Raw genomic sequence first — 461,373 nt, 5'->3', positions numbered from 1 at the left:
CAGCAGGAAGCGGTACCTCCCATGCCCGTACGTCCGACGCCCTGTCCGCTCCGCCCCTCCATCCGGCCGTCGCCCTCGACGGCGCCGGCTGGCACCCCGCCGCCTGGCGGGAGCCCACCGCCCGCCCCGCCGAACCGTTCATCGCGCGGTACAGGACCGATCTGGTCGCCGAGGCCGAACACGGCCTGCTGACTTCGTCACCATCGAGGACTCCCCCAGCCTCCAGTCGTCCCGCCCGGACGGACCCGGCGGACCGGACGGACCCGGCGGACCCGGCGGGCCTGACGGCCGCACCGATCGCGTACGCGGCAGGCTCGACGCCGTACTGATCGCCGCCCGGGTGGCACCACTGACCCGGCACATCGGGCCGAGCGGTTCGGCTACACCCGCCACTGGTTCGCCGAGCACCACCTCAACCCCGGCGTCGCGGGCACCTCCCCGGCGGTCGTGCTCGCCCTCACCGCCGCCGCCACCTCCACGATCCGGCTCGGCTCGGCTCGGCTCCGGAGCCGTACAACTCGGCCACCGCACCGCCCTGTCCACCGTCGAGGAGTTCGGACTGCTCGACGCGCTGCACCCCGGCCGGTTCGACCTCGGACTCGGCCGGTCCGGCGGCAGGGCGGAGGGTGCGATCCCGTTCCCCACGCCCGACGAGGCCCGCGCGCACCGCTGGAGCGCGGCGGACCGGGAACTGGTCGCCGACCGCACCGAGACGCAGTTCGTCGGCTCACCCGCGAGCGTCGCGGACCAGTTGGAGGTCCTGCGCGACGCGACGGGGGCCGACGAACTGCTGATCACCACGATCACTCATGAACACGCGGACCGGGTCCGCGGCTACGAACTGCTGGCGCGGGAGTGGGGGCGGCGGTGACCGGGTGGGTTCTGTCCTCAATCGCCGGACGGGCTCGGTTCGCCGTCGACCCCCAGCTCCGCCAGCAGGCTCTCCCGCAGCGCCGCGTACGCGGCGCTGCCGTGGGCGCGCGGGGTGGGCAGGGTCACCGGGATGTCCGCGCCGACGCGCCCCTCGGCGAGGACCACCACGCGGTCCGCGAGGACGATCGCCTCATCCACGTCGTGCGTCACCAGCAGGACCGCCGGCCGGTGCTTGGCGCACAGCCGGCGCAGCAGTACGTGCATCCGGATACGGGTCAGCGCGTCCAGCGCGCCGAACGGCTCGTCGGCGAGCAGCAGCCCGGGTTCGCGTACGAGTGAACGGGCCAGGGACACCCGCTGCTGTTCACCACCGGACAGTTCGACGGGCCACGCCTTCTCCCGTCCCGCCAGGCCGACTTCGGCGAGCGCGGCCCGGCCGCGCTCCACCGGGCCGGGTCCGTCGAGACCGAGGACGACGTTGTCGAGCACGCGCTTCCAGGGCAGCAGCCGGGCGTCCTGGAACACCACGGAGACCGGCTCGGGAGAGCTGAGTTCGCCGGTGCCGGTGACGTCGTGGTCGAGACCGGCGAGCGCGCGCAGCAGCGTGCTCTTGCCGGAGCCGCTGCGGCCGAGCAGCGCGACGAACTCCCCGGCGCCGACGTCGAGATCGAGACGGTCGAGGACGTCGCGGTCGCCGAAGGAACGGATCAGATTCCTGATCCGCACGACCTCGTGGTCCTGGGCGGTCAGCCCGCCAGGGTGCGTCGCCATGACAGCGTCCTCCGTTCGACGAGGCGGACCAGCGCGTCCGAGAGGAGCCCGAGGAGCCCGTACACGACCAGGCCGACGACGATGACGTCGGTCTGCCCGTACGTCCGGGCCAGCTCCATCATGTAGCCGATCCCGCTGGTGGCGTTGACCTGCTCGACCACCACCAGGGCCAGCCAGGCGCCGGTCACCGCGAACCGCATCCCCAGCAGGAATCCGGGCAGCGCGCCGGGCAGCACGACATGGCGCAGGAAGGCCGTACGGCTCAGCCGCACCGTCTCGGCCAGCTCGACGTAGCGGTTGTCGATGGTGCGCAGTCCGTTGTGCGTGTGGATGTAGACGGGCACGAAGACACCCAGGGCGATCGTGATGACCTTCATGGACTCGCCGATGCCGAACCACAGGATCAGCAGCGGGATCAGCGCGAGGGACGGGATGGCCCGCTTGATCTGTACCGGGCCGTCGATCACGCCTTCGGCGATCCTGCTGAGCCCCGACACGAGGGCCAGCAGCAGACCGGCGCCGACGCCGAACAGCAGCCCGAGCGCGGCGCGTTGGGCCGAGGTCGCGAGGTTGGACTGGAGCCGGCCGTTCTCGATCAGATCGCCCGCCGTCATGACCACTGTCCAGGGGGCCGAGAGGTTGCGGGCGTCGATGAGGCCGGTGGCGGAGCCCGCCGCCCAGACGGCGAGCAGCAGCAGGGGGCCGAGCGCCCAGCCGTACGGGACGGGGCGCCCCAGGCCGAGACGGCGGCGCGGCCCGAGCCGCCGGGGGCCGGGGGCGGTGTTCTTCGGGCGGGCGGATCCGACGGGACCGGGACCGGGACGTGGACGGGATCCAGGTTCCTTGTCCGTCAATTCGTCTTTGGCGACGGTGACTTCTTCGGCTGCCTCGGTGCTCATGATCCGGCTCCCGTCCCGGCTCCGGTGCCCGCGACCGCTTCGGCCCCGACCTTCTCGTAGCGGCGGTCGAAGAGGATCTCCGTGTCGAACGACTTCTGGTCGGTCTCCTTCGCCAGCAGGTCCACCGTCTTCTGCTGGTCGGCGATGGTCTGTGTCCAGTCGCCCGGAATGGCCGGGTGACCGCCGGTCTTGACCAGATACTCGCCGTCCTCGCGCGACAGCCCCTGGTCCTTCACGTAGTAGCCCTCGATCCATTCCTGCGGGTGCGTGTCGATCCAGACCTCCGCCTTGGCCCAGTAGGTGACGAACTCCCTTATGGCCGCCGCTTTCTGAGGGTCACTCACCGACGCCGTCGGTACCCAGAGATGACTCGGGTCGTCCCGCAGCCCGTGCGGGATCGTCTTGCCGCCGTCCTTGCCGTACTTCGCCGCATAGCGCTTGATGTTGACCCCGCCGAGCGGTGCGGCGTCGACCTGGTTGCCGCCGAGCGCGGTGGGATAGACATCACCGGTGCTCGGCAGCTCGACCAGCTTCACATCGCCCTTGGCGAGCCCCGCCTTGGCCAGGACGCGCAGTACGAGCGCGCCCTGGGCCTGTCCGGGGCTGTACGCGATCCGCTTGCCCCGCAGGTCAGAGAGGCTGTCGATAGCGGCACCCGGTGCGATGCCCAGCTCGTATATCGGGTCCTTGACCGGATCCGTACGGAACGCCGCGGCCACCAGCTTGGTGTCGAGCCCGGTCCAGTGGGCGTGGATCGACGGGATCTCGGCCGCCGAGCACACGTCCAGGGACTTGGCGCGGAATGCCTCGGAGCACTGCGGACCGCCGCTGAGATTCGCCCACTTCACCTTGAAGGGGAGTTTGTCGATCTGTCCGGACAGCTTGAGAGCCACCTCGATCTCCGGACTCCCGATCGTGATCTCGGTGTCCGGGTCCACCGTCCCCGGGATCTCGACAGCGGAGAGATCCTTCGAGGACGCGGTGGTGGTGGCGGTGTTGTCCGCGCAGCCGGTGAGCACGGCCGGGCTGATCAGGACGGTGGCGAGCAGGGCGGCACGGAGTGCTCTGGGCATGTCTGTTCCCGGGTTCTCTGAATTGCTGGAGCCGTCACGGAATGGGGCGGTGAGGTCAGCTACAGAGGGCGGTGGCGACGCGCATCAGATCGACGGCGCGTCGTTTGCTCAACCGCTGGGACAGGGACATGTGCGCGAAGCTAGCGGCGGTACGAAGCCGTGGGCAAGGGGCCCGGTCCGAATACGCGATACGGCAACGAGGGCTTCGTACCGCCGCTATACGTCCGACACACAACACGACGACCCAGGTCGATGGCTCAGATGGATGACTCAGGTCGACGACTCGGGTCAGCTCACCGTGACCGGGACTCTGATCATCGCGTCGAAGAGATAGCCCTGTGTGTTGGGCACCGAGCGCTCGGGCTGGGTGTTGCCCGCCGTGTCCGTGGCGCGCGCCAGCAGGTGCGTCCGCCCGGCGGTCCGCGGGTGCCAAGGCGCCGACCAGCGAACCCAGTTGTTACGGCGGGGCGTGTCCCGCAACCGCGCCCGCTGCCACCGGCCTCCGCCGTCGGTGCTGAACTCGACCTGGCGCACCGGCGCGTGGGCCGACCAGGCGCGGCCGGTCAGCTGATGGGTGCGCCCGGCGGCCAGCACGGTGTCCGGGGCGAGTTCGAAACCGGACTTGATGGTCTGCCGGGTCAGCGGGGCGCTGCCCCCGGGCGGGTACGACGGGCCGAACAGCCGGTAGAAGTCGGTGTTCCAGGGCGAACTCAGCGGCTCGGCGCTCACCTCGATGTCGCCCAGCCACTTGATGGAGGCGATCCCCACCCAGGACGGTACGACGACCCGTACCGGATACCCGTGGTCGTACGGCAGCGGCTCGCCGTTCATCTCGTACGCGAGGATCACGTCGTCCAGCGCCTTCGCCACCGGCAGCGGGCGGCGCACCCGGCCCAGGTTGACGCCCTCGGTGACATAGTCGGCGTCGAGTCCGCGGGGCATCACGTCGACCGCGTGCCCGCCGATCCCGGCATGGCGCAGCACGTCGGAGAGCCGCACGCCTCGCCAGCGGGCGACGCCGATCGCGCCGAGCGTCCACGCCGTGCCCGAGGCGGTGTCGCCCTGCTGCGAGGTGTAGAAGCTGCGGCCGTTGCCCGCGCACTCGACGGCCGCGTCGCGGGTGACGGAGGGGAGTCGGCGCAGCTGGTCGTACGTGAAGCGGGTCGGGCCGCCGCGCAGGCCGCTGCCCCACACCGTCAGACTCCAGGAACCCTTGTCCAGCACGGGAGTTGACGTGTGGTTGCGGACGAAGAAGTGCTCCACGGGGGTGTGGAGGCCGGTGTCGCGCAGGGCGGCGAAGCTGGCCTCGGCGTTGGTGCCGCGGATGGTGAACAGCTCGGGAGGCAGCGGCTTGACGATGCCGGGGGCGGCGCTGGGGGCCGCGGGGACGGTGTGCGCGCTGGGTGCGGCAGTCGCGGGCGGGGCCGTGGCCACCTGGGCGGCCACCGGGGCAGCCGCGAGCATCTTCAGCACGGAACGACGAGCAGGGGTCATCGCTTGACTCCTCGAAGGAGGGAGGGGAGGAACGGCGGGAGGGGGGAAGCAGGCGTCAGCGACAACAACAGCGGCGCGGTGCGAGGCGCGACATGACAGCCATGGGGGAATCGTAGACGCGGCCCCCCGCCCCGGTCAGCTCATTCCCGCACCAGGTTCAGGCTGATCACGGCGTACGTCTCCCCGTTCCCCGGCGCCCGCGTCCATGAGCGGCTGGTGAACGTGTGCAGCCGTCCGTTCGTGATCGCGTGGCGCGGCAGGTGGACACCGAACTCGCCGGTCACGGCCTCCAGCAGCGACCGTTCCGCCTCGGCGTGCCCCTCTCCCTCCACCTTCCCGGACCCGGAGCCGAAGAACCGGTCCGGGTCCAGTGCCCGTGGTATCTCTCCGGTTCGGTGTATCTCTGCGTCCGCGTACGTGAAGGCGTACCGCTCGGCACCGTCCCGCGCCACGGAGAGGTGGAAGAACGGGTTCCCGCGCCAGGTCCGCAGACCGCTCCACACGACCACCGCGCGGGCACCCGCGGCGGCGGCTGTGGCCGCGGCGGCGGCCGCTGCGGGGGAGACGAACCGCCGCGGGTCGAAGTGCGCGGGGTCGCCGTCGAAGGCGAAGCTCCAGCGGTCACCGGCCCGGCCGACCGACATCAGGGCCCTGTCGTCGTAGGACGAGAACTCCCTCTGTCCGCCGAGCGACCGGCGGCGTGCTTCGTCGGAGGTCATGGGATCGTCCAGCGCCGCCTCGTCCCCGTCCGCGAGACGTCCGGGCAGATCCTCCGGCGCCACACCCTCGACCAGGACGAACCGGTAGGACGTCAGGTTGTCGTGGGCGTCCGGGTCCGCGAGCCACGTCAGGTTGTCCGCGTCGAGGCCCGCCGACCGGGCCGGTGCCTCACCCGCCTGTCCACCCCTGGGGGTGGACAGCAGCTCGCGGCCCCGGTCCGGGGTCAGCAGGGGGCCGAGCAGGGGGTCGGCCACCCACCCCATCGGCGCCAGGTGGTCGGGACCCAGCGGTTGCCATAGCGGCAGAGCGTCCATCAGCGTCCGCCAGGCCCCGTCGGTGTCGCCCCACCGCGCCAGCTCCCGTGCCCGTTCGACCGCTTCCCCGAACGGTCCCGCCGCCGTGTACCGGTAGGTGCCGTCGCGCACCCGCTCCAGCGTCGCGTAGGCCGACGACACCACGTCGTCCCCGGCTCCCCGCAGATGGAACATCAGCGTGGAGTCGTCCCGGTACGAGTGCGCCGCGTGCTCGGCGACCAGCGACGGCAGCAACTCGGGTGCGTACCGCGGGTCGGTCACCACGTCCTCGAAGTACACCATGTACGTCTGTCCGAGCAGACGACGTATCTGGTCACCCAGCCCGACGGCCCGCGGCCTGCCGTACTCCTTCGCCTCGTCCAGCGTCCGCCCGGCCCGCTCCCACTCGCCGCGCAGCGCCATCAGCCGGGCCTTCTCCACCAAGGCGTCCAGCTCCCGCGTCGTGTCGTTGGCGAACTCCGGCTCCCCCTCGGTCCGGTGTGCCCGCAGGCTGTGGAACTCCCGGTGCATGTCCCGCATGAACTCGGCGAAGTTCGCGTACCGCTCGGGTGGCGCGGCCCGCCAGCCCGCCCACGTGTACACGGCCCACTCGCCGTCCTCGTCCACGTCCTCGGGATCCATGAGCACGTAGGTCGCGTCGGACTCCACTTCGAGCTGGAGCCCGCGCCGCCAGATCTCCGCGTCCCGCCGCTCGTCGGGCCCGGCGTCCTCGTCCAAATCCTCCTCGAACATGTCCGCGAGCCCGGACTCGTTGTCGTGCCAGCGCGCGTCCGTGGTCCCCGCCAGCAGCCAGACGAACCCGCCGGCGTGCTGCCACCCGTCGCTGACCTTGAGGAACTGCCGGTAGGACGGGGGCATTTGTCGACCGAGGCGCTTCTCCATGGCCACGATCCGTTCCTCGGAGGCCGGCGGGAAGCCCAACCACCGGCCCTGCCGGGCGGCTTCGTCCCCCTCGCTCCGCGTCTCGTCGTCGGACCGGGAATCCGACCAGTCCGACCACTCCCCGCTCCATCTGAGCAGGAACGGCCGCCAGTCGAACTCTGTCGTTTGCGTCATGCGCCCGATGCTCCCACGTGCCACTGACACCGCTCCGTGCTGACCGGTGGCCCCGCCGAGGATCAACGACGCCGGTGGGTGAGAAGGCTCGTGGCGGCGCCGCCGTCCTCCTCAGGAACGTCCCGTACATGTACGTATCCGAGCCGCGCGAGCAGTGCCAGCGAGGGCGTGTTCCGCGCGTCGACGGTGGCGTGGACCTCGGCCAGACCGAGGGTGTCGTGCCCGTACGCGGTGAGCGCCACGGCCAGTTCGCGGCCGAGCCCCTGGCCCTGGACGGCCGGCGCCAGCGCGTAGACCAGCTCATGACCGTCCAGCCAGGTCTCCGGCGACGGCTTGATCTCGGCGTGCCCGGCGTAGCGGCCGGCCTGCCGCACGGCCCACACGTCGAACCGGTTCGTGGGATACACATCGGTGAGGACCCGCCCGAACAGCGCCCGGTCGGCGGCTTCGCTCTGCGTCCCGTCGCCCATCCAGCGGGACACCCGGGTGTCCTGGAAGAGCGCGACGAAGTCGTCCTCGTCGGCGGGGACGTACGGGGACAGGGTGAGGCGCTCGGTACGCAGGTCGGGGGTCACGTTCCCGAACGCTAGGCGGGGCGCCACGCACACCGCAACCGGCTTCCGGGGCTGTCGCCTTTCTTCAAGACCGGCACTCGGGGCGTTCCTACCGTGGGGGACATGAACAGCGACATGAACAATGACACGAGCAGCGAAACGAACGGTGAAACGAGCAGCCCCGTCAAGACCGTGTACCCGGCGATGCGTGAGTGTGCCGCCGAGGCCGCCCGGATCGCGGGCCACGTACCCGCCGTCCGGCTCCCGGACCCCACACCGAGCGCCGACTGGGACGTCCGGGCCCTGGCCAACCACCTGGTGCTCCACACCTCGCACGGCCTGGAGCACCGCGCCCGGCGCACGGAGATGCCGGAGACACTCACCGCACGCGACTTCACGACGGACGCCGACTGGCCCCAGCGGTACCGGGTCGCACTGGACCGCGCCGTCACCGCGTGGGCCGATCCCACCGTCTGGGAGGGTGAGATCGGCGAGGGCGCCGGAGCGACCCCGGCCGCCTCCGTCGGCACTCTGATGACCCTCGAAATGGCCCTGCACGGCTGGGAGTTGGCGCGGGCCACCGGACAGGAGTTCCGTCTCTCCGAGGAGAGTGCCGCGTTCGTCCTGGGCGTCGTCGAGGAGTACGCCGAGATGTACCGGAAGTACGACGGCTTCGCCGACCCCGTGGCGGTCCCCGCGACGGCCGGGACCTTCGGCCGGGCACTCGCGGCGAGTGGCCGCGACCCGGAGTGGGCGGCCTGAGCCGGCTGGGGGCGCCGCGCCGAGTGGCCCACCTGATCGCCGTACGAATGGCCCGCAGAGTGGGGCCACCGTCCCGCTAGCCTCGGTGGTATGAGCGTTCGGGAACAGGAACACCGCACCACCGTCGACTTCTCCTTCGATCCCGCCTGCCCCTTCGCGTGGATCACCTCGCGCTGGATGCTGGAGGTCGAGCGGGAGCGCCCGCTCGACCTGCGCTTCCATGTGATGAGTCTCTACCTGCACAACGTCGGCAACGAACTGCCCGACTGGTACCGCGACCTGGTGGACCGGTCCATCGGACCGGTCCGGGTCGCCGTGGCCGCCGCCCAGCAGCACGGCGACGGCATCCTCCGCGACCTCTACACCGCGCTCGGCACCCGGATCCACGAGCGGAAGAACGAGGACTTCGACGCGGTCGTCGCCGAGGCGCTGGCCGAGCTGGGGCTGCCCGCCGCTCTCGCGGAGGCCGCACACGACCCGTCGTACGACGAGGCCGTACGCCGTAGCCACGACGCGGGCAAGGACCCGGCGGCCGATGCGTACGTCGGCACGCCGACCATCCAGGTCGACGGAACGGTCTGGTTCGGCCCGGTCCTGCGGGCGATCCCGCGCGGCGAGGACGCCGGGCGGCTCTTCGACAGCTTCCGGGTGCTCGCCGGTTACCCCGACTTCTTCGAGCTGAAGCGCACCCGCACCGGCGGCCTCGACTTCGGCTGACCGCCCTGCCGACCGCTCGGCTGACCGCCCCGGCAGATCAGGCGGACACCAGCAGCCGCGCGGTGCGCGCCGCCTCGTACCGCCGCACCAGCAGCCGCGCCAACTCCGGTGCGGGGCCCAGTACATCGGCCAGTACGTCCGCCCCCGACCCGTGCGCGCCCCGCGCGATGCGGTCGGGCAGGCGGCCGGGCGCGATCACGTACGGGGCCACGGCCACCCGCCGTACCCCCTCCGCCCGCAGCTCGCGCACCGCGTCCTCGGTGCGCGGCAGCGAAGCGGAGGCGAACGCGGGCCGCACGGCACACCAACCGGTGCGCCGCCACTCCCGCGCGACATGAGCGATCACCGCGATCGCCTCCGGGTCCGATGAGCCGGCCGAGGCCAGCACGACCCCGGTCGAGCCCTTGTCGCCGGGCCGGAGCCCGGCCTCGTACAGCCGGCGCTCCAGCGCCGCCGTCAGCAGCGACGACGGGCCGAGGACATCGGCCTGCCGCACGGCGAGCCTGGGCAGCCGCGCCCGCGCCTCGCGCAGCACGGCCGGGATGTCGGACTTGGCGTGGAAGGCGCGGGTCAGCAGCAGCGGGAGCGCCACCACGTCCCGTACGCCCTCCGCGTCCAGCCGCTCCAACACCGCAGGCGCCGAAGGGGTGTTGAAGTCCAGGAAGCCCGCCTCCACCCGCAGCCCCGGCCGCAGCGCGCGCACCCGGCGCAGCAGGGCACGCACGGTCGCGGCGTGCCGCGGGTCGCGGCTGCCGTGCGCGACGACGACGAGTACGGGTCGGTGGCCGGGGTTACGGGGCACGGGCGTCAGCTCCTGACCAGGAGGCCGCGACTGCGCAGGACGCGGCGCTCCAGGGGCGAGAAGAACAGCAGGTCGATGCCGATACCGACGATCAGGATGAGGATGATCGTGGCCAGCACACCGGACATGTCACTGTAGGTGCGGAAGTTCTCCATGAGCTGGCCGAGTCCCGTACCGAGGTCGGGCGAGCTGGCGATCAGCTCGGCGGCCATCAGCGAACGCCAGGAGAACGCCCAGCCCTGCTTCAAGCCTGCCAGATAGCCGGGCAGCGCGGCGGGCAGCAGGACATGCCGGATGCCGTTGACGCCGGTGGCGCCGATGGTCCGGCCGGCCCGCAGATACAGCGGCGGGATCTGGTCGACGCCGGCCACCAGGCCGTTGGCGATGGACGGTACGGCCCCGAGCAGCACCACGGCGTAGATCGTCGCGTCGGTCAGACCGAACCAGATGATCGCCGCGGGCACCCAGGCCACCGAAGGCAGGGACTGGAGCCCGGACAGGATCGGGCCGATCGCGGCCCGTACCACCTTGACCCGCGCGACCAGCAGCCCGAGCGGCGTACCGATGGCGACGGAGACGGCGAAGCCCAGCGCGCCGCGCGAGACGCTGGTCCAGATGTAGCCGAGCAGCGTGCCGTCCAGCCACATCTTCTCGATGGAGTGCCAGACGTCGAGCGGCCCCGGCAGTACGTAGTCGGGCTTGAGGTCGGAGGCGGCGGCGAGCTGCCAGAGCGTGACCACCAGGACGACCGCCACGAGCGGCGGGACGATCTTGGAGAGCAGGACACTGCCCAGCGACACGCGCTCGGCGGTCCTGGTCTCCAGGGCGTCCAGACCGGCCTCCAGGCCCGCCAGGTCTTCCTTGGACACCTTCTCGGGCACCTTCTTCGACACCTTCGTGCCGGACGTGCCGCCCCCGGAAGCCCCGGAAGCCCCGGAGGCCCCGGAACGTCCGGAAGCCCCGGAAGTGCCCGTTTCAGTGCTGGCCATGTCGGCGAATCTCCCCCCGCAGCTCTTCGGTGATCTCCACGGACAGGTCGGCCACCGCGGCGTCCTCGATCCGGCGCGGCTGCGGGATGTCGATGCGCCACTCCCGCGCGATCCGCCCCGGCCGGGACGACATCAGCACCACGCGCTCGGCGAGCCGCACCGCCTCGCGGACGTTGTGCGTGACGAAGAGGACCGACACGTTCGTCTCGGCCCAGATCCGGGTCAGTTCCTCGTGGAGTACGTCGCGGGTGATGGCGTCGAGCGCGGCGAACGGCTCGTCCATCAGCAGCAGTTGGCTGTCCTGCGCCAGTGCGCGGGCCAGCGCGACCCGCTGGCGCATACCGCCGGACAGCTCGTGCACCCGCTTGCCGTACGCGCCCTTCAGCCGGACCAGTTCGAGCAGCCGCTCGGCCTCCCCGCGCCGCTCGGCCTTGGGCATGCCACGCATCTTCAGGGCGAGTTCGATGTTCTTGCCCGCGGTGAGCCACGGGAACAGCGCGTGCTCCTGGAACATCAGGGCGGGCCGGCCGCCGGGGACGTCGATCGCCCCCGACGACGGCAGGTCGAGCCCGGCGACCAGGTTGAGCAGAGTGGATTTGCCGCAGCCGGACGCCCCCAGCAGGGTCACGAACTCGCCGTGCGCCACCTCGATGCTGACGTCGTCCAGCACGAGCTGCCGCGCGCCGGGCCGGCCGAACGACTTGGACACATGGTCGAGACGGGTGGCGTACGGCTGTGTGTCGACCGTTGCGGCCGGCTTGACGAGTGCGGTGGCCATGAGTCACACCTCCTGGGGTCCTGAGGGCGGTCCGGTTGCGGGCGGGTCGGGTGACTGTGCGTCGGGTGACTGTGCGTCGGGGTGACTACTCGACGCCGAGACCGGCGTCGTCGATAGCGGGCTTGCCCTCCGCCTTCAGCACCTTGTTGAGCGGCGTCAGGTCGTAGATGCCGTCGAGCAGCGGGTCTTCGAGCAGGCCCGCCTTCACCGCGTGCTCGGACGACACGCTCAGCGTGGCGGCCAGCGGGTCGTCGGTGATGTCGACGTTGTTCCACGCCGGGTCGATCACCTCGGGCGGCAGCGCCGCCCCCGAGTCCGCCTTGAGCTTGGCGTTGGCCGCGGCCTTGGCCTCGTCCGGGTTCTCGTTGATCCAGGCGTTCGTCTTCACCGAGCCGCGCAGTACGGCCTCGACCACGTCCGGGTGCTCCTTGAGGAACTTCTGGGAGACGATCACGTTCGTGATGACGAACTTGCCGTCCTTCCACAGCTTCTTCTCGTCCAGCAGCACCGAACCGCCGCCCGCGACCAGCTTCGACGCGGTCGGCTCGGGCACCCACGCGCCGTCCAGCGAACCGGACTCGAAGGACGCGGGGATCTGCTTGTTGTCCTGCCGGATGACGGTGACGTCACCCTTGCCGGTGTTGGTGTCGACCTTCAGGCCCTTGTCCGACAGGTAGTTGAGCAGCGCCACGTCCTGCGTGTTGCCGAGCTGCGGTGTCGCGATGCGCTTGCCCTTGAGGTCGTCCAGGGACTTGATCTTCTTCGGGTCGACGACGAGCGAGACACCGCCGGAGGCCGAGCCGGAGATGATCCGCAGGTTCTGGCCCTTCGACTTCGTGAAGCCGTTGATCGAGGGGGAGGGGCCGATCCAGCCGATGTCGATCGCGCCCGCGTTGAGCGCCTCGATCTCCGAGGGACCCGCGTTGAAGACCTGCGGCTTGATCTTGGTGCCGCCCAACTCCTTCTGGATCAGGCCCTCCTGGAGGCCGACCAGCGCGGTGGCGTGCGTGATGTTGGCGAAGTACCCGATCTTCACCTCGCCGAGGCCGCCTATCTTCTCGCCTTTGGCGGCGGGGGCGGTCTTCTCGTCCTGCTCGCTCTCGGAGCCGTAGCCGCAGGCGCCGAGGACCAAGGCGAGCAGGGGCAGGGCCGCGACCGCGGCAAGGGTACGCCGGCGGCGCGGGACGGTACGGCGCGGGACGGTACGGGTGGCTGGCACGGGAGGGGTTCCTCTCGTCGGCCCGCGCTCACGTCCCTCGGTGACGAGGCGGCGTGGCCGGGCGGTCGGCGGTGTCGGAAGGTCTTCGGCGGAACAGATGCGGCGGGCGTGACAGCGGCGGGCGTGACACGGCGGTCCCGCCGGTGCTCTGGGCGCGCGTGCGGTGCGCGTACGTCAGCGCGCACATCGCGCCACCCCGCCGGTCCCCGCGCCGAGGGCGCCGCTGCCGACCCGGCCGCCCTCCTTCGCGAACGTCGCGTACACGTCCCTGGGCATCAGAAGTCCCAGCCCTCGTCGCCGGCGGTGGTGTCCGCGGCCGGGGCGGGCGGCGGTTCGGCGGCGAACGAGTCGCCCGCCATGCCGGCCGCCAGCGTGGTGCCGTCGGCCGGGTCGATCAGCAGGAAGGAGCCGGTACGGCGCGAGTCGCGGTACGCGTCGAGCGCCAGCGGCTCGGCCGTACGGACGACGACCCGGCCGATGTCGTTGGCGACGAGCTGTCCGGGAGCGGGGTGCTGGGACAGGTCGTCCAGGGTGAGCCGGGACGGGATGTCCTTGACGATCGCCTTCACCGTGCGGGTCGTGTGCTTCAGCAGCACCCGCTGGCCCACGGTCAGCGGCCGGTCGGCGACATGGCAGACGGTCGCCTCGACGTCCCGGGTGATGGCGGGGACACCGGAGCTGGGCGCGATCAGATCGCCGCGCGAGACGTCCACGTCGTCGCTGAGACGGATCGTCACCGACTGCGGCGCCCACGCGATGTCGACGCTCTCGCCGAGCGCGTCGATGCCCTCGATGGTGCTGGTGCGGCCGGACGGCAGTACGGTCACCGCCTCGCCGACGCGCAGTACGCCGGAGGCGATCTGGCCCGCGTAGCCGCGGTAGTCGGGGTGTTCGGCGCTCTGCGGCCGGATCACGTACTGGACGGGGAAGCGGGCCGGGCAGCCGGACAGGTCGTGGCTGACGGCGACGGTCTCCAGGTGTTCCAGGACGGTCGGCCCGCCGTACCAGTCCATGTTCGCCGACGGCTCCACCACGTTGTCCCCGGCCAGCGCCGAGATCGGGATCGCGGTGACCTCGGGGACGCCGAGCGAGGCGGCGTACGCGGTGAACTCCTCGGCGATCGTGGCGAACACGGGCTCCGCGTACGCCACGAGGTCCATCTTGTTGACGGCCAGCACCACGTGCGGAACCCGGAGCAGGGCCGCGACCGCCGCGTGCCGGCGGGTCTGCTCGACCACTCCGTTGCGCGCGTCGACCAGCACGACGGCGAGTTCGGCGGTGGAGGCGCCGGTCACCATGTTCCGCGTGTACTGCACATGCCCGGGGGTGTCGGCGAGGATGAACCGGCGGCGGGGCGTGGCGAAGTAGCGGTACGCGACATCGATGGTGATGCCCTGCTCGCGCTCGGCGCGCAGCCCGTCGGTGAGCAGCGCCAGATCGGGGGTGTCCTGGCCGCGGCCGAGCGAGGCGCGCTCGACGGCCTCCAACTGGTCGGTGAGCACGGACTTCGAGTCGTGCAACAGCCGCCCCACCAGCGTGGACTTGCCGTCGTCCACGGATCCGGCGGTGGCGAAGCGCAGCAGGGTGGTGGCCGACAGCTGTTCGGCGAGCTGCTCGGTGGCCGGGTGCCCGGTGGTCGTCATGGTTAGAAGTACCCTTCGCGCTTGCGGTCTTCCATGGCGGCCTCGGACATCTTGTCGTCGGCGCGGGAGGCGCCCCGCTCGGTGAGGCGGGAGGCGGTGATCTCCGTGATGACGGCGTCCAGCGTGGTGGCCTCGGAGTCGACGGCGCCCGTGCAGGACATGTCGCCGACGGTGCGGTAACGCACCAGACGGGTCTCGGTGGGCTCGCCGTCCTTGGGACCGCCCCAGTCGCCGGCCGTCAGCCACATGCCGTGACGGTTGAAGACCTCGCGCTCGTGCGCGAAGTAGATCTCGGGCAGTTCGATGCCCTCACGTGCGATGTACTGCCACACGTCCAGCTCGGTCCAGTTGGACAGCGGGAAGACCCGCACGTGCTCGCCGGGCGCGTGCCGTCCGTTGTAGAGCTGCCACAGCTCCGGGCGCTGCCGGCGCGGGTCCCACTGCGAGAACTCGTCGCGCAGCGAGAACACCCGCTCCTTCGCCCGCGCCTTCTCCTCGTCGCGGCGGCCACCGCCGAAGACCGCGTCGAACCGCTCGGCCTGGATCTTCTCCGTCAGCGGCACGGTCTGGAGCGGGTTACGGGTGCCGTCCGGGCGCTCGCGCAGCGTCCCCGCGTCGATGTACTCCTGCACGGACGCCACATGCAGGCGCAGCCCGTGCTCGGCCACCGTACGGTCGCGGTAGGCCAGCACCTCGGGGAAGTTGTGCCCGGTGTCGACGTGCAGCAGCGTGAAGGGCACCGGCGCCGGCGCGAACGCCTTCAGCGCCAGACGCAGCATGACGATGGAGTCCTTGCCGCCGGAGAAGAGGATCACCGGCCGCTCGAACTCACCCGCCACCTCACGGAAGATGTGCACACCCTCCGACTCCAGGGCGTCCAGATGGCTCAGGGCGTACGGCGCCTCGCTGCCGCCGGTGCCTTCGGTTCCGTCGGTCACGGATGCGACGGTCGTCGTCATCGGGCCAGACCCCTCTCGGTGAGCAGCGCGTGCAGCGCCGCCGCGGACTCCTGCACGGACTGCGTGTGCGACTCGATCCGCAGGTCTGGCTCCTCGGGCGCCTCGTAGGGGTCGTCGACGCCGGTGAGACCGCTGATCTCGCCGGCCGCCTGCTTCGCGTACAGGCCCTTCACGTCCCGTACGGAGCACACCTCGACCGGAGTCGCGACATGCACCTCCAGATACGCGGTGCCCTCGCTCTGGTGGCGCTTGCGCACCGCCTCGCGGCTGTCGGTGTACGGCGCGATGACCGGCACCAGCGCCTTGACGCCGTTCGACGCCAGCAGTTCGGCGACGAAGCCGATCCGCTGCACATTGGTGTGCCGGTCCTCGCGGCTGAAGCCGAGGCCCGCGGAGAGGAATTCGCGGATCTCGTCGCCGTCCAGGACTTCTACCCGGTGGCCCTGGGCGCGCAGTCGGTCCGCCAGCGCGACGGCGATGGTGGTCTTGCCCGCGCTGGGCAGCCCGGTGAGCCAGATCGTCGCGCCCTGCTCGGTGGCGTCCGTCGCGCTCATCAGTGCAGCCCGCATTCGGTCTTGGAGTTGCCGGCCCAGCGGCCGGCGCGGGCGTCCTCGCCGGCCAGTACGCGGCGGGTGCAGGGCGCGCAGCCCACGGAGGCGTAACCGTCGTGAAGCAGCGGGTTGGTGAGGACGCCGTGTTCGGCGACGTACGCCTCCACGTCGTCCTGCGTCCAGCGGGCGATCGGCGAGACCTTGACCTTGCGGCGCTTGGCGTCCCAGCCGACGACCGGGGTGTTCGCGCGGGTCGGCGACTCGTCGCGGCGCAGGCCCGTCGCCCAGGCGTCGTACGCCGTCAGCCCCTCTTCGAGGGGCTTGACCTTGCGCAGGGCGCAGCACAGGTCGGGGTCGCGGTCGTGCAGCTTCGGGCCGTGCTCGGCGTCCTGTTCGGCGACGGTGCGGCGCGGGGTGAGCGTGATGACGTTGACGTCCAGCACGGCGGCGACGGCGTCGCGGGTGCCGATCGTCTCGGGGAAGTGGTAGCCGGTGTCGAGGAAGACCACGTCGACGCCGGGCAGGGCGCGGGAGGCGAGGTGGGCGACCACCGCGTCCTCCATGGAGGACGTGACGCAGAAGCGGGGGCCGAAGGTGGTGGTGGCCCAGGTCAGGATCTCCAGGGCGGAGGAGTCCTCGAGTTCGCGGCCCGCGCGTTCGGCGGCCTTGCGCTGATCGTTGTCGGTCCCGGTGAGAGCCGTCATATCCGTTCCTCTCCGTCGTCTGTTCCGGCGCCCGTTGCCTCGTTCGTCGCCTCGTTCGTCGCCAGGCCGCGGGTCAGCAGCCCGAGGAACTTGAGCTGGAAGGCCCGGTTGCAGGCCGCGCATTCCCAGGCGCCGTGGCCCTGTTCGTTCGGGCGCAGATCCTCGTCACCGCAGTAGGGGCAGTAGAACGGGGCGGCGCGCTCGCTCACGACAGCGCCTCCTCGGACGCGCGGGCCGCCCAGGTGGCGAAGCGCTCGTCGGCCTCGCGCTCCTTGCTGAAGCGTGTGAGTACCCGCTCGACGTAGTCGGGGAGTTCGGCGGCGGTGACCTTCAGCCCGCGCACCTTGCGGCCGAACGCGGGCTCCAGCCCGAGCGCGCCGCCCAGGTGCACCTGGTAGCCCTCGACCTGATTGCCGTCGCCGTCCAGCATCAACTGGCCCTTGAGACCGATGTCCGCGACCTGGATGCGGGCGCAGGCGTTGGGGCAGCCGTTGACGTTGATGGTGATCGGCTGGTCGAAGTCGGGGATACGGTGCTCCAGTTCGTCGATCAGCGAGGCGCCGCGCGCCTTGGTCTCGACGATGGCCAGCTTGCAGAACTCGATACCGGTGCAGGCCATCGTGCCGCGCCGGAACGGCGACGGCTTGACCCGCAGGTCGAGCGATTCCAGCCCCGCGACGAGCGAGTCGACCTGCTCCTCGGCCACGTCGAGCACGATCATCTTCTGCTCGACGGTGGTCCGCACCCGGCCGGAGCCGTGCTCCTCGGCGACGTCCGCGATCTTCTTCAGGGTCGGGCCGTCCACCCGGCCGACACGCGGCGCGAACCCGACATAGAAGCGGCCGTCCTTCTGCCGGTGCACACCGACGTGGTCGCGCCACTCCTCGACGGGCCGCGCGGGCGCGGGACCGTCGATCAGCGTCCGCTTCAGATACTCGTCCTGGAGGATCTGGCGGAACTTCTCCGTACCCCAGTCGGCGAGAAGGAACTTCAACCGGGCTCGGGTACGCAGCCGCCGGTAGCCGTAGTCGCGGAAGATCCCGATCACCCCGGCCCATACGTCGGGGACCTCGTCCAACGGGACCCAGGCGCCGAGCCGTTGGCCGATCTTGGGGTTGGTCGACAGCCCGCCGCCGACCCACAGATCGAAGCCGGGGCCGTGCTCGGGGTGTTCGACACCGACGAAGGCGATGTCGTTGATCTCGTGCGCGACATCGAGCAGCGGCGATCCTGAGATGGCCGTCTTGAATTTACGCGGGAGGTTGGAGAACTCCTTGGTGCCGATGAACCGGGCGTTGATCTCGTCGATCGCCGGGGTGCCGTCGATGATCTCGTTCTCGGCCACACCGGCGACCGGGGAGCCGAGGATCACCCGGGGCGTGTCACCGCAGGCCTCCGTGGTCGACAGGCCGACATCCTCCAGCCGCCGCCAGATCTCGGGGACGTCCTCGATCCGGATCCAGTGCAGCTGGATGTTCTGCCGGTCGGTGATGTCGGCCGTGTCCCGGCCGAACTCGTGCGAGATCTGGCCGATGACGCGCAGTTGCTCGGTGGTCAGCCGGCCGCCGTCGATCCTGACCCGCAGCATGAAGTACTTGTCGTCCAGCTCCTCCGGCTCCAGGATCGCGGTCTTGCCGCCGTCGATGCCGGGCTTGCGCTGGGTGTACAGCCCCCACCAGCGCATCCGTCCCCGCAGATCCGCGGGGTCGATCGAGTCGAATCCGGCCTTGGAGTAGATCGTCTCAATGCGTGTCCGCACATTGAGACCGTCGTCGTCCTTCTTGGCCTGCTCGTTGGCGTTGAGGGGAGTGAAGTGACCCACGGCCCACTGCCCCTCGCCGCGGTGACGGCTCACCTTGCGGCGGGGCGTGGCGGCAGGGGGCTTCTCGGGAGTGGCGGCCATGGCTGGATACGTCCTTCGGGGCTACGGAGGGCGGCTCTGACCTGCACACATGGGCTGACGACGCAGCGGTGCGCAGCGGGAATCCGAGCGGGGGAGGGCAGAGCGGAACGGCGGGGGCTGTGGTGGTCAGCTCGCCCGACAGATGGCGCTGGACATGCGGCCGAGATCGACGTGCCGCCGACTCACCAAGGCAATTCCAGCTGTAGACATGGGGGGAAGCCTGGCACGCGGATCTGAGGCCAGTCCACCACGATCCACGATGTGGACGAGACTGTCCCGCTATGCGAGATGGGGTGTGAGGTGGGGCCAGGGGCAGGGTCGCACGGCCGGCTGAGGGGGCGCATTGGGGCACTCGGACGGCCAGTTCCGTGAGCGCCTGTGGGAACTGCCCGAGGAGGGGAAGGATCAGCGCGACCACTACCGCGCTCAGTCGCCGAGCCCTCGGGAAGCCGACGAGTTCGAGACCGCGCAAGAGCAGGAGGGGGAACAATGCCCACGCAAACTCCCACGGAACACGGCGGTGTTGACGCGCCCTGGCACCGGCCGGAAGGTCGCTTCCCGTTGGATCAGGACATGCCTCATGTTCTGCCGGATCTGACGGGGTCCGGTGGAGCGGCCCCATTCGCCTTCCGGTTCCTCACTTCGGTGAGCGGCTCGGGCGGTGTTCTGACCAGTGACATCGAGTATGACGAGGAGACCCAGACCAGCACCTACGACGATCTGCCGCCGGGCATCTTCATGACGAAGAATCCGCCGATGACCTATTTCACGACCGAGGCCACGACGACCACGCCTGAGCGGACGGACGCGAAGGACGACCCGGGGCCGAGTGACGACTGATGACCGATGCCGGAACAGTTCTCGTTTTGGCGGGCCGCTTCGATCCGACGGCGGATCTGGCGATTGAGGAGCTGAACCGGCGTGCGGTGCCTGTGTTCCGGGCCGACGTGTCAGAGTTCCCGGCGGGGCTGGCTCTGGCTGCCAGTCTCACCGGGGACGGTTGGCGCGGCACGCTCGGTAACGGCCGCCGGACCCTTCAACTGGAGGGGGTCCGTTCCGTGTACTGCCGTCGTCCCACTCGTCCGCGGTTTCCGGAAGGCATGTCGGCGGACGCGCGAAAGGTCGCTGAGCGAGAAGCCCGACTGGGTTTTGGCGGACTGCTGACTGCGCTTCCGTGCCGGTGGTTGTCTCCGCCCGGGAACGCGGCAGATGCCGAGCACAAACCGCTGCAACTCCGTATCGCGGCTGAGTCCGGGCTCAGCGTGCCGCGTACGCTCATCACAAACGACCCGGATGCCGCAAAGCGCTTCGCCGACGACATCGGGCGACTGGTGTACAAGCCGTTCTACCCTGTGCGCGGCATCGTGGACGGCAGTACGGCGGCCGTATACACCAGCATCGTGGACCCCCGATTCCTGCCGCATCCGGATATCGCCACGACTGCGCATCTCTTTCAAGAATGGGTACCGAAGGCGCATGAAGTCCGCCTAACCGCAGTGGGGGACCGGTTGTTCGCTGCAGAGATCCACGCGGATTCGGAACGAGGGCATGTGGACTGGCGTAGCGATTATGAAAGCCACACCTACCGTGTGTGTGAGCCTCCGGTTGAGGTGGCGGCGGGAGTGAATCGAATGCTGGATCGACTCGGATTGCCTTATGGGGCATTCGATTTTGTCGTGACACCCGAATGCGAGTGGATTTTTCTGGAGGTGAATCCGTCCGGGCAGTACGGATTCATCGAAGTGGCGACCGGTCTGCCCATCACTGCTGCGATCGCCGACTATTTGGAAGGGGAGACGTGACGGCCCCATTGGAAGACAGCCAGCGGCTCCTGCAAGCGCGTATCAGCCTGGTCAGGAGCATGGAACGGGGTAGTGCCGTGCTGTCGGCCCGTCTGGCCGAAGTATTCCTGAACGTGCCGCGTCATCCCTTCGTCCCGGTCTTCTATCGAAGAGACGGAGACCGGTTCACACCCTGGAGCAGCACGGCGCCGGACGCCGACGCCTGGTTGGCACAGGTGTACTCGGACGACTCGCTCATCACCGAAGTGGACGGAGTGCACGCGGAGGACGCCGGGCCGGAAGGCGTGAGCGGAGTGCCCACCTCGTCTTCGACCGCCCCGAGCCTCATGGCTGACATGCTCGATGCCCTGGACGTACGGCCAGGGCACCGCGTCATGGAGATTGGGACCGGCACCGGATACAACGCCGCGCTGTTGTTCCGACTGACGGGCGGGACGGGCGGGGGGTCTGTCACCACCGTGGACTACTCAAGACGTCTCACCACCACGGCCAGGACCCGGCTCAACGCACTCGGTCTGGCCCCCGACGTCAGGTGCGGGGACGGGGTGGAGGGTGTCCCGGGCGGAGCGCCCTTCGATCGCGTCATCGCGACCTGCTCGGTGCGGCGCATCCCCACTGCGTGGTTCCACCAGTGCGCGCCGGACGGGCTCATGGTCGTACCGATCAAGGGAGCCCTGGCCGGAGGTGTGATCGCTCGGCTCCAGAAACTCCCGGACGGGACGGCCGCCGGGCGGATCATGCACACCCCGGCAGCGTTCATGCCTCTTGTCTCCGGTCCGGAGGAGACCACGAAGATCCCTCAACGAATGGAGGGAGCGCACCGCGACTCGAATCTGTCCGGAAGCGTTCTGGACGACTGGACTTTCTCGTTCTTCGCCGAACTGCACATGTCCGTGACGACTGTTCGCGACTATCACCGGGGACCCGAAGGCGGGCATGTGACCGTCCTGTTCGACCCGCTGGACGGCTCTTACGCGCGCGTCGCGGATCGCGGCTCGGACCCCGGCGCCACCGCGGTCCTCACCCGCGGTCCTCGGGACCTCTGGGCGCCGATCGAGAAGGCGCACGAGCACTGGCTGAGTCTCCACAGGCCACGGCGTGAGTGGTTCACGATGAAGGCTGCACCGCACAAGCAGACCGTCAGCTATGTGATGCCTGACGGGCGGGAGACACACTGGGATCTCTGAGTTCGAAGTACCGGAAGACCTGGACGGGATCAGAGCATCGGCCGGCGTTGCTGGTGCAGCTTGGCGAGTGCGGCGATCTGTCGTCGCTCGTACGGTGTCCCTGGCCGCAACGAAACCCGGGACGCCTGCCAGTTGAGACCGGAGGGGCGAAGCAGGTGGACCAACGGGCCGGAGAAGGCGATGATCTTGGCGACCATGTCCTGTCGCCTGTCAAAGACAATCATTCCGATGCGCAGTCCGTGCCGGGCGGACTCCCGGGCGGGCTTCGGTGTCTTGGGTATCACGTCAAGTCTCCCTTGCTAGAGACGACTTACGGCGACCGCCAGTGCGGAAATCCACAGGGCGGCGCAGAGGGTTACGGCGATCGCCTGCCACACGGTCAGTGGTTCCTTCGCACTCCGGACCGGCGAAGGACGCTGAGCCAGTGCATTTCGTACAAGCGCCAGTAGCACGGCCGGCAGGCGCTCAATGAGCTGGTGCTGACGCCGATGGCCGACTCGCCGACGACTGTCACGGCGGTGAATTCGTCGCACCGGAAGCAGTAACCGGTAGCCCACGCGGCGAGGGCCCAAAGCTCTTCCGGGGCGAACTCCGGATTCACGGCAGGACCCGGACCTTCTCCGGGCACACCAGCGACGCGATGATGTCCTTGCCCGTCGAAGTGGGCACGGCCCGCCACGAGTCGGCCAGCGCCGCGATGACGCACAGCCCCCGCCCGGACTCCGCGGTCCAGTCCGGCTCCTTGGCGACGGGCAGTGCCTTGGACCGGTCGCTGACCGTGATCACAAGCCGGCCGGGCCACTTCTGGAGCAGAAGCACCGCCCGGCCGTCGGCGTGCCGGTGCACATTGGCCAGCAGTTCGGTGACGATCGCGCAGGCGTCGTCCGTCAGGTGCTCCAGGCCCCAGAGTCGCAGCCGGTTGGCGAACTCGCTTCGGATGCCGGGCAGTTCGCACGGGCGGACGGTCAGCGGCAAGCGGTACTGATGGTCGGGTTGTTGCGTATTGGGGGGTGTCAGGTTGCCTCCAGGCCCCTTCGGCTCCGGGGCAGGGTTGACCAACGATTGGTTACGGAGCGATCGCTCCGAGTTACGGGCAACATGATGATGGTGCTGCCGCTTGTCGGTCAAGGCATCGTTTGGCAGATTGCCAACACTGCGCAGTGCATCAGTCTTTCGAGTGAAGATCGCTTTGAATATGAGGGTGAACCGGTAGCCTCAACCACATTGAGGGGCATGGGAGATGGAGGAGCTATGGCCGTTCTGAGCAGCGTGAGCCCGCTCACCTCGCGCCGGAAACTCGGCGCCGCGCTACGCAAGTTGCGTGATCAGCAGGGATTCACCACCGAGGAGGTAGGAGCGCACCTCAACTGCCATAACTCCAAGGTCAGTCGCATAGAGAATGGAAAGCGCACCTGTACCAAGAAGGACTTCGAAGCTTTCATGGACCTGTTCGAGGTGACGGAGCCCATGCTCTCTGAACTCAGAGAGCTGATGATCAAGGGGCGGCAGCAGGTCCCGCCGTGGTGGTATGCGTACAGCGACGTCATCAGCGCCAGCTACGTCGAGTTTCTTGCCTACGAGGCGGAGGCGGTCCAATGCTTTGAGTATCAGCCGCTGTTGATCCCCGGACCGCTTCAGACGGCTGCCTACGCACGTGCGGTGACCGCTACCGGTGTCGCCGCGCTGGGGCCCGATCAGGTGGACAGCCTTGTCGAGGTAAGGATGCGACGGCAGGAACGGCTCCGTGAGGAAGAGCCGTTGATTTTAGATGCTGTGGTCACCGAAGCGGCGCTGCGCCTGCTCATCGGTGGTGACGCCGTGATGCGCGAGCAGTTGAGGCACCTTGCTGAGGTCTCTCAGCTGGACAATGTCCGGTTCCGAGTCATCCCCTTCCAGGCGGGTGAGCGGGCTGTGAGCACAGGGGCTTTCACTCTGTTCGCGTCGCAGAGGGACGTTCAAGTGGACGTCGCCTTCACCGAGTCCGCAGAGAGCCTTCTCTGCTATCGGGACGATCCCCTGGCACTCAAGCGCCTGAGTCGCTTGTTCGGGAACTTGTCCAGTGCCGCGTTCTCGGAGGACGATAGCCGGGAGTTGATCGAAGACATCGAGAAAGAGCTGGTCCAAAATGTATGAGTTGGGCGATCACGGCACGGTTGACCTCACGGGTGCCGCTTGGCGTACGAGTTCCTACACCGCTAGCGACACCAACTGTGTCGAAGTCGCGCCCATCCCCGCCACCACCGGCATCGCCTTCCGCGATACCAAGGACCGGACCCTCCCCGCCGCGCGGGTCTCCGGCGGTGCCTGGGCTGCCTTTGTGACGGCTGTCGCTGTGGACGCCCTCGCCCGTCCCTGACAAGTACCTCGGCGACGAGCCGAGCCGCAGGCGGGCTGCGCGAGTCGCGTGGCCCGGCTGCGGCTCCTACTCCGGCTCCTCTTCGACCTTCGTGTCGAAAAGCGTGAAGCCGCGCCGCAGGTAGTTGTCCATCGCGTGCTCCCCGTCCTTGGAGCAGGTGTGCAGCCAGACGCGCTTCGTCGGCGTCCGCCCCGGCGCGCGCTCCGCCAGGTCCCAGGCGCGGGCCACCACGTACGACAGCAGATGGCCGCCGATACGGCGGCCCCGGAAGGCCGGGATGAGACCGAAGTACACGATCTCGACCGTGCCGTCCTCCTGTGCCGCAAGCTCCACGTAACCGGCCGGGGTGCCCTTCTCGTACGCCACCCAGGTCTCGACGCCCGGCCCGGAGACGGCCTCGTGCCACTGGTCGTACGACAGGGCGAGGCGGTCGGTCCACTGGATGTCGCCGCCCACGGCGGTGTAGAGGAACCGGCTGAACTCCGCGGAGGGGACCTCGGACCGGACGATCCGCACGTCCGCGCCGGGCTCGGCGGCCGGCCGCAGATCGGCCGGGGAGGTCTGTTCCAGGGACCACGTGGTCACAGTGATGGTCATGGTTGTCAGGGAATCACGCGGTCTTCTTCCGGCCAAAACGGGGGGCCGCTCCTCTCCCGGGCCGGTTCAGCCCCGTAACCTGCCGTCCGCCACCGCCGGGGCCGTCGAGTGCGGCAGCAGGTCCGCCGGGTGGGCCGGGCGGACGACCGCCACCTCGACCTCCTCGCGGAAGCGGTACGGCCGGTGGGCCAGCACCCCCGCCAGATGACGGCGCACCCGCGACATCTCGGCCCGCACCGTCACCGTGCGCGTCCGGTCCCCGAAGACGTCGGCCGCCAGCTCCGCCGCGCTGCGGCCCTCCCGGTGCTCCGCCAGGACGTACAGCAGCTCCGCGTGGCGCGGGGTCAGCTCCCGTGCCCAGCTGCCCGCCGCCCCTGAGACCGTCACCGACCAGCGCCGGGGCCGGCTCAGGTCCAGGACGACCTTGCTCTCCGCGTCCGGTGGCGGCTCCTCCCGTACGGTCAGCAGCCAGCCGCCGGGCAGCGGCTCGACGGCGCACATGCCGAGCGACGGCAGCCACAGCCGTCCCGGCCGTACGGACTTGGGCAGCGGCAGCCGGTCGACCGGCGCCATCCCCGTCACGGCGACCGTCCAGCCGTGCGTGTCGACGGCCACCGACCGCCCGCCCACCCGGTTCAGGATCGGCGCCGCCACCGAGCGCAGCCGCTCGACGGCCCGCAGGTGCCGCTCCCGCAGCTCGCCCTCGGCGAGCCGGGCGACGGCGGTCACCAGTGCCAGCGTCGTCGGATGGAAACCCGTCGCGGGGCCGCTCACGTCGACCACACCCAGCAGCCGCCCGTCGCGCGGGTCGTGCACCGGCGCCGCCGCGCAGGTCCACCGCGTCAGGGTGTGCACGAAGTGCTCGGCCGAGTGGACCCGCACGGGGACCCTGGCGGCCAGCGCCGTACCGATGGCGTTGGTCCCCGTGGCCTGCTCGGACCAGGCCGCGCCCTCCTCCAGCCGGATGCCGTCGGCCCGGCGCATCACCTTGGCGCTGCCCTGGCGCCACAGGATCCGGCCCTGTTCGTCGGAGACCACCAGGATCTGGAGCGACGGGTCGACCAGGCCGGTCAGCCCGTCGCTGACGCCGCGTATCACCTCACCGAGTGCCGAGGTACGGCGCCGGTGTTCCAGCTCCTCGGGCGTCATCACCAGCGGCCCGGTCCGCCCGTCGGGGCTGACGCCCAGCCGCCGCATCCGCTGCCACGACGCCTCGATGACGGGGCGGGGCGCCACCGGTGGCCGGTCACCGGCCAGCGACGCCTCCCGGATCCGCCGGAGCAGCCGTGCCGCGTACTCGCCGTCCACCGCGGCGAGGTGGGACAGGTCGAGCGGTGTGTCCTTCATCGGGCCCCCCGCCGCGCACGGCATTTTATCGATTCAGCGAAGTCTGGGCAGACCTGCACCGGCTTATGCGGAGCTGATCACTCCGCATGCCCCCATGGTGCCGTTCCGACCCCGCGCGGCGCGACCCTTCGCGTATTCTGCAACCACTTGCAACTCTGGCGAAGAGCCGCCCCCATACGTGAAGGTGACATCAAGTCGTGGGTGGTGCCGTGTCGGCGCAGCACCACCCTCGGCCCTAACGCGCCCGCACCGCACGGGCGTTGGTACGCGCGGGCGTTGGTACGCGCGGCGTTGGGCACCCCGTCTCAGCCCACCGCCCGCGCCCGCGTCACCACCGACCCCAGGTCCAGGCTGTGCGGCAGCGTGCCGAAGGCCGTACCCCAGTCCCCGCCGAGCCGCGACGCGCAGAACGCGTCCGCGACCGCCGGTGGCGCCCACCGCACCAGGAGCGACCCCTGGAGCACCAGCGCCATCCGCTCCACCAGCCGCCTCGCGCGGGCCTCGATGCCGTTCAGATCGGCGAGTTCGGTCAACAGGTCCTTGATCGCCCCGTCCAGCCGGTGGTCCGCGCCGCGCGCCTTGCCCACCTCCTGGAGGAACGCGTTCAGCGCCTCCGGTTCCCGCTGGAGCGCGCGCAGCACATCGAGCGCCTGGACGTTGCCCGAGCCCTCCCAGATCGAGTTGAGCGGCGACTCACGCAGCAGCCGCGGCATCCCCGACTCCTCCACGTACCCGTTGCCGCCCAGACACTCCAGCGCCTCGGCCGTGACCGGCGTACACCGCTTCGTCACCCAGTACTTGGCCGTCGGCACCGCGAGCCGCAGGAACGCCCGCTCCGCCTCCGAACCGGTGCTCTGCACCGCGTCCTGCGCCGCCGCCAGCCGCAGCGCCAGCGTCGTCGCCGCCTCCGACTCCAGCGCCAGATCGGCCAGTACGTTGCGCATCAGCGGCTTGTCGATCAACTCGCCCCCGAACGCGCGGCGGTACGCGGCGTGATGGACCGCCTGCGCCACCGACTGCCGCATCAGCGCCGCCGATCCGACCACGCAGTCCACCCGCGTCGCCGCCACCATCTCGATGATGGTGCGCACCCCGCGCCCCTCCTCGCCGACCCGGCGGGCCCACGTGCCGTCGAACTCCACCTCGCTCGACGCGTTCGACCGGTTGCCCAGCTTGTCCTTCAGCCGCTGGATCAGGAACACGTTGCGCGTCCCGTCCGGCAGCACCCGGGGCACGAGGAAGCACGTCAGCCCGGCCGGCGCCTGCGCCAGCACCAGAAACCCGTCGCACATCGGCGCGGAGCAGAACCACTTGTGCCCGGTGAGCAGATACTCGCCGTCCGCGTCCAGCGGCCTCGCGGCCGTCGTGTTGGCCCGTACGTCGCTGCCGCCCTGCTTCTCGGTCATGCCCATCCCGAACAGCGCGCCGGCCTTCCCGGCGGCGGGCCGCAGCCCCGGCTCGTACCGGTGCGAGGTGAGCCGCGGCTCCCACTCGGCGGCCAGTTCCGGATCCGTCCGCAGCGCGGGCACCGCGGCGTGCGTCATGGACAGCGGACAGCCGTGCCCGGCCTCTCCTTGCGTCCACACGTAGAACCCGGCGGCCCGGCGCAGATGCCCGTCCGGGCGGCCCCAGGCGTCCGTCAGCCCCGCCGACACGGCCCCGTCGAGGAGTTGGTGCCAGGCGGGATGGAAATCGACCTCGTCGATCCGGTTGCCGTACCGGTCGTGGGTCCGCAGCTTCGGCGAGTTCTCGTTGGCCTGCGTCCCCCACTCCTGTACGCGCGCCGAACCGGCCGCGAGACCGAGCGCGGCCAGCTCCGCCCGCGCCTCGTCGAGGACTTCGGGGGAGGCATGCCGCTCCAGGCCTTCCGCGAGGGCCCGGTCGCCGCTGAAGACGTCGTATCCGACCAGGGGCGGAACCTGGTTGGTCACTGTGTGAGTGCTGGCAGTCATGCCGCTACGGTAAGGAGGTGCAGGCAGCAAACGAAACACCCGAGCGGCCATCGGGCCGACTCCGCCGGGCCCGTGCCCTCTACCGCGACGTCCCCATGCGGAAGATGGCCTGGCTGCTGCTGAAGGACACCGTCAACTCGTGCATCGAGTACCGGATTCTCGGTCTGGCGGCGGAGGCGGCGTTCTTCACGCTGCTCTCCCTCCCGCCGTTGATGCTCGGTCTCCTCGGCCTGCTCGGGTACATCGACGACTGGACCAACACCACCACCGTCGCCTCGATCGAGGAGAACATCCTCACCGCGGTCGGCACGGTTCTCTCCGACAGAGGCGTCGACCAGATCGCGAAACCCCTGCTGTCGGACGTCACGCACGGCGGGCGACCCGACCTCATCTCCATCGGTTTCGCCATCGCGCTCTGGTCGGGCTCCCGGGCGGTGAACGTCTTCATCGACACGATCACCGTGATGTACGGACTCGACGGCCGCCGCGGCATCGTCGCCACCCGGCTGCTCGCCTTCCTCCTCTACATCGTGGCGCTGCTCATCGGCGCCGTCGTGCTGCCGCTGGCGGTGGTGGGGCCGGACAGGGTCGTCGACATCATCCCGTGGGGCACGGAGGTCGCCAGCGTCCTGTACTGGCCGGTGGTGATCCTGCTCTCGGTGGCCTTCCTGACCACGCTCTACCACGTGTCCGTGCCCGCGCGCTCGCCGTGGATCGAGGACGTGCCGGGCGCGCTCGTCGCCCTCGCCATGTGGGTCTTCGGCAGCTTCCTGCTGCGGATCTACCTCACCAGTACGGTCGAGGGTCCCACCATCTACGGATCGCTCGCCGCCCCCATCGCGGTCCTCCTGTGGATCGGGATCTCGGCCTTCGCCGTCCTGGTCGGCGCGGCGGTCAACGCCGCCATCGACCGGGTCTGGCCGTCCGTCGCCACGGCGGCGGCCCGCGCGGCCAACGACCGTCTGCGCGCGGCCCAGGCGGCGGAGCTGGTGGCACGCGTGGAGGCGCGGTCGGGGGAGACGGACGACGGGGAGTACGGCCCGGACCCGGACATGCCCTCGGAATTCCCCGAGAGATGGTCCCGCTTCCTGCCGCCGGACGACCTGAAGTCCCGGTTCCACGCGGGCCGCGACAGGGAGCAGAAGCCGTAGCCTGGAAAGCGTGTACAGGGAACGGGCATCGCGGGTCGAGGGCGTCGTCGTATGGACGCGGACCGCGCCACAACGGGTCGACGGCCCCGTCTACCCCGTCCTGCCGGACGGCTGCATGGATCTGCTCTGGATCGGCGGCCGGCTGACCGTCGCGGGACCCGACACCCGCGCCTTCACGCCGGCGCTCCCGGCTGACGGCGGCGGTTTCCCCGACGCCGTCGGAGTCCGCTTCGCGCCCGGAGTCGCGCCCGCGCTCCTGGGCGTACCGGCGCACGAACTGCGCGACCGCCGCGTGGACCTCACCGATCTGTGGCCGGGCCCCGAGGCGCGCGACATCGCCGAGCGCGTCGCCACCGCCACCGACCCGGCCGCCGCCCTCGAAGCGGCGGCACTGCGGCGCGTCGCCCTCGCCGGCCCGCCCGATCCGCTGCTGCGCGCCGTTGTCGACGGGCTCGACGCGGGCCGCACGGTCGGCTCCGTCGCCGAGACCGTGGGCCTCGGCACCCGCCGGCTGTACCGCCGCTCCCTGGACGCCTTCGGTTACGGTCCCAAGACCCTGGCCCGTGTCCTGCGGCTCCAGCGCGCGCTCGCGCTCGTACGGGCGTCGGTGCCGTACGCGGAGGCCGCCGCCGTCGCGGGCTGCGCCGACCAGGCGCACCTCGCCAGGGAGACGCGCGATCTGACCGGTCTCACGCTCGGGGCCTACGCGGCGTTGGCGAACAGCGAGACGCCGCAGCCGTCCGGGTCGAGCACGACCGCGTAACGCTGGCCCCAGACCGCGTCCCACGGCTTGAGGTGGCCGCGGTACCCGGCGCCGGTCAGCTCCGCGTAGGCCGCGTCGACGTCGGCGGGGCTGTCGCAGAGGAAGTTCAGGCCCAGCCGGTCGCCGGTCGACGGCGGGGTCCAGCCGGGATCGAAGGACCGCACGACGTCCTCGGTGTCCCAGGCCAGCCGCATGCCGCCGGGCAGGGCGGCCTCCACGTGGGGGGCGGTGTCCGCGTCGGTGGGGATGTCCAGGCCGAGCCTGCGGTAGAAGGCGAGCGAGGCCGCCATGTCGGAGGTGACGATGCCGATCACGTCAAGTCGTGGAGTCATGGGACCAACGTAGGCGCGGGCCGCCGCCCCGGTCTTGAACGAATCGGACGGGACCCCGGCCGCCCTCGTTCGATAGCCTCGAACGGTGCTGTGGTGGGGCGGGAACAGTGAGACGGGCGACACAGGCGACACGTGCGAGACGGGCGAGACGCGTACGGCGGTCGGCCCCGTCGTACGTGACGCCGCCCTGTGGGCCGCCCTGGCCGGGGTCGCGCTCGTCTGGTTCGTGGGACACCCCGAATCCTCCGTCGCGCTGGAACTGGTGCTGCCGCTCGCCGTTCTCGCGGTGGCGATCCCGGGCGGCCGGAGGTGGCCGGTGGCCGCCGTGTTCGCCGTCAACGCGCTGTGCGCGCTCGGCCTCGCACACCCCGGCACACCGGCCAACGCGTACGTCGTGGCACTGGCCGTCTCCGCCTACCTGCTGGGCACCGGACCCGCCTCCACCCGCTCCGCGCTGCTGGTGTTCGGCGGCTGCCTGGCGGTCGACCTGGGGCTCTGCGCCGCGCTGGGCGTGGGCGCGGTGTGGTGGTACTGGACGCTGACGGTCCTGCCCCTCGCGCTGCTGGTGCCCTGGCTCTTCGGCCGCTACTGGCAGGCACAGCTCGCGCTCGTACGCGGCGGCTGGCGGCGCGCGCAACTCCTGGAGCGGCAGCAGCGGCTCGTCGCCGAACAGGCCCGGCTGCGGGAACGGACCCGGATCGCCGCCGACATGCACGACTCGCTCGGACACGAACTGAGCCTCATCGCGCTGCGGGCCGGCGCCCTGGAACTCTCCCCCACGCTCAGTGGCCAGGACCGGGCGGATCTGGGCGAGTTGCGGGCCGCCGTGTCGGACGCCGTCGGCCATCTGCGGGACACCGTAGGGGTGTTGCGCGACGACGAGGGCGAGGGGGCCGCCGGGGCCGCCGCGCCGACCGCCGAGTCCGTCGAGTCCGTCGAGGAACTGGTGCGCCGGGCGCGGGACTCGGGCGTCGTCGTGGACCTGCGACGCGAAGGCACCCCGGCGCCTGAAGGCCTCGCGCCGCTCGTGGAGCGGGCCGTGTACCGGGTGGTTCGGGAGTCGCTGACCAACGCGGCCAAGCACGCGCCCGGGGCAGCGGTACGGGTACGGATCGCGCACGAGGGCGGGCGGACCGGGGTACGGGTGACCAACGACGCCCCTGACGCGGGGCAGTTGTCGTCGTCGCGGCCCGAGTCCGGAGGACGGGGTCTTGTCGGGCTGCGCGAGCGGGTGCGGGTGGTCGGCGGGACGCTGCGGGCGGCGCCGTACGGGCACGGGTTCGAGGTCGTCGTGACACTGCCGGACCGGGTGAGCCCGGACCGGTCGAGAAACGTGACACCGGAGGAGGTGCCGGGGTCGCTGGCGGGCCAGGTGCCGGGGTCCGGGTCCGGGTCCGGGTCCGATTCGGGTTCGGAGTCGGGTTCGGAGTCGGTACGACAGCTCACCGCGGCCCGGCGCCGGGCCGGGCTGCGGTTCGCCGCCGCGTTCGTGCTGCCGGGCGGGCTCGGGCTCGTCGTCCTCGGGTCCGCCGCCTACGCGGCGGTCCAGTTGGGCGGCAGCGTGCTGCGGCCCGCCGACTTCGACCGGCTCCAAGTGGGCCAGGACCGGGCCGAGTTCGCGAACGTCCTGCCGGCCCGGCAGTTCCCGTACGCGTCCGACTCCGCGAAGGCCCGGCCCCGGCCCGCCGGGGCCGTCTGCGCCTTCTACCGGTCCAGCGGCAGCCTGCTCGACCAGGTGGACGTCTACCGGCTCTGCTACGCGGGCTCCCGGCTGATCGCCAAGGACGTCGTGCCGGGGTAGGGCGGCGGGTGACGACGTGACGCGGCTCGTGGGCCGAGCCACGCCACGCCGCGCCACGTTGCTACACGTCGCGCCGCCGCAGTACCTGACGTCCTGTCAGGTGCCCGACGGCCGCCCACCCCGTCACGATCAGGAAGCCCACCGGCGCCGGATACGGCGCATCGTCGGCCAGTATCGCGTGCGTGCCCGCGCCGTGCGGCAGGTAGTCGTTCACGGTCAGCAGCGTGTTCCCGCCCAGCCCCACCAGCATGGTCGGCACGCCGTAGAGCAGCAGGAAGAGCACCGTCAGCACCCCGGCCGGTGCCCGCAGGGCGAACGACACCCCCACTGTCAGCACGGCCACCAGCGCCAAGTAAGCGCCCAGCAGCAGCACTTGACCGAGGGCCGAGCCGGCGTCGAACGTCGCGTACCCGTCGAACGACGCCCACGCCACCGCCGTCCCCAGCACCCCGAGCAGCACCCCGGCCACGAACGTCACCACGCCGGTGACCACGGCCTTGGCCAGCTGGACCCGGTGGCGGACCGGCACCCACAGCAGCGTCGCGCGCACGCCGGTCGTCGCGTACTCACTCGTCACCGTGGTCATCGCCAGGACGACCACCACGAACTGCACCAGCACGGTGGCGGCCACCGGCGCGTTGCCGACCGGCTGCACGGCATGGTCGTTGATCCGCGCGATGGCCCCGTAGTAGAAGGTGAACACCCCCATCAGCAGCACGCTCGCGACCAGACACAGATACGCGCCGCGTACCGTCCACAGCTTCGTCCACTCGGCGGCCACCGCCCCGACGAACCCGCCGCTCATGATCCTGCCCCCGCCCCGTACTCCACGCTCTGCGCCGTCAGGTCCATGTAGACCTGCTCCAACGAGGCCGAGACCGCGCGCAGTTCATGCAGCCGCACGCCCAACCCGTGTGCCGTATCGCCCACTTCCCCGGCTGTCCGTCCCGTCACGACCAGTTCCGCCCCATCGGCCTGCCGCACGTCCACGCCCTCCCGCGTCAGTTGGCCCACCAGCGCGAGCCGGTCGTCGGTGCCCGGCACCCGCACCCGCACGGAGGCCGGTGAGCCGCCGGCCAGGAACTCGGCCATCGACTTGTCCGCCAGCAGCTTTCCCCGCCCGATGACGACGAGTTGATCGGCCGTCAGCCGCATCTCGCTCATGAGGTGGCTGGAGAGGAAGACCGTGCGTCCCTCGGCGGCCAGTGAGCGCATCAACTCGCGCACCCAGCGCACCCCGTCCGGATCGAGACCGTTGACGGGCTCGTCGAAGACGAGGACGCGCGGGTCGCCGAGCAGCGCGCCCGCCACGCCGAGCCGCTGGTACATGCCCAGCGAGAACGCCCCGGCGCGCTTGCGGGCCACCGACGCGAGCCCCACGATCTCCAGAACCTCGTCCACCCGGCGCACCGGTATGCCGTTGCTGCGCGCCTGCGCCGTCAGATGGGCGCGGGCGGAGCGCGCCGGGTGCAGGGCCTTCGCGTCCAGCAGCGCGCCGACCTCGCGTACGGGATGCCGCAGCGAGGCGTACGGCCTGCCGTCGATGAGAGCCGTGCCCCGGGTCGGATGGTCCAGTCCGAGGATCATGCGCATGGTGGTCGACTTGCCGGAGCCGTTCGGGCCGAGAAAGCCGGTCACCCGGCCTTCCGCGACGTCCAGCGTCAGCCCGTCGACGGCGAGGGTGTCGCCGTATCGTTTGGTCAGCCCTCTCAGGGTGATCACGAGTGTGCGTGTCCTTCCGGTGCTTGCGTCGCCGTTCCGTTCCTGATCTCCGGACGGTACGAATCACCGCTGCCCGCGCACATCGGCCCTTCGTCAGCGATCACACCCCCTACTTTCGTCGGGGACCCCCGAGCGGCCCGGCTCGGTACACTCCGCCCGTGGTCAGGGTGCTGGTGGCAGACGACGAGGCGCTGGTCCGCGCCGGGGTACGGGCGATCCTGGCGCGGGATCCGGGGATCGAGGTCGTCGCGGAGGCGCGGGACGGTCAGGAGGCCGTCGACGCCGTACGTGAACACCGCCCGGACGTCGCCCTGTTGGACATCCAGATGCCCAGACTCGACGGGATCCTGGCGGCGGAGCGGATCCACCGTGAGCTGCCCGGCACGGCGGTGGTCATGCTGACGACCTTCGGCGAGGACGACTTCATCGCCCGCGCGCTGAGCGGCGGGGCCGACGGGTTCCTGCTCAAGGCGGACGACCCCAGGGAGCTGCTGACGGGCGTGCACGCGGTGGCCGGGGGCGGCGCGTATCTCTCACCGAAGGTCGCGGCGCGAGTCGTCGCGGGGCTGCGGGCCGGCGGATCGGGCGCGGCGGCGGTCAGACCGCTGGCGGAGCGGCTGACCGCGCGGGAGCACGACGTGCTGGCGCTGGTCGGCTCGGGCCTGTCCAACGCCGAGATCGGCGGACGCCTGCACTTGGTCGAGGGCACCGTGAAGGCCCATGTCAGCGCGATCCTGGCCAAGTTGGGCGTACGGAACCGGGTCGAGGCGGCGATCGCCGCGTACGAGGCGGGCCTGGTCGGCCGGGACCGCGGCACCGGACTTTAGATCGCGGACGTACGACGGCGGGCCGCGCCATGGGCGCGGCCCGCCGGGGATACGTATCCCTGCGTCCTGCAGAGCCTCAGAGGATCGTCACCCTCGAAGCTCCCGGATGCCTCACCGGATGCCTCAGATGATCGACACGCCGTACGCGCTCAGCGCCTCGGTGACCGGCTGGAAGAACGTGGTGCCACCGGAGGAGCAGTTGCCGCTGCCGCCGGAGGTGAGACCCAGGGCCGTGGTGCCGGCGAAGAGCGCGCCGCCGCTGTCGCCGGGCTCGGCGCAGACGTTGGTCTGGATCATGCCGGTGACGACACCGTCGGCGCCGTAGTTCACCGTCGCGTTGAGGCCCGTGACCGAGCCGCCGTGCAGACCGGTCGTGCTGCCGCTGCGCTGCACGGACTGGCCGACGGAGGCGTTGCCGGCGCCGGTGATCTCCTGGTAGCTCCCGTTGTACAGGGAGACCCTGCCGTCGGCCGCGCCCGGGTTCGAGTGCTGGATGATGCCGTAGTCGTTGCCCGGGAAGCTGGAACCGGTTGTCGTGCCAATGGACCAGCTGCTGCCGATGTTGGTGCAGTGGCCGGCGGTCAGCGCGTAGTTGGTGCTGCCGTTGGTCACGTTGAAGCCGAGCGAGCAGCGGGCGCCGCCGGTGGTGATGGCCTCGCCGCCGGCGATGAGCTTGCTGAACTTGCCGGGGGTGCGCTTGATCGTCAGGCCGGCCTCGGAGTCCGAGAGCGCGGACTTGACCTCGGCCAGTTCGGCCTTCGAGACCGTGCTGTCGGCGGTCACGACGATCTTGCCGGTGGCCTTGTCGGTGTACCAGGCGGTGCCGGCCACGTCCGCGTCGAGCACGGCGGAGCTGGCGTCGGCGAGCTGAGCCGCCGTCACCTTGGCCTCGGGGGCCGGGGCGGCCACGGCGGACGGCACGGCGAGCGCGGCGGCTGCCACGAGGCCGGTCGACACGGCGAGGACACGAGCGCGTCTGGACACGCCGTTGAGGGGGGAGAAGCGCTTGAAGGTCACGAAATCCTCCATCGGTGGGGGGAAAGCACGGCCCCGTGGGGTGTGGGCCGTTGTTCGTGTGCGCCGGTCCGTGGCCGGTCGTTGCTGGCCGCGGACCTGTTTGATCCGCACGGATCGAATCGTTGACGGGGGACGCCTCGTACACAAGGTCGACTTCCGGACCCCGGCCACCTGCCGCCGCAGGACCCCGGGCCGGGCCTTCCGCCGGGGCGCCGCGGCCCCTTTGCACGCGCATAGTCCGCGGATTACCGCAAAGCGAACGGGAGCGGGGGCGCGGCGTGCGATACGGGCCGAAAACGCCCGGTGGGGCAACGGCTTTGAGCCCGTATGCCGGGGGCTGCGACGGGTCACATCACGGACACACACGGTTTGCCCGGGGAGTTCGGCACCCGGTATGAGCGGTGTGTGCTGCCGCACGCCGGCCGGGGCCGTCGCGATGCGCCGGCCGTCGCCACTGTTGGCGGTGGGGCCTTATGCGGCGTACGTGCGAATTGCGTTCGTCCGCTCGGTGGCTGAATCTGTTCGTCCGGAACCGAGTTGACACCATTCAGCGTGGCCGGAATCGGCCAGGGTCGCGCTCTTGCGGGGCGGTGCGCCGTGTGCTGTGCCGTCAGAAGCGGTCCGGGCGAGGCCGCCGTCCGGGCAGCCGGGCCGAGTGCGTAATACTCGGAGCATGACCTCGCGTATTACCGCCATCGGCCGTCCGGCGGACGGAACGGCGGACGGAACGGCGGACCGCGACGCGGCGGCCGTCACGATCCGGCGGGCCACGGCGCGCGACGGCAAGCGGCTGACCCGGCTCATCCAGGCGTCCAGCGCCTACGACGGCCCGTACGCACCCATGATCGCGGGCTACCGCGTGGGACCCGACTACATCGAGACCCACCGGGTCTTCCTCGCCACCGGCCCGGACGGCCGGCTCCTCGGCTTCTACGCCCTGCTGCTCGCCCCGCCCGAGCTGGACCTGATGTTCGTCGCCGACGCCGCGCAGGGCCTCGGTGTCGGACGGCGGCTGGTCGGGCACCTGAGGCAGGAGGCGCGCGCCGCGGGTGTCGCGGCCGTGCGCGTGGTGTCGCACCCGCCCGCCGAGGGCTTCTACCGGAGTGTGGGCGCGGAACGCGTCGGCACGGTGGCGGCGAACCCGCCCGCGGTGATGTGGGACCGTCCCGAGATGGTCATCAGGATCACTCCCGCTGACGACGGCCCGGCTGCTTCCGCTTCGGACGGCTGAAAAAGCCACCCGCACGACGTAGTTGACGCGCGGACGGCCCCCGGCGCGCGCCGGGGTGTGGTCGGATGGGATGCGGTCCGACCCATTGACCGGGTTCCACCAAGACGTAACGCTGTTGCACATGGCTGAACGCCGGACACTCATATGAATGGGCGTTCGATTGCGCGTTCAGCGGTCCCGCACCACCGTGCGTCATCGAGAAGTCACTCCTGAATCAGCTCCCTGAACCCCCACATCTCAGGAAGGCAGTCAACGGCTCATGAAGGACTCACAGGAATCGGCGCAGGAGCCCACGGAAGGCACGATCAACTGGCAGACCCCCGAGTTCGTGGTCGTCGAGACCGCGCTGGAGGTCACGGCCTACGCCCTCACCGACCGGTAGACCCCGCCGCCATGCTGCTGGAGGTGCTCGGCACCGCGGCGGGCGGCGGACTGCCCCAGTGGAACTGCGCGTGTCCCGGCTGCGCCGGGGCACGCGCCCACCCGCACCGGCGCCGCCGCCACGCCTCACTCGCCCTGCGCGCCGACGAGGACCGCTGGTATCTCGTCAACGCGACCCCCGACATCGGTGACCAGATCGAGGACAGCCCCGCACTGCACCCGGGCCGCGCCGGACCGCGCGACACACCCGTGGCCGGAGTGATCCTCACCGACGCCGAACTCGACCACACCCTGGGCATCGCCCGGCTGCGCGAGGCAGCCGGCTTCGACGTCCTCGCCACCCGGCCCGTCCACGGCGCCCTGACCGGTCTCATGCGCCTGGACGACATCCTCGCCCCGTACACCCGTGTCGCATGGCGGGAGTTGGGCGGCGCGCCCATGCCGCTCACGCCGAGCGGCAGCGTCGAGATCGACGCCGTACCCGTCTCGCCCAAACGCCCGCGCTACGCCGTCGCCCGTGACACCGCCACCGGCGCAACCGACGACGACCACACCTGGGTGGTCGCGCTACGGCTGCGCGAGACCGACACCGGCCGCGGTCTCGTCTACGCGCCCGCACTCGCCCGCTGGACCGACACCTTCCAGGACGCCGTCGAGGCCGCCGACTGCGTGATCGTCGACGGCACCTTCTGGGACGACGACGAACCCGTACGGACCGGCATCTCCACCCGGACCGCCACCGGCATGGGGCACCTGCCGATCGCCGGACCGGGCGGCACCGCGCGCCGGCTCTCCGGGCTGCGCGCCCGCTGCCTCTACACCCATCTCAACAACACCAACCCCCTCGGCGACCCGGACGCCCCGCAGCACACGCTGCTCGGGGAGTGGGGCCTGGAGGTCGCCGCCGACCGAATGGTGATCGAGCTGTGAGCACAGCCGCCCCGACAGCGACCCGCACCGACGGGCCGTGGAGCCCTCTGGAGTTCACGGACCGGCTGCGCGCCGTTCCGGCCCGGCGCTACCACGACCGCCACCCGTTCAACGTACGGATGCACGAAGGCGCCCTGACCCCCGCCGAGTTGCGCCGCTGGATCATCAACCGCTTCCACTACCAGCGGCATATTCCCGTCAAGGACGCGCTGATCCTCGCCAAGTTCGACGACTCCGCGCTGCGCCGCTCCTGGCTGCGCCGTATCCAGGACCACGACGGCCCGGTGGAGGGCGAGGGCGGTATCGAGCGCTGGCTGCGGCTCGGTGAGGCCGCCGGGATCGACCGGGCGCGGCTGTGCTCGGGCGCGGAAGTCCTGCCGGGCGTACGGCTCGCGGTCGACGGATACGTCAACTTCTGCCGGCTGGGCTCCCCGCTCGAAGCCGTCGCCGCCTCCCTCACCGAACTCGCGGCTCCCGGCATCATGCGCACCCGCATCAAGGCGTTCGAACTCCACTACCGGTGGATCGAGTCCGACGGGCTGGGCTACTTCCGCGACCGCGTCGGACAGGGCGGCCGGGACAGCGCGGAAGCGCTCGCCCTGGTCCTCGAATGGGCCGTGACCCGGCGCGAACAGGAGGCGGCCGTCGCCGCGCTCCGTTTCAAGTGCGACGTGCTGTGGTCCCTGCTCGACGCGGTCGACCACGGCGCGGTGGCGGGGGAGCAGGCTGCCGGGGACCACGGCACGGTCGACCACGGGGCCGGGGACCACGGCGCGGTGGCGGGGGACCACGGCGCGGGGGAGCGCCCATGACGAGCGGACCGCCGCCGCACTCGCCGCCCGACCCCGCCTGGAAACCGGTGCTCTCCCGGTCGGTGGTGTTCCGCTACGACCGCGTACGCGACACGGACCTCCTCGTCCTGCCCGAGCGCGTCGTCGTGCTCCAGGGCGGCGCCGGCTCGATCCTGCGCCTGTGCGACGGAGTCAACGACGTCGGCGCGATCGTCGCCACCCTCGCCGCACGGCACCCGGGCGCACCCGTCGCCGACGAAGTCCCGGCCTTTCTCGGGCGGTTACGCGCGGAAGGCTGGGTCAAGTGACGGAACCGAACCGGCCCGCCCCGCCGTGGGCGCTGCTCGCCGAACTGAGCCACGGCTGCCCACTGCACTGCTCGTACTGCTCCAACCCCGTCGAACTGGTCAGCCGGGCAAGCGAACTGACGACCGACCAGTGGGCCGGGGTGTTCCGCCAGGCCGCCGGCCTCGGCGTCGTACAGAGCCATCTCTCCGGCGGCGAACCGCTGCTGCGCCGCGACCTGACCGAGATCGTCGCCGCCGCCGACGGCGCCGGGATCCACACCCAGCTCGTCACCAGCGGCGTCGGCCTGCACGAGAAGCGGCTGGCCGCGCTGGCGGACGCCGGGCTGCGCAGCGTACAGCTCTCGGTGCAGCACGCCGACCCCGCCGCCTCCGAACTCATCGCGGGCGCACGCTCGTTCGCCGCCAAGGAACGCGCGGCCGGGCTCGTGCGTGCGGCGGACCTGCCGCTCGGCCTCAATGTCGTCCTGCACCGCGCCAACCTCGACGCGCTGGACGCACTCGTCGAACTCGCCCTCGCCTGGGGAGCGGAGCGCATCGAACTGGCCAACACCCAGTTCTACGGCTGGGCGTTGCGCAACCGGCACGCCCTGCTGCCCGACCGCGCGCAGATCTCCCGGGCCATGGCCTCCGTCGAACGGTGGCGTGAACGCCTGGCCGGACGGCTGGAGCTGGTGTGGGTCGTGCCGGACTACGTGGAGGGGACGGCCAAGCCCTGCATGGGCGGCTGGGGCGCCGTCTCGCTGACCGTCGCGCCGGACGGCACCGTGTACCCGTGCCCGGCCGCCGCCGCTCTGCCGGGACTCCACGCGCCCAACGTCAAAAACCACTCCCTGGAGTGGATCTGGCACGAGTCGAGGGCCTTCAACCTCTACCGGGGCGAGGCGTGGATGAGCGACCCGTGCCGTAGCTGCGACCTCCGTACCAAGGACTTCGGCGGCTGCCGCTGCCAGGCCCACGCGCTCACCGGCGACGCCGCGCGGACGGACCCGGCCTGCCGTCTGTCTCCCGACCACGCACTCGTACGCGACCTGGTGGACGCCCCGCGAGGCCCCGACCCCCTCCCGGTCGGGGCGGCGCCCCCGTACGTCTACCGGGACCACCCCGAGGGCCACGGCGCCAAGGACCACGGAGCCGCGCCCGGTCACCCCTAGAACTTCCTTTCCCGCACCACTCCCACCGCCTCCCACCGCCTCCCACCGCCTCCCACCGCCTCCCACCCCCCACTCCCTCCGGAGGAATCCATGTACGGCAGCAGGCCGACGAAGACCCTCATCAGGACAGCGGCGGCCACGGTCGCCGCCGCCGCGCTCGTCGCCGGACTCGTCCAGAGCGCCGGCGCCGGCGAGCCCCGAGCGACCGCCGGCCCCACCGCCGCGGGCGCGGCCGGTGAGCCGACGGACATCACCACCGTCGCCACCGGCTTCTCGATCCCGTGGGGCATGCACTGGATGCCCGACAACTCCTCGGCGCTGGTCACCGAGCGCGACACCTTCAAGGTCTTCAAGGTGACACCGGACGGGCGGCGCGCCGAGATCGGCTCCGTACCCGAGTCCCAGACCACCGGCGGTGAGGGCGGCCTGATGGGCGTCGCCGTCGACCCGGACTGGGCGACCAACCACTTCGTGTACTTCTCGCACACCTCGTCCGACGGCAACCGGATCGCCCGGATGAGCTACGACGGCACCGGACTCACCGGCTACACACCCCTGTTGAAGGGCATCACGAAGAACAGGTACCACAACGGCGGCCGGCTCGCCTTCGGCCCCGACGGCTATCTCTACGCCTCCACCGGCGACGCGCAGAACACCGCCCTCGCCCAGGACAGGAACTCGCTCAACGGCAAGATCCTGCGGATGACGACGGACGGCGAACCCGCGCCCGGCAACCCGTTCGGCAACCACGTCTACAGCCTGGGCCACCGCAACCCGCAGGGCATCGCCTTCGACCCGCAGGGCCGGCTCTGGGAGGCGGAGCTGGGCGAGAACGCCCGGGACGAACTCAACCTCGTCGAAGCCGGCGCCAACTACGGCTGGCCCGTCTGCGAAGGCGACTGCTCCGAGGCCGGGATGACCAACCCGAAGGCCACCTGGACCACCGCCGAGGCGTCCCCCAGCGGGATCGCCGTCGTCGACAGCGCCGTCTACATGGCGTCGCTGCGCGGCGAACGGCTCTGGCGGATCCCGATCAACGCCGGCAACGGGAACGTCGGCACGCCGAAGGCGCACTACGTCGGCACGTACGGGCGGTTGCGCGGCGTCACCAAGGTGCCAGGCGCCGACGCGCTGTGGCTCTCCACGACGAACGCGGACGGCAACGGCGGCGAGCCTGCCGGGTCGGACAAGATCTTCCGCGTGACGATCGGCTGAACCGGCGCGCGCCCCGTCCGCCCCGCCTCGCTCCGAGGGCCGGCCGTCCGGCCGGTCACCCGCGGCCACCCTCGTACGCCCGGCGCGCGCCCCTGGTCCGGCCGCTGCCCGGCGCGGAACTCCCCTTCCGCGCCGGACAGCCGGCCTCGCTCCGCGCCCCCTCAAAGCGCCCGGCGGCGCCACCGCCGCGTGGCCCAACACAGGGGTGGGGAAGGGGAGATCGGCAACCGAGAGGGCGGTAGTGTTCTCGTTCATGGTGCGTGCGGCGGGTGCGTCGTCGGTCACCGCGGCGGGGATGAGCGCTGTCCCCGTCCGCTGTTCCCGAAAGCCGTCCGACCGCCGTGCCGTACCGGACACTTCGGGTGGCGCCGGCCCCGACAGGGGCAATTCCCAAAGGATCTTCACGGGAAGCGGTGCGAGCACGCCCGACGACGGTGTGTACTGTCCGGGTCCGCCTCCCGGGTCCTGACCGGACCCGCCAGATCCCCGATCCTCCCGAGGTCCGTCCGATGATCGAGATAACGGTCCTGGCCGCCGCCGGCCTAGCCGCCGGGACGCTTTTGGCGCTCGTCCTGGGAGGCGGTCTGCTCCGCTCCCGCCGCGACCGGGCCAGACTCCGTGAGGAGATCACCGGCCTGCGGGACCAGTTGGACGACGCGCGCTCGAAGACCGGTCGCGTGTCCGACGAGTTCACCGCGGAGATCGCGCATCTCACCGAGAAGCGCCTCCCCGCGGTCGCGACCCGCGCCGCCCACCCGCACGTCCAGGTGCCGGGACCGCTCAGCCCCGGCTTCGCCGGCACCGGACCGGGCGCCGGTCTGGACGGGGTGCTCGACGGGTTGCTGAGCGCCATGGTGCAGGAGCGCAAGCGCGTCGACGCCGCGGCGCGCGCCGGCATGCGCGGCACCACCCGCGAGATCCAGGCCGGGCTCTACCGGCTCCAGGACGTCCTCAGGGGGCTTCAACAGCAGTACGACGAGCCCGAATTGGCGCAGACCCTGTTCGAACTCGACCACGAGAACGAGCAGTCGCTGCGCCGCGCGCAGGTCGCCGCCGTGGTCTGCGGCGCCTGGGTGGGCCTGGCCCGTGAGGAGTCGCACCTGGTGGACGCGGTGACCGGCGGGCAGTCACGGCTCGTCGGATACCACCGGGTCCGCGTCAACAACCATCTGGAGCCGGGCACCGCGCTCGTCTCGCACGCCGTCGAACCGGTCGCGATCATCGTCGCCGAACTCCTCGACAACGCCCTGCGGCACTCCTCGCGGGACACCGACGTCACGGTGAACCTGGAACGCGCCCACCACGGGGTCGCCGTCACCATCGACGACTCCGGCGTCGGTATGTCCGCCGACGAACGCGCCTACGCGCAGCGGATGGTGGCGAGCAGCGAGCCGATCCTGCTGTCGGACCTCGGCGACCCGCCCCGTATGGGGCTGGCCGCGATCGGCCAGCTCACCCGGCAGTTCGACCTGTCCGTCGACCTGTCGACCCCGTCGCCGTACGGGGGCGTACGCGCGGTGCTGCTGGTCAACAGCCACCTGCTCAGCCATGTCGACCCGGTCGTCCGGCCGCCGGCCGCCGCCGCGCCGCGCTCCACCCGCCCCGCCGAGGGGCCGGAACAGCCGGCCAAGCCGGAGACGAACGGCAAGCTGCCCGTGCGGACCGGCGCGTCGTCACGGGCCGTGCGGGCAGCCGCCCACCAGACAGGCCCCGACACGCGGGTCGGTGACCCGCGCGGCGAAGCCACTCAACGCGACCAACACGGCCTCGACGCCGACGGCGACACCGACGACGTCCTGCCCCAGCGCAGACGCCGCCGCGCCCGCCCCGCCGACGAACTCGGCGCGGCGGCCCCGGCCGGCCGGCCCGTCCCCGAGCAGGCGCAGCAGCCCGCCCGTACCCCCGAAGACTCCGCAGCGGCGCTCGGCGCGCTCCAGTCCGGCACCGCAGCGGCACGATCCACCGCCGACCCCGAAGGGAACGACCCGCGATGAAAAGCCGCGACGCCGGCGAAACGGCGTGGGTGCTCGATCCGATCCTGGAAATCCCGCATGTGCGGGCAGCGGTCCTCCTCACCAGGGACGGCCTCGTCTCCGGTTACTCGGACGCGCTCACCCAGGCCACCGCCGAACGTACGGCGGCGATCACCAGCACCGTGCAGGGCGCGTGCCGTGCGGCCGCCGCCGCCTTCGCCGACCACGACGACGCGGAGATCCGCCAGATCGTCATCGAGTCCGACCACGGCTACATCCTGGTCGCACCCACCTCGCACGGCACCTGTGTGGCCGCGTACGGAGACCCCGAGGTACGGCTCGACCTGCTCGCCCACCGGGTGCACTCGCAGGTGGCCAGACTCGGCGAGAAGACGATGACCGCCGCACCTCGCGCGGGTGAGGGCGGCACTCCGGCATGACGGGCCGCAGGGGCGGCCGTCCACTGGTTCCCGCCTATCTGTCCACCGGCGGGGTGGCTCGGCCGAGCCATACCGACCTGGAGCGCCTTTCGCTGCTTACCGGCGGGGCCGGGGCCGCCCCCGCCGGACTCCCCGCCGCCAGGCACGCGCTCTTCGACCTTCTCAACGGCGGCACGCTCACCCTGGTGGAAGCCGCGGCCCTCCTGGAGCTGCCGGTCTCCGCCGTCCGCGTACTCGCCGCCGAGCTGGCGGACCAGGGGCTGGTGAGCCTACGCGCGCCGGTGCCCCCGGCCGCCCTGCCCGCACCCGATCTGTTGAAGAGAGTCGCCGATGGCCTCCGCGCCCTCAAGCAGTAGCACCAGTGGTACCGGCGTTGGTGATCTGCATCTGCCCGACACCACCCGCGAGTTGGTGAAGATCCTGGTGACAGGCCCCTTCGGCGTGGGCAAGACCACGCTGATCGACGCGGTGTCCGAGATCCGCCCGCTGCACACCGAGGAACACCTCACCGAGGCGTCCGTGTCCGTGGACAACCTCGCGGGTGTTCGCGACAAGACCACCACGACCGTCGCCATCGACTTCGGCCGGATCAGCGTGGACGACGAGGTCGTGCTCTATCTGTTCGGCACCCCCGGCCAGGAGCGCTTCCGCTCGCTGTGGGCGGACATCGCCCACGGCGCGCTCGGCGCGCTCGTCCTCGTCGACACCCGCCGGATCGACGACTCCTTCGACGTGCTCGGCATGGTCGAGGAGTCGGGGCTGCCGTACGCCGTCGCGCTCAACACGTTTCCCGACGCGCGCTCCTACACGCAGGAGCAGTTGCGGGGCTCGCTGGACCTGGACCCCGACACGCCCATGGTGGTCTGCGACGCCCGTGACACCAACTCCTCCGTCGACGCGCTGCTCGCACTCGTCCAGCATCTGATAGCGGGCCACGCCGCCGGCGCCGGCCCCACCACGGAAACCCGGTGACCTGGTGACTTCCTATCCCGCCCCCGCGGCGGCCTTCTCCCTCTCGGCGCCGGTCAGGCTCTGGGACGAGGGTTTCGCCGCCGACCCGCACGGCCGCTACGAGGCGCTCAAGGCGCAGGGCCCCATCGGCTGGGGCGAACTCGCCCCGGGCGAGCCCGCGTACATCGTCACCGACCGCCGGGCCGCCCTCGACATCCTGCACGACCCCGACACCTGGTCGCACGACTCCCGGGAGTGGGAGGCCGGCGCCGCCCCGGACTCACCGATCCTCAGCATGCTGAAGTGGCGCCCCAACCCGCTCTTCAACGACGGTGCCGCGCACCGGCGTTACCGCACCGCGCTGGTCGACGCCTTCGACCTGGTCGAGCCGCACGACCTGCGCGAGCGCGTACACCGCGCCGTGGACCTGCTGGTCGGCCGGTTCGGCCCGGCGGGCAGCGCGGACCTCGTCGACGACTTCGCCCGCCCCCTGATGACGCTGATCTTCAACAACCTCTTCGGCCTGCCCGACAGCGAGAGCGCCCGCCTCCACAACTCGATCGGCCGGCTGATGGAAGGCGGCGACGAGGCCGCCGCCGGCGAGGTGGAGTACGGCGAGTACGTCACCGAACTCGTCACGGCCAAGACCCTCAAACGCGGTGCCGACCTGACCAGTTGGCTGATCGACCACCCGGCGGACCTCACGTACGAGGAAGTCGTCTGGCAGGTCTTCCTCACGATGGCCGCGGGCCACGAACCCACCGCGAACCTCGTCGCCAACGCCCTGTCGCGGATGCTCGGCAACCCCGCCTACTACTCCACCCTCACCAGCGGCTCCCGCCCCGTGATGGACGCCGTCCGCGAAGTCCTGCGCCACGAGACGCCGCTGGCGAACTACGGCATCCTCTACGCCCGCGAGCCGCTGAGCTTCCACGGCGTCTGGGTACGCAACGCCGTGCCCGTCGTCGTCTCGTACGGAGCACTCGGCTACTTCTCCGAACAGGACGCCGGCGACACACCGCACCACCCGCACGACGCCTCCCACCTGTCCTGGGGCGCGGGACCGCACAAGTGCCCCGTCAAGCAGCACGCCCTGCTCATCGCCACCGAGGCCATCGAGCGGATCACCCAGTGGCTGCCCGACCTGGAACCCGTCACGCCGCGCGACCAACTCACCTGGCGGCCCGGCCCGTTCGTCCGTTCCCTGAAGTCGCTGCCCGTCCACTTCACACCCCGTACGCCGGACACCTCCGTCGCGAACGGCTGACCACCGGCCGCCCCGCACCGGCGGGCGGCCCCGCATCCTCCGGTACCCCACACCCTCCGGTGACCCCGAGAAGTCAGGAGACCGAGCATGACGACCGAGACCACCCGCGTGGCCCTCGATCCCTTCGGCGCGGACATTCCCGCCGAGAGCGCCCGGCTGCGTGCCTTAGGAGCCGTGGTGCCCGTCGACCTGCCCGGCGGCATACCCGCCTGGGCGCCCACCGGCTTCGACTCGCTGCGCACCCTCATCCTGGACCCCCGCGTCAGCAAGGACCCCCGGCGGCACTGGTCGCTGTGGGAGGAGGTCAACAGCAAGCCCGAGTGGAGCTGGATACTCGGCTGGGTCGGCGTGGTCAACATGCTCTCCACATACGGCCCCGACCACACCCGGCTGCGCAAGCTCGTCTCGCCCAGCTTCACCCACAAGCGCACCGAGGCGATGCGTGAACGGGTGGAGGCGATAACCGCCGACCTCCTCGCCGGCCTCGACACGGCGGCCGACGCCGCTCCCGGCGAAGCCGTCGACCTGCGGGCCGGCTACGCCCACCCGCTGCCCATGCGGCTGATCTGCGAACTGTTCGGCGTCCCCGCCGACCTGCGCGGCCCTGCGGTCAAGCTGATGGTCGACGTCTTCGACACCTCCGACCCGACACCCGAACACGCCGCCTCCGTGCAGCATCAGATCAGCACCGTGCTCCCGGCGCTGATCGCGTACAAGAGCGAGAACCCCGGCAACGACCTGACCACGGAGCTGATCCGGGTCCGCGACGAGGAAGGCGACCGGCTCGCCGACCACGAACTCCTCTACACCCTGCTGCTGGTCATCGGCGCCGGGTTCGAGACCACGGTCAACCTCATCGGCAACGCCGTCGTCACCCTCCTGAACCACCCCGACCAACTCGCCGCCGTCCGCGCGGGCGACGTCAGCTGGGAGAGCGTCATCGAGGAGGTGCTGCGCGTCCACCCCTCGATCGCCAGCCTCCCGCTGCGCTACGCCGTCTCCGACATCACCGTCGACGGCGTCACCATCCCGGCGGGCGACGCCATAGTGACCACGTACGCCGCCGCGGGCAACGACCCCGAGCAGTACGGACCCGACGCGGCCGAGTTCGACATCCACCGGGGCGCGGACGAGCACCTGTCGTTCGGCATAGGCGTCCACCGCTGCGTCGGCGCGCCGCTCGCCCGGATGGAGGCCCTGACGGCCCTGCCCGCGCTGTTCGACCGCTACCCGGACATGCGACTGGCCGTCGGGGCGGACGAGTTGAAGCAGGTGCCGTCCTTCATCGCGTTCGGCTGGCAGGAGATACCGATACTGCTGCACGGGAGGTGACGGAGTCTCAGGGAGCGAAGTGATCGACGGGCTGGGCGGCGGGCTGAGCCACGGGCTGGGCGGCGGGGCGCTCGCGCTCCTCGCCGTCGTGGTCGCCGTCGCCGCGTTCGTCCAGGGCGCGAGCGGCCTCGGCTTCGCCCTCGTCGTCGCACCGGTCGTCGGCATGCTGGATCCGACTCTGCTGCCGGTGTTCCTGCTGGCCTCGATGATCCCGCTGAACCTGTACGTGGCGTGGCGGGAACGCGCCAGCCTCGACGTACGGGGCGCCCGCTGGATCTCGGCGGCCCGGCTGGCGGCCACGCCCGGCGGACTGGCCCTGCTCTGGGCGGTCCCCGAACGCCACCTCGGCGTGGTCGTCGGGGCCGCGACGGTGCTGGCCGCCGTGGTGAGCCTGGTGACACCCGCCTTCACCCCCGGCCGGGCGGCGTACGTCGGCGCCGGCGCGGTCACCGCCCTCACCGAGACGGCGACCGGCGTCGGCGGCCCACCCCTGGCACTCGTCTACCAGCACCGGCCCCCGGCCGAACTGCGCTCCACGGTCGCCGTCTGCTTCCTCGTCGGTGAAGTCGCGTCCCTGGGGCTGCTGTTGTCCACCGGACAGGGCACACCGGACCAGGCATGGCCCGCGCTGCTGCTCCTGCCCGTCCTGGCGCTCGGCGTATGGCTCAGCCGCCTCGTGCACCACCGCGTCGACACGGCGAAGCTGCGGATCGCGGTACTGGTGTTCGCGACGGTGTCGGGGGCGGTGCTGATCGTGGGCGTCTAGCCAGGAAGCCCTCGCCCAACGGGAGGCCACCACCGGGCAGAGAAGCGGTCGCGGTGGTCGCTCAGCGCGGGCGCGCGGGAAGTACGAGGCTTTCCGGCACGGCCGCGCAGGCGTCCCGCAGCGCGTCGGCGAGCCCCTCGGGACCGGACTCCGACGGGTCGGCGACCCAGCGCTCCAGCGCCCGGTGGAAGGCCGCCGTCAGCTGAACGCCCGCGCCATGCACATGGGCGGCGACGCCGCCACCGAGGCGCTGGCGCTGAACACCAGCGGGCTCTACGCGGGCATCGCCCTGGCCGGCGCCATCGGCGGCGGCGCGGTCAACACCTTCGGCGGTATCGGCGTCCTGGTGGTCGCTTGCGTCGCCGGCCTGATCACCATCGCGGTGATGGCGCTGTCCGTACGCCGCTACCCCTCGCCCGGACACGCCGGACACGCGTCCGGGGGCCTCACCGCCCCCGAGCGGGCCGCCGCGCCGTGACCCCACCACGTCCGGGCCGTCCGTAGTGGGGTGACAGGCCCCTCGCGTCACCTGAGATATCCGAGACCCGGGTGGGCGGCCGCGTAGCCGTCCACCAGCCGCCGGGCCACCGTCACCGAGTCCACGAGCGGGTGCAGCGCGAACGCCTTCACCGCCGTCGTACGCGAACCGCTCTCCGCCGCCGCGAGCACCTCGCGCTCGACGGCCTTCACCGCGCAGACCAGACCGGTCGCGTGGTACGGCAGCGGCGCCGCGGAGAGCGGATGGGCGCCGTTCGCGTCGACGAGGCAGGGGACCTCGATGACGGCATCGGCGTCCAGCACCGAAAGCGTCGTGCGGTTGGGGACGTTGAGGATGAGCGTCGCGCGGCTGTCGTGCGCGATGGCCCGCATCAGGGCGAGCGCGACCTGCTCGTACCCGCCCGACTCCAGGTCCTCGGCGTCGCGTTCACCCGCGCCCGCCGCCTCGCGGTTGTGCGCCATGTACGTGGCCTCGCGTTCGGCGCGGGTACGGTCCCAGGTCGCCAGCGCGGGGGTGTCCGGCCGCTCCATCTCGTCGTAGAAACGGGCCTGTTGGTCGCGCAGGAACGCGCCTCGGGTGGCCTCGGCCTCGCGGTACGCGCGTACCGTCTCCCGGTTGAAGTAGTAGTAGTGCAGATACTCGTTGGGGATCGAGCCGAGGGACCGGAGCCAGTCCGTGCCGAACAGCCTGCCCTCCTCCATCGAGCCCAGCAGTCCGGGATCGGCGAGCAGGCGCGGCAGTTGGTCGCGGCCCCCGACGCGCAGACCGCGCAGCCAGCCCAGGTGGTTGAGGCCCACGTAGTCGATGAAGGCGGTGCCGGGGTCGGCGCCCAGGAGGCGGGCGACGCGGCGGCCGAGTCCCACGGGGGAGTCGCAGATGCCGATGACCCGGTCGCCGAGATGGCGCGCCATCGCCTCGGTGACCAGCCCGGCCGGATTGGTGAAGTTGATGACCCAGGCGTCGGGGGCGAGCCGGGCGACCCGGCGCGCGATGTCGACGGCGACGGGCACCGTGCGCAGCCCGTACGCGATACCCCCGGCCCCGACGGTCTCCTGCCCGAGCACCCCCTCGGCGAGCGCGACCCGCTCGTCCGCCGCGCGGCCTTCGAGACCGCCGACCCGGATCGCCGAGAAGACGAAGTCGGCACCCCGGATCGCCTCGTCCAGGTCGGTGGTGACGGTGACCCGCGGCGCGTCGGGCACGTCCGCCGCCTGGTCGGCGAGCACCCGGGCGATCGCGGTCAGCCGGGCGCTGTCCACGTCGTACAGGACGACGTCGGTGACCCGGCCCGCCGCGTGATCGCGGAGCAGCGCGCCGTACACCAGGGGGAGCCGGAAGCCCCCGCCGCCGAGGACCGTGAGCCTCATCCGACAAACCACCTTCACGCAGACGACAGGACGTTCCCGTTATACGTCACTCACGGCGTGCGGTGGCGTGCGCCGGTGTGTGATGCCTGACAGCCAAAGTGCTGGCGACCCGAACCGCCGCCCCGTCATGCTGGGTGCATGCTGATCAGGGAAGCCAACCGGGCGGACTGGCCCGCCATCTGGCCGTTCTTCCACGGGATCGTCGCCGCGGGCGAGACGTTCACCTACCCGACCGACCTCGGGGAGCACGACGCACGCGACTGGTGGCTGCCGGCTCCGCCGAACCGTACGGTCGTCGCCGTCGACGACGTGGGCACCGTCCTCGGCACCGCCAAGATGAACGCCAACCAGATGGGCAACGGCGCGCACATCGCCAGTGGGAGCTACATGGTCGACCCCGCGCACGCGGGCCGGGGCGTGGGGCGGGCGCTGTGCGAGTACAGCCTGGAGTGGGCGCGTACGGCGGGCTACCGCGCGATGCAGTTCAACGCCGTCGTGGAGAGCAACACACACGCGGTGAGGCTGTACGAATCACTCGGCTTCACGGTGCTCGGCACGCTCCCGGAGGGCTTCCGGCACCCGGTGCACGGCTACGTCGGGCTGCACATCATGCACCGCGCGCTCTGAGAGCGGGACGGACGGCTCGGCCGCCGACCACGCCGACTCCGCACCCTCCACCCGTCCAGGGTGCCCCCCCGATGGGCACCCTGGACGAACTGTGCGTCCGCCAGGACAATGGTCGACCGGGACGTACTTGGACGATTCCGACAACGTGGCGAGCGTGCGTGCCAGGCGTCGTCGGCCAGGTGGCACTTTCGCAACACGCCCCAGCTTCGCGCCTTCCCGTTCTCGGCCGTCCACACGGACAACGACATCGCGTTCGTCCTGGAATCCTTCGACCGCTCGTTCGGCGAAATGCGGCAGATGGGCCGCTTCGCCGGTTGACCCCCCATGCTCGGGAGATCTTCTATGACCAACGACCCGTCCGCGCACCGCACCACCCCGTCGTCACCGGACACCGACCGGCTCCATGACGAGCACACCGAGACCGTGAACGGCGCGGCCGTCGACGGGAACATCCACGTCGGCTACTGGGACAGCCCCGCGGACGACCGCTCGCTCGACCAGGCCACCGACCGGCTCACCGACCTCGTGGCGGAGCGGCTGGCCGCCGCGCCCGGCCGGCACCTGCTGGACGTCGGCTGCGGAACCGGACGGCCCGCCCTGCGCGTCGCACGGGCCACCGGCGCCCGTGTGTCGGGAGTCTCGGTCAGCGACCAGGACATCGGCCTCGCCCGCACCCGGGCTGAGGCCGCCGCGCTCGCCGACCGGGTGGACTTCCGGTACGCGGACGCCCGCGCACTGCCCTTCGAGACCGCGTCCTTCGACGGTGCCTGGGCGATCGAGTCCATGATGCACATCCCCGACCGGACCACCGCCCTCACCGAGATCGCCCGGACCCTGCGGCCCGGCAGCCCCTTGGTCATCACCGATGTGCTGCTCCGGTCGCCGGTGACCGGGGACGCCGCGGACATCGTCCGCCGCACGAGCCGGGCGTTCGGGTCCCCCGCGCTGCCCGAACCGGCGGAGCTCCGCACGGCCCTCGACCGCGCCGGTCTGGAGGTGGTGGAGTTCGACGACATCGGTGACCATGTCCGGCGCACCTATCAGGCGTTCGCCGATGCCTTCGCCGATGTCGCGCCCTCCGCCGACGACCCCCATCAGGAGTTCTTCAACTCCACCCGCTCCTTTCCCCGGTTCGGTGCGCTCCCGCAGGTCGGCTATGTGTTCCTGGTCGCCCGCCGCCCGTGAACGAAGGATCCGCCGAGGGGCGGCGTCACCGAGCCACGACGAGTGGCTGATCCGGCCAACGTATTCGGCCGTGAGACGGCTCACGGTGGCGAGAAAATGATTGTTTAGGAGAAGCGCATCAGGAAACCCCTCACCCAAGAAGTCGGTGGACCGATGCGATATCGGCCCGCGGATCGGTGCGGGCTGCCCGAGCGCCTGCGAAATTGAGGCGTCCGAATCCTTCTGCGAACCCATGTTCCCGTAGAGCGCCAGGTGATATGGGGCGGAAATCTAGGTACGATAACAATCGCGATTCGGTGATAATTCGGACTCTGTCTGCATTTTACCCGGCGTATATGCATGTGAATTTTATGTGCAGGTGAAATGAGGGGGCCGTGATGACCGAACCTCGACCGGTGGTCGGCGCGCTGATCCGCGACCCGTACGACCGGATATTCGTCCAGCGCCGCTCCGCCGGCCGTCGCCTCTTCCCCGAATGCTGGGACGTCGTCGGCGGAGCCGTGGAAGAAGGGGAATCCCTTCTGGACGCGCTCCGCAGGGAGATAGCGGAGGAGACCGGGTGGCGGCTGCGCCACGTTCTCGCCCGGGTGGCGCACGAGGAGTGGACGGCAGACGGAGTACGGCACATCGAGTCGGACTACGTCGTCGAGGTGGACGGGGACCTCTCGTCGCCCGAACTCGAACGGAACAAGCACACCGAGTTCGCCTGGATAGCGGCCGGGGAAGTCTCGCTGCTCGACGAGAACGTACTGCGCGGCGGAAGCGCCTTTATCAGAGACGTCGTGAGCGCGGCACACGATTGGCTCGCCGATACTTCCGGGAAGAGCCGCAAGGCTCTCTGAACCGCCTGCGGACGGAAGCCCGATCCGGATCTCCACGAGTAGCTTCCGGCTGCCCGCTTCACTGCTTCATTCTCAAACGATCTTCGGCGAGGGAGATATTCCGCATGCCCGGTGACAGGTTGAAGAATGTGCGTCCGCGATTACGGGTATTGGTGGTCGGATTTGCCGGGCACCAAGGAAGGGAGTATCTGCCGATCGTGCGGGAGAGCGCGGATATCGTCGGCGGCGTCGACCCCGCCCCGGCGGCCTCCCCGCTCGCCGGCGAGTGGGGATTCCCGCATTACGACATCCTCGGTGAGGCACTTGAGAAAGTGGACTTCGACGCCGCGGTGGTCACCGTGCCGCACAGTGAGCACTTCCCGGTCTGTACGAAACTCCTGGCGCACGGCAGGCACGTCATCAAGGAGAAGCCGTTCGCCGTCACCGAACACGAAGCCCGGCAATTGATCCACCTGGCGCAACGGGCCGACCGCAGCGTCTTCACGCTGCTGCAACGGAACTTCAACCGTGTGTTCCAGTTCGCCCAGGAGAACCTCGCGCGGATCGGGGAGCCCTACTGGTTCTCCTACGACTACCACTTCAACCTGGCTCATCCGACCACGGGTTGGCGCGCCTCCAGGGAGCAGGCGATGGGTGGTGTGCTGCTCGACATGGGGTACCACCTCCTCGATGTGCTCAGCGGAATGTTCCCCGAACCCCCTCGGGTGCACTCCGCCTTCGTGCACCAGTACCAGGAGATGCGGGATCTTCGACTGGAGGATCTCGTCAGCCTCATGTGCGGCTATCCCACGACGGGGCTGGCGGGCTCGCTGCGCATCTCACGCCACCACCACGAGAAGATCGAACACCTCTGTGTGCTCGGTACGCGGGGCGCGCTGAACGTCACTCCCGGGGTCGCCACGCTCCACTCCGTCGGAGGGCTGCCGCTGGAGCGCTACACCTGGGAAGGCCCCAAGACCGACACCGTACGTTCCATGATCGCCCACCATCTGGGGCACCTGGACGACCGCGACTACCGCCAGGACCACTTCCGGCGGCAACTCGCCACGGTGCGAACGATCGACGGAATCTACCGGGACAGATCACGTGAGCGCGGCGAGCTCGCCGACCGGTGCGCCTGACCCGACGCCGCGGCCTGTGTTGCTTGTTCGCGCACCGACCAAGCCCGGCGCACCGACCAAGCCCGGCGCACCGGGCCCGAGCCACCCGCGAAAGCAGGACGGACCCATGACCACCGCCGAACAACTCGCCCTCCTCGGAGGCGTACCCGCCATCGAACAGCCCCTGCCGCACGAGGTCTGGCCGCCCCCCGCCGACGAGGCGGAGCTGTCCGAACTGGCCGGGCAGCGGAACACCGACATCTCCATCAAGGGCAACAGCGGTCCCATCGGCCGGCTGGAGGCCGACTTCCTCGCCTTCCTGAACGGCGGAGCCCGCTTCGCGGTCACCTTCAACTCCGGTACCAGCGCCCTTTTCGCCGCCTACTTCGCACTCGGTGTACGCGAAGGCGTGGACGTCGTGGGACCGGCACTCACCTACCACGCGGCGCTGAGTCCCGTCTTCGCGCTCCGCGGCGACGTGGTCCTGGCCGACATCGACCCCGACACCCGTGGTCTGGACCCCAAGGCACTTCAAGCCGCGCTCACCGAGCACACCAAGGTCATCACGGTCGTCCACCAGTGGGGCCACCCCTGCGACATGGACGCGATCCTGCGGATCGCCGAGCGACACGGGCTGCGCGTTCTGGAGGACTGCTCCCACGCCCACGGCAGCCACTACAAGGGCAGGCCCGTCGGTACCTTCGGCGACGCCGCGGTCTTCTCACTCCAGGCCAACAAGGCCGTCTACGCGGGGGAGGGCGGCATCCTCGTCACGAGCGACCCCCGGGTGCACGACCGCGCCACGCTCCTGGGGCACTACCGCGACCGCTCCCGGGACTCCGTCCTCGACGAGAACCTGCGTGCGCACTGGGTCACCGGCTTCGGGCTCAAGCTGCGCATGTCGCCGTTCAACGCCATCGTCGCCCGGCACGCGCTCGCCGCGTTCCCGGCACGCAAGGAGGCCCGGCACCGCTGTCTGCGCCACTTCGGCGACCAACTCCGTGACGTGGCCTATCTGGAGCCGGTACACGTCGCCGACCACGTCGACATGGGCGCCTGGTACGGCTACAAACCGCTCTACCGGCCCGAGGCGCTGGGCGGTGTCCCGCGCTCCGTGCTCATCGAGGCGCTGCGCGCCGAAGGCATGGAAGTGGGCGCCCCCTCTGGCCCCCGGCTGTCGACCCTGCCGCTCTACGCCCGCCCGGAGAACCCACTCTTCCCCGGAATGCCGAAGAAGGGCGTCGCACCGGAGCCCGGCTCACACGCCGAACACGTCGAGCGGCACGCGCTGTCCCTGCCCACCTTCACCAACTGGCCCGAGGACACGACGCTCATCGACCGGTACGCCGAAGCCTTCCGCAAGATCGGCCGTCACCGCGAAGCGCTCGTACGGTACGCGGCCGACCCGTCCCGATGACCGACACCACCGAAGAGGTAGCGACCATGACTGACAAGGAGTCCCCCGAGGCGGTGGCCCAGGTCCTGCGGCACGCCCTCGTGGGTGACGACCTGCCGGACTCCTTCACCCTGCTGGGGCGGGAATGGAGCCTGCACCGAGGCGTCTTCCCGAGCACCCTGAGCGCCGCCACCGAGGTGCTGGCCTCGATCGTGCCCTACCCAGATGGCGGTTCGTTCCTGGAGGTCGGCTGCGGCACGGGTGTCATCGCCGTGACCGCCGCGCTCAACGGCTGTGCCTCCGTCACCGCGCTGGACATCAACGAAAAGGCGGTGGCCAACACGGCGGCCAACGCCGAGCGGCACGGTGTGAGCGACCGGGTACGCGTCCTGCACAGCGACATGTTCACGGCGCTTGAGCCCACGGCGCGTTTCGACGCGATCTTCTGGAACGTGCCCTGGACCTATGTGGAGGACGGCTTCGCACTCTCCACCGATCTGCACTCCGCCGTCTTCGACCCGGGCTACCGGGGCCAGGCCCGGTACATCGCCGGCGCCCACGCCCATCTGGCCGACGGCGGCAGGCTGCTGCTGGGCACGGCCGACCTCGGGGACCGCGAACGGCTCGACGCCTTCGCCGAGGAGCTCGGCATGCGGGTCGAACTGCTGCGCCGCGTGCGCCGGATCGAGGAAGTACGGGTCATGGAGTACCACATGCTCGAATTGCACGCGAAGTGATCCGGCGGCCCTTGGCGCTCCGCCCGTATCGCCGAGAGCCGAGCCCCCGAAACCCACGAAGTGCGCGGGAGGCGCTTCATGTCACGACAGGCCGATCTCGAACTGGCCCTGCGACTCGGCGATATCGCCGACAGCATCACCGGTCGTCGCTTCCGGGCCCGCGACCTGCGGGTCCAGGAGAAGCCGGACCGTACGCCCGTGACCGACGCGGACACCGCCGTCGAAACGGCCGTACGCGAGGCACTGCGGTCCGCCCGCCCGGACGACGCCTTCGCCGGGGAGGAGACCGGCGGCTCCGTCACGGCCGGGCGCACCTGGATGGTCGACCCCATCGACGGCACCAAGAACTTCCTGCGCGGGGTGCCGGTCTGGGCCACGCTGATCGCCCTGCTGGAGGACGGCCGCCCCACCGTCGGTGTGATCAGCGCCCCCGCCCTGCGCAGCCGCTGGTGGGCGGCGGCCGGACGGGGCGCCTGGCTGCGGCGCGGGTCGGCCGGCAGCGCCCCCCTGCCCCTGCGGGTCTCCGGCAACACCCGTCTCGCCGAGGCCTATCTGTCCACCACCAGCACACGGACCTGGGACCTCTTCCACTCACGTGAGGCATATCTGCGCCTGGCCGAAGCGTGCTGGGAGGACCGTGCCTTCGGAGACTTCCTCCAGCACTGCATGGTCGCCGAAGGAACCCTCGACATCGCGGCCGAACCGGTCGTGAATCCCTGGGACATCACCGCCGTACAGATCCTCGTGGCGGAAGCCGGCGGTGTCTGCACCGATCTGCTGGGCGCCTCGCCCCAGAGCGGCACCGGCGCCCTGTCCGCCAACCCGCGGCTGCACCAACTCGCCCTGAAAGTCCTCTCGGCCCCGCCGGCCATTTCCGGCGATTCGGGCCCGGGCTGATCCCGGCGCCCGGCCGGCAGGTCAGAAATCCGCAGAGAAAGGGACCATCATGCTGATTCTCTCCCTCAAGGAAGGCCATGACGGGGCGGTGGCAGCCGTCGAGGACGGCAAGCTGCTCTTCTCCCTGGAGGCGGAGAAGGACTCGTTCATCCGCTACAGCGGCCTGACCGCCGAGGTGTTCGCCGTAGCGGCGGACCGGCTGGACAAACAGCCGGACGTCGTCGCCCTGAGCGGCTGGATCAAGGGGACCCAGGCAACCGACCAACCCGCGCGTGCCGGGTACTTCGGTGTGGGCGAATCCGCGATCTCGGACGAGGCCGGCCGGTTCTTCGGGAAGGCCGTGCGCGTCTTCTCCTCCACGCATGAGCGCTCCCACATCATGACGTCCTACGGAATGTCGGCACTCCGCCGGGACCAGCCCTTCTACAGCCTGGTGTGGGAGGGGAACATCGGCTCGTTCTACCGTATCGACGAGCACGGGAAGGTCACCCATCTCAAGGAGGTGCTCAACTACCCGGGCAACAAGTACTCCTACGGCTTCGCGCTCGCGGACCCCAAATACAGCCCTTCCGAGGAGTTCGTCCGCTTCCAGGACGCGGGCAAGCAGATGGCCCTGGCCGGATTCGCCGAGAACCGATCGGCGACCCGGACGGAACAGGAAGCGATCGACTTCATCCTCGGCCAGCGGAAGGTCATCACCGGCAGTCTGAAGGACCGGATGACCGGTTCCCCTTTCCACAACATCGGCGTGGAGACAGACGCGTACAAAAGCCTTGCCGCCCGCCTGTCGAACGCCATCTTCGACCGGTTCCACGCATACGCCAAGGAGCATCTGACGGAGGGCCTTCCGCTGCTCATCTCAGGGGGCTGCGGACTCAATTGCGAGTGGAATCGCCGCTGGCGCGAGTGCGGGCTCTTCCCCGCGGTCTTCGTCCCACCGTGCCCCAACGACAGCGGCTCCGCGATCGGTACCGCCATCGACGCCCAGCACTTCTACACCGGGTCGGCCGACCTGGACTGGGACGTCTACGCGGGGGGCGAATTCGTCGAGGACGTGGAATTCGACGCGGGGCGCTACGACATCCGCCCGGTGCGCCACGACGAGGTCGCCCGCTACCTCCGCGACGGGAACATCATCGGCTGGGCGCGGGGCCGCTGGGAGATCGGCCCCCGCGCGCTCGGGAACCGGTCGATCCTGGCCGCTCCCTTCACCGAGGAGACGACAGCCAGGCTCAACAGGATCAAGCAGCGGGAGAGTTACCGCCCCATCGCCCCGATCTGCCTGGAGCAGGACGCGGGCCGCTGGTTCGGCGGCGGGGTCCCCGATCCCTACATGCTGTACTTCAGTCAGGTCGAGTCCGGCGGACTGCGAGCGGTGACGCACGTCGACGGCACGGCCCGCACCCAGACCGTCGACCCGACGTCGAACCCGGACATGGCCGATCTGCTGTCCTCCTTCGGCGAATTGACCGGATTCAGCGTCCTGTGCAACACCTCGCTCAACTATTCGGGGCGCGGGTTCATCAACCGCACCAGCGACCTGATCACGTACGGCGAGCTCCACGGACTGGATGGATACGTCGTGAATGACGCCTTCATCACCCCGCGGCGCTGACGCACCCGCCGCCCGGCCGGGCCACCGCCTGCCGGATCACCCGGGTACGGCGGGTACGGCTCACTGCTCCGGGCGGCCCTGGAGGCGGGCGGCGCCCTCGCGTATCCGGGGGAGCTGCCCGTACAGCGCGCCGCCCGGACAGCGCGTCGCGTAACCGTCACGGTGGCCCGCGACCGTACGGAAGATCTGCCGGGTGCCCTTCTTGTACCGGCTGCCGTCGTTGGTGGACTCCAGCACCGTCGTGCCGCGCGGGTCCACCCCGTACAGACCGAGCTTCCACGCGATCAGCCGGGTGAGCGCGTCGATCATCGGCTCGGGCACCGTCGCGCCGTCGCTGAAGTCTCCTATCGCCGCGATGCCGACGGTGGCGACGTTGAAGCCGAGGGTGTGCGCGCCGACGACGGGGTTGGCGATGCCCCCGGCGCGGCCCTCGTAGATGACGCCACCCCGGTCGACGAGGAAGTTGTAGCCGATGTCGTCCCACTCCCTGCTGTCGACGTGGTCGAAGGCGAAGGTGCGGATGAGACGGGGGACCTCGGGCCGGGTGTAGTCGTTGGGGCTGCTGGTGTGGTGGATGAAGACGGCCTTGACGTCGTTCGCCGTACGCTCCGGCTTGCGCCGGGGCGGGGGCCGCTCCTGCCAGAACGTCCGGGGCTCGACGGCGGGCGGGGCGCTCGCCCACCTGAGCGGGCGCTCCGGGCGCGCCTGCGGGCGCGGTCGACGGGCGGGCACGTCCTCGCCGGCTTGTCCGGCGGCGTCGGCGGCCAGGGTGAGGCCCGCACCGGCTGCGGCGGCCCAGCCCATGCCGCGGAGCAGCACGCGCCGGTCGATGGTCATGGGCACGAGCGTATGGCGGCGGTCCGGGATCCGCCTCCCTTCCGGGGAGGCCGGCACGGGGCGTTCCGGGCCCCGCCCGGAGTCTCGGCGGGGCCCGGAAAAGAATCGAACAGTTCGGCCGGACGGAGGTCGCCCCCCGTCCTCCCGGTGCCCGTCAGGACAGACGTCGCCGCGTCGCCACGGTGAATCCGCCGGCCGCCAGCAGGGCGACGGCGGCCCCGCCGGCGAGGAGCGTGCCGCTGCTCCCGGTCTCCGCCAGCTCGTCGAGCTGGGGCTCGGTGCCGCCCGTGCCGCCGGTACCACTCGTACCGCCCGTACCGCCCGAAGACGTCGAACCGCCGGTGGTCCCGCCGGTCGTCCCGCCCGTGGTGCCCCCGCTCCCGCCGGCCGACTCGTTCACGACGATCTTGGCCGTGTTGTTGGTGCGGTTCTTGTCGAACGGCAGCGTCCCCCACCGGTGGTCGCCCTTGACGAACGCCACCGTGCCCGTGGCGTTCGCGACGACCTTGTCGATCCGCAGCCCGAAGACGTACGCGCGCTCGCTGTCCTCGTCCGCGTAGTTGTACGGAGTCGTGCAGCGGTACGTCGCCGCCCCGGCCGGCTCGCAGAACTCCGGGACCTTCGTGACCTTCGTCCCCTTCGGGATCCCGACGTCGAAGACGCCGATCGGCCCGTAGACGTCGTTCCTCGCCCAGGCCGGTCCCTTGTTGGCGAAGGTGACCTTCGCGTCCACCGTCGCGCCCGCCTTGCCCTTCGCCTTCGAACCGGTCAGCGCGAAGTCCGCCGTGTTCTCGGCGGTGATGTCGACGCCGAGTTCGGCGTCGTGGACGGTGCCGGGCGGCTCGGGCGCGGCCCGCGCGACGAGCTTCAGCACCGGGTCGGCGCCGCCGCCGTGCTGCGTGCCGTCGGGGAACGTGGCGATGCCCTCAAGGATGTTGACGTTGAGCCGTTCGTACAGCGCCCGGTCCAGGACGTTCAGACCGATGGGCTCGGCGGGCTCGTAGACGACCCCGGGCTCCAGGATCTGCTCGATGTCGCACACCGCGTTCACCTGCGCCGGGCCCTCGTCCTGGGCGGGCGTCTCCTCGTACACGCAGTTGGAGTACTTCTTGTCGTAGGACAGCCCCTGCGAGCCGCTGAGGTAGAGCACCACGCGCGTGGCGGGCGCGTCCCCCTTGTTCTTCACCGCGAACGACAGCTCGGTCTCGTCCCCGGGCCGCACTCCGTCGATCGGCGCGGTCTGCTCGAACACCAACTCGGCGCCGGCCGCGGCCTGTTCGGCGGCGGCGCCACCGGTCGCGGCCACCAGCGACCAGCCGACGGCGGCTGCGACGACCGCTCCCGCCGTGAGCCGCCGTGGTATGTGTGCCTCTGCCGCAGATCTCATGTGCCCCTCCGAGGACGCGCGCACCGAGTCGCGCACCGGGTGTGGAACGGAAGACACCTGTGACCGCCGGACGGTTGTACGGCTGGACGGGACTTCGCGACTAGGGCGTGTTGCGAAAGTAGCGCCGTCCGCCCGAAGGGCGGGGCCGACGGCGTCTGGTGCGTGCGATCGCAAGGCGGAGGATCGTTCTCGTACTGGACGTACTTGGATGATTCCGACAACGCGGCGAGTGCGCGTGCCAGGCGTCGTCGGCCAGGCGGGACTTTCGCAACACGCCCTAGCACGCCCTAATCGTGCGGGGGGCGGCCGTCCAGCTGGTGGTCCGCCAGGTTCAGCGCCTCGTCGATCACGCGCCGCAGATGGCCGTCACGGAGGCTGTAGACGACCCGGCGGCCCTCCTTGCGTGTGGCGACCAGACCGGCGAGCCGGAGTTTGGCGAGGTGCTGGCTGACGGCGGGGCGGGCCGCGCCGCACACCTCGGTCAGCGTGGTCACGTCCGCCTCGCCGCCCGCCAGCTCGTGCAGCAGGACCAGCCGGGTGCGGTCGGCGAGGACGGCGAAGACCTCAGCCGCGAGAGTGAACTGCTCCTCGCCAGGGATGGGCGGGTGCGCATCATGCGCAGATGACAGTTGCATGCGTGCGTTCATATGCACATAATGGCGACGGAGTACGCCGCTGTCCACCCCTCCATGATCGGCCTCAGGTCTCAGGTCCCAGGATCAGGCCCAGGCCCCACTGCCCGCGCGTCGGAAGGTCATCGCCATGAACGATCCGCACGCACACCCGCACGCACACCCTCACCCGCACGAGGAGGCGCACGGTGGGCGCGGTGGGCGCCTCGCCCGCCTGCGGCACAGAGCCGGCCATCTCCGCACGGCCCACTCCCACGAAGCGGCCGACAAGACCGACCCCGCCCTCGAATCGTCGGCGAAGGGCATGCGCGCGCTGTGGGTCTCGCTGGCCGTGCTCGGCGTGACCGCGCTCGCCCAGGTGGTGGTCGTGATCCTGTCCGGCTCGGTGGCGCTGCTCGGCGACACCGTCCACAACGCCGCCGACGCGCTGACCGCGCTGCCGCTCGCCGTCGCGTTCGTCCTGGGGCGGCGCGCGGCCACCCGTGGATTCACCTACGGGTACGGGCGGGCGGAGGACGTCGCCGGCGTCGTCATCGTGCTGACCATCGCCGCGTCGGCGGTCTTCGCCGCCTGGACCGCCCTCGACCGGCTGTTCGACCCGCGGCCGATCCACTACCTGCCCGCCGTCGCGGTCGCCGCCGTGGTCGGATTCCTGGGCAACGAGTGGGTCGCCCGCTACCGCATCCGCGTCGGCCGCGAGATCGGCTCGGCGGCCCTGGTCGCCGACGGGCTGCACGCCCGTACCGACGGCTTCACCTCGCTCGCCGTCCTGCTGGGCGCGGGCGGCGCCGCCATCGGCTGGCGGCTCGCCGACCCGGTCGTCGGCCTTCTGATCACCGCCGCGATCGTGCTCGTCCTGCGCGACGCCGCCCGCGAGGTGTTCCGCCGCGTCATGGACGCCGTCGACCCGGCGCTCGTGGACGCCGCCGAGGCGGCCCTGCTGGACGTCGCGGGAGTACGGGCGGTGGGGGAGTTGCGGCTGCGCTGGATCGGGCACCGGCTGCGGGCCGAGGTCGCGGTCGTGGTGGACGGCGAGCTGACCGTACGTCAGGCGCACCGCGTCGCCGTCGAGGCCGAGCACGCCCTGCTGCACGCCGTACCGAAGCTGACGGCCGCGCTGGTGCACGCCGATCCGGCCGCCGGTCCCGGCGGGGCCGACCCGCACGCGGCGCTGGCCCATCACGCCGATACGCGCGTACCCGCTCACAACCACGCCTGACGGTGCGGGACTTGGCGGTGGGCGAGGCCGTCTCGCGGGTGTCGCGTATGGAGATCCCTCCACCTCCAGGCCCTTGTTGCTTACATGACATTTTCACTAGCGTGTGCCGGGTTCCATCCCCCCACAGGAGGAGTCCGGCATGAACGTCCGAGCGAGACCCGCCCACCGGCGTCGGGTCGCCGCCGCCCTTTCCCTGCTCGCCTGCGTGGGTGTGGCTGTCGCCACGCCGAGCGCGGGAGCGGCCGACGGCCACAAGTCCACGCGCGTAGAGACCGCACCGGTCTCCTGGCCGGCGGATCTGACGCGCATCACCTCCGACGACGTCAACGTGCGTTACGCGAAAGGCGCGTTGAGCGTCCGGGACACCGCCTTCCGCCCGGCGTCGGCGGAGACCGGACGCGGCTACGGCACCCAGGTGCTCGCCCCGGAAGAACTCGACGCACCGGTCGACCGGGTCAGCGCCGTACTCGTCACCGAGACACCCGGGGACGGCGACGCCGAGGTGGTCGTCGACGTGCGGGGCCGCTCGGCACAGGGCGCCTGGACCGAATGGATACCGGCGGGCCAGGCGGGCCAGGCGGGCCAGGACGGTCAGGGCGCGTCGGGTCAGGGCACGGCCGACCCGGACTCGGCCGGCCCCGGCACGGCGGTCCTGCCGCGATCGGTCACCACCGTGCAGGCCCGGATCACCCTCTGGGACACGGCGGGCGAGACGCGCGTCCGCAGCCTGCGGCTGTCGGCCGAGAAGGGGACCGCGCCGCGTACCTCGGCGGGCGCCACCGCCGTCACCGCCCGGGTCTTCGCCACCCGTGAGGGACTTGTCGGCCGTACGACCGCCAACGGCCACATCATCCAGCCGAACGACCACTTCGTCGCGCTGCCCTCACGGCGGGGCCTGTCGCCCAACGGCAGCGGCCAGTACTCCGTACAGGTCTGCGGCCCCGCTCGCTGCGAGACCGCGCCGGTGTGGGACGTGGGGCCGTGGAACACCAAGGACGACTACTGGAACCCGTCCGCGACCCGCGAGACGTTCAAGGACCTGGCCCAGGGCATGCCCGAGGCCCAGGCCGCCTACGAGACCGGCTACAACGGGGGCCGGGACGGGTCAGGCCGTACCGTACTCAACCCGGCCGGTATCGATCTCGCCGACGGCACCTTCTACAACGTCGGTCTGAACGACAACGGCTGGGTGACCGTCACCTACCTCTGGACCGGCGACCAGACGGGCAAGTCCTTCCCCACCTGGGGCACGGACGTCCGGATACGCCAGCAGGCGACCACCGCGTCGCCCGAGGTGGCGCGCCTGGCCGGACCGACGACGGTCAACGTGAAGTGCCAGGTCCACGGTCAGCGAATCACGGTGGACGGCATCACCAATGACGGCTGGGCGTATCTGCCGGCGTTCGGTGGCTACGTCTCCAACATCTTCATCGACGTGGTGGAGTCCTGGCTACCCGGCGTACCGGACTGCTGAACCGGCCCGGGTACCGGGACCGTGCGCCGGTCCCGGTCCCCGTCCCGGTCCCGGTGCGGTGTCAGGCGGTCGCGGTCGCGGGCCGCGCTTCGCGTACGGCAGGCGCGGCGAGCCGGCCCGTACGGTGCAGTACGCCGAGGGCCGCCGCGCACGCCACCCCCAGCGCGAACAGCGTGAACCACGGGAGCGCGGCGACGCCGGCCGCCCGCGCCGCGTCAAGTGCCGCCCCCGTGAGCAGGTTTCCGAGGGTGATGCCGATACCGCAGATGGTGTTGTAGAGCCCGTAGTGGGTGGCGACGAGACGGCCACCGGCGAGCCGCACGATGGTGTCCATCTCAAAGGGGTACGCGATCATCGTGCCCAGCGCGAGCAGCAGCGCCGCGAGCGCCGGCGGACCGGCCGCCAGCGCCCACCGGCCGATCCCGCCGTCCGGTACGGGAATCGCGGTCGCCACCAGGAGCGGCAGGAACGCGACCCCCATGACGGCCAGCCCCCAGGTGAGCGCGCGCCCCGGCGCCACCCGGGCCGCCCCGCACCAGGCGGTCACCCGGGTCTGGAACAAGATGGTGCCGAGCCCGGAGACGGCGAAGAGCAGCGCCACGGCGGCGGTACCGAACTCCCCGTCGCCGCCCACCCGTCGTACCTCCAGCGGTAGCGCCAGATACACCTGGAAGGTCAGCACGTACGAGCCGATCATCGCCGCGGAGAAGAGCAGGAACGGCCGGTTGGCCAGTACCGAGCGCCACTGGGCCCGCACGCTCGCCCGCCCGCCGTCCGCGCGCACCGTGTCCTTGTTGTCAGCGCCGCGCCGGGCCGGCAGCGCCCGGATCTGGACGACACTCAGCAGCGCGAAGATCCCGGCCGAGACGAGGCAGGTGATCCGGAAGTCGACACCCGTCAGCACCATGCCCACCAGCGGGCCGAGCAGAATGCCCGCCTGGTAGAAGACGTTGAACAGCGCGAACGCCTCCACCCTGCGCTCTCCGGCGTCGGCCGCGAGATACGCCCGGACCGCCGGGTTGAACAGCGCCCCGGCGAATCCGGTGGCCGCCGACGCGGCGAGCAGCGCGGGCAGCGAGTCCACCAGGCCGAGCGTCGCGAAGCCCACCGTGCGCAGCAGGCACCCGGCGACGATGAGGGGCTTGTAGCCGAACCGGTCGGCCAGTGTCCCGCCGACCAGGAACATCCCCTGCTGGCTGAAGTTCCGCACCCCCAGCACGAATCCGACCAGCCACCCGGCCAGTCCGAGGGTGCCGGACAGATGGGCGGCCAGGTAGGGCATCAGCATGTAGAAGCCCAGATTGATGGTGAACTGATTGACCATCAGCAACTGGACGCCGCGCTCGTACGAACGCGTCCGCGCGATCAGCCCCTTCACCGGTCCACCTCCTCAAGGGAGTTGGCGCTACCGGCCCGGCTCAGCGGGTCGACGACCTCGGCGCACCGGGTCCAGCGGGTGACCTCCTTCTCGTCGGGGCGGCCCACCACCTCCGGTTCGGCGGCGGGCGCCGAGTCCAGCAGTCCGTACGCGGCGCAGTAGTCGTCGTCGTACACCGTGCCCAGATAGCGCTGCGGCCCGTCCGGGAACACCGCGGCGATCCGGGAGTCCGGTGATCCGGTCCGGGCCAGCCACCCGGCCACCAGGGCGACGGCGCCGACGCTCCAGCCGCCGGTGGCGTAGTGGGAGTTGGCGAGTTGACGGCAGGTCCACACCGCCTCGGACGGCGCGACCCAGTGCACCTCGTGGAAGTTCTCGTATGCCACGTTGCGCGGGTGGATGCTCGATCCGAGGCCGCGCATCAACCGGGTCCTGGCCGGCTGCCCGAAGATCGTCGAACCCACGGCGTCGACCCCGATCACACGCAGCTCCGGGTAGAGCTGGCGCAGCACGCGCGAGATCCCGGCGGAGTGGCCGCCGGTGCCGACGCTGCACACCAGGACGTCGATATGGCCGAGCTGGGAGGCGAGTTCGAGGGCGAGCGGGGTGTACGCGGCGGTGTTGTCGGGGTTGTTGTACTGGTCCGGGCACCAGGATCCGGGGTGCCGCGCCAGCAGTTGGGCCACGCGTTCGCGGCGGGCCTGCTGCCAGCCGCCGGTCGGGTGCGGCTCGGGGACGGTGTCGACGCGGGCGCCGTAGGCCGTCAGCAGCCGGGTCATCGACAGTTCAAGACCGGGGTCGGTGACGAGGGTGACGGGGTGGCCTTGGACCATGCCGGCGAGGGCGAGCCCCAGCCCCAGGGTGCCGCTGGTCGATTCGACGATCCGGCCGCCGGGCAGCAACTCGCCTCGGGCACGGGCCCGTTCGACCATGTAGAGGCCGGGGCGGTCCTTGATGCCGCCGGGGTTGAAGCCCTCCAGCTTGGCCCAGAAGCCCCGCCCCGCCGGGGCGAGGGGCTCACGGACCCGCAGGAGCGGGGTGTTGCCCACCAGCCCGGACAGGCTGTGGGCGGCCTGTGGGGCGGCGGCCCGGGGCGGTGCGGTACGCGGGGAGGGGGAGTGCGTGGGGACGGTGGGGGTGTGAGGGAGCACGGGTTCGCTTTCGTTCGGTGTACGGGAACGCGGGGCCGGCCGTGCCGCTCGTCCCTTGTCACGCGATCGCGTGCGTGCGTGCGTGCGGGCGGGCGGGCGCGGGAATCGCGCGCAGGCCGAATCGGGGCGGACGGCGTGCGGAAGGCCCGACTGTGCGTCGCGTGTTCGAAAGGGAGGAGGACCGGTTCGGCAGGGCGTTCTACACCCGCAGATTTCCCGGGTCTCTCCGTACGGCGGACGTGGGGACCGCGTCGGCCGCCACCGTGCGAGCGGGGGTGCGGAGGTGCGTCAGTTCCGCGGAACCGAGCGGTGTCGATCCACGAGCGGGCAGGTCGGCGCGGTACGGAGGCTGACCGGAGGCGCAGCTCTCCGCCCGGTGCTCCGTCTCGTCCCCGTTGTGGTGGCCGGGCGCGGTGTCGTGGTCCGCGAAATCAGCCGACGACGCTGTTGCTGCCGACGATGCCGACGATGCGGTCGTGGTCGCCGCCGTCGTCGCGGTCGCTGTCACCGCGACGACGGGGGACATGTGGGCCGTCGTGTTGTGATTGTTGACGCCGTGCGTGTACAGCAGCGCGAAAAGGAGTACGGCCAGCCGGAACACGCGCCAGAACGCTCGCGAAGTCCGGAAGGCCGTGAACATTCCGTGATCGTAGCGTCACTTGGCGTGTGCCGCGTGCCGGCGACACCGTGGACTACCCGACGACGGCCAGCCCCCGCTCGGTGGCGTTGAGCCGCCGGCCACCGGTCCCGGTGACCGTCACGATGTCCTCGATCCGCACGCCGAAGCGGCCCGGCAGATAGACGCCGGGCTCCACGGAGAAGCACATGCCCGGTACGAGCGGCAACTCCTCGCCCTCGACCATGTAGGGCGGCTCGTGGGTGGTGACACCGATGCCGTGGCCGGTGCGGTGGATGAAGTAATCGCCGTACCCGCCCTCGGTGATCACCGCGCGGGCCACCCGGTCCACCTCCTGGCAGGCGATGCCGGGCCGCACCGCCTCGCAGGCGGCCCGCTGCGCCGCGCGCACCAGGTCGTGGACGCGCCGCTCCTCCTCGGTGGGCTCGCCGACATGCACGGTGCGGGAGGTGTCCGAGCCGTAGCCGTGACACAGTCCGCCGAAGTCGAGCACGACCATGTCGCCCTCGCCGATGACCCGTTCACCGGCCTCGTGGTGGGGGTTGGCGCCGTTGGGGCCGGAGCCGACGATGGCGAAGTCGACCTGGGAGTGGCCGAAGCCGCGCAGCAGTCCGGCGATGTCCGCGGCGACGTCGGTCTCCCGGCGGCCCGCGAACGGCACCTTCTTGATCTCCTCGTAGGCGGCGTCGGCCGCGGCGCCCGCCAGGGCCAGCCGTTCCACCTCGCGGGCGTCCTTGACGGCGCGCAGCATCGGGAGCGCGTTCGTCAACGGCGTGTAGGAGGTGCCGGGCAGGGTCTCCCGGAGGCCGATGAGGTGCAGGGCCCAGGTGTTGTCGCTGATGCCGTAGCGGCCGGTGGCGGTGAGCGAGGGCGCGGTCACGCCGTACGGGTCGACGCCGTCGGTCCAGTCGCGCAGCGTCAGCGCGGGCGCGCCGACGGCCTTCTCCGCGTCGGGCGCCTCCAGTTTGGGCACGACGAGGACGGGGCCGGCGTCCGGGGTGAGCACCAGCAGCGTCAACCGCTCGGTGGCGGCGGGGGGTTGGTAGCCGGTGAGCCAGACCATGTCCGGGCCGGGCGCGACGAGCACCCCGGCCAGCCCGGCGGCGGTGGCGTCCCGCACGGCGCGGTCCATCCGTGCGCGGTAGTCGTCTGCGGTGAAGGGGGCCGGGGCCGCGGGGGCCGCCGCGGCCGTCGCGGGTACGGAAGATGCGTCGCTGCCAGTCATACGGCCATCCTGCCGTCGCGACGGGCCGTTCGGGTAGGCGGTACGCAGGTCGGATGCCGGATGCCGGATGCCGGATGCCGGATGCCGGATGACGCCTACGACTTTGAAGTGCGCCTGCGACAGTCCGGCGGCTGCGCGTAGTCACGGTTCATCGTGTCGCGCACCCGGAGCATGCGGCGGTCGCTCTCCTCAACGGCGCGGCCTACGGGACCCATCACACCACGGGCCCTCCGCCGGCCCTGGGCTCCCAGGGACGGGAGCAGTGCCGGCGGTGGGCGACGCACTGGGCGCCCTACATGGTCGCCGAGCTGCGCCGCAGCGCCGTCGTGGACCTGGACCACGAACGTATCCGGCGGGTGGTACGCCGGGTGCGGCGGTCGGCCGGGGTGCGCCGCCTCTGGGACGGGGACGAGCGGGCGGAGATGAGCCCGCGCCCCTACGGCGCGGTGCGCCCGATGGTGCTGCCGCTCCGGTCCGGTCCAGGTGTCGGTCCAGGCGCTGGCGCCGATGGCCCATCCCGGCCTGCGGATGATCGTCGGGATCCCCGTCGGCTTCACGGAGCCGGATCTGCCGCTGGGGCCGCCGCCCCCGCCACGGCCCGCAGACGCAGCGCCGTAACGGTGAAGCCGGGGCCGAAGGCGACCGCGACGCCGTCGCCCTCGGCCGCCGGTGTCGCAGCGCCCGGCTCCGTCCCCGGCTCCGCGCCCGGCTCCGTCCCCGGCTCCAGCGTGCGCGCCAGCACGTCCAGCAGTGCGACGCCGCCGAGGTTCCCGTGGGCGAGGGAGGCGAAGGAGTGCGTCCCGCCGGTGTCCGGGTCGAGCCCGAGCCCGGCCAGTGTGCCCCTGATGATCCCGGGCCCGCCGGGATGGACAGCGGCCCACTCGACCGGACTCCCGGCCAGCCAGTCGGTCAGATGCGGAACGACCCGCCCCGCCGCCCTCTTGGCGTCGTGCCCCGAGTCGAAGAAGAGCCCGTCCTCGTTGATCACGCCCCAGTACGCGTCCTGGCTGTCCGGCAGCACGAACTCCCAGGTGCCGGCCACCTCCAGCACCCCGTCCGGCACCTGGCCCGGCGCACCGCGGTCCCCGTCGCTCACCACCGCGGCCCCTCCGGAGTCCCCGAACAGACCGCCGTAGAGCACGGTCTGCAACGTGGGAGTACGCGGGTGGTAGAGCGTGCTCAACGCCTCCGCCGCCACGACCAGCACCCGCGCCCCCGGGTTGGCGCGCACGAAGCGGGCCGCCTGCACCAGGGCGTGCGCGCCCCCGGCACACGCCACCGTCGCCAGCCCCACCCGGGACACATCGGGCCGCAGCCCCAGCTGCCGGATCAGGTCGACGTCCAGTCCGGGCACCGTCCAGGACGTCGTGTGCGTCGTCACCAGACAGTCCACGTCCCCGGCGGTGAGGCCCGACCGGCGCAGGGACTCCCGCGCCGCGGCCACCGCCGGCCCGCGTGCCCCCTCGTACGCCGTACGCGACCGCTCACCGACCCCGGCGCGCGCCCCGGTCTCGGCCAGCGGCGCGACCCAGGGCCGTCGTACTACCCCTGTGTGCCCCAGCATCCGCAGCCACAGGTTGAGTTTGGGGTGGGCGGGATGGCGGGCGCGAAGATCGTCTGCGATTTCCTCCGTGCTCACCCAGTACGGCGCCGTCCGCACCACAGGACGGCTGACGACTACGGCCACAGGGACCTCCTCACCATCCTGGCCCCGGAGGACCGTAGGACTGTTCGGCTGTCAACAGTAAGCGAGCGGCCAGGGGGACGGGCCGGGATCCGCCGGCTGGCCGTGGTGCGGGGGCGGTCCTAGCGTGGACAGGCGGGGGACGACCGGGGTGGGAAGACCTCTGCGAAGGAGCAGCGAGATGGCTGACAGGCCCGCGATCGTCCTCGTCCACGGTTTCTGGGGCGGAGCCGCCCACTGGGGAGGTGTCATCACCGAACTGCACCGGCGCGGCCACGGCTCGCTGCACGCGGTGGAGATGCCGCTCACCTCGCTGGCCGACGACGCCGACCGCACCGCCAAGATGGTCGCCCAGATCCAGGGACCCGTCCTGCTGGTCGGCCACTCCTACGGCGGCGCGGTCATCACCGAGGCGGGCGGTCTGCCGAACGTCACCGGACTCGTCTACGTCGCGGCGTTCGCCCCGGACGCGGGGGAGAGCCCCGGACAGATCACCCAGGAACTGCCGCCCGCCGCCGCCGACAACCTCGTCCCGGACTCCGACGGGTATCTCTGGATCCGGCAGGACAAGTACCACGAGAGCTTCTGCCAGGATCTGCCCGCCGACCAGGCCCTGATCATGGCCGTCACCCAGAAGGCCCCGCTCGCCTCCACCTTCGGCGACACGGTCACCGCCCCGGCGTGGCGGTCCAAGCCCTGCTGGTACCAGGTCTCCACCGAGGACCGCATGATCCACCCCGACAACGAGCGCCGCATGGCGCAGCGCATGGACCCCCGTAAGACGGTCGAACTCCCCGCCGGTCACGCCTCCTTGGCCTCCCGCCCGGCCGATGTCGCCGACCTCGTGGACGCCGCCACCGCCGGCTGAACGGGCACCTCGCGTCGCCCGGCGGTACGTCCGCCGGGCGGCGTACGTGTCCGGCCTGTCCGGCCTGTCCGGCCTGTCCGGCTATGGGGCCGCGAACGCGGCCAGGATCGTCAGTGAGACCGTGCGCGCCGCGTCCTCGGGCTTCAGACGGCCCGCGTTGATCTCGTCGGCCGCACCGTGCAACACGCTGTGCAACGTCGCCACCAGCCAGGACGTCGGCAGGTCCGACCGGAACACGCCCTCTGCCCGGCCACGGGCCAGCAGCCGTTCGGCGCGTTCGGCGGGTCCGGCGTGCAGATCGCGGATCCGGGCCGCCGACAGTTCCTTCTGCGCGGCGACCAGGAGAGACCGCGACTGCTGGATCAGCCGCCAACTGGTCGCGACGAGCCGCTCCAGTGCCTCGCGGGGGTCTCCGTCGAGATCGAGCGGTTCGAGTACCGCGTCGCCGTGTTCCAGCACCCGGGCCATCGCCGCGTCCACGAGGTCGGCGCGTGAGGCGAAGTGCCCGTAGAGCGTCACCCGTCCCACCCCGGCCGCCTTCGCGATCTCCGCCAGCGTCGTGTCGGGGCGGCGCGCGAGGCAGTCGACCGCGGCGTCCAGGATCGCGTCGATGTTGCGCTGCGCGTCGGCCCGCCGGGCGGGCGGGGGCGGCGACGAGGCCATGCGTCCTCCTTGAAATCAAACACTGTTGTTTGAGTTACGCTACCAGTCGAGCTAACTCGAACATCAATGTCTGACTTAGGAGAAGCAGTGGCCGATCAACGGATCACGACGGAGCCGGGAGCGCGCGCCCACGCGCGCCGGTGGCAGACGCTGGCGCTGCTCGGCGTCGCACAGTTCATGCTGATCCTCGACGTCACCGTGGTGGCGATCGCACTCCCGCACATAGGCGCCGACCTCGATCTGTCCCGCTCCGCGCTGACCTGGGTGGTCAGCGCCTACACGCTGGCGTTCGGCGGTCTGATGCTGCTCGGCGGTCGCGGCGCCGACCTCTTCGGGGCCCGGGGCCTCGTCCTCGCCGGGCTGGCCACCTTCACGGCGGCCTCACTCGCCGTCGGCCTCGCCGGCACCGGCGAGGTGCTGATCGCCGGCCGGGTGGCGCAGGGCGTCGGCGCGGCCATGCTCTCGCCCGCGGCTCTCTCGGTCGTGGTGCGGCTGTTCGAGGGGGAGGAGCGGAACAAGGCGCTCGGTATCTGGTCGGCGCTCGGCGGCAGCGGCGCCGCCGTCGGTGTCCTGCTCGGCGGTGTGCTGACCGCGGGGCCGGGCTGGCCGTGGGCGTTCTTCGTCAACGTGCCTGTCGGCGTCGCCATCCTGGTGGTCCTGCCCCGCTTGCTGCCGTCACTGCCGCGGCCCGAGGGCGGGCGCCCGCGCCTCGACGTGCCGGGTGCGCTCCTGGTGACCGGGGCGACCGGCGTGGGCATCTACGCGCTGATCAACGCGGGCGACCGCGGCTGGGGCGCCGCGAGCACGCTCGGCCTCGCCGCGGCCGCGGTCGTGCTGTACCTGGTCTTCGGGGCCTGGCAACGAGCCGCGAAATCACCGCTGATGGACCTCGGCCTGCTGTTCCGCCGCCCAGTGACGGCGGGTACGTTCGTCATCCTCACCGGCACGGCGCTGATGGTGGCGGTCTTCTTCCTCGGGTCCTTCTACTTGCAGGAGTACAGCGGACACGGCGCGCTGGAGACGGGGCTGCTCTTCCTCCCGGTGGCGCTCGCCACGATGGCCGGTGCCCACACGGCCGGCCGCGTCATCGGCGGCCTCGGCGCCCGCCCGGTGGGGGTGACCGGGATGGTGATCGCCGCGGCCGGGCTCGTCGTCCCGGTGCTCTGGGCCGGAACGTTCGCCGTCGTCATCGGCGTCAGCCTGGCCGCGGCCGGGATCGGCTCGCTCTTCGTCGTGGCGTCGGCGACGGCGCTCGGCCAGGTCGAGCCGCACCAGGCCGGGCTCGCCTCGGGCATCGTCAGCACCTTCCACGAGTTCGGCGCGTCGATCGGCGCGGCCGTCGTCTCCAGCCTCGCGGCGGTGAGCCTGGCGGGCGGCACGGTTGCCGGGTTCGAGCGGGCCTTCACCGTCTCGGCCGTCGTCGCGGCCCTGGCGGCGGTCGTCGTCGCGCTGCTGATCCCGGCGAAGCCGGGCCGCCACTGACCCACCGGCGAGGTGAATCAGCGCCCGGCCCACCACAGTGGGCCGGGCGTGTCGCCACCGGCGCCGGAAAAATGGGTGGCGGGCCCCGTACGGAAGGGACTAGGTTCCCTCGTGTTCCTGACGGACCGACCAGGTCCCGTCGGCCGTGTGTGTGATCCAGGAGGTGTGTACCGATGGCTGTTTCCGCGATGGGCGTTGCCCGCAATCAGCTGATCGTTCATGTCACCTCCGTGGTCTCCGGCTGACCTTCTCCTTCTTTCCGCGCCCCTATCGGTGCGCGCGCCGGGGCCGCCCTTGTGAAGGGTTTCCCGTTGTCTTTCTCTCTCGCCTCTCATGAGGCTTCCTCCGCTGCGCATCCGCTCGCCCCGTACGGCTGGGACGAGGGCTGGGAGGCGGAGTTCACCCCGTACGCCGCGCAGGGCCTGCTGCCTGGCCGTGTCGTGCGGGTCGACCGGGGGCAGTGCGATGTCGTCACGCCCGGCGGCACGGTGCGGGCCGACACCGAGTTCGTCGTTCCGCGCGACCCGCTGAAGGTCGTGTGCACCGGGGACTGGGTCGCCGCCGACCCCGGCAGTGACCCCCGGTACGTGCGTACGCTGCTGCCGCGTCGCACCGCTTTCGTACGCTCCACCTCGTCCAAGCGCTCCGAGGGCCAGATCCTCGCGGCCAACGTCGACCAGGCGATCATCGCCGTACCGCTCGCCGTCGAGCTGGACCTGGGGCGGATCGAGCGCTTCCTCGCCCTGGCCTGGGAGAGCGGCGCGCAGCCGCTCGTCGTGCTCACCAAGGCCGACCTCGTACCGGACCCGACCGGTCTCTCGTATCTCGTCGAGGACGTCGCGACCACGGCGCCCGGCGTGCAGGTGCTCGCCGTCAGCGCGGCCACGGGGGAGGGCGTCGACGTGCTGTCCGCCGTCGTCGGCGGCGGTACGAGCGTGCTGCTCGGTGTCTCGGGCGCCGGCAAGTCGACCCTCGCCAACGCGCTCCTCGGCGAGGACGTCATGGAGGTGCGGGCCACCCGTGACATCGACGGGAAGGGCCGGCACACCACGACCACCCGCAATCTCCTCGTGCTGCCCGGCGGCGGCGTACTCATCGACACACCCGGACTGCGCGGTGTCGGGCTGTGGGACGCCGGGCAGGGCGTGGGGCAGGTGTTCGCCGAGATCGAGGAGCTGGCCCAGGGGTGCAGGTTCCACGACTGCGCCCACGGCAGCGAGCCGGGCTGCGCCGTGCTCGCCGCGCTGGCGGACGGTTCGCTGCCCGAGCGGCGGCTGGAGAGCTACCGCAAGCTGCTGCGGGAGAACAAGCGCATCGTCGCCAAGACCGACGCCCGCATGAGGGCGGAGCTCCGGCGTGACTGGCGGCTCAAGGGCGCGGAGGGGCGCGCGGCGATGGAGGCCAAGCGCGGGCGTATCCGGTAGGCGCGTTCGTTCTCGATGCCGGACGGGCCTTGAAGCCCGTCCGGTGTTTGAGGGCAGAACACAACGGTCCGTCCGGTGCTTGAGGACGAACCGGCCCGCCGGACGGACCCGGTGAAACCTCTCCGTCCGAATCCCGCGAGTGCGGTCCTCGGCGGCGGCGCACACTGGACGGTGTGATGGACGAAGAGACCAGGTACGAGGCGGTGGCCAGCCGCGACGCGCGGTTCGACGGCGTGTTCTTCTTCGCCGTCGAGACCACCGGCATCTACTGCCGGCCCAGCTGTCCGGCGGTCACCCCGAAGCGGAAGAATGTCCGCTTCTACCCCACCGCCGCCGCGGCCCAGGGCAACGGCTTCCGCGCCTGCCGCCGGTGCCGGCCGGACGCCGTGCCCGGGTCTGCGGAGTGGAACGTACGGGCCGATGTCGTCGGCCGCGCCATGCGGATGATCGGCGACGGGGTCGTGGACCGCGAGGGCGTACCCGGACTGGCCGGGCGGCTCGGCTACAGCGCCAGGCAGGTCCAGCGCCAGCTCACCGCCGAACTCGGCGCCGGGCCTGTCGCCCTCGCCCGCGCGCAGCGCGCGCACACCGCGCGGACGCTGCTCCAGACCACCGTCCTGCCGGTCACGGAGATCGCCTTCGCCGCCGGGTTCGCGAGCGTGCGGCAGTTCAACGACACGATCCGGCAGATCTACGCCCGCACACCCAGCGGCCTGCGCGCCGAGTCCGGCCACGGCATGAGCGGCGGCACCAGCAGGGGCATGCGCGGCGCCGCCCGCCCCGGCCCCGCCGGCACCCCCGCCGCGCCCTCTCTCGCCGGTATTCCGCTACGGCTCGCCTACCGCGGCGTCTACGCGGCGCGCGCCATGTTCGACCTGCTCGCCGACGAGGCCGTGCCCGGCGTCGAGGAGGTGATCGGCGAGCCGGGCGCGCGCACCTACCGGCGCACCCTGCGCCTGCCGCACGGCCCCGGTGTCGTCTCGGTCGACGAAGCGCCGCCGTCCACCCACGGCCCGCGCGCCGGCTGGCTGGAGGCCCGGATCCACCTCACCGACCTGCGCGACCTCACCACCGCCGTCCAACGGCTGCGCCGGCTCCTGGACCTCGACGCCGATCCGTACGCCGTGGACGAACGCCTCCGCGCCGACCCGCTCCTCGCCCCCCTGGTCGAGGCCCGCCCCGGCCTGCGCGCGCCGGGAACCGCCGACCCCGACGAGTACGCGCTCCGCGTCCATCTGGGCCGCGCCGGGGCGTCGCGCCTCGTCGCGGCGTACGGGGACCGGGTCGCGCAGCCGTGCGGCACGCTCACCCGGCTGTTCCCCGCGCCCGCCGCGCTGGTCGACGACCCGGCGGCCGGCCGGCTCGCCACCGCCCTCGCCGACGGCACCGTACGGCTCGACCCCGGTGCGAGCCGCGAGGAGGCCGAACGGGCGCTGCTCACCGTGCCCGGCATGACGGCGCGGACGGCGGCGCTGATCCGGATGCGGGCGCTGGGCGATCCGGACGTGGCCCCGGACGGCGAGCGGGATCACGCGGCGTGGCGGCCGTGGCGTTCGTACGCCGTAAGTCACCTGCGCGCCAACGCCGCGAACGCCGCGAGCGCCGCGACCGACGCGAACGTCCCGAGCGCCACGAGTGCTGCGACCGACGCGAGCGCCACGGCCGCCTGAGAGCCGCGGTCAGCTCACGTCCTCCAGCCCCCAACTGTGAATCTTCCGGGGATGGATCCGGATCAGCTCTTCGCTGAAGTGCGGCCCCAACTCGTGCGGCCCGGTGAGCAGTTCGGCCTCGCCCCGGATGTCCACGCCCCGCACCTTCCACGGCTTGACGCTCACGACGTCGTCCACCACCAGCGCCACCCGGGGATTGGACTGGAGGTTCCGCCACTTCTTGGTGGTGCCCAGCGCGTACCCGCCGACCAGGATCGTGCCGTCCGCCTGCGGGAAGAAGCCCACCGGATTGGCCTGCGGCTGGCCCTTCGGGTCGACGGTCGCCATCCTGCCCAGCCGCTGGGAGGAGAGGTACACGCGCTCGGCCTCGCTGAATTCGGTCATGCCTCCAGCCTCACACGCCCGCGACCGCGATGACCGCGCGACCCGTCCCAGCTTGCCGGGAGGGGCACTAGTACTGCAACCGTGTTTGCTGTGACGATGGTTTAGTCACGGGCTGTGGCCTCGTCGTTTGTAGTGGCTGACGCGTGCTCGGTGCTGTGCTCGTCGCCGCCAGTGGGACCAGTGCAGGACCTGGGCGAGTGAGGGCAGGAGTCGTGCGGTGAGGTGGGCGGTCAGGCGGCGGATTTCGGGCAGGCTCAGTGGGACAAGGTACTGGTCAGCGGATCGTGAGCCCCCTTTTTCAGCTCCTGCGCACGGACCGTTGCCAGGTAGGCGTGGGCCGCCATGGCCAGCGTGATGTGCCGATACCAGGCGTGGTACTTGCGGACCTGGTAGTGGTCCAGGCCGCACTCGTTCTTCGCGGTCTGGAAGCATTCCTCGATCGTCCACCGGCGGCCGGCCACCACCAGCAGTGTGTTCAAGGTGGTGCCCTCGGGTGCGAAGCACACGTAGTAGGCGATCCCGGTGGGATCGGTGACGCTGCGACGGGCCAGAACCCAGTGCTCGACGCCCTCCTCACGCCAGGGCCGGATCGGTGCCCGGGCCCAGTCGTAGACCCGCTCGCCGTGGGCGCCCGACCCGCACGAGCGGCGTTTCCATGCCTGTCGGGGCAGGCCCGCCACCAGTTCCTCCACGACATGGTCCATGCGGGAGGCGGTTACGACAGTGTCGGTCCGACGGGTGGCCAGCACGTGGAACACCCCACGCTGTTCCAGCCAGTAGCGCAACCCCTTGACCTGCCCATATGCCTCGTCGGCCGTCAGCCACGCGAACGGCACCCGGGCTGCGAGGGTCCGTTCGATCATGGCCTTGGCGTGCTCGATCTTCGTGGCGAAGGTGACCTCGTCGGGGATCGCCGCGGTGCGGCAGCGGTCCCGGTCCTCGGTCCAGGACGCGGGCAGGTACAGCTCCCGGTCGATCAGCGTGTGGCCGACCTCGGTGGCGTAGGCCAGGAACGTGCCGACCTGGCTGTTCTCGATCCGGCCCGCCGTGCCCGTGTACTGGCGCTGGACACCGGCCGAGCGGACCCCTTCTTCAAGAACCCGGTGTCGTCCACGACCAGGATCGCCTGCCGGTCACCGAGATGTTCCATCACGAACTCCCGCACATCGTCGCGGACTTCGTCGGCATCCCAGTCACACGTATTGAGCAGCCTCTGCAAACGGTCCGGCCGGTCATGCCCCGCGCGCTCAGCGACCGTCCACGCGTTCTTCCGCTCCAGCGACGACACCAACCCGCGCATGTAAGCCAGCGCCGACTCGCGGGGCTCCGAACGCTGAAAACGGTGCACAAACCGCTCGTGCACCTCTTCCAGCCCCACCGCCCACCGCCGCACGTCACCGATTTCGAGGTCCCCACCCATGACAAGCACAACGACCACGACGTCACGTCGTCACTGCAAACGCGGTTGCAGTACTAGGGCGTGTTGCGAAAGTCCCGCCTGGCCGACGACGCCTGGCACGCGCACTCGCCGCGTTGTCGGAATCATCCAAGTACGTCCAGTACGAGAACGATCCTCCGCCTTGCGATCGCACGCACCAGACGCCGTCGGCCCCGCCCTTCGGGCGGACGGCGCTACTTTCGCAACACGCCCTAGAATCCGGGCCCTGAACGCACAGGCTTTCCGGGGGAGTCCAAGGTGCTGCGAGTCGATCTCCGCGGACGGGAGTTGAACCGGCTGCGCGTGGCGGACGGCGCCGACGCCCTGTGGGAGGCCGCGCTCAGCCTCCATCTGCTCCAGAACCGGCACGTCCCGCCCGCCTTCGCGCCCTGGCGGCGTGAGGTCCGCGCGGCCCTGGAACGCGCGCAACTCGCCGCGCTGGTAAGGGAGTTGACGCTGCTCTGCCCGTCGGCCGAGTACTTCCCCGACTTCCTCACCCCCGGTCGCGGCGAGCTGGACCTCGACATCGGTGTGGACCGGCTGCTGTCAACTCCCCGTCAGCGCCTGGCCGCCGACCTCACACGACTCCACGCGCGCAGACGTGGGCCGGTCCCGGCCACCGTACGGCGGCTGGCCGAGGGCGACGCGGAGGCGCTGCGCTGGCTCGGATCGGCGCTGCGGCGCTACTACTCGGTCGCCGTGGTGCCGTATCTGCCCGCCATCCGCGCGCAGGCCGCGGCCGACCGTTCCCGGCGCGCCGAGGCGGCGCTGACCGGGGGAGCGGAGGGGCTGGTGGCGAGCTACGAGTCCATGCCCGGCTGGCGCTGCGAGGAGGGCATCCTGCGCACGCCGTACCCCGTCCACCGCGAACTCCAGCTGTCCGGGCAGACGTTGACGCTGATTCCGGGCTTCTTCTGCGTGGGTACGCCGCTGGCCCTGGTCGACGACGAACTGCCCCCGGTGCTGGTCCACCCGCTCTCCCCGGCGCCGGGCTGGCTGGTGCGTTCCCGGCAGGGTGGGGCGACGCCTCCGGTGGCCCAGCTGATCGGCACCTCGCGCGCCCGGCTGCTCGAACTGCTCGACCGGCCGATGACGACGACGGGTCTGGCGGGGGCGCTGCGGATGGCTCCGTCGACGGCGAGCCGCCACGCCTCCGTACTGCGCGAGGCGGGCCTGCTCACCTCCCACCGGCACGGCAACCGGGTGATGCACCACCGCACTCAGCTGGGCAAGGCGCTGCTGGACGGCCCTGCCCCCTGAGGCGGTGATGCGTCAACCACGGCCGAAACGCTCAGCAGTTGGGCACACCCGGCAGCCACGCGTCCGAGACGTCGATGAAGATGTTCGAGATGTAGCCGCCGTAGTCCGGCAGGTACGACCACGCGTCGTTGCTGTATCCCTGGTAGTTGACCAGCTCGCCGCGCTTCTGGCACTGGACCTTGACCGACGTCGGCCCGGCCAGTCCGGCCACCTGCGCCGAGGTGGTCGCCGCCTCCTGACGGATGCTCACGCCGCTGCCCCACGTGGGGAACGAGCTGCCACCGGGACCGGGGCCGGGGTCACCGCCGCCGCCGTTGACGAGGGACATGTAGTAGTCCCAGTTCCAGTTCGCACCGGGGTCGGTGTGGTCGTTGCCCGGCACCTCGCTGTGGCCGACGACGCCCGCGCGGGTCCGCGGGATGCCGTACTTCGAGGTGAGGTGACGGGTCAGCGCGGCCGACGAGCGGTACATCGAGTCGGTGAACCAGGACGGGTCGGCGACGAAGCCCTCGTGCTCGATGCCGATGGAGCTGGCGTTGGCCGAGCGCGCGTGCCAGGCGGTGTTGGCGTCGCGGACCGTCTGGGTGACCTGGCCGTCCGAGGAGCGGATCACGTAGTGGGCGCTGACCTGCGAGGACGGGTTCTGGAACCAGCTGATGGAGCCGGCGTACGACCCCTGGGTGACATGCACGACGACCTTGTTGATCGCCGCCGTACGGCCGCTCTGGTAGTTCGACGTGCTCGCCGGGACCCACAGGGCCGCCGGGTAGTCGTCGCTCAGCGCGCCGAGGTCGGAGGTGACGCTCGCGTACTTGCCGCGGTCCGGTGTCACCTTCCGCGCCTCGACGAGGATCTGCTCGTTACCGGCGGCCTGCGCGCGCAGTCCCTTGTTCAGCAGGTCGTACGCGGTGTCCGCGTACAGCCGCGCCGTCCGGTCGTTCGTCGCGGCGCCGTACTCGGCGGCGACCGGGTACCACTCGGCGAGCGAACCGCGGTCGGCGGCGTCCATGCCCTGCCCGTCGGCGACGGCGCGCAGGACGGCGGCGCCGCCGCGGATGTTGGCCGCCGTGTCCTTCTTGAGTTCGGCCACGGACGCGCCGGTGAGCCTCGCGGCCCGCTCCAGCGTCCGGTGCTTCGGCTGGCTGACCAGATGCATCACGCCGTAGCCGTTGGCCTGACTCGGTCTGCCGCCGTGGCCGTCGAGGTGCGTCTCGCCGTATCCGACGGCGACGAGCAGATCACGGGGTACGCCGAACTCGGCGGCGGCCTTCGAGAACGCGGTGTTCATGGCGCCGGAGCCGGCGTCCGGGGCGGCGCCCGGCCCGGCCGCGGAACCGCCGCCGGGGTAGGGCGCGGCGGTCGCCGGCTGGCCGGTGAGGGCCAGCGACGCGGCGACCACCGTGCCGAGGAGCGCGGCCCGGCCGCGTTTCCAGCCTGTCCTGAAGGTCATCGAGGTCATCGGTCTTCTCTCCGCTCTGTGGTGCGCGGGTGGGGGACCTACGCGCACAAGTGGGGGCAAGGCGGGGTGAGGAGCTGTCAACTCCTGCGGCATGCAGGTGACTTGTGAAGTTGTGTCAGTGGGGGTGGGCGGGGGTGGGCAGGCGGGACGCACTCTGCCGCACCTGCGGCGTCGACGCCATGGTGGAGTGTCAACTTGTCAGGGGCAAGACATTTCAGCTCCGACGAAAGGCGCTGCCCAGCCGTTGTGAGGCACTGCGCCCGTCGCTACTTTTGCCGGGTCTCGCAGCGGTCGCGGCCCGCCCGCCCGATCGGCTGCTTCCCCCACACCCGGGAGCACTCGTGACCCGTCTCAGACGCCTATCGACCACATTCGCCGGTGCGCTCCTCGTACTCGTCGGGATGCTGACCGTACCCGCCGGCGCGGCCGAAGCCGCCGAAGCCAGGCCCGCCGACACGGTCGCGGCGGCGGCGGGGCCCAACTTCAAGGCCCCCTACCCCTGCGGGCAGCGCTGGACCTACAGCCACCACTCCGCCGAGGTCCGCCGCGCGCTGGACTTCGTACGCGCCGACGGCGGCACCACCAACGGCACCCCGGCCCTCGCGTCGGCCGCCGGCACCGCGACCCGGCACAGCCAGCCCAGCGGCGCCGGCAACTACATCTCCATCGACCACGGCGGCGGCTGGACGACGTACTACTTCCACCTCGGCTCCTACTCGGTGGCCAGTGGACAGTTCGTCAACCAGGGCCAGCAGATCGGCACCACCGGCTCCAGCGGCAACTCCTCCGGCCCCCACCTGCACTACGAGCAGCTGCTCAACGGCGTCGGGCAGAACATCGTCATCAACGGCGGCGGCCTCCCCTACCCCGGCAGCTACAACCAGCACTTCCTCACCAGTGACAACGGCTGCGGCCCAGGCGGCGGCACCCCCTTCACCACCTGGGGCACCGGCGTCAGCGTGCGCGCCGACGCCCGGCTGAACGCCGCCGTCGTGACCCGGCTGGCCGGCCCCACCAACGTCCACGTCCTGTGCCAGAAGCAGGGCGACACCGTGAACGCCGAGGGCTACAGCAACAACTGGTGGAGCAAGCTGCGCGACCAGGGCGGCTTCATCTCGAACATCTACGTCGACCACCCGGCCGCCCAGCTCCCCGGCGTCCCGCTCTGCTGATCCGCCGATCGGCCGATTCGCCGATTCGCCGATCGGCCCCGTCCTGTCCGGCGGCTCGGGCTCTCAGGAGGGCAGCCCCCACCGAGCCGCCGGAGCGTTCGGTTCGACCGGCCGGATACGCAGGTCCGGCCGGTCACCGGCCGCGGTGATCAGCGCCGCGTCCCCCTCGCGCAGGTCGATCCGTACGGTCCCGTCGGCCGACTCCTCGTACGCCAGCGGCCGGCCCCGCCGGTCACGCACGTCGACCGGCCCCTCGATGCCGTGCCGTACGACGCACGGCGCGCCCGCCTCGCTGGCGATCCTCACCCAGCGGGTACGGCCCTCCTCGCGGACCGCGCTGAGCAGGAAGGCGCCCTGCGTACGGAAGTCGTGCACCACCAGCTCGCGCCACTCGGCGGGCACCGCGGGGAAGACCCGCACCACACCGCCCCACGACTGGCAGACCATGTCGTGCAGCGACTGGGCGGCCGACAGCGGGGTCTCGATGACCGGACCCGACTCCTTGTACATCGTGTTGGGCTGGATGAAACGGCTCATCAGCTCGCCCAGATGCCCGAGCGCGTCCTCCCCCTTTCCCAGCAGCGCCGACATCGAGGCGGCCCCGGTGAACGTGTAGCCCTGGAGCGCGCCCTCGAAGCTGATCCAGTGCGCGAGGGACGTCTCGATCAGCGCGCGTTCCTCGGGGGTGCGCCCGGTGACCTCGTACAGCGGATAGACCGCGAGCAGATGCGAGTAGTGCCGGTGCGACTTGGCGAACGGCACCCGCGCGCCGATCATGAAGCCGTTGTCGTCGGTCGGATACGCCACCAGCTTGGCCACCACCTCCCGCCAGCGCGGCGCCAACGGGTCCTTGACGCCCAGCAGTTCGGCGGATTCGAGCAGCGTGCGGCAGCCCCAGCGCAGCAGCATCAAGTCGTAGTTGCAGTCCGGGGAGTTGACGCCGTACTCCGGCGACGACGTCGCGGGCAGATGCAGCTTGCCGTCCGGCCCGGGGTCGAGGAAGTGCAGGTAGTAGTTGACGGCCTTGCGCAGCAGCGGGAACAGGACGTCGCGCAGGATCGACTCGTCCATCGTGTGGCGGTAGCTGAGCCACACGTTGTGCAGCGCCCAGGTGAGATTGCCGACCTCGGGTGTCGGTGGGTCCTGGCCGGGCACACCGACGCCGAATCCCTGGTCGGGCGGGGTGGGGCCGCCGTTGACCAGCCGCGCGTCGGTGGTACGGGGGACGGCGGCCGAGTCGGTCCGGTACGGCGTCGGGACCTCCGCCGTGAGCTGGTCCCGGAACTCGCCCAACGCGCGGGTGACGGCGTCGAGTTCGAGATGGTTGGAACCGTGGATCAGCCAGTATTCCAACTGCACGTTGAGATTCCACCAGGTGGCCGGCCAGGGCGTGCTCTCCAGCCACGGCCCGCAGGTCGCCATCACGGGCGCGTCCCCGCGGGCGGCGGAGGCGACCTTGTAGAGCTGGATCCAGTAGAAGCTCTGCAACCGCGCGTCGGGCAGTGAGAGGAAGCTCTTGCGGTAGAAGCGCTGCCACCGCACGCGGTGCGGCAGGACGAGGAGGTCGTACGGCGCGAGCGCGGCGGCCCGCACCGTACGCAGCGCCCGGTCGCGTGCCGTGGTGCGCGGGTGGGAGTGCGCCACCGACACATACAGCGTGCGGCCGCCGTTCCGCTCGCGCTCGCGCCACGCGGTGACATGCTGGCCGCCCGCGAGCAACGGCTGGACGGCGGCCGTCAGTTGGCCGAGCCCGTCGCCGTGCTGCTCGATCACGGCCGGTGGATTGGCCGCGTACCCCTCGGGGGCCGGCTTGTGCGCGGCGCGCGGACTGATCGACTCGGCCGGGTGGAAGACCCAGCGGAAGTCGCGCTCGCCGCCGCTCGGCGTGATCTCGACCGCGAGGACGGACGTCGCCGTGTGGACGAACGCGCGCAGCCGCAGCGTGCCCTTGTCGGTGGTGAGCGTGCCGGTCAACTCGGCGTCACGGAGCCGCAGTCGCCAGTCGACACCCGTGATCGTGCCGACGGGCTCCAGGGTGAAGTGCCCGATGGGCAGCCGCGCGAGACCGAACAGCGAACCGAACTCCGGTCGGTGGTCCTGCACTTCGGAGTGCTGGACATTGAAGCGCACCGCGTTCTCGCCCGGCTCGGCGTAGATGCCGGAGCCGAGGAAGCCGTTACCGAGGAACGGTCCCTCGAACCACGTCGCGGGCATCCTCCGCCAGAGTGGATCGGCGTCGTCCAGGACACCGCGCCAGCTGTCCTCCGCCGCGTGCGGTTCGACGGCGGCGAGGGCGGGTGCCGCGGGTGCGGGTGGCGACGGCGTACGGGAGGCCCCCGCCGCCCGCGCGGGGACGGCGGCCACGCCCCCGGCGACGAACGCGCCGCCGATCGCGGTACCGCCGGCGAGAACGTCTCTTCGGGACGGGGTCGTTGCCATGGCGCCTCCCGGCAGGTTTGACGGCTCTGACTATGCCGATTCATCCGAGCTATTCCTGGACGGAAGGTAGACGCGGGGCTGGATCGCGTCAATATGGTGGGAGAGATCCGATGTGTAGTCGAGGCTGGAGGCACCGCTGCGGGCAGCCTTCCGGCGCTGCGGCGCTGCGGTGCTGCGGTGCTGCGGTGCTGCGGTGCTGCGGTGCTGCGGTGCTGCGGTGCCGCGGTGCCTCGTGCTCTCAGCAGCTCGAACACGCTGGAGATGCTGTCCTGCCCGTGGCCGTCGGCCGACCGCCTGTCGAGCAGGGCCTTCAGCGGCTCATGGACGTCGGTGGCTATGCCGCCGGCTCTGCTGAGCTCGATGAGGCTGTCGACCCCGGTCCGGTTGAGGTCGACCGTGGAGACTCCGCCCGCATACGCCGCTTCTCCCGCCTCGCGCGCCAGTTCGGGCAGGAACCCGACTATCCCGTAAGCCATGGGCCGCCAGCGGGGCGAACACCTCGGGGCTGGTACCGACCGGGTCGAGCACCGCCGCGGCGTGCAGAAACCCGGTGAGGGCCGCGTACCCCGTGCCCAGCAGAGCCAGGTCGTGGATCTCCGCGGAGCCGGGGTCGGTGCCGAAGTAGTGGGCCGGCGCCATCACTTCCAGCTCGCGCCGGTACGTGGTGAAGGCACGCTGGGCACCGCTGTAGAGGAAGAAGCCCTCCGAGGTGGCGACGGTCTCGGGGATGGCCAGCATGGCGCCGACTACCAGTGAGCCGGCCGCGACCGCCTCTTCGACGGTCGCCGCACGGACGGCGCCCTGGGCGACGAGTGCGTCGGCCTTCGCGGCGGAGCGGTTCCAAACGGTCGTGGCGTAGCCGGCGGTGAGGAATGCCTGGGCGAGCCGGCGAGCCGGGTCCCCATCTGTCCCAGGCCGATCACCGACACCGTGGACTGCTCGTGGTTCTCGTTCTCCGACATGAGGTGTCTCCTCGCCCGTTGTCTCTTCGGCTGACCGCACCGGACGGTTCGTTCGGTGTGCCCTCACTGTGCCGACCGGCGCTGGCGGGACTCTGTCGGTGCGCTGTCGGTTCCCGGACGGCGGCTGCCGGCCGGCCGGATACCGTGCGGCCATGTACTTCTCGGTGCTCGGCCCGCTGACCGCCTGGACAACTGCCGGCCACCCGGTCGACGTCCCTGAGGCGAAGGTGCGCGCCTTGCTGGGCGTTCTGCTCGTCCACGCGGGACAGCCGGTCTTGGCCGACCGGCTCGTGGACGATCTGTGGGGCGAGCGTCTGCCGGGAAATCCTGCCGGTGCCCTGCAGACGAAGGTCTCGCGGCTACGCCGCGCCCTGGCACGGGCCGAACCCGGGGCCGAGACGCTGGTGGAGTCGAGGCCCCCGGGATATCTGCTGCGTACGGGCCCCGGGGATGTGGACTCCCACCGGTTCACCGACCTGACCACCACCGCGTACGGCACCGAGGACCCGCGCACCCGGGCGGATCTGCTGACCGAAGCTCTGGAGCTGTGGACGGGGGAAGCCTTCGCGGACCTGGGTGACCTGGAGTTCCTGCGCGCCGCGGCCTAACGCCGTGACGGGCAGCGCCTCACTGCCCTGGAAACGCTCACCGAGACCCGCCTCGAACTAGGCCAACACAGCACGATGATCGGGGAGTTGGGCGAGCTGGCGGTCCGCCACCCGCTGCGGGAGCGACTGCGCGCCGTCCAACTGCGGGCCCTGTACCGGGCCGGGCGGCAGTCCGAAGCGCTGTCCATGTACGACGCGTTACGCAGGCAGCCGGCCGACGAACTAGGTCCTGTGCGGCGGATCTTCGGGGGTCCGGGTCGCCTGGTGCGGCACATCGCTTCGTTGTCGGCGTTTTCGAAGGCATCCGAGTACGTCCAGTACGAGGCCGATCCTCCGCCTTGCGACGCACCGCACCGGACGCCCCGGGCCGATCCCCGAAGATCCAAACGAAAGACCCTAGCCCCAGATCATCACGCCGAGCCAGGCGCCCGCCACGAGCAGGCAACAGAACAGTTCCACCAGGACCGGATAGCCCGCCGACCGCATCACCGCACGTGTCGAGGCCCAGCCGTCACGGTGGCTGCCCAGGCGGGCGCGCTCGACCGCGTAGATGCCCCCGACGAAGGCCGGCACCGCACCCAGTACCGGCACCACGAAGAAGCCCACGATCCCGGCCAGCCCGCCGGCCAGCAGTGTGCGCCGCCGGGTGCCGGTCTCGCGGGTGCGCCGGGACGGCAGCAGGGGTCTGAGGGCCTGGTTGAGCAGCAGCAGGGCCGTGGCCGCGATCAGTACCGCCCAGGCGGTGGCCGAGGTGGTGCTCAGCGCCCACCAGACCACGGCGGCCCAGACGATGGCGGGTCCCGGCACCCCGGGAATCAGCACGCCGATGACGCCCAGCAGCATGACCAGACCCACCAGCACCAGCTGCCACACGTCCATCTGCCAAGAGTGCCGGATCCCGGTCCGAGCGGCACGCGGGCGGCTCGCCCCGTCCGCTCACTCCCGCGGCTCGCGCGCCACCCAGCCCTTCTCGTACGCGTGCCAGCCCAGCTGGAGCCGCGTCGTCACACCCGCCAGCTCCATCAGGCCCTTCACCCGGCGCTGCACGGTCCGCAGCCCCAGATCCAGCTGTTTGGCGACGCTCGCGTCCGTCATCCCCGCGAGCAGCAGCGACAGCACCTCCAGATCGGTCTCGCCCGGCCCCTCGGCCGTGTCCTGGGCCACCGTCATCCCCGCGCCGCGCCCGCCCGGCACCAGCCGCAGCGGCAGCGCGTCGCGCCAGACCGCCTCGAACAGCTCCGACAGCGACTCCAGCAGCCCACTGGCGTGGACGACCAGGGCCGCGGGCTCCGCGTCGCCCGCCGTCAACGGCACCATCGCCAGGGCGCCGTCGGCGATCATCAGCTTGGTCGGCACCCGGTCCACGACCCGTACGTGCTCGTCACGGCCGAGAGCGGCCGCCAGCTCGGTGATCCCGTCGGGCAGCGACAGCACCTCGCGTTCGATCACCACGCGGTAGCGGACGCCGCGCGTCACCACCCGCTCCTCGGACTCGTTGTCGATCCCCGTCACCACCACCGGCCGGCCGGTGACCAGCGCGCGGATCTCCTCGGTCGCCCCCAGCTGGAGCTGGTGGAAACGGTGTGCCACCGCGCTCGCGCCCGTCACCACCTCGACCAGATCGTGCACGGCGGGACCCGCCGACTCCGCGCGGTACTCCTCCGCGAGCAGCACGGCGGCCAGCTCGGCCCGCTCCAGCTCGTGGCGCTGCTGGGTGAGCAGCGCGCCCAGGGCGACGGCGGGCGGCGCGGCCACCCAGCGCCCCGTCCTGGCCGACGACTGCGCGGCGAGCCCCTGCTGCTCCAGTCTGCGCAGCGCGCGCTCGGTGTCCTGCTCGGGCAGCGCGAGCCGATGCGCCAGGTCGGCGGCCTCGGCGGCGCCGAGCGCCACCAGTGCCCGATACGCCGACTCCTGTCTCTCGTCGAGACCTATTGCTCCCAGCACCCCTGTACCCCTCCCCGGACGGACGTTCAAACCCGGCGGGGTGTGGCGGATACCGGCCACGGCGTAAACCCGCCGCGCACATCATCCCCGCACCACACGTCACTCTGCCAATGTGGCGACATTGCCGGATCAACAGGCCTCAGGGATATGCCCTGGTCACGTCGGATCGGGCCGGCTCGGGCCGGTGCGTGTCCGTCTTCGTACGCCCGATAAACTGACTAGCCGGACGTTCCTGTCGAACCCCGACGAGTCATTACGATTCGAATCGGCGTACGGTCGACTTTACGGCCGGTCTCCGGCCCCGAATCCTGGTCGGCGCACCTGGTGCGCTCCGACCTGCCGAACGTCCGCCGGGCGTCCTTCCCGTGGGGGGTGGGGCCGCCCGGCGGACTCGGGAACATCCGGCCGTGCGGTGATCCGGCCCGTCTCTTATTTTTCCCGGTGTCCCGTTTTCTGACGCCTCGTGCGGTCGACAATAGGAGCATGAGCCAGCAGGGGGACCGGCCCGCCACCACCGACGACTGGTGGGGCCGGCTGTACGACGAGTCCGCACCCGACACCGGCCCGGCCGAGACGCCGGACGACACGATCGACGACCGTTTCGACTCGGCGACGGACACGCTCGGCGCAGCGGCCACCGGCAGCGCGCCACACACGCCACACATGCCACACATGCCGGACGCGCCGGACGCGCCGGACGCGACGTCGCGGCTGCGGTACGGGCACGCGGTCGACGCGATCGGTGTGGCCGACGACGACGAGGACGATGACGCGGACGCCGAGGACGACGTCGGCGACGACGGGCCGCCCGTCTCGCGTCCACCGGCCTGGTGGGAGGCGCGCGGCGGCTACCCCGCCGCACCGACGCCCCCGCCCCCGCAGGTATCGCCCCCCGCGCCGAGCCCCGCCGCGCCGGCCCCCCTCACGCCCCGGCCACGGGCGCCGTGGGAGCCGCCGCCCGCCGCGTTCGACCCCGGCGCCGTCGATCCGGCGCCACCGCTGGTCACCGCCCCCGCACCGCCGCCCCCGGACCCGCGTGCCGCCGCTCCCGAGGCCCCGCCGGAGCCGCCTCCACCCCCACCTCCGCCCGCTCCCGCCACCCCCCTCGGCTACGTCGGCGACAGCCCGCCCACCTACGACGCCGAGCCCATCGCGCTGCCCGCCACCGATGCCGAAGGGCTCGACCGGCTCGTCGCCGACACCGTGCTCGACGGCGCCCAGTACGGCACGTACACCCTGCGTGCCGTCTCCATGCGCGGCGATTCGGCGCGCTATCGGGGCGAGCCCCGCAGGGACGCCCTGCTCACCGCCCGCTTCGGGACCGGCCCGAGCGCCCTCGTCCTGGTCGCCGTGGCCACCGGGGCGCGCGCCACCGAGGGCGCGCACCTGTCCGCCGCCGACGCCTGCCGGTGGATCGGCGGCGCCGTGGGCCGCAGCTACAGCAGGCTCGCCGAGGACATAAGAGCCGGCCGCCGGGGCGATCTGAAGTCCGGTCTGCACCGGCTCACCGACCGTACGTACGGCAAGCTGCGCGCCCGCGCCGCCGAGTTGGGCCGTGAACCGGAGGACTACACCGCGAGCCTGCGCTGCCTGCTGCTGTCCGCCGACCCCGACTGCCGGACCCGCGTCTTCTTCGGCGTCGGCGGCGGCGGGCTGTTCCGGCTCAGGGACGGCGCCTGGCAGGATCTGGAGCCGCTGGTCCCCGAGCCCTCCGCCGTCAGGGGCGCACCGGTCGTCGGCTTCGGCTCCGCGCCCGCCCCCGCCGAACGGACCCCCGAGGGCGACCGTCTCACGATGGACCTGGAGATCACCAAGCCTCCCGGGCCGCTCGTGGAGGCCCCCGTGCCGCCCCCGCCGGAGCCGTTCCGCTTCCGCGCCTCGGTCGCCCGTCCGGGCGACACGCTCCTGCTGACCAGCGTCGGGCTCGCCGAGCCGCTGCGCGGCGAACCTGCCCTGGGCGACGAGCTGGCCGCACGCTGGGCGTCCGCCGGGCCGCCGGGGCTCGCCGGGTATCTGTCGGACGTCCGGCTGCGGGTGAAGGGGTATGCCGACGACCGTACGGCCGTGGCGGTCTGGGAGGCGTAACCGCACGGGGCGTGGGTTGATGGACAGCGGGTGCCGGAGGGGACCCACGGGCCGAGACCGCTCGGCCCGCCTCCCCGGCGGCAGAATCCCGGCAGCAGAAGGGCGCGCTTCCATGGCCAGGCAGAACGTGGCGGAGCAGTTCGTCGACATCCTCGCCCGCGCGGGCGTGCGCCGGTTGTACGGAGTTGTCGGCGACAGCCTCAACCCCGTCGTGGACGCCATCCGGCGCAACGCGGCCATCGACTGGGTCCAGGTCAGGCACGAGGAGGCGGCGGCCTTCGCGGCGGGCGCCGAGGCCCAGCTCACCGGCAGGCTTGCCGCCTGCGCCGGCTCCTGCGGGCCCGGCAATCTGCATCTCATCAACGGCCTGTACGACGCGCACCGCTCGATGGCCCCGGTCCTCGCGCTCGCCTCGCACATCCCCACCGGCGAGATCGGCCTCGGCTACTTCCAGGAGACGCACCCCGAGCGGTTGTTCGAGGAGTGCAGCCACTACAACGAGATGATCTCCAACCCCGAACAGATGCCCCGGCTGGTCCAGACGGCCATCCAGCACGCGATCGGCCGGGGCGGTGTCAGCGTGGTCACCCTGCCCGGCGACATCGCCTCCCTGCCCGCCCCGACGAAGGCGATCGAGCACGCCCTGGTCACCTCCCGGCCGACGGTGCGGCCCGGCGATCTGGAGATCGACAGACTGGTCGACATGATCGACGAGGCGGACCGCGTCACGCTCTTCTGCGGCAGCGGCACCGCCGGGGCACACGCCGAGGTCATGGAGTTCGCCGAGCGGATCAAGTCCCCGATCGGCCACGCCCTGCGCGGTAAGGAGTGGATCCAGTACGACAACAAGTTCGATGTCGGCATGAGCGGACTGCTCGGTTACGGCGCCGCCTACGAGGCCACCCACGAGTGCGATCTGCTCATCCTGCTCGGCACCGACTTCCCGTACAACGCCTTCCTGCCCGACGGCACCGACGTCAAGATCGTCCAGGTCGACGTCCGGCCCGAACGCCTCGGCCGGCGCTCCCAGTTGGACCTCGCGGTCTGGGGCGACGTACGCGAGACGCTGCGCTGTCTGACGCCCCGGGTGCGGATCAAGAACGACCGCCGGTTCCTGGACAAGATGCTCAAGAAGCACGCCGCCGCGCTCGAAGGCGTCGTCAAGGCATACACCCGCAAGGTCGACAAGCACGTCCCGATCCACCCCGAGTACGTCGCGTCCGTGCTGGACGAAGTGGCCGACGACGACGCGATCTTCACTGTTGACACGGGGATGTGCAATGTTTGGGCCGCCCGCTATCTGTCGCCCAACGGCCGCCGCCGCGTGATCGGTTCGTTCAGCCACGGCTCGATGGCCAACGCGCTGCCGCAGGCCATCGGCGCCCAGTTCATCGACCGGGGGCGCCAGGTCGTCTCGATGTCGGGCGACGGCGGGTTCACCATGCTGATGGGCGACTTCCTCACCCTCGTCCAGTACCAACTGCCGGTGAAGATCGTCCTGTTCAACAACTCCTCACTCGGCATGGTCGAGCTGGAGATGATGGTGGCCGGTCTGCCGTCGTACGGCACCACCAACCACAACCCCGACTTCGCCGCCGTCGCCCGTGCCGCCGGGGCGTTCGGCGTCCGGGTGGAGAAGCCCAAGCAGCTCCCGGGCGCGCTCAAGGACGCCTTCAAGCACAAGGGGCCGGCCCTGGTCGACGTGGTCACCGACCCGAACGCCCTGTCCATGCCGCCGAAGATCAGCGCCGACATGGTCCAGGGCTTCGCGCTCTCCGCCGGGAAGGTCGTGCTGGACGGCGGGGTGGGCCGCATGGTGCAGATGGCGCGCTCCAACCTGCGCAATCTGCCGCGACCCTGACCCCGCCGGCCGACGGCGCTACGCGGGCGTGAACCGCAGCGTGAGGATCTGGAACGGCCGCAGCGCGATCCGCAGACCGCCCGCCCCCGTCCCCGCCTCGTGCAGCGGGCGCTCCAACAGGTCGGTGACATGGGCCTGTACGACGGGGAAGCCGGTCCGCAGCATCGCCGAGGCCCGGTCGCCCGCCGACTCGTAGAGCCGTACCACCACATCACCGCTGCGGTCCTCGGCGAGCTTCACCGACTCCACCGTGACCGCCGGATGGTCGACGGAGACCAGCGGCGCCGTCGGGGGCGCCACCGCGACCCGCAGCGGCAGATTGAGCGCCAGGCCCTCCCGGACCGCGTCCGTCACCTCGGCGCCGGGCACCAGGGCGTAGCGGAACGTGTGCGTGCCCAGATCCGTCTCCGGGTCCGGGCTGTGCGGCGCCCGCAGCAGCGTCAGCCGTACGGTCGTCCCCAGCCCCTCCTCGTGCGCGGTGCGCGTCACATCGTGGCCGTACGTCGAGTCGTTGACCACCGCCACCCCGTAGCCGGGCTCGGCGACCCGCAGCCAGCGGTGCGCGCAGATCTCGAACCGGGCGGCGTCCCAACTGGTGTTGGCGTGCGTGGCCCGGTGCACATGCCCGAACTGGATCTCGGCGGTGGACCGTTCGGCGTGTACGTCCAGCGGGAACGCCGCCTTGAGGACCTTCTCGGACTCCTGCCAGTCGACCTCGGTGACGATGTCCACCCGCCCGCTGCCGGCCGCGAGCCGGATCTCCTGCACGATCCACGACGAGCCGAACGTACGGACCACCCGCACCGTCGCCCGCAGCGGCCCCTGCTCGACCAGTTGCACCGACTCCGCCGTCGTGAGGTCGGTGTGCCGGTGCCGGTAGTGCCGGTCGATGTCCCAGGCGTCCCACTGGTTGGGGTGATCCGGGTGCAGCTGGAGCAGATTGCCCCGGCTGCCGGGCGCCAGGACCTCACGGTCGGCCGTCAGATCGCGTACGGAGGTGAGCAGCCCGTCACGGTCGACGGTGACCCGCAGCAGCCCGTTGTCGAGGGTGATGTCCGAGCCGGCGGCGCGTGTCGTGACGTCCGGGGTCCCGCCCGCCGGTTCGGCGGCGGCCAGTCCCGTCGCGCCCAGCGCGGGCACCCGTACCAGGGCCGCCGACCGCCCCTGGCTGTTCAGCGCCTGCGTCGCCGCGCCCTTGGTGACGGCCGCGGTGTCGGCCTCGACGATCTCGGTCCGCTCGTACGGCGAGGAGTTGAGCACCGCCGTACCGCCGCCGCCGAGCGCCGCGACCGCCGCCGCCGTGATCTCCGTCAGCTCCTGTCGCACCGCCGCGTAGGTGTCCCGTGCCTCCCGGTGCACCCACGCGATGGACGAGCCCGGCAGGATGTCGTGGAACTGGTGCAGCAGCACCGTCTTCCACAGCCGGTCCAGCGCGTCGTACGGATACGCGTACGACTCGGTGCGCAGCGCGGCGACCGTCGCCCACAACTCGGCCTCCCGCAACAGGTGTTCACTGCGCCGGTTGCCCTGCTTGGTCTTCGCCTGCGTCGTGTACGTCGCCCGGTGCAGCTCCAGATACAGCTCGCCCGACCAGACCGGCGCCTTCTGTCCGTACTCCTCCTCGGCGGCGGCGAAGAACGCGGCGGGCTTCTCGATCTCGACGCGCGGCGAGCCCTCCAGGGACTTCAGCCGGCGCGCCTTCTCCAGCATCTCGCGGGTGGGACCGCCGCCGCCGTCGCCCCAGCCGAACGGGACCAGTGAGCGCGACGCCCGGCCCTTGTCGGCGAAGTTCCGTTCGGCGTGGGCCAGTTCGGACGCGTGGAACTGCGCGTTGTAGGTGTCGACCGGCGGGAAGTGCGTGAAGACACGCGTGCCGTCGATGCCCTCCCACCAGAAGGTGTGGTGCGGCATCTTGTTGGTCTGGTTCCACGACAGCTTCTGCGTGAGGAACCACTTCACGCCCGCCAGCTTGGCCAGTTGGGGGAACGCGGCCGTGTAGCCGAAGGAGTCCGGCAGCCAGATCTCCTGCGTCTCGACCCCCAGCTCCTCCCGGAAGAACCGCATCCCGTGCACGAGCTGCCGCGCCAGCGCCTCGCCGCCCGGCATGTTGGCGTCCGACTCCACCCACATCGAGCCCACCGGCGACCAATTGCCGTCCGCCACGGCCTTCTTGATCCGCTCCCAGATGTGCGGCTGGTGCTCCTTGACCCACGCGTACTGCTGCGCCTGCGAACAGGCGAAGACCAGCTCTGGGTACTCCCCGGCGAGCGCGGTGACATTGGCGAACGTCCGCGACGCCTTCCGCACGGTCTCGCGCAGCGGCCACAGCCACGCCGAGTCGATGTGCGCGTGCCCGGCCGCCGACACACGGTGGGCGCTGGGCGCGGCCGGACTCGCCAGGACTTGTGCCAGCTCGGCGCGGGCCGCCACCGCCGTACCCGCCACATCGTGCAGATCGAGCGCGTCCAGCATGTTCTCCAGGGCGCGCAGGATCTCGTGCCGCCGCGACCGGTCGGCGGGCAGCTCCGCCATCAGCTCGGACAGCACCTCGATGTCGAGCACCAGATGCCACACGTTCTCGTCCAGCACGGCGATGTCGGCGGCGGCGAACGTGTACAGCGGGCTGTCACCGGCGGTCCGCACGTCCCCGAGGGCCGACGGCATGAAGTCGCCGGGCATCGACGGGTTCGCCGCCGCTTCGAGGAGCAGATGGACCGCCTCACCGCCCTCGGCGGGCGCGCCGACCGGGATGTGCCGGTTACGCGGGTGTACGCCCTTGATGGGCACGCCGGCCGCGTCGTAGACCATCCCCTCCGCCTGGAAGCCGGGTCCCTCGCCGGTGAAGCCCGGGTCGATCACCACCTCCACACGGAGCCCGGCGTACTCGTCCGGCACGGAGCCCGTCAGCCGGAACCAGCTGGTGGACCAGGGTGGACCCCACGCCGTCCCGGTCTCGAACGGCGCGTACGTGCCCTGGAGAGCCTGCTCCACGGGCACCGGCTCGCCCGGCACCTCCCAGACCGAGAGGGCGAGCGGCGTCCGGGCCGCGTACTGCGCGGGGCGGATGAACTGGCGAAGGGCGCGCTCCAGGCGGCCCTCCACCAAGGTGCGGTCGTCGTGCATCAAGGCTCCTCAGGTCTACGGCTCAGCCTTTCGGAACGGCAGACTCCAGGTGTCCGGCCGATCTCGCAACCCCTCACTTCCCACCAGAAGCACCAGGCACTCACTGTCACACCGTCCCGCGTCGCCATGAGTGGCCGGTGGCGAGTGGGGAATGCATCTGGAGGAGAGCGTTCAAGAGACGAAGCTCGCACAGGCAACGGGGGCATGGGGGAGATGGGGGACATGAACGGCACGGGGGAGCAGACACGGCTGCTGCGCAAGCAGTTGCTCCGCAGAGTGGAGAGCGCCGATCTCACGGCGGTGCCCGAGGTGAGGCACGCCCTGCGCGAGCTGCTGAGCCATTGGCGGGAGCGCGAATCGGCGGAGGTGGCGGAGCTGCTCACGAGCGAGCTGGTCACCAACGCGCTGGTGCACACCGAGCACGGAGCGGTGGTCAAGGCCACCGTCGCCGATTCCCGACTACGGGTGGAAGTACGGGACTTCGTGGACGCCCCGCCCACGCCGAACGCGCCGACCGAGGACGACGGGACGCACGGGCGGGGGCTGGTCCTGGTGGAAGGACTTGCCGACGCCTGGGGAGTGCGGTCCCAGGGGCTGGGCAAGATGGTCTGGTTCGAGCTGAACGGCGCGACGGCCTGAGCGGCCCGACCAGGACCGAGACGGCCCGACCAGGCCGGACCAGACCAGGCCCGGGACGGCGGTGCACGACGGCGACGGCAGCGCACGACCAGGACGGCATGGGACGACGGATCGGCGCGACGGTCTCCCGTCACGCCGATCGTCTGTGTGCCCGCGGCGTCGGCTCCACTCAGGACCGACAGGACGACACTCAGCCGAACTGCCGCTCAAGGTCCTTGAGCTTGCGCTCCAGGGAGTCGAGCCGCGGCAGCGCCTGCGTGTCGTCCTCGGCAGTCAGGTCAACGGTGCGGCCCTCGGAACCCTTCACTGCCTGAAGGGAGGGCCGGGATCGTACGGGCAACTGGTCCGGTTCGCGGAGTTCGGGTATGACAGGCTCCGGCGCGGCCGGCCCCACCGCGGGCGGTGAGTTCGTCGCGCCGCTGACGGCCGGTACGGCCGCCGTCCCCGTCACCTCGACATGGCGGCCGCGACCGCGCCCCCAGGCCCGGTGCTGCCGGTTGAGCGCCTTGATCCTCGCCCGGCCCAGCTTCTCCCGCTCACGCCGCTGGTGCCGGTTCTGCTCCTTCTGCCTGCGGTCGTCGCGTACCTCGTCGACCGCCTCGTCCAGGGTGCGTACGCCTTCGAGCAGCATCAGCGACCAGGCGCCGAACGTCTCACGGGGCGCCCGCAGCCACCGTACGATCCGGATCTGCGGCAACGGACGTGGCACCAGGCCCTGTTCGCGCAGCGCGGCACGGCGGGTCTGCTTCAGCGCCCGGTCGAAGAGCACGGCGGCCGACAGCGACATGCCGGCGAAGAACTGCGGCGCTCCCGCGTGTTCCAGACCGCGCGGCGCGTGCACCCAGTTGAACCAGGCGGCGGCACCCGCGAACGTCCACACCAGCAGCCGCGAGCCGAGCGCCGCGTCACCGTGGCTGGCCTCGCGCACGGCCAGTACGGAGCAGAACATCGCGGCCCCGTCGAGGCCGAACGGGACGAGATACTCCCAGCCGCCCGAGAGGTTGAGATTCTGCCGGCCGAAGCCGACGAGCCCGTGGAAGGAGAGCGCGGCGGCCACCGCGGCGCAGCAGAACAGCAGCACGTAGGAGGCGGTGCCGTAGACCGCTTCCTTGCGTCTGCGGCGCTCCTCGCTGCGTTCCCAGGAGTCCTCGGCCGCGGTCTTGACGCCGGCGCGCTTGCCTCGCGCGATCATTGCCACCGCCGCCAGGACCCCGACGAGCATCACGCCGCCCGGAAGCAGCCAGTTGAGCGGTATGTCGGTCAGTCGCATGCGGTGTCCCTTGCATCGCAGTGGGGCGTTTCGGGCGCCATATTGGCCGAACCGCGACCCCGCTCAGCGGGTTTCGGGACAAGAGAACGCCAACGAGGCGCAGGGCCACGCGAATAGGTGTGATCTGCTCGAACGGGCGCATGGAGAGAGCGAGTTGCGTTCGATTTCGGCCCACCCTCATGCCACCTGGACGAGTGGCATGGTCCGACGAAGGCCGCAGGAGCGTCAGTTGCTGTTCGCGGTCAGCCGGCGGACCCGGTCGGCGTCACACGTGCGCGGGCACGTCACGCAGGTGTCCTCGGGCCGCAGCGTGTAGAAGAGACAGCAGCTCGCGCGGTCCCTGGTGGGCAGCGATTCGCCGCCGGGGCCGCGCAGTTCACGGAAGCCCGCCGTACCGACGTACGGCTTCGTCGTGCCCGGCAGCAGCAGTTCCAGCTCCGCCATCGCGCGCCGCTCCTCGCCCAGCAGATGCGCGACGTACCAGAGTCCTTCGACGATCTCGTCCGTCGCCATCCCCCACAGCGCGTGGTTGCGGCGCCGCATGCGCGGCCCGAACCCGGCGAGCACCGGGCCGAGATGTTCGGCCACCGCCGACCGCACCTCCGCGCGCAGCGCCTCCTCGTCCGGTACGACCCGGGCGCCCGGCAGCGCGGCGGCCGGGTCGCCGGGCAGACAGGCGAACTCCGCGACACGGACGGCCATGCGACCCCGCGCCCGCTGGAAGGAGACGTTCTCCACGGGGACGCGCGGGACCCGGCGGCTCACGAACCACGGCACGGTGATCAGCAGACAGGCGGGCCAGGCGTAGCGGTGCAGTCCGAAGGTCGCGACGACATCCGGGCGGGCCCGCTGTCCGTAGTCGCGCAGCACCTGCGCGGCGTCCCAGGCGAGAAACGTGTCGACGGCGGGGCCGCCCGCCGCGAGGTCCCGCGCGCCGACCCAGCCGTCGTCCGCCGCCGGACGCTCACCGTCCGTCAGCTCGTCGATGCCCAGCGAGGGGAAGACCTCGGTCAGCCGCCGATAGGCATCGGCGACCGGGGAGGTGAACCGGCCGGGCAGCAGAGCGTGCGCAGACATTCCTGGGGACCACCGAATCGCGATCGATTGAAGGTGAGGCTTACCTTACCCGACACGAATGATGTGTGAACTGTCACCCTGTCCGCCTATGGTGCTCCGGGGGTCCGATTCGCGCGAGCCGGACGGGGAGGCGGCGAGGAGCCGCACACCTCCTCGTCGGACGGGACCAACCTGATGGCCGGAGGAGAACGGACGATGGAGCAGGGCGGCGCGCACGACGACGCGACCGCGCCCGCCGAGCCCCGGGCGCGGGCGGCCCGCGGCCCGCAGCCGGCGCCGTCGCCCGGCCGGACGCAGGCCGGCGGCCCCCCGCGGGTTCCGGAGCAGGCGCGCGGCGAGCACACGCACGACGCGCCCACCGCCGTGTCCGGCGACCGGCGGCGGTCCGCCTCCGCCGGCGCACGCCCGTCCGACACCACCACGTCCGCGACCTCCGCCGAGCCGGGCGTACGCCGTACGGTGCGGCGTCACTCCGTGCGCGGCCAGATCCTCGACGCGCTCCGTACCGCTCTCGTCAGCGGCGAGCTGGTCCCCGGCGAGGTCTACTCCGGTCCCGCGCTCGGCGAGCGCTTCGGAGTGTCGGCCACCCCCGTGCGCGAGGCCATGCAGCGGCTCGTACTCGAAGGCGCCGTGGAGGTCGTGCCCAACCGCGGCTTCCGGATCGCCGAGCGCACCGCCCGTGACCTCGCCGAACTGGCCGAGGTGCGGGCGCTCATCGAGGTCCCGGTGCTGCTGGGGCTGGCCCGTACCGTCGCCGCCGAGCGCTGGGCGGAACTGCGCCCGCTGGCCGAGGCGACCGCCGACGCCGCGGCGTGCGGCGATGTCGCCGGCTACGCGGACCGCGACCGCGCCTTCCACGCCGCCCTCCTCGGCCTCTCCGGCAACCGGCAGCTGGTCATGGTCGCCGACGACCTGTACAGCCGTGCGCGGTGGCCGCTCGCCGGTACGCCGAGGACGATCAGGGCCGTGCTCGTCGCCGACGCCGCCGAGCACGCCGCCCTGCTGGACGCGCTGATCGCCGGGGATCTGCCGGTCGTACGCTCGCTCGTACGGGAGCACTTCACGGGCGGCGCGGGCTGACCGCCGCCCGCCGTGCGCGGGGCCACCTCCCCGGCTTTGGCACCGCGCGTGTGTACGGGTAGCGTCACTCACTCTCCATCTTCCGGCCACCCACACCACGGGACTCATGCGCGCCAGCAGTACTCGTCAGCCGGTCCCCACCACGGACCGGGCAGGTCTGTCAGGACGGGACCGGCTGCCGTCCCTGACGGGGCTGCGGTTCTGGGCCGCGTTGATCGTGGTGCTCTACCACCTGTCACGGCAGGTCGGGGAGATCCCCGGGATCAGCGAGGCCACCTGGTACGGGCGCAGCGGCGTCACCTTCTTCTTCGTCCTGTCCGGCTTCGTACTGGCCTGGACGTACGACGGCCGGCGGGTGCCCGCCAAGGTCTTCCTGTGGCGGCGCTTCGCCCGCATCTGGCCCCTGCTGCTGGTGACGTCGGCGGCCTCCGTCGCCGTGTGGATCGCCATCGGTAAGGAGGTGTCCACGAAGGCCGTGCTCGCGACGCTGCTCATGGTGCACGCGTGGGTGCCCGACCCGCTCATCCAGAAGGGCGCGAACCCGGCGGCCTGGTCGCTCAGCGACGAGGCCTGGTTCTATCTGGTCTTCCCGCCGCTGATGCTGCTGCCGCTGATGAAGTCCGGCCGGGGCCGCCTGTGGGTCGTGGTGACGATGACCGTCGCGCTCGTGGGCGTGTGGTTCGCCAGTGCGCTGATCGAGACGGGCGCCACCCGCGTGTGGCTGCTCGACTACTTCCCGCCGACGCGCATGCTCCAGTTCGTGATCGGGGTGGCCGCCGGGCTCGCCATCAAACGCGGCTGGCGTTCACCGGTCGGGCTGCCGACGGCCATCGCCCTCGTCGCGCTCTGGCATCTGGCGCTCGTCCCGTGGCGCGAGGCCGTCCCCGACAGCCTCTGGTACAGCCCGTACAGCGCCTCCCAGTTGCTCTCCGCGCCGATCTTCGCCCTGCTGGTGTGCGGGGCTGCGCAGGCGGATCTGCGGGGCAGCCGGACGGGGCTCGGCGGGGCGTGGGCGGTACGGCTGGGGCACTGGTCGTTCGCCTGGTACCTGGTGCACGAGATCGTCATCCGCGCGCTGCTCGCCCGTTACGGCCGTACGGAGTCCCTGGCCACCACCGCGGGCTTCTGGCTGCTGGCGATGGTGATCAGTCTGGCCGTCGCCAGGCTGGCGTACCGGTGGGTGGAGCACCCGCTGGAGAGGCTGCTGCGGAAGGCGGGGCCACAGGCGGGCAAGCCGGCGCCGGCGGGCGACGCCGACCCCGCGACGTCCGGGTCGCTCACCGGGGGCGTGTCCGCGAAGTAGCGCCGTCCGCCCGCAGTAGCGCCGTCCGCCCGCGACCGGGCGGGCTCCGGAGGCTCAGGCGGCCGTGCTCGGCGCCAACTGCGCCGCCAGCCACGTCGGTACGCCGTCCAGCAGCCGGAACAGGCGTCCCGCCTCCGCGCGCAGCCGGGTCGCCTCCGGCTCCGGTTCGGCGTCGGCCAGCGCGGCGAGCGCGGGGGCCGTACCGACCAGATAGCCCAGCTCCTCACGGATCCGCAGCGACTCCCCGAAGCCGTGCCGCGCATCCGCCAACTCGCCCTCGCGCAGGGCGAGTCCGGCCAGATGGCGCCAGGTGAAGGAGAGCAGCAGCGGCTGTCCGTGCGCGGTGGCGCCCGCGTGGGCGCGCCGGTAGGCGGCGAGGGCCGACTGCGGGGAGTCCGAGAGGTGTTCGGCGATCAGTCCCCGGCGGAAGTCGAGCAGCGGCCGGCCGGGCGCCGTCGGCGTGAGCAGCGCGGCTGCCCTGCCGAGCGCGGCCCGCGCCTCGTCGGCGCGGTCGCGCACCCCGAGGACGGTGGCCGCGTACGCGAGATGGCCGCGCTCGCAGGCGGCGCCACCCCGTTCGTCGTCCTCGCGTGCGGTGGCCTCCGCGACCCGGAGCGCGTCCTCGGCCTCGGGCCACCCCTTACCCGTGAACAGGCAGCGCTCCACCAGCAGTGACGCTCGTTGGAGGGACGGTGCGGCTCCCGGATGGGGTGCGAGCAGTGCGGCTGCGTCGGTCCAACAGCCGCGCGAGCGCAACCGCCATACCGCAGTCTGGAGTGGGTCGTCACCGGTAGTGAATCCGGAACCAGACATGGCGGTATCCGCCACATTGCCCTCCCCGAGCGCGCCATTGTGCTGTTGAGTTCTCTCGCATCTCAACACGGATCGGCACGCCGGGCCAGTAGTTCAGGTGAAAAAATTCACAATGCCTTGGTCAACAAGGAGTCGACAAGGGGGCGTTCGACCCTCGGTCAGGGGCTTCGAAAGCGCACCCCGACGGCCTGGCCATGACCGCCGCCACCTGGGCTGACCAGCGAGAGTCATCCGCCGTCGGCCGGTGGGGAGTTCACCACGAGGGCGGCCGCGGACCGTTCCTCGCGGGCCAGTTGGATCTTTTCCCGACCGACACGGGTGACGGCGGTCAACATGGCACGGCGTGACGCGGGGCACGCTGTGACGCGGCGCGCCTCGCGCGCCGTCAGCTCATCCGGAGCGCGAGGAAGAAGTCCAGTTTGTCCTCCAGGCGGGACAGGTCGCGCCCCGTCAACTGCTCGATGCGCCCCACTCGGTACCGCAGTGTGTTCACATGCAGATGCAGGCGTGCCGCGCAGCGCGTCCAGGAACCGTCGCAGTCGAGGAACGCCTCAAGGGTCGGGACCAGTTCGGCCCGGTGGCGGCGGTCGTAGTCGCGCAGCGGGTCGAGCAGCCGCGCCGTGAACGCGCGCCGTACGTCGTCCGGGACGAACGGCAGCAGCAGTACGTGCGAGGCCAGTTCATGGTGCCCGGCGGCGCACACCCGGCCGGGGCGCGCCGCGGCCACCCGCCGCGCGTGCCTGGCCTCCTCCAGCGCGCCCCGCAGACCCTCCGCCGACCGCACGGCCGCGCTGACGCCCAGGGTCAGCCGGCCGTCGTCGGCGAGTCCGGCGGCCAGCGGTTCGCGTACGTCCGCCAGCAGTACGTCCGCCTTCAGGCCCGTGTCCACCGGCTCCGGATCCGTACCGTCCTCGTCGGCGGCGGGCACCGGCTCCCGGACCGGCAGCGGCACCAGCGCGATCGCCTCGCCGCCCGTGTGGGCCACCGCGATCCGGTCGGCCGACTCCATGCCCGCCGTCGCCGGATCGACCAGGATCTCCTCAAGCAGCGACTGGGCGACCGGACCCGCATCGGCTTCACCGCCACCGCCACCGCCACCGCCGCCACCGCCGCTCCCGCCCGCCCAGTCGACGCGCGCCACGACGATCTGCCAGTGCGGGGTCGTTCCGTGGCCGGGCAGCAGCACCGGCGCCGCGACCCGCAGCCGCGCCGCGATCTCGGCGGGCGGGGCACCGGTCTGGACGAGTTCCAGGATCTCCTGGGCGAGCCGGCGCCGTACCGTGAGCGCCGCGTCCCGCCGGTCCCGCTCGACCGCGATCAGCTGGGTCACGCCCTGGAGCAGATCCAGCCTCGCCGCACCCCACTCACCGGCGTCCGCCCGCACGGCCAGCAGCCACCGCGACAGGACGCTCTCGCGTACGTCCCCACCCGTGCCGTCCACGCCGCCCGCCGCCGCCGCGCCACGTCCGAGATCGCGCACCGGGAACAGCGAGTACGTCGTCCCGCCCACGGCCACCCGGTGCGGCGCCCGCCGCCCGGCCCGCGTCGCCGCCAGATGCTCCGCCGCCAGCGCCGCGCCCGCCGCGCGGGGCAGCGGCTCGCCCGCGCCGGCGATCCGCCGCCCGGTGGGGGAGAGCACCCACGCCCGCAGGTCGAGGTCCGAGCCCAGGAGGTCCAGGACGACCTCCGGCCCGCCGCCGGCCGGGCCGGACGTCATCAGCCTGCGGTGCCGGTCGACGACGGCGGCCAGGTCCCCGGCGCGCTCGCCGGACACCTGCCGCACCACGTACTCGGTGATCGCCGCGAACGCCACGGACTCGTTCACCGCGAAGAGCGGCAGCCGGTGCCGCAGGCACGCCCCGACCAGGTCGTCCGGGATGTCGCCCAGCTCGGCCTCGCCGGCGGCCAGCGCCGCCACCCCGGCGCCCGCGAGGAGCCGTACGAAGGGCTCGGAGTCCTGGGGCGTACGCCGCCACGCCAGGCCGGTCAGGACCAGCTCGCCGCCCGACAGATAGCGGCTCGGGTCCCGCAGATCGGTGGTCATCACGCCGCGTACGGTCCGGTCCAGCTCGTCCTCGCCGCCGAGGAGCCGCAGGCCCAGCGCGTCGGTGTCAAGCAGTGCGCGCAGCCGCATCTCGTCGCCGCCGATCTCTGTGGTCGTCCTGGTGAGCGGGTGTTCCGCGGGCGTTCGCCGCCTCGCCATTTGTTCGAATCTACAAGACCCGGAAGCCGCCCAGTCAACTCCTTCATGGTTTCGGTGACTGCACCGGACGGAGCACGGCCGGTGTACTTGGGCCACACAGCGTTAACAGCTAGTGAATATCCGCATGAGACAAAGCAGGAGCAAAGCGGACAAGGCATGCAAGGTAGACGACCAGGTACAGGCCAGAGACAGGCGGAGAAGCGGAGAGCCAGACACAGCCAGACAAGCAGTCGAGACTCCGGCCGTCCCCGGGCTCCAGTGAACGACCGATCACGAATGAAGAGAGCCACGTATGGACTTCCTTCGCCCCGCAGGCTGGGAGGAGGCGCTCGCCGCCAAGGCCGAGCACCCCACCGCCGTCCCCCTCGCGGGTGGTACCGATGTCATGGTCGAGATCAACTTCGACCACCGGCGCCCCGAGTACCTCATGGACCTCAACCGCATCGGCGAACTGAGCGAATGGGCGGTCGGCGAGGAACACGTCCGGCTGGGCGCCTCCGTCCCGTACACCCGGATCATGGAGCACCTGCGGGCCGAGCTGCCCGGACTCGCGCTCGCCTCGCACACCGTCGGCTCGCCCCAGATCCGCAACCGGGGCTCTGTCGGCGGCAACCTCGGCGCCGCGTCGCCCGCCGGTGACGCGCACCCCGCGCTGCTGTCCGCGGGCGCCGAGGTGGAGGTGGAGTCGGTACGCGGCGTCCGCCGCATTCCCGTCGAGGAGTTCTACACCGGCGTGAAGCGCAACGCGCTGGCCCCGGACGAGCTGATCAGGTCCGTCCTCATCAAGAAGGCGTCCGGGCCGCAGCAGTTCTCCAAGGTCGGCACGCGCAACGCGATGGTCATCGCGGTCTGCGCGTTCGGCATCGCCCTGCACCCCGACACCCGCACCGTGCAGACCGGCATCGGCTCCGCCGCGCCGACCCCGCTGCGGGCCCGCGCCGCCGAGGACTTCCTCAACGCGGCGCTGGAGGAGGGCGGCTTCTGGGAGAACGGCAAGGTCATCACCCCGTCGATCGCCAAGCAGTTCGCCACCCTCGCGTCCGGTGCCTGCAACCCGATCGACGACGTGCGCGGCACCGCGAAGTACCGCCGCCACGCGGTGGGCATCATGGCCCGCCGCACGCTCGGCTGGACCTGGGAGCAGTACCGGGCCACCGGCACCACGCTTGAAGGAGCTGCGTAACGATGCGTGTGAACTTCACGGTCAACGGCCGTCCCCAGGAGGCCGACGACGTCTGGGAGGGCGAGTCCCTGCTCTACGTCCTGCGCGAGCGCATGGGGCTGCCCGGTTCGAAGAACGCCTGCGAACAGGGCGAGTGCGGCTCCTGTACGGTCCGGCTCGACGGCCTGCCCGTCTGCGCCTGTCTGGTCGCCGCCGGCCAGGTCGAGGGCCGCGACGTGGTTACCGTCGAGGGCCTGGCGGACTACGCCAACCAGCGGGCGGAGCACGGCAGCTGCGGCGCGCCAGGTACGCAGGGCGCGCAGGGGACGCCCGCCGCCCCCGCCACCTCCGGCGCCTCCGGCATCTCGCTCGACGAGGCCCGGCGGTGGGGCGCCGAAGGCACCGACTCGCAGACCGGCGAAGGGGGCCAACTCGCCCCCATCCAGCAGGCGTTCATCGACGCCGGCGCCGTCCAGTGCGGCTTCTGCACCCCCGGTCTGCTGGTCGCGGCCGATGAGATGCTGGAGCGCAACCCCTCGCCGTCCGACGCGGACATCCGCGAGGCACTGTCCGGCAACCTGTGCCGCTGCACCGGCTACGAGAAGATCCTCGACGCGGTCCGCCTCGCCGCCGCCCGGCAGTCGGAGGCGGTCTGACCATGGCGACAACCAACGCGACAACCAACGCGACAACCAAGGCCGCAACCACCGGAACGCCCACCGACATCACGCAGGGCTCCAAGACGAAGGGCGGCGTCGGCGAGTCCACGCTCCGCCCCGACGGCACCCTCAAGGTCACCGGCGAGTTCGCGTACTCCTCCGACATGTGGCACGAGGACATGCTCTGGGGCCACACCCTGCGCAGCACCGTCGCGCACGCCGAGATCAGGTCGATCGACACCGCCGAGGCGCTGGCCACCCCCGGCGTCTACGCGGTCCTCACCTACGACGACCTGCCGACCGCCGTGAAGCGGTACGGCCTTGAGTGCCAGGACACCCCCGTCCTCGCCCACGGCAAGGTCCGCCACCACGGCGAACCGGTCGCGATCGTCGCCGCCGACCACCCCGAGACCGCGCGCCGCGCCGCCGCCAGGATCCGGATCGACTACGCCGACCTGCCGGTCGTCACCGACGAGGCGTCCGCGACGGCCGAGGACGCGCCGCTGGTCCACGAGCACCGCGACGACCACCACGCGGAGCACGTCTCGCACCCGAACATCGTGCACCGCCAGCCCATCGTGCGCGGCGACGCCGACGAGGCGGCCAAGCGCGCCGACGTCATCGTCTCCGGCGAGTACGTCTTCGGCATGCAGGACCAGGCGTTCCTCGGCCCGGAGTCCGGCCTCGCCGTGCCGGGCGAGGACGGCGGCGTCGACCTGTACATCGCCACGCAGTGGCTGCACTCGGACCTGCGCCAGATCGCGCCCGTACTCGGCCTGCCCGAGGACAAGGTCCGGATGACGCTCTCCGGCGTCGGCGGCGCCTTCGGCGGCCGTGAGGACCTGTCGATGCAGATCCACGCGTGCCTCCTCGCGCTCCGCACCGGTAAACCCGTCAAGATCGTCTACAACCGGTTCGAGTCCTTCTTCGGGCACGTCCACCGCCACCCGGCGAAGCTCTGGTACGAGCACGGGGCCACCAAGGACGGCAAGCTGACCCATCTGAAGTGCCGGATCGTGCTGGACGGCGGCGCGTACGCCTCCGCCTCCCCGGCCGTCGTCGGCAACGCCTCGTCCCTCTCCGTCGGCCCCTACGTGGTCGAGGACGTCGACATCGAGGCCCTGGCGCTCTACACCAACAACCCGCCCTGCGGCGCGATGCGCGGCTTCGGAGCCGTACAGGCGTGCTTCGCCTACGAGGCGCAGATGGACAAGCTCGCCGCGAAGCTCGGCATGGACCCGGTGGAGTTCCGCCGTATCAACGCCATGGAGCAGGGCGCGCTCCTGCCCACCGGCCAGCGCGTCGACTCACCCGCGCCCGTCGCCGAGTTGCTGCGCCGCGTCAAGGCGCGTCCGCTGCCGCCCGAGCGGCAGTGGCTGACGGCGGGCGAGGCGGCCGACGTACGGGCGCTGCCCGGCGGGCTGTCCAACACCACGCACGGCGAAGGCGTCGTACGGGGCGTGGGCTACGCGGTCGGCATCAAGAACGTCGGCTTCTCCGAGGGCTTCGACGACTACTCCACCGCCCGGGTGCGGATGGAGGTCATCAACGGCGAGCCCGTCGCCACCGTGCACACCGCGATGGCGGAGGTCGGCCAGGGCGGCGTCACCGTCCACGCGCAGATCGCCCGTACCGAACTGGGCGTCGCGCAGGTGACGATCCAGCCGGCCGACACCCGGGTGGGATCCGCCGGTTCGACCTCCGCGTCCCGTCAGACGTACGTCACGGGCGGCGCGGTCAAGAACACCTGCGAGCACGTCCGCGAGAAGGTGCTTCAGATCGGCCGCGTCAAGTTCGGCACGTACCACCCGGCGTGGGCCACGGCCGAGTTGCTGCTCGAAAGCGGCAAGGTCGTCACCGACGGCGGCGAGGTGCTGGCCGATCTGGTGGACGTCCTTCAGGGCGAGTCGGTCGATCTCGAACTTGAGTGGCGGCACCGCCCCACCGAGGCGTTCGACCTGCGTACGGGGCAGGGCAACGGCCATGTCCAGTACTCGTTCGCCGCGCACCGCGCGGTGGTCGAGGTCGATACGGAGCTGGGCCTGGTCAAGGTGGTCGAGCTGGCCGTGGCGCAGGACGTCGGCAAGGCGCTCAACCCGCTGTCCGTCATCGGCCAGATCCAGGGTGGTACCACCCAGGGCCTGGGCGTGGCGGTCATGGAGGAGATCATCGTCGACCCCAGGACCGCGAAGGTGCGCAACCCGTCCTTCACGGACTATCTGATTCCCACCATCCTCGACACGCCGACCATCCCCGTCGACGTGCTCGAACTGGCCGACGAGCACGCCCCGTACGGGCTGCGTGGCGTCGGCGAGGCCCCGACCCTGTCGTCAACTCCGGCCGTACTCGCGGCGATCCGCGCCGCGACGGGTCTGGAGCTGAACAGGACGCCGGTCCGGCCGGAGCATCTGACGGGCACCTGACGGGCACCTGACCGGCATCTGGCCGGACGCTCCGGGCGGTACGTACGCCGACCGCCCGGAGCCCCCCGACCGCCGCACCGCTCGCGGCAGTACGGCAGTACGGCAGTACGGCAGTACGGCACCACTTCACCACCTCACCACCGCAACACCCTTGCAAGACAACCCAGTTCGCCTCGGGCCGTCCCCCGGGTCGTGCAGCCCACGCACCATCCCAAATCCCGCATCTGAAGTCTCCTCGCGGGTGCCCCTGTGAACCTTGGGAGTAGGCACCATGACCCAGCAGTCCGTGGAGCCCGGGACCACCGCCGAGGACGCCGGCTCAGGATCGCGTCCCCCGGCCGGAAGATCCTGGCTCGACCGTTATTTCCATATATCCCAGCGCGGATCCACCGTCGCGCGTGAGGTGCGCGGCGGCGTCACGACCTTCATGGCCATGGCGTACATCCTGCTGCTCAACCCGCTCATCCTCAGCGGCGAGGACGCCGCGGAGAATGTGCTCAGCCGGCCCGCGCTGATCACCGCCACCGTCGTCGCCGCGGCCGTCACCACGCTGCTGATGGGCTTCGTCGGCAAGGTGCCGCTGGCGCTGGCCGCCGGTCTCTCCGTCTCCGGCGTCATCTCCACCCAGGTCGCGCCCCACATGACGTGGCCGCAGGCCATGGGCATGTGCGTGATGTACGGCGTCGTGATCATGCTCCTGGTCGTCACCGGCCTGCGCGAGATGATCATGAACGCGATCCCGCTCGCGCTCAAACACGCCATCACCATGGGCATCGGCACCTTCATCGCGCTGATCGGACTGGTCAAGGCGGGCTTCGTGCACGCCTCGCAGGGCGGCGGACCCGTCACCCTGGGCCCGGCCGGCGAGCTGGCCGGCTGGCCCGTCCTGATCTTCGCCGTCACCCTGCTGCTGATCTTCATGCTCCAGGCGCGTGACGTGCCCGGTGCGATCCTGGTCGGCATCGTCGCCGGCACGGTCGTGGCCGCCGTACTGAACGCCGCCGGCGTCATCGGCGCCAAGGCGTGGGCGAGCGGACCGCCCGAACTGACCGGCGGCGCCGTCGCCATGCCGGACTTCTCGCTCTTCGGGGACGTCGAGTTCGGCGGCTGGGGCGAGGTCGGCGCGATGACCGTCGGCATGATCGTCTTCACGCTCGTACTGGCCGGCTTCTTCGACGCCATGGCCACCATCATCGGCGTCGGTACGGAGGCAAAACTGGCCGACGGCAAGGGCCGGATGCCCGGCCTGTCCAAGGCGCTGTTCATCGACGGCGCGGGCGGGGTCATCGGCGGTGTCGCGGGCGGCTCCGGCCAGACCGTGTTCGTGGAGTCCGCGACCGGGGTCGGCGAGGGGGCCCGTACGGGCTTCGCCTCCGTCGTCACCGGCCTCTTCTTCGCCGCGTGCCTGTTCTTCAGCCCGATCACCCAGATCGTCCCCGGCGAGGTCGCGGCGGCGGCCCTGGTGGTCATCGGCGCGATGATGATGCAGAACGCCAAACACGTGGACTGGAGCGACCGCGCCGTCGCCGTCCCGGTCTTCCTGACCGTGATGATCATGCCGTTCACCTACCAGATCACCGCCGGGGTCGCCGCCGGCGTCATCTCCTACGTCGCCATCAAGATCGCCGAGGGCAAGGCCCGAGAGATCGGCGCGTTCATGTGGGGGCTGACCGTGATCTTCGTGGTCTTCTTCGCGCTCCACCCGATCGAGGGCTGGCTCGGCGTGAACTGACGCAGCCCTCCGTCTCAACGGCGCCGACGCGCCGCGACCCTCCGCACATCCGATACTGGGACATCAGAGGAGGCCGACATGCTGGACATCGCCGAAGAACTGAACCGGTGGGTCGAGCAGGGACGTGACTTCGCCGTGGCCACCGTGGTGGCCGTCGGCGGCAGCGCGCCCCGGCAGCCGGGCGCCGCGCTCGCCGTCGACAGCGAGGGCACGGCGATCGGCTCGGTCTCCGGCGGCTGTGTGGAGGGCGCGGTCTACGACCTGTGCCGGCAGTCCCTGGACAGCGGCGAAAGTCTCCTTGAGACCTTCGGATACAGCGACGAGGACGCCTTCGCCGTGGGTCTGACCTGCGGCGGAGTCATCGACATCCTCGTCACCCCGGTCCGCGCGGACTCTCCCGCCAGGGAGGTGATCGCCGCCGCGCTGTCCGCCGCCGCCACGGGGGAGGCCGCGGCGGTCGCGCGGCTCACCGACGGGCCGTCGGAACTGCGCGGCCGAGCCCTCCTCGTACGCCCCCGGGGAGCGTACGAGGGGACGCTGGGCGGCCACCCGGCGCTGGACGAAACGGCGGCGGGCGAGGCCCGCGCCCTGCTGGCCGCGGGCCGCACCGGCACCGTCACGATCGGCGCGGACGGCTCACGCTGCGGACAGCCACTGACGCTCCTCGTCGAGTCGAGCGTGCCCGCCCCGCGCATGATCGTCTTCGGCGCGATCGACTTCGCTTCCGCCCTGGTCCGGGTCGGAAAGTTCCTCGGATACCACGTCACCGTGTGCGACGCCCGCCCCGTCTTCGCCACCCGCGCCCGCTTCCCGGACGCCGACGAGATCGTAGTGGACTGGCCGCACCGCTATCTGGCGTCGACGCGGACCGACGGCCGTACGGTGCTCTGCGTCCTGACCCACGACGCCAAGTTCGACGTCCCCCTGCTGGCACTCGCCCTCAAGCTGCCCGTCGCCTACGTCGGCGCCATGGGCTCCCGGCGCACCCACCTGGACCGCAACGAGCGGCTGCGCGGCGTCGGCGTCACCGAACTGGAACTCGCGCGGCTGCGCAGCCCCATCGGTCTGGACCTCGGGGCACGGACGCCCGAGGAGACCGCGCTGTCGATCGCGGCGGAGATCGTCGCGAACCGCCACGGCGGCAGCGGCGTCTCCCTGACCGGCGCGCACACCCCGATCCACCACGACGGGAACCGCGCACCCGCGCGCCGTATCGGCTCCGTCGCCTGAGTGCGTCGCCTGAGTGCGTCGCCCGAGTGCGTCGCCCGAGGGTTACGGGGCCGTCGCCCGCCGCTTCCGTAGCACCGCACGCGTCACCTGGACACCCCGCGCGCCGATCACCGCAGCCGACGCCAGGGCCGCCGCCGCGACACACACGACGAGGGCGGGCCAGACGTACAGCACCTGGCCGAGCGTGCCCTCCCGCCGCATCAGCAGCCCCATCAGCTCCGGGAGCAACGGGGAGAGGGCGACCGGCACCGCGTACGGCAGCGTCCGCAGCCCCGTACGCCACAGCGGGCGCCCGGCCGTACGCCGCGCCCAGCCCGACGCCCGTACGGTGCCGAGCGTGCCCAGTCCCAGCGCCAGCAGCGTCAGCGCCGCCAGTACGTAATCGGCGGTCAGGGTGAACGGTTCCCGGATCTCCGGCGACCGGCCCTCGGCCAGGTCCCGCAGCCCGTCCGCGATCCCCGCACTGTCGTCGCCGGAGACCATGCCGGTGTCGCTGACGACGGCGATACCGACCTTCCCCTCCGGCAGCAGTATCTGGATGGAGTTCTGGGTGAGCAGCTGACCGGTGTGCTGGAGCGGCGCCGGCCCTTTCCCTCCGCTCTCCTCCCCGAGCGACCAGCCCATGGCGTAGATCTCTCCCTCGGGCGGGGTGTGCGTGATGCCGACGCTCCGCGCGGAGGCGACGCGCCGTCCGTCCGCGCCGACACCGCCGTTGTTCTGTGCGATCAGCCAGCGGGCGAGATCGTCGGCGGTGGTGACCACACCGTGCCCGCCCGCCGTGAACCAGCGCGGGTGCGCGCGCTCCACCACGCGGCCGTAGGCCCGTACGTATCCCCGCGCCTCCTCGGGCATGTCGGTGGTGGAGTCGACGGACCGCGAGTCCGTCATCCGCAGCGGCGCGAACACGTGAGAACGCAGCCGGTCGGCGAACGGCTCCCCGGCCACCACCTCCACCAGCCGGGCCGCGACGAAGTAGTTGGGGTTGTGATAGCTCCACCGGCTCCCCGGCTCGGCGGCGAGACGGGCGCCGCGCATCCGGGCGACCGCGCCCTTCAGGGTGTGCGCCTGCGGCAGGGTCAGATCGGGGAAGGCCGAATCGGCCATGCCGGACGTCTGGTTGAGCAACTGCCGGACGGTGATCCGCGCGGCCCGCTCGTCGGCCATGGTGAATTCCGGCAGATAGCTCCGTACCGGCCGGTCGAGGTCGACCTTCCCCTCCTCGACCAGCTGCATGACGGCGAGCGCGGTCATGGACTTGGAGAGCGAGGCCACGGGTACCGGGGTCCGCCCGGTCATGGCCTTTCCGCCGGCGGTGTGCCCGTATCCGGCGTTGTGGACGACCTCGTCGCCCCGGGTCACCGCCACGACGGCGCCGGGCAGCCGGGTCTCGTCCAGGTAGTCGTTCATGAAGCGGTCTATCGCGGCGGGCGTGAGGGCGGCGGCGGGGGCCGGTTCGGCGAGCGCGGCGGGTGCCGGACCCGCCAGCGCCGCCACGGTGAGGCCCAGCGCGGCCACGAGCCGCCCCGGCGCCGAGCGGCCCGGATTCTTCGTTCTGATCCACATGCCGGTCATCCCACCGCCCGCCGGGGGTCCGGCGCATTGGCGTGCACGGGAGTACGAAGGTAGTGCTGGTCCTACTGTCCGGGCCACGGCCTGCGGTTACGGTCGACGGGTGCACCATTCAACAGCGTGGCGGGCCGTGGGCCGCAGCCCGTGGACGTTCCTCACCTCCTCCTGGCCCTGGCGGTCCTTCCTCTACCTGCTGACCGGCGGTGTCTTCGGCGCGCTCGTCCTGACGGTCCTGGCCGCGCTGACACTCGCCGGGGTCGTCTCCCTGATCCTCGGCGTCGGGGCCGCACTCCTCCTCGGCGTCGGCCTGTCCGGCATCGTCGTCAGCCGGGTCGAGCGGTGGCGGCTGCGGCTGATGGACCCCGATCCGCTCCCCGACCCGCACCGCCCGCCGGCCGGACCCGGCGTGCGCGGCTGGCTGGCCACCCGGCTGCGGGAGCCCGCCACCTGGCGTGAACTGGGCTTCACCGCCGCGTCGTTGGCCGCGATGTGGTGGATGGACGTACTGGTACTGGGGGTCTCGCTCGCCCTTCCGGTGCTCCTCGCCACCTCACCCGTCGACGATCCGGGTGCCTGGCCGCTGGCGGTCCTCGCGGTGTGCCTGGTGCCCGTCGCGCCGTACACCCTCACCGTCTGGGCCGGTGCGCGGGCCGCCATGACCCGCGCGATCCTCGCCCCGCGCGACGGGGAACTCGGCTGGGGGCTCACCGAGGTACGGGCCTCCCGCGCCCGGCTGGTCGGCTCCTTCGACGCGGAGCGCCGCAGGATCGAGCGGGACCTGCACGACGGGGCCCAGCAGCGGCTCGTCTCGCTCAACGTGCTGCTCGGCATGGCCCGCCTCGACGCGGAGCCCGGCTCGTCCGTCGCCCGGCAGCTCGACACCGCGCAGGAACAAGTCACCCTTGCCGTCCACGAGTTGCGCGAGCTGAGCCGGGGTGTACACCCCAAGGCGCTGACCGACCACGGACTGCCCGAGGCCGTCGGCAATCTCACCGCACGCTCGGCCCTGCCCGTCACCGTCGACATCCGGCTGCCGCACCGACCGCCCGCCGCCGTGGAGAGCGCCGCGTACTTCGTCGTCGCCGAATCCCTCGCCAACGCGGCCAAGCACAGCGCGGCCACCCGCGCCGAGGTACACGCCCGGCTGCACGCCGACGTACTGACGCTCAGCATCAGCGACAACGGTGTGGGCGGCGCCGATCCGGCCGCCGGGACCGGGCTGGTCGGCCTCGCCGACCGGGTCGCCGCCGCCGACGGCAGACTGCGGATCTCCAGCCCGTCCGGTGGACCCACCCTGCTGCACGCGGAGATCCCATGTCGCTGACCATCGTGCTCGCCGAGGACTCCCCGCTGATGCGGGACGGTCTGGTCGGTGTCCTGACCCGGTTCGGCCACCGGCTCGCGGCCGAGGTCGGCGACGCGCACAGCCTGGTCGCGGCGGTCCGCACACACCGGCCCGACATCGTCGTCACCGACATCCGCATGCCGCCGGACCACTCGGACGACGGCCTGCGCGCCGCCGTCGCCCTGCGCCGCGAACACCCCGCGCTGCCCGTCCTGGTGCTCAGCCAGTACGTCGAACAGTCCTACGCCGCCCGTCTGTTGGATCTGGGCAGCGACGGCGGCGTCGGTTATCTGCTCAAGGACCGGGTCAGCGCGGTCACGGAGTTCGTGGACGCGGTCGCCCGTGTGGCCGCCGGCGAGACGGTGGTGGACCCGGAGGTCGTACGCCAACTCCTGCACCGGCAGCAGGATCCGCTGCGGCGGCTCACCCCCAGGGAGCGCGAAGTGCTCTCCCTGATGGCGGAGGGGCGGGCGAACGCGGCGATCGCGCGGCACCTGTACGTGACGGAGGCGGCGGTCAACAAGCACGTCAGCTCCATCCTGCAGAAGCTGGACCTGCGCGTGGACGGCGAGGGGCACCGCCGCGTCCTCGCCGTCCTGGCGTATCTGCGGGCCTGACGGGACGGCCGCCGGCCTCATACGCCGCCCTCATACGCCGGACGGACCGTCGAGCGCCCCCGCCCCCGCCCGCGCCCCCGCCCCCCCCCGCCCGCGCCGCGCTGTCGGCGATCCGCAGCCGCGTGGTGGTCCGGAACAGCGCGTTCAGGCCGTCGAGCACGGCCGGCTCGGTGTGGCCGCGAGAGTGACCGCGAGGGTGGTCGTGAGAGAAAGTCGCACGCCTGGCCGGGGTGTCGGTCCGGTTCGCCGGAAATCGCCCGTTACGTTCTGCGCGACCCGATCCCAGCCGTGCCGCGCGCAGGAGCTGACCCTTGCGAACTTCCCTGATCTCCTCGTTCTCGCTCGCCCTGGCCGTCGCCGCGCTGCCCGCCGCGTTCGGGCAGACCACCGCCGGCGCCGCGGCCCGCGCCGCCGCCGATCCCAGCCCCGTACGCGTCAACCAGATCGGCTACGCGACCGGCGCCGACAAGATCGCGACCGTGGTCGCGGCGGCCACCACCGCGCTGAAGTGGCAGCTCAAGGACGGCACCGGCCGTACGGTCGCCTCCGGCACCACCCGGGTCGTGGGCGCGGACAAGGCGTCCGGCGACCATGTCCACCAGGCCGACTTCTCGCGCGCCACCGGCCAGGGGGTCCACCGGCTCACGGTCGCGGGCGTCGGCACCAGCGTGCCGTTCACCATCACCGGCCGGCCGCTCTACCCGGACCTCGGACGTGAGGCCATGCAGTACTTCTACTTCCACCGCATGGGCACCCCGGTCGAGGCCGCGTACCTCCAGCACGCCGCCCACGCGCACGCCGCCCTGCACCCCGGCGACAAGTCCGTTCCCTGCTACCGGAATTGGTGCGGCAAGGGCGGCGGCAAGGGCGACAGCAAGAGCGGGGGAAAGAGCGGGGGAAAGGAGCAGCGGCTCAACGTCGCGGGCTCCTGGGCCGACGCCGGCGACTTCGGGATCTACCCCGTCAACCACGCCATCTCCGCCTGGACCCTGCTGAACCTCTACGAGCGCATGCCCCGGGCGTACGCGGACGGCAGCCTGGCCGTGCCCGAGCGGGCCAACGGCCTGCCCGACATCCTCGACGAAGTCGCCTACGGCTCCCGCTTCATGACCGGCATGCTCCCGAAGACCGGCCTGGCGTCGCACAAGGTGCACAACCACACCTGGAGCGCGTTCCCGGTCAAGGACATCGCCGCCGAGAACGCCATGCCGCGCTCCGCGATGCCGCCGTCCACCAACGCCACGTACGCCGTCGCTCGTACCAACGCCCAACTGGCCCGCGTACTACGCGAGTTCGACGCCAAGAGGGCGGCGGGTCTCTGGGCGTCCGCGCGGGACGCCTGGCAGCGCGCCGAGGCGCGCCCCGACGTCGACTACCCCGAGGCCGACGATGGCACCGACGCCGAGGGCGGCGGCGACTACCCCGACACCCGCAACAGCGACGACCGTTACGCGGCGGCGGCCGAGCTGTACCTCACCGCCGAGCAGCGCGCCGACCGCTCCGCCAACGGCTACCGGAGCGCCGTGACCGGCTCCGCGCACTACGGCGAGATCGGCCCCGTCGACTGGGGCCGGGTCGCCGCCGCCGGCAGCCTCTCGCTGCTCACCGTGCCCAGCGAACTCCCCGCCGCCGACCTCGCCCGGATGCGCGCGAAGCTGCGCACCGTCGCCGACTCGCTCGTCGAGACCCAGCGGCGGGAGGGGTATCCGGCGCTGATCCCCGGCTCGGACGCCTACCCGTGGGGCTCCAACTCCGCCATCGTCAACCGGATGTTGCTGCTCGGCACCGCGTACGACATCACCCGCGACCGGCGCCACCTGAAGGCCATGCACCGGGCCATGGACTATCTGCTGGGCACCAACGCCATGCGGATCTCCTATGTGACGGGCTACGGCGCCCACCGCGAGACCGACCTGCACGACCGGCTCGCCTGGGGGCAGTACCCCGCGACCCCGTACCCCAGGGGCTGGCTCTCCGGTGGTCCGAACAGCGCCGACATCAACGACCCGGTCACCCCCACCGGCCGCCCCGCCGCCAAGTCCTACGCCGGGCCAGGCACGGCGCCCAGCGCCTGGGGCTCGAAGGAGAACACCGTCAACTGGAACGCGCCGCTCGTCTGGGTCGCGACCTACCTCAAGTCGACCGCCCCGGACCTGACTTCACGCTGAGACAGGTCCCGCACGCTCAGGGACGACGCGCGCTCTGGACGACGCGTGTTCAGGACGACGCGCGCTCTGGACGACGCGTGTTCAGGACGAGGCGCGCCGCACCAACTCCGTCGGCAGCAGGACGTGTTGCCGCGGCGCCGCGGGATCCTCGATCCCCGCCAGCAGCACCCGCGCCATCGCCCGCCCCATCTCCTCCACCGGCTGCCGTACCGACGTGAGCCCGGGATCGGCGTGCCGCGCGATGGGGGAGTCGTCGAAGCCGACGACGGCCACGTCCTCGGGCACCCGGCGGCCCGCCGCCCGCAGCGAGTGCAGGGCACCCGCCGCCATCACGTCGGACGCGGCGAACACCGCGTCCAGGTCCGGGTGGCGCGCCAGCAGCTCCGTCATCGCCCGCCGCCCGCTCTCCTCGGTGAAGTCCCCGTGGGCCGTCCAGGACGGATCCGGGTCGCCGCCGGAGCCCGCCACGGCCTCCTGATACCCGCCGAGCCGGCACTGCGCCACGTACATGTCCAGCGGCCCGGTGATCGTGGTGATCCGCCGCCGCCCGGTCTCCACGAGGTGCCGTACGGCGGAGCGGGCGCCGCCGACGTTGTCGGAGTCGACGTAACTCACGGACTCGTCGGCCGAGCGACGGCCGCTCAGCACGGTCGGCAGGCCCATCTCGGCGAGCAGATCCGGCAGCGGGTCACTGCCGTGCACGGACACCAGCAGCACGCCGTCGACCCGGCCGGCCCGCGCGTACTGGAGGAAGCGGCGGCGCTCGTTCTCGGTCCGTACGAGCGTGAGCAGCAACTGCATCTCGGTGTCGGCGAGACCCGTGCCGACACCGTGCAGCACGTCCGAGAAGTACGGTTCCGCGAAGAACCGCTTCTCGGTCTCCGGGATCACCAGGGCCACCGCGTCGGTACGGCTCCCGGCGAGGGCGCGGGCCGCCCGGTTGGGTATGTAGCCCAGCTCGGCGATGGCCCGCTCGACGAGCTGCCTGGTGGAGTCTCGTACGCGCGGCGAGTTGTTGACGACACGGGAGACGGTGCCGCGCCCCACACCCGCGAGCGCCGCCACCTCTTCGAGCGTGGGCTGGCCGGTCCGGCTCGGACGTCCCCTTGTCACCATCGTGCGACCTCCATCGGCGCTCCGTCGGGGGACCGTCATCCAACCACTGGGAGCGCTCCCACAATAAGTGGTTGATCGTATCGCGGACAGCCTCCGTCCGCCCGGCCGTATGCCCGTCGCATACCTTTTAGGTGTCTGTCATGCCCGTAAGGGCATCAGCCTCCTGTGCGGTCGCACAGGAAGGCAGTGGTTTTCCAATGGAACGGAGCGGAATGCCGAAAGCACAGGGAGTCGCCGGAGCGCCATGCTGGGTGAGCCTGCTCGCACGCGAACTGCCGGGCGCCCAGGACTTCTACGGCAAGGTTCTCGGCTGGACCTACCGGCCCGGCGGACTCGGTGACGACTTCTCCGTGGCGCTCATCGACGGCATGCCCGTCGCCGGTATCGGGGCGCTCGCCTCCTCGCTCCAGGTGGCCGTCTCCTGGACGCCGTACTTCAACGTCACGGACGTGGACGAGTCGGCGGCCCGGATCAGGGAGCGCGGCGGCACGGTCGGCGTCGGCCCGCTCGCCTTCCACACCGGCCGCGCCGCGCTCGCCGTCGACCCGGACGGCGCCGTCTTCGGGATCTGGGAAGGCTCGGTCCGCTCCGACTGGTCGATGGGGCGCGGCAGCGGCTCCGCCTCGCTGGAACTGCGGACCAGGGAAGCCGTCACGGCGGGGCGCTTCTACTCACTCACCCTGGGCTGGCAGCCGGAGGGCGAGGGGAAGCTGCGACTGGCGCACGACGAGGACCAGTCGGTGCTCCTCGACGGCGACGAGCCGCTGGCGCGGATCAGGGGCGGCGCCGTGCAGGCGGCACCCGACCCGCAGATCCGGCCCCGCTGGCACGTGCACTTCAGCGTGCCGGACGTGGCGGCTGCGGTCGATACGGCGCTGGCCTCCGGCGGCTCCCTCGTCCTGCGGCCGGACGCGTCGGCCGGGGTGGACGAGGCGACGCTGCGCGACCCCGACGGGGCGCTGTTCACGGTCACCGCCGCGACCTGACCAGTCGGTTTCACCTCGATCGCCGGAGGGGGCTCGGCGGACGCCTCCGGCGATCGAGGACAGAAACCGTCCGCAAGTCTGCGTAGCGTGTGATGCATGGCCCCGAAGACGACGGACCCGCTCTCGCACCCCCTGCTCACCACCCGCGCGCTCAACCGCGCCACCCTGGCGCGGCAGCTTCTGCTGCGGCGCGCGGCCATGTCCGCCAAGGACGCGGTGACACATCTGGTCGGGCTCCAGGCACAGAACGTGAAGCCGCCGTACGTCCAACTCGCCGCGAGGCTCGACGGGTTCGACCCCGCGGAGCTGTCCGGGCTGATGGCCTCCCGCGAGGTCGGCCGGATGGTCACCCTCCGCTCCACCATCCATACCCACACCGCCGAGGACTGCCTCGCCCTGCGTCCGTTCGTCCAGCCCATGATCGAACGGGAGTTGCGGACCTTCCGTGCCGGTCTGGTCGGGGTGGACCTGGACCGGCTCGCCGCGTACAGCAGGGAGCTGGTCGAGGAACGGCCCCTGCCGCTCAAGGAGTTGAAGGCGGCACTGGCCGAGCGGTGGCCCGGCGCCGACCCGCTCGCACTCTCCGTCGCCGCGCGCTGCCTGCTGCCGCTCGTGCAGGTCACACCGCGCGGGCTGTGGGGACGCGGCGGTCGGGTCACGCTCACGACAGCCCAGAAGTGGTTCGGGGCCGAAGGGGGCGACGCGGCGGCGGGCAGCGCGCCGGAAACCGCCGTGCCGCGCTACCTCGCCGCCTTCGGACCCGCCTCCGTGCAGGACACGCAGACCTGGTGCCGACTCACCCGGCTCGCCCCGGTCTTCGAGCGGCTGCGCGATCAACTCCGCACCTTCCAGGACGAGTACGGCGTCGAACTCTTCGACCTCCCCGACGCCCCCAGGCCGGACCCCGGCATCCCGGCCCCGCCGCGCTTCCTTCCCGAGTACGACAACCTGCTGCTCTCGCACGCCGACCGCACCCGCGTCGTCCCCCTCGCCTACCGCAAGCTCATCTGGAACGGCAACCAGGGCCACCGCACCTTCCTCGTCGACGGGTTCCTCGCCGGCATCTGGCGGTTGGAGGACGGCACGGAGGGCGACGGGCGCGGGACGCTGACGGTGCGGTCCTTCGGCGCGCTCACCCGCGCGCAGCGCGACGCGGTGGCCGAGGAGGGCGAGCGGATGCTCGGCTCGCTCTCCTCGGCCACCTCCCCCTCCTACGTCGTGCGCTTCGCGGACCTCTCCGTTCCGTCGACGGCCGGGTGAGGTCAGAGCCCCACGTCCCGGCGCCGCAGGTCCTCGAACGTCTCGCGCCGCACCAGCAGACGCGACCGCCCGCCGGCGACGGCCACCACCGGCGGGCGACCGGTCATGTTGTACCCCGACGCCATCGACACCTGGTAAGCCCCCGACGCGGGCACCGCGAGCACGTCACCGGGCCGTACGTCCTCCGGCAGCTCCACCTCGTCGGCGAGCACGTCGCCCGCCTCGCAGTGCCTGCCGACCACCGTGGCGGCCCGCATCGGCGCCGCCGAGGCGCGCCCGATCCGGCGGACCGTGTAACGGGCGCCGTACAGCGCGGGGCGCGGGTTGTCGCTCATGCCCCCGTCGACGGCCACGAAGACCCGCCCGCCCGACCGCTTCACCGCGAGCACCCGGTACAGCGCGATCCCGGCCGGCGCCATGATCGAGCGGCCCGGCTCCACGGTCAGCCGCGGGACCGGCAGACCCGCCTCGGCGCAGGCTCCGGTCAGCGCCCGCCTGATCCGCCGTCCGTACACGGCGGGTGCCGGGGCCGCGTCGCCCGGCAGATACGCCGCCGCGAAACCGCCGCCCAGATCCAGCTCGGGCAGGACGACCCCGAACCGGTCGCGGATCCGTACGAAGAAGGCGACCATCTCCCGTACGGCCCGCTCGTACGGTTCGGGCGTGGCGATCTGCGAGCCCAAGTGGCAGTGCAGACCGGCCAGTTCGAGCTGCGGCTGGCCCAGGATCCGGGCCGCGGCGTCCTCCGCGTCCCCGCTCGCGATCGACAGCCCGAACTTCTGGCCCTCGGCCCCCGTACGGATCTTCGGATGGGCGCCCGCCTCGATGCCCGGCAGCACGCGGACCAGCACCTGCTGCGCGTCGTGCGGCGGCACCCGCGCGGCGAGCCGCGCTATCTCGCAGTCCGCGTCGATGACGATCCTGCCGACGCCGAGCCGCAGCGCCGTCCCCAGATCCTGCGGCGACTTGGCGTTGCCGTGCAGCACGATCCGCTCCACCGGGAAGCCCCGGGTGGCCGCCAGCTCCAGCTCGCCCGCCGAGCAGACGTCGAGCCCCAGGCCCTCCTCCTCCATCCAGTCCACGACGGCGCGGCACAGGAACGCCTTCGCCGCGTAGACGATCTCCGCCTCGGGCAGCGCGCGCAGCCAGGCCCGTGCCCGGGACCGCACTTCGCCCTCGTCGAGTACGTAGGCGGGAGTGCCGTATCGCCCGGCCAGCTCCAGCAGGGAGACGCCCGCGACCGAGAGGTCACCGCCGGCCGCGGAGACGGCCGACGCGGGCCAGACCGACGGGGTGCTCAACTCGTTGACGGCGAGCGGCGGTTCGGTCCTCACGCGCCCACCGCCAGCGGCGCGTCGCCGGTGTGGCGCAGACACGGCCGGACAGCGGCGGGGGCGGGCGCCCTGTGGACGACCGGCGGGGCCACGAGTTGCGGGTCGACCGTCACGAGACCGACGCCGAGCGGTTCCGCGAGTGCCCGCAGGCAGGGCTCGGAGAGCCTGATGTACGGCTGCCGCCCGCCGAGCGCGGCGGCCAGCCGCCGGGCGCTGGTGAAACCGACGGCGGTGCGCGCGCCGAGCGGGGTGCGCATGAGGCGCAGATGCCGCCCTCCGGCGGAGCCGAGCCGTACGGGTACGTACAGCGGCCCCGCCGGGCCGCGTTCGTCGGGGTCCGCGTCGTCGAGAGTGGTGCTGTCCATGGTGTCCTCCCAGAGGACTCGTCGTGTCTGACACCAGGAAGCTATGCCCGACCCGTGGCGGTTCGGGCGGGTCATGACGCGGCGTTGACCGGCAGGCCCGGTTATTTGACGCCTCCCTGACGACACCCCACCGCGCGGGCTCCCCCGTGAGCCTCACCGTCGGTGACGGCGGCGTGGCGTCAGCCGCTGTCGTGGCGGATCGGGCTCAGGCCGGACGCCCCCGGCCGGCGCCACGCCAACGCGATCGGCGCGGTGACCGGAAGGTTCACCGGGTCCGTCCGGTGGGCCGGGTTGTCCTCGATCGCCGGACGGGCTCGATCGGTTCGGACCGGGCGGACACCCTCTACGGCAGCAGCCCCACCCGGCGCGCCGCCACCACCGCCTCCAGGCGGGTGTGCGCGCCCAGCTTGCGCATGGCCGCCCGCAAGTAACCCTTCACCGTCTCCGGCCGCAGCCCCAGCCGCTCCGCCGCCGCCGCGTTCGTCGAGCCGGCCGCCACACACGCCAGCACGTCCACCTCGCGCGGCGCCAGCGTCACGGCTCGCCGCTGCTCCTGCGGCACACCGCCCGCGCCCGCCAACCGGCCGCAGGCGGCGTTCAGTTCGCCGCGCAGCCCGGCGTCCACGATGCGCGGCGCGAGCGCCCGCAGTTCGCTGTACGCCTCACGGACCTCCTCCCACGCCTCGGGCCGCCCGTGCACCGGCTCGCGGGTCACCGCGAGCAGCCGCTGCACCTCGTCCCGTACGACCAGCGACTGCTCGACGTCGCGGGCCGCGGCGATGGCGGCGTCGAAGACGCGCTCGCCCATCGGCAGCGGATCGCGCAGCGCGCCGTAGAGCACGCCACGGACCCGGCGCCGCACGATCACGGGAACGGCGACCACGGAGCGCAGCCCTTCGGCGGCCACCGCCGCGTCGTACTCGTGGCTGATGTGGCGCGCCTGCCGGTAGTCGCTCACCGCGCACGGTCGCAGCAGGGCGATCGACTTGCCGCCCAGCCCGTTGCCGACACAGATCCCGAGCCCCCGCAGCGCGCCCGTCGCCGTACCGTTCAGCTCCGCGATGCGCACCTGGCGCGTATCGTGCAACAGCCCGCCGAACGCGACCGGCAGCCCGGTCGTACGGCGCAGCGTCAGCAGCGCAGTCCGCATCTCGACCGCCTCGACCGCCTCAATCACAGCGCCTTCCTTCTCTTCGGCTCGCTCCGCCGGCGCGACGCGTTCGGTTCACCCCCGTCAGGGGGTGGTGAGACGTACGTCACCGGCTACACGATGCTAGTGAACGGGCGAGCGATGAGGAGGGCACATGAGAGCAGTCGACGCGACCGAGGAGTTCCGCGCCGCCAGGGACTTCCTGCTGCGACACCGGGAGGACTACACCGCGGCGTACGAAGGCTTCGTCTGGCCCCGGCCCGCGCTGTTCAACTGGGCGCTGGACTGGTTCGACGTGATCGCCGCGGGCAACGACCGGCCCGCGCTGCGCGTGGTCGAGGAGAACGGCACCGAGAGCGTCACCTCCTTCGCCGAGATGTCCGGGCGTTCCGCCCAGGTGGCCAACTGGCTGCGTGCCCAGGGCGTGGCGGCCGGGGACCGTGTCCTCGTCATGCTCGGCAACCAGACGGAGCTGTGGGAGACGGCGCTCGCCGCGATGAAACTCAGGGCCGTCGTCATCCCGGCGACCCCGCTGCTGGGCCCGCCGGATCTGCGGGACCGGATCGGGCGCGGCCGGGCGCGGCATGTGATCGTCCGGTCCGCCGATGTCGCGAAGTTCGCCGATGTGCCGGGGGAGTACACCCGGATCGTGGTCGGCGGCGAGGGTTCCCAAGTTGACGCCGGGGGCCCGGACGGCGGATCGGGCACCGCGGCGGGCGGCTGGCGGGCGTACGAGGCGTCCCACCAGGAGTCCACGGACTTCGATCCCGGCGGGGTCACCCGCGCCGACGACCCGCTGATGCTCTACTTCACCTCCGGCACCACCGCCCGCCCCAAGCTCGTCGAGCACACCCATGTCTCGTATCCGATCGGCCATCTCGCGACGATGTACTGGATCGGGCTCACACCCGGCGACGTGCATCTGAACATCTCCTCACCCGGCTGGGCCAAGCACGCCTGGTCCAATCTCTTCGCCCCCTGGAACGCCGAGGCGACCGTCTTCATCCACAACTACACCCGCTTCGACCCGGTCCGGCTGATGGCCGAGATGGACCGCGCCGGGGTGACCAGCTTCTGTGCGCCGCCCACCGTGTGGCGGATGCTCATCCAGGCCGATCTCACGCTGCTGCGCCACCCCCCGCGCGAGGTCGCCGCCGCCGGTGAACCGCTCAACCCCGAGGTCATCGAGACCGTGCGCAGGGAGTGGGGCGCGACGATCCGGGACGGCTTCGGCCAGACCGAGACGGCCGTCCAGGTCGCCAACTCGCCCGGGCAGCTGCTGAAGGCCGGTTCGATGGGCCGGCCGACCCCCGGCTTCGTCGTGGCGCTGCTGGACCCGGTCACCGGCGTGCCCGGCGGGAGCGAGGGCGAGATCTCGCTGGACCTCGCCAATTCCCCGGTCGGACTGATGACCGGCTACCACGACGAGCCGGAGCGTACGGCCGAGGCGATGGCGGGCGGGTACTACCGCACGGGCGACATCGGCTCGCGCGACGCCGACGGCTACATCACCTACATCGGCCGCAGCGACGACGTCTTCAAGGCGTCCGACTACAAGATCTCGCCGTTCGAGCTGGAGAGCGCGCTGCTGGAGCACGAGGCCGTGGCCGAGGCCGCCGTCGTACCGGCGCCCGACGCGCTGCGGCTCAACGTGCCCAAGGCGTACGTCGTCCTGGCGGACGGCTGGGAGCCGGGTCCCGACACCGCGAAGCTGCTCTTCGCGCACTCGCGTGCGGTCCTCGCCCCGTACAAGCGCGTGCGCCGCATCGAGTTCGCCGAACTGCCCAAGACGGTCTCGGGCAAGATCCGCCGTATCGAGCTGCGCGAGCGGACGGCGCGCGGCTCGGACGCGGAGTACGCGGAGGGCGACGCGCGCTGAGAGCCTGAGCCCCGGGGCACTGTGCGCCGGTCAACTCACCGTTGTGGCCCGGCGCATGCAGACCCGGGGCCAGTGGTCGAGACCGTGCGCGGCCTCGGCGCGCCTGATCTCCCGCAGCCCGTCGGTGAGTTCGCCCTCCGCGAGGGTGCGGAAGCCGAGCCGCGTGTAGTACGGCGCGTTCCACGGCACGTCCGCGAAGGTGGTCAGGGTGAGCCCGGCCAGTCCGGCGCTCGCCGCCCGTTCGGCCAGATGGTCGATGAGGGCGCGGCCGACCCCGTGTCCGGCCGCCGTGGGGTGGACGGAGACCTGCTCGATATGGGCGGCGCCGTCGATCTCGTCGTAGATGAGATACGCGACCGGGTGGCCCGTGCCGTCCTCGGACACCCAGGCGTGGCCCGCGCGCAGATAGCGGTCGAGGAGGTCGATGGCCGGCGGGTCGTCATCGGCGATCGCCGCCATGCCGACGGCGCGGAAGGGTTCACCGGCGGCCCTCTCGATGTCCTGGAGGAGGGGGAGGTCGGCGGGGACCGCGGGGCGGATTCGCATGGAGAGATTATGCCCGCGCGGGTATGCCCGTGGGTTCGGGGTTCGGGTCAGGCGTGTGAGCGATCCAGTTCTGTCGCCGGGGCGTTGACCGGTCTTGGGGTGCCCGTCAGATCCAGGACGAAGAGCGACACCCCGAGGCTGTCGGCGCGGTCGCGCGCCTCGTCCGTGTAGCCGGCCAGCGAGAAGAACGCGCCCACCGCCGACTCGTTGAGGGCGTTGAGCCACAGGCACTCGACGGCGCGCGGATCGGCGGGACGGGTACCCGGGTCGACCTGGGCGACGAGCCCGGGGCCGCGCAGATCACTGCCGGTCTCCGGCTGTCCGTCGGAGCGCACGACGTCCTGGAAGCCGATTCCGCGCAGATAGAGCGCGGCGGCGTGCACGACGTCGTGCTTCGTGCCGACCGTCACCGGCCTGACCGGGATCCGCAGTATCGCCCCGCACGGACAGCCCAACTCCGGCTGCGGCCACTGGTCCTGCCGTCCGCATCCGGTGCAGCTGACGGTCACCCACTCGTCGTCCCAGGTCCGGCGCCCGACGCGGGTGGGAGGCGCGCCCGCCACCAGGGGCGCCGAGACGGCCGATCCGCAGGGGCAGGGGTAGGCCGCCGCCGTGAACACATGGTTGTGCCCGCAGTCGGGACAGCGGACGGGAACGCTCTTTCCCACTTTCGGTACCCCTCTCCACAGCCCATCGTCCATCAACTTACGGGCATGGGGGAGGGGCTTCGGCCATCCCTTGACGCGGTGGGTAAGGCACTTTAGATTGATTCCACATAGCAGAACTAACTTTCCGCATTGTGGAAGCAAGGGATTCAGCGGAAACAGCGGATTCGATGGAATCGACGGAATCGACGCTCTCAGGTGGCGCGACAGAGCCCGAGTCCACGAGCCGAAGCAGGAGCACTCCATGCCTCGTATGACCGCTGCCCGAGCGGCAGTTGAGATCCTCAAGCGCGAAGGCGTCACCGACGCGTTCGGTGTGCCGGGCGCGGCGATCAACCCCTTCTACAAGGCCCTCGAACAGGCCGGCGGCATCGACCACACGCTCGCCCGCCATGTGGAGGGCGCCTCCCACATGGCCGAGGGTTACACCCGCGCGAACCCCGGCAACATCGGTGTCTGCGTCGGCACGTCCGGTCCGGCCGGCACCGACATGATCACCGGCCTGTACTCCGCGATCGGTGACTCCATCCCGATCCTGTGCATCACCGGCCAGGCGCCGACCGCGGTGATCCACAAGGAGGACTTCCAGGCCGTCGACATCGCGTCGATCGCCAGGCCGGTCACCAAGGCGGCCACCACCGTCCTGGAGGCCGCGCAGGTCCCCGGCGTCTTCCAGCAGGCCTTCCACCTGATGCGCTCGGGCCGGCCGGGGCCGGTCCTCATCGACCTGCCGATCGATGTGCAGCTGACCGAGATCGAGTTCGACATCGAGACGTACGAGCCGCTGCCGGTCCACAAGCCGTCCGCGAGCCGCGCGCAGATCGCGAAGGCGCTCACGCTGCTGACCGCGTCCGAGCGCCCGCTGATCGTCGCCGGCGGCGGTGTCATCAACGCCGACGCGTCCGAACTGCTCGTGGAATTCGCCGAGTTGACCGGCACTCCGGTTGTCCCGACCCTGATGGGCTGGGGCGCCATCGCCGACGACCACGACCTGAACGCGGGCATGGTCGGCATCCAGACCTCGCACCGCTACGGCAACGAGACGTTCCTGGCCTCGGACTTCGTCCTGGGCATCGGCAACCGCTGGGCCAACCGCCACACCGGCGCGCTCGACGTCTACACGGCGGGCCGCACCTTCGTCCACGTCGACATCGAACCCACCCAGATCGGCAAGATCTTCGCGCCGGACTACGGGATCCCCTCGGACGCCAAGGACGCGCTGACGCTCTTCGTGGAGGTGGCGAAGGAGCTGAAGGCGGCGGGCGAACTGCCCGACCGTACGCAGTGGATCGCCTCCGTGCTGGAGCGCAAGGGCACCCTGCACCGCAGGACGCACTTCGACAACGTGCCGCTGAAACCGCAGCGCGTGTACGAGGAGATGAACCGAGCCTTCGGCCCCGACACCCGGTACGTCACCACCATCGGCCTCTCGCAGATCGCCGGCGCGCAGATGCTGCACGTCTACAAGCCGCGGCACTGGATCAACTGCGGCCAGGCGGGACCGCTCGGCTGGACTATCCCGGCCGCGCTCGGCGTCGCGAAGGCCGACCCGGACACCGCGGTCGTCGCGCTCTCCGGCGACTACGACTTCCAGTTCATGCTCGAAGAGCTGGCCGTCGGCGCGCAGCACCGGATCCCCTACGTCCATGTGCTGGTGAACAACGCCTACTTGGGGCTGATCCGGCAGGCGCAGCGCAATCTCGACATCAACTTCCAGGTGAACCTGGAGTTCGAGAACATCAACTCACCGGAGCTGGGCGTCTACGGGGTCGACCATGTCAAGGTCGTCGAGGGGCTGGGCTGCAAGGCGATCCGCGTCACCGAGCCCGGCCAACTGCTGCCCGCCTTCGAGAGGGCGAAGAAGCTGGCGGCCGAGTACCGCGTGCCGGTGGTGGTCGAGGCGATCCTGGAGCGGATCACCAACATCTCGATGGGTGTGCGGATCGACCAGGTGAACGAGTGGGAGGAGCTGGCCACCGAGCCCGGCCACGCGCCGACCGAGATCAGGCCGCTGGTCCACCCGGGCGCCTGACGGCCCGTCACCGTACGAGCTGCGGCCCCTCGCCCGGAACTCCGGTGCGGGGGGCCGCTGTTGTCCCTGTCCCGGCGTCAGCCGCCACACCCTCCGCACCCACCGCAGCCCCCTCCGCACCCGCCGCCGTCTCCACCACCGCCGCCGTCCCCGCCGCCGTCGCCACCGCTCGCGTCCGCCGTGTCGCCGCCGTGCGCGTGCCCGTCGGCCCACCAACTGGCCGCCGCGCCGGCGCCGGCGGCACCGACCGCGCCGGCACCGACCGCTCCGGCGGCGGTCCCCGCTCCGGCACGGGTGACCAGCCGCCATACCGCCTTGCTGGGCCACAGGAGCAGGAGCACGAACGGCGGAATCAGCCAGGAGATGTTCTTCTCGAAGATCGCGACGAAGACACCCACGGCGGTCAGGACGGAAAACGTGGCAAGACGCATCCCTTCAGTTTGCGGACCCGGTGACATCGCGACAAGAGCCCGGCCGAAGAATCGGCCGGGCTGGAGACCGTCCGGCGGTGCGAGGCCGGCGCGACGGGACACTCGCACCGCCGGACGGCGTTTGACGCGGCCTCGGGGGAGAGGCTGGGGGACCGTGGCGGCGACGACGGGGAGCGCCGGTCGGCACTCCTTCAGGTCAGGAGGGCGACCCTCGCTCCCCTCACCACCGCACTGGCGCACGCCGCCACGGTCCCGTGGAGGTCCCTCCCACCGGCCACCCCTCACGAGGGCCGTTGGGAGGGACGGCTGTTGGCGGCCAGGGCCTGACTGATCCAACGACAGGCCGCAGGCCGGGCTGTGGCGGTGCCTGGGCGCGACAGGACAGGTTGTCGGCGCCGCCACAGCCCGGAGCTCAAGGGCGCCGGCGGGTCGGTCCGGTCAGACCTGGCCGCCGGACAGGCGCTCGACGCCGCGCAGCAGCGCCGAGTGGTCGAGACCGCCGTCGCCCTGCGCGCGCAGGGAGGCGACCAGTTGTGCGACGACCGCGCCGACCGGCAGCGCGGCACCGACAGTGCGGGCGGCGTCGGTGACGATGCCCATGTCCTTGTGGTGCAGGTCGATCCGGAAGCCCGGAGCGAAGTCGCGGTCGATGAAGTTGTCCTTCTTACGGGTCAGGACGGTCGAACCGGCCAGCCCGCCGCTCAGGACGTCGAGTGCCGCGTTCAGGTCCACGCCCGACTTCTCCAGGAAGACCACAGCCTCGGCGCACGCCTGGATGTTGACGGCGACGATCAGCTGGTTGGCCGCCTTCACCGTCTGGCCGGAGCCGTGCGGACCGCACCGGACGATGGTCCTGCCCAGCACGTCGAAGACTGGCCTGGCCTGGTCGAAGTCGGCCTGCTCGCCGCCGACCATGATGGAGAGAACCGCCTCGACGGCCCCCGCCTCGCCGCCGGACACCGGCGCGTCGAGCACGCGGACGCCCTTCTCCCGGCCCGCCTCGGCCAGGTCGATCGACGTCTGCGGGGTGATCGAGGACATGTCGATCAGGAGGGCGCCCTTCTTGGCGTTCTCCAGGATGCCGTCCTCGCCGTAGGCGATGGCCTCGACCTGGGGCGAGGCGGGCACCATCGTGACGACGACGTCGGCGTCCTTGACGGCCTCGGCGATCGAGGCCGCCACGGAGCCGCCGTTGGCCGCGAGCCGGTCCAGCTTCTCCCGCTCCAGCGTGAAGCCGGTCACGGAGTATCCGGCCTTGATCAGATTCTCGGCCATGGGGGACCCCATGATGCCGAGGCCGATCCATGCCACCTTGGGAAGAGTGCTCATCGGGGGTGCCTCTCTCGCATACGTGTGCGCGTCGTGTTCAGGTCCGCGGGCGTCGGGGCGTCCGGGTGTCGGCGCGTTGGGGCGTCGGGCTCAGCGCGCGGCCCGCGCGTCGGCGGGCAGCCACGCGAAGGACTCGGCGCCCGGGCGGTCGCCGGCCTTGTACTCCAGGCCGACCCAGCCCCCGTAACCGGCCTTGCGCAGCCGGCCGAGCAGTTCCTCCAGCGGCAGCGTGCCGGTGCCGGGCGCGCCCCGGCCGGGGTTGTCGGCGATCTGTACGTGGCCGGTCTTGTCGGCGTACGTGTCGATGACCTCGGCCAGCCCTTCGGCGTCCAGGCCGTTCATCGACAGGTGGTAGATGTCCAGGAGGAACGCGGCGTTGCCGAGACCCGTGGCCGCGTTGACCCGGTCCACGACATCGATCGCGGCCTCGGCGCTCACCAGCGGATAGCGCGGGGACTCCGGCCTGTTGAGCGCCTCGATCAGCAGCGTCGCCCCGATCCGGTCGGCCGCGCGGGCGGCGAGGACCAGATTCTCCAGGGCGAGCGCGTCCTGGGCCTCCGGGGTGACGCCTTCGACTCCTTCGACCCGGTTCCCGTACAGCGCGTTGAGGGCCGTGCAGCCCACCGAGGCGGCGAAGCCGGCCGCCACGTCGATGTTCGCGCGGAAGCGGTCCGACTCCTCGCCGGGCAGCGACAGCGCCCCCCGGTCGGGGCCGGGCAGTTCGCCGGCGTAGAAGTTCAGTCCCACCAGTTGGGTGCCCGCGTCGTCCAGGGACTTCTTCAGGGCGTCCAGCTCGGCCTGCGGCGGGGTGGGGGTCTCGATCCAGGGCCACCACAGCTCCACCGCGGTGAAGCCCGCCGCGGCGGCTGCCGCGGGGCGCTGAAGGAGCGGGAGTTCGGTGAAGAGGATCGACAGGTTCACATCGAAGCGCTGCTCGGAGCCGGGCTTGTTCGTGAAGGGGGCCATGAGAGGTTCTGCGCTCCTTCCGTATCGCGGAAGTTAGTTTCTGCTTAATGGAAGATTGCCTGGGATTCGGCAGGGCTGTCAAGAGGCCGGCCCCGATTTCGGCCCTCGCGCAGTAGGTTGTGCGCGTGCGACTGAGAGTGGAATTCACGACCGAGCCGTTCGACCTGGACGAGGCCCCAGGCCATGCCGTGGTGGCCCGCGAGGTCATCCGGACGGCCGAGCTGGACGCCGTGGACGTCGGGCCGTTCGGCAACACCGCCGAAGGCGGCGCCGACGCCGTCATCTCGGCCGTCGACGCCCTGCTCCGCCGCTCCCTGGAGGCCGGTGCCACCCGCGTCTCCCTCCAGGTGAACGTGATCGCGGAGGACGGCAAGTGAGCGAACCGCCGGGTGTGCCCGACCATCCGCTGCTCGCGGCGGTGAAGCCGCTCGTCGACGCGATGGGCGCTCAGGCGGTACGGCCCGACCTGGCCCGGCCCGACGACGTCGTGCTGAGCTGGGAGGGGGAGGCCGTCGTCGCCGTACGCCTTCCGCAGCTGTCCGAATCGCTCGACCACATCCTCGTCGCGCTGGAGCGCCGGCACGGTATGCCGCTGTCGGAACTCGACCGCAGGGCCAAGCAGTCGGTGGTGCGGTCGCTGGAGGCGCGCGGGGCCTTCGCCGTCCGGCACGGCGTGGAGACCGTCGCCGGTGCGCTCGGGGTCAGCCGGTTCACCGTCTACAACTACATCAACTCCCAAGAGGAGAAGCGCGCCAAGGGGCGTGACGCAGGGTCTGGCGATGATCGCCCATGACTCAGCGTGAGCACACGACTCCATTCCGCTTCTTCGTCTACAACTACCTGAACCGGTCGCAGGCGAACTGACGCGGCCGCAGACGAACTGACGGGTCCGGGCCGGGCCGACAGCGGCTCGCCGAAAGAATTCAACAAAGTGTTGACGTGATGTTCGCGAAGGCGTTAGCTGTCCCGCAGCCCGTCAAGCACAGCCACGGAGGCTCCCGTGACGACCGACCCGCCACCGGGCCTCACCCGGTTCAACACCTCCTCCGACAGCGCGGCACTCACCGCACTGCGTGAGGTGTGCGCCAGTACGGCATGGGGGAGCGACCTGCTCGCCCGCCGCCCGTACGCCACCGCCGACGCCCTCTTCGCCGCCAGTGACGCCGCGACGGCCGAACTGACCGCCGGCGATCTGGCGGAGGCGATGGCCGGGCACCCGCCCATCGGCCGTCCGAAGCCGGGCGACCCGGCCTCCGCCCGCGAACAGCGGGGCATGGCCGGGGCGTCCGACGAACTCAAGGCGGAACTGCTCGAACTGAACCTGGCCTACCAGGACAGGTTCGGACACGTCTTCCTGATCTGCGCCACCGGCAGGACCGGAGAGCAGATGCGGGACGCGGTCCGCATACGGATCGGCAACACGCCCGAGCGGGAGCGGGCCGTCGTCCGCACCGAGCTGGGCAGGATCAACCGCATCCGGCTGACCCGCCTCGTACAAGCAGGAGAGTGAACCCTTGAGCACGCAGACCACCGCATCGGTGTCCACGCACATCCTGGACACCAGTGTCGGACGCCCCGCCGCGTCCGTCGCCGTCTCGCTCCGCGCCCGCGGCGGCGGCCGGGAGCCGTGGGTGGTGCTGGGCCGGTCGGCGACCGACCCGGACGGGCGGTGCAGAGATCTGCCGGCGCTGCCGGAAGGAACGACCCACGTACGCCTCGACTTCGAGACCGAGGCGTACTTCCACGCTCAGAGCCGGAAGCGAGCCGAGGCACAGCAGGACGCCCCCGCGCCACGGGACAGCGGTGCGTTCTTTCCGGAAGTGGCGATCACCTTCTCCGTCACGCCCGGCGAGCACTATCACGTACCGCTGCTGCTCAACCCGTTCGGCTACTCCGTATACCGAGGGAGCTAGCAGATGCCGACCATTCTCGGCCAGAACCAGTACGGCAAAGCGGAGAACCGCGTCGTCAAGATCGTGCGGGACGGCGCCACCCACCACATCAAGGACCTGAACGTCTCCGTCGCCCTCTCCGGTGACATGGCGGAGGTCCACTACTCCGGATCCAACGCCAACGTCCTGCCGACCGACACCACCAAGAACACGGTGTACGCGTTCGCCAAGGAGCACGGCATCGAGTCCGCCGAGCAGTTCGGCATCCATCTCGCCCGGCATTTCGTCACCAGCCAGGACCCGATCCACCGGGCGCGGATCCGGATCGAGGAGTACGCCTGGGAGCGCATCGCGACGCCGGACGCCAACTCCGGCTCCACGGGCGCCGACGAGGCCGGACACTCCTTCGTCCGCAAGGGCCAGGAGACCCGCGTCTCGCAGATCACCTTCGACGGCGAGAAGTGGGAGATCATCTCCGGTCTCAAGGACCTGACGGTGCTGAACTCGACCAACTCCGAGTTCTGGGGCTACGTCAAGGACAAGTACACGACGCTCCGCGAGGCGCACGACCGGATACTCGCCACTGACGTGTCAGCGAGGTGGCGCTACAACTGGACCGACGACGCGGAGCCGATGCCCGACTGGGATCAGTCCTACGTGCAGGCGCGCACCCACATGCTGCACGCCTTCGCGGACACCTACTCCCTCTCGCTCCAGCAGACGCTCTACCAAATGGGCTCGCGGATCATCGACAGCCGCGGCGAGATCGACGAGATCCGGTTCTCGCTGCCCAACAACCACCACTTCCTGGTCGACCTCGAACCGTTCGGCCTCAAGAACGAGACCCCGGACGGCGCTGTGTACTTCGCCGCCGACCGCCCCTACGGCCTCATCGAGGCCACCGTGCTGCGCGACGGCGCCGAACCGCGGATCCCGCTCGACCTGACCAACCTGTAACCACCACGCCGTACCCCCGACGCGCCGCGCCGGCGTCAAGCCCCCTCAGGAGGGGGCGAGATGGGGGAGGAGCGGGGGCAACTGCGCACCGAACGAACCACGGATCCGTCTCTCACCCCGCCCGACCCCCGGATCCGTCCACCCAACGGGAAGAACGAGGACCCGCCATGGCGGCTTCGCGCATCGTCATCGAGAACTGTGCCATCGCGACCGTGGACGCGAACGACACCGAGTACACGTCCGGATACGTCGTCGTCGCGGACAACCTCATCGAATCCGTGGGCGCCGGCCGCGCCCCCGCCGCACTGGAGAACGTCGTACGCCGGGTCGACGGCACCGGCCATCTCCTCACCCCCGGCCTGGTCAACACCCACCACCACTTCTACCAGTGGATCACCCGGGGGCTGGCCACCGACCACAACCTGTTCAACTGGCTGGTGGCGCTCTACCCGACCTGGGCGCGCATCGACGAGCCGATGGCGCGCGCCGCCGCCCAGGGCTCACTGGCGATGATGGCGCGCGGCGGGGTCACCACCGCGATGGACCACCACTACGTGTATCCGCGCGGCTCCGGCGACCTGTCCGGCGCCATCATCGGGGCCGCCGCCGAGACGGGCGTACGGTTCACCCTCGCCCGCGGCTCCATGGACCGCGGGCAGTCGGCCGGCGGCCTGCCGCCGGACTTCGCCGTCGAGTCGCTGGAAGGCGCGCTCGCCGCCACCGAGGCCACCGTCGAGAAGCACCACGACGCGTCGTTCGGCGCGATGACGCAGATCGCCGTCGCGCCGTGCTCGCCGTTCTCCGTCTCCACCGAACTGATGCGACAGGCTGCCGAGTTGGCGCGCCGCAAGGGCGTACGCCTGCACTCCCACGGCAGCGAGACGGTCGAGGAGGAGCAGTTCTGCAAGGAGCTGTTCGGGATGGGCCCGACCGACTACTTCGAGTCGACGGGCTGGCTCGGCTCCGACGTATGGATGGCCCACTGCGTCCATATGAACGACTCGGACATCGCCGCCTTCGGCCGCACCGGCACGGGCGTCGCCCACTGCCCGTCCTCCAACGCCCGCCTCGCGGCCGGTATCGCACGCGTTCCCGACATGCTGAGGGCGGGCGTTCCCGTCGGCCTCGGCGTGGACGGCACCGCGTCCAACGAATCGGGCGAACTGCACACCGAGTTGCGCAACGCGCTGCTCATCAACCGCCTCGGCGCCCACCGCGAAGCCGCCCTGACGGCCCGTCAGGCGCTGCGCCTCGGCACCTACGGCGGTGCCCAAGTCCTCGGCCGGGCAGACCAGTTGGGCTCGATCGAGCCCGGGAAGCTCGCCGACCTGGTGCTGTGGAAGCTGGACACCCTGGCCCACTCCTCCATCGCCGACCCGGTCATAGCTCTGGTCCTCGGAGCGGCGGCGCCCGTCACGCTCTCCCTCGTCAACGGCCGGACCGTCGTCGAGGACAACCACCTGACCACGGTGGACGAAGACGCCGTCGCCCGCTCCACGCGGAGCCAGGCGCGGCGCCTCGCGCGGATCGCCGCGGCGGGCTGACGCGGCCCGCCCGATCTTTCAACGAAGTCCGGTCGAGGGGGACGGCCCTTGACCGGCGGCCACGGGACCCGAGCGGGGTCCCTGGCAGCCGCGTCCGGGTGGTGGCGCGCCGCACAACGGTGCGCCACCACCCGGGACGGTGACTCGTGTACGTAACACGGGCTCGCTACTTTGCATGCTCACCCGCATGATCGCGCCCTCATTCGAACGCATTCGAAGCACCTCCCTGACACCCGCGTCGCCGCCGACGCGTCACCGACCGGAGGAACACCCGTGGCAGCCAGGCCCAGGTTTCGCAAGGACGTAGCAGCCCCCGCACCCGACGAGATACCGGACGCGACACCCGACTCGATATCCGACGAGATACCCGACCGGGAGCGCAAGCACCCGGTCGACGAGACCCTGCCCCCCTTCAAGATGTTCACCAGCGGCCTCCAGCACGTGGCCGCCATGTACGCGGGCGTGGTGGCGCCCCCGATGATCGTCGGGCCCGCCGTGGGCCTGAACGCCCGCGACACCGCGTTCCTGATGGGCGCCAGCCTCTTCACCGCGGGCATCGCCACGCTGCTCCAGACCCTCGGTCTCTGGAAGATCGGCGCGCGGCTGCCGTTCGTCAACGGCGTCTCGTTCGCCGGTGTGACGCCGATGGTCGCCATCGGCCGGGAACGCGGCGCCGAGGGCATCACGGTCATCTTCGGCGCGATCATCGTGGCCGGCGTGCTCGGGTTCGTCCTCACGCCGTACTTCTCCAAACTGGTGCGGTTCTTCCCACCCGTCGTCACCGGCACCGTCATCACCCTGATCGGTGTCTCCCTGCTCCCGGTGGCCTTCAACTGGTCCCAGGGTGGGAATGCCACGGCCGACGGCTACGGCTCCATGAAGAACATCGGGATGGCCGGCCTCACCCTGCTGATCGTGCTGGTCCTGCGGAAGGTGCTGCGCGGCTTCCTCCAGCAGATCGCCATCCTGCTGGGCCTGGTCGTCGGCACCCTGGTGGCGATCCCGATGAACATGACCGATTTCGACGCGATCAAGGACGCGGATCTCGTCGGCTTCCCGACGCCGTTCCACTTCGGCGCACCGCAGTTCGAGATCGCGGCCATCATCTCCATGTGCATCGTGATGCTCGTCTGTATGACGGAGTCCACCGCCGACATGCTGGCGCTCGGCAAGATCGTGGACCGGCCGGCGGACGAGCGCGTCATCAAGGGCGGACTGCGCGCCGACACGCTGGGCAGCGCCATCAGCCCACTGTTCAACGGCTTCATGTGCAGCGCCTTCGCGCAGAACATCGGGCTGGTCGCCATGACCAAGGTCCGCAGCCGCTTCGTCGTCGCCGCCGGTGGCGGCATCCTGATCCTGCTGGGCCTGTGCCCGGTGCTGGCCTCGGTGATCGCCCTCGTCCCGCTGCCGGTCCTCGGCGGCGCGGGCATCGTGCTCTTCGGCTCGGTCGCGGCGAGCGGCATCCAGACGCTGGCGACCGCCGCGCTGGAGAAGGGCGAGAACGCGCTGATAGTCGCCGCCTCCGTCGGCATCGGCCTGATCCCGATCGCGGCGCCGGAGTTCTACCACGCGTTTCCACAGGACCTGTTGGTGGTGCTCGACTCCGGGATCAGCACGGGGTGTGTGGTGGCGATCGTGCTGAATCTGGCCTTCAACCACTGGGGTGGGAAGGGGAGTTCGCCCGGTTCCCCGTCACCTCGACGAGGGTGACGGGGCCTGCCTCGGGACCGGTTGGCCGGTCGGCGCCGAAGGCTCATGCCCTGGTGGCGAGGTTGCCCACGATCAGGTCGGTCAGCGCGGTGACCGCGTCGACGGCGGTGGCCCGCTCTCGGGTCAGCTCGGTCGCGATCGCCTCGGCCGCGCCCAGTACGCCGACGCAGCGCAACCGAAGCGCTTCGGCCGGGAGGCCGGAGTGTGGCACGAGGGCGGCGGCCATCACGTTCGCGTAGCTGTCGAGCATCTCGTGCTGAAGCGCGTCCATTTCCGGATCTCCCTTCAGCGCGGCGGAGATGGAGGCGAACTCCGGCATGTCGATGGCGCAGGCGAAGTATGCGGCACTCATGACGCGGGCGACCTCGTCGGCGGCGGGTCCGGCAGCCTGCAACGCCTGGGTGATCGCGGCCCGGTGTCGTTCGTCGAGCCGCCGGTAGAGCGCGAGCAGGAGGCCGGGGCGGGTGCCGAAGTGGTCGTACACGATCGGCCTGCTCACCCCGGCCGCCTCCGCGAGGGTGACCAGTGTCAGACCGTCGGCGCCCTGGGTGCGCACGATCGCCACGGAGGTGTCGAGCAACTGCTCCCGCCGGGCCTGTCTGGACAAGCGGGTCGGTGTGGTGGCCATGGTCCTCCCTTGCGTCGCGTTCCAGGGTATGTTACAAAACGTAGGCTACAAAATGTAACTTCGTGGATGTGAGAGGGAACCCGCAATGGAGCACGCGAAATCGGTACTGATCTTGGGCGGTTCGGGCCAGGCGGGTAAGGGAGCCGCCGCCCTTCTGCGCCGATGGCACCCGGCGCTGCCGCTGACGATCGCCGGTCGTGACATCAACCGCGCACAGCGGGTGGCCGACGAGCTCGGCGACGCGACGGCCGTGACGATCGATCTGCGGCGAAGCGATCTCGGTCTCCCGGCCGGGCACGGCTACTCGGCGGTGGTCGCCGCGCTGTGGGACGACCACCTGCACGGGCTGCGCTACGCGCAGCACCACGGGTTGCCGTACCTCAGCATCTCCAGTGGTCTGGTGGAGATCGCACCGGAGGTCGTCGCGGGCGCCCAACACACAGGCGCCGCACCGATCCTGATGGCCAGCCACTACTGCGCCGGTATCACCGCCCTCGCGACACTGCACGCGGCCCAGCGGTTCGAGCGTGTCGACACGATCCGGATCGGCGCCCTACTGGATGAGTCGGATACCGGCGGGCCGGCGGGGGTGGCGGATCTGGAGCGGTGGTCAGCCGCCACCTCGGCGGGACTGGTGCGCCGGGACGGCGTGTTCACCTGGGTCACCGGTCCCGACGCGCAGGCGGATGTGTCCAGTGCCGACGGCACCGTCCTGCCGGGCCAGAGCATCGCCATCCTCGATGTACCGAGCCTCGCCCTCGCGACAGGAGCGCCGAACGTCCGCTTCGCGTTCGCCGTCGGTGAATCCGCAGGCCGGCGCCGCGGCGAACCCGCGTCCTTCGAGATCCGCATCGACCTCGAAGGAACAGGCCCGGCAGGTGCGCCGCTCCACACGAGCCGATACCTGGTCCACCCGGCAGGGCAACGCCCCTTGACCGCACTCGGCATCGCCCTCGGCGTCGAGCGACTGCTCGGTCTGCGCGGCGGAGCCGTCTCGCCGGGCATCCACACCCCTGAGGCGCTGATCGACCCGGCCTACGCCGTCGAGCGGATGCTGGAGACCGGAGCCACCTTCGTCGACGCGCCCCTCGCCGAGCTGATCGCTTGATCGCGCCCCGTCACCTCAAGCCGTGCCTATACCCGTGGCGCGTCGGAGAAATCGGTGATGCGCGGGGGAACGGGTCGGGCGCGTACTTCCCGCTTGCCGGTGAGCCCGCGTCACATCGTCGTCGACACCCGCGACCTGCCCGGCCTCGCCCGCGCCTCAGCCGCCGTCGATGCGGTAACTGTCCCCGTACACCTTCCACTTGAGCGGCGGCTCCAGCTCCAGATTGCCCGCGTCGAGGAAGACCCGCTGCGCCGTCTCGACGCGGCTGGTGTCCGAGTGCGACGGCTCGCGGCGCATCGCGTCGACGCGGGCGTCGAGGAACGCGTTCAGGTACGCGGCCTCGTCGCCGCCCTTCGCCGGTGACTCGGCCTTCTTCAGGGCCTGTTCGCGGATCGTACGGAAGCCGGCCGAACCGCGTGCGTCGGCGTACCCGTGCATCACATACGCGTCGTAGTAGCTGAACTGCCCCAGCGCGCCCAGCCCGTCGGCCTTCCCCGCTTCGACGGCGGGGTCGAAGTAGATCCGGTCCCGTTCGTCGTCCTGTGTCTCGCGGAACGCCGGATCGTCGTCGGCGGCCCGCTGCCAGGCGGTGGTGAACGCGCTGCCGAGCCCGTCGTGCGAGTCGCTGCCCCGGACCGCGCGGAGCGCCGGGAGGAACGGCTTGAGTACGTTGCCGTCCGGCCGGGCCGCGACGTAGCGCTCGACCACCTTGAGCAGATCGCCGCAGCCGGTGCAGAAGCCGACGATGCCGGCGGTGTAGCCGCGGCCGTCGCCGATGTCCTCGACGTAGCGGTACTGGGCCTTCCAGTCGAGCGAGGAGTTCTCGGCGCTGGAGACCAGCCGCATCGCGATCTCCTTCTTCGCCGGGGTGTCGAGCCCGGCCGTCGGCGCGTTCTCCCGCGCGGAAGCGGTGCACGCCGTGCACAGGGCGACGAACGCCAGCAGTACGGCGAGCAGCGGGCGGCGGAGCGCGTACGGCATGGAGCGGCCTTTCCCGACGGCCCGGGGTCCGGCCCGGCCCGGGTCACGCCCCCCAGTCAACAGGCCAGCCGCCGCGGACGCACCGGCCGTCCATGTCCGGCGGGCCGGGCGGCTACTCTCCGGGGCGCCAGTCCGGCCGGCGCCCGCTCAGGCCGATGACCCGGTCGAGCAGCGGCGCGTCGGCCGGTACGGGGACCGGTGGACCGAACAGCCCCGCCGGTACCTCGCCCGCTTCCTCGCTCGCCTCGCCGCTCGCCTCGTCGCTCGCGGCCGCCGGTTCGAGGAAGGGGAGCACCGCCTCCAGGCTCGCCCGGTCGACGTCGTACGCCTGCCCCGTGCTGCGCGCCAAGTCCCAGCCGTGCACGACCAGTTCGTTCAGTGCGACGAGCCCCGCGACCTGGGCCGGCAGATCCACGCCGCCGGCCCGTGTGAAGCCCTGCCAGGCGTCGGGCGAACGCCACGCCGCGGCAAGCTCGTCCAGCCGCGCCGGAAGCGTGGTGCGCCAGCCGTCCTCCAACCGGGGCAGCGCCTCGTTCGGCGGGGTGTCGGTCGTCGGCCCCAGCGCCTTCTCCCCGGCGTCCCGGAAGGCGACGGTCAGCCCGACCAGATGCCCGAGCAGTTCCCGCACGGTGTAGTCCGGGCACGGGGTGGGTGCCGAGAGGTGCTTTGCCTCGATGCCTTCGAGCAGCCCGGCCACGCCGCGACAGACGGGGCCGTGGTCGGGCAGGTGCGTATCCGTGTTGGTGTCCATGAGGGGTAGACCCCGTGGACCACGGAAAGTCATCGGCGCGACCCCGCTCTCAACCCATGCTCGCCGCCACCTGGCTGCGCAGTTGTGGCAGCTTGTCGTGGATGACACCGGGGCAGAGCGTGGTGCCGAAGTCCTTGTGGCCGTAGATCTGGGTCGGTGCGATGCGGTACTGCCCGCACACGTACGCGCAGAGCGTGACGAGTACGTCCCACTGTGCCGCTGGGGGCTGCGCGCCGTCGTGGTAGGCGCCCTCGCTGGCGATGCCGATGGACTGCTCGTTCTGCCCGGAGGTGTGCGAGGCGAGAACGAAGCTGCTGCCGCCCCGCAACGTGCTGAGGCTGCGGTGCCGCCCCTCGGTGATCCAGCCGCCGCGGCTGACCAGGAAGTGGTAGCCGCTGTCCAGCCATCCGTTGTCGTCCATGTGCAGGTCCTGGACCCAGTGGGCGTGTGTGTGGGCCTGGGCGCGGGAGAAGTCGGACGTGTTCGGGCCCACGGTGTGATGGACGACGATCTTGGTCGGGCGCCTGTTCAGCAGGCGCGGGGCACTTCGGGGCGGACGGGCGTTCCACTGCGAGGTGCTGTCGATGTCCGGTTCGACGGCACGCGCGGTGCGGGCGCCGGCGTGGGCGGTGCCGGGCAGGGCGGCGGCGATCAGCCCGCCGGAGCCGGCGAGCAGCATGTGGCGTCGGCTCGGCTTGCGAAAGCTCATGGTGGGGCCTCCTGGTCCGCGGTGTCACCGAGTGTTCAGGGGCGGTGCCGCCCGGTGCCGGTGGAGCCGCGCTGTGGGGGCTGCACCGGCACCGCGCCGTGTCGTGCGGAGTGGCCGTCCGGGGCTACGTGTTGTTGGCGAGGGCCACGAGCCGGTCCATCGTGCCGTTGAACTTGTTGCGGTCCACGTCACCCGTGACACCACTGACCCGGCCGGTCGCCGTGTACTGCCAGATCGTGTACGTCGGGAAGCCGGCCGGGATGTTGGGGCTGGTCGTACCCCAATGGGCCACCCACAGGGGCGACTTGGCGGCCATGCCGGTCCAGCTGCCGGTGCAGCTGTTCCACCAGCTGGCCGTGGTGTAGATGACGACGTCCCGGCCGGTGCGCGCCTTGTAGGTGTTGTAGAAGTCGTTGACCCAGGTGCGCATCTGGGTGGTGGACAGGCCGTAGCAGGAGGCGCCCGAGGGGTTGCTCTCGATGTCGAGAACGCCCGGCAGTGTCTTGCCGTCCTTGGACCAGCCACCGCCGTTGCTGGCGAAGTAGTTGGCCTGGGTGGCTCCGTTGGAGGAGTTCGGCCGCGCGAAGTGGTACGCCCCGCGGATCAGGCCGGCGTTGTAGGAGTTGGTGTAGTTCGCGTTGAAGCGGGCGTCCTTGAAGTTCGTGCCCTCGGTGGCCTTCATGTAGGCGAAGTCGGTCCCCGAGGCCTTCACCGAGGTCCAGTTGATCGAGCCCTGCCAGTTGGACACGTCGATGCCCTGCACACCGCTGGTGTCCATCGGCACCGGACCGGGCGTGGGACCCTGCTCGACGCGGGTTCCCGCCCCCATCCACGCCTGTCCTGGCCGTACGACCTCGTCGGGGCCGGGGGGTGCGGCGGCCGCGGGTCCGGCGCCGGTCATGAGCAGCGTGGCGACGGTGCCGAGAACGCCTGAGACCAGGACGCCCCTCGATCTGATGAGTCGTCGGGACGGAGAGCTGTGCACGGGCATGACTGCCTCCGGAACGTTGCTGGGGGTGTGGGGGTGCCTGCGGCCTCCGCGGCTCCGAATGCCATGGACACGACATGAGTAACGCACGCGTCAACTACGCGCGTAAAGAGGGCACGGTAATGGCCCGTGGTGTAGTCCAGTGACGCCACCCATGAGCTGCGCCAACGCGCCGAATCCCCAATAACTTTCACGCCTGAAGGTGCCCGCCCCACCCACCGCACCCCCGGTGCCGTGGGGCGGCGCCGGGGGTGCGGTGGGTGCGCGCCGGGAGCGAACCCGGGCGCTCAGCCTCGCAGTTGTTCGTACGCCGGGAGCGTCAGGAAGTCCGCGTACGTCTCGTCCAGCGCCACCGTCAGCAGCAGATCGTGGGCCTGCTGCCATGTACCGGCCGTGAACGCCTCCTCGCCGATCTCCGCGCGGATCGACGCCAGTTCCCCGGCCGCGATCTCGCGGACCAGGTCCGCGGTCGCCGTCTCGCCGTTCTCGAAGACGACACCCGCGTTGATCCACTGCCAGATCTGGGAGCGGGAGATCTCGGCCGTCGCCGCGTCCTCCATCAGGTTGAAGATGGCGACCGCGCCGAGGCCGCGCAGCCACGCCTCGATGTAGCGGATGCCGACCTGGACCGCGCCGATCAGGCCCTGGTAGGTGGGTTCGGCGTCGAGGGAGTCGATCGCGATCAGCTCGGCCGCCGTCACCGAGACGTCCTCGCGCAGGCGGTCCTTCTGGTTGGGGCGCTCGCCCAGGACGGCGTCGAAGGAGGCCATCGCGATCGGGACCAGGTCGGGGTGGGCGACCCACGAGCCGTCGAAGCCGTCCGCCGCCTCGCGGTCCTTGTCGTCCTTGACCTTCGCGAAGGCCACCTTGTTGACCTCGGGGTCGCGCCGGGAGGGGATGAAGGCCGCCATGCCGCCGATGGCGTGCGCGCCGCGCTTGTGGCAGGTGCGGACGAGGAGTTCGGTGTACGCGCGCATGAACGGGGCTGTCATCGTCACCGCGTTGCGGTCCGGCAGGACGAACTTGGCGCCGCCGTCCCGGAAGTTCTTGACGATCGAGAAGAGGTAGTCCCAGCGGCCCGCGTTCAACCCGGAGGCGTGGTCGCGGAGTTCGTACAGGATCTCGTCCATCTCGTACGCCGCGGTGATGGTCTCGATCAGTACGGTCGCGCGGACGGTGCCCCGCGGGATGCCCACGTACTCCTGGGCGAAGACGAACACGTCGTTCCACAGCCGCGCTTCGAGGTACGACTCGGTCTTCGGCAGGTAGAAGTACGGTCCCTTACCCAGCTCGATGAGCCGCTGGGCGTTGTGGAAGAAGTAGAGACCGAAGTCGACCAGCGCGCCGGGGACCGCGCGGCCCCCGACCCGGAGGTGGCGCTCGTCCAGGTGCCAGCCGCGCGGGCGGGTGACGACCGTCGCGAGTTCGCCGGCGGCCTTGAGCGCGTACGACTTGCCGGACGCCGGGTCGGTGAAGTCGACCTTCCGCGCGTAGGCGTCCCTCAGGTTGAGCTGGCCGGTGATGACGTTCTCCCAGGTGGGAGCCGAGGCGTCCTCGAAGTCGGCGAGCCAGATCTTCGCGCCGGAGTTGAGCGCGTTGATCGTCATCTTGCGGTCGGTGGGACCGGTGATCTCCACCCGGCGGTCGTCCAGCGCGGCCGGGGCCGGCGCGACCCGCCAGGAGTCGTCCTCGCGTACGGCCGCGGTCTCCGGCCGGAAGTCCAGCGTCGACGTACGGGCGATCTCCGCGCGGCGCTCGTTCCTGCGGACCAGGAGTTCGTCACGCCGGGGGGTGAATCGCCGGTGCAACTCGGCCACGAAGGCGAGAGCCGCGTCGGTGAGTACCTCGTCCTGCCGGGGCAGGGTGTCGGCATCGACGACGGCCTGCGGGGACGGCGCTGGTGCGGACATGAGCTGTCACTCCTTACGGGCGGTGCCCCGGCGACCGCCGGGTCACCGTGGGGGAGGCACTGGGTGCCGGGGCTCCGGGCGGCGGTCACGGGCGCCTTCCGGTGGGTCGGGCGCTTCTGACCTGTGGATAGTAGTTTTCTCATGGTGGAAGTTCAATGGTTTGTTGATGTCGAGATTCTCAGGCTCGACAGACCGCGGCGCTCCGTGCCAGGGCTCTCACCCAAGGCCGCGTCTCTCATTCAAGGCCCCGTCTCTCATTCAAGGTGGGGCAGATCCTCCTCCGTGTCGATGTCGTACGCCTGCGCGACATCCCCGCACTCGACGAGCGCGATGTCCCGCGCGTGGGACCTCAGATACCCGCGTGCCCCCTGATCGCCCGTCGCATCCGCCGCGACCGCGGCCCAGTGGTCCGCGCCGAACAGCACCGGATGGCCGCGCTCGCCTCCGTAGGAGGCTGCGGCGAGCGTGCCGGATGAGCCGTACGCGGCGCGGACCCGTGCCACCGCCGCCGGGCCGATCCCCGGCTGGTCCACCAGCATCACCAGCGCGGCTCGGTGGGTGGCTGCCGCAGCCAGCGAGGCCAGCCCCACCCGGAGCGAGGAGCCCATGCCGCCGGCCCACTCCGGGTTGTCGACCAGGACGCAGCCCGGCAGTTCGGCGCGCGCCCGCACCTCGTCGGCTGCGGCCCCCAGCACCACGTGCACCCGCTCGCAGCCGCCCTCCCGCAGCGACCGCACGGCGTGCTCCACCAGCGGGCGCCCCCGGTACGGCAGCAGCGCCTTCGGCCGCCCGCCCAGCCTGCGCCCGCCACCCGCCGCCAGCAGCAGCCCGGCGACCGGCCACTCTCCGTGATCGTTCTCTTCCATGCGTTTCTCCTTACCTCAACAGCCCCTCGCGCACCCCTCCGTCCCACCGCGCGCCGTTGTCGGACGGTCCGTCAGATCTTCGCCCGGCCCTGACCTGGCGATACGTCAGTTGAACAAGTTGAATATTGTCCATCTGGTGGCGCATGGCCGCCCCGGTGGCGTTTACTGTCCCGCGTCTCGCGGCGCCGGGCGTGTGAAAAGGGAGGCGCCGCAGGGGCGGGCACCATGCCGAAGGCACATGCGCGATGGCGTGCGAGGGGGAAGAACTTTGTTGCGGAGCGTGGGGCATACGCGAGTGACAGAGCAGGGTGAGGATCTGAGACTGACCGGCCTGCGGTTCGCCGTGGCCCGGCTCAGACGTGAACTCGCCGCGTATCCGAGTGAGTTCGGAGACAGAGGAATCGCGGAGGAAGAACTGGCCGCGCTGGCGGCGATGGTGGCGGGAGGCGATCCGGAGATTCGGCGGATGCGTCGCTCGCTGCTGCTGATCGTCGGCTCGATCGGCTCGGTGAGCGCCTTGGCGCCCACCCTGATGGAAGTCAGGAAGGCGGTCGACCTCTTCGGAGAATTAGGGCACTGAGTGCGACCGGAGCCGAAGTCGGCGCCGGAGCTACAGCCGGCGCCGGGCAGGCGCCAGGCGCCAACTGCCCGGAGCCGAGGCGCCCGAGAGGTTGTACGCCCCAGGGGATGGGGAGGTGCGACCTCTCGGGCCTCTCGGGCCTACGGCTGCTGGTGCGTGGCCGCCGCCGTGCTGGCCAGCGCCTCGGACAGGTCCCGCGCCACTTCCTGGAGTATGGGCACGATGCGCTCGGTGGCCGTCTCCGTGACCCGCCCGGCCGGCCCCGAGATCGAAATCGCCGCCGGGGTGGGGGAGTTGGGTACCGGAACCGCCAGGCAGCGGACCCCCACCTCCTGCTCGTTGTCGTCCACCGCGTAACCGGCCCCGCGTACCACCTCAAGCGCTTCGAGGAAGCCGTCGGGCGTCGTGATCGTCTTCTCCGTGGCCGCCGGCATGCCCGTACGCGCGAGCAGCGCCCGGACCTCGTCGGCCGGGGCGTGCGCGAGGAGCGCCTTGCCCACACCCGTGGAGTGGGGGAGCACCCGCCGCCCGACCTCGGTGAACATCCGCATCGAGTGCTTGGACGGCACCTGTGCGACGTACACGATCTCGTCGCCGTCGAGCAGCGCCATGTTCGCCGTCTCGCCGGTCTCCTCGACCAGCCGCGCCAGATACGGCCGCGCCCAGGTGCCGAGCAGCCGCGAGGCCGATTCGCCGAGCCGGATGAGGCGCGGGCCGAGCGCGTAACGGCGGTTCGACTGCTGGCGTACGTAACCGCAGGCGACGAGCGTCCGCATCAGCCGGTGGATGGTCGGCAGCGGCAGGCCGCTGCTGGCCGAGAGTTCGCTCAGGCCGACCTCGCCGCCCGCGTCCGCCATCCGCTCCAGCAGATCGAAGGCGCGCTCAAGGGACTGGACGCCGCCGCTCGCGGATGCGGGCTTGGTGGCGTCGGTGGCGCTGGCGTCGCTGGACGTCGGCACAACAACGGTCCTTTCGGGGCGTTGGGACAGGCAGGCGGACGAGTCAGGAGTTTACCGGGCGGTCCGCCGGTCGCCCGGCGTGCGGGTCGGCCGGTGCGCGCCACGTATGCGCCGGTCAGGGGGGTGTCTGTGTGGGTGTCGACCGTTACCCGTGGTGATCGGTCCGTACGGTGAGTGAGAGTCCAGGGTTCTGTCTGGCGAAAGTTGAGTTTCGCTGTGTGGAAATACTTCAGTGTAGTGCAGCGCGCCCGTTCCGGGTGGAGCGGCCTTGACGGGTCCCGGTCCGGCGTGAAGACTCCTTCAACAGTTCGTTGAATTCTCGCCTGGACGTGACGACGGAAGTGAGGGTTGCCGGTGACCGACCTGGACCCGGACCTGGGCAGGGACCGCGATGTGGACCGTGACGCGGACCTGGTGCTGCGCTCGACGCGCGTCGTCACCCCCGAGGGCACACGCCCCGCGTCCATCGCCGTCGCCGGCGACACGATCGCGGCCGTGCTCCCGTACGAGCGGCCCTACGGGAGCGACCACGGGGCGGAGTACGGCTCCGAACTGCCGCCCGGCGCCCGGCTGGTGGACGTCGGCGACGATGTCGTCCTGCCCGGCCTCGTCGACACCCATGTGCATGTGAACGACCCCGGCCGCGCCGAGTGGGAGGGCTTCTGGACCGCGACCCGCGCGGCGGCGTCCGGCGGCATCACCACCCTGATCGACATGCCGCTGAACTCCCTGCCGCCGACCACCACCACGGCCCACCTGCGGATCAAGCGCGAGGTCGCCGCCCGCAAGGCGCACATCGACGTCGGCTTCTGGGGCGGCGCACTGCCCGACAACGTCAAGGATCTCAAGTCCCTCCACGACGCGGGAGTGTTCGGCTTCAAGGCGTTCCTGTCGCCGTCCGGCGTCGAGGAGTTCCCCGAACTGGACGCGGCGGCGCTCGACCGGTCGCTCGCCGAGATCGCCGGCTTCGGCGGGCTGCTCATCGTGCACGCCGAGGATCCGCGCGAACTGGCCGCCGCACCCCAGCGCGCCGGTGCCAAATACGCCGACTTCCTCGCCTCGCGCCCCCGCGGCGCCGAGAACGCCGCGATCGAAGGCCTGATCGCGGCGGCCCGCCGGCTGGACGCCCGCGTCCACGTCCTGCATCTGTCGTCCGCCGACGCGCTGCCGCTGATCGCCGCGGCCAGACGGGAAGGCGTCCGGCTGACCGTCGAGTCCTGCCCGCACTTCCTCACCCTCACCGCCGAGGAAGTCCCGGACGGCGCGACCGAGTTCAAATGCTGTCCGCCCATCCGCGAGGCCGCGAACCAGGACGCGCTCTGGCAGGGGCTGGCCGACGGGACGATCGACTGTGTCGTCTCCGACCACTCGCCCTCCACCACCGACCTCAAGACGTCGGACTTCGCGACCGCGTGGGGCGGCATCTCCTCCCTCCAGCTCGGCCTGCCGGCCATCTGGACCGAGGCCCGCCGGCGCGGTCACTCGCTGGACGACGTGGCGCGCTGGATGTCGACGGCCCCCGCCGCGCTGGCCGGGCTCGACCGGAAGGGCGCCATCGAGGCGGGCCGTGACGCCGACTTCGCGGTCCTGGCGCCCGACGACTCGTTCACCGTGGATCCCGCCGCGCTCCAGCACCGCAACCGCGTCACCGCGTACGCGGGCCGGACGCTGTACGGCGTCGTCAGGTCCACCTGGCTGCGCGGCCGGCGGATCGTCGCCGACGGAGCCATCGCCGACCCCTGTGGCCGACTGCTCGAAAGGACCAACTGACCGTGTCCACCAGCCCCTTGACCACGACCGAGGCCACCGCCGTGCCCTGCTTCACCGGGGACGCGAGCCCGTACGGCGGCGGCGACCCGTACGCCGACCACCGCTCCGCCGACCTCCCCTTCACCCACCTCGTCGACCTCGCCGACCGCAGGCTCGGCGCCGGTGTCATCGCCGCCAACGACGAGTTCTTCGCCGAGCGCGAGAATCTGCTGAAGCCCGGACCCGCCGAGTTCGACCCGGAGCGCTTCGGTCACAAGGGCAAGATCATGGACGGCTGGGAGACCCGCCGCAGGCGCGGCGCCTCCGCCGCCCGGCCACACCCCACCGACGAGGACCACGACTGGGCCCTCGTACGGCTCGGCGCCCCCGGCGTCGTACGCGGCATCGTGGTCGACACCGCCCACTTCCGCGGCAACTACCCGCAGGCCGTCTCGGTCGAGGCGACGTCCGTGCCCGGCTCCCCGTCCCCGGACGACCTGCTGGCCGACGGCGTGACGTGGACAACGCTCGTACCCCGTACGGCCGTTGGCGGCCACGCGGCCAACGGGTTCACCGTCACCGCCGAGCGGCGCTTCACCCACCTGCGGATCAACCAGCATCCGGACGGCGGCATCGCGCGCCTGCGGGTGTACGGCGAGGTCGCGCCCGACCCCGGGTGGCTGGCCGCCCTCGGCACGTTCGACCTCGTCGCCCTTGAGAACGGCGGCCGGGTCCAGGACGTGTCCGACCGCTTCTACTCACCGGCCACCAACACCATCCAGCCGGGCCGTTCGCACCAGATGGACGACGGCTGGGAGACCCGCCGCCGCCGCGACACGGGCAACGACTGGATCCGCTACGAGCTGGCCGAGCGGTCCGAGATCCGGGCCGTCGAGATCGACACGGCCTACCTGAAGGGCAACTCGGCGGGCTGGGCGGCACTTTCCGTACGCGACGACGACAGCGACGACGGCGGCGGCGACGGTGAGCCGGGTGCCGGGCCGCAGGCGGCGGGCTGGACCGAGATCCTGCCCCGCACCCGTCTCCAGCCCGACACCAACCACCGCTTCGTCCTCGACCGCCCCGCGACCGCCCGTCAGGTCCGGATCGATATCTTCCCCGACGGCGGTATCTCCCGACTGCGCCTCTTCGGCTCGCTCACCGACGAAGGGGCGGCCCGACTGGCGCGGCGGCACCGGGAGTTGGGCGGCTGACCGCGCCGGACAGGCGCGTCGGACTACGCCGCGTGCCCGCCGTCCACCGCGAACTCGGCGCCCGTCACGTACGCCGCCTCGTCACTCGACAAGTACGCCACCATCGACGCCACCTCGTCGGCGGACCCGTACCGGCCGAGCACCGTCAGCGCGCTCTGACTGGCCGCGTGCGGGCCGTCGGCCGGGTTCATCTCCGTGTCGGTCGGACCGGGGTGGACGATGTTCGCCGTGATCCCCCGCTCGCCCAGCTCCCGCGCCAGCGCCTTGGTCAGCCCGATCAGCGCGGACTTGCTCATCGCGTAGAGCGTGCCGCCGGGGCCGGGCACCCGCTGCGTCATGCAGCTGCCGATGGTGACGATCCGGCCACCGCGTGGGAGCTTCGTGGCCGCGGCCTGCGTGGTGAGGTAGACGCCCTGGACGTTCACGGCCAGCGCCCGGCTGACATCGGCCGCCGGGAAGGAGTCCAGCGGACCGAGCAGGCCGACCCCGACATTGTTGACGAGGATGTCGAGCCGCCCGCCGAGACCGGCCACGGCCCGCTCCACCACGCCCACGGCCTGCGCGGGGTCCGCCGAGTCGGCGCGCAGCGCGAGGCCGCGCCGCCCGGTCGCCTCGATCTTCGCGACGACCTCCCGCGCGGCGGCCTCGTTCGCCACGTACGTGATCGCGACATCCACGCCCTCCTGGGCGAGCCGCAGGGCGATCGCCGCCCCGATACCCCGGCTGCCGCCGGTGACCAGCGCGGTGCGGCCGGCCGGCGCGGAACTCGATACAGACATGTGGTGCGTCCTTCGGTAGATCGCCCGTGAAGGCGGGCGATGAACGGGTGCTGCCGATGACTTCGATCAAACCGGCCAGGCCCGCACGTCACCGGCGGGAATCGGACGACGACGACGGGCGGGCGCCGGGCCGGGTTGCGCGGCATGTGCTCCGCGCTTGTCCTCAATCGCCGGACGGGCTGCCACATGCGGTCATCGACCTAGGTCCATGACTCCGCGACTTTGGTATCCGCCGCTGCCCACGAGTCGGCATGCCGCCCGCCACCTGCATAGATTGGTCGTATGACGCGTACGGAATACCCATGGCTGCTGCCCTCGGCCATGGCGGCACCCGCCGACCCCGAGACCACCGGGAAACACGGCGGGCGCCAACCGCGGCGCACCGTGCGCGACTGGGGCGTGGACCTGCTCGCCTTCGTCTTCGCCGTCTTCATCGGCATGGTCGCGCTGGACACGGCCGACAAGGCAGGCAACAGCGAGCCCCTTCTCGTGATCGACCTGCTGATCGGCCTCGCGGCCTGCGGCCTGCTCTGGGTGCGGCGGCGCTGGCCGGTCGGACTGGCCGTCGGCCTCAGCTTGGTGCAGGTCGTGTCGCCGATGGGGGGCGGCGCCGCCCTGGTGGCGCTCTTCAGCCTGGCCATCCACCGGCCGTTCAAGCCCGTGGCCCTCGTCGGGATCCTGGGCCTGGCGACCATGATCGGCCAGGCGTATGTGCGACCCGACCCGGCCACGTCCCATCTGATGGCGATCGTCATCGGAGCGCTGCTCATCCTGCTCGTACTCGCCTGGGGCATGCTCGTACGGTCACGCCGCCAGCTGGTCGTGGCGCTGCGCGAGCGCGCCGTACGAGCGGAGAACGAGGCGGCGCTGCGGGCCGAACAGGCCCAGCGCCTCGCCCGCGAGGCCATCGCCCGTGAGATGCACGACGTGCTGGCCCACCGGCTGACGCTGCTCAGCGTCCACGCGGGCGCGCTGGAGTTCAGACCCGACGCGCCGCCCCCCGAAGTGGCCAGAGCGGCGGGCGTGATCCGCGACAGCGCGCACGAGGCGCTCCAGGATCTGCGGATGATCATCGGCGTGCTGCGGGCGCCCGGCGACGACGGCGAGCGCCCGCAGCCCACGCTCGTCACCCTGGACGCCCTGGTCGCGGAGTCCCGTGACGCCGGGATGAAGGTCACCCTCGACAGCGGCGTCGAGGACCCCGGGGCCGCACCGTCCGCCACCGGCCGCACCGCCTACCGCATCGCGCAGGAGGGTCTGACCAACGCCCGCAAGCACGCGCCCGGCACCGGCACGACCGTCCTGGTGAGCGGCGGCCCGGGGGACGGGCTCACTGTCGAGGTACGCAACGAGGCGCCCGTCGGCCCGGTCCCGAACGTGCCGGGATCCGGCCAGGGACTCATCGGACTGACCGAACGCGCCACCCTGGCCGGCGGCCGGTTCGAGCACGGTCCGACGGGGGACGGCGGATTCGCCGTCCGGGCCTGGCTACCGTGGTCACCATGACCAACACGACCGTCCGACTGCTCATCGTCGACGACGACCCGCTCGTACGCGCCGGACTGACCTTCATGATGGGCGGCGCGGACGGCATCGAGATCGTGGGGGAGGCGTCCGACGGTTCCGAGGTCGACGCGCTCGTGCGCGAACGCACGCCCGACGTCGTGCTCATGGACATCCGGATGCCGGTCATGGACGGCCTCACCGCCACCGAGATGTTGCGGGCGCGCGCCGGCGCGCCCGAAGTCATCGTCCTGACCACCTTCCACGCCGACGAGCAGGTGCTGCGGGCGCTGCGCGCGGGCGCCGCCGGGTTCGTCCTGAAGGACACACCGCCGGTCGAGATCGTCGCGGCGGTACGGCAGGTGGCGGCGGGCGAGCCCGTGCTCTCCCCGGCCGTCACCCGCCAGTTGATGCACCATGTCGCGGGGGCGCCGGTGGGCGTACGCAAGGACACGGCGACCGACCGGCTGGCCGGGCTCGCGGAGCGCGAGCGGGAGGTGGCGCTCGCCGTGGGACGCGGCGGTTCCAACGCGCGGATCGCGGCGGAGCTGTTCATGAGCGTGCCCACCGTCAAGGCGCACGTGTCCCGCATCCTGGCCAAACTCGACCTCAACAACCGTGTACAGATCGCCCTGTTGGTGCACGACGCGGATCTGGTGGCGGACGGCGAGTGAGCCGCCCCGCGCGCCCGGCGGATTCGGCGGCGTACGCCGGAGCGACGTAACCTGAGGCGATGAGTGTCGTCGATCTGGCCGCGTACGGGGCTGATTTCACCGCCGATCCGTATCCGTACTACACGAAACTGCGCGAGTCGGGACCGGTCCACGAGATCCGAACGCCGCACGGCGACCGGCTGTGGCTGATCATCGGGCACCGGGAGGCGCGCGCCGCGCTGGCCGACCCCCGGCTCTCCAAGTCGCCCGCCACGGTGGGCGGCAACATGCTCGACGAGCGGGTCATCGGACCGAATCTGCTGGTCGTGGACCCGCCGGACCACACCCGGCTGCGTAAGCTCGTCGCCCGCGAGTTCACCGCCCGCAGGGTGGCCGCACTGCGCGAGCGGATCCAGCGCCTCACCGACGAGCTGATCGACGCCATGCTCCCCGCCGGCCACGGCGACCTGGTCGAGTCGCTGGCGTATCCGCTGCCCATCACCGTCATCTGCGAACTGCTCGGCGTGCCCGCCGCCGACCGGGAGGTCTTCCGCGCCTGGTCGACGGAGATCGTCGCACCCGACGGCCCCGGCGCAGAGTACTCGGCCGTGCACGAACTCGGCGCCTACTTCGATGAGTTGATCGAGGACAAGCGCTGCTCCGGCCCCTCCGACGACCTGCTCTCCGCGCTGCTGCGCACCCGCGCCGAGGACGGCGACCGGCTGTCCGCCGACGAACTGCGCGCCATGGCCTACCTGTTGCTGATCGCCGGTCATGAGACGACGGTCAACCTCATCACCAACGGCATCCGCGCCCTGCTCTGCCACCCCGATCAACTGGCAGCCCTGCGCGACGACTTCGGACTGCTCGACGGCGCCATCGAGGAGATGCTGCGCTACGAGGGCCCGGTCCTGAACGGCACCGCCCGCTTCACCAGCGAGCCCGTGACCGTGGGCGACACGGTCATCCCCGCGTACGAGGCGGTGCTGGTCGGTCTCGGCGCGGCGGGCCGCGACCCCGCGCGCTACCCGGACCCGGACCGCTTCGACATCCGGCGTACGCCGACGGCCACGGCGACCGGCGCCAAGGGCCGCAACCACGGACACCTCGCCTTCGGACACGGCATCCACCACTGCCTCGGCGCGCCGCTCGCGCGCCTGGAGGCCCGGATCGCGGTCCGCACCCTCCTCGAACGCTGCCCCGACCTGACCCTCGACCCGGACACGGGGCCGCTCGACTGGCTGCCCGGCATGCTGATCCGCGGGGTGCGGGGTCTGCCGGTGCGGTGGTAGGGATAGAGGCGCGGGGTGCCGCGCGGGTACGTTCCCAAGGAGTGGCGACCATGCAGGAGTTCGACATTGTCCTGGCGCGGAAGGTGCTGGCCGGCCAGCCTTTCAGCAGCCTGCTCGGGACCAGGGTCACGGTCTTCGGCGACGGCGAGGCGGAGCTGGAGCTGGACATCCGGAAGGATCTTCAGCAGCAGAACGGCTATCTGCACGGCGGAGTGCTGGCGTACGCGGCCGACAACAGCATCACGTTCGCGGCGGGCTCGGTGCTCGGCCCGGCCGTGCTGACGGCCGGGTTCTCCATCCAGTACATGCGCCCCGGCACCGGCCGCACGCTGGTCGCCCACGCGAGTGTCGTGCACGCGGGCCGGCGGCAGGCGACGGTGCGCTGCGACGTGTTCACGGTGGCGGACGACGGTACGCGGACGCTGTGCGCGGTGGCGCAGGGCACGGTGCTGCCGGTGCGGAAACCCGACTGAGCGCGGTCGGCCGGGCGGGGCCGGGGGGCACGGCTCAGCCGCCCGGGATCTCCTCCAGCCGCACCGGCCGGTGTTCCAGCCAGGACAGCTCGCAGGCCTCCGCGATCCGCAGCGCGTGCAGCGCCTCGTGGCCGTCGCACGGATTCTTCAGCTCGCCGCCCACGACCCGGATGAACGCGTCCAGCTCCGCCTCGTACGCCGGGGCGAACCGCTCCAGGAAGCCCGGCCAGGGGTTGTCGCAGCGCGGCGGACCCTTGGGCTCGGTCGAGGTGATCGGCGTACGGTCGTCCAGGCCGACCGCGAACTGGTCCAGCTCGCCCGCCAGTTCCATCCGTACGTCGTACCCCGCGCCGTTGCAGCGGGTCGCCGTGGCGGTGGCGAGCGTCCCGTCGTCCAGGGTGAGGACGGCGGCGGCCGTGTCGATGTCCCCGGCCGCCCGGAACATCGGGGGACCGGCGTCCGAACCGGTCGCGTACACCTCCACCACCTCGCGCCCGGTGACCCAGCGCATGATGTCGAAGTCGTGCACCAGACAGTCCCGGTAGAGCCCGCCGGACAGCGGCAGGTACTCCGCGGCCGGCGGCGCGGGGTCCGAGGTGATCGCCCGGACGGTGTGCAGCCGGCCCAGCGCGCCGGACCGTACGAGATCGCGGGCCGCGCCGTAACCCGCGTCGAAGCGGCGCATGAAGCCCAGTTGCAGGACGGTGCCGGCGGAGTCGACCTCGTGCAGGGCGCTCAGCGTGCCCTTGAGGTCCAGCGCGATCGGCTTCTCGCAGAAGGCGGGCAGCCCCGCCCGCGCGGCGCGGCTGATCAGGTCGGCGTGGGCGGAGGTGGCGGAGGCGATGACGACGGCGTCCACGCCCCAGGAGAAGACCTCGTCCACCGAGGGGGCCGCCGTGGAGCCCGTACGGTCGGCGACATGTGCGGCCCTTGCCGCGTCCGTGTCGGCGACGACGAGGGAGCCGACCTCGCGATGGCGGCTCAGCGCCTCCGCGTGGAAGGTGCCGATACGGCCCGTGCCGATGAGTCCGATGCGCATGGCCCCCAAGGTGGCCTTCGCTCCGACGTCGTGTCAAGCGTTTGTCCTGACATTTAGACCTGCGGATGATCTTTGCGGTGATCTTTGCTCGGACGGTGTGGATCTTCGCCCTTACCGCGCTCGTCCTGACGGCCGTACCGTGCTCGCCCTGACGCCCGTACCGCGCTTGTCCTGACAACCGAACGACAGGTCTTTCCGTCAACATCTCACGGGGCTACGCTCGCCCCCGTGTCCAAGCAGCCGGAACCAGAGCACCCGAGCGGGTCGGCCCCCCAGGCCGCCGCGCTCCAGCTCGGTGTCGACCGCACCAGCCCGGTCCCGCTCTACTTCCAGCTGTCGCAACAGCTCGAAGCGGCCATCGAGCAGGGCGGACTGACGCCGGGCAGTCTCCTCGGCAACGAGATCGAGCTGGCCGCCCGGCTCGGGCTCTCCCGGCCCACCGTCCGCCAGGCCATCCAGTCGCTCGTCGACAAGGGCCTGCTGGTACGGCGCAGGGGCGTCGGCACCCAGGTGCTGCACAGCCAGGTCAGACGCCCCCTGGAGCTGAGCAGCCTCTACGACGACCTGGAGGCGGCCGGTCAGCGCCCCGCCACCCGCGTGCTGCGCAACACCGTCGAACCGGCCGGCGCCCAGGTCGCCGCCGCCCTCGGAGTCGCGGAGGGCGCGGACGTACGGCTCATCGAACGCCTCCGGTACGCCCACGACGAACCGATGGCCCGGCTGCGCAACCATCTCCCGGTCGAACTACTCGACTGCGACACCGCACGGCTCGAATCCACCGGTCTCTACCGGATGATGCGAGCCGTCGGCATCACACTGCACAGCGCGCGCCAGTCGGTCGGCGCACGCGCCGCCGACGCCGGGGAAGCGGGGCAGCTCGGCGAGGCGACGGGCGCGCCGCTGCTCACGATGGAGCGCACCACGTTCGACGACACGGGCCGCGCCGTCGAGTTCGGCGCGCACATCTACCGGGCCTCGCGCTACGTCTTCGAGTTCCAGCTCCTCGTCCGGCCGTAGAGCCGCCTTCGGGGCCTCCGTGGCGGCCAATTCTTCGTAAGAATGTTCGGACAAACTCTTGACGGAGCCGCGCGACCGCAGCTAGAACACCTCCAGCCGCAACGGGGCGGCCGGGAGAGAAGGCGGAACCACCATGCGTACCAACCGAAAGGCGGCGGGCCGCACGGCGGCGGCGCTGCTCACCGCATGCGCGCTCGCCCTCGTCGCCGGATGCAGCGGCTCCGGAGGCAAGGATTCCGAGGACAAGGCCGACGACGGCGGGGGCGGTACGGCGGCCAAGACCCCGCGCATGAAGATCGCCATGGTCACGCACTCCGGGGAGGGCGACTCCTTCTGGGACATCGTCCAGAGCGGCGCCAAGGTCGCCGCGGCCAAGGACAACGCGCAGTTCCTCTACGCCGCCAACAAGGAGGGCAAGGAGCAGGCCCAGCTGATCCAGAGCTACATCGACCAGGACGTCGACGGGCTGATCGTCACGCTCGCCAAGCCCGAGGCGGTCAAGGCCGTCCTCGCCAAGGCCACGGCCGCCGGAATCCCCGTCGTCACGATCAACTCGGGTGCCGAGTTCTCCGAGCCGTTCGGGGCGCTCGGCCATATCGGCCAGGACGAGGCCATCGCCGGTGAGGCGGTCGGCGAGGAGCTGAACAAGCGCGGCAAGAACAAGGCGCTCTGCGTCATCCACGAGCAGGGCAACGTCTCGCTCGAAGGCCGCTGTGCCGGTGTCAAGAAGACCTTCGAAGGCACCGTCGAGAATCTGAACGTCGAGGGCACCAACATGCCCGCGACCACGTCGTCCATCGAGGCCAAGCTCCAGAGCGCCAAGGACATCGACACGGTCGTCACGCTCGGCGCGCCGTTCGCCGCCGCGTCCGTCAAGGCGAAGGAGAGCGCCGGTTCCGGCGCCGAGATCAACACCTTCGACCTCAACGAGGACGTGGTCAAGCAGCTCAAGGCCAAGGAGATCGGCTTCGCCGTGGACCAGCAGCCCTACCTCCAGGGCTATCTCGCGGTGGACGAACTGTGGCTGAAGAAGAACAACGGCAATGTCATCGGCGGCGGAAAGCCCGTACTCACCGGCCCCGCCCTCGTGACGGAGAAGGACGTCCCCGCGCTGGAGAAGTTCACCGCCCGCGGCACCCGATGACCATGCCTCGTACACCCATGCCTGATACTTGGGCCGCCGGACCGGGACCCACCGCGCCCGGCGGTACCAAGAAGTACGGCAAGAGGGGCACGGCGTCGTGGCAAGGGTTCGGACAGGGGTACGCGCGATGGGCGCGGTGCTGGCGGCGGTTCTCGGGGCGGCGTCCCTGGCGGGATGCAGCAGCACCGGCGGCAAGCGCGCCGAGGAACGGGCCGCGGCGGAGGCCCAGGAGCGGGGCCGGGCCGCGGTGAGCACACCGAAGTGGACCTTCGCCATGGTCACCCACTCGGGAGACGGTGACACCTTCTGGGACATCGTCCAGAAGGGTTCCGAGGAGGCCGCGGCCAAGGACAACATCAACTTCCTGTACGCGCACAGCGACGAGGGCCAGCAGCAGGCGCAGCTCGTCCAGTCGTACATCGACAAGGACGTCGACGGGCTGATCGTCACGCTCGCCAAGCCCGACGCGATGAAGGCCGTCGTCGCCAAGGCCACGAAGGCCGGCATCCCGGTGATCACCGTCAACTCGGGCTCCGAGCAGTCCAAGCAGTTCGGCGCGCTCACCCACATCGGCCAGAACGAGACCATCGCCGGCGAGGCCGTCGGCGACGAACTGGACAAGCGCGGCAAGAAGAAGGCCCTGTGCGTCCTGCACGAGCAGGGCAACGTCGGCCACGAGCAGCGCTGCGCCGGGGCGAAGAAGACCTTCGACGGCACGATGCAGAACCTGTACGTCGAGGGCACCAACATGCCCGACGTCCAGGCGTCCATCGAGGCGAAGCTCCAGACGGACAAGAGCGTCGACGCCGTCGTGACGCTCGGCGCGCCCTTCGCGGACACCGCCGTCAAGGCGAAGGAGACGGCGGGCAGCAAGGCCGAGATCGACACGTTCGACCTCAACAAGTCGGTCGCCGGCTCGCTCAAGGCGGGCCGCCTCGGCTTCGCCGTGGACCAGCAGCCGTATCTCCAGGGGTACGAGGCCGTCGATCTGCTCTGGCTCTACCGGTACAACGCCGATGTACTCGGCGGTGGGCTCCCGGTCCTCACCGGACCGCAGATCATCACCGAGCAGGACGCCGCCGAGCTGGAGAAATACGCGGAGCGAGGGACCCGATGACCACAACCGCACCACCCGTGAAGGACCGGCCGGGCGACGGCGGGGGCGGCGGCCCGGCCACGGACGAGCGGCTGCTCGGCGCCTCGGTGCTGCGCAAGCTGCTCGGCAGGCCCGAACTGGGCTCGGTCGTCGGCGCCGTGGCGGTGTTCCTCTTCTTCGCGGTCGTCGCCGACTCGTTCCTCAAGACGTCCAGCTTCGGCACCGTCCTGTACGCGGCGTCCACGATCGGGATCATGGCGGTGCCGGTGGCGCTGCTGATGATCGGCGGCGAGTTCGACCTGTCCGCCGGTGTGCTGGTGACCAGCTCGGCGCTGATCTCCTCGATGTTCAGCTACCAGATGACGGCCAACATCTGGGTCGGTGTGTTCGTCTCCCTGCTGGTCACCGTCGCCATCGGGGTGTTCAACGGCTTCGTGCTGACACGGACGAAACTGCCGAGCTTCATCATCACCCTCGGCACGTTCCTGATGCTCACCGGTCTCAACCTCGGTCTGACCAAGCTGATCAGTGGCACCGTCTCGACCAAGAGCATCAGCGACATGCAGGGCTTCGAGTCGGCCCGTAAGCTCTTCGCCTCCGAACTGACCCTCGGCGGAGTCGAGTTGAAGGTCACCATCCTGTGGTGGGCGGGCCTGGTCGCGCTGGCGACCTGGATCCTGCTCCGTACCCGCTTCGGCAACTGGATCTTCGCGGTCGGCGGCAACGCCGAGGCCGCCCGCGCCGTCGGCGTCCCGGTCCGGCTGACGAAGATCGGCCTCTACATGGGCGTCGGCTTCTGCGCCTGGGTCTCCGGCCAGCACCTGCTCTTCTCGTTCGACGTCGTCCAGTCCGGCGAGGGCGTCGGCAACGAGCTGATCTACATCATCGCGGCGGTCATCGGCGGCTGTCTGATCACCGGCGGCTACGGCTCGGCGATCGGCTCCGCCGTCGGTGCCTTCATCTTCGGCATGACCAGCAAGGGCATCGTGTACGCGGAGTGGAACCCGGACTGGTTCAAATTCTTCCTCGGAGCGATGCTCCTTCTGGCCACCCTGCTCAACGCATGGGTCCGCAAGCGCGCGGAGGCAACCCGATGACTGGCACGCCCACCAGCGGCACGACCGGCACAAGCAGCGGCAGCGGCAGCAGCGGCACGGCGACCACGACACCCCTCGTCGAGCTGGACGACGTCAGTAAGTACTACGGCAACATCCGCGCCCTCGAAGGCGTCTCGCTGGAGGTGCACGCCGGTGAGATCACCTGCGTCCTCGGCGACAACGGCGCGGGCAAATCCACCCTCATCAAGATCATCGCGGGGCTGCACCAGCACGACGCGGGCGAATTCCTCATCGAGGGGAGGACGACGACACTCGGCTCGCCGCGCGAGGCGCTCGACCTGGGCATCGCCACCGTCTACCAGGATCTCGCCGTCGTACCGCTCATGCCCGTCTGGCGGAACTTCTTCCTCGGCTCCGAGCCGACCAGAGGCGCCGGTCCCTTCAAGCGCCTCGACGTCGAACTGATGCGCCGCACCACCCGCGAGGAACTGCTGCGGATGGGCATCGACCTGCGCGACGTCGACCAGCCCATCGGCACGCTGTCCGGCGGCGAACGGCAGTGCGTGGCGATCGCCCGCGCCGTCCACTTCGGCGCGAAGGTCCTCGTCCTGGACGAACCGACCGCCGCGCTCGGCGTCAAACAGTCCGGAGTCGTGCTGAAGTACGTCGCCGCCGCGCGGGACGCGGGTCTCGGCGTGGTGCTGATCACCCACAACCCGCACCACGCGTATCTCGTCGGCAACCGTTTCGTCCTGCTCAAGCGGGGTGTGATGGCCGGCAGCCACACCAGGGAATCGATCACCCTGGACGAGCTGACGCGCCAGATGGCGGGCGGGTCGGAGCTGGAGGAGCTGAGCCACGAGCTGGCGAACGCGCCCGCGCCGGCCCACCTCGGTGGCCGTGCGGTGGACGGCGGCGGGCATCCGGCCGACCGGGACGAGAAGGACGAGAGGCCGGGCGGCACCGCCAAGCCCTGACCGACCTGTGCGCCGTCCGGATGGCAGAATCGGCGGTGGTGGGCAACCGTCCACCGCCGCCGCCCCGGGCACCGGGCGCGGCGAGCCCCCGACCCGCAGGGACGACACGACACGTGCGAGCACCCAGGCCGCGTTCCGGCAGCAGCGTCGTCCGCCAGGCCCGCGTGAGGGGGCCGGTCCGATGAGTACGTACCGGGACTTCACCCACCGCGGCTCCGCACGCGCCACCGTCCTGCGGACCGTCGGCACCCGCGAGCGCCGCTCGCACGCCTCCGCGCCCCGCGTGCCCACGGTGGGGATCGACATCGGCGGTACGAAGGTGATGGCCGGTGTCGTGGACCCGGACGGCAACATCCTGGAGAAGATCCGCACCGAGACGCCGGACAAGTCCAAGAGCCCGAAGGTCGTCGAGGACACCATCGTCGAGCTGGTGCTCGACCTCTCCGACCGGCACGACGTGCACGCCGTGGGCATCGGCGCCGCCGGCTGGGTGGACGCCGACCGCGCGAAGGTCCTCTTCGCCCCGCACCTCGCCTGGCGCGACGAACCGCTCAGGGACTCGATCTCCTCCCGGCTCGCCGTCCCGGTGATGGTCGACAACGACGCGAACACCGCCGCCTGGGCGGAGTGGCGCTTCGGTGCCGGACGCGGCGAGGACCACCTCGTGATGATCACGCTCGGTACCGGAATCGGCGGCGCCATACTGGAGGACGGCCGGGTCAAGCGCGGCAAGTACGGCGTGGCCGGCGAGTTCGGCCATATGCAGGTCGTGCCCGCCGGACACCGCTGCCCGTGCGGCAACCGCGGCTGCTGGGAGCAGTACAGCTCGGGCAACGCGCTGGTCAGGGAGGCCAGGGAACTGGCCGCCGCCGACTCGCCGGTGGCGTACAACCTCATCGAACGCGTCAAGGGCAACATCCCCGACATCACCGGACCGCTGATCACCGAGCTGGCCCGCGAGGGCGACGCGATGTGCGTCGAACTCCTCCAGGAGATCGGCCAGTGGCTCGGCGTCGGCATCGCGAATCTGGCGGCGGCGCTCGACCCGTCCTGCTTCGTCATCGGCGGCGGCGTCAGCGCGGCGGACGATCTGCTGATCGGCCCCGCGAGGGAAGCCTTCCGCCGCCAGCTCACCGGGCGCGGCTACCGGCCGGAGGCCCGTATCGCCAAGGCGCAGCTGGGACCCGAGGCGGGCATGGTCGGCGCGGCCGACCTCTCCCGGCTCGTGGCACGCCGCTTCCGCCGGGCGAACCGGCGCAGGCTTGAGCGGTACGAGAAGTACGAGCTGTACGCGGAGGCGATCCGCACCGGGCGGATGCCGCAGGATCTGCGTGAGGAGCAGGAGCTGCGCGAGGCGGAGGAGTCCCGCGCGGCGGAGGTGCGGGAGCCGAAGCCGGAGCCCGAGCCTCAGCCGGAAACGAAGCCTGAGCCGGAAACGAAGCCCGAATCGAAGCCGGAGTCGGAGTCGGAGTCGGAAACACCGTCGCCGGGCGCGCCGCGAGAACCCCGTACCAGTCCCACCCGAGCACCCCGCACCAGCCAGGAACCGCCTTCATGACCGTGCCCCGACAGCAGTCCGCGCCCCCCGACGAGATGGGGAAGCCGCCGGAGAACCACCGCCACATGGTCCGCCGCCGGTGGGTGACGGCGATAGTGATCGTGCTGCTCATCGGCATCCCCGCCGGCTATCTCGTGATCTCGGCCGGCCAGAGCCGGCGCAGCGGGCTGGACAAGGAGCTGGAGTCCTCGGCCACCGGCCTCACGGACGCCGTGCCGTCCCGGATGAAGCAGCGGGTCTTCGAGGTGCCGATCCCCGGACGCGCCACGAACGTGCGCTACTACGAGACGAGCAACTGGAAGTCCAGCCGGCTGTATGTGCAGTTCAACGTGACGTCCGGCCGGCTCGACACCTTCCTCACCGAACTGGGCACGCACCGCTCGGCGCTCAAGGAGGGCAATGTCACCATCGCGCCCCGCGACTCGCGCACCGTCGGCTGGAACTTCGTCCCCACCCGTGTGTGGTCGGGCACCACACACCGGCAGAAGGACCCGCGTCCCACCCAGGACATCACCGTCGACCTGAGCGATCCGGCCATGCCCCGCGTGTACGTCGTCTCCACGACCACCCCGTGAGGCGCGGCGGGTGACCGTCCCACCGGCCTGACGCGCGTCGAGGAGAAGTGATGTCGCACGAAGAGCGCGGCCTGGTCGCGGGCATGGAGCGGCACCAAGTGGCCGTCTATGTGGGGGCGATGGCGGCCGGAGCCCTCGTCGGATGGATCGCACCCCAGGCGGGGCCGGGACTGGAGCGCGCGATCAATCCGGTGCTCGCGGCCCTGCTGTACGTGACCTTCCTCCAGGTGCCCGCCGCCGATCTGATCCGCGCCCTGCGGGCCGGCCGGTTCCTGGCCGCGGCGCTGGTGGTGAACTTCGTGGTCGTGCCGCTCGTCGTCGCGGCGATGTTCGCGTTCCTGCCCGCCGACCAGGCCGTGCGTATGGGTGTGCTGCTCGTGCTGCTGGCGCCCTGCGTCGATTACGTCATCGTCTTCAGCGGGCTGGCGGGCGGCAGCGCCCAGCGGCTGCTGGCGGCCACCCCGGTGCTGCTGCTCGCGCAGATGGCGCTGCTTCCGCTGTTCCTGCTGCTGTTCCTGGGCTCGGACCTGGCCGGCATCGTCGAGGCCGGCCCGTTCGTCGAGGCGTTCGTCGTGCTGATCGTCATCCCGCTCGCCCTGGCCTGGCTCACCCAGGGCTGGGCCGCCCGCCGTCCGGCCGGGCGGCGGACCGCCGACGCGATGGGGACGACGATGGTGCCGCTGATGGCGGCGACCCTGTTCACGGTGGTCGCGTCCCAGGTGCCCAAGCTGAACGACAGCCTCTCCGACGTGGCCCGCGTCGTACCGTTCTATGTCGTCTTCCTGGCCGTGATGGCGTTCGCGGGGCTCGTCGTCGCCCGTCTCTTCCGGCTGGACGTACCGGACAGCCGGGCGATCGTGTTCACCGGCGCGACGCGCAACTCCCTGGTCGTCCTCCCCCTCGCGCTGGCCCTGCCGGACCGGCTGGCCGTCGCCGCGGTGGTCGTGGTCACCCAGACGTTGGTGGAGGTGGTCGGCATGGTGATCTACGTACGCGCGGTGCCTCGACTGGTGGAGGGCGCTCGGTCCGGGCGCCCCGACCGTCAGGAGGGCGACGTCCGGTCTTCCCGCACCGACGCGTAACCGGGCACGGACGGCCACCGAACCGTCAACACAACCGACTCCTCTTCCGCGAACCAGGAGTGGTCGACCCCACGCCCCCACACGACGTAGTCGCCCTGCCGCGCCAGAACAACACGGCGGCCCGGGAGTTCGACGTGGAAGCGGCCGTTGATGAGGACCAGGAGAGCTGTTCGCTCCTCGCCCTTCACCCACCGCGCTCTTCTGTCGCCACAGGGGTGGACGCCCCATTTGATCTCCACGGCCTCGCAGTGGCGGGGATCGCCGGCGTCCTTGAAGTGCCCGAGAAGCCACCCCCGGTCCAGCGCGGCGTCCTCGCCCGCGTTGCCCACGTACACGCCGTCGTTCACGCCGTCGCTCCTGCTGTCGCCCACGTGGCCGGACGCTAGCAGCCGTCCCCGGCGGGCGAGGCCCGCAGGGCGGCGGCGGGCGCCCGCGATGGGGAGGTCCGGTGTGTCTGCCCGACCCCCTCCCGTGCCGATGTGTGGGATGTGGGAGCGTGAGCGGGTGAGTGAGACGACCACTAAAACCCTGCAATACCGCGTCGACGGGCCCGAAGACGCACCGACCCTGATCCTGGGTCCATCCCTCGGCACCACCTGGCACATGTGGGACAGACAGACGCCCGAGCTGGCCAAACACTGGCGGGTGTTCCGTTTCGACCTGCCCGGTCACGGCGGCGCGCCCGCCCACCCCGCCACCGGTGTTCCCGAGCTGGCGGACCGGCTTCTCGCCACGCTCGACGGGCTCGGCGTGCAGCGCTTCGGCTACGCCGGCTGTTCCATCGCCGGCGCGATCGGCGCGGAGCTGGCGCTGCGCCGGCCCGACCGGGTCGCCTCGCTCGCGCTGGTGGCGTCCTCGCCGCGGTTCGGTACGGCGGACGAGTTCCGCCAGCGCGGCGTCATCGTCCGTACGAACGGTCTCGACCCGATGGCCCGCTCGGCGCCCGAGCGCTGGTTCACGGCCGGCTTCGCCGCCGCCCAGCCCGCGATCGTCGAGTGGGCGGTCCAGATGGTCCGTACGACCGACCCCGGTTGCTACATAGCCGCGTGCGAAGCGCTCGCCGCCTTCGACGTACGGGCGGAGCTGGGCCGTATCGGCGTGCCGACGCTCGTCCTGGTCGGCGCCGAGGACAAGGTCACCGGCCCCGCCGAGGCCCGCACGCTGGTCGCCGGGATACCGGACGCCCGGCTCGCGCTGGTGCCGGGAGCCTCGCACCTGGCGCCCGTCGAGCAGCCGGCCGCCGTCACGGACCTGCTCGTACGCCACTTCTCCACCGCCTGGCAGAACCCCTCCGACACCTCGACCGGCCTGACGGTGCTGCCCGACTGGGCCACCTATCCGGGCCCGGGGACGCCCGTGGGACCGCCGACCCTGTCGCCGGTGACCGCGCCCGTCGCCGAGATCACCTCCGCCGAACAGCCGCGTGCCGTGGCCGCCGTACGCCCGGATCTGTACGACGCGGGCATGCGGGTCCGCCGGGAGGTCGTCGGGGACGCCCACGTCGACCGGGTCATGGCCGACACGGACGACTTCACCGGCGACTTCCAGGAGATCCTCACCCGCTACGCCTGGGGCGAGGTCTGGAACAGGGAGGGACTGGACCGCCGCAGCCGCAGCTGTGTGACGCTGACGGCCCTCGTCGTGGGCGGTCACCTCGACGAACTCGCCGTCGAGACCAGGGCCGCGCTGCGCAACGGGCTGACCCCGGCCGAGATCAAGGAAGTCCTGATCCAGACGGCCGTGTACTGCGGCTTCCCGGCGGCGAACGCGGCGTTCCGCGTCGTCGGCGCGGTCGTCCAGGAGGAGACCACCCCCGAGTCGTAGCAGCCGCGCCCACCGCCCCCGTTTGCCGTCGCGGTGGCGGATGTCGACCATGGGAGGGGTGCGACGCCGGCGGTCGTACGCAACGCTGTCCAGGAATTCGCGACACGAGGTGGTCACGGTGCAGCTCACCAAGAAGTCCCACGCATGCGTCCGGCTGGAGAAGGACGGGCGCACGCTCGTCGTCGACCCCGGCGTCTTCAGCGAGCGGGACGCGGCGCTGGGCGCGGACGCCATTCTCGTCACGCACGAGCATCCCGACCACTTCGAGGAGGGCAGGCTGCGCGCCGCGCTCGAAGCGGACCCGGCCACCGAGGTCTGGACCCTGCGCAGCGTCGCCGAGCAACTGTCGGCCGCCTTCCCGGGGCGCGTGCACACGGTGGGTCACGGCGACACGTTCGCCGCCGCGGGCTTCGACGTACAGGTGCACGGCGAACTCCACGCGGTGATCCACCCCGATCTGCCGCGGGTCACCAACGTCGGCTATCTGGTGGACGGTTCGCTCTTCCACCCCGGCGACGCGTTCACCGTTCCCGACCATCCGGTCGAGACGCTGATGCTCCCGGTGCACGCGCCGTGGAACAAGATCTCCGAAGTGATCGACTACGTACGCGAGGTCAAGCCGCGGCGCACCTTCGACATCCACGACGCGCTGCTCACCGATCTGGCGCTGCCTCTGTACGACGGCCATGTCGGCCGCCTCGGCGGCTCCGGCCACGCCAGGCTGGCACCCGGCGAGAGCACCGACCTGTGACCACCGACCTGTGATCGCCGCCGGCCCGTGACCGTCGTGCCGGCGGCTGTCGGAACGGTGACTGTCAGACCCCGCGGATAGGCTGTCGTCCATGCGCATCGCCACCTGGAACGTCAATTCGATCACTGCCCGGCTGCCGCGTCTGCTGGCCTGGCTGGAGAGCACGGGCACGGACGTGCTGTGCGTCCAGGAGACCAAGAGCACCCTGGAGCAGTTCCCCTCCGACGCCCTGCGCGAGCTGGGTTACGAGTCCGCGGTCAACGCCACCGGCAGGTGGAACGGCGTGGCGCTGATCTCGCGCGTCGGCCTCGACGACACCGTCAAGGGCCTGCCGGACGGCCCGGAGTACGAGGGCGTCGAGGAGCCCCGCGCGATCGCGGCGACCTGCGGCGGCGTCCGGGTCTGGTCGGTCTATGTGCCCAACGGCCGCGAGGTCACGCACGATCACTACGCGTACAAGCTGCGCTGGCTCGATGCGCTGCGGGCGGCGGTGGCCGAGGACAGCGCGGGGGAGCGGCCGTTCGCCGTCCTCGGTGACTTCAACGTCGCGCCGACCGACCAGGACGTGTGGGACCCGGCGCTGTTCGAGGGCGCCACCCATGTCACCCCCGCCGAGCGTGCCGCTCTGGCCGCGCTCCGTGAGGGCGGTCTGTCCGACGTGATGCCGCGACCGCTCAAGTACGACCAGCCGTACACTTTCTGGGACTATCGCGAGCTCCGGTTCCCGAAGAACCGGGGTATGCGGATCGACCTCGTCTACGGCAACGGGCCCTTCACCGCTGCCGTCAAGGACAGTTATGTCGACCGTGAGGAGCGCAAGGGCAAGGGTGCTTCGGACCACGCCCCGGTCGTCGTCGATCTCGACCTCTGATGTTCCGGAGGGCGGGCCGGCATCGGCGGGTCTGGCCCCGGGCATTCTGCCTCTGATACCGCCCGCGTGCCCTGAGGTGCGCGGGTACGGGGAAATGGCAGGCTGAGTGGTATGAACATCCCTTTCTTGGACAATTGGCGCAAACGGAACGGCGCTGACGAGGGGGCGTCGCCGGCATCCGTCGTCGGGGGTGACGCGGAAGGTGTGGCCGAACTGCTCTCCGAGTGCGAGCTGCTGCGCGTCCGGGCAGGGCAGTCCGGTCTCGAACTGGACGATTCCCCGGCCTCGTTGGAGGCCCTGGATCAGCTGCCGCCGCACTGGCGCGACGACCCGGAGGAGTTGCCCTGGCTGGGCAACGACGCGGGGCTGTATCTGGGTACGGTCATCGTGCGTACGGTCGAAGGGGCGGCCTGGCACATCTGGCCCGGCGGTCACCCGGTCGTGCGTCTCGTCTCCGGCCGGGAGATCCAGGTCGTGGAGGCCGGTCTCGACTGGGCGGTCAGCGGCGCGCCCGAACTGTCACAGGTGTACGCGGAGGCGGCCGAGGCGTGACGGAGCCTTCGCCACTCCTTGACGTTAATACGGCTTATGCCCGATTTATGCGTGTCGGGTGTGAAGTCCCTTGCCGGGCTGGATAGTTTGCGCTGACCTCGACACAGCCGAGAACGGGGAGGGCAGCGTATGGCCGTCGACCACGGTCCGACGGGCAGTCCGCGGCGGGAGCCGCAGCCGATTCCACGACTGACCGGCAGACCCCGGACCGGATTCCCCGGTCCGGGAGTTCGGGTACGCGGGCGAGCGCATCGTGCCGAATCTGGACTACGATTTGCCGTTCATCCCCATGGTGACGGTGGTCTTGCCGGCAGAGGCCACGGATGTCGCGCCGGCCTCGGGCACCACCCGGGAGTCCGTACGCGTCCGCCGTGCTCCGCGCCCGCGGGGATGGTCCCGCCGCCGCCCGAGGCGCGGTAGCTCAAGGGAAACGGCCCGCCTCCCGCTTCGCGGGGGGACCCTCTGGCAGCAGCCGGAGATCACTTCTCGCGCCGCGGGACGACCGGCACCACGGGTCGGACGGGGACGGGGAGAAGGTCAGCTGCGCGCCGGGAGGGCCGTGTCCGACATGGAGCGGGCCCGCGTCGTCGCCACGCACGACGAGGGTGCCGCTCTTCTTCCTTCTCCTGGCCCCGTTCTCCGGGTGCTGCTTCTCCGGGCCTTCTTCAGTTGGTCGCCCGGTGTGAGGTGCGTACGGCGGGAGCGGGCTCCTGCGCCGCCCTGGTGACGTCCGCGACCAGCTCGACCACATCGGGGCCGTACGCCTGCGAGTTGACCACCTTCAGCAGCAGACAGAACGAACCGCGCCCGTGCTTGCGGGCCAGCCTCTCGTAGTGCTTGGCCACATAGCGGGTGGCCGCCTGGTTGGTGATCGCCCGCTGTCCGCAGAAGAGAAAGACCGGCCGGGAGTCCTGACCGGCCGTGAGCCGCGCCAGCAGGACGTACTCGGCCACGCCGGCCTCGGCCCGGTAGCGCTCCGTGCCTATCTGGAAGGCGGTCCGCTCGGCCACCGGCTCCGGCTCCGTGTTGATCTTGACGCCGGGCAGCAGCGAGTGCAGATGCGCGGCCATCCGGCGGTTCGACGTCGGACCGCCGAGACAGAACTCCGTACGCTCGCCGAACCCCTGCTGAGTCGAGTCGTGCTGGACGATCTGCGCGTGCGCGCCGCAGTCCTTGATCAGTGAGGACAGTTCCAGCAGCGCGAAGACATCGCGACGGTGCACGGCGCCGTCCCCACCCGCCTCCCGGTTGACGACCAGCAGGCACTCGGAGTTGCCGGGCAGCCCGAAGAACGCCTGTTTCCTGCGCAGTCTGCGGCGCCAGAGATAGGTCCGGGCGACCCAGCCGATGGCGGCGCTGACACCGGCGGCGAGCACCCCGAGAACGATGTTGCGTACGTCGTCAGTCATGGGCGCGCATGTTAGCGGGACACCGCCGTCACGGACATGCCGCAGGAGCGCGTGGGCAAGTGCTTCTGGCGGGGCGCGAGTGGTGAAGTTACGCTCCGCGGACGGACGCCCACCGGAGGTACAGATGCGCCGCTCCGCTCCACGCACCGCACGCCATGTCTCGGTCGTGGCTCTCGCCGCCGCCATGCTCTCGGTGGGGGCCGCCGCGCCACCGTCCGTCTCCTCCGCGGCCTCTCCCGCGAAGGCCCCAGCCAAGACGCCCGCCAAGACCCCCGCGAAGTCACCGGTCGCCGTCGGCCACGGCGGGGCGGTGGCGAGCGTCGACAAGGACGCGTCCGCCGCCGGCACGGAGGTGCTGCGGCGCGGCGGCAACGCCGTGGACGCGGCGGTGGCCACCGCCGCCGCGCTCGGCGTCACCGAGCCCTACTCGGCCGGTATCGGCGGTGGCGGCTACTTCGTCTACTACGACGCCAGATCCCGCTCCGTCCACACCATCGACGGCCGCGAGACCGCCCCCAAGTCCGCCGACGCCACCCTCTTCCAGGAGGACGGCAAGCCGATCCCCTTCGCGGAAGGCATGACGAGCGGACTCGGTGTCGGTACGCCGGGCACCCCGGCCACCTGGGAGCGCGCGCTCGACTCCTGGGGCAGCACCTCGCTGCGGCAGTTGCTGAAGCCCGCCGAGCGGCTGGCGAAGGACGGTTTCACCGTCGACGAGACGTTCCGCTCGCAGACCGCGTCGAACCAGGCGCGGTTCGCCGACTTCCCCGCCTCCGCCGAGCTGTTCCTGCCCGGCGGTGAACTGCCCGTGACCGGTTCGGTGTTCAAGAACCCCGACCTGGCGCGTACGTACGCGGAACTGGGCCGGCGCGGCACCGACGCGCTCTACCGGGGCGGCCTCGCCCGCGACATCGTGCGCACCGTCCGCACCCCGCCCGTCGCCCCCGACGCCACCCGCAAGGTCCGGGCGGGCGATCTGACGACCGGCGACCTCGCCGCGTACCGGACGAAGCGGCAGGCGCCGACGAAGGTCTCCTACCGGGGGCTCGACGTGTACGGCATGGCGCCGTCGTCCTCCGGCGGTACGAGCGTCGGCGAGGCGCTCAACATCCTGGAGCGCACCGACCTCTCCGACGCCTCGCGGGAGACGTATCTGCACCGCTTCATCGAGGCGAGCCGGATCGCCTTCGCCGACCGGGGACGCTGGCTCGGCGACCCCGCCTTCGAGGACGTCCCCACCAAGGGCCTGCTGTCGCAGCGTTTCGCCGACTCGCGTGAATGCCTCATCAAGGACGACGTGGCGCTGAAGAGCCCGCTCCCGCCCGGCGATCCGTCGAACCCCGTGCCGTGCGCGGCCGGTGGTACGGCGGCGCCGACGACGTACGAGGGGGAGAACACCACCCATCTGACGGCCGCCGACAAGTGGGGCAACGTCGTCGCCTACACGCTGACGATCGAGTCGACGGGCGGCAGCGGCATCACCGTCCCCGGCCGGGGCTTCCTCCTCAACAACGAGCTGACGGACTTCTCGTTCGCCCCCGCGAACCCGGCCGTCCACGACCCGAACCTGCCCGGCCCCAATAAGCGGCCGAGGTCGTCCATCTCCCCGACGATCGTGCTCGACGAAGGCGACCGGCCGCTCCTGGCGCTCGGCTCACCGGGCGGCGCGACCATCATCACGACCGTCCTCCAGACGCTCACGGGCCACCTGGACCGGGGTCTGCCGCTGGTCGACGCGATCGCCGCGCCCCGCGCCAGCCAGCGCAACGCCGCCACGACGGAGCTGGAGCCGGGTCTCTACGACAGCCCGGTACGCGCCCAACTCGAAGCACTGGGGCACGCGTTCACCAGGAACCCGGAGATCGGCGCCGCCACAGGCGTTCAGCGGCTGCCTGACGGGCGGTGGCTCGCGGCGGCGGAGAAGGACCGCAGGGGCGGCGGCTCCGCGATGGTGGTCCACCCGGCGGGCCGGCCGTAGCGCGCCCACCGGGTCGTCGGCCCGTGAGCGCCGGACGGGCCGACGACCGGACGGGTTGATTCCGGTGACCCGCCCACCGAGTACGCTCGCGGGCGTGACCCTCGACGCGCTCGGCCGCAGCCGCTATGTCAGCCTCACCACGTACCGCAAGGACGGCACCGGGGTCGACACCCCGGTCTGGCACGCCGTGGACGGCGGCGAGTTGTACATCTGGACCCGTAGTGACTCCTGGAAGGTCAAGCGGATCCGTAACAACAGCCGTGTCGTCGTGACCGCGTGCGACATGCGAGGACGGATCGCGCCCGGCGCGGCGAGCGCCGAGGGGACGGCCCGGCTGCTGGAGGGCGACGAGGTCGCCCGGATCAACCGGCTCCTCGCCCGCAAGTACACCTGGCAGTTCTGGTTCGTGGAGAAGCCGGCCGCGCTCGTACGGCGCGGGAAGCGTATGCACACCGGGATCGTGGTGAGTTTCTGACGCCTCGTCGGCGCGCCGACTTGTGAAACAACGTTGACCTGTAACCCAATCTTTTCTCCGGAAACGTGACGTCGGCCACTCAATGAGCCCATACTTGAGTGATCGCACCGCACCGTGCGCGACAACCCCGCGTAGCCGTCACGTAATACGGCTGCGGTTTCATGCCGGCGGGCCGGACGGTTCCCTCAGGGCAGTGCGCAGCAGGGCAGGGGCGGGAAAGACAGCGATGACCAGGCATGAACCTCCGGCGGAGATCGGGGCTTTCGCGCGGTACTTCCGGGGGATGACAGCACTCCTCGACCCGGACGGCGGCTGGTACGCCGTATTCGGACAGCGGGACCCCGAAGGGCTCAGGGCCTGTCTCGACGGTGCCGAAGTACCGCCCTGGGACGTGGTGGAGTCGCTGCTCCACGACCTCGCCGCGAGCCACGAGAACCGGCCGGTCGACCGCGAGACCGCACGGGCGAGCCGACTGCACGCCGCGTCCGCCGCCGCGCACGACCGGCTCCCCGGCGGCCCCGACGCGCTGCGCGAGCGGCTGCGGCTGATGCGGCAGGAACAGGCCACGGCGGCGAGCCGCGCCGACGAGGTGATGCGCCGCCTGCGGCTGGTCGCCGAAGGGTCGCCCGAGGCCGACCAGCTCGAATACGACCTGGCCTGGGTCCGCGACGACTACGCACGCGCCACGGCCCGCTGCACCGAGCTGAGCGAACGCCTCAGGGCCGTCGCCGAGGCCCCGCACGCACCGGCCACCCACTCCACCCACGGATCGCACGGCGCCCCCACCCCGCGCCCCTCCTCGCCCGCGCACGCCGCGCCCGCGGCCCCGGAGTACGGCTCCCCGGAGGCGAGACCCACGGCCGCCGACGGGTGGTATCGGGCCGAGGAACCGGTGGTCGACGACCATTCGGTTTTCGGCCGACCCGACGGCGGCCGGCCCACCGCGCCCGACGAGTGGTTCCGCCCGGAGCCGGGCCGGACCGGCGAAGCCGGCACCGGCGGCGGCGCGGACGGCGGACGCGACATCGACGGCAGACGTAACTCCGAGGGCTGGGGCGGTCCCGACAGCCGTCGGGGCGCGGGCGACACGGGCTCCAACCCCGCCGTCGGCCCGCAGGACTCACAGGAGATGACGCAGGTGCCCGGCCAGCGCCGTAAACAGCGCAAGCAGCGAGGCGCGCGCTTCGCCTTCACCGAGGGCGCCGATCCGACGGCGAACCCCCTCGTACCGCCCGCCGCCACCGCCCCGCCCCGCGGCGCCCGCTTCGGCGGTGTGTCCGGCTCCGACCGGGCGGCCCGTACCGACGGTCCCGACAGCGGGTTGACCCGGCAGCAGGCCGAGGCGCGCCGCGCCGCCCTCGACACGGTGGCCGTGCTCGTACGGCTGCGAGCGGCCGGCCGCAGCGGTGAGGCGCACGTGGCGCTCTGCGAGGCGGCGGCCAGGCCCGCCGGGCAACTGCCCTTCCTCGCCGCCGAACTGCACCGCGCCGAGCTGAGCGCCGACTGGGCGTCGGTGCTGTGGGAGGTGTCGTCCCTGCCGCCCGACCGGCTCGCGGCCGCGGCGAGCGCGCTCGCCATGGCCGGCCGCGACGCGGACTGCGGTGTCCTGCTGCGGCAGGGTGTCTCCCGGCCCGCCGAGGACATCGCCCACGCCGTCGTCGCCCTCGGCGACGCGGGCCGCGCCCGGGAGGTCCAGGCGCTGCTCGGCGCCTTCGTCCGGGCCCGTACGCCCGAGGACTCGGCACGTATCGCCGCGGTGGACCCGCCGCGCCTGGTGCCGCGGCTGCTCGAAGCGGCCCGGGGCATCTCCACCACCCACGAGCGCGATCTCGCCCGCGCGCTGCGCAGCGCGGGGATCAAGGGCTCCTGACCCGGGCTCGACCAGGGCGGCGGCACTGCGGCGACGGGGGTCCGGGTGCCCTGTGGACGCCCTGTGGACCGGCCGGGTGCGAATCATGATCGACTCTGCGGCTTAACAGCGATGGTCTTGCCCCGGTGGGGCGGCGGGCTTAGGTTCTCCTCCTACACACCGTGTCTACGGGCGTAGAAAGCGCGCGGAACAGCGCGCGGAACAGCGCTTGGAGGGCGCTCGGAAAAGCGCCCGGACAAGCACCCGGAGAACGCCAAGTAAACGCTCGACCTTCCGCCGAAGGAGCAGCTCGTGGCCAGAGTCGTACGCGCCGCACTCGTCCAGGCGACCTGGACCGGCGACACCGAATCCATGATCGCCAAGCATGAGGAGCACGCCCGGGAGGCGGCCCGGCAAGGCGCCGAGGTCATCGGATTCCAGGAGGTGTTCAACGCCCCCTACTTCTGCCAGGTGCAGGAGCCCGAGCACTACCGGTGGGCCGAGGCCGTCCCGGACGGGCCGACCGTGACCCGGATGCGGGACCTGGCGCGCGAGACCGGAATGGTCGTCGTCGTACCGGTCTTCGAGGTCGAGCAGTCCGGGTTCTACTACAACACCGCGGCCGTGATCGACGCCGACGGCTCGTATCTCGGCAAGTACCGCAAGCACCACATCCCGCAGGTCAAGGGCTTCTGGGAGAAGTACTACTTCAAGCCGGGCAACGCGGGCTGGCCCGTCTTCGACACCGCCGTCGGCAAGGTCGGCGTGTACATCTGCTACGACCGGCACTTCCCGGAGGGCTGGCGCCAACTCGGCCTGAACGGAGCCGAACTGGTCTACAACCCGTCGGCCACCTCGCGCGGCCTCTCCAGCTATCTGTGGCAGCTGGAGCAGCCCGCCGCCGCCGTCGCCAACGAGTACTTCATCGCCGCGATCAACCGCGTCGGCCAGGAGGAGTACGGCGACAACGACTTCTACGGGACGTCGTACTTCGTCGACCCGCGCGGCCAGTTCGTCGGCGAGACCGCGAGCGACAAGGCGGAGGAACTGGTCGTCAGGGACCTGGACTTCGGGGTCATCGACGAGGTGCGCCAGCAGTGGGCGTTCTACCGGGACCGCCGCCCCGACGCGTACGAGGGGCTGGTCCAGCCGTGACCGAAGCGCCCACGAGCCCGGCGGCGGCCGAGGCCGCCGGCCCGTCCCACGCCGCGCCGGTCCGGCTCCCCGCCACCGACCTGCACGGCCGGCACCGCGCCGTCCTCCCCGACTGGCTGGCCCTGTACTACCAGCGGCCCGTCGAACTCACCCACGGCGAGGGCCGCCACGTCTGGGACGCCGACGGCAACCGCTATCTCGACTTCTTCGGCGGCATCCTCACCACGATGACCGCCCACGCCCTGCCCGAGGTCACCAAGGCGGTCAGCGAGCAGGCCGGGCGGATCATCCACTCGTCCACGCTCTACCTCAACCGCCCGATGGTGGAGTTCGCCGAGCGCGTCGCCGCCCTCTCCGGCATCCCGGACGCACGTGTCTTCGTCACCACCTCCGGCACCGAGGCCAACGACACGGCCCTGCTGCTCGCGACCGCGTACCGCCGCTCCAACCAGATCCTGGCGATGCGCAACAGCTACCACGGCCGGTCCTTCTCCGCCGTGTCCATCACCGGCAACAGCGGCTGGTCACCGACGAGCCTCTCGCCGCTCCAGACGCTGTACGTGCACGGCGGGGTCCGCACCCGGGGGCCGTACGCGGAGCTGTCCGACGCGCAGTTCGTCGCCGCGTGCGTCGCCGACCTGAAGGACCTGCTCGGGCACACCCGCGCGCCCGCCGCGCTGATCGCCGAGCCGATCCAGGGCGTCGGCGGCTTCACCTCGCCGCCGGACGGTCTGTACGCCGCGTTCCGCGAAGTCCTCGACCGGCACGGCATCCTGTGGATCAGCGACGAGGTACAGACCGGCTGGGGCCGTACCGGCGACCACTTCTGGGGCTGGCAGGCGCACGCGGAGAACGGTCCGCCGGACATCCTCACCTTCGCCAAGGGCATCGGCAACGGCATGTCCATCGGCGGTGTCGTCGCCCGCGCCGAGGTCATGAACTGCCTCGACGCCAACTCCATCTCGACCTTCGGCGGCAGCCCGGTCACGATGGCCGCGGGCGTCGCCAACCTCGCGTATCTCCTGGAACACGACCTGCCCGGCAACGCGCGCCGCGTCGGCGGACTGCTGATCGAGCGGCTGCGCGCCGTGGGGGCCACCGTCCCTGCCGTACGGGAGGTACGCGGACGCGGCCTGATGATCGGCATCGAACTCGTGCGGCCCGGCACCGACGAGGCGAACCCGGAAGCCGCCGCGGCGGTCACCGAGGCGGCGCGCGAGGGCGGCCTGCTGATCGGCAAGGGCGGCGGCCACGACACCAGCGTGCTGCGGATCGCCCCACCGCTGTCCCTCACGGTCGCCGAGGCCGAGGAGGGCGCGGCGATCCTCGAACGAGCCCTGGGCAGCGTCTAGTGCGTGTGGTGAAAGTCCCGCCCGGCCGACGACGCCCGGCACGCGCACTCGCCGCGTTGACAGCGTTCTCGAAGGCATCCGAGTACGGCCGGGCCATTCACACCGCCGATCCTCCGCCTTGCGGTCGCACGCACCGGACGCCGTCGGCCCCGCCCTTCGGGCGGACGGCGCCACTTTCGCAACACGCCCCGGTGCCGTGGCCGGGAACATCGACCGGGTCGCGCGGACCGTCCATGCCAACGGAGGCCATGTCATGAGTAATCGCACGCTCGTCCGGGGCGGTCTGGTCATCACCGCCGCCGACGAGGTCCACGCCGATGTGCTGACCGAGGACGGGCGGATCGTCGCGCTCGCCTCCAACGGCTCCGACGTCGCCGCGAGTTGGACCGCCGACCGGGTCATCGACGCCACCGACAAGTACGTCATCCCCGGCGGTGTCGACGGCCATACGCACATGGAGATGCCGTTCGGCGGGACCTTCGCCGCCGACACCTTCGAGTCCGGCACCCGCGCCGCCGCCTGGGGCGGCACCACCACCATCGTCGACTTCGCCATCCAGTCACCCGGCCAGGCGCTGCGCGAAGGGCTCGACGCCTGGTACGCGAAGGCGGACGGCAACTGTGCCATCGACTACGGCTTTCACATGATCCTCGCCGACGTCAACGAGGACTCCCTCAAGGAGATGGACCTCCTCGTCCAGGAGGGCATCACCTCCTTCAAGCTGTTCATGGCCTACCCCGGCGTGTTCTACAGCGACGACGGCAAGATCCTGCGCGCCATGCAACGGGCCTCCCACAACGGGGGGTTGATCATGATGCACGCCGAGAACGGCATCGCGATCGACGTCCTGGTCGAACAGGCCCTCGCCGCCGGACGCACCGATCCCCGCTACCACGGCGAGGTACGCAAGGTGCTGCTGGAGGCCGAGGCGACGCACCGCGCGATCCAGCTCGCCCGCGTCGCCGACGCGCCCCTGTACGTCGTGCACGTCTCCGCCGAGGAGGCGGTCGCCGAGCTGGCCCAGGCCCGTGACAAGGGACTTCCCGTCTTCGGCGAGACCTGCCCGCAGTACCTCTTCCTGTCCACCGACAATCTCGCCGAGCCCGACTTCGAGGGCGCCAAGTACGTCTGCTCGACGCCGCTGCGGCCCCGCGAACACCAGGCCGCCCTCTGGCGCGGACTGCGCACCAACGACCTCCAGGTCGTCTCCACCGACCACTGCCCGTTCTGCTTCGACGGGCAGAAGGAGATGGGCCGCGGCGACTTCTCCAAGATCCCCAACGGGCTGCCGGGCGTGGAGCACCGGATGGATCTCCTCCACCAGGCCGTGGTCGACGGGCACATCTCCCGGCGCCGCTGGATCGAGATCGCCTGCGCGACCCCGGCCAGGATGTTCGGTCTCTATCCCAAGAAGGGCACCATCGCGCCCGGCGCCGACGCCGACATCGTCATCTACGACCCGCACGCCGAGCAGACCCTGTCCGCCGAGACGCACCACATGGACGTCGACTACTCGGTGTACGAGGGGAAGCGGATCACCGGACAGGTCGAGACCGTGCTGTCGCGCGGCGAACTCGTCATCGACGGCCGGAAGTACACCGGCCGCGCGGGGCACGGCAGTTACACACCCCGCGCCACCTGTCAGTACCTCACCTGACCTCGCCTGACTTCACCCGGCCTCGCCTGTCCTCACCCGAACTCGCCTGTCCTCACCTGAAAGTTGGGAGTGGCCCGCCATGGACTTCGGACTTGTCCTCCAGACCGACCCGCCGGCGTCGGCGGTCGTCGGCCTCATGCGGCGCGCCGAGCGCAACGGCTTCCGCTACGGCTGGACCTTCGACTCCGCCGTGCTGTGGCAGGAGCCGTTCGTCGTCTACAGCCGCATCCTCGAACACACCACCAGCCTGATCGTCGGGCCGATGGTCACCAACCCGGGCACCCGCACCTGGGAGGTGACCGCGTCCACCTTCGCCACGCTCAACGAGATGTACGGCAACCGCACCGTGTGCGGTATCGGCCGCGGCGACTCCGCGATGCGGGTCGCCGGCCGCGCGCCCAACACGCTCGCCCGGCTCGGCGAGGCGATCGACGTCATCCGCGACCTCGCCGAGGGCCGCGAGGCGTCGGTGGACGGCAAGCCGCTCCGGCTGCCCTGGGTGCGGGACGGGAAGCTGCCGGTGTGGATGGCCGCGTACGGGCCGAAGGCCCTGGCCATGGCCGGTGCGAAGGCCGACGGCTTCATCCTTCAGCTCGCCGACCCGTATCTCACCGAGACCATGGTCAAGGCCGTCCGTACGGCCGCGTCCGACGCCGGACGCGACCCGGACTCGGTGACCATCTGCGTCGCAGCCCCCGCCTACGTCGGCGACGACCTGGCCCACGCCCGCGACCAGTGCCGGTGGTTCGGCGGGATGGTCGGCAACCACGTCGCCGATCTCGTGAGCCGCTACGGCGAACACTCCGACCTGGTGCCCGACGCCCTCACCACGTACATCAAGCAGCGCGAGGGCTACGACTACAGCCACCACGGCCGCGCCGGGAACCCGTCCACGGACTTCGTGCCCGACGACATCGTGGACCGCTTCTGCCTGCTGGGCCCGGCCGAGGCTCACATCGAGAAGCTGATGACGCTGAAGGCCCTGGGCGTCGACCAGTTCGCCGTCTACGACATGCACGACGCGAAGGAAGCGACGATCGACACGTACGGCTCCGAGATCATCCCCGCGCTGGCCTCCTGAGCCCGCTTCGGCCCTCCCCTCTGCCAGGGACGCGCCTCACGGGCGCTGCGCGGTGAGGGTCCCGGTGATGATCCACACCCCGGCGCCCAGCACGACGCCCCGCTCGGACCCGTACGGCCGCAGCACCGCGGCCATCTCCTCCCGCGTGGCGCCGGGGACCGTCAGCCCCGGCGTCCGCGAGAGGTAGAAGTCGACGGCGTCCGGGGCGTCGCGTCCCCAACAGGTGCGCAGTGTCACGGGGTTCACGTCGATGTCGGTGAACCCCGCGCCCGTCAGGACCTCGTGGATCCGGTCCGGCTCCGAGAACGACGCCATCGCGTCGGCCAACTCGCCCTGGATCGGCCGGTCCTGGCCCGCCAGCGCCGCCAGTCGGCCCAGGGCCGCCCGCTCCTCACCGTCCGGAGGGCTCGGCTGCGGACAGAGCAGGGCGAGCCGGCCGCCCGGTCGTACACCACGCGCGATCCAACTGGTCGTGTTCGCCTACGAGTCGGGGCTGGTGGCGCCGCGCGAGCAGACGCGCTGAGACCGGGGCGGAGCCCGCGGGTCACGCCTCCGGGCCGGTCACCGCACCGGGATGCGGCCCCTGCTGCGGATGTGCCCCGTCCCGGATACGCCCCCGTCCCGGTTACGGCACCCGGGCTGTCCACTGCGCCGTGCCGAACTTCGTCTCGGCCAGCTCGCGCGCCCGCGCCATCTCCTCGTCGGTGACCTTGCCTTCGCCGAGGCCGTACCGCCCCCGGAAGGACCCGATCATCCGCTCGATGACCGCGGCGCGCGGCAGTCCCGTCTGACGGCGCAGCGGATCCACCCGCTTCTTCGCGCTGCGCGTGCCCTTGTCGGAGAGCTTCTCCTTGCCGATGCGCAGGACTTCGAGCATCTTGTCGGCGTCGATGTCGTACGCCATCGTCACGTGGTGCAGTACGGCGCCGCCGCCCACCACCCGCTTCTGCGCGGCGCCCGCGATCTTGCCCGCCTCGGTGGCGATGTCGTTGAGCGGCTGGTACCAGGCCGTGACCCCCATCTCGCCCAGCGCGCCGAGTACCCAGTCGTCGAGATACGCGTAGCTGTCGGCGAACGTCAGGCCCTGCACGAGGGCGTCGGGGACGGACAGCGAGTACGTGATCGTGTTGCCGGGCTCGATGAACATGGCGCCGCCGCCCGAGATCCGCCGTACGACCGTCACGCCGTGCCGCTCGGCGGCCCGCGGGTCCACCTCGTTGCGCAGCGACTGGAAGCTGCCGATCACCACGGCGGGCGACGCCCACTCCCAGATCCGCAGGGTCGGCGCGCGGCGGCCCGCCGCGACCTCGTTCGTCAGCACCTCGTCCAGGGCCATGTGGAGCGCGGGCGGCTGCGGCTCCATGTGCACGAGCTGCCAGTCGTAGTCCGTCCAGTCCGTCGCGTGGGCCAGCGCGCGCCGTACGGCGACGCCGATGCCGTCACTCGTCAGCCCGTACATCCGGGTGCCGGGCGGGAGCGCCGCCTGGACGCGGGCGGCGAGCCCCGCCGCGTCCAGATCGGCGGGCGCGCCTTCGAGCGCCCCGTCGATGAGGTGGATCGCCTCGTCCGGCTCCAGGAAGAAGTCCCCGGAGACCCGGACATCGCGCAGCACGCCGTCCCGCGCGTCCAGATCCACCACGACGAGCTTGCCGCCCGGAACCTTGTACTCACCGTGCACGGCTGTGCCTCCACCTCGTGGCGTGTCGTCTGTGCGCTGCAACGCACCCGGCCCGGTGGATCATCCCGGGCCGGGTGCGCCGTCACTCGCCCGCTACGTCACCGGCAGGCGAGCGCAGCGGCGGCAGGCGCGGGCCGATGCGGACACCATGCCGTGCGAGAGGGCGGTGACCATGGCCGCGAGGGTGACCAGCGGCCAGTTCGTGGCCGGCGGCGACAGGACGGCGAGCGCGAGTGTCGCGACCACCATCGCCACTCCGGCCGTCGTACCGGCCCAGGCCACGGCCAGCGGCAGCCGCTCCGGTGTCCGCAGCCGGCGGGCCGGCGCTCCGGTGGCGGCGAACGCCACGGCGGCGAGGAGCGCGGCGACGGCCGCGACGGCCGCCAGTGGGACGGCGACCAACTGCGCCGTGTGCTGGATCTGCCAGCTCTGCCCCGTGGTCCAGATCAGATACCAGCAGGTGATCAGGAGCGGGACGGTGAGGATGACCGACAATGCGGTCCGCCGGGTCTGCGCGAGGGTCAACTCGCGCTGACAGCTCGGTACCAGCTCGTCCGGTGTGCCGAACTCCCGTACCGCCAGGCGGGCCGCCCGGTCGTGGGGCACGCCGTCGCGGGTGTGCGCCTCCACGGTGTCGGTGAGACCGTCCCGTATCTCCTGGAGCATCCGGGACTTGGCCCGGACGGGGCCGTGCAACGCGGCGGACAGGGTCGCGACGTAGTCGGCGACCGGGGCGTCGGAGGGCTTGTGGACGGGGTTGTCGGCGGCCGGGTTGTCGGCGGGGGTGCCTTGCGTCTTGGTCATGTCGCGGGCCTCGGTGCCGGGGCGGCGACGGCCGGATTCAGGACCGAGCCGATCGCCGTCGTGAACTCGCGCCATGCCGTCCGTTCGCTCTCCAGGCTGCCGCGCCCCGCGTCGGTCAGCCGGTAGCAGCGGCGCCGCCGTTCGCCGACGGCCTCCCAACTGCTGCCGAGCAGCCCGAGCCGCTCAAGTCTGTTCAGGGCCGGATAGATCGTGCCCGTACGGAGCTGGAGCGCGCCCTCGCTCCGCTGCTGGACGGCCGCGATGATCGCGTAGCCGTGCAGCGGGCCGGGTTCGAGCACAGCCAGCAACAGGGAGTCCAGGTGCCCACGCACCGCATCTGCCTTCATGAGTAGGCAGCCTACCTATAAAACGCATTGGCGTGGTACCTATTGGCAGCCAACTCATTCATGCATCTCCCCGAAGGGGTCCGCGGTGACCAAGCTGCTGCTGTCCATCCACGTCCTCGCCTCGATCCTGGTGGTCGGGCCGATCGCCGTGGCGGCGTCGATGTTCCCGCGCTACGCGCGCCAGACCGCGCAGGACGGCCGCTCCGCCGCCGGCGCGGCACTGCTCCACCGGATCTGTAGCGGCTACGCGATCGTCGGGGTCGCCGTCCCGGTCTTCGGGCTCGCCACCGGCGCGCAGCTCGGCGTCCTCACCGACGCCTGGCTGATCGCGTCGATCGTGCTGACGGCGATCGCCGCCGCGATCCTGGCGCTGGCGATCCTGCCCGGCCAGCAGAGCATGATCGAGGCGTCGAAGGAGAGGGAGGGGGAGGGTGGCGACACGGCACGCGCCGCGGCGCGGCTGGCCGGGCTCACGGGTGTCTTCAACCTGCTGTGGGCGGTCGTCGTCGTCCTGATGATCGTGCGCCCCGGCTCCACGACCGGCGCCTGAGCGGCGCACGAGCTGCGCCTGATCCACCGTCAGGAACCGTCCGCGGGCACGGTGTCGACCGAAGGAGAGTGGCACCGCGCGCACGGACGTTCTGGAAGACTGTGCGACGGCAGTGTCCGACAGGGGGGCAGGGATGCCCGAGGCGGGAGACCGGCGTGGTAGCGATGGTTATTGTGCTGGGGGCCGTGGCGGTGCTCCTGATCGGCGCCGTGCTCAAGGCAGTTCACATCATCCCGCAGGCGAGCGCCGCCATCGTGGAGCGCTTCGGGCGCTACACCCGCACGCTCAACGCGGGCCTGAACATCGTGGTCCCGTTCGTCGACTCGATCCGCAACCGCATCGACCTCCGTGAACAGGTCGTCCCCTTCCCGCCCCAGCCGGTGATCACCCAGGACAACCTGATCGTCAACATCGACACGGTCATCTATTACCAGGTCACCGACGCCCGCGCCGCGACGTACGAAGTCGCCAGCTACATCCAGGCGATCGAACAGCTCACCGTCACCACCCTGCGCAACATCATCGGTGGCATGGACCTGGAGCGGACCCTCACCTCCCGCGAGGAGATCAACGCGGCCCTGCGCGGCGTCCTGGGCGAGGCCACCGGCAAGTGGGGCATCCGCGTCAAACTCGTCCAGCTCAAGTTGATCGAGATGCCCCGCGCCATCACGGAGTCGATGGAGAAGCAGATGCGCGCGGATGCCGACAAGCGCGCCGCGATCCTCACCGCCGAAGGCATCCGGCAGTCCGCGATCCTCACCGCCGAAGGCGCCCGCAACAGTGCGCTGATGGAGGCCGAGACGCAACGCGATGTCGCGGCCATTCTCGCCCGCGAGGGCGGGACGACCCGCGTCGTGCCCCGTCCGCGAACCCCGGAGTCCGACGGGCCGCCGCCTTCGGAGCCGGCTACGCGCCCCGCCCACGAGCCGCTACGGCGCGAGGATCCCCGCACCGTCGGGCGGTATCGCCTGACGGCGCGGCTGGGCCAGGGCGGGATGGGGACGGTGTATCTCGGCCGGTCCCGCGGCGAGCGGCTGGTCGCGGTGAAGGTCATTCAGGCCGAGCTCGCAGCCGACGACACCTTCCGGCGCCGGTTCGACCGCGAGATCGAATCCGCGCGCCGCGTCGGCGGATTCCACACCGCCGCCGTCATCGACGCCGACGCCCACGGCGAGCCGCCCTGGCTGGCCACCGAGTACATCCCCGGCCCCTCACTGGGCGACGTCCTCAAGCGGTACGGCGCCATGCCCACCAGGACCCTGCACACCCTCGCCCTCGGCATCGCCGAGGCGCTTGAGGGAATCCACGCGTGCGGCATCATCCACCGGGACCTCAAGCCCAGCAACGTGATCATCTCCACGACAGGCCCGCGTGTCATCGACTTCGGCATCGCCCGGTCCGTCGACAGCACCGCGCTCACCCGCACCAACATGGTGATCGGCACCCAGGGATTCCTCGCCCCGGAACAGCTCGTCGGCGCGGTGAGCACCCCGGCCACGGACATCTACGCCTTCGGCATGGTGCTGTGCCACGCCGCCGGGGCGGTGCCCTTCGCGGCGGACGAGACCCTCGACTCGGCCCTCGCGCTGCTGCCCGCCACTCTCGCCGGCGTCATCACCAGGTGTGTCGACCACGACCCCGTACGCCGCCCGACCCCCACCGAGGTGCTCGAACAACTCACCCGGAACCACCTGCCGTCCGAGGACTGGCTGCCCCCGCCCGTACGCACGCTGGTCGATCTCCACAACGCCCCCACCGCCTTGGCGCCCTGACCGGGCGGTGATCTTGCCGGGCTCGCCGGTTCGTACCCTGACGAGGGTGGAAGACCAGACGGCCACCAGCGTCGACGCACGTCCGGCACCCGCCTTGCGGCGGTACGTCAGCTCGTATGTCGGTTTCGACCTTCGCGGGTTCCCGGCGGGGGTCCACTGCGGTCCGCCGGGCCGTGTGCTCACCGCGGTGATCAGCCTGTCCGACCCCTTGGAGGTGGCGGCGGGCGTCGACGACGGGTCACCGGTCACCCGATTCGGCAGCGTGGCCGGCGCTCTGATGTGCCGGTCCGTCGCGATCCACCACGACGGACGCCGGCAAGGCGTGCGGGTGTCGCTGACACCGCTCGGGGCACGGGCCGTCTACGGCATGCCCGCCGCCGCGCTCGCCCACCGACTGGTCCCGGTGTGGGCCGACGGTTCAGCTCGACGCGGTGTGTGCCGGTGATTCCTGGTCAGCGGCGGCCGGTGGCCAGGGTGACGAGGAACTGGCCGCCGCCCGGCTCGATGTCGGCGGTCACCGGCAGCCCCGGTACGAGTCGGGAGAACCGGTCCACCAGCCAATCCGCCGCCTCTTGGGCGTCCCGCCTGGTCGGACAGCGGCCCACCATCTCGCGGCCCCCCTTGCGCTCCAGTCGTCCGGCAACGGTGATCAGCGGCGCGGGTTCGACCACGTACAGGCTGTCCGGCCAGGCGATCAGCACCTTCACCGCACCCTTGCGGGTGTTGCATCCGCGGTGCGCGAGCCGCTCGGCGACCTTGGCCTTCCGGTCGGCAGTCCGGCTGTCGACGCTGGGCCCCCGCGGGTCGTTCACCGACTCGTTGGGGTCGACCGCTTCGTCACACACCCAGCACCGCCAGCCGTCGCGCTCGGCCACATCATCAAGAAGACTCATCCGAGCAAACTAGCCTGCCCGGCCGCCACCCCGCGTACCAGTGCCCCGGCAGAGTCCTTAGCCTTCTGGGGGAGCGGGAGGCGGCGGCCCCTGGCGCAGACGCCCCAGATTCTCCCGAGGACCCGTCCTTCAGTGCCCACGATCTGGGCCGATACATGTAAACAGCAAGGTGAGAGGCCCCATGTTCACGACCCGACCGACCCTCCAGGGCACCTTCGGCATGGTGTCCTCCACACACTGGCTCGCCTCGCAGTCGGCGATGGCCGTCCTGGAGGACGGTGGCAACGCCTACGACGCGGCCGTCGCGGCCGGGTTCGTCCTGCATGTGGTGGAGCCGCACCTCAACGGACCGGGCGGCGAGGTGCCGATCATCCTCGCCCCCGCCGGCGGCGAGGTCCAGGTCCTCTGCGGCCAGGGACCCGCGCCCGCCGGCGCCACGATCGAGCACTACCGCTCCCTCGGCCTCGAACTCGTCCCCGGCACCGGACCGCTCGCAGCCGCCGTGCCCGGCGCCTTCGACGCCTGGATGGTGCTGCTGCGCGACCACGGCACCAAATCCCTTATGGAGGTGCTGCGTTACGCCATCGGCTACGCCGAGGACGGCCACGCGCCCGTCGAGCGCGTCGGCCAGACCGTGGAGAGCGTGCGCGAACTGTTCGAGACCGAATGGACCTCGTCCGCCGACGTCTACCTGCCCGGCGGCCGGTCCCCGGCGTCCGGAGAGCTGTTCCGCAACCCCGCCCTGGCCGCCACCTGGCGCCGACTGACAGCCGAGGCCGAGCAGGCGGGCGGCGGCGACCGCGTCGCGCAGATCGAGGCCGCGCGCTCCATCTGGCGCGACGGATTCATCGCCGAGGCGCTGATACGCCAGTCCGGCCGCCCCACCCTCGACACCAGCGGCTCCCACCACACCGGCACCCTGACCGCCACCGACCTGGCCGGGTGGTCGGCGACGTACGAGGCGCCCGCGACGTACGACTGGAACGGCTGGACCCTCTGCAAGGCCGCCGGCTGGAGCCAGGGCCCCGCCTTCCTCCAGCAACTCGCCCTGCTGCCGCCCGCGCCCGAGCTTCCGGCGTACGGCTCCGCGGAATACGTCCACCTCCTTACGGAGGGCTGCAAGCTGGCCATGGCCGACCGCGAGGCCTGGTACGGCGACGCCGCCGGCGTACCGCTCGACACGCTCCTCTCGGAGCCGTACAACACCGCCCGCCGCGCCCTGGTCGGCGACCGGGCCTCCTACGAACTGCGCCCCGGCAGCCCCGACGGACGCGCGCCCGTCCTCAGCGCCCACGCCACCGCCGTCGCGGCCGGGGAGTCCGACTTCGACGCCCTCGCCGTCCCGGCGGCGGGCGCGGGCGAGCCGACCGTCGCCCGCGACGGCGCGACCCGCGGCGACACCTGCCACCTCGATGTCGTGGACCGCTGGGGCAACATGATCGCCGCGACACCGAGCGGCGGCTGGCTCCAGTCCAATCCCGTCGTGCCCGAACTCGGCTTCCCGCTCGGCACCCGCCTCCAGATGGCCTGGCTGGAGCACGGACTGCCCAACTCCCTCACGCCGGGCCGCAGGCCCCGCACCACGCTCACGCCGTCCCTCGCCCTGCGCGACGGCACCCCCGTCCTGGCCTTCGGCACCCCCGGAGGGGACCAGCAGGACCAGTGGCAGCTCCACTTCTTCCTGGCCGTCGCGCTCCGCCCGCACGTTCGCGGCGGACTCGACCTCCAGGGCGCGATCGACGCGCCCAACTGGCACAACGACAGCTTCCCCAGCTCCTTCTACCCGCGCGGGATGCGGCCGGGCAGCGTCACCGTGGAGCCGTCCATGGACGCGGCCGTCGTGGAAGGGCTGCGCGGCCGGGGCCATGACGTCACCGTCGGCGAGCCCTGGTCGGAAGGGCGGCTCTGCGCGGTCGCGAGGGACCCGCGTACGGGGATCCTGTCGGCCGCGGCCAATCCGCGCGGCATGCAGGGGTACGCGGTGGGCCGGTAGGTCCGGACAGGATCCAGGCCCTGTCCGAAGGACAGAACGCCTTGGCGCGCCCGGTGATCGTGCGCCCGGCGACCGGACGCCGTGCATCGTGCGCCGGACGCCGTGCGCCGGACGCCGTGCGCCGGACGCCGGGCCGCCATGGAGCCGTCATCTCCGCTCCCACCTGCGTTGTCATCCCTCTGTGGTTCTCTTGAGGCATGATCGATGACTTCCTGAACGGTGACCTTTCCGCTGTCGAGGCGGCCCTGCGCGATGCCGCGGCCGCCGAGATCATGCCGCGCTACCGGCAGCTCGCCGCCCACGAGATCGTCGAGAAGTCCGGCCCGCACGACCTGGTGACCAGCGCCGACCGGGGCGCCGAGGAGCACCTGACCGCCGCCCTCACGGCACTGCTGCCCGGCTCCGTTGTGGTGGGCGAGGAGGCGGCGCACGCCGACCCGGCCGTGTACGGGGCGCTGCGCGGCGACGCGCCCGTATGGATAGTCGACCCCGTCGACGGCACCCGCCAGTTCGTCCGGGGCGAGCCCGGTTTCTGCATGCTCGTCGCGCTCGCCCAGGGCGGCGAGGTGCTGGCCTCCTGGACGTACGCGCCCGCGACGGACCGGATGGCGACCGCCGTACGTGGCCGGGGCGCCCGGCTGGACGGCGTCGAGCTGCGCTGCGGCACACCCGCGCCCGGCGCGGTGCTGGAGGTCGCCACCTCCCACCCGGACTTCACGACGCCCGAGGAGAAGCGGGCGCTGCTGGGTGTCCGGGGTGCCGACGACATCGCCGCCCGGCCGTGCGGTTCGGCGGGGCTGGAGTATCTGGCCGTCGCCGGCGGCGCGCTCGACGCTGTCGCCTTCAGCTGGGAGCTGGCCTGGGACCACGCGGCGGGCCTGCTGCTGGTGACGGAGGCCGGGGGCGCGCAGCTGACGCTCACGGGCGAGCCGTTCCGTGTCACGGGCGGGAACGCGCTGCCCTTCACTGTGGCGCGGGACGCGGCGACCGCGAAGCGGGTGCGGGAGTGCCTGCTGGCGGGCGCGCGGACGGAGGCGGAGGCGGAGGCCGGCGCCGGGGCTGGTCCGGGAGCCTGACCGGCGAAGGGACCGGAGCGGCCGGTTCCGTCCCCCGCCGACGCCGTGTCAGAGGCCAGGAATATCCTGGGTTCTCTGGCCATCGGCTGACGAAGGAGTCCGAAGGTGCCGTCGATGCTCGATGCCGTCGTCGTGGGGGCGGGACCCAACGGGCTGACCGCCGCGGTCGAGCTGGCCCGGCGTGGCTTCTCCGTCGCCGTGTTCGAGGCCCGTGACACCGTGGGCGGGGGAGCGAGGACCGAGGAGCTGACGCTCCCCGGCTTCCGTCACGACCCGTGTTCGGCCGTGCACCCCCTGGGTGTCGGATCGCCCGCGTTCAACGACATGCCCCTCGCGCGGTTCGGCCTGGAGTGGCTGCACGCCGAGCTGCCGATGGCCCACCCCTGGGACGACGGCACGGCCGCCGTGCTGTCCCGCTCCGTCGCCGAGACCGCCGCCTCCTTCGGCCCGCGCGACGCGGGGGCGTACCGAAGGCTCGTCGCCCCCTTCCTCGGCAAGTGGGACTCGTTCGCGCGGGACTTCATGACGCTGCCCCCCAGGGGCCTGCCGCACGACACCCTCACGCTGGCCCGCTTCGGGCTCGCCGGGCTCCCGTCGGCGAACATGCTGATGAGGCGCTTCCACGACGAGAAGGCCAAGGGGCTGTTCGCCGGTCTCGTCGCCCATGTCATCGCCCCGCTGAGCGGGATCGCGACCGGCGGGGTGGGCCTGATGTTCGCGCTCGCCGCGCACGAGAACGGCTGGCCGATGCCGCGCGGCGGCTCCCAGTCCATCTCGGACGCGCTCGCCGCGTATCTGCGCGACCTCGGCGGCACGGTCCACACCGGGTTCGAGGTCAAGCGGCTCGACGACCTGCCGCCGGCCCGCGCGTACGTCTTCGACACCTCACCGACCGCGCTCGCCCGTATCGCGGGCCTGGGCAGGGCGTACGACTCCTACCGGTACGGCCCCAGCGTCTTCAAGATCGACTACGCCCTGGACGGCCCCGTGCCCTGGACGGCGGAGGCCGCGCGGCGGGCCGGCACCGTCCAAGTGGGGCCCACGAAGCGGGAGATCAGCACGGCGCTGGACCAGGCGTACGGCGGCAGCGCCCCCGCAGCGCCGTTCCTGATCACCGCCCAGCCCAGCCTGGTGGACCCGTCCCGCGCCCCCGAGGGCAAGCATGTCTTCTGGGCGTACGGGCATGTCCCGCACGCCTGGGAGGGCGACCTCACCGACGCGATCGAGCGGCAGATCGAGCGCTTCGCCCCCGGCTTCCGGGACCGCGTCCTGGCCCGCGCGACCGCCGGCCCACCGGAGGTGGCGGCCCGTAACGCCAACTACGTGGGCGGGGACATCGCCACCGGCTCCGTCGCCGGTCTGCGGCTGCTGGTGCGGCCCAAGCTCTCCCTGTCGCCGTACAGCACCCCGCACCCGGCGGTCTTCATCTGCTCGTCCGCGACCCCGCCGGGGCCGGGCGTGCACGGCATGTCGGGTCAGAACGCGGCGAAGGCGGTGTGGCGCAAGCTACGAGGGGCCTGAGGGCCGTGTCGCCCCCGGCCGGCGGGGACGATCCCGGCGGCCGGGACCCTCGCTGGACGGGCGGTCCGTGCGGGACCCCTGCGCGATGGTGTCGGTCCCTCGCCGACGCGGTGCCCCCGTCCGGCGATTGAGGACAGCCGCGGCTCGTGGGCCGCGCGACCCGTCAACGACCCATGTCGCGGAGCCGGCCCTGGCAGTGGGAGGTTGATGTCGGATTCCCGCCAGCCCCACCACCCCGGGTGACGGATGCTTGACCCATGCACACCGACACCGAGCGCTGCTTGCGTGCCGTCCGGTCCAAGGACGCGCGATTCGACGGATGGTTCTTCACGGCTGTCCTGACCACCGGTATCTACTGCCGTCCCAGCTGCCCGGTCGTGCCCCCCAAGGCCGAGAACATGGTCTTCCACCCGAGTGCGGCCTCCTGCCAGCACGCCGGTTTCCGCGCCTGCAAGCGCTGCCGGCCCGACACCAGCCCCGGCTCGCCCGAGTGGAACGCCCGCGCCGACTCCGTCGCCCGCGCCATGCGGCTCATCCAGGACGGGATCGTCGACCGCGAAGGCGTACGGGGACTCGCGGGGCGGCTCGGCTACTCGGAGCGGCAGCTCGAACGGCAACTGCTCGCCGAACTCGGCGCCGGGCCGCTCGCGCTGGCGCGCGCCCAGCGCGCCCAGACCGCGCGGCTGCTCATCGAGACGACCGCGCTCCCGATGGCGGAGGTCGCCTTCGCCGCCGGCTTCTCCTCCATCCGTACCTTCAACGACACCGTCCGTGAGGTGTTCGCGCTCGCCCCGACCGCACTGCGGGCCCGCGGCGCCCGGCGGTCGGACAACACCGCCCCCGAACCCGGGACCCCCGCCTCCCGGACCCCCGGTGTGATCTGTCTGCGGCTGCCCTTCCGCGCACCCCTCACCCCCGACAACCTCTTCGGACACCTCGCCGCCACGGCGGTCCCGGGCGTCGAGGAGTGGCGGGACGGCGCGTACCGGCGCACGCTCCGCCTTCCCTACGGACACGGCATCGTGTCCCTGACGCCGCGCCCCGACCACATCGGCTGCCGGCTCGCGCTGACCGATCCGCGCGATCTCACCGTCGCCATCAGCCGCTGCCGCCGCATGCTCGACCTGGACGCCGACCCCGTCGCCGTGGACGAGCAGTTGCGCACCGACCCGCTGCTGGCCCCGCTGGTCGACAAGGCGCCCGGCCGCCGGGTGCCGGGCACCGTCGACGCCGCCGAGTTCGCCGTACGCGCGGTGCTCGGCCAGCAGGTGTCGACCGCCGCCGCGCGCACGCACGCCGCCCGTCTCGTCACCGCGTACGGCACCCCCGTGGACGATCCCGAGGGCGGCCTCACCCATCTCTTCCCCACCCCCGAAGCGCTGGCCGCGCTGGACCCCGAATCTCTCGCGCTGCCGCGCAGCCGCCGCACCACGCTCATGACCCTGGTCGCCGCGCTGGCGGACGGCACGCTTCCGCTCGGCGCGGACAGCGACTGGGACGAGGCCAGGGCACGGCTCCACGCGCTGCCCGGTTTCGGCCCCTGGACCGTCGAGGTGATCGCGATGCGCGCCCTCGGCGACCCGGACGCCTTCCTGCCGGGCGACCTCGGTATCCGCCGGGCCGCGCGGGCGCTGGGTCTGCCGTCCACGCCCGCCGCGCTCACGACGCGCGCCGCCGCCTGGCGGCCCTGGCGGGCGTACGCCGTGCAGTACCTCTGGGCCACCGAGGATCACGCCATCAACGTCCTTCCCGCGTAAAGGAGTTCGCCCTATGAACAGAACACACACCGTGCTCGACAGCTCGTACGGACCGCTGACGCTCGTGGCCACCGACGGGGTGCTGAGCGCCCTCTACATGACCGAGCAGCGCCACCGTCCGCCGCAGGAGACCTTCGGTGAGCCCGCCGCCCCGGACGCCCGCCCGTTCGACGGCGTGATCGACCAGCTCGACGAGTACTTCGCGGGCGGGCGCACCGAGTTCGACGTGCCGCTGCGGCTGGACGGCACCCCCTTCCAGCGGAGCGTCTGGGAGCAGCTGTTGACGATCCCGTACGGCGAGACCCGCAGCTACGGTCAACTGGCCGACGCGCTCGGCAAGCCGGGGGCCTCACGCGCGGTCGGACTCGCCAACGGCAAGAATCCGGTGAGCATCATCGTGCCGTGCCACCGGGTGATCGGATCGACGGGCGGCCTCACCGGATACGGCGGCGGGCTGGACCGCAAGAAGCGCCTGCTGGCCTTCGAGGGCGCGGCGCCCGTGGGTGCGGAGCCGGGGCCGGGCACGAGCGGGGCGGGCACCCTGTTCTGATCTCCGCGAGCCCGCCCCGCCTCCCCTCAGCTCTGGTGGAACCGCTTCAGCAGCGCGGGCAGCGCCGTACCGATCGGCTCGCGGACGATCTCGTCGGCCTGCCCGTCGTACGGCGTCGGATCGGCGTTCATCACGACGAGCCGGGCGCCGTGCTCGGCCGCGATTCCCGCCAGCGAGGCGGCGGGCTGCACCTGAAGGGTCGTACCGACCGCGATGAAGACCTCGCACGCCTTGGCGATCGTCATGGCCTGCCCGAGGACCTGCGGATCGAGCCGTTCGCCGAACATCACCGTCGCCGACTTGAGGACGGCTCCGCACGCGGTGCACGGCGGATCCTCCTCGCCCGCCTCGACCCGGGCCAGCGCCTCCTCCATGGCGGACCGCGTCCCACACCCGGTACAGACCACCGTCCGCGCCGTGCCGTGCAGTTCGAGCACCTTGCGGGCGGGGGTGCCGGCGAGCTGGTGGAGCCCGTCCACGTTCTGCGTGATCACCCGGACCGCACCGCCGCCCGCCCGGTCGAGTTCGGCGACGGCGCGATGCGCGACGTTCGGCTCGGCACGGAGGGCCGGGCTGTCCCGGCGCATCAGCCACGAGCGGCGGCGGATCTCCGGATCGCTCATGTACGCGTCGTACGTCACCAGCTTCTCGGCCTCGGGATCGCGCCGCCACAGGCCGTTGGGGCCCCGGTAGTCGGGAATGCCGGAGTCGGTGGAGATCCCGGCGCCGCTGAGGATCGCGACAAGAGTCATGCCACGAGCGTATGCGGCGCGGCCGGAACCGGGCGACCGGACAACCGCCCCCGCCACCAGGTGACTTGGCGTCAAGCCCCGTGCTTGAAGTCCCGAGCTCGCGTCAGACGCCCTTCAGGACACGGTCAAGCGCCGCCCGGCCCGCGGGTCCCCAGTGCGGCTTGCCGCCGGGAAGGCCCTGATCCCCGTTCTGCCCCATGAGCATCAGGAACAGGCACTTCATGGCGGCCAGCCCGCGGGCGCGCCGGATCGCCGCCTCGTCCGCGTGCGCGTACGTGTCGAAGAACCGTGCGGCCGTGCCCGCGGGCAGCAGCACCCACGCGGCGGCGAGGTCCCACGCCGGATCGCCGGCGAACAGGTCACCGAAGTCGACGATGCCCGAGAGCGTTCCGTCCGAGACGACGACGTTCGCCGGATGCAGGTCGCCGTGCACCCACACCGGCGGGCCCTCCCACGCGTCGGCCGTGACCGCCTCGTCCCAGACATCCCGGACGGCCCGGACGTCGGCAGCGATGCCGGCGGGGGCAACGGCCCGGAGGAAGTCCTCGAAGCCGTCCGTGCAGTTCCTGGGATGGGCACCGCGGTCCGTGGCGATCGGCGCCTCGGCGGGCGCCTGTACATGGAGGGCCTGGAGGAAGCCCGCCAGCGTGTCGGCCGCGTGGGTGCCGCGGCTGATCGAGCCGTGGTCCAGCGGCTCGCCGGGCACCCACGTCATCACGGTCCAGTGCTTGGCGAAGAGCTCGGACGGTTCGCCGAACCGCACCGGGGTCGGCACAGGGAGCGGCAGGCGCGGGGCCAGCACGGGCAGCCACCGCCGCTCCTTGAGCTGGAGCTCCGGGGTGGGGTCCATACGCTGCACGCGTACGGCCAACTCGTCCCCGAGGCGCCACATCTGGTTGCCCCAGCCGCCCGCCACCTCGCGGACGGCCAGGCCCGCGAGGTCTGGATGCTGCTCCCGCAGCAGGTCACGGACGAGGTCGGCGGTCATCTCGATCGCGGTGTCGGTCATACGAAGTCACAGTACCGAGGCGGCGGACGGAGCGGCTCCCGCTCCGCGGAATCATTCTCGAAGCGCGGCCACTCTCCGCACCACGGCGTCGGTCGCCCTTGCATACCGCTCCGGCTCACCGGACTGAGCCCGCCCCGACGGCCCCGCGCTCTCGCTGTGCGCGACGAGCCTGAAGATCAGTGCCCGAACCAGCATCTGCTGCCAGTCGGGGTGATCGCTGCCACCCGTCAGCAGGTGGGACGGAAGGTCGAACCACAGCAGACCGTCCGCGACCACGATCGCCTCGGCGTACACCGGAGGCCGCCAGTACGGCGAAAAGTCGATCACAGCAGGCACTTCGTCCGCGGCGAACAGGACATTGCCGGTGAGATCGCCATGAATGAGCTGAGCCGCGTCCTGCTTCACCGCGCGCCTCAGCTCCAGCAGAGCCGAGAACGGCGCGGCAAGGTCCCCGATCACGTCGATGTCCCGCTCGCCCCACGCGACCCGGTCGGCCACAGCCCACGGATGGGTGTGCCGATCAAGGAAGTCGGGCCGGGGCAGGTGCCGCAGGGCGGCATGGAAGGCACGGCCGACGCTGAGCACACCCGCCCAATTCCCGTGCGGACCAGGCTCACCGGTCAGGAACTCGGCGGCCGTCCAGCCGTCCACGACGCACCGCCCTTCGGTGGCCCGCAGGGGCAGCGGGACGCGGAAGCCGCTGCTCGGCGCCAGCCTTTCGAAGAGGGAGGCAGCCCACTCGATCTCGTCCTCGGCTCCCTCGGCGGGCTTGAACACGTACCCACCGACGAGAACGCTTCGTCCTTGCCCACCGATCAGCGGGACGGGAGTGCCCTTCACACCGAAGGCATCGAGGACGGCTGGGGACGGGACGGCGTTGCTCGGCGGCTCAGTCACACCGGGCATCCTGCCGACACCACCTTGCCCAGCGCAATCCACGGCGCCGCCCGCCCCCCCCTGAGCCTCCCGGCGCCGTTGCCAGTGCCCGCCCCTAGCCTGAGCACCATGGTGGGAATCACAACTCCTGTGCAGGTCAATGCGGTTGGCGAAGTGACGGGCTGGAGCCTGCGATGGGCCTGCTGATCCTCCGGTGAAGTGGCCGCCATGCCCCCGGTGTTGGGGGCACGGGTGCCGGGACGCCCGGTACGGTCAGTGCGCCGGCCACCGTGCTGCTCGACGGCCGGCCAGCCAGCCGGTGGCGGTGGCGGGCGGAACGGACGGCACGGCGGTGCTGTGGGACCTCGCCACCAACCGGCAGACCGGCGCCCGCGCCGCCCCGGGTCGCACGGCACCCGCGTAAGCGGATCGCGACCGCCGTGGTCGGGGGTCGGCCGACCACCCTCACCAGCGGGAACGACGGGGAGGGGAACGAGAGGCTGTGGGACGTGACCAGTGGCGGGCAGATCGGTGTACTCCCCGTCGACGGCGTCCAGGCGCTCACCGCGGCTACCGTGCGGGGCCGTCCGGTCGCGGTCACCGCACGCCACCGGGTGGTGACGGTGTGGGATCTCGCGACCTGTGGGCGGATCGGCCCGGCGCTGGACTTCCCCGACCCCCGTGACGGCGGTGGCCCTCACCGAGGACGCCGAGGTCGTGGTCTGCTTCGGCCAGGACATCGCCGTGTTCGCCGCCGAACCCGCCCTCGAAGGGACAGTGGCCCCGGACGGCGCGAACACTCCACCGGCCGTCCGGGCGCCAGCGCCTGACGTGCTGTAGAAGGCGGCTACGGCGTGCGGGGGATCAGTGGACGTGGCCGATGTGTCCGGGGTGCGGCGCGTGGCCGGCGTAGTCGGAGAGGTCGGAGGAGTGGGAGGGTGCGGTCGTGCCGTCGGTGGCGATGGCGGTCACCGGCGTGAACGGGGTGGGCGTGCCGCCCGTCCAGCGGTTCAGCACCGCCTTGCCCGTCTGCTTGGTGACGCCGTCCTCCACGACCGTGCCCGCCTCGGCGAGGTAGTAGCGGCCGTCGTCCAGCGACACCAGCCCGTACTGGCCGGTGGACTCCCAGCCGTACGTACCGGACGGCGGGTGGTACAGCCCCTGCGCGAGGAGCGGCAGCAACCGCCCCCGTTCGGGCGTCGGCTGGCCGCTCACCGGGCCGGAGACCGGGCGTTTGGAACCGTCGAGCACGAAGAGCGAGTAGTTCGGGAACTGCGTCTTGGTGCCCTTGTACGCGGCCAGCAGCCAGTTGCCGGTGTGCGCGTCGTAGTCGAGGTTCTGTACGCCGTAGGTGGTGTTGCCGGTGTAGCTGAAGTACTTGCCGTCGGGTGAACCGGGGCCGCTGGTGTGCGGGTCGGCCTCGGTGAGCGGGCGCTCGTACTTCTTCCAGCGGCGGATGTCGTACTGGAGCAGCACCTGGTTGTCGTTGTCCTGCCGGGTGGTGTTGGCGTATACGCCGTATGCGACGGTGAGCAGTTGGGTGTGCCTCGTGCCGCGCTTGTCGTCGCGGCGCTTGTCGTCGAAGCCGGGGCCGAACGCGACGCCGTCGATGCCGCTGCATCCGTAGCGGTGGTCGGCGGTCTTCGCGGTGTTCCCGTCGAAGACGCCGTCGCCGTCCATGTCGGCCGTGTAGTCGTCCACGACCTCCTTGAGATGGACGGTCGTGACGACATCGGTGGTCTGGGCGTCCATGTCCATCTCGGTGATGCGGTCACCGTCGAAGATCGCGATGTAGAAGGCCTCGGCCGCCTTGTACTCCAGGGAGCCGTAGACCCTGCTGTCCTTGGTGTTGAAGTCCAGGTCCCCGAGGTGTCCGGTGAAGCCGGTGACCGAGCCGACCGGCTTGCCGGTGAGGTCGGTCTTGACGAGGAGGTTGGTGAAGGAGAAGTACACGAAACCCTTGCGGCGGTCGACGGCCATGCCCTGGACATGGCCCGCCTTCCAGGCGCCGCCGTCCACGGTGGCCGGGAGCGTGGGGGGCTTGGCGGGACCGGTGGGGCCGGCGGGCCTGGGGGCGCCCCACCCGGAGCCGGGATCCGCCTCCGCCGCCTCCGCCGTTCCCGTCGCTTCCGCCGCCGTTCCCGCCGACGCGGTGACCGCGCCCGCCGCCACAACCGCCGTGGTGAGCAGGGCTGTCAGCCAGCCGCGAATCTGCCGTCGCATGTTCCCTCCGGTGTCCTGGGCCTGGGATTCTGGATCATGCAGGACGCGCGTGCACGGCGGGCCAACGCGAGGTGAACCGACGTCGGGCGACGTCAGTCGCGGTCGGACGGCAGTGCGGCGCGTGCATGACATATGAGAACAGCTCCTGCCGCACCCGTCACCACCGCGCACACACGGATCACCCGACCCGGCGGCCGTTCTCCAACTCCACGGCCCCCGCGCCCGCTTCGAGCGCGTCGAGCCCCGCGAGAATGCGGCTCCCGAGCGAGCCGATCACCAACTCCGGGATCCTGGCCCGGTCCACCAGCCGCCAGGAGAGCAACTCCTCTTGCTGGAGCCGGATTTCACCGAGCCGCTCCTCGTCCAGCACGCCGCCGTCGTACAGATACGCGACGATGGGCGGCCGGTCCGGCGCCTGCGCCCAGTCCACCGCGAGCAGCGGCCCCAACTCGATGTCCAGCCCGATCTCTTCGAGCGTCTCGCGCCGCGCGGCCTGCCTCGGCGTCTCGCCCGTGCCGGACTCGACCGTTCCGCCGGGCAGCGCCCACCCCGGCCGGTAGTTGGGCTCGACGATCAGCACCCGCCCCTCCAGGTCCCGGAAGAGCGCGGCGGCACCGGCGAGCACGCGGGGCAGGCCGGCGATGTAGGCGAGATAGTCGGCGTCACGAGAGGTCACACCGAAAGCCTAGATCAGCGGCCCCGTCGCGGCGCCGCGACCGCACCCATGTCTATGGAAGCTTTGTCGGAAGGTTTGCCCATCCCTAGGTGTGCCCGCCTTTCCGCGGCTCCGGTGACCGGCGGACACCATGGGCAGGAAGCCACCGGGCCGGATAGGGTCGACGCGGCGCGACTGCCTGTTCGAAAGCAAAGGAATACAAGGTGACGGACGGAGCAGTAACCGAGGCCGCGCACGTGCTCGTCGCGGCGGACAAGTTCAAGGGCTCACTCACGGCCGTGGAGGTCGCCGAGCGGGTAACGGCCGGGCTGCGCCTGGTCGCCCCCGAGGTGACGGTCGAGGCACTGCCCGTCGCCGACGGCGGTGACGGCACCGTGGCCGCGGCCGTGGCGGCCGGTTTCGAACGGCGTGAGGTACGGGTCACCGGACCGCTCGGCGACGAGTTGACCGCGGCGTACGCGCTCCGCGAGGGCACGGCCGTCGTGGAGATGGCCGAGGCATCGGGCCTCCAGCACCTGCCCGAGGGCGTCTTCGCACCCCTCACGGCCGGCACGTACGGCTCCGGCGAACTGCTGCGCGCCGCGCTCGACGCGGGAGCGCGCACCATCGTCTTCGGCGTCGGCGGCAGCGCCACGACGGACGGCGGCGCGGGCATGCTGGCCGCGCTCGGCGGGCGCTTCCTGGACGCCGGCGGGCAGCCGGTCGGACCCGGCGGCGGCGGGCTGCGCGACCTCGCGACGGTGGACCTGTCCGGGCTCGACCCCCGTATCGCCGAGACCGACATCGTCCTCGCCAGCGACGTCGACAACCCGCTCACCGGGCCGAAGGGCGCCGCAGCGGTCTACGGTCCGCAGAAGGGCGCGTCGCCCGGTGACGTCAGCACGCTCGACGCGGCCCTCGCGCACTACGCGAACGTCCTTGAGGAGAGCGTCGGGGCCAAGGCGGCCGAATCCGCGCTCGCACCCGGCGCCGGCGCCGCGGGCGGTATCGGCTACGGCGCCCTCGTCGGCCTCGCCGCGAGTTTCCGGCCCGGCATCGAGGTCATGCTCGACGTACTCGGCTTCGGCCTCGCGCTGTCCCGCGCCACGCTCGTCATCACCGGCGAGGGGTCACTGGACGAACAGACACTGCACGGCAAGGCCCCGGCGGGCGTCGCTGCGGCGGCCCGCGCGAAGAACATCGAGGTGATCGCGGTCTGCGGCCGGCTGGCACTGCGCCCGGAAGCCCTGGGCCGCGCCGGAATCCGCCGCGCGTACGCCCTGACGGACCTGGAGCCGGACCCGGCGCGCTGCATGGCGGAGGCGGGGCCGCTGCTGGAACGGATGTCGGCGAATATCGCCCGCGATTTCCTGGTCTGACGCCTAGGGTCTTCGTTTGGATCAGGCCGGATGAGGGAGCGGGGTCTGGTGCCGTGGATCGCGAGGTGGAGGAGGGAGGCATGGCGGGAGCCGTGCCTGCCCTTCCGCCGTCAACGCGGCGAGGCGCGGTGCCAGACCCCGCGAGCCCGGCAAGATCCAAACGAGAGGCCCTAAGGGTGCCGGTCCTGTGGTGGCGCTCCTTGCCGGGTCGCGCGGCCTGCGGGCCGCGCTCGTCCTCAATCGCCGGACGGGCTTCGTGTCGTGTCCTCAAGCGCCGGACGGGCTGGCGTGCTCTGTCCTCAAGCGCCGGACGGGCTGCCGTGCTCTGTCCTCAAGCGCCGGACGGGCTGGAAATGCCCGCCGGGCGGGCTGCGTACGCAGCCCGCCCGGCGATTGAGGGCAAGCGCGGCCCACGAGCCGCGCTTGCAACCGGTCAGCGTTCTCCGGCCACAGCCCTACGGAAGCTGCGCGGCACGCGCCTCGCGGCGGTTGTCGCGGAACGTGTTCACCCGTCGCGCCGTGGCGAAGAGCGGAATCACCGCGCCCGTCACTACCTGGAGCGCACAGCCCGTCTGGAGCAGCAGCTGCCCACCCGGCGCGTCGAACGCCCAGGCCGCCAGCAGCCCCATCGCGGCCACGATCCAGCTGAGCATCGCCAGCGCGAGGACACCGCGTGGCTTCGGATACTCGACCCGGCTCACCATCAGCCACGCCACGCCGATGATGGCGAGCAGCGTCGGCACGAAGGGCAGCTCCAGAAGCACGATCGAGACAACCGTGAGCGCGCCGAAGGGGCTCGGCATGCCCTGGAACATGCCGTCCTTCGGCTCCACACAGGAGAATCTCGCGAGCCGCAGGACCACCGCCAGCAGCACCACGATCGCCGCCAGCGCCGACACCCGCTGATGCGCGTCGTCGGCGACCATGCCGTAGACGAGCACGAAGTACGCGGGGGCCAGACCGAAGCTGATCAGGTCGGAGAGGTTGTCCAGCTCCGCGCCCATCGGCGAGCTGCGCAGCTTGCGGGCCACGAGTCCGTCGAACAGGTCGAAGACCGCCGCGCAGAGCATGAGGATGACGGCGGTGGCCGCGGAGTGCCGCGCCATGCCGGACTCTTCGCTGCCCGTGAGGTGCGGGATCAGGATGCCGGTGGTGGTGAAGTACACGGCCATGAAGCCACAGGTGGCGTTGCCGAGGGTGAGGGTGTCCGCTATCGACAGCCGCATGGAGAGCGGCATGTCTTCCGCGTCGTCCTCCTTCTCGGCCTCGGCGACCCAGCCGGCCGGTGTGTCGGGATCAATCACGGTCAATTCGAGTCACCCCTGCGGTCGTGGCCTGGCCGACCTCGACAGCGACCTCGACACCTTCCGGAAGGTAGATGTCGACGCGCGAGCCGAAGCGGATCAGGCCGATGCGCTCGCCTTGCTCCAGCTTGGTCCCCTGCGGTACGTAGGGCACGATCCGCCGGGCCACGGCGCCGGCGATCTGCACCATCTCGATGTCGCCCAGCTCGGTGTCGAAGTGCCAGACGACGCGCTCGTTGTTCTCGCTCTCCTTGTTGAACGCGGGAACGAAACCGCCCGGGATGTGCTCCACGGACGTCACCGTGCCCGCGAGGGGGGCACGGTTGACGTGGACGTTCAGCGGGCTCATGAAGATCGCGACGCGGGTGCGCCCGTCCTTCCACGGCATGATGCTCTGCACCACTCCGTCGGCCGGCGAGATGACCCGGCCCTGTGTGATCTCTCGCTCGGGGTCGCGGAAGAACCACAGCATGCCCGCCGCGAGAACGGTGGCGGGCACGGCGACGGCGGCGGCGCGCTTCGAGCGGCGCGCACGGACCAGACTGAGTGCTGCGGTGGCGACGGTCGGCAGAAGCCACGGCGATGCTCCGCGCGCAAGGCGACCCTTGGGAATGACGTCGCGTGGTGCGGAGGTTTGGCTGTGGGGCATGGATGACCTTCGTAGCGGATGGAGCCGCACGGGCAACGGGGGACGGCGGCTTTCCGTCGATGGTATCGGTTGCCGGGTGCAACTGGGCAATGCAGAAGCCGAGTCGACGGCCGGAAGACGATGACGCGGTGTGATGTCGTGGGCGGTCAAATGGGGCGATAGGTCTCGATCAACCCTGGAATCGGTACTCCTCCAGCAACCGGCGTCCAATGATCATTTTCTGGATCTCGGCGGTACCCTCGCCGATCAGCAGCATGGGCGCCTCGCGGTAAAGGCGCTCGATCTCGTACTCCTTGGAGAAGCCGTAACCGCCGTGGATACGGAAAGCGTCTTCGACGACTTCCTTGCAGTACTCGGAGGCGAGGTACTTCGCCATCCCTGCCTCCAGGTCGTTTCGTTCCCCGGAGTCCTTTTTGCGTGCCGCATTCACCATCATCGCATGAGCTGCTTCGACCTTGGTGGCCATTTCGGCCAGCTTGAACTGGATCGCCTGGTGCTGGGCGATCGGTTTGCCGAAAGTCTCGCGCTGCTGGGCGTACGAGACGCCGAGTTCGAAGGCGCGTTGCGCGACGCCACAGCCACGCGCCGCGACGTTGACGCGGCCGACCTCGACGCCGTCCATCATTTGGTAAAACCCCCGGCCGGTGGTGCCGCCGAGGACCCGATTGGCCGGAATGCGCAGGCCATCCATGATCAACTCGGTGGTGTCGACGCCCTTGTATCCCATCTTGTCGATCTTGCCGGGGATGGTGAGACCGGGCCGCACCTCACCGAAGCCGGGCTCCTTCTCCACCAGGAACGTCGTCATCGACCTGTGCCGGGCCGTGCCCTGCGGGTGTCCTTCGTCACTGCGGCACAGAACGGCGACGAGCGTCGACGTGCCGCCGTTCGTCAGCCACATCTTCTGGCCGTCCAGGACGTACTCGTCGCCGTCCTTCACACCCTTCGACGTGATCGCCGACACGTCCGAGCCGAGCCCCGGCTCGGACATCGAGAACGCGCCGCGCACCTCGCCGGCCGCCATCCGCGGCAGGAAGGTGTCCCGCTGCTCCTGGGTGCCGTGCTGCTTGAGCAGGTACGCCACGATGAAATGCGTGTTGATGATGCCCGAGACGGACATCCAGCCGCGGGCGATCTCCTCCACGCAGAGCGCGTACGTGAGCAGTGACTCGCCCAGGCCGCCGTACTCCTCGGGGATCATCAGCCCGAACAGGCCCAGTTCCTTGAGCCCTTCGACGATCCGGGTCGGGTACTCGTCCCGGTGCTCCAGCTCGGTGGCCACCGGCAGGATCTCTCTGTCGACGAAGTCCCGGACCGTGGAGAGGATCTCCCGCTGGATGTCGGTCAGGTCCGCGGTCTGGGCGAGACGGCTCATGGGTCAGCTCTCCTGCGTGATCGGGTCGGGGCGGCCGGGCTGTTCGCCGCCGCGCTCGTCGATGTAGGTCGCGGTCGGCACCATCACCTTGCGGCGGAACACGCACACGACCGTGCCGTCCTGCTTGTAGCCCCGCGTCTCGACGTACACGACGCCCCGGTCGTTCTTCGACCGCGACGGCGTCTTGTCCAGGACGGTCGTCTCGCCGTACAGCGTGTCGCCGTGGAAGGTCGGCGCGATGTGCCGCAGCGACTCGACCTCCAGATTGGCGATGGCCTTGCCGGAGACGTCGGGGACCGACATGCCGAGCAGCAGCGAGTAGATGTAGTTCCCCACCACCACGTTCCGGCCGAAGTCGGTCGTCCTCCTCGCGTAGTTGCTGTCGAGGTGGAGCGGATGGTGGTTCATGGTGAGCAGACAGAACAGGTGGTCGTCGTACTCGGTGACGGTCTTTCCCGGCCAGTGCTTGTAGACCGCGCCGACCTCGAACTCCTCAAAGGTGCGTCCGAATCGCATCGTTCACGCCTCCGGGGCTTCGAACGTGGAGGTGCGCCGCAGACCCGCCGCCCGGCCCTTGCCCGAGACGACCAGCGCCATCTTGCGGCTCGCCTCGTCGATCATCTCGTCGCCGAGCATCGCCGACCCCTTCTTGCCGCCCGCCTCGGACGTCGCGTGGTCGTACGCGTCGAGGATCAGCTCCGCGTGGTCGTAGTCCTCCTGCGACGGCGAGAAGATCTCGTTCGCGGCGTCGATCTGGCCAGGGTGCAGGACCCACTTGCCGTCGAAGCCCAGCGCGGCGGCGCGGCCCGCGACCTCGCGGAACGCGTCCACGTCCCGGATCTTCAGGAACGGCCCGTCGATCGCCTGGAGATCGTGCGTACGGGCCGCCATCAGGATCCGCATCAGGATGTAGTGGTAGGCGTCCGCGCCGTAACCGGGCGGCTGCTGCCCCACCACCAGCGTCTTCATGTTGATCGACGCCATGAAGTCGGCCGGGCCGAACACGATGGTCTCAAGACGCGGCGACGAGGCCGCGATCTCGTCCACGTTCACCAGACCCTTGGCGTTCTCGATCTGCGCCTCGATACCGATCCGGCCGACCTCGAAGCCCATCGTCTTCTCGATCTGGGTGAGCAGCAGATCCAGCGCCACCACCTGCTGGGCGTCCTGCACCTTGGGCAGCATGACGCAGTCCAGATTGTGGCCCGCGCCCTCCACGACCGTGACCACGTCCCGGTAAGTCCAGTGCGTCGTCCAGTCGTTGACGCGTACGACCCGGGTCTTGCCCGTCCAGTCACCCTTGTTGAGCGCGTCCACGATGGTGTGCCGGGCGCCCTCCTTGGCGAGCGGCGCGCAGGCGTCCTCCAGATCGAGGAAGACCTGGTCGGCCGGCAGCCCCTGGGCCTTCTCCAGGAAGCGCGGGTTCGAGCCGGGCACCGCCAGGCAGGAGCGGCGCGAATGGTGCCTGTCTGCCGGGGTTTTTGACACGTGCGACTTGGGCGACGTGGTCATGTGCGGACCTCCAGGGGGTCGAGCTTGTTCGCGTGACGGATCTCGTCGACGATACGGCCGATGATCTCGGTGATTCCGAAGTCCTTCGGGGTGAACACGGCGGCCACTCCGGCGGCCCGCAGCGCCTCGGCGTCGGCGCCCGGGATGATCCCGCCGACGATGACCGGGACGTCCCCGGCCCCCGCCTCCCGCAGCCGCCCGAGCACGTCCGGGACCAGCGCGGCGTGCGAGCCGGAGAGGATCGACAGGCCCACGCAGTGCACGTCCTCGGCGACGGCGGCGTTCACGATCTGCTCGGGCGTCAGCCTGATGCCCTGGTAGACCACCTCGAACCCGGCGTCCCGCGCTCGTACGGCGATCTGCTCGGCCCCGTTGGAGTGCCCGTCCAGACCCGGCTTGCCCACCAGCAGCCGCAGCCGCCCCGAGCCCAGCTCGGCGGCCGTACGGGACACCTTCTCCCGTACGGCGGCCAGCGGCGTCCCCGCCGCCGCGGCGACCGCGACCGGCGCGCCGCCCACCCCGGTCGGCGCCCGGAACTCGCCGAAGACGTCCCGCAGCGCCCAGGACCACTCGCCGGTCGTGACCCCGGCCCGCGCGCACTCCACGGTCGCCGCCATCAGATTGCCGGTGCCGGCCGCGGCCCGCTTCAGGGCGGCCAGCGACTCGCTCGCCCGCGCCTCGTCTCGGCCGGCCCGCCACGCGTGCAGCGCGGCCACCACCCGATCCTCGTTCGCCGGATCGACCGTCATGATCGCGGTGTCCAGATCGGCGGTCAGCGGACTGGGCTCGGTCGCCTCGAAGCAGTTGACGCCGACGACCTTCTCCTCGCCCGACTCGATCCGCGCCCGGTGCTCGGCGTGCGAGGAGACCAGCCGCGACTTCAGATAGCCGGACTCGACGGCCGCCAGCGCGCCGCCCATCTCCTCGATACGCGCCATCTCCGCCAGCGAGTCCTCGACCAGGGACGCCACCTTCGCCTCCACGACATGCGACCCGGCGAAGATGTCCTCGTACTCCAACAGGTCGCTCTCCAGGGCGAGTACCTGCTGAATACGGAGCGACCACTGCTGGTCCCAGGGCCGGGGGAGGCCCAACGCCTCGTTCCAGGCCGGGAGTTGTACGGCGCGGGCACGGGCGTCCTTGGAGAGCGTGACGCCCAGCATCTCCAGCACGATGCGCTGGACGTTGTTCTCCGGCTGCGCCTCCGTCAGCCCCAGGGAGTTGACCTGGACGCCGTAACGGAACCGCCGCTGCTTCTCGTCGGCGACGCCGTACCGCTCGCGGGTGATCTGGTCCCAGATGCGGCCGAAGGCGCGCATCTTGCACATCTCCTCGATGAATCGGACCCCGGCGTTCACGAAGAACGAGATACGGGCGACGACGTCGCCGAACCGTGTCGCCGGCACCTGCCCGCTGTCGCGCACCGCGTCCAGCACGGCGATCGCCGTCGACATCGCGTACGCGATCTCCTGGACCGGGGTCGCCCCGGCCTCCTGGAGGTGGTAGCTGCAGATGTTGATCGGGTTCCACCTGGGGATGTGCGCCACCGTGTACGTGATCATGTCGGTGGTCAGCCGCAGCGAGGGCACCGGCGGGAAGACATGCGTCCCGCGCGACAGGTACTCCTTCACGATGTCGTTCTGCGTCGTCCCCTGGAGCAGGTCGCTGTCCGCGCCCTGCTCCTCGGCGACCACCTGGTAGAGCGCCAGCAGCCACATGGCGGTGGCGTTGATGGTCATCGACGTGTTCATCCGCGCGAGCGGGATGTCCTGGAACAGCCGCCGCATGTCGCCGAGATGGGAGACGGGGACGCCCACCCGGCCGACCTCGCCGCGCGCCAGGACGTGGTCGGGGTCGTAACCCGTCTGGGTCGGCAGGTCGAAGGCGACCGAGAGACCGGTCTGGCCCTTGGCCAGGTTGTTCCGGTACAGCGCGTTGGACGCCTCGGCGGTCGAATGGCCGGCGTAGGTCCGCATGAGCCACGGCCGATCCTTGGACGGCCTGTTGACCGCTTCGGGTTCGGGTTCGGGTCCGGGCTCGGGTCCGGGCTCGGGTTCGGGTCCGGGCATGTCACACGTCCCGGAAGCGGTTGATGGCGTCGATGTGCTTTTCGCGTGTCTCCGGGTCGCTGACGCCCAGACCTTCGTGGGGTGCCAGGGCGAGGACGCCGACCTTGCCCTGGTGCTTGTTGCTGTGCACGTCGTAGGCGGCCTGGCCGGTCTCCTCCAGCGTGTACACCTTCGACAGTGTCGGGTGGATCTTGCCTTTGCCGACGAGGCGGTTGGCTTCCCAGGCTTCGCGGTAGTTGGCGAAGTGCGAGCCCACGATGCGCTTCAGCGACATCCAGAGGTAGCGGTTGTCGTATTCGTGGGTGTAGCCGGAGGTGGAGGCGCAGGTGACGATGGTGCCGCCCTTGCGGGTGACGTAGACGCTGGCGCCGAAGGTTTCGCGGCCGGGGTGTTCGAAGACGATGTCGACGTCTTCGCCGCCGGTGAGTTCGCGGATGCGTTTGCCGAACCGCTTCCACTCACGCGGATCCTGGTGGTGTTCGTCCTGCCAGAAGCGGTAGTCCTCGGCGGTGCGGTCGATGATGGCGTCGGCGCCCATGCGGCGGCAGATCTCGGCCTTGTGGTCGCTGGAGACGACGCAGACGGGGTTGGCGCCGCCGGCGAGCGCGAACTGCGTGGCGTAGGAGCCGAGTCCGCCGCTGGCGCCCCAGATGAGGACGTTGTCGCCCTGTTTCATGCCGGCGCCGTTGCGTGAGACGAGCTGGCGGTAGGCGGTGGAGTTGACGAGGCCGGGGGCCGCGGCCTCTTCCCAGGTGAGGTGTCTGGCCTTGGGCATGAGCTGGTTGGACTTGACGAGTGCGATCTCCGCCAGGCCGCCGAAGTTGGTCTCGAAGCCCCAGATGCGCTGTTCGGGGTCGAGCATCGTGTCGTTGTGTCCGTCGGAGCTTTCGAGTTCGACGGAGAGGCAGTGGGCGACGACCTCGTCGCCGGGGTGCCAGGTGTTCACGCCGGGGCCGGTGCGCAGGACGACTCCGGCCAGGTCGGAGCCGATGACGTGGTAGGGCAGGTCGTGTCGTTTCGACAGTTCGCTGAGCTTGCCGTAGCGCTCCAGGAAGCCGAAGGTCGACATCGGCTCGAAGATCGAGGTCCAGACGGAGTTGTAGTTGACCGAGCTGGCCATCACGGCCACCAGGGCCTCACCGGGGCCGAGTTCGGGCACCGGCACCTCATCGAGGTGGAGCGACTTGCGCGGGTCCTTCTCGCGGGAGTCGAGACCGGCGAACATCTCGGTCTCGTCCTTGTGCACGGTCACCGCGCGGTACGTATCGGGCAGCGGCAGTGCGGCGACGTCGGCGGACGTGCTGTCCGGCGACTGGATGGCGTCCAGGATGTCCTTCACGGTGTGGCCTCCGGCGGGGCGTGTTGCGGGAACGCTGAACAGGTCCCTGGGGGATGGGACATGGGGTCGCGCGGTGCGCGTGGTGCGGTGGAGGTGTGCCGTCGGTTCGGCTCGTGGTGGTGCACGGCGACGCCGGGTGGGCGCGTGGGATGCCTGTGACGCAGGCGTCCGGGCACGCGGGCCGGGTGGCTCGCGGGGACAGCCGGCGTACGAGAGGTCTCGGTACGCCGGCCGCCCGGACACCCACAAGGTATGGCACGCCGTGTCGTTGGACAAGGCACTGCGTGCCAGAAATTTTTCTCAGTTGTCATCCGTGAGACACGCATGAGCACCGGCAGTCCACTCTGTGAGGTGAAATGTCACCATAAGTGGCTGTTTGGTGGCGAGGTGTCTCGGTGGAGGCGTGTCACGGAGGGCGTGTGTCAGCGGGGCGTGTCAGGGAGCGGGCTGCCGCGCGGGCCGTGCTACCGGCGCATGCGGCAACCGGCGTCTGTGACCACCGGCGCGTATGACCACCGGCGTGCGTGATTCCTGGCGTGTGTGGCTACCGGCGAGTGTGTGCCGGAGGCACGTCACGCGTCCTTGAGCGCCTGCTTGATCGTGCGCATGACCTCGTCCAGCGGCGCGTCCGTACGGGCCACCGCCACCAGGACCTCGCCGCTGGTGCTCACCGTGGCCGCCGGCCGCGGGCCGCGCCCCATGGCCCGGCCCGCGCCGATGCCCGAGCCGAACGTGTCGCGGACGATCGCGAAGGCGTGGTCGAGCTGCGTCTCCACGTCGCCCTGGCCGTCGGCCCGCAGCCAGCGGCGCAGCACATGGTTGTGCGCGGTGACGACGGCGGACGCGGCCACCTCGGCGAGCAGCGGGTCGTCGTTTCCGTCGGGGTGCTCGTGCTCGTCGAAGTGGCCCAGCAGATACCGGGTGAAGAGCCGTTCGTAGCGGGCCACCGAGGCGATCTCCGCCTCGCGCAGCGTGGGCACTTCGCGGGTGAGCTGGTAGCGCGCCACGGACAGGGTCGGCGAAGCCGCGTACATCCGCATGACTTCCCTGATGCCCCGGCACACGGTGTCGAGCGGATGCTCGTGCGCCGGCGCCGCGTTGAGGACCGCCTCCGCGCGGACGAGGGTGTCGTCGTGGTCCGGGAAGATCGCCTCTTCCTTGGAGCGGAAGTGCCGGAAGAACGTCCGGCGCGCGACTCCGGCCGCCGCCGCGATCTCGTCGACGGTCGTCGCCTCGTACCCCTTGGTCGAGAACAGCTCCATCGCCGCCGCCGACAGCTCCCGGCGCATCTTCAGCCGCTGGGCCGCCGCGCGGCCACCGGCCGCGCTCTCCGGCGCGTCGGTCGTCGGGTTCGTACGGGCGGGCCGTCGGGCGGAGTCAGCGGGCTGAGCCATGACCCGAACGTACTGCATCCGTGCGGGAGGGCGCGCCTGTGGGGGCGGTGCCCGGACTGCGGGGGCGGTGCCGGGACGGGCCGCCGCACGCGGCCCGTCCGGCGGCCGAGGACACGGCGCTACTTCCCGGACACGCCCTGGCGCGGCGCCGCGTACTCGCGGAAGCCGCGCCCCGTCTTACGGCCCAGACAGCCCGCCGCCACCAGGTGTTCCAGCAGCGGCGCCGGTGCCAGCCCCGGATCGCGGAACTCGCGGTGCAGAACCCGCTCGATGGCCAGCGAGACATCGAGACCGACCACGTCCAGGAGTTCGAACGGCCCCATCGGATAGCCGCCGCCCAGCTTCATCGCCGCGTCGATGTCGTCCAGCGTCGCGTAGTGCTCCTGGACCATCTTGATCGCGTTGTTGAGATACGGGAACAGCAGCGCGTTCACGATGAAACCGGCCCGGTCGCCGCAGTCCACCGGGTGCTTGCGGATCGTCGCGCACACCTCGCGGACCGTGGCGTGGACCTCGTCGGACGTAAGGACGGTACGGACCACCTCGACCAGCTTCATCGCGGGAGCCGGGTTGAAGAAGTGCATGCCGATGACGTCCCGCGGACGCGTCGTGGCACGGGCGCAGGCGACGACCGGCAGCGACGACGTGGTGGTGGCCAGCACGGCGCCCGGCTTGCACACCTTGTCCAGCGCCGCGAACAGCTGCCGCTTGACCTGAAGATCCTCGGCCACCGCCTCGACGGCCAGATCCACCTCGTCGAACGCGTCGAGCGAACCGGCCGGCGTGATCCGCGCCAGCGCGTCGTCGCGTGCCTCGCCGGTCAGCCGCCCCTTCTCGACGGAGCGGCCCAGCGACTTGGCGACCCGCGCCTTGGCCGCGTCCGCCTTCTCCTTGCTACGGGCGGCGAGCACCACGACGTAACCCGCCTTGGCGAAGACCTCGGCGATCCCGCTCGCCATCGTCCCCGACCCCGCGACGCCGACCGAACGGACGGCGGGCCGCTGACCCCCGTCGCCGCGCCCGCCGCGCCCACCACGCCCGCCGTCCAGCGGGGTCAGCGCGTCGCGCACCACCGTGCCGCTGCCCGGCGCCTCGTACGTGTAGAAGCCACGCCCCGACTTACGTCCGGTGAGCCCGGCCTCGCTGAGCTGTCCGAGGATCGGCGCCGGGGCGTGCAGCCGGTCCCGCGACGCGGCGTACATGGCCTCCAGGACCGTACGGGCGGTGTCGACGCCGATCAGGTCCAGCAGCGCCAGCGGTCCCATCGGCAGCCCGCAGCCGAGCCGCATCGCGGCGTCGATGTCCTCGCGTGTCGCGTACTTGGCCTCGTACATCGCGGCGGCCTGGTTCAGATAGCCGAAGAGCAGCCCGTCGGCGACGAAGCCGGGCCGGTCGCCCACGGCGACGGGCTCCTTGCCCAGCTCGCGCGCCAGCGCGGTGACGGCGGTGACGGCCGCCGGCGCGGTCAGCACCGACGACACGACCTCGACCAGCTTCATCGCGGGAGCCGGGTTGAAGAAGTGCATGCCGAGCACCCGCTCGGGACGCGAGGAGTCCGCGGCCAGCCGGGTCACCGACAGCGCGTTCGTGCCGGTCGCCAGGATGGTGGCGGGGCCGACGATCGCGTCCAGCGCGCGGAAGACCTGCTGCTTGATCTCGTACGACTCGGGGACGACCTCGATGACGAGATCGGCCTCCGCGGCGGCCTGGAGGTCGGTGAACGTACGGAACCGGGCGAGCATGCCGCGCCGCTCCTCCTCGGTGATCCGCCCGCGCTCCACGGCACGCGCGGTGGACGCTTCGAGCGCGGCGACCGCCTGGGCGGTGGCGATCTCGTCGATGTCGATGCCGATGACCTCACGGCCGGCGCGGGCGAGGACTTCGGTGATACCGGTCCCCATCGTGCCGAGGCCGACGACGGCGATGGTGGAGAGAGGGATGTCCATCACGGGACTCCAGGGGGATGAGTGACGACTGAAGAGGGGACAGGCGCGTTGTCGTCGCCCGGGGCCGCCGTCAACTGGCGTGCGCCGCACGGGCGTTGTGGGAGTGGCGGTGGGAGCTGTTGTGGCGGAGAAGGAATCGGCGGACCCTGTCCCGGAGTCACGCCGTGCGTATGCCGAACCGACAGGCACCCACGGTGGCTGCGTCACCAGGCCACCGGGAGCCGCGGGGGTTTCCCGCTCACCTGAGGCTAACCGGCGGGTAACGAGCGCGCCAGCCCTGGGGGGATGTGCGGTACGTCACCGGCGTTAACCGGCCGTTCCGGCTCCGGGTGGTCACGGAGAGCGTCCCGGCGGACACGGAGCGCGGATACCCTGCCCGGCATGAGCGAGCTGGAACGGCAGGCCGAGGTACCCGAGGTGCCCGAGGTGCCCGAGGTGCCTGGGGCACCCGGGGTGAACAGGCCCCGCGCGCCGATGGCCGTCCGCGCCGAACGGCGCGGCACCGACGACGAATTGAACGCACTCGCAGACCGGGTACGCGACGAGTCCGGCGACTCGGCCGCGTACCGGCGGCTGATCGCCACCGACGACCACGAGAAACTGGCCGACGTCCTCGTCGCCCCCCAACACCCCCTGTGGGCACGGGAGATCGCCGCCTTCCGGCTCGGCTGCGCGGGCGACCGGCGGGCGTTCGAGACGCTGGTGCTGCTCCTCAACCACCGTGATCCCGAGCGCTGCGCGTCGGCCGCCCACGCGCTGGCCGCACTGGCCGACCCCCGTACGCCGCGCGCCGCCGCCGCGCTCGCCACCAACGTGCTGCGCACCGCCTACGCGCTCCACCCGGTGCGACTGCTCACCGAGCTACGGGCGCCGCAGTCCGTACCGGCCCTGCTCGCGACCCTGGAGCGGCTGCTCGCGCCGGACGAGACCCACTGGCGGGTGGCGCTCGCGTGCGTCGACGGTCTGGGCCGGCTGGGCGACCGGCGCGCGCTGCCCCTGCTCCGCAACGCCCGCGCACACCCCCGGCTGTCCGGCGCGGCGTCGGAGGCGCTCAGACGCCTCGGCTGAGGGGGCGCGCGTAACGCACCTCGGGCACCGCGACACCGTCCACATCGAAGGGCTCCTCCGCGCCGTCGGGTGCGAATCCGGCCTTTTCGTAGAAGCGGCGGGCGCGGGCGTTCTCCTTCAGGACCCAGAGGAGCAGCGGGGACCGGCCGCTCGCCGCGGCGTGCTCCAGCCAGGTGTCCAGCAGGGCCCGGCCGACACCGGTCGACACGTGCTCGGGCCGTACGTACAGCGCGTACAGCTCACCGGCACCGGCGGGCGCGTCCTCGTCCCGGCACGGCCCGTAGCAGCCCCAGCCGACCACCGAACCGTCGCGCTCCGCCACGACGTTCACGACCCGGCCGTCCCCCTCGGCGAGCCGGGCACGCCCCTGAGCCGCGTCCTCCTCGACGCTCATCGCGTCGAGGTGGGTCCGGGGCATCAGGCCGGCGTACGCCCACCGCCAGCCGTCGATCCGCAGGGCGGCGACGGCGTCGCAGTCGTCGGCGGTCATCGTACGAATGTGAAAGGCCATGGCTCAGGCACCGTCCTCGCCGACGATGGCGAACGCCTCGATCTCCACGAGCAGTTCGGGCCGGAACAGCGCGGCCACCTGGACGGCGGAGCTGGCCGGGGGCCGCGCGGTGTCGATCACCTCGTCGCGCGCCGTGCGTACGGCGGGCAGATGCGCGACGTCGGTCACGAAGTACGTCAGCTTGACGACGTCGTCGAAGGAGGCGCCCGCCTCGGCGAGACACCGGCGCAGGTTCTCGAAGACCTGCCGGGCCTGCGCACCGGCGTCCCCCGCGCCGACGATCCCCCCGTCGGCGTCGAAGGCGCACTGCCCGGACACGGCGACGAAGCGCCCGGTGCCCCAGACGACGTGGCTGTAGCCGTTGCCGGGGGCGACGCCGGCGGGGGAGTGGATGTGGGTGAGTCGGGTCATGGTGCCATCCTCGTTGACGCGCCCGCCGCGTGACGAGGGCTTTTCGCCGCGCTGAGCCTGGTACGCGACCGGTCCGCCCCGTGGCCGGTTGTGTCCTCGAACGCCGGACGGGCTGACGGTGGCGCGCAGCGACTCGTTCGCCGCGTTGACGATGGCGTCCGTGTCCTGGCGCGTGATGTCGCCCCGTACGACCTCGATCACTGTCATGCGGGGATGCTCGCACCCCGCGCTACAACAGCGTCAGCTGTGTCGGACCCGGCTCCGGCGCCACATCCGGCGTCGTTGGGACCAGTACGTGCCGGCGCCCCGACCGCCCGGCCGGGCCGATGCCGAACTCGTCCGCCAGTTCGTGGACCTGGCGTGTGACGCGGCGCTGGTACCACTTCGGCGCGTACGCCCCCTCCGCGTACAGCCGCTCGTAGCGCGGCACCAGATGCGCGTGGTGCTCCCGCAGCCACCGCGTGAACCACTCGCGGGCGCCCGGCCGCAGATGCAGTACCAGCGGGGTCACCGATGTCGCCCCGGACGCGGCTATCGCCCGCACCGTGGCCCGGAGTTGGTTCGGGCTGTCGCCGAGGAAGGGGATGACGGGGGCCATCAGGACCCCGCAGGCTATGCCGCTGTCCGTCAGGGTACGGACGGCGGCGAGGCGGCGTTCCGGCGAGGGGGTGCCCGGCTCGACCGTGCGCCACAACTCCTGGTCGGTGAAGCCGACGGAGACGGACACGCCGACGTCCGTGACCTGGGCGGCCTGCCGCAGCAGTTCCAGGTCGCGGAGGATCAGCGTGCCCTTCGTCAGGATGGAGAAGGGGTTCGCGCGGTCGCGCAGCGCCGAGATGATGCCCGGCATCAACTGGTAACGGCCTTCGGCCCGTTGGTAGCAGTCGACGTTCGTCCCCATGGCGATGTGCGCGCCCTGCCACTGGCGGGAGGCGAGTTGGCGGCGCAGCAGCGTCGGCGCGTTGATCTTGACGATGATCTGCGAGTCGAAGCCGAGGCCGGTGTCGAGGTCCAGATAGCTGTGGGTCTTGCGGGCGAAGCAGTACACGCAGGCGTGTGTGCATCCCCGGTACGGATTGACCGTCCACTCGAACGGCATCCGGGACGCGCCCGGCACCCGGTTCACGATCGAACGGGCGCGGATCTCGTGGAACGTGATGCCCCGGAATTCGGGGGTGTCGAAGGTCCTGGTGGTCACCGCGTCCGTACCGAAGAGCGCGGCGTCGCGGGCCGACACGGGGTTCTCGGCCAGATTGTCCCAGCGCATGTGCGCCTCCTCAGATGTACTGACCACAGAATAGAACACTTGTTCCCATGATCGAAGCAACCCCGGATTTGGGCGCGCCCCTTCGAGATGGTTGGCTGGCCGCCCGGAGAACCGAATGCTGGAGGAAGCCATGGCGCAGGTCGAAGCCACGACGGAGCGGATCATCGCGGCGGACCCGGAGACGGTGTTCGACGCGCTGGCGGACTACCAGGACACCCGCCCGAAGGTGCTGCCCGGGCACTTCAGCGAGTACGAGGTCCGCGAGGGCGGCGACGGCGAGGGGACGCTCGTCCACTGGAAGCTCCAGGCGACCAGCAAGCGCGTTCGCGACTGCCTGCTGGAAGTCACCGAGCCCACCGACGGTCAGCTCGTGGAGAAGGACCGCAACTCATCGATGGTCACCACCTGGGTCGTCACCCCGGCGGGCGAAGGCCGTTCGAAGGCCGTCGTCACCACCGTCTGGGACGGGGCCGGGGGGATCGGCGGCTTCTTCGAGAGGACGTTCGCGCCCAAGGGGCTCGCCCGTATCTACGACGAGCTGCTCGAAAAGCTCGCGGCGGAGACGGAGAAGGCCACCGGCGCGTCCTGAGCCGACGCGTCCTGAGCGGACCTGTCCCGCTGTCCCGCTGTCCCACACCGTCAAGTCCCCTGACGCCGAGGCGTCCCGAACACCCAGGAAGGGCGTCCCCGGCGTCACTGGTTCGAGTGATTCCCCCCGCGACGCGTGACGTGCGCCCGCGCACCACGCGTCGCGGGAAACCCCCTGATGAGCGCCCCCGGCCACTCCTCACCACCCCGTGCCACCGTGCGCCGCACCTCTCCCGGTTGAGCGCCCAACTTGCTCCCGCTCTGCGTGCAATGTGAAGAATTACGCCGCGCAGACGCGACGAAGGGGAGCAATTCGTGGGTGGGATCACGCTGGTGAAGGACGACGAGCGGGCCACCGTGCCCGCTCCGGTCACGGTCGACCCGCCCCCACCCGCCACCGGCGCCGCCATGCCGGGCGGCGAACTCTCCCCGCGCCGGGTACGCCTGGTCTTCTTCGGGCTGATGCTCGCGCTGCTGCTCGCCGCGCTGGAGCAGATGATCGTCGCCACCGCCCTGCCGAAGATCGTCGGCGAACTCCAGGGCCTCGACCGGATGCCCTGGGCGATCACCGCGTACCTGCTGACCTCCACGATCGGCCTGCCGATCTACGGCAAGCTCGGCGACCTCTTCGGCCGTAAAGGCGTCTTCCAGTTCGCCATCGTCGTCTTCGTCGTGGGATCGGCCCTGGCCGGCTGGTCGCGCACCATGAACGAACTCATCGCCTTCCGCGCCCTCCAGGGCGTCGGCGCCGGCGGACTCATGATCGGCGTCCAGGCGATCATCGCCGACATCGTGCCGCCCCGCGAACGCGGGCGCTACATGGGCCTCATCGGCGGTGCCTTCGGCCTCGCCTCGGTCGCGGGACCGCTGCTCGGGGGCTTCTTCACCGACCATGTCTCCTGGCGCTGGTGCTTCTACTTCAACGTGCCGTTCGGCCTCGTCACGCTCGCCGTCGTCACCGCCGTACTCAAACTCCCCAAGCCCCGCGTCAAGGCCCGGCTCGACATCATGGGCGCCGTGCTGCTCGCCGCCGCGTCGACGTGCCTGGTCCTGCTGACCAGTTGGGGCGGTACGGAGTACGAGTGGGGCTCGCGCGAGATCCTGGGGCTCGCCGCCGGCGCCGTCGTGACGGCCGTCCTGTTCGTGGCCGTCGAGCACTTCGCGCCCGAACCGATCATTCCGCTGCGGCTGTTCCGCGACTCGATCTTCAACATCACCGGTCTCGTCGGCGCGGTCATCGGCGTCGCGCTCTTCGGCGCCGCCAGCTATCTGCCGACCTTCCTCCAGATGGTCGACGGCGCTTCGGCCACCGAGTCCGGCCTGTTGATGCTGCCGATGATGGGCGGCATCGTCGGCGCCTCCGTCATCTCCGGCCAACTCATCAGCCGTACCGGCCGCTACCGGATCTACCCGATCCTCGGCGCCGGCGTCTCCGCCGTCGGCATGTGGCTGCTGTCCCGCCTGGAGACCGACACCTCCCGGCTCGAATACAGCGTCTGGCAGGCCGTGCTCGGCATCGGGATCGGCCTGGTCATGCCGGTCCTGATCCTCGCCGTGCAGAACTCGGTCCAGCCCTCCGACCTCGGCACCGCCACCAGCGCCAACAACTACTTCCGGCAGATCGGGGGCAGCGTCGGCGCCGCCATCTTCGGCACGCTCTTCGCGGACCGGCTCACCGACGCGCTCGCCGACCGCATCCCGTCCGGCGCCGGGCTGCCCAGCGCCGAATCCATCACGCCGCAGATGGTGCACGCGATGCCGCCCGCGCTGCGGGACAGCTACATCCAGGCGTACGCGGACGCGATGCCGCGGATCTTCCTCTACCTCGTGCCGGTGCTCCTGCTCGGCCTGCTCATCGCCTGCTTCCTCAAGGAGAAACCGCTGGTGTCCCACAACGCCTCCGCCGCCGAGTCCACCGCCGTCCCGGCCGCCCGCAGCGCTTCCGCCTCCCCCTCCCCCTCCGGCGCCGCTTCCGCGAACGGCGCGGCCCCGCACGCGTACACGCCGGGCGTCCCCGTCTGCGGCACCGTCCAGCACCACGACGGCAGCACCGTCCCGCGCGCCGCGCTCACGCTCATCGACGTACAGGGCACCCAGATCGGGCGCGGGGCCAGCGGCGAGGACGGGCGGTACGCGCTGAGCGTGCCGGGGGCCGGCTCGTACGTGATGATCGCCGCGGCGGGCGGGCACCAGCCGCAGGCCGTAACCGTCACCGTCGGGGAGCGCCCCGTCGAGCTGGACGTGGTCCTCGGCGGCGCCGGCCGGCTCGCCGGAGCCGTACTGACTGCCGACGGCACCCCCGTGCGCGACGCCGCCGTCACCCTCACCGACGTACGCGGGGACGTGGTCGCCTCCACCCGCAGCGGGCGTGAAGGCGGCTATGTCATCTCGGAGTTGGTGGCCGGGGAGTACACCCTGGCCGCCAGCGCGCCCGCCTTCCGGCCCGCCGCGCTCCTCGTCAGCGTCCAGGCGTCGCGCGAGACCCGGCAGGACATCGAGCTGGCCGGCGGGGCGGTGCTGCGCGGCACCGTACGGGCCGGGGGCGGCCGGCCGGTCGAGGACGCCCGCGTCACCCTGCTCGACGCGGCGGGCAATGTGGTCGACACGCTCACCACAGGCGCGGACGGGTCGTTCCGCTTCGTCGATCTGTCGTCCGGCGAGTACACGGTCATCGCCGCGGGGTATCCGCCGGTCGCCACGGTGCTGCGGATGGCCGGCGGCGGACGTACCGAGCGGGACCTGCAACTCGGCCACGCCGACTGACCGGAATACCGCCACACGCCTGACTGAATATCAGTCAGCACCCCGGCGTGCGCCGGGCGCACGACCTAATAGTTGATTGCCCGGCGCATAGCGTGTTCGGAGCCGTACCGTGGGTGCACAGCAGCCGCAGATCCCGGCGGCGGGGAAGGAGCCTTCCACCCATGGACCGTGGCACTCCGCCGCTCAGGTCACGGCGGCAGCACGCCGTGACCGGCCGGATTCCGCTCGCCGTGGTCGTCGTGGACACCGACGGCCTCGTGTCGCACTGGTCGAGCGGCGCACGGCGGCTTTTCGGCCATTCCAAGGAAGACGCGGTCGGGCAGCCGGCGGGCGATCTGATGCCGGTCTCCGGAGCGCTCACGGACGACCGGACGGGGCTGGTCAACGGCGCGTACGGCGCGTACGGCTCCGACGACGAGCTGGGACCGGAGCTGCACGGACGCAGCTCCTACCCCACCGCCGGCCGGGCGAAGCTCTCCGACGCGGGCCGCCCACAGCTCGACGTGCTGTGGTGGGCCTACCCGCTCGCCGGTCCGGGAACGGGGCGCCATCTCGTACTCGCCGCGGACGTCGACCAGTTCAGCGGCGACGCGGTCAGCCCCGATGACGCGGACGGACCCGGTGGCGGCGACCGCGGGCGGATCGCGCCGAGCTTCTCGCTGCACACCGAATTCCCCGAATCCCAGTCGCTGGCCGGCCAACTCCCGCACATCCTGCCGAACATGAGCGTCGCCGAGGCGGAGCGCATCGTCGCCCAGATCCTCGAACTGGGCTATCCCGTGCTGGAGTTCAGCCACCACGAACGGGTCCCCGTCACCCCCGACTGGGGTGTGCCGCGCCGCGTGGCCGGACGGCCGGGCCGCGCGTACGGTTCGGCGGAGCGCGACGAGCGGGGTGCCGGACCCGCGCACGCCGCCGACGCCGACCGGCCCGTGCTCGTGCCCGCACCCGCGCCCGAACTCGACCTCGAATACGCGGCGGTCCGCGAACGCCTGGAATTCCTCAACGAGGTCAGCGGCCTGATCGGCTCCTCCCTCGACCTGTCGCGCACCATCCGCGAGGTCACCAGCGCCGCCGTGCCCCGCTTCGCCGACTTCGCGGGCACCCATCTGCGCGCCGCCGTCCTGGCCGGTGAGGGCTTCCCCACCGGGCGGCCCGACGTCACCACCATCTGGCACCGGGTCTGGGTCGAGCACAACGACGAACCGGGCCGCTGGGACGACACCGTGCCGGTCGGCGAGGCCATCGCCTTCCCCGAGCACACCCCGTTCTTCCAGTGCATGGTCACCGGCGAACCCGTCCTCATCCGGCAGCTCAGCGAGGAGGACGGCGACCGGATCTCCGAGCAGTTCGAGAAGCGCGACCTGCGCCCGCTCATCAACAACCGCTCCATGCTGCTCGTACCGCTCAAGGCACGCGACGTGGTGCTCGGCTTCATGGTGCTGATGCGGCGTCAGGGCCGGCAGCCCTTCGACGACATGGACCGCACCACCGGCGCCGAACTCGCCGCCAGGGCCGGGCTCGTCCTCGACAACGCCCGGATGTACACGTATCAGGAGAACGTCGCCGACACCCTCCAGGACAGCATGCTGCCGCAGGTCGCCGCCCGCATGGCGGGCTGCGACATCGCCACCCGCTATCTTCCCGGCGCCCGGCTGGGCCGGATCGGCGGTGACTGGTTCGACTCCGTCAAACTGCCCGGCTCGCGCACCGCGCTCGTCGTGGGCGACGTGATGGGCCACGGCCTCAACTCGGCGGCGATGATGGGCCAGTTGCGTACGGCGGTGCAGACGATGGCGACCATGGAAATGCCGCCCGCCCAACTGTTGCGCAATCTCGACGACTTGGCGCAGCGCCTGGGCGAGAACTACCTGGCGACCTGCCTGTACGCGGTCTACGACCCCATCCGCTCCGAGCTCCAGATCGCCAACGCCGGACATATCCCGCCCGTCGTGGTCCGCGCCGCGGACGGCCGCAGCGAACTGCTCGATCTGCCGACCGGCGCCCCCATCGGCGTCGGCGGCGTGGCCTTCGAGACCGCGACGGTACGGGTCAGCCCCGGCGACCGGCTGGTGCTGTGCACGGACGGCCTGGTCGAGGTGCGCGGCCAGGACATCGGCGCGGGTCTCGCGGCGCTCTGCGAGTCGGCCGCGCATCCCGCCGCCTCCATGGACCACGCCTGCGACACCATCATCCGCGCGCTCAACACCCACGGCGGCCGCAAGGACGACGTGGCGCTGCTGATGGCCCGGCTGAACGGCATTCCGCCCGGCGACGTCGCCGAGTGGCAGCTCGCCCTCGACCCGCGCGAGGTCGCGCGGGCCCGGCGCCTGGTGCGCGGCAAGCTGTACGACTGGAATCTGCCGGGGGCCGTGGAGAACGCGGAGTTGATGGTCAGCGAGCTGGTCACCAACGCCGTGCGGCACGCCCGGATCCGCCATGTCGGGCTGCGGCTGGTCCGCAACGACGCCCTGCTCTGCGAGGTCACCGACGACGAACCGGCCCCGGCGAGCCTGCTGGCCGCGACGGCCGACGACGAGTTCGGGCGTGGCCTGCGGATCGTGAGCCGGCTGGCGCGCGGCTGGGGGAGCAGCAGTTCGGCGCAGGGCAAGACGGTGTGGTTCGAACAGTCCCTGGCGGGAAAGGGGGCCTATATGGCGCGTAAGTGACGCGCCGTCAATTCGCCCCTGGCGGGGCCGAATTCGGGAGGGCACAGATGGGCGTGTCACAGCGTTACCAGGACTCGTGGGAAGGCTACTGGCGCGAGACGTCCGACGCGCCGGGTGAGGCGATCTGGGACTCCGACCCCTCCCTCACCGCCGCACCGCACTGCGAGATATTCCTGCCGCACGCCGACCCCGAGCTGCCCGTGGTCGACCTGGGCTGCGGCAACGGCACCCAGACCCGCTATCTCGCCACCCGCTTCGCCCGCGCCGTCGGCGTGGACCTCTCGCACGCGGCGATAGAGCACGCCCGGCGCGCCGACACCGCGAAGGTGGCCGAGTTCGAGCAACTCAGTCTCGTGGACCACGAATCGGTCCGGGCGCTGGCGGGGCGGGTCGGCGACACCCATGTCTACATGCGCGCCGTCATCCACCAGAGCGAACCGCAGGACCGGCCCGCCGTGGCCGCGGCGGTGGCCGCGCTCCTCGGCGAGCGCGGCAGGGCGTTCGTCGTGGAGCTGACCTCGGGCTCCAAGACGCTGTTCCAGCGGGCCGCCGAAGAACCCGGCGGGGGACCCGCGAAGCTGCGGCGGGTCTTCGACCACGGACTGAAACCGGCCGCGGCCACCGACGACGAAGTGCCCCGGCTGCTGGGCGACGCGGGCCTGCGGATCATCGACAGCGGGGACACCACACTGCCGCAGACGGAGTATCTGGCCGACGGCACCCGGATCGACCTGCCCGCCAGGTGGTTCGTCCTGGCCTCTGCCTGACGGGCCTCTGCCTGACGGGCACTTGCCCGACGGGGCGCCCGTCTGACGGGCGCCCCGTCGGGCAAGTGGGGCGAGGCGGACGCGGTGTCGTCGGCACGGTTCTGGGCGACAGGATCGCGCGGGGCCGGACGTTGTAGGGTTCGGCGCGGCCCGCCAGAGGGGCCGATGGTTCCACCCGGGGGAAGCGAAACACTCATGGTCAAGCGCTCAAAGCTCTTCGCCGGTCTCGACGGTGTGCCGTGGGAGCGGCTTTCGCACCATTACGGCTCCGCCGGTGATGTGCCCAGCCTGCTGCGCGCCGCGGTCCGGGGTGACACCGAGAGCTGGTACACGCTGGTCAATCACCTGCGTCACCAGGGCGGTGCGGTGTTCTCGGCCGGGCCCGCCGTGGTGCCGTTTCTCGTCCGGCTGGCGGAGTCGGCCGACCTCAAGGTCTGGCTGCGGTCGGAGGCCCTGACCCTGATCGCGGAGCTGGCCGAGGACGGGCGCAGGGCGTTGTCCCCACGTCGGGTCGATGCGGCCTGGCCGCTCGCCTGGGCGGAGGCTGTGCCGCGCGTCACACGGCTCCTCGGCGACCCGAAGGCCGCGGTACGCGAGGCGGCGGCGCTCGCGCTCGCCCATGCCGTCCACGACGCCGACGAGGTGTGCGCCGCGCTGCGATCGGCGTTCGCGCGTGAGAAGAAGCCGGCGGTGCGGGTCGAGATCGTCCGGGCGGTGGGCAGCGTAGTCCTGGTCGACGACGACCATGTGGTCAGGAGCAGTTGTCTGCCCTGGCTGCACGGCCTGGTCACGCACGACATCCCTGAGGTGCGTCTGGCCGCGGTCCTCGCGCTGCGCCGGCTTGAGCCCGAGTACCGCGATCCGGCGCATTTCACGATCGCGGTGGAGGTGCTGCTCGGCACCGAGTTCACCGGCCGATGGCCGGCCGTCCGCGCGGCGAGGGCCACGGCGAAAGGGCTCGGCGAGCATCGTGACGAGCGAGTCGCCCTCGCGGAGAGACTCATTGGCCACGCGTCGGCCCGTCATCGGCTGGCCGGACTGAATGTCGCGGGTGAGGCCCTCATGACGTGGCGCTCGGCCGTGAGCCTGCTGCCGGCGGTCGCCTCGTTGCTGGACGACCCCCACAAGAGGATCCGCCGGCTCAGCGTCTATCTGCTGGCGGCAGCCGGCCCGGGCGCCGAGCCCTGGGCGGACGAGCTCGCGGCGCTCGTCGACGACCCCGACGCCCGCGTCGCGGAAATGGCCGTGTGGGGGCTCGCCCATCTCGGCGACGAGCGATGCGTCCCCGCGGTCCGGTCCTACCTGACCGGTATGCGGGCCCCTTACGGGACAGGCGGCGTCAGGGCGGGGTGGGACTTCGACAGCCGGCCGGCGCTTCACCATGTCCTGCGCCGGATGGGCCCCTTCGCCTCCGACCTGCTGCCGGCGATCCGGCTGCGACTGCACGAGAGCGGGGACGGTTTCGAACGCGGGTCCCTCATGAACGCCATCGGTTGGTGGGATCCCGCGGTCCTCCGCACGGTGATCGATGGGGAGGATCTTCCGGAACCACTGCGGCAGCAGCTGATCGACCTGCTGCCCCGGTCCGGCGCGCCGGAGCCGGACCCCGACGCCGTACGCGCGGACATCGAGGCCGCGCGTGCGGTGCTGAACGATCCGATGGAGCGTCTGGACCAGCCAGACGCGGCATTCACGCTGTGGAGACTGACGGGCGAGCACCAGCCGGCCGTCCGGCTGCTGGTGGCCGAGCTCAAGTGGTTGCGCGCCCCTGCGAATCAGTCCAGGGCCTGGGGCGCGATCAACGACCTCGGCCGGATCGGGCCGCCGGCGGCGGTGGCTGTGCCGGCCCTGCGCGCGGCACTGGAGGACGACCGGCGGCTCGCGAGAGGCGGACCAAGGGCGTGTGTCGAGGACGAGGAGACGCGTGCCGACATCCGTACGGCCCTGGCGCGGATCGAGGGCGGGGGGCCCGGTGCCGGAAAGGCAGATGAAGCGGCGTAGGCCCGGCGTCGGGCGCCGGACCGGGGTGGTGCTTTACCGGATGCCGGTGAAGCCGATGAAATGGGTGCCGACCGCACAGGGGGCAGATGTGACTTCGACGCTTCTGGCCCGGGAAGAGAGGAACGACCGGTGAAGATCCTGATCAGCGCCGACATGGAAGGCGCCACCGGTGTCACCTGGCCGGCCGACGTCCTGCCGGGGACGCCGCAGTGGGAGCGCTGCCGCACCCTGTTCACCTCGGATGTGAACGCCGCCGTCCTCGGCTTCCTGGACGGCGGCGCCGACGACGTGTTGATCAACGAGGCGCACTGGACCATGCGCAATCTGCTGCTCGAAGAGCTGGACGAGCGGGCCCAGTTGCTCACCGGGCGGCACAAGTCGCTGAGCATGGTCGAGGGCGTCCAGCACGGTGACGTCGACGCGATCGCCTTCGTCGGCTACCACACGGGCGCGGGCACGGAGGGCGTTCTCGCACACACCTATCTCGCCAACTCCATCACCGGCGTCTGGCTGAACGGCGTACGGGCGAGCGAGGGGCTGCTCAACGCCCATGTCGTCGCCGAGTACGGCGTCCCCGTGATCCTCGTCACCGGCGACGACCTGACCTGCCGGGACGCCGACGGCTACGCGCCCGACGCCCGCAAGGTAGCGGTGAAGGACCACGTCTCGCGGTACGCGGCGGTCTGCCGCACCCCCGCGCGTACCGCCGCCGACATCCGCGCGGCGGCCGAGGAGTCGACCGCCCTGGCCGTACGGTACGAGCCGGTCGACGGCGGCCCCTTCACCGTCGAGCTGGAGTTCGACGCCGAGCATCTGGCCGGGGCCGCCACGGTCGTACCCGGAGTGGTGCGCGGCGGCGAACGGCGTATCGCGTACACGAGCGAGACGATGTACGAGGGCATTCGCACCTTCAAGGCGGTCACCACGATCGTCTCGGCCGCGGTGGAGGAGCAGTATGGCTGACATGACGCCCAGAAAGACGCCCGCCGGGTCGCCCGGCACGACGCCCGCCACGCCGTCCACGCACACGAGTACCGACCGGGCCGAGGCCGTCGACACGGTGGCGCTGGACGAGGTGGTGACGTTCACCTCGGAGCTGATCCGTATCGACACGACCAACCGAGGCGGCGGCGACTGCTTCGAGCGCCCCGCCGCCGAGTACGTCGCCGAACGGCTGGCCGCGGCCGGACTGGAGCCCACGCTCCTTGAGCGCACTCCCGGCCGCACCAACGTGGTCGCGCGCATTCCCGGCACCGACCCGACAGCCGACGCGCTCCTGGTCCACGGCCATCTGGACGTGGTACCGGCCGAGCCCGCCGACTGGTCCGTGCACCCCTTCTCCGGCGAGGTCAGGGACGGCGTCGTCTGGGGCCGCGGAGCCGTCGACATGAAGAACATGGACGCGATGGTGCTCTCCGTCGTCCGCGCCTGGGCCCGGTCCGGGGTCCGGCCGCGCCGCGACATCGTGCTCGCTTACACGGCCGACGAGGAGGCCAGCGCGATCGACGGCTCCGGCTTCCTCGCCGACCACCACCCGGAGCTGTTCGAGGGCTGTACGGAGGGCATCAGCGAGTCCGGGGCCTTCACCTTCCACGCCGGGCACGGCATGGCGCTCTACCCCATCGGGGCGGGCGAGCGCGGCACCGGCTGGCTGAAGCTGACCGCGCACGGCAGGGCCGGCCACGGCTCCAAGGTCAACCGGGCCAACGCGGTCAGCAGGCTCGCGGAGGCGGTCGCCCGGATCGGCCACCACGAATGGCCCATCAGGCTCACCCCCACCGTCACCGCCGCCATCAAGGAACTCGCCGCGCTGCACGACATCGAGGTCGACGTCGACGCCGAGCACTTCGATCCGGACGCCCTGCTCGCCAAGCTCGGCCCCGCCGCGGCCCTGGTCGAGGCGACCGTGCGCAACAGCAGCAACCCGACGGTCCTGGAAGCCGGTTACAAGGTCAATGTGATCCCCGGTCAGGCCGTCGCCTACGTCGACGGCCGGACGGTACCGGGCACCGACGACGAATTCCGCGCCACACTCGACCAGTTGACCGGACCCGACGTCGACTGGGAGTTCAGCCACCGCGAAGTCGCCCTCCAGGCACCGGTCGACTCCCCGACGTACGCCAAACTCCGCGCGGCCGTCGAGCGGTTCGACCCGGCCGGGCACGTCGTGCCGTACTGCATGTCGGGCGGCACGGACGCCAAGCAGTTCTCCCGCCTCGGCATCACCGGCTACGGCTTCTCGCCGCTGAAGCTGCCCCCCGGCTTCGACTACCAGGCTCTCTTCCACGGCGTCGACGAGCGTGTCCCGGTGGACGCGCTGCACTTCGGCGTCCGCGTTCTCGACCACTATCTCCAGACCGCGTAGAGGGAGTTGGGCATGGAGCAGCCGACACCGTACGGCTCTTGGCCGTCACCGATCGACGCCGCGCTCGCCGCCTCGCACGACGGGCGGCCCGAGTTCGTCGGCGCGGTCGGCGACGAGGTGTGGTGGACGGAGCCGCGGCCCGCGGAGGACGGCCGCCGCGCACTCGTGCGCCGTCGGTCCGACGGCCGCGAGGAATCGATTCTGCCCGCACCGTGGGACACCCGCAGCCGGGTCATCGAGTACGGCGGCAGACCCTGGGACGGGGCGGTACGGGCCGACGGCTCCCCCCTCGTCGTCTTCGCGCACTTCCCCGACCAGCGGCTGTACGCGTACGAGCCGGACGGCGACGGGCCCCCGCGCCCGCTCACCCCGGCCCCCGCCCCGGACGGCACCCGGACAGGCACCCTGCGCTGGGCCGACCCGCGACTGCGCCCGGGTCCTGTCGGGGACAGCGGCGAAGTCTGGTGCGTACTGGAGGAGTTCACCGGCGAGGCACCCACCGACGTGCGCCGCGTCGTCGCCGCCGTACCGCTGGACGGCTCGGCCGCCGACGACCGCACGGCGGTACGCGAACTCTCCGACGACCGGCACCGCTTCGTCACCGGACCCCGCGTCTCACCGGACGGCCGGCACGCGGCGTGGATCGTCTGGGACCACCCCCGGATGCCCTGGGACGGAACGGAGTTGCTGCTCGCCGACGTGACGGAGGCGGGCGCCTTCGAGCGGGTGCGCACCGTCGCCGGAGGCCCTGCGGAATCCGTCGCGCAAGTGGACTGGGCGGCGGACGGCTCACTCCTGTACGTCTGCGACCCCGGTGACTGGTGGCGGTTGTTCCGGCTTCGGCTCGACGCGTCGGCGCCCCTCGGCGTCAGCGCCCCGGCCCGGCTCAGCCCCGCCGTGGACGAGGAGTTCGGCGGGCCGCTGTGGAAGATCGGCCTCCAGTGGTTCCACCCGATGGACGACGGCACGATCGCCGTCGTCCACGGCAAGGGGTCCACCGCCCTCGGCATCCTCGACCCCGAGACCGGCCAACTCGCCGACGCCGCGGGGCCCTGGACCGAATGGGCCGCCACCCTCACCGTCCGGGGCTCCCGCGTGATCGGCGTCGGCGCGAGCCCGCGCAGCGCGTACGAGATCGTGGAGCTGGACACGGCGACCGGGCGGGCGCACGTCATCGGCTCGGCGCACGACGACCCGGTCGACCCCGTGTACTACCCCGAGCCGCAGATCCGCGCCTTCACCGGCCCGGACGACCGCGAGATCCACGCCCACATCTACCCGCCGCACAGCCCCGACCACAGCGCGCCCGGCGACGAACTGCCGCCGTACGTCGTGTGGGCGCACGGCGGCCCGACCAGCCACGCCCCGCTCGTACTCGACCTGGAGATCGCCTACTTCACGTCGCGCGGCATCGGCGTCGCCGAGGTCAACTACGGCGGCTCCACCGGCTACGGACGCGAGTACCGCGAACGGCTGCGCGAGCAGTGGGGCGTCGTCGACGTCGAGGACTGCGCGGCCGTCGCCCGCGCCCTCGCCGACGAGGGCACCGCCGACCCCGCGCGGCTCGCGATCCGGGGCGGCAGCGCGGGCGGCTGGACCAGCGCCGCCTCGCTCACCGGCACCGACCTCTACGCGTGCGGCACCGTCATCTATCCGATCCTCGACCTGTCCACCTGGGCCGACGACGGGACGCACGACTTCGAGTCGCGGTATCTGGAATCGCTCGTCGGCCCCGTCGCCGACGTCCCGGCCCGCTACCGCGAGCGCTCCCCGATCAACCACGTCGACCGGATCACCGCCCCGTTCCTGCTGCTCCAGGGGCTGGACGACGCGATCTGCCCGCCCGTCCAGTGCGAACGCTTCCTCGAACGGCTGGCCGGGCGCGGCATCCCGCACGCGTACCTCACCTTCGAGGGCGAGGGCCACGGCTTCCGCAGGAGGGACACCATGGTGCGGGCGCTGGAGGCCGAACTGTCCCTGTACGCCCAGACGTTCGGGATCGACCGCCCCGACGTCCCCCGGCTGGAGCTGAGGAAATGACGTCCGTCGCCCCCCTGATCCGCCCGCCCCGGCTGCGGCCCGGCGCGAAGGTCGCCGTCGTCGCGCCCAGCGGCCCGCTGCCCGCCGACCGCCTCGAAGCGGGCCTGGACATCCTGCGCGGCTGGGACCTCGATCCGGTCGTGGCACCCCATGTCCTGGACACGCACCGGGAGTTGGACTACCTCGCGGGAACGGACGAGGCGCGCGCCCGCGACCTCCAGGCCGCCTGGTGCGACCCGACGATCGAGGCCGTCCTGTGCGCACGCGGCGGTTACGGCGTGCAGCGCATGGTCGACCTGATCGACTGGGACGCCGTACGCGCGGCGCCCCCCAAGGTCTTCGCCGGCTACAGCGACATCACCGCGCTGCACGAGGCGTTCGCCGTACGGGCGGGCGTCAGCACCCTGCACGGCCCCATGGTCGCCGCGCTGACCTTCCTCAAGGACCCCGCCACCCAGGAATCGCTGCGCGCCACACTCCTCGAACCCGAGACGGTCCAGGTCATCGGCCTGGACACGGCACGCGCCCTGGTCCCCGGCCGGGCGCGCGGCCGCACCATCGGCGGCTGCGTCAGCCTGCTCGCGGCCGACCTCGGCACCCCGCACGCCCGCCCGTCCGCCGCCGGCGGGCTGCTGCTGATCGAGGACGTCGAGGAGGAGCCGTACCGGCTGGACCGGATCCTCACCCAACTCCTGCGCTCCGGCTGGCTGGACGGCGTCGCCGGCGTCGCGCTCGGCTCCTGGGCGGGCTGCGGTCCGTACGAAGACGTCCGGGCGCTGCTGCTCGACCGGCTCGGCGGGCTGGGCGTCCCGGTGGCCGAGGAACTGGGCTTCGGCCACGGTCCGACGAACCTCACGGTGCCGCTCGGGGTTCCCGCGGTCCTGGAGGCGACCGCCGAGGTGGCGACGCTCACGCTGGAGGTACCGGCGCTGACGTAGGGCGGTGACCGGAGAGTTCACCGGGTCCGTCCGTCCGTCCGGTGGCCGGTTGAGGACGGGCGCCGCTCACGAGCCGCGCGACTCGGCCGACGTTCCCGGCCACAGCACGAGGGGGCGCCCCGTGTCCCGGCCACTACGCTGGCGCGATGCTCGACATCACCGCCCCCGCAGGCGAGGGGCCGCGCACGCGCGTACGCCCGTACCGGTACGAGGACGCCGACGAGTTCGCCTCGCTGGCCCGCGACAGCGGGGAACTGCACCGCCCGTGGCTCTTCCCGCCCCGGACCCCCGAGGCGTACGCCGACTACGCGAGCGGCGTCATCGAGGACCCCACCAAGGCCGGCTTCCTCGTCTGTGACCTGGCGGACGGCCGGATCGCGGGGTTCATCAACATCAACAACATCGTCCGCGGCGGCTTCCTCAGCGGAGCCCTCGGCTACGGCGCCTTCGCCCACGCCGCCGGCCGGGGCCTGATGGCCGAAGGCCTCGGCCACGTCCTGCGGCACGCGTTCGGGCCGCTCGGACAGGGCCTCGGCCTGCACCGTCTGGAGGCCAACATCCAGCCGGCCAACACCGCCTCGATCGCGCTCGTGCGCCGCGCGGGCTTCCGTTACGAGGGCTGCTCGCCGGACTTCCTGCACATCGACGGCGCCTGGCGCGACCACGAACGCTGGGCGATCACCGCCGACATGATCCGCGACACCCCGCCCGAAAGGCTCAGCGTCCCTTCCGGTTGATCTTCATCGTGTCCATGTCGGTCACGCTCGACCGCAGCTCCCCGAAGCCGAAGCCGATGCCGGTGCCGGTATCGATACCGGCACCCGGACCGGCCCCCGCAACCCCGGCCAGCGCCTTCAACGCCGTCTCCGCCCGGTCCTCGGCGAGCACCGCCGCCATCTCCTCGCCGTCAGCCGCGTCGGACACGACCACGAAGCGGTACGAGAAATGCTTCAGCACCCGATCGTAGGTGAGCGACCCCTCGGGCGTGAACCGCGTCTGCCCCAGCCCGTGCTCCTCGACCTCGTCGAGGAGACGCGCCCGCGCCTCGTCCGTCAGCTCCTGGAAGGTCCCGCGCACGATCACCCGGTACGTGTGCTGCGTGGTCATGGACGGGCCGCCTTCTTCCGGAAGATCCTGTTTGAAGAACGAGCGTACGACGCGGAGGATGGAGCGCATGCGGAATATTGTGGTGATCGACGCCCCCTCCAACCTCGGCCTGCGCCCACCGGCCCCCGGCACCGTGCCCGGCTGCTACAAACTGGCCGGCGCCATGCGCGAACAGCGCATCGTGCAGCGGCTCGGCGCCTTCGAGGGCGGGGTCGTCGTCCCGCCCCGCTACGACCGGGGCGACTGGAAGGAAGGTGACGGCGTCTTCAACGCCGCCGCCATCGCCGCGTACACGCCCAAGCTCGCCGACCGCATCGAGCGGCACGTGCGGGCCGGTGACTTCCCGCTCGTCCTCGGCGGCGACTGCTCCATCCAGCTCGGCGCCTCGCTCGCGCTGCGCCGCATGGGCCGGTACGGCATCGCCGCGATCGACGGCTCCGCCGACTTCCGGCACACCGGGAACTCCGACGCGATCGGCGCGGCCGGCGGCGAGGAACTGGCCATCGCCACCGGGCGGGGGCAGAGCGACCTCAGCGACATCGAGGGCCTGCGCCCCTACGTACGCGACGAGGACATCCGGCTCTTCGGCATCCGCGACGGCGACGAGGACCGCGCGGAACTGGCCCGCCTGCGGATCCCCACCGTGTCCGTGGGCGAGTTCCGCGAATGGGGCGCCGCCGATCTAGCCGGGGCCGTACTCCAGACACTGGAGACTCCCGTCACGGACGGCTTCTGGGTGCACCTCGACGCGGACGTCCTCGACCCCGAGGTGATGCCGGCCGTCGACGCCCCGGACGCCGGGGGACTGCTCCCCGACGAACTCCAGGCGTTGCTGACGGTCCTGGTGCGCTCCGACCGCTGCGTCGGGCTCAACCTGACGATCTACGACCCCGATCTCGACCCCGACGGCACCGCCGGCGCACTGCTCGCGGACATCGTTGTGGCGGCCCTCACCCAAGACTGATCTTCAGGTGCTCTGTTCGGCGCGCACTCGACCGTGTTCCATGGTCATCGGGTGCGCGCCGGCCAACCGAGCCTCGGCGGCCCCAGCGAGCGAAGCGAGGTTTGCCTGTGGCCACGAGCGTGCGACGTGCCGTACTGACCCTGCCTGCCGCCCCCTTGGGGCCGGAGAACCCCCTGCCGGCGCTCCGGCCGCTCGACGAGACGCACTCCCGACAACTCGACGAACGCGCCAAGCGGGAGCTGCCCCGCGACATGGCGCGGCAGATCGGGTACGAGCCGCTGCGCACCCTGCTGCCCGTCCGGATCCTCGACGGTTACGGACGCGACCGCGAGCCCACCGACATCGACACGATCGTCATCGAGAACGACCGGCTGCGGGCCACCGTCCTGCCGGGGCTCGGCGGCCGGATCCACTCCCTGCACCACAAGCCCACCGGACGCGAACTGCTGTACCGCAACCCGGTGTTCCAGCCCGCCGACTTCGCGCTCAACGGAGCCTGGTTCTCCGGCGGCATCGAGTGGAACATCGGCGCCACCGGCCACACCACACTCTCCTGCGCCCCGCTGAACGCCGCGCTCGTCCCCGCGCCCGACGGCGGCGAGATGGTCCGGCTGTGGGAGTGGGAGCCGCTGCGCGGCCTGCCGTTCCAGGTCGACCTGTGGCTGCCCGACGACTCCGACTTCCTGCACGTAGGCGTCCGGATACGCAACCCGCACCAGGGTCCCGCGCCCGTCTACTGGTGGTCCAACATCGCCGTCCCCGAGGACGAGCACACCCGCGTCGTCGCACCCGCCGAAGAGGCCTGGTACTTCGGGTACGAACGCGGCCTGCGCCGGGTCCCGGTGCCCGAGTACGACGGCGTCGACCGCACGTACCCGCTGCGCGGCGAATTCCCGGCGGACTACTTCTACGAGGTCCCCCGGGACGCCCGGAAGTGGATCACCTCCCTCGACGCGGACGGCCACGGGCTCGTCCAGACGTCCACGGACCTCCTGCGCGGACGCAAGCTCTTCCTCTGGGGCGCCGGGCGCGGCGGCCGGCGCTGGCAGCAGTGGCTCACCGAACCGGGCACACCCGGCTACGCCGAGATCCAGGCCGGGCTCGCCCGTACCCAGCTCGAACACGTCAAGCTCGAAGGGTACGAGGACTTCAGCTGGCTGGAGTCGTACGGCCCGCTCGCCGCCGACCCCGCCACCGTGCACGGCGCCGACTGGGACGCAGCCCGCGCGGAGGTCGGCGACCGGCTCGAACTCGCCCTGCCGCGCGCCGATGTGGACGCCGCGTACGAGGCGTGGCTGCCGCACGCGGACACCGAGCCCGGCGAACGGCTCGCCACCGGCTCGGGCTGGGGCGCGCTGGAGGTCATGCGCGGCGCGATGCGCGGCGGGTACCAACTGCCCGGCACACCGTTCGACGAGTCCCTGCTCGGCGAGCAACAGGTGCCGTGGGTCGAGCTGTTCACCAAGGGAACGCTGCCGAAGGCGCGCGAGGCGGCGCCGCCGGGGCCGACCCTCGTCGCGCCGCACTGGCGCGACATGCTGGAGACGGCCCCCGCCGAGCCGCTGACCGAGTATCACCTCGGCATCACGCAGTGGCACGCGGGCGATCTGGCGCAGGCGGTGCGGAGTTGGGAACGCGGCCTCCAACAGGCCTCGTCCCGCTGGCCGTTGCTGCGCTGCCTGGCCGTCGCCGACCGCGAGGGCGGCAACCCGGAACGGGCCGCCGACCAGTACGCGGAAGCCTTCGACGACCTCTGTCGCGAGCGTCCGGACGACAGCGTGGAGCGCGCGGACGACGGTGAGATCTGGACGGCGGCCACGGTGGCGCTGGCGCGCGAGGCGATCGCCGCGCTGCTCGCCGTCGACCGCACACGGGACGCGCGCCGCGTCTGGGACCGGCTCTCGCCGCGGATCCGGCAGCGCGGCGCGTTCCGGCTGATCGAGGCCCAACTGCTGCTGGCCGAGGGCGAGAAGGCGGCGGCCCGCGCGCTGTTCGACGCGGGCTTCGAGGTGGCGGACCTGCGGGAGGGCGCGGAGAAACTGAACGAGCTGTGGGCGGCCCTGACGGACGACCCGCTGCCGGAGGCGTACGACTACCGGATGCGGCCGGCGGCCGGCTGACGCCCGAGCTTCGGACGGGCTGCCTCCGCAGCCCGTCCGGCGCTCGTCAGCCGCTCTGGACCGGGTTGCGGTCCACGTACTCGAAGACCGAGCCGTCCGGGTGCACGGCGATCAGGTTGCGGCCGGCCGGCGTGGCGAGCGGGCCCGCGAGGACCTGGGCGCCGACGCCCGTGAGCGCGGCGAACGCCTCGTCCACGTCCTTGACGGCGATCGTCGCGGTGACCTTGCGCAGCACCTCGATCTCCTCCGCGGGACCGCTCATCAACAGGAAGCAACTGACGGCGGCGACGGAGACCCCGCCGCGCTCGAAACGGAGCGCGGGGCTACCGGTCAGTCGTTCGTAGAACGCGACCGAGGTCTCCAGGTCGTCGACGCAGATGCGCAGCGTGGTTCCCAGGATTTCCATACGGCAGAGGGTAGCGAAGCACCGTTCTCCGTGACCATGGACTCGGTGACTCGGTGACTCGGTGACTCGGTGACTCGGTGACTCGGTGACTCGGTGACTCGGTGACTCGGTGACCCGGTGACCCGGTGACCCGGTGGAACCAACTCTCAGGCCCGGCAGAGGATTTCACCGTGCGGGACCATGAACCACGCGTCGGGGTCGGCGCCCCACGCGTGCCACGCCGCCGCGATCCCGGACAGGCGCGCGTCGGTCGCGTGGCCGCCGCGCACCGCCAGTTGCGCGTACCCCGACGCCGTCGTCCGCTCCGCCCACAGGCCGCTCCACCACGCGCGTTCCTCCGGGGCGGCGAAGCACCAGGCCGACGCCGTGGACGTGATGTCCGTGAAGCCCGCGCGGCGGGCCCAGGAGCGGAGCCGGCGGCCCGCGTCCGGTTCGCCGCCGTTGGCGCGGGCGACACGGCGGTACAGTTCCTGCCAGCCGTCCAGCGCCGGTGACGACGGGAACCAGGTGAACGCGCCGTAATCGCTGTCGCGCGCCGCGACCGTCCCCCCGGGCCCGCACACGCGGCGCATCTCGCGCAGCGCCTGTACGGGGTCCCCGACGTGCTGGAGCACCTGGTGGGCGTGGACGACGTCGAACGAGTCGTCCGGGAAGTCCAGCGCGTGGACGTCGGCGACCACGAAGCGGACGTTGTCCAGGCCGCGCGCCGCGACCGTCTCGGCGGCCCGCTCCAGCACGTCCGCCGCCGCGTCCACGGCCGTCACCGTGCCGGGTGCCACCAGCGCGGCCAGATCGGCCGTGATGGTGCCGGGACCGCAGCCCACGTCCAGCACGTCCATCCCGGAACGGAGTTCGGGGAGCAGATACGCCGCCGAGTTCGCCGCCGTGCGCCAGCGGTGCGAGCGCAGGACCGACTCGTGGTGGCCGTGGGTGTAGACGGCGGTCTCTCGTGCCATGACCGGACTCCTTCTCGTGAAGTGGTCCGGTCACGGTACGCCGCGATGTCGGAATATGAGACTCACGTCTCGCCATGCGGTCAGTCACCGACTGTCCGCAGCCACTCCTCACGCGTGAGCGCGTACTCCACGTCCCCCTGCTCCGAGCCCTCGATGGCCTCCGGCCAGTCCTCGAAGTACGTCCGGACGAACGTCAGCCCCGCCTTCTCCATCACCCGCCGTGAACCCGTGTTGACCGCCATCGTGTTCGCCGTGACCCGCTCCGTACCCAGCTCGGTGAAGGCCTTGCCCACCAGCGCGCGGGCGCCCTCCGTCGCGTACCCCCGACCCCACACGGCCCGGTGCAGCCGGTAGCCCAGCTCCACCACCTGCCAGCCGGCTTCGGCGTTCAACGGCCTCAGCTCGAACCAGCCGAGCCACTCGCCGGTGGCCCGCTCCTCGGCCGCCCAGAAGCCGCGCCCGAGGAGCCGGGGCAGCGTCTCGGCGCGGAACGACTCGGGCGCGACGGGCACGCCGCCGTCGATGAAGCGCTTCACACCGGGGTCGTTGTCCAGCGCGAGGAGCCGGTCGAGGTCGGCCTCGGCGCAGTCGCGCAGCCGCAGCCGAGCGGTTTCGAGAAAGAGCGGAGGCGTGGGCGGAGATACGGGCGGAGGTACGGATGCCATGCCCGCGATCGTCGGCCGCGCGCCCCGCGCCGTGCCACCGGTTTATGTTCCGGCAAGGGTCACTGGAAGGCGCGCGGACGGTAGACCGTCAGCCCCTCGTTCTCCTTGTCGATGGTCAACTCGCCAGGCGACTCGGCCACTTCGCCGTCGAAGGCCAGCGGCGTACCGGGCGCGATCCCCCTGATCCGCACCCGCCGCATCCGCTCCGCCGCGTGCACCGGCGACCGGCTCAGCGGCCCGGCCGCCGCCGCGGCCAGCAGCCGCAGGCTCGGGAAGCTACCGCCGTGCACCACCCGTACGTCCAGCAGACCGTCCGCCAGGTCGAGCCGGTGGCCGGGCGTGAACCCGAAGCGCTGATAGATGCCGTTACCGGCGAACAGCATCCACAGCGACCGCTGCCGGCCATCGAACTCCGCCTCCAGCTGATGCTGGCCGCGCAGCACCTTCACCGCCGCCACCACCCCGGCCGGCCAGCCACCGATCCGCGGCGCCCAGTGCTCCCGGACCCGCACCAGCTCCGGATAGACGCCCAGGCTGAAGGTGTTGAGGAAGTGCCCGCTCACCCCGTCGGGCCCGGTGAACCGCCCGAGGTCGACGCGGACCGCGTCCCCCTCCGCCATCGCACGGCACGTGTCGTGGAAGTCCTCGATCCCGAGGTCGTACGCGAAGTGGTTCAGCGTGCCGCCGGGGAACACCGCCAGCGGCAGCCGGTGCCGGGCGGCGACCACCGCGGCCCGGTTGACCGTGCCGTCACCGCCGACGATACCCAGCGCGCGGCAGCGCTCCGCCGCCTTCTCCAGCTCCGTGTTCACCTCCTCGGGATCGCACTCCACGAACTCCGCGAGCGGCAGCGCGTCGCGCAGCGCGCCCGCGGCGTCCGACGAGCCCGACGCGCGGTTGACGACGATCACCATGTCCTCGCCGGCCGGCAGGGCCGGCGCCTGCGCGTGCGGCCTGCCGGGCGAGGGCAACTGGGAGCGGGTCGGCACGAGGCCCCGTACCGCGAACGCCGCCCCCACCCCCAGCGCGGCACCCACCAGCACATCACTCGGGTAGTGCACGCCCGTATAGACGCGGGACGCCGCTACGGAGAACGCGAGCGGCGCCACCACGGCGCCCCAGCCCTTCGACTCCAGGGCGACACCCGTGGCGAAGGCGGCGGCCGACGCCGCGTGCCCGGACGGGAAGGAGGTGGTGATCGGCTGCCGCTTCAGCTGCCTTATCAGCGGTACGGCGTCCAGGACGGGCCGCCGGCGGCGTACCGACCGCTTGCCGATGGTGTTGATGGCCGCCGACGCCACGGCGAGCGAGGCCACCCCGCGCAGGGCGGCACGCCGGGAGCGCTGCCCGCGCCCGACGAGAGCGATCGAGGCGGCGGCGCCGAACCAGAGGAGACCGTGGTTGGCCGAGCGGCTGAGCCGGGGCAGTACCGGGCCGGCGCCCGGCCAGTGCCGGGTCGCCGCCGACCGGAAGACCTGCTGGTCCCAGCCGCTCAGCAGGGCGGCGACTGAGCCGCGCGTGGCGGGATCGGCCGGGGTACGGCCCGTGTGGATGTCAGACATGGAACGCGGGTACCCCGTACCACCCACCCCCAAGCAGGCTCCGGTGTCTGGTGCCCTGACCGGCCGGACTCGCGTCCGGCGGGGCGGCCGGGGAGAGTGGGTGACATGGACAATCCACTGCTGGACCGGCACGGCGAGGCGCTCGACCTCTTCACGGACCGGGTGCACGCCGTCCGCGCCGACCAGTGGGGCGCGCCGACGCCCTGCGCCGAATGGTCCGTACGTGACCTGGTCAACCACCTGACGGCCGAGCAGCTCTGGGTGCCCCCGCTGGTGGGCGAGGGCCGGACCATGGCCGAGGTGGGCGACGCCTTCGACGGCGACGTGCTCGGTGACGACCCGGTCGCCACCTGGGACCGCGCCGCGGCGGCCTCGCGCGCCGCGTTCGCCGGGCGGGGCGCGCTGGAGCGTACGGTCCGGCTCTCGTTCGGCCCGACCCGGGCCGACGCCTACTGCTCGCAGATGGTGCTCGACGCCGTGGTCCACACCTGGGACCTGTCACGCGGGATCGGCGCGAACGAGCGGCTGCCCCGACCGCTGGTCGACTTCGCGCTGAAGGAGGTTGCTCCGTACGCGGACAGCCTCCCGCAGAGCGGCCTCTTCGACCCCCCGCTGGAACCGCCGCCTGGCGCCGACGCCCAGACGCGTCTGCTGGCGCTGCTGGGCCGCGAATCCGGTCCGTCCGGCGCCTGAGGAAGAACGGGCCGCACGTCTCGTGCACGTCTCGTGGCCGGTGGCCCGGCCAGTGCCAGTGCTAGGGCGTGTTGCGAAAGTAGCGCCGTCCGCCCGAAGGGCGGGGCCGACGGCGTCTGGTGCGTGCGATCGCAAGGCGGAGGATCGTTCTCGTACTGGGCGTACTTGGACGAGTCCGACAACGCGGCGAGTGTGCGTGCCAGGCGTCGTCGGCCAGGCGGGACTTTCGCAACACGCCCTAGTGCTGAGTGGTGACCGGCGGGAGGTGGCGGGCATGGCGACGACCGGGACGGTGCACGAGGGGCGCGGCCCCGTACGGTACGGGCCGCCGGCCCCGGCGGCCGGTCTGCCCGCGCTGCCCGAACTCGTCGCCGTACTCGCGGACGCGGCGGCACAGACCTCGCCCGAGCCGCCCGGCGGCGGACCGGTCCTGCGGGAGGCCGCCTGCGGCTACTGGTCCAGGCGCGGGCTGCCGACACACCCCCAGGAGGCCGCCGCGGCGGCCGGCCCCCAACCGCTGCTCCTCGCGCTGCTCGCCGCGCACGGCGGCGACGTCCTGATGCCCCGCCCGCACCCGGCCTCCTGGGCGCCGCAGGCCAGGCTCCTGGGCCGGCCCGTCTTCCAGGTGCCGACCCCGGCGGAGTGCGGCGGCGTACCCGATCCGTACGCACTCCTGGAGACGGTGCGCCGGGTACGGGCCGAGGGCGGCACGCCACGGCTGCTGCTGCTCTCGATCGCCGACGACCCGACCGGCACCGCGGCCCCGCCCGAGCTGGTCAGGGAGGCGTGCGAGGCCGCCGTGGCGGAGGGCCTGCACATCATCAGCGACGAGACCTGGCGCGACACCCTGCACCGGCCGCCCGAGACGGTGCCGGTCAGCCCCGCCGAGATGTGGCCCGACGACGTCACCGTCTTCTTCGACCTGGCGGGCGCGCTCACCCCGGCGTCGTGGCCCGCCGCCGTCGCGCGCTTCCCCGCCACGCCCGGCGGAGCCGTGCGCCGGGCCGACGTACTGGACCATCTCACCGCGCTGGGCGCGCTCGTCGCGGGGCCGGTCGCCGCCGCTGCCGCCCACGCGCTGGACGAGCCGGCGGCCGTGACGGCGCGGGCCGCCGCCGCGGCCGCGCTGCACGCACGCGTGGCCGGCGCCGTACACCACGCGGTCCTCACCGCGGGGGCGCTGGCCAGACCGCCGCAGGCGGGCCGCCATCTCTACGCGGACCTCGGGCCGTTGCGCCGAGGTCTCGCCGCGCGAGGGGTCGGCGACTCGATGGAACTCGAAGAGTTCCTGGGCGAACGGCTGGGCATGCCGGTCCCCGGCGGGCACCGGTTCGGGGACGAACTGGGCGCGCTGCGGGTGCGGCTGGCCACCGGACCGCTGCTCGGGTCGACCCCGGAGCAGCGGATGGATTCCCTCACCGCGCGGGAGCCGCTGGAACTGCCGCATGTCGCCGACGCGTTGAGCATGATGGCGGCGGCTCTGGGGGAACTGCGCGACCCGCGCTGAGAGTTCGCCGAGCCCGTGAGGGACCCGCCGGGTCGGCTGTCACGCCTGGTGCCCGTCCGACTCCCTCGGACCGTCCGCCGGCGTCGGCCCGTCCAGCGCGCTCCCGCCGTTCGCCGTGTCCTTCCCGCCGGTGTCCTTGCCGCCCGTGCCCTTCCCCTGCCCCCGCAGCCTGCGCCACACCGCCGGCCCGCCGCTGATCAATACCGTCAGCGCCACCGCCGCGACGACGCCCTCCCACGGCTCGTTGAAGAGCGAACCGCCGAGGATCCCGATCAGCTGGTACGTCGCCGCCCACGCCAGGCACGCCGGCAGCGCGCCCTTGATGAACCGCATCGTCGACCACCTGCTGAGCAGGCACGCCAGCATCACCGGTATCCGCCCCGCGGGCACCAGCCGCGACAGCACCAGCACCGTCACACCGTGCTCCCGCAGCTTGCGCTGCGCCTGGTCGAGCGTGTCGTCCGCGACCCGCCGCTCCAGCGCCGCCAGCCAGCGCGAGCCGTTCTTCGAGTTGACCCCCCGCCGCCCCAGCCAGTAGAGCGAGATGTCGCCGAGGAACGCCGCGAACGACGCCACCACGAATATGTAGAGCAGCGCGAGCGGCGCCGTCTGATGGAAGGCGACCACGGCCGCCGAACTCACCACGGCGCCCGTCGGTACCACCGGCACCAGTGCACCCAGCGCCACCAGCAGGAACAGCGACGGATAGGTGACGGCCTGCTGCGCCGACTCCGACGGCAGCTGACTCATGAGCTGGTCGATCACAGGTCGGCCCCCGGCCGCACACTCTCGCCGTGCTGAAGCCGGTGCACGGCGACTTCGGGCGCGCGCCGGGCCGCCTGGCGGACGAACTCGTCGCCGGGCGAATGGAATTCGTGCGGTCTGACCCCGTCCAGGCCGATCGGCCAGAACGTGCCGTAATGCACCGGCACCGCGGCGCCGGGCGCCAGCCGGGCCAGCGCCTCGGCCGCCCGGTCGGCGTTCAGATGGCCGTGGCCCAGATGCGGCCCCCAGCCGCCCACCGGCAGCAGCGCCACATCGACGGTGCCCACGACGTCCGCCATCTCGTCGAAGAGCCCGGTGTCGCCCGCGAAGTACGTCCGGCGCGCCCCGCTGATCACATAGCCGAGCGCGGGGGAGCGCTGCGGTCCCACCGGCAGCCGGCGCCCGTCGTGGTACGCGGGCACCGCCCGTACCCGCAGCGGCCCGATCTCCACCTCGTCGCCCGCGTCCACCTCGGTGATCCGCAGACCGTCCGCCCGTCTGACGGCGTCGAGCCGCCGCAGGCCGGGAACCGCCCGCAGCGCGCCGCGCGGCACGATCAGCCGGGTGCCCGGCGCGAGTTTCGCCAGCGACGGCAGATGCAGATGGTCGGAGTGCAGATGCGAGACGAGCACGGCGTCGGCGACCGCGGCCTCCGGCGGCGGCACGTCACCGCGCCTGCGGCGCAGATGCGCCAGCCGGCGTGCGAAGAGGGGATCGGTCAGCACCCGGACACCGGAGTCCTCGACGGTGCACGTGGCGTGACCCCACCAGGTGATGACATTTCCCAAAGCGGGACCTCAGCTCCGTCCGTATCCAGCTCTCAGCGTACGGCGGATAGGCGGCGGACGGGCGGCCGATGGCTCGCTCCCGTGCTTCCCGCGCGCCCGAGGGCGTGCGCCCGTGGCACATCCATGCGCCCGCCCGTGCCTGGTACGCGCCTCCTTAAGGAGGCGCGATCGGAGTAGGGTCGTCGAACACCGGGGGACAGGGGGCGGCTTCGGGGAAGCGGTCGGGTGCAGCTGAGCGGGGGGCCGGAACCATGGGCGATTTACGAGTGGCGGCGATAGCCAGCCTCACCCCGCTCGAAGAACTCGACCGCGAGCCGTTCCTGGTCGACATCCGGGGCCAGCAGGCGATGTGCGCGCGCTGGGCCGCCGACAAGGGGTACGTCGTCACGCGGCAGCTGCTTCTCTACGGGATGCGCGCCGACCACTGCGGACTCTGGATGGACGTCGAGGCCGGTGTGATCGACGCCTTCGTCGTCCCCAACGAACGGGTGCTCGACCGGGCGTTCGCCTCCGTCCCCGCCTTCTACGCCGAGTGCGAGCGCCGTGGCGTCCCCCTGGAGACCGTGGGGATGGACGAACCTTCGTACGACGCGACGTCCAAGGCCAAGGTCCACCGCAGGCTCTCCATGCCGACCGCCGGCTACGACGGCTGCTGACCCGCGCCCGCCCCCGAGCCCCCACCTCTCCAGTACCCCGCCTCCCCGAGCCCCCGCCTCCCCGAGCCCCCCTCCCCGAGCCCCCGCCTCCTGAAGAGGACCGGCCCCGTCGCGCGCTGTGTCAGGCTGTGCTGCGAGCCCGTGGACGTGTGCGGGCCCTGGACGTGAGGTGAAGACGCGGTGTTCAAGGGGCGATGGCGGACGGCCGGCACGGCCCCGGTGCGGGTGGTCGTCGTATGGGCGGTCTCCACCCTGACCATGCTGGTGCTCGCCGGCATCCTGCCCGACTTCCAGCTCCAGGGCGCCGACGACAGCCTCACCAGGACCGCGATCACCGCCGCCTGGGGAGCGGGCGCCTTCGGTCTGCTCAGCGCGCTCGTCTGGCCCTTCCTGGTCCGCGCCCTGCTGCTGGTGCCCGCCCTGGTGCTCGGCCTGCTGGTCTTCTTCCTCAACGGCTCACTGCTGCTGGTCGCGCTCAAACTCACCCCTGACGGCGGGGGCGCCGCCAACCCCGAGAACGCGATCGTGGTCGCCGCCGTCATGTCCGCCGTCGCGTCGGCCACCTCCACCGCGCTCGCCGTGCGCGACGACAACGCCTACCGGCGCAGGCTCTCGCGCCTCGCCGAACGCCGCCGGCGCCGTAGCGGCGAGAACAGCGTCCGCCGCGGCTACACGGCGTCGCCCGGCACGCTCTTCCTCCAACTCGACGGCGTCGGACACCGGGTGCTGCTCGACGCCGTCGCCGACGGCCACATGCCCACCGTCGCCGGCTGGCTCGGCGAGCGCCCCACCCACCGGCTCACCCCCTGGCGCACCGACTGGTCCAGCCAGACCGGCGCCAGCCAGCTCGGCATCCTGCACGGCAGCAACCACGATGTCCCCGCCTTCCGCTGGTACGAGAAGGAGAGCGGGCGGATCATGGTCAGCAACCGGCCCGCCAGCGCCGCCGAACTCCAGCGCAGGGCCGTTGAGCACACCCGCGACGGCGGACTCCTCACCCTCGACGGCGCCAGCCGCGGCAACCTCTTCAGCGGCGGCGCCGACCAGCTCGCGCTCGTCCTGTCGATGGCCGCGCGGCGCGGCAGGGCCACCCGCTCCCGGGCCGGCTACTTCGCGTACTTCACCGACCCGGCCAACGCCGTCCGTACGGCCGTCTCCTTCGTCGCCGAGGTCGGCCGCGAGATCGGCCAGTCGACGCGGGCACGGATCCGCGGCGACCGGCCGCGGGTGGGCCGGGGCGGGCTCTACCCGTTCATCCGGGCCTTCGCGACCGTCGTCGAGCGGGACGTCGTGGTCGCGGCGGTGATAGGGGACATGCTGGCCGGGCGCGCCGCCGTCTACGCCGACCTCGTCGCCTACGACGAGGTCGCCCACCACTCGGGGCCGCACAGCCGCGACGCCACACGGGTCCTGCGGCGGCTGGACCGCTCGATCGCGCTGCTGGCCAAGGTCGCCGACCACGCGCCGCGCTCGTACCGCCTCGTGCTCCTCTCCGACCACGGCCAGAGCCCCGGCGAGACCTTCCAGGGCGTGTACGGGCTCACGCTGCGGGATCTCGTACGGGCCGGCTGCGGGCTGCCCGTGCCGCGCCGCGCGGTGCGCACCAAGAGCGGCGCCGAGGCGCGCGACGCGGCCCGTGACGCCGTACGGACGGCGCTCCACCGCCCCGTCGAGGTCGGCGACGAGGACGGGGCCGGTGACGAGAAGCGGTCGGCGCGGGGCTCCGACCCGATCGTGCTCGCCTCGGGGAATCTGGGGCTGATCTCCTTCCCGGACGTCCCGGAGCGGATGAGCCGCGAACAGATAGACGAACGTCACCCCGCGCTGCTGCGGACCCTCGCCAACCATCCGGGCATCGGCTTCCTCCTCGTACGGAGCGAGGCGAACGGCTCCGTGGTGCTCGGCCCCGCAGGGGCGGAGATCCCCGTCGCCAAGCTGGACGACACGGGGCTGCTGGCCACGATGGGGCCGGGCGCCGCCGACGCGGTCCGGCGCACCGACACCTTCCCGCATGTCGCGGACATCATGGTCAATTCGATGTACGACCCGGCGACGGGCCGGGTGCACGCGTTCGAGGAGCAGATCGGCTCCCACGGAGGGCTCGGCGGGGAGCAGTCCAACGCCTTCCTGCTGTCGCCCCTGACCCTGCCCGCGCCCGTCCCCGGGGACGGTGAGCTGGTGGGCGCGGAACAGGTCCACGGGGTGCTGAAGCGCTGGCTGTACGACGGCCTGGGACCGCAGGTGCCCCTCGGTCAGACGCCCGCCACGCGCGCCGTGCCCCGCGAGGAGCGGGAGGAGCGGGAGGAGCGCGAGGAGACGGAGCCGAGCCCCGAGGGAGCCTGAGGGCCGGGTCTCCTCGGTCGCCGGACGGGCCACCCATGCGGCCCGTCCGGCGACCGAGGCCGAGAGCCAGTGCCCCTCCCGGCAAGCTCTGCCCCGGCGCGCCGCCCCGCACGCACGCTCGCCGCGTCGGCCACAAGCCCTGGTAGCTCCGCCACAAGGACTTCCGGCCTCCTTGCGATCGCACGCACCGGACGCCGTCGGCCCCGCCCTTCGGGCGGACGGCGCTACTTTCGCAACACGCCCTAGGCCTGGTCGTGTCCGTCCCGGCGCGGCTCGGTGGCCCGGACCGTGGCGGGGCCGGGCGCGGCCGCGGTGGGTACGGTGCGGGCGGTCGTCGGGGCCTTGGCCTCGTGCTCGGTGGAGCGTGCCGCTTCGGCGCGCAGCAAGGCGTTGAGTACGGCGAAGGGGTCGATGGGCATGGCTGTGTCCTCGCGGTGCGATGGGGGTTGACCGGCTGATGGGGTCGACGGGCACGGAGGTGTGCCGGACCTCTCAGCAGCGCAGCACCACACAGCGGGCGGGCGGTGGTCCGGCGGGTCCGTTCCCCGACGGGGCGACGGCCCCTCCGTACGGAGGGCGCGACGCCCCACGGTCGCTCCCGGCACGCGGGCCCGCCCCGCCGCGCCCGGTCCTGGCCGGCGCGGGCTGCGCCGCCATCGCCGTGTCATGGTGCCCTTCTCCCGCGGGCTCGGGCGGTGTCGACGCGGCCGGCCGGGGTTCCGTGCCGCGTGCGGCCGAGGCGCACGGGTCGAGCGACATCCCAAGGAGGGCGAACAGCACCAGGAGCACGACGACGCACACGGGGTGACGGCCCGCCGCGGCGGGCCGGGCGCTGCGCGGTTCCGGGGTGCTGTTCACGCGGCACGACCTCCTGATCGTGCATCCTGTGCCCGCGAACGCCGCCGTGCGCGCCGGGAGGCCGAGAACCGCTCGCCCGGGGGACGCGCGTTACGCCGACCTGTGCAGCTCTGTCCTCAGCCGCCGGGGGGCGGCGTCCGCGCCCTGCCCTCAGCCCACCGCCGACATGAGGTACTTCGCCGTCGCGGGATCGGCCGGCAGGAACGTCTCGATCGCCAGCTCGGCGACCGTCACGTCCATCGGTGTGTTGAACGTCGAGATGGACGACAGGAAGGTCAGGGTCTGGTTCCCGTGCTCGATCCGCAGCGGCAGGGCGAAGTTCCCCAGCGCGAAGGCCGCCGCCTCTTCGGCGTCCGCGGCCCCGTCCGCGCGGTCGTCCACGCCCTCCGGCGGCGGGTACGCGGCGACCTCCTCGTACAGCTCGCGCAGTTCATCGGACCGGGCGAGCGCGATCTGCCGCTCCATCTGGTGCAGCAGGTGACCGCGCCACTGCCGGAAGTTGCGGATGCGCGGCGCGGCCCCTTCCGGGTGCAGCATGACCCGCATCGCGTTCACCGGCGGGGCCAGCAGGTGCTCGGGCACGCCTTCCATGATCAGGGCGAGGCCCCGATTGGCCGCCACCAGCGTGTACGTTCCGTCGACAACGAGCGCCGGATACGGTTCGTACCCCCGCAGCAGCCGCTCCAGCCCCTCCCGCACCACCGCCATCGACGGGTCGTCCATCGCGGTCTCGGTGAACCGCGGCGCGTAGCCGGCCGCCAGCAGCAGGGTGTTGCGTTCCCGGACCGGTACGTCCAAATGCTCCGACAGCCGCAGGACCATCGCCTCGCTCGGCCGGGACCTGCCCGTCTCCACGAAGCTGATGTGCCGGGCGGACGAGTCGGCGCGCAGGGCCAGCTCCAGCTGACTGATCCGGCGCTGTTCACGCCAGCCTCTGAGCAGTGGCCCTACCCCGGTCCCCGGCGTTCGAGATGTCATACGTGGACGGTAGCCGGACCGCGACGGCACCCGCTCCGGGCCCGGCGTTCTGCGGGCTCCTCACAGGTGGGGCAATCTGGTGGGTAACGGGTGGAACCCGGCGCGTCACCCGTGTGCCGCCGTCGCACCCGGGCACCCGGCCTCCCGGGCACCGGGAAGGCCGGGAGGTCCACCGCCCGCCCGGCCGCACCCGGTCGTATCCGGTCGTATCCGTCGAGGAGTGACATGCGTAGCGAACTGCTTTCAGAACTGGCGCAGCAACTCAGGGTCGACTCGGTCCGTGTCGCCGACACGGCGGGTTCCGGACACCCGACCTCGTCGATGTCCGCGGCCGATCTCGCCGCCGTACTGCTGGCCAATCACCTCACGTACGACTTCGACCGGCCCGACCACCCGGGGAACGACCGGCTGATCTTCTCCAAGGGGCACGCCTCACCCCTGCTGTACTCCATGTATCTCGCGGCCGGCGCCGTGGACGAGTCGGAGTTCCGCACCTACCGCCGGGAAGGCAGCCGGCTCGAAGGCCACCCGACGCCCCGGCTGCCCTGGGTGGACGTCGCGACCGGCTCGCTCGGGCAGGGTCTGCCGGTGGGCGTCGGCATGGCGCTCGCCGGGCAGCGGCTGGCCAAGGTCCCGTACCGGGTGTGGGTGCTCTGCGGCGACAGCGAGATGGCCGAGGGGTCGATCTGGGAGGCCGCCGAGCACGCCGGATACCAGCGTCTCGACTCACTGACGATGATCGTCGACGTGAACCGGCTCGGCCAGCGCGGCCCCACCCGCCACGGGCGCGACCTCGGCGCGTACAGCCGAAGGCTGCACGCCTTCGGCTGGCACACCATCGAGGTCGACGGCCATGACATCGACGCGATCGAGGCGGCCTACAACGAGGCGCTCTCCACCGTCGGGGAGCCGACGGCGATCATCGCCGCCACCAGGAAGGGCCGGGGAGTCGCCGCCGTCGAGGACAAGGAGGGCTTTCACGGCAAGCCCCTGCCGGACGCGGCGGCGGCCATCGAGGAGCTGGGCGGCCGGCGCTCCCTGCGGGTCGAGGTGCGCAAGCCCGACTCGGCGGCCGACGCCGGGCGCCCCGAGGTCGGCCATCTGAACCTGCCGCGCTTCGACGTGGGCGACGCGATCGCCACCCGTGACGCGTACGGGCAGACCCTGACCGCGCTCGGCTCCGCCCGGAGCGACATCGTGGCGCTGGACGGCGAGGTAGGCGACTCGACCCGTACCGAGTTCTTCGCGAAGGAGCACCCCGAGCGCTACTTCGAGCTGTACATCGCCGAGCAGCAGCTGGTCGCCGCCGCCGTCGGCATGCAGGCCGGCGGTCTGATCCCGTACGCCTCCACCTTCGCGGCCTTCCTGACCCGCGCCCACGACTTCCTGCGGATGGCCACGGTCAGCCGCGCGTCGATCAGCGTCGTCGGCTCGCACGCCGGCGTCTCCATCGGCCAGGACGGGCCCTCCCAGATGGGCCTCGAAGACCTCGCCATGTTCCGTGCCCTGCACGGCAGTACGGTGCTCCAGCCGTGCGACGCGAACCAGACGACCCGGCTCGTCGCCGCGATGGCCGAACTGGAGGGCGTCAGCTATCTGCGCACGATGCGCGGGAAGACACCGGTCATCTACGGCCCCGACGAGCAGTTCCCGGTCGGCGGCAGCAAGGTGCTGCGGCACACCATCGACGACCGGATGACGCTCGTCGGCTCCGGGATCACCGTCCACGAGTGCCTCAAGGCCGCGGACCTGCTGGCCGCCGAGGGCATCACGGTCCGGGTGGTCGACCTGTACTCGGTCAAGCCGGCCGACGAGGTCACCCTCCAGGCCGCCGCGGCCGACACCGGCTGTCTGATCACGGTGGAGGATCACCACCCGCAGGGCGGCATCGGCGACGCCGTCGCCGAGGTGTTCTCCGACGGCCGGCCGGCGCCTCGGCTGGTGCGGCTCGGCGTACGGAACATGCCGGGGTCCGCGACGCCCGACCAGCAGCTGCGCGCCGCCGGCATCGACGCCGATTCGATCGCCGCCGCGGTGAAGCTCCTGACGGGCACCGCCGTGGTGCGCTGACGGACCGGCCGCCGACTCCCGGACACGGAATGTGTCGGTTTGCGGACGTTCGGTGATCGGCGCAGTGTGGACGGACCGGACAGCTTTCTGTCGGGCTGTCGCCCCCTGTCGCGAGAGGAACACCCAGCCATGAGCAAGTCCAAGGCGAAGGCCAAGGCCAAGCAGGTCACCGGAAAGGCCAAGGAGGCCGCGGGCCGGGCCACCGACGACAAGGGCCTCCAGGCCGAGGGCCGGGGCCAGAACATGATGGGCAAGGCCCGCGAGAAGGCGGCGAACGCCGCCGAGCGGGCCAAGAAGTCGCGCGACAGCTGATTCCCGCCGTGCGCACGGCGAGGGCGCGGCCCCGGAGCGTGTCGCACACGCCCCGGCGGGCCGCGCCCCGCCGCGTATGTCCGGGCATGCGCGGACATACGCGGCGGGGGAGGCGGGTCACAAGGGTCTTTTGCTCCGCCCGGTCATCCGGGCCGACTTCGGTGGATCACGTCGGTGATCGCGCCGGGAATCGCTTCGGGAATCGCTTCGGGAATCGGGAGATGAGCATGCTTCTGCCGGACAAGGCCGGGCTCGCCCAGCTTCTGCGCCGCTACCGGACCTGGGAGCAGTTGGTCCTCCAGGAGCCGCACAACCCGGTGCGACGGCGACGGCTGGACGATGTCGCCTACACCCTGTGCGTACTGATGGGACACCGCACCGCCCATGAGGCGATCCGCGCGGCGGAGTCGTATCTCGGCCGAAGCCACCGGCACCGGCACCGGGCGGCGCGGGCGCGCGGAGCCACCGAGACGCGCAAGGCGGCGGAGATCTCCCGCGCCGGGGAATTCTGAGGTCCCGTCGGCAACACCGGGCGCCGTCGACATCAACAGCAGCCGGAGAGAAAGGGTGTGAACGGTCATGGCCGAATTCCTCACCGACATCGAGACGATTCGCGAGCGTGCGCGCAAGGAGATCGAGAAAGGTCCGGTGACGGACGCCTACGGGGCGGATGTCGGGCGCGTCATCCAGGTCCTGAACGAGGCGCTGGCCACCGAGATCGTCTGCACCCTGCGCTACAAGCGGCACTACTACACCGCGACGGGGCTGTACGCGGAGCCGGTCGCCGCCGAATTCCTGGAGCACGCGGGGGAGGAGCAGGCGCACGCGGACAAGCTGGCCGAGCGGATCGTGCAGCTCGGCGGCGAGCCCGACTTCAATCCGGAGACCCTGACCGAGCGCTCGCACGCGCAGTACGACGCGAGCCTGGACCTGATCGAGATGATCAAGGAGGATCTGGTTGCCGAGCGGGTGGCCATCGCCTCCTACACGGAGATCGCGCAGTGGCTCGGGACCGGCGACCCCACCACGCGCCGGGTCTTCGAGGATCTGCTCGCGCAGGAGGAGGAGCACGCGGACGACCTGCGAAGCCTGCTGGAGCGGCTTCCGGGCAGTGCCAAGTCCTGACGGGCACGTGTGGTGTCCTCAAGCGCCGGACGGGCATGTGTGGTGTCCTCAAGCGCCGGACGGGCTCAAGAAGCCCGTCCGGCGCTTGAGGACGAACGCGCTGCGCGCAGTCGTCCAGCGGTTGCGCGGAGGGTCAGTTACCCACGGTGCGGCGCTTGCGCGCGGCCCACGTGATGCCCGCACCGGCGACGAGAATGACGGCCGCGGCGCCCGCGATCAGCGGGGTGGTGCTGGAGGAACCCGTCTCGGCGAGGTTGTCACCGGCGGGGCTCGGCTGCGACGACGGCACGGCGGCGGCAGTCGTCTTGCTCGGCTCCGGCTTCGGCTCCTCCGCCGGCGGCGTGGGCGTGGGCTCGTCCGGAGGCGTCGTCGACGGCTCAGGCCCAGGCTCGTTGCCTTCACAGACCGGCGCGGTCTTGGTGTCGTCGAGCGAACCGTCGTTGCCCGAACCGTCCTCCACCACCAGATGGAGGGTCAGTTCCTCGGTGTGCTCGGGCAGTTCGATCTTCTTGTGGTATTCGCCGCCGAACTTCTCGGTGGGCAGCAGGTCCTTGCCGTCGACCGTCAGGGTCACCGTGTTCTCTTTGTCGGCGGTGTAGTTGACGAGATCGACGCTCACCTCCGAGCAGGTCACGGCCCAGGCCGGGGTGTGCGCCACCGCCGGGGCGACGAAGAGGCCCACGCCGAGCGCACCCGCCGCCGCGACCGTCACGAGCGCCCCGGGGCGTCGCCACGATCTGTTGAATACAGTCACTGAAATCCTCCGCGGGAACCGCGCCGGCCGGATGGCGGCGCGGCGCGCACAGTACCGTCATTCGGGCCCGACTCCGCACGCACCCCTGCTGACTTGACCGTCCCATGGGGCTGGTGTGCCCGAATGACGGTGCTACGCACGCCACTTTGCTTGCTCCGAGCCCCTTGCCGCGCCCTTGTCTCGTTTGTAACTTGGCGCAGATGCTTCGTAGGAAGCGCTTTCTGCGCGGGTCGGACTCGCACCGTCCGAGCCGCACCGTCCGAGCGGATGAGGTGAGCGGGATGCCCAAGTCCGGAACAACAGGGAGAAGCCGACTGGCCATTGCGGCGGGGGTGTTGCTGATGGCGCTCTTCGTGCCACCGGCAGCCGCTCGTGAGGACGGCCCGATCGCCGATCCACTGCCCGATCCGACACTCTCCAAAATTGGCCTGGTTCTTGACGAGTTCTCGACGCTCCCCAAGTCGGAACCGGTACCGCCGCCGACCGACGACCGGCTGAAGCGCTGGGCCCGGATCAACTTCGTCGGTGAAGTCCCCGACGGATCGGGCCGGTTGTACGTCCCCGACCTCAACGGCAAGCTGCACCTGGTGAACGGGGCGGGCACGCCCACCGAGTATCTGGACGTCGGCGCCGCCGTCGGCCCCGACTTCTGGTCCCACCAAGGGCTCGGCAGCGGCTTCGGATTCGTCGCGTTCCACCCGCGGTTCGCCGACAACGGCCGGTTCTACACCGTCCACACCGAGGCCCGGGGCGCGCTCACCGCCAAGCGTCCGGACCTGCCGTCCGGCGGAGTCACCGTCGTCCACAGCGTCGTCACGGAGTGGACGGCCGACGACCCGGCCGCCGCGACCTTCACCGGCTCGCGCCGCGAGGTGATGCGGCTCGGCTTCCAGAGCACCATCCACGACATCCAGGAGATCAACTTCAACCCCAACGCCCGCCCCGGGGACAAGGATTACGGGCTGCTCTACATCGCGGCCGGCGACGGTGGAGCCGGCTGGCGGAGTTCGGTGCCGCAGGATCTGTACGTACCGCAGGGCAAGATCCTGCGCATCGACCCGCGCGGCGACAACGGACCCGGCGGCAAGTACGGCATCCCGGCGTCGAACCCCTTCGTGCACCGGCAGCACGCGCTCGGCGAGATCTACGCGTACGGCTTCCGCGACCCGCACCGGTTCAGCTGGGACTCGGGCGGCACCGGTCAGCTGTTCGTCGGGAACATCGGTGAGCACCGCATCGAGTCCGTGTACGACGTCAGGGCCGGTGACAACCTCGGCTGGAGCGATCGCGAGGGACCCTTCGAGTACCGCAAGGAGGGCAATCCGACCTGTGGCGTCTACCAACTGCCGGACAACGACGGGCAGTACGGCTACACCTACCCGGTCGCGGCCTTCGACCACGTGCCGCCGCCGGACACCCCGTGCGCCGACAGCGGCAACGCGCTGATCGGCGGCTTCGTCTACCGGGGCGCGAAGATCCCCGAGTTGCGGGGCAAGTACGTCTACGGCGAGGGCGTCGGCGGCCGGATCTTCTACTCCGAGGTGGCGGACATGCGCCGTGGCGGGCCGCTCGCCGAGGTCCACCAGTTCAAGGTTCTCGACGCGGCGGGCGCGACGACCTCGATGGCGGAGCTGGCCGGGGACGAGCGGGTCGACCTCCGGTTCGGCACGGACCGCGCGGGTGAGCTGTACGTGCTCGCGAAGGCCAACGGCAAGATCTGGAAGGTGACCGGTGCGCGCTGACACGACGGGGCGTGGCCGTCTCGCCCTTGCCCTCGCGCTGGCGGCGACGCTCCTGGTCACGGGCTTCGCCCCGGCGGCCGGGTCTTCGTCGGGCGGGCCTTCATCGGCCGGGTCTTCGCCGGACGGGGCTCCGGGCAGGCCCGCGCACCCGCCGCGCCCGGTCGCCGCGTACGACTTCGAGCACCCCGTCCCCGGTGACCGCGCCCGCGAGCGGGACCGGGGCCGGTCGGGCACCACCATCGAACTCGTCAACGGCGGCGCCCGCTCGCGGGTGACGGACGACGAGCGGCCCGGCCGCGTCCTGCGGACACGCCAGATCTCGCCCGCGACGGCGAGTAGTGACGACTGGAAGGCCGGCGTGTACGGCCCGCAGCGGGTGCCGACCCTGCGCGCCTTCAACGGCGCGCGGCAGACCACCGTCATGGGCTGGTTCCGGATGTCCGGCGACAACAACCCCGCGCCGAACTCCAACACCCCTGATCCGGACGACCGTTACCAAGCGATCGGCCTCGCCGGGATCCTCTCGGGCACCTCGCAGGGCCACGACGTACGCGCCCTGCTCGAACTCATCACGGTCGAGGGGGAGATGAAGGTCGTCGCGCTCGGCCGCCGCCTGGACGGCGGGAGTTCACAGACCTTCGCCGCCGACGCCGACTGGCGGCGGATCCTGCCGCCCGACACCTGGGTGTCCCTCGCCGCGACGTTCGACTTCGACACCGGCACGATGGCGCTGTACCGCGACGGCCGCGCGCTGCCCGGCCGGCACATCGTGGCGGGCGACCCGTGGGAGGTGGCGGGGCCACCGGAACCCGACGCCGCCTCACCCACCGATCCGCGCGGCATCAAGATCGGCGGCAGCTATCCGCAGAACACCCAGGAGGGCAATCCCTGCGACTGCCGGATGGACGACCTGATGTTCTTCGACCGGGCGCTCACGCCCGCCGAGATCATGTCGCAGTACCGGCGGACGCGAGGATAATGGGCCGGTAGGGGGCGCTGTCCTTGATCGCCGGACGGGCCGAATCGCCGGACGGGCCGGGGAGGCCCGTCCGGCGACGCCCCCTTCCGAACCGGCGAGGGCCGGCTCCCGGCGGACCTCGTAAGGAGTGCCCCATGGCGAAGGAATCGCTGACACCGCAGGAGATCGACGACCGGCTCGCGGTGCTGCCCGAATGGTCCGCCGAGGACGGCAGGATCACCCGCAGCTACCGTCTCGCCGACCACTTCGCCGCGACGGCGATGGTCGTGCACATCGCGCGGATCCAGGAGGAGCTGAACCACCACTCCGATCTCACCCTCGGCTACAACACCGTGGACCTGGCGGTGAACTCGCACGACGTGGGCGGCATCACCGAGCGCGATTTCGATCTGGCCGCCCGGGTCGAGGAGATCGCGCCCACACACGGCGCGCGCTGAGACGCGGTACGGCGGCGACGGTACGACGGTACGGCCCGCGCCCGGGGCCACCTTCGGCGCGTCTAATCTGGCCGTTATGGACGCACTCGCCGGACTTCTCGACGGACCCCGCGCCCGAGGGGCCTTCCTGCTGCGCATGGTGATGGAACCGCCGTGGTCCCTGCGGATCGAGGACCACGCCCCCCTGTGCCTGATGTGCGTCACCCATGGCGAGGCGTGGCTCGTACACGGTTCGGGCACGGCGCCCGTCCTGCTGCGCCCCGGCGACATCGCGGTGGTGCGGGGTGGCCCGGAGGCGTACACCGTCACCGACGCTCCCGGCAGCGCGCCGCAGGCCGTCATCGGTCCCGGCGGCACCTGCCACACCCCGCACGGCGAACCTCTCGCGCAGTCCATGCGGCTGGGCGTACGGACCTGGGGCAACGCCCCCGACGGGTCGTCGACGGTGCTCGTCGGCACCTACCAGATGGACGGCGAGGTCAGCCGGCGGCTGCTCGACGCGCTGCCCGACGTGCTCCACCTGCCCGCCGACGCCTGGGACTGTCCGCTGCTGCCGGTCCTGGACGACGAGATGTCACGGGACGACCCCGGCCAGAGCGTGGTGCTCGACCGGGTGCTCGACCTGCTGCTGATCGGTGTGCTGCGGACCTGGTTCTCCCGCCCCGACGCGGCGGCGCCCGGCTGGTACCGGGCGATGGGCGACCCGGTGGTGGGCCGGGCGCTCCGGCTGCTCCAGAACGAGCCGGCACATCCCTGGACGGTCGCGTCGCTCGCCGCGAGGTGCGGGGTCTCCCGCGCGGCGCTCGCCCGCCGTTTCACCGCGCTGGTGGGTGAGTCCCCGATGGCGTATCTCGCCGACTGGCGGCTCTCGTTGGCCGCCGACCGGCTGCGCGAGACGGACGCCACGGTCGAGTCGATCGCCCGACAGGTCGGCTACGGCGGCTCGTACGCGCTGAGCGCTGCCTTCAAGCGGGTACGGGGCATCAGCCCGCAGGAACACCGGACGGGTGTCAGGCCCGTCCGGTGACCGAGGGCCGCGCACGCCTCAGCTGTCGAACGTGTCCGGGTCCAGGCCCAGCCGGGTCCCGGAGTCCAGCGCCGTGAGCGCCGCCAGGTCCTCCGCGTCCAGTTCGAAGCCGAACGGCTCGAAGTTCTCCTTGATCCGCGACGGCGTCACGGACTTCGGGATCACCACATTGCCCAGCTGAAGGTGCCAGCGGAGCACGATCTGCGCGGCGGTCCGCTCGTGCTTGTGGGCGATCGCCAGCACCGTCGGGACCTCAAGCAGCCCCTTGCCGGAGCCCAGCGGCGACCAGGCCTCCGTCGTGATGCCGTGCTCGGCGTTGACGGCACGCACCTCGGTCTGCTGAAGCAGCGGGTGCAGCTCCACCTGGTTGACCGCGGGCACGACCGACGTCTCGTCCAGCAGCCGCCGCAGATGCGCGGGCTGGAAGTTGGACACGCCGATCGCCCTCGACCGGCCGCTCTCGGCGATCTCCTCGAACGCGCGCCAGATGGTGAGGTAGTCGTCGCGCACGGCGCGCGGCCAGTGGATCAGATACAGGTCGACGTGGTCGAGACCGAGCTTCGACAGGGACGTGTCGAACGCGCGCAGGACGCTGTCGCGCGTCCACGTCTCCTTCTTGCTGTTCCACAACTTGGTGGTGACGAAGAGGTCTTCGCGGGCGATCCCGGAGGCGCCGATCGCCTTGCCCGTGCCCTCTTCGTTCCCGTAAATCGCTGCCGTGTCGATGCTGCGGTAGCCGACCTCCAGGGCCGTGCCGACCGCCCGCGCCGCCTCGTCGTCGGGGACCTGCCAGACACCGAACCCCAATTGGGGCATTTCGACGCCGTTGTTGAGGGTGAGGGAGGGGGCCATACTCACGTGCGGTCGATCCTTACGTCGTCGGTTGATTCTCGGGGGCTCAACGTACGCGGACGCGCCCGCATTCCCACACCCGCCCACCCGCGCCCAGCCACCCGCCCCGCCCCGCCCCGCATCCCCGGTCACCGGTAGAGCGCGTCCACCTCGACCGTGTACGCCGTCTCGATCGCCTTGCGCTTGAGCTTCAGCGACGGTGTCAGCAGCCCGCGCTCCTCGCTGAAGGGATGCGCCAGGATCCGGAACGTACGGATCGACTCGGCCTGCGACACCAGCGTGTTGGCCGCCACCACCGCGCGACGGACCTCCAGCTCCAGATCCGGGTCGCGCACCAGGTCCACCGGCCGCAGCCGCGGTTTGCCCCGCATCGCGAGCCAGTGCTCGACGGCCTCCTGGTCGACGGTCACCAGCGCGGCGATGTGCGGCCGGTCGTTGCCGACGACGATGCACTGCGCGACCAGCGGATGGGCCCGTACGCGCTCCTCCAGGACGGCCGGCGACACGCTCTTGCCGCCCGACGTCACCAGGATCTCCTTCTTCCGCCCGGTGATGGTCAGATACCCGTCCTCGTCGAGCGCGCCGAGGTCGCCCGTGGCGAGCCAGCCGTCCCGCAGGACGGCGTCGGTGGCCTTCGGGTCGTTGAGATAGCCGCTGAAGATGTGCCCGCCGTGCAGCCACACCTCGCCGTCCTTCGCGATGTGCACCGTGGTCCCGGGAATGGGTTGGCCGACCGTCCCGTAGTGGGTGCGCTCCGGCGGGTTGGCCGTCGCCGCCGCGCTGGACTCCGTCAGGCCGTAGCCCTCGAACACCGTGACGCCCGCGCCCTCGAAGAAGAGGCCGAGCCGCCGGTCCATGCCCGAGCCGCCCGACATCGCGTGCCGCACCCGGCCGCCCATCGCGTCGCGCACCTTGGAGTACACGGCCTTCTCGAAGAACTGGTGCTGGATCCGCAGCCCCGCCGACGGGCCGGGGCCGAGCCCGAACGCCTTGTCCTCCATGGCCTCCGCGTGCTTCACCGCCACATCCACGGCCTTGTCGAACGGCCCCGTCCGCCCGTCCCGCTCGGCCTTTCGGCGCGCGGCGTGGAAGATCTTCTCGAAGATGTACGGCACGGCCAGGATGAAGCTCGGCCGGAACGCGGCCAGATCCGGCAGCAGTTCGGCCGCCCGCATCACCGGCTGGTGGCCGAGCTTCACCCGCCCCCGGATCGCGGCGATCTCGACCATGCGGCCGAAGACGTGCGCGAGGGGCAGGAAGAGCAGCGTCGACGCCTCGTCGCCGCGCTTGGAGTGGAAGACCGGCTCCCAGCGGGCGATCATCGTGTCCGTCTCGAACATGAAGTTCGCGTGCGTGATCACACAGCCCTTGGGGCGTCCGGTGGTGCCCGAGGTGTAGATGACCGTGGCCGTGGAGTCGGGAGTCACCGCCCGGCAGTGCCGGTGCACCACCTCGTCGTCGATCTCGGCGCCGGCGGCGGTCAGTTCGGCGACGGCGCCCGCGTCCAGCTGCCACAGCCGCTTGAGGTGGGGGAGCCGGTCGATCACCGAGCCGACGGTCATCGCGTGGTCCTCGTGCTCGACCACGCAGGCCGACACCTCGGCGTCGTACAGCATCCAGTAGACCTGCTCGGCGGACGACGTCGGGTAGACCGGCACGGACTGGGCGCCGATCGACCACAGCGCGAAGTCGAAGACCGTCCACTCGTACCGGGTACGGCACATGATCGCGACCCGGTCGCCGAACCGGACACCGTGCGCCAGCAACCCCTTCGCCAGAGCCAGCACCTCATCGCGGAAGCCGGCCGAACTCACGTCCCGCCACACGCCGTCGGGGCCGCCCTTGTGCCCGAGCGCGACGCGGTCGGGATCGTCCAGCGCATGATCGAATACGACGTCCGCCAGCCCACCCACATGGGGAGCGGACGCCATGGGTCGGACAGTGAACTCGCGCAATGACCTGCTCCTTGTGGCGCTCCGCACGGCGCCGTGACGGTACCCCAGGGGACAGTCGGGCGGCAGGGCGCGGACGGAAGGCGTACCTCGTTGCATCGCTCCAGGTCAGAGGCCGGAACGAGGTTCCGGGGAGAGGCCGGGGACGGTCTTCTGACCGTAGAGTAAGTGTGCTTGGAGTGAATCTCCACCGAATCTGTACGGTGCGATTACGCCCCCGGCCGGAGGGCCGGGACTTGGCCTGTACCAGCGCACCGCCCTGGCGGGTTTCCGTCGTGGACCGACGCCGTGTCACCTGTGACAGGTGAGATGTGTGGGGCGGAGCTGCGCGCTTCAGCGCGTGTCGGCGGGGCGGTGCAGCCGGTCGCCGCCCGCCAGGATGGCGGCGGCGAGCGCGTCCGCCAGGCTCCGGTCGGAAGGCCCTGCCGCTCCCGGCGCCCGCTCCCGACGCCCATGCCCGCCCCGCCGCCCATGCAGCAGGACGAAGTCGACGCCGCCCAGCTCCGGCAGCCCAGCGCGGGCCGGCACCGGCACCAGGCCCGGCGGAATCAGGCCACGCGTGTGCGCCATCACGCCGAGCCCCGCGCGGGCCGCCGCGATCAGCCCGCTCAGGCTCGCGCTCGTACAGGCGATGCGCCACGCGCGGCCGTCCGCCTCCAGCACCTCCAGCGCGCGGGCGCGCGTGATGCCGGGCGCCGGGAAGAGGATCAGCGGCACCGGGCGCTCGGGGTCGATCCGCAGCCGCGGCGCCCCGATCCAGGTCAGCGTGGACTGCCAGACCAACTCGCCGTGCGTGTCACCGCCCCGGCGCTTGGCCAGCACCAGATCCAGCTCACCGGCGGCCAGCCGCTCGTGCAGCGTGCCGGACAGCTCGACGGACAGCTCCAGATCGACCTCGGGATGATCGGTGCGGAACGACTCCAGGATCTCGGGCAGCCGCGTCAGGACGAAGTCCTCGGACGCGCCGAAGCGGAGCCTGCCCCGCAGCCGGGTCCCGGAGAAGTACGCCGCCGCCCGCTCGTGGGCCGCCAGGATCGTACGGGCGAAGCCGAGCATGGCCTCGCCGTCCTCGGTCAGCTCCACGCTGTGCGTGTCCCGTGTGAAGAGCTGCCGCTCCCCGGCCGCCGCCTCCAGCCGCCGTACGTGCTGGCTGACCGTCGACTGCCGTACGTCGAGACGCCGCGCGGCCTGCGTGAAGCTCAGGGTCTGCGCCACGGCCAGGAAGGTGCGGAGCTGCGCCGGGTCGTACATGTCGTACATGCGGCCCAGGGTAGCTCCCGTCATCGCGGAACGTGATGACAGTCAGAGCCGTATGCGGGATTCCCGATCAAGCTCGGACCCAGGACGATGGAGAGCGCGCGATCCGTCCCGGAACACGGACAAGATCCAGAACACCGCAAGAGCCAGTGGAGCAGATGAACCGCCGCCGCCGCCGTACCTCGTCCCGCAGTCCGCGCCCGCGCCGGCCGGGCGCTTCTCCCCGTCGGCGCCGCTTCGCGCGGCTGCCGTCCCGGCTGCCGGTCGACCCGTACATCCTCGCCCTCCTCGGCACCGTCGGCCTCGCGGCGCTGCTGCCCGCGTCCGGCACCACGGCGGACGTGGCGGGCGGGGCGACGACCGGCGCGGTCGCGCTCCTGTTCTTCCTGTACGGCGCCCGGCTCTCGACCCGCGAGGCGGTGGACGGGCTCAAGAGCTGGCGGCTCCATCTGACCGTCCTGGCCTGCACGTTCCTGATCTTCCCGGTGCTGGGGCTGGCGGCGCGCGGGCTCGTGCCCTTCGTCCTGACACCGGAGCTGTACAGCGGGCTGCTCTTCCTCTGCCTGGTGCCGTCGACGATCCAGTCGTCCATCGCCTTCACCTCCATGGCACGCGGCAACGTACCCGCGGCGATCTGCGCCGGATCCTTCTCCAGCATCGCGGGCATCGTCGCGACACCGCTGCTCGCCGCCCTGCTGATCGGCGGCGGCGCCAACGGGTTCTCGCCCGACGGGCTGCTGCGGATCGTGGCGCAACTGCTGCTGCCCTTCGTGGCGGGGCAGTTGCTACGGCGCTGGGTCGGCGGATTCCTCACCCGGCACCGCACACTGCTGGGCCGGGTGGACCGCGGTTCGATCCTGCTGGTCGTTTACACGGCCTTCAGCCAGGGCATGGTCGCCGGCGTCTGGAACCAGGTGACCCCGGCGAGGCTCGGTGCGCTGTTCGCGGTCGAGGTGGTGCTGCTCGCGCTGATGCTGACGGTGACCTGGTACGGGGCGCGGCGGCTGGGCTTCGACCGGGCGGACCGGGTGGCGATCCAGTTCGCCGGGTCGAAGAAGTCCCTGGCGGCCGGCCTGCCGATGGCGAGCGTGCTGTTCGGCGCACAGGCCAGTCTGGCGGTGCTGCCGCTGATGCTGTTCCACATGCTGCAACTGGTGGTCTGCGCGACGATCGCGAAGCGGCGTTCGCGAGACCCACTGCGCGAAGACACCGTGTCCGGCGATCCGCTGTCGGACAAGGCGACGCCGGTCGGCGCGGGGCTGGGGGCGGGGCGGTGACCAGTGCCCCTGGACCCACTGCGCGATGACACTGTGTCCGGCGATCCGCTGTCGGACAAGGCGACGCCGGTCGGCGCGGGGCTGGGTGCGGGGCGGTGACCAGTGCCCCTACGGCCCTCTGTCCGGCGAGTGAGCCGAAGGGGCGCGTCGGTGTCGAAAGGGAGAGCGCGCGGAGGCCCCGAGGAACGAGGGGCTGAGCACGGTCGACCGTCGACACCGACTCAAAGCGCCCCGGAGGCGAACCGAGCCCCAAAAAAAGGGGGGGATGGACCCCGGCCGGCGCAGGGGGCGCTCCCCGCCGGCCGGGGCCGTGTCCCGTGTATCCCGTGCCGCGGCGGCGCGTCACACCTCGCTGTGGAGGGCGATACGGTCGTCGCCGGCATACACGTTCATGGAGGGCCCGCGGAGGAAGCCGACCAGGGTCAGTCCGGTCTCGGCGGCGAGGTCGACGGCGAGGGACGACGGCGCGGAGACCGCCGCCAGGACCGGGATTCCGGCCATCACCGCCTTCTGGGCGAGTTCGAACGACGCCCTGCCCGACACCAGCAGGATCACCCGTGACAGCGGCAGCAGCCCCTGCCGCAACGCCCGGCCGACCAGTTTGTCGACCGCGTTGTGGCGGCCCACGTCCTCCCGGATGTCGAGGAGTTCACCGTCCTCGGAGAACAGGGCCGCCGCGTGCAGACCCCCGGTCCGGTCGAAGACCTGCTGTGCCGCCCGCAACCGGTCGGGGAGGAGGGAGAGCAGTGCCGGTTCGACCCGGACCGGGGGAGTGTCGGAGATCGGGAAGCGGGCCGTGGTGCGTACGGCGTCGAGGCTGGCCTTGCCGCACAGGCCGCACGAGGACGTGGTGTAGACGTTGCGTTCGAGCGTGATGTCCGGCATCGGGACGCCGGGCGCGAGTTGGACGTCCACCACGTTGTACGTGTTCCGGCCGTCGTCCGTAGCCCCGGCGCAGTACACGATCGACCGGACGTCGTCCGCCGCGCCGAGGACGCCCTCACTGACCAGGAATCCGGCGGCGAGCGCGAAGTCGTCGCCGGGGGTGCGCATGGTGATGGCGAGCGGCTTGCCGTTGAGCCGGATCTCCATGGGCTCCTCGGCGACGAGGGTGTCGGGGCGGGTGGTGACCGCCCCGTCCCTGATACGGATGGTGCGGCGGCGCTCGGTGACCCGTCCCATGGTGATCCTCTCCGTTCCTCGCTCGTTCGGACTCTGCTCTGTCGCGCCGGCGGCCGGTGCTGCGGCTGGTGAGTGCTGCCGCTCGTGCTGCCGCTAGTGCTGCTGCGCGTGCTGGTAGCCGAAGCGGCCCTTGATGCACAGATTGCCGTGGGTCACCGGGTTGTCGTGCGGTGAGGTGACCTTGACGATCTCATTCTCCTGCACGTGCAGCGTGAGGTTGCAGCCGACTCCGCAGTACGCGCAGATCGTGGTGGTCTCCGTCTGCGCCGACTCGTCCCAGGTCCCGGCCTCGCGCATGTCGAACTCCGACTTGAAGCTGAGCGCGCCCGTCGGGCAGACCTCGATGCAGTTGCCGCAGTAGACGCACGCCGATTCGGGCAGCGCCACGGCGTGCTCCGTGGAGATACGGGCGTCGAAGCCGCGGCCGGCGACGGAGATGGCGAAGGTGTTCTGCCACTGCTCGCCGCACGCGTCCACGCACTTGTAGCAGAGGATGCATTTGTCGAGGTCCCGGACGTAGAGATCGTTGTCGATCTTCGGAGTTTCGTTGACCCGCGCCGCGTCGGGCCCGAACCGGTCGGGCTTCGCCTCGTACTCCTTGATCCACTCGGCGGCGCGCGGTGTCGTGGACAGGTCGGTGGACGAAGCGAGCAGTTCCAGGACCACCTTGCGGCTGGTGCGGGCGCGCTCGGAGTCCGTACTGACCTTCATCCCGGCCTCGGCCCGGCGTGAGCACGCCGGCGCGAGCGTACGGGCGCCCTCGACCTCCACCACGCACACGCGGCACGCGTTCTTCGGCGTGAGCGTGTCGCCCTCGCAGAGCGTCGGGATGTCCTTGCCCGCGGCCCGGCAGGCGTCCAGGATCGTGGCGCCGTCGGGGACCCGGGTGGGCTCGCCGTCGAGTGTGAACTCGATCAGACGGCGCGGCAGTTGGAGAGGTATGACGGTCACTCGAAGGCCCCCAGACGGTCGATGGCGGACTCGACGGCGTTCCACGCGGTCTGTCCGAGACCGCAGATGGAGGCGTCGCGCATGGTCTGGCCGACCTCGCGCAGCAGCGCGACGTCGTCCGAGGCGGCGGCGCCCGTACGGTCCTTGATGCGGTGCAGCGCCTCCTCCTGGCGGACGGTGCCGACCCGGCAGGGCACGCACTGTCCGCAGGACTCGTCGCGGAAGAACTCGGCGATGCGCAGCAGCGTCCTGGGCAGGGGGACGGTGTCGTCCATGACCAGGATCACGCCGGAGCCGAGGGTGGTGCCGGCGGCCCTGGTCCCCTCGAAGGTGAGCGGGATGTCCCGTTCGTCGGGCCGTACGAAACCGCCCGCCGCGCCGCCGAGCAGGATCGCCGTGATCTCGGTCGGGGTGCCCGCGAGGTCGAGCAGTTCGCCGAGTGTGGCGCCGAACGGCAGCTCGTAGATGCCGGGCCGTTCGACGTTGCCCGAGACGCAGAACAGTTTCGGGCCGGTGGAGTTCTCGGTGCCGGTCGCCGCGTACGCCTCGGCGCCCATCGTCAGGATGGGCAGCACGTTGATCAGCGTCTCGACGTTGTTGGCGGCCGTCGGCTTGCCGAACAGCCCCTTCTCCACCGGGAACGGCGGCTTGGAGCGCGGTTCGCCGCGGAAGCCCTCGATCGAGTTGAAGAGGGCGGTCTCCTCGCCGCAGATGTACGCCCCGGCGCCCCGGCGGATCTCGATGTCGAAGGCGTAGCCCTGGCCGAGTACGTCGTCACCGAGGAATCCGCGCAGCCGGGCCTGGGTGAGGGCGTTCTCCAGCCGGTGCAGGGCGCGCGGGTACTCGCCGCGCAGATAGAGGTAGCCGACATGGGCGCCGGTGGCGTAGCCGGCGATGGTCATGGACTCGATCAGGGCGAACGGGTCGCCCTCCATGATCACCCGGTCCTTGAAGGTGCCGGGCTCCGATTCGTCGGCGTTGCAGACCAGGAAGTGCGGCCGGTCCGGCTGGGACGCGGTGGCCTGCCACTTGCGCCCGGTCGGGAAGGCCGCGCCGCCGCGGCCGAGCAGTCCGGAGTCGGTGACCTCCCGGATCACTCCGGCCGGTCCGATGTCGAACGCCCGCCGCAGGGCGCTGTATCCGCCGTGCGACCGGTAGTCGTCGATGCTGTACGGGTCGACGACGCCGACCCGCTGGAGCAGCATCAGGCCTTCCTGCCCGGCCTGCGGTACGGCCAGGGCGGCGGAGGGCTCCTCGGGGGCGTCCTCCGGGGCACCGGCGGCGTCGATCAGCGTGTCGACCGTGGCCGGCGCGATGACGGCGAACGCCTGCCGCCGGGGGGCGGTTTGGGCCGGCGAGCCGTTGGCGGGTGCCCGCAGGGGCGTGACCCCGGCGCCGTTCGGGGCGAGATCCGCCCGGAGGGGAGTGACCCCGGCGCCCCCGACCGCCTCGTCCACCCCGACCGGCCGGTCCTGGCGATGATTCGCCCGCGCCGAGGCGCCGACGTTCCTCAGCCGGGGGTCGCGCTGCGCGGGCACCGTGTCGGACGGGGTGCCCGCCTGCAACAGCAGTGCCGCCGGGGCCCGTTCGCACAGCCCCAGACACGGGCTCGACTGCCATACGACGCCGTCCGCCGCCGAGCCCGCCGCGCCCATCCGCTCCTCCAGGTCCGCGCACAGCTTGGCGGACCCGTTCCCCGCGCACGCCAGGTCGGTGCAGACGTGCAGTACCTTGGCGGGCCGGGGCTTGACGGCGAACATCGCGTAGAACGTGGCCACGCCGTACGCCTCGGCCGGCGGCACCGTCAGCCGCCGGCACAGGTAGGCGAGCGCGCCCTCGCTGATCCAGCCCACGCGGTCGTTGACGGCGTGCAGCCCCGGCAACAGCAGGTCGCGCCGTTCGCGTGCCTCGCGACCGCCGCGGGCCCAGCGCAGATCCGCGTCCGAGCGGTCCTGAGCGCCCTCCCACGCCGACGTCGGGGGGCCGAGCAGCGAATCGACCGCCGCCCGTTCCTCGTCCGTCGGTTCGCTGTCACCGAAGTGCAGGTCCACTGATTCTCAGCTCCTCGCTGCTGTCGCCGGCATCTGAGTCACGTTCTCGGGCAACTTCTCGATCCGGATGGCCGACGCCTTGAACTCGGCGGTGCCGGCGATCGGGCAGTTCGCCTCGATCGTCAGCTGGTTGGTGTCCACCTCGTCCGGGAAGTGCATGGTCATGAAGGCCAGTCCGGGCCGCAGCCCGGGGTCGATCCACACCGGTGCCCGCACGGTGCCGCGCCGTGAGGAGATCCGGACCTCCTCGCCGACCTGGACGCCGTACGCCCGCGCGTCCTCCGGGCACAGCTCCAGATACTCGCCGCGGCGCAGCGGGGAGGCGAAACTCCCGCTCTGCACACCGGTGTTGTACGAGTCGAGCCGCCGCCCGGTGGTGAGCCTGATCGGGTACTGATCGTCCGTCAGATCCACCGGTGGGTCGTGCTTCACGATGCCGAACGGGGCGAGCCTGCCGCGCTTGGCGGGGTCCGCGTCCCACAACCTGCCGTGCAGATAGGTGGGTTCGAGCCGCTCGGTGTCGGGGCACGGCCACTGGATGCCCTGGTGCTCGGCCAGCCGGTCGTACGTCATCCCGAAGTGGTCGGGGGACAGGGCGCGCAGCTCGTTCCAGACGGTCTCCGCGTCCGCGAACTTCCACGGGTGCCCGAGCCGTTCGGCCAGCTCGCAGATGATGTCGATGTCCTCGCGCGCCTCGCCCGGCGGGTTGATCGCCTTGCGTACGCGCTGGACCCGGCGCTCGCTGTTGGTGGTGGTGCCGTCGGTCTCGCACCAGGCGGCCGTGGCGGGCAGGACCACGTCCGCCAGCTCCGCCGTTCTGGTGAGGAAGATGTCCTGCACGATCAGGCAGTCGAGCGCCCTGAGCCGGTCCATGGCCTGTCCGCTGTCGGCCTCGGACTGCGCCGGGTTCTCGCCGATGCAGTAGACGGCCCTCAGGTCGCCGGTCTCCATGGCCTCGAACATGTCGGTGAGGTTGAGGCCGTAGTGGGGCCGGATCACGGTGTCCCACGCGGTCTCGAACTTCCGCCGCACATCGGCTTCGAGGATGTCCTGGAAGCCCGGCAGCCGGTTGGGGATGGCCCCCATGTCGCCGCCGCCCTGCACGTTGTTCTGCCCGCGCAGGGGCTGGACCCCAGAGCCGTACCGTCCGACGTGACCGGTGAGGAGCGACAGGTTGATCAGCGCCCGGACGTTGTCCGTGCCGTTGTGGTGCTCGGTGATACCGAGCGTCCAGCACAACTGGGCCCGCTCGGCGCGGGCGTAGGCGTGGGCGAGGTCGCGGATCGCCGCGGCGGGGACGCCCGTCACCTTCTCGGCCACCGTGAGGGTCCACGGCTCGACCTCGGCCGCGTACTCCTCGAAGCCGGTGGTGGCCTGCGCGACGAACGCCTTGTTGTGCAGGCCGGCGTGGATGATCTCGCGGCCTACGGCGTGGGCGAGCGGGATGTCCGTGCCGACGTTGAGCCCCATCCAGCTCTCGGCCCACTCGGCCGTGGTGGTGCGGCGGGGGTCGACGGCGTACATCCGCGCGCCGTTCCTGATGCCCTTCAGGACGTGCTGGAAGAAGATGGGGTGCGCGAAGCGGGCGTTGGAGCCCCACATCACGATCAGATCCGTGTGCTCGACCTCTCCGTAGGAGGAGGTGCCGCCGCCGGATCCGAAGGCCGCGGAGAGTCCGGCGACGCTCGGCGCGTGGCAGGTCCGGTTGCAGGAGTCGACGTTGTTGGTGCCCATGACCACGCGTGCGAACTTCTGCGCGACGTAGTTCATCTCGTTCGTGGCCCGGGCGCACGAGAACATGCCGAACGCGCCGCGAGCCGCCCCCAGCCCCTCGGCCGCCCGGTCGAGTGCTTCCTCCCAGGTCGCCCGCCTCAGCGGGCCGCCCTTCTCGTCCCGCACCAGCGGGTGTTCGAGCCTGGCGTAGGTCTTTGGCGTGCGATCCCGCCTTCTTGCGCTGCTTTTCACGCTGCGCTCCCTCATGAGTCATGGCCTGTGGCCGCGCCATTGCATACAGTATCCCGCTGGCTTGCGGGAAGCGGAAGCCTCGCGTACGGGTTTTGTGGAGGGGCCTGGAGACGCCGGCTCCGCCCGGCTGGCCGCCCGACGGGCCGGTTCGTCCTCAACCGCCGGACGGGCTCAGAAGGCCCCGCCCGGCGATTGATCGAGGTCAACTGCCGCCTACGCCGCCACGCCGCGTGCCAGCAGGTCCGAGATGGCGTCGACCGTACGGAGCGTCGGCACCTCGATGTCGCACATGGCGGCGAGTTCGACGACGGCCGCGAGCAGCACGTCCAGCTCCATCGGCTTCCCCTTCTCCAGGTCCTGGAGGGTGGAGGTCCGGTGGTCGCCGACCCGTTCGGCGCCGGCCAGCCGGCGTTCGACGGAGATGTCGGGGTGGCAGCCGAGCGCTTCGGCGACCCGGAGCGTTTCGGTCATCATCAGTTCGATGACGTCCCGGGTGCTGCGGTGCAGACACATCTCCCGCATCGTCGCGCGGGTCAGCGCGCTGATCGGGTTGAAGGAGATGTTGCCGAGGAGCTTGATCCAGATCTCGTCGCGCAGTTCGGCCTCGACCGGGCACTTGAGCCCGCCCGCCCGCATGGCCTCGGCGAACTCCTTGGTGCGCGGCGAGAGTGACCGGTCCGGCTCCCCGATGGAGAACCGGGTGCCTTCCAGGTGCCGTACGACTCCCGGCCCTTCCAGCTCCGTCGCCGCGTAGACGACACAGCCGATGGCACGCTGCGGCGGCAGGACGGCGCTGACCGAGCCGCCGGGGTCGACGCTCTCGATCCGGCGGCCGTCGTGCGGGCCGCCGTGCTGGTGGAAGTACCACCAGGGGATGCCGTTCTGGGCGGCGACGACCGCCGTGTGGTCCTGGAGCAGAGGCGCGATGAGCGGCCCGCACGCCGCGTACGAATTCGCCTTGAGACCCAGGAATACGTAGTCGACCGGACCGATGTCGGCCGGCCGATCGGTGGCGTGCGCCCGCGCGGTCCAATCGCCGCGCGGGCTGTGCACCCGGACTCCGTGCTGCCTCATGGCCGCCAGATGCGGTCCACGGGCGATGAGATGGACTTCGGCGCCTGCGCGGTCCAGCGCGGCTCCGACATAGGCGCCGATCGCACCGGCACCGACGACTGCGACTTTCACCGTGGGGCTCTCCGTTCGCTCTGAGGGTGTTGAGAGAAGCGCGGAGTCAGCCAAAGGGACACACTTTGCCGACGATATATTGTCTACAGTATGGAATAACTGCCGACAAGACTTCTGTCGCCGGCGGCTTGCCGGTCACGACATCGTCGATGCCTCCGGGGCGGCGGCCGGACGATTGCCGCCGCGCACCACGTCGAGGTAGTCGGCCACGGCGTCCCTGTTGCGGGTCAGGCATCTGATGCGTTCGGTCATGCGGTCACGTTCGAATTCGAGCGTGGTGATCATCTCCGGTGTCGCGTCGGAGAAGTGGATGATCCGGGGCTTGTCGAGGCATGGGAGGATCTGCTTGATGATCCGGGTCGGCAGTCCGGCATCGAGCAGCCCTCTGATCTGGACGACCCGGTCCACGTTGTACTCGTCGTACACGCGGTAGCCGTTCGGGGAACGACCGGCGACGATCAGCCCTTGTTCCTCGTAGTAGCGCAGCAGCCGGCGGGGCGTGTCCGTGCGCTCCGACAGCTCTCCGATGCGCATGTGTCGCACCTCACTCCTGGTCGTGTTGACCCTCACACCAATGTGACGGTTTGAGCATACGGACCATGAGAAACCGCGCCACACAACCGGCCGACTCCCACGCCGCAACCGACGATCGGAAGCTCCCGCTGCCCGCGCTGCTGGCGCTGGCCACGGCCGTCTTCATCACCAGCCTGACCGAAACGCTGCCCGCGGGCCTGCTGCCCGCGATGGGTGCCGACCTCAAGGTCGGCGAGGCCGCCACGGGGCAGACGGTGACGATCTACGCGATCGGGACCGCGCTCACAGCGATCCCGTTGACCGCGGCCACAGCGGGGTGGCGGCGCAAACGGCTGCTGCTGACCGCGATGGCGGGGTTCGCCGTCGCCAACACGGTCACCGTTGTCTCGACGAACTTTCCCCTGACCATGGCGGCCCGGTTCGTCGCCGGGGTGGCCGCGGGCCTGGCCTGGGCACTGCTGGCCGGATACGCCCGCCGCATGGCACCCGTTCACCTGCAAGGCAGAGCGATCGCGATCGCCATGGCCGGCATTCCGATCGCTCTGGCACTGGGAGTGCCCGCGGGGACCTTCCTCGGCCAGGCCTTCGACTGGCGGGTGGCGTTTTTGATCATGACCGTGCTCACCGTCGTCCTGCTCGGCTGGATCACCGCGACGGTCCCGGACTACCCCGGGCAGCGGCCGGAAGGCCGGACGCCGATGCCGCGGACCCTCGCCATCCCCGGCGTGGCACCGGTCCTGTTCGTCACTCTGGTATTCGTGCTGGCCCACACCATCCTCTACACGTACATCGCCACGTTTCTCGACCGGCTCGGCATGGGCGATTCCACCGACCTCGTGCTGCTGCTCTTCGGCGCCGCCTCCCTGGTGAGCATCTGGATCGTGGCCGCGCACATCAACCGCCGGCTGCGAACCCTGACCATCGGCGGCACCCTGCTGGTCGCCGTGGCGGCGGTCATCCTGGCGGTACCGGCCGGCAGTCCCGCTCTGGTCTACCTCGCGGTGACGCTGTGGGGCCTCGGGTGGGGAGGTGTCCCCACCCTTCTCCAGACCGCCGCGGGCGACGCGGGGGGCGAGTCGGCGGACTCCGCGCAAGCCGCACTCGTCACCCTGTGGAACGTGGCCATGGCCGGCGGCGGAGTCGCCGGTGGCGTCCTCCTCGGCTTGGTCGGCCCCATGTCCTTCCCCTGGACCGTCCTCGCCCTCCTCATTCCGGTACTGGTCGTCGCGGTCGCCGCTCGCGCACACGGTTTCCCCGTCAGGCGCGCGAGCACGACCTCATGAACGCCCACGCGAAGTTCCTCGGCGCGGAACACGGCCGACGTGAACAGCGGGTCAGAGATCTTCCCAAACGGCCGGGGCCGTTCCTAGAGTGCGCGACCATGACCCCACCACTCGCCCCGGCCGGCTGGAGCCGCTGGCTGGTACCCCCCGCAGCGCTGTCGGTGCATCTGTCGATCGGCCAGGCCTACGCCTGGAGCGTGTTCAAGCCGCCGCTGGAATCCGCGCTCGGCCTCTCCGGCACCCAGAGCGCCCTGCCCTTCCAGCTGGGCATCGTGATGCTCGGCCTGTCCGCCGCCTTCGGCGGGACCCTCGTCGAACGCAACGGCCCACGCTGGGCGATGACCGTCGCACTCGTCTGCTTCTCGTCCGGCTTCCTGCTCTCCGCGCTCGGCGCCGCGACCGAACAGTTCTGGCTGATCGTCTTCGGCTACGGCTTCGTCGGCGGCGTCGGACTCGGCATCGGCTACATCTCGCCCGTATCGACGCTGATCAAATGGTTCCCCGACCGGCCCGGCATGGCGACCGGCATCGCGATCATGGGCTTCGGCGGCGGCGCGCTCATCGCCTCGCCGTGGTCCGCGCAGATGCTCCAGTCGTTCGGCTCCACCAGCGACGGCATCGCCAAGGCGTTCCTCGTACACGGCCTGGTGTACGCGGTGTTCATGCTGCTCGGCGTCCTGCTGATCCGCGTACCACGACCGGACACGGCGCCCAGGGCGGCGGTCGCGCCCGAGTCGGCCCTGATCACCACCGCGCGGGTCTCCGCCAGGTCGGCGGTGCGCACACCGCAGTTCTGGCTGCTGTGGGTCGTCCTGTGCATGAACGTCACCGCGGGCATCGGCATCCTTGAGAAGGCCGCGCCGATGATCACCGACTTCTTCGCCGACACCGCCACGCCGGTCTCCGTCTCGGCCGCGGCCGGTTTCGTCGCGCTGCTGTCGGCGGCCAACATGGCGGGCCGGATCGGCTGGTCGTCCACCTCCGACGTGATCGGCCGGAAGAACACCTACCGCCTCTACCTCGGCGTCGGCGCCCTGATGTATCTGCTGATCGCGCAGTTCGGCGACACGTCCAAACCGCTCTTCATCATCTGCGCGCTGGTGATCCTCTCCTTCTACGGAGGAGGCTTCGCCACCGTCCCCGCCTACCTCAAGGACCTGTTCGGCACCTACCAGGTGGGCGCGATCCACGGCCGGCTGCTCACCGCCTGGTCGGCGGCCGGCGTCCTCGGTCCGCTCATCGTCAACCGGGTCGCCGACAGCCAGGAGGAGGCGGGCAAGAGCGGCCCCGGGCTGTACGGGCTCTCGCTGACCATCATGATCGGGCTGCTCGTCGTCGGGTTCGTGGCCAACGAGCTGGTCCGCCCCGTACACCCGCGTCATCACGAGCCGGAGACCGCCCCGCCCGGGAACAACGCCGGAACCGAGTCGCAGCCACCGAAGGAGATCCCCGATGACCACAGCACCGGAGAGCGGCAGCGCAGTGTCTGAGTCCCGGCGGACCCCGCTGACCGTCTTCGCCTGGCTCTGGGTGGGCGTCCCTCTCGCGTACGGTCTGTACGAACTGGTCCGTAAGGCCACCCAGCTGTTCACCGGGTGAGGTGAGCGAGGTGACCTCGGGCAACGCCGGATGATCCGGAGTCTCCAAGACGAGGCCGGGAATCCTGTCGGGTCACCTGCCCCCTTACTCGTGAGTCGCTGACGAGACTGGGGAACTCCTGACGTCGACCGAAGAGGGGGTCCCGGGCATGACCGGCACTCGTATCGCCGCGCTCGGGCACTACCAGCCCGCCAAGGTGCTCACCAACGACGACCTGGCGGGCATGGTCGACACCACTGATGAGTGGATCAGGAGCCGCGTCGGCATCAAGACGCGGCATGTGGCGGGGCCCGACGAGTCCGTGGACGAGCTGGCGGCGCACGCCGCGGCGAAGGCGCTCGCCGCCGCCGGTCTGACCTCCGCCGACATCGACCTCGTCCTGGTCGCCACGTCCACGGCGATCAACCGGTCACCGAACATGGCCGCCCGCGTCGCCGCCCGGCTCGGCATGGGCTCACCGGCCGTGATGGACCTCAATGTGGTCTGCGCCGGCTTCACCCACGCGCTCGCCACCGCCGACCACGCCGTACGGGCCGGTGCGGCGACCCGCGCGCTGGTCGTCGGCGCCGACAAGATGGCCGACATCGCCGACTGGACCGACCGCACCACCTGTGTCCTGCTCGGTGACGGCGCGGGCGCGGCGGTCGTCGAGGCCGTCCGGCCGGGCGAGGAGCCGGGTATCGGCCCGGTGCTGTGGGGTTCGGTGCCCGAGATGGGCAACGCCGTACGGATCGAGGGCACCCCGCCCCGCTTCGCGCAGGAGGGCCAGTCCGTCTACCGCTGGGCCACCACCCAGCTGCCGCCGATCGCCCGCAAGGTCTGCGAGCGCGCGGGCATCGCGCCCGAGGATCTGGCCGCCGTCGTACTGCACCAGGCCAACCTGCGGATCATCGAGCCCGTCGCACAGAAGATCGGCGCGGTGAACGCGGTCATCGCACGCGATGTCGTGGACTCCGGCAACACCTCGGCCGCGTCGATCCCGATGGCGCTGTCCAAGCTCGTGGAGCGCGGCGAGGTGGAATCCGGCGCTCCGGCCCTGCTTTTCGGCTTTGGCGGAAATCTCTCTTACGCCGGGCAAGTCATCCGCTGCCCCTGATCCGCTACGGTTCTCGGTAGACTGTAGACGATAGCCAATCGTTGCTGTCTGTTGCCGAGATCTTTGCCGTGGATCAGCCAGGATGGGGGACCGCAATGTTGTCCGCAGGACTGCCTCAGGGCTCAGTGCCCAAACTCGAACGCCCTGGCCCGCTGCGTGAGCGCGTCTACGAGGCCCTGCTCGAACTCATCACCGTCCGCCAACTGCGGCCCGGACAGCATCTGGTGGAGAGCGAACTCGCCGGCCATCTCGGGGTTTCCCGCCAGCCCGTACGCGAGGCGCTCCAGCGGCTGAACACCGAGGGGTGGGTCGATCTGCGGCCCGCCCAGGGCGCGTTCGTCCACGAGCCGACGGAGGCGGAGGCGGACCAGCTGCTCTCGGTCCGTACGCTCCTGGAGGCCGAGGCGGCGAGGCTTGCGGCAGCGAATTCGGGCTCGGCGGGGATCGCCGCGCTTGAGGCGCTCTGCGCCAAGGGCGAGCGGTCGGTGGCCGACGACGACGTGGACCTCACGGTCGCCACCAACGCGGCGTTCCACGCGAAGGTGATGGAGCTGGCCGGGAACGTCGTCCTGGCGGAGCTGGCGGCGCAGGTGGACCGTCGGGTGCGCTGGTACTACACGCCGGTGGCGCGGCAGCGCGGCAAGCAGTCCTGGATCGAGCACCGGGCCCTGATCGCGGCGATCTCCGCGCGGGACGAGCAGGCCGCGACGGCGGTCATGCGCTCCCACACCGAGCAGACGCGCACCACGTACCACCACCGCGGGGACGCCCCGGCCTGACGTATTCGCACGTGTGCGAATGAGTAGTGAGGCGCCTCCGGCGGGTCGCGGGGGCGCCTTTCGCATGCGCCGGAACGGCCGGTCGCCCACTCGCGCGAACGGCCCCCGGTGCGCCCGCCGGTGGCCCGTCCCGGCGGACCGTGAAACGTCTTTGTCCTGACTGTGGAGAAAGTTGGGGGCGATTCCTGCGCAACTTCTTCCCACTCGGGGAAAGCGCTGCTACGTTCCCCTCGAAAGCCCGTCGAAACGACACCCGACGTAGCGACGCACACACAGCAGAGAGGCGGGGAGGGGCGCGTGAGACGTATGACCGCACGACCCGCGAACGCTCATCAGGCGCGACTGCTCCGGCTCTTGCGTGACGGTGGGCCCAACTCCCGCGCCCAGCTCGGCGATCAGGTCGACCTCTCCCGCTCCAAGCTCGCCGTGGAGGTCGACCGGCTGCTGGAGACCGGGCTCGTCGTCGCCGACGGACTCGCCGCCTCGCGCGGCGGCCGCCGCTCCCACAACATCCGGCTCGCGCCCGCCCTGCGCTTCCTCGGGGTGGACATCGGCGCCACGTCCATCGACGTCGCCGTCACCAACGCCGAACTCGAAGTGCTCGGCCATGTCAACCACCCCATGGACGTCCGCGAGGGTCCGGTCGCCGTCTTCGAGCAGGTGCTCGCGATGGCCGCCAAGCTCAAGGCCTCCGGACTCGCCGACGGGTACGACGGCGCCGGAATCGGCGTCCCGGGCCCGGTCCGCTTCCCCGAAGGTGTGCCGGTCGCGCCGCCGATCATGCCGGGCTGGGACGGTTTCCCCGTACGCGAGGCGCTCAGCCAGGATCTCGGCTGCCCCGTCATGGTCGACAACGACGTGAACCTGATGGCGATGGGGGAGCAGCACGCGGGTGTAGCGCGCTCCGTGGGCGACTTCCTCTGCGTCAAGATCGGTACCGGTATCGGCTGCGGCATCGTGGTCGGCGGCGAGGTCTACCGCGGTACGACCGGCAGCGCGGGCGACATCGGCCACATCCGGGTCGAGCCCGACGGACGCGCCTGCGTCTGCGGCAACAGGGGCTGCCTGGAAGCCCACTTCAGCGGTGCCGCGCTGGCCAGGGACGCCGAGGACGCCGCCCGTACGGGCCGTTCCGCCGAACTCGCCGCGCGTCTCGAAGCGGCCGGCCGGCTCACCGCCGCCGACGTCGCCGTGGCCGCCGCGGCCGGCGACCCCACCGCCCTCTACCTCATCCGCGAGGGCGGCAACCGGGTCGGCCAGGTCATCGCCGGACTCGTCAGCTTCTTCAACCCGGGCCTCGTCGTGATCGGCGGCGGGGTGACCGGACTCGGCCACACCCTGCTGGCCAGCGTCCGTACCCAGGTCTACCGCCAGTCACTTCCGCTGGCCACCGGCAATCTCCCCATCGTTCTCGGGGAGTTGGGGCCGACCGCCGGAGTCACCGGCGCGGCCCGGCTCATCAGCGACCACCTCTTCTCCCCGGCCTGACAGCGGCACCCCGACGTCGGGCCGTACGGCACACGCTTCACCCCGTAACACCGAAATAACAGCAAAAAAGGCAACAAAAACACCAGCGGTACGAGCCGCACCACCCGCACCACTCGCACCACCCACCGCCCTGTTCCGCACATCCGCACGCCCGCTCACCGGCCGCATCCGCCGAGGGGATACGCCATGGCACCAGCACCACCCGAAGGCAGCCTGCTCACCATGTCCGGCATCACCAAGCTGTTCCCGGGCGTCCGCGCCCTGGACGGCGTGGACCTGGAGGTTCAGGCAGGCGAAGTCCACTGTCTGCTCGGCCAGAACGGGGCCGGCAAGTCCACACTGATCAAGGTGCTCGCCGGCGCGCACCAGCCCGACGACGGTGTCATCACCTGGCGCGGCGAAGAGGTCCAACTCAAGTCGCCCATCGCGGCGATGAAGCTCGGTATCGCGACCATCTACCAGGAACTCGACCTCGTCGAGGGCCTGTCGGTGGCCGAGAACATCTTCCTCGGGCACGAACCGACCGCCGCCGGCTTCATCGTCAAGGGCGGCGAGGCCAGGACCGCCACCACCGCGCTGCTCGCACGGCTCGGCCACCCCGAGATCCCGGCGGGCCGCCCCGTCGGTGAACTCTCCGCCGCGCACCAGCAGATCGTCTCCATGGCCCGCGCGCTCTCCCACGACGTACGGCTCATCGTGATGGACGAGCCGTCGGCGGCGCTCGACCCGGACGAGGTCGACAACCTCTTCCGTATCGTCGGCACCCTCACCGCCGACGGTGTCGCCGTCATCTACATCTCCCACCGCCTGGAGGAGATCCGCCGGATCGGCGACCGCGTGACCGTCATCAAGGACGGCCGTACCGTCGCCGTGGGTCTGCCCGCGAAGCAGACCCCCACCAGCGAGGTCGTCGCCCTGATGACCGGCCGGGAGGTCGCGTACGTCTTCCCCGACCGGCCCTCGGTCGCCGACGCCCCGCGCGGCGAGCCCATACTCCGGACCGAAGGGCTCACCAGGGAAGGGGAGTTCGAACCGGTCGACCTCGAACTGCGGCCCGGCGAGATCGTCGGCCTCGCGGGTCTCGTCGGCTCCGGACGCTCCGAGATCCTGGAGACCATCTTCGGCGCCCGCAAGCCCACGGCCGGCCGAGTGCTGGTCGACGGCCAGGAGTTGAAGCCCGGCAGCGTCCGCGCCGCCGTACGGGCCGGACTCGGCCTCGCCCCCGAGGAGCGCAAGGCCCAGGCCCTGCTGCTCATCGAATCGGTCACCCGTAACGTGTCGGTGTCGTCCATGTCCCGCTTCTCGCGCGGTGGTTGGCTCGACAGCGCCGCCGAGCGCAAGGCCGCCAGGGCCGCCACCCAGGAACTCTCCCTGCGCCCCGACAACCCGGACGCGGTCATCCGCACCCTGTCGGGCGGCAACCAGCAGAAGGCCGTCCTCGCCCGCTGGCTGCTGCGTGGCTGCCGGGTGCTGCTTCTCGACGAACCCACCCGCGGTGTGGACGTCGGCGCCCGCGCCGAGCTCTACTCCGTGATCCGCCGGCTGGCCGACGACGGCCTCGCCGTACTGCTCGTCTCCAGTGAGGTCCCCGAGGTCCTTGGCCTCGCCGACCGGGTGCTGGTGCTCCGGGAGGGACGTGTCGTGCACACGTCCCCGGCCCAGGAGCTGGACGAGCACCGTGTACTCGACCTTGTGATGGAAGGGAGCCCGACGCCATGAAACAGCCTGCCTCTGAGGCGCAGCAGGGCGGGCCCGACGCCGCACCCGCCGACGCCGTACCCGTGCCGCCGACCAAGCCCGCCGGAAAGACCCCGGGAGGTTTTGGGGGCCGGCCGCCGCTCGGACTGCGTCTCGATTTCCGTACCCTCTCGCTGCTCGGCGTGCTCGCCGCCCTGATAGTCGTCGGCGGCATCACCAAGCCCGATCAGTTCCTGGACACCAGCAATCTCCAACTGGTGCTCACCCAGGCGTCGATCATCGGTGTCGTCACCGTCGGCATGACGTTCGTCATCACCAGCGGCGGTATCGACCTGTCGGTCGGCGCGATCGTGGCCCTGGCCTCGGTGTGGGCGACGACCCTGGCGACCCAGGAGTACGGCTTCGCCGGCATCCTGTTCACCGCGATCATCGTGGGTCTGGCCTGTGGTCTGGTCAACGGGGTACTGATCGCGTACGGCGGCATGGCACCGTTCATCGCCACTCTCGCGATCATGGCGTCCGCCCGTGGTCTGGCCCTCCAGATCACCGACGGCAACACCCAGATCATCACCCTGGAGTCGGTGCTCGACCTCGGCGCCCGCGACTCGTACATCCTCGGGATCCCGCCGCTCGTCATCATCTTCGCGGTGGTGACGGTCATCGGCTGGCTGGTGCTCAACCGCACCACCTTCGGCCGGCGCACCGTCGCGGTCGGCGGCAACGCGGAGGCGACCCGCCTCGCCGGCATCGACGTCCGCAGGCAGCGGCTCTACCTGTACCTGCTGTCCGGACTCTGCTGCGGTATCGCCGCCTTCATGCTGATCGTGCTCTCCGGCTCCGGCCAGAACACGAACGGCAACCTGTACGAACTCGACGCCATCGCGGCGGCGATCATCGGCGGCACCCTGCTCAGCGGTGGCCGCGGCACGATCGTCGGCTCCGTGCTCGGTGTCCTGATCTTCACCACCATCACCAACATCTTCGCTCTCAACAACCTGCAGAGCGACGTCCAGCAGATCGCCAAGGGCGCGATCATCGTCGCCGCCGTACTGGTCCAGCGCCGCACGGCGCGCAACGGCGAGGGCTGACCCCGCACCCCGGGGCCCGACCTCGTACCGCTTCCCGACGCACCGCTTCCGACGTACCGCTCCATGAAGGGTCTGAACCGTCATGCCAGAAACGAGCCGTAGAGGCCTGCTGTTCGGCACCGCCGCCATTTCCGCGGGTGCCCTCCTCACCGCCTGCACGAGCAACGAGAAGGACGAGCCCGCAGCGAAGAACGAGCCGGCCGTCGACGACAAGCCCGGCAAGGCCGTCACCATCGGCTTCGCCGGCCCCCAGGCCGACCACGGCTGGCTCAACGCGATCAACGAGAACGCCAGGGCGCAGGCGAAGAAGTACTCGGACGTCACGCTCGACATCACCGAGGGCTCGAACGACACGGCCGCCCAGATCGGCCAGATCGACGCCCTGATCAACAAGAAGGTCGACGTCCTGGTGATCCTGCCGGCCGACGGCAAGGCCCTGACCCAGGCCGGTCTCAAGGCGATGCGCGCGGGCATCCCCGTCATCAACCTGGACCGGATCTTCGCCGACCCGCAGGCGTTCCGCTGCTACGTCGGCGGCGACAACTACGGCATGGGCGTCAACGCCGGCAACTACATCGGCGAGAAGCTGAAGGACAAGGCCAACGCCACCGTCATCGAACTGTCGGGCCCCGACAGCCTGGAGCTGACCAAGCAGCGCACCCAGGGCTTCGACGACGCGCTCAAGAACTACCCCAACATCAAGAAGGTCGCCCGTCAGGCGGCCGACTTCACCGTCGAGTCCGGCCAGGCCAAGATGGCCCAACTCCTCCAGGCGCAGAAGAAGTTCGACGCCCTGTGGAACCACGACGACGACCAGGGAGTCGGCGCCCTGCGCGCCATCGACCAGGCCGGCCGTGACGACTTCCTGATGGTCGGCGGCGCCGGTGCCAAGGCGGCCATGGACGCCATCAAGGCCGACAACAGCGTCCTGAAGGCGACCGTGCTGTACCCGCCGATCATGGCCTCGTCCGCGATCGACCTGGCCCGCGCGCTCGGCCAGGGCAAGGGTGTCAGCGGCATGGCCGGGCTGGAGATCCCGGCCCAGGTCACCCTGTTCTCGGCGGTCGTCGACAAGACGAACATCGACGAGTACCTGCCCCAGGGATTCAGCTGACCGGCTCCGCCAGTCAGGGCCTGATCCCCCCTGGGGCCACCCGTTCGGACGGTGCCGGACCCTGCGGGTCCGGCACCGTCCGAACGGAAGAACCTAGCCCCCACACGTGCGAAAGACGAGGAGTACTCCCTTATGACCAGCAGGGAAGCGTCGGAGAAGGAAGCCGGCGCACCGCCGCCACTCGGTGTCGGCATGATCGGATACTCGTTCATGGGTGCCGCCCACTCCCAGGGGTGGCGCACGGCGGGACATGTCTTCGATCTGCCGATGCGACCGCACCTCGCCGCCATCTGCGGGCGGGACGAGACGGCCGTCCGCTCGGCAGCCGACAGACTCGGCTGGGCCGCCGCGGAGACCGACTGGCGCGCCCTCATCGCGCGTGACGACGTGCAACTGGTCGACATCTGCACACCGGGGGACAGCCACGCGGAGATCGCCATCGCCGCGCTGGAGGCGGGCAAGCACGTCCTGTGCGAGAAGCCGCTGGCCAACTCGGTCGCCGAGGCCGAGGCCATGGTCAGGGCCGCCGATGCGGCCCGGTCCCGTGGCCAGTTGGCCATGGTGGGCTTCAACTACCGGCGGGTGCCCGCCATCGCGTACGCCCGCAAGCTGATCGAGCAGGGACGGCTCGGCGCGCTGCGGCACGTACGGGTCACCTACCTCCAGGACTGGCTGGTCGACGCCGAGTTCCCCCTCACCTGGCGGCTCAAGCGTGAGCACGCGGGGTCGGGGGCGCTCGGCGACCTGGGCGCGCACATCGTGGACCTGGCGCAGTTTCTGGCGGGGGAGCCGCTGGTCGGGGTCTCGGCGATGACGGAGACGTTCGTACGCGAACGGCCGCTGCTGTCAGGGGCGTCGGCCGGTCTCTCGGCGACCGGCGGTGCGGAGGCCGGCCCGGTCACGGTGGACGACGCCGCCCTGTTCACGGGGCGGCTCGCCTCCGGGGCGCTGGCGTCCTTCGAGGCCACCCGGATGGCCGCGGGACGCAAGAACGCGCTGCGCCTGGAGATCAACGGCGAGCGCGGTTCGCTCGCCTTCGATCTGGAGCGGCTCAACGAGCTGTCGTTCCACGACGAGTCGGAGCCCGCGGTCACCGCCGGCTTCCGGCGGATCCTGGTCACCGAGTCCGAACACCCGTATCTGGAGGCCTGGTGGCCGCCGGGCCACGGGCTCGGCTACGAGCACACCTTCGTGCACCAGGCCAAGGATCTGGTCGAGGCGATCGCCGCCGGAACCGATCCCGCGCCCTCCTTCGCCGACGGTCTCCAGGTCCAGCGGGTGCTGGCCGCCGTGGAGGACAGCGCGGAGAAGAACTCCGTCTACACACCCGTGCCGGCCCCGTCCGGAACCGAGTCTTGAGGGAAGGTCCGTATGCCACGCCCGTTCACGCTGTTCACCGGTCAGTGGGCCGATCTGCCACTGGAAGAGGTCTGCCGGCTCGCCCGTGACTTCGGTTACGACGGTCTGGAACTGGCCTGCTGGGGCGACCACTTCGAGGTCGACAAGGCGCTGACCGATCCGGGCTATCTGCAGAGCCGCCACGAGCTGCTCGACAAGTACGGCCTCAAGTGCTGGGCGATCTCCAACCACCTGGTCGGGCAGGCGGTCTGCGACAGCATCATCGACGAGCGCCACCAGAACATCCTGCCGTCCCGTATCTGGGGCGACGGGGAGGCCGAAGGCGTACGTCAGCGGGCCGCCGCCGAGATCAAGGACACCGCCAGGGCCGCCGCGGCCTTCGGTGTCAACACGGTCATCGGCTTCACCGGTTCGTCGATCTGGCATCTGCTGGCGATGTTCCCGCCGGTGCCGCCCGGCATGATCGAGCGCGGGTACGAGGACTTCGCGGAGCGCTGGAACCCGATCCTCGACGTCTTCGACACCGAGGGTGTGCGCTTCGCCCACGAGGTCCACCCGGGCGAGATCGCGTACGACTACTGGACGACGAAGCGCGCGCTCGAAGCGGTCGACCACCGGCCCGCGTTCGGGCTGAACTTCGACCCGAGCCATTTCGTCTGGCAGGACCTGGACCCGACCGGATTCCTCTACGACTTCCGGGACCGGATCTACCACGTCGACTGCAAGGAGGCGCGCAAGCGTCTCGACGGCCGTAACGGCAGGCTCGGTTCGCACCTGCCGTGGGGCGATCCGCGGCGCGGCTGGGACTTCGTCTCGGCCGGGCACGGCGACGTGCCGTGGGAGGACGTCTTCCGCATGCTGGGGGCGATCAACTACGAGGGCCCGATCTCGGTCGAGTGGGAGGACGCCGGTATGGACCGGCTCGCCGGCGCGCCCGAGGCGCTCGCCGATCTGAAGCGGTTCGACTTCGACCGGCCCACCGCGTCGTTCGACGCGGCCTTCGGCGGCGGCGAGTAGCCGGCGCTACGAGGGCTCAGCCCAACACGAGCCCGGCGGTGGAGAGTTCACCGCCGGGCCGTCCGGCATGCCCGGAAGTCCTTTGTCCTGAGGCGGGAAAAAGTTGAACTTCACCGCCGCGCAAGGGCTTTCCGTCCGGGACGAACAGAGTTACGGTCGCTGATATGTACAGGACATGTTGATCTCCGGTGCGACGGCGCGCCCCGGCGAGACAGCGGACCGAGTGCAACCGATGCGGGACCACGGGTGCTTGGACGAGCACTCCCCCCATCCCCCCACCCGAGGCGAGCCCCACGCTCCTTTCCTCCTCGGAGACCCGCACGTACGACAGGCATTTCCGGAGGACTCTCGTGCACAGTCAACGACGTCCCAGAGGCCGATCCCTACTCGCACTGCTGACCGGCGCCCTGCTCGCGGGGTCGACCCTCAGTGCGGTGCCGGCCAACGCCGCCGACCCGGGAAGACAGGCCGCCGCCCCCACGTTTCAGCAGGTGACCCTGGCCAAGGGCGCCGAAGAAGCGGGCGAGCCGATGACCCTCGCGGTGCTGCCCGACCGTCAGGTGCTGCACACCTCGCGCGACGGCACACTGCGCATCACCGACGAGGGCGGCACCACCAAGGTGTCCGGCAAGCTCGACGTGTACAGCCACGACGAGGAAGGACTTCAAGGAGTCGGCGTGGACCCCGGCTTCGACCGGAACCGGGCCGTCTACCTCTACTACGCGCCCGAACTCGACACCCCCGCGGGCGACGCGCCCGAGACGGGCACGGCCGCCGACTTCGCCCCCTTCGACGGAGTGAACCGGCTCTCGCGCTTCACGCTGAACGAGGACGGCACCCTCGACAAGGCCAGCGAGAAGAAGGTGCTCGACGTGCCCGCGTCGCGCGGCACGTGCTGCCATGTCGGCGGTGACATCGCCTTCGACGCGCAGGGCAACCTGTATCTGTCGACGGGCGACGACACCAACCCGTTCGCCTCCGACGGCTACACGCCGATCGACGACCGGCCGGACCGCAACCCGGCCTTCGACGCCCGTCGTTCCTCCGGCAACACCAACGACCTGCGCGGCAAGGTGCTGCGCGTCAAGGTCGCCGACGACGGCTCGTACACCGTGCCCGAGGGCAACCTGTTCGCCCCCGGCACGGAGAAGACGAAGCCCGAGATCTACGCCATGGGCTTCCGCAACCCGTTCCGGATCTCCGTCGACAAGGAGACGGGCGTCGTCTACGTCGGCGACTACGGTCCCGACGCGGGCGCGGCCGACCCGGACCGCGGACCGGCCGGCCAGGTCGAGTTCGCCCGCGTCACCGAGGCGGGCAACTTCGGCTGGCCGTACTGCACCGGCGACAACGAGCCCTTCAAGGACTACGACTTCGCCACCAACACCTCCGGCGCGGCCTTCGACTGCGCGGCGCCCAAGAACGACTCGCCGCACAACACCGGCCTCACCGACCTGCCGCCGTCCCAGGCCGCCTGGATCCCGTACGACGGGAACAGCGTCCCGGAGTTCGGCGACGGCTCCGAGTCCCCGATGGGCGGTCCCGTCTACCACTACGACGCGGCTCTCGACTCACCGGTCAAGTTCCCCGAGGAGTACGACGGGAACTTCTTCGCCGGCGAGTTCGGCCGCAAGTGGATCAAGCGCATCGACCAGGGCGCCGACGGCACCGTCGACTCGATCAACGACTTCCCCTGGTCCGGCACCCAGGTCATGGACCAGGAGTTCGGCCCCGACGGCGCGCTCTACGTCCTCGACTACGGCACCGGCTATTTCGGCGGCGACGAGAACTCGGCGCTCTACCGCATCGAGAACGCCACCGAGGGTTACGCGCCCATCGCCGTCGCGGCGGCCGACAAGACGTCGGGCACCGGACCGCTGGAGGTGGCCTTCTCGTCGGAGGGCACCGAGGACGCGGACGGTGAGGAGCTGACGTACGCCTGGGACTTCGGCGACGGCAAGACCTCCACCGAGGCGAACCCGACCCACACCTTCGAGGAGAACGGCACCTACTCGGCGACCGTCACCGCGAAGGACCCGGGCGGGCTCACCGGCACCGCCTCCGTGCAGGTCGTCGTCGGCAACACCGCGCCCGTGGTGAAGCTGGAACTGCCCGCGCCCGGCACGCTGTTCAACTTCGGTGACGAGCTGCCGTTCAAGGTCACGGTGACCGATCCCGAAGACAGCGCCGCCGGGGGAATCGACTGCTCCAAGGTCACCGTCCGCTACATCCTCGGCCACGACAACCACGGTCACCCGATCACCTCGAAGACCGGCTGCGAGGGCACCATCACGGCGCCGGCCGACGCCGAACACGACCCCAACGCCAACATATTCGGAGTGATCGACGCCGAGTACACCGACGGCGGGGGCGGCGGCCAGGCCGCGCTCACCGGTCACGGCCAGTCCGAGATCCAGCCCAGGCACCGTCAGGCCGAGCACGCCAACGACTCGTCCGGCACCACCGTCACCGAACGGGACGGAGCCAACGGCGGCAAGACCGTCGGCGGTATCTCGAACGGCGACTGGATCTCCTTCCAGCCGTACCACCTGGCGGGCGCGGCCAAGCTCACCGCCCGGGTCTCGTCCGGCGGCGCCGGCGGCACCCTTCAGGTACGGGCGGGCGCGGCCGACGGCGATGTCCTCGGCTCGGCCGAGGTGCCCGCCACCGGCGGCTGGACCACGTTCGAGGACGTCGAGGTGCCCCTGACCGGTGCCCCGGCGGAGCCGACCGACCTCGTCCTGACCTTCACGGGCGGCGAGGGCGACCTCTTCGACGTGGACGACTTCGAGATCACCGGGGACGCGCCCGCCGAGGCGGGCGAGCGGGTCCTGGTCTTCTCCAAGACGGCGGGCTTCCGGCACGACTCCATCGAGGCCGGCACCGCGGCCCTGAAGGAGCTGGGGGAGAGCGCCGGGATCACGGTCGAGTCCACACAGGACGCGGGCGCGTTCACGGCTTCGAACCTGGCGAACTACGACGCGGTGGCGTTCCTGTCCACCACCGGGGACGTGCTGGGCGCCGAGCAGCAGAAGGCGTTCGAGGAGTACGTCGCCGCAGGCGGCGGCTACCTGGGCGTCCACGCGGCCGCCGACACCGAGTACGAGTGGGAGTTCTACGGCGGCCTGGTGGGGGCCTACTTCGACTCCCACCCGGCGATCCAGCCCGCGACCGTGAAGGTCGAGGACCACGAGCACCCGGCCACGGCCCATCTTGAGGACACCTGGGACCGTACGGACGAGTGGTACAACTACCGCACCAACCCCCGTGAGCAGGCCCGCGTACTCGCCTCGCTGGACGAGTCGAGCTACGAGGGCGGCACGATGAAGGGCGACCACCCGATCGCCTGGTGCCAGACCTACGGGGGCGGCCGGTCCTTCTACACCGGCGGCGGCCACACCAAGGAGTCGTACGCCGAACCGGCCTTCCGTGAGCACCTGCTCGGCGGGCTGAAGTACGCCACCGGACAGGTCGAGGCCGACTGCGCGCCCACCGGCGGCACCGACCCCGGCCCCGGGTACACGGACATCTTCGACGGCAAGACCCTGGACGGCTGGAAGCAGGCCGGACCGGGCACGTTCGACATCGTCGACGGTGAGCTGCGCTCCGAGGGCGGCATGGGCCTGCTCTGGTACGAGGCGAAGGAACTCTCCTCGTACTCGCTCAAGCTCGACTGGAAGATGGACGGCGACGACAACTCGGGCGTCTTCGTGGGCTTCCCGGCCTCCGACGACGTCAACTCGGCCGTGGACAACGGCTACGAGGTCCAGATCGACGCCACCGACGCCGACGACCGCACCACGGGATCGGTGTACGGATTCCAGGCCGCCGACATCGAGGCCAGGGACAAGGCGCTCAAGCCGCCGGGTGAGTGGAACAGCTACGAGCTGAGGGTCGAGGGCGAGCGCCTGCGGGTGTTCCTCAACGGTGAAGTGATCAACGACTTCACCAACACCGATCCGGCCCGCGGCCTGAAGGACGGCCACATCGGCCTCCAGAACCACGGTGCCGACGACCAGGTGGCCTTCAAGAACATCCAGCTCAAGGAGGGGCCTACGTAGCCGGCACGGTGCGGTGACAGGGACGTGCCCGGCGGTGGCCAGCAATCACCGCCGGGCCGTCCGTCCTGCCATTTCTGTCTTTGTCCTCAACTGGGAAAAAGTTCAACCCAATTGCTGCGCAAGGTCTTTCCGGCGCGGACCAACCGGGCTAACGTCCAGCGAGATGTAGGGGGCACGTTGCTCGCACGGGACGTGTTCCCCGCACGCCGAGGGCGGCATTTGGCGTTCCTCGGCACCCGCACGTACGAACAGCCCCACCCCCGGAGGACTTTCGTGCCCAGAAGACGTCATAGATCCAGATCCCTCCTCGCACTCGTGGCCGGCGCACTGATAGCCGGCACCGTCTCCGCCGTACCCGCCGCGGCCGCCGAGCCCGGCGGTGCGGCTCCGGCCGACACCTTCCAGCAGGTCGCGCTCGCCAAGGGCGCCGACGAGGTGGGCGAGCCGATGTCGCTCGCCGTCCTGCCGGACCGTCAGGTGCTGCACACCTCGCGCGACGGCACACTGCGCATCACCGACGCGGCCGGCACCACCAAGGTGTCCGGCAAGCTCGACGTGTACACACACGACGAGGAAGGCCTCCAAGGCGTCGGTATCGACCCCGGCTTCGCCGAGAACCGCGCGATATACCTGTACTACTCCCCGGTGCTCGACACCCCCGCCGGTGACGCACCCGAGACGGGCACGGCTGCCGACTTCGCCCCCTTCGACGGGTACAACCGGCTCTCCCGCTTCACGCTGAACGAGGACGGCACCCTCGACAAGGCCAGCGAGAAGAAGGTTCTCGACATCGAGACCAACCGTGGCACCTGCTGCCACGTCGGCGGTGACATCGCCTTCGACGCGCAGGGCAACCTGTACCTCTCGACGGGTGACGACACCAACCCCTTCGCCTCCGACGGCTACACGCCGATCGACGAACGCTCGAACCGCAACCCGGCCTTCGATGCCCGTCGTTCCTCCGGCAACACCAACGACCTGCGCGGCAAGGTCCTGCGGATCAAGGTCGCCGCGGACGGTTCGTACACCGTCCCCGAGGGCAACCTCTTCGCCCCCGGCACCGCCAAGACCCGCTCCGAGATCTACGGGATGGGTTTCCGCAACCCCTTCCGCATCAACGTCGACCAGAAGACCGGCATCGTCTACGTCGGTGAGTACGGCCCCGACGCGGGAGCGGCCTCCGACACCCGCGGCCCGTCCGGCCAGGTCGAGTTCGCCCGGATGACCGAGGCCGGCAACTTCGGCTGGCCCTTCTGCACCGGCGACAACGACGCCTACCGCGACTACGACTTCGGGACCGGTGCCTCCGGCGCGGCGTTCGACTGCGCGGCGCCGAAGAACACCTCGCGGCACAACACCGGTCTCACCGACCTGCCGCCGTCCCAGCCCGCCTGGATTCCCTACGACGGCAGCAGCGTTCCGGAGTTCGGCACCGGCTCCGAGTCCCCGATGGGCGGCCCGGTCTACAACTTCGACCCGGAGCTGGACTCCGCGGCGAAGTTCCCCGAGGAGTACGACGGCGACTTCTTCGCCGGCGAGTTCGGGCGCGAGTGGATCAAGCGCATCGAGAAGGACGCCGACGGCACCGTCACCTCGATCAACGACTTCCCGTGGACCGGCACCCAGGTCATGGACATGGAGTTCGGCCCCGACGGCGCGCTCTACGTCCTCGACTACGGCCGCGCCTGGTTCGGCGGTGACGAGAACTCGGCGGTCTACCGCATCGAGAACATCGCCGACGGCCGGGCCCCGGTGGCCGTGGCCGCCGCGAACAAGACGTCGGGAACGGCGCCGCTGCGGGCCAAGTTCTCCTCCGCGGGCACCGTGGACGCGGACGGCGACGAGCTGACGTACGCCTGGGACTTCGGCGACGGTGGCAAGTCCGCGGAGGCCAACCCCAGCTACGCGTACAAGAAGAACGGCACCTACACCGCGACGCTGACCGCCACCGACCCCAAGGGTCACACCGGCACCTCGTCCGTGAAGATCGTGGTCGGCAACACCGCGCCCAAGGTGACGCTCACCGTGCCCGCCGACGGCGCCCTCTTCAAGTTCGGTGACAAGCTGCCCTTCAAGGTCACGGTCACCGACGCTGAGGACGGTCCGATCGACTGCGCCAAGGTCACCGTCAACTACGTGCTCGGCCACGACAGCCACGGCCACCCGATCACCTCGGCCAAGGGCTGCGAAGGCACCATCACCGCCCCGGCGGACGGCGAGCACGACCCCAACGCCGACATCTTCGGTGTCCTCGACGCCGAGTACACCGACGGCGGAGGCGGCGGCCAGGCCGCGCTCACCACGCACGACCAGGTGCAGCTCCAGCCCCGCCACCGGCAGGCCGAGCACTTCAACGACTCGTCGGGCATCAAGACCTACGAGAAGGCCGCGGCCAACGGCGGCAAGACCGTCGGCGACATCAGCAACGACGACTGGATCTCCTTCAAGCCGTACAACCTGACCGGGTCCAAGACCCTCACCGCCCGGATATCCTCCGGCGGTTCGGGCGGATTCCTCGAAGTACGTACGGGCTCCGCCACCGGCAAGCTCCTCGGCTCCGCGCCGATCCCGGTGACCGGCGGCTGGGAGACCTTCCAGGACATCGACGTACCGCTGCGCTCGGTGCCCAAGGCCAGCACGGAGCTGTTCCTCGTCTTCAAGGGCGGCGAGGGCGCGCTCTACGACCTCGACGACTTCGAGATCAGCGACCAGGCCGCCGGCAAGACCGAGAAGCGGGTCCTCGTCTTCTCCAAGACCGCCGGATTCCGCCACGACGCCATCCCCGCCGGGATCGAGGCCCTGAAGGAGCTGGGCAAGAGCAGCAACATCACCATCGACGCCACCGAGACCGGGGCGCAGTTCACCACCAACAACCTCGCCCGGTACGACGCGGTGGTCTTCCTCTCCACCACCGGTGACGTCCTCAACCCCGAGCAGCAGAAGGCCTTCGAGTACTACATCTCCACCGGCGGCGCCTACATGGGTGTGCACGCCGCGTCGGACACCGAGTACGACTGGGCCTACTACGGCAAGCTGGTCGGCGCCTACTTCTCCGGGCACCCGCAGATCCAGCAGGCCACCGTGCGGGTCGAGGACAAGACCCACCCCGCCACCGGCCACCTGGACGACGAGTGGCAGCGCACGGACGAGTGGTACAACTACCGTGACAACCCCCGCTCGAACGTGAAGGTCCTCGCCACCCTCGACGAGACGACCTACCAGGGCGGCACCATGAAGGGCGACCACCCGATCGCCTGGTGCCAGACCTACGAGGGCGGCCGGTCCTTCTACACCGGCGGCGGCCACACCAAGGAGTCGTACGCCGAACCGGCCTTCCGTGAGCACCTGCTCGGCGGCCTGCGCTACGCGGCCGGCCAGGTCAAGGCCAACTGCAAGCCCGACACCGGCTACCGGGACATCTTCAACGGCAAGACCCTGGAAGGCTGGAAGCAGGCCGGACCCGGCAAGTTCAACATCGGCGGCGGCGAGCTGCACACCGAGGGCGGCATGGGCATGCTCTGGTACCAGCCCAAGGAGCTCGGCGCGTACTCGCTCAAGATGGACTGGAAGATGGACGGAGACGACAACTCCGGTGTCTTCATCGGCTTCCCGGCCTCCGACGACCCCTGGTCGGCCGTCAACAACGGCTACGAGATCCAGATCGACGCCACCGACGCGGCAGACCGCACCACCGGCGCGATCTACGGCTTCAAGTCGGCCAACATCAAGGCCAGGGACCAGGTTCTGCGGCCTCCGGGCCAGTGGAACAACTACGAGATCAAGGTGCGGGGTGAGCGGGTCCAGGTCATCCTCAACGGAGTCAAGATCAACGACTTCACCAACACCGACCCGGCACGCAGCCTGAAGAACGGCTACTTCGGCCTCCAGAACCATGGTGCCGCCGACCAGGTCGCGTTCCGGAACATCCAACTGAAGGAACTGGCCTCCTAGTGCCCCTCCCGGCAAGCTCTGCCCCGGCGCGCCGCCCCGCACGCACGCTCGCCGCGTCGGCCACAAGCCCAAGTAGCTCCGCTACAAGGACTTCCGGCCGCCTTGCGATCGCACGCACCGGACGGCGCTCCTTCCGGGGCGAACACTGCCGGTCACGCTAGGGCGTGTTTCGAAAGTCCCGCCTGGCCGACGACGCCTGGCACGCGCACTCGCCGCGTTGTCGGAATCATCCAAGTACGTCCAGTACGAGAACGATCCTCCGCCTTGCGATCGCACGCACCAGACGTCGTCGGCCCCGCCCTTCGGGCGGACGGCGCTACTTTCGCAACACGCCCTAGTACCTCGGAGGACCACCCGGCCTCCTGGCGAACCCACCAGGAGGCCGGCCGCCAGCCGGCGGCGGGCGGGGAGGCGCCGTACCCCCCGCCCGCCGTCCACCAACACACCCACCCGGCAGGGAGGCAGCCCGTGACCACCAACGATTCGACTGCAGGACGTACCGGAGTCTGGTTCGTCGGAGCACGCGGCTCCGTCGCGACGACAGCCGTGGCGGGATGCGCGGCGGTCACCGCCGGCCTCCACCCGGCGACCGGCATGGTCGCCGAGACCCCGCCCTTCGCGGACTCGGGCCTCCCGGCACTGTCCTCGCTGGTCTTCGGCGGACACGACACCGCCAGCTGCCCGCTGCCCAAACGGGCCGAGGCACTGACCGCCGCGGGCGTCCTGCCGCACGGCCTGCCCAACACCATCGCCGCCGAACTCGAAGCGGCCGACGCCGAGATCCGCCTCGGCGGGCCGATGCCCGGCGACACCCGCGACGACGACGAACTGATCACCGCGTTCGCCGACGACATCACCGCCTTCGTCCGGCGCACCGGCGTCGTACGCGCCGTCGTCGTCAACCTCTCCTCCACCGAGCCCGAGCCCGCCGCGGACGACCCGCGGCTGCCCGCCAGCTCCCTCTACGCGGCGGCCGCCCTCAAGGCGGGCTGCGGTTACGTCAACTTCACCCCGTCGACCGGGCTGCGCAGCGCGGCCCTCGCGGACGCCGTCGAGACCAGCGGACTTCCCCACGCGGGCCGTGACGGCAAGACAGGCCAGACGCTGCTCCGTTCCGTGCTCGCCCCGATGTTCGTCCAGCGCGCACTCGACGTCAGGGCCTGGTCGGGCACCAACCTGCTGGGCGGCGGAGACGGAGCGGCGCTGGCCGACCCTGCGGCGGCAGCCGCCAAGAACGCGGGCAAGGAACGGGTCCTCGCCGACACGCTCGGGATCGCGCCCGAGGGCGAGGTGCACATCGACGACGTGCCCGCGCTCGGCGAGTGGAAGACCGCCTGGGACCACATCGCGTTCGACGGGTTCCTCGGCTCCCGCATGATCCTCCAGACCATCTGGCAGGGCTGCGACTCGGCGCTCGCCGCGCCGCTCGTACTGGACCTGGCCCGACTGGTCTCGCGCGCCCACGAGGTGGGGCTGAGCGGGCCGCTGCCCGAGCTGGGCTTCTACTTCAAGGACCCGGACGGCGGACCCGCCGCGCTGGCCGAACAGTTCGACGCGCTCCTCGCCTTCGCCGAGCGTCTGAAGGAGAGCAAGTGACGTTGCGTGCCTGGGCCGAACTCCTGCGGGTGTCCGCGCTGTTCACGGTCCCGGGCGACGCCCTGGCCGGCGCGGCCACCGCCGGGGTCCGCCCCAACCGCGGTACCGCGCTCGCCGTCGGCGCGTCCCTGTGCCTCTACGAGGCGGGGATGGCGCTCAACGACTGGGCCGACCGCGACGAGGACGCCGTCGAACGCCCGCACCGCCCGATCCCCTCGGGCCGCATCACCCCGAACGCCGCGCTGGCGGCGGCGGGCGGCCTGACGGCCACCGGCCTCCTCCTGGCCTCCCGCGCCGGCCGCCCGGCCCTGGCCCTGAGCACGGCCCTGGCGGCCACGGTCTGGGCGTACGACCTCCGCCTCAAACACACCCCGGCGGGCCCGGCGGCGATGGGCGCGGCGCGTGCGCTGGACGTGCTGCTGGGGGCGACGGCGACGCGTTCGGCCGCCGGCCCGGTGGTGGCCGCTGCTGATGCGACCAAGGCCGCCGGTTCGCCGGGCCGGTCGGCCCACCGGGGGCGCACGGCGAAGGCGGTGGAGCCCTTGGCGAGCGGGTCCGCCGGCTCCGTTCCGGCCGGTTCGACGTCCGGCGCCGCTCGCGTACGGGGCACGACGAGCCTGCCGGTGGCCGCGCGAGCGGCCCGCCCGGCGGACCGTCTCACCGCGCAGCCCGCGCGGCGGGGCGTACTCGCCCGGCTGTTGGCCTGGGCCGACGGTTCGGTGGTCGGACGGACGGACCACTCGGCCCGTCCGAGCCACGAGTCCGTAGCCCGGACGGCGACCCGGGCGGGCGGTGCCGCGGCCGCGGGGCCCGGTTCCACCGCCCGTCAGGGCGCCACCGCCACCCCGTCCGCCGTGCCACGCGCCGCCCTCGTACCCGCCGCCCTCCTCGGCGCGCACACCGTCGCCGTCACCACCGTCTCGCGCCGTGAGGTGTACGGCGGGTCCGTCGGGGCACCGCTCGCCGCGCTCGTCGTCACCGGGGTGCTCGGCGGGATGGTCGGGCGGCCCCGGAGCCCCGGTGTCGGGGCGCTCGTCGGTGGTGGGCTCGCCGCCGCGTACGTCGTCACCGCCGGGCGGCCCTTCCTGCACGCCGCGCTCAACCCGTCCCCGCAACTCACACAGCGCGCCGTCGGCGGCGGGATCCGGGCCATGATCCCGTTCCAGGCCGCGCTCGCGGCGCGCGGCGGGGCGCCCGGGATCGGGCTCGCCGTCATGGGGCTCGTGCCGCTGGCCAGGAAGCTCGCGAAAAAGGTGAGTGTGACATGACCATCCGCTACGGATACGGCACCAACGGGCTCACCGATCTGCGTCTGGACGACGCGCTCGGGCTGCTCGCCGACCTCGGATACGACGGTGTCGGCCTGACCCTCGACCACATGCACCTCGACCCGCTGGCCCCCGAACTCGCCACCCGCACCGCCAAGGTGGCCGCGCGGCTGAGGGAGCTGGGCCTCGGGGTCACCGTCGAGACCGGTGCCCGCTACGTGCTCGACCCGCGCCGCAAGCACGGACCCACCCTGCTCGACCCCGACCCGGCCGGCCGCGCCGCGCGCACCGCGCTGCTCGTCACCGCCGTACGGGTCGCCGCCGACCTCGGCGCGCACGCCGTGCACTGCTTCAGCGGCATCACTCCCGAGGGCACCGACCAGGACACCGCCTGGAAGCGGCTGGAGGAATCGATCACCCCGGTCCTCGACGCCGCTCACGCCGCCGGGATCCCCGTCGCCATCGAGCCCGAGCCCGGCCATCTCCTCGCCGACATCGCCGGCTTCCACCGCCTCAGAACGCTCCTCGGCGATCCCGAACCCCTGGGCCTGACACTCGACATCGGCCACTGCCAGTGCCTCGAACCGGCCTCTCCCGCCGACTGCGTCCGGGACGCCGCCCCCTGGCTGCGGCACGTACAGATAGAGGACATGCGGCGCGGTACGCACGAGCATCTGCCGTTCGGGGACGGCGAGATCGACTTCCCGCCCGTGCTGGCCGCGCTCGCCGCCACCGGCTACCAGGGCCTGACCGTCGTGGAGTTGCCCCGCCACTCGCACGCCGGCCCCGAAATGGCCCGCACCTCCCTGGACTTCCTGCGCTCGAAGGGAGCATCGGCATGAACCGCGAAGAGCTGGACGGGCGGCTCGACCCGAAGGCCACCGCCTGGCTGGACCAGGCGCTCGCCGAAGCGGCGGAGACGGCTGAGGCGGCTGAGGCGGCTGAGACGGCTGAGGCGCCGGCGCCGGGGGAGAAGCCCGACAACGTTGCCGTCCCCCGCTGGGAGCTGCGCTTCGCCGCCGCCGGCCGCCACTGCGGCCAGGAGAACGCCGATGCCGTCCGCACCCTGCTCCTGCGCCGCGCCGCCGCCGACCTCGCCACCCTCACCCGCCTCTACCAGCAGGGCAACGCCGCCGAACGCCGCGCCGTACTCCTCGTCCTGCCGCACCGCGTCCCCGGCCCCGACGCGCTGCCGCTCGTCGAGGACGCGCTGCGCACCAACGACACCACACTCGTCGCGGCGGCCGTCGGCCCGTACGCCGCCGACCATCTCGACCCGCACGCCTGGCGGCACGCCGTACTGAAGTGCCTGTTCACCGGCGTGCCCGTCACCGCCGTCGCCGGCGCGCAACGCCGCGCCCACGGCGACAGAGAACTCGCCCGGATGCTCGCCGACTTCGCGTCCGAGCGCACCGCGGCGGGCCGGTCGGTACCCGCCGACCTGCACCGCGTACTGATCATGACCGGCGAGGAGTCCTGATGCGCATCTTCGACCCCCACATCCACATGACCTCCCGCACCACGGACGACTACCAGGCGATGTACGCCTCCGGAGTCCGTGCGCTGGTCGAGCCGTCGTTCTGGCTCGGCCAGCCCCGCACCTCGCCCGCCAGCTTCTTCGACTACTTCGACGCGCTGCTCGGCTGGGAGCCGTTCCGCGCCGCGCAGTACGGCATCGCCCACCACTGCACGCTCGCCCTCAACCCCAAAGAGGCGAACGACCCCCGCTGCACCCCCGTCCTGGACGAACTGCCGCGCTATCTCGTCAAGGACGGCGTCGTCGCCGTCGGCGAGATCGGCTACGACTCCGTGACCCCCGCCGAGGACGTCGCGCTCGCCACCCAGCTCCAGCTCGCCGCCGAGTACGCGCTGCCCGCGATGGTCCACACCCCGCACCGCGACAAGCTGACCGGACTGCGCCGCACCATCGACGTCGTACGTGAGTCGAACCTCGACCCCGAGCACGTCCTGCTCGACCACCTCAACGAAACCACCGTCAAGGACGCGGCGGAGTCGGGCAGTTGGCTCGGTTTCTCCATCTACCCCGACACCAAGATGGACGAGGACCGGATGGTCCGCGTGCTGCGCGACCACGGCACCGACCGCGTCCTGGTCAACTCCGCCGCCGACTGGGGCAAGAGCGACCCGCTCAAGACCCGCAAGGTCGCCAACGCGATGCTCGCGGCCGGTTTCTCCGAGGACGACGTCGACAAGGTGCTCTGGCGCAACCCCGTCGCGTTCTACGGCCTCAGCGGCAGACTCCAGCTCGACGTCCCCGCGCCCGAGGCCCTGCACGAGGGCAACTCCATCCTGCGCGGCGGGGAGTGAGCCCGTGCGCTTCCGCCACCCCGACGGGTCGACCGTCCACCTCTCGTACTGCACCAACGTCCACCCCGCCGAGAACCTCGAAGGCGTACTGGCCCAACTGCGCGACCACTGCGAGCCGGTACGTAAACGCCTCGGCCGCGACCGGCTCGGCATCGGCCTGTGGCTCGCCAAGGGCGCGGCCCGCTCCCTCATCAACGACCCCGCCCAACTGCGCGGGCTGAAAAGCGAGTTGGAACGGCGCGGCCTTGAGGTCGTCACCCTCAACGGATTCCCTTACGACGGGTTCGGCGCCGAAGAGGTCAAGTACCGCGTCTACAAACCGGACTGGGCCGACCCCGAACGCCTGGCCCACACCACCGACCTCGCCCGCCTCCTCGCCGCGCTGCTGCCCGACGACGTCACCGAGGGCTCCGTCTCGACGCTGCCGCTCGCCTGGCGCACCGACTTCGACGACGCAGCGGCCCGCACCGCCCACGCCGCGCTCACGACCCTCGCCGAACGGCTCGACGCCCTGGAGGAGTTGACCGGCAAATCCATCCGGATCGCGCTCGAACCCGAGCCCGGCTGCACCGTCGAGACCACCGCCGACGCGATCGGCCCGCTCACCGACATCGCCAGCGCCCGCATCGGCATCTGCGTCGACACCTGCCACCTCGCCACCTCCTTCGAGGACCCGGCGACCGCCCTCAAGGCCCTCGCCGACGCAGGCGTCACCATCCCCAAGGCCCAGCTCTCCGCCGCGCTGCACGCCGAGCACCCCCATCTGCCCGAGGTACGCGAGGCGTTGGCCGCCTTCGCCGAACCGCGCTTCCTGCACCAGACCCGCACCCGGACGGCGGCCGGGCTGCGCGGCACCGACGACCTCGAAGAGGCCCTGGCCGGCGAGGCCCTGCCGGACGGCGCCCCCTGGCGCTCGCACTTCCACGTCCCGCTGCACGCACCCCCCGCCCCGCCCCTGACCTCGACCCTCCCCGTACTCCAGGACACCCTCGCCCGGCTCGTCGGCGGCGCCGAACCGCTGACCCGCCACCTGGAGGTCGAGACATACACCTGGCAGGCGCTCCCGCCCGAGCTGCGCCCCCGCTCACGCGGCCGGCTCGCCGAGGGCATCGCCGCCGAACTGACGCTGGCCCGCGACCTGTTGGTCGACCTGGGTCTCAAGGAGCTGCCGTGACCGCCGACCCCACCCCCGAGCCGACCGCGGACGCCCCCGAGGCCGCCCCGCGCCCCACCCCCCTGCTGGTCCTGGACGTCGTCGGCCTCACGCCCCAGCTCCTGGCGTTCATGCCGAATCTCAAGAAGCTGGCCGCCGCGGGCTCGCAGGGTCCACTGACCACCGTGCTGCCCGCCGTCACGTGCAGCGCCCAGTCCACCTTCCTCACCGGCACCCTGCCCTCCGAGCACGGCATCGTCGGTAACGGCTGGTACTTCCGCGAACTGGGCGACGTCCTCCTGTGGCGTCAGCACAACGGACTGGTCTCCGGCGACAAACTCTGGGACGCCGCCCGCCGTGCCCACCCCGGCTACACCGTCGCCAACATCTGCTGGTGGTACGCGATGGGCGCCGACACCGACTACACCGTCACGCCCCGCCCCGTGTACTACGCGGACGGCCGCAAGGAACCCGACTGCTACACCCGGCCGCCCGCCCTGCACGACGAACTGCACGACAAACTCGGCACGTTCCCCCTCTTCCACTTCTGGGGTCCCGGCGCCGACCTCGTCTCCTCGCAGTGGATCATCGACGCCACCCGCCACGTCATCGACACCCGCCACCCCGACCTGGCCCTGTGCTACCTACCGCACCTGGACTACGACCTCCAGCGCTACGGCCCCGACGACCCCCGCTCCCACCAGGCGGCCCGCGACCTCGACGCGGCGGTCGGCCCACTGCTGGACGACGCCCGCGCCGAAGGCCGTACCGTCGTCGCCCTGTCCGAGTACGGCATCACCAACGTCTCGCGGCCCGTCGACATCAACCGGGCCCTGCGCCGCGCCGGCCTGCTGGAGGTCCACACCCAGGACGGCATGGAGTATCTGGACCCGATGGCGTCGCGCGCCTTCGCCGTCTCCGACCACCAGATCTCGCACATCTACGTGCGCCGCCCCGAGGACCTGGACGCGACCCGTGAGGCGCTGAAGGACCTCAAGGGCATCGAGGAGATCCTGGACGAGCAGGGCAAGAAGAACTACGGCCTGGACCACCCGCGCTCCGGCGAACTGGTCGCCGTCGCCGAACCGGACGCCTGGTTCACGTACTACTACTGGCTCGACGACGCCAAGGCGCCCGACTTCGCCCAGCTCGTCGAGATCCACCGCAAGCCGGGCTACGACCCCGTCGAGCTGTTCATGGACCCCCTCGACCCGTACGTGAAGGTCAAGGCGGCCAAGGCCATCGCCCGCAAGAAGCTCGGCATGCGCTACCGGCTGGCCGTCGTCCCCCTGGACCCCTCACCCATCCGCGGCAGCCACGGCCGCCTGCCGACGAGCGACGACGAAGGGCCGCTCATCCTCTGCTCCATCCCCGAAGCCGTCACCGGCCGCACCGAGGCCACCGACGTGAAATCCCTGCTTCTCACTCTCGCAGGACTGCACTGACCTAAGGAGTTCCACGCATGAGCCGCAAGAAGTCAGTCGACCCGGAGCTCGCAGCCAAGCTCAGCCGGCGCAACATGCTGGGCGTGGCCGCGGGCACCGGCGCCGCCGCCGTTCTCGGACTCGCGGCGGCCACCCCCGCGGCCGCGACATCCCAGCGCGGCGGCGGTCACGGTCACGGTCATGGCCACGGACACGGCAAGGGCGAGCGCGTCCTCACCCCGGGCCACCTCGGCATCCAGCTCTACTCGCTGCGTGACAAGGTCAACTCGCTCGGCTTCGCGAAGGTCTTCGCGGAGCTGGAGCGCTTTGGCTACGACGAGATCGAGTACGCGGGCTACACCCAGGGCAACGCCGGGGCCATCACCATCCCCCAGCTGCGCAAGCTGGCCAGGAACCACGGTCTGCGCCCGATCGGCAGCCACGTCAACTACGCCGACGACAACAACCCGAACGCGTACAGCTTCGCCCAGAACCTGGAGAAGGTGCTGGACGACGCCCAGGCGCTGGGCCTCGACCACATAGGTACGGCGTCCGGCCCCTGGCGCCACGGCGACACCGTCGACGCCTGGAAGAAGGCGGCCGAGGACTTCAACACCTACGGCGCCGCCGCCCGCAAGCGCGGCATGAAGTTCTACCAGCACAACCACGCCGAGGAGTTCTCCTTCGCCAGCGACCAGCCGGGCGTCCGCCTCTACGACGTGCTGCTCGCGGAGACCGACCCCAAGCTGGTCTATCTGGAGATGGACATCTACTGGGCGTTCGCCGCCAAGCACCGCTTCAGCCAGACCGGCGACGGCAGGCCCGCGCCGCTCGACCCGCTGAAGTACGTCCTCAAGCAGCCCGACCGTTACCCGCTCTTCCACGTCAAGGACGGCGTGAGGAACGAGGAGGCGCGCGACGGCTACGACATGGTCGACGTCGGTGACGGCGACATCGACTACAAGAAGTTCATCTCGGCCGTGAACAAGACCCACAACGGCCGCAGGGACCACCACTGGCAGGCCGAGCACGACAACCCGGTCGACTCGTTGCTGTTCGCCGAGAAGTCGGCGGACCACCTGCACTCGCTGCGCGAGAAGCGCGGGCGCCACTAGGGCGTGTTGCGAAAGTCCCGCCTGGCCGACGACGCCTGGCACGCACACTCGCCGCGTTGTCGGACTCATCCAAGTACGCCCAGTACGAGCACGATCCTCCGCCTTGCGATCGCACGCACCAGACGCCGTCGGCCCCGCCCTTCGGGCGGACGGCGCTACTTTCGCAACACGCCCTAGAAGGCACTGCGGCACCATGAACCGCGCGGCTCCCCGTAAGGCTGTTGGCCGTACGGGGAGCCGCGGCGCGTGCGTGGGCGGTCGTTCGACCGCTCAGGCGTCCTCCCGACCGATCGGGTTCGGATTGGCCTGGATCTTCTTGATGTCCGGCCGGCCCGGCGCCTTCAGGAACGTCGCGAGGCACGCCGAGAACAACCCGACGCCACCCGCGATGACGAACGCGGTCTCGTAGCCCCAGTTGGTCACCACGACTCCACCCACACCGGCACCGACGAGGCCGGAGATGAGCTTGGAGCTGTAGACCATGCCGTAGTTCGACGCGTTGTTGTTCTCGCCGAAGTAGTCCGCCGTCATCGCCGCGAACAGCGGGAAGATCGCGCCACCGCCGAAGCCGGAGATCATCGAGCAGACCAGGAACAGCGGCATGCTGCCCGCTGATCCGGAGGCCAGCACGCCGAACTGCGACAGGCCCAGAACCGCACAGACGAAGATCAGTGTCTGGCGGCGCCCCATCTTGTCGGATATCCAGCCGATGACGCCGCGCCCCGTGCCGTTCACGATGGCCTTCAGCGACATCGCCGTGGCCACGATCCCGCCGGCGAAGCCCATTTCCTTGCCGAACGGCACCTGCATGGCGATACCGAAGATGTTGATGCCCGCCGTGCAGAGCAGGCAGAACCACATCATCCACAGGACCGGGACCCGCGCCGCTTCCTTCGGTGTGTACTGCCGGACGGCCGGCGGGTTCTTCTCCAGCGCACGACGGATCCTCGGGTCGTCGGAGACCTTCAGCGGGTCGGCGCCCTCGGGCCACCAGAACTTCGGCGGGTCCTTGAAGAACCAGCCGGCGACGGCGACCATCGCACAGCAGACCACTCCGGTGAAGACCAGCACGCCCTGGTAGTTGCTCAGGTCCATGTACGAGGTGAAGAGGAAGACGAACGGCACGGAACCGTAGGCGAAACCGCCGTTGACGAGACCGGTCTTGCCTCCCTTGCGCTCCGGATACCACTTGCCGACCATGTTCACGCAGGTCGCGTAGACCAGACCCGCGCCGATACCGCTGAACATGCCGAAGCCGATGTACGCCACGATCACGTGCGGCGCGTAGGCCAGGGAGAGGTAGCCCAGTATGGTGCCGAGCGCGCCGAGCATCATCGCGTAGCGGGCGGGCAGCTTGCCGCTCTCACGGAGCTGCCCCGCGGGGAAGGCCACCGCCGCCTGGAAGAAGATCCAGACACCCATCAGCCAGAAGATGTGCCCGCTGTTCCACATGTGTGCCGTGTGCAGGGTGTCCTCGGCCGCGGTGAACGCGTACTCCGAGGAGCTGATTCCCATCATGCCGATCCACGGGAAGAGCACCATCGTCCACCGTGGGCGTCCCATGATCTGCCGGTCGGACTGGCCGATACGGTAGATACGGCCGTTCCGGTCCGCCACCTCCCTGTAGGGGACGGCTGCGGAGATGTCAGTTGTCGCCATTGTCGATCGAACCCCTTGCGTCGAAGAAGTCAGGCCAGCGCCCCCTGTCCGTTCTCTTCGTGCGGGGGGCCTGCGATGAGCGGAATCCACAGGCCCCCTGGGTCGCGCCGTCAGCTCATCCGGCGCCTCCCCACAGCCCGTTGGCCCTCGCAACAGCCCGCCGCCCGCCCTTCACAGCAGCCCGCCGTCCGCCCTTCACAGCAGCCCCGCCGCCCGCGCCCAGCGGTACTTCGCGCCCAGCACCTCGACCGGCTTCTCCGTGGTGTACGGGTACGCCACCACACCCCGCTCGTAGAGGTACTGGCACGCGGCCTCCACCTCGACGTCGCCCGCCAGTGACGCCACCACCGGCTTCTCGATGCCGCGTTCCCGGAACTCGGCCACCACCCGCGCCGTCAACTCGGCGAAGACCATCGGCGGGGTGACGATCGTGTGCCAGTAGCCCAGGACGAGGGAGTGGATCCGGGGATCCTCCAACCCGAGCCGGATCGTGGCCTCGTAGGTCGACGGCGGCTCGCCGCCGGTGATGTCCACCGGGTTCCCCGCCGCCCCGAAGGGCGGGATGAAGGCGCGGAACGCCTCGTCCAGGTCCGGCGGGATCTCCATCAGCGACAGGCCGTTGTCGATGATCGCGTCCGACAGCAGCACACCCGATCCGCCGGCGCCCGTGATGATCACGACGTTGTCGCCCTTGGGGGTGGGCAGGACGGGCAGCCCGCGGGCGTACTCCAGCATCTCGCTCAGCCCCGGCGCCCGGATGACGCCGGACTGCCGCAGGATGTCCTCGTACACCGCGTCGTCGCCCGCCAGCGCCCCGGTGTGCGAGCCCGCCGCCTTGGCGCCGGCCGCCGTACGCCCGGCCTTGAGTACGACGACGGGCTTCTTCGGTACGGTCGCACGCGCCGCCTCCACGAAGGCGCGGCCGTCCTTCAGGTCCTCCAGGTGCATCGCGATGCAGTCGGTGTTGTCGTCCTCACCGAACCAGGTCAGCAGGTCGTCCTCGTCGAGGTCCGACTTGTTGCCGAGTCCGACGATGGCCGACACACCCGTCCTGGTGGTCCTCGCGAAGCCGAGGATCGCCATCCCGATGCCGCCGGACTGCGAGGTCAGCGCCACGCCGCCCTTGACGTCGTACGGGGTGCAGAAGGTGGCGCAGAGATCCTGCCAGGTGGAGTAGTAGCCGTAGATGTTCGGCCCGAGCAGCCGGATCCCGTTCTCCTCGGCGATCGTCACGATCCGCTGCTGGAGCTCGTGCTCGCCTGTCTCCGCGAATCCGGAGGGGATCAGGACGGCGTTGGGGATGTTCTTGCGGCCGACCTCTTCCAGCGCGGCGGCGACGAACTTCGCGGGGATCGCGAATATCGCCACATCAGGCTCACCGGGAACATCCATCACGCTCTTGTACGCCTTACGGCCGAGTATGTCATCGGCCTTGGGATTGACCGGATGGATCTCGCCCGCGAAACCTCCGTCGATGAGGTTCCGCATGACCGAGTTGCCGATCTTGCCGTCCTCGTTGGAGGCGCCGATCACCGCCACCGAACGCGGCTCCATCAGCCGGCGCATGGAGATCAGGATCTCCTCGCGCGAGTAGCGGCGCCGTACGACCGGTACCTCGTCGGTGAGCAGGATTCGTACGTCGGCCGCCATGACCCCGCTCGCCGAGGCGAAGACCGGGTTGAGGTCCACCTCCGCGATACCGGGGAAGTCGGCGGCCAACTGCGAGACCCGGACCACGAGATCGGCCAGCGCGTCACGGTCGACCCCGGCGGCGCCGCGCACCCCGCGCAGGATCTCGGCGGCCCGGATGCCGTCCAGCATGGACAGCGCGTCGTCCTTGGTGGCCGGCGCCAGCCGGAAGGTGACGTCCTTCAGCACCTCCACCAGGACACCGCCGAGGCCGAAGGCCACGACCTTGCCGAAGGTGGGGTCGGTGACGGTACCGATCAGGATCTCGGTGCCCGCGGGCACCATCTGCTGCACCTGGACGCCGAGGATCCGCGCCTTGGGGTCGTACGCCCGCGCGTTGGAGACGATCGCGGTGAACGCGGAGCGCACCTCGGCCGCCGACTTGACGCCGATCCGCACGCCGCCGGCGTCCGTTTTGTGCAGGATCTCTGGCGAGACGATCTTCATCGCGACCGGGAACCCGAGCCGCGCCGCCACGGCCACGGCGTCGTCGGCCGACTCCGCCAGGGCCTCACCCGGTGTCGGGATGCCGTAGGCGTCCGTGACCGCCTTGCCCTCGGGCGCGGTGAGTGAGGTACGCCCCTGTGCCAGGGCGGCCTCGATGATCGCTCCGACGGCGTCCTTGTCGGGAGTGAACGCGATGCTGTCCGCCACTAGATGACTCCGTTCGTCTTCAACAGGCGCAGTTCCTCGTCGCCGAGACCCAGCTCGCCGACGTACACCTCCGCGTTGTGCTCACCGAGCAGCGGGGATGCGGTGATGGTGACGGGGGAGTCGGAGAGCTTCAGCGGGCTCCCGACCGTGGTGAAGGTCCCGCGCCGCGGATGCGCGACCTCGACGACCATGTCGTTGGCCGCGAGCGATTCGTCCTCGATGATCTCCTTGGTGGAGAGGATCGGGCCGCACGGGATGTTGTGGGCGTTGAGCTTCTCCAGCACCTCCCACTTGGGGATGGTCGAGGTCCACTCCTCGATGAGCTGGAACATCTTGCCCAGCTTGGTGAGGCGGGCCTCGGGGGTCGCCCAGTCGGGGTCGTCGGCCAGTTCGGGCCGGCCGATCAGCTCGCTGACGGGCTTCCAGCCGACCGGCTGCACGATCACGTACACGTAGTCGTTGGGGCCGCCCGGCGCGCACTTGACCGCCCAGCCGGGCTGACCGCCGCCGCTCGCGTTGCCCGAGCGCGGGACCGCGTCACCGAAGTCCTCGTTCGGGTACTCGGCCAACGGGCCGTGGGACAGCCGCTGTTGGTCGCGGAGCTTGACCCGGCACAGGTTGAGCACGGCGTGCTGCATCGCGACGTTCACACGCTGCCCGCGCCCGGTGGCGGTGCGCTGGTAGAGCGCGGCGAGGATGGCGGCGACCGCGTGCATGCCGGTGCCGGAGTCACCGATCTGCGAGCCGGTGGCCAGCGGCGGCCCGTCCTCGAAGCCGGTGGTCGACATCGAGCCGCCCATGGCCTGCGCGACGACCTCGTACGCCTTGAAGTTGGTGTACGGGCCTTCGCCGAAGCCCTTGATCGAGGCGTACACGATCCTCGGGTTGATCTCCTGGATCCTCTCCCAGGTGAATCCCATCCGGTCGACCGCGCCGGGGCCGAAGTTCTCGACCATCACATCGGAACGGCGGATGAGTTCGGTCAGGATCTCCTTGCCGCGCTCGGTCTTGGTGTTGAGCGTGACGCTGCGCTTGTTGCAGTTGAGCATCGTGAAGTACAGCGAGTCGACATCGGGGATGTCGCGCAGCTGTTTACGGGTGATGTCGCCCGTGGGCGCCTCCACCTTCACCACGTCGGCGCCGAGCCAGGCCAGGATCTGGGTGGCCGAGGGGCCGGACTGCACATGCGTCATGTCGAGGACACGGACGCCGCTCAGCGCCTGGGGACTCGGGGTGTCGGGGGAGTTCTCCGGGGCTTGAAGAGCCTGGGTCATCATGGCCTCCCTTACTTGTACATGGTCTGGTTCATGGTTCCGGGGGCGTACGCGTCGGGGTCGACCCAGACGTTGATCAGCGAGGGCAGCCCGGACTCGCGGGCCCGCCGGAGCGCGGGCGCGATGTCGGCCGGGTCCCTGACCTCTTCGCCGTAACCGCCCAGCATCTGGGCGAACTTGTCGTAGTGGACGTCGCCGAGGGTGTTGCCGACGCGCTCGCGCTCGTCGCCGTACTTGGCCTTCTGGCCGTAACGGATCTGGTTCATCGACGAGTTGTTGCCGACGATGCCGACGAACGGCAGGTTGTAGCGCACCAGCGTCTCGAAGTCCCAGCCCGTCAGGGAGAAGGCGCCGTCACCGAAGAGCGCCACGACCTCCTTGTCGGGCCGTGCCTTCTTCGCCGCGAGGACGAACGGGATGCCGACGCCGAGCGTGCCGAGCGGGCCCGGGTCCATCCAGTGGCCCGGCGACTTGGGCTGGACGACCTGGCCGGAGAAGGTGACGATGTCGCCGCCGTCGCCGATGTAGATCGAGTCCTCGGTGAGGAAGTCGTTGATCTCGCTCACCAGGCGGTACGGGTGGATCGGCGAGCTGTCCTTCTTCAGATTCGGCAACCGCTTCTCGATCGCGGTCTGTTCGGCGGCGCGCAGCTCCTCCAGCCATGCCTTGCGCTTGACGGAGCCGCCGTTGATGCGCCCGCCGGCCGCCTCGGTGACCGACTTCAGGACGAGGCCGGCGTCGCCGACGATGCCGAGGTCGATGTCGCGGTTCTTGCCGACCGTCCGGTAGTCGAGGTCGATCTGGACGACCGTGGCGTCCGGCGAGAGCCGCTTGCCGTACCCCATCCGGAAGTCGAAGGGGGTGCCGACGATGATGATGAGGTCGGCGTTGGTGAAGGCGTAGCGCCGGGAGAGCTGGAAGTGGTGCGGGTCGCCGGGAGGCAGCGTGCCGCGCCCCGCGCCGTTCATGTACGCGGGCACGTTCAGCGTCCGTACCAGCTCGATCGCGTCGTCCGTGGCCCGTGTCGTCCAGACCTGGCTGCCGAGCAGGATCGCCGGCTTCTCGGCGTGCACCAGCAGATCGGCGAGCTTCTCGATGGCCGCGGGGTCACCGGCCGAACGGGTCGAGGCCCGGTACTGGCCGGCCTTGGGTACGCGTGCCTTGTCGGCCGGGACCTTCGCGTCGAGGACATCGCGCGGAATCTCCAGGAACGACGGGCCGGGAGCGCCGTTGTAGCACTCGCGGAAGGCCATGGAGACCATGTCGGCCGCGCGGGCCGTGTCGGGGACGGTGGCCGCGAACTTGGTGATCGGCGTCATCATGTCGACGTGCGGCAGGTCCTGGAGCGATCCCATCTTGTGCTGGGTGAGCGCGCCCTGGCCGCCGATGAGCAGCATCGGTGACTCGGCACGGAACGCGTTGGCGACACCGGTGACGGCGTCGGTGGTGCCCGGCCCGGCGGTGACGACGGCGCAGCCGGGCTTGCCGGTGATGCGCGCGTAACCGTCGGCGGCGTGGGCAGCGACCTGCTCGTGGCGTACGTCGACGACTTCGATGCCCTCGTCGACGCAGCCGTCGTAGATGTCGATGATGTGGCCGCCGCAGAGCGTGTAGATGACCTCGACGCCTTCTGCTTTGAGTGCCTTGGCGACCAGATGACCACCGGAGATGAGTTCCTGGCTGTCGTCGGGCATGAGGTTGTCCTGTCCCTTCGTAGGGGAGGCCGGGGGGCTCTTGGGGGTGCTCCCGAGTGCTCCCGCGATGGATTGCATACAGTCGACGAATACTGTATGAAGCTTGTTATCCCGCATCCGGTGGGTGGTGTCCAGGGGGCGTGCGGCACTTTCATTCCTTTCTGTTGCGGTGGGAGCCGGCATGGATCTGTACGAGCACCAAGCCAGAGACCTGTTCGCGGAGTACGGCATCGCCGTGCCGGAGGCCGAAACCGTCGAGTTCGCGAGGGAGGCCGCGCTCGCGGCTTGGCGGCTCGGCGGCCGGGTCGTCGTCAAGGCGCAGGTGAAGACCGGAGGCCGGGGCAAGGCCGGCGGGGTGAAGCTCGCGGCCGACCCGGCCGCCGCGGAACTGACCGCCCGCCAGATCCTCGGGATGGACATCAAGGGCCACACCGTCCGCACGGTGATGCTGGCCCAACCGGTCGACATCGAGACCGAGTTCTACGTCAGCTATGTGCTCGACCGCGCCGCGGGGACCTTCCTCGCCATCGCGTCCGCCGAGGGCGGCATGGACATCGAGGAGGTGGCGGCGACCCGCCCCGAGGCGGTGGCGCGGATCCCGGTCGACCCGGCCGAGGGCGTCACGGCGGCCAAGGCGGCCGAGATCGCGGCGGCGGCGGGGCTGCCGCCGCAGACCGCCCCCGTACTCGAATCGCTCTGGCAGGTCCTGATCCGTGAGGACGCCCTGCTCGTCGAGGTCAACCCCCTCGTCAGGACCACCGAAGGCCGCATCCTCGCCCTCGACGGAAAGGTGACCCTGGACGACAACGCCCGCTTCCGCCAGAGCCGTTGGGGCGACGACCAGCAGGACCCGGGCGCCGACCCGCTGGAGACCGCGGCAGCCGCCAAGGGCCTCAACTACGTCAAGCTCGACGGCCAGGTCGGCATCATCGGCAACGGCGCGGGGCTCGTCATGTCGACCCTCGACGTCGTCGCCGGCTGCGGCGCCCGCCCCGCCAACTTCCTCGACATCGGGGGCGGCGCCTCCGCCCAGGTCATGGCCGACGGACTCACCGTCATCCTGTCCGACCCCGACGTGAAGTCCGTGTTCGTCAACGTCTTCGGCGGGATCACCGCCTGCGACGCCGTCGCCGACGGCATCGTCCAGGCCCTGGAAACCGTCCGGCTGACCAAACCGCTCGTCGTACGCCTCGACGGCAACAACGCCGCCCGGGGCCGCGCCATCCTCGACGACCGCGCGCATCCCCTCGTGGAGCAGGCCACGACCATGGACGGCGCCGCGCGCCAGGCCGCCGTGCTCGCGAACGCCGGATAACGCCGGACCACCGGGAAGAGGAGAAGGAACCATGGCGATTTTCCTGACCAAGGAGAGCAAGGTCCTCGTCCAGGGCATGACCGGTGCCGAGGGCATGAAGCACACCCGCCGGATGCTGGCGGCCGGAACCGACGTCGTCGGCGGCGTCAACCCGCGCAAGGCCGGCAAGAGCGTCGACTTCGACGGCCGGGCGGTCCCCGTCTTCGGCACCGTCGCCGACGGCATCGCGGCGACCGGCGCGGACGTCACCATCGTCTTCGTGCCGCCGCCGTTCGCGAAGGCGGCGGTCATGGAGGCCGTCGACGCGGGCATCGGCCTCGCCGTCGTCATCACCGAGGGCATCCCCGTCCATGACGCCGTCGTCTTCCAGGCGTACGCTGAAAAGGGCGACACCCGGATCATCGGGCCCAACTGCCCCGGGCTCATCAGCCCTGGACAGTCCAACGCCGGGATCATCCCGGCCGACATCGCCACCAAGCCCGGAAAGATCGGGCTGGTCTCCAAGTCGGGCACGCTGACGTACCAGTTGATGTACGAGCTGCGCGAGATCGGCTTCTCGTCGGCGGTCGGCATCGGCGGCGACCCCGTCGTCGGCACGACCCACATCGACTGCCTCGCCGCCTTCGAGGCCGACCCGGACACCGAACTCATCGTCCTCATTGGCGAGATCGGAGGCGACGCGGAAGAGCGCGCGGCGGCGTACATCGCGGACCACGTCACGAAGCCGGTGGTCGGCTACATCGCCGGTTTCACCGCGCCGGAGGGCAAGACCATGGGCCACGCCGGAGCGATCGTCTCCGGCTCGTCGGGCACCGCGGAGGCGAAGAAGAAGGCGCTTGAAGCGGCCGGCGTACGCGTCGGCTCGACGCCCTCGGAGACGGCGCGCCTGGTACTCGACCGCCTCGCGGTCACAGCCTGACCCGACACCGCCGCTTCGGGCCGACCCCGGTCCTCACCCGCCGGACGGTCTTCTACCGTCCGGCGTTTGAGGACACACGGTCGGGCCGTGTGCAGCTCGGCATCGCCCGGGCGGGCAATTCCAGCCCGTCCGGCGCTTGAGGACGAACCGTCCGCCGGACGGGCCCGGCCACAACCACCCGTTCACAACAACCGGCACCACCCCGCCATACCGGACGACCCGTGCACGTCGTCCGGAACCCGCGCTCACGCGCACCGCCCCCTTTCGAGCGGAGTTCAAGACATGGCACCCACCCTCATCCTGAAGCCGGGCACCGCCTGGTCCGAGGCCTGGCAGCAGTGCCTCACCGTCGCGCCCGAAGCCTTCCGGGACGACCACGTGCTCAACCTGTGGTCCGCGTCCTGGCAGTCCGGCGGCCGTACCCTCCCCGCCTGCGGCCCGGTCGACGGCAGCCCGGTCGTCGGACCGCCCCGGCTCGACGCCGGGACCGCCCAGCGAGCCGTACGCGCCTCGCTCGACCAGCACCGCGCCTGGCGGCACGTCCCGCTGCCCGAGCGCCGCGCCCGCGTCTCCGCCACGCTCGACGCCCTGACCGAACACCGCGAACTGCTCGCCCTCCTCCTCGTCTGGGAGATCGGCAAGCCCTGGCGGCTCGCCCAGGCCGACGTCGACCGCGCGATCGACGGCGTGCGCTGGTACGTGAACGGTGTCGAGCCCATGCTGGCGGGCCGCGGTCCGCTGCCGGGCCCGGTCTCCAACATCGCCAGCTGGAACTACCCGATGTCCGTCCTGGTCCACGCCATGCTCGTGCAGGCGCTGGCCGGCAACGCGGTGATCGCCAAGGCGCCCACCGACGGCGGTGTCGCCTGCCTCACCCTGGCCGCCGCACTCGCCGCCCGCGAGGGGCTGCCGGTCACCCTGGTCAGCGGCAGTGGCGGCGAACTGTCCGAGGCGCTGGTCCGCTCCCCGGAGATCGGCTGTGTCTCCTTCGTAGGAGGCCGCGACACCGGCGCGCGGATCGCCACCGCGGTCGCCGACCTCGGCAAGCGCCACATCCTCGAACAGGAGGGCCTCAACACCTGGGGCGTCTGGAACCACACCGACTGGGACGCGCTCACCGCCGTCATTCCCAAGCTGTTCGACTACGGCAAGCAGCGCTGCACCGCCTACCCGCGCTTCGTAGTCCAGCGCTCGCTCTTCGCCGACTTCCTGGGCGCCTATCTGCCCGCCGTACGCTCCATCCGCCTCGGCCACCCCCTGGCCGTCGAGCACCCGGACGACCCGCTGCCCGAACTGGACTTCGGCCCGCTCATCAACGCGGCCAAGGCCAAGGAACTGGCCGACCAGGTGGCCGAGGCCATCGACCGCGGCGCCGTCCCGCTCCACCAGGGATCGCTCGCGGACGGGCGTTTCCTGCCCAGCCAGGACACCTCCGCGTACCTCGCGCCGGTGACACTGCTCAACCCGCCGCCGTCCTCGCCGCTGCACCACGCGGAGCCCTTCGGCCCGGTCGACACGATCGTCCTGGTCGACACCGAGGCGGAACTCCTCGCGGCGATGAACGCCTCCAACGGGGCGCTGGCCGCGACACTGGCGACCGACGACCCGCGGACGTACGCGCGGCTCTCACCCCAGATCCGCGCGTTCAAGGTCGGCCACGGCAAGCCGCGCTCACGCGGCGACCGCGACGAACTGTTCGGCGGCTTCGGCTCCTCCTGGCGGGGCGCCTTCGTCGGCGGCGAACTGCTGGTCAAGGCGGTCACGAACGGCCCGGACGGGGAGCGCCCGCCGGGCAACTTCCCGGACTACCACCTGATGCCGTGACGCCGGGGCCGGCCCGGCCCTGAACCGGGAATCGGCTGAGGCCGCCCGGACCCCTCCTCAGCCGATTCCCCAGGTCAGCGGGGTTGTCAGTGAGCCGGTGTAGCGTCGTACCCATGAACTCGAACGATCTCGCCAACCTCGCGCATCTGCGACGGGCACGGGATCTGATCGACCGGGAGTACGCCCGCCCCCTCGACGTGCCGACGATGGCCCGCCACGCCCTCATGTCGCCGGCCCACTTCTCACGGCAGTTCCGCGCGGCGTACGGCGAGACGCCGTACAGCTACCTCATGACCCGCCGTATCGAGCGGGCCATGGCACTGCTGCGCGGGGGCACGAGCGTGACCGACGCGTGCATGGCGGTCGGCTGTACGTCCCTCGGCTCGTTCAGCTCCCGCTTCACCGAAATCCTGGGGGAGACGCCGAGCGCGTACGCCTCCCGCGAGCACGGCGCCGTCGCGGCGATGCCGCCGTGCGTGGCGAAGGCGCACACCCGGCCGACCAGAGGCGCACCGAGCAGGATCCGAGAAGCGGGCCGCGAGGCGGCCGCCTAGCGTTGGTCCCATGACCATCGCACTCCAGTACAGCCACATCACCGTCAACGACCCGGACGAGGCACTCGGCTTCTACCGCGACGCACTCGGCCTTGAGGTCCGCAACGACGTCGCCTCGGGCGGCTTCCGCTGGGTCACCCTCGGCAGCCCGGACCAGCCGGGCCTGGAGATCGTCCTCTCGGAACCGCACGCCGGCCGTTCCCAGGCCGACGGCGACGCCCTCCAGGAACTGCTCACCAAGGGCGTCCTGACGATGGCCGTCTTCCGCACGGACGATCTCGACGCCACCTTCGAGCGAATCCGCGCCTCCGGCGCCGAGGTGCTCCAGGAGCCCATCGACCAGCCCTGGGGCCCCCGCGACTGCGCGTTCCGCGACCCCTCGGGCAACATGGTCCGCATCTCCCAGGAGCCGAAGGAGTAGCCACGCCACCCCCGGGCGCACGGCACCGCGGAACCACGCCCGTGCGCCCCGGACCACGGTTTATGCGGGTGAAGAGCACTCCCGGGCCCTGGTATCGTTCACTACGTCACCCCGGCGGGAACGCCGGGGATCGACCACTCGTCCGGGTGGCGGAATGGCAGACGCGCTAGCTTGAGGTGCTAGTGCCCTTTATCGGGCGTGGGGGTTCAAGTCCCCCCTCGGACACCAACCCAACCAGGGGTGATCGCCCCATCCGGAGCCGGTCGGCGACATGATGTCGCTCCGACCGGCTCTGTCGTTGCCCCTGCCGTCGCGCGGGGTGTGCTCAGCGCGGTGACCGGCGGACGGTCAGGAGTGCGACGTCGTCGTGCAGACCGCCGTCCCCGGCGAACGCGCGGGCGTCCTCGTACAGGGCCTGCGGCAGGTCGGTGGTGGAGAGGCCGAGGTGGGCCTTCAGCCGCTCGTCGAGGGGGTAGAACGAGCCGTCCTGGGCGCGGACCTCGGTAAGGCCGTCGGTGGTCAGCAGCAGTGTCGAACCGGCGGGGAACGCGAACCAGCCCACGGTCGCCGGTTCGGCGGCCAGCTCGGCGAGCCCGAGCGGGACGCCGGCCACCAGCGAGGGCGTGAAGACCTCACCATGATGCGTCAACTGTGGCGGAATGTGGCCACAGTTGACGGCCTGCACCTCGGTGTGGGCGTCGATGCCGATGACGAGGGCGGTGACGAAACGCTCGTCTTCGCCGGTCTGTTCGGCGTAGGAGTTGTGCCGTACGACGGCCGTGTCCAGGGCGTCGACGAGAGCGGTGAGGGTGGGCTCCCGGTGGGCCGCCTCCCGGAAGGCGCCGATGACGGCGAACGCGGCGCCGACGGCGGCCAGTCCCTTGCCCTGTACGTCTCCGATCAGCACCCGCGTGCCCCAGGGCGACGCCACGACGTCGTAGATGTCGCCGCCGATGAGCCTCTCCTCCTGGAGCGGCTCGTACAGGCCGTTGACCATGACGTCGTCGGTGACCAGGGGGAGCGGATGCAGGATGTGCCGTTGCATGGCGACCGCGGTGGAGCGCAGGCGCAGCATCTCGTGCTCCCGTGCGATGCGCCGGTGGCAGGCGTAGACGGCGGTGGCGCCCAGGGCGAGGGTGAACAGCACCAGCAGGAGGCGGTCGAGCCACCGCGCGTCAGCGGCGCCGTTCCACGACAGCACGGTGCCCGTCACGACGAGCGTGGTCCACACGGCGACCGCTGCCGTCTGGCGGACGGTGCACAGGGCCGAGGCCGTACCCGGCAGGAACACCAGGAGACCGAGGAGCCACACCGCGGAATCGGACAGGATCCCGAGGGCCACGACCAGGAGTGTCACCGCCGCCACGCCCGCGACCATCTCGATGTTGCCGGGAGGCTCGATGGACTCCAACGGGTGAGCGGGTCTCTTCCGCCCGGCACGGGCCATGGGATCTCCGTAGGTGGTCGGACGGTGGACTCTTCGTACGCCGGGCAGGCGCACCGCAGGCACGATATCCCCGGACATTCCTGGGGAGGCCACTCCCGCACTCCGTCAGCGCGCCGGGCGCCGCGCGCCCCGGAAATACGCGTCGGCCGACGTGGCCGGGTGCGACGCCACCACCGGTGGCCTCGGGACCGGGGCCGTACGACCGCACGTGAACAGGTGCGGACCGGGGTGATTCCCGGTCCGCGCCTGTCGCGTGCGCGGTTCTGCGGCACGGCTACCGTCGGCCGCCGCCCGTCAGTTTGCCCGGGGCGAGGGCGGGCGCCGGGCCGCCCGTGATCACGAAGCCGGAACCCGGCTGGGTGACGATGTCGCCGTCCGCCGAGTCCGTGATGGTCACATTCGTCAGCGTCGCGTTGCCGCGGGCGCCGCTCATGGCCAGGATGCCGGCGCCGTTGTTGGATTTGTCGATCTTGACGTTGTTGATGACGACGCCCGGCATCGTGCCGCCGCCCGTCTTGAACTGGATGCCGTCGTACGTCGAGTCGTAGATGTCGGTGTCCCTGATCGTGACGCCGGGGATGTCCCGGCCGGCCGCGAACAGGGTGATGGCGCCGAACTCCTGGTCCTCGTTCCAGAAGGCTCCGCCGGTGCGGTGGAGGGCGTTGTTGGCGATCAGGGTCTGGCCCGAGAAGGGGAGGGGGTCGTGGTCGGTCGCCAGCATGATGCCGGGGTAGTTGGCGGTGTCGGAGACGATGTTGTTCTCGATCTTGTTGCCGTAGCCGCCGTAGACCGCGATGCCGGTCGCGCGCCAGGGGAGCTGGATGGTGTTGTTGGTGAAGGAATTGTCGTGTGCGATGTCGACCGAGGTGTCCTTGACGTACCGGTTGGCCCAGACCGCCAGGGAGTCGTCGCCGGTCGTGCGGAACGAGGAGTTGAACACCTTTGAATTGCGGGTGCCGTTGGTGAAGTTGATGCCGTCGGCGTATGTGTTGCGGATACGCATGCCGGTGAACTCAAGGCCGTCGGCGGGACCCCAGAGCGCGGGGATGTTGTCGTAGTCGCGGCCGACCCAGACGCCGACGTTGGCGTGCTCGATCCACACGTTGGAGATTTTGGTGTTCTTGCCGAAGCGGCCGTTGAGGCCGACTCCGCCCTCGGCGTTGCCGTCGCCGCCGCGGATCCGGCCGGAGCCGAAGATCGCGATGTCGGAGATCTTGGTGTTGTCGTCGATGTCGAAGCCGAAGTTGCCCTCGTGCGGGTGGTTGATACCGCCCGCGTTCTGCGGCTCGGTCAGGGTGTGGAGCTGCGAGTGCCACATGCCCGCGCCGCGGATGGTGACGTTCTTGATCCCGATCTGGTTGTACTGACCCTGGTTCTGCGGGTCGTCGGTCAGGATCTTCTTCTCCTGGCGCCACTGGCCCGGCGGGATCCAGACGCACGCGATGTCGCCGTTCTGGTCGGCGGTGACCGCCGCCTGGATCGCGGTCGTGTCGTCGATCCCGTCGTCCGGCACCGCGCCGTACGCCGTGATCGAGGTGCACTCGGCGGGTTTGGCCGCCGGGGGCGCCACCTGCTCCAGGTCGATCAGGTCGATGTAGTAGAAGGACGCGCTGTCACCGGCGTCGCGCTGGAGCTTGAACTTCGTGCCCGCCGGATAGGTCGTGGACAGAAGGGAGTTGGCCTCGTCGAAGAGCCTGCGGGCGTCCGCCTGGGGCGTGTTCGTCAGGGCCTCGGGGCCGTCCGTGTTGCCGTACAGCCAGCTGTGCTTCGAGGAGAGGTTCAGCTTCTTCACGAAGGTGTCGTTGGCGTACAGGCTGATCGTGGCTTCGGTGCCGCCGCCGTTGGGGGCGTCCGGGATCGAGTTGCGTACGACGATCGAGTTCGCGGGATTGGTGGAGGTGAACTCCACGAACTGGCCCGTGCTGTTGAGCCGTACCGACCTACGGCCCGAGGACTCGGAGCCGAAGTTGGTGTGCCCGAAGGTGCGTACGGCGTCGGCCGCTACCAGGGTGCCCTGGTAGCGGCCGGCCTCGGCCTCGTACTCGACGTACGGGACCGCAGCGCCGCGCCCGACGACGATCGAGCGGGAGAACGCGTTGTTGGTCTCGTTCGTCTCCGTCACGACGTTCGTCGCGTCGGCCGTGGCCACGATGTTGGCGCCGCCGCTGGTGGCGGTCCAACTGCCGTTGACATTCACATTCGTTGTCGCTCCGGCCGCGATCGACGGGGTGTTGGTGTTCAGTGTCGTGCCGCCCACCGCCACCCGGGTGACCGTGGTGGCGCCGGTCGCGGCGGTGCCGCGGTTGCGCACCTCCACGGTGAACTGGACCGACGCCCCGACTGCGGGGTTCTGGGGCGTCGAACTGATGCTCAGCACCTGGAGATCGGGGCCTGGCGCCTGTCCCACGACCAGCGATCCGGCCGCGGTGAAGCTGTTGTTGTCGTTGTCCTGCTCGACGATCGTGTCGGTCGGGTCCACCACCGCCGTGACCTTGTAACTGCCCTCCGCGCGCTTGCCCGCGGCGACCTGCACGATCGCGGACGCACCCGCGGCGAGGGCGCCGACTGCCGCGCTGCCCGCGACCGTTGCGCCGATGCTGACGTTGACGGTCGTCGGGCCGGACGCGGCCGTGCCCACGTTGCGCACCGTCGCGCTCACGGTGGTCGCGTCGGTCTCCACCGGGGCGGTGGGGGACTACGAGAGCGCGGTGACGGTGAGGTCAGGGTTGGGCGCGGGCACCCCGATGACCTGGAGCTCGGCGACCTGGCCGCCCTGCGCACCGGTGTTGGAGAAGATCTGGAGCTGTACGTCGGCGACACGGCCGGTGACCGGTATCCGTACCGAGTTCTGGTTCGTCGCCGGATTGAAGCTGTAGTCCGCACGTGCCTTGAGCGAGGTGAAGCCGGTGGCGCCCTGGGCGCGGCCGAGCACCTGGATGTTCTGGGTCCGGGTGCCCCACGCCGCGTCGGGGTTGAGCTTGACCACGACGGAGGTGATGTCGGCCTCGGCCCCGAGCTTGACCGTCAGGTTCGACGGGTGCCCGGCGGACTCCCAGTACGTGTTGAGCCGGTCGTCGTTGGCGTTGGCGGCGACGAACGAGTGGATCGTCGACGACGCCTCGATCGCCTTGCCGCGCGCCAGATCGGTGCCGTCGTCACCCGGGTCGGGGTCGCCAGGACCCCCGGCCGCCGGGCCGTAGATCCCGAACTCGGAGATCTGGGCCGCCGGCCATCCCGTGTTGCCGGTGATGTTCAGCCGTACGTAACGGACGCCGGTGGAGGGGAAGTCGATGGTGACGGTGTTGGCCGACGCGGGGGTGAACAGCCGCCCCTGCGAGGCGGAGAGGGTGCTGTAGCTGTTCCCGTCGGTGCTGCCCTGGACGCTGAGGGCCTGGGTGCGGGCCTCCCAGGTGGTGGGGAGCTTGAGCACCACCTGGTCGACGGCGACGCTCTCGCCGAGGTCGATCCGGAGCGTCTGCGGGAACGCGTTGTTCGGTCCCTCCCAGTACGACGCCTGATCGCCGTCGACGACGTTGGAGGCGGGATGGTTCTCCTCCGACCCGCTCGCCGACACGCTCTTGCCGGTCGACTGGTTGGGGCGCTCGGCCGCCGAGGCCGAGAGGGGGTTGAGTCCGACGGCGATCAGACCGGCCATGACGATGCCGGTGATCAGCCGCCGGGCGAGCCGCGTGGGTCCGACCCCCACGGGCTGTGCGGGTCTGAGCTGCTTCCGTCTCATTTGGTCCTCTGTCCGGTTGGAACGAGGGTGCGGGGGAGGCGGTGCGATGAAGTTGCGAGCCAAGCCTCAAGGATTTGAGTCACTTGCTTACTTTTTTGCGATTCACAGGGTGCAATCATGTCAACGGCTTGTCAATGCCTGTCGGCGGATCTCGCACAGGAAACAAGCGGGTGCGCGGAAGGTGACGGTGCGTCAGACGGCGGGGGTCACGGGACCCGGAGTGAGCGCCATGCGCTCCTGCTCCTCCGCGACGATCTGCCGGGCCAGCGACTGCTCCGAGATGTCGACCGCGTCGGGCGTGGACCGGGCGACGTCGCTGTGGCGGGCGTACGCGTCGAAGAGGCGCTTCTTCGTGTCGAGCAGGTGCAGCATGCGCTGGTCGACGCTGTCGGCGGTCAGCAGCCGGTGGACCTGGACAGGGCGTATCTGTCCCATGCGGTGGGCGCGGGCGACGGCCTGGGTCTCCAGCGCCGGCTTGACCTGCGGCTCGCACAGGATGACCACGGATGCGGCCTGCAAGTTGAGGCCGGTGCCGCCCGACTGGATCTGGCTGAGCAGCACCGCGTGCCCGGACGCTTCGGCGAAGCCGTCCACCAACTCCTGCCGCCGGGCGGCCGGCAGCCGGCCGGTGAGCGGACCGAAGACGGTGGACGTGCCGAGGGCGGTGGACGGGCCGGAATCCGAGGCGGCGTGCGGGCCGGCGTGCGGGGCGAGCGTCTCCTCCGCGGCCGTCAGCACGTCGCGGAAGAAGGAGAAGACGACGACCTTCAGACCGTTCGACGCGGCCTCGGCGACGAGTTCGCGCAGCCGTCGCAGCTTGGCGGACGTGGCGGGGTCGGCGTACGCGGCACGGCGCATCGCCATGAAGTTCCCGGCCGCCACGGCCTGTCGGTAGGCGGCACGCGCGGCGGGGCTGAACTCCTCCCACTCGTCCACCTGTTGCAGCTCCGGCAGCTCGGTGAGGACGTCCTGCTGGTTACGGCGCAGATACGCGGGCGCGACGGCCTTGCGGAAGATCTCGGAGCCGATGGCCGCGTCGCCCTGGCGGATACCGGGCAGGAGCGCGGGCTGGAGATGGCCCACCAGGCTGCGGAACTCCTCGACCCGGTTCTCCATGGGCGTGCCGGTCATGAACAGCACATGGTCCGTGCGAGCCGCCCAGCTCCGGACCGTCCGGGAGCGCCGGGTCTCGGGATTCTTGACGTAGTGCGCCTCGTCCACGACGAGCATGCCGACCGTGACGTCGTCGGGCACGGCGAGGGAACCGAGGACGTCGTACGTGGTGACCGCGACGTCCCCGTGCCGCGTCCACTGCCCCAGAGCCACCGTCCGGTCCTGGCCGTGCACCCGGTACGCGCGCAGCGTGCTGCGGGACTCGATCTCGCGGATCCAGTTGATGACGACGCTGGCCGGGCACACCACCAGGAAGTGCGTACGGCCCTCGGCCTTGAGGTGCGCGAGGGCGGCGATGGCCTGGATGGTCTTGCCCAGGCCCATCTCGTCGCCCAGGATCACCCGGCGCTGGGCCAGCGCGAACCGGGCGCCGAACGCCTGATAGCCGCGCAGCGACACCCGCCGGTGCGTGTCGTCCAGCCGTTGCGCGCGGACGCGTTCGGAGATGTCGCCGGGCAGGAAGCCCTCGGCCGCGTCGACGTCCGGGGAGAGTTCGGAGAGTTCGGCGAGCAGGACCAGATAGTCGGCTGGGCGGACCTGGAAGTCGAGCCACGCCTCGTCCGTCGCGGAGCCGGGCCGCAGCAGGTCCGTGGCCGCCTGCGTCAGGAGGAGCGGGACCTCGCGATCGGCGGCGTCGGTGAGGAACGCGTCGACCGACCGGACGGCCCGCAGGGCCTGTTGGCGGCGCCGCTTTCCGGTGAGCAGCATGCGCAGCCGGTCGCCGGCCGGGTGCGCCACCGGCAGCAGCGGGGCGAGTTCGGCGTCGATCCGGGCCGCCGCCGCCAGGGCCCGGGGGATGTCGGGACCGGCGTTGACCATCCGGTTCAACGCGGCGACCAGCGCCGTGGCACGGGGATCGTCGGCGTCGTCGGCGTCCACCCGGACGGCGACGTGCTCCGCCATCGCCTCCGCCAGCCCTCGCGCGGCGGCGATGGCGTGCCCGGCGCTCTGCGTGCCGATGCCGGGGATGTGGCGGAGTTCGTACGCCGTCGCGTCCAGCACCTTCCCGACGTTGGTGTACCCGGCCTGTTCGAGCGCGCCGAGGCGGAGCCGGCCCTCGGTGACGTCGGCGAGCCGCGAGACGGGGATGCCCTCCAGCTCACGGCGGACCAGGGCGTCACGCAGCGGCGTGATGGCCTTGAGGGCACCGCCCCGCATCTCGGCGTGGTCGGCCGCCACTTGGCGCGCGGCGGCGAGGAGACGTCCGGCGCGGTCGAGTACGGCGCGTGCGCCGCGGCCCACCGACACCGGCACCGGCACAGATCCTGACACCGGCACCGGCACCGGCACCGACCCCGGCTTTCGCTCGGGCCGCCCCGCTCCGTCGCGCATGACACCCCTCGCGGTTCACCACATCCGGTCGAGCGACATGATTCCACGGGGGTACGACAACGCCGGACGGCCGCTGTCGGCGCGCCCGGCGATGTCGCGGGTGGTTGCGCACCGCCGTGGTCTACGCGGCCATGGTCCAGCGCTGGCCGGGACCGCCGTCGCAGGTGCGCAGTTGCAGCCGCGTACCGTTCGCCGTTCCGTCGGCCGCCGGCGTCAGGCACTTGCCGGAGGCGACGCCGACGACGGTGCCGTCCGCGTTTTCGCGCCACTGCTGGTGGGCCGTGCCGCGGCAGTCCCAGATGATGACGGGCGTGCCGTCGGCGGTTGCGGCGCCCCTCGCGTCCAGGCAGCGGTCGCCGTACACGCGCAGCTCGTCGGAGGCCGTACGGGTCCACTGCTGGTTCGCCTTGCGGTGGCAGTCGTAGACGATCGTCCGCGCGCCCGCGGTTGTCGCGGCGCCGTCGACATCGAGGCAGCGGCCCGACCGTACGTTGACGAGTGCGCCCTGACCCGCCGCGTCCAGCGGCACGAGGCTGCCGGGCACCGAGCGCAGCGCGTCGTACCAGACGGTCGCCATCTTGGCGTAGCCCCCGGCGTTGGGGTGGACGCCGTCCGCGAGGTCGGCCACCGTCAATGCCTTGTGCATGTCAACCAGATGCACCTGTGGGCCCTTGCCGTCGACGATGCCGGGCAGCGCCGCGTTGAACGTCTTGACCCGGGCTTCCAGGTCGGGGTTCGACTCCGGTGTGATCGTCGCGACGAACAGCTCGATCCGCGGCTTCTGTTGGAGGATCCGGTCGATGAGGTCGGAGAGCCGGGCCGGGGCGTTCGCCACGTCGTAGTTCTGGTTCACGTCGTTCGTGCCGATCTGGAGCATGACCGTGCGGGGGTCACTGGTGGCCAGCCAGCCGTCGATGTTCGAGCGGAGCTGGTCGATACGCCATCCCGAGTGGCCCTGGTGGTCGTGATCGCCCAGTTCCGGCGGGCCGTTGAACTGCGAGCCGACGAAGTCGACGGTGTAGCCGCCGGTGGCGAGGTGCTGCCAGAGGTTGACGCGGTAGCCGCCGGGGACGTTGTACCCGTGGGTGATCGAGTCGCCGAGAGGCATGATCCGGACTCCGCCGTTGGACTCGGCGGGAGCGGCGGGAGCGGCGGGCGCCGCAGGCATCGCGGGAGCGGCGGTCGCGGCCGTCTGGGTGAGCGTCATGAGGGCCGCCGTCATGGCGAACACCAGGAGACTGAGGAGAACGTGCGCACGGCGTGAGGCGATTCTTCGCAAGGCGGGTCCTTCCTGCGGGCCGCCGTTGAATGGGGGGTGCGCGTGGTGCGTCCGTGCATGGAGGGGGAGCGTGGCGGCCATGTTGTAGATACCACCGGTCGATCCCCCCGGCGAGGGACCGCGCAGCGGTGGCGGCGAAGTGACGCTGTTCCGGCCACCGTCCGACGGCCTTCCGGCCAGGGGACGGACACGGACCCCGTGATCAGTCCTCGAACAGCAGCCGGCGCAGGAAGTTGTTCATGAACTTGCCCGCCGGGTCCAGCGAGCCGCGCAGCGCCAGGAAGTCCGCCATACGCGAGTAGCGGCCACGCAGCTCCGCCGGCGCCGTCGTGAATACCTTGCCCCAGTGCGGCCGTGCGTCGAGACCCTCCAGCGCCGCCTCAAGCCGCCTGATCACCGGCACCACCGATGCCATGTCCCTGACCCAGGTGAAGTGCAGCGCGACCGTGTCCCGCCCCTCCGCCGGGCTCAGCCACAGTCCGTCGGCGGCAACGGTGCGCACCTCGCAGACCTGGAGTACGGGCGCCATCACCGTCCCCAGCGCCGCCACCGCCCGCAGCGCCTTGACGGCGTGGTGGCGCGGGACCAGATACTCGGACTGGAGTTCCGCACCGTTGCTGGGGGTGAACTCGGCCCGGAAGTGCGGCAGTCGGGCGTGCCACGGCCCCGGCACCCCGTGCTGCTCGGTGCAGTGCGTCGCGGGCATGCCGGGCACGGGGTGCATGGCTTCAGTCGCGGGGCCGGCCCAGGGGAAGTCCGGTTCGGGGGAGTCCGACGCGGGGCCGTCGAGCCGCTTCAGCCAGACCTGACCGAAGCGCGGGCGCGGGGCGCGCCAGTCGGTGAACATGCTCACGCTGTACGCCGCCGAGGTGATCGCGTCGAAGTGCTCCTCCAGCACGGCCAGCGGCAGCCCGGTGCGGACGGACTGCCGCATCTCGAAGGCCGGGACCAGGTCCAGGGTGAGCGACGTGACCACACCGAGGGCGCCGAGCGCCACGACGGAACCGGCGAAGTGCTCGCCGTCCTTCTCCCGGTCCAGGGTCAGCGAGTCGCCGTCCGCGGTGAGGAGTTCCACCGTGCGTACGGCGGTCGCGAGCGATCCGGCGGCGTCCCCGGACCCGTGCGTGCCGGTGGCGATCGACCCGGCCACCGAAATGTGCGGCAGGGAGGCCATGTTGTGCAGGGCGAGCCCCTGGGCGTGCACCTTCCGGGCGAGTTCCGCGTACCGTACGCCGCCGGCGACGCGGACCGTACGGGCCGCCGTGTCGATGTCGACCGTCCGGGGCAGTTCGGCGAGCGAGATCAGGGTGCCGTCGGTGTCGGCGATGCGGTTGAACGAGTGCCCGCTGCCCAGCGCCCGTACGCGGGAGCCGCCCGCGACGATCGCGCGCAGCGCGTCGAGCGTGGCCGGCCGGTGCACCCGGTCGGCCGAGAAGACGATGTTCCCGGCCCAGTTGGACCCCGCGCCGTCCGTCACTGTCCCGTCGGCCACTGCCTCCGTCAACTGTCCGCCCTCTTCTCATCGCATTCGATCCGCGCGCCCGCTCCGAGCTTGGAGTATGCGCCGACGGTGTGATGATCCTCAACAGTTCCCGGCCCGCCGCGCCGTGCCGTGCCGCGACCCGCCGTGCCGCCCGCCGTCGCCGCTCACTGTCCGACCACTGCCGGCCCACCCGCACGCGTCACACCGGCGATGATCGTCGGTGATGTCCTGGACACGCCCCCACAGCCGCGCGTACCAGGCCGGCCCCCGGCGCTGCCGGCGCTGCTTCGCCAGCCGCACGGCGCGGGGTCGCCGCGTCGTCGGCCGTGCGGAAGTCCACGACCTCGCCCACGGGGAAGCCGTGCCACCCCCGTCGTTCGGCCGCCGTCAGCGTGCTGATCTTCACTGCCGGGACTTCCACTTGGTGCTCCGTATGCGGCAACAGGCCCGCACATCAAGTCAGCTGACGCTGTACCAGGTCACGCAGCCTGCCGTCACCCCTCGCCAACAGGGTGGCGGGCGGACCCTGTTCGACGATCCGGCCCGCGTCCATCACCAGCACGCGGTCCGCGTCGAGCACCGTGGACAGCCGGTGGGCGATCACCAGCCGGCCCGCGTTCAGCTTGCGGGTGCTCTCGATCACGATGCGCTGGGTCGCGTTGTCCAGCGCGCTGGTCGCCTCGTCCAGGAAGAGCAGGCGCGGGCGGCGGACCAGCGCCTGAGCGATCATCAGCCGCTGACGCTGGCCGCCGGAGACGGCGCCGCCTCCGGCGATCATGGTGTGCAGGCCCATCGGCATCCGCTTGATGTCCTCGGCGAGCCCGGCCATCTCGACGGCCGCCCACACCTCCTCCTGCGAGAACGTCTCGGCGCCGCAGACGCAGTCCCAGATGGAGCCGGTGAGCGGCTGCGCGTTCTGCAGGACGACACCGCACTGACGCCGTACGGCCGCGCGGTCGAGAGCGGCCAGATCCTGGCCGTCGTACAGCACGCTTCCGGCGACCGGCCGGTCGAAGCCGATCAGCAGCCGCAGCAGCGTCGACTTGCCGCAGCCGCTGGGGCCGACGACCGCCACGAACTCGCCCGGCTCCATCCGAAGCGACACGTCGTCGAGCACCAGCGGGCCGTCGTCGGTGTAGCGGAAGGACAGTCGCCGGGCCTCGATCCCGCCGGTCAGCACCCCGGGTTGGGCGCCCGTGCCGCCGACCTCGGGCGCCGCGTCCAGGACCGGCTTGATCTGCTCGAACATGGGCAGCGCGGCGGCGACCGACACGAGCGCGCCGGTCAGTTGGGTGACGGAGGTCAGCAGCATGGTCACGGCCGTGTTGAAGGTCAGGAACTCGCCGGCCGACATCGTGCCGCGCGCCGGGCCGGCCAGCAGCATGAACATCACGAGGGAGCAGAACGGCAGGTACACCGCGTCCAGCACCGTCGTCAGATTCCTGATCCGGCCCGCCCGCTGCTGGAGTTCGCGCGAGCGCGCGAAGCCACGCGCCCACGCCGCGTACGCGAAGCCCTCGGCTGCGGCGACCCGCAGCTTCGGCAGCCCGCGCAGGGTCTGGAACGCCTGGTTGTTGAGCTTGTTGCCGAGGACGACCAACTGCCGCTGCCAGCGCAGCTGCCACAGCCCCATCCCGAGGAACACGGCGGCGATGACGGCCAGCATCCCGATCGCCGCCAGTGCGAGCGGGACGCTGTGGACGAGGAGCAGTACGAGGCTCATGGCGCCGACCGCGGCCGACTGGGTGAGCACCGGCCCGATGCCCGACAGCACCCGGCGGATGGCGCTGACGCCCATCGCCGCGCTCGCCAGTTCGCCGGTGGAGCGCTCGGCGAAGAACGCCGTCGGCAGCCTCAACAGCCGGTCCCACACGGCGGGTTGGAGCGTGCTCTCGATACGGCCCTCCATCCGCAGGATGGTGAGGCTCTGCATCAGCATGAAGGAGGCCGAGACGATGCCGCTGATCATGACAGCGAGCGCGACCTGCGTGATGAGATCGGTCCGGGCGCTCGGTACGTAGTCGCCGAGCACCCGCCCGGTCGCGATCGGCACCAGCGCTCCGAGCCCCACGGTGACGAGGGTGGTCAGCGTCAGATTGCGCAGATCCACGCCGTTGCCGCGCAGGCCGAAGCGCAGCAACCCCCAAGGGGCCAGGGGCTCTTCGGGCAGTGGGCGGTAGAACATCACGGCGCGCGGCTCGAAGTCGCCGGCGTTGTGCTCGCCGACGCGCAGCCGCGCCTCGGTGGCCGGGTTGACCGCCTCGTAACGGCCGCGCCGCCACAGCAGCGCCACCGGGGCGCCGGACTTGGCCCGATGACCCACCAGCGGCCCGGAGTCGGTCCGCCACCACCGGCCGTCGAGCCGGACGGCGCGGGTACGGACCCGGGAGGCGACCGCGATCCGTTCGACCGGGTCGACACGGTCGTCGAGCGGGCTGCCCGGGCCGCGGGGGTGATCGGTGAGGGTGATGGCCGAGGCCGCCGCGACCAGCCGGCAGACCGCGAACGTCGCGTCGCGGGCGGCGTCGCCGCCCTCCGTTCCGCCGTCGGCCGCGCTATCGGTGCCGGTGCCGGTGCCGGTGCCGGTGCCGGTTCGGATTCCGGTTCCGGGGCGGCCGATGGATGCCACCAGCGCCTCGTCCGCCTGCGCCCGTACCGCCTCACCGGCCTGGATCCCGGCGGCCGTTCGGTCCTCGTGCGCGCGCTCCTGCCGCTCGATCCAGTGGTCGACGGCCGACAGCAGCCGGTGCTGCTGGTTGACCATCCGCTGCCACATCGCGCCGTCGACCAGCAGATCGCCCGCCGCGTCCGTGCCGTACGAGGCGCCGTACCGCACGCTGCCGGGGGAGACCGGCATCCACAGCACGTCGTCGTCGGACACGGCGCCGTCGGTGGACGGGCGGGTGTCGAGCGGGGTCTGGAAGAGCGCGCCGAGGCCACGGGCGGCGCCGAGAGCGAAGGCGTGCTCCAGGGGGGTGGGGACGGGGGCCGCGTACGGATCGGCGCAGGGATCCACGTACACGTCGCACGGCGGCGGCACGTACAGCTCCCGCAACGCGATCCGCCGCAGCGCGCAGTCCTGCGACGGCCTGCTCAGCAACGTGTGCCGGGGTCCGTCGACCGGCCCCAGGAGCAGCGTTCCCGCTTCGAGGCGGCCGAGGAAATGCCACTGCCCGCGCTGCGCCGTGTCGACGGCGAACAGGTCGAGCGTGCCCCCGACGACGAGCCACAGCACCTGCGGGCCTTCGAGAGGCACGTTGCGCGGACCGGCGCAGTCGACCGGTGAGCCCAGTGCGCCGAGGGCGTGGACCACCGGGTCGACGCCTGTCGTGCCGTCCGCCGCTCCCGCTCCCGCCGTTGTGGAGTCCACGTCCACGTCAGTACTCCTTGACCAGTTGCGCGTACGGACCCCCGGCGGCGACCAGTTCCTCGTGCCTGCCGCGCTCCACGACCGCGCCGTGGTCGAGCACCACGATCTCGTCGCTGTCGCGCACCGTGCTCAGCCGGTGGGCGATCACCACGCACGCGCAGCCGCGCCGCCGCAGGTTGTCGATGATCAGGCGCTCCGTCTCCGCGTCCAGCGCGCTCGTCACCTCGTCCAGTACCAGGATGCTCGGCCTCCTGACCAACGCCCGCGCGATCTCCAGCCGTTGGCGCTGACCGCCCGAGAAGTTCCGGCCGTCCTGCTCGACCCTGCCGTGGACGCCCTCGGGGCGGCGCGCGATCACGTCGTCGTACAGCGCGGCGTCCTTGAGGGCGGTGACCACGGCGTCGTCCGGTATCGACGGGTCCCACAGCGCGACGTTGTCGCGGACGGTGCCCTCGAAGAGGAAGACGTCCTGGTCCACGAAGGACACCGAGGCGGCCAGCGCGCCGCGGGAGATGTCCTCCAGGCGCTGCCCGTCGATGCGGATCGTCCCCTCCCACGGACCGTAGAGACCCGAAATGAGCCTGGAAACCGTGGACTTGCCGCTCCCGGAACCGCCGACCAGCGCGACCTGCTGCCCCGGCCCCACCGTCAGCGAGAAGCCGTCGAGCAGCGGCGCGTCCAGCGGGCTGTAGCCGAACACGACGCTCTCCAGCTCCACATGGCCCGTCAGCCTGCGGGTACTCGCGTCCGGCCGCTGCCGTGAGTAGAGCGGGTCGACGGGGAAACTCTCGACGTCCTTCAGCCGGGCCACATCGGCGGCGAAGTCCTGGATCCGGCCCGCCACCCCGTTCAGCCGGGTGATCGGCGCGGTGAACCGCACCACCAGCGCCTGGAACGCGACGAGCAGACCGATCGAGATGGCCCCGTCCACCGCCCGCAGCCCGCCGATCAGAAGGATCAGCGCGCTGTTGAGCGTGGCGAGCGTGGGTGCGACCACGGCCAGTGCGGCGCTGGGCACGCCGAGCCTCTGCTGCTCCTCCAGCGTCGTCGCGTGCTGCCCGGCCCACCGGCGGAAGTAGCCGCTCTCGCCGCCGGTCGCCTTCATCGTCTCGATCAACTGAAGGCCGGTGTACGAGGTGTTGGTCAGCCGCGCGCTGTCCGCCCGCAGCTTGCGGGTACCGGTGGACCGCAGTTGGATCACGATCCGCATCGCGACCACGTTCAGCAGCGCCATCAGCACCCCGACTAGCGTCAGTTGGGGGTCGTAGGACCACAGGAGCGCGGCGTACAGGATCACCACCACCCCGTCCACACCGGCCGCCGCCAGGTCCCGCGCCAGTGTCTCGGCCACGGCGTCGTTGGTCTGGAGCCGCTGGACGAGATCGGCCGGGCTGCGCTGGGCGAAGAACGTGACCGGCAGCCGCAGCAGATGCCGCAGGAACCGGGCGCCGCTGAGCGTGGACGAGATGATGCGCCCGCGCAACAGGTTCGCCTGCTGGAGCCCGGTCAGTACGGCGGTGAGCACCACCATGGTGGCCATCGACGCGAACAGCGGACCCAGCAACGATGTCTGACCACCGATCAGAAACATGTCGATGTACGTACGGCTCAGCGCGGGCACCGCGGCGCCCACCGCCACCAGCAGCAGGCTGGCGAGCAGCGCGGCCAGCAGGGTGGCGGCCGTTCCGCGCATCCGCGCGGGCATGGCGCTGAGGACTCCGGGCCTACGGCCGCCCCGGCGGAAGGCGGCGGCCGGCTCGAAGACGAGGACGACGCCCGTGAAGCTGGTGTCGAAGTCCTCGATCGGGACGAACCGGCGTCCCTTGTCGGGGTCGTTGATGTGCGCGCCCCGGCCGCCGGGCCGGCGGCCCATGCCGTCGTACACGACGTAGTGGTTGAACTCCCAGAACAGGATCGCGGGCGCCCGCACCTCGGCGAGGGCCTCCGTCTCCATCTGCATGCCTTTGGCCTGGAGGCCGTAACCACGCGCCGCTTTGAGGAGGTTGGAGGCGCGCGAGCCGTCGCGCGACACACCGCACGCGATACGCAGCTCCTCCAGGGGGACGTGGCGGCCGTGGTGGGCGAGCACCATGGCGAGGGAGGCCGCGCCGCACTCCAGGGCCTCCATCTGGAGGACGGTGGGGGTGCGGACGGCCTTGGGGGCCGGTCGCCCGCGCTTGGCGGCCCGCCGCCGCCCGCCGGTTGTCCCTGTCTCCCGCTCGTCGGGCCGGTGCCTGCCGCGCCCGGCGGCCGGCGGTAGCTGGTGCCGAGGGGGACTCGGGCGCGCGCTCACGGGAGCAGCCAATCGATCGGGTGCTGTTCGGCCAGCCGGACGGAACCGGTGGCCAGGGTCATGGACTCCACGGCGTACGGCGGACCGTCCGGCGACGACCAGACGTAACCGGACTCAGTGGCTGACGACTCGTCAAGTCGCACCAGTACGGCGACGGGTGGCCCCTCGCGTGAGAACTGCTCGCCCAACTGGGTGCTGCCGAGGAACCCGGTGATGCGCCGGCTGGTCTCGGCGACGCGGCCTACGGCCTCGACCCGGCCGCGCAGCACGCCGTACCGCTGCTTCGGCACCGACTGGACGGTGACGTCCACGGAGGTGCCGACGGGTACGGTCGCTCCGCTCTCGGCGGGGGCGTACAGCATCACGCTCAGCGGATCGCCGGCCTTCTCGACCCGTTCGACCGCCGCGACATCGGCCCCGGTGGTGATCACGGAGCCGACGGCGGCCACCAGGGTCGTCAGCCGGCCGGCCGCGAGGGTGCGGACGACGCTGTCGCCCTCGGCGGTACGGACCTTGACGAGCGGGGAGTCGGCGGGCACCCGCTCGCCCTCCTCGGCGAGTACGTCCGTGATCTGTCCGGCGACGGGGCTCTGGAGGACGTAACTGCCCTGCGCGTGGGTGAGGATGCCCGGCGCGCCGAGGGTGGACGAGACGGTGCCCGTCACCGCCCAGCAGGCCGCGCCGATCATCGCGAGGACCGTGACGGCCAGGACGAGCCGTCCCCGGGGCCGGGCGAAGCGCACCGGCAGATCGATCTCCTCGGGCGACTGGAGCTTGGAAAGGGCCTGTTGACGGAACTGCACGACGCTCTTCCCTCGTATCCCTCGTAGCTCGGTGATTCCGGCGCGCTCACCGCCGACAGACGCACAGCCGTCTCCCACGACCGCCGACGCGGCAGAGCTGGAGTCTCAACTCAGAGGCTGGAGACCAGGCCCGTGGCGAGACCGGTCACGCCCGACGTGTTGACGCCGGTGGCACCCTCGACGGTGCCGACGACACCGCCGACCGTCCCGGAGACGGGGACGACGGAGTCAACAGTGCCCGTGACGGTGCCGACGAGGCCGCCGACGAGACCACCCGACACGTTGTCGAGGTCGCTGTCGGAGATTTCCTGGGTCTCAACCTGGGGAGAGCGGTTCATGATGTGAGATTCCCTTCGCATGGCTATTTCACAATGGCCACGACCGGCCTCACCAGTACGGGCGAACCGGCCGTCGCAGCGGTTGTCGGGGGCGCTCCCACGGATATCCGGGTATCAGGATTCGGAAATCCGCCGAATGGCGCCGGGGTGACTCCCGCAGTGCGACGGATCAAAGCACGCGGGCATGTCGAGTGGCCAACCGAACGCCCAACGATCAGACCCGGAAGTGGTGTTGGGGTATGCCGAAGTGCCCGCGCGTCCATGGCTCGGTGCCATCTTCTTCACGCCGTCGACCGCCCCGAAGCGGACATTCCCGCACCAAAGGCGGCACGCGCGGATCGCTACAGGTACGGACCTGACGGTGGATTGGCCCGCCTGCGTATTCGATGTGCAGATTCCTCGCAGGAGACACCCGAAGTCGCCACCGAAGGAGCCCTCCGGAAGTACGCCGCCGACCATGTCGAATGCCTCGTCACGGTATTTCCGGGGAAACGGCGCGGCTTCCAGGAGAAGGCAACATAAACGCATAACGGCGTTGCGCCGGACGCGGGGGAAATGGCCCCCTTCCAGCCGGTCACCGCCCGGTTCGACGCCGTCGCCACCGTTTGTCGCCCGGTGCGCGGGATCACCACGTCTGCCGGCCTCCGGCGCCCGGACCGGCGTCGCCGTCCGTAGCCGCAGGAGCCGTCAGCCCGCGCCGAACCGTCGGGCCGGCGCGCGGAACGACTCCTTCTGCTCCCGGCCGACGTCGACCGACTTCGGCAGGCCGAGGCTGTCCATGTCCAAGTCGCCTGCCGGGCCGGGGGAGTACGGATCCGACGTGGCGAACTCGTAGACGTACGCGCCCTGGACGCCGTGCGCCCCGTAGATGTCGGGCAGGTCCGTCAGGTAGTCGGCCTGTTCCTGTTCCGCGCGGACGTAGGCGCCGTTCAGGGCCGGGGGATCCGCAGGCCGTCCGCGTAGTAGTCCTGGGCGTTGTACGCCGTCCGGTAGTAGTTCTGGCCGACGAAGTCGAAGCCCGACCAGTCCACCCGCTCCCACAGCGCGCCGCCGTGCGGTCGCCGTAGCCGGCAATGAAGCCCGAGGTGAACATCGTCAGCTCGCAGCCGACGCTGAGGTCGACGGCCGCGTGGCGCCGACGCAGTCCCTCCGTCGCGTCGGCCGTCGCCGCCAGGTGCGCCGGCGTCGCCGCCGCGTCGCCCTCGATGAGACGGGGCTGCGACCAGACATGCGGGCCCGCTTCGGCGGCGAGGCCCCCGTACACTGTCGGCCGTTCGATGTCCGTGCCGCATACGGTCACCGAGTTCGCGTGCAACTCGTCGCGAATCATGGCCATATGGCGCCGCAACACACCGTCCGGCCACGGCGCGGAGGACGAGCCGCCGCCCGAATAGTCCGTGCCCGCGTCGTAGTTGATGCCTCTCCAGGCCAACGCCGCCGCACGCATGATGGGTTGGTCTCGCACGGTGTGACCATGGAGACACCCGGCGCGTACACGCGATCGATCAGCACCGGCCGAAATCGTCCGGATCCGCACGGATCCCTGCCCAACGGCAGGACGAGCGGGCTAGTGTCGTGATCTGACCTGCACGCCCGTTCACCGTAAGGAGGGTGATGGTGCCCCCGCCGGAGCACGCGGTCCGCCTCCCGCTCCTCGAACGCGAGCCGGAGATCGCCGCAGCCGCGCACGCCGTCGAAGGGCTCTTCGCACAGACCCCGGCCGGCGGACTCCTCGTCTACCGCGGCGCCGCCGGACTCGGCAAGACCGCAATGCTCTCCGAGGTCCGGCGCATGGCGGCCGGCCGCTGCACCGTGTGGTCGGCGCGCGGCGGCGAGACAGTGACCTCCGTGCCGTTCCACGTTGTACGGCAGCTGCTGCAACCCGCCCTGACGGAGCGCGGATCCGACGACGTACGCGAACTGCTCGGCGACAAGTACGACATCGTCGGCCCCGCCCTCGGAGTCGCGCCGCCCGGCGCGCGGAACGCCGATCCGCAGGGCGTCAGGGACGGCCTGGACACCCTCTTTTGCCGGCTCGCCGAGGCGCTGCCCCCGCTCGTCGTGGTCGTCGACGACGCGCACTGGTCCGACCTCGAATCCCTCGCCTGGCTGGCGTCCTTCGCCCGGCGTACGGGCGGCCCGCCGATCCTCGTCGTCGTCGCGTACCGCGTCGAGGACGCGATCGGCGAATGCGCCCATCTCCTGAGGGCATTGGGCGAGTGCGCCCGACTGCTCGTCACCCTGAAGGCGCTGACCTCCGAGGCCACCGCCACACTCGCCCGCGCCAGCCTCGGCGAGCACGCGGACGAACCGTTCTGCCGCGAGGTGTGGGAAGTCACCGGCGGCAACGCCTACGAAACCGTCGAACTGCTCGCCAAGGCCCGCGACCAGGCCCTCGACCCCGTCGGCAAGTCCGCCGACGCCCTCAGCGCGCTCGGCGCCGCGACCCGCGGCACCGGCCTCGTCGCCCGGCTGGAGGAGCTGGGTCCCACCACGACCCGCTTCGCCTGGGCCGCCGCGATACTCGGCACCGACATCTCCCTCGAACTCGTCGTGTCCCTCGCCGGGATGGGACCGGCGGAGGCCGCCGACTGCGCCGAACGGCTCCGGCTGGCCCGCATCCTCGTCGGCACCGACCCGCTGGAGTTCGTCCACCCCCTCATCGCCACCGCCGTCTACCGCGCCATCCCCCCGGGCATCCGGACCGCCTTCCACGGCCGGGCCGCCTGGCTCGTCACCCGCAGTGGCCGGCGTGCCGCGCTCGCCGCCCGCCACCTCCTTGAGGTCCACCCCGACAACGACGCCGAACTGGTCGTGCAGTTGCGCGAGGCCGCCGCCGAACATCTCGCGGTCGGCGCCCCCGACGCCGCCCGCCGCTGCCTCGAACGCGCCCTGAAAGAACCACCGTTGCCCCGGACCCGGGCCGAAGTGCTGTACGAACTGGGCTGCGCGACCCTCCTGTCGTCACCCGCCACCACCGTCGGGCACCTGCGCGCCGCGATCGACACCCAGCTCCTGGACGACACGCTGCGCGTCGACGCGGTCTTCCGGCTGTCACAGGCCCTGACGCACAACGACCAGACCCGGGAAGCCGCCCGGGTCGCCGCCGCCGAAGCCGACCGCACCCCGTCGGGACCCGCCCGGATGCGCCTGCGGACCGCGCACTTCCTGTGGGAGGGCGTCCAGGAGACCGAGGACGACGGCAGGGAACGCTCCCGCCGCCTCGCCGAGACCGCAGCCGGGCTGGGCGGGCGCGACAACACCGAACGTGTCCTGCTCATGCTGCGCGCCTTCGACGCCACGGCACGCGGCGAGAGCGCCGAGGAGATCGTCCAGATCGGCGAACGCGCCCTGGTCGGCGGCGCGCTCGCCCCCGGTACCGGCTGGACCGGTACGGCCTGGGGCTTCGAACCACCCGCCCTGCTCGCGCTGTCCTTCGCCTTCGCCGACCAACTCGACCGCGCGGAGAAGCTGTTCGACGAAGGCATGCGGGCCTTCGAGATCTCCGGCTGGAGCGGCGGCCACCTCGCGTTCGCCCATACGCTCGTCGGCTACGCCCACCGCAGACGGGGCCGCCTCGCCGACGCGGAGACATATCTGCGCGAGAGTCTGCGCCTCGCCGACCGGGTCGGCGACCGCCTGCCGATGCACTGGAACGGCATCTGCATGCTCGTCGACACCCTGCTCGCCCGGGGACACGTCGAAGAGGCACGCGAAGCGGCCGAGCGCTACGCCTTCGCACCGCCGTACGCCTCGACCATCGCCATCCCCGACGCGCGGTCCGTACGCGGCAGGCTGCTGCTCGCCCTCGGCCGTACGGAGGAGGCGATCGCCGAACTCGAAAGTACGGGGCGGGCGTTGACGGCGCGAGGCCGGCACAACGGGGTGCTGGCGACCTGGGCGATCGACCTCGCGCGGGCACTTGCCGATGTCGACCCAGGCCGCGCGGCCGAACTCGCCGCGTACGCCCGCGACCGGGCCGAGCGGTTCGGCACGCACACCGCGATCGGTGTCGCGCTGTGCTGCTCCGCGTCCCTGGCCGAGGGACCGGCCGCGGTCGACCAGCTGGCCGAGGCCGTCACCCATCTCGAAGCGTCGCCCTGTACGTACGAACTGGCGGTCGCCCGCGTCGAGTACGGCATCGCCGCGAGGTCGGCGCCGGATCTGGGCCGGGGCCGGGTGCTGGCCGAGGCGTGCGGCGCCGACGGACTGGCGGAACGGGCCCGGCTGGCGCTGGAGGGTACGCGGACGGCCGGGGGCGGCGCGGGGTGACCGCGGGATTGAGGGGTCTCGTCACCCCCCAGGGTTGACCTTCAGGGTTCATCCCCAGGACTGAGGACCGCCGCCGCGCCACTCGACCGTGCCGGCGTCGGTCATCCGGGCGGGATCGATGCCCGCCCTGCGCAGCAACTCCGCGACGTCCGCCGGCCGGCGAGCGCGACCGGCGTCGTGGCCGTCCACCCAGACCCGCCGGCCTCCGCCGCACGGGGGCAGGACGACGGCCAGAACATGATGCTCCATGCATCTACTCTGCGCGCCGTCGCCGCCGGCCGCATCCGGACCGCTGCCGCTGCCGCTGCCGCTGCTGCCGTCGCCGGACCCGGCTACGGCTGCGGACCCCGACCCGCACTCGCCCCCGCACCCACCACGTGCCGTGCCTCGCCGCCCCGTACTCACGGCAGCGGACGCATCCGGTACGGGTCCGCCGGATCCTGGCGTCGACGCGCGGAGCGCCGTACGGCGAACAGCGCCAGCGCGGCGAGACACGCGGCCCCGATGAACACGATCGGCCAGATGTACCCGGACGGTGCCGACGTCGGGTCGGACGGCTCGGCCCGCGTCGCGGCGGCGAGACGGGCCGCCCCGGCCGCCCCCGCCACCCGCGCGGCGTCCGCCTCCGGCCCCGCCGCGCGGGCGGACCGCGCGACCGGTCCCTGCTTCTCCACCTCGGCCGCCTGGCGCGGCGGGCTCGGCGGCCGGGGCGGTTCCAGCGACCCCACGGGCGTGACGGCGGGCGCTGCCGCGAAGCCCCAGTCCAGCAGCGAACGGGCCTCCTCGTACACCGCCTGCGAGGCCCCGGACTGCGGATTCATCACCGTCGCCAGCAGTGTGCGGTCCCCTCGCCGGGCCGCCGCGACCAGCGTGTTCCCCGCGTGCGTCGTGTAGCCGTTCTTGACGCCGATCAGTCCTGGATAGCGCCGGACACCATCGGCGCCCGTCAGTAGCCTGTTGGTGTTCTGGATGCCGAAGGTCGAGCCACCGCCTGCGGGGAACTGGGCGTCGACGGTCGAGCAGTACTCCGCGAAGGCCGGCAGCTTCAGCCCGGCGCGGCCGAACACCGCGAGGTCGTACGCCGACGACACCTGCCCCGGCGCGTCGTAGCCGTCCGGGGAGACCACATGGGTGTCGAGCGCGCCCAACTCCTTTGCCCTGGAACGCATCTGACTGATCGTCGCCTCCCAGCCGCCGTTCATTCCGGCGAGCACCCGCACCGCGTCGTTGCCCGAGCTGAGGAAGACCCCCCGCCACAGATCGGCCACGTCGTACGTCTGGCCGGGGGCGACGCCCACCAGGCTGCTGCCGGCGCCGATCCCCGTCAGGTCCGCCTCGGTCACACTGTGCCGGGCGTCGGAGGGGATCCGGGGCAGCGCGGTGACCGCGAACAGGGTCTTGAGGGTGCTGGCGGGCGGCAGCGCGCGGTGCGCGTTGTGGGCGGCGAGCACCGCGCCCGTGCCCGCGTCGGCGACCACCCAGGAGAGGGCGGAGACGCCCGTGGGAGGCGCGGGCGCGGGCGCGCCGGCCGCCGCGCGTACATGGGTGCCCGGCCGGTACAGCAGCGAGGGGCCGCCCGGCCGCGAGACCTCCCCGGCCGGATGGTCGGCCCGTGAGCCCGCGGCGGCGACGGCGGTGGTGGTGGCCGTGCCGGCGGTGGCGGCGGTGGCCGGGAGCAGGGTCAGCAGGCCGGCCAGTCCGGTGGTCAGAGCCACGGTGCCGGCGAACGCGGGGCGCAGGAACGATCTGATGATCATTCAGTCACCGTAGAAACGGACCACGTCGCGCGCACGGCTGCGTGAGCCGACCGGAGGTATCCCCGTCCGGCGGTGCCCCGTCCGTTGGTCCCGTCCGGCGGCCTCGTCCAGTCGTCCCGTCCCCGCCCCGGGGTTCACCGGTCCTGAGTGAGCGGGACGCCGTGGGCGTGCAGGATCGTGAGGGCGCGGACGGTGGCGTACCCACGCCACTCCAGGGCGGCGGCGGGGGAGCGGGGCGTCCAGTCGACGGTCCCGCCGCCGTCCTCGCGCTGGCCGGCGGCGAGCCGGTCGAGTTCGTCGGCGACCGCCGCCGCGTCCAGGAGCGCCCGCAGCGGGCGGCCGGGGCGGGGCGAGAAGTCGAGCAGCCGCAGCGATTCGCCTTCGCTGCCGCCCTCCACCGGCAGGGGGCTGCCGTCCTTCGGCAGAAACGCGGCGAGCCGGACCAGCTCGTCGGCGGCCCACGGGTGGGTGTCGTGCCGTGTCGAGGAAGTCCAGGACGAAGCGGAACTCGATGACGTGCGGCGGGCGGGTGAGGGTGGTGATCCGGTCCCGGCAGAACGCGGTGGCCCGCGCGAGCCAGGGGTGGTTCCGTACACCCGGGTCGTGCCGGCCCGCACGGTGCGCGGCGGCGGCGAGCTCCGACGTCATGTGGAGCGAGGAGACGTCCGGATCGGCCTCGGCCCAGAACGGGGCGGAGCCCGCCGCGTCCGGGCCGTCCATCGGCAGGGCGAACGGCATGCCGCCGTCCGGTCGGCCGGCCGACTCCAGCCAGTCGCACAGCTCGGCCGCCCGCGCGAAGACGGCCGGGCCGCACTCCTCGAACACCTCGAAGGCGAGCAGCGCGCCGACCGGCTGGCTCAGGGCGGACCGCAGATCGGGCTCCAGGGCCCAGCCGTAGCCGCCGTCCCCGTTGCGGTAGGCGTCCAGTGCGGTGACGACGGCGGTGGGAGTGCCGGTCCCGCGCAGCAGTTCGAAGCGGCGTCGGTCCAGCGGGCGGGCGTGTGTGGTCAGGAAGGCGGCGGCGTCGTCGAGGTTCGGGGTGCGGGTGTGGTCCATGGGGCGAGTCTGCGCGGACCGGTCACCGCGGGTCTTGAACGGAACGGACGCCGGACGCCGGACGCGGGACCGAACCCCGGCCCCCGGCGTCGGCCGCAATGACCACTCCTCGGGGCCGGCCCGGTCGGCCCCTCGCAGTTGGCAGGGGTACACGGCCTCGTTATTCGAACTGGTGTCGTCACTGGGTGTGCTGCCTTCGGTGCTCTCCGTGCAAAAAGCGCGAGTCTATGCCCGGCGGACCCGCTCGCGCACGAGGTTCATGAATATGCCGATGAGCTGTTCCGCCCGCACTAAGCTCTCGCGGAGCGCGCCGAGTTGATACGAAATCAGGCGCTTGTTCCCATGTGCCGCAATAGTTTCGATTACCCGACCCCTGAATCGACCGCCAGAGGGCTTACATGGTTCGTGTTGAAGCACCCATGAATGATCAAGCGTCACCCACCGTTCGCGCGCTTCTGCTCTCCGCGGCCCTGATGGTGACGGCGACGGCAGTCGTCGTGGTCTTCGTCGCCGACGCCGCCCGGATACCGGTCGCGTTGTACGGGGCCGTGGCCACCGTCCTCGTCACCTGGGGCGCGGTGGAGATCGCCCGCCGGGGACGGGCGGCCCGTGCGCTGCAAGTGCGGTACGGGCACCAAGTCGCCTTTCTGGAACGGCGCATCGCCGAGCACGACAGCCAGAGCGTGCGGCTCGGCAAGGAACTGATGCCGCTCGCGATCCACCAGCTGCGCCGGGGGAACTCGCCGCAGGAGGTCATGAACGTCATCGTCGACGGCGACGAGCGCTACCGCGAACTTCCCGACTCGCAGCGCGCGTTGCTCCTCGCGATCCTCAACATCGTCGACGACGAGGAGGCCATGCGCGAGTCCGCGCAGCGCTCCTTCGTCAACATCGCCCGCCGCGTCCAGTCGCTCGTGCACCAACAGGCCAGCGAGCTGCGCGAGATGGAGGAGCACCACGGCCGTGACCCCGAGGTCTTCGACGATCTGCTGCGCATCGACCACGGCACCGCCCTCATCGGACGGCTCGCCGACAGTGTCGCCGTACTCGGCAAGGCCCGCCCCGGACGCCAATGGCCCAGGCCCGTACCGCTGTTCAGCGTGCTGCGCGGTGCCATGTCCCGGATCCTGGAGTACCAGCGGGTCGATCTGCACTCGATCGCCAAGGTCGCCATCGTCGGTACGGCGGTCGAACCGCTGATCCACGCGTGCGCCGAACTCCTCGACAACGCCACCCGCTACTCACCCCCGCAGACGCGCGTCCATGTGACCGCCGTCGAGGTGCAGACCGGCATCGCCATCGAGATCGAGGACGGCGGCGTCAGCCTCAGCGAAGAGGCGCGGACCCGGGCCGAGCGGATGCTCGCGCAGGCACAGGCCGGTATCGATCTCAACGACCTCGGCGAGACCCCGCGACTCGGTATGGCGGTCGTCGGCCGGCTCTGCCAGATGTACGACCTCCAGGTCTCGCTGCGGCAGTCCGCGTACGGCGGCGTCCGTGCCGTCCTCGTCGTACCGCGCGACGTGGTCACCACCGGGCCCGCGCCCGGCATCGCCCACGGCATCGGCGCGACCGCGATGGGGATCGGCGGGACCGAGCTGCCCGAGATGCGCCGGCCGCGTACCTCCGACGCGGTGCCCACGACCGGCACGGGCGGCACGGCGGCCCCGGCCGCGAACCCCGCCTCCGGCCCCGTGTCCGACCCCGCCTCCGACCCGGCGCCCGCCCCGGCCGCCGTTCCCGCTCCCCGCCCGGCCACCGGCCCCGTACGGCCCGCGCCCGTCAGGGCCGCCATGGAGGACGACGTACCCGTCGTCACCGAGTGGACGGCGAACGGCCTCCCGCAGCGCCGCAGCCGTGGCAGGGCCCCGCTGGGCTCGCACAACATCGTGCGGGCACCGTCACCGTCACCGCCACCCGCGCCCGCGCCGCGCCTCCCGAACGGCACCCCCGGCACTTCGAACGGCACCGGGGAAGCGGGGAAACCCGGCCCCGGCATCTGGCTCGAAGCCTTCACCAAGGCGGTCAACGGCGACCCGCACCCGCAGGACCCGTCGACCACCGGCACGGGCACAGGCACCGGCACCGGCACCGGCACCGGCACCGGCACGGGCACGACAGGCAAAGAAGCGGGCACAGGCTCAGGCACAACAGGTGCGACAGGCACCGGGGACGCGCCACCGGACCGGCCCGGTGAGCGCGGCGAATCAGACGACGTGTGGGGCAAAGGGGACCTGAAGTGATCCAGCAGCGCGCCAACCTGGACTGGATGCTCAAGGAGCTCGCGGACGGCGTTCCGCAGGTCCAGCAGATCGTCGTGCTCTCCGCCGACGGACTGCGGATCGCCCGGCACGGCGGAGACCCCGACGTCGCCGACCGGCTCGCCGCCGCCTGCGCGGGACTTCAGAGCCTCGCCGCCGCCGTCGCCGCCGAAATCCCGCTCAGCGACGGCCGGATGCGGCTCGTCGTCATCGAAGTCAGCGGCGGATTCTTCTACTTGATGGAGGCGGGTACGGGCGCCTACCTCGCCGTACTCGCCGACGAGACCGTGGACGCCGGTCTCGTCGGCGCCCGGATGCGGGACATGGTCGTTCGGATCGGTGCCCACCTGACGAGTCCGCCGCGCCATGACGGGCAGACCGGATGACTCCTCCCCGACGAGAACGCAGGCTGCCCGGGGCCGATGTGGGAGACCCGGAACGGCTGTACGTGATCACGGGTGGCCCGGACGGTGCCAAGCGCGCCTCGCTCGACCTCGTCACCATGATCGTGGCACGCGAGGCCCCCTCACCGACGGTGCCGCCCGAACAGGCCGCCATCCTGCGGCTGTGCGGGGCGCCGCTGTCCGTCGCCGAGCTGTCGGCGTATCTCAGGCTGCCGTTCAGCGTGTTGACGGCGCTGCTGACCGACCTCCTCACGACCGATCTGGTCGAGTCCCGCGCGCCGGTCGCCCGCGCCACACTCCCCGACAGGTCCCTTCTCGAAGCGGTGATGCATGGACTCCAGAAGCTCTGACACGATCACAGGTCCCAGGAGCGAGGACGTACTTCCCACCACGGCGACCGCCGCGGTGAAGGTCGTGATCGTGGGCGGATTCGGGGTCGGCAAGACCACGATGGTCGGCTCGGTGAGCGAGATCCGCCCGCTCACCACCGAGGAGACCATGACCCAGGCCGGGGTCGGCGTGGACGACAACTCCGGGGTGGAGAGCAAGACCGCCACCACCGTCGCCATGGACTTCGGCCGGATCAGCATCAGCGAGCAGCTGGTGCTCTACCTCTTCGGCACCCCCGGCCAGGAACGCTTCTGGTTCCTCTGGAACGGCCTCTTCGAAGGCGCGCTCGGCGCCGTCGTCCTCGTCGACACCCGCCGCCTCGAAGTCAGCTTCGACGTGATCGGGCGGCTGGAGGAGCGCGGTGTGCCGTTCGTCGTCGCCGTCAACACCTTCCCCGACGCGCCGAGCCATCCCGTCGAGGCGCTGCGCGTCGCGCTCGACCTGCCCGCGGAAGTGCCGATGGTCGACTGCGACGCGCGGCTGCGGGCGTCGAGCCGCGATGTCCTGATGACTCTCATGCGCTATCTGCACTCGCTGGCGCTGCCGGCCTGATTCCCCTCCTCCCATCCCTGGAGTGACCGTGACAACGCCCTCTTCGCACCGGCCGGGAACGGACGGACCCGCCGCGCCCCCGCCGGGCTGCCCGGCCCACGGCCTGGTCACCGACGCCTTCGGCGGCGACCATCCGGCGCCCGCCGGGCTGCGGCGTCTCTACGGCCCCGAGGCCGAGAACGACCCCATGGGCCTGTACGAGAAGCTGCGCGCCGAGCACGGCTCGGTGGCGCCGGTCCTGCTGCACGGCGACGTACCCGCCTGGCTGGTCCTCGGCCACAGCGAGAACCTGCACATGACCCGTACCCCCTCCCAGTTCTCCCGGGACTCCCGCCGCTGGCGCGCGGTCAACGACGGCAGTGTGCCGCCCGACCACCCCCTCGCGCCGATCTTCACCTGGCAGCCCGTCTGCGTCTTCGCGGACGGCGCCGACCACGAGCGGCTGCGCGGCGCCGTCACCGACTCGATCGGCCGGATCGACCACCGGGGCGTACGGCGCTTCATCAACCGCTACAGCAACCGGCTCGTCAACGACATCTGCCAGGACGGCAGGGCCGATCTCGTCAGCCGCTTCGCCGAGCATCTGCCGATGATGGTGATGGCGCAGATCCTCGGCATGCCCGAGGAGTACAACGAACGGCTGGTCCAGTCGGCCCGCGACATGATCAAGGGCACCGAGACGGCCGTACAGAGCAACGCGTACGTGATGGGGGTGCTGGACCGGCTGGTGGCCCGCCGCCGGGCGGCCCCCGCCGAGGATTTCGCGAGCTGGCTCGTCGAGCACCCGGCCGGGCTCACGGACGCGGAGGTCGCCCAGCATCTGCGGCTGGTGCTCATCGCCGCGTACGAGACCACGGCCAACCTGCTCGCCAACGTGCTCCGCATGGTCCTCACCGACCCGCGGTTCCGCGCCCAGCTCAGCGGCGGCCATATGACACTCCCCGAAGCGGTCGAGCAGACGCTCTGGGACGAGCCGCCGTTCACCACCATCTTCGGCCGGTGGGCCGTCGGCGACACGGAACTCGGCGGGCAGCGGATCAAGGCGGGCGACGCGCTGGTCGTCGGGATCGCCGCGGCCAACGTCGACCCAGTGGTACGGCCCGACGTCAACGCCTCCATGCAGGGCAACCGCGCCCATCTGGCCTTCAGCGGCGGCCCGCACGAATGCCCCGGCCAGGACATCGGGCGCGCGATCGCCGACACCGGCATCGACGCGCTGCTGCTGCGGCTGCCCGATATCCAACTGGCCGTCCCGGAAGGGGACTTGCGCTGGTCGGCGTCGCTCATGTCGCGGCACCTCCAGGAGCTGCCGGTGACGTTCGCCGCGCGGCCGCCGCAGGATGTCGCCGGGCCGCCGTCGGCCACCCCGGAGCCCGCGCCGCGCACCGAGTGGCAGGTGGAGTCGCCCCGGCCGGTGCCCGCGCGGGGCGTGCCGGGCCGGGCCGCCGTACCGGCGCCGAGGCGGTCCGGCGGGTCGCCGCCTCCCGTACCGCCGACCGTGGCACCGTCCGTACCCCCGTCCGTACCCCCGGCCGTGGCACCGTCCCTGGCGCCTCCGGCGGCCGGGCCGGTCCCGGAGCAGCGCCGCGGAACCGGCGCGCCGGCGCGTGCCTGGCAGGCGGTCGTACGGTGGTGGCGAGGCTACTGACGCCACCGGATTGAGGTACGGGGCGGGGGTGTTGGGGGCGGCCGGACGGTCAGCGCGTGGCGTCCAGCTGCTCCCACCACCACGAGATCGTGGGGATCGGCAGCGGCTCCCGGCCGGCGTCGGAGGGGTACCGCTTCCACCAGCCGCCCGGCTCGGCCGCCGGACCCGAAGGCACCGAGTAGCGGGGACAGACCGACGCCCAGTCCAGGTGGCCGCGCACGAACTGCCCCAACCCCTCTATGTAGCAGCGCAGTTCACCGCTCGCGTCGGCGAGTACCTGTTCGCTCAGCCGGCCGTGCAGCACCATCACCCGGTCCCGCATCGCCACCGCGTGCTTCAGTGCCTCGGCCGGCTCGCAGCCGAGTTCATGGCAGAGCACGTCGATCAGATTGAGATCGTCGCCCGCCCGCAGCAGCTCCTTGTTCCGGGAGTAGAGGTCGTTGTCCCAACTGACCAGCGTCCAGACGATCTCGGTGAGGGCCTGCACGCGCGGGTCCGCCAACTCCTCGTCCCTTACGGCGAATCCGCCGACGATCTCGATCATCGCCGTGGACGGGGCCATCCCTATGGCCCGCATCCACAGGGTGATGTAGTCGTTGAGCGAAGGCAGTTCGGTGCTACGGCGCCAGGACGCCTCCCACACCAGCCCCGAGGTGTACACCCGCATCGCGTCCGTCCAGCGGCGCAGTTGCTGCGGGGAGGCGTACTGCTCCAGCTCCGTGCGCAGGGCGCGCAGCGCGGCGGTGTGCGGGGAGTCGGCGCGGGAGTTCGCGGCCGGGGCCTCGACCGCACGCAGGATGCGGGACGTCTCCTGTGCCATCAGGTCCGCCGTGGCGTCGGTCTCGTCGCAGACACCGTCGTCGAGCGAGAAGAGCACGGCGTGGAACTTGGCCATCAGGGTGAGGGGTTCGAGCTTCCCGTACGGCATCGTCGAAGCGGTGAGCCCGCCGAAGTCGCAGACGGCGAGGCGCTTGCGCTGTTGCTCGTCGGTATCGAGGTTCTGGCGCAGCATCCAGTCCACCGTCAGATCGTTGAGGACGTGCACGCCGGGATGGACGGCCGGTTCCACCGGACAGTAGAACGGCACGGCCGGGAGCTGCCGGGCCAGGGCACGTTCCTCGACGCACGTCATGACCGGCCTCCAGGAGTATGTGTGGGCGCTGGGTGGGTTCGGTGGGAATGTGGTGCGGGGTGGTGTGGGGGCGGCCTGTTCGAACGGAGCGTATATGCCCATGACGGTTCGTCAATAACGGGGCAACCGACCTCTGTGTGGCTGGAATTGACCATCTGGAGAGTGGCCGGGATCACACGGCGGGACGTCTGGGTCGGGCTCGCACGTCAGGGCGGTACCGGCAATACCGGCCAACGGGGGAGTGGCCGGTTCCAGTGGTATTCCGCCGGTCGAATTCGATCCTGTCCGAAAACGTTTCGGATCGTGCTCGGTACGTCACCGTCAGGTGCCGGAGACAGGATGAAGTGCGTGGGCCGTGTCAACTCGGCCCGGCTGTCGTGATGTTGTCGGCCGCCCCGCTCTCCCGTGCGGCGGGAGGCGTCAGCCGCGTGCGCCGAACGCCTGGGTCCACCACGGTCCGCCGGACGCGTCGTGGACACCGACACCGATCTCCTTGAAGGCGCAGTTCAGGATGTTGTCCCGGTGGCCGGGGCTGTTCATCCAGCCCTCCATCACCTGGGCGGCCGTTCGCTGCCCCCGGGCGATGTTCTCGCCGTAGGTGGTCCACCGGTAGCCCGCCGCCGTGATGCGGTCGCCGGGGTCCTTGCCGTCCGGGCTGTTGTGGTCGAAGTAGTCCTTCGCCGCCATGTCCTGGGAGTGGCGCAGCGCGGCGGTCTCCAGCTGTGCGTTGGCGCTCACCGGACCGCAACCGGCCTTGGCGCGCTCGGAGTTGACGAGGGTGGTGACCTGTGCGGCGAAGCCGCCGCCACCTCCGCCCGGCCGGGGGTCGTCCGCCGGCGGTGTCGGATCGGGCTTGGGGGCCGGATCGGTGGTGGACGGGCGCGGGTCAGGTGCGGGCTTGCTCGGCTCGGCCGCCTTCCTGGACGGCGAGCGGGTCGGCGAGGGCGACGGGCTCGCGCTGCCGCGGGAGGGGGAAGGGCTCGCGGACTGCGCCGTACGGCTCGCCGCCGACTTCGGCTCCAGCGCCTCCGGTTCGCCGGCGGAGGACGCGCGTGACTCGTCCTCGTCCCGGTCGCCCGTGACGTAGTGGGCGACGCCCGCGGCGGTGAGCAGCGCGGCGACGGCGGCGGTCACGGTGACCGCCCGGCGCCGTCTCGCCCGCCGGTCGCGGCGCACGGCGTCCCTGGCCCGCGTACGGCTCCCGTTCTGATCGTCGTCGGCGCCGTTGCGGTCGTTGCGGTGGTGGCCGTTGCCGTTGGCGCCGTCGGCGTGACCGACGTGGGCGTACGAGGACGCGGACGGGTCCAGGTGGGAGCCGACCGGCACCAGCGCGAGGCCGGCCACCAGGGTGTCGGCGGGCGCCAGGCCGGCCGCGTACCCGGAGCAGACGGTGCAGCCACGCGTGTGCCCGGATATTCGCTCGCGCCAGAGCGGGGACGGTATGCCGTCCCAGCCGCCGACGAGTTGCTCCAGCAGGACGCAGGGCGAGCGCGCCGACAGCGCGCGGACCACCACGCGGGCGGTGTCCAGCTCGTCCCGCATCCGCTCGACCCGCGCTTCCACCTGCTGGGAGTTGGCGACCAGGGCGGCGGCGACCTCCGGCCGGGTGAGTTCACCGGAGGTCTCCAGCCACCACAGCGCCACCAGCGTGTGGTGCTCCCGGTCGACCCAGCGCGTGGCCTCGGCGACCTCCCGGTGCTGGCCGGACAGCCCGAGACGGTTGATCATCAGATCCACGAAGTCGAAGTCGGGGCGGGGGAGGGCCGGGTCGTAGACGTGGTCGGCGTGGTCACGGATCCGGGCGACGGCCGTGGTGACCAGGTGGGAGCGGAAGTCGGCCGGGCGGCGCAGCCCGCCGAGACCGGCGAGGACGTGGCGCACCGTCTCGCGCGTCACGGCGTCCACTTCCGGGTGACCGTGCAGGGCGTGGCCGACGAGCTGGTGGAGCAGCGGCAGCGACTCGTGGCCGAGTCGGTCCCCGGCCCGCCGGTCTCCGGCCCGCGCCGCCTTGACGACTGAGGCCTTGAATGGACTGCTCACGCTGTCTCACTCCCACTCGTGACTCGCGGTGGCCACCGATCGTAAGGGGAACGGCGGGGCACCACTCCCCGGATGCCGCACTCGGTTGCGTACAAGTGGTCGAATTCATATCCGGCCGCGTGTCCGGTTCCTGTCCCGCTTGAAGCTCCGCTGTCGGCCCGCTTAAGAAATCCTCGATGGACTGAACGGTCACGGCGGCGGCAGATTGGTGCGGACGCCGATCAGCGCCACCCGCACCCGCATCCCTACTTGCGCTCGCATCCGTACCCGCACCCGCATGCACACCCGCACTTGCACCCGCACCCGCACCGCCTGGAGCCGCCCCGATGAAGGCACTTGTGAAGCTGACGGCCGAGCCGGGGCTCCGGCTCACCGATGTGCCCGAGCCGCGGACCGGTCCCTCGGACGTACTCATCAAGGTGCTCCGCACCGGCATCTGCGGCACCGACCTGCACATCCGCGCCTGGGACGGCTGGGCCCAGCAGGCCGTCAGCGCGCCGCGCGTCCTCGGCCACGAGTTCGTCGGCGAGGTCGCCTCGGTCGGCGCCGACGTCCAGGACATCGCCGTCGGCGACCTCGTGAGCGGCGAAGGCCATCTGGTCTGCGGTAAATGTCGCAACTGTCTGGCCGGACGCAGGCACTTGTGCCGCAGTACGGTCGGACTCGGCGTCGGCCGCGACGGCGCGTTCGCCGAGTACGTCGCGCTGCCCGCGTCCAACGTCTGGGTCCACCGGGCACCCGTGGACCTCGACATCGCGGCGATCTTCGACCCGTTCGGCAACGCCGTGCACACCGCGCTCACCTTCCCCCTCGTCGGCGAGGACGTGCTGATCACCGGCGCGGGCCCGATCGGCATCATGGCGGCGGCCGTCGCCCGCCACGCGGGCGCGCGCAACGTCGTCGTCACGGACGTCAGCCCCGACCGGCTGGAAATCGCCCGCAAGGTCGGCGCCACGCTCGCGCTCGACGTGTCGGACCCCGACACTGGCATCGCGGAGGCGCAGCGGCGGCTCGGCCTCAGGGAAGGCTTCGACATCGGCCTGGAGATGTCCGGTCGCCCGGAGGCGATGCGGGACATGGTCGACAACATGACGCACGGCGGCCGGATCGCCATGCTGGGGCTGCCCGCGCGGGAGTTCGCCGTCGACTGGGCGAAGATCGTCACCTCGATGATCACGGTCAAGGGCATCTACGGCCGCGAGATGTACGAGACGTGGTACGCGATGACGGTGCTGCTCGAAGGCGGCCTCGACCTCGCGCCCGTGATCACCGGCAGCTACGGCTACGAGGACTTCGACGCGGCCTTCGACGAGGCGGCCACCGCGACCGGCGGCAAGATCATTCTCAACTGGGCCTGACGCCTGCCCCTTCCGCACCACGGCCCCTCGCCCGCCCTCTCCTCGCCCCGCCCTTCTCCTCTCCTCGCCCTCTCCTCCGCCCACCCTTCACCCCGGAGCCCCGTATGTACGCGTCAGTCCGCGACGACCTCCGTGCCACCCTCGAAGAGATCCGCGACGCCGGTCTCTTCAAGCCCGAGCGCGTGATCACCACCCCGCAGAACGCCTCCGTCTCCGTCACCTCCGGTGACGTCCTCAACTTCTGCGCCAACAACTACCTCGGTCTCGCCGACCACCCGGACGTCGTCACCGCCGCCAAGGACGCGCTCGACCGGTGGGGCTACGGCATGGCCTCCGTACGCTTCATCTGCGGCACCCAGGAGATCCACAAGGAGCTGGAACGGCGCCTCTCCTCGTTCCTCGGCCAGGAGGACACGATCCTCTACTCCTCCTGCTTCGACGCCAACGGCGGCGTCTTCGAAACCCTCCTCGGCCCCGAGGACGCGGTCATCTCCGACGCCCTCAACCACGCCAGCATCATCGACGGCATCCGCCTCTCCAAGGCCCGCCGGCTGCGCTACGCCAACCGCGACCTCGCCGAGCTGGAAGCGCGCCTCAAGGAGTCCCAGGACGCGCGCCGCCGCCTCGTCGTCACGGACGGCGTCTTCTCCATGGACGGCTACGTCGCGCCCCTCGCCGAGATCTGCGATCTCGCCGACCGGTACGACGCCATGGTGATGGTGGACGACTCGCACGCCGTCGGCTTCGTCGGCCCCGGCGGCCGGGGCACCCCCGAACTGCACGGCGTGATGGACCGCGTCGACATCATCACCGGCACCCTCGGCAAGGCACTCGGCGGCGCGTCCGGCGGCTACGTCGCCGCCCGAGCCGAGATCGTCGCCCTGCTGCGCCAGCGCTCGCGCCCGTACCTCTTCTCCAACTCCCTCGCCCCGGTCATCGCCGCCGCCTCGATCAAGGTGCTCGACCTGCTGGAGAGCGCCGACGGACTGCGCGAGCGGTTGAACGCGAACACGGCTCTCTTCCGTACGGAGATGACGTCGGCGGGGTTCGAGATCCTGCCCGGCGACCACGCCATCGCGCCCGTCATGATCGGCGACGCCGCCGAGGCCGGGCGGATGGCGGAGCTGCTGCTGGAGCGCGGGGTGTACGTGATCGGGTTCTCGTACCCCGTCGTCCCCATGGGACAGGCACGGATCCGGGTGCAACTGTCGGCGGCGCACTCGACGGCTGATGTCCGGCGGGCGGTCGCGGCGTTCATCGACGCGCGGGACGTGCTCAAGGCTTGAGCCGGGTTCGGCCGCCGGGTTCGGCCGCCGGATACGGAACTGCCGTGGCCTGGCAGGATGGCCGGGTGATCGACCCCCGGCGCCTGCGCATCCTGCGAGCCGCGGCGGACCACCGTACGGTGACCGCCGCGGCGGCGGCGCTGTACCTGACCCCGTCGGCCGTCTCCCAGCAGCTCGCCGCGCTGGAGCAGGAGACCGGCCACGCCCTGCTGACCCGCAGCGGCCGGGGCGTACGGCTGACGGCGGCCGGAGAGATCCTGCTCACGCACACCCACGAAGTCCTCGCGCAGTTGGAGCGGGCCGAGGCGGAGCTGGCGGCGTACGCGGGCGGAGCGGCCGGCGAGGTCACCGTGGCCGCGTTCGCCACGGGGATCGCCGAGGTGCTGGCCCCGGCCATCGCGCGCCTCGCCGGGTCGGACCCGGGCATCCGCGTACGGGTACGGGACTCCGAGGGTGACGAGAGCCTGCCGCTGCTGCTCGACGGCCAGGCGGACGTGGCCCTGGCCGTCGAGTACCGGGGCGCGCCCACCGAGGACGACCCGCGCCTGTCGCGCGTACCGCTGTACGCCGAGCCGTTCGACGCGGTCCTGCCCGAGGGGCACCCGCTGTGCCGCGAGATCGAGGTGCCGCTCGCCGAGCTGTCGGACAGCGACTGGATCAGCCCGTATCCCGGCAACCCCTGCCACGAAGTGATGCGCCTCGCCTGCGAGTTGGCGGGCTTCGAACCGCGCCTGGTGCACTCGTCGGACGATTTCCGCGCGGTGGTCGCCCTGGCGGGCGCCGGCGCCGGGGTGGCGCTCGTGCCGCGCTCCGCGCTGCGCGGGATGGAGCTGAAGGGCACGGTGGTACGCCCGGTGTCCGGCCCGTCCGCCACCCGCCGGGTCTTCGCCGCGGTCCGCAGGGGCGCCGAGCGCCACCCGCTGATCCGCCCGGTCCTGGCCGCGCTGACGGCGTCGGCGGCGGGCCTGACGACGGACTGACTGTTCCGCGGGCGTCCGCGGTGTCCTCAGGTGTTCTCAGGTGTCCTCAGCCGACCAGCCACAGGATCAGGGCCAGGACGATGATGATGACCGCCCCGGCCGCGACCAGCCGCCGCTTCAGCCGGTCCGAGAGGGTCGAGACGACTACAAGACCGCGGGCGCCGGGGAAGACATGGAAGACCCGGTTCGGGTCGTCCGTCAGCTCCACCCGGGCCAGCGGGCACGTTTCGAGTGTCACCCGCCGGGACAGCTCCACCCTCCCGCGCGCCAGGTGGGCCGCCACAGCGGCACGGTGTTCGCCGTCGACGCCGGGGGGCACCGCGCCGCCCGGCGGGACGTCACGCGGCTGCCACCGCGCGGCGGCGGTCAGCCGCTCCCGGACCTTGTCGGGCCAGTACGGCCTGGGGAGCGACAGGGACGCGGTCTCGTGCGCGTACTCGACCGTCCCCTCCACCCAGTGGGTGAGGCTGCCCTTGCCGCCGCACACGTCGTGCGTGCCGACGCCCCGCCCCGAGCAGCGCGCACACGTCTCGCGTCCCCGGCCCGCGCAGTGCGGGCACCGGATCCTGCCCCGGCCCGCGCAGCGCGGGCACGCGGCCTCCGGCGTTCCGCACACCGCGCAGGTGATCGGCCGGGCGCCGGGTGCCGTGGCGTCCGGACCGGTTGCGGCGGGGCGTGCCTTCGTCGTACGCGTCCGTCGCCCGCCCGTCTTCGCGCACTGTGCGCACGGTGCGACATCGAGGCACACGTCGCACGGCGGCGGCTCGTTGCGGCAGGTGCACGCGTGCCCGCCGCTGCCCGAGCAACCGGCGCACCGCTGTTGGCCGTTGTCGCACGGGCAGGGCACCGGCCGGTAGGAGCCCGCGCGAATCAGGGTGAGCCTGCCGGGGCCTTCGGGCACCGGCAGCGGGTGGTCCGTGATGGTGCCTTCATAAAGAGGCAGCGCCGACAGATCCTCCGTACCGAAGGCGGTCCGGGGGGTCTCGTGGCGTCGCTCGGTGAAGCGGACGACCTGAGAGCGCAGCAGTTGCCGTCGTTTGACGTGCCGGAGGCGGGCGCCGCCGATCGCCGGCCCGCCGCCCCTGGCCACGTGCCGGCTGAGGGCCTTGAGGATGTCCGCGTCGGGCAGCGCGTCGATGAGCGCGTCGTCTTCTCGTGCGTCGGACATGGGCGGGTCTCGTCCCTCCTCCGGCGCGCTGCGATGCCGCGCAATCCGCAGGGTAGGTCGGTCCCCGACCCACCATCAAGAGGGCGATCCGGGCCAGGCGCCGGCGTGTTTCCGTACGCCGGTGCCGCTCCTCCCTCGGTTCCTCCCCCGGCTCCTCCCTTCGTTCCTCCCTCGGTTCCTCCGCGCCGCGTCCGCGTCACGACAGCAGGCTCGGCGCCGCCCGGTCGAGCACCGAGCCGACGCGCTCCCAGGTCTCCATGTCCCGGGTGACCGGCGGCAGTTCGGTTCCGTCACCGGTCTTCCAGGAGGTGGCGATTGCCACCGGGTCCTCGCCGGTGGCGGCCGACGCGGCCAGCGCCGCCGCGCCCAGGGCGACCAACTCGCCGCTCTCCGGCACGATCACCGGGCGCCCGGACAGGCGCCGTACGGTCTCCACCCACGTACGGCCCTGGGCGCCGCCGCCCACCAGCCGCAGCGGCCGCCGGGCCGCGACGGGGTCCGCCGGGTCGAGGCCGCAGGCGCGCAGCAGCTCGTCGAGCGCGCGCAGGACCGTCACGGCCGCGCCCTCGTACGCCGCCCCGAGCAACTGCTGCGGCGTGGTGTGGTGGCGCAGGCCCGTCAGCAGGCCGGAGGCGGTCGGCAGGTCGGGGGTGCGTTCGCCGTCGAGGTACGGAAGGAGCACCGCCTCGCCGCCGGGCGCCGCGTCCTCCCGGTCCAGGCGCAGCAGTTCGGCGACCTTGTCGACGGCCAGGGTGCAGTTCAGGGTGCAGCCGAGCGGCAGGAACGTCCCGTCGGCCGCCGCGAACCCGGACACCGCGGCCGAAGCGGGCCTGGTGCGGGTGGCCGCGAAGACCGTGCCCGACGTGCCGAGGCTCAGTACGGGGTGGTCGAGCAGCCCGGCGCCGCCGAGGCCGAGCCCGACGGCAGCGCTCATGTTGTCGCCGGTCCCGGCGGCGACCGCGATGCCCGCCGGCAGTCCCAGCCGCTCGGCGGAGGAGGCGGTGAGTGAGCCGACCCGGGTGGCCCCGGTCGGGGCGACGGCCGGCAGCAGCGCGGCGTCGAGGCCCACCAGCGCGAGGAGTTCGGGGTCGTACGCCCCGGTCGCCGTGGAGTACCAGCAGGTGCCCGACGCGTCACCGGGATCCGTGACGGCCGTACCCGCGAGGCGTTCGGTGAGGAAGTCGTGGGGCAGCCGGACGGCCGCCGCTGCGTCGGCGGAGGCGGGGTCGTTCTCCCGGAGCCACTGCCACTTGGTCGCCGTCATCGAGGCGACGGGCACGGTGCCGGTCCTGGCGGTCCATCCGCCGGCTCCGCCCAGCGCGTCGGTGAGGGCGGCGGCCTGCGGGGCGGAGCGGGTGTCGTTCCACAGCAGGGCGGGCCGCAGCGGCTTACCGGCCGCGTCGAGCACCACCAGGCCGTGCTGCTGGCCGGCGACCGCGATGCCCGTGACGGCGGACGCCGGTACGCCGGACTCCTTGAGCCCCATGGCGACGGCCTCGCGCAGCGCCTGCCACCACACCTCGGGGTCGGTCTCCCGCGCCCCGGCCTCGCCGGTCACGCGGTGCGGAGCGCGCCCGACGGCGAGCAGCCGTCCGGTCGCCGCGTCGGTGAACGCCGCCTTGGTCGACTGGGTGGAGCTGTCGACGCCGATGACCACCTGGCTGTGCGGCACGCTCGTACCTCTTCCTGGTTTCCGGGCTTGCGGCGGGATTTTGACCGCAGGCCAACAAATTACGTGATGTTGTCGCACATCCAGCAGGGATGGGCGTTATTTCCTTGCCCGAAGCGGCATTCGGTGCTTCGGGCGGTGTTGGGCGGACGCGGGGTCTTTTCCGTACCCACCCGGAGGTGCATTATTAGTCATGTCAGGAAACAAAAAGGTCTGCACCTGCCGGACCTGAGGTATCGAAGGCGGCCAGAGAAATGACGGAACGTTTCAATCCCACCCCCGAGGACAAGTTCAGCTTCGGTCTGTGGACGGTCGGCTGGCAAGGCAGGGACCCGTTCGGAGATGCGACGCGCCCCGCGCTCGATCCCACCGAGTCCGTACAGCACCTCGCCGAACTGGGTGCGTACGGAGTGACCTTCCACGACGACGACCTGATCCCGTTCGGCTCGTCCGACGCCGAGCGCGAGGGGCACATCAAGCGCTTCCGGCAGGCGCTGGACACCACCGGCCTCGTGGTGCCCATGGTCACCACCAACCTCTTCACCCACCCCGTCTTCAAGGACGGCGGCTTCACCGCGAACGACCGCGACGTCCGCCGCTTCGCGCTGCGCAAGACCCTGCGCAACATCGACCTCGCCGCCGAACTGGGCGCGAAGAGGTTCGTCGCCTGGGGCGGCCGGGAGGGCGCCGAGTCCGGCGGGGCCAAGGACGTGCGCGTCGCGCTCGACCGTATGAAGGAAGGCTTCGACCTGCTCGGCGAGTACGTCGTGTCGCAGGGGTACGACATCAAGTTCGCCATCGAGCCCAAGCCGAACGAGCCGCGCGGCGACATCCTGCTGCCGACCGTCGGCCACGCGCTCGCCTTCATCGAGCGCCTGGAGCGCCCCGAGCTGTACGGCGTCAACCCCGAGGTCGGCCACGAGCAGATGGCCGGGCTGAACTTCCCGCACGCCATCGCGCAGGCCCTGTGGGCGGGCAAGCTCTTCCACATCGACCTCAACGGTCAGCACGGCACCCGCTACGACCAGGACCTGCGCTTCGGCGCCGGCGATCTGCGCGCCGCGTTCTGGCTGGTGGACCTGTTGGAGACGGCGGGCTGGGACGGCTCGCGGCACTTCGACTTCAAGCCGCCGCGCACCGAGGACTTCGACGGCGTGTGGGCATCCGCCGCCGGCTGCATGCGCAACTACCTGATCCTCAAGGAGCGCGCCGCCTCGTTCCGCGCGGACCCGGAGGTTCAGGAGGCGCTGCGCGCCTCGCGCCTGGACGAGCTGGCACAGCCGACCGCCGCCGACGGGGTGGCCGCACTGCTGGCCGACCGCGGCGCGTACGAGGACTTCGACGTGGCGTCCGCGGCGAGCCGCGGCATGGCGTTCGAACACCTCGACCAGCTCGCCATGGACCACCTCCTGGGCGCCCGCTGACCCGGCGCTGAGACGACCGTGTCCTGACACGACCGCACACGCGGGGCGGCCCGGCCGCCGGCCCGCCCCACGTGTGCGGACGCCGCGCGGCCGACGCCGCCGGCGCCGCTTCCGGTACGTCCGACTTCCGTGCCGTACGCGCGAGATGGCCCCCGGCCGAGGCCGCAGCGCGTCCGTCCGACGGCGCTTGAGGCCGCTCACGCCCCCTGCCGCACCGGCGCGACGGGTCCCGGCCGACGCCGCGTCGACCCCCAACCCCCGCGCCGTACGCGCTACGCGCTCGTACGCTCCGCGTACGCCACCGGGTCCGCCAGGACCGCGCGGACCACCAGGGCCGCCGCGCCCCGGGCCGCGTCGCCCGCCGAGGATGACGCGCGTAGCCGGCCACTGTCGCGCGGCCACAGCCCCGACACCACCCGGCCGGTCAACTCCCCGTCGGCGGGCGACGACAGCCACGGCATCAGGCTCCGGTAGATCCCGCCGAGCACCACCGCGTCGGGGTCGAAGAGGTTCACCGCGCCCGACAGCACCCGGCCCAGCATCCGGCCGGCCTCGCCGATGGCGGCGATGGCGCGGTTGTCGCCGGCCCTGGCCAGGGCCTCCAGCTCCACGACGCCCGGCACCCCGGCGTTCTCGTCCAGCCCGGCGCCCCGCAGGAGCGCCGACTGGCCCGCGTACTGCTCCAGGCAGCCGCGTGAGCCGCACCGGCACAGCGGCCCGTCGGCGTCGACCACCACATGGCCGATCTCACCGGCGAACCCGTTGGCGCCGCGCAGCAGTTCACCGTCGAGCACCAGCGCGCCACCGACGCCGATCTCGCCCGACAGATAGAGGAAACTGCGGATCCCGCCCAGGCCGCCGAACCACAGCTCGGCGAGCGCCGCCAGATTGGCCTCGTTCTCCGAACGCACCGGCAGCGGCGCCACGGCGGGCTGCGCCTCGGCCAGCGCCCGCGCGAACAACTCCTCGGCGGGCACCCGGTTCCAGCCCAGGTTCGGCGCCTGGCGGACCGTACCCCCGGAGACCAGACCGGGCAGCGCGAGCTGTACGCCGACCGGCGACAGGTCCTGCTCGGCGGCCGAGTCGAGGGTGCGCGCGGCGATCCGGGCGCCACGGGCGAGGACTTCGGCGGGCGTGGCGCCGCGATTGTCCAGGTGTTCGGTGAGACGCACCCGGTCGGTGCCCGACAGGTCCACCACGCACACCGACACGTAGTCGATGTTGATCTCGACGCCGATACCGGCCGGACCGGAGCGCGTCACCTTCAGTACGGTGCCGGGCCGCCCGGCCTGTCCGCTGAACGTCTTGCCGGACTCGGAGAGGAACCCGCTGTCCAGCAACTGCTCGACCAGCGAGGACACCGCGGCCCGGGTCAGTCCGACCCGCGCCGCCACACCGGCCCTGGTCGCTTCGCCCTCGTCCCGCACGGCCCGCAGCACCAGGCTCAGATTGTGCCGGCGCACGGTCTCTTTGTCGGCCTTGGGACCGAGCGATGTGTGGTTGCTCTTCATGGTGCGGTCGAGCCTATGTGATCGGTATCCGGACAGACGGCCGGTCCCATGAGGTTGATGGCCCTTCCAGGCAGTTGCTCGGGCACTTGTTCAAGTCAATTGGTAGGAGTCGTTGAGGGTCGGGGAGCGCGGCGACCGTCTTCGCCGCTACCGGGACGAGGCGACGGGTGCGGTGTACGGCGGCGGGTATCTCCTGCACTCGGGGCTGCCGTTCCACTGGACCGCCGACCACGACGCCGAACTCGTGGTCCTCAAGCGGGTGGACGGCGACGGACCGGCATCCGCGACAAGGGGGGCCGCGCCGACTCCGTACGGGCGGACGTCGCCGAACAGGGCGACTGGGACCGCGTCGTGGCCGCCACCCACCGCCACGGTCCCGTCGGTGTCCTCGGCAGCAACGCCTGCACCGTGGACGTCGGCCCCGCGCACGAGACGACCCTCGCCTCCTGGGAACGCCGGCTCGCCGTCAACCTCACCGGCGCCTTCCTCGGCTTCCGCGCCGTCCTGCCCGAACCGCGCGCCCACCGCGGCGCGGTGGTGCCGACATCGTCGCTCCACGCGCGGATCGGCATCCCCGGCCGCCCCGCCTACGCCGCGAGCAAAGGCGCGCTGCTCTCGCTCCGCGGTCGCCCAGCCCGAGCTCTCGCACGCCGGGGGCATATCGGAGGTGCACCGCATCGCCTCGCTCGCCGACACCTACGGCGCGGATCTCGTGCTGGTCGGCCTGGACGAGGCCCTGGCGCTCTGGGGCGCGGCCCCGCGCCCCGACGCGGTCCGCGCCCTGCTGCCGCAGCCGCGCGTCCTGGTGGTCAAGGACGGGGCACGGGCGGCCACCGCGTACGTCGGCCCCGACACGTACACCTGCGGGCACCGAAGGTGCGGGTGGTCGAGCCGGTGGGCGCGGGCGACGCCTTCGCCGGGGGCTTCCTGGCGGGTCTGCTCCGCCACGGCGATCCGGTACGGGGCGCCCTGCGCCTCGGCCATCTGACGCCGGCCTCCGCCCTGCGCGTCACGGCCGACCACGGGCCCACTGCCGCCGCCGGACCGGACGCGGGAGCTGCTGTCGGCCGACGAGGAGACACTGGAACGCGTTGTCCCTGTGAGGCTGTCCGCACTGAGGAGGCCGGGGAACCCGCCCTCCTTGAGAGGAGGGCTGTCAGCCGCGCTGCCGCACCGGGAGCTCTCCCTGCGACGGCGCCTCCCAGGTCGGCGTCGTCCCCGCGAGCTGGCAGACCATCAGGTAGAAGGGGATCGGCGGGGTGTACGGCGTGGGGGCGTCCGGCCAGTGGATCAGCCGGGGTTGCTGGGCCGGGACCCGGGTCCCGGAGACGTAGCGCGCGGGCCGGGGCCAGTCCAGTTCGAGATCCGAGCCGGCCGGGACGATCCACCACCACCACTCGGTGTCGGCGAAGACGCAGCCGGTACTGGGCAGCCTGCCCATCAGCCGGAACCCGTGCCGCGCGGGGACGCCCACCGCGTCGCAGCCGAGCGAGGCGGGCAGGGTCGGCGGCAGCGGCAGTTGCGCGAAGCCGCTCCGCTCGTCACGCAGCCCTCGGGCGAACCGGCGCACCGCACCCATCAGCACGGTTGCCCCGCCTCGTGCGGCAGTTCCGCCCATACGACACGCCCGGCGCCGTAACCGGATGTGTCGTGCGTTCCCCAGGAGCTGCTCATGGCGTCCACGAGGAGCAGTCCCCGGCCGCCCTCGTCGTCGGACACGCGGTACAACTGCGGTCCAGTGGGGCCGAATCCCTGGTCCTCGACCGCTATGCGCAGCCGCCCGTTCCCTTCGCGCAATTCGCAGATGACATGGTCGCCGGGCGCGTGGACGACGGCGTTCGTGACCAGTTCGGAAATGATGAGGATCGCCGTCTCAAGCGTCTCGTCCGAGGTGCCCCACCGGTCGAGCCGTTCACGGGTGAGCCGTCTGGCGCGGCAGACGGACTCCGCGTGGGCGGGTAGTGCGAAGCCGTAGCGGCGGACAACGTTGCCAGGGCACACGGTCATCAGTGGGGGAGTGAGCGCGTTACCAGGTGCCACGACCGATTCCTAACGGGTGGGGAAGCAGCACCGTGCGAAACCTCCGGGCGGAGCACGACAACTGCGTGAACTGGTTCACCGAACCACTCTCCACCCGTGCGAGACACTTGGCAAGTGGCACTGTGAAATTTTCAGAGTGCCGTGTTCTTCGTGGCGAGGGCATGGCACACTGCTCGCAACCGTGCATGGGGAGGTTCCAAAGTGAGTGAACCGCGGTCTGCCCCGACCGTGGGACAGGTCGTGCTCGGCAAGCGCCTGATGGATCTGCGCGAGAGAGCCGGCCTGAAACGCGAGGAAGCCGCGAAGCTTCTCCGGGTGGCGTCGGCCACCGTCCGCAGGATGGAGACCGCCGAGGTCTCGCTCAAAGTCCCCTATGTGCAGGTACTCCTCCGGGCCTACGGAGTCGGCGACGAGGAAGCGGACGCCTTCGTCGAGCTGACCGAGGAGGCCAACAAGCCCGGCTGGTGGCAGCGGTTCCACGACATCCTGCCGGACTGGTTCAGTATGTACGTCAGCCTGGAAGGCGCCGCCTCCCTGATCAGGGCGTACGAACCGCACTTTGTACCGGGGCTGCTCCAGACGGAGGGCTACGCCCTGTCGGTCATGCACGCCGGCGCCGTGGGGCAGGTCCGGCCGGAAGCCATCGAGCGACACGTGGCACTGCGTATGCGACGCCAGTCCCTGCTCACGCGGTCGGACGCACCAAAATTGTGGGTGATCATGGATGAGACGGTACTTCGCCGTCCCGTCGGGACGCCGGAGGTCATGCGCGAGCAGTTCGACCGGCTCATCGACGCGTCCGAGATGCCCAATGTGACGCTTCAGATCGCCGAGTTCTCGTCCGGACACCACCCCGGAACGTACGGGCCGTTCGTGCTCTTCCGTTTCGCCATGCCCGAACTGCCCGACATGATCTACAGCGAGTACCTGACCGGCGCCGTCTATCTCGACGCGCGTCCCGAGGTGGCGACCCACCTTGAGGTCATGGACCGCATGGCGGCTCAGGCTGCAACTGCACAACGCACGAAGGAGATCCTCAAGGATGTCCGCAAGGAGCTGTGAATGGATCCGATATACAACGGCATGCCCGCCACCGACCTCGGCGCCGACGGCTGGCACAGGCCGTGGAGCGGCGGCAACGGCGGCAACTGCGTCGAGGCCATGAAGCTGGCCGACGGCAGAGTCGCCGTGCGCCAGTCCAACGACCCTGACGGCCCCGCGCTGATCTACACCCACGGAGAGATCGCCGCGTTCATCCAGGGAGCCAAGTCCGGTCAGGCCGACTTCCTGCTGACCTGACCGGACCTGAGTCGACCCGACGTGAACCGCACGCCCGGAACGGCCGGATCCCGCCTGGCACGAGCCGATCAGGACTGATCGGATCTGAACTCACCTGTTCCTTGCGACCTGTTCCCGCCACTTTCCTTGCCAGCGACGCTGAGACTCATGGAGCGCACATGACCGGGCATGACCCCATCGACACCAGCAGGCCGCACCCGGCCCGGATGTACGACTGGTTCCTCGGTGGCAAGGACAACTACCCCGTCGACGAGGAGATGGCCCGGCAGCTCCTTCAACTCAACCCGCTCGGACGGGAGATGGCCAAGTGCAACCGGGCGTTCATGCACCGGGCCACCCGCTGGCTCGGCGCCGAAGCCGGAGTGCGCCAGTACCTCGACATCGGCACGGGTATACCGACCGAGCCCAACCTGCACCAGATAGCGCAGGAGGTCGCCGCCGACTCGCGCGTCGTCTACACCGACAACGACCCCATCGTGCTGCGGCACGCCGAGGCACTGCTGCGCAGCAGCCCCGAGGGCCTGACCGAGTACATCCAGGCCGACGCGCGTGAACCCGACGGCATCGTCGAACAGGCCGGGAAGATCCTGGACTTCGACAAGCCGGTCGCCCTGTCGCTCATCGCGCTGCTCCACTTCGTCCCGGACGAGGACGGCGCACACGAACTGGTGCGCAAGCTGCTGGAGCCACTGGCGTCCGGCAGCTATCTGATGATCTCCCACGTCACGGGGGACTACGACCCGGAGGGCTCGGCGAAGGCCGCCGAGCTCTACAAGGCGAAGGGCGTGCCGTTCGCCCTGCGCTCGCGCGACGAGGTCGGCCAGTTCTTCGGCGGTCTCGAACTCGTCGACCCCGGCGTCTCCTTGGTGGTCGAGTGGCGGCCGGAGCTGGGCGAGGTCGTCCCCGTCCCGGGCGACGGGCTGATTCCCGGGTTCGTGGGCGTGGCCCGCAAGCCCTGACACCGGGCAGCGGGACAGACAGAACGACGGCAGGACACAGGACTCACGCGGTCCGGACCGGCGGGGGGTCCGGGCAGGCAAGCGCCTCGGCGCCGCGGCACTCTCGGGGGGTGCGGCGGCGCCGACGCGTTTCCGGACCCCCTTACGGGTCCCGTACGCCGAGGGCCGTGTATGCGCCGCTTCACGGCGCCGGGACGGTCCCGAGCGGCCACCGGGCGCCGGAAGGCGCGGAGGCCCGCGCCCGCCCGGCGGCCCTCCGAAGCCCTTCACGGCCATCCCCGGACGTCGGGTCACCGGCGGCCGGGCACAATGTGCGGATGGCCCGACGTCCCCCGCGCACCTCACCGACCACCCGCGCCACAGCCACCACCCGCGCGTCGTCCCGAGGCGACTCGCCCTGTCTGTGCGGACTGCCCGCCTCCTACGGAGAGTGCTGCGGCCGGTTCCACTCCGGAACGGCCGCCGCCCCCACCGCCGAGCGCCTCATGCGCGCCCGTTACAGCGCCTTCGCCGTGGGGAACGAGCCCTATCTGCTGAGCAGTTGGCACCCCGCCGGCCGCCCGTCACGGGTCGACCTCGACCCGGCGACGCACTGGGCGGGCCTGGAGATCCTGGCCACCACCGAGGGCAGCGCCTTCCACACCACGGGCACCGTCACCTTCCGCGCCCACTACACCCGACGCGGCGAGCAAGGCGCGCTGCACGAGCGGAGCCGCTTCGAGCGGTACGACGGCGCCTGGGTCTATGTCGAGGGCACCTTCGTGGAGTAAGGGCTGTCCCGTAATCCCCGGCGGATCAGCGCGCGGCGTCAGATGCGGTGCGTCGCAAGGCGGAGGGGCGTCCTCATACTGGGCGTATTCGGGATACTGGGCCTATTCGGGCGCTCCGACAACGCGGCGAGGTGCCGTAGCTGTCGTCGTGCGCCCGCCAGGGATTACGGGACAGCCCTGAGGGCCGGCCCCGTTCGCGGTCAGCCGGACGCGAGCACCTCCGCCAGGTCGTACCGCACCGGCTCCTCCAACTGCGCGTACACGCACTCCTCGGGTGTACGGTCCGGGCGCCACCTGCGGAACTGCGCCGTGTGCCGGAAGCGGTCGCCCTCCATGTGGTCGTACGCCACCTCGCACACCAGCTCCGGCCGCACCGCGATCCACGACAGATCCTTCTTGCCCGTCCAGCGGCTCGGCGCGCCGGGCAGCCTGGCGCCCTCGTGGGCGGACTCCCGCGCCCAGGCGGCCCACGGATGACCGTCGGCGGAATCCATCACCAGCGGCGCCAGCTCGTCCACCAGCTCGGCCCGGCGCTTCATCGAGAACGCCGCGCAGACCCCCACGTGCTGAAGCGTCCCGGCGTCGTCGTACAGACCCAGCAGCAGGGAGCCGACGACCGGACCGCTCTTGTGGAGTCGATATCCGGCCACGACCACGTCCGCAGTCCGCTCGTGCTTGATCTTGTACATCGCGCGTACGTCCGGCCGGTACGGCAGATCCAGCGGCTTGGCGACCACCCCGTCGAGCCCGGCACCCTCGTAGCGCCGGAACCACTCCTGGGCCAGCTCCACGTCCGTGGTGGCCGGTGCCAGATGGACCGGCGCCGAGACGCCGCCGAGGGCGTCGACCAGGGCGGCGCGCCGCTCGGACTGTGCGACGGGCAGCAGCGACCGGTCACCGAGTGCCAGCAGATCGAAGGCGACGAAACTCGCCGGGGTCCGCTCGGCCAGCGTCCGCACCCGTGAGTCCGCCGGATGGATGCGCTCGCTGAGCCGGTCGAAGTCCAGCCGGCCCTCGTACGCGATCACGATCTCGCCGTCGATCACACACCGCTCGGGCAGCTCGCGCGGGAAGGCGGTGACCAGCTCGGGGAAGTAGCGGGTCAGCGGCTTGCCGTTCCTGCTGCCGATCACCACCTCGTCGCCGTCCCGGTGGATCAGCGCACGGAAGCCGTCCCACTTGGCCTCGTACTGCATACCGGGCGGGATTCTCGCCACGGACTTGGCCAGCATCGGTTTCATCGGAGGCATCACCGGCAGATCCATGCCCCCGATTGTGCGCGGGGCGCGGCCGGTCCGCCCGATATGCGTGCCGGGGGAGCCCGGCCTACCGTGGCGCGTATGGCGAGCAAGGGTGCGGCGATGGAGCTGGAGGCCGGCGGGCGGGCCGTGCGACTGTCCAGCCCGGACAAGATCTACTTTCCCGAGCGGGGCTTCACCAAGCTGGACGTCGCCCGGTACTACATCGCGGTGGGGGAGGGGATCACCCGCGCCCTGCGGGACCGGCCGACCACCCTCCAGCGCTACATCGACGGCATCGACGGCGAGTCCTTCTACCAGAAGCGGGCGCCCAAGAACCTGCCCGACTGGATCCCCACCGCCCGTATCGCCTTCCCCAGCGGACGCACCGCCGACGAGATCTGCCCCACCGAACCGGCCGCCGTGCTCTGGGCGGCCAACCTCGGCACGCTGACCTTCCACCCCTGGCCCGTACGGCGCGGGAACACCGAGCACCCCGACGAGCTGCGCATCGACCTGGACCCACAGCCGGGCACCGACTTCCACGACGCCGTCAGGGCCGCCCACGAACTGCACGGCATCCTGGACGAGCAGGGTCTGCGCGGCAGGCCCAAGACGTCCGGCGGACGCGGGCTGCACGTGTTCGTGCCGATCGAACCGCGCTGGACCTTCACCCAGGTACGGCGCTGCGCCATCGCCGTCGGCAGGGAGCTGGAGCGGCGCATGCCGGGCCGGGTCACCATCGCCTGGTGGAAGGAGGAGCGCGGCGAGCGGATCTTCGTGGACTACAACCAGACGGCGCGCGACCGCACCATCGCCTCCGCCTACTCCGTACGCCCCAATCCGCACGCCACGGTCTCCGCGCCGCTGCGCTGGGACGAGCTGGACGATGTCTCCCCGCGTGACTTCGACATCGCGACGATGCCGGCCCGCTTCGCCGAACTCGGCGACCTGCACGCGGACATGGACTCCGAGGCGTACAGCCTGGAGGGCCTGCTGGAGCTGGCCGCGCGGGACGAACGCGACCACGGTCACGGCGATCTGCCGTATCCGCCGGACTACCCGAAGATGCCGGGCGAGCCGAAGCGGGTCCAGCCGAGCCGGGCACGGCCGGACGCGCCTTAGGCCTGCCGTTCGGATCAGGGTCTGTCGTTGGGATCAGGGTCGGTCGTTGGGATCAGGCCGGGCTCTGTTCCTCCCGTGCCCGCGACGCGAGCAGCGCTATCAGGACGCTCGGCACGATCAGCATCCCGAAGACCGCCCCGTACGCCGCCCCGTCCGCGCCTGTCGCCAGGAAGCCGTTGAAGAGGGCCGAGCCGAGTCCCAGGACCGCGATCTGGCCCAGGTTCTGGGTCGTCTGGAGCGCACTGCTCGCGTAGCCCTGCCGGCCCGGCGGACTGTGGATGAGCGAGAGCAGCGTCACCGAGGGGGCCAGCATGCCCATCCCCAGGGCCGCCACGACCATGGAGGACGCGGCGATGTACGGATGCGTCGTCGGCAGCGTCCCGACGACGGCGAGTACGGCGGCCAGCGCCATCACCAACGCCCCGGTCACCACCAGACGGTGGCGCGGCCAGTGCTCCAGCGGGTGGGCCTGCACCCAGGAAGAGGCGGCCCAGGCCACGGCGGCGCCGGTGAAGGCCAGGCCCGTCACGACGGTGGGCACGTTCCCGTCGCTGAGCAGGAACAGCGGCACGAAGGCCTCCAGCGTGAAGAAGGCGCCCGAACTCAAGCCCCGCAGCAGGGCCGTCGCGGGCAGCCCCCGCCCGGCCCGCCAGGTGCCCGGCGGCAACAGCCGGGCCGCGAACACCGCCATCAGCGCGAGCCCCGCCACCGCGCACAGCACCCGTTGGGTGTCCCAGCCGGAGACGCCGTACTGGCCCAGCGCGGCGCCCAGGCTCACCGCCAGCGCGACCGTCAGCGCCGGGCGCGGCGGCTGGTCCTCGGCCGCCACGGGCGCGGCCCGCCAGGCACGGCCGCGCAGCAGGACCACCACCGCCACCGCCGGAATCACGGTGAGCACCGCCAGGCCGAAGAAGACCGCGCGCCAGGACCACCAGGTGACGACCAGCCCCGCCAGCGGCGGTCCCACCAGCGACGGAATGAGCCAGCAGGTGCTCATCAGGGCCAGTACCCGCGCCCGCAGCCGCTCGGGGTACGCCTGGGCGACAGCGGTGTTGACCGCCACCGCCACCATGCCGCCCGCGAGACCGTCCAGGAAGCGCCCGGCCGCCAGCTGCCATATGGAGCCGCTGGTCGCGGAGATCAGCAGGGTGACCACCGACAGCACCACCCCCGCCGCCAGCGGGCGCCGGGCTCCGGAGCGGTCCGCCCAGTAGCCCCCGATGACACCGCCCAACAGGCTCGCGGCCACGAAGCAGCCGGCCACCAGCGGGTAGAGCGGCACCCCGTCCAGGTCGCGGGCGGCGGTCGGCAGGATGGGAATCACGGCGAGCGCGGCGAACCCGGTCAGGAACATCACCACGGCGAAGCCAGCGGTGACGGAGGCGTATCTCCCGGAGAACAGTCCCTCCCCGGCGGCCGGTTCGGCCTCGACAGGACCGGGAGCCCCGGACGGCGTCTTCAGTTGATCAGTCACGGGCGCTCAAGCTATACGTGCGGCCCGAGCCCCGCCATTTGTTTTTCGGCGAACGGCCGCGAACGGCCGCGAACGGCCGCGACGGGCCGTGACCGGCCGCAGTCGCTCGCAGTCGGCCGCGAACGGCGAAGCGCCCCCTCCCGTAAGGGAAGGGGCACTTCTGTCCCGGCTCATCCTCCTAAGGAGGTGTCACGGCTGTCACTCTCATGACACGCCGGTCAGAGCTGCTTGATCCGGATGTCGCGGTACGAGATGACGTCCGTCGTGCCGTGCACCTGGAGCCCGACATAGCCGGAGGCGTAACGCCGGCCGTCGGTACCCGGGTCACCGGCGCGCGGCGGAGTGAACTCCTGGCCGCCGGTGTTGTCGAACTCGTTGATCACGACACCGTTGCGCAGGATGGTGTAGTGCTGGTCGACCACCTTGATCTCGTAGTCGTTCCAACTGCCCTTCGGAGTGACGCCCGCGCCGGCCAGGCCCACACGGTCGAATCCGTAGAGCGATCCCGTCTTGTACATGTCGCCGTCGGGGCGGTCCAGGATCTGGACCTCGTGCCCGTAGTTGATGGCGACCCACTCCGGGCGGGTCTCCTCCGGGTGTCCGTTGACGTTCGGGAAGCGCACGAAGACACCGCCGTTGGCGTTGCCCGTGCCCGGAGCGTCGTCACGGAACTGGAGTTTCAGCGAGAAGTCGTCGTACTTCCGCTCCGGGAACCACAGCATGCCCATGCCCTGGACGGTGGTGCTGCTCGTCATCGCACCGTCGGCGGAGAGCGCGAACTTGCCGCCGCCGACCTGGGCCCACTTGGAGAAGGTGGCGTCCGTGCCGTCGAAGAGCGTGCGGTAGCCGGTCGTCTGACCCGGCTTGCCGATCTTCGACTGCTTGGCGGCCTTCGTGATCTTCGTGTGCTCCCGCTTGTCGATGACACCGTCCGACTTGAGCTTGTTCAGCACCGTCTCGACGTGCTTGAGGAACAGCGCGTGAGAGGACCAGTCCTTCTCGTCCTCGATCAGCTCGTTGATCGTGCACCGGCTGGTGGTCAGACGGTTCGGCACACCCGTGTCGACGGCGCCGACGATGACCGTCAGCCGCACGTCGTACTCAGGGCAGTTGGGGGCCGGAACGCCACCGCCCTTGGCGATGGTGAACGTCACCTCCTTGGCCGCCGAGGTGTTGCCCGCCTTGTCCGTCGCCCGGTGCGCGAGCCTGTGGTAGCCCACCGCGTCGACGATCACGGGCTTGGTGTACGCGAGGTACGGACCGCCGTCGAGCGAGTACTCGATCTTCTCGACACCCGAGTCGTCGTCCGTCGCCTTGAGCGTCGCCGTGGCGCTGGTGATGTACGCGCCGTCGGAGTTCTTGTCACCGCTCACGGCCGCCGTCGACACCGGCGCCGTCGTGTCCTTCACCGGAGGGGTGACGACCTTGAAGTCGACGGCCTTCTCGGCGGCGGCGTTGCCCGCCTTGTCGGTCGCGCGGTAACGGACCTTGTGGGTACCGACCTCATGGACCATCACCGGCGCGGTGTAGTCCTGCCAGGCCCCGTCCGCACCGAGCGCGTATTCGATCTTGTTGACGCCGGAGCCGGCGTCCGACGCGGTCACGGTGACCGTGGCCATGTCCAAGTAGGCGCCGTCCGCGTCCTGTTCACCGGTCACCGTCGCCGAGGTCTCCGGTGCGGTCGTGTCGTCCGTGTCCGGCGCCACGACCTTGAACTCGGCCTTCTTCTCGGCCGCGACGTTGCCGGCCTTGTCGCTCGCCCGGTATCTGATGAGATGGTCGCCGACCGTGTTGACCACCACGGGTGTGGTGTACGGCTGCCATTCGCCGTCGGCCCCGACCGCGTACTCGACCGTGTCGACACCCGATCCGGCGTCGGTGGCGGAGAGCGTCGCCGTGGCCTGACCGATGTACGCGCCGTCGCCGTTCTGGTCGCCGTCGATCTTGGCGGCCGTCTCGGGCGCGGTGGTGTCGTCACCGCCACCACCGTCGGTGACGGTGAAGGTGCCGGTCATCATGCCGTGACCGGGGATCGTGCAGAAGTAGCGGTAGGTGCCCGGGGTCAGGACGACCTCGGCCGTCTGCTTGCCACCCTGCGCGTCCTCCGGCGTGGCCATCAGGTTGAGCGTCACGTCGTTGTTGTAGTCGGGGTTCGACGTGTCGAACGTGACCGTGTGCGGCATCGACGTGGTGTTGCCGGTGGCCTTGCTGTTCTCGAACACGATCGTCGCGGGACCCGCCACGGCAGTCTTCGGGAACGTCAGGTACTCCGTGGTGGAGTTGCCCGCGGTGAAGTTGAGCACCTGGGCCGCCGCCATCGGTGACTTGCCGTTGTCGTCACGCCCGTATGCCTGTGTCGAGGTCAGCCCCAGCACCAGCATCAACGAGCCCAGCAGGGCCGTCCACAGGCGTAGAGGTCGCTGTCTCACTGCGCCGCCTTGTCTCACTGCGCCGCCTTCCTGGCCAGATCCGCGGCGGCGGGAGTGGCCTCGCCGCCCTTGTACGTCACGCGCCACAGCGCGGACTTCGCGTCCGAGGTGAAGAACCCACGCCCGTAGTCGAGGACGTAGAGCGAGCCGTCGGGAGCGAACTTCCAGTCCATCAGGTTGCGGATGCCGCTCTCGCCGACCGGAATGATCTTCTTCAACGACTCGGCGTGCACGGGCAGTCCGCCCTTGCCCGCGGTCTTGGGGTCGAGATCGACCGCGTGCCGCGGCTGGGTCTGGTCGTAGAAGTCACCCACGAACCACTTGCCGTCCCAGTACGACGGCCAGCCCTCGGCGGTCGCGGTGTCGGCGTCGAACCGGTACAGGGGACCGTTCATGGTCGCCTGGCCGCCGCCCTTGAGCCACGGGAGGAGGTACTTGGCCTCCTCCGCCTTGTAGCTCGGGATGCCGTTCGCGTCACGCGGGTAGTCCGGTGCGCCGCCCTGGGGCGAGTACCAGATGGTGTTCCCGGTGATCGGCGGGATGTTCACGAGACCGTCGTTGTTCGGGGACTCGTTCTTCGGCGCGTCGCAGTCGTACCAGCCCAGCGGCTTCGTCGGGTCCGGCAGATTGCGGTCCCGGTACGGCTGCTTGTTGCCCATGCAGTACGGCCAGCCCTGGTTGCCCGCCTTGGTGATGGCGGCGAACGTGTCGTACTTCGCCGGGCCCCAGGTGGTGCTCGGGGCGCCCGCGTCGGGGCCGACCCAGCCCGCGTACAGGGTGTCGGTCTTCTTGTCGACCGAGATGCGTGCCGGGTTGCGTACACCCATCACATAGATCTCGCCGCGGGTCTTGTCGCCGCCCTCGGCCGTCTCGTCACCGGTGAAGAGGTTGCCGGAGGGCAGGGTGTACGTGCCGTCGTCCTCGGGGTGGATCCGCAGGATCTTCCCGTTGAGGTTGTTGGTGTTGCCGGCCGTACGGCGCGCGTCCGCGAAGGAGACGCCCTTGTAGTTCGGCTGCGGGTTGTTGCCCGAGTAACCGTCGCTGAACTGCGAGGAGTTGTTGTCCCCGGTCGCGATGTACAGGTTGCCCTTGGAGTCCCAGGCCATGCCGCCGCCCGCGTGGCAGCAGCTGTTGATCTGGACGGGCCAGGCCAGCAGGGTCTTCTCGCTGGCGAGGTCGAGCTTGTTGGAGCTGAGATCCAGCGTGAAGCGCGAGACCCGGCGCTCGGCCATCCGGGTGTCCCGGTTGATCTCGGAGTGGGGCGTGTAGTGCAGATACACCCATCCGTTGGTCATGAAGTCGGGGTCCAGCTCGATACCGAGCAACCCCTCCTCGTTCTTGACCAGTTCGCCGCCGCCGCCCTTGTTGCCGAAGATGGTCACGCCACCGGCCTTGGTGACCTTCTTGGTCTTCGGGTCGTAGACATGGATCTGACCCTCGCCCTTGCCGGCGTTCGGGTCGGCCCAGTCGATCACCACGGGCTGGGTGTTGTCGCCGCCGCCGCGGCCGATGTAGAAGACGCGGCCGTCGGGCGCGACGACGGTGCCGTGCGGCTCGCCGATCTGGTCCGACTCGCCCGGCTTGTTGGGCTGAGTGACGCGCTCCGCCGTGTAGTTGGAGGTGATGGTCGCCTGGCAGTCGGCCCGCGAGATGCGGGTGGTCCACTGAAGGGCGCCGCGCAGGTGGTCGCGGAAGTCGGCCTCGGCGTACGAGTCGACGGTGGCGCCCATACCGGTGTAGAAGGAACGGCCGCCGTCGTAGTCACGGCACCAGGAGATCGGGTGATCCGCGCCGTTGGCACCCTCGCCCGGCTTGTAGGTGCTCTCCCTGAGCCGGGCCACGGTGTGCACGTCGCCGGTCGGGTTCTTGTCCCAGTTGAACCACTTGTCGGAGCGCTTCCACTCCCGCGGCAGGTTCTTGGTCGCGGGGTGCCGGCGGTCGCCCACCTCCACGGTCGCGCGCTGGACGGTGTCCGGGCTCGCCGCGCCGGGACGGGCCCCGATCAGTCCGGTGAACCATTCGGAGTACGGCTCGGTACGCGCCGCGTCCCGGATGCCGAGGAAGCCTCCGCCGGCCTCGACGAAGGCTTCAAGTCCCGCCTCCTGCTCGGGATCCAGCACATCGCCGCCGCCTGTCAGGAAGACGACCGCGTTGTACCTGCCGAGCTTGGTGGCGTTGGTGAAGACCGAACCGTCACCGTTGGTCTCGGTCTTGAACCGCTGTGCGGCCGGGCCGGAGAGACCGATCTTCTCGATCGCCTCGATGCCGGCGTTGACGATCGGCGACTCTTCCGATGTCGAACCGTGGAAGACGAGTACCTTCACGTTCTTGCCGCCGGGCGGCGAAGGAAGGGACAACGTTGTCGAGGGCGGCTCCGGGTACGGACCCGCCATGGCGTTCCCGCCGAGCAGAGACGCGGCCATCGTGCCGGCCACCACGGCGGCGCCCATTACGCGCCGGGATCTTGACCGGCGATGTGGTACGCGCTGCATGTGTTCACCCACCCATCTTTGGTCACAGCAACAGGCGTGAAGCTAGACCTCTTTCGGTGGTGAGCCAAGAGGTATCACCGGAATGGAACTAACTTTGTCCTGAGTGTGGATAAACGAAGATCCCCGAGCTACCGTGTGGCCGTCCCGGGGCCTCACTGTGCCCCGACAGTCTCAGCACCGCGTGTGGGGAGTTCGGCATGGCGATGGACAGACGGAGTTTCAACCGGCGCCTGATGGCCGGCGGCGCGGTCGCGGCAACGGGCGTGACATCGTTGTCCGTTGCGTCCGCCTCATCGGCGGCGCCCCAGCCCATGGCAGCCGCGGCGGGCCCCAAGCGGGCACCCGCCGGCGGCAAGGTGCACCATCTCACCATGGTGGCCGAGCGGTTGGGCACGGGGAAGATCGGCTACGGCTTCGAGAAGGGCAAGGCGACGATCCCCGGCCCGGTCATCGACATCGTCGAGGGCGACACCGTCCACATCGAGTTCACCAACCTCACGGACGTCGACGCGAGCCTGCATGTGCACGGCGTCGACTACGACATCGCCAACGACGGCACCCGTATGAACAAGAGTCACGTCGCGCCGGGCGGCAAGCGCACATACACCTGGCGCACCCACAAGCCGGGCAAGCGCGCCGACGGCACGTACCGCGAGGGCAGCGCGGGCTACTGGCACTACCACGACCACGTCGTCGGTACGGACCACGGCACCGGCGGCATCAGGCAGGGCCTCTACGGCGGCCTCGTGGTCCGCAGGGAGGGCGACATCCTGCCCGACAAGCAGTTCACGATCGTCTTCAACGACATGCAGATCAACAATCTGCCGGGCGCAGAGAGCCCCAACTTCAAGGCCACCGTGGGTGACCGGCTCGAAGTCATCATGATCACCCACGGCGAGTACTACCACACGTTCCACATCCACGGTCACCGCTGGGCCGACAACAGGACCGGCCTGCTCAGCGGTGCCGGTGACACCAGCCGGATCGTCGACAACAAGATCACCGGCCCCGCGGACTCCTTCGGGCTCCAGATCATCGCGGGCGAGGGGGTCGGGGCGGGCGCGTGGATGTACCACTGCCACGTACAGAGCCACTCCGACCAGGGCATGGCGGGCCTGTTCCTGATCGCCAAGCCGGACGGCACGATCCCCGGGTACGAGCCGCACCACCCGGAGCCGGCGAAGAAGGAGACGAAGGACGCGAAGGGCGCGAGCGCTCAGGGCGCACACACGGGTCACTGACGGAAGAGGTGTCCGGACCCCGTCTTGGACCGATCCTCTCCCGGACCGGTCCTCCCCGGGCGGGCCGCTGCGCGGCCCGCCCGGGGGCGTCTCGCGCCGTACACATGCGGGGGGACCCGATCGGTAGCAGACTCGGGAGGGAAAGCGCGCGGGGGCCTCACGAAGGAGCGATGATGCTCACCACCCGTTACGTCCCAGGTTCACCGAACTGGGCGGATCTCGCCACGCCGGACATCGAGGGCGCGAAGGCCTTCTACGGAGGTGTCCTCGGCTGGGACCATGTGTCGGCGGGATCCGAGTTCGGCGGCTACGGCATGTTCCAGCTGAACGGCAAGACCGTCGCGGGGGCCATGCAGCTCCCCGCCGAGCAGGCGCCGCCGTCCTGGACCCTCTACTTCCAGACGGCCGACGCGGAGGCCACCGCCACGGCAGTGAAGGACAACGGCGGCACGGTCGTCAACGAGCCGATGGACGTCCGGGATCTCGGCCGGATGACGCTCTGCGCCGACGCGGCCGGGGCCGGCTTCGCCACCTGGCAGCCGGGAACGAACACCGGCCTGGAGGCCGTCGACGGCCCCGGCACCCTCTGCTGGGCCGAACTCTCCACCCCGGACACCACCGCCGCCACCGGCTTCTACGGCTCGGTCTTCGGCTGGGAGACGACCACCATGCCGTACCCGGGCGGCGGGGGCGAATACATCATGGTCCACCCGGCGGGCAAGACCGCGGACGGTATGTTCGCGGGGATCGTGCCCATCGACTCCGATCCTGCCGCCGCCCCGACAGGGCCGAACTGGCTCCTGTACTTCGGTGCGGCCGACTGCGATGCTGCGGTGGCGAACGTGGACCGTCTGGGGGGCACCACCGTCGTGGAACCCACGGACATCGAGGGCGTCGGCCGTTTCGCCGTGGTGAACGACCCGTACGGCGCGCGCCTCGCACTCATGCAGGGCGTCTCGCAGGACGCCTGAGCCGGGCACCGCGGGCGGCAGGGCCATGGGGGACCGTATGTGACAGGGCCGGGCGCCTTCCGGACGGTTCCCCATCAGGTCGTTGATCGATTGTTTATCGGCACCAGGCACCGTGTGTGCCATGCCGATCAATCCCATGAACTCCCTCACCAGCATCACCGGGCGCACGGGGCAGGAACTCGCCTGGCAGGAGGGTGCCCTGTGCGCCCAGACCGGGCCCGAGTTCTTCTTCCCGGCCCCCGGCTCGTCCACCCGCGAGGCGAAGCAGCTCTGCGGTGCCTGCGAGGGGCGGCGGGAGTGCCTTGAGTACGCCCTGGACAACGACGAGCGCTTCGGGGTGTGGGGCGGTCTGTCGGAGAAGGAGCGCGAGCGCCTGCGCCGTACGGGCGCCGGAGCGGTTACGCCGTCGGCCGAGGTCGCCTGAGCCGGTCACCCGGTCGCAAGTCACCCGGTCACCCAGCTGCCCAGCGGTCCGGACGGGCATGGGCCGGGGTCGGGGGCCGGTCAGGGAGCGGGAAGCTGGAAGGTCTCCCCGTACATCTTCCAGCGCAGGGGCGCCGCGAGCTTCATGTTGCCGTCCCTGAGGAAGACCCGCTGCGCCGTGTCGATGCGCGAGGTGTCCCGCTGCGTCTCGGTGACTTTCGTCTTGATCACGAGCCGGCTCTCGTCGAGGAACGCGTTCAGATACTTCTTCTCCGAACCGCCCTCGGCCGCTGTCTTCGCCTTCTTCATCGCCGCGTGCCGGATGCCGTAGAAGCCGCCCGCGTCGAGACCGGGCCCGTGCAGCACCATCGCGTCGTAGTAGATGAACTGGCCGAGCGTGCTGAGGCCGTCCATCTTCGCCAGCCGCACCGCCGGATCGAAGTAGACACGGTCCCGGGTGCTGTCCTGCGCCTCGCGGAAGGCGGGATCCTCGGCCGCCGTCGCCCACGCCTCCGGGAATCCCGGGTCCAGTCCCTCATGCGAGTCGGTGCCGTCGACGTCCCGCAGCGCGGGGAGGTACGGCGCCAGCGGGTTGTCCGGGTGGTGTTTGGTGTACTCCTCGACGAGCTGGAGCATGTCGTTGGTGCCCGAGCAGAACCCGATGATGCCGGCCGTGTAGCCGTTGCCGTCGTCCAGATCCTCGATCGCGTCGTACTGATCGCGCCAGTCCAGCGTCGAGTTCTCCGCGCTCGCGACGATCCGGGCGGCCATCTCCTTCTTGCCGGGGGCCGCGAGCCCGGGCGGCATCTTCCTGATCCGCTCCTCCAGCCTCTCCTTCTCACGGTCGCTGCCGGAGGTGAGCGGATTGGGAGCGGCGCTCGCCGCGTTCTCCGGCGGATTGTCGGCCAGTACGCCGGAATCGCCGCCTCCGCCGAAGATGACGGAGACGACGACAACGATGGGTGCGCCTATGAGGAAGAGGCGGGTAACAGGCTTCACGCCGCAAAGCGTACGATGCCCGATTCGAACACCCGTGGGGAGCTCCCCCTCGGCGTCGACACACCCTGGTGGAACACGTGATGAAGCGGTGATGACCGCCGATGAACCGGGGCCGGGGCCGGGGTCGGGGCCTCGGCGTCGGTGTCCGCGGGGACGCCGACGCCGGTCGTCGTGGGGTCGGCCGGGTCAGCCGGCGGCGCGAGCGGCCATCCGCGCCTTGCGGGCGGCGAGCTTCTCGTCGAACTTGCTCGCTTCCGTGTCGAGCCCGCCCATGTACAGGCCCAGCTCTTCCTGCGCCTTGAGCCCCTCGGGGCCCAGCCCGTCGATGTCGAGCACCTTCAGATAGCGCAGCACCGGCTGGAGCACGTCGTCGTGGTGGATGCGCATGTTGTAGATCTCGCCGATCGCCATCTGCGCGGCGGCACGCTCGAAGCCGGGCATGCCGTGCCCCGGCATCCGGAAGTCCACGACCACGTCGCGTACCGACTGCATGGTCAGGTCCGGGGCGATCTCGAAGGCCGCGCCGAGCAGATTGCGGTAGAAGACCATGTGCAGGTTCTCGTCGGTGGCGATACGCGCCAGCATCCGGTCGCAGACCGGGTCGCCCGACTGGTGGCCGGTGTTGCGGTGCGAGACGCGGGTGGCCAGCTCCTGGAAGGCGACGTACGCGACGGAGTGCAGCATCGAGTGGCGGTTGTCCGACTCGAAGCCCTCCGCCATGTGCGCCATGCGGAACTGCTCCAGCTTGTCCGGGTCGACGGCGCGCGAGGCGAGCAGGTAGTCGCGCATCACGATGCCGTGCCGGCCCTCCTCGGCGGTCCAGCGGTGCACCCAGCTGCCCCAGGCTCCGTCGCGGCCGAAGAGGGTGGCGATCTCGTGGTGGTAGCTGGGGAGGTTGTCCTCGGTCAGCAGGTTCACCACGAGGGCGACCTTGCCGATGTCGGTCACCTTGGACTGCTGCGGCTCCCAGGCCGTGCCGTCCTCGAAGAAACCGGGAAAGTTGCGGGCGTCGGACCAGGGCACGTACTCGTGCGGCATCCAGTCCTTGGCGACCTTGAGATGGCGGTTGAGTTCTTTCTCCACCACCTCTTCCAGCGCGTACAGCAGTCGGGCGTCGGTCCACGCCTCCGAACTGCCGAGATGGGGAGAGGTGATCGTCACGGGTGCTCCTGGGGACGGGAGTGGTACCTACGGGTTCGTAGGTTACGTGACCGTAGGTTAAGGGCGCGGTAAGGGGAGAGCCAAGCCCGGATCCGCGATGCCCGCTTAGATGCGGTTATGCCCGCCCCTCCCTGCGCCCGACGGTGCCGGACCGGACGTGCCCGCCGCGTCCGGTCCGGTCTCCGCTCCTCCTCAGCCGCCGGACGGGCCGCTGCGCTCCGTCCTCAGCCGCCGGACGGGCTCTCCTGATCCCGCCGGAGGTACTCCGCCGTGAACGACTTGGGGTGGCGCAGCAGCTCCTGAGGCGTGCCCTCGAAGACGATCTCGCCGCCGTGCTTCCCGCCGTCCGGGCCCAGGTCGATCACCCAGTCCGCGTGCTTGACCACATCCATGTTGTGTTCGACGCAGATCACCGAGTTCCCCGCGTCGACCAGCCGGTCGAGCAGCGCCAGCAGGGTGCCCACGTCCGCCATGTGCAGCCCGGTGGTCGGCTCGTCCAGGACGTACACGCTGCCCGTACGGTGCAGTTGGGTCGCCAGCTTGATGCGCTGCCGCTCGCCGCCCGACAGCGAACTCAGTGGCTGACCGAGCGTCAGATACGTCAGCCCCACGTCGTTCAGGGTCCGTAGCTTGCGCAGCAGCGCCCGGTCGGCGCCGAACTCCTCGAAGAACGGGATCGCCTGAGCGGCCGTCATGTCCAGCACGTCGACGATCGACCTGCCGCCGACCCGGAGCGCGAGTACGCCGTCGTTGAACCGCCGCCCCTCGCACGCGTGGCAGACCGTCGTCACCGGATCCATGAACGCCAGATCGGTGTAGATGATCCCGCGCCCGGCGCACGCGCCGCACGCGCCCGAGGAGTTGAAGCTGAAGAGCCCCGGATCGACCCGGTTCTCCTTCGCGTACAGCTTGCGCACGGTGTCCATGACGCCGAGGTACGAGGCCGGCGTGGACCGTGACGAGGCCGTGATCGCGCTCTGGTCGATGACGACCGCGTCCGGGTGGGCCGCCGTGAAGACCTGGGAGACCAGCGTCGACTTGCCCGACCCCGCGACGCCGGTCACCGCCGTCAGCACCCCGGCCGGGAACCGCACGTCGAAGCCCTTGAGATTGTGCAACGCGGCCTCACGCACCGGTAGTTGGCCGGTGGGGGAGCGGACGGTGTCCTTCATGGGGGTACGGCTCGACAACTGCCGCCCGGTGAGCGTGTCGGCGTTCCGCAGCCGCTCCACCGTCCCCTCGAACACCACCTGCCCGCCGTCCGCGCCCGCCCGCGGCCCCATGTCGACCACATGGTCCGCGATCGCCACCACATCGGGGTCGTGCTCCACCACCAGCACCGTGTTGCCCCGGTCGCGCAGCCGCCGCAGCAGATCGTTCAGCCGTCCCACGTCGCGCGGGTGCAGGCCCACGCTCGGCTCGTCGAAGATGAACGTCAGCCCCGTCAGTGAACTCCCCAGGTGGCGAACCATCTTGAGGCGCTGCCCCTCACCGCCGGAGAGCGTGGTCGTCTCCCGGTCCAGGCTCAGATAGCCCAGCCCGATTCCGACCAGCCGGTCCAGCCGGGCGCGCGCCGCCGCGGCGATCGGCGTCGCCACCGGATCGTCGATCCGCGCCAGCACGTCGACCAGGTCGGCGACCTCCATCCGGGTGTAGTCGGAGATGGACAGGCCGTCGATACGGGTCGCGAGCGCCGCCTCGTTCAGCCGTGCCCCGCCGCACACGTCGCACACCCGCTGCGTGGTGAAACGGGACGCGGCCTCCTTGCGTTTCTCGGACAGGGTGGTCGTGTCACGCTTGAGGAAGAGGCGGGTGAAGCGGCCTACGACGCCCTCGAACCGTACGTCGGCCGACCCCGTGCGCATATCGATCTGGACGGTGAAATCGCCGCCGTGCAGCAGCAGTTGACGTTCCTGCTCGGTGTACCGGCCGAGCGGTTTGTCCGGGTCGAAGTGCCCCGACCCGGCGTACAGATTCCACTCCCAGCCGCCCACCGAGAGCCCCGGCAGCAGCAGGGCGCCTTCGTTCAGGGACTTCGACCAGTCGATGGCGCGGTCGACGTCGAGCCGCACCACCCGCCCCACGCCGTCGCACTCCGGGCACATGCCGGACGGATCGTTGAAGGAGTACGCGGTGGCCGCCCCCGCGCTGGGCGTGCCGTAACGCGAGAACAGCACCCGGATGACCGAGTAGATGTCGGTCATCGTGCCGACGGTGGAACGGACGTTGCCGCCGACCGGCTTCTGGTCGATGACGATCGCCACCGACAGGTCGTCGATCGCCTCGACGTGCGGTCGCTCGTACTTGGGCAGCCGGTTCCTGATGAACGTCGTGAAGGTCTCGTTGAGCTGCCGCTGCGACTCCACGGCGATGGTGTCGAAGACGATCGAGGACTTGCCGGACCCGGAGACGCCGGTGAAGACGGTGATCCGGTCCTTCGGGATGGTCAGCGAGACGTCCTTGAGGTTGTTCTCACGGGCGCCCACGATGGTGATGTTCTGAGGCATGGGCCGAAGCTAATCGGGAATCCAGACAGCTACTGTCCGGATTCCCGATCGGTGCTTCGCGGATTTCCCCGCCGCGCGGATCTCGGCGGTTCGTCCTCAGCCGCCGGACGGGCCGCCGCCTGTGGTGTCGCGCAGTTCCCCGTCCAGCAGCAGCCACCGCGTGACGCCGATCGACTCCAGGAACGGCAGGTCGTGGCTCGCCACGACCAGGGCGCCCCGGTACGAGGACAGCGCCTCCGTGAGCCCGCGCACGCTCGCCAGGTCGAGACTGTTCGTCGGCTCGTCCAGCATCAGCAGCCGGGGCGCCGGCTCCGCGAGCAGCAGGGCGGCGAGCGAGGCGCGGAACCGTTCCCCGCCCGACAGGGTCCCGGTCGGCTGGTTCGCCCGCGCGCCCCGGAACAGGAAGCGGGCGAGCCGCGCCCGGATCTCGTTGTCCGTGGCGCCGGGCGCGAACCGCGCCACGTTCTCCGCCACGCTCAGCGTGTCGTCCAGGATGTCGAGCCGCTGCGGCAGGAAACGCGTCGGCACCAGCGCCTCGGCCTCGCCGGAGACCGGCGCCAGCTCCCCGGTGATCGTCCGCAGCAGCGTCGTCTTGCCCGCGCCGTTGCGGCCCACCAGCGCGATCCGCTCCGGGCCGTGGATCGCGAACTCACCCGTCACCCGCGCGCCGTAGCGCAGCTCCAGCTCGCGCAGCCGGAGCACGCCGACTCCGGGGTGGACCTCGGTGGCCGGCAGGTCGATCCGGATCTCGTCGTCGTCGCGCACCGCGTCCACGGCCTCGTCCAGCCGCTCCCTCGCCTCCGTGAGCCTGGTGGTGTGCATGATGCGGTGCTTGCCCGCCGACACCTGCGCCTGGCGCTTGCGCTCCCGCATGATGGTCTTCGGCTCGCGCTTGGTGTCCCACATCTTCTGTCCGTAGCGCTTACGCCGTGCCAACTTGACCTGTGCGTCAGCCAGTTCACGCTTCTGTCGCTGTACGTCGCCCTCGGCGACACGGACCATGCGTTTCGAGGCCTCCTGTTCGACGGCGAGGGCTTGCTCGTACGCGGAGAAGTTCCCGCCGTACCAGGTGACCTCGCCGTCCCGCAGGTCGGCGATCCGGTCGACCAGGTCGAGCAGTTCACGGTCATGGCTGACCACGACCAGCACGCCGGACCAGGCGGCGACCGCCTCGTGGAGCCGCCTGCGCGCGTACAGATCCAGATTGTTCGTCGGCTCGTCCAGCAGCAGCACCGAGGGCCGGGCCAGCAGCAGGGCCGCCAGCCGCAGCATGACGCACTCGCCGCCCGACACCTCGCCGATGGTGCGGTCGAGGCCGATGTGACCGAGCCCGAGCTGGTCGAGGGTGGCGCGGGCCCGTTCCTCGACGTCCCAGTCGTCGCCGATGGCGGCGAAGTGCTCCTCGCTCGCGTCGCCGGCCTCGACGGCGAGCAGCGCGGCGCGGGTGCCGGCGATACCGAGCGCCTGGTCGACGCGCAGAGCGGTGTCGAGCGTGGCGTTCTGCGGGAGGTGGCCGACCTCGCCCACCGTGTCCGTCCGGCCGGCGGTGGGGGTGAGCGCACCGGCGATGAGCTTCAACAGGGTCGACTTCCCACACCCGTTGACGCCGACCAGACCGGTCCGCCCGGGGCCGACGGCCAGTTGGAAGTCGTCGAACACGACGGTCCCGTCGGGCCAGTCGAACGAGAGCGCGGAGCACGTGACTTGGGGGGATGTGGACATACGGGTCTCCTGGCTGCTGCGAAGGGATGCGGGGCAACGGTGGGAGACACCGGCGGAGGGCACCGGGGAAGGACGGCTCGATCGCCGAGGTCGCACGCGGTGCGCGCGGCTCAGAGCCGCGCGGCACGGTGTCTCAGGACCTCAGAAGAGCAACGTCCTACTCCGTTCGGTGACAACAGGACTGCACTGTCCGAACACGGTACGAGGACGCCGGGGAGGGGGCAACGCGTTTTCCGCGGCGATGGCGATGGCGATGGCGAAGGTGAAGGTGATGGCGAAGGTGGTGGGTGCCGGTGTGGGTGTGGGCGGCGGGCTCAGCAGGCGTCGCGCAGCAACTCCGCGACGTCGTGGTCCAGATCGAGGTACAGATGCTCGCGGCCGACCGGCACGATCGCCAGGGAGCGGTCCAGGAAGCGCCGCACCTCCGACGTGCGGACATGGACCATCGCGACGCCCTCGGGGGCGTGGAACTCCAGCACCGTACGGTCGTAGCCGAACGGCCGCACCCGTACGTCACCGAGCCCGGCCGGCTCGTCCATCCCGAGGGTCAGCAGCTCGCGCGAGAACGCCCAGGACACCTCCGTGCCCTCCAGCGTCGCCGTGGGCGGGAACGCCATCCGTACGGCGAACGGATCTTCGCCGTCGTAGTGCAGGATCGCGGGAACGGTCTCCAGCTGAGGCGCCGAGGCGACCAGCCGGGCTTGCAGGGCCTGCTCGATGACATTGGACAAGGCCAGCTCCCCTTCGCACAGCTCGGGCGGATGTGCGTCTTCCGCCACAGGGAAAGACGACGCAACGCGCTGAAGAGTGCTGGGTGAACGGCGTGAGCTACGTCACCGTTCTGGCTACTCACGGGTCGGGGGCCGCGCGGCGCCGTCCGACAGGACTCAGTGCGGCGGTCGCGCCTCGCGGTACTGGGCGAGTCCGGGGGCGGTGCGGCCCACGACGAACTCCGTGATCCGGTACGCACACACCCCGCCGACCACGAACGGATCCGTGGCGATGAGCCCTTCGACGGCCGCGCGGTCGTCCCCGACCGCCAGAATCACACCCCCGTCGCGCGGCTGCTTACGCCCCGACAGGAGGAAGGCCCCCACGGCGAAGGACGCGTCGACCCAGGCGTGATGGTCGGCCGCGAGCGCGTCGACACGGTCGACGGGGGCGGTGTAGGTCAGCTCCAGTACGAACATGACCGCCAGGTTAGCGGCGGCGGGTCGCCGCCCGGACGGGCGCGGCGACGACCCGCCGGAGCGGATCTGGGGCGTGCCAGGCGTCGCCGGCCGGGCGGGACCTTCACAACACGCCCTAGGCTGGCGCACCATGACGACGATCAGGACACCTGCCGACGAGGCCGAAGCCAGGTCCGTGCAGGACGAGTTGCGTGAGCGTGTCGTGCTCGACGAGGTGGGGCCGGCGGCCGGGACCGGGCTGGTGACCGGCGTCGACGTCGCGTACGACGACGAACGGGACATCGTCGCCGCCGCGGCCGTCGTCCTCGACGCGGCCACCCTCGCCGTCGTGGACCGGGCGACCGCCGTCGGGAGGGTCGCCTTCCCCTACGTACCGGGGCTGCTCGCCTTCCGTGAGATCCCCACCGTGCTCGCCGCCCTCGACGCCCTGACGTCGGACCCGGGCCTGGTCGTCTGCGACGGCTACGGCCGTGCCCATCCGCGCCGGTTCGGGCTCGCCAGCCATCTCGGCGTACTGACCGGGCTGCCCGTGATCGGTGTCGCCAAGAACCCCTTCACCTTCGCGTACGAGCAGCCCGGCGGCCGGCGTGGCGACTTCTCGCCGCTGCTCGACGGCGACGGCGAGGAGGTGGGCCGGGCGCTGCGTACGCAGGACGGTGTGAAGCCCGTCTTCGTCTCGGTCGGACACCGTACCGGTCTTGACACCGCTTGCGCCCAAACCCTGTGGCTGGCCCCGGACTTCCGTATCCCGGAGACGACCCGCCGGGCCGACGCGCTCTGCCGTCAGGCGCTGCGTGAGGCCGTGGAGGGCGCGGAGGCCGTGGAGATCTCGGCGGCCACTCGCGGAGATTGATACGGCGCGGAGCGGTGAGTTTCGCGCGGCACCCCGGTCTGATTTCCTGAAGGCGAACGGACTAGCGAACATTCAGATGTGAGGGGCCACGGCATGACCAGCACAGCGCAGACCGATCTTCAGTACGTGACATCGAAGGACGGCACGTCGATCGCCTACCGCACGAGCGGTAGCGGCCCCGTCCTGATCGTGGTGGCCGGCGCCCTCGGCACCGGCACCCACCCACTGGCCGCGGCCATTGGCGCGCCGCTCGCCCCGGAGCATACCGTGGTCGACTTCGACCGGCGCGGGCGCGGCGACAGCGGTGACACCGAGCCCTACGCGGTGGCACGCGAGGTCGAGGACATCGAGGCGCTCATCGACGCCCACGGCGGGCGGGCCGCCCTCTTCGGCTTCTCGTCCGGCGCCGTGCTCGCGCTGGAGGCGGCCGACGCGCTGAACGGCAAGGTCAGCGAAGTCGCGCTGTACGAACCGCCGTTCATCCTGGACGACAGCAGGCCGCCGCTGCCCGCCGACTACGTCGAGCGGCTCGGGGCCTCCCTGGAGGCAGGCGACAGGGGCCAGGCGGTCGAGTTGTTCATGACCGAGGCGGTCGGTATTCCCGCCGAGTACGTGGAAGGGATGAAGAATCAGCCCGCGGCGCCCGTGGTGGAGGGGGAGGGCGAGGTCCAGCCGCCGTCCTGGGCGGACATGGAGAAGCTTGCCCACACCCTCGCCTACGACGGACTCGTCATGGGCGACACGATGTCCGGCAAGCCCCTCGCCGCCGACCGCTGGGCCGGCGTGACCGTGCCGGCGCTGGTGGTCGGCGGCGGTGCGAGCGAGCCGTACATGCGCGCGGGTGCCCAGTCGGCCGCGGGGCTGCTGGCCCAGGGTGAGTACCGCGAACTCCCGGACCAGCACCACCAGGTCGACCCGGCGGTGCTGGCGCCCGTACTGCGCGAGTTCCTGGCGGGCCGGGAGGGCTGACAAGGCCGACAGTGGCTGAGAGCTGCCCCGCCGACGCCCTCGCCGAGGGCCGCCGACGGATCAGGTACGAGCGCGGCGGCCCGTGCTGGGGGCGGGCCGCCGCGCTCGTACGATCCTCCGGCCCGATCCGTCCGCCCCCGGCCTCAGCGCGAGTGCGCGACCCGGAAGGTCATCCCGGCCGACCGCAGCCGCGCCAGCAGCGCGTCACCCATCGCGGCGGCGGTCGTGACCTGCCCCGCCGTGTCGGGAAGATCGTCGAAGGCCAGGGCCAGCGCCGCCTCGGCCAGTATCTTCGCCGTCTCGTCGTAGCCCGGATCGCCGCCCGCGACCTCGGTGAACACCCTGCGCCCACCGCCCTCGCCCACGAACCGCACCGTGAACCAACTGCCGCTCCTGCGCGCCTCACTGGGCCCGGAACCCGGCCCGAAGCGGTTCGTCACCGCCCGCCGGACCGCCGGCACCTGAGCCAGCGCGACACCCGCGCCCGCCGCCACCGTGCCGCCCAGGGCGACCGGCAGCGACTTGACGGCGGCGAAGTGCCGGTAACGGAAGTCGGGGCCGTAACGGGGCAGCGCCGCCGCCGAACGCGCCACGACCCGCGCGTCGAGCGTGGGCAGCGGCAGCGCCCAGGCACCCGTCTCCTTGCTGAAGTGCGGCGCGCCCAGCGGCCCGACGGCCCGCCGCCCCACCAGCCGGGGCTCGTGCAGCCGCCGCTGCTTCGCGGCCTCCATGGTCTGCCGGCTGCGGCTCAGCGCGTTCAGGGCCGAGGCGATGGTCCCGCCGGAGACGAACGCGCCGGCGCGGACGAACCCGTCGATACGCAGCGGCACGTCCGCCGGCAGCCGCTGGACCGTGAAGTACGCGCCCAGATCGTGCGGTACGGAGTCGAATCCGCAGGCGTGCACCAGCCGTGCCCCGGTCTGCCGCGCCCGGTCCTCGTACCCCAGATACATCCGGTCCACGAACTCCGGCTCGCCGCAGATGTCCGCGTAGTCCGTCCCGGCCTCGGCGCAGGCGGCGACCAGGTTCTCCCCGTGCCGGACGTACGGGCCGACGGTCGTGGCGAGCACCCGGGTGGATTCGGCGAGCGCCCGCAGCGACGCCGGGTCGGCGGAGTCGGCCACGAGCAGCGGAAGGTCCGCGCAGCGCGGCGAGAGCCCGGCCAGCCGGGTGCGCAGCGTCTCCAGCTTGGCCCGGTCGCGGCCGGCGATCGCCCACCGGCAGTCGTCGGGCGCGGTGAGGGCGAGATACTCGGCCGTGAGCGTTCCGACGAAGCCGGTCGCCCCGAAGAGCACCACGTGGTAGGGGCGTTCTGCGCCGTTCTGCCTGTTCATCGAGTCTCCGCCGTTCGAGCCGCGCCGCTGTCGGGGCCGAGGCTAGCGCCTCTCCCGGCGAGCTTTCCCCCCAGCGCCCGAGGTGGGGGATCCGGGGAGCGGGTGACCGGCATCGGACGGCACGGGCGCCCACGCGGGACGGCGATCGCGTGGAAGTCTGCGACCATCGGACAGAACAAGCGCTTGCTTGCCCACTGCCCCCGAAGGGCTTGTGCGGTGTGGTGGGCGTTCCTAACATCATTGCTGTCACATCGTTGGTGTCACACCGCTGGGAGAGCTGACCATGACAGCGACAACGAACGGCCCGCTGGCCGGGGTCCGAGTGGTCGAGCTGGCCGGCATCGGGCCCGGCCCGTTCGCCGCCATGCAGTTGGCGGACCTCGGCGCCGATGTCGTACGCGTCGACCGGCCGGGCGGCGCCGGGCTCGGGATCGACCCGCGGTACGACCTGATGAACCGCAACAAACGCTCCGTACTCCTCGATCTCAAGTCCGCCGAAGGACCCGCCCAGGTGCTCGACCTGGCCGAGCGCGCCGACGTCCTCATCGAGGGCTACCGGCCCGGCGTCGCCGAACGCCTCGGCATCGGCCCCGACGAATGCCTCGCCCGCAACCCCCGGCTCGTGTACGGGCGGATGACCGGCTGGGGCCAGGACGGCCCGCTCGCCCAGCGCGCCGGGCACGACATCGACTACATCGCGGTCGCGGGCACCCTCTCCATGTTCGGCGATGCGGACCGGCCGCCCACCGTCCCCGCCAACCTCGTCGGCGACTACGCGGGCGGCTCGCTCTACCTCGTCATCGGGATCCTCGCCGCCCTCCAGCACGCCCGCACACCCGGCGGCACGGGCCAGGTCGTGGACGCGGCGATCGTGGACGGCGCCGCCCATCTGACCACGATGATCCACGCGATGACGGCCGCCGGCGGCTGGCAGGACCGGCGCGGATCGAACCTGCTGGACGGCGGCGCGCCCTTCTACGGCAACTACGAGACGGCGGACGGCGAATACATGGCCGTCGGCGCGCTGGAGCAGCGGTTCTACAACGAGTTCATCGACCTGCTCGGCATCAAGGACGACGTCCCCGCCCGTAAGGACTTCGCGCGCTGGGACGAGCTGAAGTCCGCCGTCACCGCCCGCTTCAAGGAGAAGACCCGCGCCGAGTGGACGGCCGTCTTCGAGGACTCCGACGCCTGCGTGGCGCCCGTACTGTCGCTGCGCGAGGCGCCCGCCCACCCGCACCTCGCGGCCCGTGGCACCTTCACCGACCACGCCGGCATCACCCAGCCGGCCCCCGCGCCACGCTTCTCGGCCACGCCCACCTCCGTACGGAGCGCGCCCGCGCTGCCGGGGGCGGACACCGAGCGGATCGCCGCCGACTGGGACGTCCCGAGCGTCCGAGGCACCGGCACCACCCCCAACAGCTGAAACGCCCCCAACGACTCCGAAAGGCCGCTGACTTGAGTACCGAAGCATTTGTGTATGACGCGATCCGCACCCCGCGGGGTCGTGGCAAGGCTGATGGTGCCTTGCACGGGACCAAGCCGATTGATCTGGTTGTGGGTCTGATTCATGAGATTCGTGGGCGGTTTCCGGGTCTTGATCCGGCGGCGATCGATGATGTGGTGCTGGGTGTGGTGAGTCCTCTGGGTGATCAGGGTTCGGATATCGCGCGGACGGCCGCTGTGGCGGCGGGGTTGCCGGACACGGTTGCGGGTGTGCAGGAGAACCGCTTCTGTGCTTCGGGTCTTGAAGCGGTGAACTTGGCTGCGGCGAAGGTTCGTTCGGGCTGGGAGGATCTGATTCTGGCGGGTGGTGTGGAGTCGATGTCGCGGGTGCCGATGGGTTCGGACGGTGGTGCCTGGGCGATGGATCCGATGACCAACCTGCGTACGGGTTTTGCTCCGCAGGGGATCGGTGCCGATCTGATTGCCACGCTTGGTGGTTTCACGCGGCGTGATGTGGATGAGTTCGCGGCGTTGTCGCAGGAGCGTGCGGCGGCGGCGTGGAAGGGCGGGCGTTTCGCGCGTTCGGTGGTGCCTGTCCGTGATGTCAACGGGCTCACGGTCCTGGACCGTGATGAGCATCTGCGGCCGGGTACGACGGCGGATACGCTCGCTTCGCTGAGGCCGTCGTTCGCGCAGGTCGGTGATCTGGGTGGTTTCGATGCGGTGGCGCTTCAGAAGTACCACTGGGTGGAGCGGATCGATCACGTGCATCATGCGGGTAATTCGTCGGGCATTGTGGATGGTGCGTCGCTGGTCGTGGTGGGTTCGGGGGAGATGGGGGAGCGGTACGGCATGGTGCCGCGTGCTCGTATCGTTTCGGCGGCGGTGTCCGGGTCGGAGCCCACGATCATGCTGACGGGGCCGGCGCCGGCCAGCCGCAAGGCGCTGGCGAAGGCCGGGCTGGCCATCGGTGACATCGATCTGGTGGAGATCAACGAGGCGTTCGCGGCTGTTGTCCTGCGCTATGTGGCGGAGATGGGGCTTTCGCTGGATCGGGTGAACGTCAACGGCGGGGCTATTGCGCTGGGTCATCCGCTCGGTGCGACGGGCGCGATGATTCTGGGGACTCTGGTGGATGAACTGGAGCGCCGGGACGAGCGGTTCGGTCTCGCGACGCTCTGTGTCGGTGGCGGGATGGGTGTTGCCACTGTCGTCGAACGCGTCTGACCGTCCCACTGTCCCCTTTCGCTACGGAGCAGCAGCATGAGCGAGTTGACCACCATCCGCTGGGAGCGGGACGAGACGGGTGTTGTGACCCTCGTCCTCGATGATCCCGCGCAGTCCGTCAATATCATGAATCAGGCGTTCAGCGACTCCCTGTCAGCCGTCGCCGACCGTCTGGAGGCTGAGCGCGGCTCGATCCGTGGCGTGATCGTCACCTCCGCGAAGGAGACCTTCTTCGCCGGCGGTGATCTGCGCGAGCTGATCAGAGCCCGGCCCGGGGACGCCCGGCGTGTCTTCGAGGTGACCATGGCCATGAAGAACGACCTGCGCCGCGTCGAGACGCTGGGTGTTCCTGTCGTCGCGGCGATCAACGGTGCCGCTCTGGGTGGTGGTTACGAGATCGCGCTCGCCTGCCACCACCGTGTGGCGCTGGACGCGCCGGGCTCGAAGATCGGCCTGCCGGAGGTCACTGTGGGCCTGCTGCCCGGTGGTGGCGGGGTGGTTCGCACGGTGCGTCTGCTGGGTATCGCGGACGCGCTGGCGAAGGTGCTGCTGAAGGGCACCCAGTACACGCCCAGCGGCGCGCTGGACAGCGGGCTGGTCCACGAGGTCGCCGCCAGCACCGGGGAGATGCTGGACAAGGCCCGGGCCTTCATCGACGCGAACCCGAGTTCGCGGCAGCCGTGGGACGTGACGGGCTACGGGATCCCCGGTGGCACGCCCTCCAGCCCGCGCTTCGCCGCGAACCTTCCCGCGTTCCCCGCGAGCCTGCTGAAGCAGACCGGCGGCGCCCCGTATCCGGCGCCGCGCAACATCCTGGCCGCCGCCGTGGAGGGCTCGCAGGTCGACTTCGCCACCGCGCAGACCATCGAGGCCCGGTACTTCACCGAACTGGTGACCGGGCGGATTGCCAAGAACATGATCCAGGCGTTCTTCTTCGACCTCCAGAGGGTCAACTCCGGCGCGAGCCGCCCCCTCGGCTTCAAGCCGCACACCGTGCGCAAGGTCGCGGTCCTGGGTGCCGGGATGATGGGCGCGGGCATTGCCCACTCCTGCGCGCGGGCCGGAATCGATGTCGTCCTGAAGGACGTCTCCACCGAAGCGGCGGCCAGCGGCAAGGCGTACTCCGGCAAGCTCTGCGACAGGGCGGTCGCCCGGGGCCGTATCACCCGGGACGAGGCCGACGCGCTCCTTGCCCGGATCATCCCCACCGCGGACCTCGCGGACCTCGCGGGGTGCGACGCCGTCATCGAGGCGGTCTACGAGGACACCGCGCTCAAACACCGGGTCTTCCAGGAGATCCAGGACCTCCTGGCCCCCGACGCGCTGTTGTGCTCCAACACCTCGACCCTGCCCATCACGACCCTTGCCGAGGGTGTCGCCCGGCCCGAAGACTTCGTCGGCCTGCACTTCTTCTCACCCGTCGACAAAATGCCCCTCGTCGAGATCGTCAAGGGCGAACGGACCGGCGACGAGGCCCTGGCCCGTGCCTTCGACCTCGTCCGCCAGATCAGCAAGACACCCGTCGTCGTCAATGACTCACGCGGCTTCTTCACCTCACGCGTCATCAGCCGGTTCATCCAGGAGGGTGTCGCGATGGTCGGTGAGGGTATCGAGCCCGCCTCCATCGAGCAGGCGGCGGCGCAGGCGGGTTACCCGGCCAGGGTGCTGTCGCTGGTGGATGATCTGACTCTCACCCTCATGCGCAGGATCCGCCATGAGACCGAGCTGGCCGTGGAGGAGGCGGGTGGAAGCTGGACCCCGCATGCGGCGGACGCGGTGTTCGACCGGATGGTGGACGAGTTCGGGCGGACGGGCCGCGCCGGCGGTGGCGGCTTCTACGACTACGCCGATGACGGTGAGCGGGCCGGTCTGTGGCCGGGTCTGCGCGAGCACTTCACCAAGCCGGACGCGGATGTTCCGGACGTGCCGTTCACCGACATGAAGGAGCGCATGCTCTTCTCGGAGGCGCTCGAAACGGTGCGCTGCCTGGACGAGAACGTCCTGACGACCGTCGCCGACGCCAACATCGGCTCGATCATGGGCATCGGCTTCCCGCCCTGGACCGGCGGCGTGCTCCAGTACATCAACGGATACGAAGGCGGCCTGCCCGGCTTCGTCGCACGGACCCGCGAGCTGGCCACCACCTACGGCGAGCGATTCGCACCGCCCGCGTCGCTGATCGAGAAGGCCGAGCGCGGCGAGACGTTCCACGACGGCTGAGGAGCGTCGCGGGCCGCGTCACTTGTCCGTGAACGTGGCCCGCAGCTCCTCCTTCAGCGAGCGCTGGAACGCGGTCACCAGCGCTTGCACGACCATCGGCTGCACATGCGCCGACAGCGACTTCATCGCCGCCACCCGCTCCGGGTCCGGCTCGCCCTCCTCGTACGGATTCCACACCTCGTCCCGGAACAGCCGCGACAGCGCGTGCGCGGCCGATCGGGTGTGCTCCAGCAGGACCGTGCGGGCGGCGAGGATCGTCTCGTGCGCGATCGGTACGTCCAGCAGCTCCACCCCGAGGCGCAGCAGCCCCGGATCGAGCCGGTAGTGGCCGGGAGAGTCGGCGCGGGCCAGGACGCCCATGGCAGCCAGCCGGTCGACGTCCCCCTCGGAGAGGGCTCGCCCGGCGCGCTTGTCCAGCTCGGCCCGCGTCGCGTCCTGCGCCGAGTCCGGCGCCCAAGTCGCCACCAGCGCGCGGTGGATGGCCAGATCGTGCGCGCTCAGATCCGGCGGCAACTGCTCCAGGTAGCGTTCGATCGCCGCGAGGGTCATCCCCTGGTGCTGAAGCTCCTCGATGAGCGCGAGCCGGGAGAGATGGTCGTGGCCGTAGTGGCCGACGCGGCGCGGGCCGATCACCGGGGGCGGCAGCAGGCCCCGGGTGCTGTAGAAGCGGACGGTGCGCACGGTGACACCGGCGCGGGCGGCCAGTTCGTCGACGGTGAGTGTCGGCTCCCGGAACGCCTCGGCCTCTGTGTCCATGGCGACAGTATTGCTGTCCCACCACTACTGCGAAAGATGGGCCGGGCGGCACAGCGACGTTCACCTTCGAGGACGGCACCCGCGGCCGGGCCCGGGTCGTCGCCGTCCTGAGCGACCGATCGGCGCCGTACAGCGTGCTGTTCACCCGCCCGACCGTCCGCGCGCACGACCCGTCCGCGCTGACCGAAGTGGTCCACCGCACCGGTCCGGCCGCCCGACCCGGCCCTGGTACGAAGGAGATCGGCGTCGAGACCTTCGCCGCCCGCGAGGACGCGGGGGAGGACCGGCTCGTCCGGGGCTTCACCCTGCTGCTCGTCGCGATGTCCGCCGGATACACCGGCATCGCGGTCGGCAACATCCTGCTGATGTCCACGGCGGACCGGCTCCCCGACTTCCGTGTGCTGCGCCGCTGTGGCGCCACACCCCGCCAACTGCTGGGGACGGTGGCCGGTGAGACGGTCTTCGTCGTCGCCGTGGGTACGTTGCTGGGCGCGCTGGCCGCACTGCCGTCACTGCTCGGCATCCGGGCGGGCCTCAGCGGCACGCTGGGAGTGCCGGTGGAGCTGGTGATCCCCTGGACACCGGTGCGCGGCGCGATCGCGGGTTGTCTGCTGCTCGCGCTGGCGGCGAGCGTGCTGCCGGCCCGCCGCTCCCTTCGGAAGGGCTGAGTCCTACCGCCGGCCGCAGGAGAAGCGATTTTGCACACCGCGCGGCCGGTGAACGCGATCGTACGCCTGGAGCCCGTGAGGTACTGTGACCGACCGAAGCAGCGCATATACCGAGGAGGTGGGACCCATTACCGCAGTGTCAGGCCGGGTGCTCCCCTCTCACGGCCGCGCGGTCCGTCCGACAGGCTGAGACCGCCGGAGCGCCCGTAGGCGCCCCGAAAGGTTTCCATGTCGGCAACACCCTTCTCCCCTTCCGCATTTCCCTCCCTCCCCGCCGTCGTCACCAGGCTCCGCGCCGCCGGCTGTGTCTTCGCCGAGGACGAGGCGCGGCTCCTGGTCGCCGCCGCTGACAGCCCCGCCGCCCTCGCCGAGATGGTGAGCCGCCGGGCCGCCGGACTGCCGCTGGAGCACGTCATCGGCTGGGCCGAGTTCTACGGCCTGCGGATCGCCGTCGACGCCGGGGTCTTCGTCCCCCGCCGCCGCACCGAATTCCTCGTCCGGCAGGCGGCGGCCCTGGTCCACCAGACCCCCGCCGGGCGGCCCGTCGTCGTCGACCTGTGCTGCGGCACGGGCGCGCTCGGCGCCGCGCTGCTCGCGACGGCGCCCGGCCCGGTCGAGCTGTACGCCTGCGACATCGACCCGCCGGCCGTCGCCTGCGCCCGCCGCAACGTCGCCGGCGGCGGCACGGTCCTCGAAGGGGACCTCTTCGACGCCCTGCCGGACGACCTTCGGAGCCGTATCGACATCCTCCTCGCCAACGTGCCCTACGTCCCGACCGAAGAGGTCGGGCTGCTGCCGTCCGAGGCGCGCGAGCACGAGCCGCTGGTGGCGCTCGACGGCGGCGTCGACGGGCTCGACGTGCTGCGCCGGGTGACCGCCGAGGCGGCCCGCTGGCTTGCGCCCGGCGGGCATCTGCTGTTCGAGACGAGCGAGCGCCAGGCGCCGGGCGCCGTCGCCACGGTCGGGGGCGACGGGCTCGCCCCACGGGTCGTGACCTCCGAGGAGTGGGACGCCACCGTCGTCGTCGCCCAGCTGAGGGGCGCCCGGCTCGGCCCGGCGGCGCTCAGTGAAGACCCCCGCGGCCGATGACGAGCGCGTACCGGCGGGCGCTGTCCTTCGCCGTGGAACGCGTACGCGACCCGGTCAGCCGTACATCGCCACGCGGTAGAGCGTCATGAGCGCGTCGTCGATGGGGTGGGGCTGCGGCTTGCCGTTGGAGTCCAGCCTGTTCCACCTCTGGAGGTTCACCGCGACCGACATCTGCCGTCTGCCGTCGGCACGGGTCATGGCCAGCGCTCCACCACCCCAGACGGTGCCGCCATGGCCCCAGAAGACGCCCTGGCCGGGACCCTCCATCGGGTGCAGGCCGAGGCCGTAGTCGATCGTCTTTCCCTCCTGGGAGATGACCGGGACGATGCGTTGCATCTGCGCCAGCGACGACGGACTGACGATCTCCCCGGCCAGCAGCATGCCGAAGAAGCGGTTGAGGTCCGCGACGGTCGATATCAGCGAGGCTGACGGCCCCACCCATGACATGTCGTAGACGCTGTAGTCGCGCGGCGGGTCGATCATGCCGAACCACGACTCGTAGAGCTGCGAGTGCGACCCGTTGACGTTCGGTCCGGTGGGGAGTTCGCTGTCGCGGAGACCGGCGCGTTCGATGACGTTGCGGGTGATGTACCGCTCGGCCGTAGTGCCGGTCACCTGTTCCAGGAGTTGGGCGAGGAGCAGGTAGTTGGTGTTGGAGTACAGCCCCGGAGTACCGCCCGGGGCGCCGACGGCGGGTGCGGTGACCCCCATCTCGATCAGCTCGACGGGGTCGAACCGTGTGAACCGGTGGTCGTCCAGGCTCTGGGGCCGGGTGTCCGCGACGACGGGCATCCCCTTGAGGGAGGGGTAGGCGTAAGGGAGGAACTCGGCGAGGCCGCTGGTGTGGTTGAGCAGCATCCGGACCGTGATCGCGGCACCGCGTTCGCCGGGAACCAGCTTCGGAAGGTACTGCCCGATCGGTGTGTCGAGACCGATCCGACCGCTCTCGACCTCCCGCAGAACCGCGGCGGCGGTGAAGGTCTTGGTGACGCTGCCGACGCGGTGCCGCATGTAGGCGGCGACGGGACGGCCGGTGTCGACATCGGCGACCCCGGCGGCGCCCCGCCAGACCTGGTCGCCGTCCCGCACCTCGGCGAACAGGCCGGGCATTCCGGCGTGGTGGACATTTTCCATGGCGGCGTTCAGTGCCGCGCGATCCAGTGGGTTCTTCATGTCATGTGTCCCTTCCGTATTCCCCCGGGCCATGCCCTCATTATGCACGCGGTGCGTGCAACGCCAAGTGCATGGGTTAGGCTGAGATCTGGCGAGAGGGGAGAAATGACAGGCCGAAAGCGTTGGTCGACCGAGGAAATCCTGGATGTAGCAGTGGAGTTGCTGCGCACAGGCGACACGGAGTCGTTCAGCGTGCGCAAGCTCGCCGCGACCCTTGGGACCGATTCCTCCAGCCTCTACCGGCACTTCCGCAGCAAGACGGAGCTGCTGCGCGCGGTCGCCGACCGGATCCTCCTGGCCGCGATGGACGGCTACCGCCCCGAGGGCGACTGGAAGCAGCGCATCACCGCCCTGGCCCTGCGCGTGAGGGAGGCGTTCGGCAGGCAGCCTCAGCTCGCCGCGGTCTGGGGACGGTACGCGTCAGGCGGCGCCGGCTCCCGGCTGGTCGTGGAAGAGGTGCTGCAGGCCCTGCGCGCGTCGGGACTGCCCGACGAGGAGATCCCGGCGTGCTACCACCGGCTCGCGGTCCTCATCGCCGCTCTGGTCGCCTCCGAGGCCGGAGTCAGCACCATCACTTCGGAAGAGTACGAACAGGGCATGGAGCTGTTCCGCGTCACGGTACTCGGCGCCGACCCCGAACGCTTCCCCGCCCTGGCCCACTTCGCCCGCGACGTCCGCCCTCTGGGGGTGGATCGCCGCGCCGCGTTCGAAGAGATCCTCGCCGCCCACCTCGCCCACATCGAGGCCGCGACCCGCCCGAACTAGCCGACGCGTTCGCGAGTTGACCCGCGAAGCGGGAGTGCGCCTTGTGAGCGCTCTCAGAAGACGCCTCGGGTACGCGCCTCCACGCGCCTCCACTCGCGCCACTCCGTCAAGACTCGAACGCACAACGGTGCCGGGCGGCCGACAACTGCCTTCTCTGTCCGCTCTATTGACACTCAGGTTTCAGAAGTTTTACGTTCCTTTACATCTGAGAGCGCTCTCGGACCCACTCTCCCCCCATGACTTCGAGGTGCCGTCCATGCCCACCTCCCGCTCCGGACGACCGGCCTCGGTGCTGGTCCTCATCACCGCCATGGCCGCCGTAGGACTGGGTCCCGCCGCCGGTCCCGCATCGGCCGCGAACATCCCTGTCGGCTCCGGCAGTTACTCCGACACCCGCCCGGCGGGGACGTCGGGGCCCACGAACAACGTGGGTGCCCCCGTCACGCCCAAACTGACCGAGGCGGCCAAGGACCGGCCGCTGCCCACCAACGACTGGTGGACCTCGCTCGCCTATCAGCGGTACGGCGACAACCCGTACTCCACCCCGATGTACGGCCACCCCCTCACCTACCAGGCCACCGCCGGCGGACTGGAGGTCGGCCACCCCACGACCCCCGCCGTCGTGGGCGACGGACGGCAGTACGAGTACGCGCACAAGGCAGACCTCACCCTGGGCCTGACCGGCCTCAACTCCCCGGACACCAAGGCCGACGACTGGTCCGACTGGACCGTCACGCCCTACTGGTCCGACGGCACCCGCACCCTGCGGACCACCATCGGCCACGGCATGCCCTACGTGTACGCGAAGGGCTCGGGCGGCGACGCCCGCATCACCACCGCGTCCGCGCCGGCCGTCTTCTCCGACGACGGCAACGTCCTCGGCATCACCGTCGCCGGCCACCACTACGCGCTCTTCGCGCCGACCGGCGGCGACTGGTCGGTCTCGGGCTCCACCGTCACGGCCGGACTCGGCGACAAGGACTACTTCTCGCTCGCGCTCCTGCCGTCCGAGGACGCCCTGGCGACGTACGCCAAGTACGCCTACAGCTTCGTCACCGGCTCGACGACCAGCTGGAACAGCGAGGGCGGCGACGTCGAGGCGACGTACACCCTCACCACCGAACCGCAGGAGGGCACCGAGAAGGGCACGATCCAGGCCCTCTACCGGCACCAGTGGCTCAACACGACCGACCCACTCACCCCGTACACCTACGTGTCACCGCGCGGCACGATGAAGGTGCGTGAGTCCACGTCCTTCACCACCCGCCAGAAGGCGTCCGGTGTGCTGCCCGCGCTGCCGAAGTCGAGCGGCGTCGATACGGCCGCGCTCAAGGCCCAGTTGGACGACGTGGTGAACGCGGGCGACCCGTTCTCGGGCGCGACCGACACCTACTGGACGGGCAAGGCGCTCGGCCGGCTCGCCCAACTGGCCCCGATCGCCGACCAGATCGGCGAGACCGCGACCCGCGACAAGATCGTGGACCTGCTCAAGGGCCGCCTTGAGGAGTGGTTCACGGCAGGCGGTGCCAGTGAGTTCAGCTACGACAACGACTGGAAGACACTGACCGGGTACCCCGCGTCGTACGGCAGCGACACCGAACTCAACGACCACCACTTCCACTACAGCTACTACGTGTACGCGGCGGCGATCGTCGCCCAGTACGACCAGGCGTGGGCCGCCGAGTCCGCCTGGGGCGGCATGGTCGAGACGCTGGTACGCGACGCCGCCAACCCGAGCCGTACGGACAGCGACTTCCCGTTCCTGCGCGGCTTCGACGTGTACGCGGGCCACAGCTGGGCCTCCGGACACCAGGGCTTCGCCGCCGGCAACAACCAGGAGTCGTCCTCGGAGTCGATCAACCTCAGTGCGGGACTGGTCCTTTGGGGTTCGGCGACCGGCAACGACGAGCTGCGCGACCTGGGTTCGTATCTGCTGGCCACCGAGTCCGAGGCGATCGGCCAGTACTGGTTCGACGCCGACCAGGAGGTCTTCCCCGCGGACTTCCGGCGCGGCACGGTCGGCATGGTCTGGGGCAGCGGCGGCGCGTACTCCACCTGGTGGACCGCCAACCCCGAGGAGATCCACGGCATCAACGTCCTTCCCGTGACCGGCGGTTCGCTGCACCTGGGCCGTGAGAAGGAGGCCATCGGCCGCAACATCGCCGAGATGGAGCGGGAGAACGGCGGGCCGGCCGTCGAATGGCGGGACATCCTCTGGGAGTTCGAGGCGATCTCCGACCCGGCGGGCGCGAAGGCCAAGTGGGACGCGGGCCAGGCGGCCCTGTCCCCGGAGGCGGGCGAGTCCAAGGCCCACGTCCACCACTGGATCGGCACCCTCGACGCGGTCGGCGCTCCCGACCCGGCGGTGACCGGGTCGATCCCGGCGTCGGCGGTCTTCACGAAGGGCGGGGTGAGTACGTACGCCGCGCACAACTACGCCTCGACGGAGCAGACCGTCACGTTCTCGGACGGCACGACGCTCACGGTGCCCGCGCGCTCCTCGGCGAGCGGCACCGGCTGACCGCCCGCTGACCGCTGGCTGACCGCCGGCCGGCGAACCGGCCCGGTGCGACGACGGACCACCCCCACCCCCCACACGCGGCGGGTCTGCGGCCTCAGGCCGAGGCCCGCCGCACCAGCGTGGTCGGCGTGATCACGGACGCCGGCGGCCGCGCCTCCGCGCCGTCCTTGTCGAGACCGCGCAGCAGCAGCCGCGCCATCAGCCGGCCCTGCCCCTCCACGTCCTGCCGGATCGTGGTCAGTGGCGGATCGGTGTCCTCGGCGATCGACTCCATGTCGTCGAAACCGACCAGCGCCACCTCGTCGGGCACCGAGACCCCGCGCTCGCGCAGCACCCGCAGCGCGCCGGACGCCATCAGGTCGTTGGCCGCGAACACCGCGTCCAGGTCCGGGCGCCGGTCCAGCAGCTCCCGCATCGCCCGCGCGCCGCTGTCCACCGTGAACTCGCCCTCGGTGATCAGGCCCGGGTCGGCGTCGAGCAGCACGTCACGGTAGCCGTCGAGCCGGTCCGTGGATGAGGTCTGGTCGGGCGGGCCCGCGATGTGCGCGATGCGCTGACGCCCGAGGTCGCGCAGATACCGCACGGCCGCCCGCGCGCCGCCGCGATTGTCCGCGTCGACGTACGGGGTGCCCTGGTCGCCGGGCGCCGACGTCCAGCTCGGCCGGCCGCCGTACACCGTCGGTGTCCCCGACCGGCGGATGATGGCCGGCAGCGGGTCGTCGATGTGCAGCGAGAAGGCGAGGGCGCCATCGACATGGCCGCCCGCCAGATACCGGGCGATCCGCCCGAAGTCACCAGGGCCTTCGAGCAGGAGCAGCACCAACTGGGTGTCGTGGGCGGTGAGTTCTTTGCTGATGCCGCGTATCTGCTGCGAGAAGAACGGGTCGGAGAAGATCCGGATCTCCGGCTCGGCGATGATCACGGCGACCGCGCCGGTCCGCCGGGTGACCAGCGTACGGGCCGCGTGGTTCGGCACGTACCCCAGTTCCTCCACGGCCCTGACCACCTTGTCGACCAGCGGCTGCCGCACCCCGGCACCGCCGTTGACGACCCGGGACGCGGTGGCCCGGGAGACGCCGGCACGTGCCGCGACGGCTTCCAGCGTGGGCCGGGAGCCAGGTGACTGCTCGGGCAAGGCGGGCGCTCCTCGTCGGTGGCCGTGCGGGTGGGCACGGCCCTGTTCTGGCCGGTGGACACGTCCGTGCTCCGAACGGACCGGTGGCGGTACGGGCGACCGTACGGGCCGCCGGACCGGTACAGGGTATCCGCTGTCCGCAACCCGGAGAGAGCGCTTCCAAACGCCCGCGCACCCGCCACAGCGGGCACGGCGCCCATCGCCCGACATACGGCTGATCGCGGACAGCCCTCTGTCGCACCGCTGTTCACAGGGGTAGCTTTCCGCCCCATGGAATTCCGTTCACGGGGCATGTGTCCGTCAGACCACCCCGCCGAGCCTCGGAGACCGCACCTGATGACGTCCCGGATTCGCACCCTCGCCCTGTCGGTGGCGGCAGCCGCCCTCCTCGTCCCCCTCACCGCCCTTCCCTCGTCGGCCGACCCCGCCGCTCCCGCCGCCCCGGCCGACACCCCACCGCGTACCGGCTTCGAGGAGAGCCGCGGCGCCGAGTGGACCACGCTGGCGCAGGAGCAGACGTTCCTCGCCGCCGTCGACCGCGGCGGCGACCGGGTCGCGGTCAGCACCATCGGCACCACCAAGCAGAGCCGCCCGCTCAACCTCGTCGAGCTGGGCAACAGACGCTCGGCCACCAGCCTCCTGCTCATATGCAGCCAGCACGGTGACGAGCCGTCAGGTCGTGAAGCCTGCCTCACCACCGTCCGCGACCTGGCCTATCCCAAGGACCGCGCGACAAAGCGCTTCCTGGACCGTACGAGTGTCCTGGTCGTCCCGACCGCCAACCCCGACGGCCGGGCCGCCGACACCCGCGGCAACTCCGACGGCGTCGACATCAACCGCGACCACCTCGCGCTGAAGACGGCCGAGGGCCGCACCATGGCCGCCCTCACGCGCGACCGCGAGCCCGACGTCATCTACGACCTGCACGAGTACGGGGCCACCCCGCCGTACTACGACAAGGACCTGTTCGACCTCTGGCCGCGCAACCTCAACACCTCCTCGCGGGTGCACAAGGAGGCGCAGACCCTCTCCGAGGCGTACGTACGCCCGGCCGCCCGCGCCGGCGACCACTCCATCGGCACGTACGGCATCTGGACCGACCCGGTCACCGGCGACCCGATCAAGCAGACCGCGGGCGACGGCCAGGAGCGCATCCTGCGCAACGCCTCCGGCGTCAAGCACTCCGTCGGCCTGCTCATCGAGAGCCGGGTCGACCCCAGGTCCGAGGCCGAGGAGAACGATCCCGCGCTGAACCAGCGGCGCCGGGTCGACAGCCAACTCGACTCCCTCAAGGGCCTGTTGAGCTACGCCGACGAGCGCCGCGGTCAACTCGCCACCGCCACCGCGCTGTCCCGCGCCGCCGGACTGCTCGACCGCGGCACGGTCTACCTGGGCGGCGCCGACAACGAGCCCGCGACCCCCGAGGACACCGTCGAGAACCCACCCTGCGGCTACCGGCTGGACGCCGCCCAGTACGCGGATGTGAAGGACGAACTGGCGTTGCACGGGGTGAAGGCCCTGCCCACCCGCGGTGACGGCGCCTTCGTTCCGCTGCGTCAGTCCCAGCGCAAGCTGATCCCGCTCCTCCTCGACGGACGCGCCACCTACCACCTCACCGTCGGACAACCAGTGGCGACTTGTTGATAGAAAGAGAGCCAATTCACAAGTGTTAAGGCGTAACGGAGCGTCGGCGCATACTCCGTGAAGCCGCGAAAGGTGTTGCCCGTGTCGCAGGACGCTCAGAAATCGGGAGCCGAAGGAGGCCCGCCGCCGGTCAAGGCGGCCGGGCCCGGCCATCCCCAGGAATCCCGACGCCCCCAGACCGACCGGGTGGTGTTCGGTTTCACAGCCCTCTTCACGCTCGCCTTCGTGGTCTGGGGCTCGGTCGCCACCGACTCCTTGCAAGACGTGTCGAGTTCCATGCTCTCCGGCCTGATCCACAACGGTGGCTGGGCCTTCGTCCTGGTGGCCTCGGGCTTCGTGCTCTTCGCCCTGTGGCTGGCGATCAGCCGCTACGGCAAGATCACACTCGGTGAGGAGGGTGAGAAGCCCGAGTTCAGGACCGTCTCCTGGGTCGCCATGATGTTCAGCGCCGGCATGGGCATCGGCCTGATGTTCTTCGGCGTGAACGAACCGCTCACCTTCTTCACCAACCCGCCCCCCGGCACCCACCCCGCGGACGCGGCGGCGGCCACGGGAACCGCCATGGCCACCACGCTGTTCCACTGGACCCTGCACCCGTGGGCCATCTACGCCGTGGTCGGGCTCGCCATCGCGTACAGCACCTTCCGGCGCAAGCGGTGCCAGACCATCAGCGCGGTCTTCGTGCCGCTCATCGGCGAGAAGCAGGCGTACGGCGGCGTCGGCCGCGTCATCGACATCCTCGCGATCTTCGCGACGCTCTTCGGCTCGGCCGCCTCGCTGGGTCTCGGCGCACTCCAGATCGGCAGCGGGGTCACCCAGCTGAACTGGCGCGACAACGTCAGCACCGCACTGCTCGTCACCATCATCGCCGTGCTGACGCTGGCGTTCGTGGCCTCGGCGGTTTCCGGCGTCGAGAAGGGCATTCAGTGGCTCTCCAACACCAACATGGTGCTGGCGCTGTTCCTCGCCCTGTTCGTGTTCATCCTCGGCCCGACCGTCTTCATCCTCGACCTGCTGCCGACGTCGATCGCCGCCTACTTCGGCGACCTGGCCGAGCTGGCGGGCCGTACCGAGGCCAGCAGCGGCCGCGGCGTCGCCGAGTGGCTCGGCGACTGGACGGTCTTCTACTGGGCGTGGTGGATCTCCTGGACGCCCTTCGTCGGTATGTTCATCGCCCGCATCAGCCGTGGCCGGACCATCCGTCAGTTCGTGGGCGGCGTCATCCTCGTACCGAGCAGCGTGAGCCTGGTCTGGTTCGCGATCTTCGGTGGGTCGGCCATCCGGCTCCAGGAGCGGAAGGGCGAACTCGCCAAGGAGGCGACGCCCGAGGGCCAGCTCTTCCAACTGCTCCAGGACTTCCCGATCGCCACCTTCACCGGTCTGCTGGTGATGATCCTCGTCGGCATCTTCTTCGTCTCCGGCGCCGACGCCGCGTCCATCGTGATGGGCACCCTCTCCCAGAAGGGCCACTTCGAGCCCAGCAAGTACGTGATCGTCTTCTGGGGTGTGGTGACCGGCGCCGTGGCCGCGGTGATGCTGCTGGTCGGCGACGGCGAGAAGGACGCACTGGCGGGCTTGCAGAACATGACGATCCTGGTGGCCGCGCCCTTCGCGCTCGTCATGATCGGCATGTGTGTGGCCCTCATGCGCGACCTGCGCCACGACCCGCTGATCCTGCGTGAGGAGCGGGGCGTCGAGGTCGTCGAGTCGGCCGTCATCGCCGGACACGACCAGTACGACGGCGACTTCGAGATCCAGATCGGCCCGACGCCCGAGGACGCGCCGCCCTCAGGCACCCCGGAGCAGTCGGCGCCTCGCTGACCCGGCTCACCTTGTATACGCAGGCCGTCCGGCCGGCGGGTTCACCCCGCCAGCCGGGCGGCCTCCTCCGCACAGCCCCAGGCCACGGTGACCCCCGCGCCACCGTGGCCGTAGTTGTGCACCAGCCGTGCCCCGCCCGGAAGTTGGACCGCCTCGACCCGCACCCGGGGCCGCGCGGGACGCAGCCCCACCCGGTGCGCGAGGACCCGCGCGCCCCGCAGCTCCGGACGCAGCGCGGCGCAGCGCCCGACTATGGCCGCGGCGGTCGCCGGGTCGGGCAGCGGGTCCCACGCGTGCTCGTCGGAGGTCCCGCCGAGCACCAGGCCGTACGGCTGCGGGAACAGGACCGTCATACCGGTGTCGCCCGCGCCCGCCGACACGAACCACTCATCGATCCCCGGGTTCTCGACCACCACGAGCTGCCCGCGCACCGGGAACACCGACGCGTCGGGCACCAGCTCGCGGGCGCCGAGCCCCGAGCAGTTGACCACCACGGGCGCCTCGGCCGCCGCCTCCTGGAAGCCGTCGACCGTACGCCGCTCCACGCTCCCGCCGGCGGCACGCAGCCGCTCCTCCAAGTACCGCAGATGCGTGGGCATGTCGATCAGCGGCAGCCGGGCGCGCAACGCCTGACCGCACCCGTCGGGCAACTCGTCGGCCCGCGCCTCACGCACCTCGGACAGCTCCTCCGCCCAACGCCCCACCCCGGCGAGCGGAGTGTCGGCCATCAGGCCCGCCACCACGCGTACGCCCGTCGCCTCCGGATCCCACGCCAGCGCCGCGTACTCACGCAACGACCGCAGGGACCACACGTCGACCTGTACGGCGGGCTCGATCCGGTACGGCCAGAACAGCGCGCCCGCCACCGCCGACGTGGTCCGCCCGGCGGGCTCCCGCGACCACACCCGCACCCGCCGCCCCCGCTCGGCGAGCACGACGGCGCTCGTCAGCCCGACGACCCCGCCACCGACCACGATCACCGTGTCACTCATGCCGGGGACGGTAGCCGAAGCGCGATTCGGCGGACAGCTCGGCGGTCCGGCGGGGGAGGCGTCCCTCGCTCAGGCCCCGCCGTCGGCAACTCCTCGCGAGAGCAGGGCGATGTCCGCTCCGAAGGCGACGGCGAGACGGCCGCCGGGGGTCAGGGCGAGGGCGCCTGTCTCCTCGGGGACGGTGAGGGTGGAGCCCACCTGCTCACACGTTGCCGCGTCCCACAACCGGACGGTTCGCTTGTAGCCTCCGGTGGCCACCAAGGGGCGTCCGTCGATCTCGGCGGCGGACATCGCGCGTATGGTGTCGCCGGTGTCGACGGACCCCAAGTGCTCTCCGGTCGCGGGATCCCAGACGTGGAGTGCGTCGTGGCACGCGGTGATCACGAGCGGGCGCGCGGACGAGGCGACGACGGCGAGGCGATCGACCTCGCGCTCGTGTCGGAGGATGCGCGTCGTCCCGCCGGACTCCAGGTCCCAGATCCGCACGGCGTCGTGGTCGTTGACCGCGACCACACCGCGACCGTCGACCGTCATGGGGAGAGCCGCACGTATGTAGTCGGGGTGTCCGGTCAGTGGAGGCAGCCCGGCGGGGGCACCCTTTTCCAGATCCCAGGCGAGCACGCGGCCGTCGTATCCGGCGGTGAGCCCTATCGCGCGACCGCCGTGCTCGGTGGCGGACACCGACATCAGCTCGTGGCCGTCCCCACGGCGTTTCGCCGCTACCGTGCGCGTGAGTTCGCCGGTGGACGGATCCCAGACCCGTAGTTTCTCGCCGTCGGTGGTCACGGCCGCGGGCCGGTCGCCGAGACGCGTCGCGGCGACGTTGACGCGGACTCTGTGGCCGTCGAGCGCCGCGCACAGCTCCGTGCCGTCGGCGAGGTCCCACACGCGGGCGGTGCCGTCTTCGCCACCGGTGACCAGATACGCCCCCGAATCCGTCTCGCCCGCCGCCATGTCGCGGATCTTCTCGGTGTGCCCCCGGCGAGGCCCCTGGAGGGTGGTGGAAGCGACGTCCAGATCCACGACGAATGTGTGCCGGTACGTGCCGACCAGCGCCACCGGGCGCCCGGCCACGACTGCCGTGGTCAAGCTGTCGACACTGCCGCCCGAGTCCGCGAAGAGCGAGACGGGCCCACGGACGACCCGCCGGTCACGCGGGTCCCACACACTGACGACGCCGTGGCGCGCGGTCACGACGACGCTGCGGCCGTCGAGCTCGGCGAGCGCGGATTTGCCGTTGACGTCGCCGTGGTCGTCGGTGAGGACGTCGCCGACTTGCTCCCCGGTCAGCGGGTCCCACAGGCGTACCTCGTCGTCGCCACTGGTCACCACGGTCGGCCGGCCGTCGAGGCAGCCCACGGCGGCGCTGGAGATCCAGGCGTCCACGCGGTCGGGATCATCGGTGGTGAGGGCTGCTCCAAGGGTCCCGCCGCTTTCGAGATCCCACACCAGGCCGGCGCCGTCCTCGGCTCCGGTGATCGCGATCGGCCGGCCGGCCGCCTCGCCGACGGCGATCGCCCTGATCGCGCCGGGCTCGTCGATGTCCGGCCGCTCGGCGATCGGGTCGCCGAGCGGGGCGCCCGTTCGCAGGTCCCACATGCGCAGCGTGCGGTCGCCGCCCCCGCCGACGACGACCTGCTCACCGGCCACCCGGGCCACCGCCACCGCCTTGACGCTGCCCAGGGATCCGGTGAGGGGATCGCCGACCGGGGTGCCGTCGGCCAGGTTCCAGCGCTCGACGAGCCCGCCGCACCGGCCGCCGCATCCGTCGTCGTCGCCGTAGCCGTGGCAAGCACCCATGCACTCGGCGCCGGTGACGGCGATCCAGCGGCCGTCCGCCTCGGTGACGGCGAGGGCCTGGAACTCCTGGTGCACCTTCGACTTCAGGTCGGCTTCGACGACGACGGCACCCGTGACCAGGTCGTGGACATACAGCGTGTATCCGCTCAGTGTGACCAGGACCGGCCGCCCCTGGACCACGGCGGTCACCTGTCTGCCGCCCACGTCGAACCGTGCGCGCACCTGCGGGTCCAGCCGGGCGCCGGTGGCCCACTCGACGGTCCAGGTGTCGGCGGGCGCGCCGGCGACCGGGACGGCGGCGACGGCGCGGGCCAGGTCGCCCGCGCCCAGGCGCGCGGCGTCCATGGCAAGGAGCTGGCGGCGGGTCACGGCGTCGCCGCGTCGGTGGCGGTCGGCGGACGTGCGGTAGACGTCGGCGGCCAGTCGGCCCTCGGCCGAGGTGACGTGGTCCAGGAGCGGCAACAGCTCGTCGGGGTCTGCGTGGACGAGGGTGTGCGCGTCGACGGCGGGTTCCCGCGCCGAGGGCGGCGAATCGGCTTCGGCACCGGCGTCGGGGAAATCGAAGTGGTCGCCCACCGGCCGCAGTTCCGCGAGCAGGGTGGAGAGCCGGCGGCCCGTACCCACCCGATCTCCCCCCTCGTGGTCCACCCGGTGGACACGGAAGTCGCCGTCCGTATCGGCGAGATCGACGACGAGATACCACTGCCCTTCGTCCCAGCCGATCGCGTACCAGGCCCGGGGAGTCTCCTCCTCCACCAACCCGGCTTCGACTTCGCAGTGCGAGGGCAGGTGGACCTCCCAGCCGAACTCGTCGTCGGTGGCCAGACGTTGCCACGACGGCCACACCACCGCGAGCAACGCCTGCACCGCGGGCGGCACCGGGTGCTCGCCCGCGGGCGTGCGCACCACCCACTCACGCGGCTGAAACCCTTCCGGTATCCGGCCCTTCAGCCGGGCGATCCGGGCGACAGCGTCAGGGCTCAGGACATCGGTGGGCACGTTACGCACGATCGACAAGGCAACTGGCCTTTCCCGGTGAGGAGATGAAGCTGGCAGCCATGATCGCATTCGCCACTGACAGTCCCGCCTGAACCGGTCCCCGCGAACGGGGGCGGCCGATGCGGCACACACACCGACCGCGTCGGTCCCGGCCGGGGTACCAGGCCTCCCAGACATGGGTCGGGGTTGTTGGCCGGGTTGCGCGATTCGCGGGCCGCGCTTGTCCTCAAGCGCCGGACGGGCTTGATCGGGCGCGGGGCGGGGTGGGGTATGTCCGGCCGGTGGGTGGTGTCCTCCTCAAGCGCCGGACGGGCTTGAGGTGCCCGCCGGGCGGGGCCGACGGCGTCTGGTGCGTGCGATCGCAAGGCGGAGGATCGGCGGTGTGGATGATGGCCCGGCCGTACTCGGATGTCTTCGAGAACGCTGTCAACGCGGCGAGTGCGCGTGCCAGGCGTCGTCGGCCAGTCGGGACTCTCGCATCACGCCCTAGAATCGACGGTCTGATGACTGCCACTCTCGTCGCCAAGAATCTCGCCGCCGGACACGGCGACCGCTCGCTCTTCGCGGACCTCGACCTCGTCGTCGCGCCCGGCGACGTGATCGGGCTCGTCGGGGTCAACGGAGCCGGGAAATCGACCCTGCTCCGGCTGCTCGCCGGGCTCGACACGCCCGAGGACGGGGCGCTGAGCCTGTCCCCGCCCACCGCGACCGTGGGCCACCTCCCGCAGGAGCCCGAGCGCCGCCCCGGCGAATCCGTCCGGGACTTCCTCGCCCGGCGTACGGGCGTCACCGACGCCCAGGCCACCCTCGACGCGGCCACCCAGGCACTGGTCGACGGCGCGCCCGGCGCGGACGACGCGTACGCCGCCGGCCTGGAGCGCTGGCTCGGGCTCGGCGGCGCCGACCTCGACGAGCGCGCCGAGGAGGTGGCAGCGACCCTCGGGCTGACCGTCGGCCTCGACCAGCCGATGACCGCGCTCTCCGGCGGCGAGGCCGCCCGCGCCGGCCTGGCGTCCCTGCTGCTCTCCCGCTACGACGTCTTCCTTCTGGACGAGCCGACGAACGACCTTGATCTCGACGGACTCGAACGCCTCGAATCCTTCGTCACCGGCCTTCGCGCCGGCACCGTCCTCGTCAGCCACGACCGCGAATTCCTCACCCGCACCGTCACCAAGGTCCTCGAACTCGACCTGGCCCAGCAGCGGGTCAACCTCTTCGGCGGCGGCTACGCGGCGTATCTCGAAGAGCGCGAGCGGGCCCGGCAGCACGCCCGTGAGGAGTACGACGAGTACGCCGACAAGCGCTCGGCCCTCCAAGGGCGGGCCCAGACGCAGCGCTCCTGGATGGACAAGGGCGTCAAGAACGCGCGCCGCAAGGCCACGGACAACGACAAGATCGGCCGTAAGTTCCGCTCCGAGTCAACGGAGAAGCAGGCGGCGAAGGCCCGCCAGACCCAGCGCCTGATCGAACGGCTGGACGCCGATGCCGTCGACGAGCCCCGCAAGGAGTGGGAGCTCCAGATGGAAATCGCGTCAGCCCCGCGCTCCGGGTCGGTCGTCGCGACACTGAACGGCGCCGAAGTTCGGCGCGGTGACTTCCACTTCGGGCCCGCCTCGCTCCAGATCGACTGGGCGGACCGGGTCGCCATCACCGGCGCGAACGGCGCGGGCAAGTCCACCCTGCTGGCGCTCCTGCTCGGCAGGCTGTCACCCGACGCGGGAGCCGCCTCGCTCGGCTCGGGCGTGGTGGTCGGCGAGGTCGACCAGGCCCGCGCGCTGTTCCACGGTACGCAGAGACTGCTCGACGCGTTCTGCGCGGCCGTCCCCGACACGGAGCCGGCCGAAGTCCGCACGCTGCTGGCCAAGTTCGGTCTCAAGGCGGCACACGTGCTGCGCCCGGCGACGACGCTCTCCCCGGGCGAACGCACCCGCGCGGCCCTCGCGCTGCTCCAGGTCCGGGGCGTGAACCTGCTGGTCCTGGACGAGCCGACGAACCATCTCGACCTGGCGGCGATCGAGCAACTGGAGTCGGCGCTCGACAGTTACGAGGGCACGCTGCTGCTGGTCACGCACGACCGCCGGATGCTGGATTCCGTCCGTACGGAGCGGCGGATCGAGGTCACGGCGGGCAAGGTGTCGGAAGCCTGACACCGGTCGCCCGGTCGCCCGGTCGCCCGTTCGCCCGGCGCCGGGGCGGTCCCGAAGAGACGGGACCGCCCCGCGCCGGCACCGCTCAACCCCCGAGCCCCGCCCTGCGCAGCGCGTCGGCCATCGCGCTGTTCGCCGGTGTCGGCTTCGCCGACTTCGCGGGCGCCTGCCGCTTCGCGCCGCCGCGCTCACCACCCCGCTCACCGCCGCCCGACCCGCGCTGCCTGCCGCTACCGCCACCGCCACCGCCACCGCGCCGCTGCTGCGGAGCCCGCTCGCCACCGGCCGCCGCGCCCGGCTCCGCCTCGTCGTCCAGCCGCAGCGTCAGCGAGATCCGCTTGCGCGGGATGTCGACCTCGCGCACCTTGACCTTCACCACGTCGCCCGGCTTCACCACGTCGCGCGGGTCCTTCACGAACGTCTTCGACATCGCCGACACATGCACCAGCCCGTCCTGATGCACGCCGACGTCCACGAACGCCCCGAACGCCGCGACGTTCGTGACCACGCCCTCCAGCACCATCCCGGCGGCGAGATCGCCGATCTTCTCCACACCGTCCTTGAACGTCGCCGTCTTGAACGCGGGCCTCGGGTCCCGCCCCGGCTTCTCCAGCTCGCGCAGGATGTCCGTGACGGTCGGCAGCCCGAACGCGTCGCTCACGAAGTCGGCGGGCCGCAGCGAGCGCAGCGCCCCCGCGTCGCCCATCAGCGTCGCGACCTCGCTGCCCGTCGTCTTCACCATCGCGCGTACCACCGGATACGCCTCCGGGTGGACGGACGACGCGTCCAGCGGATCGTCACCGCCCCGGATCCGCAGGAAGCCCGCGCACTGTTCGTACGCCTTCGGCCCCAGCCGCGCCACGTCCTTCAGCGCCCGCCGTGAGCGGAACGGCCCGTTGGAGTCGCGGTGGGAGACGATGTTCTCGGCGAGAGTGGCGCCGATGCCGGACACCCGCGAAAGCAGCGGCGCCGACGCGGTGTTGACGTCGACGCCGACGCCGTTGACACAGTCCTCCACGACCGCGTCGAGCGAGCGGGAGAGCTTCACCTCGGACAGGTCGTGCTGGTACTGGCCGACACCGATGGACTTGGGGTCGATCTTGACCAGCTCGGCGAGCGGGTCCTGGAGGCGCCGGGCGATCGAGACGGCGCCGCGGATCGACACGTCGAGGTCCGGCAGCTCCTGGGAGGCGAACGCGGAGGCGGAGTACACGGAAGCGCCCGCCTCCGAGACCATCACCTTCGTGAGCTTCAACTCCGGGTGCTTCGCGATCAGTTCGGCCGCCAGCTTGTCCGTCTCGCGGGACGCCGTGCCGTTGCCGATGGCGATCAGGTCGACGGAGTGCTGGGCGCAGAGCCGCGCGAGCTTCGCCAGGGACTCGTCCCACTTGTTCGCCGGGACGTGCGGATGGATCGTGTCGATGCCGACGACCTTGCCCGTCGCGTCGACGACGGCGACCTTGACCCCCGTACGGAAGCCCGGGTCGAGCCCGAGCGTGGCGCGCGTCCCCGCGGGCGCCGCCAGCAGCAGGTCCCGCAGGTTCGACGCGAAGACCCGCACCGCCTCGTCCTCGGCGGCCGTGCGCAGCCGCAGGCGCACATCGATACCGAGATGGACGAGGATACGGGTGCGCCAGGCCCAACGGACCGTGTCGGCGAGCCACTTGTCGCCGGGCCGGCCGCGGTCCGCGACGCCGAAGCGACGGGCGACCATGTTCTCGTACGTGCTGGGACCCGGCCGCTCGGCGTCCGACTCCGACTCCGGCTCCAGGCTGAGGTCCAGGATCTCTTCCTTCTCGCCCCGGAAGAGCGCGAGCATGCGGTGCGAGGGGAGCGCGGAGAAACCCTCGGCGAAGTCGAAGTAGTCCGCGAACTTGGCGGCCGGACCCTCCGTGGCGTTGCCCTTGCCCTCGCGGACCTTCGCCGTGAGCCGGCCGCGCGTCCACATGCGCTCCCTCAGCTCACCGATGAGGTCGGCGTCCTCGGAGAAGCGCTCGGTGAGGATGGCGCGGGAGCCGTCCAGCGCGGCGGCGGCGTCCGCGACACCCTTGTCGGTGTCGACGAACGCCGCCGCCGCGGTGAGGGGATCGACCGACGGATTGTTCAGCAGGCCGTCGGCGAGCGGTTCGAGCCCGGCCTCACGGGCGATCTGCGCCTTCGTACGCCGCTTGGGCTTGAACGGCAGATAGATGTCCTCAAGCCGCGACTTGGTGTCGGCGGCCCGGATCTGCGCCTCCAGGGCCTCGTCCAGCTTGCCCTGTTCGTGTACGGACTGAAGGATCGCCGTCCGGCGCTCTTCGAGTTCCCGCAGGTAGCGCAGTCGCTCTTCGAGCGTGCGCAGTTGCGTGTCGTCGAGCATCTCGGTCGCTTCCTTGCGGTAGCGAGCGATGAACGGAACGGTCGACCCGCCGTCCAGCAGCTCGACGGCCGCCTTCACCTGCCGCTCGCGTACGCCGAGTTCCCCGGCGATCCTGCCTTCGATGGACGTCGTCACGTTCTCCCCGACTCGGCTCTCGTGCTGGCTGTGCTTGTGCCTGCATTGTGCCGGGTGGCCGGGGGCCGTGTCGCGCGCCCTCTCGGTCGCGGACGTCGTGGCGTGCCGCGACCGGTCAGGCGCGGCGGGCGCGGCCTCCGCCGCGAGAGCCGCCCGAGCCGCGCGAGGCGCCGCTGAAGAGCTTGGCGACGAGCCGGAACGGCAGGGTGATCACGGTGGCGATGGCGCCACCGACGGCGCGAAGTGCATCTGCGATGGCTCGCATGACGAAAAACCTCCTGCTAGAAGCGCGGGTCTGCCGTAATGACCCACACCCTCCACTTTGCCGCTGACCGCCTACGCAAACGTCAGCCCTTCCCGATCAGATCGGCGGGGAACGCCCCGGCCCCGGCCGCGGCCATCAGGAAGCCGCGCGCCAGCTCGGTCAGCCGCTCCACCCCGGCGGCGCCCAGATGCTCGTACGGCGCCGCGTCGAGCAGGTCCGTCCGCTCCTCCAGATCGGCGCGGAGCGCGGTCCCCGCCTCGGTCAGCTCGCCCGCGCCGTCCAGCAGCCCGCGCTCCCGCAGCCGGCCGGCCGCGGCGTCCCAGTCCGTACGGTGCCAGCCCCGGGTACTGAGCACCCAGCCCGGCGCCATGCCCTTGCCGGTCGCCGTGTGGCTGACGAGCGCTTCGACGGGGTCGAGCCCGGCGCACAGCAGCGCGGCGATGTGGCCGTCGCCGCGGTGTTCGCGCAGCAGCGTCGTGGCATGCCAGAAGGCGAGGTGCGGCTCCTCGGGGACGGGCAGGTCGGCGTGCGCGGCGTACAGCGGCCGGGCGTGCCGGGTGCACGCCTCCGTGGCGCGCAGTGCGAGCCGGGCCGCCTCGGCCATCTCGTCCGAAGCGACGGCCTCCTCACCGAGGACGCGCCGCAGGGTGGAGTCGACGGCGCGCAGCCGGGCGTCGAGCACGGCCTCGGGGGAGGCGACGCGCCAGACGGCGGGGATGTGCCGGGCGACGAGGGCGTAGTCGAAGTTGTAGAACGCGGCGGCGATCACACCGGGCCCCACCGCGCCCATCGCGGCGCCGCGCCCGGCCACGTACACGGCCCTCGGGTCGTCGATGCCGACCCCGGAGAATTCCTTGCCGATATCCGGGGAGAAGTAGACCGTCGAGTGGAGCGGATTGACGGCGTTGTGGCAGCGGCGTCCGGCGCGCGGGGCGAGAGTGGTCATGCCCGTATGTTACCGACTGGTTGGTACGTTCGGAAGCCCGAACGGGCTTCTGACCCTGTCCCGCGATCGAGGACAAGACGCGCGGTCCGTCCGGCGATTGGGGAGAGGGGACGCCCTACTCCCGGACCGTCCATTCGAAGTGCGGTGCCCTGCGCTCCAGGAACGCCGTCACTCCCTCCACGCGGTCCCCGCTGCCGCGCGCCTGCTCCTGCCAGTACGCGTCGCGATCCCTGCGGCCCGCCGCGTACTCCTTCGCCGCCGCCTGCGTCAGCAGCGACCGGGCGGCCAGCACCTGGGTGAACTCGGCCACCCGCTCGCCCAGTTGGCCCGGCGCGAGCACCTCGTCCACCAGGCCGACCCGCAGCGCCCGCTCCGTCTCGATCAACTCCCCGGAGAAAAGCAGGTACTTGGCGGTCGACGGGCCGACCAGGGAGACCAGCCGCCGGGTCGACGACGACCGGTAGACGACGCCGAGCTTCACGGGTGTGACCCCGAATCGCGCGCCCTCCGCCGCGAACCGCAGATCACAGGCGACCGCCAACTGGGCGCCGCCGCCCACGCAGTAGCCGCGTACCGCGGCCAGTGTCGGCTTGGGGAACGCGGCCAGCGCCTCCTCGGCCCGCACGCTGAGATCCTGTATCGCGTCACCGGGTTCGCGCAGCGCCCCGATGTCGGCGCCCGCGCTGAAGGAGTCGCCGGCACCGGTGAGCACCAGGGCGCGGACGGCGGGATCCGTCGCCATCTCGGCCAGCAGCGCGGGCAGCGCCCGCCACATGTCCGCCGTCAGCGCGTTGCGCTTGGCGGGATGGGTGATGGTCATGGTGGCGATTCCGTCGGCGACGGCGGTGACCAGCCGTGGCGATGCGGGCTCGGCGGGCTCGGTGGGCTCCATGCGCCGGATGCTATCCGGGCACGACACACCGGTGATCACGAAGGGGCCGGAAACAAGAGGGCAGAAAGGCGTCATGGCCGGTGAGTTGTCCGACATGGTCGAACGTGTCCGGACACTATCCGTCGATAGGCGCTGACTTCTGTTCAGTGAGGCCGTCCGTCCGGCCGTTTTCCCAAGACTCGGGATCCGAAGAACAGCGCGCTCGGAGCGCTGCGAGACCGGGGGTGGGTAAGCGGTGGTGGAGAGCTTCGGGAGTGCTCCGGCCGGACCGCTTCCGTACGAGGGGGTCTGGCGGTTCACGGCCCCCTCGGTCGAGATCTCCGTGCCGCAGGCGCGGCACGCCGTACGCGACCTGCTGGACCGGCAGGGCGCCCCGGCGTCCGCCGAGACCGTCCAGGGGCTGCTCCTGATCGTCTCGGAGCTGGTGACCAATGCCGTACGGCACGCGGCCCTGCTCTCGCCCGAGGTCGCGGTGGAGGTCGCCATCGCCGCCGACTGGATCCGGGTGTCGGTCGAGGACAACCACCCGTACCGGCCGAAGGCGCTGGAGCGGGACTACGGGCAGACCGGCGGGCGCGGTCTGCTGCTCGTACGGGAGATCACCCTGGAGGCGGGCGGCACCTGCGACGTCGAGCACACGGCGAGCGGCGGGAAGATCATCTGGGCGCTGCTCCCGCTGACGCCCGACGCCGTGGCGCCGCCCGCGAACGAGGTCCACGACGTCCACGACATGCACGGGATTCAAGACGTCGAGGAGCCGCACGAGGTCCGGGAGAGCGCTACCAGCCCCCGGCCGACCCCGTCAGCTCCCTGATCGCCGGGCGCGCCGCGTCCAGCACGGTCATGAACCACGCGGAGAACGGCGCCGAGCGGTGCCGCTCGTCCAGCTCCGCCGGCGTGACGAACGCCGTGTCGCCGATCTCCGCCGGGTCCGGCCGCAGCGTCGCCTGCGCGAGCCCCACGAAGAGGTGGTTGTACTCCTGCTCGACCAGCCCGGACCCCGGGTCCGGGTGGTTGTAGCGGACCGTGCCCGCCTCGGCGAGCAGCGTGGGCGAGATGCCCAGCTCTTCGTACGTACGGCGGGCGGCGGCGGCGAAGGGCGCCTCACCCGGATACGGGTGCCCGCAGCAGGTGTTCGACCAGACGCCGGGGGAGTGGTACTTGCCGAGCGCGCGGCGCTGGATCAGCAGCCTGCCCTGCTCGTCGAAGAGGAACACGGAGAACGCCCGGTGCAGCTGACCCGGTGCCTGATGTGCCGCGAGCTTCTCCGCCGTGCCGATGGTGTTGCCGTCCTCGTCGACCAGCTCCAGCATGATCGCTTCTTGTACGCCGTTCGGCGAGCTGCTCGCCGCAGTGACAGGTGTGGTCGGCATAGCCATCCTTCGCTTCGGTCCTCGGCCCCCAAGTCTGCCGTACAAGAGCGTGTTGTTCGTACTTCCGTGAAACGGGCATGTCCGCCCCCGAGATGTGCTCCACGGGGGCGGACACGGGTGTGACGCCCGGTGTTACGTCCGGCGCCACGTCCGCTGTTACGGCCCGGCCCGGCCCGCGCCGGGTTGGGACCCGCTACCCGACCGGCGTTCCCGCCGTCCGGTCCGGACGCAGCACGTAGCCGGTGTAGCCGTACTCCGTGCCGTGCCCGCGGCGCATCGCGATCTCCTCGCGCGTCACGGCCAGCGCCCGCGCCATGCCCGGCGCCTGCGGGTCGGCCGAGTCGACGCGCGCTTCGAGCGGCCCGTAGTACTCGTCCCAGTCGCTCTCCGGCTGCGGGTACACCTCCAGCACGGTGTATCCGGCGGCGGCGGCCGCGGCCACGTTCTCCTCGGTCGTACGGAGCGTGTACTGCGCGTCCCAGAAGGCACGCGCCTCGGCGCTCGGCTCGGCCTTGGTCCACTCGCACTCGGTGATGACCAGTGTGCCGCCGGGTGCGAGCAGCCGTCGCCAGCGGCTCAGGCCGTTGTCGAAGCCGATGCCGTAGATCGAACTCTCCGCCCAGATCAGGTCGAACGACCCGTCCGGGTAGGGGAGTTCGGTCATGTCCGCCGCCTCCGTGGAGATTGATCCGGCGAGCCCGCGGGCGGCTGCGGCGTGCCGCAGCTCGTCGAGGAACGGCTCGTGCAGATCGACGGCGGTCACCTGTGCGCCGGCCTCGGCGGCCAGCAGGAGCGCCACCCGGCCGGGGCCGCAGCCCAGGTCGAGGGCGCGCGGACGCGACGGCAGCGGTCCGGCGAAGGAGAGCAGCCGCCGGGTGGTGGCGTCGGAGCCGGGACCCTGCCGGGGCAGCCCGTGGTGCAGGGCGAAGAAGGCCTCGTGAAGCGCGGCGTCAGCCGATGCGTCGTGAGTGTCCTGTGTGTTCTGGGTGTTGTGTGTGTCGTTGTCGGACAACGTGAGAACCCTTGTGTGAGGGGGCTCCGGCCGACGCGGGACCAGTGTGGTGCGAACCGGTCAGCCGGCAGCCCGGAAGTCGAGGAGGGACCGTGTGCCGCGCATGGCGACCTCCACTGTGACGGTCATCAACCTCAGCTCCTCTCACGACATGGGGAGACGCTGTTGCCTCCGTTCCGGACTCTAACAGGGGCGCACGGCTCCCCTCAGTGGCAGAGATTCGCCTCGTGCTCCGCGTGCCCCACCGGCTCCAGCTGGAAGGTGCAGTGCTCCACATCGAAGTGGTCGCCGAGGCAGCCCTGGAGGTCGTGGAGCATCTTCTCGTGCCCGACGCTGTTCAGCACGGACTGGCTGACCACCACATGCGCCGACAGCACCGGCATGCCCGAGGTGATCGTCCAGGCGTGCAGGTCGTGCACGTCCTCCACACCGGGCAGCGCCACTATGTGTGCCCTGACCTCGCCCATGTCCACCCCCTTGGGCGCCGCCTCCAGCAGCACGTTCAGTGTCTCGCGCAGCAGCTTGACCGTCCTCGGGACGATCATCAGGCCGATCACCAGGGACGCGATCGGGTCGGCCGCCTGCCAGCCGGTGGTCAGGATGACCGTGGCCGAGATCAGGACGGCGACCGAGCCGAGCGTGTCGGCCAGCACCTCCAGATACGCGCCGCGCACATTGAGACTCTCCTTCTGCCCGCGCATCAGCAGGGAGAGCGAGATCAGGTTGGCGACCATGCCGACCGCCGCGAAGATGATCGTGAGCCCGCCCTTGGTGTCGGCGGGGGTGATGAAGCGCTCGACCGCCTCGAAGAGCAGGAAGCCGCCGACGCCGAGCAGCAGCAGACAGTTGGCGAGCGCGGCCAGGATCTCGGCGCGGGCGAAGCCGAACGTACGGTTGCCCGCCGCCGGCCGGTTGGCGAAGTGGACGGCGAGCAGCGCCAGGGCGAGACCGACCGCGTCCGTCGCCATGTGCGCCGCGTCGGCGATCAGGGCCAGCGAGTCGGACATGACGCCGCCGATGATCTCCATGACCATCACCGACAGGGTGATCCCCAGCGCGATCCGCAGCCGCCCCTTGTACGCGGCGGTGGCGGTCCCCGGCGGTGGCGCTCCGCCGTGTGTGTGCCCGTGATCGTGCCCAGCCCCCATGCGGATGCCTCCCGGTCGTTCGAGCCGATGCGGCCAGTGAACTACGGGTGGGGGGTATCGAGCAACACGGGACTGAACACCGTTGTCATTCCCTCTGACCTGCGGGAATGCCCGCAGGTCAGCGCAGTGACAAGATCGTTCACCGGTCAGTCGGCGGTCGGCTCGGGGTGGTGCGGCCGCCAGCCCTCCCACGCGGATTCGACCATCTCGCGTACCCCGCGCCGGGCCGTCCAGCCCAGATCCCCGGTGATCGAGTCGACCGACGCGACCGCCTTCGCCGCGTCGCCCGGCCGGCGGGGCTCGACGATCGGGGGCGTCCTGTCACCCGTGACCTCGCCCACCAGATCCGCGAGTTCGCGCACCGACACGCCTTCGCCGCGCCCGATGTTGTACGTCAGGTCACCGGGCACGTCCCGCGCGGCCAGCCGCCGGGCGACCGCGAGATGCGCGTCGGCGAGATCCGCGACGTGGATGTAGTCCCGTACGCAGGTGCCGTCCGGTGTCGGATAGTCCGCCCCGAAGATCCGCATCGGCTCCCCGCGCGTGACGCGGTCGAAGAACATCGGGATGATGTTGTACACCCCGGTGTCCGCCAGTTCGGGCCGTGCCGCCCCCGCCACGTTGAAGTACCGCAGACACGCGGTGGACAGCGCGTGGGCCCGGCCCGTGGCGCGGACCAGCCACTCGCCCGTGAGCTTCGTCTCGCCGTACGGACTGATCGGCACGGCCGGGGTCCGCTCCGTGATCAGCTCCACATCGGGTACGCCGTACACGGCGGCCGACGACGAGAACAGGAACCGCCCGACCCCGGCGGCGACCACGGCCTCCAGCAGCACCGTGAGACCGTGCACGTTCTCCCGGTAGTAGGCGAGCGGCCGCTCCACCGATTCGCCGACCTGCTTCTTGGCGGCGAGATGCACCACACCCGTCACGGCGTGGTCGGCCAGTACCCGGTCGAGGACGTCCCGGTCGAGCAACGACCCGCGCACCAGGGGGATTTCGGCGGGCAGCCGGTCCGCGACGCCCGACGAGACGTTGTCGAGTACGACGACCCGCTCACCCGCCTCGGTCATGGAGCGCGCCACATGCGCCCCGATGTACCCCGCTCCACCTGTGATCAGCCAAGTCATGCCGTCACCTTAGAGCCTGTCCGCGAGGCCCCCGCCGGGCCGCCCGGCCGTCGTACGGTCACCGGACGTTCACCCGGCGGTCGCGGCTTCGACGGCGCAGACCATGCGGAGTCGGATATGTCTTACGGGACCCGTACGGGTCCCTGACGGCCGCGGTTTGTGGGGCGGGGCACCGATCGACAATGATGATCTCCCGGCGGGCCGGAATCGGCCCGGCTCATGGTGCTGTTTCCCGGATCACCGCGAGCCCACGACGCCCGGCACGGCACCTCGCTGCGTTGTCGAATCGCCCAAGTACGTCCAGTACGAGGGCAATCCGCCGCCTTGCGACGCACCGCGCCGGACGCCGCAGGGCTATCCGCGGTGATCCGGGAAACAGGGCCATGGCGTCCGGCGCGTGAACGGGCAGTGAACGCGGGTTTCCGTTCATCCGATAGCCTCTGCCGACGTGCCGCCGACCCGGACGCCGGGCAGAGCCGCCGCGCGTCCACCCTGTCAGTGTCAAGGAGTGAATTCGTCTGTCGACCGCCATCCTCACCGGGACGCCGGTACCCGGATCGCCGCTCGAAGGCGATCTGCGGTCGCTGGGATTCGACGTGCGCACCGCACCCGACACGGCTGCGGCCGTGAGCCTGCTCGCCTCGGCCCCCGCCGCCGACCGCGTCGCCCTCGTCGATCAGGGCTTCGTCGGCCATCTCCACGCGCTGCGACTGGCGTTGACCGATCCGCGCTTCCCGGCGGCGGCCGTCACCGGCGCGCTGACCGCTCAGCCCGAGGCGCGTGCCGCACTGGCCACGGCGCTGGTCACCGTGGTGAACGGCACGGCCGCGGACCGTAAGGACGCGACGGCCGGCGCCCCCGCCGTACGGACCGGTGCCGTCGGCCTCGTGACCGAGGCCGACCAGCCCGCCACGCACCCCGCGCCCGCCGCCTCCCAACTCCCGCTCGCCGACCGGGTGTCCGCCGCGCTCGAAGCCGACGGCACCGTCGTGCGGCACCCCGAACTCGGCTCGCTCGTCGCCGCCGTCCCGGCCGGACCGGCCGACCGCGAGCAGGCGCTCGCCGCCGTCGCCGCGGTGGACGACGAGGCCGTACGCCTGCGCTCCGCCGTGAAGGCGCGCGACGGCTTCTTCACGACCTTCTGCATCAGCCCCTACTCCCGCTATCTCGCCCGCTGGTGCGCCCGGCGCGGACTGACCCCCAACCAGGTCACCACCGCGTCCCTGTTCACCGCCCTGATCGCGGCGGGCTGCGCGGCCACCGGCACCCGCGGCGGCTATGTCGCGGCCGGACTGCTGCTGCTCTTCTCCTTCGTCCTCGACTGCGCCGACGGACAGCTCGCCCGCTACTCGTTGCGGTACTCGACCCTGGGCGCCTGGCTGGACGCGACCTTCGACCGGGCCAAGGAGTACGCGTACTACGCCGGTCTCGCGATCGGCGCCGCCCGGGGCGGCGATGACGTCTGGGCACTCGCGCTCGCCGCGATGGTCCTGCAGTCCGTGCGCCACTTCGTGGACTTCTCCTTCAACGAGGCCAACGCCGACAGCACCGCCGCGACGGTCAACGGCAAGGCCGTCGTCGGCACCCCCACCACCGCCCTCTCCAGCAGGCTCGACAGCGTCGGCTGGACCGTCTGGGTGCGCCGGATGATCGTCCTGCCGATCGGTGAGCGCTGGGCGATGATCGCCGTCCTCACCGCCGTGACCACCCCCCGGATCGTCTTCTACGCGCTCCTCGTCGGCTGCGCCTTCGCCGCCTGCTACACCACCGCCGGCCGCGTCCTGCGCTCGGTGACCCGCAAGGCCGTCCGCACCGACCGGGCCGCCGGGGCGCTCGCCGACCTCGCCGACACCGGGCCGCTCGCCGAACTGGTCACCCGCCCGGTGCGGCGTCCGGCCCGCGCGCTGCCCGGCGTACTGGCCCCGCTGATCGCCGTCGCGGGCGGCGCGGCCGCCACCGCCATGGCCGCCTTCGGCCCGCTCGACAGCCCCGTACTCGTCCTCGGCGCCCTGATCTACGTCGTGACCTCGGGCATCGCCGTCGCGCACCGCATGGGCGGCCCGCTCGACTGGCTCGTCCCGCCGGTCTTCCGGGCCACCGAGTACGGCACGATCCTGATCCTCGCCGCCCGCGCCGACGTCCCCGGCGCCCTGCCCGCGGCGTTCGGACTGGTCGCGGCGGTCGCCTACCATCACTACGACACGGTGTACCGCATCCGTGGCGGCGCCGGAGCCCCGCCCCGCGCCCTGGTCCGCTCCCTCGGCGGACACGAGGGACGCACACTGCTCGTGGCCGTACTCGCCGCCTTCTCCACGGCCGCGTTCGACCTCCCCCTGGGACTGACGCTGCTCGCCGTCGTCGTCGCCGTGATCGCGCTCACGGAGTCCATCCGGTTCTGGGTGTCCTCCGGAGCCCCCGCCGTACACGACGAAGGAGAAACCGCATGATCGGCCTCGTACTGGCAGCCGGTGCCGGCAGGCGCCTGCGCCCCTACACCGACACGCTCCCCAAGGCCCTCGTGCCCGTGGACGGCGACACGACCGTCCTCGACCTGACGCTCGGCAACTTCGCGGAGATCGGGCTCACCGAGGCCGCGATCGTCGTCGGCTACCGCAAGGAGGCCGTGTACGAGCGCAAGGCGGCCCTGGAGGCGACGTACGGCCTCACCCTCACCCTGGTCGACAACGACAAGGCCGAGGAGTGGAACAACGCCTACTCCCTGTGGTGCGCCCGCGACATCATCAAGCGCGGTGTGATCCTCGCCAACGGTGACACCGTCCACCCCGTCTCCGTCGAGCGCACACTGCTCGCCGCCCGCGGCGAGGGCCGGAAGATCATCCTCGCCCTGGACGCGGTGAAGCAGCTCGCCGACGAGGAGATGAAGGTCATCACCGAGGCCGACAAGGGGGTGCGGCGCATCACGAAGCTGATGGACCCCGCCACCGCCACCGGCGAGTACATCGGCGTCACCCTCATCGAGCCCGAGGCCGCCGACGACCTCGCCGACGCCCTCAGGACCACCTTCGAGCGCGACCCCGACCTCTACTACGAGGACGGCTACCAGGAACTCGTGAACAGAGGCTTCACCATCGACGTCGCCCCCATCGGAGACGTCCCCTGGGTGGAGATCGACAACCACGACGACCTCGCGAAGGGCCGTGTCATCGCGTGCCAGTACTGACCCGACTCATCCCGTCCCCGGTCGTCGTCGACATCACCCGCGGTGCCCTGGACGATCTCGCCGGCCTCCTCGCCGACCAGCGGATCTCCGCGTCCGGCAAGCTCGCGATCGCGATCAGCGGCGGATCGGGGCAGGCGCTGCGCGAGAAGCTGTCGCCGGTGCTCCCCGGTGCCGCCTGGTACCCGGTGGCCGACGGCACGATCGACTCCGCCGTCAAACTCGCCGACGACATAAGGGGCAAGCGGTACGACGCGGTGGTCGGCCTCGGCGGCGGCAAGATCATCGACGTCGCGAAGTACGCCGCCGCGCGGGTCGGCCTGCCCATGGTCTCCGTCGCCACCAACCTCGCCCACGACGGCCTGTGTTCACCGGTCGCCACCCTCGACAACGACAACGGGCGCGGCTCCTACGGCGTCCCGATGCCGATCGCGATGGTCATCGACCTCGATGTCGTACGCGAGGCCCCGCCCCGCTTCGTACGCTCCGGCATCGGCGACGCCATCTCCAACCTCTCCGCGATCGCCGACTGGGAGCTGTCCCACGAGGTCAACGGCGAGCCCGTCGACGGCCTCGCCGCCGCCATGGCCCGGACCGCCGGCGAGGCCGTCCTGCGCCACCCCGGCACCATCGGCGACGACGAATTCCTCACCGTGCTCTCCGAGTCGCTCGTGCTGTCCGGCATCGCGATCTCGATCAGCGGGGACACCCGCCCCTCGTCCGGCGCCTGCCACGAGATCAGCCACGCCTTCGACCTGCTCTACCCCCAGCGGGCCGCGAGCCACGGCGAGCAGGTCGGGATCGGCGCCGCCTTCGCGATGCACCTGCGCGGCGCCCACGCGCAGTCGCGGCTCATCGCCGAAGTACTGCGCCGGCACGGTCTTCCCGTGCTGCCGGCGGAGATCGGTTTCAGCCTGGACGAGTTCGTCCGGGCCGTGGATTACGCACCGCAGACCCGTCCGGGACGCTTCACGATCCTGGAGCACCTCAACCTGTCCCCGGACCAGATCAAGGACGCCTACGCCGACTATGCAAAAGCCATCGGTAGCTGAACTACGCCCGGTCGTTCACCCCCCGGGTGTCAAGGACCGGCGGAGCGGCGAGCACTGGGGGGGCCGGCTCTACATGCGCGAGGTCTCCCTGCGCATCGACCGGCACCTGGTGAACACACGCGTCACGCCCAACCAGGTGACCTACGTGATGACCGCCGCGGCTGTCCTCGCCCTCCCCGCCCTCCTGGTGCCCGGCATCCTGGGCGCGGTGCTCGGTGTGGTGATGGTCCAGCTCTATCTGCTGCTGGACTGCGTCGACGGCGAGATCGCCCGCTGGAAGAAGCAGTACTCGATGACCGGGGTCTACATGGACCGGGTCGCCGCCTACCTGTGCGACGCCGCCGTCCTGGTGGGGTTCGGGCTGCGCGCCGCCGATCTGTGGGGCTCCGGGCGGATCGACTGGCTCTGGGCCTTCCTCGGCACCCTCGCCGCCCTCGGCGCCATCCTGATCAAGGCCGAGACCGACCTCGTCGGCGTCGCCCGCCACCAGCAGGGCCTGCCGCCGGTCAAGGAGACGGCGTCCGAGCCGCGCTCGTCCGGGATGGCGCTGGCCCGCAGGGCCGCCGGAGCGCTGAAGTTCCACCGCCTCATCCTCGGGATCGAGGCGTCCCTGCTGATCCTTCTGCTGGCGGTGCTGGACACGGTCAGGGACGACCTGTTCTTCTCCCGGCTCGGCGTCGCCGTGCTGGCCGGTATCGCCGTCGTGCAGACGCTGCTGCACCTCGTGTCGATCCTCGCGTCGAGCAGGCTGAGGTGAGTGACATGCGGCTCGGTGCGGTGATCATCACGATGGGCAACCGCCCCGACGACCTCCGGGCCCTCATCGACTCAGTCGCCAAGCAGGACGGCGACCCGATCGATGTCGTCGTCGTCGGCAACGGCGCCCCCGTCGGCGACGTGCCCGAGGGCGTACGGACCGTCGAACTGCCCGAGAACCTCGGCATCCCCGGCGGCCGTAACGTCGGCATCGAGGCCTTCGGCCCCTCCGGCGGCGACGTGGACGTCCTGCTCTTCCTCGACGACGACGGACTGCTGCCCGGCACCGACACCGCCGAGCTGGTCCGCGCGGCGTTCGCCGCCGACCCGGTCCTCGGCATCGTCAGCTTCCGGATCGCCGACCCCGAGACCGGCCTCACCCAGCGCCGTCACGTCCCGCGGCTGCGCGCCTCCGACCCGCTGCGCTCCTCACGCGTGACGACCTTCCTGGGCGGCGCCAACGCCGTCCGTACGAAGGTCATCGCCGAGGTCGGCGCGCTGCCCGGCGAGTTCTTCTACGCCCACGAGGAGACCGACCTCGCCTGGCGGGCGCTGGACGCGGGCTGGATGATCGACTACCGCTCGGACATGGTGCTCTTCCACCCCACGATGCCGCCGTCACGGCACGCGGTCTACCACCGCATGGTGGCCCGCAACCGGGTCTGGCTCGCGCGCCGCAACCTGCCCGCGCCCGTCGTCCCCGTCTATCTCGGCGTCTGGATCCTGCTCACCCTGGCCCGGCGCCCCACCGTCCCCGCGCTGAAGGCATGGTTCGGCGGTTTCCGGGAAGGCTGGACGACTCCGTGCGGTCCCCGCAGGCCCATGAAGTGGCGTACGGTGTGGCGGCTGACCCGACTGGGCCGACCGCCTGTCATCTGACAGGCTCGGCTCTGAGAGCATCGGGGCCGGGGTCTGGACGACAGGCCCTTACCTCCGGGTCCCGGCCGTCCACGCCTGTGCCCGACCGGCTGCGCATCTTGAACACGAAAGTTTCAACTTGTGAGTGAGACAACCCATGACGGCGCGATCGCCATGAGCGCCCCGCCGTCTCCCGACGACGGTCTGTCCTCGGCCGAACTGGCCGCCAAGTACGGCCTGTCGGTGAGCGGTGCCCGTCCGGGACTGGCCGAGTACATCCGCAAGCTGTGGGGCCGGCGCCACTTCATCTTCGCCTTCTCCCAGGCGAAGCTCACGGCCCAGTACAGCCAGGCGAAGCTCGGCCAGCTCTGGCAGGTGGCGACCCCACTGCTCAACGCCTTCGTCTACTTCCTGATCTTCGGCCTGATCCTGAACGCCGGCCGCGGCATGGAGATCCGCGTCTACATCCCGTTCCTGGTGACGGGCGTGTTCGTCTTCGCCTTCACCCAGACGTCCGTGATGGCCGGGGTCCGCGCGATCGCCGGAAATCTCGGGCTGGTGCGGGCGCTGCACTTCCCCCGGGCCTCGCTGCCCATCTCGTTCGCCCTCCAGCAGCTCCAGCAGCTGATGTTCTCGATGATCGTGCTGCTGGTCGTGGTGGTGGGCTTCGGCAGCCTGCCGGGCCTGTCCTGGCTGCTGGTACTGCCCGTCCTGATGCTCCAGTTCGTCTTCAACACCGGGCTGGCGCTGATCATGGCCAGGCTGGGCAGCAAGACCCCGGACCTGGCCCAGCTGATGCCGTTCGTCATGCGGACGTGGATGTACGCGTCGGGCGTGATGTTCTCCATCCCGCTCATCCTCGCGGACAAGCCGGGCGTGCCGAGCTGGATCGTCGACGTACTCCAGTACAACCCCGCCGCCATCTACATGGACCTCATCCGTTTCGCGCTGATCGACGACTACGGCTCCGAGAACCTGCCCCAGCACGTGTGGGCCGCAGGTCTCGCCTGGTCGCTGCTCGTCGGCATCGCGGGCTTCGTGTACTTCTGGAAGGCTGAGGAACGGTACGGCCGTGGCTGACCTAGACAAGCAGGGACGCGTCCCCACCGTCATCGCCGACGACGTGCACATCGTGTACCGCGTCAACGGCGGCGGCGGTGGCAAGGGCAGCGCGACCGCGGCACTGAGCCGCATACTCAGGCGCGAGAAGGGCGAGTCGCGCGGAGTCCGTAAGGTCCACGCCGTCCGGGGGGTCACCTTCACCGCGTACCGCGGTGAGGCGATCGGCCTGATCGGCACCAACGGCTCCGGGAAGTCGACCCTGCTGCGCGCCATCGCGGGGCTGCTGCCCACGGAGCACGGCAAGGTGTTCACCGACGGCCAGCCCTCGCTGCTCGGTGTCAACGCCGCGCTGATGAACGATCTCACCGGCGAGCGCAATGTCATCCTCGGCGGTCTGGCCATGGGGATGACACGCGAGCAGGTACGTGAGCGCTACCAGTCGATCGTCGACTTCTCCGGCATCAACGAGAAGGGCGACTTCATCACCCTGCCGATGCGCACCTACTCCTCCGGTATGGCCGCCCGGCTCCGCTTCTCCATCGCGGCGGCCAAGGACCACGACGTCCTCATGATCGACGAGGCGCTGGCCACCGGTGACCGCAAGTTCCAGATCCGCTCCGAGGCGCGGATCCGCGAGCTGCGCAAGGAGGCGGGCACGGTCTTCCTGGTCAGCCACAGCAACAAGTCGATCAGGGACACCTGCGACCGGGTGCTGTGGCTGGAGAAGGGCGAGCTGCTGATGGACGGCCCGACGGACGAGGTGCTCAAGGCGTACGAGAAGGAGACCGGCAAGTAGCGTTATCCCCAGGGGAGTTCGGGCACCCGGCACAGACACCGCGGCGGCCCCCGCCGGAGTCTATCCGGCGGGGGCCGCCGCGGTGTGCGTGGTGCGTCAGACGCCGACCGGGGTGCGGTCCGGCTCGGTGGCGTCCGGCTCCTCGGTCAGGCCCACCTTCCCGTGCAGCCTGCGCAGCGCGGCCGGCGCGTACCAGGCGGTGCGCCCCAGCAGCCGCATCGCGGCCGGTACGAGCACACCACGCACCGCCACCGCGTCGATGACGATCGCCAGACCGCTCCCGATGCCGAACATCTGGAGGAAGCTGATCCCGCTCGTACCGAAGGCAAAGAAGCTCACGGCCAGCAGCCCGGCCGCCATGCTGACGATCCGCCCGGTGCGGGCCAGGCCCTGCGTGACGGTCGTCTCCCGGTCCGCGCCCGCGTCGTGCAGCTCCTTCATCCGGCTGGTCACGAACACCTCGTAGTCCATGGACAGTCCGAAGGCGACGCAGAACAGCAGCACGGTCATCGAGGTGTCCATCGGCTGCGGGGTGAAGCCCAGCAGCGACGACAGATGACCGTCCTGGAAGATCCACACCATCGCGCCGAGCGCCGCCGACAGACTGATCGCGTTGAGCAGCAGCGCGCGCAGCGGCTGGACGACGCTGCCGGTGAACAGGAACAGCAGCGCGAAGGTCGTCACGACGACCAGCCCGATCGCCAGCGGCAGCCGGTCACCGATGGACTGCCGGGAGTCCACCAGCACCGCGTCCGTGCCGCCGACCAGCGTGTCGGTGCCCGCGGGCCGCTCCACCGCCCGGATGTCCGCCACCAGGTCCTGGGCGGCGGAGGACTTGGGCTCCGTGCCGGTGACGACCACGAGGCGCTGTGCGTCCGCCCCCGCGAGCCCCGCGTTCGCCGGGCCCGCCTCCTGGCTCCTGCCGTCGGTGTAGGTGCCGGTCGAGGCGTCGACGCGTACGACACCGTCCAGCCGGGACAGCGCGTCCGCGTACGCCGCCAGCGGCCCCGCGTCGACGGCCGAGGTGCTGACGATCTGGACGGCGCCCGCCTCGTCGGTGGGGAAGTCGTTCTGGACGGCCGTCGCCACCTGGCGGGCCGCCGTGTCCTCGGGCAGCACCCGCTCGTCGGGTGTGCCGAACGTGACACCCAGCAGCGGGCTCGCGACGAGCAGCAGCACGGCGAGCACGGGCAGGGCGGTGAGGGCGGGGCGGCGCATGACGAGCGAGGCGAGCCGCCCCCAGAACGGCGCGTCGGAGCGGCGTACGGCCGTCGCCCAGGGCAGCCGCCCCTTGTTGACCCGGTGGCCGAGCACGGCGAGCAGCGGCGGCACGACGAACAGGGCGGCGACGACCGCGATCACGACCACGCCGATCCCCGCGTAGGCGAAGGAGCGCAGGAAGAACGGCGGGAAGACGAGCAGTGCGGCGAGCGCGGCGGCGACGGTCGCGGCCGAGAACAGGATCGTGCGCCCCGCCGTCCGTACGGTGGTGCGCAGCGCCTCGGGGACCTCCTGCCCCGCGCCGAGCTGTTCGCGGAAGCGGCTGACCAGGAGGAGCGCGTAGTCGATGCCGAGGCCCAGGCCGAGCGCGGTCGTCAGGTTGATCGCGAAGACGGACACCTCGGTGACGCTGCCGAGGACGAAGAGCAGCGCGAACGTGCCGACGATCGCGATCAGTCCGATGACCAGCGGCAGCATCGCGGCGAGAAGGCTGCCGAAGGCGAGGACCAGCAGCAGGAGTGTCACCGGTACGGCGATCGCCTCGGCCACGGCCAGGTCGCCGGAGACCTGGGCGCTGACGTCGATGCTCACGGCGCTCTCGCCGCCGGCCCGGACCTGGACACCGTCGCGGTCGCCCGTGTAGCGGTCGATCAGCTGCTCGGCGCGCTCACCGCGCTCGGTCTCGTCGCCCTTCACGTGGAGGGCGACGAGGGCTTCGCCGCCGTTCTCGGAGATCAGCCGCGGGCTCTTGGTGTCCCAGTACGAGACCACGTTGCTCACGGTGGTGTCGTCCTTGAGCGCGTCGGTGAGCGAGCGGCCCCGCTCGTCGACGGCGGGGGAGCCGGGCCCCGGCGCGCCGGTCTCCTTCGGGCCGACCAGGAACAGCAGGTTGGTCTCGCCCCCGAACTTCTCGTCGATCAGGACGGCGGCGCGCGACGACTGCGCGTCCGGGTCGTCGAATCCGCCGCCGAGCAGTTTGCCGAAGGCGCCCGCGCCGAGCGCGCCCATGGCGAGCACGGCGACGGTGGCCAGTACGAGTAGGAGCCGTGACCTCTTCAGGGCCAGCTCAGCGATCTTGGACAGCACGGGATCCCCCATCTCCGAATGTTAACGGCGTCAACACTGACTCTGGCAGCGGATGTTAATGCTGTCAACATCGGGCAGGATGAGGGCATGGAGACGAACCGGGCGAACCAGGGGGCCAAGGCCGGCTATCACCACGGCGACCTGCGCAACGCGCTGATCGCCGCCGGGGTGGAGCTCGCGACCGACGGAGGGCCGGAGAAGGTCGTCCTGCGCGAGGTGGCCCGCCGCGCGGGCGTCTCCGCCACCGCCGCCTACCGCCACTTCGCCGGCCAGGGTGATCTGCTCTTCGCGGTCAAGATCCAGGCGCAGCACCGGCTCGCGGAGGCCATGGAACAGGTCGGGGCCGGCGTCCCCCGGGACGGCGACCCCGGCGCCGCCGCGCAACTGCGGCTGGCGGCTCTCGGCCGGGGGTACGTGGGCTTCGCCCTGGCGCATCCCGGCCTCTTCCGTACGGCCTTCTCCCACGCGCTGCTGGGTGCCGGCGAGGACGCCGGGTGGGGCGGCGTGACGCCGCCCGACGACCATCCCCAGTACCGCTCCTACAACCTGCTCAGCGAGGCCCTGGACGAACTGGTCGCCACCGGCCGCATGCCCGCCCGCAACCGCCCCGGCGCCGAGGTCGCCGCCTGGGCGACGGCGCACGGCCTCGCGATGCTCCTGCTCGACGGGCCGATGGGCCGCCTCCCGGCCGCCGGCCGGGCGGCCGTGATCGAACGCGCGACCGACACCATCGTCGCCGGTCTCCTGGTGCCCCGGGGGCGCCCCGACGGGCCGTGAGCGCGGGCCTCCGCCCCCGTCGATCGTCAAACTTCCGTCAAGTCCCCCGCCGCTGAGGAAGGTTGAAGCGGCTCGTGGCGTTGTCGAGGTGCGCGAGGTGCCCCGGCGCGGCCGAGGGTGTTGTACGACGTAAGCTGTAGCGGTGCTGATTCGTGGCAAGAGCGGCGATACGTCCGTAAGCCCAGGCTGACCGGCCGCAGGTCCGCCAGATCGGCGGTGTCCCCGTGGCCGGGCCGCGCGGCGTGTCCGAAATGGGATGTTTGGGTCGGCAGTGTAGAACGGGAGACGTGACGGCAATGACGGTTGATCTCCAGCTCCGCGAGGGTTTCGCCGTCCCCGCAGCAGGCGGTCCGCAGTGACGGGCGCCCCCCAGAGGCAGGCCGAAACCTCCTCGCGTGCCACCCTCGACAAGGCGTCCGGTGAGAACTTCCCGGTCGCCCCCTTCTTCCTGCCGCGCGCCTGGCGCGACGATCTGATGGCCGTCTACGGCTACGCCCGCCTCGTCGACGACATCGGCGACGGCGACCTCGCACCCGGCGGCGCCGACGCCCGCCATCTCGGCCTCGACCCCGCGCTGACGGACAACAGGCCCGCCATGCTGGACGCCTTCGAAGCCGACCTGCGCCGGGTGTTCGACCCGGCTGGCCCGGCCCCCGGCCACCCGCTGCTGCGGGGCATCGTCCCGACCGTGCGGCGCCACGCGCTCACCCCCGAGCCGTTCCTCGGCCTGATCGAGGCCAACCGCCAGGACCAGTCCGTACGGCGCTACGGCACCTACGACGACCTGGTCGCGTACTGCGAACTCTCCGCCAACCCCGTCGGCCGCCTCGTCCTCGCCATCACCGGCACCGCCAGCCCGGAACGGATCCGCCGCTCCGACGCCGTCTGCACCGCGCTCCAGATCGTCGAGCACCTCCAGGACGTCGCCGAGGACCTGTCGCGCGACCGGATCTATCTGCCCGCCGACGACATGAAGCGCTTCCACGTCACCGAGACGGACCTCGCCGCGCCGACCGCGAACGCCTCCGTCCGCACTCTGATCGCCTACGAGGCCGAACGCGCCGGCCAACTCCTCAACCAGGGAGGGCCGTTGGTCCACAGCGTCGGCGGCAGACTCCGGCTGCTGCTCGCCGGATTCGTCGGCGGGGGGCGCGCCGCCCTCTCCTCGGTGGCCGCCGTGGGACACGATGTACTGCCCGGACCGCCCAAAGCCACCACACCACGTCTGCTGCGTGAAGTGGGAGCAGTCCTGCGGAAAACGCACAGAAAGGGGTGAGCCGGATCGTGGAGGGACAGACCCCCGTGTCGGCGCCGGTACTGGCCGCGTACAGCTACTGCGAGGCCGTCACCGGGCAGCAGGCCCGTAATTTCGCCTATGGCATCCGGCTGCTGCCCGTCGACAAGCGGCAGGCCATGTCGGCGCTCTACGCGTTCTCGCGGCGCGTCGACGACATCGGCGACGGCACGCTGGAGCCCGGCGCCAAGCAGTCCAGGCTCGAAGACACCCGCGCCGTCCTCGGACGGATCAGACGGGGCGGCGTCGAGGAGGACGACACGGACCCCGTCGCCGTCGCGCTGAGCGACGCGGCCCGCCGCTTCCCGCTCCCGCTCGGCGGGCTCGACGAACTGATCGACGGCGTCCTGATGGACGTCAAGGGCGAGACGTACGAGACGTGGGACGACCTCAAGATCTACTGCCGCTGCGTCGCCGGAGCCATCGGCAGACTCTCGCTCGGGGTGTTCGGCACCGACCCCGCGGCGCCCGGCGCCGAGCGCGCGTCCGAGTACGCCGACACCCTCGGCCTCGCCCTCCAGCTCACCAACATCCTGCGCGACGTACGCGAGGACGCCGGCAACGCCCGCACCTATCTGCCCGCCGACGACCTCGCCAAGTTCGGCTGCTCGGCCGGCTTCGACAGCCCCACCCCGCCCGCCGGCTCCGACTTCACCGGACTCGTGCACTTCGAGGTCAGACGCGCCCGCGCGCTCTTCGCCGAGGGCTACCGGCTGCTGCCCATGCTCGACCGGCGCAGCGGCGCCTGCGTCGCCGCCATGGCGGGCATCTACCGCCGGCTGCTCGACCGCATCGAACGCGACCCCGGGGCCGTCCTGCGCGGCCGGGTCTCGCTGCCGGGCCGAGAGAAGGCGTACGTCGCCGTGCGCGGCCTCTCCGGACTCGACGCCAGGAACATCTCCCGGCAGACCGTCAGGAGGCGCCCGTGACACTCCCGCACGGCACCGGCACCGGCACCCGCCCGTGGGCCGGCATCGACACCGGCGCCGGCCGGTCAACCGTCCGCGTCCCTGACGCGTCCCTGACTGCGACAGTCGCAGGGGAGGGCGCATGACGACATCCGACAGCGCGGCGTCCCGCCACACGGTCGTCGTCGGCGGCGGCATCGCCGGCGTCACCGCCGCGCTCCAACTGGCCGACGCCGGAGTGCGCGTGACGCTCGTCGATGGCCGCCCGCGGCTCGGCGGTCTCGCCTTCTCCTTCACCCGCGGCGAGTTGACCGTCGACAACGGCCAGCACGTGTATCTGCGCTGCTGCACGGCCTACCGCTGGTTCCTCGACCGCGTCGACGCCGCCGCGCTCGCGCCCGTCCAGGACCGGCTCGACGTTCCCGTACTGGACGTGGGACGCCCGGACCGGCCCCGGGTCGGACGGCTGCGCCGCAACGCCCTGCCCGTACCGCTGCACCTCGCCGCGGGGCTCGCCGCCTACCCGCACCTCTCGCTCGCCGAGAAGGCCTCCGTGGGACGCGCCGCGCTCGCCCTCAAGGCGCTCGACCCGGCCGACCCCGCGCTCGACGGCATCGACTTCGCGACCTGGCTCGGCCGGCACGGTCAGTCGCCGCGCGCCGTCGAAGCCCTGTGGGACCTCGTCTGCGTCGCCACCCTCAACGTCCGCGCCGCGCAGGCGTCCATGGGCCTGGCCGCGATGGTCTTCAAGACCGGCCTGCTCTCCGAGCGCGGCGCCGCCGACATCGGCTGGGCTCGGGTCCCGCTGGGCGAGGTGCACGACACGCTCGCCCGCAAGGCCCTCGACGCCGCAGGCGTACGGACCGAGCTGCGCACCCGCGTCACGGCCGTGACCCGTACCGGGGACGGGCGCTGGAGCGTCGACGTACCGGGGGAGCGTATCGAGGCGGACGCGGTGGTCCTCGCCGTACCACAGCGCGAGACGCACGCGCTGCTGCCGGACGGCGCGCTCGACCAGCCGGGCCGGCTCCTCGACATCGGCACGTCGCCGATCCTCAACGTGCACGTCGTCTACGACCGCAAGGTGCTGCGCCGGCCCTTCTTCGCCGCCATCGGCACCCCCGTGCAGTGGGTCTTCGACCGCACCGACGCCTCGGGCCTGAAGGACGGTCAGTACGTGGCGCTGTCGCAGTCGGCCGTCACGGACGAGATCGACCTGCCCGTCGCCGAACTGCGCGAGCGCTACCTGCCCGAGCTGAGACGGCTCCTCCCGGCCGCGCGCAGCGCCGAGGTGCGGGACTTCTTCGTGACCCGGGAGCGTACGGCGACGTTCGCCCCGACACCCGGCGTGGGGCGGCTTCGCCCCGCCGCCCGCACCCGCGTGGCCGGGCTCTTTCTGGCCGGGGCGTGGACCGCGACCGGCTGGCCCGCGACGATGGAAGGCGCGGTCCGCAGCGGCTTCAGCGCGGCGGGCGCTGCCCTGTCCGAACTCGGCCGCACCCACCGGCATCCGCTGCGGGAGGCCGCATGAGGCCGGACGCCACCACGACGCAGGCCGCCGCGACGGGCGCGGCGACGACGAGTACAGCGATGACGAGTACGGCGACGGCGCGTACGGGACCCATGAGTACTGCGAAAAGAGGAGAGACCGTGCCGACTGTGCCCCCGGCCAATCCGGCTGTCGACACCGCGGACGTCTTCGCGCTGCTGGAGCGCGGCCGTGCCCTGTCAACCCCCGTGCTGCGGGCGGCCGTCGGCCGGCTCGCCCCGCCGATGGACACCGTCGCCGCCTACCACTTCGGCTGGATCGACGCCCAGGGCCGGCCCGCCGACGGGGACGGCGGAAAGGCCGTACGCCCCGCGCTCGCCCTGCTGTCCGCCGAGGCGGCGGGAGCGGCGGCCGAGACGGGTGTCCCCGGCGCCGTCGCCGTGGAACTGGTGCACAACTTCTCGCTGCTGCACGACGACCTGATGGACGGCGACGAGCAGCGCCGCCACCGCGACACCGTGTGGAAGGTCCACGGACCCGCCCAGGCGATCCTCGTCGGTGACGCGCTCTTCGCGCTCGCCAACGAGATCCTGCTGGAGATCGGCACCGCCGAAGCAGGCCGGGCCACCCGCCGGCTCACCACGGCGACCCGCAAACTGATCGACGGTCAGGCGCAGGACATCTCCTTCGAGCACCGCGAGCGGGTCACCGTCGAGGAGTGCCTGGAGATGGAGGGCAACAAGACGGGCGCGCTGCTCGCCTGCGCCGTCTCCATCGGCGCCGTCCTCGGCGGGGCCGACGACCGGACGGCCGACGTCCTGGAGTCGTACGGCCACCACCTCGGCCTCGCCTTCCAGGCCGTCGACGACCTGCTCGGCATCTGGGGCGACCCCGAGGCCACCGGCAAGCAGACGTGGAGCGATCTGCGCCAGCGCAAGAAGTCCCTGCCGGTGGTCGCCGCGCTCGCCGCGGGAGGCCCCGCGTCGCAGCGGCTCGGTGAACTCCTGGCCGCCGACGCCAAGAGCAACGACTTCGACAGCTTCTCGGAGGAGGAGTTCGCGACCAGGGCCGCGCTCATCGACCGGGCGGGCGGCCGGGAGTGGACCTCCCAGGAGGCCCGCAGGCAGCACACCGTCGCCATCGAGGCCCTGAGCGGCGTCGACATGCCCGAACGGGTCCGCGCGCAGCTCACCGCGCTCGCGGACTTCGTCGTCGTACGAAAGAGATGATCACCATCGCCATTCGCATATCCGCGCTCACCGGAGGCTGACCGCACCACAAGCCTCCGTAGTCGCCGTCCGGCGGGTCGTGACCGATCCGCCGGACGACGGAGACCCCAGCACAGCAGAGGACCAACTGCACGTAAGGGGAAGCCATGACAGCGACGACCGACGGAAGTTCCGGGGCCGTGGGACCCCGTGCTGCCGCGGCGAGCGAACCGTCCGACACCACTCCCGTCACGAGCGACATCGGAGAGGTCGCACGGCGTGCCACCGCACGATCCGTCGAGCATCTGCTCGGCCAGCAGGACGCCCAGGGCTGGTGGAAGGGCGACCTGGCGACCAATGTGACCATGGACGCCGAAGATCTGCTGCTCCGTCAGTTCCTCGGTGTCCAGGACGCGAGGACCACCGAGGCGGCCGGCCGGTTCATCCGGGGCGAGCAGCGTACCGACGGGACCTGGGCCACCTTCTACGGCGGGCCCGGCGAACTCTCCACGACCATCGAGGGATACGTCGCGCTGCGCCTCGCCGGGGACAGACCCGACGACCCGCACATGGCGCGCGCCGCCGGCTGGATCAGGGAGCACGGCGGCATCGCCGAGAGCCGGGTCTTCACCCGGATCTGGCTCGCGCTCTTCGGCTGGTGGAAGTGGGACGACCTGCCCGAGGTACCACCCGAACTGATCTTCCTGCCCAAGTGGTTTCCGCTGAACATCTACTCGTTCGGCTGCTGGGCCCGGCAGACGATCGTGCCCCTCACGATCGTCTCGGCCCTGCGTCCGGTCCGCCCCGCGCCCTTCGCGCTGGACGAGCTGCACACCGACGTGAGCCGCCCGAACCCCGCCAAGCCCCTTGCCGGTGCGGCCAGTTGGGACGGGTTCTTCCAGCGTATCGACAAGGCGCTGCACCTCTACCACAAGGTCGCACCACGCGTCGTACGCCGCACGGCGATGAACGCGGCGGCCCGCTGGATCGTCGAACGCCAGGAGAACGACGGCTGTTGGGGCGGCATCCAGCCCCCGGCCGTCTACTCGGTCATCGCCCTGCATCTGCTCGGCTACGACCTCCAGCACCCCGTGATGCGCGCCGGACTCGAATCGCTCGACCGCTTCGCCGTCTGGCGCGAGGACGGCTCGCGCATGATCGAGGCCTGCCAGTCCCCGGTGTGGGACACCTGCCTCGCCACGATCGCCCTGGCCGACGCCGGCGTGAGCCCGGACCACCCCGCGCTCGTCAGGGCGGCCGGGTGGATGCTGGACGAGCAGATCGTGCGCCCCGGCGACTGGGCCGTGCGCCGTCCCCAACTCGCCCCCGGCGGCTGGGCGTTCGAGTTCCACAACGACAACTACCCGGATATCGACGACACCGCCGAGGTCATCCTCGCGCTGCGCCGGGTCGCCCACCCGGACACCGCGCGCATGGACACGGCCGTCGAGCGCGGCGCGCGCTGGACGCTCGGCATGCAGTCGAAGAACGGCGGCTGGGGCGCGTTCGACGCCGACAACGTCAGCCCGTTCCCCAACCGGCTGCCGTTCTGCGACTTCGGCGAGGTCATCGACCCGCCGTCGGCCGACGTCACCGCGCACGTCGTGGAGATGCTGGCGTACGAGGGCCTGGCCCAGCACCCCGACACCCGGCGCGGCATCGAGTGGCTGCTCGCCGAACAGGAGGCCGACGGCGCCTGGTTCGGCCGCTGGGGCGTCAACTACGTGTACGGGACGGGGTCCGTCGTACCGGCACTCGTCGCCGCCGGGCTCCCCGCCGCCCACCCCGCGATCCGCCGCGCCGTCAGCTGGGTCGAATCCGTACAGAACGACGACGGCGGCTGGGGCGAGGATCTGCGCTCGTACCGCGAGGAGAAATGGATCGGACACGGCGCGTCCACCGCCTCGCAGACCGCGTGGGCGCTGCTCGCGCTGCTGGCCGCCGGGCGGCGCGACACGGCGGCCGTCGAGCGCGGCGTGGCCTGGCTCGCGGCGGCCCAGCGGGAGGACGGCTCCTGGGACGAGCCGTACTTCACCGGCACCGGCTTCCCGTGGGACTTCTCCATCAACTACCACCTCTACCGGCAGGTGTTCCCGCTCACGGCCCTCGGCCGCTACGTCAACGGGGAACCGCGGCTGGACCGGGCGCGGGGCCGCGCCGAGCGGCTGGGCGACGGCCGTGCCAGGAGCGTCACAGAGCGCCGACCCGACAGCCGGGCGGACAGCCGCAAGGGGGCCTGATGGACTCTCCGCCCGGCCGGGCCGCCTCCCCTGACCTCTCCGGCGGCCCGGCCGCCACACCGCTGCTGATCGCCTGCGCCCTCGGTATCGAGCAACTCGCCCTGCGCAGCGCCCTGCGGAGCGGTCTGGCGGGCCGCGGCGGCGGTCCCGGCGACACCGGACCCGTCACAGGACCCGTCACCGTGCTCCGTACCGGCATGGGCCCCAAGAACGCCGAGCGCGCGACGGCGCGCGTGCTCGGAACCGACCGGAACAGGGACGCGGCCGTCATCGCGTCCGGCTTCTGTGCCGGCCTGGTCCCCGGCATGAACCCCGGGGACCTGATCGTCGCCGACGAGACCCGGGGCCCCCACGGCTCGACGCCCTGCACGGGAACAGGGCTGCTCGTGGAGGCGCTGACCCGGGCACTACCCGGACGCACGGTCCACCTGGGCCCGCTCACCGGATCCGACCATGTGGTGCGCGGCCCCGAGCGGGCCGGACTGCGCGCCACCGGAGCCGTCGCCGCGGACATGGAGTCCGCCGCCACGCTCCGCACCGCTCTGAGCGCCGGGCGGCCCCGCCCGGTTGCGGCCGTACGGGTGGTCGTGGACGCTCCAGAGCACGAGCTCGTCCGGATCGGCACGGTGCGCGGTGGAATATCAGCCTTCCGTGTCCTTCGTGCCGTCATTCCGGCTTTTCTTGAATGGCACCGTTCTTTGCTGCTCCCCAGGAGGTGAGCTAGATGGCCATGCCGCTCCGTCAGACCATCAGGGTCGGGACGTACCTCGTTGAACAGAAACTCCGCAAGCGTGAGAAGTTCCCACTCATCGTCGAGCTGGAACCCCTCTTCGCCTGCAATCTCGCATGTGAGGGCTGCGGCAAGATCCAGCACCCGGCCGGTGTCCTGAAGCAGCGTATGCCCGTCGCACAGGCGGTGGGGGCGGTGCTCGAATCCGGGGCACCGATGGTCTCCATCGCCGGCGGCGAGCCGCTGATGCACCCTCAGATCGATGAGATCGTCCGGCAGTTGGTGGCGAAGAAGAAGTATGTCTTCCTCTGCACCAACGCGATGCTGATGCGCAAGAAGATGGACAAGTTCACGCCGTCGCCGTACTTCGCGTTCGCCGTGCACATCGACGGCCTGCGCGAGCGGCACGACGAGTCCGTCGCCAAGGAAGGGGTCTTCGACGAGGCCGTGGAGGCGATGAAGGAGGCCAAGAAGCGCGGCTTCCGGGTCACCACCAACTCCACCTTCTTCAACACCGACACCCCGCAGACCATCATCGAGGTCCTCAACTACCTCAACGACGACCTGAAGGTCGACGAGATGATGATCTCGCCCGCCTACGCCTACGAGAAGGCACCCGACCAGGAGCACTTCCTGGGCGTCGACCAGACTCGGGAGCTGTTCAAGAAGGCGTTCTCCGGCGGCAACAGGGCACGCTGGCGGCTGAACCACTCCCCGCTCTTCCTGGACTTCCTGGAGGGCAAGGCCGACTTCCCCTGCACCGCGTGGGCCATTCCCAACTACTCGCTCTTCGGCTGGCAGCGCCCCTGCTATCTGATGAGCGACGGGTACGTCCCGACGTACAAGGAACTGGTCGAGGAGACCGACTGGGACAAGTACGGCCGGGGCAAGGACCCGCGCTGCGCCAACTGCATGGCGCACTGCGGTTACGAACCGACGGCCGTACTCGCCACCATGGGCTCCCTCAAGGAGTCGCTGCGAGCGGTTCGTGAGACGGTCGCCGGCAGCAAGTAGGGTCGGCGGCCCGTGACGTCATGGTCACCGGAGGGACGGCGGCGCCCGTCGCCACCGTCCCTCCGGTGACCTGACCGGCAGTCACCGTGAACTGACGGATCCGCCGAGGATCCAGAGGGGGCCGAGCATGTCGATACTGGAGAACATCCGGGGGCCGCGGGACCTGAAGGCCCTGAACAAGGCCGAACTCGCCGAACTGACCGCGGACATCAGACAGTTCCTGATCCACGCGGTCGCCAGGACCGGCGGGCACCTGGGGCCCAACCTCGGGGTCGTGGAACTCACCGTCGCCCTGCACCGCGTCTTCAACTCACCGGCCGACCGCATCCTGTGGGACACCGGACACCAGAGCTACGTCCACAAACTGCTCACCGGCAGACAGGACTTCTCCAAACTGCGCACCAAGGGCGGGCTCTCCGGCTACCCGTCGCGCGAGGAGTCCGACCACGACGTCATCGAGAACTCGCACGCCTCCACCGTGCTCGGCTGGGCCGACGGACTCGCCAAGGCCCGTCAGGTGCGCGGCGGCCACGACCACGTCGTCGCGGTCATCGGGGACGGGGCGCTCACCGGCGGCATGGCGTGGGAGGCACTGAACAACATCGCCGCCGCCAAGGACCGCCCGCTGATCATCGTGGTGAACGACAACGAGCGTTCGTACAGCCCCACCATCGGCGGCCTCGCCAGACACCTCGCCACCCTGCGTACCTCCGACGGCTACGAGCAGGTTCTCGCCTGGGGCAAGGAAGTCCTCCAGCAGACCCCGGTGGTGGGCCGGCCGCTCTACGGGTCGCTGCACGGGGCGAAGAAGGGCTTCAAGGACGCCGTCGCCCCACAGGGCATGTTCGAGGATCTGGGGCTCAAGTACGTCGGCCCGATCGACGGACACGACATCGAGGCCGTCGAAACGGCACTGCGCCGCGCGAGCCGCTTCACCGGCCCCGTACTGGTGCACTGCCTGACCGAGAAGGGCCGCGGCTACCAGCCCGCGCTGGACGACGAGGCCGACCACTTCCACACCGTCGGCATGATGGACCCGCTGACCTGCGAGCCGCTGGCGCCGCCCGGCAGACCCTCCTGGACGTCGGTCTTCGGCGACGAGATCACCGCCATCGGCGAGGAGCGCCCCGACGTCGTGGCCGTCACCGCCGCCATGCTGCACCCGGTGGGGCTGACCGGATTCGCCGCGCGCTTCCCCGACCGCGTCTGGGACGTCGGCATCGCCGAGCAGCACGCCGCGGTCTCCGCCGCCGGACTCGCCACCGGCGGGCTGCACCCCGTCGTCGCCGTGTACGCCACCTTCCTCAACCGCGCCTTCGACCAACTGCTGATGGACGTCGCGCTGCACCGGTGCGGCGTCACCTTCGTCCTCGACCGGGCCGGTGTCACGGGCGTCGACGGACCCTCCCACAACGGCATGTGGGACATGTCGCTGCTCCAGTGCGTACCGGGGCTGCGGATCGCCGCACCGCGCGACGCGGACCAACTCAGGGCGCTGCTGCGGGAGGCCGTGGACGTGGCCGACGCGCCGACCGTCGTGCGCTTCCCCAAGGAGTCGGTCGGCGAGACGATCCCCGCCGCAGGGCGTACGGGCGGCCTTGACATCCTGCACGCGCCCGAGGCCGCCGAGGGCGCCGAGTCCGACGTGCTGCTCGTGTCCGTCGGGGCGCTCGCCGGGGTCTGTCTCGGTACGGCGGAGCTGCTGGCCGCGCGGGGCATCAACTGCACGGTGGTCGACCCCCGGTGGGTCAAGCCCGTCGACGAGGCGCTGGCGCCGCTGGCCGCGCGGCACCGGATGGTGGCCGTCGTGGAGGACAACAGCCGCAGCGGCGGCGTCGGTTGGGCCGTGGGACAGACGCTGCGCGACGCCGAGGTGGACGTACCGCTGCGTACCTTCGGCATCCCCGAACAGTTCCTCGCCCACGCCAGGCGCGGCGAAGTGCTCGCCGACATCGGGCTCACCCCGGTGGAGATCGCGGGGGAGATCAGCGCCGCACTGACACGCAAGGAGAGCACGCGATGACGGAGCAGGCGACGCCCCCGACCCCGACCCCGGGCAAGGGCTTCGACCTCGCGAAGCTGCTCGCCGAACGCGGCGGCGAGCGCTACGAGTTGCACACCGCGTACCTGAACCACCAACTCCCGCGCATGCTGCGGACCATCGGCTTCGACAAGGTCTACGAACGCGCAGAGGGCCCGTACTTCTGGGACGCCGATGGCAACGACTACCTCGACATGCTCGCCGGCTTCGGCGTGATGGGACTCGGCCGGCACCACCCCGTCGTACGCAAGGCCCTGCACGACGTCCTCGACGCCTCGCTCGCCGACCTCACCCGCTTCGACTGCCAGCCGCTGCCCGGCCTGCTCGCCGAGAAGCTGCTCGCGCACAGCCCGCACCTGGACCGGGTCTTCTTCGGCAACAGTGGCACGGAAGCCGTCGAGACCGCGCTGAAGTTCGCCCGGTACGCCACCGGGAAGCCCAGGATCCTCTACTGCTCGCACGCCTTCCACGGCCTGACCACCGGCTCGCTCTCGGTCAACGGCGAGGACGGCTTCCGCGACGGCTTCGCGCCGCTGCTCCCCGACACCGCGCTCGCACTCGGTGATCTCGACGCGTTGGAGAGGGAGTTGAGGCGCGGCGACGTCGCCGGCTTCGTCGTCGAACCGATCCAGGGCAAGGGCGTGCACGCGCCGCCGCCCGGCTTCCTGCGCGCCGCACAGGAGTTGCTGCACCGGCACAAGGCGCTGCTCATCGCCGACGAGGTGCAGACCGGGCTCGGCAGGACCGGCGACTTCTACGCGTACCAGCACGAGGAAGGTGTCGAGCCGGACCTGGTGTGTGTGGCGAAGGCACTCTCCGGCGGCTATGTGCCGGTCGGCGCGACCCTCGGCAAGGACTGGATCTTCAAGAAGGTCTACTCCTCGATGGACCGGGTGCTTGTCCACTCGGCCAGCTTCGGATCCAACGCGCAGGCGATGGCGGCGGGACTCGCCGTCCTGTCGGTGATCGAGGACGAGCGGATCGTCGCCAACGCCAGGGCGACCGGCGATCTGCTCCGGTCACGGCTGGCCGCGCTGGTCGACCGGTACGAGCTGCTGAGCGAGGTGCGCGGCCGGGGGCTGATGATCGGCATCGAGTTCGGGCGGCCGACGTCGATCGGGCTGCGGAGCCGCTGGACGATGCTCCAGGCGGCTCGGAAGGGTCTCTTCGCGCAGATGGTCGTGGTGCCGCTCCTCCAGAGGCACCGCATCCTCACCCAGGTGTCCGGGGACCAGCTGGAAGTGATCAAGCTGATTCCGCCGCTGACCATCGGGGAACAGGAGGTCGACCGTTTCGTGACGGCCTTCACGGCGGTGATGGACGACGCGCACGGCGGTGGCGGGCTGATGTGGGACTTCGGCAGGACACTGGTGAAGCAGGCGATCGCGAACCGGTGAGCGCGAGGGGCGCGGGGCCGCCCCGGCGTACGGGGCTTGCCTCTGAGGCAAGAGATTTGCCTCAGAGGAAAATTCCTGGCGCAATGGAGGCATGAACCACCCCGCCGCCCGTGCACACGAGACCGACGCCACGACGGACGTCCTGCCGGACGTCGCCCCCCGACTGCGTGAGCTGCGGCGCGGCCGGGGCCTCACCCTGGAGGCCGCCGCCGCACGGGCCGGGCTCTCGCCGGCCCACCTCTCCCGTCTGGAGACCGGGCGACGCCAGCCCTCGCTGCCGATGCTGCTCGGACTGGCCCGTGTCTACGGTACGACGGTCTCCGAGCTGCTCGGCGAGGAGCCGCCCGAGCGCGACCCGGTCATCCGCGCCGCGCGGGCGGAACCGGTCGAGGCCGACGGCTGGACCTACCGCCAGGCGGGCAGCTCCGCCGGCCGCGCGATGCAGCCGCTGCGGGTGACGGTGCCCTACGGGGCGCAGGGCGACCTCGTCCGCGTCCACCCGGGGGAGGAGTGGATCCACGTCCTGGAAGGGCGGCTGCGGCTGGGCCTCGGGGACGCCGTCCATGTGCTCGACCGGGGGGACAGCGCCCACTTCGACTCGATGACACCGCACCGCCTCGCGGCGGCCGACCCCGGCGGCGCCGAGCTGCTGTTCGTGCACACCCTGCTGACCAGCCCGACCGTCGAGCTGTGCCTGCCGGGCGGGAGCCACCGCCGGTGACTCGCCGTCAGCCCGTCAGCTTCGACCGGACCAGAGAGGCCATCACCGTGTCTGACAACCCTGTGGACGCCGCCGCCGAGCGTGAGCCGTCCCTTGAGCCGTCGCCCGAGCCGTCCCCCGAGGTCCCCGCCCGCGCCGAGCCCGTCATGGACGAGGAGAGCAACTTCCCGCGCGGGCTCGCCATCCGGCTCTTCGCGTACCTCGTCGCCGGGCATGTCCTGGCCGGCTTCCTGTACCTGCTCTTCGAGGCGGGTGCGAAGGGCGGCTAGGGCCTGTTGCGAAAGTCCCGCCTGGCCGACGACGCCTGGCACGCGCACTCGCCGCGTTGTCGGAATCATCCAAGTACGTCCAGTACGAGAATGATCCTCCGCCTTGCGATCGCACGCACCAGACGCCGTCGGCCCCGCCCTTCGGGCGGACGGCGCTACTTTCGCAACACGCCCTAGGTCCTGTCCGGCGGATCTTCGGGGATCGGCCCGGGGCGTCCGGTTCGGTGCGTCGCAAGGCGGAGGATCGTGCTCGTACTGGACGTACTCGGATGCCTTCGAAAACGCTGTCAACGAAGCGAGGCGCCGTGCCAGGCGACCCGGGCCCCGAAGATCCGCCGGGCAGAGCCTAGGGCTGTGGCCGGGAGCGTTGACCGGGTTGCGCGGCTCTTGGGCCGCGCCTGTCCTCGATCGCCGGACGGGCTGCACATGCAGCCGTCCGGCGATCGAGGACGAACCGGCCCACCGGGCGGACCCGGTGAATCCTTCCGGTCACAGCGCTGGGCCGCGCATTGTGTCCCCTGTCGCAGGATGGGCGGGTACGGGTGTCAGCCCTCGTCGACGAGACGGCCCCGCAGCCGCTCGCGTGTCTCGTCCGTCAGCCCCAGACCGTCCGTGAGATAGCGGTCGACGCTGCCCCACGTCTCCTCCATCGTCGTGAAGGCCGTTTCGAGATACACGGCACGCGCGTCGAAGAGCGGGGCCAGCAGCTCCATCACCTCCGGTGAAGTCCCGCCGGGCGTCGGGTCGCTGCGGCGTACCTGGTAGCGGCGGTGCGGATCGTTCGACTTCAGATAGTCCGCCTCGATCGCGTCCCGCTCCACGCCCACGGCGAGCAGCGACACCGCAATGGAGAGCCCCGCCCTGTCCTTGCCCGCCGCGCAGTGCATCAGCGCGGGCAGGCTCTCCTCGGCCAGGGCGTGCAGCACGCGCCGGTGCTCGGCGGTGCGGTCCAGCACGATGGAGCGGTACGAGGCGGACATCCGGGCCACGCCCTTGCCGTCGTCGAGGATCGACCGCAGCTGGTCGAGATCGCCGTCGCGGACCATCTTCCAGAACTCGGTCCCGTCGGCCGGGTCGGTGAGCGGAATGTTCACATGGCGTACGCCGGCCAGTTCGACGTCCAGGCCGTCGAGCTTCTGGTCGGCCGCGTTGCGGAAGTCGAAGATCGTGTGCAGCCCCAGCGACGTGAGGAAGGCCGTGTCCTCGGCCGTGGCGTGCGCGAGATGGCCGCTGCGGAAGAGCCGGCCGTACCGTACGCGCCGTCCGTCGACGGTCGGCAGGCCGCCCACGTCGCGGAAGTTGCGTACACCGGCCAGTTCGGGCTCGGTCGGCGGGACCTGCTGCGGCACCTCGTGCGTCACGTGAGCTCCTCCGCGTCTGCGGTCGGCGCTCGTCGCCGACGCTGTCGCGGTCCGACCTTACGACATCGGTTCCCGCTGAATTCACTTCGCGAATAAGGCTTCTGTCCGTAATGCGCGATTACGCATCACGTGCCCTTTTAGGAGGGGATATGGGGGCAGATCGGCCACCGTTGGTGAGCCAGATCATATCCGTGACGGTGTGTGGCGGGACCCGGGAGGTGAATTGGGGCTGCGCACGGAATTCGAAGATCCGTATCCACGCAGGGTGACCGCGCGGGCCGAGCGATATTCGAGGGCGGATTGCCGGCGGAAAACGACGGCTTGTACGGGTCGGCCCACCCGGCTTACGGTCACCGCAATCCGAGCGGATCGCCGAATCCTGCCGCCGTTCGGAATCCGCATCCACCCAGCACTCATCCACGTGTGGCAGGAGCGGGGGACCCAGGTAGTACGCCGGCCGGACATCCGGACGGCTTGGGGTGAAGTCGCGTCACGGCGCGGCCGGGCATCTCCAGCCCGAACCCGACAGCTCACCTCGTAGGCGCCGGAGAGGAAATTCGACATGCCCGCAAAGGGTAAGCACCGTCGTCCGAGGACCAACCCGATCACGCGCGGAATCGTCGCCGCCGGAACGGGTGGCGCCGCCATCGCGATACCGCTCATCGGTGCCACGGGCGCCCACGCCGCCGAGCGGAGCGCCGTCCCGTCCGTGGCGCCGGAGCGCGCCGTGTCCGTCGCGCACACCGCCCCCGCCGCCCCCGCGCCGCAGACGGCCCAGCAGGCCGCCACCGCCAAGACCGTCAAGACGTACTCGGTCAGCGCGGGCGACTACCTCGCCAAGATCGCCGAGACCCAGAAGGTCAGCGGCGGCTGGGAGAAGCTGTACGAGGACAACCGCGAGGTCGTCGGCGACGACCCGTCGCTGATCCACCCGGGCCTGAAGCTCACCATCGGCGCCAAGGGCGAGTCGGCGTCCTCCGCGGGCAAGGCCGAGGCCACCCCGAAGAAGAAGACCGCCCCCGCGAAGCCGGCCCCCGCGAAGCCCGCTCCGGCCGAGCCCGCCCCGAAGGCCGACACCACGGCGAACCAGCCCGCGGCGCAGAGCAGCGGCACCGGCTACACGGCGCCCGTCGACGGCGGCACCTCCACCGCCTACCGCGCGGCCGGCGGCAGCTGGTCCAGCGGTTACCACACCGGCGTGGACTTCTCGGCCGCGTCGGGCACCACCGTCAAGGCGGTCGGCCCCGGCACCGTCGTCTCGGCCGGCTGGGCCGGGTCGTACGGCAACGAGGTCGTCATCAAGCACGACGACGGCCAGTACTCGCAGTACGCCCACCTCTCCTCGCTCGCCGTCTCGCCGGGCCAGAGCGTCGGCGGCGGCGACCGGATCGGCCTCTCCGGTTCCACCGGCAATTCCACCGGCCCGCACCTGCACTTCGAGATCCGCACCGGCCCCAGCTACGGCTCGGACGTCGACCCGCTGGCGTACCTGCGCGGGCACGGCGTCTCCATCTGAGCCGTTCGACCGCACCGAGAAGCTGAGAAAATGGCCGTTGGCCGGCACCCCGCGTGCCGGCCAACGGCCATTCCCTTATTCCGGCTTGAACGAATTTTTACCGGTGGTGTTTCTCACCGGCGTCAACCCCTTCTTACGGTCGCGTAGGTCACATACACGGGTGAAAGATGCTCTGTTGTGGCTGACGATTCGAGAACAGGAAGCAGAAACGCCTTCGGGTCGTACGCCGCCATCGGTGACAGCTTCACCGAAGGCGTCGGCGATCCCGGGCCCGGCGGAATGCATGTCGGCTGGGCGGACCGGCTCGCCGTGCTGCTCGCCGACCGGACACCGGACGGGGCGGCCGTCGACGACCCCGACCACGGGTCGTTCCGGTACGCCAATCTCGCCGTACGGGGACGGCTGCTCGACCAGATCGTGGCCGAGCAGATCCCGCGCGCCAAGGAACTCGCCCCGGATCTGGTCACGTTCTGCGCCGGCGGCAACGACATCATCCGGCCCGGCAGCGACCCCGACGACGTCGCCGAACGCTTCGAACGGGCGCTGGCCGACCTGACGAGCGCGGTCGGCACCGTCATGGTCCCCACCGGGTTCGACACCCGCGGCGTGCCGGTGCTGCGCCATCTGCGCGGCAAGATAGCCACGTTCAGCGCGCACGTCCGCTCCATCGCCGACCGCTACGACTGCCCGGTCCTGGACCTGTGGTCGCTCAGATCCGTCCAGGACAGACGCGCCTGGAACGGCGACCGCCTGCACCTGTCACCCGAGGGCCACACCCGCGTGGCCCTGCGCGCCGCCCAGGTCCTCGGCCTCGACGTCCCCGCCGACCCGGACCAGCCGTGGCCACCTCTGCCGCCACGCGGCACACTGGAGGTGCGCCGCGACGACATGCAGTGGGCGCGCGAATACCTGGTCCCCTGGATTGGCCGCCGCCTGCGCGGCGAATCCTCGGGCGACCACACGGTCGCCAAACGCCCGGATCTGCTGCCGCTGACACGTCACTGATGACCCGTCACCGAATCGCCGGCGACGGCCGGTATCCGTTCCAGGACGCCGCCCGCGAAGACGTCGTACAGCGGCAGCGTCTCAAGGTGGACATAGCCGATGTGGCAGTCGCAGGCCGCGAGGGGGCACGTGCGTGGTTCGAGGGCTGTGCGGTACGAGCCGTCGTAGAGGTTGCCCAGTTCGGCCGGGACGAAGTGGCAGCGGCGGACCGTGCCTTCGCCGTCCACCGAGATCACCGATTCGCCCGTCCGGCACGGCAGGCCGGCCGAGCTGTGGGGGTGGCGGCTGTACGGGAACAGGGGGTCGACCGACGTCCAGTCGGCGGCCTCCGGGTCCGAATAGGTGCGGCCCTGAGCCGCGTTGACCCACAGGTAGACGTGTTCGGGGAGGTCGGCGCGGAGGCGGCGGGCGTGGTCGAGGTGGTCGGGGAAGCCGACGATGCCGACGCTGAAGCGGATGCCCGCGGCGCCCAGCTCGCGGCACTTGGTGAGGAAACGGTCGTACGGCGTCTGACCGGGGTGGTACGTGCACCACAGGGCCAGCTTGGCCGGGTCGGTGGACTTCAGCCAGTCCGTGCGGCAGCTGAGGTTCGTCTGGATGGCGACCCGTGCGACGTGCGGGAGGTGGGAGAGGTCGGTGAGCGCCCGCCGGTACCAGGAGCGGGTGAGGCCCTCGCCCCACGGGGTGAACAGGACCGACAGCCGGTCGTCCGTCCGCTCGCTCACCCAGTCCGTGAAGCGCGTCAACGAGGCCCGGTCGGCGCGCAGTTGGTCGGAGCTGTCGCGGCGCTTGGCGAACGGGCAGTAGGGGCAGTCGTAGTCGCAGGAGGCGAGCGGGCCCCGGTAGAGGATCGTCAGGTCCATGGCTGCCTCACTTCGGTTCGTACGAGGCCATCGCGGCCCGGACGGCGGGGGAGAACAGCGCCGGGCCCAGCGCGTCCGAGTGGGCGAGGCCGTCCGGCGAGAGCCGCAGCAGACCGGGCCCGGCGTCCGTGTCGAGCCAGCCGAGGTCGGCGAACCGGTCCAGCTCGGCGCGGAAGTCGTCCTCCGGGCGGCTGCCGAACCGCTCGCGGTAGCCGTCCACCGCCATGCCCTGCGCCTGGAGCAGCGACTGGAGAAGATGGCGGCGGAGTGCCTCGTCCGCGTCGACCGCGCGTCCCACCTCGGCGCGGGAGAAGTCCTCGGTGGTCGTGTAGGTGTCGATGATGGTGCGGATCTCGCGCATCCCGACCGCGTAGTCGAAGGAGTAGTGCAGGTCCGAGGTGTACGACCGCGCGCCGCAGCCGAGGCCGATCATGCCGTCGGTCTGGCACGCGTGGTCGTCCGCGCCTTCGCGCGGCGCGCCGGGGAGGCGGAACATCCGCATCGACACCTGCTCGTAGCCCTGGGCGAGGAGATGGTCCCGGCCCTGCCGGTACAGCTCCAGCCGCTGCGCGTCCCAGTCGGCCTCACTGGGATGCGCGCGCCGGCCGAGCGGGGTCAGCGGCCGGGCGTACAGCGGGTAGAGATACAGCTCCTCGGGCCGCCAGGCCAGCGCCGCGTCGAGCGACAGCCGCCAGGACCGCGGCGTCTGGCCGTCGATGCCGTAGATGAGGTCGATGTTGAGGACCGGGATCCGCGCGTCCCGGATCCGGCCGAGCGCCGCCTCGACGTCGGAGCGGCGCTGCGGGCGCACCGCCGCCTTGGCCTCCTCCTCGACGAAGCTCTGTACGCCGATGCTCAGCCGGGTGGCCCCCCGGTCGGCCAGCACCGACAGCCGGTCGGCCGTGGCGGTCGACGGCGACGTCTCGACGGAGAGCGGGACGGCCCGCAGGTCGGCGCCCATCCGCTTCTCGGCGATGTCGCACAGCCGCTCCAGCTCGCCGGCGGTGAGGAAGGTGGGCGTGCCGCCGCCGAAGGCCGCCGTCGCGAAGCGCACCGCTGTCTCGCCGCCCGCGTGCACCGCCTCGGCGTGGAGCGCGTCGGCCACCGCGGTCGCCTGCCGGTCCAGCGCGTCCAGATAGCGGGTCGTCAGTTCGTCGGGGGCGCCGATCCGTGTGAAGAGATTGCAGAAGCCGCAGCGGACCTCGCAGAACGGTATGTGCAGATAGAGCGAGAGCGCGTCCTTGCGCTCACCTGCCCACAGATCACTCAGGACCGGCCGGTCGGCCAGCGGGCGGTATGCCGTCTTGTGCGGATAGGCGTAGACGTAACTCTCGTACGGGCGCGGTGTGTTGGTCATCAGTGTGCCCCTGGCTCCAGGAAGAAGTGCGCGTACGGCACCGTCCAGACGGACTCGTGGCCCAGGCGGTGGCCCGTCCAGCCGTCGTCACCGTAGGCCGTGCCGTGGTCGGAACAGATGATCGTGAAGCAGCGGCGCCGACTGCTCGCCGCGGCGAACAGCCGGCCGATGTGCCGGTCCACGTATTCGAGCGCGGCGGCGTGCGTGCGGCGCGAGTCGCCCGCCGCACGGGTGGCGCCGGGCAGATGGAACCAGTTCGGCTGGTGCAGCGACGGCACATTGACGAAGAGGAACAGCCTTCGCGTGGCGGGCAGTTCGGCCACGACCCGCTCCGCGCGGGCCACCTGTGACTCGAACGACGTCGGCGACGCGACGCCGAACTCCGGCTCCCAGTGGCTCTCCTGGAACATCCCCGGCAGTACGGAACCGAGCGCGCCCCGCTTGTTGAAGAAGCCGACACCCCCGACGCACACCGTCCGGTACCCCGCGTCCGCGAGGCCCGACACGAGATCGGGCGCGTCGAAGACGAACGTCCGGTCGGCAGTGGACTCGCTCCCCTCGAACCGCGCGGCGAACAGCCGAGGATGCGGCCCCGGCGCGGCGGGCGTCGGCAGGAACCCGGCGAACATCGCCTGGTGCGACGCGTAGGTGAAACTGCCGGGGGCGTGCCGCTCCTCCCAGCGCCCACCCGGCAGATGACGGGCGAGATTCGGCAGCCGGCCCGCCGCGGCCAGCTCGGCCGCCACATCGAAACGCAGTGTGTCGAGGGTGACCAGCAGCAGGTCGTCGCGGCCCACGACACGGCTCATGTCGGGCAGCTCGGCCCCCGGGGCCTCAGAGGTGTGCACGGCGCTCCCCTTCCGCGCCGGCGGCGTGGCCGCCGCCCCCCGCGACCCGCCGCCCGCCCGTACGCGGGGCCGCGAGCTGCGCCCCGTAGGTGTCCAGGCCCTCCGCGCCGCTTCCGGGCAGCCCGGTGAGACCGGGCAGCAGATCGCCGAAGGCGTTGACCTCACCGACGGCGAAACGGCGCCAGCCGGTCGCGGGCAGCAGGTCCACCCCCACGCAGTGCGTGCCGGGGAAACACGCGGCGGCCCGCTCGCAGATCTCCAGCGCGGCGGCCCAACTCCGGCCGCCCCCGGCCGCCTCGGTCGCCGCCCGCGCCGCGTTCAGATCGCCGCGCGACCCGCCGAGATGCAGATTGGTCATGGGCGACGAGCTGGTCCGTACGACGGCGTGCGTCGCCCGGCCCGCGACGACCACCACCCGCAGATCGGCCGCCCGGCCGTGCTGCGACGCCTTCGGCAGCCACCGCTCGACATGCAGCCCGTCCGGGGCCAGCGCGTCGACGACCGCCGCCACCTCGTGCTCGGTGGTCAGCCGCCGTACCCGAAGGGAGTTGAACAGCCGCCCGGAGGCGTCGCGTTCGACCGCGGTCGTCGCCCGCACCCGGCCGGGACCGGCGGTCTCGACGGCCAGCACCCCGGACGCGGACGAGCCGTGGGCGAGCTTGACGAACGCCCGGCGCATACCGGGACCGCCCATCAGCGCGCGTACGTCGTCCCAGCCGCGTACGGCCGGGGCGCCGGGCCCCGAGGTCGGCGACGGCGGCACGGGTACGGAGGCCAGGTCCAGCACCTCGTGGCACAGCCGCTTGTCGAACAGCACCGCCAACTCGTCCGGGTCGTCCAGGAGATCGGCCCCCGCCTCCCGTACGGCCCGGCCCAGCTCCCGTACGGCGGAGGTGAACCGCTCGTACCAGCGCGCCGTGCCCTCGACCCGGGTGGGATCGTCCGTGCCGCGCAGCAGCCGCTCCACCGCGGCGTCCTCGCCCGGCGACTCGACCCGTACGACCTCACCCCGCCGGAACTCGGCCCGCCCGCCCAGCACATCGAGCCACGCCACCTCACGGGCCGGCGGCAGTCCCGCCGCCCTGACCGCGTCCTGGAACAGGCCGACGCGGCGGTTGGCGGGATTGCCGACGACCGCCAGCCCACCGCTACTCGGAGACGGCGACATAACGCCACTCGTCTTCGTCGTCGCCTTCGTCGGAGTAGTCCTCGGCCGGCTCCAGCTCCAACCGCACACCGTGCGGCACCAGAGTCTCCGCGATCCGCCCGGCCCGGGGCTCCGACACATAGTGGTGCCGCAGATCCAGCTCCTTGAGATGGGTGAGCGGCTGGCCGGTGAGGAGCGCTTCGGCTCCCGCGTCGGTGAGCACTCCCATGGACAGCGCCAGCGATTCGAGCCCGGCGACGACCGGTGCCGAGGCCACGGCGGTGGCGATCTCGTCCTGGATCTCGCTGTTCTGGAGCCCCAGATGGCGCAGGCGCGGGAATCGCCCGCCGTCGAGGACGGGTGCCAGATCGGCGACGGTGGCGTTCCCGCCGTACTCCTCCACGCCGAGCCACAGCTCCAGGCGCTCCAGCGCGGGCAGCTCACTGGCCCCGACGGCGCGCACGACGGAGCCCGGCAGCCCACCCGACTCGAAACGCAGTACACGCAGCCGCTCTTGGTTCACCGGCCGCAGGCGCAGACCACCGTCGTCGTACGTGTAGCCGCAGCCCCGCACGCCCAGCTCCTCCAGCAGTGGGAACGCCTCGATCGCCGCGGTGATGTCGCTCATCCTCAGCCAGGACACCTCGCACTCCTCGCTGGTCACATCCGCCAGGAACAGCGCGCGCAGGCCGGGGAAACGTGCCGCGTCGGCGACGATCATGTCGAGGACGGGCGCGAACTCGCTGTAATCGCCGTCCCACCACGGCCCGATGACCAGCGCGCGCACACGCTCCGTGTCGACGGCATCCGTGAAGTGCTGCCACAAGCCGGGGAAGGTCCACACCTCCTCCCACCCGCAATCGAGCCGCCAGGCGACGGCGTCGGGCTCGGGCAGCGGCTTCAGCGACCGGATCCTGTGGTGGGGGACGGTGAAGACCGGCAGGCCGTGGAACTCGTCGAAGTGCTCGACGTCGACCGGGCCGCTCATTCGGCCACCGCCGTGTAACGCCAGTCGTCGCCCCTCGCGGACTCGCACTCCGAGAGATCCACGATCACACCCGCCGGCTCAAGCGTCGCGCGGATCCGCTCCCGCATCGGCTCGCTCAGGTAGTGGTGGTGCAGATCGAGCTTCTTGAGGTGGGTGAGCGGCTGACCGCCGAGCAGCGCCTCGGCGCCTTCGTCGCCGAGGGTGCCCATCGACAGGTCGAGCGTTTCCAGGCGCGCGACGACCGGCGCTCCCGCCAGCGCCGCCGCGATGTGGTCCTGGATCTCGCTGTTGCGCAGGGCCAGCGACTTCAGGGCCGGCAGGCGCGCTCCGGTGAGGAACGGCTCCAGGTCCGCCACGATCGTGTTCGCCCCGTACCCGGACGTGCCCAGCCAGATGTCCAGATGTTCCAGCGCCGGCAGTTCGGCCGCGCCGATCTCACGCACCACGGCGGCGTCCAGACCGCCGGTCTCGACGGTCAGCGAACGGAGCCGCTCGTGCTTGACGCCGGTCATGCCCAGCAACTGGCCGCCGCGCACCCCGAACGAGCGCAGCTGCGGGAGGCCGTTGATCAGCGGCGCCATGTCCGTCTGGTTGATCCACGAAATCTCGCACTCCTCGTAGGTGATGTCACCGACGAACAGCGCCCTGAGGCAGGGGAGTTGGTCGCTCGCCGCGATAATGGCCCCGATCACCTCGTCGGGAGCGGAGTCGTAGGCATCGCTCCAGGCGCCGACTATCAGCGCGCGGACCTCGGTGGTGTCGACGGCCTTGAGGAAGCGGGCGAACGCCGACTCCCACTCCTCCTCGCTGTCGTACGCGTCGACAGAGATCCGCCAGGCCACCGACGCCGCGTCGGGGAGCTTCGCCTTCGGTTCGGCGTCGGCGTCGACCTTGGCCTCGGCTTCGGCGTCGGCGTCGGGGAAGTCGAACGCGGGCAGGCCGTCCAACTCCTGCATGTTGCTCGAAACGGTCATGGCGAGTGCTCCAGACACCGGGCGTCGGCGTTGATCGGCTTGCTGCTGAGAGAAGTTGTAACAGGCCCCACTGACAGGCCCGGTTCGGGGGGCGGAGCGCGTTGTCAGACCCACCGTCTAGCGTCGTTCACAGGTCGGCGCACTCGGCGCCGCCGGTCGAGGGGAGAGCCATGTACCGGCAGGGAGACGTGCTCATCGTGCCCGTCGCGGACGACAGCGTGCCGTCCGGGATCGCCGAGACGCGGAGCGAGCCGAGGGACGCGCGGGGCCGCCTCGTTCTGGCGCTGGGCGAGGTCACGGGCCATGCCCACGCGGTGACGGGACCCGGCAGGCTCGTAAGGGAGACCGGCGGCGAGTTCGGGCCGATGCTGCTCCATCTGCCGGAGGGCGGCCGGGTGGTGCACGAGGAGCACGCGGCGATCCCGCTGCCCAAGGGGTGGTTCCGCGTGGTGCGTCAGCGCGAGTATCTGCCGGGCGCGGTGCGCGTCGTCGCCGACTGAGGAGCGACGACCGACGGCGGGGCAGGGCCGGGCAGTACGTGGTGCACAGGACAGTGACAACAGGGGACGGGGCTTCAGACATGCGGCAAGTGGACAAGTGGCGGGGCGTCGCGGCGGCGACGGGGGCGGCCGACCGGCCGGCGGCCGAGGCGGGCATACGGCTCGCCTACCGGACGGCAGGACTGACCGGGCCGGAGCGAATCGTCTGGGCGGATTCCCCGCTGGCCGGACTGGCCGCCGTCCGGACCCTCAAGGATCAGGGCAGATCGGTCCGTGAGGAGGTCCGCACCAAGCCGTGGGCCGATGAACGGCGGCGCATCCACGACGAGTTGGGCCCGGCGGGCTGGGCCGAGTGGTGGGGCGCCACCGGCGCCCGGCTGTGGGACAGCACCCGCGCGCTCGCCGAGCGGATCCGCTCCGGCATCGCCGACACGCTCAGCACGGACGCCGCCGGCCTCCCTGAGACACGGCAGCTGCTGCTCGACGCGGTCCTCGGCCAGCACGACGCGGCCTGGCTCGTCGCGTTCGACGGCCGTGGCGACCGGCTCACGGGACTCGCCGAGGTGGCGGCCCACGCCGGCTGGTGGTGGCCTTACGAGAACGTGGCGGTGGTCTGCGAACGGCCCGTGGAGCTGCACCGCGACGAGACGGGGCGCCTCGACCGCGGCGACGGCCCGGCGCTCGCCTACCCGGACGGCTTCGCGCTCTACGCGTGGCGCGGTATGCCGGTCCCGGCCGGCTTCCTCGCCGAACTCACCACGCTCGACCCGGCGCGGATCCGCGCCGAGGAGAACGCGGAACTGCGCCGCGTGATGCTGGAGTACTACGGCTACGACCGCTATCTCGCCGAGTCCGGCGCCAAGCCGATGGACAAGGACGAGACCGGCATTCTGTGGCGGATAGCGCTCGCCGACGACGAGGACGTGGTGATGGTCGAAGTCGTCAACTCCACCCCGGAGCCCGACGGCACGAGCCGCACCTACTGGCTGCGGGTGCCGCCGAACACACGTACCGCCAAGGAAGGTGTCGCGTGGACGTTCGGTCTCGACGCCAAGGCGTACGAACCGCTGAAGCAGACCTGATCGGGCGCCCAAGGTGTCCTCAATCGCCGGACGGGCTCCATATGAAGCCCGTCCGGCGATTGAGGACGAACCGGCCCACCGGAAGGCCCCGGTGAACCTTTCCGGTCACAGCGCCGGACAGGACCTAGGGCATGTTTCGAAAGTCCCGCCTGGCCGACGACGCCTGGCACGCGCACTCGCCGCGTTGTCGGAATCATCCAAGTACGTCCAGTACGAGAACGATCCTCCGCCTTGCGATCGCACGCACCAGACGCCGTCGGCCCCGCCCTTCGGGCGGACGGCGCTACTTTCGCAACACGCCCTAGCCCGCGCCGGACAGCAGCGCTTCGGAGCTGATCAGCGACGAACTGCCCTCCACCGTGCACGCGTAGGCGCCCGCCACCGCGCCGAGGCGCGCGCAGCCGTCCAGGTCCCGCCCGGCCAGCCGCCCGTAGAGAAAACCGGCGACATACGCGTCGCCCGCGCCGTTGGAGTCCACCACCGGTGCGGGCGGGACGGTCGCCGGGATCGGCCGGGGTGTACGGCTGCCCTCGCGGGTCAGCAGATACGACCCTCCCGCGCCCGCCGTGGCCACCACCGCCCGCGCCCTGCCCTCGCGCAGGATCTCCCGCATCACCGGAGCTATGCGCTCGCTCGCGCCGGCGGCGCTGAGGAAGACCAGGTCCGCGCGGTAGGCGAACTCCCGGTGGTAGGCGTTCATCCCGTCCCAGTCGTGCAGGTCGGTGGAGACAGGGACACCCAGTTCGATGATGTCGTCCAGCAGGAAGCGGGTGAAGTTCGTAATCGACACATGGACATGGCGGGCCCGCCGCAGGTGCGGCAGGTAGAACTCGCGCGGCATCCGCAGGTCGTCCGGATCGCGTGCGTCGTGGAAGGACATCCTGCGGCCCGTCTTCTCCACGAGATTGACCGCGCGACGCGTGCCCGCGGGCGAGATCAGCCCTTCGAAGTCCACACCGCCCTTGGCGAGATGCTCCCGGACCTGACCGCCCGTCCAGTCGTCACCGATGAAGTCGAGGAATTTGACGTTCAGTCCGAGGGCCTGACAGCCCAAGGCCACATTGCCGCCGGTCTGTCCCGGCCATTCGCGGATCGGCCCGACGCCGACCGCGTCGGTGAGCGGGACGGGGAGCGAGTCGACGCGGACCACGGTGTCCACGCCGCTGCCGCCGACGACCAGCACGTCGTGGCCAGGCTCTGCCACCTGCTCGGTCCCCGACCCGGCTATGTGCTCGACGTCCGGATGCTCGGTCTGCTGCTGCGCCACAGTCTCCACCTTCGTTCCGGATTCCGGATGTCCGCCTCAGTATGGCCGTGGCGGCGCGGGCCGGTGGGGCGGATGCCGGTCACCCGGCGAAGCCGGTCACGGGCCGGTCATGAACCCTCACCCGTGAGCGCCGCCGTGTCGACGCCCAGTTCACGCGCCAGCGCCTCGTCCGACCACGCCAGCAGGGTGGTGTGCGTCAGCGAACCCGCGTACGACGTCATCTGCACCGCGAGTCCGTCCAGCAGCGCGGTCAGCCGCCAGGCCGTCGCCACCGGGTCCGCGCAGCGGAATTCGCCGCCCTCGACGCCTTCGGTGATGACGGCGGCGAGCGCGGCCTTCCACCGCTGGTCGAGTTCGCTGGCCACCTCGTGGAGCGCGGGCTCGCGCGGCGCCGCCGCCCATCCCTCGATCCACAGCCGCCAGCCGTTGGCCCCGTCGGTCGGCGCGTACCAGCGGGTGGCGGCGTGCAGCCGGCGCAGGGCGCTGGCAGGGCGGCCGAGCAACTCCCGCAACTGCGCCAGGTCTTCCTCGGCGGCGCGCCGGAAGGCGGCGGCGAGCAGCTTCTCCTTCGTGGAGAAGTGGTACAGCACCAGGGCGTTGCTCACGCCGAGGACGGCGGCGACATCGGCGATACGCACGGCGGCCACCCCCCGTGTCTGGATCTGTTCGACGGTGGCGCGCAGCAGATCCTCGCGCCGTTCCTCCACATTCAGCCTTGCTCTCGCCACAACCGAAGCCTAACCCCAGGCGGTTGACACAAATGGCGGGCCTGTAAACCACCGCTCTCGCAGTGGTGGTGGCCGACCGCCCGGCGACCCGCGTCCCGTCGTACGGCACCCGCATACGGCACCCCGCCCCGTCGAGCGCGGTGAGCGCGGACCCGGCGACTCCGCCGCCCCCGGCCGGATCCTGCCGCGCGACCGGCTCGTCCTGAAGGGGCGGATGGATCGACTGAATGGTCGAGACGAGCCGCGCGGGCGACGGACGGGGACGTCCGTTCTCCGGGCGCCCCGGCGCGCGCCGTATGGCCGGTTCTCGCCCATCGGTGGCCGTGCGGGGGAATCCGCGAGATCGTCCGGACGTTGCATCGGCGTGCCCCGGACGGCACAACCGGCGTGGCACCCCGGTCCAGGAAACCGCCCATAATGGGATGAACCCGAACCTTCAGGAGATGCAGTGAACGGCGCCGGCTCCCCACCCTCACTCCGCTCCCGGCTGCGCGCGATGCGGTCCGAGGCCTTCGGGGCCGACTCGGCCGGCGAGCGTCTGGAGCGGATCCACCGCTCTCCGAACTTCGTCGACGGCGTGTTCCAGAATCCCGAGGGCACCGCCAGAATCAGACCCTCCGGCTCCATGCTGGAGCTGTCGAAGGTCTACTTCCGTAAGGAGGCGCGCGCCCGGCGGGCGCCCGCCATCCCCATCCCGGTCCACCAGGGCACCCTCGCGGACCTCGCCGTACCGCCCGCCTCCGGGCTGCGGCTGACCTGGATGGGCCACTCCAGCGTCCTCGCCGAGATCGACGGCCGGCGCGTGCTCTTCGACCCGGTCTGGGGCGAGCGCTGCTCCCCCTTCTCCTTCGCCGGACCGAAGCGGCTGCACCCCGTGCCCGTCTCACTCGCCGCACTCGGGCCGGTCGACGTCGTCGTCATCTCGCACGACCACTACGACCACCTCGATCTGCCGACGATCAAGGGGCTCGCCTCCACGAACACCATCTTCGCCGTGCCGCTGGGCGTCGGCGCCCATCTGGAGCACTGGGGAGTGCCCGCGGCCCGCCTGCGCGAGCTGGACTGGAACGAGACGACCGAGGTGGCGGGCATCTCCTTCACCGCGACACCCGCGCGGCACTTCTGCGGCCGTGGTCTGCGCAACCAGCAGCACACGCTCTGGGCGTCCTGGGCCGTCGCGGGAGCCGAGCACCGCGTCTATCACAGCGGCGACACCGGCTACTTCTCCGGCTTCCGCGACATCGGCGCCACCCACGGCCCCTTCGACGCCACGATGATCCAGATCGGCGCCTACAGCGAATACTGGCCGGACATCCACATGACCCCCGCAGAGGGCCTGCGCGCGCACGTCGACCTCCAGCAGGGCAGCCCGTCCGGCGTGATGCTGCCGATCCACTGGGGCACCTTCAACCTCGCTCCGCACCCGTGGGCCGAGCCCGGCGAGGGCTCGGTCACCGCCGCGGCCGAGGCGGGCGTACGGCTCGCGCTGCCGCGTCCGGGCGAGTCCTGCGAGCCGACGCTGACCGACAGCATTCCCGGCACCCCGTGGTGGCGCTCCGTCGCCGTCCCGCCGGCCGACGGCTGGCCGCAGGAGGTACCCGCCGGGGATCAGGCCGCCGTCACGACGGATCAGGTCGCGGGCGCGGGCGGGGCGGCCACGACCGGGACGGGAAGCGAGACGGCGCCGTCCGCGCAGAGCGCGCCGTAACGGCGGACCCCGCACCCCCGCACTTCCTGCACCCTCAGCGCCGGACCGGCACCGCGTGTCTCCGCGCGGCGCGTGGTGCGGCGCGCGGCTTCGGCCTCAGACCTGGACCACCGTCACCCCGCGCTCCTCGAACAGCTTCGCCTGTTCGGGGGCGCCGGCGTCCGTGATCAGCGTGCCGATGGCCTCCGTCGGGCAGATCCGGGCGAACGCCAGCGTGCCCAGCTTCGAACTGTCCGCCACCACCACGAGCCTGCGCGCCCGCTCGGCGAGAAGCGCGTTGATGCTCGCCTCGTGCTCGCTGCGCGCACCGGCCCCCGACTCCGCGTCCACGGCGTCGGCACCGATGAAGGCGATGTCCAGACTCACCTCGCCCAGGATGTGCCTGGCCAGCGGCCCCACGAGTTCGTACGACTGGGGCATGGCCACGCCGCCCGTGGTCACGATCTTGATGTGCGGGCGCACGGCCAGTTCATGGGCGATGTTGAGCGCGTTGGTCACCAGGGTGACGGCCGGTTCGCCGCCCCTGCCCGACATGTCGGCCAGATCGCCCCGGGTGGCGACCGCCCGCGCGACTTCGGCCGTCGTCGTGCCGCCGTTGAGCCCGATCACCATGCCCCGGTGCACCAGCGCGGCGGCGGCGCGGCCGATGCGCTGCTTCTCCGCCGACCGCCCCACCGACTTGTAGCGGGGCGGCAGCCCGTACGAGACGGAGTGTGCCGCCGCCCCGCCCCGGGTGCGGGTGAGCAACTGCTGCTCGGCGAGGTGGTCGAGGTCCCTGCGTACGGTCGCCGCCGACACGGACAGCTCGGCGGCGACGTCGTCCACGTCCAGCCGGCCCCGCTCGGCGAGCAGTTCGAGCAGGGTGTTGTGCCGTTCGTACCGGTTCACCGCATCTCCTTCGCCACGCTTCGGATCATTCAAGCACCTTCCAGCCCGCCAACTATTGCTTGAAGATGCTTGAAACTCTGCTCTAGCATGCAGAAAAGAGCATCTTGCTAGCGAATTGATGAGAGTGGAGAGTCGACGTGACGTTTGTCCACACGGAACTGGCCAGTCAGCCCGAGAGCTGGAGCCAGGCGGCGGAGCTGGCCGACGGGCTGCGCGGCTCGGGCCAACTGCCCGAGGCCGGCGAGCGCACCGCCGTCGTCGGCTGCGGCACCTCGTACTACATGGCCCAGGCGTACGCGGCGCTCAGGGAGGGTGCCGGTCAGGGCGAGACCGACGCCTTCGCCGCCTCCGAATTCCCGGCGGGCCGCCCCTACGACCGGGTTGTGGCCCTGACCCGGTCCGGCACCACCACCGAAGTGCTCCAGCTGCTGGCCGCCGCCCGCGGCACGGCCGCCCGGACGACCGCGATCACCGCGGACCCCGAGACGCCGATCCGCTCGGCCGCCGACGACCTGGTCGTCCTCGACTTCGCCGACGAACGGTCCGTCGTGCAGACCCGGTTCGCCACCACGGCCCTCACGCTGCTCCGTGCCCACCTGGGCCTGCACAGCGACGCGGTGGTCGCCGACGGGAGGCGGGCCGTACTGGAGCCGCTGCCCGAAGGGGTCACCGACTGCTCGCAGTTCACCTTCCTGGGGCAGGGCTGGACCGTCGGGCTGGCCAACGAGGGCGCGCTCAAGATGCGGGAGGCGGCGCTCGCCTGGACGGAGTCGTACCCCGCGATGGAGTACCGGCACGGCCCCATCAGCATCACCACCGAGGGCACCGCGACCTGGCTGCTCGGTCCCGCGCCGGACGGTCTCGCCGAGCAGGTCGGCGGGACCGGCGGACTGTGGGTGGCCGGTGAACTCGACCCGCTGGCCGAGCTGGTACGGATCCAGCGCCTCGCGCTCGCGCTCGCCGACGCGCGGGGCCTCGACCCGGACCGGCCGCGCCACCTCACCCGTTCGGTGATCCTCGCCGCCGAGTGATCGAGTGATCGAGTGATCGAGTGATCGAGGGGCCGGGCGCCCGTAGGACGTAGGACGCCGGGCGGATGAGGGCCGGAGATATGGGCAACCGCTCCGGCCCTCGGTGCGATTGCGCTGTTTCGGACTGTTGTGCGATAGCTCATACCAGAGCGGGATGCTCTGTGGGCAAGTTTGTCAACTGCCCGCCGCGACTGACCATTCGCCAACTACCGTGTGTGCTCGGCGATCAACGCTGGGCTTCTTTCGCATGTCCGCCTGCCCCACGTACCGAGGACACTGATGTCGCAACTTCGCGCAGCCACCGCGCGACCCGACCGCCGAGAAGGCGGCCGGCACGGCCGGCCGGGCACCCGCACGCCCTCGGCCAAGGCGCCGCCGGCCAAGGGCGGGCACCCGGCCGCACCCGAGCCGACCGCGCCGGCACCGCCCGAAGCCCGTATACGCCCCCAACTCCTGCGCGCCGCCGTGGTGCCGACCGTTACGACCACACTCAGCGGCCTGCTCGCCGTGCTCGTCGTCGTCCGTTCCGGCGAGGTGGCGCCGACCGCCGAGATCTGGGCCGCCGTCGTCGGTACGGTGCTGATCGGCGTCGTCGCGGCCACGGCCGCCGCCGTCGGTGCCGACCGCGTGGCCCGGTCCGTACTCGACCGCTGCAACGCGCTGCGCCGGTCCAGCACCCGTGCCCAGGCCGACCTGCGCGGCGTCGTGGAACAGCTGCGGCGCGGCGAAGGCCCGCCGCCGCGCCGCCCACCCGTGCTGAAGGCGCCGGTCGGTGACGAACTGGACCTGCTCGCCCAGGAACTGGGGCGGTCCCAGGACGCCGCGGTCACGGCCGTCGTCCAGGCGTCCAGGCTGTCGAGCAGCGTCGGCAACGAACAGAAGGTCGAGGTCTTCGTCAATCTCGCCCGCAGGCTCCAGTCACTGGTGCACCGGGAGATCCAGCTCCTCGACGAGTTGGAGAACAAGGTCGAGGACCCGGATCTGCTGAAAGGTCTCTTCCACGTCGACCACCTGGCCACCCGCATCCGCAGGCACGCCGAGAATCTGGCCGTACTGGGCGGGGCCATCTCGCGCCGCCAGTGGAGCCGGCCGGTCACGCTGACCGAGGTGCTGCGCTCGGCCGTCGCCGAGGTGGAGCAGTACCCGCGCGTCAAACTCGTGCCGCCCGTCAACGGCACCGTGCGCGGCCACGCCGTGGCCGACGTCGTCCATCTGCTGGCCGAACTGGTCGAGAACGCCACCCTGTTCTCCGCGCCGCACACCCAAGTCCTGCTCCGCGCCCAGCAGGTGACCGCCGGACTGGCCATCGAGGTCGAGGACCGCGGGCTCGGCATGCCCGCCGACGAGCAGAAGCGGATGAACGCCCTGCTCGCCGACCCCGACCAGGTCAATGTCGCCCATCTCCTCCAGGACGGACGGATCGGGCTGTTCGTGGTGTCGGCGCTCGCCCGCCGGCACGGCATCGCCGTCCGGCTGCACGCCAACATCTACGGCGGCATCCAGGCCGTGCTCGTGCTGCCGCAGGCGCTGTTGGGCGGGGGCGCGGATGGGGACGGAGCGGGGCGGGCCGAAGGACAGGCGCCGGGCGCGCCCGTGCCCACACCCACACCCGTGCCGGTGTCCGTGCCCGCTCCCGTGCACACATCCGTGCCCGCGCCGGTGCCCGCGCCTCTGCCGGTGCAGGAGGCGGCCCCGGCGCCCCCGCCCGTACCCGCACACCCGCAGCCCCAAGGGCCGCGCCCGTCGCACCGGCGGACCTCCGGACGCCGGGCGCTGCCCGTACGCGGTGAGCGCGCCGCGCGTCCCCGGCCGCCCGAGCCGGGGCGGCACCCACAGCCACAGGCCCCGCTCCAGCCCGGATTCCAGTCCGAACTCCAGCCCGAAATCAGGCCCGAGTTCCCACCGGTGTCCGACGACCTCTCCGTACCCGGAGTCGTGCGCGGCACCATGGACCGGCCCCAACTGCCCAAGCGCCGCAGCCAGGAGCACCTCGTCCCCCAGCTGAGGGACGCGCCAGCCCCGCCCGGCGACGCCGAACAGGCGCTGCACGATCCCGGTCTGATGGCCGCCTTCCAGCGCGGTATCGGCCTCGCCGAGGCCCAGCCCGCCGGCGACCCCGGACCCGGCCCCGGACCCGATCCCGCCCTCGCGCCTGCCCCCGCACCCGCCCCCGTGACGGAACTGCCGGATCCGCGACGCCACGACCGAGACAACCCCCTCAAGGAGTAGATCACCATGGCGAGCGATGCGCCGACAGGCCACGTCTCCGACCTCGACTGGCTGCTCAGCGGCCTGGTCCAACGGGTGCCCTACACCCGCAGCGCGGTACTCCTCTCCTCCGACGGACTCGTCAGATCCGTCCACGGCCTCGACCCCGACAGCGCCGACCACATGGCCGCTCTCGCCTCCGGCCTCTACTCGCTCGGCCGCAGCGCCGGCGCCCGCTTCGGCGACAGCAGCGAGGTGCGCCAGGTGGTGGTGGAGCTGGACGCCACCCTGCTCTTCGTCTCCACGGCGGGTTCCGGCACCTGCCTGGCCGTGCTGGCCGGCCGCGAGGCGGACGCCGCCGTCCTCGGCTACGAGATGGCGATGCTGGTCAAGAGCGTCAGGCCGTATCTGGCGACGCCGGTCAGGCAGGCGGCCGGCGCCACATCGAGCGTCACGGGGCAGTGACTGTGACGGTCCCGACGGATGGTCCGTGGCTGGACGACGCGGCGGGCCGGCTCATCCGCCCGTACACGGTCAGCGGCGGCCGGACCCGACCCACGGTGGAGCTGGATCTGCTGTCGCTGGTCATGGCCACGGGAGCCGCCGCGACCCAGATGTATCTCGGCCCCGAGCACAGCGAGGCGCTCGGCCTCTGCCAGGGGCCGACATCGGTGGCGGAGATCGCCGGGCATCTGCGGCTGCCCGCCGTCGTCACGAAGATCCTGCTGTCCGACCTGATGAACAGCGGCGCGGTGACCGTCCGGCCGCCGCACAACTTCGACAATCCCAGCGACTGTTCCCTTCTGGAGGCAGTACTCGATGGCCTACGACGACAGCTCTGACTCCTTCGCCACCCCTTTTCCCACCGCGCTCAAGGTCCTGGTGGCCGGTGGTTTCGGGGTCGGCAAGACGACATTCGTGGGATCGGTCAGCGAGATCGCCCCGCTGAGCACCGAGGAACTGCTGACACAGGTCGGGGCCGAGACGGACGATCTGACGGGTGTCGAACTGAAGACCTCGACCACCGTCGCCATGGACTTCGGCCGGATGACGCTCGACGAGCGGCATGTGCTCTATCTCTTCGGCACGCCCGGCCAGGAACGCTTCTGGTTCATGTGGGACGAACTCTGCCGGGGCGCCCTCGGCGCGATCGTCCTGGCCGACACCCGGCGGCTGGAGAACTCCTTCTCCGCCGTGGACTTCTTCGAGCAGCGCGGGATCGGATTCGTCGTCGCGGTCAACGAGTTCGACGGCGGCCACCGCTACGACCCGGAGGAAGTGCGGGCGGCGATCGACCTCAGGCCGGACGTGCCCGTCGTGATATGCGACGCCCGCCTCGCCAGCTCCGGGATCCAGACGCTGGTCACACTCGTCCAGCACCTGCTCACCGCCGTCCCGGCCGCCGCGGTGTCCGAGACCACCGTTCCCAGCGGCGTCGGCCCGGACGACGGGGTGGCGTGATGAGTTACGACCCCATCGGCCGGCTGCTGCTCACCCCCGTCGACCGGGACGCGCCCGACCGGGTACGGCGCCTGCGCCTGCTCGGAGTTGGACTTGGGCTCGGGCTCGGCGAACGGCCCGAGCCGGCCTTCGACGCCTTCGCGCTCCACCTCGCCCAACTCGCGGGCACGCCCTACGCGATGGTCAACTTCATGGACGAACAACGGCAGTTCTACGCCGGGCTGCACACCCCGGCGCCCGAGCCCGGCCGCTTCAGGGACCGGGACCACGGCTACTGCCCCCATGTGGTGGTACGGCGCAAGGCGCTCGTCCTGGAGGACGTACGCGACTTCCCGAGGTTCGCCGGCAATGCCATCGTCGACGAGACCGGCCTGCGCTCCTACTTGGGCGTGCCGCTCATCGACCGGACCGGTATCGCGCTCGGCACCGTCTGCGTCGTGGACAACCAGCCCCGGCACTGGGGGAGAGCCGGCCTGGAGACGGTCAAGTCGCTGGCCGCCGAGCTGTCCGAGCAGATACACCGCAGGGAGGGCGGCAGGGAGGACGGTGGTATCTGACGGGTGTCTTAGGTATCTGACGGGCCGTCAATTACGCTGTCGTGCGGCGCTCCAGTACGTCGACGGCCAGTTCGCGTACCACCGACTCGTCCACCTCCACCCCGAGGCCCGGCCCCTCGGGCACCCACGCGGTCCCGTTCGCCACCCGCACGGTCTCCACCGCGTACGGCGAGCCGATGAACTGGCGGCCGTTGAGATCGACCGGCGTCGTGATGCCGTACGCCGCGAACAGGTGCAGCGAGGCGGCCAGCCCGAGGTCCGACTCGGTGAGCCCCGAGCCCATCAGCTCGACCCCGCAGTCCTCGGCGAGCGCGCACAGCCGACGGGAGAGCGTCAGGCCGCCGCCGCGCTGAACCTTGGCGATCGCGACGTCGACCGCCCCGAGCCGGACGAACGTCGCCAGATCGCTCGGATGCCGCAGGCTCTCGTCGAGCGCCACCGGCACGGCCGACAGGTCCCGCAGCCGCCGCAGCCCGGCGATGTCGTTGGCGGGCAGGGGCTGTTCGAAGGCGGTGACCCCGAGCGCGTCGAGCCGCCGGGCCATCCGCAGGGCGACGGGCACGGTGTACGCCTGGTTGGCGTCGACCCACAGCGGCGCGTCGGGGGCGTGTGCGCGTACGGCGGCCACCACGGCCGCGTCGGTGTCCTCGTCGTGCAGACCGACCTTGACCTTGAACGCGCGATATCCCTCGGCCCTGCCCTCGGCGACGCTGTCACCCACCTCGGCGGGCGACTGGCCCGAGACGATCCAGCCCAACTCGACCGACTCCGCACGCCGTTGCCCCCAAAGCACGCCGAGCGGCACGCCCGCCGCCCGGCCCAGCAGATCGTGCAGCGCCACGTCCACGGCGCTCTTGGCGAGGGGCGCGCCGATGGTGAAGCCGCGGTTGACCGCCCGGTCGAAGGCGGTGTCGACGGCGTCCAGGTTCCAGACGGGCGTGCCGATGATCGCGGGCGCCAGATAGCGGTCGATGGTCGTCACGATGGACTCGGCGGTCTCGTACGTCCAGGCGGGGATCGGGGTCGCCTCGCCCCACCCGTACAGCCCGTCCGCGCCGACCCGGACCAGGATCCGGACGGACGGGGTACCGGCGACGGCCACGGAGCCGCCCGCGACGCCGAAGGAGCGGTGGGTGGGCAGTTCGACGGCGAACGTCTCGACGCGGTCGATCCTCATGGCGGCCAGATCCTCTGTCACGTCACTTCTCCTCCATCGATGGCGGCGGTCGGCGGCGGCCCCGTGCTCGCCCGCAGGACGACCTCGCCGCCCAGCCGGAGCACCCGCGAACGCTGCCCGTGCGGCTCGCGCAGCGCCAGCGAGATCGCGTGCTGCCCCATGGCGGTCAGCGGCAGGGCGACGGTGGTGAGCGGCGGAGTCAACTCCCGGACGAGCGGGATGTCGTCGAAGCCCGCGAGCGAGATGTCGCGGGGCACGTCGATGCCCGCCTCCCGGAACGCGGCAAGCGCGCCCACCGCCATCACGTCGGTCACGCCGAACACGCAGGTGGGGCGGGTCGGCCGGGTGAGCAGTTCGCGGGCGGCGGCATAACCGCCGTCACGGGTGAAAGCGCCTTCTACGACGCATTCGGGACCGAGCGCGACGCCCGACTCGGCCAGCCCCTCGCGGAAGCCGGCCAACCGGTCGGCGACGGTGGTGAGGCTGGGCGGCCCGCTCAGCACGGCGAACCGCCGGTGGCCGAGCGCCAGCAGCGCGCGGGCGAGCGCCGCCGCGCCCGCGCGGTTCTCGGGCAGCACGGCGTCGGCGCGCACGCTGCGGTGCCGGCTGACGACGGCGACCCGGCCGCCCGCGCGGATGTACGGGTCCAGCTCGGCGGTCAACGCCCTTTCCCAGGTGCGGTCCTGGAAGCCGGAGCCGATCAGCAGGATGGCGCGGGCGCGCTGGGCGCGCAGGATGGAGACGTACTCGATCTCCCTGGCCGGTTCGCGGAACGTGCTCGCGAGCATGACCAGGACGTCCTGTTCGGCCGCCGCCCGCATCACCCCGTCGGCGATCGCGGCGAAGTACGGGTCGCCCACGTCGTGGCAGATCAGTCCGACCGTGTTGCTGGACGAACTGGCAAGCGCCTGGGCGTGTGCGTTGGGGATGTAACCGAGCAAATCCGCCGCCGCCCGCACCCGGTCCCGCAGTTCCTCCCGGACGCGCGTCGTGCCGTTCAGGGCTCTGGACGCGGTCGCCAGGGAGACGCCCGCGTGGCGCGCCACGACGTCCAGCGTCACATGGGCACTTGCTTCCCGTTCACTCAAGACGGCCCCCGAGTCGCGGCAGCGGGCAGGTCCCCTGGCGGGGCCCGGAAACTTCCGGACGACCTATTGACCGTTCGGACAAGCAGTGATTAGCGTGGCGATCACCTTACCAGAAAGCGCTTTCTGAAAGCGCTTCTTCCGGTACGGCAGTTCGGCAGTCGGTACAGCAGAGGATCGGACCGCGGTACGTAACCGCTCCTGATTCCCGAGGAGTTCACTGTGAGCCAGAGCGTCATGCCGGGACCGACCAAAGAGATCGCGGGAGTCGCCGCACGGAACAGGCCAGGAGCGGGGGAGCGGTTCGGCAAGGCCGTCGAGACCAGCTGGCGGCCCGTCGCGCTGCTGCTCGCGTGCTTCGTCGCGTGGTGGGCCGTCGCCGCCGCCGAACTGGTCGAGCCGTATCTCGTCCCCTCGCCCGGAGCCACCCTGGACGTGCTGACGGGCAAGACGAGTTACATCTGGGAACACACCTGGGTGACCACCTACGAGACCCTGCTCGGCTTCGTCATCGCGGTCGTCGTCGGGGTGCTCGCCGCCGTCGTCATGGTCTACTCGTCGACCGTCGAGAAGACCCTCTACCCGATCCTGCTCTTCGCCCAGGTCGTACCGAAGATCGCCATCGCGCCGCTGTTCGTCGTCTGGCTCGGCTTCGGCATCACGCCGAAGGTCCTCATCGCGGTGCTCATCGCCTTCTTCCCGGTTGTGATCTCCATGGTCACCGGCCTCAAGGCGGTCGACCCCGAGATGCTCCAGCTCTCCGCGACGATGGGGGCGAAGCCGTGGCAGACCTTCGTCAAGATCCGCTTCCCGGCGTCGCTGCCGCATCTGTTCTCGGGCCTCAAGGTCGCGGTGACGCTCGCGGTCACCGGCGCGGTCGTCGGTGAGTTCGTCGGCGCCAACGAGGGCCTGGGCTACGTGATCCTCCAGGCCAACGGCAACCTCGACACCCCGATGCTCTTCGCGGGCCTGATCGTCATGTCTCTGATCGGCGTCGTCCTGTTCGTCCTGGTCGAGATCGCCGAGAAGCTCCTCCTGCCCTGGCACGCCAGCCGCCGGGACAGCAACGTCACGACCTCGTTCTGATGAGGCCGGCCGACGGACCCACCCACGGACCGATCCACCGACCCACCCACCGACCGATCCACCGGACCCGACCCACCGACCCCGACCTCTCCTCCGAGAAGGGCCAGCCATGCACTCCCGCAGACTCCTGATCGGCCTCGTGCCGCTTCTCCTGGTCGCCACCGCCTGCGGCGAGGACGGCGACAAGACCACCACCAGCGACTCCGGCAAGAAGCTCGACAAGGTGACGCTGACGCTCAACTGGTACCCGTACGGCGAACACGCGCCCTTCTACTACGGCGTCAAGCAGAAGATCTTCGAGAAGCACGGCATCGACCTGGAGATCAGGGCGGGCCAGGGATCGCAGAAGACCGTCCAGGCGACCGCCGCCGGGCAGACCGACTTCGGCTGGGCCGACACCCCCGCCGTGATCAGCGGCGTCGACCAGGGCGTCAACGTCAAGAGCCTCGGTGTGATGCTCCAGACGACACCGTCGTCCGTGCAGTTCTTCGCCGACCAGAACATCAAGACGCCCGCCGACATCAAGGGCAAGACGATCGCGGGCACGGCGGGTGACGCGCTCACCAAGACGTTCCCGATCTTCCTGGAGAAGAACAACCTCAAGCTGTCCGACGTCAAGATCCAGAACACCGACCCGGCGGGCAAGATCGCCGCGGTGATCTCCGGGAAGACGGACGCGCTGCTCGGCTACGCGAGCGACCAGGGCCCGACCATGGCGGACAAGGCCAAGAAGGACGTCGAGTACCTGCGCTTCTCGGAGCACGGGCTCAACTTCTACTCCAACGGCCTGATCGTCGGCCAGAAGATCCTCAAGCAGGACGCCGACCTCACCAAGCGCATGGCCGCCGCGGTCAGCGAGGCGTGGGCCGCCGCCGAGAAGGCGCCGGAGCCGGCGGTCGCCGCGATGGACGGCGCGTCCGAGCAACTGCCGCCGAAGGCCGTACTGACCGAGCAGTTCGCGACGACGATGACGCTGCTGCACACCGACTCGACCCAGGGCAAGGCTCCCGGGCTCAACACCGAGGCCGACTGGCAGGCGACCATCGACGTCTTCGCCGAGGCCGGTCTCGTGAAGAACCCCAAGGCGCCGGCGGATTACTGGGACAGCTCGGCACTGAAGGGATGACGATGCCCAGGGAAGCGACTCTCCGGGAGCATGGCGTGAGCAAGAGCGGTCTGAGCAAGAGCGGTCCGAGCACGGACGGCGCGAGTGCCGACGGCACGGCGGCCGTCTCCCTGAACGACGTGGCCGTCCGGTTCCGTACGAAGGACCGCGACGTCACCGCCCTGCGGGATGTGTCGCTCGATGTGCCGATGGGCGAGTTCGTGGCGATCGTCGGCCCCTCGGGGTGCGGCAAGTCGACGCTGCTCAAGCTGGTCGCCGGACTGCTGAAGGCGTCCGCGGGTGACGTACTGCTGCACGGCGAGCAGGTCGACGGGCCACGCCCCGACATCGGTTACGTCTTCCAGCGGGCCGCCCTGCTGGAGTGGCGCAGCGCCCGGCGCAACATCCTGCTCCAGGCCGAGATGCGCCGGATGCCGAACGTGGTGGCCCGCGAACGCGCGGACGAGCTGATCAGGATGACCGGCCTCGGGGGCTTCGAGGACGCCTATCCGCACGAGCTGTCCGGCGGGATGCAGCAGCGGGTGGCCCTGTGCCGGGCGCTGCTGCACCAGCCGCCGGTCCTGCTGATGGACGAGCCGTTCGGCGCGCTGGACGCGCTCACGCGCGAGCAGATGAACATGGAGCTGAACCGCATCTGGCGGGAGACCGGCACGACCGTGCTGCTGGTCACCCACTCCATCTCGGAGGCGGTCTACCTGGCGAACCGGGTCGTGGTCATGAGCCCTCGGCCCGGCACGATCACGGAGATCATCGACGTGGGGCTGCCGCCGGAGCGGGATTACGTGGCGACCCTGGCCCGGCCGGAGTTCCGTGAGGCGACGACGCACATCAGGGAGCTGCTGGGGGCGGCTTCGTCGGAGGACTGAGTACGCGACCGGTGCCACACCCGGCCGCCCTTCCCGCCCCTGTGGTGGGAAGGGCGGCTCGCTGTCCGCCCGGCCGCGCGGATATCGGGTGTCCGCGCGGCCGGTGCTGTGATTGGCTGCGCCGGTGAGTCATGAACGTATCTCCGTCCGGCGCCGGGTCGACTCCGACCTCGACGCGTGTGTCCGCGTACTGGCCGAGGTCCACGAGAGCGACGGCTACCCGGTCAACTGGCCCCAGGATCCGGCGGGTTGGCTGGCGCCGCCTGAGTCGCCACCCGCCTGGGTGGCGCTGCTCGACGGCGTCGTCGTCGGCCACATCTGCCTCTCCCGCGCCCGGCCCGATGACGCCGCGCCCGTCCACTGGGGCGCGCGCACCGGCGCGGGACCGGAGAAGACGGCCGTGGTCAGCCGGCTGTTCGTCTCACCGCAGGCCCGAGGCCACGGGATCGGCGCGCTGCTCCTTGCCGAGACGGTCCGCGACGCCCGTGAGCGCGGGCTGCATCCCGTACTGGACGTCGTGACGTCCGACCGGTCGGCGGCGGCGCTGTACGAACGCCAGGGCTGGACGCTCATGGCGACGGGGGAGCAGCGGTGGGGACCGGACCAGATCGTCCAGGTGCACTGTTACGCGGCGCCGCCCGGCACTTGAGGACAGCACCGCACCCCTCGACCGGCCGTGCGGCCCGTCGAGGGGTGCGTGACGCTCCATCAGGTCGCGCGGCTCTTGGGCCGCGCCTGTCCTCGATCGCCGGACGGGCCGCACACGCGGCCCGTCCGGCGATCGAGGACGAACCGGCCACCGGACGGCGCTGGTGAATCCTTCCGGTTACCGCGTCAGTACCGCAGCCTCGACAGATGGCGGTAGCTGTTGAGGGCCGTGGCGAACGGGTCCTTCGGCGAGTCGTGTTCGACCAGCCACTGCCGTACGCCGCCCCGGTGCGCCGTCTCGAACATCTCCGCGAAGTCCAGGACGCCCGACCCGACGTCCGCGAAGTCGCCGTTCGCGGCCATGTCCTTGACGTGCAGCGCCGGGAAGCGCGGCCCCTCGTCCACGAACAGCCGGCGTGGGTCCGCACCGCCCTTCGCCGCCCAGTAGACGTCGAGTTCGAAGCCCACGTACTCCGGGTCGGTCTCGTTGAGCAGGATGTCGTACAGCACCTCGCCCTCGACCACCCTGTGGTCCGCGTCGTGGTTGTGGAAGAGCACCGGGCCGAGACCCGACTCACGCGCCGCCTTGCCCGCCCTGTTCATCGCCGCCGCCGCCTCGCGGTAGCCCGCGGGGGTGTGCATCGCGGACGGCAGGCTCGGGACGACGACCCACTTGCCGCCCAGCGTATGGACGTCCGTGATGGCCTGCTGGAGGCCGGCGCCCGCCACCGTGGTGTAACCGACGTGCTCCAGAACGGCCTTGAGGCCGACGTCGTCCAACACCTGCCGGATCTGTGTGGCGTTGCGGCCGTACCGCCCGCTGACGCCGACCGTCGCGTAGCCGATGTCCGCCAGCCGCTCCAGCGTCCCCTCGAAGTCCGTCTCCAGGACGGAACGCATCGTGTACAGGTGCATGCCGATGCCGTCGCGCGGGATCCGCCGCCGGCACCGCGGGTCGTGGTGCCGGCCGGACTCCGCCGCGTGGGCGGTGGTCGCCGTCGACGCCAGACCGACCGCGGCCAGCCCCGCCGCCGCCGTACCCAGGAACGCTCTTCGTGTGCCGTTCACCCTCACGTGACCTCTTCTCTCGATTCGTCCGGCTCGTCCAACTCGTCCGGCTCGCCCGAACCCAACTCGCGCCCGAACCCAACTCGCCCGGATTCAGCGTGCGTTGATCTCGACGGCGCCGGTCGTCGTGTCGCCCTTGTCGTCCGTGACCGTGAGGTGCGCCGTGTAGGCGCCCGGCCGCGTGTACGTGTGGCTCGCGCTCGCCCCCTGCTCGCCCGTCGGCTTGGAGTTGTCGCCGAAGTTCCAGCGGTACGAGGCGACGGTCCGGCCCTCGGCGAGCTTCACCGAGCCGGTCAGCTTGGTGGCCAGCGGCGCCGCACCCTCCTCCACCGAGGTGGCGACGGTGACGCTCGTCCCCGGCTTGCGCTCCACCCCGCGGCCGTTGAAGTGCAGCCAGTCGAGCGACAGCACGTCCTGCCCGTCCGGCTTCCAGTCCGGGTTGCTGAAGACCGCGTACATCTTCACCGTGCCTCCGACCGGCCTGAGTTGAGTGGTCGGCGAGACGAAGTTCGTCCAGTCGCCGGTGTTCGGGACGGTGACCGAGCCCATCAGCGGGCCGGTCGGCGAGCCGTTGCGGAACTCGATGGTGCCGCCGGTGCCGCCCGAGGACGCGCCGACCGTGACGGACTGGACCCCGGTGAGATTCACCGGGTCGTACGCGACCCAGTCGCCGTGCTCGACCTCGATGACGCGCTTGCCGCCGGACGCCTCGGCCCGCGCGCCCACGGTGACGCCGCCGTTCTCACCGCCGGTGGCGCTGAAGAACTCGCCCTCGCGGTAGGAGGACTTCAGATTCGACGTGGCGGTACCCGTCAGCACGGGAACGCCTTCACCTTCGCCGCCGTCGTCCTGATAGCTGGCGGTGACGCGGTAGAAGAGATCCTGGTTCGCGTGCTCGTCGGTCGCCGGCACGGCGAACTCACCCGTGCAGCCCTGCTTGGACTGCGCCGGGTGCAGCGTGGTCCCGTGGCCGAGCCGCGCTTCGACCTTGACGCGTGCGCAGTCGATCGCCGCACCCTTGCCGTCCTCGCGGTCGGTGACCTTCACCGTGAAGGGGACGGTGTCGCCGAGGCTGAACATGCCGCCGTCCGGGGCCTGTTGGACGGTGAGCACCGGGCGCGTGTTGCCCACGGTGATCTCCCGCGTGGCCTGCGCCGACAGCTTGTCGGCAGCGGTGACCGTCAGCCGCGCGGTGAAGACGCCCTTGTCGGTGTAGATGTGGCTCGGGTTGGCCTTCGTGGAGTCGACGGTGCCGT

The 461,373-nt window shown here is 71.2% G+C and carries 389 protein-coding genes, 1 tRNA gene, 13 pseudogenes and 1 riboswitch (1 of these 404 running past the window's edge); of the genes and pseudogenes, 228 read left to right on the top strand and 175 right to left on the bottom strand.

Annotated elements, in window-relative coordinates; translation table 11 throughout:
* Positions 1-41 precede the first annotated feature (41 nt).
* Together OG700_RS06235 and OG700_RS06230 are read left to right on the top strand one after the other, a co-directional pair.
* A pseudogene (locus OG700_RS06235) lies at positions 42-367 on the top strand (FMNH2-dependent monooxygenase); the annotation flags it as partial.
* Positions 352-871, top strand: a pseudogene (locus tag OG700_RS06230) (LLM class flavin-dependent oxidoreductase); the annotation flags it as partial. The pseudogenes OG700_RS06235 and OG700_RS06230, both read left to right, overlap by 16 nt.
* A gap of 17 nt (positions 872-888) precedes the next feature.
* On the opposite strand, the gene OG700_RS06225 reads toward OG700_RS06230, so the two are convergent.
* The 6 genes from OG700_RS06225 to OG700_RS06200 form a co-directional block, all read right to left on the bottom strand.
* Positions 889-1,644, bottom strand: a complete 756-nt coding sequence (locus tag OG700_RS06225) for an ABC transporter ATP-binding protein (RefSeq protein ID WP_405610094.1) — start codon at positions 1,642-1,644, stop codon at positions 889-891.
* Positions 1,620-2,543 (bottom strand): ABC transporter permease, encoded by a 924-nt coding sequence (locus tag OG700_RS06220; protein ID WP_405610091.1) that lies wholly within the window; start codon positions 2,541-2,543, stop codon positions 1,620-1,622. Before OG700_RS06220 ends, OG700_RS06225 begins: the two co-directional genes overlap by 25 nt.
* Entirely contained in the window at positions 2,540-3,616 is a 1,077-nt protein-coding gene (locus OG700_RS06215; RefSeq protein ID WP_405610088.1) for an ABC transporter substrate-binding protein, read from the bottom strand. The genes OG700_RS06220 and OG700_RS06215 overlap by 4 nt, the downstream gene beginning before the upstream one ends.
* A gap of 288 nt (positions 3,617-3,904) precedes the next feature.
* Entirely contained in the window at positions 3,905-5,110 is a 1,206-nt protein-coding gene (locus tag OG700_RS06210; protein WP_405610085.1) for a sulfite oxidase, read from the bottom strand.
* 140 nt (positions 5,111-5,250) lie between these two features.
* On the bottom strand, positions 5,251-7,200 hold the full coding sequence (locus tag OG700_RS06205) for an SMI1/KNR4 family protein (protein ID WP_405610082.1): 1,950 nt from the start codon (positions 7,198-7,200) through the stop codon (positions 5,251-5,253).
* 62 nt (positions 7,201-7,262) lie between these two features.
* On the bottom strand, positions 7,263-7,775 hold the full coding sequence (locus OG700_RS06200; RefSeq protein WP_405610079.1) for a GNAT family N-acetyltransferase: 513 nt from the start codon (positions 7,773-7,775) through the stop codon (positions 7,263-7,265).
* Between the two features lie 102 nt (positions 7,776-7,877).
* Here OG700_RS06200 and OG700_RS06195 point away from each other — a divergent pair, with 102 nt between their 5' ends.
* Together OG700_RS06195 and OG700_RS06190 are read left to right on the top strand one after the other, a co-directional pair.
* Positions 7,878-8,516, top strand: a complete 639-nt coding sequence (locus OG700_RS06195) for a TIGR03086 family metal-binding protein (protein WP_405610076.1) — start codon at positions 7,878-7,880, stop codon at positions 8,514-8,516.
* 90 nt (positions 8,517-8,606) lie between these two features.
* Positions 8,607-9,233: a DsbA family protein gene (locus OG700_RS06190; RefSeq protein ID WP_405610073.1), complete on the top strand. Its 627-nt coding sequence runs from the start codon at positions 8,607-8,609 to the stop codon at positions 9,231-9,233.
* 37 nt (positions 9,234-9,270) lie between these two features.
* Here the strand turns inward: OG700_RS06190 and OG700_RS06185 are convergent, their stop codons facing one another.
* The 11 genes from OG700_RS06185 to OG700_RS06135 all read right to left on the bottom strand — a co-directional run bounded on the left by OG700_RS06185 (position 9,271) and on the right by OG700_RS06135 (position 18,991).
* Positions 9,271-10,035, bottom strand: a complete 765-nt coding sequence (locus tag OG700_RS06185) for a sirohydrochlorin chelatase (protein ID WP_405610070.1) — start codon at positions 10,033-10,035, stop codon at positions 9,271-9,273.
* A 5-nt stretch (positions 10,036-10,040) separates the two neighbouring features.
* Positions 10,041-11,024, bottom strand: a complete 984-nt coding sequence (locus OG700_RS06180; protein WP_405610067.1) for an ABC transporter permease — start codon at positions 11,022-11,024, stop codon at positions 10,041-10,043.
* The gene (locus tag OG700_RS06175; RefSeq protein WP_405610064.1) at positions 11,011-11,802 is read right to left on the bottom strand and encodes an ABC transporter ATP-binding protein; all 792 of its coding nucleotides are present in this window, start codon (positions 11,800-11,802) and stop codon (positions 11,011-11,013) included. Before OG700_RS06175 ends, OG700_RS06180 begins: the two co-directional genes overlap by 14 nt.
* 85 nt (positions 11,803-11,887) lie before the next feature.
* Positions 11,888-13,021 carry an ABC transporter substrate-binding protein gene (locus tag OG700_RS06170; RefSeq protein WP_405610061.1) on the bottom strand — a complete coding sequence of 378 codons (1,134 nt, stop codon included), beginning with the start codon at positions 13,019-13,021 and terminating at the stop codon, positions 11,888-11,890.
* A gap of 275 nt (positions 13,022-13,296) precedes the next feature.
* Positions 13,297-14,664: a sulfate adenylyltransferase subunit 1 gene (locus tag OG700_RS06165; RefSeq protein ID WP_405610058.1), complete on the bottom strand. Its 1,368-nt coding sequence runs from the start codon at positions 14,662-14,664 to the stop codon at positions 13,297-13,299.
* A gap of 2 nt (positions 14,665-14,666) precedes the next feature.
* Positions 14,667-15,623: a sulfate adenylyltransferase subunit CysD gene (gene cysD, locus OG700_RS06160; RefSeq protein WP_405610055.1), complete on the bottom strand. Its 957-nt coding sequence runs from the start codon at positions 15,621-15,623 to the stop codon at positions 14,667-14,669.
* Positions 15,620-16,177, bottom strand: a complete 558-nt coding sequence (gene cysC / locus OG700_RS06155; RefSeq protein ID WP_405610052.1) for an adenylyl-sulfate kinase — start codon at positions 16,175-16,177, stop codon at positions 15,620-15,622. Before cysC ends, cysD begins: the two co-directional genes overlap by 4 nt.
* Positions 16,177-16,878 (bottom strand): phosphoadenylyl-sulfate reductase, encoded by a 702-nt coding sequence (locus tag OG700_RS06150; protein WP_405610049.1) that lies wholly within the window; start codon positions 16,876-16,878, stop codon positions 16,177-16,179. The genes cysC and OG700_RS06150 overlap by 1 nt, the downstream gene beginning before the upstream one ends.
* A complete protein-coding gene (locus tag OG700_RS06145) occupies positions 16,875-17,087 on the bottom strand; it encodes a hypothetical protein (RefSeq protein ID WP_405610046.1) in 213 nt (70 codons plus the stop codon). Before OG700_RS06145 ends, OG700_RS06150 begins: the two co-directional genes overlap by 4 nt.
* Positions 17,084-18,781 (bottom strand): nitrite/sulfite reductase, encoded by a 1,698-nt coding sequence (locus tag OG700_RS06140; protein WP_405610043.1) that lies wholly within the window; start codon positions 18,779-18,781, stop codon positions 17,084-17,086. Before OG700_RS06140 ends, OG700_RS06145 begins: the two co-directional genes overlap by 4 nt.
* 126 nt (positions 18,782-18,907) lie before the next feature.
* A complete protein-coding gene (locus OG700_RS06135; RefSeq protein ID WP_356584885.1) occupies positions 18,908-18,991 on the bottom strand; it encodes a putative leader peptide in 84 nt (27 codons plus the stop codon).
* Between the two features lie 363 nt (positions 18,992-19,354).
* On the opposite strand from OG700_RS06135, the gene OG700_RS06130 reads away from it, so the two are divergent.
* From OG700_RS06130 to OG700_RS06120, 3 genes are read left to right on the top strand one after another with little or no spacing between them, the layout of a single operon-like run.
* Positions 19,355-19,621, top strand: coding sequence for a hypothetical protein (locus OG700_RS06130; RefSeq protein WP_405610040.1), 267 nt, complete (start codon positions 19,355-19,357; stop codon positions 19,619-19,621).
* Positions 19,621-20,583 (top strand): ATP-grasp ribosomal peptide maturase, encoded by a 963-nt coding sequence (gene tgmB / locus OG700_RS06125; RefSeq protein ID WP_405610037.1) that lies wholly within the window; start codon positions 19,621-19,623, stop codon positions 20,581-20,583. The genes OG700_RS06130 and tgmB overlap by 1 nt, the downstream gene beginning before the upstream one ends.
* 59 nt (positions 20,584-20,642) lie before the next feature.
* On the top strand, positions 20,643-21,770 hold the full coding sequence (locus tag OG700_RS06120; RefSeq protein ID WP_405610034.1) for a methyltransferase domain-containing protein: 1,128 nt from the start codon (positions 20,643-20,645) through the stop codon (positions 21,768-21,770).
* Positions 21,771-21,799: 29 nt separating this feature from the next.
* Here the strand turns inward: OG700_RS06120 and OG700_RS06115 are convergent, their stop codons facing one another.
* Positions 21,800-22,054 carry a hypothetical protein gene (locus OG700_RS06115; RefSeq protein WP_405610031.1) on the bottom strand — a complete coding sequence of 85 codons (255 nt, stop codon included), beginning with the start codon at positions 22,052-22,054 and terminating at the stop codon, positions 21,800-21,802.
* Positions 22,055-22,367: 313 nt separating this feature from the next.
* Positions 22,368-22,745, bottom strand: a complete 378-nt coding sequence (locus tag OG700_RS06110) for an ATP-binding protein (RefSeq protein ID WP_405610028.1) — start codon at positions 22,743-22,745, stop codon at positions 22,368-22,370.
* A 123-nt stretch (positions 22,746-22,868) separates the two neighbouring features.
* Between OG700_RS06110 and OG700_RS06105 the strand changes: the two genes are divergently transcribed.
* The gene (locus OG700_RS06105) at positions 22,869-23,903 is read left to right on the top strand and encodes a helix-turn-helix domain-containing protein (protein WP_405610025.1); all 1,035 of its coding nucleotides are present in this window, start codon (positions 22,869-22,871) and stop codon (positions 23,901-23,903) included.
* The gene (locus tag OG700_RS06100; protein WP_405610022.1) at positions 23,896-24,126 is read left to right on the top strand and encodes a DUF397 domain-containing protein; all 231 of its coding nucleotides are present in this window, start codon (positions 23,896-23,898) and stop codon (positions 24,124-24,126) included. The genes OG700_RS06105 and OG700_RS06100 overlap by 8 nt, the downstream gene beginning before the upstream one ends.
* 66 nt (positions 24,127-24,192) lie before the next feature.
* On the opposite strand, the gene OG700_RS06095 is transcribed toward OG700_RS06100, so the two are convergent.
* The 3 genes from OG700_RS06095 to OG700_RS06085 form a co-directional block, all read right to left on the bottom strand.
* Positions 24,193-24,723, bottom strand: a complete 531-nt coding sequence (locus tag OG700_RS06095) for a GNAT family N-acetyltransferase (protein WP_405610019.1) — start codon at positions 24,721-24,723, stop codon at positions 24,193-24,195.
* Positions 24,724-24,789: 66 nt separating this feature from the next.
* Complete coding sequence (locus OG700_RS06090; protein ID WP_405610016.1) at positions 24,790-26,070, bottom strand: GAF domain-containing protein; 1,281 nt, start codon at positions 26,068-26,070, stop codon at positions 24,790-24,792.
* 305 nt (positions 26,071-26,375) lie between these two features.
* Positions 26,376-28,022 (bottom strand): acyl-CoA dehydrogenase family protein, encoded by a 1,647-nt coding sequence (locus tag OG700_RS06085; protein WP_405610013.1) that lies wholly within the window; start codon positions 28,020-28,022, stop codon positions 26,376-26,378.
* A 17-nt stretch (positions 28,023-28,039) separates the two neighbouring features.
* Here OG700_RS06085 and OG700_RS06080 point away from each other — a divergent pair, with 17 nt between their 5' ends.
* Both OG700_RS06080 and OG700_RS06075 read left to right on the top strand, forming a co-directional pair.
* Positions 28,040-29,173, top strand: coding sequence for a YihY/virulence factor BrkB family protein (locus OG700_RS06080; protein WP_405610010.1), 1,134 nt, complete (start codon positions 28,040-28,042; stop codon positions 29,171-29,173).
* 1 nt (position 29,174) lies between these two features.
* Positions 29,175-29,936, top strand: coding sequence for a DUF6597 domain-containing transcriptional factor (locus tag OG700_RS06075; protein WP_405621488.1), 762 nt, complete (start codon positions 29,175-29,177; stop codon positions 29,934-29,936).
* Here the strand turns inward: OG700_RS06075 and OG700_RS06070 are convergent.
* On the bottom strand, positions 29,876-30,268 hold the full coding sequence (locus OG700_RS06070; protein ID WP_405610007.1) for a VOC family protein: 393 nt from the start codon (positions 30,266-30,268) through the stop codon (positions 29,876-29,878). The genes OG700_RS06075 and OG700_RS06070 overlap by 61 nt on opposite strands.
* A gap of 85 nt (positions 30,269-30,353) precedes the next feature.
* Between OG700_RS06070 and OG700_RS06065 the strand changes: the two genes are divergently transcribed.
* On the top strand, positions 30,354-32,069 hold the full coding sequence (locus OG700_RS06065; protein ID WP_405610004.1) for a sensor histidine kinase: 1,716 nt from the start codon (positions 30,354-30,356) through the stop codon (positions 32,067-32,069).
* Between the two features lie 61 nt (positions 32,070-32,130).
* Here OG700_RS06065 and OG700_RS06060 read toward each other — a convergent pair whose 3' ends face one another.
* Both OG700_RS06060 and OG700_RS06055 read right to left on the bottom strand, forming a co-directional pair.
* Positions 32,131-32,874, bottom strand: coding sequence for an ABC transporter permease (locus tag OG700_RS06060; protein ID WP_405610001.1), 744 nt, complete (start codon positions 32,872-32,874; stop codon positions 32,131-32,133).
* Complete coding sequence (locus OG700_RS06055; protein ID WP_405609998.1) at positions 32,871-33,791, bottom strand: ABC transporter ATP-binding protein; 921 nt, start codon at positions 33,789-33,791, stop codon at positions 32,871-32,873. The genes OG700_RS06060 and OG700_RS06055 overlap by 4 nt, the downstream gene beginning before the upstream one ends.
* A gap of 167 nt (positions 33,792-33,958) precedes the next feature.
* Here OG700_RS06055 and OG700_RS06050 point away from each other — a divergent pair, with 167 nt between their 5' ends.
* The gene (locus OG700_RS06050; RefSeq protein WP_405621486.1) at positions 33,959-34,618 is read left to right on the top strand and encodes a response regulator; all 660 of its coding nucleotides are present in this window, start codon (positions 33,959-33,961) and stop codon (positions 34,616-34,618) included.
* Between the two features lie 123 nt (positions 34,619-34,741).
* On the opposite strand, the gene OG700_RS06045 is transcribed toward OG700_RS06050, so the two are convergent.
* Positions 34,742-35,635, bottom strand: coding sequence for a S1 family peptidase (locus OG700_RS06045; RefSeq protein ID WP_405609995.1), 894 nt, complete (start codon positions 35,633-35,635; stop codon positions 34,742-34,744).
* Positions 35,636-36,308: 673 nt separating this feature from the next.
* On the opposite strand from OG700_RS06045, the gene OG700_RS06040 reads away from it, so the two are divergent.
* The 14 genes from OG700_RS06040 (at position 36,309) to OG700_RS05975 (ending at position 48,371) form a co-directional block, all read left to right on the top strand.
* Positions 36,309-36,866 carry a GNAT family N-acetyltransferase gene (locus OG700_RS06040; RefSeq protein WP_405609992.1) on the top strand — a complete coding sequence of 186 codons (558 nt, stop codon included), beginning with the start codon at positions 36,309-36,311 and terminating at the stop codon, positions 36,864-36,866.
* 259 nt (positions 36,867-37,125) lie between these two features.
* Complete coding sequence (gene pqqA, locus OG700_RS06035) at positions 37,126-37,248, top strand: pyrroloquinoline quinone precursor peptide PqqA (protein WP_405609989.1); 123 nt, start codon at positions 37,126-37,128, stop codon at positions 37,246-37,248.
* A gap of 11 nt (positions 37,249-37,259) precedes the next feature.
* The gene (pqqB, locus tag OG700_RS06030) at positions 37,260-38,177 is read left to right on the top strand and encodes a pyrroloquinoline quinone biosynthesis protein PqqB (protein ID WP_405609986.1); all 918 of its coding nucleotides are present in this window, start codon (positions 37,260-37,262) and stop codon (positions 38,175-38,177) included.
* Positions 38,174-38,989, top strand: a complete 816-nt coding sequence (pqqC, locus tag OG700_RS06025; protein ID WP_405609983.1) for a pyrroloquinoline-quinone synthase PqqC — start codon at positions 38,174-38,176, stop codon at positions 38,987-38,989. Before pqqB ends, pqqC begins: the two co-directional genes overlap by 4 nt.
* Entirely contained in the window at positions 38,986-39,276 is a 291-nt protein-coding gene (gene pqqD, locus OG700_RS06020; RefSeq protein ID WP_405609980.1) for a pyrroloquinoline quinone biosynthesis peptide chaperone PqqD, read from the top strand. The genes pqqC and pqqD overlap by 4 nt, the downstream gene beginning before the upstream one ends.
* Positions 39,273-40,427 carry a pyrroloquinoline quinone biosynthesis protein PqqE gene (pqqE, locus tag OG700_RS06015; RefSeq protein ID WP_405609977.1) on the top strand — a complete coding sequence of 385 codons (1,155 nt, stop codon included), beginning with the start codon at positions 39,273-39,275 and terminating at the stop codon, positions 40,425-40,427. The genes pqqD and pqqE overlap by 4 nt, the downstream gene beginning before the upstream one ends.
* 90 nt (positions 40,428-40,517) lie before the next feature.
* A complete protein-coding gene (locus OG700_RS06010; RefSeq protein WP_405609974.1) occupies positions 40,518-41,642 on the top strand; it encodes a PQQ-dependent sugar dehydrogenase in 1,125 nt (374 codons plus the stop codon).
* 509 nt (positions 41,643-42,151) lie between these two features.
* Positions 42,152-43,636: an ATP-binding protein gene (locus OG700_RS06005; protein ID WP_405609971.1), complete on the top strand. Its 1,485-nt coding sequence runs from the start codon at positions 42,152-42,154 to the stop codon at positions 43,634-43,636.
* Positions 43,633-44,055, top strand: coding sequence for a roadblock/LC7 domain-containing protein (locus OG700_RS06000; protein WP_405609968.1), 423 nt, complete (start codon positions 43,633-43,635; stop codon positions 44,053-44,055). The genes OG700_RS06005 and OG700_RS06000 overlap by 4 nt, the downstream gene beginning before the upstream one ends.
* On the top strand, positions 44,052-44,411 hold the full coding sequence (locus OG700_RS05995) for a DUF742 domain-containing protein (protein ID WP_405609965.1): 360 nt from the start codon (positions 44,052-44,054) through the stop codon (positions 44,409-44,411). Before OG700_RS06000 ends, OG700_RS05995 begins: the two co-directional genes overlap by 4 nt.
* Positions 44,386-45,027 carry a GTP-binding protein gene (locus OG700_RS05990; RefSeq protein ID WP_405609962.1) on the top strand — a complete coding sequence of 214 codons (642 nt, stop codon included), beginning with the start codon at positions 44,386-44,388 and terminating at the stop codon, positions 45,025-45,027. Before OG700_RS05995 ends, OG700_RS05990 begins: the two co-directional genes overlap by 26 nt.
* 4 nt (positions 45,028-45,031) lie before the next feature.
* Complete coding sequence (locus tag OG700_RS05985; RefSeq protein WP_405609959.1) at positions 45,032-46,273, top strand: cytochrome P450; 1,242 nt, start codon at positions 45,032-45,034, stop codon at positions 46,271-46,273.
* A gap of 87 nt (positions 46,274-46,360) precedes the next feature.
* Positions 46,361-47,605, top strand: coding sequence for a cytochrome P450 (locus OG700_RS05980; RefSeq protein ID WP_405609956.1), 1,245 nt, complete (start codon positions 46,361-46,363; stop codon positions 47,603-47,605).
* A gap of 55 nt (positions 47,606-47,660) precedes the next feature.
* Positions 47,661-48,371, top strand: a complete 711-nt coding sequence (locus tag OG700_RS05975) for a sulfite exporter TauE/SafE family protein (protein WP_405621484.1) — start codon at positions 47,661-47,663, stop codon at positions 48,369-48,371.
* A gap of 61 nt (positions 48,372-48,432) precedes the next feature.
* Here OG700_RS05975 and OG700_RS05970 read toward each other — a convergent pair whose 3' ends face one another.
* Positions 48,433-48,594 (bottom strand): hypothetical protein, encoded by a 162-nt coding sequence (locus OG700_RS05970; protein WP_405609953.1) that lies wholly within the window; start codon positions 48,592-48,594, stop codon positions 48,433-48,435.
* On the opposite strand from OG700_RS05970, the gene OG700_RS05965 reads away from it, so the two are divergent.
* On the top strand, positions 48,589-48,849 hold the full coding sequence (locus OG700_RS05965) for a hypothetical protein (RefSeq protein ID WP_405609950.1): 261 nt from the start codon (positions 48,589-48,591) through the stop codon (positions 48,847-48,849). The two genes, OG700_RS05970 and OG700_RS05965, sit on opposite strands and share 6 nt — an antisense overlap.
* A 47-nt stretch (positions 48,850-48,896) precedes the next feature.
* On the opposite strand, the gene OG700_RS05960 is transcribed toward OG700_RS05965, so the two are convergent.
* A complete protein-coding gene (locus OG700_RS05960; protein ID WP_405609947.1) occupies positions 48,897-50,237 on the bottom strand; it encodes a 6-phospho-beta-glucosidase in 1,341 nt (446 codons plus the stop codon).
* Between the two features lie 138 nt (positions 50,238-50,375).
* On the opposite strand from OG700_RS05960, the gene OG700_RS05955 reads away from it, so the two are divergent.
* From OG700_RS05955 to OG700_RS05920, 8 genes are all read left to right on the top strand, one after another.
* The gene (locus OG700_RS05955) at positions 50,376-50,864 is read left to right on the top strand and encodes a GNAT family N-acetyltransferase (RefSeq protein WP_405609944.1); all 489 of its coding nucleotides are present in this window, start codon (positions 50,376-50,378) and stop codon (positions 50,862-50,864) included.
* Between the two features lie 342 nt (positions 50,865-51,206).
* Positions 51,207-52,049, top strand: a complete 843-nt coding sequence (locus OG700_RS05950) for an SAM-dependent methyltransferase (RefSeq protein ID WP_405609941.1) — start codon at positions 51,207-51,209, stop codon at positions 52,047-52,049.
* Positions 52,050-52,426: 377 nt separating this feature from the next.
* Entirely contained in the window at positions 52,427-52,891 is a 465-nt protein-coding gene (locus OG700_RS05945; protein ID WP_405609938.1) for an NUDIX hydrolase, read from the top strand.
* A 104-nt stretch (positions 52,892-52,995) separates the two neighbouring features.
* Positions 52,996-54,012, top strand: a complete 1,017-nt coding sequence (locus OG700_RS05940; protein WP_405609935.1) for a Gfo/Idh/MocA family protein — start codon at positions 52,996-52,998, stop codon at positions 54,010-54,012.
* 106 nt (positions 54,013-54,118) lie between these two features.
* The gene (locus OG700_RS05935) at positions 54,119-55,408 is read left to right on the top strand and encodes a DegT/DnrJ/EryC1/StrS family aminotransferase (RefSeq protein WP_405609933.1); all 1,290 of its coding nucleotides are present in this window, start codon (positions 54,119-54,121) and stop codon (positions 55,406-55,408) included.
* A gap of 26 nt (positions 55,409-55,434) precedes the next feature.
* The gene (locus OG700_RS05930) at positions 55,435-56,124 is read left to right on the top strand and encodes a methyltransferase (protein ID WP_405609930.1); all 690 of its coding nucleotides are present in this window, start codon (positions 55,435-55,437) and stop codon (positions 56,122-56,124) included.
* A gap of 78 nt (positions 56,125-56,202) precedes the next feature.
* Positions 56,203-57,021 carry a histidinol-phosphatase gene (gene hisN, locus OG700_RS05925; RefSeq protein ID WP_405609928.1) on the top strand — a complete coding sequence of 273 codons (819 nt, stop codon included), beginning with the start codon at positions 56,203-56,205 and terminating at the stop codon, positions 57,019-57,021.
* Positions 57,022-57,070: 49 nt separating this feature from the next.
* Positions 57,071-58,636, top strand: a complete 1,566-nt coding sequence (locus tag OG700_RS05920; RefSeq protein ID WP_405609925.1) for a carbamoyltransferase C-terminal domain-containing protein — start codon at positions 57,071-57,073, stop codon at positions 58,634-58,636.
* Between the two features lie 60 nt (positions 58,637-58,696).
* Here OG700_RS05920 and OG700_RS05915 read toward each other — a convergent pair whose 3' ends face one another.
* The 3 genes from OG700_RS05915 to OG700_RS05905 form a co-directional block, all read right to left on the bottom strand.
* A complete protein-coding gene (locus tag OG700_RS05915; protein WP_405609923.1) occupies positions 58,697-59,473 on the bottom strand; it encodes a peptidoglycan recognition protein in 777 nt (258 codons plus the stop codon).
* 154 nt (positions 59,474-59,627) lie between these two features.
* On the bottom strand, positions 59,628-60,860 hold the full coding sequence (locus OG700_RS05910) for a hypothetical protein (RefSeq protein ID WP_405609921.1): 1,233 nt from the start codon (positions 60,858-60,860) through the stop codon (positions 59,628-59,630).
* Between the two features lie 287 nt (positions 60,861-61,147).
* Positions 61,148-61,507, bottom strand: a complete 360-nt coding sequence (locus OG700_RS05905; RefSeq protein WP_405609918.1) for an ArsR/SmtB family transcription factor — start codon at positions 61,505-61,507, stop codon at positions 61,148-61,150.
* A 115-nt stretch (positions 61,508-61,622) separates the two neighbouring features.
* On the opposite strand from OG700_RS05905, the gene OG700_RS05900 reads away from it, so the two are divergent.
* Positions 61,623-62,711 carry a cation diffusion facilitator family transporter gene (locus tag OG700_RS05900; RefSeq protein ID WP_405609915.1) on the top strand — a complete coding sequence of 363 codons (1,089 nt, stop codon included), beginning with the start codon at positions 61,623-61,625 and terminating at the stop codon, positions 62,709-62,711.
* A 139-nt stretch (positions 62,712-62,850) separates the two neighbouring features.
* A complete protein-coding gene (locus OG700_RS05895; protein ID WP_405609912.1) occupies positions 62,851-64,185 on the top strand; it encodes a hypothetical protein in 1,335 nt (444 codons plus the stop codon).
* A gap of 61 nt (positions 64,186-64,246) precedes the next feature.
* Here the strand turns inward: OG700_RS05895 and OG700_RS05890 are convergent, their stop codons facing one another.
* The 5 genes from OG700_RS05890 to OG700_RS05870 all read right to left on the bottom strand — a co-directional run bounded on the left by OG700_RS05890 (position 64,247) and on the right by OG700_RS05870 (position 70,263).
* Complete coding sequence (locus OG700_RS05890) at positions 64,247-65,563, bottom strand: MFS transporter (RefSeq protein WP_405609909.1); 1,317 nt, start codon at positions 65,561-65,563, stop codon at positions 64,247-64,249.
* Complete coding sequence (locus tag OG700_RS05885) at positions 65,560-66,624, bottom strand: PLP-dependent cysteine synthase family protein (protein WP_405621482.1); 1,065 nt, start codon at positions 66,622-66,624, stop codon at positions 65,560-65,562. Before OG700_RS05885 ends, OG700_RS05890 begins: the two co-directional genes overlap by 4 nt.
* A 289-nt stretch (positions 66,625-66,913) precedes the next feature.
* On the bottom strand, positions 66,914-67,354 hold the full coding sequence (locus tag OG700_RS05880; protein ID WP_405609906.1) for a hypothetical protein: 441 nt from the start codon (positions 67,352-67,354) through the stop codon (positions 66,914-66,916).
* 52 nt (positions 67,355-67,406) lie between these two features.
* The gene (locus OG700_RS05875; protein WP_405609903.1) at positions 67,407-68,576 is read right to left on the bottom strand and encodes an aminopeptidase P family protein; all 1,170 of its coding nucleotides are present in this window, start codon (positions 68,574-68,576) and stop codon (positions 67,407-67,409) included.
* 553 nt (positions 68,577-69,129) lie between these two features.
* A complete protein-coding gene (locus OG700_RS05870) occupies positions 69,130-70,263 on the bottom strand; it encodes a PhlD (RefSeq protein WP_405609900.1) in 1,134 nt (377 codons plus the stop codon).
* Positions 70,264-70,441: 178 nt separating this feature from the next.
* On the opposite strand from OG700_RS05870, the gene OG700_RS05865 reads away from it, so the two are divergent.
* Positions 70,442-71,128, top strand: a complete 687-nt coding sequence (locus OG700_RS05865) for an alpha/beta hydrolase (RefSeq protein WP_405609897.1) — start codon at positions 70,442-70,444, stop codon at positions 71,126-71,128.
* Between the two features lie 81 nt (positions 71,129-71,209).
* Here OG700_RS05865 and OG700_RS05860 read toward each other — a convergent pair whose 3' ends face one another.
* On the bottom strand, positions 71,210-71,791 hold the full coding sequence (locus OG700_RS05860; RefSeq protein ID WP_405609894.1) for a TetR/AcrR family transcriptional regulator: 582 nt from the start codon (positions 71,789-71,791) through the stop codon (positions 71,210-71,212).
* Positions 71,792-71,878: 87 nt separating this feature from the next.
* Between OG700_RS05860 and OG700_RS05855 the strand changes: the two genes are divergently transcribed.
* The 3 genes from OG700_RS05855 to OG700_RS05845 all read left to right on the top strand — a co-directional run bounded on the left by OG700_RS05855 (position 71,879) and on the right by OG700_RS05845 (position 76,367).
* Complete coding sequence (locus OG700_RS05855) at positions 71,879-73,273, top strand: MFS transporter (RefSeq protein WP_405609891.1); 1,395 nt, start codon at positions 71,879-71,881, stop codon at positions 73,271-73,273.
* A gap of 311 nt (positions 73,274-73,584) precedes the next feature.
* Positions 73,585-74,697 carry a ribosome small subunit-dependent GTPase A gene (gene rsgA, locus OG700_RS05850; protein ID WP_405609888.1) on the top strand — a complete coding sequence of 371 codons (1,113 nt, stop codon included), beginning with the start codon at positions 73,585-73,587 and terminating at the stop codon, positions 74,695-74,697.
* A 176-nt stretch (positions 74,698-74,873) separates the two neighbouring features.
* On the top strand, positions 74,874-76,367 hold the full coding sequence (locus OG700_RS05845; protein ID WP_405621480.1) for a DNA-3-methyladenine glycosylase 2 family protein: 1,494 nt from the start codon (positions 74,874-74,876) through the stop codon (positions 76,365-76,367).
* 9 nt (positions 76,368-76,376) lie between these two features.
* Here OG700_RS05845 and OG700_RS05840 read toward each other — a convergent pair whose 3' ends face one another.
* Together OG700_RS05840 and OG700_RS05835 are read right to left on the bottom strand one after the other, a co-directional pair.
* Positions 76,377-76,751 (bottom strand): PPOX class F420-dependent oxidoreductase, encoded by a 375-nt coding sequence (locus tag OG700_RS05840; RefSeq protein ID WP_405609885.1) that lies wholly within the window; start codon positions 76,749-76,751, stop codon positions 76,377-76,379.
* A 254-nt stretch (positions 76,752-77,005) separates the two neighbouring features.
* Positions 77,006-78,171: pseudogene (locus tag OG700_RS05835) on the bottom strand (IS701 family transposase).
* A 276-nt stretch (positions 78,172-78,447) separates the two neighbouring features.
* On the opposite strand from OG700_RS05835, the gene OG700_RS05830 reads away from it, so the two are divergent.
* Positions 78,448-79,449 carry an ArsR/SmtB family transcription factor gene (locus tag OG700_RS05830; RefSeq protein WP_405609882.1) on the top strand — a complete coding sequence of 334 codons (1,002 nt, stop codon included), beginning with the start codon at positions 78,448-78,450 and terminating at the stop codon, positions 79,447-79,449.
* Between the two features lie 31 nt (positions 79,450-79,480).
* Here OG700_RS05830 and OG700_RS05825 read toward each other — a convergent pair whose 3' ends face one another.
* Positions 79,481-80,899: an N-acetylmuramoyl-L-alanine amidase gene (locus OG700_RS05825; RefSeq protein WP_405609879.1), complete on the bottom strand. Its 1,419-nt coding sequence runs from the start codon at positions 80,897-80,899 to the stop codon at positions 79,481-79,483.
* A gap of 350 nt (positions 80,900-81,249) precedes the next feature.
* Here OG700_RS05825 and OG700_RS05820 point away from each other — a divergent pair, with 350 nt between their 5' ends.
* Positions 81,250-82,080 (top strand): M23 family metallopeptidase, encoded by an 831-nt coding sequence (locus tag OG700_RS05820; protein ID WP_405609876.1) that lies wholly within the window; start codon positions 81,250-81,252, stop codon positions 82,078-82,080.
* Between the two features lie 63 nt (positions 82,081-82,143).
* Here OG700_RS05820 and OG700_RS05815 read toward each other — a convergent pair whose 3' ends face one another.
* Both OG700_RS05815 and OG700_RS05810 read right to left on the bottom strand, forming a co-directional pair.
* Complete coding sequence (locus tag OG700_RS05815) at positions 82,144-84,519, bottom strand: glycosyl hydrolase family 95 catalytic domain-containing protein (protein WP_405609873.1); 2,376 nt, start codon at positions 84,517-84,519, stop codon at positions 82,144-82,146.
* A gap of 296 nt (positions 84,520-84,815) precedes the next feature.
* Positions 84,816-85,635: pseudogene (locus tag OG700_RS05810) on the bottom strand (NAD(P)-binding domain-containing protein); the annotation flags it as partial.
* Here OG700_RS05810 and OG700_RS05805 point away from each other — a divergent pair.
* Positions 85,634-86,305 (top strand): annotated as a pseudogene (locus tag OG700_RS05805) (BTAD domain-containing putative transcriptional regulator); the annotation flags it as partial. The pseudogenes OG700_RS05810 and OG700_RS05805 sit on opposite strands and share 2 nt — an antisense overlap.
* A gap of 180 nt (positions 86,306-86,485) precedes the next feature.
* Here the strand turns inward: OG700_RS05805 and OG700_RS05800 are convergent.
* Together OG700_RS05800 and OG700_RS05795 are read right to left on the bottom strand one after the other, a co-directional pair.
* Positions 86,486-86,968, bottom strand: a complete 483-nt coding sequence (locus OG700_RS05800; protein WP_405609870.1) for a DUF456 domain-containing protein — start codon at positions 86,966-86,968, stop codon at positions 86,486-86,488.
* Between the two features lie 57 nt (positions 86,969-87,025).
* On the bottom strand, positions 87,026-88,033 hold the full coding sequence (locus OG700_RS05795; RefSeq protein ID WP_405609867.1) for a helix-turn-helix domain-containing protein: 1,008 nt from the start codon (positions 88,031-88,033) through the stop codon (positions 87,026-87,028).
* Between the two features lie 483 nt (positions 88,034-88,516).
* Here OG700_RS05795 and OG700_RS05790 point away from each other — a divergent pair, with 483 nt between their 5' ends.
* A complete protein-coding gene (locus OG700_RS05790; protein ID WP_405609864.1) occupies positions 88,517-90,118 on the top strand; it encodes a protein phosphatase 2C domain-containing protein in 1,602 nt (533 codons plus the stop codon).
* Positions 90,119-90,230: 112 nt separating this feature from the next.
* Positions 90,231-91,979 (top strand): pyruvate dehydrogenase, encoded by a 1,749-nt coding sequence (locus OG700_RS05785; RefSeq protein ID WP_405609861.1) that lies wholly within the window; start codon positions 90,231-90,233, stop codon positions 91,977-91,979.
* An 18-nt stretch (positions 91,980-91,997) separates the two neighbouring features.
* Here OG700_RS05785 and OG700_RS05780 read toward each other — a convergent pair whose 3' ends face one another.
* Positions 91,998-95,102, bottom strand: a complete 3,105-nt coding sequence (locus tag OG700_RS05780; protein ID WP_405609858.1) for an alpha-mannosidase — start codon at positions 95,100-95,102, stop codon at positions 91,998-92,000.
* Positions 95,103-95,324: 222 nt separating this feature from the next.
* Between OG700_RS05780 and OG700_RS05775 the strand changes: the two genes are divergently transcribed.
* A complete protein-coding gene (locus OG700_RS05775) occupies positions 95,325-95,741 on the top strand; it encodes an ATP-binding protein (RefSeq protein WP_405609855.1) in 417 nt (138 codons plus the stop codon).
* Between the two features lie 190 nt (positions 95,742-95,931).
* On the opposite strand, the gene OG700_RS05770 is transcribed toward OG700_RS05775, so the two are convergent.
* Both OG700_RS05770 and OG700_RS05765 read right to left on the bottom strand, forming a co-directional pair.
* Positions 95,932-97,011, bottom strand: coding sequence for a DUF2637 domain-containing protein (locus OG700_RS05770; RefSeq protein WP_405609852.1), 1,080 nt, complete (start codon positions 97,009-97,011; stop codon positions 95,932-95,934).
* Between the two features lie 225 nt (positions 97,012-97,236).
* Positions 97,237-98,088 carry a (2Fe-2S)-binding protein gene (locus OG700_RS05765; protein WP_405609849.1) on the bottom strand — a complete coding sequence of 284 codons (852 nt, stop codon included), beginning with the start codon at positions 98,086-98,088 and terminating at the stop codon, positions 97,237-97,239.
* A gap of 195 nt (positions 98,089-98,283) precedes the next feature.
* Between OG700_RS05765 and OG700_RS05760 the strand changes: the two genes are divergently transcribed.
* Positions 98,284-99,168 (top strand): GntR family transcriptional regulator, encoded by an 885-nt coding sequence (locus tag OG700_RS05760; RefSeq protein WP_405609846.1) that lies wholly within the window; start codon positions 98,284-98,286, stop codon positions 99,166-99,168.
* Positions 99,169-99,274: 106 nt separating this feature from the next.
* Positions 99,275-100,471 (top strand): acyltransferase family protein, encoded by a 1,197-nt coding sequence (locus OG700_RS05755; RefSeq protein WP_405609843.1) that lies wholly within the window; start codon positions 99,275-99,277, stop codon positions 100,469-100,471.
* A gap of 54 nt (positions 100,472-100,525) precedes the next feature.
* Here the strand turns inward: OG700_RS05755 and OG700_RS05750 are convergent, their stop codons facing one another.
* Both OG700_RS05750 and OG700_RS05745 read right to left on the bottom strand, forming a co-directional pair.
* On the bottom strand, positions 100,526-101,284 hold the full coding sequence (locus OG700_RS05750; protein ID WP_405609840.1) for a hypothetical protein: 759 nt from the start codon (positions 101,282-101,284) through the stop codon (positions 100,526-100,528).
* A gap of 385 nt (positions 101,285-101,669) precedes the next feature.
* Positions 101,670-103,418, bottom strand: a complete 1,749-nt coding sequence (locus OG700_RS05745) for a PucR family transcriptional regulator (RefSeq protein WP_405621479.1) — start codon at positions 103,416-103,418, stop codon at positions 101,670-101,672.
* Between the two features lie 361 nt (positions 103,419-103,779).
* Here OG700_RS05745 and OG700_RS05740 point away from each other — a divergent pair, with 361 nt between their 5' ends.
* The 5 genes from OG700_RS05740 (at position 103,780) to OG700_RS05720 (ending at position 110,693) form a co-directional block, all read left to right on the top strand.
* On the top strand, positions 103,780-104,670 hold the full coding sequence (locus OG700_RS05740) for an FAD binding domain-containing protein (RefSeq protein ID WP_405609837.1): 891 nt from the start codon (positions 103,780-103,782) through the stop codon (positions 104,668-104,670).
* A 2-nt stretch (positions 104,671-104,672) separates the two neighbouring features.
* Positions 104,673-105,305: a (2Fe-2S)-binding protein gene (locus tag OG700_RS05735; protein WP_405609834.1), complete on the top strand. Its 633-nt coding sequence runs from the start codon at positions 104,673-104,675 to the stop codon at positions 105,303-105,305.
* Between the two features lie 2 nt (positions 105,306-105,307).
* Positions 105,308-107,731 carry a xanthine dehydrogenase family protein molybdopterin-binding subunit gene (locus OG700_RS05730; RefSeq protein ID WP_405609831.1) on the top strand — a complete coding sequence of 808 codons (2,424 nt, stop codon included), beginning with the start codon at positions 105,308-105,310 and terminating at the stop codon, positions 107,729-107,731.
* A 271-nt stretch (positions 107,732-108,002) separates the two neighbouring features.
* The gene (locus tag OG700_RS05725; protein WP_405609828.1) at positions 108,003-109,463 is read left to right on the top strand and encodes an NCS2 family permease; all 1,461 of its coding nucleotides are present in this window, start codon (positions 108,003-108,005) and stop codon (positions 109,461-109,463) included.
* Positions 109,464-109,541: 78 nt separating this feature from the next.
* Positions 109,542-110,693, top strand: coding sequence for an XdhC family protein (locus tag OG700_RS05720; RefSeq protein WP_405609825.1), 1,152 nt, complete (start codon positions 109,542-109,544; stop codon positions 110,691-110,693).
* Between the two features lie 42 nt (positions 110,694-110,735).
* On the opposite strand, the gene OG700_RS05715 is transcribed toward OG700_RS05720, so the two are convergent.
* Complete coding sequence (locus OG700_RS05715) at positions 110,736-112,256, bottom strand: serine hydrolase domain-containing protein (RefSeq protein WP_405609822.1); 1,521 nt, start codon at positions 112,254-112,256, stop codon at positions 110,736-110,738.
* 109 nt (positions 112,257-112,365) lie between these two features.
* On the opposite strand from OG700_RS05715, the gene OG700_RS05710 reads away from it, so the two are divergent.
* The 3 genes from OG700_RS05710 (at position 112,366) to OG700_RS05700 (ending at position 116,392) form a co-directional block, all read left to right on the top strand.
* The gene (locus tag OG700_RS05710; protein WP_405609819.1) at positions 112,366-113,586 is read left to right on the top strand and encodes a sensor histidine kinase; all 1,221 of its coding nucleotides are present in this window, start codon (positions 112,366-112,368) and stop codon (positions 113,584-113,586) included.
* A complete protein-coding gene (locus tag OG700_RS05705) occupies positions 113,577-114,224 on the top strand; it encodes a response regulator (RefSeq protein ID WP_405609816.1) in 648 nt (215 codons plus the stop codon). Before OG700_RS05710 ends, OG700_RS05705 begins: the two co-directional genes overlap by 10 nt.
* Positions 114,225-114,535: 311 nt before the next feature.
* Entirely contained in the window at positions 114,536-116,392 is a 1,857-nt protein-coding gene (locus OG700_RS05700; protein WP_405609813.1) for a glycoside hydrolase family 9 protein, read from the top strand.
* An 81-nt stretch (positions 116,393-116,473) separates the two neighbouring features.
* Here OG700_RS05700 and OG700_RS05695 read toward each other — a convergent pair whose 3' ends face one another.
* Positions 116,474-117,508, bottom strand: a complete 1,035-nt coding sequence (locus tag OG700_RS05695) for a LacI family DNA-binding transcriptional regulator (protein WP_405609810.1) — start codon at positions 117,506-117,508, stop codon at positions 116,474-116,476.
* 212 nt (positions 117,509-117,720) lie between these two features.
* On the opposite strand from OG700_RS05695, the gene OG700_RS05690 reads away from it, so the two are divergent.
* Both OG700_RS05690 and OG700_RS05685 read left to right on the top strand, forming a co-directional pair.
* On the top strand, positions 117,721-118,494 hold the full coding sequence (locus OG700_RS05690; RefSeq protein WP_405609807.1) for a VOC family protein: 774 nt from the start codon (positions 117,721-117,723) through the stop codon (positions 118,492-118,494).
* A 96-nt stretch (positions 118,495-118,590) separates the two neighbouring features.
* On the top strand, positions 118,591-119,754 hold the full coding sequence (locus tag OG700_RS05685; RefSeq protein ID WP_405609804.1) for a winged helix DNA-binding domain-containing protein: 1,164 nt from the start codon (positions 118,591-118,593) through the stop codon (positions 119,752-119,754).
* A gap of 2 nt (positions 119,755-119,756) precedes the next feature.
* Here the strand turns inward: OG700_RS05685 and lysA are convergent, their stop codons facing one another.
* From lysA to OG700_RS05670, 3 genes are all read right to left on the bottom strand, one after another.
* Positions 119,757-121,088 (bottom strand): diaminopimelate decarboxylase, encoded by a 1,332-nt coding sequence (gene lysA, locus OG700_RS05680; protein WP_405609801.1) that lies wholly within the window; start codon positions 121,086-121,088, stop codon positions 119,757-119,759.
* Positions 121,085-121,453, bottom strand: coding sequence for an SAV_915 family protein (locus OG700_RS05675; protein WP_405609798.1), 369 nt, complete (start codon positions 121,451-121,453; stop codon positions 121,085-121,087). Before OG700_RS05675 ends, lysA begins: the two co-directional genes overlap by 4 nt.
* 343 nt (positions 121,454-121,796) lie before the next feature.
* Positions 121,797-122,603: a response regulator transcription factor gene (locus tag OG700_RS05670; protein ID WP_405621477.1), complete on the bottom strand. Its 807-nt coding sequence runs from the start codon at positions 122,601-122,603 to the stop codon at positions 121,797-121,799.
* Between the two features lie 154 nt (positions 122,604-122,757).
* On the opposite strand from OG700_RS05670, the gene OG700_RS05665 reads away from it, so the two are divergent.
* The gene (locus tag OG700_RS05665; RefSeq protein WP_405609795.1) at positions 122,758-124,482 is read left to right on the top strand and encodes an AMP-binding protein; all 1,725 of its coding nucleotides are present in this window, start codon (positions 122,758-122,760) and stop codon (positions 124,480-124,482) included.
* 30 nt (positions 124,483-124,512) lie between these two features.
* On the opposite strand, the gene OG700_RS05660 is transcribed toward OG700_RS05665, so the two are convergent.
* Both OG700_RS05660 and OG700_RS05655 read right to left on the bottom strand, forming a co-directional pair.
* Positions 124,513-125,028 (bottom strand): GNAT family N-acetyltransferase, encoded by a 516-nt coding sequence (locus OG700_RS05660; protein WP_405609792.1) that lies wholly within the window; start codon positions 125,026-125,028, stop codon positions 124,513-124,515.
* Between the two features lie 47 nt (positions 125,029-125,075).
* Positions 125,076-125,696 (bottom strand): hypothetical protein, encoded by a 621-nt coding sequence (locus tag OG700_RS05655; RefSeq protein WP_405609789.1) that lies wholly within the window; start codon positions 125,694-125,696, stop codon positions 125,076-125,078.
* Positions 125,697-125,937: 241 nt separating this feature from the next.
* Between OG700_RS05655 and gcl the strand changes: the two genes are divergently transcribed.
* Positions 125,938-127,725: a glyoxylate carboligase gene (gene gcl, locus OG700_RS05650; protein ID WP_405609786.1), complete on the top strand. Its 1,788-nt coding sequence runs from the start codon at positions 125,938-125,940 to the stop codon at positions 127,723-127,725.
* A 77-nt stretch (positions 127,726-127,802) separates the two neighbouring features.
* Here the strand turns inward: gcl and OG700_RS05645 are convergent, their stop codons facing one another.
* From OG700_RS05645 to OG700_RS05635, 3 genes are all read right to left on the bottom strand, one after another.
* Positions 127,803-128,156: a hypothetical protein gene (locus OG700_RS05645; protein WP_405609783.1), complete on the bottom strand. Its 354-nt coding sequence runs from the start codon at positions 128,154-128,156 to the stop codon at positions 127,803-127,805.
* Between the two features lie 438 nt (positions 128,157-128,594).
* On the bottom strand, positions 128,595-129,485 hold the full coding sequence (locus OG700_RS05640) for a 2-hydroxy-3-oxopropionate reductase (RefSeq protein WP_405609780.1): 891 nt from the start codon (positions 129,483-129,485) through the stop codon (positions 128,595-128,597).
* Positions 129,486-129,575: 90 nt separating this feature from the next.
* Positions 129,576-130,451 carry a TIM barrel protein gene (locus OG700_RS05635; protein WP_405609777.1) on the bottom strand — a complete coding sequence of 292 codons (876 nt, stop codon included), beginning with the start codon at positions 130,449-130,451 and terminating at the stop codon, positions 129,576-129,578.
* 125 nt (positions 130,452-130,576) lie between these two features.
* Here OG700_RS05635 and OG700_RS05630 point away from each other — a divergent pair, with 125 nt between their 5' ends.
* The 7 genes from OG700_RS05630 (at position 130,577) to OG700_RS05600 (ending at position 136,557) form a co-directional block, all read left to right on the top strand.
* Positions 130,577-130,828 carry a hypothetical protein gene (locus OG700_RS05630; RefSeq protein WP_405609774.1) on the top strand — a complete coding sequence of 84 codons (252 nt, stop codon included), beginning with the start codon at positions 130,577-130,579 and terminating at the stop codon, positions 130,826-130,828.
* 62 nt (positions 130,829-130,890) lie between these two features.
* On the top strand, positions 130,891-131,244 hold the full coding sequence (locus OG700_RS05625) for a helix-turn-helix domain-containing protein (RefSeq protein ID WP_405621475.1): 354 nt from the start codon (positions 130,891-130,893) through the stop codon (positions 131,242-131,244).
* 207 nt (positions 131,245-131,451) lie between these two features.
* Complete coding sequence (uraD, locus tag OG700_RS05620) at positions 131,452-131,961, top strand: 2-oxo-4-hydroxy-4-carboxy-5-ureidoimidazoline decarboxylase (RefSeq protein WP_405609771.1); 510 nt, start codon at positions 131,452-131,454, stop codon at positions 131,959-131,961.
* Positions 131,962-131,965: 4 nt separating this feature from the next.
* Positions 131,966-132,364 (top strand): hydroxyisourate hydrolase, encoded by a 399-nt coding sequence (gene uraH, locus OG700_RS05615; RefSeq protein WP_405609768.1) that lies wholly within the window; start codon positions 131,966-131,968, stop codon positions 132,362-132,364.
* A gap of 3 nt (positions 132,365-132,367) precedes the next feature.
* Positions 132,368-133,300: a factor-independent urate hydroxylase gene (gene pucL / locus OG700_RS05610; protein WP_405609765.1), complete on the top strand. Its 933-nt coding sequence runs from the start codon at positions 132,368-132,370 to the stop codon at positions 133,298-133,300.
* Positions 133,301-133,467: 167 nt separating this feature from the next.
* Positions 133,468-134,844, top strand: coding sequence for an 8-oxoguanine deaminase (locus OG700_RS05605; protein WP_405609762.1), 1,377 nt, complete (start codon positions 133,468-133,470; stop codon positions 134,842-134,844).
* Between the two features lie 273 nt (positions 134,845-135,117).
* Positions 135,118-136,557 carry a nucleobase:cation symporter-2 family protein gene (locus tag OG700_RS05600; RefSeq protein ID WP_405609759.1) on the top strand — a complete coding sequence of 480 codons (1,440 nt, stop codon included), beginning with the start codon at positions 135,118-135,120 and terminating at the stop codon, positions 136,555-136,557.
* A 43-nt stretch (positions 136,558-136,600) separates the two neighbouring features.
* Here OG700_RS05600 and OG700_RS05595 read toward each other — a convergent pair whose 3' ends face one another.
* Positions 136,601-137,185, bottom strand: a complete 585-nt coding sequence (locus tag OG700_RS05595) for a TetR/AcrR family transcriptional regulator (protein WP_405609757.1) — start codon at positions 137,183-137,185, stop codon at positions 136,601-136,603.
* Positions 137,186-137,270: 85 nt separating this feature from the next.
* Here OG700_RS05595 and OG700_RS05590 point away from each other — a divergent pair, with 85 nt between their 5' ends.
* Entirely contained in the window at positions 137,271-138,293 is a 1,023-nt protein-coding gene (locus OG700_RS05590; RefSeq protein ID WP_405609754.1) for a saccharopine dehydrogenase, read from the top strand.
* Positions 138,294-138,449: 156 nt separating this feature from the next.
* On the opposite strand, the gene OG700_RS05585 is transcribed toward OG700_RS05590, so the two are convergent.
* From OG700_RS05585 to OG700_RS05560, 6 genes are all read right to left on the bottom strand, one after another.
* Positions 138,450-139,274, bottom strand: a complete 825-nt coding sequence (locus OG700_RS05585; protein ID WP_405609751.1) for a chitosanase — start codon at positions 139,272-139,274, stop codon at positions 138,450-138,452.
* Positions 139,275-139,386: 112 nt separating this feature from the next.
* Positions 139,387-140,025, bottom strand: a complete 639-nt coding sequence (locus tag OG700_RS05580; RefSeq protein WP_405609748.1) for a TIGR03086 family metal-binding protein — start codon at positions 140,023-140,025, stop codon at positions 139,387-139,389.
* Positions 140,026-140,074: 49 nt separating this feature from the next.
* Positions 140,075-140,734 (bottom strand): peptidoglycan recognition family protein, encoded by a 660-nt coding sequence (locus OG700_RS05575; RefSeq protein WP_405609745.1) that lies wholly within the window; start codon positions 140,732-140,734, stop codon positions 140,075-140,077.
* A gap of 124 nt (positions 140,735-140,858) precedes the next feature.
* Positions 140,859-141,725, bottom strand: a complete 867-nt coding sequence (locus OG700_RS05570) for a lysozyme (RefSeq protein WP_405609742.1) — start codon at positions 141,723-141,725, stop codon at positions 140,859-140,861.
* A gap of 284 nt (positions 141,726-142,009) precedes the next feature.
* Complete coding sequence (aceB, locus tag OG700_RS05565) at positions 142,010-143,632, bottom strand: malate synthase A (RefSeq protein ID WP_405609739.1); 1,623 nt, start codon at positions 143,630-143,632, stop codon at positions 142,010-142,012.
* Positions 143,633-143,886: 254 nt separating this feature from the next.
* A complete protein-coding gene (locus tag OG700_RS05560; protein WP_405609736.1) occupies positions 143,887-144,498 on the bottom strand; it encodes an NTP transferase domain-containing protein in 612 nt (203 codons plus the stop codon).
* Positions 144,499-144,766: 268 nt separating this feature from the next.
* On the opposite strand from OG700_RS05560, the gene OG700_RS05555 reads away from it, so the two are divergent.
* The gene (locus OG700_RS05555) at positions 144,767-145,078 is read left to right on the top strand and encodes a DUF5955 family protein (RefSeq protein WP_405621473.1); all 312 of its coding nucleotides are present in this window, start codon (positions 144,767-144,769) and stop codon (positions 145,076-145,078) included.
* A gap of 140 nt (positions 145,079-145,218) precedes the next feature.
* Here OG700_RS05555 and OG700_RS05550 read toward each other — a convergent pair whose 3' ends face one another.
* On the bottom strand, positions 145,219-146,037 hold the full coding sequence (locus OG700_RS05550; protein WP_405609733.1) for an IclR family transcriptional regulator: 819 nt from the start codon (positions 146,035-146,037) through the stop codon (positions 145,219-145,221).
* 363 nt (positions 146,038-146,400) lie between these two features.
* Here OG700_RS05550 and allB point away from each other — a divergent pair, with 363 nt between their 5' ends.
* A complete protein-coding gene (gene allB, locus OG700_RS05545; RefSeq protein WP_405621471.1) occupies positions 146,401-147,807 on the top strand; it encodes an allantoinase AllB in 1,407 nt (468 codons plus the stop codon).
* 2 nt (positions 147,808-147,809) lie between these two features.
* The gene (gene alc, locus OG700_RS05540; RefSeq protein WP_405609730.1) at positions 147,810-149,000 is read left to right on the top strand and encodes an allantoicase; all 1,191 of its coding nucleotides are present in this window, start codon (positions 147,810-147,812) and stop codon (positions 148,998-149,000) included.
* A gap of 23 nt (positions 149,001-149,023) precedes the next feature.
* On the opposite strand, the gene OG700_RS05535 is transcribed toward alc, so the two are convergent.
* Positions 149,024-149,779 (bottom strand): SDR family NAD(P)-dependent oxidoreductase, encoded by a 756-nt coding sequence (locus tag OG700_RS05535; protein WP_405609727.1) that lies wholly within the window; start codon positions 149,777-149,779, stop codon positions 149,024-149,026.
* Between the two features lie 282 nt (positions 149,780-150,061).
* On the opposite strand from OG700_RS05535, the gene OG700_RS05530 reads away from it, so the two are divergent.
* Genes OG700_RS05530 through OG700_RS05515 form a run of 4 tightly spaced genes read left to right on the top strand, consistent with a single transcriptional unit; the run spans position 150,062 to position 153,700 of the window.
* Entirely contained in the window at positions 150,062-151,285 is a 1,224-nt protein-coding gene (locus OG700_RS05530; RefSeq protein ID WP_405609724.1) for a sensor histidine kinase, read from the top strand.
* Positions 151,282-151,956, top strand: coding sequence for a response regulator (locus tag OG700_RS05525; protein WP_405609721.1), 675 nt, complete (start codon positions 151,282-151,284; stop codon positions 151,954-151,956). The genes OG700_RS05530 and OG700_RS05525 overlap by 4 nt, the downstream gene beginning before the upstream one ends.
* Before the next feature lie 59 nt (positions 151,957-152,015).
* Positions 152,016-153,227, top strand: a complete 1,212-nt coding sequence (locus OG700_RS05520; RefSeq protein WP_405609718.1) for a cytochrome P450 — start codon at positions 152,016-152,018, stop codon at positions 153,225-153,227.
* Positions 153,228-153,277: 50 nt separating this feature from the next.
* Positions 153,278-153,700 (top strand): PaaI family thioesterase, encoded by a 423-nt coding sequence (locus OG700_RS05515; protein WP_405609715.1) that lies wholly within the window; start codon positions 153,278-153,280, stop codon positions 153,698-153,700.
* 34 nt (positions 153,701-153,734) lie between these two features.
* Here OG700_RS05515 and OG700_RS05510 read toward each other — a convergent pair whose 3' ends face one another.
* Positions 153,735-154,739, bottom strand: coding sequence for a Gfo/Idh/MocA family oxidoreductase (locus tag OG700_RS05510; protein ID WP_405609712.1), 1,005 nt, complete (start codon positions 154,737-154,739; stop codon positions 153,735-153,737).
* Positions 154,740-154,967: 228 nt separating this feature from the next.
* Here OG700_RS05510 and OG700_RS05505 point away from each other — a divergent pair, with 228 nt between their 5' ends.
* The 8 genes and pseudogenes from OG700_RS05505 to OG700_RS05470 all read left to right on the top strand — a co-directional run bounded on the left by OG700_RS05505 (position 154,968) and on the right by OG700_RS05470 (position 163,246).
* Positions 154,968-155,756 (top strand): GntR family transcriptional regulator, encoded by a 789-nt coding sequence (locus OG700_RS05505; RefSeq protein WP_405609709.1) that lies wholly within the window; start codon positions 154,968-154,970, stop codon positions 155,754-155,756.
* A 133-nt stretch (positions 155,757-155,889) separates the two neighbouring features.
* Positions 155,890-156,900 carry a substrate-binding domain-containing protein gene (locus OG700_RS05500; protein ID WP_405609706.1) on the top strand — a complete coding sequence of 337 codons (1,011 nt, stop codon included), beginning with the start codon at positions 155,890-155,892 and terminating at the stop codon, positions 156,898-156,900.
* A 127-nt stretch (positions 156,901-157,027) separates the two neighbouring features.
* Positions 157,028-158,017, top strand: coding sequence for a sugar ABC transporter substrate-binding protein (locus OG700_RS05495; protein WP_405621469.1), 990 nt, complete (start codon positions 157,028-157,030; stop codon positions 158,015-158,017).
* The gene (locus tag OG700_RS05490; protein WP_405609703.1) at positions 158,014-159,093 is read left to right on the top strand and encodes an ABC transporter permease; all 1,080 of its coding nucleotides are present in this window, start codon (positions 158,014-158,016) and stop codon (positions 159,091-159,093) included. Before OG700_RS05495 ends, OG700_RS05490 begins: the two co-directional genes overlap by 4 nt.
* Complete coding sequence (locus OG700_RS05485) at positions 159,090-160,031, top strand: ATP-binding cassette domain-containing protein (protein ID WP_405609700.1); 942 nt, start codon at positions 159,090-159,092, stop codon at positions 160,029-160,031. Before OG700_RS05490 ends, OG700_RS05485 begins: the two co-directional genes overlap by 4 nt.
* A 181-nt stretch (positions 160,032-160,212) precedes the next feature.
* Positions 160,213-161,364, top strand: a pseudogene (locus OG700_RS05480) (ROK family glucokinase); the annotation flags it as partial.
* A gap of 221 nt (positions 161,365-161,585) precedes the next feature.
* Entirely contained in the window at positions 161,586-162,164 is a 579-nt protein-coding gene (locus OG700_RS05475) for a hypothetical protein (RefSeq protein WP_405609697.1), read from the top strand.
* A gap of 50 nt (positions 162,165-162,214) precedes the next feature.
* On the top strand, positions 162,215-163,246 hold the full coding sequence (locus tag OG700_RS05470) for an arsenic resistance protein (RefSeq protein WP_405609694.1): 1,032 nt from the start codon (positions 162,215-162,217) through the stop codon (positions 163,244-163,246).
* Here the strand turns inward: OG700_RS05470 and OG700_RS05465 are convergent.
* A complete protein-coding gene (locus OG700_RS05465) occupies positions 163,207-163,593 on the bottom strand; it encodes a signal peptidase I (RefSeq protein ID WP_405621467.1) in 387 nt (128 codons plus the stop codon). The genes OG700_RS05470 and OG700_RS05465 overlap by 40 nt on opposite strands.
* A 157-nt stretch (positions 163,594-163,750) precedes the next feature.
* Here OG700_RS05465 and OG700_RS05460 point away from each other — a divergent pair, with 157 nt between their 5' ends.
* The 4 genes from OG700_RS05460 to OG700_RS05445 all read left to right on the top strand — a co-directional run bounded on the left by OG700_RS05460 (position 163,751) and on the right by OG700_RS05445 (position 167,244).
* On the top strand, positions 163,751-165,070 hold the full coding sequence (locus OG700_RS05460; protein ID WP_405609691.1) for an alpha/beta fold hydrolase: 1,320 nt from the start codon (positions 163,751-163,753) through the stop codon (positions 165,068-165,070).
* Positions 165,071-165,188: 118 nt separating this feature from the next.
* The gene (locus OG700_RS05455; RefSeq protein WP_405609688.1) at positions 165,189-165,821 is read left to right on the top strand and encodes an MBL fold metallo-hydrolase; all 633 of its coding nucleotides are present in this window, start codon (positions 165,189-165,191) and stop codon (positions 165,819-165,821) included.
* 91 nt (positions 165,822-165,912) lie between these two features.
* On the top strand, positions 165,913-166,692 hold the full coding sequence (locus OG700_RS05450) for an exodeoxyribonuclease III (RefSeq protein ID WP_405609685.1): 780 nt from the start codon (positions 165,913-165,915) through the stop codon (positions 166,690-166,692).
* 111 nt (positions 166,693-166,803) lie between these two features.
* On the top strand, positions 166,804-167,244 hold the full coding sequence (locus OG700_RS05445; protein WP_405609682.1) for a DUF6278 family protein: 441 nt from the start codon (positions 166,804-166,806) through the stop codon (positions 167,242-167,244).
* A gap of 665 nt (positions 167,245-167,909) precedes the next feature.
* Here OG700_RS05445 and OG700_RS05440 read toward each other — a convergent pair.
* Positions 167,910-168,653, bottom strand: coding sequence for a hypothetical protein (locus tag OG700_RS05440; RefSeq protein WP_405609679.1), 744 nt, complete (start codon positions 168,651-168,653; stop codon positions 167,910-167,912).
* 124 nt (positions 168,654-168,777) lie between these two features.
* Here OG700_RS05440 and ggt point away from each other — a divergent pair, with 124 nt between their 5' ends.
* The 7 genes from ggt (at position 168,778) to OG700_RS05405 (ending at position 178,200) form a co-directional block, all read left to right on the top strand.
* Positions 168,778-170,631 (top strand): gamma-glutamyltransferase, encoded by a 1,854-nt coding sequence (gene ggt / locus OG700_RS05435; RefSeq protein WP_405609676.1) that lies wholly within the window; start codon positions 168,778-168,780, stop codon positions 170,629-170,631.
* Positions 170,632-170,725: 94 nt separating this feature from the next.
* Positions 170,726-171,106 carry a PPOX class F420-dependent oxidoreductase gene (locus tag OG700_RS05430; protein ID WP_405609673.1) on the top strand — a complete coding sequence of 127 codons (381 nt, stop codon included), beginning with the start codon at positions 170,726-170,728 and terminating at the stop codon, positions 171,104-171,106.
* Between the two features lie 226 nt (positions 171,107-171,332).
* Positions 171,333-172,976 (top strand): hypothetical protein, encoded by a 1,644-nt coding sequence (locus tag OG700_RS05425; protein ID WP_405609670.1) that lies wholly within the window; start codon positions 171,333-171,335, stop codon positions 172,974-172,976.
* Between the two features lie 291 nt (positions 172,977-173,267).
* Positions 173,268-174,110, top strand: coding sequence for a nitrilase-related carbon-nitrogen hydrolase (locus tag OG700_RS05420; protein ID WP_405609667.1), 843 nt, complete (start codon positions 173,268-173,270; stop codon positions 174,108-174,110).
* Positions 174,111-174,190: 80 nt separating this feature from the next.
* Positions 174,191-175,462, top strand: coding sequence for an aspartate aminotransferase family protein (locus OG700_RS05415; RefSeq protein ID WP_405621465.1), 1,272 nt, complete (start codon positions 174,191-174,193; stop codon positions 175,460-175,462).
* A gap of 253 nt (positions 175,463-175,715) precedes the next feature.
* Positions 175,716-177,119, top strand: coding sequence for a dihydropyrimidinase (hydA, locus tag OG700_RS05410; RefSeq protein WP_405609664.1), 1,404 nt, complete (start codon positions 175,716-175,718; stop codon positions 177,117-177,119).
* A gap of 79 nt (positions 177,120-177,198) precedes the next feature.
* Entirely contained in the window at positions 177,199-178,200 is a 1,002-nt protein-coding gene (locus tag OG700_RS05405; protein WP_405609661.1) for a TIGR03842 family LLM class F420-dependent oxidoreductase, read from the top strand.
* Between the two features lie 36 nt (positions 178,201-178,236).
* On the opposite strand, the gene OG700_RS05400 is transcribed toward OG700_RS05405, so the two are convergent.
* The 4 genes from OG700_RS05400 to OG700_RS05385 form a co-directional block, all read right to left on the bottom strand.
* Positions 178,237-178,527, bottom strand: coding sequence for a hypothetical protein (locus OG700_RS05400; RefSeq protein ID WP_405609658.1), 291 nt, complete (start codon positions 178,525-178,527; stop codon positions 178,237-178,239).
* A 298-nt stretch (positions 178,528-178,825) separates the two neighbouring features.
* On the bottom strand, positions 178,826-179,878 hold the full coding sequence (locus tag OG700_RS05395; RefSeq protein WP_405609655.1) for a biotin/lipoate A/B protein ligase family protein: 1,053 nt from the start codon (positions 179,876-179,878) through the stop codon (positions 178,826-178,828).
* A gap of 93 nt (positions 179,879-179,971) precedes the next feature.
* On the bottom strand, positions 179,972-180,682 hold the full coding sequence (locus tag OG700_RS05390; RefSeq protein WP_405609652.1) for a permease prefix domain 1-containing protein: 711 nt from the start codon (positions 180,680-180,682) through the stop codon (positions 179,972-179,974).
* Entirely contained in the window at positions 180,679-181,029 is a 351-nt protein-coding gene (locus tag OG700_RS05385; RefSeq protein ID WP_405609649.1) for a helix-turn-helix transcriptional regulator, read from the bottom strand. The genes OG700_RS05390 and OG700_RS05385 overlap by 4 nt, the downstream gene beginning before the upstream one ends.
* Positions 181,030-181,114: 85 nt before the next feature.
* Between OG700_RS05385 and OG700_RS05380 the strand changes: the two genes are divergently transcribed.
* From OG700_RS05380 to OG700_RS05365, 4 genes and pseudogenes are all read left to right on the top strand, one after another.
* Positions 181,115-181,579 carry a DUF2269 family protein gene (locus OG700_RS05380; RefSeq protein ID WP_405609646.1) on the top strand — a complete coding sequence of 155 codons (465 nt, stop codon included), beginning with the start codon at positions 181,115-181,117 and terminating at the stop codon, positions 181,577-181,579.
* Positions 181,580-181,734: 155 nt separating this feature from the next.
* Positions 181,735-182,409, top strand: a pseudogene (locus OG700_RS05375) (SPFH domain-containing protein); the annotation flags it as partial.
* Between the two features lie 24 nt (positions 182,410-182,433).
* On the top strand, positions 182,434-183,351 hold the full coding sequence (locus tag OG700_RS05370) for a serine/threonine-protein kinase (RefSeq protein WP_405621463.1): 918 nt from the start codon (positions 182,434-182,436) through the stop codon (positions 183,349-183,351).
* Positions 183,352-183,397: 46 nt separating this feature from the next.
* A pseudogene (locus OG700_RS05365) lies at positions 183,398-183,757 on the top strand (AraC family transcriptional regulator); the annotation flags it as partial.
* Positions 183,758-183,803: 46 nt separating this feature from the next.
* Here OG700_RS05365 and OG700_RS05360 read toward each other — a convergent pair.
* A complete protein-coding gene (locus OG700_RS05360; RefSeq protein ID WP_405609643.1) occupies positions 183,804-184,244 on the bottom strand; it encodes a hypothetical protein in 441 nt (146 codons plus the stop codon).
* Between the two features lie 181 nt (positions 184,245-184,425).
* Here OG700_RS05360 and OG700_RS05355 point away from each other — a divergent pair, with 181 nt between their 5' ends.
* The 5 genes from OG700_RS05355 to OG700_RS05335 all read left to right on the top strand — a co-directional run bounded on the left by OG700_RS05355 (position 184,426) and on the right by OG700_RS05335 (position 191,141).
* Entirely contained in the window at positions 184,426-186,237 is a 1,812-nt protein-coding gene (locus tag OG700_RS05355) for a gamma-glutamyltransferase family protein (RefSeq protein ID WP_405609640.1), read from the top strand.
* A 197-nt stretch (positions 186,238-186,434) separates the two neighbouring features.
* Positions 186,435-187,313 (top strand): inositol monophosphatase family protein, encoded by an 879-nt coding sequence (locus tag OG700_RS05350; protein ID WP_405609638.1) that lies wholly within the window; start codon positions 186,435-186,437, stop codon positions 187,311-187,313.
* Between the two features lie 105 nt (positions 187,314-187,418).
* Entirely contained in the window at positions 187,419-188,834 is a 1,416-nt protein-coding gene (locus OG700_RS05345) for a phytoene desaturase family protein (protein ID WP_405609635.1), read from the top strand.
* Positions 188,835-189,091: 257 nt separating this feature from the next.
* Positions 189,092-190,591 (top strand): AlkA N-terminal domain-containing protein, encoded by a 1,500-nt coding sequence (locus OG700_RS05340; RefSeq protein ID WP_405609632.1) that lies wholly within the window; start codon positions 189,092-189,094, stop codon positions 190,589-190,591.
* 13 nt (positions 190,592-190,604) lie between these two features.
* Positions 190,605-191,141, top strand: coding sequence for a methylated-DNA--[protein]-cysteine S-methyltransferase (locus OG700_RS05335; RefSeq protein ID WP_405609629.1), 537 nt, complete (start codon positions 190,605-190,607; stop codon positions 191,139-191,141).
* A 26-nt stretch (positions 191,142-191,167) separates the two neighbouring features.
* On the opposite strand, the gene OG700_RS05330 is transcribed toward OG700_RS05335, so the two are convergent.
* The 3 genes from OG700_RS05330 to OG700_RS05320 form a co-directional block, all read right to left on the bottom strand.
* Positions 191,168-191,893, bottom strand: coding sequence for an SIR2 family NAD-dependent protein deacylase (locus tag OG700_RS05330; RefSeq protein ID WP_405609626.1), 726 nt, complete (start codon positions 191,891-191,893; stop codon positions 191,168-191,170).
* 103 nt (positions 191,894-191,996) lie between these two features.
* Positions 191,997-192,902 carry an aminoglycoside phosphotransferase family protein gene (locus OG700_RS05325; RefSeq protein WP_405609623.1) on the bottom strand — a complete coding sequence of 302 codons (906 nt, stop codon included), beginning with the start codon at positions 192,900-192,902 and terminating at the stop codon, positions 191,997-191,999.
* A 51-nt stretch (positions 192,903-192,953) separates the two neighbouring features.
* Entirely contained in the window at positions 192,954-193,799 is an 846-nt protein-coding gene (locus tag OG700_RS05320; protein ID WP_405609620.1) for an aminoglycoside phosphotransferase, read from the bottom strand.
* Between the two features lie 660 nt (positions 193,800-194,459).
* On the opposite strand from OG700_RS05320, the gene OG700_RS05315 reads away from it, so the two are divergent.
* Positions 194,460-194,618, top strand: coding sequence for a hypothetical protein (locus OG700_RS05315; RefSeq protein ID WP_405609617.1), 159 nt, complete (start codon positions 194,460-194,462; stop codon positions 194,616-194,618).
* A 24-nt stretch (positions 194,619-194,642) separates the two neighbouring features.
* Here the strand turns inward: OG700_RS05315 and OG700_RS05310 are convergent, their stop codons facing one another.
* Together OG700_RS05310 and OG700_RS05305 are read right to left on the bottom strand one after the other, a co-directional pair.
* Positions 194,643-196,001 carry a hypothetical protein gene (locus OG700_RS05310; protein ID WP_405609614.1) on the bottom strand — a complete coding sequence of 453 codons (1,359 nt, stop codon included), beginning with the start codon at positions 195,999-196,001 and terminating at the stop codon, positions 194,643-194,645.
* 178 nt (positions 196,002-196,179) lie between these two features.
* The gene (locus OG700_RS05305; protein WP_405609611.1) at positions 196,180-196,677 is read right to left on the bottom strand and encodes an NUDIX domain-containing protein; all 498 of its coding nucleotides are present in this window, start codon (positions 196,675-196,677) and stop codon (positions 196,180-196,182) included.
* A gap of 203 nt (positions 196,678-196,880) precedes the next feature.
* Between OG700_RS05305 and OG700_RS05300 the strand changes: the two genes are divergently transcribed.
* Positions 196,881-198,035, top strand: a complete 1,155-nt coding sequence (locus OG700_RS05300) for a glycerate kinase (RefSeq protein ID WP_405609608.1) — start codon at positions 196,881-196,883, stop codon at positions 198,033-198,035.
* 455 nt (positions 198,036-198,490) lie between these two features.
* Here OG700_RS05300 and pssA read toward each other — a convergent pair whose 3' ends face one another.
* The 9 genes from pssA to OG700_RS05255 form a co-directional block, all read right to left on the bottom strand.
* Complete coding sequence (gene pssA, locus OG700_RS05295; protein WP_405609605.1) at positions 198,491-199,345, bottom strand: CDP-diacylglycerol--serine O-phosphatidyltransferase; 855 nt, start codon at positions 199,343-199,345, stop codon at positions 198,491-198,493.
* The gene (locus OG700_RS05290) at positions 199,332-199,988 is read right to left on the bottom strand and encodes a phosphatidylserine decarboxylase (protein WP_405609602.1); all 657 of its coding nucleotides are present in this window, start codon (positions 199,986-199,988) and stop codon (positions 199,332-199,334) included. The genes pssA and OG700_RS05290 overlap by 14 nt, the downstream gene beginning before the upstream one ends.
* Before the next feature lie 169 nt (positions 199,989-200,157).
* Complete coding sequence (locus OG700_RS05285) at positions 200,158-201,363, bottom strand: acyl-CoA dehydrogenase family protein (protein ID WP_405609599.1); 1,206 nt, start codon at positions 201,361-201,363, stop codon at positions 200,158-200,160.
* A 3-nt stretch (positions 201,364-201,366) separates the two neighbouring features.
* Positions 201,367-201,879 (bottom strand): MaoC family dehydratase, encoded by a 513-nt coding sequence (locus tag OG700_RS05280; protein WP_405609596.1) that lies wholly within the window; start codon positions 201,877-201,879, stop codon positions 201,367-201,369.
* A 3-nt stretch (positions 201,880-201,882) separates the two neighbouring features.
* Positions 201,883-202,875, bottom strand: coding sequence for an HpcH/HpaI aldolase/citrate lyase family protein (locus OG700_RS05275; protein WP_405609593.1), 993 nt, complete (start codon positions 202,873-202,875; stop codon positions 201,883-201,885).
* Positions 202,872-204,944: a protein meaA gene (locus OG700_RS05270; protein WP_405609590.1), complete on the bottom strand. Its 2,073-nt coding sequence runs from the start codon at positions 204,942-204,944 to the stop codon at positions 202,872-202,874. Before OG700_RS05270 ends, OG700_RS05275 begins: the two co-directional genes overlap by 4 nt.
* Before the next feature lies 1 nt (position 204,945).
* Positions 204,946-206,283 carry a crotonyl-CoA carboxylase/reductase gene (gene ccrA, locus OG700_RS05265; RefSeq protein WP_405609587.1) on the bottom strand — a complete coding sequence of 446 codons (1,338 nt, stop codon included), beginning with the start codon at positions 206,281-206,283 and terminating at the stop codon, positions 204,946-204,948.
* Positions 206,284-206,855: 572 nt separating this feature from the next.
* Positions 206,856-207,695, bottom strand: a complete 840-nt coding sequence (locus OG700_RS05260; protein ID WP_405609584.1) for a TetR family transcriptional regulator — start codon at positions 207,693-207,695, stop codon at positions 206,856-206,858.
* 101 nt (positions 207,696-207,796) lie between these two features.
* On the bottom strand, positions 207,797-209,623 hold the full coding sequence (locus tag OG700_RS05255) for a 3-hydroxyacyl-CoA dehydrogenase family protein (RefSeq protein ID WP_405609581.1): 1,827 nt from the start codon (positions 209,621-209,623) through the stop codon (positions 207,797-207,799).
* A gap of 474 nt (positions 209,624-210,097) precedes the next feature.
* Here OG700_RS05255 and OG700_RS05250 point away from each other — a divergent pair, with 474 nt between their 5' ends.
* Complete coding sequence (locus tag OG700_RS05250) at positions 210,098-210,691, top strand: adenylosuccinate lyase (RefSeq protein WP_405621461.1); 594 nt, start codon at positions 210,098-210,100, stop codon at positions 210,689-210,691.
* Here OG700_RS05250 and OG700_RS05245 read toward each other — a convergent pair.
* From OG700_RS05245 to OG700_RS05235, 3 genes are all read right to left on the bottom strand, one after another.
* Positions 210,675-211,181, bottom strand: a complete 507-nt coding sequence (locus tag OG700_RS05245; protein WP_405609578.1) for a GNAT family N-acetyltransferase — start codon at positions 211,179-211,181, stop codon at positions 210,675-210,677. The two genes, OG700_RS05250 and OG700_RS05245, sit on opposite strands and share 17 nt — an antisense overlap.
* Before the next feature lie 24 nt (positions 211,182-211,205).
* Positions 211,206-211,613, bottom strand: a complete 408-nt coding sequence (locus OG700_RS05240; RefSeq protein ID WP_405621459.1) for a RidA family protein — start codon at positions 211,611-211,613, stop codon at positions 211,206-211,208.
* Positions 211,614-211,842: 229 nt separating this feature from the next.
* Entirely contained in the window at positions 211,843-212,880 is a 1,038-nt protein-coding gene (locus OG700_RS05235; protein ID WP_405609575.1) for an Rv2578c family radical SAM protein, read from the bottom strand.
* A gap of 130 nt (positions 212,881-213,010) precedes the next feature.
* On the opposite strand from OG700_RS05235, the gene OG700_RS05230 reads away from it, so the two are divergent.
* The 10 genes from OG700_RS05230 to OG700_RS05185 all read left to right on the top strand — a co-directional run bounded on the left by OG700_RS05230 (position 213,011) and on the right by OG700_RS05185 (position 227,748).
* Positions 213,011-213,469, top strand: coding sequence for an SRPBCC family protein (locus tag OG700_RS05230; RefSeq protein ID WP_405621457.1), 459 nt, complete (start codon positions 213,011-213,013; stop codon positions 213,467-213,469).
* A gap of 314 nt (positions 213,470-213,783) precedes the next feature.
* On the top strand, positions 213,784-216,231 hold the full coding sequence (locus tag OG700_RS05225; protein ID WP_405609572.1) for an MFS transporter: 2,448 nt from the start codon (positions 213,784-213,786) through the stop codon (positions 216,229-216,231).
* A 161-nt stretch (positions 216,232-216,392) separates the two neighbouring features.
* Positions 216,393-218,900 carry a SpoIIE family protein phosphatase gene (locus OG700_RS05220; protein WP_405609569.1) on the top strand — a complete coding sequence of 836 codons (2,508 nt, stop codon included), beginning with the start codon at positions 216,393-216,395 and terminating at the stop codon, positions 218,898-218,900.
* 47 nt (positions 218,901-218,947) lie between these two features.
* The gene (locus OG700_RS05215) at positions 218,948-219,667 is read left to right on the top strand and encodes a class I SAM-dependent methyltransferase (RefSeq protein WP_405609566.1); all 720 of its coding nucleotides are present in this window, start codon (positions 218,948-218,950) and stop codon (positions 219,665-219,667) included.
* A 195-nt stretch (positions 219,668-219,862) separates the two neighbouring features.
* Entirely contained in the window at positions 219,863-221,668 is a 1,806-nt protein-coding gene (locus OG700_RS05210; protein WP_405609563.1) for a HEAT repeat domain-containing protein, read from the top strand.
* A 129-nt stretch (positions 221,669-221,797) separates the two neighbouring features.
* Positions 221,798-222,631: a M55 family metallopeptidase gene (locus OG700_RS05205; protein WP_405609560.1), complete on the top strand. Its 834-nt coding sequence runs from the start codon at positions 221,798-221,800 to the stop codon at positions 222,629-222,631.
* On the top strand, positions 222,624-224,033 hold the full coding sequence (locus OG700_RS05200; protein ID WP_405609557.1) for a M20/M25/M40 family metallo-hydrolase: 1,410 nt from the start codon (positions 222,624-222,626) through the stop codon (positions 224,031-224,033). The genes OG700_RS05205 and OG700_RS05200 overlap by 8 nt, the downstream gene beginning before the upstream one ends.
* A 12-nt stretch (positions 224,034-224,045) precedes the next feature.
* Positions 224,046-226,073, top strand: a complete 2,028-nt coding sequence (locus OG700_RS05195) for a prolyl oligopeptidase family serine peptidase (protein WP_405609554.1) — start codon at positions 224,046-224,048, stop codon at positions 226,071-226,073.
* The gene (locus tag OG700_RS05190; RefSeq protein ID WP_405609551.1) at positions 226,070-227,011 is read left to right on the top strand and encodes an LD-carboxypeptidase; all 942 of its coding nucleotides are present in this window, start codon (positions 226,070-226,072) and stop codon (positions 227,009-227,011) included. The genes OG700_RS05195 and OG700_RS05190 overlap by 4 nt, the downstream gene beginning before the upstream one ends.
* 146 nt (positions 227,012-227,157) lie before the next feature.
* A complete protein-coding gene (locus tag OG700_RS05185; protein ID WP_405609548.1) occupies positions 227,158-227,748 on the top strand; it encodes a GNAT family N-acetyltransferase in 591 nt (196 codons plus the stop codon).
* On the opposite strand, the gene OG700_RS05180 is transcribed toward OG700_RS05185, so the two are convergent.
* Positions 227,729-228,118 carry a DUF6204 family protein gene (locus OG700_RS05180; RefSeq protein WP_405621455.1) on the bottom strand — a complete coding sequence of 130 codons (390 nt, stop codon included), beginning with the start codon at positions 228,116-228,118 and terminating at the stop codon, positions 227,729-227,731. The two genes, OG700_RS05185 and OG700_RS05180, sit on opposite strands and share 20 nt — an antisense overlap.
* Positions 228,119-228,185: 67 nt before the next feature.
* Here OG700_RS05180 and OG700_RS05175 point away from each other — a divergent pair, with 67 nt between their 5' ends.
* Positions 228,186-229,082 carry an arginase family protein gene (locus tag OG700_RS05175; protein ID WP_405609545.1) on the top strand — a complete coding sequence of 299 codons (897 nt, stop codon included), beginning with the start codon at positions 228,186-228,188 and terminating at the stop codon, positions 229,080-229,082.
* A gap of 107 nt (positions 229,083-229,189) precedes the next feature.
* Positions 229,190-231,202, top strand: coding sequence for a DUF5107 domain-containing protein (locus OG700_RS05170; protein WP_405609542.1), 2,013 nt, complete (start codon positions 229,190-229,192; stop codon positions 231,200-231,202).
* Positions 231,203-231,248: 46 nt separating this feature from the next.
* On the opposite strand, the gene OG700_RS05165 is transcribed toward OG700_RS05170, so the two are convergent.
* From OG700_RS05165 to OG700_RS05150, 4 genes are all read right to left on the bottom strand, one after another.
* Positions 231,249-231,608 (bottom strand): VOC family protein, encoded by a 360-nt coding sequence (locus OG700_RS05165; protein WP_405609539.1) that lies wholly within the window; start codon positions 231,606-231,608, stop codon positions 231,249-231,251.
* Positions 231,609-231,754: 146 nt separating this feature from the next.
* Positions 231,755-232,564 (bottom strand): methyltransferase domain-containing protein, encoded by an 810-nt coding sequence (locus OG700_RS05160; RefSeq protein ID WP_405609536.1) that lies wholly within the window; start codon positions 232,562-232,564, stop codon positions 231,755-231,757.
* Positions 232,565-232,644: 80 nt separating this feature from the next.
* On the bottom strand, positions 232,645-233,229 hold the full coding sequence (locus OG700_RS05155; RefSeq protein WP_405609533.1) for a GNAT family N-acetyltransferase: 585 nt from the start codon (positions 233,227-233,229) through the stop codon (positions 232,645-232,647).
* 59 nt (positions 233,230-233,288) lie between these two features.
* A complete protein-coding gene (locus OG700_RS05150; RefSeq protein WP_405609530.1) occupies positions 233,289-234,791 on the bottom strand; it encodes a bifunctional phosphatase PAP2/diacylglycerol kinase family protein in 1,503 nt (500 codons plus the stop codon).
* Positions 234,792-234,896: 105 nt separating this feature from the next.
* Here OG700_RS05150 and OG700_RS05145 point away from each other — a divergent pair, with 105 nt between their 5' ends.
* On the top strand, positions 234,897-235,484 hold the full coding sequence (locus OG700_RS05145; RefSeq protein ID WP_405609527.1) for a TIGR03086 family metal-binding protein: 588 nt from the start codon (positions 234,897-234,899) through the stop codon (positions 235,482-235,484).
* A gap of 274 nt (positions 235,485-235,758) precedes the next feature.
* The gene (locus OG700_RS05140) at positions 235,759-236,991 is read left to right on the top strand and encodes an aminotransferase class I/II-fold pyridoxal phosphate-dependent enzyme (RefSeq protein ID WP_405609524.1); all 1,233 of its coding nucleotides are present in this window, start codon (positions 235,759-235,761) and stop codon (positions 236,989-236,991) included.
* A 39-nt stretch (positions 236,992-237,030) separates the two neighbouring features.
* Here OG700_RS05140 and OG700_RS05135 read toward each other — a convergent pair whose 3' ends face one another.
* Together OG700_RS05135 and OG700_RS05130 are read right to left on the bottom strand one after the other, a co-directional pair.
* The gene (locus OG700_RS05135) at positions 237,031-237,741 is read right to left on the bottom strand and encodes a DedA family protein (RefSeq protein ID WP_405609521.1); all 711 of its coding nucleotides are present in this window, start codon (positions 237,739-237,741) and stop codon (positions 237,031-237,033) included.
* Positions 237,742-237,752: 11 nt separating this feature from the next.
* Positions 237,753-238,544 (bottom strand): MBL fold metallo-hydrolase, encoded by a 792-nt coding sequence (locus OG700_RS05130; protein ID WP_405609518.1) that lies wholly within the window; start codon positions 238,542-238,544, stop codon positions 237,753-237,755.
* A gap of 251 nt (positions 238,545-238,795) precedes the next feature.
* Here OG700_RS05130 and OG700_RS05125 point away from each other — a divergent pair, with 251 nt between their 5' ends.
* On the top strand, positions 238,796-239,200 hold the full coding sequence (locus tag OG700_RS05125; protein ID WP_405609516.1) for a hypothetical protein: 405 nt from the start codon (positions 238,796-238,798) through the stop codon (positions 239,198-239,200).
* Positions 239,201-239,380: 180 nt separating this feature from the next.
* Positions 239,381-241,543: a phage holin family protein gene (locus tag OG700_RS05120; protein ID WP_405609513.1), complete on the top strand. Its 2,163-nt coding sequence runs from the start codon at positions 239,381-239,383 to the stop codon at positions 241,541-241,543.
* Between the two features lie 242 nt (positions 241,544-241,785).
* Here OG700_RS05120 and OG700_RS05115 read toward each other — a convergent pair whose 3' ends face one another.
* The 3 genes from OG700_RS05115 to OG700_RS05105 form a co-directional block, all read right to left on the bottom strand.
* On the bottom strand, positions 241,786-241,962 hold the full coding sequence (locus OG700_RS05115) for a hypothetical protein (RefSeq protein ID WP_405609510.1): 177 nt from the start codon (positions 241,960-241,962) through the stop codon (positions 241,786-241,788).
* 73 nt (positions 241,963-242,035) lie between these two features.
* Positions 242,036-242,401, bottom strand: coding sequence for a hypothetical protein (locus OG700_RS05110; RefSeq protein WP_405609507.1), 366 nt, complete (start codon positions 242,399-242,401; stop codon positions 242,036-242,038).
* Between the two features lie 150 nt (positions 242,402-242,551).
* Complete coding sequence (locus OG700_RS05105) at positions 242,552-243,379, bottom strand: helix-turn-helix domain-containing protein (protein ID WP_405609504.1); 828 nt, start codon at positions 243,377-243,379, stop codon at positions 242,552-242,554.
* 225 nt (positions 243,380-243,604) lie between these two features.
* Here OG700_RS05105 and OG700_RS05100 point away from each other — a divergent pair, with 225 nt between their 5' ends.
* The 4 genes from OG700_RS05100 to OG700_RS05085 all read left to right on the top strand — a co-directional run bounded on the left by OG700_RS05100 (position 243,605) and on the right by OG700_RS05085 (position 246,886).
* Entirely contained in the window at positions 243,605-245,449 is a 1,845-nt protein-coding gene (locus OG700_RS05100) for a transketolase (protein ID WP_405609501.1), read from the top strand.
* 129 nt (positions 245,450-245,578) lie between these two features.
* Entirely contained in the window at positions 245,579-245,761 is a 183-nt protein-coding gene (locus OG700_RS05095) for a CsbD family protein (RefSeq protein ID WP_405609498.1), read from the top strand.
* Between the two features lie 221 nt (positions 245,762-245,982).
* Complete coding sequence (locus OG700_RS05090; RefSeq protein WP_405609495.1) at positions 245,983-246,273, top strand: DUF5133 domain-containing protein; 291 nt, start codon at positions 245,983-245,985, stop codon at positions 246,271-246,273.
* A gap of 67 nt (positions 246,274-246,340) precedes the next feature.
* On the top strand, positions 246,341-246,886 hold the full coding sequence (locus tag OG700_RS05085) for a bacterioferritin (RefSeq protein WP_405609492.1): 546 nt from the start codon (positions 246,341-246,343) through the stop codon (positions 246,884-246,886).
* A gap of 133 nt (positions 246,887-247,019) precedes the next feature.
* Here the strand turns inward: OG700_RS05085 and OG700_RS05080 are convergent, their stop codons facing one another.
* Positions 247,020-247,640, bottom strand: coding sequence for an LAETG motif-containing sortase-dependent surface protein (locus OG700_RS05080; protein ID WP_405609489.1), 621 nt, complete (start codon positions 247,638-247,640; stop codon positions 247,020-247,022).
* Positions 247,641-247,981: 341 nt separating this feature from the next.
* Here OG700_RS05080 and OG700_RS05075 point away from each other — a divergent pair, with 341 nt between their 5' ends.
* From OG700_RS05075 to OG700_RS05060, 4 genes are all read left to right on the top strand, one after another.
* Complete coding sequence (locus OG700_RS05075; protein ID WP_405609486.1) at positions 247,982-249,382, top strand: PQQ-dependent sugar dehydrogenase; 1,401 nt, start codon at positions 247,982-247,984, stop codon at positions 249,380-249,382.
* Positions 249,372-250,361 carry a LamG-like jellyroll fold domain-containing protein gene (locus OG700_RS05070; protein ID WP_405609483.1) on the top strand — a complete coding sequence of 330 codons (990 nt, stop codon included), beginning with the start codon at positions 249,372-249,374 and terminating at the stop codon, positions 250,359-250,361. Before OG700_RS05075 ends, OG700_RS05070 begins: the two co-directional genes overlap by 11 nt.
* 134 nt (positions 250,362-250,495) lie before the next feature.
* Positions 250,496-250,798 (top strand): 4a-hydroxytetrahydrobiopterin dehydratase, encoded by a 303-nt coding sequence (locus tag OG700_RS05065; protein ID WP_405609480.1) that lies wholly within the window; start codon positions 250,496-250,498, stop codon positions 250,796-250,798.
* 76 nt (positions 250,799-250,874) lie between these two features.
* Positions 250,875-251,825, top strand: a complete 951-nt coding sequence (locus OG700_RS05060) for an AraC family transcriptional regulator (RefSeq protein WP_405609477.1) — start codon at positions 250,875-250,877, stop codon at positions 251,823-251,825.
* Positions 251,826-251,843: 18 nt separating this feature from the next.
* Here the strand turns inward: OG700_RS05060 and OG700_RS05055 are convergent, their stop codons facing one another.
* The 3 genes from OG700_RS05055 to OG700_RS05045 all read right to left on the bottom strand — a co-directional run bounded on the left by OG700_RS05055 (position 251,844) and on the right by OG700_RS05045 (position 255,889).
* Positions 251,844-252,683, bottom strand: a complete 840-nt coding sequence (locus OG700_RS05055) for an aldo/keto reductase (protein WP_405609474.1) — start codon at positions 252,681-252,683, stop codon at positions 251,844-251,846.
* Positions 252,684-252,805: 122 nt separating this feature from the next.
* Positions 252,806-254,608: an AMP-dependent synthetase/ligase gene (locus tag OG700_RS05050; protein WP_405609471.1), complete on the bottom strand. Its 1,803-nt coding sequence runs from the start codon at positions 254,606-254,608 to the stop codon at positions 252,806-252,808.
* A 354-nt stretch (positions 254,609-254,962) separates the two neighbouring features.
* Positions 254,963-255,889 carry a LysR substrate-binding domain-containing protein gene (locus tag OG700_RS05045; protein WP_405609468.1) on the bottom strand — a complete coding sequence of 309 codons (927 nt, stop codon included), beginning with the start codon at positions 255,887-255,889 and terminating at the stop codon, positions 254,963-254,965.
* 155 nt (positions 255,890-256,044) lie between these two features.
* On the opposite strand from OG700_RS05045, the gene OG700_RS05040 reads away from it, so the two are divergent.
* A complete protein-coding gene (locus OG700_RS05040) occupies positions 256,045-257,163 on the top strand; it encodes a bile acid:sodium symporter family protein (protein WP_405621453.1) in 1,119 nt (372 codons plus the stop codon).
* Between the two features lie 342 nt (positions 257,164-257,505).
* On the opposite strand, the gene fdhD is transcribed toward OG700_RS05040, so the two are convergent.
* From fdhD to OG700_RS05010, 6 genes are all read right to left on the bottom strand, one after another.
* Positions 257,506-258,345 carry a formate dehydrogenase accessory sulfurtransferase FdhD gene (gene fdhD, locus OG700_RS05035; protein WP_405609465.1) on the bottom strand — a complete coding sequence of 280 codons (840 nt, stop codon included), beginning with the start codon at positions 258,343-258,345 and terminating at the stop codon, positions 257,506-257,508.
* A gap of 93 nt (positions 258,346-258,438) precedes the next feature.
* Positions 258,439-259,296, bottom strand: a complete 858-nt coding sequence (locus OG700_RS05030) for a 2Fe-2S iron-sulfur cluster-binding protein (protein ID WP_405609462.1) — start codon at positions 259,294-259,296, stop codon at positions 258,439-258,441.
* Positions 259,293-261,347, bottom strand: a complete 2,055-nt coding sequence (locus tag OG700_RS05025) for an NAD(P)H-dependent oxidoreductase subunit E (RefSeq protein ID WP_405609459.1) — start codon at positions 261,345-261,347, stop codon at positions 259,293-259,295. Before OG700_RS05025 ends, OG700_RS05030 begins: the two co-directional genes overlap by 4 nt.
* 6 nt (positions 261,348-261,353) lie before the next feature.
* Positions 261,354-263,312: a molybdopterin oxidoreductase family protein gene (locus tag OG700_RS05020; protein WP_405609456.1), complete on the bottom strand. Its 1,959-nt coding sequence runs from the start codon at positions 263,310-263,312 to the stop codon at positions 261,354-261,356.
* A gap of 213 nt (positions 263,313-263,525) precedes the next feature.
* Positions 263,526-264,497 carry a 2-dehydropantoate 2-reductase gene (locus OG700_RS05015; RefSeq protein WP_405609453.1) on the bottom strand — a complete coding sequence of 324 codons (972 nt, stop codon included), beginning with the start codon at positions 264,495-264,497 and terminating at the stop codon, positions 263,526-263,528.
* A gap of 135 nt (positions 264,498-264,632) precedes the next feature.
* A complete protein-coding gene (locus OG700_RS05010) occupies positions 264,633-265,031 on the bottom strand; it encodes a MerR family transcriptional regulator (protein ID WP_405609450.1) in 399 nt (132 codons plus the stop codon).
* 65 nt (positions 265,032-265,096) lie between these two features.
* Here OG700_RS05010 and OG700_RS05005 point away from each other — a divergent pair, with 65 nt between their 5' ends.
* The 21 genes from OG700_RS05005 (at position 265,097) to OG700_RS04905 (ending at position 294,448) form a co-directional block, all read left to right on the top strand.
* Positions 265,097-266,314, top strand: a complete 1,218-nt coding sequence (locus OG700_RS05005; RefSeq protein WP_405609447.1) for an MFS transporter — start codon at positions 265,097-265,099, stop codon at positions 266,312-266,314.
* Between the two features lie 98 nt (positions 266,315-266,412).
* Positions 266,413-267,804 (top strand): OFA family MFS transporter, encoded by a 1,392-nt coding sequence (locus tag OG700_RS05000; RefSeq protein WP_405609444.1) that lies wholly within the window; start codon positions 266,413-266,415, stop codon positions 267,802-267,804.
* Positions 267,767-267,913: a hypothetical protein gene (locus tag OG700_RS04995; RefSeq protein ID WP_405609441.1), complete on the top strand. Its 147-nt coding sequence runs from the start codon at positions 267,767-267,769 to the stop codon at positions 267,911-267,913. Before OG700_RS05000 ends, OG700_RS04995 begins: the two co-directional genes overlap by 38 nt.
* A 148-nt stretch (positions 267,914-268,061) precedes the next feature.
* Positions 268,062-269,009, top strand: a complete 948-nt coding sequence (locus tag OG700_RS04990) for a beta-ketoacyl-ACP synthase III (protein ID WP_405609438.1) — start codon at positions 268,062-268,064, stop codon at positions 269,007-269,009.
* 95 nt (positions 269,010-269,104) lie between these two features.
* A complete protein-coding gene (locus OG700_RS04985) occupies positions 269,105-269,788 on the top strand; it encodes a GntR family transcriptional regulator (protein WP_405609435.1) in 684 nt (227 codons plus the stop codon).
* 306 nt (positions 269,789-270,094) lie between these two features.
* A complete protein-coding gene (locus OG700_RS04980; protein ID WP_329379216.1) occupies positions 270,095-271,276 on the top strand; it encodes an ROK family transcriptional regulator in 1,182 nt (393 codons plus the stop codon).
* Positions 271,277-271,462: 186 nt separating this feature from the next.
* Positions 271,463-272,995 (top strand): sugar ABC transporter ATP-binding protein, encoded by a 1,533-nt coding sequence (locus tag OG700_RS04975; protein ID WP_405609431.1) that lies wholly within the window; start codon positions 271,463-271,465, stop codon positions 272,993-272,995.
* Positions 272,992-274,062, top strand: a complete 1,071-nt coding sequence (locus OG700_RS04970) for an ABC transporter permease (protein WP_405609428.1) — start codon at positions 272,992-272,994, stop codon at positions 274,060-274,062. Before OG700_RS04975 ends, OG700_RS04970 begins: the two co-directional genes overlap by 4 nt.
* Positions 274,063-274,144: 82 nt before the next feature.
* Positions 274,145-275,176: a substrate-binding domain-containing protein gene (locus OG700_RS04965; RefSeq protein WP_405609425.1), complete on the top strand. Its 1,032-nt coding sequence runs from the start codon at positions 274,145-274,147 to the stop codon at positions 275,174-275,176.
* Between the two features lie 132 nt (positions 275,177-275,308).
* Positions 275,309-276,535, top strand: a complete 1,227-nt coding sequence (locus OG700_RS04960; RefSeq protein ID WP_405609422.1) for a Gfo/Idh/MocA family protein — start codon at positions 275,309-275,311, stop codon at positions 276,533-276,535.
* A gap of 12 nt (positions 276,536-276,547) precedes the next feature.
* Entirely contained in the window at positions 276,548-277,552 is a 1,005-nt protein-coding gene (locus OG700_RS04955; RefSeq protein WP_405609419.1) for a sugar phosphate isomerase/epimerase family protein, read from the top strand.
* Between the two features lie 350 nt (positions 277,553-277,902).
* Positions 277,903-281,613 (top strand): ThuA domain-containing protein, encoded by a 3,711-nt coding sequence (locus tag OG700_RS04950; protein WP_405609416.1) that lies wholly within the window; start codon positions 277,903-277,905, stop codon positions 281,611-281,613.
* Positions 281,614-281,886: 273 nt separating this feature from the next.
* Positions 281,887-285,564: a ThuA domain-containing protein gene (locus OG700_RS04945; RefSeq protein ID WP_405609413.1), complete on the top strand. Its 3,678-nt coding sequence runs from the start codon at positions 281,887-281,889 to the stop codon at positions 285,562-285,564.
* Positions 285,565-286,032: 468 nt separating this feature from the next.
* Positions 286,033-287,160, top strand: coding sequence for an inositol-3-phosphate synthase (locus OG700_RS04940; protein WP_405609410.1), 1,128 nt, complete (start codon positions 286,033-286,035; stop codon positions 287,158-287,160).
* Complete coding sequence (locus tag OG700_RS04935; protein WP_405609407.1) at positions 287,157-288,428, top strand: UbiA family prenyltransferase; 1,272 nt, start codon at positions 287,157-287,159, stop codon at positions 288,426-288,428. The genes OG700_RS04940 and OG700_RS04935 overlap by 4 nt, the downstream gene beginning before the upstream one ends.
* A complete protein-coding gene (locus OG700_RS04930) occupies positions 288,425-289,270 on the top strand; it encodes a sugar phosphate isomerase/epimerase family protein (protein WP_405609404.1) in 846 nt (281 codons plus the stop codon). Before OG700_RS04935 ends, OG700_RS04930 begins: the two co-directional genes overlap by 4 nt.
* Positions 289,267-289,908, top strand: coding sequence for an EboA domain-containing protein (locus tag OG700_RS04925; RefSeq protein WP_405609401.1), 642 nt, complete (start codon positions 289,267-289,269; stop codon positions 289,906-289,908). The genes OG700_RS04930 and OG700_RS04925 overlap by 4 nt, the downstream gene beginning before the upstream one ends.
* Positions 289,908-290,756, top strand: a complete 849-nt coding sequence (locus OG700_RS04920) for a TatD family hydrolase (protein ID WP_405609398.1) — start codon at positions 289,908-289,910, stop codon at positions 290,754-290,756. Before OG700_RS04925 ends, OG700_RS04920 begins: the two co-directional genes overlap by 1 nt.
* Positions 290,757-290,760: 4 nt before the next feature.
* Positions 290,761-291,930 (top strand): metabolite traffic protein EboE, encoded by a 1,170-nt coding sequence (gene eboE, locus OG700_RS04915; protein WP_405609395.1) that lies wholly within the window; start codon positions 290,761-290,763, stop codon positions 291,928-291,930.
* The gene (locus OG700_RS04910; protein WP_405609392.1) at positions 291,927-293,354 is read left to right on the top strand and encodes an alkaline phosphatase family protein; all 1,428 of its coding nucleotides are present in this window, start codon (positions 291,927-291,929) and stop codon (positions 293,352-293,354) included. The genes eboE and OG700_RS04910 overlap by 4 nt, the downstream gene beginning before the upstream one ends.
* A 17-nt stretch (positions 293,355-293,371) precedes the next feature.
* Positions 293,372-294,448, top strand: coding sequence for a sugar phosphate isomerase/epimerase family protein (locus OG700_RS04905; RefSeq protein ID WP_405609389.1), 1,077 nt, complete (start codon positions 293,372-293,374; stop codon positions 294,446-294,448).
* Between the two features lie 270 nt (positions 294,449-294,718).
* Here the strand turns inward: OG700_RS04905 and OG700_RS04900 are convergent, their stop codons facing one another.
* From OG700_RS04900 to OG700_RS04885, 4 genes are all read right to left on the bottom strand, one after another.
* A complete protein-coding gene (locus OG700_RS04900; RefSeq protein ID WP_405609386.1) occupies positions 294,719-296,107 on the bottom strand; it encodes an OFA family MFS transporter in 1,389 nt (462 codons plus the stop codon).
* A gap of 195 nt (positions 296,108-296,302) precedes the next feature.
* Positions 296,303-298,402 carry an acetate--CoA ligase family protein gene (locus OG700_RS04895; protein WP_405621451.1) on the bottom strand — a complete coding sequence of 700 codons (2,100 nt, stop codon included), beginning with the start codon at positions 298,400-298,402 and terminating at the stop codon, positions 296,303-296,305.
* Positions 298,403-298,449: 47 nt separating this feature from the next.
* Positions 298,450-299,724 (bottom strand): formyl-CoA transferase, encoded by a 1,275-nt coding sequence (gene frc, locus OG700_RS04890; RefSeq protein WP_405609383.1) that lies wholly within the window; start codon positions 299,722-299,724, stop codon positions 298,450-298,452.
* An 11-nt stretch (positions 299,725-299,735) separates the two neighbouring features.
* Positions 299,736-301,418, bottom strand: coding sequence for a thiamine pyrophosphate-binding protein (locus OG700_RS04885; RefSeq protein ID WP_405609380.1), 1,683 nt, complete (start codon positions 301,416-301,418; stop codon positions 299,736-299,738).
* Between the two features lie 181 nt (positions 301,419-301,599).
* Between OG700_RS04885 and sucC the strand changes: the two genes are divergently transcribed.
* The 6 genes from sucC to OG700_RS04855 all read left to right on the top strand — a co-directional run bounded on the left by sucC (position 301,600) and on the right by OG700_RS04855 (position 306,679).
* Complete coding sequence (gene sucC / locus OG700_RS04880; protein ID WP_405609377.1) at positions 301,600-302,733, top strand: ADP-forming succinate--CoA ligase subunit beta; 1,134 nt, start codon at positions 301,600-301,602, stop codon at positions 302,731-302,733.
* Between the two features lie 31 nt (positions 302,734-302,764).
* Positions 302,765-303,652, top strand: coding sequence for a succinate--CoA ligase subunit alpha (gene sucD, locus OG700_RS04875; RefSeq protein WP_405609374.1), 888 nt, complete (start codon positions 302,765-302,767; stop codon positions 303,650-303,652).
* Between the two features lie 282 nt (positions 303,653-303,934).
* Positions 303,935-305,476: an aldehyde dehydrogenase family protein gene (locus OG700_RS04870; protein WP_405609371.1), complete on the top strand. Its 1,542-nt coding sequence runs from the start codon at positions 303,935-303,937 to the stop codon at positions 305,474-305,476.
* A gap of 113 nt (positions 305,477-305,589) precedes the next feature.
* Positions 305,590-306,030, top strand: coding sequence for a helix-turn-helix transcriptional regulator (locus OG700_RS04865; protein WP_405609369.1), 441 nt, complete (start codon positions 305,590-305,592; stop codon positions 306,028-306,030).
* Between the two features lie 10 nt (positions 306,031-306,040).
* Positions 306,041-306,451 carry a VOC family protein gene (locus OG700_RS04860; RefSeq protein WP_405609366.1) on the top strand — a complete coding sequence of 137 codons (411 nt, stop codon included), beginning with the start codon at positions 306,041-306,043 and terminating at the stop codon, positions 306,449-306,451.
* A 140-nt stretch (positions 306,452-306,591) separates the two neighbouring features.
* A tRNA-Leu gene (locus tag OG700_RS04855) sits at positions 306,592-306,679 on the top strand.
* 97 nt (positions 306,680-306,776) lie between these two features.
* Here OG700_RS04855 and OG700_RS04850 read toward each other — a convergent pair.
* The 9 genes and pseudogenes from OG700_RS04850 to OG700_RS04810 all read right to left on the bottom strand — a co-directional run bounded on the left by OG700_RS04850 (position 306,777) and on the right by OG700_RS04810 (position 323,708).
* Entirely contained in the window at positions 306,777-307,898 is a 1,122-nt protein-coding gene (locus OG700_RS04850; RefSeq protein ID WP_405609363.1) for a PP2C family protein-serine/threonine phosphatase, read from the bottom strand.
* A gap of 274 nt (positions 307,899-308,172) precedes the next feature.
* A pseudogene (locus tag OG700_RS04845) lies at positions 308,173-311,553 on the bottom strand (CARDB domain-containing protein).
* 276 nt (positions 311,554-311,829) lie between these two features.
* On the bottom strand, positions 311,830-314,142 hold the full coding sequence (locus tag OG700_RS04840) for a DEAD/DEAH box helicase (protein WP_405609360.1): 2,313 nt from the start codon (positions 314,140-314,142) through the stop codon (positions 311,830-311,832).
* Between the two features lie 121 nt (positions 314,143-314,263).
* Positions 314,264-315,364, bottom strand: coding sequence for a ricin-type beta-trefoil lectin domain protein (locus OG700_RS04835; RefSeq protein ID WP_405609357.1), 1,101 nt, complete (start codon positions 315,362-315,364; stop codon positions 314,264-314,266).
* A 259-nt stretch (positions 315,365-315,623) separates the two neighbouring features.
* A complete protein-coding gene (locus tag OG700_RS04830) occupies positions 315,624-316,925 on the bottom strand; it encodes a D-arabinono-1,4-lactone oxidase (protein WP_405609354.1) in 1,302 nt (433 codons plus the stop codon).
* A 433-nt stretch (positions 316,926-317,358) separates the two neighbouring features.
* Positions 317,359-320,274, bottom strand: a complete 2,916-nt coding sequence (locus OG700_RS04825) for an NHLP bacteriocin export ABC transporter permease/ATPase subunit (RefSeq protein WP_405621449.1) — start codon at positions 320,272-320,274, stop codon at positions 317,359-317,361.
* A 7-nt stretch (positions 320,275-320,281) separates the two neighbouring features.
* Positions 320,282-322,567 carry an NHLP family bacteriocin export ABC transporter peptidase/permease/ATPase subunit gene (locus OG700_RS04820; protein WP_405609351.1) on the bottom strand — a complete coding sequence of 762 codons (2,286 nt, stop codon included), beginning with the start codon at positions 322,565-322,567 and terminating at the stop codon, positions 320,282-320,284.
* Positions 322,564-323,370, bottom strand: coding sequence for a hypothetical protein (locus OG700_RS04815; protein ID WP_405609348.1), 807 nt, complete (start codon positions 323,368-323,370; stop codon positions 322,564-322,566). The genes OG700_RS04820 and OG700_RS04815 overlap by 4 nt, the downstream gene beginning before the upstream one ends.
* Before the next feature lie 110 nt (positions 323,371-323,480).
* A complete protein-coding gene (locus tag OG700_RS04810) occupies positions 323,481-323,708 on the bottom strand; it encodes a type A2 lantipeptide (protein ID WP_405609345.1) in 228 nt (75 codons plus the stop codon).
* A gap of 1,614 nt (positions 323,709-325,322) precedes the next feature.
* Between OG700_RS04810 and OG700_RS04805 the strand changes: the two genes are divergently transcribed.
* The gene (locus OG700_RS04805) at positions 325,323-327,980 is read left to right on the top strand and encodes an ATP-binding protein (protein ID WP_405609342.1); all 2,658 of its coding nucleotides are present in this window, start codon (positions 325,323-325,325) and stop codon (positions 327,978-327,980) included.
* A 48-nt stretch (positions 327,981-328,028) separates the two neighbouring features.
* Here the strand turns inward: OG700_RS04805 and OG700_RS04800 are convergent, their stop codons facing one another.
* The 3 genes from OG700_RS04800 to OG700_RS04790 all read right to left on the bottom strand — a co-directional run bounded on the left by OG700_RS04800 (position 328,029) and on the right by OG700_RS04790 (position 330,135).
* Positions 328,029-328,229 carry a hypothetical protein gene (locus tag OG700_RS04800; RefSeq protein WP_405609340.1) on the bottom strand — a complete coding sequence of 67 codons (201 nt, stop codon included), beginning with the start codon at positions 328,227-328,229 and terminating at the stop codon, positions 328,029-328,031.
* A 152-nt stretch (positions 328,230-328,381) separates the two neighbouring features.
* Positions 328,382-329,737, bottom strand: a complete 1,356-nt coding sequence (locus tag OG700_RS04795; RefSeq protein ID WP_405609338.1) for a D-alanyl-D-alanine carboxypeptidase family protein — start codon at positions 329,735-329,737, stop codon at positions 328,382-328,384.
* Positions 329,738-329,871: 134 nt separating this feature from the next.
* Positions 329,872-330,135 carry a hypothetical protein gene (locus tag OG700_RS04790; RefSeq protein WP_405609336.1) on the bottom strand — a complete coding sequence of 88 codons (264 nt, stop codon included), beginning with the start codon at positions 330,133-330,135 and terminating at the stop codon, positions 329,872-329,874.
* A gap of 80 nt (positions 330,136-330,215) precedes the next feature.
* Between OG700_RS04790 and OG700_RS04785 the strand changes: the two genes are divergently transcribed.
* The 6 genes from OG700_RS04785 (at position 330,216) to OG700_RS04760 (ending at position 336,048) form a co-directional block, all read left to right on the top strand.
* Positions 330,216-330,635, top strand: a complete 420-nt coding sequence (locus tag OG700_RS04785) for a hypothetical protein (protein WP_405609333.1) — start codon at positions 330,216-330,218, stop codon at positions 330,633-330,635.
* A gap of 556 nt (positions 330,636-331,191) precedes the next feature.
* Positions 331,192-333,036, top strand: a complete 1,845-nt coding sequence (locus tag OG700_RS04780; RefSeq protein ID WP_405609330.1) for a sensor histidine kinase — start codon at positions 331,192-331,194, stop codon at positions 333,034-333,036.
* Complete coding sequence (locus tag OG700_RS04775; RefSeq protein WP_078074197.1) at positions 333,033-333,440, top strand: roadblock/LC7 domain-containing protein; 408 nt, start codon at positions 333,033-333,035, stop codon at positions 333,438-333,440. The genes OG700_RS04780 and OG700_RS04775 overlap by 4 nt, the downstream gene beginning before the upstream one ends.
* The gene (locus tag OG700_RS04770) at positions 333,437-333,808 is read left to right on the top strand and encodes a DUF742 domain-containing protein (RefSeq protein ID WP_405609327.1); all 372 of its coding nucleotides are present in this window, start codon (positions 333,437-333,439) and stop codon (positions 333,806-333,808) included. The genes OG700_RS04775 and OG700_RS04770 overlap by 4 nt, the downstream gene beginning before the upstream one ends.
* Entirely contained in the window at positions 333,789-334,400 is a 612-nt protein-coding gene (locus OG700_RS04765; protein ID WP_405609324.1) for a GTP-binding protein, read from the top strand. Before OG700_RS04770 ends, OG700_RS04765 begins: the two co-directional genes overlap by 20 nt.
* A 28-nt stretch (positions 334,401-334,428) precedes the next feature.
* Complete coding sequence (locus OG700_RS04760; protein WP_405609321.1) at positions 334,429-336,048, top strand: cytochrome P450; 1,620 nt, start codon at positions 334,429-334,431, stop codon at positions 336,046-336,048.
* 49 nt (positions 336,049-336,097) lie between these two features.
* On the opposite strand, the gene OG700_RS04755 is transcribed toward OG700_RS04760, so the two are convergent.
* Together OG700_RS04755 and OG700_RS04750 are read right to left on the bottom strand one after the other, a co-directional pair.
* Entirely contained in the window at positions 336,098-337,180 is a 1,083-nt protein-coding gene (locus OG700_RS04755) for a terpene synthase family protein (protein WP_405609318.1), read from the bottom strand.
* A 420-nt stretch (positions 337,181-337,600) separates the two neighbouring features.
* Positions 337,601-339,220 carry a CAP domain-containing protein gene (locus OG700_RS04750; RefSeq protein WP_405609315.1) on the bottom strand — a complete coding sequence of 540 codons (1,620 nt, stop codon included), beginning with the start codon at positions 339,218-339,220 and terminating at the stop codon, positions 337,601-337,603.
* A gap of 326 nt (positions 339,221-339,546) precedes the next feature.
* Between OG700_RS04750 and tdh the strand changes: the two genes are divergently transcribed.
* The 3 genes from tdh to OG700_RS04735 all read left to right on the top strand — a co-directional run bounded on the left by tdh (position 339,547) and on the right by OG700_RS04735 (position 342,844).
* A complete protein-coding gene (gene tdh / locus OG700_RS04745) occupies positions 339,547-340,578 on the top strand; it encodes an L-threonine 3-dehydrogenase (RefSeq protein WP_405609312.1) in 1,032 nt (343 codons plus the stop codon).
* 104 nt (positions 340,579-340,682) lie between these two features.
* Complete coding sequence (locus tag OG700_RS04740; RefSeq protein ID WP_405609309.1) at positions 340,683-341,864, top strand: glycine C-acetyltransferase; 1,182 nt, start codon at positions 340,683-340,685, stop codon at positions 341,862-341,864.
* Positions 341,865-341,929: 65 nt separating this feature from the next.
* Positions 341,930-342,844: a LysR family transcriptional regulator gene (locus OG700_RS04735; RefSeq protein ID WP_405621447.1), complete on the top strand. Its 915-nt coding sequence runs from the start codon at positions 341,930-341,932 to the stop codon at positions 342,842-342,844.
* Positions 342,845-342,890: 46 nt separating this feature from the next.
* Here the strand turns inward: OG700_RS04735 and OG700_RS04730 are convergent, their stop codons facing one another.
* Positions 342,891-344,012: a hypothetical protein gene (locus tag OG700_RS04730; RefSeq protein ID WP_405609306.1), complete on the bottom strand. Its 1,122-nt coding sequence runs from the start codon at positions 344,010-344,012 to the stop codon at positions 342,891-342,893.
* A 196-nt stretch (positions 344,013-344,208) separates the two neighbouring features.
* On the bottom strand, positions 344,209-345,684 hold the full coding sequence (xylB, locus tag OG700_RS04725; RefSeq protein WP_405609303.1) for a xylulokinase: 1,476 nt from the start codon (positions 345,682-345,684) through the stop codon (positions 344,209-344,211).
* 251 nt (positions 345,685-345,935) lie between these two features.
* Here xylB and xylA point away from each other — a divergent pair, with 251 nt between their 5' ends.
* Positions 345,936-347,105, top strand: a complete 1,170-nt coding sequence (xylA, locus tag OG700_RS04720) for a xylose isomerase (RefSeq protein WP_405609300.1) — start codon at positions 345,936-345,938, stop codon at positions 347,103-347,105.
* A gap of 272 nt (positions 347,106-347,377) precedes the next feature.
* Here xylA and OG700_RS04715 read toward each other — a convergent pair whose 3' ends face one another.
* A complete protein-coding gene (locus OG700_RS04715) occupies positions 347,378-348,616 on the bottom strand; it encodes an ROK family protein (protein ID WP_405609297.1) in 1,239 nt (412 codons plus the stop codon).
* 279 nt (positions 348,617-348,895) lie between these two features.
* On the opposite strand from OG700_RS04715, the pseudogene OG700_RS04710 reads away from it, so the two are divergent.
* Positions 348,896-349,252, top strand: a pseudogene (locus OG700_RS04710) (SDR family NAD(P)-dependent oxidoreductase); the annotation flags it as partial.
* 240 nt (positions 349,253-349,492) lie between these two features.
* Positions 349,493-349,546: pseudogene (locus tag OG700_RS04705) on the top strand (hypothetical protein); the annotation flags it as partial.
* 226 nt (positions 349,547-349,772) lie between these two features.
* Here OG700_RS04705 and OG700_RS04700 read toward each other — a convergent pair.
* Positions 349,773-350,195 carry a hypothetical protein gene (locus tag OG700_RS04700; RefSeq protein WP_405621445.1) on the bottom strand — a complete coding sequence of 141 codons (423 nt, stop codon included), beginning with the start codon at positions 350,193-350,195 and terminating at the stop codon, positions 349,773-349,775.
* On the bottom strand, positions 350,195-350,656 hold the full coding sequence (locus OG700_RS04695) for an ATP-binding protein (RefSeq protein WP_405609294.1): 462 nt from the start codon (positions 350,654-350,656) through the stop codon (positions 350,195-350,197). Before OG700_RS04695 ends, OG700_RS04700 begins: the two co-directional genes overlap by 1 nt.
* A gap of 201 nt (positions 350,657-350,857) precedes the next feature.
* Between OG700_RS04695 and OG700_RS04690 the strand changes: the two genes are divergently transcribed.
* The 4 genes from OG700_RS04690 to OG700_RS04675 all read left to right on the top strand — a co-directional run bounded on the left by OG700_RS04690 (position 350,858) and on the right by OG700_RS04675 (position 353,684).
* The gene (locus tag OG700_RS04690) at positions 350,858-351,718 is read left to right on the top strand and encodes a helix-turn-helix domain-containing protein (protein WP_405609291.1); all 861 of its coding nucleotides are present in this window, start codon (positions 350,858-350,860) and stop codon (positions 351,716-351,718) included.
* Positions 351,719-351,955, top strand: a complete 237-nt coding sequence (locus OG700_RS04685; protein WP_405609288.1) for a DUF397 domain-containing protein — start codon at positions 351,719-351,721, stop codon at positions 351,953-351,955.
* 158 nt (positions 351,956-352,113) lie between these two features.
* Positions 352,114-352,914: an SAM-dependent methyltransferase gene (locus OG700_RS04680; RefSeq protein ID WP_405609285.1), complete on the top strand. Its 801-nt coding sequence runs from the start codon at positions 352,114-352,116 to the stop codon at positions 352,912-352,914.
* A gap of 317 nt (positions 352,915-353,231) precedes the next feature.
* Positions 353,232-353,684, top strand: a complete 453-nt coding sequence (locus OG700_RS04675; protein ID WP_405609282.1) for a YchJ family protein — start codon at positions 353,232-353,234, stop codon at positions 353,682-353,684.
* A gap of 200 nt (positions 353,685-353,884) precedes the next feature.
* Here OG700_RS04675 and OG700_RS04670 read toward each other — a convergent pair whose 3' ends face one another.
* Positions 353,885-354,949 carry an ATP-dependent DNA ligase gene (locus OG700_RS04670; RefSeq protein WP_405609279.1) on the bottom strand — a complete coding sequence of 355 codons (1,065 nt, stop codon included), beginning with the start codon at positions 354,947-354,949 and terminating at the stop codon, positions 353,885-353,887.
* Between the two features lie 75 nt (positions 354,950-355,024).
* Here OG700_RS04670 and ligD point away from each other — a divergent pair, with 75 nt between their 5' ends.
* A complete protein-coding gene (gene ligD / locus OG700_RS04665; protein WP_405609276.1) occupies positions 355,025-356,047 on the top strand; it encodes a non-homologous end-joining DNA ligase in 1,023 nt (340 codons plus the stop codon).
* Between the two features lie 52 nt (positions 356,048-356,099).
* Here ligD and OG700_RS04660 read toward each other — a convergent pair whose 3' ends face one another.
* From OG700_RS04660 to OG700_RS04650, 3 genes are all read right to left on the bottom strand, one after another.
* Positions 356,100-357,401 (bottom strand): MFS transporter, encoded by a 1,302-nt coding sequence (locus tag OG700_RS04660; RefSeq protein ID WP_405621443.1) that lies wholly within the window; start codon positions 357,399-357,401, stop codon positions 356,100-356,102.
* 338 nt (positions 357,402-357,739) lie between these two features.
* Positions 357,740-359,902 carry an OmpL47-type beta-barrel domain-containing protein gene (locus OG700_RS04655; RefSeq protein ID WP_405621441.1) on the bottom strand — a complete coding sequence of 721 codons (2,163 nt, stop codon included), beginning with the start codon at positions 359,900-359,902 and terminating at the stop codon, positions 357,740-357,742.
* A gap of 62 nt (positions 359,903-359,964) precedes the next feature.
* Positions 359,965-362,442 carry a ThuA domain-containing protein gene (locus OG700_RS04650; RefSeq protein ID WP_405609273.1) on the bottom strand — a complete coding sequence of 826 codons (2,478 nt, stop codon included), beginning with the start codon at positions 362,440-362,442 and terminating at the stop codon, positions 359,965-359,967.
* A 203-nt stretch (positions 362,443-362,645) separates the two neighbouring features.
* On the opposite strand from OG700_RS04650, the gene OG700_RS04645 reads away from it, so the two are divergent.
* The 3 genes from OG700_RS04645 to OG700_RS04635 all read left to right on the top strand — a co-directional run bounded on the left by OG700_RS04645 (position 362,646) and on the right by OG700_RS04635 (position 365,078).
* A complete protein-coding gene (locus OG700_RS04645; RefSeq protein ID WP_405621439.1) occupies positions 362,646-363,683 on the top strand; it encodes a multicopper oxidase domain-containing protein in 1,038 nt (345 codons plus the stop codon).
* A gap of 173 nt (positions 363,684-363,856) precedes the next feature.
* Positions 363,857-364,654, top strand: coding sequence for a VOC family protein (locus tag OG700_RS04640; RefSeq protein WP_405609270.1), 798 nt, complete (start codon positions 363,857-363,859; stop codon positions 364,652-364,654).
* Between the two features lie 121 nt (positions 364,655-364,775).
* Complete coding sequence (locus OG700_RS04635; protein ID WP_405609267.1) at positions 364,776-365,078, top strand: WhiB family transcriptional regulator; 303 nt, start codon at positions 364,776-364,778, stop codon at positions 365,076-365,078.
* An 80-nt stretch (positions 365,079-365,158) separates the two neighbouring features.
* Here the strand turns inward: OG700_RS04635 and OG700_RS04630 are convergent, their stop codons facing one another.
* The 6 genes from OG700_RS04630 to OG700_RS04605 all read right to left on the bottom strand — a co-directional run bounded on the left by OG700_RS04630 (position 365,159) and on the right by OG700_RS04605 (position 372,656).
* Positions 365,159-366,076, bottom strand: coding sequence for a chitosanase (locus tag OG700_RS04630; RefSeq protein WP_405609264.1), 918 nt, complete (start codon positions 366,074-366,076; stop codon positions 365,159-365,161).
* 186 nt (positions 366,077-366,262) lie between these two features.
* Complete coding sequence (locus OG700_RS04625; protein ID WP_405609261.1) at positions 366,263-367,237, bottom strand: acyl-ACP desaturase; 975 nt, start codon at positions 367,235-367,237, stop codon at positions 366,263-366,265.
* A 224-nt stretch (positions 367,238-367,461) separates the two neighbouring features.
* Entirely contained in the window at positions 367,462-369,744 is a 2,283-nt protein-coding gene (locus OG700_RS04620; protein WP_405609258.1) for an ATP-binding cassette domain-containing protein, read from the bottom strand.
* A gap of 96 nt (positions 369,745-369,840) precedes the next feature.
* On the bottom strand, positions 369,841-371,466 hold the full coding sequence (locus OG700_RS04615) for an ABC-F family ATP-binding cassette domain-containing protein (RefSeq protein WP_405609255.1): 1,626 nt from the start codon (positions 371,464-371,466) through the stop codon (positions 369,841-369,843).
* A 314-nt stretch (positions 371,467-371,780) separates the two neighbouring features.
* The gene (locus OG700_RS04610; protein WP_405621437.1) at positions 371,781-372,197 is read right to left on the bottom strand and encodes an SsgA family sporulation/cell division regulator; all 417 of its coding nucleotides are present in this window, start codon (positions 372,195-372,197) and stop codon (positions 371,781-371,783) included.
* A 156-nt stretch (positions 372,198-372,353) separates the two neighbouring features.
* The gene (locus OG700_RS04605) at positions 372,354-372,656 is read right to left on the bottom strand and encodes a YciI family protein (protein WP_405609252.1); all 303 of its coding nucleotides are present in this window, start codon (positions 372,654-372,656) and stop codon (positions 372,354-372,356) included.
* Positions 372,657-372,786: 130 nt separating this feature from the next.
* Between OG700_RS04605 and OG700_RS04600 the strand changes: the two genes are divergently transcribed.
* Positions 372,787-373,509, top strand: coding sequence for an endonuclease V (locus OG700_RS04600; protein WP_405609249.1), 723 nt, complete (start codon positions 372,787-372,789; stop codon positions 373,507-373,509).
* Between the two features lie 93 nt (positions 373,510-373,602).
* Positions 373,603-374,478: an alpha/beta fold hydrolase gene (locus OG700_RS04595; RefSeq protein WP_405609246.1), complete on the top strand. Its 876-nt coding sequence runs from the start codon at positions 373,603-373,605 to the stop codon at positions 374,476-374,478.
* A 143-nt stretch (positions 374,479-374,621) separates the two neighbouring features.
* Here OG700_RS04595 and OG700_RS04590 read toward each other — a convergent pair whose 3' ends face one another.
* Complete coding sequence (locus OG700_RS04590) at positions 374,622-375,812, bottom strand: saccharopine dehydrogenase family protein (RefSeq protein ID WP_405609243.1); 1,191 nt, start codon at positions 375,810-375,812, stop codon at positions 374,622-374,624.
* 283 nt (positions 375,813-376,095) lie between these two features.
* On the opposite strand from OG700_RS04590, the gene OG700_RS04585 reads away from it, so the two are divergent.
* From OG700_RS04585 to OG700_RS04575, 3 genes are read left to right on the top strand one after another with little or no spacing between them, the layout of a single operon-like run.
* A complete protein-coding gene (locus OG700_RS04585) occupies positions 376,096-377,238 on the top strand; it encodes a CaiB/BaiF CoA transferase family protein (RefSeq protein ID WP_405609240.1) in 1,143 nt (380 codons plus the stop codon).
* A gap of 32 nt (positions 377,239-377,270) precedes the next feature.
* Entirely contained in the window at positions 377,271-378,485 is a 1,215-nt protein-coding gene (locus tag OG700_RS04580) for an acetyl-CoA C-acetyltransferase (RefSeq protein ID WP_405609237.1), read from the top strand.
* Between the two features lie 36 nt (positions 378,486-378,521).
* Positions 378,522-380,705, top strand: coding sequence for a 3-hydroxyacyl-CoA dehydrogenase NAD-binding domain-containing protein (locus OG700_RS04575; RefSeq protein ID WP_405609234.1), 2,184 nt, complete (start codon positions 378,522-378,524; stop codon positions 380,703-380,705).
* A gap of 18 nt (positions 380,706-380,723) precedes the next feature.
* Here OG700_RS04575 and OG700_RS04570 read toward each other — a convergent pair whose 3' ends face one another.
* On the bottom strand, positions 380,724-381,461 hold the full coding sequence (locus OG700_RS04570) for a MerR family transcriptional regulator (protein ID WP_405609231.1): 738 nt from the start codon (positions 381,459-381,461) through the stop codon (positions 380,724-380,726).
* Between the two features lie 134 nt (positions 381,462-381,595).
* Between OG700_RS04570 and OG700_RS04565 the strand changes: the two genes are divergently transcribed.
* Positions 381,596-382,129: an FtsX-like permease family protein gene (locus OG700_RS04565; RefSeq protein WP_405609228.1), complete on the top strand. Its 534-nt coding sequence runs from the start codon at positions 381,596-381,598 to the stop codon at positions 382,127-382,129.
* Between the two features lie 228 nt (positions 382,130-382,357).
* Positions 382,358-383,218, top strand: coding sequence for a putative protein N(5)-glutamine methyltransferase (locus tag OG700_RS04560; protein WP_405609225.1), 861 nt, complete (start codon positions 382,358-382,360; stop codon positions 383,216-383,218).
* 54 nt (positions 383,219-383,272) lie between these two features.
* Here OG700_RS04560 and OG700_RS04555 read toward each other — a convergent pair whose 3' ends face one another.
* The gene (locus OG700_RS04555; RefSeq protein ID WP_405609222.1) at positions 383,273-384,391 is read right to left on the bottom strand and encodes a serine hydrolase domain-containing protein; all 1,119 of its coding nucleotides are present in this window, start codon (positions 384,389-384,391) and stop codon (positions 383,273-383,275) included.
* Between the two features lie 105 nt (positions 384,392-384,496).
* On the opposite strand from OG700_RS04555, the gene OG700_RS04550 reads away from it, so the two are divergent.
* Together OG700_RS04550 and OG700_RS04545 are read left to right on the top strand one after the other, a co-directional pair.
* Positions 384,497-385,156, top strand: coding sequence for a TetR/AcrR family transcriptional regulator (locus tag OG700_RS04550; protein ID WP_405609219.1), 660 nt, complete (start codon positions 384,497-384,499; stop codon positions 385,154-385,156).
* Between the two features lie 256 nt (positions 385,157-385,412).
* Positions 385,413-387,677, top strand: coding sequence for a glycosyl hydrolase (locus OG700_RS04545; RefSeq protein WP_405609216.1), 2,265 nt, complete (start codon positions 385,413-385,415; stop codon positions 387,675-387,677).
* 94 nt (positions 387,678-387,771) lie between these two features.
* Here the strand turns inward: OG700_RS04545 and OG700_RS04540 are convergent, their stop codons facing one another.
* Complete coding sequence (locus OG700_RS04540; protein WP_405609213.1) at positions 387,772-388,812, bottom strand: LacI family DNA-binding transcriptional regulator; 1,041 nt, start codon at positions 388,810-388,812, stop codon at positions 387,772-387,774.
* Positions 388,813-389,148: 336 nt separating this feature from the next.
* Here OG700_RS04540 and OG700_RS04535 point away from each other — a divergent pair, with 336 nt between their 5' ends.
* Positions 389,149-390,456 carry a M14 family metallocarboxypeptidase gene (locus OG700_RS04535; protein ID WP_405609210.1) on the top strand — a complete coding sequence of 436 codons (1,308 nt, stop codon included), beginning with the start codon at positions 389,149-389,151 and terminating at the stop codon, positions 390,454-390,456.
* Between the two features lie 81 nt (positions 390,457-390,537).
* Positions 390,538-392,277 carry a BCCT family transporter gene (locus OG700_RS04530; protein WP_405609207.1) on the top strand — a complete coding sequence of 580 codons (1,740 nt, stop codon included), beginning with the start codon at positions 390,538-390,540 and terminating at the stop codon, positions 392,275-392,277.
* A 41-nt stretch (positions 392,278-392,318) separates the two neighbouring features.
* On the opposite strand, the gene OG700_RS04525 is transcribed toward OG700_RS04530, so the two are convergent.
* The gene (locus OG700_RS04525; RefSeq protein WP_405609204.1) at positions 392,319-393,269 is read right to left on the bottom strand and encodes an FAD-dependent oxidoreductase; all 951 of its coding nucleotides are present in this window, start codon (positions 393,267-393,269) and stop codon (positions 392,319-392,321) included.
* A 69-nt stretch (positions 393,270-393,338) separates the two neighbouring features.
* The gene (locus OG700_RS04520) at positions 393,339-396,068 is read right to left on the bottom strand and encodes a WD40 repeat domain-containing protein (RefSeq protein ID WP_405609201.1); all 2,730 of its coding nucleotides are present in this window, start codon (positions 396,066-396,068) and stop codon (positions 393,339-393,341) included.
* Between the two features lie 503 nt (positions 396,069-396,571).
* On the opposite strand from OG700_RS04520, the gene OG700_RS04515 reads away from it, so the two are divergent.
* Positions 396,572-398,215 (top strand): ABC-F family ATP-binding cassette domain-containing protein, encoded by a 1,644-nt coding sequence (locus tag OG700_RS04515; protein WP_405609198.1) that lies wholly within the window; start codon positions 396,572-396,574, stop codon positions 398,213-398,215.
* An 85-nt stretch (positions 398,216-398,300) separates the two neighbouring features.
* On the opposite strand, the gene OG700_RS04510 is transcribed toward OG700_RS04515, so the two are convergent.
* The 4 genes from OG700_RS04510 to OG700_RS04495 form a co-directional block, all read right to left on the bottom strand.
* A complete protein-coding gene (locus OG700_RS04510) occupies positions 398,301-400,709 on the bottom strand; it encodes a Tex family protein (RefSeq protein ID WP_405609195.1) in 2,409 nt (802 codons plus the stop codon).
* A gap of 115 nt (positions 400,710-400,824) precedes the next feature.
* Positions 400,825-400,974, bottom strand: coding sequence for an LPFR motif small protein (locus OG700_RS04505; protein ID WP_405609192.1), 150 nt, complete (start codon positions 400,972-400,974; stop codon positions 400,825-400,827).
* A gap of 82 nt (positions 400,975-401,056) precedes the next feature.
* Entirely contained in the window at positions 401,057-401,920 is an 864-nt protein-coding gene (locus OG700_RS04500) for an SCO6745 family protein (RefSeq protein WP_405609190.1), read from the bottom strand.
* Positions 401,921-402,035: 115 nt separating this feature from the next.
* Positions 402,036-402,812 carry an enoyl-CoA hydratase/isomerase family protein gene (locus OG700_RS04495; protein WP_405609187.1) on the bottom strand — a complete coding sequence of 259 codons (777 nt, stop codon included), beginning with the start codon at positions 402,810-402,812 and terminating at the stop codon, positions 402,036-402,038.
* 238 nt (positions 402,813-403,050) lie between these two features.
* Between OG700_RS04495 and OG700_RS04490 the strand changes: the two are divergent.
* Positions 403,051-403,497, top strand: a pseudogene (locus OG700_RS04490) (ATP-binding protein); the annotation flags it as partial.
* A 94-nt stretch (positions 403,498-403,591) separates the two neighbouring features.
* Here the strand turns inward: OG700_RS04490 and idi are convergent.
* The 4 genes and pseudogenes from idi to galE all read right to left on the bottom strand — a co-directional run bounded on the left by idi (position 403,592) and on the right by galE (position 407,475).
* Complete coding sequence (idi, locus tag OG700_RS04485) at positions 403,592-404,185, bottom strand: isopentenyl-diphosphate Delta-isomerase (RefSeq protein ID WP_405609184.1); 594 nt, start codon at positions 404,183-404,185, stop codon at positions 403,592-403,594.
* Between the two features lie 223 nt (positions 404,186-404,408).
* Positions 404,409-405,107: pseudogene (locus tag OG700_RS04480) on the bottom strand (class I SAM-dependent methyltransferase); the annotation flags it as partial.
* Positions 405,108-405,403: 296 nt separating this feature from the next.
* Positions 405,404-406,345, bottom strand: coding sequence for a cation diffusion facilitator family transporter (locus tag OG700_RS04475; RefSeq protein ID WP_405609181.1), 942 nt, complete (start codon positions 406,343-406,345; stop codon positions 405,404-405,406).
* 146 nt (positions 406,346-406,491) lie between these two features.
* Positions 406,492-407,475, bottom strand: coding sequence for a UDP-glucose 4-epimerase GalE (galE, locus tag OG700_RS04470; protein ID WP_405609178.1), 984 nt, complete (start codon positions 407,473-407,475; stop codon positions 406,492-406,494).
* A 518-nt stretch (positions 407,476-407,993) separates the two neighbouring features.
* Between galE and OG700_RS04465 the strand changes: the two genes are divergently transcribed.
* From OG700_RS04465 to OG700_RS04435, 7 genes are all read left to right on the top strand, one after another.
* Positions 407,994-409,922: a DUF5941 domain-containing protein gene (locus OG700_RS04465; protein WP_405621435.1), complete on the top strand. Its 1,929-nt coding sequence runs from the start codon at positions 407,994-407,996 to the stop codon at positions 409,920-409,922.
* Positions 409,919-410,656: a sugar phosphate nucleotidyltransferase gene (locus OG700_RS04460; protein ID WP_405609175.1), complete on the top strand. Its 738-nt coding sequence runs from the start codon at positions 409,919-409,921 to the stop codon at positions 410,654-410,656. Before OG700_RS04465 ends, OG700_RS04460 begins: the two co-directional genes overlap by 4 nt.
* A complete protein-coding gene (locus tag OG700_RS04455; RefSeq protein ID WP_405609172.1) occupies positions 410,644-411,705 on the top strand; it encodes an iron-containing alcohol dehydrogenase family protein in 1,062 nt (353 codons plus the stop codon). The genes OG700_RS04460 and OG700_RS04455 overlap by 13 nt, the downstream gene beginning before the upstream one ends.
* On the top strand, positions 411,683-412,462 hold the full coding sequence (locus OG700_RS04450; RefSeq protein ID WP_405609169.1) for a CDP-alcohol phosphatidyltransferase family protein: 780 nt from the start codon (positions 411,683-411,685) through the stop codon (positions 412,460-412,462). The genes OG700_RS04455 and OG700_RS04450 overlap by 23 nt, the downstream gene beginning before the upstream one ends.
* A 5-nt stretch (positions 412,463-412,467) precedes the next feature.
* The gene (locus OG700_RS04445; RefSeq protein ID WP_405609166.1) at positions 412,468-413,340 is read left to right on the top strand and encodes a glycosyltransferase family 2 protein; all 873 of its coding nucleotides are present in this window, start codon (positions 412,468-412,470) and stop codon (positions 413,338-413,340) included.
* A gap of 120 nt (positions 413,341-413,460) precedes the next feature.
* Complete coding sequence (locus OG700_RS04440) at positions 413,461-414,399, top strand: ABC transporter permease (RefSeq protein ID WP_405609163.1); 939 nt, start codon at positions 413,461-413,463, stop codon at positions 414,397-414,399.
* Positions 414,392-415,177, top strand: coding sequence for an ABC transporter ATP-binding protein (locus OG700_RS04435; protein ID WP_405609160.1), 786 nt, complete (start codon positions 414,392-414,394; stop codon positions 415,175-415,177). The genes OG700_RS04440 and OG700_RS04435 overlap by 8 nt, the downstream gene beginning before the upstream one ends.
* A gap of 96 nt (positions 415,178-415,273) precedes the next feature.
* Here OG700_RS04435 and OG700_RS04430 read toward each other — a convergent pair whose 3' ends face one another.
* Complete coding sequence (locus OG700_RS04430; RefSeq protein WP_405621433.1) at positions 415,274-417,484, bottom strand: MMPL family transporter; 2,211 nt, start codon at positions 417,482-417,484, stop codon at positions 415,274-415,276.
* A gap of 87 nt (positions 417,485-417,571) precedes the next feature.
* Between OG700_RS04430 and OG700_RS04425 the strand changes: the two genes are divergently transcribed.
* The 12 genes from OG700_RS04425 (at position 417,572) to OG700_RS04370 (ending at position 431,572) form a co-directional block, all read left to right on the top strand.
* On the top strand, positions 417,572-418,261 hold the full coding sequence (locus OG700_RS04425) for a TetR/AcrR family transcriptional regulator (protein WP_405609157.1): 690 nt from the start codon (positions 417,572-417,574) through the stop codon (positions 418,259-418,261).
* A 355-nt stretch (positions 418,262-418,616) separates the two neighbouring features.
* Positions 418,617-419,537: a squalene synthase HpnC gene (hpnC, locus tag OG700_RS04420; RefSeq protein ID WP_405609154.1), complete on the top strand. Its 921-nt coding sequence runs from the start codon at positions 418,617-418,619 to the stop codon at positions 419,535-419,537.
* On the top strand, positions 419,534-420,484 hold the full coding sequence (gene hpnD / locus OG700_RS04415; protein ID WP_405609151.1) for a presqualene diphosphate synthase HpnD: 951 nt from the start codon (positions 419,534-419,536) through the stop codon (positions 420,482-420,484). Before hpnC ends, hpnD begins: the two co-directional genes overlap by 4 nt.
* Positions 420,485-420,605: 121 nt before the next feature.
* Positions 420,606-421,994 (top strand): hydroxysqualene dehydroxylase HpnE, encoded by a 1,389-nt coding sequence (hpnE, locus tag OG700_RS04410; protein ID WP_405609148.1) that lies wholly within the window; start codon positions 420,606-420,608, stop codon positions 421,992-421,994.
* A 128-nt stretch (positions 421,995-422,122) separates the two neighbouring features.
* A complete protein-coding gene (locus OG700_RS04405; protein ID WP_405621431.1) occupies positions 422,123-423,181 on the top strand; it encodes a polyprenyl synthetase family protein in 1,059 nt (352 codons plus the stop codon).
* A 146-nt stretch (positions 423,182-423,327) separates the two neighbouring features.
* Positions 423,328-425,400: a squalene--hopene cyclase gene (gene shc, locus OG700_RS04400; RefSeq protein ID WP_405609145.1), complete on the top strand. Its 2,073-nt coding sequence runs from the start codon at positions 423,328-423,330 to the stop codon at positions 425,398-425,400.
* A complete protein-coding gene (locus OG700_RS04395; RefSeq protein WP_405609142.1) occupies positions 425,400-426,119 on the top strand; it encodes a 1-hydroxy-2-methyl-2-butenyl 4-diphosphate reductase in 720 nt (239 codons plus the stop codon). The genes shc and OG700_RS04395 overlap by 1 nt, the downstream gene beginning before the upstream one ends.
* Positions 426,120-426,124: 5 nt before the next feature.
* Positions 426,125-427,144 carry an adenosyl-hopene transferase HpnH gene (hpnH, locus tag OG700_RS04390; protein ID WP_405609139.1) on the top strand — a complete coding sequence of 340 codons (1,020 nt, stop codon included), beginning with the start codon at positions 426,125-426,127 and terminating at the stop codon, positions 427,142-427,144.
* 127 nt (positions 427,145-427,271) lie between these two features.
* Positions 427,272-429,167, top strand: a complete 1,896-nt coding sequence (gene dxs / locus OG700_RS04385) for a 1-deoxy-D-xylulose-5-phosphate synthase (protein ID WP_405609136.1) — start codon at positions 427,272-427,274, stop codon at positions 429,165-429,167.
* Positions 429,164-430,582 carry an aspartate aminotransferase family protein gene (locus tag OG700_RS04380; protein ID WP_405609133.1) on the top strand — a complete coding sequence of 473 codons (1,419 nt, stop codon included), beginning with the start codon at positions 429,164-429,166 and terminating at the stop codon, positions 430,580-430,582. The genes dxs and OG700_RS04380 overlap by 4 nt, the downstream gene beginning before the upstream one ends.
* 91 nt (positions 430,583-430,673) lie before the next feature.
* Positions 430,674-431,303: a helix-turn-helix domain-containing protein gene (locus OG700_RS04375; RefSeq protein WP_405609130.1), complete on the top strand. Its 630-nt coding sequence runs from the start codon at positions 430,674-430,676 to the stop codon at positions 431,301-431,303.
* Positions 431,304-431,350: 47 nt separating this feature from the next.
* Positions 431,351-431,572 carry a DUF6126 family protein gene (locus OG700_RS04370; protein ID WP_405609127.1) on the top strand — a complete coding sequence of 74 codons (222 nt, stop codon included), beginning with the start codon at positions 431,351-431,353 and terminating at the stop codon, positions 431,570-431,572.
* A 545-nt stretch (positions 431,573-432,117) separates the two neighbouring features.
* Here OG700_RS04370 and OG700_RS04365 read toward each other — a convergent pair.
* Positions 432,118-432,921 (bottom strand): tyrosine-protein phosphatase, encoded by an 804-nt coding sequence (locus OG700_RS04365; RefSeq protein WP_405621429.1) that lies wholly within the window; start codon positions 432,919-432,921, stop codon positions 432,118-432,120.
* 412 nt (positions 432,922-433,333) lie between these two features.
* A riboswitch (cyclic di-AMP (ydaO/yuaA leader) is annotated at positions 433,334-433,492 on the top strand.
* Positions 433,493-433,495: 3 nt separating this feature from the next.
* Here OG700_RS04365 and OG700_RS04360 point away from each other — a divergent pair.
* Together OG700_RS04360 and OG700_RS04355 are read left to right on the top strand one after the other, a co-directional pair.
* The gene (locus OG700_RS04360; RefSeq protein WP_405609124.1) at positions 433,496-434,449 is read left to right on the top strand and encodes a peptidoglycan DD-metalloendopeptidase family protein; all 954 of its coding nucleotides are present in this window, start codon (positions 433,496-433,498) and stop codon (positions 434,447-434,449) included.
* A gap of 177 nt (positions 434,450-434,626) precedes the next feature.
* The gene (locus OG700_RS04355; protein ID WP_405609121.1) at positions 434,627-435,454 is read left to right on the top strand and encodes an SGNH/GDSL hydrolase family protein; all 828 of its coding nucleotides are present in this window, start codon (positions 434,627-434,629) and stop codon (positions 435,452-435,454) included.
* Here the strand turns inward: OG700_RS04355 and OG700_RS04350 are convergent.
* Genes OG700_RS04350 through OG700_RS04325 form a run of 6 tightly spaced genes read right to left on the bottom strand, consistent with a single transcriptional unit; the run spans position 435,448 to position 441,631 of the window.
* Entirely contained in the window at positions 435,448-436,317 is an 870-nt protein-coding gene (locus OG700_RS04350) for an STM4011 family radical SAM protein (protein ID WP_405609118.1), read from the bottom strand. The two genes, OG700_RS04355 and OG700_RS04350, sit on opposite strands and share 7 nt — an antisense overlap.
* 7 nt (positions 436,318-436,324) lie before the next feature.
* Positions 436,325-437,674 carry an STM4012 family radical SAM protein gene (locus tag OG700_RS04345; protein ID WP_405609115.1) on the bottom strand — a complete coding sequence of 450 codons (1,350 nt, stop codon included), beginning with the start codon at positions 437,672-437,674 and terminating at the stop codon, positions 436,325-436,327.
* Complete coding sequence (locus OG700_RS04340; RefSeq protein ID WP_405621427.1) at positions 437,674-438,483, bottom strand: STM4013/SEN3800 family hydrolase; 810 nt, start codon at positions 438,481-438,483, stop codon at positions 437,674-437,676. Before OG700_RS04340 ends, OG700_RS04345 begins: the two co-directional genes overlap by 1 nt.
* A 25-nt stretch (positions 438,484-438,508) precedes the next feature.
* On the bottom strand, positions 438,509-439,690 hold the full coding sequence (locus OG700_RS04335) for an STM4014 family protein (protein WP_405609112.1): 1,182 nt from the start codon (positions 439,688-439,690) through the stop codon (positions 438,509-438,511).
* Positions 439,671-440,657, bottom strand: a complete 987-nt coding sequence (locus OG700_RS04330) for an STM4015 family protein (RefSeq protein WP_405609109.1) — start codon at positions 440,655-440,657, stop codon at positions 439,671-439,673. Before OG700_RS04330 ends, OG700_RS04335 begins: the two co-directional genes overlap by 20 nt.
* Positions 440,654-441,631, bottom strand: coding sequence for an STM4015 family protein (locus OG700_RS04325; RefSeq protein ID WP_405609106.1), 978 nt, complete (start codon positions 441,629-441,631; stop codon positions 440,654-440,656). Before OG700_RS04325 ends, OG700_RS04330 begins: the two co-directional genes overlap by 4 nt.
* A gap of 170 nt (positions 441,632-441,801) precedes the next feature.
* Here OG700_RS04325 and OG700_RS04320 point away from each other — a divergent pair, with 170 nt between their 5' ends.
* Together OG700_RS04320 and OG700_RS04315 are read left to right on the top strand one after the other, a co-directional pair.
* Positions 441,802-442,131 carry a hypothetical protein gene (locus OG700_RS04320; RefSeq protein ID WP_405609103.1) on the top strand — a complete coding sequence of 110 codons (330 nt, stop codon included), beginning with the start codon at positions 441,802-441,804 and terminating at the stop codon, positions 442,129-442,131.
* An 80-nt stretch (positions 442,132-442,211) separates the two neighbouring features.
* Positions 442,212-443,213, top strand: a complete 1,002-nt coding sequence (locus OG700_RS04315; protein ID WP_405609100.1) for a DUF6745 domain-containing protein — start codon at positions 442,212-442,214, stop codon at positions 443,211-443,213.
* 301 nt (positions 443,214-443,514) lie between these two features.
* Here the strand turns inward: OG700_RS04315 and OG700_RS04310 are convergent, their stop codons facing one another.
* Positions 443,515-444,393 (bottom strand): carbohydrate kinase family protein, encoded by an 879-nt coding sequence (locus tag OG700_RS04310; protein ID WP_405621425.1) that lies wholly within the window; start codon positions 444,391-444,393, stop codon positions 443,515-443,517.
* Positions 444,394-444,587: 194 nt separating this feature from the next.
* Positions 444,588-445,208 (bottom strand): TetR/AcrR family transcriptional regulator, encoded by a 621-nt coding sequence (locus tag OG700_RS04305; RefSeq protein WP_405609097.1) that lies wholly within the window; start codon positions 445,206-445,208, stop codon positions 444,588-444,590.
* Positions 445,209-445,656: 448 nt separating this feature from the next.
* Between OG700_RS04305 and OG700_RS04300 the strand changes: the two genes are divergently transcribed.
* Positions 445,657-446,916 carry an MBL fold metallo-hydrolase gene (locus tag OG700_RS04300; RefSeq protein WP_405609094.1) on the top strand — a complete coding sequence of 420 codons (1,260 nt, stop codon included), beginning with the start codon at positions 445,657-445,659 and terminating at the stop codon, positions 446,914-446,916.
* A 96-nt stretch (positions 446,917-447,012) separates the two neighbouring features.
* On the opposite strand, the gene OG700_RS04295 is transcribed toward OG700_RS04300, so the two are convergent.
* Complete coding sequence (locus tag OG700_RS04295; protein WP_405609091.1) at positions 447,013-447,804, bottom strand: DeoR/GlpR family DNA-binding transcription regulator; 792 nt, start codon at positions 447,802-447,804, stop codon at positions 447,013-447,015.
* 137 nt (positions 447,805-447,941) lie between these two features.
* Between OG700_RS04295 and OG700_RS04290 the strand changes: the two genes are divergently transcribed.
* The 6 genes from OG700_RS04290 to OG700_RS04265 all read left to right on the top strand — a co-directional run bounded on the left by OG700_RS04290 (position 447,942) and on the right by OG700_RS04265 (position 453,061).
* On the top strand, positions 447,942-448,835 hold the full coding sequence (locus tag OG700_RS04290; RefSeq protein WP_405609088.1) for an SIS domain-containing protein: 894 nt from the start codon (positions 447,942-447,944) through the stop codon (positions 448,833-448,835).
* Positions 448,836-449,114: 279 nt separating this feature from the next.
* Complete coding sequence (locus OG700_RS04285; protein ID WP_405609085.1) at positions 449,115-451,064, top strand: sensor histidine kinase; 1,950 nt, start codon at positions 449,115-449,117, stop codon at positions 451,062-451,064.
* Between the two features lie 6 nt (positions 451,065-451,070).
* The gene (locus OG700_RS04280; RefSeq protein WP_405609082.1) at positions 451,071-451,508 is read left to right on the top strand and encodes a roadblock/LC7 domain-containing protein; all 438 of its coding nucleotides are present in this window, start codon (positions 451,071-451,073) and stop codon (positions 451,506-451,508) included.
* Positions 451,509-451,510: 2 nt separating this feature from the next.
* Complete coding sequence (locus OG700_RS04275; protein WP_405609079.1) at positions 451,511-451,885, top strand: DUF742 domain-containing protein; 375 nt, start codon at positions 451,511-451,513, stop codon at positions 451,883-451,885.
* Positions 451,863-452,504, top strand: coding sequence for a GTP-binding protein (locus OG700_RS04270; RefSeq protein ID WP_405609076.1), 642 nt, complete (start codon positions 451,863-451,865; stop codon positions 452,502-452,504). The genes OG700_RS04275 and OG700_RS04270 overlap by 23 nt, the downstream gene beginning before the upstream one ends.
* Positions 452,504-453,061 (top strand): GAF domain-containing protein, encoded by a 558-nt coding sequence (locus tag OG700_RS04265; protein ID WP_405609073.1) that lies wholly within the window; start codon positions 452,504-452,506, stop codon positions 453,059-453,061. The genes OG700_RS04270 and OG700_RS04265 overlap by 1 nt, the downstream gene beginning before the upstream one ends.
* A gap of 31 nt (positions 453,062-453,092) precedes the next feature.
* On the opposite strand, the gene OG700_RS04260 is transcribed toward OG700_RS04265, so the two are convergent.
* A complete protein-coding gene (locus OG700_RS04260; RefSeq protein ID WP_405609070.1) occupies positions 453,093-454,259 on the bottom strand; it encodes a mandelate racemase/muconate lactonizing enzyme family protein in 1,167 nt (388 codons plus the stop codon).
* Positions 454,256-455,299, bottom strand: a complete 1,044-nt coding sequence (locus OG700_RS04255; RefSeq protein WP_405621423.1) for a LacI family DNA-binding transcriptional regulator — start codon at positions 455,297-455,299, stop codon at positions 454,256-454,258. The genes OG700_RS04260 and OG700_RS04255 overlap by 4 nt, the downstream gene beginning before the upstream one ends.
* A 261-nt stretch (positions 455,300-455,560) precedes the next feature.
* Here OG700_RS04255 and OG700_RS04250 point away from each other — a divergent pair, with 261 nt between their 5' ends.
* The 4 genes from OG700_RS04250 (at position 455,561) to OG700_RS04235 (ending at position 459,050) form a co-directional block, all read left to right on the top strand.
* Positions 455,561-456,409, top strand: a complete 849-nt coding sequence (locus OG700_RS04250; protein WP_405621421.1) for an ABC transporter permease — start codon at positions 455,561-455,563, stop codon at positions 456,407-456,409.
* A gap of 109 nt (positions 456,410-456,518) precedes the next feature.
* Positions 456,519-457,535, top strand: coding sequence for an ABC transporter substrate-binding protein (locus OG700_RS04245; RefSeq protein WP_405609067.1), 1,017 nt, complete (start codon positions 456,519-456,521; stop codon positions 457,533-457,535).
* Positions 457,532-458,401 (top strand): ABC transporter ATP-binding protein, encoded by an 870-nt coding sequence (locus tag OG700_RS04240; protein ID WP_405609064.1) that lies wholly within the window; start codon positions 457,532-457,534, stop codon positions 458,399-458,401. The genes OG700_RS04245 and OG700_RS04240 overlap by 4 nt, the downstream gene beginning before the upstream one ends.
* A 124-nt stretch (positions 458,402-458,525) precedes the next feature.
* Complete coding sequence (locus tag OG700_RS04235) at positions 458,526-459,050, top strand: GNAT family N-acetyltransferase (protein WP_405609061.1); 525 nt, start codon at positions 458,526-458,528, stop codon at positions 459,048-459,050.
* Between the two features lie 185 nt (positions 459,051-459,235).
* Here the strand turns inward: OG700_RS04235 and OG700_RS04230 are convergent, their stop codons facing one another.
* Positions 459,236-460,117 (bottom strand): sugar phosphate isomerase/epimerase family protein, encoded by an 882-nt coding sequence (locus OG700_RS04230; RefSeq protein ID WP_405609058.1) that lies wholly within the window; start codon positions 460,115-460,117, stop codon positions 459,236-459,238.
* A 93-nt stretch (positions 460,118-460,210) separates the two neighbouring features.
* Positions 460,211-461,373, bottom strand: the 3' end of a protein-coding gene (locus tag OG700_RS04225; protein ID WP_405609055.1) for a ThuA domain-containing protein. It continues 2,302 nt past the right edge of the window; 1,163 of the gene's 3,465 nt are visible here — the last part of the coding sequence; its start codon lies off the right edge, out of view — the gene reads right to left on this strand; its stop codon occupies positions 460,211-460,213.

Origin of the sequence: Streptomyces sp. NBC_01508, assembly GCF_045040315.1 — a bacterium.
Taxonomy (GTDB): Bacteria; Actinomycetota; Actinomycetes; order Streptomycetales; family Streptomycetaceae; genus Streptomyces.
The sequence above is the reverse complement of the archived record's forward strand: the minus strand, read 5'-3'. Positions and strand labels throughout refer to the sequence as shown.

What these genes read in the sequence shown, in the direction of transcription:
- OG700_RS06225 (WP_405610094.1), bottom strand. Translation starts at nt 1,644, where the DNA reads ATGGCGACGCACCCTGGCGGGCTGACCGCCCAGGACCACGAGGTCGTG.
- OG700_RS06220 (WP_405610091.1), bottom strand. Translation starts at nt 2,543, where the DNA reads ATGAGCACCGAGGCAGCCGAAGAAGTCACCGTCGCCAAAGACGAATTG.
- OG700_RS06215 (WP_405610088.1), bottom strand. Translation starts at nt 3,616, where the DNA reads ATGCCCAGAGCACTCCGTGCCGCCCTGCTCGCCACCGTCCTGATCAGC.
- OG700_RS06210 (WP_405610085.1), bottom strand. Translation starts at nt 5,110, where the DNA reads ATGACCCCTGCTCGTCGTTCCGTGCTGAAGATGCTCGCGGCTGCCCCG.
- OG700_RS06205 (WP_405610082.1), bottom strand. Translation starts at nt 7,200, where the DNA reads ATGACGCAAACGACAGAGTTCGACTGGCGGCCGTTCCTGCTCAGATGG.
- OG700_RS06195 (WP_405610076.1), top strand. Translation starts at nt 7,878, where the DNA reads ATGAACAGCGACATGAACAATGACACGAGCAGCGAAACGAACGGTGAA.
- OG700_RS06190 (WP_405610073.1), top strand. Translation starts at nt 8,607, where the DNA reads ATGAGCGTTCGGGAACAGGAACACCGCACCACCGTCGACTTCTCCTTC.
- OG700_RS06180 (WP_405610067.1), bottom strand. Translation starts at nt 11,024, where the DNA reads ATGGCCAGCACTGAAACGGGCACTTCCGGGGCTTCCGGACGTTCCGGG.
- OG700_RS06175 (WP_405610064.1), bottom strand. Translation starts at nt 11,802, where the DNA reads ATGGCCACCGCACTCGTCAAGCCGGCCGCAACGGTCGACACACAGCCG.
- OG700_RS06165 (WP_405610058.1), bottom strand. Translation starts at nt 14,664, where the DNA reads ATGACGACCACCGGGCACCCGGCCACCGAGCAGCTCGCCGAACAGCTG.
- cysD (WP_405610055.1), bottom strand. Translation starts at nt 15,623, where the DNA reads ATGACGACGACCGTCGCATCCGTGACCGACGGAACCGAAGGCACCGGC.
- cysC (WP_405610052.1), bottom strand. Translation starts at nt 16,177, where the DNA reads ATGAGCGCGACGGACGCCACCGAGCAGGGCGCGACGATCTGGCTCACC.
- OG700_RS06150 (WP_405610049.1), bottom strand. Translation starts at nt 16,878, where the DNA reads ATGACGGCTCTCACCGGGACCGACAACGATCAGCGCAAGGCCGCCGAA.
- OG700_RS06140 (WP_405610043.1), bottom strand. Translation starts at nt 18,781, where the DNA reads ATGGCCGCCACTCCCGAGAAGCCCCCTGCCGCCACGCCCCGCCGCAAG.
- OG700_RS06135 (WP_356584885.1), bottom strand. Translation starts at nt 18,991, where the DNA reads ATGTCTACAGCTGGAATTGCCTTGGTGAGTCGGCGGCACGTCGATCTC.
- OG700_RS06130 (WP_405610040.1), top strand. Translation starts at nt 19,355, where the DNA reads ATGCCTCATGTTCTGCCGGATCTGACGGGGTCCGGTGGAGCGGCCCCA.
- tgmB (WP_405610037.1), top strand. Translation starts at nt 19,621, where the DNA reads ATGACCGATGCCGGAACAGTTCTCGTTTTGGCGGGCCGCTTCGATCCG.
- OG700_RS06120 (WP_405610034.1), top strand. Translation starts at nt 20,643, where the DNA reads ATGGAACGGGGTAGTGCCGTGCTGTCGGCCCGTCTGGCCGAAGTATTC.
- OG700_RS06105 (WP_405610025.1), top strand. Translation starts at nt 22,869, where the DNA reads ATGATGATGGTGCTGCCGCTTGTCGGTCAAGGCATCGTTTGGCAGATT.
- OG700_RS06100 (WP_405610022.1), top strand. Translation starts at nt 23,896, where the DNA reads ATGTATGAGTTGGGCGATCACGGCACGGTTGACCTCACGGGTGCCGCT.
- OG700_RS06095 (WP_405610019.1), bottom strand. Translation starts at nt 24,723, where the DNA reads ATGACCATCACTGTGACCACGTGGTCCCTGGAACAGACCTCCCCGGCC.
- OG700_RS06090 (WP_405610016.1), bottom strand. Translation starts at nt 26,070, where the DNA reads ATGAAGGACACACCGCTCGACCTGTCCCACCTCGCCGCGGTGGACGGC.
- OG700_RS06085 (WP_405610013.1), bottom strand. Translation starts at nt 28,022, where the DNA reads ATGACTGCCAGCACTCACACAGTGACCAACCAGGTTCCGCCCCTGGTC.
- OG700_RS06070 (WP_405610007.1), bottom strand. Translation starts at nt 30,268, where the DNA reads ATGACTCCACGACTTGACGTGATCGGCATCGTCACCTCCGACATGGCG.
- OG700_RS06060 (WP_405610001.1), bottom strand. Translation starts at nt 32,874, where the DNA reads ATGAGCGGCGGGTTCGTCGGGGCGGTGGCCGCCGAGTGGACGAAGCTG.
- OG700_RS06040 (WP_405609992.1), top strand. Translation starts at nt 36,309, where the DNA reads ATGACCTCGCGTATTACCGCCATCGGCCGTCCGGCGGACGGAACGGCG.
- pqqA (WP_405609989.1), top strand. Translation starts at nt 37,126, where the DNA reads ATGAAGGACTCACAGGAATCGGCGCAGGAGCCCACGGAAGGCACGATC.
- pqqB (WP_405609986.1), top strand. Translation starts at nt 37,260, where the DNA reads ATGCTGCTGGAGGTGCTCGGCACCGCGGCGGGCGGCGGACTGCCCCAG.
- pqqD (WP_405609980.1), top strand. Translation starts at nt 38,986, where the DNA reads ATGACGAGCGGACCGCCGCCGCACTCGCCGCCCGACCCCGCCTGGAAA.
- OG700_RS06010 (WP_405609974.1), top strand. Translation starts at nt 40,518, where the DNA reads ATGTACGGCAGCAGGCCGACGAAGACCCTCATCAGGACAGCGGCGGCC.
- OG700_RS06005 (WP_405609971.1), top strand. Translation starts at nt 42,152, where the DNA reads ATGATCGAGATAACGGTCCTGGCCGCCGCCGGCCTAGCCGCCGGGACG.
- OG700_RS06000 (WP_405609968.1), top strand. Translation starts at nt 43,633, where the DNA reads ATGAAAAGCCGCGACGCCGGCGAAACGGCGTGGGTGCTCGATCCGATC.
- OG700_RS05995 (WP_405609965.1), top strand. Translation starts at nt 44,052, where the DNA reads ATGACGGGCCGCAGGGGCGGCCGTCCACTGGTTCCCGCCTATCTGTCC.
- OG700_RS05990 (WP_405609962.1), top strand. Translation starts at nt 44,386, where the DNA reads ATGGCCTCCGCGCCCTCAAGCAGTAGCACCAGTGGTACCGGCGTTGGT.
- OG700_RS05980 (WP_405609956.1), top strand. Translation starts at nt 46,361, where the DNA reads ATGACGACCGAGACCACCCGCGTGGCCCTCGATCCCTTCGGCGCGGAC.
- OG700_RS05965 (WP_405609950.1), top strand. Translation starts at nt 48,589, where the DNA reads ATGCACATGGGCGGCGACGCCGCCACCGAGGCGCTGGCGCTGAACACC.
- OG700_RS05960 (WP_405609947.1), bottom strand. Translation starts at nt 50,237, where the DNA reads ATGAGGCTCACGGTCCTCGGCGGCGGGGGCTTCCGGCTCCCCCTGGTG.
- OG700_RS05955 (WP_405609944.1), top strand. Translation starts at nt 50,376, where the DNA reads ATGCTGATCAGGGAAGCCAACCGGGCGGACTGGCCCGCCATCTGGCCG.
- OG700_RS05950 (WP_405609941.1), top strand. Translation starts at nt 51,207, where the DNA reads ATGACCAACGACCCGTCCGCGCACCGCACCACCCCGTCGTCACCGGAC.
- OG700_RS05945 (WP_405609938.1), top strand. Translation starts at nt 52,427, where the DNA reads ATGACCGAACCTCGACCGGTGGTCGGCGCGCTGATCCGCGACCCGTAC.
- OG700_RS05940 (WP_405609935.1), top strand. Translation starts at nt 52,996, where the DNA reads ATGCCCGGTGACAGGTTGAAGAATGTGCGTCCGCGATTACGGGTATTG.
- OG700_RS05935 (WP_405609933.1), top strand. Translation starts at nt 54,119, where the DNA reads ATGACCACCGCCGAACAACTCGCCCTCCTCGGAGGCGTACCCGCCATC.
- OG700_RS05930 (WP_405609930.1), top strand. Translation starts at nt 55,435, where the DNA reads ATGACTGACAAGGAGTCCCCCGAGGCGGTGGCCCAGGTCCTGCGGCAC.
- hisN (WP_405609928.1), top strand. Translation starts at nt 56,203, where the DNA reads ATGTCACGACAGGCCGATCTCGAACTGGCCCTGCGACTCGGCGATATC.
- OG700_RS05920 (WP_405609925.1), top strand. Translation starts at nt 57,071, where the DNA reads ATGCTGATTCTCTCCCTCAAGGAAGGCCATGACGGGGCGGTGGCAGCC.
- OG700_RS05915 (WP_405609923.1), bottom strand. Translation starts at nt 59,473, where the DNA reads ATGACCATCGACCGGCGCGTGCTGCTCCGCGGCATGGGCTGGGCCGCC.
- OG700_RS05910 (WP_405609921.1), bottom strand. Translation starts at nt 60,860, where the DNA reads ATGAGATCTGCGGCAGAGGCACACATACCACGGCGGCTCACGGCGGGA.
- OG700_RS05905 (WP_405609918.1), bottom strand. Translation starts at nt 61,507, where the DNA reads ATGAACGCACGCATGCAACTGTCATCTGCGCATGATGCGCACCCGCCC.
- OG700_RS05900 (WP_405609915.1), top strand. Translation starts at nt 61,623, where the DNA reads ATGAACGATCCGCACGCACACCCGCACGCACACCCTCACCCGCACGAG.
- OG700_RS05895 (WP_405609912.1), top strand. Translation starts at nt 62,851, where the DNA reads ATGAACGTCCGAGCGAGACCCGCCCACCGGCGTCGGGTCGCCGCCGCC.
- OG700_RS05880 (WP_405609906.1), bottom strand. Translation starts at nt 67,354, where the DNA reads ATGTTCACGGCCTTCCGGACTTCGCGAGCGTTCTGGCGCGTGTTCCGG.
- OG700_RS05875 (WP_405609903.1), bottom strand. Translation starts at nt 68,576, where the DNA reads ATGACTGGCAGCGACGCATCTTCCGTACCCGCGACGGCCGCGGCGGCC.
- OG700_RS05865 (WP_405609897.1), top strand. Translation starts at nt 70,442, where the DNA reads ATGGCTGACAGGCCCGCGATCGTCCTCGTCCACGGTTTCTGGGGCGGA.
- OG700_RS05860 (WP_405609894.1), bottom strand. Translation starts at nt 71,791, where the DNA reads ATGGCCTCGTCGCCGCCCCCGCCCGCCCGGCGGGCCGACGCGCAGCGC.
- OG700_RS05845 (WP_405621480.1), top strand. Translation starts at nt 74,874, where the DNA reads ATGGACGAAGAGACCAGGTACGAGGCGGTGGCCAGCCGCGACGCGCGG.
- OG700_RS05840 (WP_405609885.1), bottom strand. Translation starts at nt 76,751, where the DNA reads ATGACCGAATTCAGCGAGGCCGAGCGCGTGTACCTCTCCTCCCAGCGG.
- OG700_RS05825 (WP_405609879.1), bottom strand. Translation starts at nt 80,899, where the DNA reads ATGACCTTCAGGACAGGCTGGAAACGCGGCCGGGCCGCGCTCCTCGGC.
- OG700_RS05815 (WP_405609873.1), bottom strand. Translation starts at nt 84,519, where the DNA reads ATGGCAACGACCCCGTCCCGAAGAGACGTTCTCGCCGGCGGTACCGCG.
- OG700_RS05800 (WP_405609870.1), bottom strand. Translation starts at nt 86,968, where the DNA reads ATGGACGTGTGGCAGCTGGTGCTGGTGGGTCTGGTCATGCTGCTGGGC.
- OG700_RS05790 (WP_405609864.1), top strand. Translation starts at nt 88,517, where the DNA reads ATGAGCCAGCAGGGGGACCGGCCCGCCACCACCGACGACTGGTGGGGC.
- OG700_RS05785 (WP_405609861.1), top strand. Translation starts at nt 90,231, where the DNA reads ATGGCCAGGCAGAACGTGGCGGAGCAGTTCGTCGACATCCTCGCCCGC.
- OG700_RS05780 (WP_405609858.1), bottom strand. Translation starts at nt 95,102, where the DNA reads ATGCACGACGACCGCACCTTGGTGGAGGGCCGCCTGGAGCGCGCCCTT.
- OG700_RS05775 (WP_405609855.1), top strand. Translation starts at nt 95,325, where the DNA reads ATGAACGGCACGGGGGAGCAGACACGGCTGCTGCGCAAGCAGTTGCTC.
- OG700_RS05770 (WP_405609852.1), bottom strand. Translation starts at nt 97,011, where the DNA reads ATGCGACTGACCGACATACCGCTCAACTGGCTGCTTCCGGGCGGCGTG.
- OG700_RS05765 (WP_405609849.1), bottom strand. Translation starts at nt 98,088, where the DNA reads ATGTCTGCGCACGCTCTGCTGCCCGGCCGGTTCACCTCCCCGGTCGCC.
- OG700_RS05760 (WP_405609846.1), top strand. Translation starts at nt 98,284, where the DNA reads ATGGAGCAGGGCGGCGCGCACGACGACGCGACCGCGCCCGCCGAGCCC.
- OG700_RS05755 (WP_405609843.1), top strand. Translation starts at nt 99,275, where the DNA reads ATGCGCGCCAGCAGTACTCGTCAGCCGGTCCCCACCACGGACCGGGCA.
- OG700_RS05750 (WP_405609840.1), bottom strand. Translation starts at nt 101,284, where the DNA reads ATGTCTGGTTCCGGATTCACTACCGGTGACGACCCACTCCAGACTGCG.
- OG700_RS05745 (WP_405621479.1), bottom strand. Translation starts at nt 103,418, where the DNA reads ATGCGGCTGCGCGCACTGCTTGACACCGACGCGCTGGGCCTGCGGCTC.
- OG700_RS05740 (WP_405609837.1), top strand. Translation starts at nt 103,780, where the DNA reads ATGGACTTCCTTCGCCCCGCAGGCTGGGAGGAGGCGCTCGCCGCCAAG.
- OG700_RS05735 (WP_405609834.1), top strand. Translation starts at nt 104,673, where the DNA reads ATGCGTGTGAACTTCACGGTCAACGGCCGTCCCCAGGAGGCCGACGAC.
- OG700_RS05730 (WP_405609831.1), top strand. Translation starts at nt 105,308, where the DNA reads ATGGCGACAACCAACGCGACAACCAACGCGACAACCAAGGCCGCAACC.
- OG700_RS05725 (WP_405609828.1), top strand. Translation starts at nt 108,003, where the DNA reads ATGACCCAGCAGTCCGTGGAGCCCGGGACCACCGCCGAGGACGCCGGC.
- OG700_RS05720 (WP_405609825.1), top strand. Translation starts at nt 109,542, where the DNA reads ATGCTGGACATCGCCGAAGAACTGAACCGGTGGGTCGAGCAGGGACGT.
- OG700_RS05715 (WP_405609822.1), bottom strand. Translation starts at nt 112,256, where the DNA reads ATGTGGATCAGAACGAAGAATCCGGGCCGCTCGGCGCCGGGGCGGCTC.
- OG700_RS05705 (WP_405609816.1), top strand. Translation starts at nt 113,577, where the DNA reads ATGTCGCTGACCATCGTGCTCGCCGAGGACTCCCCGCTGATGCGGGAC.
- OG700_RS05695 (WP_405609810.1), bottom strand. Translation starts at nt 117,508, where the DNA reads ATGGTGACAAGGGGACGTCCGAGCCGGACCGGCCAGCCCACGCTCGAA.
- OG700_RS05690 (WP_405609807.1), top strand. Translation starts at nt 117,721, where the DNA reads ATGCCGAAAGCACAGGGAGTCGCCGGAGCGCCATGCTGGGTGAGCCTG.
- OG700_RS05685 (WP_405609804.1), top strand. Translation starts at nt 118,591, where the DNA reads ATGGCCCCGAAGACGACGGACCCGCTCTCGCACCCCCTGCTCACCACC.
- OG700_RS05675 (WP_405609798.1), bottom strand. Translation starts at nt 121,453, where the DNA reads ATGGACAGCACCACTCTCGACGACGCGGACCCCGACGAACGCGGCCCG.
- OG700_RS05670 (WP_405621477.1), bottom strand. Translation starts at nt 122,603, where the DNA reads ATGCGGACTGCGCTGCTGACGCTGCGCCGTACGACCGGGCTGCCGGTC.
- OG700_RS05665 (WP_405609795.1), top strand. Translation starts at nt 122,758, where the DNA reads ATGAGAGCAGTCGACGCGACCGAGGAGTTCCGCGCCGCCAGGGACTTC.
- OG700_RS05660 (WP_405609792.1), bottom strand. Translation starts at nt 125,028, where the DNA reads ATGCGAATCCGCCCCGCGGTCCCCGCCGACCTCCCCCTCCTCCAGGAC.
- gcl (WP_405609786.1), top strand. Translation starts at nt 125,938, where the DNA reads ATGCCTCGTATGACCGCTGCCCGAGCGGCAGTTGAGATCCTCAAGCGC.
- OG700_RS05645 (WP_405609783.1), bottom strand. Translation starts at nt 128,156, where the DNA reads ATGCGTCTTGCCACGTTTTCCGTCCTGACCGCCGTGGGTGTCTTCGTC.
- OG700_RS05640 (WP_405609780.1), bottom strand. Translation starts at nt 129,485, where the DNA reads ATGAGCACTCTTCCCAAGGTGGCATGGATCGGCCTCGGCATCATGGGG.
- OG700_RS05635 (WP_405609777.1), bottom strand. Translation starts at nt 130,451, where the DNA reads ATGGCCCCCTTCACGAACAAGCCCGGCTCCGAGCAGCGCTTCGATGTG.
- OG700_RS05625 (WP_405621475.1), top strand. Translation starts at nt 130,891, where the DNA reads ATGGGCGCTCAGGCGGTACGGCCCGACCTGGCCCGGCCCGACGACGTC.
- pucL (WP_405609765.1), top strand. Translation starts at nt 132,368, where the DNA reads ATGCCGACCATTCTCGGCCAGAACCAGTACGGCAAAGCGGAGAACCGC.
- OG700_RS05605 (WP_405609762.1), top strand. Translation starts at nt 133,468, where the DNA reads ATGGCGGCTTCGCGCATCGTCATCGAGAACTGTGCCATCGCGACCGTG.
- OG700_RS05595 (WP_405609757.1), bottom strand. Translation starts at nt 137,185, where the DNA reads ATGGCCACCACACCGACCCGCTTGTCCAGACAGGCCCGGCGGGAGCAG.
- OG700_RS05590 (WP_405609754.1), top strand. Translation starts at nt 137,271, where the DNA reads ATGGAGCACGCGAAATCGGTACTGATCTTGGGCGGTTCGGGCCAGGCG.
- OG700_RS05585 (WP_405609751.1), bottom strand. Translation starts at nt 139,274, where the DNA reads ATGCCGTACGCGCTCCGCCGCCCGCTGCTCGCCGTACTGCTGGCGTTC.
- OG700_RS05580 (WP_405609748.1), bottom strand. Translation starts at nt 140,025, where the DNA reads ATGGACACCAACACGGATACGCACCTGCCCGACCACGGCCCCGTCTGT.
- OG700_RS05575 (WP_405609745.1), bottom strand. Translation starts at nt 140,734, where the DNA reads ATGAGCTTTCGCAAGCCGAGCCGACGCCACATGCTGCTCGCCGGCTCC.
- OG700_RS05570 (WP_405609742.1), bottom strand. Translation starts at nt 141,725, where the DNA reads ATGCCCGTGCACAGCTCTCCGTCCCGACGACTCATCAGATCGAGGGGC.
- aceB (WP_405609739.1), bottom strand. Translation starts at nt 143,632, where the DNA reads ATGTCCGCACCAGCGCCGTCCCCGCAGGCCGTCGTCGATGCCGACACC.
- OG700_RS05560 (WP_405609736.1), bottom strand. Translation starts at nt 144,498, where the DNA reads ATGGAAGAGAACGATCACGGAGAGTGGCCGGTCGCCGGGCTGCTGCTG.
- OG700_RS05535 (WP_405609727.1), bottom strand. Translation starts at nt 149,779, where the DNA reads ATGTCTGTATCGAGTTCCGCGCCGGCCGGCCGCACCGCGCTGGTCACC.
- OG700_RS05530 (WP_405609724.1), top strand. Translation starts at nt 150,062, where the DNA reads ATGACGCGTACGGAATACCCATGGCTGCTGCCCTCGGCCATGGCGGCA.
- OG700_RS05525 (WP_405609721.1), top strand. Translation starts at nt 151,282, where the DNA reads ATGACCAACACGACCGTCCGACTGCTCATCGTCGACGACGACCCGCTC.
- OG700_RS05520 (WP_405609718.1), top strand. Translation starts at nt 152,016, where the DNA reads ATGAGTGTCGTCGATCTGGCCGCGTACGGGGCTGATTTCACCGCCGAT.
- OG700_RS05515 (WP_405609715.1), top strand. Translation starts at nt 153,278, where the DNA reads ATGCAGGAGTTCGACATTGTCCTGGCGCGGAAGGTGCTGGCCGGCCAG.
- OG700_RS05510 (WP_405609712.1), bottom strand. Translation starts at nt 154,739, where the DNA reads ATGCGCATCGGACTCATCGGCACGGGCCGTATCGGCACCTTCCACGCG.
- OG700_RS05500 (WP_405609706.1), top strand. Translation starts at nt 155,890, where the DNA reads ATGCGTACCAACCGAAAGGCGGCGGGCCGCACGGCGGCGGCGCTGCTC.
- OG700_RS05495 (WP_405621469.1), top strand. Translation starts at nt 157,028, where the DNA reads ATGGGCGCGGTGCTGGCGGCGGTTCTCGGGGCGGCGTCCCTGGCGGGA.
- OG700_RS05490 (WP_405609703.1), top strand. Translation starts at nt 158,014, where the DNA reads ATGACCACAACCGCACCACCCGTGAAGGACCGGCCGGGCGACGGCGGG.
- OG700_RS05485 (WP_405609700.1), top strand. Translation starts at nt 159,090, where the DNA reads ATGACTGGCACGCCCACCAGCGGCACGACCGGCACAAGCAGCGGCAGC.
- OG700_RS05475 (WP_405609697.1), top strand. Translation starts at nt 161,586, where the DNA reads ATGACCGTGCCCCGACAGCAGTCCGCGCCCCCCGACGAGATGGGGAAG.
- OG700_RS05470 (WP_405609694.1), top strand. Translation starts at nt 162,215, where the DNA reads ATGTCGCACGAAGAGCGCGGCCTGGTCGCGGGCATGGAGCGGCACCAA.
- OG700_RS05450 (WP_405609685.1), top strand. Translation starts at nt 165,913, where the DNA reads ATGCGCATCGCCACCTGGAACGTCAATTCGATCACTGCCCGGCTGCCG.
- OG700_RS05445 (WP_405609682.1), top strand. Translation starts at nt 166,804, where the DNA reads ATGAACATCCCTTTCTTGGACAATTGGCGCAAACGGAACGGCGCTGAC.
- OG700_RS05440 (WP_405609679.1), bottom strand. Translation starts at nt 168,653, where the DNA reads ATGACTGACGACGTACGCAACATCGTTCTCGGGGTGCTCGCCGCCGGT.
- ggt (WP_405609676.1), top strand. Translation starts at nt 168,778, where the DNA reads ATGCGCCGCTCCGCTCCACGCACCGCACGCCATGTCTCGGTCGTGGCT.
- OG700_RS05425 (WP_405609670.1), top strand. Translation starts at nt 171,333, where the DNA reads ATGACCAGGCATGAACCTCCGGCGGAGATCGGGGCTTTCGCGCGGTAC.
- hydA (WP_405609664.1), top strand. Translation starts at nt 175,716, where the DNA reads ATGAGTAATCGCACGCTCGTCCGGGGCGGTCTGGTCATCACCGCCGCC.
- OG700_RS05405 (WP_405609661.1), top strand. Translation starts at nt 177,199, where the DNA reads ATGGACTTCGGACTTGTCCTCCAGACCGACCCGCCGGCGTCGGCGGTC.
- OG700_RS05390 (WP_405609652.1), bottom strand. Translation starts at nt 180,682, where the DNA reads ATGACCAAGACGCAAGGCACCCCCGCCGACAACCCGGCCGCCGACAAC.
- OG700_RS05385 (WP_405609649.1), bottom strand. Translation starts at nt 181,029, where the DNA reads ATGAAGGCAGATGCGGTGCGTGGGCACCTGGACTCCCTGTTGCTGGCT.
- OG700_RS05360 (WP_405609643.1), bottom strand. Translation starts at nt 184,244, where the DNA reads ATGAGTCTTCTTGATGATGTGGCCGAGCGCGACGGCTGGCGGTGCTGG.
- OG700_RS05355 (WP_405609640.1), top strand. Translation starts at nt 184,426, where the DNA reads ATGTTCACGACCCGACCGACCCTCCAGGGCACCTTCGGCATGGTGTCC.
- OG700_RS05350 (WP_405609638.1), top strand. Translation starts at nt 186,435, where the DNA reads ATGATCGATGACTTCCTGAACGGTGACCTTTCCGCTGTCGAGGCGGCC.
- OG700_RS05340 (WP_405609632.1), top strand. Translation starts at nt 189,092, where the DNA reads ATGCACACCGACACCGAGCGCTGCTTGCGTGCCGTCCGGTCCAAGGAC.
- OG700_RS05335 (WP_405609629.1), top strand. Translation starts at nt 190,605, where the DNA reads ATGAACAGAACACACACCGTGCTCGACAGCTCGTACGGACCGCTGACG.
- OG700_RS05330 (WP_405609626.1), bottom strand. Translation starts at nt 191,893, where the DNA reads ATGACTCTTGTCGCGATCCTCAGCGGCGCCGGGATCTCCACCGACTCC.
- OG700_RS05325 (WP_405609623.1), bottom strand. Translation starts at nt 192,902, where the DNA reads ATGACCGACACCGCGATCGAGATGACCGCCGACCTCGTCCGTGACCTG.
- OG700_RS05310 (WP_405609614.1), bottom strand. Translation starts at nt 196,001, where the DNA reads ATGCGACGGCAGATTCGCGGCTGGCTGACAGCCCTGCTCACCACGGCG.
- OG700_RS05290 (WP_405609602.1), bottom strand. Translation starts at nt 199,988, where the DNA reads ATGCCCCACAGCCAAACCTCCGCACCACGCGACGTCATTCCCAAGGGT.
- OG700_RS05285 (WP_405609599.1), bottom strand. Translation starts at nt 201,363, where the DNA reads ATGAGCCGTCTCGCCCAGACCGCGGACCTGACCGACATCCAGCGGGAG.
- OG700_RS05280 (WP_405609596.1), bottom strand. Translation starts at nt 201,879, where the DNA reads ATGCGATTCGGACGCACCTTTGAGGAGTTCGAGGTCGGCGCGGTCTAC.
- OG700_RS05275 (WP_405609593.1), bottom strand. Translation starts at nt 202,875, where the DNA reads ATGACCACGTCGCCCAAGTCGCACGTGTCAAAAACCCCGGCAGACAGG.
- OG700_RS05270 (WP_405609590.1), bottom strand. Translation starts at nt 204,944, where the DNA reads ATGCCCGGACCCGAACCCGAGCCCGGACCCGAGCCCGGACCCGAACCC.
- OG700_RS05260 (WP_405609584.1), bottom strand. Translation starts at nt 207,695, where the DNA reads ATGCAGTACGTTCGGGTCATGGCTCAGCCCGCTGACTCCGCCCGACGG.
- OG700_RS05255 (WP_405609581.1), bottom strand. Translation starts at nt 209,623, where the DNA reads ATGGACATCCCTCTCTCCACCATCGCCGTCGTCGGCCTCGGCACGATG.
- OG700_RS05250 (WP_405621461.1), top strand. Translation starts at nt 210,098, where the DNA reads ATGGCCGTCCGCGCCGAACGGCGCGGCACCGACGACGAATTGAACGCA.
- OG700_RS05245 (WP_405609578.1), bottom strand. Translation starts at nt 211,181, where the DNA reads ATGACCGCCGACGACTGCGACGCCGTCGCCGCCCTGCGGATCGACGGC.
- OG700_RS05240 (WP_405621459.1), bottom strand. Translation starts at nt 211,613, where the DNA reads ATGACCCGACTCACCCACATCCACTCCCCCGCCGGCGTCGCCCCCGGC.
- OG700_RS05235 (WP_405609575.1), bottom strand. Translation starts at nt 212,880, where the DNA reads ATGCGCTGGGACAATCTGGCCGAGAACCCCGTGTCGGCCCGCGACGCC.
- OG700_RS05230 (WP_405621457.1), top strand. Translation starts at nt 213,011, where the DNA reads ATGGCGCAGGTCGAAGCCACGACGGAGCGGATCATCGCGGCGGACCCG.
- OG700_RS05220 (WP_405609569.1), top strand. Translation starts at nt 216,393, where the DNA reads ATGGACCGTGGCACTCCGCCGCTCAGGTCACGGCGGCAGCACGCCGTG.
- OG700_RS05215 (WP_405609566.1), top strand. Translation starts at nt 218,948, where the DNA reads ATGGGCGTGTCACAGCGTTACCAGGACTCGTGGGAAGGCTACTGGCGC.
- OG700_RS05210 (WP_405609563.1), top strand. Translation starts at nt 219,863, where the DNA reads ATGGTCAAGCGCTCAAAGCTCTTCGCCGGTCTCGACGGTGTGCCGTGG.
- OG700_RS05200 (WP_405609557.1), top strand. Translation starts at nt 222,624, where the DNA reads ATGGCTGACATGACGCCCAGAAAGACGCCCGCCGGGTCGCCCGGCACG.
- OG700_RS05195 (WP_405609554.1), top strand. Translation starts at nt 224,046, where the DNA reads ATGGAGCAGCCGACACCGTACGGCTCTTGGCCGTCACCGATCGACGCC.
- OG700_RS05190 (WP_405609551.1), top strand. Translation starts at nt 226,070, where the DNA reads ATGACGTCCGTCGCCCCCCTGATCCGCCCGCCCCGGCTGCGGCCCGGC.
- OG700_RS05185 (WP_405609548.1), top strand. Translation starts at nt 227,158, where the DNA reads ATGCTCGACATCACCGCCCCCGCAGGCGAGGGGCCGCGCACGCGCGTA.
- OG700_RS05180 (WP_405621455.1), bottom strand. Translation starts at nt 228,118, where the DNA reads ATGACCACGCAGCACACGTACCGGGTGATCGTGCGCGGGACCTTCCAG.
- OG700_RS05175 (WP_405609545.1), top strand. Translation starts at nt 228,186, where the DNA reads ATGCGGAATATTGTGGTGATCGACGCCCCCTCCAACCTCGGCCTGCGC.
- OG700_RS05165 (WP_405609539.1), bottom strand. Translation starts at nt 231,608, where the DNA reads ATGGAAATCCTGGGAACCACGCTGCGCATCTGCGTCGACGACCTGGAG.
- OG700_RS05160 (WP_405609536.1), bottom strand. Translation starts at nt 232,564, where the DNA reads ATGGCACGAGAGACCGCCGTCTACACCCACGGCCACCACGAGTCGGTC.
- OG700_RS05155 (WP_405609533.1), bottom strand. Translation starts at nt 233,229, where the DNA reads ATGGCATCCGTACCTCCGCCCGTATCTCCGCCCACGCCTCCGCTCTTT.
- OG700_RS05150 (WP_405609530.1), bottom strand. Translation starts at nt 234,791, where the DNA reads ATGTCTGACATCCACACGGGCCGTACCCCGGCCGATCCCGCCACGCGC.
- OG700_RS05145 (WP_405609527.1), top strand. Translation starts at nt 234,897, where the DNA reads ATGGACAATCCACTGCTGGACCGGCACGGCGAGGCGCTCGACCTCTTC.
- OG700_RS05140 (WP_405609524.1), top strand. Translation starts at nt 235,759, where the DNA reads ATGGCGACGACCGGGACGGTGCACGAGGGGCGCGGCCCCGTACGGTAC.
- OG700_RS05135 (WP_405609521.1), bottom strand. Translation starts at nt 237,741, where the DNA reads ATGAGTCAGCTGCCGTCGGAGTCGGCGCAGCAGGCCGTCACCTATCCG.
- OG700_RS05125 (WP_405609516.1), top strand. Translation starts at nt 238,796, where the DNA reads ATGGGCGATTTACGAGTGGCGGCGATAGCCAGCCTCACCCCGCTCGAA.
- OG700_RS05115 (WP_405609510.1), bottom strand. Translation starts at nt 241,962, where the DNA reads ATGCCCATCGACCCCTTCGCCGTACTCAACGCCTTGCTGCGCGCCGAA.
- OG700_RS05105 (WP_405609504.1), bottom strand. Translation starts at nt 243,379, where the DNA reads ATGACATCTCGAACGCCGGGGACCGGGGTAGGGCCACTGCTCAGAGGC.
- OG700_RS05100 (WP_405609501.1), top strand. Translation starts at nt 243,605, where the DNA reads ATGCGTAGCGAACTGCTTTCAGAACTGGCGCAGCAACTCAGGGTCGAC.
- OG700_RS05095 (WP_405609498.1), top strand. Translation starts at nt 245,579, where the DNA reads ATGAGCAAGTCCAAGGCGAAGGCCAAGGCCAAGCAGGTCACCGGAAAG.
- OG700_RS05090 (WP_405609495.1), top strand. Translation starts at nt 245,983, where the DNA reads ATGAGCATGCTTCTGCCGGACAAGGCCGGGCTCGCCCAGCTTCTGCGC.
- OG700_RS05085 (WP_405609492.1), top strand. Translation starts at nt 246,341, where the DNA reads ATGGCCGAATTCCTCACCGACATCGAGACGATTCGCGAGCGTGCGCGC.
- OG700_RS05075 (WP_405609486.1), top strand. Translation starts at nt 247,982, where the DNA reads ATGGCGCTCTTCGTGCCACCGGCAGCCGCTCGTGAGGACGGCCCGATC.
- OG700_RS05065 (WP_405609480.1), top strand. Translation starts at nt 250,496, where the DNA reads ATGGCGAAGGAATCGCTGACACCGCAGGAGATCGACGACCGGCTCGCG.
- OG700_RS05060 (WP_405609477.1), top strand. Translation starts at nt 250,875, where the DNA reads ATGGACGCACTCGCCGGACTTCTCGACGGACCCCGCGCCCGAGGGGCC.
- OG700_RS05050 (WP_405609471.1), bottom strand. Translation starts at nt 254,608, where the DNA reads ATGGCGTCCGCTCCCCATGTGGGTGGGCTGGCGGACGTCGTATTCGAT.
- OG700_RS05045 (WP_405609468.1), bottom strand. Translation starts at nt 255,889, where the DNA reads ATGTACGACATGTACGACCCGGCGCAGCTCCGCACCTTCCTGGCCGTG.
- OG700_RS05040 (WP_405621453.1), top strand. Translation starts at nt 256,045, where the DNA reads ATGAACCGCCGCCGCCGCCGTACCTCGTCCCGCAGTCCGCGCCCGCGC.
- fdhD (WP_405609465.1), bottom strand. Translation starts at nt 258,345, where the DNA reads ATGGGACGGGTCACCGAGCGCCGCCGCACCATCCGTATCAGGGACGGG.
- OG700_RS05010 (WP_405609450.1), bottom strand. Translation starts at nt 265,031, where the DNA reads ATGCGCATCGGAGAGCTGTCGGAGCGCACGGACACGCCCCGCCGGCTG.
- OG700_RS05005 (WP_405609447.1), top strand. Translation starts at nt 265,097, where the DNA reads ATGAGAAACCGCGCCACACAACCGGCCGACTCCCACGCCGCAACCGAC.
- OG700_RS05000 (WP_405609444.1), top strand. Translation starts at nt 266,413, where the DNA reads ATGACCCCACCACTCGCCCCGGCCGGCTGGAGCCGCTGGCTGGTACCC.
- OG700_RS04995 (WP_405609441.1), top strand. Translation starts at nt 267,767, where the DNA reads ATGACCACAGCACCGGAGAGCGGCAGCGCAGTGTCTGAGTCCCGGCGG.
- OG700_RS04990 (WP_405609438.1), top strand. Translation starts at nt 268,062, where the DNA reads ATGACCGGCACTCGTATCGCCGCGCTCGGGCACTACCAGCCCGCCAAG.
- OG700_RS04985 (WP_405609435.1), top strand. Translation starts at nt 269,105, where the DNA reads ATGTTGTCCGCAGGACTGCCTCAGGGCTCAGTGCCCAAACTCGAACGC.
- OG700_RS04980 (WP_329379216.1), top strand. Translation starts at nt 270,095, where the DNA reads ATGACCGCACGACCCGCGAACGCTCATCAGGCGCGACTGCTCCGGCTC.
- OG700_RS04975 (WP_405609431.1), top strand. Translation starts at nt 271,463, where the DNA reads ATGGCACCAGCACCACCCGAAGGCAGCCTGCTCACCATGTCCGGCATC.
- OG700_RS04970 (WP_405609428.1), top strand. Translation starts at nt 272,992, where the DNA reads ATGAAACAGCCTGCCTCTGAGGCGCAGCAGGGCGGGCCCGACGCCGCA.
- OG700_RS04965 (WP_405609425.1), top strand. Translation starts at nt 274,145, where the DNA reads ATGCCAGAAACGAGCCGTAGAGGCCTGCTGTTCGGCACCGCCGCCATT.
- OG700_RS04960 (WP_405609422.1), top strand. Translation starts at nt 275,309, where the DNA reads ATGACCAGCAGGGAAGCGTCGGAGAAGGAAGCCGGCGCACCGCCGCCA.
- OG700_RS04955 (WP_405609419.1), top strand. Translation starts at nt 276,548, where the DNA reads ATGCCACGCCCGTTCACGCTGTTCACCGGTCAGTGGGCCGATCTGCCA.
- OG700_RS04930 (WP_405609404.1), top strand. Translation starts at nt 288,425, where the DNA reads ATGACCATCCGCTACGGATACGGCACCAACGGGCTCACCGATCTGCGT.
- OG700_RS04925 (WP_405609401.1), top strand. Translation starts at nt 289,267, where the DNA reads ATGAACCGCGAAGAGCTGGACGGGCGGCTCGACCCGAAGGCCACCGCC.
- OG700_RS04920 (WP_405609398.1), top strand. Translation starts at nt 289,908, where the DNA reads ATGCGCATCTTCGACCCCCACATCCACATGACCTCCCGCACCACGGAC.
- OG700_RS04905 (WP_405609389.1), top strand. Translation starts at nt 293,372, where the DNA reads ATGAGCCGCAAGAAGTCAGTCGACCCGGAGCTCGCAGCCAAGCTCAGC.
- OG700_RS04900 (WP_405609386.1), bottom strand. Translation starts at nt 296,107, where the DNA reads ATGGCGACAACTGACATCTCCGCAGCCGTCCCCTACAGGGAGGTGGCG.
- frc (WP_405609383.1), bottom strand. Translation starts at nt 299,724, where the DNA reads ATGACCCAGGCTCTTCAAGCCCCGGAGAACTCCCCCGACACCCCGAGT.
- OG700_RS04885 (WP_405609380.1), bottom strand. Translation starts at nt 301,418, where the DNA reads ATGCCCGACGACAGCCAGGAACTCATCTCCGGTGGTCATCTGGTCGCC.
- sucC (WP_405609377.1), top strand. Translation starts at nt 301,600, where the DNA reads ATGGATCTGTACGAGCACCAAGCCAGAGACCTGTTCGCGGAGTACGGC.
- sucD (WP_405609374.1), top strand. Translation starts at nt 302,765, where the DNA reads ATGGCGATTTTCCTGACCAAGGAGAGCAAGGTCCTCGTCCAGGGCATG.
- OG700_RS04870 (WP_405609371.1), top strand. Translation starts at nt 303,935, where the DNA reads ATGGCACCCACCCTCATCCTGAAGCCGGGCACCGCCTGGTCCGAGGCC.
- OG700_RS04865 (WP_405609369.1), top strand. Translation starts at nt 305,590, where the DNA reads ATGAACTCGAACGATCTCGCCAACCTCGCGCATCTGCGACGGGCACGG.
- OG700_RS04860 (WP_405609366.1), top strand. Translation starts at nt 306,041, where the DNA reads ATGACCATCGCACTCCAGTACAGCCACATCACCGTCAACGACCCGGAC.
- OG700_RS04850 (WP_405609363.1), bottom strand. Translation starts at nt 307,898, where the DNA reads ATGGCCCGTGCCGGGCGGAAGAGACCCGCTCACCCGTTGGAGTCCATC.
- OG700_RS04840 (WP_405609360.1), bottom strand. Translation starts at nt 314,142, where the DNA reads ATGCGCGACGGAGCGGGGCGGCCCGAGCGAAAGCCGGGGTCGGTGCCG.
- OG700_RS04835 (WP_405609357.1), bottom strand. Translation starts at nt 315,364, where the DNA reads ATGACGGCGGCCCTCATGACGCTCACCCAGACGGCCGCGACCGCCGCT.
- OG700_RS04810 (WP_405609345.1), bottom strand. Translation starts at nt 323,708, where the DNA reads ATGAACCGCTCTCCCCAGGTTGAGACCCAGGAAATCTCCGACAGCGAC.
- OG700_RS04805 (WP_405609342.1), top strand. Translation starts at nt 325,323, where the DNA reads ATGGTGCCCCCGCCGGAGCACGCGGTCCGCCTCCCGCTCCTCGAACGC.
- OG700_RS04800 (WP_405609340.1), bottom strand. Translation starts at nt 328,229, where the DNA reads ATGGAGCATCATGTTCTGGCCGTCGTCCTGCCCCCGTGCGGCGGAGGC.
- OG700_RS04795 (WP_405609338.1), bottom strand. Translation starts at nt 329,737, where the DNA reads ATGATCATCAGATCGTTCCTGCGCCCCGCGTTCGCCGGCACCGTGGCT.
- OG700_RS04780 (WP_405609330.1), top strand. Translation starts at nt 331,192, where the DNA reads ATGGTTCGTGTTGAAGCACCCATGAATGATCAAGCGTCACCCACCGTT.
- OG700_RS04770 (WP_405609327.1), top strand. Translation starts at nt 333,437, where the DNA reads ATGACTCCTCCCCGACGAGAACGCAGGCTGCCCGGGGCCGATGTGGGA.
- OG700_RS04765 (WP_405609324.1), top strand. Translation starts at nt 333,789, where the DNA reads ATGGACTCCAGAAGCTCTGACACGATCACAGGTCCCAGGAGCGAGGAC.
- OG700_RS04755 (WP_405609318.1), bottom strand. Translation starts at nt 337,180, where the DNA reads ATGACGTGCGTCGAGGAACGTGCCCTGGCCCGGCAGCTCCCGGCCGTG.
- tdh (WP_405609312.1), top strand. Translation starts at nt 339,547, where the DNA reads ATGAAGGCACTTGTGAAGCTGACGGCCGAGCCGGGGCTCCGGCTCACC.
- OG700_RS04740 (WP_405609309.1), top strand. Translation starts at nt 340,683, where the DNA reads ATGTACGCGTCAGTCCGCGACGACCTCCGTGCCACCCTCGAAGAGATC.
- OG700_RS04730 (WP_405609306.1), bottom strand. Translation starts at nt 344,012, where the DNA reads ATGTCCGACGCACGAGAAGACGACGCGCTCATCGACGCGCTGCCCGAC.
- xylA (WP_405609300.1), top strand. Translation starts at nt 345,936, where the DNA reads ATGACGGAACGTTTCAATCCCACCCCCGAGGACAAGTTCAGCTTCGGT.
- OG700_RS04715 (WP_405609297.1), bottom strand. Translation starts at nt 348,616, where the DNA reads ATGAAGAGCAACCACACATCGCTCGGTCCCAAGGCCGACAAAGAGACC.
- OG700_RS04700 (WP_405621445.1), bottom strand. Translation starts at nt 350,195, where the DNA reads ATGGGTGCGGTGCGCCGGTTCGCCCGAGGGCTGCGTGACGAGCGGAGC.
- OG700_RS04685 (WP_405609288.1), top strand. Translation starts at nt 351,719, where the DNA reads ATGGATCCGATATACAACGGCATGCCCGCCACCGACCTCGGCGCCGAC.
- OG700_RS04680 (WP_405609285.1), top strand. Translation starts at nt 352,114, where the DNA reads ATGACCGGGCATGACCCCATCGACACCAGCAGGCCGCACCCGGCCCGG.
- OG700_RS04675 (WP_405609282.1), top strand. Translation starts at nt 353,232, where the DNA reads ATGGCCCGACGTCCCCCGCGCACCTCACCGACCACCCGCGCCACAGCC.
- OG700_RS04670 (WP_405609279.1), bottom strand. Translation starts at nt 354,949, where the DNA reads ATGGATCTGCCGGTGATGCCTCCGATGAAACCGATGCTGGCCAAGTCC.
- ligD (WP_405609276.1), top strand. Translation starts at nt 355,025, where the DNA reads ATGGCGAGCAAGGGTGCGGCGATGGAGCTGGAGGCCGGCGGGCGGGCC.
- OG700_RS04660 (WP_405621443.1), bottom strand. Translation starts at nt 357,401, where the DNA reads ATGTTCCTGACCGGGTTCGCCGCGCTCGCCGTGATTCCCATCCTGCCG.
- OG700_RS04655 (WP_405621441.1), bottom strand. Translation starts at nt 359,902, where the DNA reads ATGCTGGTGCTGGGGCTGACCTCGACACAGGCATACGGGCGTGACGAC.
- OG700_RS04650 (WP_405609273.1), bottom strand. Translation starts at nt 362,442, where the DNA reads ATGCAGCGCGTACCACATCGCCGGTCAAGATCCCGGCGCGTAATGGGC.
- OG700_RS04645 (WP_405621439.1), top strand. Translation starts at nt 362,646, where the DNA reads ATGGACAGACGGAGTTTCAACCGGCGCCTGATGGCCGGCGGCGCGGTC.
- OG700_RS04640 (WP_405609270.1), top strand. Translation starts at nt 363,857, where the DNA reads ATGCTCACCACCCGTTACGTCCCAGGTTCACCGAACTGGGCGGATCTC.
- OG700_RS04635 (WP_405609267.1), top strand. Translation starts at nt 364,776, where the DNA reads ATGCCGATCAATCCCATGAACTCCCTCACCAGCATCACCGGGCGCACG.
- OG700_RS04620 (WP_405609258.1), bottom strand. Translation starts at nt 369,744, where the DNA reads ATGCCTCAGAACATCACCATCGTGGGCGCCCGTGAGAACAACCTCAAG.
- OG700_RS04615 (WP_405609255.1), bottom strand. Translation starts at nt 371,466, where the DNA reads ATGTCCACATCCCCCCAAGTCACGTGCTCCGCGCTCTCGTTCGACTGG.
- OG700_RS04605 (WP_405609252.1), bottom strand. Translation starts at nt 372,656, where the DNA reads ATGTTCGTACTGGAGCTGACCTACACCGCCCCCGTCGACCGTGTCGAC.
- OG700_RS04600 (WP_405609249.1), top strand. Translation starts at nt 372,787, where the DNA reads ATGACGACGATCAGGACACCTGCCGACGAGGCCGAAGCCAGGTCCGTG.
- OG700_RS04595 (WP_405609246.1), top strand. Translation starts at nt 373,603, where the DNA reads ATGACCAGCACAGCGCAGACCGATCTTCAGTACGTGACATCGAAGGAC.
- OG700_RS04590 (WP_405609243.1), bottom strand. Translation starts at nt 375,812, where the DNA reads ATGAACAGGCAGAACGGCGCAGAACGCCCCTACCACGTGGTGCTCTTC.
- OG700_RS04585 (WP_405609240.1), top strand. Translation starts at nt 376,096, where the DNA reads ATGACAGCGACAACGAACGGCCCGCTGGCCGGGGTCCGAGTGGTCGAG.
- OG700_RS04575 (WP_405609234.1), top strand. Translation starts at nt 378,522, where the DNA reads ATGAGCGAGTTGACCACCATCCGCTGGGAGCGGGACGAGACGGGTGTT.
- OG700_RS04570 (WP_405609231.1), bottom strand. Translation starts at nt 381,461, where the DNA reads ATGGACACAGAGGCCGAGGCGTTCCGGGAGCCGACACTCACCGTCGAC.
- OG700_RS04560 (WP_405609225.1), top strand. Translation starts at nt 382,358, where the DNA reads ATGTCGGCAACACCCTTCTCCCCTTCCGCATTTCCCTCCCTCCCCGCC.
- OG700_RS04555 (WP_405609222.1), bottom strand. Translation starts at nt 384,391, where the DNA reads ATGAAGAACCCACTGGATCGCGCGGCACTGAACGCCGCCATGGAAAAT.
- OG700_RS04550 (WP_405609219.1), top strand. Translation starts at nt 384,497, where the DNA reads ATGACAGGCCGAAAGCGTTGGTCGACCGAGGAAATCCTGGATGTAGCA.
- OG700_RS04545 (WP_405609216.1), top strand. Translation starts at nt 385,413, where the DNA reads ATGCCCACCTCCCGCTCCGGACGACCGGCCTCGGTGCTGGTCCTCATC.
- OG700_RS04535 (WP_405609210.1), top strand. Translation starts at nt 389,149, where the DNA reads ATGACGTCCCGGATTCGCACCCTCGCCCTGTCGGTGGCGGCAGCCGCC.
- OG700_RS04525 (WP_405609204.1), bottom strand. Translation starts at nt 393,269, where the DNA reads ATGAGTGACACGGTGATCGTGGTCGGTGGCGGGGTCGTCGGGCTGACG.
- OG700_RS04515 (WP_405609198.1), top strand. Translation starts at nt 396,572, where the DNA reads ATGACTGCCACTCTCGTCGCCAAGAATCTCGCCGCCGGACACGGCGAC.
- OG700_RS04505 (WP_405609192.1), bottom strand. Translation starts at nt 400,974, where the DNA reads ATGCGAGCCATCGCAGATGCACTTCGCGCCGTCGGTGGCGCCATCGCC.
- OG700_RS04500 (WP_405609190.1), bottom strand. Translation starts at nt 401,920, where the DNA reads ATGACCACTCTCGCCCCGCGCGCCGGACGCCGCTGCCACAACGCCGTC.
- OG700_RS04495 (WP_405609187.1), bottom strand. Translation starts at nt 402,812, where the DNA reads ATGGAGCCCACCGAGCCCGCCGAGCCCGCATCGCCACGGCTGGTCACC.
- idi (WP_405609184.1), bottom strand. Translation starts at nt 404,185, where the DNA reads ATGCCGACCACACCTGTCACTGCGGCGAGCAGCTCGCCGAACGGCGTA.
- OG700_RS04475 (WP_405609181.1), bottom strand. Translation starts at nt 406,345, where the DNA reads ATGGGGGCTGGGCACGATCACGGGCACACACACGGCGGAGCGCCACCG.
- galE (WP_405609178.1), bottom strand. Translation starts at nt 407,475, where the DNA reads ATGACTTGGCTGATCACAGGTGGAGCGGGGTACATCGGGGCGCATGTG.
- OG700_RS04460 (WP_405609175.1), top strand. Translation starts at nt 409,919, where the DNA reads ATGATCGGCCTCGTACTGGCAGCCGGTGCCGGCAGGCGCCTGCGCCCC.
- OG700_RS04450 (WP_405609169.1), top strand. Translation starts at nt 411,683, where the DNA reads ATGCAAAAGCCATCGGTAGCTGAACTACGCCCGGTCGTTCACCCCCCG.
- OG700_RS04445 (WP_405609166.1), top strand. Translation starts at nt 412,468, where the DNA reads ATGCGGCTCGGTGCGGTGATCATCACGATGGGCAACCGCCCCGACGAC.
- OG700_RS04425 (WP_405609157.1), top strand. Translation starts at nt 417,572, where the DNA reads ATGGAGACGAACCGGGCGAACCAGGGGGCCAAGGCCGGCTATCACCAC.
- hpnE (WP_405609148.1), top strand. Translation starts at nt 420,606, where the DNA reads ATGACGACATCCGACAGCGCGGCGTCCCGCCACACGGTCGTCGTCGGC.
- shc (WP_405609145.1), top strand. Translation starts at nt 423,328, where the DNA reads ATGACAGCGACGACCGACGGAAGTTCCGGGGCCGTGGGACCCCGTGCT.
- OG700_RS04395 (WP_405609142.1), top strand. Translation starts at nt 425,400, where the DNA reads ATGGACTCTCCGCCCGGCCGGGCCGCCTCCCCTGACCTCTCCGGCGGC.
- hpnH (WP_405609139.1), top strand. Translation starts at nt 426,125, where the DNA reads ATGGCCATGCCGCTCCGTCAGACCATCAGGGTCGGGACGTACCTCGTT.
- dxs (WP_405609136.1), top strand. Translation starts at nt 427,272, where the DNA reads ATGTCGATACTGGAGAACATCCGGGGGCCGCGGGACCTGAAGGCCCTG.
- OG700_RS04380 (WP_405609133.1), top strand. Translation starts at nt 429,164, where the DNA reads ATGACGGAGCAGGCGACGCCCCCGACCCCGACCCCGGGCAAGGGCTTC.
- OG700_RS04375 (WP_405609130.1), top strand. Translation starts at nt 430,674, where the DNA reads ATGAACCACCCCGCCGCCCGTGCACACGAGACCGACGCCACGACGGAC.
- OG700_RS04360 (WP_405609124.1), top strand. Translation starts at nt 433,496, where the DNA reads ATGCCCGCAAAGGGTAAGCACCGTCGTCCGAGGACCAACCCGATCACG.
- OG700_RS04350 (WP_405609118.1), bottom strand. Translation starts at nt 436,317, where the DNA reads ATGGACCTGACGATCCTCTACCGGGGCCCGCTCGCCTCCTGCGACTAC.
- OG700_RS04345 (WP_405609115.1), bottom strand. Translation starts at nt 437,674, where the DNA reads ATGACCAACACACCGCGCCCGTACGAGAGTTACGTCTACGCCTATCCG.
- OG700_RS04340 (WP_405621427.1), bottom strand. Translation starts at nt 438,483, where the DNA reads ATGAGCCGTGTCGTGGGCCGCGACGACCTGCTGCTGGTCACCCTCGAC.
- OG700_RS04335 (WP_405609112.1), bottom strand. Translation starts at nt 439,690, where the DNA reads ATGTCGCCGTCTCCGAGTAGCGGTGGGCTGGCGGTCGTCGGCAATCCC.
- OG700_RS04330 (WP_405609109.1), bottom strand. Translation starts at nt 440,657, where the DNA reads ATGAGCGGCCCGGTCGACGTCGAGCACTTCGACGAGTTCCACGGCCTG.
- OG700_RS04325 (WP_405609106.1), bottom strand. Translation starts at nt 441,631, where the DNA reads ATGACCGTTTCGAGCAACATGCAGGAGTTGGACGGCCTGCCCGCGTTC.
- OG700_RS04320 (WP_405609103.1), top strand. Translation starts at nt 441,802, where the DNA reads ATGTACCGGCAGGGAGACGTGCTCATCGTGCCCGTCGCGGACGACAGC.
- OG700_RS04315 (WP_405609100.1), top strand. Translation starts at nt 442,212, where the DNA reads ATGCGGCAAGTGGACAAGTGGCGGGGCGTCGCGGCGGCGACGGGGGCG.
- OG700_RS04285 (WP_405609085.1), top strand. Translation starts at nt 449,115, where the DNA reads ATGTCGCAACTTCGCGCAGCCACCGCGCGACCCGACCGCCGAGAAGGC.
- OG700_RS04280 (WP_405609082.1), top strand. Translation starts at nt 451,071, where the DNA reads ATGGCGAGCGATGCGCCGACAGGCCACGTCTCCGACCTCGACTGGCTG.
- OG700_RS04270 (WP_405609076.1), top strand. Translation starts at nt 451,863, where the DNA reads ATGGCCTACGACGACAGCTCTGACTCCTTCGCCACCCCTTTTCCCACC.
- OG700_RS04265 (WP_405609073.1), top strand. Translation starts at nt 452,504, where the DNA reads ATGAGTTACGACCCCATCGGCCGGCTGCTGCTCACCCCCGTCGACCGG.
- OG700_RS04250 (WP_405621421.1), top strand. Translation starts at nt 455,561, where the DNA reads ATGCCGGGACCGACCAAAGAGATCGCGGGAGTCGCCGCACGGAACAGG.
- OG700_RS04245 (WP_405609067.1), top strand. Translation starts at nt 456,519, where the DNA reads ATGCACTCCCGCAGACTCCTGATCGGCCTCGTGCCGCTTCTCCTGGTC.
- OG700_RS04240 (WP_405609064.1), top strand. Translation starts at nt 457,532, where the DNA reads ATGACGATGCCCAGGGAAGCGACTCTCCGGGAGCATGGCGTGAGCAAG.